General features: G+C 59.9%; 410 protein-coding genes, 3 tRNA genes, 1 pseudogene, 3 riboswitches and 1 other annotated feature (2 of these 418 cut by a window edge). Of the genes and pseudogenes, 264 read left to right on the top strand and 150 right to left on the bottom strand.

Annotated elements, in window-relative coordinates:
- Nucleotides 1–19, top strand: partial view of a fibronectin type III domain-containing protein gene (locus GBEM_RS14315; protein ID WP_012531298.1) — the end only. It extends 596 nt beyond the left edge of the window; 19 of the gene's 615 nt are visible here — the last part of the coding sequence; its start codon lies off the left edge, out of view; it ends in the stop codon at nucleotides 17–19.
- A gap of 436 nt (nucleotides 20–455) precedes the next feature.
- Here GBEM_RS14315 and GBEM_RS14310 read toward each other — a convergent pair whose 3' ends face one another.
- The 6 genes from GBEM_RS14310 to GBEM_RS14280 all read right to left on the bottom strand — a co-directional run bounded on the left by GBEM_RS14310 (nucleotide 456) and on the right by GBEM_RS14280 (nucleotide 11945).
- The gene (locus GBEM_RS14310; RefSeq protein ID WP_012531297.1) at nucleotides 456–1937 is read right to left on the bottom strand and encodes a glutamate synthase subunit beta; all 1482 of its coding nucleotides are present in this window, start codon (nucleotides 1935–1937) and stop codon (nucleotides 456–458) included.
- A gap of 34 nt (nucleotides 1938–1971) precedes the next feature.
- Nucleotides 1972–6522, bottom strand: coding sequence for a glutamate synthase large subunit (gene gltB / locus GBEM_RS14305; RefSeq protein ID WP_226373868.1), 4551 nt, complete (start codon nucleotides 6520–6522; stop codon nucleotides 1972–1974).
- A 235-nt stretch (nucleotides 6523–6757) separates the two neighbouring features.
- Nucleotides 6758–9310 carry a hybrid sensor histidine kinase/response regulator gene (locus GBEM_RS14300; protein ID WP_226373867.1) on the bottom strand — a complete coding sequence of 851 codons (2553 nt, stop codon included), beginning with the start codon at nucleotides 9308–9310 and terminating at the stop codon, nucleotides 6758–6760.
- 27 nt (nucleotides 9311–9337) lie between these two features.
- Entirely contained in the window at nucleotides 9338–10528 is a 1191-nt protein-coding gene (locus GBEM_RS14295; protein ID WP_012531294.1) for an FIST signal transduction protein, read from the bottom strand.
- 646 nt (nucleotides 10529–11174) lie between these two features.
- Nucleotides 11175–11546, bottom strand: coding sequence for a hypothetical protein (locus GBEM_RS14285; RefSeq protein WP_012531292.1), 372 nt, complete (start codon nucleotides 11544–11546; stop codon nucleotides 11175–11177).
- Nucleotides 11547–11729: 183 nt separating this feature from the next.
- Nucleotides 11730–11945, bottom strand: a complete 216-nt coding sequence (locus GBEM_RS14280) for a CsbD family protein (protein ID WP_012531291.1) — start codon at nucleotides 11943–11945, stop codon at nucleotides 11730–11732.
- 520 nt (nucleotides 11946–12465) lie between these two features.
- On the opposite strand from GBEM_RS14280, the gene GBEM_RS20455 reads away from it, so the two are divergent.
- Entirely contained in the window at nucleotides 12466–13086 is a 621-nt protein-coding gene (locus GBEM_RS20455) for an SPOR domain-containing protein (protein WP_169308688.1), read from the top strand.
- Between the two features lie 108 nt (nucleotides 13087–13194).
- On the opposite strand, the gene lysA is transcribed toward GBEM_RS20455, so the two are convergent.
- Both lysA and GBEM_RS14265 read right to left on the bottom strand, forming a co-directional pair.
- Nucleotides 13195–14454, bottom strand: a complete 1260-nt coding sequence (gene lysA, locus GBEM_RS14270; RefSeq protein ID WP_226373866.1) for a diaminopimelate decarboxylase — start codon at nucleotides 14452–14454, stop codon at nucleotides 13195–13197.
- A 55-nt stretch (nucleotides 14455–14509) separates the two neighbouring features.
- Entirely contained in the window at nucleotides 14510–14974 is a 465-nt protein-coding gene (locus GBEM_RS14265; protein WP_012531288.1) for an Lrp/AsnC family transcriptional regulator, read from the bottom strand.
- 211 nt (nucleotides 14975–15185) lie between these two features.
- Between GBEM_RS14265 and GBEM_RS14260 the strand changes: the two genes are divergently transcribed.
- Together GBEM_RS14260 and GBEM_RS14255 are read left to right on the top strand one after the other, a co-directional pair.
- On the top strand, nucleotides 15186–16364 hold the full coding sequence (locus tag GBEM_RS14260; RefSeq protein WP_012531287.1) for a methyl-accepting chemotaxis protein: 1179 nt from the start codon (nucleotides 15186–15188) through the stop codon (nucleotides 16362–16364).
- Between the two features lie 245 nt (nucleotides 16365–16609).
- The gene (locus tag GBEM_RS14255) at nucleotides 16610–17083 is read left to right on the top strand and encodes a cupin domain-containing protein (RefSeq protein ID WP_012531286.1); all 474 of its coding nucleotides are present in this window, start codon (nucleotides 16610–16612) and stop codon (nucleotides 17081–17083) included.
- Here GBEM_RS14255 and GBEM_RS14250 read toward each other — a convergent pair whose 3' ends face one another.
- The 3 genes from GBEM_RS14250 to GBEM_RS14240 form a co-directional block, all read right to left on the bottom strand.
- Nucleotides 17084–17761 (bottom strand): YkgJ family cysteine cluster protein, encoded by a 678-nt coding sequence (locus GBEM_RS14250; RefSeq protein WP_012531285.1) that lies wholly within the window; start codon nucleotides 17759–17761, stop codon nucleotides 17084–17086.
- A gap of 167 nt (nucleotides 17762–17928) precedes the next feature.
- Nucleotides 17929–19503 (bottom strand): methyl-accepting chemotaxis protein, encoded by a 1575-nt coding sequence (locus GBEM_RS14245; RefSeq protein ID WP_012531284.1) that lies wholly within the window; start codon nucleotides 19501–19503, stop codon nucleotides 17929–17931.
- Between the two features lie 328 nt (nucleotides 19504–19831).
- A complete protein-coding gene (locus GBEM_RS14240) occupies nucleotides 19832–20245 on the bottom strand; it encodes an SseB family protein (RefSeq protein WP_012531283.1) in 414 nt (137 codons plus the stop codon).
- 284 nt (nucleotides 20246–20529) lie between these two features.
- On the opposite strand from GBEM_RS14240, the gene GBEM_RS14235 reads away from it, so the two are divergent.
- The 3 genes from GBEM_RS14235 (at nucleotide 20530) to GBEM_RS14225 (ending at nucleotide 22819) form a co-directional block, all read left to right on the top strand.
- On the top strand, nucleotides 20530–21489 hold the full coding sequence (locus tag GBEM_RS14235; RefSeq protein ID WP_041262782.1) for a diacylglycerol/lipid kinase family protein: 960 nt from the start codon (nucleotides 20530–20532) through the stop codon (nucleotides 21487–21489).
- Complete coding sequence (locus GBEM_RS14230; RefSeq protein WP_012531281.1) at nucleotides 21486–22286, top strand: metallophosphoesterase family protein; 801 nt, start codon at nucleotides 21486–21488, stop codon at nucleotides 22284–22286. The genes GBEM_RS14235 and GBEM_RS14230 overlap by 4 nt, the downstream gene beginning before the upstream one ends.
- Nucleotides 22287–22390: 104 nt before the next feature.
- Entirely contained in the window at nucleotides 22391–22819 is a 429-nt protein-coding gene (locus tag GBEM_RS14225; RefSeq protein ID WP_012531280.1) for a YbaN family protein, read from the top strand.
- A gap of 108 nt (nucleotides 22820–22927) precedes the next feature.
- Here the strand turns inward: GBEM_RS14225 and GBEM_RS14220 are convergent, their stop codons facing one another.
- From GBEM_RS14220 to GBEM_RS14205, 4 genes are all read right to left on the bottom strand, one after another.
- Nucleotides 22928–23404 carry an SH3 domain-containing protein gene (locus tag GBEM_RS14220; RefSeq protein WP_012531279.1) on the bottom strand — a complete coding sequence of 159 codons (477 nt, stop codon included), beginning with the start codon at nucleotides 23402–23404 and terminating at the stop codon, nucleotides 22928–22930.
- Between the two features lie 184 nt (nucleotides 23405–23588).
- On the bottom strand, nucleotides 23589–23885 hold the full coding sequence (locus GBEM_RS14215; protein ID WP_012531278.1) for a hypothetical protein: 297 nt from the start codon (nucleotides 23883–23885) through the stop codon (nucleotides 23589–23591).
- Between the two features lie 198 nt (nucleotides 23886–24083).
- Nucleotides 24084–27353, bottom strand: coding sequence for a cache domain-containing protein (locus GBEM_RS14210; protein WP_012531277.1), 3270 nt, complete (start codon nucleotides 27351–27353; stop codon nucleotides 24084–24086).
- Between the two features lie 255 nt (nucleotides 27354–27608).
- Complete coding sequence (locus tag GBEM_RS14205) at nucleotides 27609–28106, bottom strand: PaaI family thioesterase (protein WP_012531276.1); 498 nt, start codon at nucleotides 28104–28106, stop codon at nucleotides 27609–27611.
- Between the two features lie 232 nt (nucleotides 28107–28338).
- On the opposite strand from GBEM_RS14205, the gene GBEM_RS14200 reads away from it, so the two are divergent.
- Nucleotides 28339–29976, top strand: a complete 1638-nt coding sequence (locus tag GBEM_RS14200; RefSeq protein WP_012531275.1) for a sensor histidine kinase — start codon at nucleotides 28339–28341, stop codon at nucleotides 29974–29976.
- A gap of 50 nt (nucleotides 29977–30026) precedes the next feature.
- Here the strand turns inward: GBEM_RS14200 and GBEM_RS14195 are convergent, their stop codons facing one another.
- Nucleotides 30027–30431: a helix-turn-helix domain-containing protein gene (locus GBEM_RS14195; protein ID WP_012531274.1), complete on the bottom strand. Its 405-nt coding sequence runs from the start codon at nucleotides 30429–30431 to the stop codon at nucleotides 30027–30029.
- Nucleotides 30432–30811: 380 nt separating this feature from the next.
- Here GBEM_RS14195 and GBEM_RS14190 point away from each other — a divergent pair, with 380 nt between their 5' ends.
- From GBEM_RS14190 to rtcA, 25 genes are all read left to right on the top strand, one after another.
- Complete coding sequence (locus tag GBEM_RS14190; RefSeq protein ID WP_012531273.1) at nucleotides 30812–32371, top strand: acetyl-CoA hydrolase/transferase C-terminal domain-containing protein; 1560 nt, start codon at nucleotides 30812–30814, stop codon at nucleotides 32369–32371.
- 19 nt (nucleotides 32372–32390) lie between these two features.
- On the top strand, nucleotides 32391–33155 hold the full coding sequence (locus GBEM_RS14185; RefSeq protein ID WP_012531272.1) for an IclR family transcriptional regulator: 765 nt from the start codon (nucleotides 32391–32393) through the stop codon (nucleotides 33153–33155).
- 40 nt (nucleotides 33156–33195) lie between these two features.
- Nucleotides 33196–33504 (top strand): DUF485 domain-containing protein, encoded by a 309-nt coding sequence (locus GBEM_RS14180; protein WP_012531271.1) that lies wholly within the window; start codon nucleotides 33196–33198, stop codon nucleotides 33502–33504.
- Nucleotides 33505–33517: 13 nt separating this feature from the next.
- On the top strand, nucleotides 33518–35503 hold the full coding sequence (locus tag GBEM_RS14175; RefSeq protein ID WP_012531270.1) for a solute symporter family protein: 1986 nt from the start codon (nucleotides 33518–33520) through the stop codon (nucleotides 35501–35503).
- Nucleotides 35504–35647: 144 nt separating this feature from the next.
- The gene (locus tag GBEM_RS14170; RefSeq protein ID WP_012531269.1) at nucleotides 35648–36220 is read left to right on the top strand and encodes a DUF6125 family protein; all 573 of its coding nucleotides are present in this window, start codon (nucleotides 35648–35650) and stop codon (nucleotides 36218–36220) included.
- A gap of 37 nt (nucleotides 36221–36257) precedes the next feature.
- A complete protein-coding gene (gene icmF / locus GBEM_RS14165; protein WP_012531268.1) occupies nucleotides 36258–39506 on the top strand; it encodes a fused isobutyryl-CoA mutase/GTPase IcmF in 3249 nt (1082 codons plus the stop codon).
- A gap of 198 nt (nucleotides 39507–39704) precedes the next feature.
- A complete protein-coding gene (locus tag GBEM_RS14160; RefSeq protein ID WP_012531267.1) occupies nucleotides 39705–40289 on the top strand; it encodes a nitroreductase family protein in 585 nt (194 codons plus the stop codon).
- Complete coding sequence (locus tag GBEM_RS14155; protein WP_012531266.1) at nucleotides 40234–41400, top strand: M24 family metallopeptidase; 1167 nt, start codon at nucleotides 40234–40236, stop codon at nucleotides 41398–41400. Before GBEM_RS14160 ends, GBEM_RS14155 begins: the two co-directional genes overlap by 56 nt.
- Before the next feature lie 383 nt (nucleotides 41401–41783).
- A complete protein-coding gene (locus GBEM_RS14150; protein WP_012531265.1) occupies nucleotides 41784–42959 on the top strand; it encodes a thiolase family protein in 1176 nt (391 codons plus the stop codon).
- 28 nt (nucleotides 42960–42987) lie between these two features.
- Nucleotides 42988–43833: a 3-hydroxybutyryl-CoA dehydrogenase gene (locus GBEM_RS14145; protein ID WP_012531264.1), complete on the top strand. Its 846-nt coding sequence runs from the start codon at nucleotides 42988–42990 to the stop codon at nucleotides 43831–43833.
- Between the two features lie 21 nt (nucleotides 43834–43854).
- Complete coding sequence (locus GBEM_RS14140) at nucleotides 43855–44637, top strand: enoyl-CoA hydratase/isomerase family protein (protein ID WP_012531263.1); 783 nt, start codon at nucleotides 43855–43857, stop codon at nucleotides 44635–44637.
- 51 nt (nucleotides 44638–44688) lie between these two features.
- A complete protein-coding gene (locus GBEM_RS14135) occupies nucleotides 44689–45828 on the top strand; it encodes an acyl-CoA dehydrogenase (protein ID WP_012531262.1) in 1140 nt (379 codons plus the stop codon).
- A gap of 146 nt (nucleotides 45829–45974) precedes the next feature.
- Complete coding sequence (locus GBEM_RS14130; RefSeq protein WP_012531261.1) at nucleotides 45975–48119, top strand: (Fe-S)-binding protein; 2145 nt, start codon at nucleotides 45975–45977, stop codon at nucleotides 48117–48119.
- A 59-nt stretch (nucleotides 48120–48178) separates the two neighbouring features.
- Nucleotides 48179–48961: an electron transfer flavoprotein subunit beta/FixA family protein gene (locus tag GBEM_RS14125; RefSeq protein WP_012531260.1), complete on the top strand. Its 783-nt coding sequence runs from the start codon at nucleotides 48179–48181 to the stop codon at nucleotides 48959–48961.
- A 13-nt stretch (nucleotides 48962–48974) separates the two neighbouring features.
- Nucleotides 48975–49892, top strand: coding sequence for an electron transfer flavoprotein subunit alpha/FixB family protein (locus GBEM_RS14120; protein ID WP_012531259.1), 918 nt, complete (start codon nucleotides 48975–48977; stop codon nucleotides 49890–49892).
- Nucleotides 49889–50419: a cob(I)yrinic acid a,c-diamide adenosyltransferase gene (gene cobO, locus GBEM_RS14115; protein ID WP_012531258.1), complete on the top strand. Its 531-nt coding sequence runs from the start codon at nucleotides 49889–49891 to the stop codon at nucleotides 50417–50419. The genes GBEM_RS14120 and cobO (GBEM_RS14115) overlap by 4 nt, the downstream gene beginning before the upstream one ends.
- 76 nt (nucleotides 50420–50495) lie before the next feature.
- Complete coding sequence (locus GBEM_RS14110) at nucleotides 50496–51317, top strand: CoA transferase (RefSeq protein ID WP_012531257.1); 822 nt, start codon at nucleotides 50496–50498, stop codon at nucleotides 51315–51317.
- Nucleotides 51318–51349: 32 nt separating this feature from the next.
- Nucleotides 51350–52507, top strand: coding sequence for an acyl-CoA dehydrogenase family protein (locus GBEM_RS14105; RefSeq protein ID WP_012531256.1), 1158 nt, complete (start codon nucleotides 51350–51352; stop codon nucleotides 52505–52507).
- 62 nt (nucleotides 52508–52569) lie between these two features.
- The gene (locus tag GBEM_RS14100; RefSeq protein WP_012531255.1) at nucleotides 52570–53532 is read left to right on the top strand and encodes a CoA transferase subunit A; all 963 of its coding nucleotides are present in this window, start codon (nucleotides 52570–52572) and stop codon (nucleotides 53530–53532) included.
- Between the two features lies 1 nt (nucleotide 53533).
- A complete protein-coding gene (locus tag GBEM_RS14095; RefSeq protein ID WP_012531254.1) occupies nucleotides 53534–54358 on the top strand; it encodes a CoA-transferase subunit beta in 825 nt (274 codons plus the stop codon).
- Nucleotides 54359–54360: 2 nt separating this feature from the next.
- Nucleotides 54361–54816, top strand: a complete 456-nt coding sequence (locus GBEM_RS14090; protein WP_012531253.1) for a DUF2889 domain-containing protein — start codon at nucleotides 54361–54363, stop codon at nucleotides 54814–54816.
- 314 nt (nucleotides 54817–55130) lie between these two features.
- Complete coding sequence (locus GBEM_RS14085; protein ID WP_012531252.1) at nucleotides 55131–55424, top strand: hypothetical protein; 294 nt, start codon at nucleotides 55131–55133, stop codon at nucleotides 55422–55424.
- A gap of 146 nt (nucleotides 55425–55570) precedes the next feature.
- Nucleotides 55571–57142 carry a putative bifunctional diguanylate cyclase/phosphodiesterase gene (locus tag GBEM_RS14080; protein WP_012531251.1) on the top strand — a complete coding sequence of 524 codons (1572 nt, stop codon included), beginning with the start codon at nucleotides 55571–55573 and terminating at the stop codon, nucleotides 57140–57142.
- 70 nt (nucleotides 57143–57212) lie between these two features.
- Nucleotides 57213–58385, top strand: a complete 1173-nt coding sequence (locus tag GBEM_RS14075; protein WP_012531250.1) for a 6-phosphofructokinase — start codon at nucleotides 57213–57215, stop codon at nucleotides 58383–58385.
- 14 nt (nucleotides 58386–58399) lie between these two features.
- Nucleotides 58400–59452: an RNA 3'-terminal phosphate cyclase gene (rtcA, locus tag GBEM_RS14070; RefSeq protein WP_012531249.1), complete on the top strand. Its 1053-nt coding sequence runs from the start codon at nucleotides 58400–58402 to the stop codon at nucleotides 59450–59452.
- Nucleotides 59453–59544: 92 nt separating this feature from the next.
- Here the strand turns inward: rtcA and GBEM_RS14065 are convergent, their stop codons facing one another.
- The 8 genes from GBEM_RS14065 to GBEM_RS14030 form a co-directional block, all read right to left on the bottom strand.
- Nucleotides 59545–60003 (bottom strand): NUDIX domain-containing protein, encoded by a 459-nt coding sequence (locus tag GBEM_RS14065; protein WP_012531248.1) that lies wholly within the window; start codon nucleotides 60001–60003, stop codon nucleotides 59545–59547.
- 1 nt (nucleotide 60004) lies between these two features.
- Nucleotides 60005–60622, bottom strand: a complete 618-nt coding sequence (locus GBEM_RS14060) for a trimeric intracellular cation channel family protein (RefSeq protein ID WP_012531247.1) — start codon at nucleotides 60620–60622, stop codon at nucleotides 60005–60007.
- 124 nt (nucleotides 60623–60746) lie between these two features.
- Nucleotides 60747–62420, bottom strand: a complete 1674-nt coding sequence (gene hflX, locus GBEM_RS14055) for a GTPase HflX (protein WP_012531246.1) — start codon at nucleotides 62418–62420, stop codon at nucleotides 60747–60749.
- 44 nt (nucleotides 62421–62464) lie between these two features.
- Nucleotides 62465–63235, bottom strand: coding sequence for an enoyl-ACP reductase FabI (locus tag GBEM_RS14050; protein WP_012531245.1), 771 nt, complete (start codon nucleotides 63233–63235; stop codon nucleotides 62465–62467).
- Nucleotides 63236–63358: 123 nt separating this feature from the next.
- Complete coding sequence (locus GBEM_RS14045; protein WP_012531244.1) at nucleotides 63359–63601, bottom strand: hypothetical protein; 243 nt, start codon at nucleotides 63599–63601, stop codon at nucleotides 63359–63361.
- A gap of 11 nt (nucleotides 63602–63612) precedes the next feature.
- Nucleotides 63613–63939: a TIGR03905 family TSCPD domain-containing protein gene (locus tag GBEM_RS14040; RefSeq protein ID WP_012531243.1), complete on the bottom strand. Its 327-nt coding sequence runs from the start codon at nucleotides 63937–63939 to the stop codon at nucleotides 63613–63615.
- A gap of 131 nt (nucleotides 63940–64070) precedes the next feature.
- Nucleotides 64071–64580, bottom strand: a complete 510-nt coding sequence (locus tag GBEM_RS14035) for a YkgJ family cysteine cluster protein (RefSeq protein ID WP_012531242.1) — start codon at nucleotides 64578–64580, stop codon at nucleotides 64071–64073.
- Nucleotide 64581: 1 nt separating this feature from the next.
- Nucleotides 64582–64995, bottom strand: a complete 414-nt coding sequence (locus GBEM_RS14030) for a response regulator (RefSeq protein ID WP_012531241.1) — start codon at nucleotides 64993–64995, stop codon at nucleotides 64582–64584.
- A 127-nt stretch (nucleotides 64996–65122) separates the two neighbouring features.
- On the opposite strand from GBEM_RS14030, the gene ybaK reads away from it, so the two are divergent.
- The 6 genes from ybaK (at nucleotide 65123) to GBEM_RS14000 (ending at nucleotide 70901) form a co-directional block, all read left to right on the top strand.
- A complete protein-coding gene (gene ybaK, locus GBEM_RS14025; RefSeq protein ID WP_012531240.1) occupies nucleotides 65123–65605 on the top strand; it encodes a Cys-tRNA(Pro) deacylase in 483 nt (160 codons plus the stop codon).
- Nucleotides 65606–65613: 8 nt separating this feature from the next.
- The gene (locus GBEM_RS14020) at nucleotides 65614–66456 is read left to right on the top strand and encodes an SIR2 family NAD-dependent protein deacylase (protein ID WP_012531239.1); all 843 of its coding nucleotides are present in this window, start codon (nucleotides 65614–65616) and stop codon (nucleotides 66454–66456) included.
- Between the two features lie 109 nt (nucleotides 66457–66565).
- Nucleotides 66566–67531 carry a tRNA dihydrouridine synthase DusB gene (gene dusB / locus GBEM_RS14015; RefSeq protein ID WP_012531238.1) on the top strand — a complete coding sequence of 322 codons (966 nt, stop codon included), beginning with the start codon at nucleotides 66566–66568 and terminating at the stop codon, nucleotides 67529–67531.
- The gene (locus tag GBEM_RS14010) at nucleotides 67524–68609 is read left to right on the top strand and encodes a two-component system sensor histidine kinase NtrB (protein ID WP_012531237.1); all 1086 of its coding nucleotides are present in this window, start codon (nucleotides 67524–67526) and stop codon (nucleotides 68607–68609) included. Before dusB ends, GBEM_RS14010 begins: the two co-directional genes overlap by 8 nt.
- Nucleotides 68610–68868: 259 nt before the next feature.
- The gene (locus tag GBEM_RS14005; protein ID WP_012531236.1) at nucleotides 68869–70305 is read left to right on the top strand and encodes a sigma-54-dependent transcriptional regulator; all 1437 of its coding nucleotides are present in this window, start codon (nucleotides 68869–68871) and stop codon (nucleotides 70303–70305) included.
- A 32-nt stretch (nucleotides 70306–70337) separates the two neighbouring features.
- Nucleotides 70338–70901 (top strand): hydrolase, encoded by a 564-nt coding sequence (locus tag GBEM_RS14000; protein WP_012531235.1) that lies wholly within the window; start codon nucleotides 70338–70340, stop codon nucleotides 70899–70901.
- On the opposite strand, the gene GBEM_RS13995 is transcribed toward GBEM_RS14000, so the two are convergent.
- The 11 genes from GBEM_RS13995 to GBEM_RS13945 all read right to left on the bottom strand — a co-directional run bounded on the left by GBEM_RS13995 (nucleotide 70885) and on the right by GBEM_RS13945 (nucleotide 83895).
- Complete coding sequence (locus GBEM_RS13995) at nucleotides 70885–71598, bottom strand: response regulator (protein ID WP_012531234.1); 714 nt, start codon at nucleotides 71596–71598, stop codon at nucleotides 70885–70887. The genes GBEM_RS14000 and GBEM_RS13995 overlap by 17 nt on opposite strands.
- A 119-nt stretch (nucleotides 71599–71717) precedes the next feature.
- On the bottom strand, nucleotides 71718–73001 hold the full coding sequence (locus tag GBEM_RS13990) for an enoyl ACP reductase FabMG family protein (RefSeq protein WP_012531233.1): 1284 nt from the start codon (nucleotides 72999–73001) through the stop codon (nucleotides 71718–71720).
- Nucleotides 73002–73216: 215 nt separating this feature from the next.
- Nucleotides 73217–74566: a replicative DNA helicase gene (gene dnaB, locus GBEM_RS13985; protein ID WP_012531232.1), complete on the bottom strand. Its 1350-nt coding sequence runs from the start codon at nucleotides 74564–74566 to the stop codon at nucleotides 73217–73219.
- Between the two features lie 126 nt (nucleotides 74567–74692).
- Nucleotides 74693–75331 carry a DNA repair protein RecO gene (gene recO, locus GBEM_RS13980; protein WP_041262778.1) on the bottom strand — a complete coding sequence of 213 codons (639 nt, stop codon included), beginning with the start codon at nucleotides 75329–75331 and terminating at the stop codon, nucleotides 74693–74695.
- Between the two features lie 63 nt (nucleotides 75332–75394).
- A complete protein-coding gene (locus GBEM_RS13975) occupies nucleotides 75395–76315 on the bottom strand; it encodes a dihydrofolate reductase (RefSeq protein ID WP_012531230.1) in 921 nt (306 codons plus the stop codon).
- 46 nt (nucleotides 76316–76361) lie between these two features.
- Nucleotides 76362–78713 carry an endonuclease MutS2 gene (locus GBEM_RS13970; protein WP_012531229.1) on the bottom strand — a complete coding sequence of 784 codons (2352 nt, stop codon included), beginning with the start codon at nucleotides 78711–78713 and terminating at the stop codon, nucleotides 76362–76364.
- Nucleotides 78714–78743: 30 nt separating this feature from the next.
- Nucleotides 78744–79931: a phospholipase D-like domain-containing protein gene (locus GBEM_RS13965; RefSeq protein WP_012531228.1), complete on the bottom strand. Its 1188-nt coding sequence runs from the start codon at nucleotides 79929–79931 to the stop codon at nucleotides 78744–78746.
- Nucleotides 79932–80030: 99 nt separating this feature from the next.
- Nucleotides 80031–80252, bottom strand: a complete 222-nt coding sequence (locus GBEM_RS13960; RefSeq protein WP_012531227.1) for a NifU family protein — start codon at nucleotides 80250–80252, stop codon at nucleotides 80031–80033.
- Nucleotides 80253–80509: 257 nt separating this feature from the next.
- A complete protein-coding gene (locus GBEM_RS13955) occupies nucleotides 80510–81910 on the bottom strand; it encodes an aspartate ammonia-lyase (RefSeq protein ID WP_012531226.1) in 1401 nt (466 codons plus the stop codon).
- A gap of 195 nt (nucleotides 81911–82105) precedes the next feature.
- A complete protein-coding gene (locus GBEM_RS13950; RefSeq protein ID WP_012531225.1) occupies nucleotides 82106–82738 on the bottom strand; it encodes an HAD family hydrolase in 633 nt (210 codons plus the stop codon).
- Nucleotides 82735–83895 carry a class I SAM-dependent methyltransferase gene (locus GBEM_RS13945; RefSeq protein WP_012531224.1) on the bottom strand — a complete coding sequence of 387 codons (1161 nt, stop codon included), beginning with the start codon at nucleotides 83893–83895 and terminating at the stop codon, nucleotides 82735–82737. Before GBEM_RS13945 ends, GBEM_RS13950 begins: the two co-directional genes overlap by 4 nt.
- Nucleotides 83896–84121: 226 nt before the next feature.
- On the opposite strand from GBEM_RS13945, the gene GBEM_RS20450 reads away from it, so the two are divergent.
- The 9 genes from GBEM_RS20450 (at nucleotide 84122) to GBEM_RS13900 (ending at nucleotide 92244) form a co-directional block, all read left to right on the top strand.
- Complete coding sequence (locus GBEM_RS20450; protein WP_012531223.1) at nucleotides 84122–84823, top strand: HNH endonuclease; 702 nt, start codon at nucleotides 84122–84124, stop codon at nucleotides 84821–84823.
- A gap of 722 nt (nucleotides 84824–85545) precedes the next feature.
- The gene (locus GBEM_RS20785; protein ID WP_012531221.1) at nucleotides 85546–86796 is read left to right on the top strand and encodes an STAS-like domain-containing protein; all 1251 of its coding nucleotides are present in this window, start codon (nucleotides 85546–85548) and stop codon (nucleotides 86794–86796) included.
- A 319-nt stretch (nucleotides 86797–87115) separates the two neighbouring features.
- On the top strand, nucleotides 87116–87649 hold the full coding sequence (locus GBEM_RS13930) for a hypothetical protein (protein ID WP_012531220.1): 534 nt from the start codon (nucleotides 87116–87118) through the stop codon (nucleotides 87647–87649).
- Between the two features lie 211 nt (nucleotides 87650–87860).
- Nucleotides 87861–88253 carry a hypothetical protein gene (locus GBEM_RS13925; RefSeq protein WP_012531219.1) on the top strand — a complete coding sequence of 131 codons (393 nt, stop codon included), beginning with the start codon at nucleotides 87861–87863 and terminating at the stop codon, nucleotides 88251–88253.
- A gap of 201 nt (nucleotides 88254–88454) precedes the next feature.
- Nucleotides 88455–88796, top strand: coding sequence for a type II toxin-antitoxin system RelE/ParE family toxin (locus GBEM_RS13920; protein WP_012531218.1), 342 nt, complete (start codon nucleotides 88455–88457; stop codon nucleotides 88794–88796).
- Complete coding sequence (locus tag GBEM_RS20780) at nucleotides 88774–89073, top strand: helix-turn-helix domain-containing protein (protein WP_012531217.1); 300 nt, start codon at nucleotides 88774–88776, stop codon at nucleotides 89071–89073. Before GBEM_RS13920 ends, GBEM_RS20780 begins: the two co-directional genes overlap by 23 nt.
- 43 nt (nucleotides 89074–89116) lie before the next feature.
- Nucleotides 89117–89629 carry a lipocalin family protein gene (locus GBEM_RS13910; RefSeq protein ID WP_041262776.1) on the top strand — a complete coding sequence of 171 codons (513 nt, stop codon included), beginning with the start codon at nucleotides 89117–89119 and terminating at the stop codon, nucleotides 89627–89629.
- 75 nt (nucleotides 89630–89704) lie between these two features.
- On the top strand, nucleotides 89705–90772 hold the full coding sequence (rsgA, locus tag GBEM_RS13905; RefSeq protein ID WP_012531215.1) for a ribosome small subunit-dependent GTPase A: 1068 nt from the start codon (nucleotides 89705–89707) through the stop codon (nucleotides 90770–90772).
- A 131-nt stretch (nucleotides 90773–90903) separates the two neighbouring features.
- On the top strand, nucleotides 90904–92244 hold the full coding sequence (locus tag GBEM_RS13900) for a TAXI family TRAP transporter solute-binding subunit (protein WP_012531214.1): 1341 nt from the start codon (nucleotides 90904–90906) through the stop codon (nucleotides 92242–92244).
- A 581-nt stretch (nucleotides 92245–92825) separates the two neighbouring features.
- Here the strand turns inward: GBEM_RS13900 and GBEM_RS13890 are convergent.
- From GBEM_RS13890 to GBEM_RS13875, 5 genes are all read right to left on the bottom strand, one after another.
- Complete coding sequence (locus GBEM_RS13890) at nucleotides 92826–93356, bottom strand: hypothetical protein (RefSeq protein ID WP_012531213.1); 531 nt, start codon at nucleotides 93354–93356, stop codon at nucleotides 92826–92828.
- Between the two features lie 24 nt (nucleotides 93357–93380).
- Complete coding sequence (locus GBEM_RS21275) at nucleotides 93381–93995, bottom strand: hypothetical protein (RefSeq protein WP_012531212.1); 615 nt, start codon at nucleotides 93993–93995, stop codon at nucleotides 93381–93383.
- 87 nt (nucleotides 93996–94082) lie between these two features.
- Nucleotides 94083–94823: a M15 family metallopeptidase gene (locus GBEM_RS20770; RefSeq protein WP_012531211.1), complete on the bottom strand. Its 741-nt coding sequence runs from the start codon at nucleotides 94821–94823 to the stop codon at nucleotides 94083–94085.
- Between the two features lie 131 nt (nucleotides 94824–94954).
- Nucleotides 94955–95956 (bottom strand): helix-turn-helix transcriptional regulator, encoded by a 1002-nt coding sequence (locus GBEM_RS13880; RefSeq protein WP_012531210.1) that lies wholly within the window; start codon nucleotides 95954–95956, stop codon nucleotides 94955–94957.
- Nucleotides 95953–97401, bottom strand: coding sequence for a DEAD/DEAH box helicase (locus GBEM_RS13875; RefSeq protein WP_012531209.1), 1449 nt, complete (start codon nucleotides 97399–97401; stop codon nucleotides 95953–95955). Before GBEM_RS13875 ends, GBEM_RS13880 begins: the two co-directional genes overlap by 4 nt.
- 151 nt (nucleotides 97402–97552) lie before the next feature.
- Between GBEM_RS13875 and trmB the strand changes: the two genes are divergently transcribed.
- Nucleotides 97553–98176 carry a tRNA (guanosine(46)-N7)-methyltransferase TrmB gene (trmB, locus tag GBEM_RS13870; protein ID WP_012531208.1) on the top strand — a complete coding sequence of 208 codons (624 nt, stop codon included), beginning with the start codon at nucleotides 97553–97555 and terminating at the stop codon, nucleotides 98174–98176.
- A 325-nt stretch (nucleotides 98177–98501) separates the two neighbouring features.
- Here trmB and GBEM_RS13865 read toward each other — a convergent pair whose 3' ends face one another.
- On the bottom strand, nucleotides 98502–101462 hold the full coding sequence (locus GBEM_RS13865; protein WP_012531207.1) for an NAD-glutamate dehydrogenase domain-containing protein: 2961 nt from the start codon (nucleotides 101460–101462) through the stop codon (nucleotides 98502–98504).
- Between the two features lie 233 nt (nucleotides 101463–101695).
- On the opposite strand from GBEM_RS13865, the gene truD reads away from it, so the two are divergent.
- The 4 genes from truD (at nucleotide 101696) to GBEM_RS13845 (ending at nucleotide 104646) form a co-directional block, all read left to right on the top strand.
- Nucleotides 101696–102928, top strand: coding sequence for a tRNA pseudouridine(13) synthase TruD (gene truD / locus GBEM_RS13860; protein ID WP_049762729.1), 1233 nt, complete (start codon nucleotides 101696–101698; stop codon nucleotides 102926–102928).
- Nucleotides 102929–103077: 149 nt separating this feature from the next.
- Complete coding sequence (gene ispE, locus GBEM_RS13855; RefSeq protein ID WP_012531205.1) at nucleotides 103078–103920, top strand: 4-(cytidine 5'-diphospho)-2-C-methyl-D-erythritol kinase; 843 nt, start codon at nucleotides 103078–103080, stop codon at nucleotides 103918–103920.
- A gap of 11 nt (nucleotides 103921–103931) precedes the next feature.
- A tRNA-Gln gene (locus GBEM_RS13850) sits at nucleotides 103932–104006 on the top strand.
- A gap of 148 nt (nucleotides 104007–104154) precedes the next feature.
- Nucleotides 104155–104646, top strand: a complete 492-nt coding sequence (locus tag GBEM_RS13845; RefSeq protein ID WP_012531204.1) for a ferritin family protein — start codon at nucleotides 104155–104157, stop codon at nucleotides 104644–104646.
- A gap of 14 nt (nucleotides 104647–104660) precedes the next feature.
- On the opposite strand, the gene GBEM_RS13840 is transcribed toward GBEM_RS13845, so the two are convergent.
- Genes GBEM_RS13840 through GBEM_RS13830 form a run of 3 tightly spaced genes read right to left on the bottom strand, consistent with a single transcriptional unit; the run spans nucleotide 104661 to nucleotide 106429 of the window.
- Nucleotides 104661–105098 (bottom strand): bacteriohemerythrin, encoded by a 438-nt coding sequence (locus tag GBEM_RS13840; RefSeq protein ID WP_012531203.1) that lies wholly within the window; start codon nucleotides 105096–105098, stop codon nucleotides 104661–104663.
- Between the two features lie 59 nt (nucleotides 105099–105157).
- A complete protein-coding gene (locus GBEM_RS13835; protein ID WP_012531202.1) occupies nucleotides 105158–106090 on the bottom strand; it encodes a DUF4382 domain-containing protein in 933 nt (310 codons plus the stop codon).
- A 33-nt stretch (nucleotides 106091–106123) separates the two neighbouring features.
- Nucleotides 106124–106429, bottom strand: coding sequence for a hypothetical protein (locus GBEM_RS13830; RefSeq protein ID WP_012531201.1), 306 nt, complete (start codon nucleotides 106427–106429; stop codon nucleotides 106124–106126).
- A 100-nt stretch (nucleotides 106430–106529) separates the two neighbouring features.
- A riboswitch (cyclic di-GMP riboswitch) is annotated at nucleotides 106530–106606 on the bottom strand.
- Between the two features lie 255 nt (nucleotides 106607–106861).
- On the opposite strand from GBEM_RS13830, the gene GBEM_RS13825 reads away from it, so the two are divergent.
- Nucleotides 106862–107257, top strand: coding sequence for a hypothetical protein (locus tag GBEM_RS13825; RefSeq protein ID WP_012531200.1), 396 nt, complete (start codon nucleotides 106862–106864; stop codon nucleotides 107255–107257).
- A gap of 77 nt (nucleotides 107258–107334) precedes the next feature.
- Here the strand turns inward: GBEM_RS13825 and GBEM_RS13820 are convergent, their stop codons facing one another.
- Entirely contained in the window at nucleotides 107335–107739 is a 405-nt protein-coding gene (locus tag GBEM_RS13820; RefSeq protein WP_012531199.1) for a PilZ domain-containing protein, read from the bottom strand.
- 323 nt (nucleotides 107740–108062) lie between these two features.
- On the opposite strand from GBEM_RS13820, the gene GBEM_RS13815 reads away from it, so the two are divergent.
- From GBEM_RS13815 to GBEM_RS13770, 10 genes are all read left to right on the top strand, one after another.
- The gene (locus GBEM_RS13815; RefSeq protein ID WP_012531198.1) at nucleotides 108063–109013 is read left to right on the top strand and encodes a ribose-phosphate pyrophosphokinase; all 951 of its coding nucleotides are present in this window, start codon (nucleotides 108063–108065) and stop codon (nucleotides 109011–109013) included.
- 59 nt (nucleotides 109014–109072) lie between these two features.
- Nucleotides 109073–109666 (top strand): 50S ribosomal protein L25, encoded by a 594-nt coding sequence (locus GBEM_RS13810; protein ID WP_012531197.1) that lies wholly within the window; start codon nucleotides 109073–109075, stop codon nucleotides 109664–109666.
- Nucleotides 109667–109678: 12 nt separating this feature from the next.
- Nucleotides 109679–110245, top strand: coding sequence for an aminoacyl-tRNA hydrolase (pth, locus tag GBEM_RS13805; RefSeq protein WP_012531196.1), 567 nt, complete (start codon nucleotides 109679–109681; stop codon nucleotides 110243–110245).
- Between the two features lie 75 nt (nucleotides 110246–110320).
- Nucleotides 110321–111415 (top strand): redox-regulated ATPase YchF, encoded by a 1095-nt coding sequence (gene ychF / locus GBEM_RS13800; protein WP_012531195.1) that lies wholly within the window; start codon nucleotides 110321–110323, stop codon nucleotides 111413–111415.
- 283 nt (nucleotides 111416–111698) lie between these two features.
- Entirely contained in the window at nucleotides 111699–112103 is a 405-nt protein-coding gene (gene rpsF / locus GBEM_RS13795) for a 30S ribosomal protein S6 (RefSeq protein ID WP_012531194.1), read from the top strand.
- Nucleotides 112104–112106: 3 nt separating this feature from the next.
- On the top strand, nucleotides 112107–112385 hold the full coding sequence (gene rpsR, locus GBEM_RS13790; RefSeq protein WP_012531193.1) for a 30S ribosomal protein S18: 279 nt from the start codon (nucleotides 112107–112109) through the stop codon (nucleotides 112383–112385).
- Nucleotides 112386–112396: 11 nt separating this feature from the next.
- The gene (locus GBEM_RS13785) at nucleotides 112397–113329 is read left to right on the top strand and encodes a YybS family protein (protein ID WP_226373864.1); all 933 of its coding nucleotides are present in this window, start codon (nucleotides 112397–112399) and stop codon (nucleotides 113327–113329) included.
- 30 nt (nucleotides 113330–113359) lie between these two features.
- Nucleotides 113360–113803, top strand: coding sequence for a 50S ribosomal protein L9 (rplI, locus tag GBEM_RS13780; RefSeq protein ID WP_012531191.1), 444 nt, complete (start codon nucleotides 113360–113362; stop codon nucleotides 113801–113803).
- 120 nt (nucleotides 113804–113923) lie between these two features.
- On the top strand, nucleotides 113924–114307 hold the full coding sequence (locus GBEM_RS13775; protein ID WP_012531190.1) for a hypothetical protein: 384 nt from the start codon (nucleotides 113924–113926) through the stop codon (nucleotides 114305–114307).
- Nucleotides 114308–114470: 163 nt separating this feature from the next.
- A complete protein-coding gene (locus GBEM_RS13770) occupies nucleotides 114471–115340 on the top strand; it encodes a hypothetical protein (RefSeq protein WP_012531189.1) in 870 nt (289 codons plus the stop codon).
- Between the two features lie 87 nt (nucleotides 115341–115427).
- Here the strand turns inward: GBEM_RS13770 and ilvC are convergent, their stop codons facing one another.
- Complete coding sequence (ilvC, locus tag GBEM_RS13765; RefSeq protein WP_012531188.1) at nucleotides 115428–116900, bottom strand: ketol-acid reductoisomerase; 1473 nt, start codon at nucleotides 116898–116900, stop codon at nucleotides 115428–115430.
- A gap of 175 nt (nucleotides 116901–117075) precedes the next feature.
- Between ilvC and ilvY the strand changes: the two genes are divergently transcribed.
- The 18 genes from ilvY to GBEM_RS13675 all read left to right on the top strand — a co-directional run bounded on the left by ilvY (nucleotide 117076) and on the right by GBEM_RS13675 (nucleotide 136742).
- On the top strand, nucleotides 117076–118056 hold the full coding sequence (gene ilvY, locus GBEM_RS13760) for an HTH-type transcriptional activator IlvY (RefSeq protein WP_012531187.1): 981 nt from the start codon (nucleotides 117076–117078) through the stop codon (nucleotides 118054–118056).
- A gap of 252 nt (nucleotides 118057–118308) precedes the next feature.
- Entirely contained in the window at nucleotides 118309–119076 is a 768-nt protein-coding gene (rpsB, locus tag GBEM_RS13755) for a 30S ribosomal protein S2 (protein ID WP_012531186.1), read from the top strand.
- Nucleotides 119077–119171: 95 nt separating this feature from the next.
- Nucleotides 119172–119822, top strand: a complete 651-nt coding sequence (tsf, locus tag GBEM_RS13750) for a translation elongation factor Ts (RefSeq protein WP_012531185.1) — start codon at nucleotides 119172–119174, stop codon at nucleotides 119820–119822.
- A 175-nt stretch (nucleotides 119823–119997) separates the two neighbouring features.
- Complete coding sequence (gene pyrH / locus GBEM_RS13745; protein ID WP_012531184.1) at nucleotides 119998–120720, top strand: UMP kinase; 723 nt, start codon at nucleotides 119998–120000, stop codon at nucleotides 120718–120720.
- 1 nt (nucleotide 120721) lies between these two features.
- A complete protein-coding gene (gene frr / locus GBEM_RS13740) occupies nucleotides 120722–121279 on the top strand; it encodes a ribosome recycling factor (protein ID WP_012531183.1) in 558 nt (185 codons plus the stop codon).
- Nucleotides 121280–121384: 105 nt separating this feature from the next.
- Nucleotides 121385–122134: an isoprenyl transferase gene (locus tag GBEM_RS13735; RefSeq protein WP_012531182.1), complete on the top strand. Its 750-nt coding sequence runs from the start codon at nucleotides 121385–121387 to the stop codon at nucleotides 122132–122134.
- A gap of 33 nt (nucleotides 122135–122167) precedes the next feature.
- Nucleotides 122168–122959 (top strand): phosphatidate cytidylyltransferase, encoded by a 792-nt coding sequence (locus GBEM_RS13730; protein ID WP_012531181.1) that lies wholly within the window; start codon nucleotides 122168–122170, stop codon nucleotides 122957–122959.
- A gap of 102 nt (nucleotides 122960–123061) precedes the next feature.
- Nucleotides 123062–124219, top strand: coding sequence for a 1-deoxy-D-xylulose-5-phosphate reductoisomerase (locus GBEM_RS13725; RefSeq protein WP_012531180.1), 1158 nt, complete (start codon nucleotides 123062–123064; stop codon nucleotides 124217–124219).
- 95 nt (nucleotides 124220–124314) lie between these two features.
- Nucleotides 124315–125379, top strand: a complete 1065-nt coding sequence (gene rseP / locus GBEM_RS13720) for an RIP metalloprotease RseP (protein ID WP_012531179.1) — start codon at nucleotides 124315–124317, stop codon at nucleotides 125377–125379.
- 17 nt (nucleotides 125380–125396) lie between these two features.
- Nucleotides 125397–126089: a tRNA (adenosine(37)-N6)-threonylcarbamoyltransferase complex dimerization subunit type 1 TsaB gene (tsaB, locus tag GBEM_RS13715; protein WP_041262772.1), complete on the top strand. Its 693-nt coding sequence runs from the start codon at nucleotides 125397–125399 to the stop codon at nucleotides 126087–126089.
- Nucleotides 126090–126245: 156 nt separating this feature from the next.
- On the top strand, nucleotides 126246–127907 hold the full coding sequence (gene ilvD / locus GBEM_RS13710) for a dihydroxy-acid dehydratase (protein WP_012531177.1): 1662 nt from the start codon (nucleotides 126246–126248) through the stop codon (nucleotides 127905–127907).
- A gap of 157 nt (nucleotides 127908–128064) precedes the next feature.
- Nucleotides 128065–129765 (top strand): biosynthetic-type acetolactate synthase large subunit, encoded by a 1701-nt coding sequence (ilvB, locus tag GBEM_RS13705; RefSeq protein ID WP_012531176.1) that lies wholly within the window; start codon nucleotides 128065–128067, stop codon nucleotides 129763–129765.
- Nucleotides 129766–130029: 264 nt separating this feature from the next.
- Nucleotides 130030–130521, top strand: coding sequence for an acetolactate synthase small subunit (gene ilvN / locus GBEM_RS13700; protein WP_012531175.1), 492 nt, complete (start codon nucleotides 130030–130032; stop codon nucleotides 130519–130521).
- Nucleotides 130522–130692: 171 nt separating this feature from the next.
- A complete protein-coding gene (locus GBEM_RS13695; RefSeq protein WP_012531174.1) occupies nucleotides 130693–131352 on the top strand; it encodes a phosphatidylserine decarboxylase family protein in 660 nt (219 codons plus the stop codon).
- A 32-nt stretch (nucleotides 131353–131384) separates the two neighbouring features.
- The gene (pssA, locus tag GBEM_RS13690) at nucleotides 131385–132137 is read left to right on the top strand and encodes a CDP-diacylglycerol--serine O-phosphatidyltransferase (RefSeq protein WP_012531173.1); all 753 of its coding nucleotides are present in this window, start codon (nucleotides 131385–131387) and stop codon (nucleotides 132135–132137) included.
- A gap of 128 nt (nucleotides 132138–132265) precedes the next feature.
- Nucleotides 132266–132507: a binding site (T-box leader), on the top strand.
- Between the two features lie 136 nt (nucleotides 132508–132643).
- Entirely contained in the window at nucleotides 132644–134191 is a 1548-nt protein-coding gene (locus GBEM_RS13685) for a 2-isopropylmalate synthase (protein ID WP_012531172.1), read from the top strand.
- A gap of 212 nt (nucleotides 134192–134403) precedes the next feature.
- On the top strand, nucleotides 134404–134910 hold the full coding sequence (locus GBEM_RS13680; protein WP_012531171.1) for a prealbumin-like fold domain-containing protein: 507 nt from the start codon (nucleotides 134404–134406) through the stop codon (nucleotides 134908–134910).
- Entirely contained in the window at nucleotides 134910–136742 is a 1833-nt protein-coding gene (locus tag GBEM_RS13675) for an MXAN_6640 family putative metalloprotease (protein WP_012531170.1), read from the top strand. Before GBEM_RS13680 ends, GBEM_RS13675 begins: the two co-directional genes overlap by 1 nt.
- Nucleotides 136743–136915: 173 nt before the next feature.
- Here GBEM_RS13675 and GBEM_RS13670 read toward each other — a convergent pair whose 3' ends face one another.
- Together GBEM_RS13670 and GBEM_RS13665 are read right to left on the bottom strand one after the other, a co-directional pair.
- Nucleotides 136916–137122: a cold-shock protein gene (locus tag GBEM_RS13670; RefSeq protein ID WP_012531169.1), complete on the bottom strand. Its 207-nt coding sequence runs from the start codon at nucleotides 137120–137122 to the stop codon at nucleotides 136916–136918.
- A 221-nt stretch (nucleotides 137123–137343) separates the two neighbouring features.
- On the bottom strand, nucleotides 137344–138372 hold the full coding sequence (locus GBEM_RS13665; RefSeq protein ID WP_012531168.1) for an LOG family protein: 1029 nt from the start codon (nucleotides 138370–138372) through the stop codon (nucleotides 137344–137346).
- A 163-nt stretch (nucleotides 138373–138535) separates the two neighbouring features.
- Between GBEM_RS13665 and GBEM_RS13660 the strand changes: the two genes are divergently transcribed.
- The 8 genes from GBEM_RS13660 (at nucleotide 138536) to GBEM_RS13625 (ending at nucleotide 147278) form a co-directional block, all read left to right on the top strand.
- Complete coding sequence (locus tag GBEM_RS13660) at nucleotides 138536–139819, top strand: 3-isopropylmalate dehydratase large subunit (RefSeq protein WP_012531167.1); 1284 nt, start codon at nucleotides 138536–138538, stop codon at nucleotides 139817–139819.
- Nucleotides 139820–139916: 97 nt separating this feature from the next.
- Nucleotides 139917–140444, top strand: coding sequence for a 3-isopropylmalate dehydratase small subunit (locus GBEM_RS13655; RefSeq protein WP_012531166.1), 528 nt, complete (start codon nucleotides 139917–139919; stop codon nucleotides 140442–140444).
- A gap of 232 nt (nucleotides 140445–140676) precedes the next feature.
- Nucleotides 140677–142149 (top strand): hypothetical protein, encoded by a 1473-nt coding sequence (locus GBEM_RS13650; protein ID WP_012531165.1) that lies wholly within the window; start codon nucleotides 140677–140679, stop codon nucleotides 142147–142149.
- On the top strand, nucleotides 142146–142922 hold the full coding sequence (locus GBEM_RS13645) for an MlaE family ABC transporter permease (protein WP_012531164.1): 777 nt from the start codon (nucleotides 142146–142148) through the stop codon (nucleotides 142920–142922). The genes GBEM_RS13650 and GBEM_RS13645 overlap by 4 nt, the downstream gene beginning before the upstream one ends.
- Before the next feature lie 67 nt (nucleotides 142923–142989).
- On the top strand, nucleotides 142990–144060 hold the full coding sequence (locus tag GBEM_RS13640; protein ID WP_012531163.1) for an MlaD family protein: 1071 nt from the start codon (nucleotides 142990–142992) through the stop codon (nucleotides 144058–144060).
- A 325-nt stretch (nucleotides 144061–144385) separates the two neighbouring features.
- Complete coding sequence (locus GBEM_RS13635; RefSeq protein ID WP_012531162.1) at nucleotides 144386–145276, top strand: carotenoid biosynthesis protein; 891 nt, start codon at nucleotides 144386–144388, stop codon at nucleotides 145274–145276.
- Nucleotides 145277–145363: 87 nt separating this feature from the next.
- Entirely contained in the window at nucleotides 145364–145834 is a 471-nt protein-coding gene (locus tag GBEM_RS13630) for a cytochrome P460 family protein (RefSeq protein ID WP_012531161.1), read from the top strand.
- Between the two features lie 169 nt (nucleotides 145835–146003).
- Nucleotides 146004–147278, top strand: a complete 1275-nt coding sequence (locus GBEM_RS13625; RefSeq protein WP_012531160.1) for a M16 family metallopeptidase — start codon at nucleotides 146004–146006, stop codon at nucleotides 147276–147278.
- Between the two features lie 73 nt (nucleotides 147279–147351).
- Here the strand turns inward: GBEM_RS13625 and GBEM_RS13620 are convergent, their stop codons facing one another.
- The 3 genes from GBEM_RS13620 to GBEM_RS13610 are packed head-to-tail and all read right to left on the bottom strand — an operon-like array spanning nucleotide 147352 to nucleotide 149861.
- The gene (locus GBEM_RS13620; protein WP_012531159.1) at nucleotides 147352–147561 is read right to left on the bottom strand and encodes a hypothetical protein; all 210 of its coding nucleotides are present in this window, start codon (nucleotides 147559–147561) and stop codon (nucleotides 147352–147354) included.
- Between the two features lie 39 nt (nucleotides 147562–147600).
- Nucleotides 147601–149124 (bottom strand): phospholipase D-like domain-containing protein, encoded by a 1524-nt coding sequence (locus GBEM_RS13615; RefSeq protein ID WP_012531158.1) that lies wholly within the window; start codon nucleotides 149122–149124, stop codon nucleotides 147601–147603.
- Entirely contained in the window at nucleotides 149121–149861 is a 741-nt protein-coding gene (locus GBEM_RS13610) for an endonuclease/exonuclease/phosphatase family protein (protein ID WP_012531157.1), read from the bottom strand. Before GBEM_RS13610 ends, GBEM_RS13615 begins: the two co-directional genes overlap by 4 nt.
- Before the next feature lie 162 nt (nucleotides 149862–150023).
- Here GBEM_RS13610 and GBEM_RS13605 point away from each other — a divergent pair, with 162 nt between their 5' ends.
- On the top strand, nucleotides 150024–150707 hold the full coding sequence (locus GBEM_RS13605; protein WP_012531156.1) for a TVP38/TMEM64 family protein: 684 nt from the start codon (nucleotides 150024–150026) through the stop codon (nucleotides 150705–150707).
- 5 nt (nucleotides 150708–150712) lie between these two features.
- Here GBEM_RS13605 and GBEM_RS13600 read toward each other — a convergent pair whose 3' ends face one another.
- Nucleotides 150713–152191, bottom strand: coding sequence for a leucyl aminopeptidase (locus GBEM_RS13600; RefSeq protein WP_012531155.1), 1479 nt, complete (start codon nucleotides 152189–152191; stop codon nucleotides 150713–150715).
- A 208-nt stretch (nucleotides 152192–152399) separates the two neighbouring features.
- Here GBEM_RS13600 and GBEM_RS13595 point away from each other — a divergent pair, with 208 nt between their 5' ends.
- Nucleotides 152400–154199: a hypothetical protein gene (locus tag GBEM_RS13595; RefSeq protein WP_012531154.1), complete on the top strand. Its 1800-nt coding sequence runs from the start codon at nucleotides 152400–152402 to the stop codon at nucleotides 154197–154199.
- 92 nt (nucleotides 154200–154291) lie between these two features.
- On the opposite strand, the gene GBEM_RS13590 is transcribed toward GBEM_RS13595, so the two are convergent.
- Entirely contained in the window at nucleotides 154292–155644 is a 1353-nt protein-coding gene (locus GBEM_RS13590) for a class II 3-deoxy-7-phosphoheptulonate synthase (RefSeq protein WP_012531153.1), read from the bottom strand.
- Nucleotides 155645–155801: 157 nt separating this feature from the next.
- Here GBEM_RS13590 and GBEM_RS13585 point away from each other — a divergent pair, with 157 nt between their 5' ends.
- Nucleotides 155802–157304, top strand: a complete 1503-nt coding sequence (locus tag GBEM_RS13585) for a C13 family peptidase (protein ID WP_012531152.1) — start codon at nucleotides 155802–155804, stop codon at nucleotides 157302–157304.
- Nucleotides 157305–157362: 58 nt separating this feature from the next.
- Here GBEM_RS13585 and GBEM_RS13580 read toward each other — a convergent pair whose 3' ends face one another.
- Together GBEM_RS13580 and GBEM_RS13575 are read right to left on the bottom strand one after the other, a co-directional pair.
- Nucleotides 157363–158745, bottom strand: coding sequence for a TldD/PmbA family protein (locus tag GBEM_RS13580; protein WP_012531151.1), 1383 nt, complete (start codon nucleotides 158743–158745; stop codon nucleotides 157363–157365).
- The gene (locus tag GBEM_RS13575) at nucleotides 158730–158993 is read right to left on the bottom strand and encodes a DUF4911 domain-containing protein (RefSeq protein WP_012531150.1); all 264 of its coding nucleotides are present in this window, start codon (nucleotides 158991–158993) and stop codon (nucleotides 158730–158732) included. The genes GBEM_RS13580 and GBEM_RS13575 overlap by 16 nt, the downstream gene beginning before the upstream one ends.
- 207 nt (nucleotides 158994–159200) lie before the next feature.
- On the opposite strand from GBEM_RS13575, the gene GBEM_RS13570 reads away from it, so the two are divergent.
- From GBEM_RS13570 to GBEM_RS13550, 5 genes are read left to right on the top strand one after another with little or no spacing between them, the layout of a single operon-like run.
- The gene (locus GBEM_RS13570; RefSeq protein ID WP_226373863.1) at nucleotides 159201–160430 is read left to right on the top strand and encodes a DUF11 domain-containing protein; all 1230 of its coding nucleotides are present in this window, start codon (nucleotides 159201–159203) and stop codon (nucleotides 160428–160430) included.
- A gap of 21 nt (nucleotides 160431–160451) precedes the next feature.
- Nucleotides 160452–166454: an OmpA family protein gene (locus GBEM_RS21955; protein ID WP_012531148.1), complete on the top strand. Its 6003-nt coding sequence runs from the start codon at nucleotides 160452–160454 to the stop codon at nucleotides 166452–166454.
- On the top strand, nucleotides 166451–167689 hold the full coding sequence (locus GBEM_RS13560; protein ID WP_012531147.1) for a hypothetical protein: 1239 nt from the start codon (nucleotides 166451–166453) through the stop codon (nucleotides 167687–167689). The genes GBEM_RS21955 and GBEM_RS13560 overlap by 4 nt, the downstream gene beginning before the upstream one ends.
- Nucleotides 167690–167697: 8 nt before the next feature.
- Complete coding sequence (locus tag GBEM_RS13555; protein ID WP_012531146.1) at nucleotides 167698–169476, top strand: sensor histidine kinase; 1779 nt, start codon at nucleotides 167698–167700, stop codon at nucleotides 169474–169476.
- Nucleotides 169477–169488: 12 nt separating this feature from the next.
- Nucleotides 169489–170433: a GGDEF domain-containing response regulator gene (locus GBEM_RS13550; RefSeq protein WP_012531145.1), complete on the top strand. Its 945-nt coding sequence runs from the start codon at nucleotides 169489–169491 to the stop codon at nucleotides 170431–170433.
- Nucleotides 170434–170912: 479 nt separating this feature from the next.
- Here GBEM_RS13550 and GBEM_RS13545 read toward each other — a convergent pair whose 3' ends face one another.
- Nucleotides 170913–172115 (bottom strand): peptidase U32 family protein, encoded by a 1203-nt coding sequence (locus tag GBEM_RS13545; protein ID WP_049762727.1) that lies wholly within the window; start codon nucleotides 172113–172115, stop codon nucleotides 170913–170915.
- A 471-nt stretch (nucleotides 172116–172586) separates the two neighbouring features.
- Between GBEM_RS13545 and GBEM_RS13540 the strand changes: the two genes are divergently transcribed.
- The 8 genes from GBEM_RS13540 (at nucleotide 172587) to GBEM_RS13505 (ending at nucleotide 180501) form a co-directional block, all read left to right on the top strand.
- Complete coding sequence (locus GBEM_RS13540; RefSeq protein ID WP_012531143.1) at nucleotides 172587–173594, top strand: LysM peptidoglycan-binding domain-containing protein; 1008 nt, start codon at nucleotides 172587–172589, stop codon at nucleotides 173592–173594.
- A gap of 21 nt (nucleotides 173595–173615) precedes the next feature.
- The gene (dprA, locus tag GBEM_RS13535; protein ID WP_012531142.1) at nucleotides 173616–174695 is read left to right on the top strand and encodes a DNA-processing protein DprA; all 1080 of its coding nucleotides are present in this window, start codon (nucleotides 173616–173618) and stop codon (nucleotides 174693–174695) included.
- Nucleotides 174696–174737: 42 nt separating this feature from the next.
- The gene (gene topA, locus GBEM_RS13530; RefSeq protein ID WP_012531141.1) at nucleotides 174738–177077 is read left to right on the top strand and encodes a type I DNA topoisomerase; all 2340 of its coding nucleotides are present in this window, start codon (nucleotides 174738–174740) and stop codon (nucleotides 177075–177077) included.
- Nucleotides 177078–177310: 233 nt separating this feature from the next.
- On the top strand, nucleotides 177311–178618 hold the full coding sequence (gene trmFO, locus GBEM_RS13525; RefSeq protein WP_012531140.1) for a methylenetetrahydrofolate--tRNA-(uracil(54)-C(5))-methyltransferase (FADH(2)-oxidizing) TrmFO: 1308 nt from the start codon (nucleotides 177311–177313) through the stop codon (nucleotides 178616–178618).
- Nucleotides 178619–178657: 39 nt separating this feature from the next.
- Nucleotides 178658–178876, top strand: a complete 219-nt coding sequence (locus tag GBEM_RS13520) for a hypothetical protein (RefSeq protein WP_012531139.1) — start codon at nucleotides 178658–178660, stop codon at nucleotides 178874–178876.
- Nucleotides 178877–178886: 10 nt separating this feature from the next.
- A complete protein-coding gene (locus GBEM_RS13515; protein WP_012531138.1) occupies nucleotides 178887–179468 on the top strand; it encodes a Maf family nucleotide pyrophosphatase in 582 nt (193 codons plus the stop codon).
- Between the two features lie 9 nt (nucleotides 179469–179477).
- Entirely contained in the window at nucleotides 179478–180170 is a 693-nt protein-coding gene (locus GBEM_RS13510; RefSeq protein WP_012531137.1) for a YggS family pyridoxal phosphate-dependent enzyme, read from the top strand.
- A gap of 100 nt (nucleotides 180171–180270) precedes the next feature.
- The gene (locus GBEM_RS13505; protein ID WP_012531136.1) at nucleotides 180271–180501 is read left to right on the top strand and encodes a hypothetical protein; all 231 of its coding nucleotides are present in this window, start codon (nucleotides 180271–180273) and stop codon (nucleotides 180499–180501) included.
- 15 nt (nucleotides 180502–180516) lie between these two features.
- Here the strand turns inward: GBEM_RS13505 and GBEM_RS13500 are convergent, their stop codons facing one another.
- Nucleotides 180517–180894, bottom strand: coding sequence for a hypothetical protein (locus GBEM_RS13500; protein WP_012531135.1), 378 nt, complete (start codon nucleotides 180892–180894; stop codon nucleotides 180517–180519).
- A 345-nt stretch (nucleotides 180895–181239) separates the two neighbouring features.
- On the opposite strand from GBEM_RS13500, the gene GBEM_RS13495 reads away from it, so the two are divergent.
- The 3 genes from GBEM_RS13495 to GBEM_RS13485 all read left to right on the top strand — a co-directional run bounded on the left by GBEM_RS13495 (nucleotide 181240) and on the right by GBEM_RS13485 (nucleotide 184809).
- Nucleotides 181240–182862 (top strand): ABC-F family ATP-binding cassette domain-containing protein, encoded by a 1623-nt coding sequence (locus GBEM_RS13495; protein WP_012531134.1) that lies wholly within the window; start codon nucleotides 181240–181242, stop codon nucleotides 182860–182862.
- Between the two features lie 110 nt (nucleotides 182863–182972).
- On the top strand, nucleotides 182973–183365 hold the full coding sequence (locus tag GBEM_RS13490; protein ID WP_012531133.1) for a hypothetical protein: 393 nt from the start codon (nucleotides 182973–182975) through the stop codon (nucleotides 183363–183365).
- Between the two features lie 244 nt (nucleotides 183366–183609).
- Nucleotides 183610–184809 carry a class I SAM-dependent rRNA methyltransferase gene (locus GBEM_RS13485; RefSeq protein ID WP_012531132.1) on the top strand — a complete coding sequence of 400 codons (1200 nt, stop codon included), beginning with the start codon at nucleotides 183610–183612 and terminating at the stop codon, nucleotides 184807–184809.
- Nucleotides 184810–184830: 21 nt separating this feature from the next.
- On the opposite strand, the gene GBEM_RS13480 is transcribed toward GBEM_RS13485, so the two are convergent.
- Nucleotides 184831–185238: a bacteriohemerythrin gene (locus GBEM_RS13480; RefSeq protein ID WP_012531131.1), complete on the bottom strand. Its 408-nt coding sequence runs from the start codon at nucleotides 185236–185238 to the stop codon at nucleotides 184831–184833.
- Between the two features lie 102 nt (nucleotides 185239–185340).
- On the opposite strand from GBEM_RS13480, the gene GBEM_RS13475 reads away from it, so the two are divergent.
- The gene (locus tag GBEM_RS13475; protein WP_012531130.1) at nucleotides 185341–185937 is read left to right on the top strand and encodes a hypothetical protein; all 597 of its coding nucleotides are present in this window, start codon (nucleotides 185341–185343) and stop codon (nucleotides 185935–185937) included.
- A gap of 143 nt (nucleotides 185938–186080) precedes the next feature.
- Here GBEM_RS13475 and GBEM_RS21505 read toward each other — a convergent pair whose 3' ends face one another.
- Both GBEM_RS21505 and GBEM_RS13470 read right to left on the bottom strand, forming a co-directional pair.
- Nucleotides 186081–186257, bottom strand: coding sequence for a hypothetical protein (locus GBEM_RS21505; RefSeq protein WP_012531129.1), 177 nt, complete (start codon nucleotides 186255–186257; stop codon nucleotides 186081–186083).
- Nucleotides 186258–186366: 109 nt separating this feature from the next.
- The gene (locus tag GBEM_RS13470; protein ID WP_012531128.1) at nucleotides 186367–187188 is read right to left on the bottom strand and encodes a polysaccharide deacetylase family protein; all 822 of its coding nucleotides are present in this window, start codon (nucleotides 187186–187188) and stop codon (nucleotides 186367–186369) included.
- A 189-nt stretch (nucleotides 187189–187377) separates the two neighbouring features.
- Between GBEM_RS13470 and GBEM_RS13465 the strand changes: the two genes are divergently transcribed.
- The 4 genes from GBEM_RS13465 (at nucleotide 187378) to GBEM_RS13455 (ending at nucleotide 189305) form a co-directional block, all read left to right on the top strand.
- The gene (locus GBEM_RS13465) at nucleotides 187378–187824 is read left to right on the top strand and encodes a thioredoxin family protein (RefSeq protein ID WP_012531127.1); all 447 of its coding nucleotides are present in this window, start codon (nucleotides 187378–187380) and stop codon (nucleotides 187822–187824) included.
- A 64-nt stretch (nucleotides 187825–187888) separates the two neighbouring features.
- Entirely contained in the window at nucleotides 187889–188035 is a 147-nt protein-coding gene (locus tag GBEM_RS21500) for a hypothetical protein (RefSeq protein ID WP_012531126.1), read from the top strand.
- Between the two features lie 73 nt (nucleotides 188036–188108).
- A complete protein-coding gene (locus GBEM_RS13460) occupies nucleotides 188109–188738 on the top strand; it encodes an outer membrane protein (RefSeq protein WP_012531125.1) in 630 nt (209 codons plus the stop codon).
- 339 nt (nucleotides 188739–189077) lie between these two features.
- Entirely contained in the window at nucleotides 189078–189305 is a 228-nt protein-coding gene (locus GBEM_RS13455; RefSeq protein ID WP_012531124.1) for a hypothetical protein, read from the top strand.
- Nucleotides 189306–189374: 69 nt separating this feature from the next.
- On the opposite strand, the gene GBEM_RS13450 is transcribed toward GBEM_RS13455, so the two are convergent.
- Nucleotides 189375–189449, bottom strand: a tRNA-Val gene (locus GBEM_RS13450).
- Between the two features lie 441 nt (nucleotides 189450–189890).
- Here GBEM_RS13450 and cobO (GBEM_RS13445) point away from each other — a divergent pair.
- From cobO (GBEM_RS13445) to GBEM_RS13375, 15 genes are all read left to right on the top strand, one after another.
- Nucleotides 189891–190421 (top strand): cob(I)yrinic acid a,c-diamide adenosyltransferase, encoded by a 531-nt coding sequence (cobO, locus tag GBEM_RS13445; RefSeq protein WP_012531123.1) that lies wholly within the window; start codon nucleotides 189891–189893, stop codon nucleotides 190419–190421.
- A gap of 59 nt (nucleotides 190422–190480) precedes the next feature.
- Nucleotides 190481–190885, top strand: a complete 405-nt coding sequence (locus GBEM_RS13440) for a cobalamin B12-binding domain-containing protein (RefSeq protein ID WP_012531122.1) — start codon at nucleotides 190481–190483, stop codon at nucleotides 190883–190885.
- Nucleotides 190886–191032: 147 nt separating this feature from the next.
- The gene (gene meaB / locus GBEM_RS13435; protein ID WP_012531121.1) at nucleotides 191033–191977 is read left to right on the top strand and encodes a methylmalonyl Co-A mutase-associated GTPase MeaB; all 945 of its coding nucleotides are present in this window, start codon (nucleotides 191033–191035) and stop codon (nucleotides 191975–191977) included.
- An 80-nt stretch (nucleotides 191978–192057) separates the two neighbouring features.
- Nucleotides 192058–192894: a L,D-transpeptidase family protein gene (locus GBEM_RS13430; protein ID WP_012531120.1), complete on the top strand. Its 837-nt coding sequence runs from the start codon at nucleotides 192058–192060 to the stop codon at nucleotides 192892–192894.
- A 104-nt stretch (nucleotides 192895–192998) separates the two neighbouring features.
- A complete protein-coding gene (locus GBEM_RS13425) occupies nucleotides 192999–193619 on the top strand; it encodes a DedA family protein (RefSeq protein ID WP_012531119.1) in 621 nt (206 codons plus the stop codon).
- Between the two features lie 203 nt (nucleotides 193620–193822).
- The gene (locus tag GBEM_RS13420) at nucleotides 193823–194560 is read left to right on the top strand and encodes an RNA methyltransferase (protein ID WP_012531118.1); all 738 of its coding nucleotides are present in this window, start codon (nucleotides 193823–193825) and stop codon (nucleotides 194558–194560) included.
- A complete protein-coding gene (locus GBEM_RS13415) occupies nucleotides 194557–194829 on the top strand; it encodes a SemiSWEET family sugar transporter (protein ID WP_012531117.1) in 273 nt (90 codons plus the stop codon). Before GBEM_RS13420 ends, GBEM_RS13415 begins: the two co-directional genes overlap by 4 nt.
- A 250-nt stretch (nucleotides 194830–195079) precedes the next feature.
- Nucleotides 195080–195826 carry a 5'/3'-nucleotidase SurE gene (gene surE / locus GBEM_RS13410; protein WP_012531116.1) on the top strand — a complete coding sequence of 249 codons (747 nt, stop codon included), beginning with the start codon at nucleotides 195080–195082 and terminating at the stop codon, nucleotides 195824–195826.
- A gap of 59 nt (nucleotides 195827–195885) precedes the next feature.
- Nucleotides 195886–196533 carry a protein-L-isoaspartate(D-aspartate) O-methyltransferase gene (locus tag GBEM_RS13405; RefSeq protein ID WP_012531115.1) on the top strand — a complete coding sequence of 216 codons (648 nt, stop codon included), beginning with the start codon at nucleotides 195886–195888 and terminating at the stop codon, nucleotides 196531–196533.
- Between the two features lie 48 nt (nucleotides 196534–196581).
- Nucleotides 196582–197583, top strand: a complete 1002-nt coding sequence (locus GBEM_RS13400; RefSeq protein WP_012531114.1) for a sigma-70 family RNA polymerase sigma factor — start codon at nucleotides 196582–196584, stop codon at nucleotides 197581–197583.
- 15 nt (nucleotides 197584–197598) lie between these two features.
- Complete coding sequence (locus GBEM_RS13395; RefSeq protein ID WP_012531113.1) at nucleotides 197599–198114, top strand: adenine phosphoribosyltransferase; 516 nt, start codon at nucleotides 197599–197601, stop codon at nucleotides 198112–198114.
- Nucleotides 198115–198165: 51 nt separating this feature from the next.
- Nucleotides 198166–198242: transfer RNA gene (locus tag GBEM_RS13390), tRNA-Arg, on the top strand.
- Between the two features lie 116 nt (nucleotides 198243–198358).
- Nucleotides 198359–198742: an HI0074 family nucleotidyltransferase substrate-binding subunit gene (locus GBEM_RS13385; protein WP_012531112.1), complete on the top strand. Its 384-nt coding sequence runs from the start codon at nucleotides 198359–198361 to the stop codon at nucleotides 198740–198742.
- A 395-nt stretch (nucleotides 198743–199137) separates the two neighbouring features.
- Nucleotides 199138–200547, top strand: coding sequence for a hypothetical protein (locus GBEM_RS13380; protein WP_012531111.1), 1410 nt, complete (start codon nucleotides 199138–199140; stop codon nucleotides 200545–200547).
- 295 nt (nucleotides 200548–200842) lie between these two features.
- Nucleotides 200843–202162, top strand: coding sequence for a hypothetical protein (locus GBEM_RS13375; RefSeq protein WP_012531110.1), 1320 nt, complete (start codon nucleotides 200843–200845; stop codon nucleotides 202160–202162).
- A gap of 232 nt (nucleotides 202163–202394) precedes the next feature.
- Here the strand turns inward: GBEM_RS13375 and GBEM_RS22095 are convergent, their stop codons facing one another.
- From GBEM_RS22095 to GBEM_RS13330, 10 genes are all read right to left on the bottom strand, one after another.
- Entirely contained in the window at nucleotides 202395–202511 is a 117-nt protein-coding gene (locus tag GBEM_RS22095) for a helix-turn-helix domain-containing transcriptional regulator (protein ID WP_449727599.1), read from the bottom strand.
- Between the two features lie 156 nt (nucleotides 202512–202667).
- Complete coding sequence (locus tag GBEM_RS21270; protein WP_148212916.1) at nucleotides 202668–203171, bottom strand: hypothetical protein; 504 nt, start codon at nucleotides 203169–203171, stop codon at nucleotides 202668–202670.
- A 453-nt stretch (nucleotides 203172–203624) separates the two neighbouring features.
- Nucleotides 203625–203927 (bottom strand): addiction module antidote protein, encoded by a 303-nt coding sequence (locus GBEM_RS13365; RefSeq protein WP_012531107.1) that lies wholly within the window; start codon nucleotides 203925–203927, stop codon nucleotides 203625–203627.
- Nucleotides 203928–203930: 3 nt separating this feature from the next.
- Nucleotides 203931–204227: a type II toxin-antitoxin system RelE/ParE family toxin gene (locus GBEM_RS13360; protein ID WP_012531106.1), complete on the bottom strand. Its 297-nt coding sequence runs from the start codon at nucleotides 204225–204227 to the stop codon at nucleotides 203931–203933.
- Between the two features lie 273 nt (nucleotides 204228–204500).
- On the bottom strand, nucleotides 204501–205229 hold the full coding sequence (locus tag GBEM_RS13355; protein ID WP_012531105.1) for a family 16 glycoside hydrolase: 729 nt from the start codon (nucleotides 205227–205229) through the stop codon (nucleotides 204501–204503).
- Between the two features lie 75 nt (nucleotides 205230–205304).
- Entirely contained in the window at nucleotides 205305–206543 is a 1239-nt protein-coding gene (locus GBEM_RS13350; RefSeq protein ID WP_012531104.1) for a cytochrome c, read from the bottom strand.
- Nucleotides 206544–206591: 48 nt separating this feature from the next.
- Complete coding sequence (locus GBEM_RS13345; RefSeq protein ID WP_012531103.1) at nucleotides 206592–207950, bottom strand: sensor histidine kinase; 1359 nt, start codon at nucleotides 207948–207950, stop codon at nucleotides 206592–206594.
- Nucleotides 207947–208636 carry a response regulator transcription factor gene (locus GBEM_RS13340; RefSeq protein ID WP_012531102.1) on the bottom strand — a complete coding sequence of 230 codons (690 nt, stop codon included), beginning with the start codon at nucleotides 208634–208636 and terminating at the stop codon, nucleotides 207947–207949. Before GBEM_RS13340 ends, GBEM_RS13345 begins: the two co-directional genes overlap by 4 nt.
- A 504-nt stretch (nucleotides 208637–209140) precedes the next feature.
- Nucleotides 209141–209833 carry an Npun_F0296 family exosortase-dependent surface protein gene (locus tag GBEM_RS13335; RefSeq protein WP_012531101.1) on the bottom strand — a complete coding sequence of 231 codons (693 nt, stop codon included), beginning with the start codon at nucleotides 209831–209833 and terminating at the stop codon, nucleotides 209141–209143.
- Between the two features lie 1317 nt (nucleotides 209834–211150).
- The gene (locus GBEM_RS13330) at nucleotides 211151–211516 is read right to left on the bottom strand and encodes a hypothetical protein (protein ID WP_012531099.1); all 366 of its coding nucleotides are present in this window, start codon (nucleotides 211514–211516) and stop codon (nucleotides 211151–211153) included.
- A 478-nt stretch (nucleotides 211517–211994) separates the two neighbouring features.
- On the opposite strand from GBEM_RS13330, the gene GBEM_RS13325 reads away from it, so the two are divergent.
- The 3 genes from GBEM_RS13325 (at nucleotide 211995) to GBEM_RS13315 (ending at nucleotide 218169) form a co-directional block, all read left to right on the top strand.
- On the top strand, nucleotides 211995–215138 hold the full coding sequence (locus tag GBEM_RS13325; protein WP_012531098.1) for a PocR ligand-binding domain-containing protein: 3144 nt from the start codon (nucleotides 211995–211997) through the stop codon (nucleotides 215136–215138).
- A gap of 137 nt (nucleotides 215139–215275) precedes the next feature.
- Complete coding sequence (locus tag GBEM_RS13320; protein ID WP_012531097.1) at nucleotides 215276–217165, top strand: UvrD-helicase domain-containing protein; 1890 nt, start codon at nucleotides 215276–215278, stop codon at nucleotides 217163–217165.
- A gap of 224 nt (nucleotides 217166–217389) precedes the next feature.
- Nucleotides 217390–218169, top strand: coding sequence for a DUF2459 domain-containing protein (locus GBEM_RS13315; protein ID WP_012531096.1), 780 nt, complete (start codon nucleotides 217390–217392; stop codon nucleotides 218167–218169).
- 234 nt (nucleotides 218170–218403) lie between these two features.
- Here GBEM_RS13315 and GBEM_RS13310 read toward each other — a convergent pair whose 3' ends face one another.
- Nucleotides 218404–219561: a PQQ-dependent sugar dehydrogenase gene (locus GBEM_RS13310; RefSeq protein WP_226373862.1), complete on the bottom strand. Its 1158-nt coding sequence runs from the start codon at nucleotides 219559–219561 to the stop codon at nucleotides 218404–218406.
- A 247-nt stretch (nucleotides 219562–219808) separates the two neighbouring features.
- On the opposite strand from GBEM_RS13310, the gene GBEM_RS13305 reads away from it, so the two are divergent.
- Nucleotides 219809–220510 carry a helix-turn-helix domain-containing protein gene (locus GBEM_RS13305; protein WP_012531094.1) on the top strand — a complete coding sequence of 234 codons (702 nt, stop codon included), beginning with the start codon at nucleotides 219809–219811 and terminating at the stop codon, nucleotides 220508–220510.
- Nucleotides 220511–220592: 82 nt separating this feature from the next.
- Here the strand turns inward: GBEM_RS13305 and GBEM_RS13300 are convergent, their stop codons facing one another.
- Nucleotides 220593–220904, bottom strand: coding sequence for a hypothetical protein (locus tag GBEM_RS13300; RefSeq protein WP_012531093.1), 312 nt, complete (start codon nucleotides 220902–220904; stop codon nucleotides 220593–220595).
- A 234-nt stretch (nucleotides 220905–221138) separates the two neighbouring features.
- Between GBEM_RS13300 and GBEM_RS13295 the strand changes: the two genes are divergently transcribed.
- Nucleotides 221139–221711, top strand: a complete 573-nt coding sequence (locus tag GBEM_RS13295) for a YcbK family protein (RefSeq protein ID WP_012531092.1) — start codon at nucleotides 221139–221141, stop codon at nucleotides 221709–221711.
- Nucleotides 221712–221799: 88 nt separating this feature from the next.
- Here GBEM_RS13295 and GBEM_RS13290 read toward each other — a convergent pair whose 3' ends face one another.
- The 6 genes from GBEM_RS13290 to GBEM_RS13265 form a co-directional block, all read right to left on the bottom strand.
- Nucleotides 221800–222126, bottom strand: coding sequence for a hypothetical protein (locus GBEM_RS13290; RefSeq protein ID WP_012531091.1), 327 nt, complete (start codon nucleotides 222124–222126; stop codon nucleotides 221800–221802).
- Nucleotides 222127–222128: 2 nt separating this feature from the next.
- Complete coding sequence (locus GBEM_RS13285; RefSeq protein ID WP_012531090.1) at nucleotides 222129–223517, bottom strand: TRAP transporter large permease; 1389 nt, start codon at nucleotides 223515–223517, stop codon at nucleotides 222129–222131.
- Complete coding sequence (locus GBEM_RS13280; protein ID WP_012531089.1) at nucleotides 223514–224173, bottom strand: TRAP transporter small permease; 660 nt, start codon at nucleotides 224171–224173, stop codon at nucleotides 223514–223516. The genes GBEM_RS13285 and GBEM_RS13280 overlap by 4 nt, the downstream gene beginning before the upstream one ends.
- A 72-nt stretch (nucleotides 224174–224245) precedes the next feature.
- The gene (locus GBEM_RS13275; protein WP_012531088.1) at nucleotides 224246–225256 is read right to left on the bottom strand and encodes a TRAP transporter substrate-binding protein; all 1011 of its coding nucleotides are present in this window, start codon (nucleotides 225254–225256) and stop codon (nucleotides 224246–224248) included.
- Nucleotides 225257–225526: 270 nt separating this feature from the next.
- Nucleotides 225527–226903, bottom strand: coding sequence for a sigma-54-dependent transcriptional regulator (locus GBEM_RS13270; protein ID WP_012531087.1), 1377 nt, complete (start codon nucleotides 226901–226903; stop codon nucleotides 225527–225529).
- 102 nt (nucleotides 226904–227005) lie between these two features.
- The gene (locus GBEM_RS13265) at nucleotides 227006–229495 is read right to left on the bottom strand and encodes a PAS domain-containing sensor histidine kinase (protein ID WP_012531086.1); all 2490 of its coding nucleotides are present in this window, start codon (nucleotides 229493–229495) and stop codon (nucleotides 227006–227008) included.
- 311 nt (nucleotides 229496–229806) lie between these two features.
- Between GBEM_RS13265 and GBEM_RS21815 the strand changes: the two genes are divergently transcribed.
- The 5 genes from GBEM_RS21815 to lgt all read left to right on the top strand — a co-directional run bounded on the left by GBEM_RS21815 (nucleotide 229807) and on the right by lgt (nucleotide 234524).
- Nucleotides 229807–231648 (top strand): UbiD family decarboxylase, encoded by a 1842-nt coding sequence (locus tag GBEM_RS21815; protein ID WP_012531085.1) that lies wholly within the window; start codon nucleotides 229807–229809, stop codon nucleotides 231646–231648.
- Nucleotides 231649–231858: 210 nt separating this feature from the next.
- Nucleotides 231859–232632, top strand: a complete 774-nt coding sequence (locus GBEM_RS13255; protein WP_012531084.1) for a TlyA family RNA methyltransferase — start codon at nucleotides 231859–231861, stop codon at nucleotides 232630–232632.
- Between the two features lie 118 nt (nucleotides 232633–232750).
- A complete protein-coding gene (locus tag GBEM_RS13250; protein WP_012531083.1) occupies nucleotides 232751–233095 on the top strand; it encodes a histidine triad nucleotide-binding protein in 345 nt (114 codons plus the stop codon).
- A gap of 43 nt (nucleotides 233096–233138) precedes the next feature.
- The gene (locus GBEM_RS13245) at nucleotides 233139–233648 is read left to right on the top strand and encodes a DUF4124 domain-containing protein (RefSeq protein ID WP_012531082.1); all 510 of its coding nucleotides are present in this window, start codon (nucleotides 233139–233141) and stop codon (nucleotides 233646–233648) included.
- A gap of 102 nt (nucleotides 233649–233750) precedes the next feature.
- Nucleotides 233751–234524 carry a prolipoprotein diacylglyceryl transferase gene (gene lgt, locus GBEM_RS13240; RefSeq protein WP_012531081.1) on the top strand — a complete coding sequence of 258 codons (774 nt, stop codon included), beginning with the start codon at nucleotides 233751–233753 and terminating at the stop codon, nucleotides 234522–234524.
- Nucleotides 234525–234537: 13 nt separating this feature from the next.
- On the opposite strand, the gene GBEM_RS13235 is transcribed toward lgt, so the two are convergent.
- The 5 genes from GBEM_RS13235 to GBEM_RS13215 form a co-directional block, all read right to left on the bottom strand.
- On the bottom strand, nucleotides 234538–234963 hold the full coding sequence (locus tag GBEM_RS13235; protein ID WP_012531080.1) for an ATP-binding protein: 426 nt from the start codon (nucleotides 234961–234963) through the stop codon (nucleotides 234538–234540).
- A 30-nt stretch (nucleotides 234964–234993) separates the two neighbouring features.
- Complete coding sequence (locus GBEM_RS13230) at nucleotides 234994–235335, bottom strand: STAS domain-containing protein (protein ID WP_012531079.1); 342 nt, start codon at nucleotides 235333–235335, stop codon at nucleotides 234994–234996.
- Between the two features lie 67 nt (nucleotides 235336–235402).
- Nucleotides 235403–238666, bottom strand: coding sequence for a SpoIIE family protein phosphatase (locus GBEM_RS13225; protein WP_012531078.1), 3264 nt, complete (start codon nucleotides 238664–238666; stop codon nucleotides 235403–235405).
- A complete protein-coding gene (locus GBEM_RS13220) occupies nucleotides 238666–238914 on the bottom strand; it encodes a hypothetical protein (protein WP_012531077.1) in 249 nt (82 codons plus the stop codon). The genes GBEM_RS13225 and GBEM_RS13220 overlap by 1 nt, the downstream gene beginning before the upstream one ends.
- Nucleotides 238911–240467: a bifunctional aminoglycoside phosphotransferase/ATP-binding protein gene (locus tag GBEM_RS13215; RefSeq protein ID WP_012531076.1), complete on the bottom strand. Its 1557-nt coding sequence runs from the start codon at nucleotides 240465–240467 to the stop codon at nucleotides 238911–238913. The genes GBEM_RS13220 and GBEM_RS13215 overlap by 4 nt, the downstream gene beginning before the upstream one ends.
- 215 nt (nucleotides 240468–240682) lie before the next feature.
- Here GBEM_RS13215 and GBEM_RS13210 point away from each other — a divergent pair, with 215 nt between their 5' ends.
- The 14 genes and pseudogenes from GBEM_RS13210 (at nucleotide 240683) to GBEM_RS13145 (ending at nucleotide 255301) form a co-directional block, all read left to right on the top strand.
- Nucleotides 240683–242401, top strand: a complete 1719-nt coding sequence (locus GBEM_RS13210; RefSeq protein ID WP_012531075.1) for a tetratricopeptide repeat protein — start codon at nucleotides 240683–240685, stop codon at nucleotides 242399–242401.
- Nucleotides 242398–243999 (top strand): peptide-binding protein, encoded by a 1602-nt coding sequence (locus tag GBEM_RS13205; protein ID WP_012531074.1) that lies wholly within the window; start codon nucleotides 242398–242400, stop codon nucleotides 243997–243999. The genes GBEM_RS13210 and GBEM_RS13205 overlap by 4 nt, the downstream gene beginning before the upstream one ends.
- A gap of 192 nt (nucleotides 244000–244191) precedes the next feature.
- Nucleotides 244192–245172 carry an ABC transporter permease gene (locus GBEM_RS13200; protein ID WP_012531073.1) on the top strand — a complete coding sequence of 327 codons (981 nt, stop codon included), beginning with the start codon at nucleotides 244192–244194 and terminating at the stop codon, nucleotides 245170–245172.
- 3 nt (nucleotides 245173–245175) lie between these two features.
- Nucleotides 245176–246018, top strand: a complete 843-nt coding sequence (opp4C, locus tag GBEM_RS13195; protein WP_012531072.1) for an oligopeptide ABC transporter permease — start codon at nucleotides 245176–245178, stop codon at nucleotides 246016–246018.
- Between the two features lie 231 nt (nucleotides 246019–246249).
- A complete protein-coding gene (locus tag GBEM_RS13190) occupies nucleotides 246250–246762 on the top strand; it encodes a hypothetical protein (protein ID WP_012531071.1) in 513 nt (170 codons plus the stop codon).
- 265 nt (nucleotides 246763–247027) lie between these two features.
- Nucleotides 247028–248401 (top strand): tRNA lysidine(34) synthetase TilS, encoded by a 1374-nt coding sequence (gene tilS, locus GBEM_RS13185; protein WP_012531070.1) that lies wholly within the window; start codon nucleotides 247028–247030, stop codon nucleotides 248399–248401.
- 178 nt (nucleotides 248402–248579) lie between these two features.
- Nucleotides 248580–250418, top strand: a complete 1839-nt coding sequence (ftsH, locus tag GBEM_RS13180) for an ATP-dependent zinc metalloprotease FtsH (protein WP_012531069.1) — start codon at nucleotides 248580–248582, stop codon at nucleotides 250416–250418.
- Nucleotides 250418–251254 (top strand): dihydropteroate synthase, encoded by an 837-nt coding sequence (gene folP / locus GBEM_RS13175; RefSeq protein WP_012531068.1) that lies wholly within the window; start codon nucleotides 250418–250420, stop codon nucleotides 251252–251254. The genes ftsH and folP overlap by 1 nt, the downstream gene beginning before the upstream one ends.
- A gap of 47 nt (nucleotides 251255–251301) precedes the next feature.
- Complete coding sequence (gene cdaA / locus GBEM_RS13170; protein WP_012531067.1) at nucleotides 251302–252060, top strand: diadenylate cyclase CdaA; 759 nt, start codon at nucleotides 251302–251304, stop codon at nucleotides 252058–252060.
- On the top strand, nucleotides 252057–252440 hold the full coding sequence (locus tag GBEM_RS13165) for a YbbR-like domain-containing protein (RefSeq protein ID WP_012531066.1): 384 nt from the start codon (nucleotides 252057–252059) through the stop codon (nucleotides 252438–252440). The genes cdaA and GBEM_RS13165 overlap by 4 nt, the downstream gene beginning before the upstream one ends.
- Nucleotides 252441–252594: 154 nt before the next feature.
- The gene (glmM, locus tag GBEM_RS13160; RefSeq protein WP_012531065.1) at nucleotides 252595–253959 is read left to right on the top strand and encodes a phosphoglucosamine mutase; all 1365 of its coding nucleotides are present in this window, start codon (nucleotides 252595–252597) and stop codon (nucleotides 253957–253959) included.
- Nucleotides 253952–254671 carry a pyridoxine 5'-phosphate synthase gene (locus GBEM_RS13155; RefSeq protein ID WP_012531064.1) on the top strand — a complete coding sequence of 240 codons (720 nt, stop codon included), beginning with the start codon at nucleotides 253952–253954 and terminating at the stop codon, nucleotides 254669–254671. Before glmM ends, GBEM_RS13155 begins: the two co-directional genes overlap by 8 nt.
- Nucleotides 254672–254708: 37 nt before the next feature.
- Nucleotides 254709–254993: pseudogene (locus tag GBEM_RS13150) on the top strand (peptidylprolyl isomerase); the annotation flags it as partial.
- A 38-nt stretch (nucleotides 254994–255031) separates the two neighbouring features.
- Nucleotides 255032–255301 carry a hypothetical protein gene (locus tag GBEM_RS13145; protein WP_012531062.1) on the top strand — a complete coding sequence of 90 codons (270 nt, stop codon included), beginning with the start codon at nucleotides 255032–255034 and terminating at the stop codon, nucleotides 255299–255301.
- Nucleotides 255302–255463: 162 nt separating this feature from the next.
- Here GBEM_RS13145 and GBEM_RS13140 read toward each other — a convergent pair whose 3' ends face one another.
- From GBEM_RS13140 to GBEM_RS13125, 4 genes are all read right to left on the bottom strand, one after another.
- Nucleotides 255464–257011, bottom strand: coding sequence for a DHA2 family efflux MFS transporter permease subunit (locus GBEM_RS13140; RefSeq protein ID WP_012531061.1), 1548 nt, complete (start codon nucleotides 257009–257011; stop codon nucleotides 255464–255466).
- Between the two features lie 166 nt (nucleotides 257012–257177).
- The gene (locus GBEM_RS13135) at nucleotides 257178–258278 is read right to left on the bottom strand and encodes an HlyD family secretion protein (RefSeq protein ID WP_012531060.1); all 1101 of its coding nucleotides are present in this window, start codon (nucleotides 258276–258278) and stop codon (nucleotides 257178–257180) included.
- Nucleotides 258279–258331: 53 nt separating this feature from the next.
- Entirely contained in the window at nucleotides 258332–259597 is a 1266-nt protein-coding gene (locus tag GBEM_RS13130; RefSeq protein WP_012531059.1) for a TolC family protein, read from the bottom strand.
- Nucleotides 259598–259610: 13 nt separating this feature from the next.
- The gene (locus GBEM_RS13125; protein ID WP_012531058.1) at nucleotides 259611–260039 is read right to left on the bottom strand and encodes a MarR family winged helix-turn-helix transcriptional regulator; all 429 of its coding nucleotides are present in this window, start codon (nucleotides 260037–260039) and stop codon (nucleotides 259611–259613) included.
- Nucleotides 260040–260541: 502 nt separating this feature from the next.
- Between GBEM_RS13125 and GBEM_RS13120 the strand changes: the two genes are divergently transcribed.
- From GBEM_RS13120 to GBEM_RS13105, 4 genes are all read left to right on the top strand, one after another.
- A complete protein-coding gene (locus GBEM_RS13120) occupies nucleotides 260542–261795 on the top strand; it encodes a porin (RefSeq protein ID WP_012531057.1) in 1254 nt (417 codons plus the stop codon).
- 316 nt (nucleotides 261796–262111) lie between these two features.
- Nucleotides 262112–262771 carry a hypothetical protein gene (locus GBEM_RS13115; RefSeq protein ID WP_226373861.1) on the top strand — a complete coding sequence of 220 codons (660 nt, stop codon included), beginning with the start codon at nucleotides 262112–262114 and terminating at the stop codon, nucleotides 262769–262771.
- A 26-nt stretch (nucleotides 262772–262797) separates the two neighbouring features.
- Nucleotides 262798–263604 carry an amino acid kinase family protein gene (locus tag GBEM_RS13110; RefSeq protein WP_012531055.1) on the top strand — a complete coding sequence of 269 codons (807 nt, stop codon included), beginning with the start codon at nucleotides 262798–262800 and terminating at the stop codon, nucleotides 263602–263604.
- A gap of 85 nt (nucleotides 263605–263689) precedes the next feature.
- Complete coding sequence (locus GBEM_RS13105) at nucleotides 263690–263899, top strand: hypothetical protein (RefSeq protein WP_012531054.1); 210 nt, start codon at nucleotides 263690–263692, stop codon at nucleotides 263897–263899.
- Between the two features lie 85 nt (nucleotides 263900–263984).
- On the opposite strand, the gene GBEM_RS13100 is transcribed toward GBEM_RS13105, so the two are convergent.
- Both GBEM_RS13100 and GBEM_RS13095 read right to left on the bottom strand, forming a co-directional pair.
- Entirely contained in the window at nucleotides 263985–264188 is a 204-nt protein-coding gene (locus tag GBEM_RS13100; protein WP_012531053.1) for a hypothetical protein, read from the bottom strand.
- Between the two features lie 2 nt (nucleotides 264189–264190).
- Nucleotides 264191–264931 carry a hypothetical protein gene (locus GBEM_RS13095; protein WP_012531052.1) on the bottom strand — a complete coding sequence of 247 codons (741 nt, stop codon included), beginning with the start codon at nucleotides 264929–264931 and terminating at the stop codon, nucleotides 264191–264193.
- A gap of 371 nt (nucleotides 264932–265302) precedes the next feature.
- Nucleotides 265303–265423, top strand: a riboswitch (molybdenum cofactor riboswitch).
- 106 nt (nucleotides 265424–265529) lie between these two features.
- Nucleotides 265530–265650: riboswitch (molybdenum cofactor riboswitch) on the top strand.
- A gap of 172 nt (nucleotides 265651–265822) precedes the next feature.
- Here GBEM_RS13095 and GBEM_RS13085 point away from each other — a divergent pair.
- The 18 genes from GBEM_RS13085 (at nucleotide 265823) to GBEM_RS13000 (ending at nucleotide 285522) form a co-directional block, all read left to right on the top strand.
- On the top strand, nucleotides 265823–266011 hold the full coding sequence (locus GBEM_RS13085) for a hypothetical protein (protein ID WP_012531050.1): 189 nt from the start codon (nucleotides 265823–265825) through the stop codon (nucleotides 266009–266011).
- 91 nt (nucleotides 266012–266102) lie between these two features.
- On the top strand, nucleotides 266103–268073 hold the full coding sequence (locus tag GBEM_RS13080) for an aldehyde ferredoxin oxidoreductase C-terminal domain-containing protein (RefSeq protein WP_012531049.1): 1971 nt from the start codon (nucleotides 266103–266105) through the stop codon (nucleotides 268071–268073).
- Nucleotides 268060–268593 carry a 4Fe-4S dicluster domain-containing protein gene (locus tag GBEM_RS13075; RefSeq protein WP_012531048.1) on the top strand — a complete coding sequence of 178 codons (534 nt, stop codon included), beginning with the start codon at nucleotides 268060–268062 and terminating at the stop codon, nucleotides 268591–268593. Before GBEM_RS13080 ends, GBEM_RS13075 begins: the two co-directional genes overlap by 14 nt.
- A 226-nt stretch (nucleotides 268594–268819) precedes the next feature.
- Nucleotides 268820–269302: a DVU_1557 family redox protein gene (locus tag GBEM_RS13070; RefSeq protein ID WP_012531047.1), complete on the top strand. Its 483-nt coding sequence runs from the start codon at nucleotides 268820–268822 to the stop codon at nucleotides 269300–269302.
- Between the two features lie 22 nt (nucleotides 269303–269324).
- A complete protein-coding gene (gene trsM, locus GBEM_RS13065) occupies nucleotides 269325–270011 on the top strand; it encodes a DVU_1556 family methyltransferase (RefSeq protein WP_012531046.1) in 687 nt (228 codons plus the stop codon).
- Nucleotides 270008–270448, top strand: coding sequence for a DVU_1555 family C-GCAxxG-C-C protein (locus tag GBEM_RS13060; protein WP_012531045.1), 441 nt, complete (start codon nucleotides 270008–270010; stop codon nucleotides 270446–270448). Before trsM ends, GBEM_RS13060 begins: the two co-directional genes overlap by 4 nt.
- A gap of 5 nt (nucleotides 270449–270453) precedes the next feature.
- The gene (trsS, locus tag GBEM_RS13055) at nucleotides 270454–271869 is read left to right on the top strand and encodes a radical SAM (seleno)protein TrsS (protein ID WP_012531044.1); all 1416 of its coding nucleotides are present in this window, start codon (nucleotides 270454–270456) and stop codon (nucleotides 271867–271869) included.
- Nucleotides 271870–272115: 246 nt separating this feature from the next.
- On the top strand, nucleotides 272116–273249 hold the full coding sequence (locus GBEM_RS13050) for a DVU_1553 family AMP-dependent CoA ligase (protein ID WP_226373860.1): 1134 nt from the start codon (nucleotides 272116–272118) through the stop codon (nucleotides 273247–273249).
- 22 nt (nucleotides 273250–273271) lie between these two features.
- On the top strand, nucleotides 273272–274015 hold the full coding sequence (gene modA / locus GBEM_RS13045; RefSeq protein ID WP_012531042.1) for a molybdate ABC transporter substrate-binding protein: 744 nt from the start codon (nucleotides 273272–273274) through the stop codon (nucleotides 274013–274015).
- A 49-nt stretch (nucleotides 274016–274064) separates the two neighbouring features.
- Nucleotides 274065–274748: a molybdate ABC transporter permease subunit gene (gene modB, locus GBEM_RS13040; RefSeq protein ID WP_012531041.1), complete on the top strand. Its 684-nt coding sequence runs from the start codon at nucleotides 274065–274067 to the stop codon at nucleotides 274746–274748.
- A 1-nt stretch (nucleotide 274749) separates the two neighbouring features.
- Nucleotides 274750–275805: a molybdenum ABC transporter ATP-binding protein gene (modC, locus tag GBEM_RS13035; RefSeq protein ID WP_012531040.1), complete on the top strand. Its 1056-nt coding sequence runs from the start codon at nucleotides 274750–274752 to the stop codon at nucleotides 275803–275805.
- A gap of 96 nt (nucleotides 275806–275901) precedes the next feature.
- On the top strand, nucleotides 275902–276393 hold the full coding sequence (locus tag GBEM_RS13030; protein ID WP_012531039.1) for a GNAT family N-acetyltransferase: 492 nt from the start codon (nucleotides 275902–275904) through the stop codon (nucleotides 276391–276393).
- A gap of 42 nt (nucleotides 276394–276435) precedes the next feature.
- Nucleotides 276436–277233, top strand: a complete 798-nt coding sequence (locus GBEM_RS13025) for a M48 family metalloprotease (RefSeq protein WP_012531038.1) — start codon at nucleotides 276436–276438, stop codon at nucleotides 277231–277233.
- Nucleotides 277234–277599: 366 nt separating this feature from the next.
- Nucleotides 277600–279384, top strand: coding sequence for a potassium-transporting ATPase subunit KdpA (kdpA, locus tag GBEM_RS13020; protein ID WP_012531037.1), 1785 nt, complete (start codon nucleotides 277600–277602; stop codon nucleotides 279382–279384).
- A 1-nt stretch (nucleotide 279385) separates the two neighbouring features.
- On the top strand, nucleotides 279386–281455 hold the full coding sequence (gene kdpB, locus GBEM_RS13015; protein ID WP_012531036.1) for a potassium-transporting ATPase subunit KdpB: 2070 nt from the start codon (nucleotides 279386–279388) through the stop codon (nucleotides 281453–281455).
- A gap of 80 nt (nucleotides 281456–281535) precedes the next feature.
- Nucleotides 281536–282108, top strand: a complete 573-nt coding sequence (kdpC, locus tag GBEM_RS13010) for a potassium-transporting ATPase subunit KdpC (protein WP_012531035.1) — start codon at nucleotides 281536–281538, stop codon at nucleotides 282106–282108.
- Between the two features lie 2 nt (nucleotides 282109–282110).
- Entirely contained in the window at nucleotides 282111–284789 is a 2679-nt protein-coding gene (locus tag GBEM_RS13005; protein ID WP_012531034.1) for a sensor histidine kinase, read from the top strand.
- Nucleotides 284782–285522 carry a response regulator gene (locus GBEM_RS13000; protein ID WP_012531033.1) on the top strand — a complete coding sequence of 247 codons (741 nt, stop codon included), beginning with the start codon at nucleotides 284782–284784 and terminating at the stop codon, nucleotides 285520–285522. Before GBEM_RS13005 ends, GBEM_RS13000 begins: the two co-directional genes overlap by 8 nt.
- 101 nt (nucleotides 285523–285623) lie before the next feature.
- Here GBEM_RS13000 and GBEM_RS12995 read toward each other — a convergent pair whose 3' ends face one another.
- Both GBEM_RS12995 and GBEM_RS12990 read right to left on the bottom strand, forming a co-directional pair.
- Nucleotides 285624–286901 carry an Hsp70 family protein gene (locus tag GBEM_RS12995; protein ID WP_012531032.1) on the bottom strand — a complete coding sequence of 426 codons (1278 nt, stop codon included), beginning with the start codon at nucleotides 286899–286901 and terminating at the stop codon, nucleotides 285624–285626.
- Nucleotides 286902–286989: 88 nt separating this feature from the next.
- Nucleotides 286990–289119: a lytic transglycosylase domain-containing protein gene (locus tag GBEM_RS12990; RefSeq protein WP_012531031.1), complete on the bottom strand. Its 2130-nt coding sequence runs from the start codon at nucleotides 289117–289119 to the stop codon at nucleotides 286990–286992.
- Between the two features lie 226 nt (nucleotides 289120–289345).
- Between GBEM_RS12990 and rnr the strand changes: the two genes are divergently transcribed.
- The 42 genes from rnr (at nucleotide 289346) to GBEM_RS12780 (ending at nucleotide 332524) form a co-directional block, all read left to right on the top strand.
- A complete protein-coding gene (gene rnr, locus GBEM_RS12985) occupies nucleotides 289346–291559 on the top strand; it encodes a ribonuclease R (RefSeq protein WP_012531030.1) in 2214 nt (737 codons plus the stop codon).
- An 81-nt stretch (nucleotides 291560–291640) separates the two neighbouring features.
- Nucleotides 291641–292489, top strand: a complete 849-nt coding sequence (gene tatC, locus GBEM_RS12980; protein WP_012531029.1) for a twin-arginine translocase subunit TatC — start codon at nucleotides 291641–291643, stop codon at nucleotides 292487–292489.
- A gap of 15 nt (nucleotides 292490–292504) precedes the next feature.
- The gene (locus tag GBEM_RS12975) at nucleotides 292505–293476 is read left to right on the top strand and encodes a bifunctional riboflavin kinase/FAD synthetase (protein WP_012531028.1); all 972 of its coding nucleotides are present in this window, start codon (nucleotides 292505–292507) and stop codon (nucleotides 293474–293476) included.
- 28 nt (nucleotides 293477–293504) lie between these two features.
- A complete protein-coding gene (locus GBEM_RS12970) occupies nucleotides 293505–294527 on the top strand; it encodes a lysylphosphatidylglycerol synthase transmembrane domain-containing protein (protein ID WP_012531027.1) in 1023 nt (340 codons plus the stop codon).
- Nucleotides 294524–296383 (top strand): glycosyltransferase family 117 protein, encoded by a 1860-nt coding sequence (locus tag GBEM_RS12965; protein ID WP_012531026.1) that lies wholly within the window; start codon nucleotides 294524–294526, stop codon nucleotides 296381–296383. Before GBEM_RS12970 ends, GBEM_RS12965 begins: the two co-directional genes overlap by 4 nt.
- Entirely contained in the window at nucleotides 296383–297255 is an 873-nt protein-coding gene (gene aroE / locus GBEM_RS12960; RefSeq protein ID WP_012531025.1) for a shikimate dehydrogenase, read from the top strand. The genes GBEM_RS12965 and aroE overlap by 1 nt, the downstream gene beginning before the upstream one ends.
- 55 nt (nucleotides 297256–297310) lie before the next feature.
- Nucleotides 297311–299017 carry a type IV-A pilus assembly ATPase PilB gene (pilB, locus tag GBEM_RS12955; RefSeq protein WP_012531024.1) on the top strand — a complete coding sequence of 569 codons (1707 nt, stop codon included), beginning with the start codon at nucleotides 297311–297313 and terminating at the stop codon, nucleotides 299015–299017.
- Nucleotides 299018–299032: 15 nt separating this feature from the next.
- Entirely contained in the window at nucleotides 299033–300133 is a 1101-nt protein-coding gene (locus GBEM_RS12950; RefSeq protein ID WP_012531023.1) for a type IV pilus twitching motility protein PilT, read from the top strand.
- Nucleotides 300134–300173: 40 nt separating this feature from the next.
- Nucleotides 300174–301397 carry a type II secretion system F family protein gene (locus GBEM_RS12945; protein WP_012531022.1) on the top strand — a complete coding sequence of 408 codons (1224 nt, stop codon included), beginning with the start codon at nucleotides 300174–300176 and terminating at the stop codon, nucleotides 301395–301397.
- Between the two features lie 4 nt (nucleotides 301398–301401).
- Nucleotides 301402–303021 carry a two-component system sensor histidine kinase NtrB gene (locus tag GBEM_RS12940; protein WP_012531021.1) on the top strand — a complete coding sequence of 540 codons (1620 nt, stop codon included), beginning with the start codon at nucleotides 301402–301404 and terminating at the stop codon, nucleotides 303019–303021.
- Between the two features lie 97 nt (nucleotides 303022–303118).
- Nucleotides 303119–304492 carry a sigma-54-dependent transcriptional regulator gene (locus GBEM_RS12935; RefSeq protein ID WP_012531020.1) on the top strand — a complete coding sequence of 458 codons (1374 nt, stop codon included), beginning with the start codon at nucleotides 303119–303121 and terminating at the stop codon, nucleotides 304490–304492.
- A gap of 221 nt (nucleotides 304493–304713) precedes the next feature.
- Entirely contained in the window at nucleotides 304714–304944 is a 231-nt protein-coding gene (locus tag GBEM_RS12930; protein ID WP_012531019.1) for a type IV pilin protein, read from the top strand.
- 13 nt (nucleotides 304945–304957) lie between these two features.
- A complete protein-coding gene (locus GBEM_RS12925; protein ID WP_012531018.1) occupies nucleotides 304958–305368 on the top strand; it encodes a hypothetical protein in 411 nt (136 codons plus the stop codon).
- Nucleotides 305369–305459: 91 nt separating this feature from the next.
- Nucleotides 305460–306254 carry an ABC transporter permease gene (locus tag GBEM_RS12920; protein ID WP_012531017.1) on the top strand — a complete coding sequence of 265 codons (795 nt, stop codon included), beginning with the start codon at nucleotides 305460–305462 and terminating at the stop codon, nucleotides 306252–306254.
- Nucleotides 306251–307117, top strand: coding sequence for a tetratricopeptide repeat protein (locus tag GBEM_RS12915; RefSeq protein WP_012531016.1), 867 nt, complete (start codon nucleotides 306251–306253; stop codon nucleotides 307115–307117). The genes GBEM_RS12920 and GBEM_RS12915 overlap by 4 nt, the downstream gene beginning before the upstream one ends.
- A gap of 9 nt (nucleotides 307118–307126) precedes the next feature.
- Entirely contained in the window at nucleotides 307127–307990 is an 864-nt protein-coding gene (locus GBEM_RS12910) for an ABC transporter ATP-binding protein (RefSeq protein WP_012531015.1), read from the top strand.
- Nucleotides 307991–308018: 28 nt separating this feature from the next.
- Entirely contained in the window at nucleotides 308019–309698 is a 1680-nt protein-coding gene (locus GBEM_RS12905; protein WP_148212915.1) for a glycosyltransferase family protein, read from the top strand.
- Entirely contained in the window at nucleotides 309695–310537 is an 843-nt protein-coding gene (locus GBEM_RS12900; RefSeq protein WP_012531013.1) for a decaprenyl-phosphate phosphoribosyltransferase, read from the top strand. The genes GBEM_RS12905 and GBEM_RS12900 overlap by 4 nt, the downstream gene beginning before the upstream one ends.
- Nucleotides 310534–311526, top strand: a complete 993-nt coding sequence (locus GBEM_RS12895; protein ID WP_012531012.1) for a glycosyltransferase family 2 protein — start codon at nucleotides 310534–310536, stop codon at nucleotides 311524–311526. The genes GBEM_RS12900 and GBEM_RS12895 overlap by 4 nt, the downstream gene beginning before the upstream one ends.
- 4 nt (nucleotides 311527–311530) lie before the next feature.
- On the top strand, nucleotides 311531–312262 hold the full coding sequence (locus GBEM_RS20440) for a glycosyltransferase family 2 protein (protein ID WP_012531011.1): 732 nt from the start codon (nucleotides 311531–311533) through the stop codon (nucleotides 312260–312262).
- Entirely contained in the window at nucleotides 312259–313128 is an 870-nt protein-coding gene (locus tag GBEM_RS12885; protein WP_012531010.1) for an ABC transporter permease, read from the top strand. Before GBEM_RS20440 ends, GBEM_RS12885 begins: the two co-directional genes overlap by 4 nt.
- Complete coding sequence (locus GBEM_RS12880) at nucleotides 313129–314415, top strand: ABC transporter ATP-binding protein (RefSeq protein WP_012531009.1); 1287 nt, start codon at nucleotides 313129–313131, stop codon at nucleotides 314413–314415.
- On the top strand, nucleotides 314415–315758 hold the full coding sequence (locus GBEM_RS12875; protein ID WP_012531008.1) for a class I SAM-dependent methyltransferase: 1344 nt from the start codon (nucleotides 314415–314417) through the stop codon (nucleotides 315756–315758). Before GBEM_RS12880 ends, GBEM_RS12875 begins: the two co-directional genes overlap by 1 nt.
- A complete protein-coding gene (locus GBEM_RS12870) occupies nucleotides 315742–316668 on the top strand; it encodes a hypothetical protein (protein WP_012531007.1) in 927 nt (308 codons plus the stop codon). The genes GBEM_RS12875 and GBEM_RS12870 overlap by 17 nt, the downstream gene beginning before the upstream one ends.
- Before the next feature lies 1 nt (nucleotide 316669).
- Nucleotides 316670–317767: a DegT/DnrJ/EryC1/StrS family aminotransferase gene (locus GBEM_RS12865; protein WP_012531006.1), complete on the top strand. Its 1098-nt coding sequence runs from the start codon at nucleotides 316670–316672 to the stop codon at nucleotides 317765–317767.
- Nucleotides 317760–318380 carry a NeuD/PglB/VioB family sugar acetyltransferase gene (locus GBEM_RS12860; RefSeq protein ID WP_012531005.1) on the top strand — a complete coding sequence of 207 codons (621 nt, stop codon included), beginning with the start codon at nucleotides 317760–317762 and terminating at the stop codon, nucleotides 318378–318380. Before GBEM_RS12865 ends, GBEM_RS12860 begins: the two co-directional genes overlap by 8 nt.
- A complete protein-coding gene (locus tag GBEM_RS20435; protein ID WP_012531004.1) occupies nucleotides 318377–319606 on the top strand; it encodes a glycosyltransferase in 1230 nt (409 codons plus the stop codon). The genes GBEM_RS12860 and GBEM_RS20435 overlap by 4 nt, the downstream gene beginning before the upstream one ends.
- A complete protein-coding gene (locus GBEM_RS12850; protein WP_012531003.1) occupies nucleotides 319603–320454 on the top strand; it encodes a glycosyltransferase family 2 protein in 852 nt (283 codons plus the stop codon). The genes GBEM_RS20435 and GBEM_RS12850 overlap by 4 nt, the downstream gene beginning before the upstream one ends.
- Nucleotides 320455–321471: a glycosyltransferase gene (locus GBEM_RS12845; RefSeq protein WP_012531002.1), complete on the top strand. Its 1017-nt coding sequence runs from the start codon at nucleotides 320455–320457 to the stop codon at nucleotides 321469–321471.
- Between the two features lie 14 nt (nucleotides 321472–321485).
- A complete protein-coding gene (locus GBEM_RS12840) occupies nucleotides 321486–322352 on the top strand; it encodes a hypothetical protein (protein ID WP_012531001.1) in 867 nt (288 codons plus the stop codon).
- The gene (locus tag GBEM_RS12835) at nucleotides 322349–322789 is read left to right on the top strand and encodes a cupin domain-containing protein (protein ID WP_012531000.1); all 441 of its coding nucleotides are present in this window, start codon (nucleotides 322349–322351) and stop codon (nucleotides 322787–322789) included. The genes GBEM_RS12840 and GBEM_RS12835 overlap by 4 nt, the downstream gene beginning before the upstream one ends.
- On the top strand, nucleotides 322782–323900 hold the full coding sequence (locus GBEM_RS12830; protein WP_012530999.1) for a DegT/DnrJ/EryC1/StrS family aminotransferase: 1119 nt from the start codon (nucleotides 322782–322784) through the stop codon (nucleotides 323898–323900). Before GBEM_RS12835 ends, GBEM_RS12830 begins: the two co-directional genes overlap by 8 nt.
- Nucleotides 323897–324670 carry a class I SAM-dependent DNA methyltransferase gene (locus GBEM_RS12825; RefSeq protein ID WP_012530998.1) on the top strand — a complete coding sequence of 258 codons (774 nt, stop codon included), beginning with the start codon at nucleotides 323897–323899 and terminating at the stop codon, nucleotides 324668–324670. Before GBEM_RS12830 ends, GBEM_RS12825 begins: the two co-directional genes overlap by 4 nt.
- A 4-nt stretch (nucleotides 324671–324674) precedes the next feature.
- A complete protein-coding gene (locus tag GBEM_RS12820; RefSeq protein ID WP_012530997.1) occupies nucleotides 324675–325919 on the top strand; it encodes a glycosyltransferase family protein in 1245 nt (414 codons plus the stop codon).
- Nucleotides 325920–325923: 4 nt separating this feature from the next.
- Complete coding sequence (locus GBEM_RS12815) at nucleotides 325924–326823, top strand: glycosyltransferase family protein (RefSeq protein WP_012530996.1); 900 nt, start codon at nucleotides 325924–325926, stop codon at nucleotides 326821–326823.
- Entirely contained in the window at nucleotides 326820–327665 is an 846-nt protein-coding gene (locus GBEM_RS12810) for a class I SAM-dependent methyltransferase (RefSeq protein WP_012530995.1), read from the top strand. Before GBEM_RS12815 ends, GBEM_RS12810 begins: the two co-directional genes overlap by 4 nt.
- The gene (locus GBEM_RS12805) at nucleotides 327662–328918 is read left to right on the top strand and encodes a glycosyltransferase family 4 protein (RefSeq protein WP_012530994.1); all 1257 of its coding nucleotides are present in this window, start codon (nucleotides 327662–327664) and stop codon (nucleotides 328916–328918) included. Before GBEM_RS12810 ends, GBEM_RS12805 begins: the two co-directional genes overlap by 4 nt.
- Nucleotides 328919–328920: 2 nt before the next feature.
- The gene (locus GBEM_RS12800; protein ID WP_012530993.1) at nucleotides 328921–329655 is read left to right on the top strand and encodes an FkbM family methyltransferase; all 735 of its coding nucleotides are present in this window, start codon (nucleotides 328921–328923) and stop codon (nucleotides 329653–329655) included.
- Complete coding sequence (locus GBEM_RS20430; RefSeq protein WP_012530992.1) at nucleotides 329652–330476, top strand: glycosyltransferase; 825 nt, start codon at nucleotides 329652–329654, stop codon at nucleotides 330474–330476. The genes GBEM_RS12800 and GBEM_RS20430 overlap by 4 nt, the downstream gene beginning before the upstream one ends.
- Nucleotides 330477–330670: 194 nt before the next feature.
- Complete coding sequence (locus GBEM_RS12790; protein ID WP_012530991.1) at nucleotides 330671–331081, top strand: hemerythrin domain-containing protein; 411 nt, start codon at nucleotides 330671–330673, stop codon at nucleotides 331079–331081.
- A 138-nt stretch (nucleotides 331082–331219) separates the two neighbouring features.
- Nucleotides 331220–331978: an undecaprenyl-diphosphate phosphatase gene (locus GBEM_RS12785; protein ID WP_012530990.1), complete on the top strand. Its 759-nt coding sequence runs from the start codon at nucleotides 331220–331222 to the stop codon at nucleotides 331976–331978.
- 39 nt (nucleotides 331979–332017) lie between these two features.
- Nucleotides 332018–332524: a hypothetical protein gene (locus tag GBEM_RS12780; protein ID WP_012530989.1), complete on the top strand. Its 507-nt coding sequence runs from the start codon at nucleotides 332018–332020 to the stop codon at nucleotides 332522–332524.
- Between the two features lie 18 nt (nucleotides 332525–332542).
- Here GBEM_RS12780 and GBEM_RS12775 read toward each other — a convergent pair whose 3' ends face one another.
- The 17 genes from GBEM_RS12775 to GBEM_RS12700 form a co-directional block, all read right to left on the bottom strand.
- The gene (locus tag GBEM_RS12775) at nucleotides 332543–333895 is read right to left on the bottom strand and encodes an ATP-binding protein (protein ID WP_012530988.1); all 1353 of its coding nucleotides are present in this window, start codon (nucleotides 333893–333895) and stop codon (nucleotides 332543–332545) included.
- Complete coding sequence (locus GBEM_RS12770; protein ID WP_012530987.1) at nucleotides 333882–334511, bottom strand: hypothetical protein; 630 nt, start codon at nucleotides 334509–334511, stop codon at nucleotides 333882–333884. Before GBEM_RS12770 ends, GBEM_RS12775 begins: the two co-directional genes overlap by 14 nt.
- Nucleotides 334508–338110, bottom strand: a complete 3603-nt coding sequence (locus GBEM_RS12765) for an eCIS core domain-containing protein (protein WP_012530986.1) — start codon at nucleotides 338108–338110, stop codon at nucleotides 334508–334510. The genes GBEM_RS12770 and GBEM_RS12765 overlap by 4 nt, the downstream gene beginning before the upstream one ends.
- A 27-nt stretch (nucleotides 338111–338137) precedes the next feature.
- Nucleotides 338138–339565, bottom strand: coding sequence for a contractile injection system tape measure protein (locus GBEM_RS12760; protein ID WP_012530985.1), 1428 nt, complete (start codon nucleotides 339563–339565; stop codon nucleotides 338138–338140).
- 197 nt (nucleotides 339566–339762) lie between these two features.
- On the bottom strand, nucleotides 339763–343695 hold the full coding sequence (locus tag GBEM_RS12755) for a hypothetical protein (protein WP_012530984.1): 3933 nt from the start codon (nucleotides 343693–343695) through the stop codon (nucleotides 339763–339765).
- Nucleotides 343696–343710: 15 nt separating this feature from the next.
- Nucleotides 343711–347106 (bottom strand): hypothetical protein, encoded by a 3396-nt coding sequence (locus GBEM_RS12750; RefSeq protein WP_012530983.1) that lies wholly within the window; start codon nucleotides 347104–347106, stop codon nucleotides 343711–343713.
- On the bottom strand, nucleotides 347103–350813 hold the full coding sequence (locus GBEM_RS12745) for a baseplate J/gp47 family protein (RefSeq protein ID WP_012530982.1): 3711 nt from the start codon (nucleotides 350811–350813) through the stop codon (nucleotides 347103–347105). Before GBEM_RS12745 ends, GBEM_RS12750 begins: the two co-directional genes overlap by 4 nt.
- An 11-nt stretch (nucleotides 350814–350824) precedes the next feature.
- A complete protein-coding gene (locus GBEM_RS12740) occupies nucleotides 350825–351268 on the bottom strand; it encodes a GPW/gp25 family protein (protein ID WP_012530981.1) in 444 nt (147 codons plus the stop codon).
- A gap of 3 nt (nucleotides 351269–351271) precedes the next feature.
- Nucleotides 351272–351541, bottom strand: a complete 270-nt coding sequence (locus tag GBEM_RS12735) for a PAAR domain-containing protein (protein WP_012530980.1) — start codon at nucleotides 351539–351541, stop codon at nucleotides 351272–351274.
- Between the two features lie 48 nt (nucleotides 351542–351589).
- Nucleotides 351590–353359, bottom strand: a complete 1770-nt coding sequence (gene vgrG, locus GBEM_RS12730) for a type VI secretion system tip protein VgrG (RefSeq protein WP_012530979.1) — start codon at nucleotides 353357–353359, stop codon at nucleotides 351590–351592.
- Complete coding sequence (locus GBEM_RS12725) at nucleotides 353356–354060, bottom strand: CIS tube protein (protein ID WP_012530978.1); 705 nt, start codon at nucleotides 354058–354060, stop codon at nucleotides 353356–353358. The genes vgrG and GBEM_RS12725 overlap by 4 nt, the downstream gene beginning before the upstream one ends.
- On the bottom strand, nucleotides 354060–354245 hold the full coding sequence (locus GBEM_RS21260) for a DUF5908 family protein (RefSeq protein WP_148212913.1): 186 nt from the start codon (nucleotides 354243–354245) through the stop codon (nucleotides 354060–354062). The genes GBEM_RS12725 and GBEM_RS21260 overlap by 1 nt, the downstream gene beginning before the upstream one ends.
- 164 nt (nucleotides 354246–354409) lie before the next feature.
- Nucleotides 354410–354853, bottom strand: a complete 444-nt coding sequence (locus tag GBEM_RS12720; protein ID WP_012530976.1) for a phage tail protein — start codon at nucleotides 354851–354853, stop codon at nucleotides 354410–354412.
- Between the two features lie 9 nt (nucleotides 354854–354862).
- The gene (locus GBEM_RS12715) at nucleotides 354863–355303 is read right to left on the bottom strand and encodes a phage tail protein (RefSeq protein ID WP_012530975.1); all 441 of its coding nucleotides are present in this window, start codon (nucleotides 355301–355303) and stop codon (nucleotides 354863–354865) included.
- Nucleotides 355304–355328: 25 nt separating this feature from the next.
- The gene (locus GBEM_RS12710; RefSeq protein ID WP_012530974.1) at nucleotides 355329–356768 is read right to left on the bottom strand and encodes a phage tail sheath family protein; all 1440 of its coding nucleotides are present in this window, start codon (nucleotides 356766–356768) and stop codon (nucleotides 355329–355331) included.
- 50 nt (nucleotides 356769–356818) lie between these two features.
- Complete coding sequence (locus tag GBEM_RS12705) at nucleotides 356819–357286, bottom strand: DUF4255 domain-containing protein (protein ID WP_264175515.1); 468 nt, start codon at nucleotides 357284–357286, stop codon at nucleotides 356819–356821.
- Nucleotides 357287–357996: 710 nt separating this feature from the next.
- Nucleotides 357997–358437, bottom strand: a complete 441-nt coding sequence (locus GBEM_RS12700; protein WP_012530972.1) for a PaaI family thioesterase — start codon at nucleotides 358435–358437, stop codon at nucleotides 357997–357999.
- Nucleotides 358438–358713: 276 nt separating this feature from the next.
- Between GBEM_RS12700 and GBEM_RS12695 the strand changes: the two genes are divergently transcribed.
- Nucleotides 358714–358980 carry a DksA/TraR family C4-type zinc finger protein gene (locus GBEM_RS12695; protein WP_012530971.1) on the top strand — a complete coding sequence of 89 codons (267 nt, stop codon included), beginning with the start codon at nucleotides 358714–358716 and terminating at the stop codon, nucleotides 358978–358980.
- Between the two features lie 3 nt (nucleotides 358981–358983).
- Here GBEM_RS12695 and GBEM_RS12690 read toward each other — a convergent pair whose 3' ends face one another.
- A complete protein-coding gene (locus tag GBEM_RS12690; protein ID WP_012530970.1) occupies nucleotides 358984–360861 on the bottom strand; it encodes a methyl-accepting chemotaxis protein in 1878 nt (625 codons plus the stop codon).
- A gap of 199 nt (nucleotides 360862–361060) precedes the next feature.
- On the opposite strand from GBEM_RS12690, the gene GBEM_RS12685 reads away from it, so the two are divergent.
- Nucleotides 361061–361711 (top strand): hypothetical protein, encoded by a 651-nt coding sequence (locus GBEM_RS12685; RefSeq protein WP_012530969.1) that lies wholly within the window; start codon nucleotides 361061–361063, stop codon nucleotides 361709–361711.
- A gap of 124 nt (nucleotides 361712–361835) precedes the next feature.
- Nucleotides 361836–362273, top strand: coding sequence for a hypothetical protein (locus GBEM_RS21255; protein ID WP_148212912.1), 438 nt, complete (start codon nucleotides 361836–361838; stop codon nucleotides 362271–362273).
- Between the two features lie 380 nt (nucleotides 362274–362653).
- On the opposite strand, the gene GBEM_RS12675 is transcribed toward GBEM_RS21255, so the two are convergent.
- Nucleotides 362654–363295: a PEP-CTERM sorting domain-containing protein gene (locus tag GBEM_RS12675; protein WP_012530968.1), complete on the bottom strand. Its 642-nt coding sequence runs from the start codon at nucleotides 363293–363295 to the stop codon at nucleotides 362654–362656.
- Between the two features lie 322 nt (nucleotides 363296–363617).
- Between GBEM_RS12675 and GBEM_RS20420 the strand changes: the two genes are divergently transcribed.
- Genes GBEM_RS20420 through GBEM_RS12655 form a run of 4 tightly spaced genes read left to right on the top strand, consistent with a single transcriptional unit; the run spans nucleotide 363618 to nucleotide 369978 of the window.
- On the top strand, nucleotides 363618–365645 hold the full coding sequence (locus tag GBEM_RS20420) for a PAS domain-containing protein (protein ID WP_012530967.1): 2028 nt from the start codon (nucleotides 363618–363620) through the stop codon (nucleotides 365643–365645).
- A 14-nt stretch (nucleotides 365646–365659) separates the two neighbouring features.
- On the top strand, nucleotides 365660–368149 hold the full coding sequence (locus GBEM_RS20415; RefSeq protein ID WP_012530966.1) for a PAS domain S-box protein: 2490 nt from the start codon (nucleotides 365660–365662) through the stop codon (nucleotides 368147–368149).
- 58 nt (nucleotides 368150–368207) lie between these two features.
- A complete protein-coding gene (locus GBEM_RS12660; RefSeq protein ID WP_012530965.1) occupies nucleotides 368208–368588 on the top strand; it encodes a response regulator in 381 nt (126 codons plus the stop codon).
- Between the two features lie 13 nt (nucleotides 368589–368601).
- The gene (locus GBEM_RS12655) at nucleotides 368602–369978 is read left to right on the top strand and encodes a response regulator (protein WP_012530964.1); all 1377 of its coding nucleotides are present in this window, start codon (nucleotides 368602–368604) and stop codon (nucleotides 369976–369978) included.
- A gap of 61 nt (nucleotides 369979–370039) precedes the next feature.
- Here GBEM_RS12655 and GBEM_RS21810 read toward each other — a convergent pair whose 3' ends face one another.
- On the bottom strand, nucleotides 370040–370735 hold the full coding sequence (locus GBEM_RS21810; RefSeq protein WP_012530963.1) for a PEP-CTERM sorting domain-containing protein: 696 nt from the start codon (nucleotides 370733–370735) through the stop codon (nucleotides 370040–370042).
- Between the two features lie 315 nt (nucleotides 370736–371050).
- Between GBEM_RS21810 and GBEM_RS12650 the strand changes: the two genes are divergently transcribed.
- Nucleotides 371051–371320, top strand: coding sequence for a hypothetical protein (locus tag GBEM_RS12650; protein ID WP_041262756.1), 270 nt, complete (start codon nucleotides 371051–371053; stop codon nucleotides 371318–371320).
- Nucleotides 371321–371969: 649 nt separating this feature from the next.
- Here the strand turns inward: GBEM_RS12650 and GBEM_RS12635 are convergent.
- The 7 genes from GBEM_RS12635 to GBEM_RS12605 all read right to left on the bottom strand — a co-directional run bounded on the left by GBEM_RS12635 (nucleotide 371970) and on the right by GBEM_RS12605 (nucleotide 379363).
- Complete coding sequence (locus tag GBEM_RS12635) at nucleotides 371970–372602, bottom strand: FMN-dependent NADH-azoreductase (protein ID WP_012530960.1); 633 nt, start codon at nucleotides 372600–372602, stop codon at nucleotides 371970–371972.
- 95 nt (nucleotides 372603–372697) lie between these two features.
- Nucleotides 372698–373747 carry an HlyD family secretion protein gene (locus GBEM_RS12630; RefSeq protein ID WP_012530959.1) on the bottom strand — a complete coding sequence of 350 codons (1050 nt, stop codon included), beginning with the start codon at nucleotides 373745–373747 and terminating at the stop codon, nucleotides 372698–372700.
- Nucleotides 373748–373751: 4 nt separating this feature from the next.
- On the bottom strand, nucleotides 373752–375320 hold the full coding sequence (locus GBEM_RS12625) for an MFS transporter (RefSeq protein ID WP_012530958.1): 1569 nt from the start codon (nucleotides 375318–375320) through the stop codon (nucleotides 373752–373754).
- The gene (locus GBEM_RS12620) at nucleotides 375317–376831 is read right to left on the bottom strand and encodes an efflux transporter outer membrane subunit (protein ID WP_012530957.1); all 1515 of its coding nucleotides are present in this window, start codon (nucleotides 376829–376831) and stop codon (nucleotides 375317–375319) included. Before GBEM_RS12620 ends, GBEM_RS12625 begins: the two co-directional genes overlap by 4 nt.
- Before the next feature lie 50 nt (nucleotides 376832–376881).
- Entirely contained in the window at nucleotides 376882–377199 is a 318-nt protein-coding gene (locus GBEM_RS12615) for a DUF190 domain-containing protein (protein ID WP_012530956.1), read from the bottom strand.
- Between the two features lie 571 nt (nucleotides 377200–377770).
- A complete protein-coding gene (locus tag GBEM_RS12610) occupies nucleotides 377771–378376 on the bottom strand; it encodes an isochorismatase family protein (protein WP_012530955.1) in 606 nt (201 codons plus the stop codon).
- 84 nt (nucleotides 378377–378460) lie between these two features.
- Nucleotides 378461–379363: a DsbA family oxidoreductase gene (locus tag GBEM_RS12605; protein WP_012530954.1), complete on the bottom strand. Its 903-nt coding sequence runs from the start codon at nucleotides 379361–379363 to the stop codon at nucleotides 378461–378463.
- A 275-nt stretch (nucleotides 379364–379638) separates the two neighbouring features.
- Between GBEM_RS12605 and GBEM_RS12600 the strand changes: the two genes are divergently transcribed.
- Nucleotides 379639–381168, top strand: coding sequence for a sigma-54-dependent Fis family transcriptional regulator (locus tag GBEM_RS12600; protein WP_012530953.1), 1530 nt, complete (start codon nucleotides 379639–379641; stop codon nucleotides 381166–381168).
- A gap of 101 nt (nucleotides 381169–381269) precedes the next feature.
- Here the strand turns inward: GBEM_RS12600 and GBEM_RS12595 are convergent, their stop codons facing one another.
- Nucleotides 381270–382643, bottom strand: a complete 1374-nt coding sequence (locus GBEM_RS12595; protein WP_012530952.1) for a sigma-54-dependent transcriptional regulator — start codon at nucleotides 382641–382643, stop codon at nucleotides 381270–381272.
- Between the two features lie 136 nt (nucleotides 382644–382779).
- On the opposite strand from GBEM_RS12595, the gene GBEM_RS12590 reads away from it, so the two are divergent.
- A complete protein-coding gene (locus GBEM_RS12590; protein ID WP_012530951.1) occupies nucleotides 382780–383556 on the top strand; it encodes a slipin family protein in 777 nt (258 codons plus the stop codon).
- Nucleotides 383557–383671: 115 nt separating this feature from the next.
- A complete protein-coding gene (locus GBEM_RS12585; RefSeq protein WP_012530950.1) occupies nucleotides 383672–384190 on the top strand; it encodes a ferritin in 519 nt (172 codons plus the stop codon).
- Between the two features lie 92 nt (nucleotides 384191–384282).
- Here the strand turns inward: GBEM_RS12585 and GBEM_RS12580 are convergent, their stop codons facing one another.
- The gene (locus GBEM_RS12580; RefSeq protein WP_012530949.1) at nucleotides 384283–385338 is read right to left on the bottom strand and encodes a peptidylprolyl isomerase; all 1056 of its coding nucleotides are present in this window, start codon (nucleotides 385336–385338) and stop codon (nucleotides 384283–384285) included.
- A 178-nt stretch (nucleotides 385339–385516) separates the two neighbouring features.
- Between GBEM_RS12580 and GBEM_RS12575 the strand changes: the two genes are divergently transcribed.
- Nucleotides 385517–385738, top strand: a complete 222-nt coding sequence (locus GBEM_RS12575; RefSeq protein WP_012530948.1) for a YtxH domain-containing protein — start codon at nucleotides 385517–385519, stop codon at nucleotides 385736–385738.
- Nucleotides 385739–385869: 131 nt separating this feature from the next.
- On the opposite strand, the gene ptsP is transcribed toward GBEM_RS12575, so the two are convergent.
- Complete coding sequence (ptsP, locus tag GBEM_RS12570; protein WP_012530947.1) at nucleotides 385870–388212, bottom strand: phosphoenolpyruvate--protein phosphotransferase; 2343 nt, start codon at nucleotides 388210–388212, stop codon at nucleotides 385870–385872.
- A 157-nt stretch (nucleotides 388213–388369) separates the two neighbouring features.
- Between ptsP and GBEM_RS12565 the strand changes: the two genes are divergently transcribed.
- On the top strand, nucleotides 388370–389167 hold the full coding sequence (locus GBEM_RS12565; RefSeq protein WP_012530946.1) for a tetratricopeptide repeat protein: 798 nt from the start codon (nucleotides 388370–388372) through the stop codon (nucleotides 389165–389167).
- A 200-nt stretch (nucleotides 389168–389367) separates the two neighbouring features.
- Here GBEM_RS12565 and GBEM_RS12560 read toward each other — a convergent pair whose 3' ends face one another.
- A complete protein-coding gene (locus GBEM_RS12560; RefSeq protein WP_012530945.1) occupies nucleotides 389368–390471 on the bottom strand; it encodes an NAD(P)-binding domain-containing protein in 1104 nt (367 codons plus the stop codon).
- Between the two features lie 167 nt (nucleotides 390472–390638).
- On the opposite strand from GBEM_RS12560, the gene GBEM_RS12555 reads away from it, so the two are divergent.
- Complete coding sequence (locus tag GBEM_RS12555; RefSeq protein ID WP_012530944.1) at nucleotides 390639–390995, top strand: YtxH domain-containing protein; 357 nt, start codon at nucleotides 390639–390641, stop codon at nucleotides 390993–390995.
- 4 nt (nucleotides 390996–390999) lie between these two features.
- Here GBEM_RS12555 and GBEM_RS12550 read toward each other — a convergent pair whose 3' ends face one another.
- The 3 genes from GBEM_RS12550 to GBEM_RS12540 all read right to left on the bottom strand — a co-directional run bounded on the left by GBEM_RS12550 (nucleotide 391000) and on the right by GBEM_RS12540 (nucleotide 394291).
- Nucleotides 391000–391632 (bottom strand): DUF3047 domain-containing protein, encoded by a 633-nt coding sequence (locus GBEM_RS12550; RefSeq protein WP_012530943.1) that lies wholly within the window; start codon nucleotides 391630–391632, stop codon nucleotides 391000–391002.
- A 69-nt stretch (nucleotides 391633–391701) separates the two neighbouring features.
- A complete protein-coding gene (locus GBEM_RS12545) occupies nucleotides 391702–392592 on the bottom strand; it encodes a phosphoribosylaminoimidazolesuccinocarboxamide synthase (protein ID WP_012530942.1) in 891 nt (296 codons plus the stop codon).
- Between the two features lie 118 nt (nucleotides 392593–392710).
- The gene (locus GBEM_RS12540) at nucleotides 392711–394291 is read right to left on the bottom strand and encodes a peptidylprolyl isomerase (RefSeq protein ID WP_012530941.1); all 1581 of its coding nucleotides are present in this window, start codon (nucleotides 394289–394291) and stop codon (nucleotides 392711–392713) included.
- Nucleotides 394292–394528: 237 nt separating this feature from the next.
- Here GBEM_RS12540 and GBEM_RS12535 point away from each other — a divergent pair, with 237 nt between their 5' ends.
- From GBEM_RS12535 to GBEM_RS12510, 6 genes are all read left to right on the top strand, one after another.
- Nucleotides 394529–395572 carry a rod shape-determining protein gene (locus tag GBEM_RS12535; RefSeq protein ID WP_012530940.1) on the top strand — a complete coding sequence of 348 codons (1044 nt, stop codon included), beginning with the start codon at nucleotides 394529–394531 and terminating at the stop codon, nucleotides 395570–395572.
- Between the two features lie 45 nt (nucleotides 395573–395617).
- Nucleotides 395618–396631: a glycosyltransferase family 2 protein gene (locus GBEM_RS12530; protein WP_012530939.1), complete on the top strand. Its 1014-nt coding sequence runs from the start codon at nucleotides 395618–395620 to the stop codon at nucleotides 396629–396631.
- 46 nt (nucleotides 396632–396677) lie between these two features.
- Nucleotides 396678–397256, top strand: a complete 579-nt coding sequence (gene gmhA, locus GBEM_RS12525) for a D-sedoheptulose 7-phosphate isomerase (protein WP_012530938.1) — start codon at nucleotides 396678–396680, stop codon at nucleotides 397254–397256.
- Nucleotides 397257–397270: 14 nt separating this feature from the next.
- Nucleotides 397271–397840: a D-glycero-beta-D-manno-heptose 1,7-bisphosphate 7-phosphatase gene (gene gmhB / locus GBEM_RS12520; RefSeq protein ID WP_012530937.1), complete on the top strand. Its 570-nt coding sequence runs from the start codon at nucleotides 397271–397273 to the stop codon at nucleotides 397838–397840.
- A gap of 262 nt (nucleotides 397841–398102) precedes the next feature.
- Nucleotides 398103–400340, top strand: coding sequence for a hypothetical protein (locus tag GBEM_RS12515; protein WP_012530936.1), 2238 nt, complete (start codon nucleotides 398103–398105; stop codon nucleotides 400338–400340).
- A complete protein-coding gene (locus GBEM_RS12510) occupies nucleotides 400337–401101 on the top strand; it encodes a TSUP family transporter (protein WP_012530935.1) in 765 nt (254 codons plus the stop codon). The genes GBEM_RS12515 and GBEM_RS12510 overlap by 4 nt, the downstream gene beginning before the upstream one ends.
- A gap of 228 nt (nucleotides 401102–401329) precedes the next feature.
- Here the strand turns inward: GBEM_RS12510 and GBEM_RS12505 are convergent, their stop codons facing one another.
- Nucleotides 401330–401998: a hypothetical protein gene (locus tag GBEM_RS12505; protein WP_012530934.1), complete on the bottom strand. Its 669-nt coding sequence runs from the start codon at nucleotides 401996–401998 to the stop codon at nucleotides 401330–401332.
- Between the two features lie 205 nt (nucleotides 401999–402203).
- On the opposite strand from GBEM_RS12505, the gene GBEM_RS12500 reads away from it, so the two are divergent.
- The 9 genes from GBEM_RS12500 (at nucleotide 402204) to GBEM_RS12460 (ending at nucleotide 415850) form a co-directional block, all read left to right on the top strand.
- Nucleotides 402204–402407 (top strand): SlyX family protein, encoded by a 204-nt coding sequence (locus tag GBEM_RS12500; protein WP_012530933.1) that lies wholly within the window; start codon nucleotides 402204–402206, stop codon nucleotides 402405–402407.
- Between the two features lie 82 nt (nucleotides 402408–402489).
- Nucleotides 402490–403440: an aldo/keto reductase gene (locus tag GBEM_RS12495; RefSeq protein ID WP_012530932.1), complete on the top strand. Its 951-nt coding sequence runs from the start codon at nucleotides 402490–402492 to the stop codon at nucleotides 403438–403440.
- 319 nt (nucleotides 403441–403759) lie between these two features.
- Complete coding sequence (locus GBEM_RS12490; protein WP_012530931.1) at nucleotides 403760–404644, top strand: glycyl-radical enzyme activating protein; 885 nt, start codon at nucleotides 403760–403762, stop codon at nucleotides 404642–404644.
- On the top strand, nucleotides 404645–407005 hold the full coding sequence (hypD, locus tag GBEM_RS12485) for a trans-4-hydroxy-L-proline dehydratase (RefSeq protein WP_012530930.1): 2361 nt from the start codon (nucleotides 404645–404647) through the stop codon (nucleotides 407003–407005).
- A gap of 28 nt (nucleotides 407006–407033) precedes the next feature.
- On the top strand, nucleotides 407034–407264 hold the full coding sequence (locus GBEM_RS12480) for a DUF1653 domain-containing protein (RefSeq protein WP_012530929.1): 231 nt from the start codon (nucleotides 407034–407036) through the stop codon (nucleotides 407262–407264).
- A gap of 487 nt (nucleotides 407265–407751) precedes the next feature.
- Nucleotides 407752–408588, top strand: coding sequence for a CheR family methyltransferase (locus GBEM_RS12475; protein ID WP_012530928.1), 837 nt, complete (start codon nucleotides 407752–407754; stop codon nucleotides 408586–408588).
- Nucleotides 408588–409736 (top strand): NrtA/SsuA/CpmA family ABC transporter substrate-binding protein, encoded by a 1149-nt coding sequence (locus GBEM_RS12470; protein WP_012530927.1) that lies wholly within the window; start codon nucleotides 408588–408590, stop codon nucleotides 409734–409736. The genes GBEM_RS12475 and GBEM_RS12470 overlap by 1 nt, the downstream gene beginning before the upstream one ends.
- Nucleotides 409733–413821 carry a response regulator gene (locus GBEM_RS12465; protein WP_012530926.1) on the top strand — a complete coding sequence of 1363 codons (4089 nt, stop codon included), beginning with the start codon at nucleotides 409733–409735 and terminating at the stop codon, nucleotides 413819–413821. Before GBEM_RS12470 ends, GBEM_RS12465 begins: the two co-directional genes overlap by 4 nt.
- Before the next feature lie 37 nt (nucleotides 413822–413858).
- Entirely contained in the window at nucleotides 413859–415850 is a 1992-nt protein-coding gene (locus tag GBEM_RS12460; RefSeq protein WP_012530925.1) for a response regulator, read from the top strand.
- Nucleotides 415851–415933: 83 nt separating this feature from the next.
- Here the strand turns inward: GBEM_RS12460 and GBEM_RS12455 are convergent, their stop codons facing one another.
- The 7 genes from GBEM_RS12455 to GBEM_RS12425 form a co-directional block, all read right to left on the bottom strand.
- The gene (locus tag GBEM_RS12455; protein WP_012530924.1) at nucleotides 415934–416536 is read right to left on the bottom strand and encodes a short chain dehydrogenase; all 603 of its coding nucleotides are present in this window, start codon (nucleotides 416534–416536) and stop codon (nucleotides 415934–415936) included.
- 67 nt (nucleotides 416537–416603) lie between these two features.
- The gene (locus GBEM_RS12450; RefSeq protein ID WP_012530923.1) at nucleotides 416604–419516 is read right to left on the bottom strand and encodes a BamA/TamA family outer membrane protein; all 2913 of its coding nucleotides are present in this window, start codon (nucleotides 419514–419516) and stop codon (nucleotides 416604–416606) included.
- Between the two features lie 27 nt (nucleotides 419517–419543).
- Complete coding sequence (locus tag GBEM_RS12445; RefSeq protein ID WP_012530922.1) at nucleotides 419544–421202, bottom strand: mucoidy inhibitor MuiA family protein; 1659 nt, start codon at nucleotides 421200–421202, stop codon at nucleotides 419544–419546.
- Nucleotides 421203–421358: 156 nt separating this feature from the next.
- Nucleotides 421359–422684: a putative sensor domain DACNV-containing protein gene (locus GBEM_RS12440; RefSeq protein ID WP_012530921.1), complete on the bottom strand. Its 1326-nt coding sequence runs from the start codon at nucleotides 422682–422684 to the stop codon at nucleotides 421359–421361.
- On the bottom strand, nucleotides 422681–423181 hold the full coding sequence (locus GBEM_RS12435) for a YkgJ family cysteine cluster protein (protein WP_012530920.1): 501 nt from the start codon (nucleotides 423179–423181) through the stop codon (nucleotides 422681–422683). Before GBEM_RS12435 ends, GBEM_RS12440 begins: the two co-directional genes overlap by 4 nt.
- Nucleotides 423182–423195: 14 nt before the next feature.
- A complete protein-coding gene (locus GBEM_RS12430) occupies nucleotides 423196–423510 on the bottom strand; it encodes a CcdB family protein (RefSeq protein ID WP_012530919.1) in 315 nt (104 codons plus the stop codon).
- The gene (locus GBEM_RS12425) at nucleotides 423510–423758 is read right to left on the bottom strand and encodes a type II toxin-antitoxin system CcdA family antitoxin (RefSeq protein ID WP_012530918.1); all 249 of its coding nucleotides are present in this window, start codon (nucleotides 423756–423758) and stop codon (nucleotides 423510–423512) included. Before GBEM_RS12425 ends, GBEM_RS12430 begins: the two co-directional genes overlap by 1 nt.
- Nucleotides 423759–424051: 293 nt before the next feature.
- Here GBEM_RS12425 and GBEM_RS12420 point away from each other — a divergent pair, with 293 nt between their 5' ends.
- From GBEM_RS12420 to GBEM_RS12405, 4 genes are all read left to right on the top strand, one after another.
- Nucleotides 424052–424855, top strand: coding sequence for a hypothetical protein (locus GBEM_RS12420; RefSeq protein WP_012530917.1), 804 nt, complete (start codon nucleotides 424052–424054; stop codon nucleotides 424853–424855).
- A gap of 149 nt (nucleotides 424856–425004) precedes the next feature.
- Nucleotides 425005–426456, top strand: a complete 1452-nt coding sequence (locus tag GBEM_RS12415; RefSeq protein ID WP_012530916.1) for a DASS family sodium-coupled anion symporter — start codon at nucleotides 425005–425007, stop codon at nucleotides 426454–426456.
- Between the two features lie 71 nt (nucleotides 426457–426527).
- Complete coding sequence (locus GBEM_RS12410; protein ID WP_012530915.1) at nucleotides 426528–426989, top strand: RrF2 family transcriptional regulator; 462 nt, start codon at nucleotides 426528–426530, stop codon at nucleotides 426987–426989.
- Nucleotides 426990–427013: 24 nt separating this feature from the next.
- Nucleotides 427014–427922, top strand: coding sequence for a carbohydrate kinase family protein (locus tag GBEM_RS12405; protein WP_012530914.1), 909 nt, complete (start codon nucleotides 427014–427016; stop codon nucleotides 427920–427922).
- A gap of 236 nt (nucleotides 427923–428158) precedes the next feature.
- Here GBEM_RS12405 and GBEM_RS12400 read toward each other — a convergent pair whose 3' ends face one another.
- The 12 genes from GBEM_RS12400 to GBEM_RS12345 all read right to left on the bottom strand — a co-directional run bounded on the left by GBEM_RS12400 (nucleotide 428159) and on the right by GBEM_RS12345 (nucleotide 443422).
- On the bottom strand, nucleotides 428159–429412 hold the full coding sequence (locus tag GBEM_RS12400; protein ID WP_012530913.1) for a YbfB/YjiJ family MFS transporter: 1254 nt from the start codon (nucleotides 429410–429412) through the stop codon (nucleotides 428159–428161).
- Complete coding sequence (locus GBEM_RS12395; RefSeq protein WP_012530912.1) at nucleotides 429409–429840, bottom strand: hypothetical protein; 432 nt, start codon at nucleotides 429838–429840, stop codon at nucleotides 429409–429411. The genes GBEM_RS12400 and GBEM_RS12395 overlap by 4 nt, the downstream gene beginning before the upstream one ends.
- Entirely contained in the window at nucleotides 429837–431822 is a 1986-nt protein-coding gene (locus GBEM_RS12390) for a M48 family metallopeptidase (RefSeq protein ID WP_012530911.1), read from the bottom strand. Before GBEM_RS12390 ends, GBEM_RS12395 begins: the two co-directional genes overlap by 4 nt.
- Before the next feature lie 6 nt (nucleotides 431823–431828).
- The gene (locus GBEM_RS12385) at nucleotides 431829–432434 is read right to left on the bottom strand and encodes a LemA family protein (RefSeq protein WP_012530910.1); all 606 of its coding nucleotides are present in this window, start codon (nucleotides 432432–432434) and stop codon (nucleotides 431829–431831) included.
- A 79-nt stretch (nucleotides 432435–432513) separates the two neighbouring features.
- A complete protein-coding gene (locus GBEM_RS12380; protein ID WP_012530909.1) occupies nucleotides 432514–433761 on the bottom strand; it encodes an MFS transporter in 1248 nt (415 codons plus the stop codon).
- A 150-nt stretch (nucleotides 433762–433911) separates the two neighbouring features.
- A complete protein-coding gene (locus GBEM_RS12375; RefSeq protein ID WP_012530908.1) occupies nucleotides 433912–434493 on the bottom strand; it encodes a cysteine hydrolase family protein in 582 nt (193 codons plus the stop codon).
- Nucleotides 434490–435134, bottom strand: coding sequence for a flavodoxin family protein (locus tag GBEM_RS12370; protein WP_012530907.1), 645 nt, complete (start codon nucleotides 435132–435134; stop codon nucleotides 434490–434492). Before GBEM_RS12370 ends, GBEM_RS12375 begins: the two co-directional genes overlap by 4 nt.
- A gap of 35 nt (nucleotides 435135–435169) precedes the next feature.
- A complete protein-coding gene (locus tag GBEM_RS21490; RefSeq protein WP_174263189.1) occupies nucleotides 435170–435826 on the bottom strand; it encodes a CsgG/HfaB family protein in 657 nt (218 codons plus the stop codon).
- Nucleotides 435827–436260: 434 nt separating this feature from the next.
- Nucleotides 436261–436935, bottom strand: a complete 675-nt coding sequence (locus GBEM_RS12360; RefSeq protein WP_012530905.1) for an REP-associated tyrosine transposase — start codon at nucleotides 436933–436935, stop codon at nucleotides 436261–436263.
- A 102-nt stretch (nucleotides 436936–437037) separates the two neighbouring features.
- Nucleotides 437038–441198: a DEAD/DEAH box helicase gene (locus GBEM_RS12355; protein WP_012530904.1), complete on the bottom strand. Its 4161-nt coding sequence runs from the start codon at nucleotides 441196–441198 to the stop codon at nucleotides 437038–437040.
- 298 nt (nucleotides 441199–441496) lie between these two features.
- On the bottom strand, nucleotides 441497–442378 hold the full coding sequence (locus tag GBEM_RS12350) for a carbon-nitrogen hydrolase (RefSeq protein ID WP_012530903.1): 882 nt from the start codon (nucleotides 442376–442378) through the stop codon (nucleotides 441497–441499).
- 12 nt (nucleotides 442379–442390) lie between these two features.
- The gene (locus GBEM_RS12345) at nucleotides 442391–443422 is read right to left on the bottom strand and encodes an agmatine deiminase family protein (RefSeq protein ID WP_012530902.1); all 1032 of its coding nucleotides are present in this window, start codon (nucleotides 443420–443422) and stop codon (nucleotides 442391–442393) included.
- 196 nt (nucleotides 443423–443618) lie between these two features.
- Between GBEM_RS12345 and nudC the strand changes: the two genes are divergently transcribed.
- Together nudC and GBEM_RS12335 are read left to right on the top strand one after the other, a co-directional pair.
- Nucleotides 443619–444515 (top strand): NAD(+) diphosphatase, encoded by an 897-nt coding sequence (nudC, locus tag GBEM_RS12340; RefSeq protein ID WP_012530901.1) that lies wholly within the window; start codon nucleotides 443619–443621, stop codon nucleotides 444513–444515.
- Nucleotides 444516–444745: 230 nt separating this feature from the next.
- Nucleotides 444746–448108: a DEAD/DEAH box helicase gene (locus GBEM_RS12335; protein ID WP_012530900.1), complete on the top strand. Its 3363-nt coding sequence runs from the start codon at nucleotides 444746–444748 to the stop codon at nucleotides 448106–448108.
- Between the two features lie 18 nt (nucleotides 448109–448126).
- Here the strand turns inward: GBEM_RS12335 and GBEM_RS12330 are convergent, their stop codons facing one another.
- From GBEM_RS12330 to sfsA, 3 genes are read right to left on the bottom strand one after another with little or no spacing between them, the layout of a single operon-like run.
- Nucleotides 448127–448570, bottom strand: coding sequence for an ATP-binding protein (locus tag GBEM_RS12330; protein ID WP_012530899.1), 444 nt, complete (start codon nucleotides 448568–448570; stop codon nucleotides 448127–448129).
- Entirely contained in the window at nucleotides 448567–449025 is a 459-nt protein-coding gene (locus tag GBEM_RS12325; protein WP_012530898.1) for a hypothetical protein, read from the bottom strand. Before GBEM_RS12325 ends, GBEM_RS12330 begins: the two co-directional genes overlap by 4 nt.
- A gap of 56 nt (nucleotides 449026–449081) precedes the next feature.
- Nucleotides 449082–449777, bottom strand: coding sequence for a DNA/RNA nuclease SfsA (sfsA, locus tag GBEM_RS12320; RefSeq protein ID WP_012530897.1), 696 nt, complete (start codon nucleotides 449775–449777; stop codon nucleotides 449082–449084).
- A gap of 211 nt (nucleotides 449778–449988) precedes the next feature.
- Here sfsA and GBEM_RS12315 point away from each other — a divergent pair, with 211 nt between their 5' ends.
- The 8 genes from GBEM_RS12315 (at nucleotide 449989) to GBEM_RS12280 (ending at nucleotide 457549) form a co-directional block, all read left to right on the top strand.
- The gene (locus tag GBEM_RS12315; protein WP_012530896.1) at nucleotides 449989–450366 is read left to right on the top strand and encodes a hypothetical protein; all 378 of its coding nucleotides are present in this window, start codon (nucleotides 449989–449991) and stop codon (nucleotides 450364–450366) included.
- A 102-nt stretch (nucleotides 450367–450468) separates the two neighbouring features.
- Nucleotides 450469–451374, top strand: coding sequence for a glucose-1-phosphate thymidylyltransferase RfbA (rfbA, locus tag GBEM_RS12310; protein ID WP_012530895.1), 906 nt, complete (start codon nucleotides 450469–450471; stop codon nucleotides 451372–451374).
- Complete coding sequence (locus tag GBEM_RS12305) at nucleotides 451371–451859, top strand: dTDP-4-dehydrorhamnose 3,5-epimerase family protein (protein WP_012530894.1); 489 nt, start codon at nucleotides 451371–451373, stop codon at nucleotides 451857–451859. The genes rfbA and GBEM_RS12305 overlap by 4 nt, the downstream gene beginning before the upstream one ends.
- 73 nt (nucleotides 451860–451932) lie before the next feature.
- Entirely contained in the window at nucleotides 451933–452757 is an 825-nt protein-coding gene (mreC, locus tag GBEM_RS12300; protein WP_012530893.1) for a rod shape-determining protein MreC, read from the top strand.
- 25 nt (nucleotides 452758–452782) lie between these two features.
- A complete protein-coding gene (gene mreD / locus GBEM_RS12295) occupies nucleotides 452783–453265 on the top strand; it encodes a rod shape-determining protein MreD (protein ID WP_012530892.1) in 483 nt (160 codons plus the stop codon).
- Complete coding sequence (gene mrdA, locus GBEM_RS12290) at nucleotides 453262–455199, top strand: penicillin-binding protein 2 (RefSeq protein ID WP_012530891.1); 1938 nt, start codon at nucleotides 453262–453264, stop codon at nucleotides 455197–455199. Before mreD ends, mrdA begins: the two co-directional genes overlap by 4 nt.
- Nucleotides 455200–455237: 38 nt before the next feature.
- A complete protein-coding gene (rodA, locus tag GBEM_RS12285; protein WP_012530890.1) occupies nucleotides 455238–456338 on the top strand; it encodes a rod shape-determining protein RodA in 1101 nt (366 codons plus the stop codon).
- Nucleotides 456339–456412: 74 nt separating this feature from the next.
- Nucleotides 456413–457549, top strand: coding sequence for a tRNA-queuosine alpha-mannosyltransferase domain-containing protein (locus GBEM_RS12280; protein WP_012530889.1), 1137 nt, complete (start codon nucleotides 456413–456415; stop codon nucleotides 457547–457549).
- Between the two features lie 60 nt (nucleotides 457550–457609).
- Here the strand turns inward: GBEM_RS12280 and GBEM_RS21485 are convergent, their stop codons facing one another.
- Nucleotides 457610–457768: a TFIIB-type zinc ribbon-containing protein gene (locus GBEM_RS21485; protein ID WP_012530888.1), complete on the bottom strand. Its 159-nt coding sequence runs from the start codon at nucleotides 457766–457768 to the stop codon at nucleotides 457610–457612.
- A gap of 467 nt (nucleotides 457769–458235) precedes the next feature.
- Between GBEM_RS21485 and amrS the strand changes: the two genes are divergently transcribed.
- Nucleotides 458236–459249, top strand: a complete 1014-nt coding sequence (amrS, locus tag GBEM_RS12275; RefSeq protein WP_012530887.1) for an AmmeMemoRadiSam system radical SAM enzyme — start codon at nucleotides 458236–458238, stop codon at nucleotides 459247–459249.
- Nucleotides 459240–460628 (top strand): ATP-binding protein, encoded by a 1389-nt coding sequence (locus tag GBEM_RS12270; RefSeq protein ID WP_012530886.1) that lies wholly within the window; start codon nucleotides 459240–459242, stop codon nucleotides 460626–460628. The genes amrS and GBEM_RS12270 overlap by 10 nt, the downstream gene beginning before the upstream one ends.
- Nucleotides 460629–460719: 91 nt before the next feature.
- Nucleotides 460720–461373: a lysophospholipid acyltransferase family protein gene (locus GBEM_RS12265; protein WP_012530885.1), complete on the top strand. Its 654-nt coding sequence runs from the start codon at nucleotides 460720–460722 to the stop codon at nucleotides 461371–461373.
- Nucleotides 461363–461373, top strand: partial view of a ribonuclease HI gene (rnhA, locus tag GBEM_RS12260; RefSeq protein WP_012530884.1) — the beginning only. It continues 436 nt past the right edge of the window; the window shows 11 of its 447 coding nt (coding positions 1–11); it begins with the start codon at nucleotides 461363–461365; the stop codon falls past the right edge of the window. The genes GBEM_RS12265 and rnhA overlap by 11 nt, the downstream gene beginning before the upstream one ends.

Genomic DNA, 461373 nt, shown 5'->3' with positions numbered 1-461373 from the left:
CACCCTCAGGTCGGTTTGATCCTGCCTCAACGGTTCCCAGGTGGAAGCATTCCATCTGGGAACCCCTCGAAAGTCCCCCCCTTAAGCTCTTCCCCCCCTCCTCAGGCTGTGCTGAACTAATGAAAAAAGTGCCGGGCACGTGCCGATTTAGAAGATTTGAGGCCTGATCTTGCGAATTGCGTGTCGGTTTCGTCGAATTGGCAGCCGGATTGATCGGATTTGAAAGAGAATCCGCTAAATCTGGAGCGGAATCGCCTGATTTGCCCAAAAATTTCATTAGATTCAGGGTTGATTCGCTGAAAAGGGGAGGGGTTGTGACGAATTGTGGGCAGGATTTGTCGAATCCGACGCGGGATTTGATAAACGATGAGTGGTAAACGGCACAAGAAAAGGCACCCGCCGAATAGGCCGGGTGCCTTCATGTTTGCATGCGTGCCGACAGGTGCTCGTCAGCTTTAGGGAAGCTCGGTGTCTCCCATCAGGAAACGGTCGCACTCGCGCGCTGCCCCGCGTCCTTCGTTGAAGGCCCAGACCACGAGGCTCTGGCCGCGGCGGCAGTCGCCGGCTGCGAACACGCCGGGGATGTTGGTGGCGTAGCGGCCGTAGTCGGCCTTGATGTTGCTGCGCCCGTCACGCTCAAGCCCGAGTGCCGCCGGCAGTTCCTGCTCGGGGCCCAGAAAGCCCATAGCCAACAGCACGAGGCTTGCCGGCCGGACCTCTTCGGTCCCCGGCACCGGGGTGGGGACGAACTGGCCCTGGGCGTTCTTCTCCCATTTCACCTGGACCGTGTGCACCGCCTTCACCTTGCCCTCCGCATCCCCTTCGAACTTGGTCGCGGTGGTGAGGAAAACGCGCGGGTCGGCGCCGAATTTCGCCGCAGCCTCCTCCTGCCCGTAATCGACCTTGTGGGTCTTGGGCCATTCCGGCCAACGGTTGTCATCGGCGCGGGTGTCGGGGGAACGGGGCATGATTTCCAGCTGGGTAACGGAGTTGCAGCCATGGCGCAGCGAGGTGGCCACGCAGTCGGTGCCGGTGTCGCCCCCGCCGATGATGATCACGTCTTTCCCTTGCGCCGAGATGAACTTGCTCCCTTTTTCCAGCACCGCCTTGGTGTTGGCGGTCAGGAAATCCATGGCGAAGCGGATACCCTGAAGCGAGCGCCCCTCGATGTTGAGGTCGCGGGGGAGGGTGGCGCCGGTAGCCATGACCACGGCGTCAAACTCGCTCTTGAGCTTCTCGACCGGGTAATCGGCCCCGCCGATGCTGGTGTTGCAGACAAAGGCGATCTGCTCCTGCTCCATGAGCCGGATGCGGCGCATGACGATGTTTTGCTTGTCCAGCTTCATGTTGGGGATGCCGTACATCAAAAGCCCCCCCGGAAGCGGCGCCCGTTCGAACACGGTCACCTGGTGCCCGGCCTTGTTGAGCTGCTCGGCCGCGGAAAGCCCTGCGGGGCCGGAGCCAACGACCGCCACCTTCTTGCCGGTGCGGACCTGCGGCAGGGTAGGGGTGACCCACCCTTCGTCCCAGGCGCGCTCGATGATGCTCACTTCTATGTTCTTGATGGTGACCGCAGGCTCGCTGGCACCCAGCGTGCACGACCCCTCGCACGGGGCGGGGCAGACCCGGCCGGTGAACTCGGGGAAGTTGTTGGTCCGCGAGAGCCTGTCGTACGCCTGCTTCCAAAGCCCGCGGTAGACCAGGTCGTTGAACTCGGGGATCAGGTTGTTGACCGGGCAGCCGCAGGCCATGCCGCTCACCAGCTTCCCGGTGTGGCAGAACGGGATGCCGCAGTCCATGCAACGGGCGCCCTGGGTGCGGAGCTTCTCCTCCGGCAGGTGCAGGTGGAACTCGTCCCAATCTTTGAGCCGCTCCAGCGGCTCGCGGTCCGACGGGAGTTCGCGAAGATATTCCATGAATCCGGTTGGTTTTCCCATAGCTCTATCCTATTCTCAAGATTTGCTCGTTAGTTTAGTGTGCGGCCGCGCCGGCATTCTCCTCGAATGCCGCTGTCAGGGCTTCGTCGCCGCTCAATCCGGCGGCTTTCGCCCGGGCGAGCGCCTGGAGTACACGCTTGTAGTCCCTCGGCATGACCTTGACGAATTTGCGTGCAAAGCTGCGCCAATCTGCGAGGATGGCGGCGGCCCGGCTGCTGCCGGTCATCTCCTTGTGCCGCTCGATCATCTCCCGGACCGTCTCCTGGTCCCGCTCGTCCAGCTGCTCAAGGTCCGCCATGTCGGTGTTGCAGTGGTCCTTGAACTGTCCCGCCTCATCCAGGACATAGGCGATGCCGCCGCTCATGCCGGCGGCGAAGTTCCTGCCGGTTTCGCCGAGCACCACCACTATGCCGCCGGTCATGTACTCGCAGCCGTGATCGCCGACACCTTCCACCACCGCGTTGACGCCGGAGTTGCGGACGCAGAAGCGCTCTCCCGCGATGCCGCTTAAGTAGGCGGTGCCGCTGGTGGCTCCGTACAAGGCGACGTTGCCGGCGATGATGTTCTCCTCTGCCTTGAAGTTGGAGCCGGCGGGAGGGTAGACCGCGATGGTGCCGCCGCTCAAACCTTTGCCCAGGTAGTCGTTGACGTCTCCGGAGAGCTCCAGTGTCATCCCTTTCGGGATGAAGGCGCCGAAGCTCTGGCCGGCCGAGCCGTGGAACTTGAGCCTGATGGTGTCGTCGGGTAGCCCCTCGGCACCATAGGCGCGGGTGACTTCGTTGCCGACGATGGTACCTACTACCCGGTCCACGTTGGTGATGGAGAGTTCGGCGCTGACCTTCTCCTTCTTCTCCAGGGCCGGCTTGCAGATATCAAGGAGCTTGGTGTAGTCGATGGATTTCTCCAGCCCGTGGTCCTGGGACTCGGTGCAGTAGCGGCTCCCCTTGATTGCCATCTGCGGCTGGTACAGGATTTTGCTGAAATCGAGTCCCTGGGCCTTCCAGTGCGCTACGGCGCGCTTGGGCTCAAGGCGGTTGGCGCGACCCACCATGTCGTTGAAGTTGCGGAAGCCGAGTTCGGCCATGATCTCCCGCACTTCCTGCGCGATGAAGCGCATGTAGTTGACGACGTACTCCGGCTTGCCGGCGAACTTGGCCCTCAAGACCGGGTCCTGGGTGGCGACGCCGGCCGGGCAGGTGTTGCTGTGGCAGACGCGCATCATGACGCAGCCAAGGGTGACCAGCGGCGCGGTTGCGAAGCCGAACTCCTCGGCACCAAGGAGCGCCGCGATGGCCACGTCGCGGCCAGTCTTCAGCTGGCCGTCGACCTCGACGATGATCCTGCTCCTGAGGTTATTGAGCACCAGGGTCTGGTGGGTTTCCGCGAGCCCGAGCTCCCAGGGGAGTCCCGCATGCTTGATGCTGGAGAGAGGCGAAGCGCCGGTGCCGCCGTCGTAACCGGAGATCAGGACGACGTCGGCGTGTGCCTTGGCAACGCCGGCCGCGATGGTGCCGACGCCGACCTCGGAGACCAGCTTGACGCTGATCCGGGCGCGGCGGTTGGCGTTCTTCAGGTCGTGGATCAGCTCCGCCAGGTCCTCGATGGAGTAGATGTCGTGGTGCGGCGGGGGCGATACGAGGCCTACCCCCGGGGTGGTGTGCCGGGTCTTTGCGACCCAGGGGTAGACCTTGCTACCCGGCAACTCGCCCCCTTCGCCCGGCTTAGCACCCTGCGCCAGCTTGATCTGCAGCTCGGAGGCGTTGGTCAGGTAGTTGCTGGTCACGCCGAAACGGCCGGAAGCGACCTGCTTGATGGCGCTGTTCTTGGAATCTCCCTGGTCGTTGGTCCAGGTGAAGCGTTCCGGGTCCTCGCCACCCTCGCCGGTGTTGGAGCGGCCGCCGATCCGGTTCATGGCGATGGCTAAGGCCTCGTGGGCCTCCTGGCTGATGGAGCCGTAGGACATGGCCCCGGTCTTGAACCGCTTCATGATCTCTTCAACGGACTCCACCTCTTCCAGGGGGACCGGGATCCTGATTTCGGTGTTGAAGTCCAAAAGCCCGCGCAGGGTGTAGATGCGCTCGTTCTGGTCGTCGATCAGCTTGGAGAAGACCTTGAACTCCTGGTAATCGCCGGTCTTGGTCGCCTTCTGCAGCGACTGGATGGTGAGCGGGTTGAAAAGGTGCTCTTCCCCCTCCTGGCGCCACTGGTACTGCCCGCCGGGGTCGAGCGACGGCTCGGCTGCGACCCGGTGAGGATACGCCTTGCGGTGGCGGTTCAAAAGTTCCTGGGCGATCCCTTCCAGGTCGATGCCGCCGATGCGGGAGGGGGTCCAGGTGAAGTACTTCTCGATGACCGAGTCGTGCAGGCCGACCGCTTCGCAAACCTGGGCGCCGCGGTAGCTCTGGATGGTGGAGATCCCCATCTTGGCCATGGTCTTGACGATTCCCTTGATCGAAGCCTTGATGAAGTTCTTGACGCCGGTCTTGTAGTCGAGCCCGGGGAGCATCCCCTGCTGGATCATGTCGTCGATGGACTCGAAGGCGAGGTAGGGGTTGATGGCGGTGACGCCGTACCCCAAGAGCACCGCGAAATGGTGCACCTCGCGCGGTTCGCCCGACTCCAGCACGATGGAGGCGTGGGTGCGGGTGGCGGTCCGGATCAGATGGTGGTGCAGACCTGCCACGGCCAACAGGGCCGGCAGGGCCGCATACTCCTCGCTGACGCCGCGGTCGGACAGGATCAGGATGGTGGTGCCGGTCTCGATCGCGTGGACGGCGGTGTTGAACAGGCTGTCAAGCGCCTTCTCCATCCCTTCGGCGCCGTCGGTAGCCTTGAACAAAAGCGACAGGGTGGTGCTCTTGAAGCCGGGGCGGTCCAGGTTCCTGAGCTTCTCGAACTCCTCGTTGCCGATGATCGGGTGCTCCAGGCGGATGACGCGGGCGCTCGAGGGGGTCGGCTTCAAAAGGTTCGACTCGGAGCCGATGCGGACCGCCGTCGCGGTGATGATCTCCTCGCGGATCGGGTCGATCGGCGGGTTGGTCACCTGGGCGAAGAGCTGCTTGAAGTAGTTGTACAGAAGCTGGGGCTTCTCCGAGAGGACCGCCAGCGGGGTGTCGGTTCCCATGGAGCCGAGCGGCTGGATGCCGTCGGTGGCCATCGGGCCGATGATGGTCTGCTGGTCCTCGAAGGTGTAGCCGAAGGATTTCTGCCGCTGCAAAAGCGGCGAATGCTCGACGAAAGGCGCCTTGGCGGCCTTCGGGATGTCCTGCAGCGAGTGGTGGTTCACCTTGACCCAGTCGGCGTAAGGCTTGGCCGAGGCCAGTTCCCCCTTTACCTCCTCGTCGGGGATGATGCGCCCCTGTACGGTGTCCACCAGGAACATCTTGCCCGGCTGCAGCCGTCCCTTCTTGATGATCTTTTCGGGCGGCACCTGCAGCACGCCGGCCTCGGACGCCATCACCACCAGGTCGTCGTCGGTCAGATAGTAGCGGCAGGGGCGCAGGCCGTTGCGGTCGAGGACTGCGCCGATGGTCCGGCCATCGGTGAAGGTGAGCGCGGCGGGGCCGTCCCAGGGCTCCATCAGGCAGGAGTGGTACTCGTAGAAGGCACGCTTCTCCTTGTTCATGGTTTCGTGGTTTTCCCACGGCTCCGGCACCATCATCATCATGGCGTGGGGGAGCGAGCGGCCGGACTGCACCAAGAGCTCAAGGCAGTTGTCGAACATGGCGGAGTCGGAACCGTTGGCGTCGATAACCGGCAGGAGCTTTTTCATGTCCTCGCCGAAGAGGTCGGAACTGAACATCGACTGCCTGGCGTGCATCCAGTTGACGTTGCCGCGCAGGGTGTTGATCTCGCCGTTGTGGGCCAGCATGTGGTACGGATGCGCACGGTCCCAGCTCGGGAAGGTGTTGGTGGAGAAACGGGAATGGACCACGGCGATGGCGGTCTGCACCGCTTCGTCGCGCAGGTCGGGGTAGTACTGGTCCAGCTGGGCCGGCATCAGCATACCCTTGTAAACTATGGTGCGGGTCGACATGCTGGAGAAGTACCACAAGGGATCGACCCCATTGTCGCGTATCTCATGCAGGGCGCGCTGCTTCACGACATAGAGCTTGCGGTTGAAGGCATCCTCGTCGGGGCAGGCGGCGTTGCGCTTGAAGAAAATCTGACGTACCAGCGGCTCGCCGGCCTTGGCGGTATCGCCAAGCAAGGAGTTGTCGGTCGGCACGACGCGCCGGCCGATCATTTCCATCCCTTCCTCCGCAACGATGCGCTGGAACAGGTGCTTCGCGGCGCTGCGTTCGGTAGCTTCGGGCGAGGTGAAGAGCATGCCCACGCCGTATTCGCCCGGCCCCGGCAGTTCGATGCCGGCCTCGGGGCATACCTTGCGGAAGAAAGCGTCGGGCATCTGAATCAGGATGCCTGCGCCGTCGCCGGTGTTGTGCTCGCTGCCGACCGCGCCGCGGTGGTCGAGGTTCGCCAGGACGGTTATCGCCTGCTGGACGATCTCGTGGGATTTCTTCCCCTTGATGTGGGTGACAAAGCCGACGCCGCAGGCGTCGTGCTCGAACTGGGGATCGTACATCCCTTGCTTCTTAGGTAAGCCGATTGTTTTCATGATTAAACCTTTGCGCGGTGGTTGTTGCTGCAATCAGATACGCATGCGTTAGCACCCACCGTGCCATTTTGGCGGGATATGAAGTTTAAAAAAAGTATACGCGCTAACTGGCTATTTTACGGTGGCGACTGTTGCGAGTGGCGTCGGAACTGCGGAGGGGCGGTCTGGTGGTGTTGATTACATGTGTCACTCAAATGAGTACTCAGCGCTGCATCGTTTCACGCAGCTTTCTGGCCAGGGATTGGATATCGAAAGGCTTCTGGATGAAGTGTCTCCCCCCTTCCACCACGCCACGTTGCGCCACCAGGTCTTTTGTGTAGCCGGACATGAATAGCACCTTGAGCCCCGGGCGAAACGACTCGATGGCATCGACCATCTCCTTGCCGTTCATGCCAGGCATCACCACGTCGGTGAGAATGACGTCGAGCTCGGCATCTTCCTTGCGGCAAAGGGCGATAGCCTCATCGGCGCCGGCCGCCTCGATGACGTGGTAGCCGATCTCCTTGAGTGTGTTGAGTGTTGTTCTGCGCACCAGCGGGTCGTCCTCGACCAATAGCACCGTTCCCGAACCGCTGAGCGAAACCTCTTCGTCTTTTGCCGCATCGACCGCGGCTCCGGAACACCTGGGGAAGTTTATCTGGAAGGTGGTTCCCTCACCCGGTTCGCTGTAGACGTTAATGAAGCCGTTGTGCTGCCTTACGATGCCGTAGACGGTGGCGAGCCCGAGCCCGGTCCCCTTGCCCACCTCTTTCGTGGTGAAAAAGGGCTCGAAAATCTGCGCCAGGGTCTCGCGGTCCATGCCGCAGCCGTTGTCGCTGACCGCAAGTTGCACGTATTCCCCAAGGGAGGCATCCAGGTGAAATTGGCTGTAGCTGCCATCCACCCGGACGTTTGCCGTTTCTATGGTGAGTACCCCCCCGTTGCCCATTGCGTCGCGTGCGTTCACCGCCAGGTTGACCAGGATCTGGTCCAGTTGCGTCGTATCCGCATCGATGGTCCAAAGGCCGGGCTCCGGATTGAAATTCATGCGGATGTCCTCGCCGATCAGGCGCCCCAGCGTCTTCTGCATCTCCGTGAAGTGCTCGTTCAGGTTCACCTCGCGCGGCGCGATGATCTCCTTTCGGGAGAAGGCGAGAAGCTGGCGGGTGATCTGGCTGGAGCGCTTCCCGGCCTGTACTATCTGTTCCAGGTCCTGCCAGACCGGGGTCCCCTCGGTAACGCAGCGCATCGCCAACTGCGCGCTCCCCAGGATGACGCTCAGCATGTTGTTGAAGTCGTGCGCCACTCCGCCGGCGAGCCTTCCGATCGACTCCATCTTCTGTGACTGGAAAAGCTGGGCTTGCAAAAGCTTCCTTTCGGTGATGTCCTCCTTGATGGCCAGGAAATGGGTGATGACGCCGTCCTTGTTCCGGATGGGGGAGATGGTTGCGTGCTCGGAGAAGAGTTCGCCATCCTTCTTCCGGTTCAGGAACTCCCCTTCCCAGACCTTGCCGGCCCGAATCGTCTCCCATAGTTTCCGCGATTTATCGATCGGCGCCTTTCCGGAGTTGAGGATGCTCGGGTTTTGGCCGAGCACTTCCCCGGGGGAGTAGCCGGTCAACTGGACGAACTTCGGATTGACGAATTCGATGCGCCCCTGGGTGTCGGTGATGACGATGGAAACCGGACTCTGCTCGACCACCTGGGACAGCTTGCGCAGAGCCTCTTCGTTGTGCTTTCGCTCGGTGATGTCCTGTATCACCCCGTCGATATAGATCAGTTCTCCCTCTTCGTTGAAGGCTGGACGGGTACTGAGATCGACCCAGATCCGGCTTCCGTCCTTGCGGCAGAATTCGACCTCGAAATTCTTCACATTTTGCCGCTGGAACATCATGGCGTAGAGTTCGTCGCGCCGCTGCGGGTCCACGTAGAGTTGCAGCCCTACGTTGACCACCCCTTCCAGCACTTCCTCGGGGGTGCTGTAGCCCAGTATGGCGGCCGTCGCCGGGTTGCAGGAAAGGAATTTCCCGTCGGGGGTGGTTTGGAAGATCCCTTCCATCGCGTTTTCGAAGATGCCCCGGTACTTCGCCTCGGCAAGGCGCTCCTGCTCAAGTGCTTTCTTCATCCCGGTGTAGAGGATCTGGTTTTCGATGGTGGAGGAGAGGAGCCCGACCAGGTTGCCGAGGCCGAAAAGGGCCTCCTCGCTGTCGCTGATCCTGCGGTAGAATTCCGCGTTTTCGGCGGAGTTTCCCACGGCAAGAAATGCTACGGGGTCGGTTCGGTTTCCCAAGGGGCAGATGAAATACTCGTGCATCAGCAGCAGGTCCCGGTGTTCGACAAGATCGGGCGACTGCGAATCTGTCGTGCAGATGCTGTAGTTGGCCCCGGCGAAAAGCGGGGTCAGGATGGCTGCCTGGCGGGAGAGGGTGAGGGAGGAAACGCCCTCTTTTTCCTGAGGGTAGTGGTAGCCGTCGCAGGCGCAGACCGCATAGGCGCCGCTGTTTTCGGTTTTCTGGAAGAAGAGCACCCGCTCGTAGTCGAGCCTGTTGATCACGTACTCGGTGGCGAGATCGAAGATCGCGGGGAGGTCGCGGCAGGTGTAGAGCCTTGAATTGAGATCGTAGAGCCCGCTGTATTCCTTAAGCTGCAGATCCAGTTTCTCCTGATAGTCGTAGAGCCTGCTTTCCGCTTTGACCAGGCGCTTGACCTGCCCGGAGAGGACCTCGTTTTCCTGCCGCAGCCTTTCCAGTTCCACCGTCAGCGTATCTCTATTCATTTTGTCCATGTACCCGACCGCCCGACCTTAGTAGACTACCGCTACGACTGAGGTGAAGTTGTGGAAGCAGTTGTACCTGCTGATCGGACCTATTTCCCCATAGGTATAAAAGCCGAGCCAGGGGAGGTCCTCGCCCAGGTCGCGCTGGAGGCATTTCACCAGGTCCATGCGTTCCTGCTCCTTGAATACGACCCGGCCCCGTCCCATGCACTCGAACTGCAGCACCAGTTTGGGCTTTTGTCCGGCAAGATCTTCTTTGATCTGCCGTGGAATGGACTTGAGGCCGTCCATCATCAGTTCCTTGTCGCGGCGGACGATCCAGAGGGGGGTTCCGTCCGTGACGTCGGACTGGATGGTGACGGAGCCTGCCTCGTCGTCCTTTGCCATTATGTACCGCACGTAGTACTCGTCGTACCGCTCCCTTAGGTGCTCCGGTGTCTTGAACCCGAGCCCGAGGTTCAGGGTCGCCTTGTTCCACTTGACCGCCCAGTCCTCGTCTACGTATTCCTTGAGCACATCCAAGGCCGGGGTCCCATCGATCTCGTAGATGATGTTTCCCTTGCTGCGCGTGATGGTGCGCTTCGCCCCGACCGGAACGCAGCCGTGGTTGATGCCCCAGGCGACGCGGCACCTGCCCGACATGACGATACAGCAGGCGCCTTGGCTCAATATCTCGCCGTCGTGGTACTGGTAGGTCCTGCGGGAAGCCCAGTTGTCCGCGGCGAGGCCTCCGAAGATCGGGAGCTTGGCGGAAGAGGGGAGAACCGACTCGAAGGCTGCCACAAAGGGATCGAAATCGAATGCCAGGCCGTCCGCCAGCAGGAAAAAGGCGCGGCTGTCGTCTGCCAGAAGCGGGGTGATCTGCGCTGCCAGCTTCTTGCCGGCCGCGCAAGGCTCTTCGCCTATCCCGGTGACGGAGGTGATGCCGAAGCTTACTTCGTCGGAGGCGATCACCATGACACCGACAGCGAAATTCGTTTCCACCACGGCATCCTGCACGATGATCCCCTCGCCGGAACAGCCGCAAAGAGGCGCCCCGGACGTCGCCTCGCGGATGGCGCCGATCAACTGCTGCTGGTGGTAGCCTACCGTGGCGAAGACGAGGACGAGGTCCGGCTTGGCGATGCCGGCCTGTTCCAGTGCCGTCCGGGCTGCCTCATTCCCGGCATCCATCGGGCTTTTCCGGGTGCTGAAGCCTATTCCAACTGACGTACCCATGGGTTTACTCCTGCTGCAGGCGCTCTCTACGAACCCCGCTGGCTCGACTGCTTGTTCCCTTGCCCGGAACTGCCTGTATTCCAGGGGCAAAAACGGATGAGCCATTCTAAGCCTCCCGCATCCTCAATGCAAGTGGGGAGGCCGTATACGAAAATAGCTGTTTGTCGAAAGACGGGAATAACGCAGATCGCCGCAGTTAAAGGTCTTGGCGACGGTTGACATGGTGAAGAGGGTTGTGGTAGGTAGATTTAAAAGGGGGGCATCCTCAACGGATGCCCCCTTTTGTGTGCGCAGGGGGGGATCTTCGGAAATGTCAAAAAACGGAAAGCTGAAAAAAGCGCAGAATGTGGAAAAACGTCGGCTGCAGATGGAGGAAGCGCTGGAATGTCTTCCCCTGAAACAAGCAGCCGGGCAGCCGATTGAGATTGTGCAGAGTGTGCAGAGTGTGCAGAGCTTGCCGACTTTGACGGTGGTCAAGAGACAACCGAAGCAATGTTCTTTCGTTCACTGCCAACGCTACCTTGACCCCTCGTGTACCGTCTGCCCCTACTGTGGTCATATAATCGCCGACTGAAACCGCCCCGCGCAGCCACCCTCCTGCCTTTTCCCACTCCTTATTTCGCGTCGCCGATCTCGACCCCGTTATTTACTTGGCCGGCTGGACCATCCCCCCCTCTGTATCCTTCTCCGCATCGGGCCTCAAGAAGGAAGAACCCGGGGTGAAGACGCCTGTCCAAGGCCTGGGGCGGACGTTTCGAAGATCGAGTTTGAAGTCTGAGGGAGTGGGATCGCCTGAGCAGTCGTAGGTTCTTCCGTCGCTGTTGGGAGGACAGCAGACCCAGAGGCAGGGGCCTGCTGCGTCGCGATAGCCAAGGAGCAGTTCCTCCTGGCCGCAATGCATCCGCACTGGCGGTTTCGTTCCCGGCCCGCACTGGTTGAGACCGATGAGCGCGAAGGCAGGGGACGCGCTAGATAAGGCGAAGGTGGCGATGCCAAAAAGCAGGGAACAAGGTCGCATGCTGGACCTCCTTTAAGCCTGATGGGGTTCGGGCTCGAACACGACAAATTATATGCGGAAGGGGCGGAGCTGCAATCGTTGTTCAGGGGCGTTCGGGGGAGGTGCCGCAGGTTTGGCGCCGGATAAAAAAGGGCGGCCTATTGGCCGCCCGCTCTTAATATCGTCAATTGTGGTTTTCAAACCTTACCATTTGCCGTGACGGCTTTTTTCGGTTTCCAGATGACTCTCCACGTTTTTTTCGGCTTTGCCGACGTTTTTCTGCACTTTACCGGCTATCTTTTCGGCCTTGCCTTCGCTTTCCAGCGAGACGTTACTGAAAATCTTACCGGCTGTTTCTTTTACTTTACCTTTGGCTTCGTGTAACGCACCCTTTGATGTATCTTTCGTGCTGGATCTCATGACTTACCTCCAGGCTTTCGCCGTTACTACTTCGGCTCATTTATTTCCCTGTCGTTACTACAAGCTCATTTTACCACGATGCCGGCTTTAAGGTATACCTCTTCTTTGGAGCTGGAACTTACGCAGGTGCGGGACGATGCAAACCATTTGAACAGGGATGAAGGGGATAAACGGGATAACCGCGAACTCAACAAACTTTCGGAACCGACGACAACTTTTGCTTTATCAATTTAATCCCGACATCCTAGTGGATAAGACTCATGTATTTCACATCGGCTGTCGAGTCTCCTCAAGAGGCCGCTCTCTTGGAGGTCGTGAATAAATTACCTTTGACATTGCCGAAGACCTGAAATAATCTCCGTGGCCGTGCTGTCGGCTTTTGATGGTTCTGCACGTTGCGGCCAATGATTCTGTAACTGTCGGCGAGGATACAATGCTCAAGAACGGGATGCTTGTGGTGTCGATGCTGTTTGTCTTTTGCTGTCCGCTTGTGTCACATGCGCAATCTGACGAAGCTGCGATGATGACTACGGCCAAGGCGCATTACCAGGACGTCACTCCTGCTGTCGCTGCAGTCGCCACGCCTGCTCCCGTACTCTCGGTTCCGGTCGCTCTGCCTGTCGATGCCGTAAAGGGGGAGGAAACAGAAACAGCCTGCCGGGATACCTCTGCAAGCGTCCCGGGGACCTATGCCATAGAAGTTGGAGAGTTTATCGGGAAGAACGCTCTCGTTAAGGGGAAAAAGGCGGTTAAAAAGGCGGGGCTTATGCCGGTTGTCGGGCCCGGCGGCCAGAAAGTGGAAGTGATGTTGCGGATCCAAGTGGGTGAATTCAGCGACGAAGGCGCGGCAAGGAAAATGCTGAACAAGCTGCGGAAGGTAAGTGCCGACCTGTTCATGCTCAAGGACAAAGGCGGGACCTTCCGTGTCTATGCAGGGTCCTATTTCGAGCACCAGGCTGCTCTCGACGAACAGAAGCGTCTTTCCGGCAAGGGGATTCGGTCGGAGCTGAAAGAGGCAACGGTTCCTGTTTCGACCTACGTCATCAACGCCGGCTGTTTCGCTACCGAGCAGGTGGCCAAGGAGAAACTGGCTGAGTTGGAGCGCCTGGGATTGAAAGGGAAGGTGCTCCCCCCTCAATAAACCGCCTCCTCTAAGCGGCGACATTTCCGGTAGCAATAACTAGAAAAGGCATCCGGCCTTATAGCCGGATGCCTTTGTCGTTTTGCGACCTTGTTCCGTCTGCGCGCTTTAGGCGCCGGCGGGGAGGACGGAGGGCTCGAAGTCGTAGGTGGCGAAGTAATCCTCCACGGTCTCGGCCCTTCTTATCAGCTCGACGCGACCGTCGGCGCGCAGCATCAGCTCCTTGGGACGCAGGCGGCCGTTGTACTGGAACCCCATGGCGTGGCCGTGGGCGCCGGAATCATGGATGACAAGGATGTCGCCGTCCTCGATCGGCTGGAGTTCGCGCTGTACCGCGAATTTGTCGTTATTCTCGCAAAGCGAACCGACCACGTCGTAGATCTCGGTTTTCGGGTCCCGGTCCTTGCCGAGGACGTCGATATGGTGGTAGGCGCCGTAAAGGGCAGGGCGCATCAGCGCGGACATACAGGCGTCGACGCCGATGTACCTGCGGTAGGTGTCCTTGCTGTTGATGGCGGTAGTGACCAGGGCGCCGTGGGGGCCGGTCATGAAGCGGCCGCTTTCCATGAACATCGCGGGTGCGTGGCCGTGGCGCTTGCGGAAGCCGTCGAAGAGCTCGGTGACCTCGGCCGACATCCTGGCCAGATCGAGCGTCTTTTGTTCCGGACGATAGGGGATGCCGAAGCCGCCGCCGATGTTGACGAACTCGAACTTGATGCCCAAAGCAGCTTCGACTTCCTCGGCTACCTCGAGTACCATGCGCGCGGTCTCGACGATGTAGGTGTAGTCCAGCTCGTTGGAGGCTACCATGGTGTGCAGGCCGAAGCGGGTGGCGCCGCGCTCCTTCGCCTGGCGGTAGGCCTCTACGACCTGTTCGTGCGAAACGCCGTACTTCGCCTCTTCGGGGTTGCCGATGATCACGTTGCCGGTGCGGCGCGGTCCCGGGTTGTAGCGGAAGCAGATCATCTCCGGGAAGTGCGGCACCTTTTCGATGAGGGAGATGTCGTCGAGGTTCATGATGCACCCGCCGTCCTGGGTAGCGAAATCGAACTCTTCCTGGCTGGTGTTGTTGGAGGTGAACATGATGTCTTCAGGCCTTGCCCCGAGTTCGCGGGCGAGGATCACCTCGGGAATGGAGCTGCAGTCGAAACCGAAGCCCATCTCTTTCATGAGCTTCAGAATTTCGCGGTTGGGAAGCGCCTTTACCGCAAAGAACTCGCGGAACCCGGGGATGCCGGAGAAGGCCTTGACCAGCTGCGCGCCGGTTTCCCTGATGCCGGATTCATCGTAGATGTGGAACGGGGTCTGGAAGTGCTGCTGGATCTGCGGGATGCGGGGGAACAGGCGGTCCTTGAAAGAAGCTGACATCGGCATTGAATAGGTCTCCTCTGGCTTTATTAATTGCTCTTCGCTGCGTCGCTTGTTAAAGGTCTCGCTCGGCATGCACCAGATCGACCCTTCTGGTTTCCTTTACGGTCTCCAGGACGATCTGGGTGCGGGTCGACTTGACCCCCTTGAGCGGCTGGATCTGGTGGCGCAAAATCCGGGCAAGGGTCGCGTTGTCGGCGGTTCTCAGCTTCACCAGGAAACCGTCCGGACCGACCACCTGGTGCACCTCCTGGACGGAAGTCATGCCGGCTAGCGCCTCGGCCGTCTCGCTGGAATTCCCTTCCGCTTCTATGAAAACGAAGGCGGCTAACCCCTGGTGAAAACAAACGGGGTTCAGCCTTACTTCGTACCCCTCTACGATGCCGCGTTCCTCCAGCTTCCGGATCCGCTCTAAGACGGCAGAAGGAGCCATACCGACTTGCCGGGCAACCTCGGCGTTCGGGATCCGAGCTTTCTCCTGAAGGATTTCCAGTATGTGAATGTCTATGTCGTCAATCATTCTCGTTTACACCGCCTAGGGCGAATTGTATTCGCTGTTATGCCAGTTGTAAAGAATTTTTTGATGCCAGACACCCCATACTGTCAAACCTTCACCCGTGGCGGTCCTTATTCTTTTAAATGTTAGAAATTACCATTAAAGCCAAGGGTTTTGTTGCCGATAAGGGAGAAAAATCGGCAGTTCGTTGACAACAGCTCCTACAGGTGCAAACATGAATATTTTCTTAGATGTTTATCTGCGACTGAAAATCAAGACACGGATACTCTTTCTCTCCGCCTGCTACAGTTTCTGCATCATTGCAGCAGTCATAGTGGGGAGATCCTTCTCCGCTTCAATCGCCATCATCTCGACCACAGTTTTCGTGATACTCGGCATCATCTTCAGCGCGCTCCTTTACTGGACGGTCAACGACGCACTAGCCCGGATCCAGGGATATTTGGCCAAGATGACCGAGGGAGATCTGACCCAGAAAATCGCCCCGAAACGCAACAACGAAATCAGCACCATCATCCGCTCCATAGGTTCGCTGCAAGACACCTTGCGGGAAATAGTCTCCCAGATATCCCATACCTCCGAAGACCTCACCAAGGCTTCCCGGCAAGTACATTCCAGCGCCACGCAGATCGCTGCCGGAACCGAAGACGTCGCCTCCCAGACCAACGCCGTTGCCGTGGCGAGCGAGGAGATGGCTGCAACCTCGGGAGACATAGCGCAAAACTGCATGAGGGCCGCTACCAACTCCAGCCAGGCGACGGACACCGCGCAGTCCGGAGCCAACGTCGTGCATCAGACCCTCGAGGGGATGGAAGTGATAGCTGCCCGGGTAAAGGATGCCGCCGGAACCGTCGAAGGATTGGGGGCACGTTCGGATCAGATCGGAGAAATCGTAGGGACCATCGAGGACATCGCGGACCAGACCAACCTGCTGGCGCTCAATGCCGCCATCGAAGCTGCAAGGGCAGGGGAGCAGGGGCGCGGATTTGCGGTGGTGGCCGACGAAGTGCGCGCCCTTGCGGAGCGCACCACGCGCGCCACGCGCGAGATCGGAGAGATGATCAAGGCGATCCAGACCGAGACCAGACACGCCGTAACGGCGATGGAAAGCAGCGTCACCGAGGTGGAGAAAGGGACGGGGTACTCGAGGAAATCCGGGGAGGCCCTCGAGGAGATCACCGGAAAGATCTCCGAGGTCACCATGCAGATCAACCAGATCGTGACGGCTGCGGAGCAGCAGACAGCCACCAGCGGGGAGATCTCTCGCAACGTCCAGCAGGTGACCGAGGTCATCCAGCGCAACGCCCATGAAACCGCCGGCGCCGTCACCGCTGCGGCAACGCTTTCCTCTCAGGCCGATCAACTGGAGCGCCTGGTGCGACAGTTCCACCTCTAAAAAATAATCAGCTGCGCCTGTACCATCGCTGCATGGTACCGGCGCAGCCGAACTCTTTTCGAGCCACCCCACCCATCGATCCTCGACTTTCTACCCCGCCTTCTCTGCTGCGCCCCCTTCAAAGACAGATGGATTCTTGAGAAACTTCCCAGGTCCCAAGATCGAAGTGCGACCGTCAGGTTGACTACTGCAAAATTATCCCTATAGTTGTCGGCGTCTTAAAATAAACTAACAGTGGAGGCGTTATGATCAAGAGGATCTTGGTACTGTCAGTGGCATGTGTGTCGTTCGCGTCGGTCGTGACGGCAGCACCGAAAAAGCAGACTGTTCAGCCGGCCAAGCAGGTGATTCTTACCCCGGACCAGTTGGAATGGAAGAGCGGCCCGGCAGAGCTTCCGACCTCGCAGATGGCGGTCCTGGACGGTGACCCGAAGAAGAGCGGGTACTTCGCTGTGCGTCTCAAACTCCCCGCCGGTACCACCATAGCCCCCCATTTCCACGAGGGGGTGGAGCGGGTAACGGTGATTTCCGGGACTGTCAAACTCGCCATGGGGAAGACGCCGGATAATCCGACGGTGCTTCCGGCCGGAAGCTATTTCGCCCTTGCGCCCAGGACGGTTCACAACGCTTGGGTGGACCAGGAAACGGTCCTGCAGATCGCTACCAATGGACCGTGGAGCCTGAAACTGGTGGATCAAGGCGGGAAAAAAGGGCAGTAGTCAGCGCCAGAGGGAGTCGGGGAGCCGTCCGCGGCCGCTGAAGAGCTCCAGGTACTCCGGCTCTTCCAGGAACGCCAGCACACCTGTACCCAATTCGATGCTGCGGTCGTCGAGACCACTGGATTTGAGGGCCTTGCCCAGGGTGGAAAAGGCCTCGTCGTAGGCTGCCTGCCTCAGCAGGTCGGCGGGGACCAGGCGGGGGTCGTCAGTGATGATGGGGGAGAAGGCCTTGCGGCAGCAATCAGCATCCAGTGAGGCTGCGCCCCGGCAGGCCAGCGGGCGCACCTCGTGGATGCAGCAACTGCCGTAGCTGTCGAGAAAGGGGCAGACGGCGCGCTTGATGATTCTTTCCTCGTCGTCCATCCAGCGCGTCCACGAACGGTGGGCAGACAGTGTGCGCTGCAGATGGCTAAGCTCCGACGGCGGGAGCGTTTTGCGCAGCCGCATAGCTATCAGTATGGCCTCCGGAAGCAGTACCGCCACGTTGAGAACGCAGCAGGAAGGACAACCGGGAGCACAGGCCATGGGGCGCCCGGCGCAGACCTTCTCGGCGGCAGCGCTGCATGCGGTCAATGCCTCATTTAACGACAGGAGACTCGGTTCCCGGCCCAGTGTCTCCTGCAGCTTTTCCCGCAATGCTGCAGCGAATCGTTCAGCCTGCCACGTCATCTCGCCCATAATGCCCACCCCGTCGTTGGATGCCGCCGGTTGGTTTTCTGTTGAAGAGTGTATAGCTTAGGTTGCGATCCCGCAATCTTTGCCAGGGCATCACGCGAAAAGGCACCTGGAATTCCAAGTGCCTTTCTGTCCGAGATCGCTGCAGCGCCGGCGGCGCTTCCGCCTCGCTAGCTTTTGAAGCGGGAGTTCTTCTTGAAATGCCGGAAGCAGGCTTCCAGGCGCTGCTGTTGTGCCGGGACCAGGGGGTTGAATTCAAGGCCGCAGGCGGCACCCTCATGGTTGGTACGGAGCCACACCACCCGCGCAGCGATCTTGAGCGGCTCCTGTTGCTCGAATTCGTCCAGGGAAGTGCCGGGAGTCATCAGTTCCACCTCGACGAGTTGCCCCTCTTTGAGGCCGGCCTGCGCGGCGATGCGCAGCTGGAGCCCGGTCATGCTGAAATCGCTGGTAATTCCCTGGATCTCCTGCTGCGAGCCTGCCTCGCGCATCACGGCCAGAAGCCCGTTGTTCGCGCGCGGGTACTGCCGCTGCTCGCGCGCGGAACGCTCGATTTCGGTTTCGGTACTGAAGGTGAAGTTGTCCAGCAGGCGGTTGAACTGCTTGGTGACGGCGTTGAGGTCCCCGCTGATGGTGGCGGTGACCCCGATCTTGGCCCCGTTGTCCTTTATGGTGTGGAAGAGCGATTCCTGGCTTTGCTGCAACTGCGTGAGCCGCTCCATCTGCGATTTGCTCGCATCGGAGATGCGCCGGCTGGCCGCGGAGGTCTCGCGGACGGAGGAGGCCATGCTCTGTATTATCTGGGCCGTCTGCAGGGTCTTTTGCTCGCCGCCGTTGACGCGTTCGACGATCCGTTCCATGGTCCCCATGGTAGCGGTTACCTGTTCCGCCAGGGACGAGATGATCCTGGTGATCTCTTGGGTCTCCCTCGAGGTACGTGTGGCGAGATTGCGGACCTCGTCGGCCACTACGGCAAAGCCGCGACCCTGTTCTCCTGCCCTTGCGGCCTCGATGGCGGCATTGAGCGCCAAAAGGTTGGTCTGGTCCGCTATGTCCGTGATGCTGGCGATGATCTTGTGGATCTCCTCCGCCACCTGGTTCAACCCCGAAGTCTCTTCCGCTGCGCGGTTTACCTCGGTGACCGTTAAACGCATCTGGTCGATGTTCTGGTTGGTGGCGTCAAGGCCTTGTTCGGCCTCCTTTTCGGTCACCAGGGATTCGTTCAGCATCATATCGGAGAGTTCGCGCACCGATGAAGAAATCGTGAGCACCTCGCCGGTTGCTTCGGAAACCTGCAGCACCTGCGCTTGCTGTGCCTTGGTGCTATCGGCTATCTCGTTGGAGATCTCGGAAATCTGAAAGGAAGACTGTTCCATCTGCAGGCTGGCGCCGTGGATGTTGCGCAGCACCTCGGTCTGGTTGCCGACCATCTTGCGCATGGCGTGGAGGAGTTTGCTGATCTCGTTGGTGCGCTTGATTACGATCTCCTGGCTGAGGTTCCCCTGTGCCAGCGTCTCCAGGTTGTTGATGGTCCGCGCGATCGCACTGGTGATGCCCCAGATGTTGATGCCGCCGAATAGCGCGCCCATGGCGATGAACAAAATCGTCAGTCCCCACTGCCAGATCTGTGAGTCGAGTGAACCTGCAACTGTTGCAGCGACGATGCACAAGCTGTAGCACAGGCATAAAATCATCAACCTGGTCTTGATGGTGAGACAGAGATAGTAGTGCCAGATAGTTTCCATGCAGCGGGAACTCCTTTCTGTTTTGATCGTCGCGCGTCTTTGCGCATTACACAAGAAAGAAGCCCGCCGCGTACTTTTCAAAAGGGAAGGCATAACGCATAAGAGAGTCTATCTTGCTACCTATTAGGTTCGGCGAGAAAGACTATGACTTTAATAAAAACTGTATACAGTCTCGATTGAGGGTCGTTCGTGCGTTTGCAGAGGGGTATAGCGAGCTTGGCGGGTGCGCCTTGGGAAAAGAAAAAGGCGCCCTGTCTGTTTCACGGGCGCCTTCGAAGTCGGCGAATGCGATTTTGGGGAAAGGCGGCAACTCCGCCCGAGGCGCCTATCAGGCTCCGGCGCCCTTGGCTGCCTCGGCGTTGCAGCGCTCCACCGAATCCCTGAGCCACTTTATTTCTTCGGGGTGGAACTGTTTGGAGAACTCGGTCCCGACGTTCAAAGCCCAGTGCAGGGGGGGCGTGGTGTTCTGGGCCAACAGGAATCCCGGCGCTTCTATGAACTTCCCTTCCTCGCCGGCCCAGGCCTTCAGCCGCTCCAGCGAGCTGAATATCATCAGGTAATCGTTTCCTTCAGCCTCGGTGATAACCGGAATGACTCCCGCCGTATCGTCCTGCTGCTGGTCGTTGTTCAGGATGGGAACGAAAAAGGCGGAGTTGAGAAAGAGATCGTAAAAGGCCGACTGCTTCTTCTGGTCCCGCATGTCCTGGCGCAGTTCGACCAGCGCCTCGTCTAGTTTTTCCATCGTGGTTCCTTTGTCTTAGGTGAACGTGTGTTGTTTTGTCTTCGGGAAACATACTAAACCGCAAAAAGCATTACAAGCATAATATCGGCCTTCGTGCGGCGGCCGGGGGAGGGGGGCATCCGGTCCGGCGCCTGGGCGGGGGCGACGCGTTCGTTGCCCAAGAGACGGGAGGATGCTTCCCTTGATAGCGGGTATGATAGAATTCCAATCTTGCGCCGGCGCTTCGCCCCTTGCTGCCGGGGAATCCGCTGTACACGTTCCGGCCGAAGGAGTCTCTCTTGACAGTGTCAAACGATACGAACCAGCTCGCGCCGAGCCCCTTCTTCATAGTCATGAACGCCGGCTCCGGAGACAAGGACGCGGTCCAAAGGGAGGATGCCATCCGCAGCGTCCTTGCCGCGGGGAAGCGTCCTTACCGCCTGTGGCGCGTAAGCGACATAAGGCGGCTGCCGGAGGCGGCGCGGGAGGCCGTGTTGCTCGCACGGCAGCAGCAGGGAACCGTCGTCGCCGCGGGGGGGGACGGGACCATCAACGCCGTGGTCCGGGAGGTGCTCCCTTCGGGGTCTCCCTTCGGCGTACTCCCCCAGGGTACCTTCAACTATTTCAGCCGCGCCCACGGGATCCCGCTCGATACCGAAGAGGCCTGTTCCTTGCTGTTGCACGGGGTGCTGCGGCCGGTGCAGGTCGGGCTGGTGAACCAGCGCCCGTTCCTGGTGAATGCAAGCCTGGGCCTTTACCCCAAGCTGCTGGAAAAACGAGAGGTTCATAAGCAGAGATTCGGGCGCAGCAGGTTCGTTGCTGCGCTGTCGGGCCTTGCGACCTTGCTGGCTCCGCCACCGCGGCTGGTGCTGGCCCTCGACGACGGCGCTGGGAGCGACGTGGTGCACATCTGCACCCTGGTAGTCGACAACAACCTGCTGCAACTGCGGCAGGTGGGGCTGCCTGAGGCGCGCGCCGTGCAGCAAGGGGAACTGGCGGCGATCGCGGTGAAGGCTCAAGGGGTGGGACAACTGATCTCAGCCCTGGCACTGGCCGTGCTGGGAAAGCTGGGGGAAGCGGATGCCGTCGAGTCCTTTTCCTTCAAGAGGCTTTCGGTGAAACCGCTGCACGGCGGCAGGCGCATCAAGGTGGCAACGGACGGCGAGGTTACCTGGATGGTTCCTCCGCTGGTGTTCCAGGCAGCACCCGACTCGCTGCTGCTCGTCGTCCCCCGTTCCAAAACGGTGGGGGGAGAGGGGGGGTGAGTGCCATCTTGCATATATCCGACACCCACTTCGGCACGGAAATTCCGGCCGTGGCCGAGGCGCTGCTGCAATTGGCCGGCGACCTGCACCCGGATCTCCTGGTGCTCTCAGGGGACGTCACCCAGCGCGCCCGCGGCTGGCAGTTCAAAGCGGCTGTCGACTTTCTGGAGCGTATGCCCGTGCCGCACCTCTTGGTGATCCCCGGGAACCATGACCTCCCTCTTTTCAACATCCTAGGGCGGGTTTTCTCACCCTACGGCAATTTTCAACGCAGCTTCGGCCGCAACCTGGAGCCGGTATTCGAGTCGCAAGAGCTCCTGGTAGTGGGGGCCAACACGACGCGCCCTTCGCGCCACAAGCACGGTGAAGTGTCGCCCCGGCAGATCGAGACGGTGAGCCGCCGTCTCCAGGCGGGCTCGCCCCGGCAACTGCGAGTCGTAGTGGCGCACCAGCCCGTGCGCGCCACCCGGCAAAGCGATGTGAAAAATCTGTTGAGAAACCACCAGTCCGCCATCCACGCCTGGGCCGAAGCCGGCGCCGACTTGATCCTCGGGGGACACGTTCATCTCCCGCATGTGCGCCTCCTGAAGGAAGTCCACGGGATTCCCCGCGCGGTCTGGTCCGTCCTTGCCGGGACCGCCGTTTCCCGCCGGGTCCGCGGCGATATTCCCAACTCGGTCAACCTGATCCGCTACCGCAAAGAAGATGAGCCGCGCAGTTGCCTGGTCGAGCGCTGGGACTACGATGCCCGCGGAGTTTTTTGTCTTGCCGGACGGGAGATCCTTCTCCTTCAATAGGTGATGCATTCGGTGCCTTAGTCCCGCCCCTTTTTTCTCGTCAAAACCGGTGCAGCTCGCTTACAATGGGTTGGCATGTTAAGTAGTTAAGGAGAGGAATGCGCATGCGTTATGTCATAGGGAGGCGAGGCGGCAGGCAGGTGAAGAACGAGGTGCTGCGCTTGATACTCATAGGCGTCGGCTGGGTTTCCATTGCTTGCGCGGTTATCGGTTTGTTCCTTCCCCTGGTACCGAGCGTGCCTTTCCTGCTGCTGGCTGTGTTCTGCTTCTCAAGGAGCTCTGAGAAATTTCATACATGGCTTGTCGAACATCGTCACCTTGGCCCGATCTTGAAGGACTATCTGGTGCACGGCGGAATTTCACGCAAGGCAAAGGCATGCGCTGTCTGTGCTATCTGGATCTCGTTCCCGGTGACGGCATGGTTCGTCGAGAGCACCTGGGCAAAGTTGCTGCTCCTTACCATCGCGGCGGTCGTCACGGTTTATCTCCTGCTGCTGCCGCCTGTTCCCACACCGGGGGGGCGACGCCGATAAACCTGAAACCTGAGACGGTAAACCACAGCAAACAAAAGAGGGCGTCCCTGACCTGGGGCGCCCTCTTTAAGTTAAACGGTCAGGGAGCCTCGCCCCTGCACCGCCAGTTTATTTTTTGTGCCGCAAGGTCGACTTGATTTTGCGGATCTCCTTGTGCATCTGCTGCATGTCGCGCTCGATGCCGAGCACGTTCAGGCGCAGCTCGGTGATCTGCATGGCGAGCTTTTCGTTGGAGGGGATCTCTTTCTGTGCCGCGATAGTGGAGGGAGCCGTGTCGGCTACTTGCGTTGCCGGCGCCTCGGCGACCTGAGTCGGGGCAGCGGCGAGCGCCCAGCCCCCGATGTATCCGTTGAGCTTGCCGTCTTGCGAGGAGACTTTGACCCATCCGCCCGAGCACTGCTCCGCCGTTACTTTGGTGTCCTTTTTGATGATCGCCACTACCTTGGCCTTTTTGCTGGGGCTCTTTCTGAGCCTCATCTCCGGTGCAGTTACGGTGCAGACCGTGCTGCTCTCAGCCACGGCGGGGACTGCAAACGCAGCGACGGCTGCTGCTGCAAGAATGATACTGCGGATGTCTTTTCTCATGACTTCTCCTTTGCTATTAGATTGCAGGCCATTCGGTCGATGCTGAATCGCGTTTGCCGATCATATGCACCTGACAGTTCGCTTTCCAAAACTGGCAGGAGATGGTGGCTCTATTGAAACAAATATTTTTTAATGGTCAAGATAATAACTACATTATGAGAATTGTTCAATAGAAAAAATCGGTCTATCTCAGGCTCGCCTGCTGCACAGCGGCAACCTGGTGCGCTTGCTTTAGCTTAATGCTATCTATTTTCCGCATGACCCTGTTGTACTGGGCGATAGTGACATGATCCTGCGTCAGCTCCCGTCTTGCCAGGGCGGCTATCTCTGCGTCATGCTCCATAGCTGCATGCAGTTTCGCGTAGTCATAGCTGGATATCTCGCATTTATCGTGCTCGGCGATGTCCCTGAAACCTGGATTGGCAGCGAGCAGTCCAATTATTGAGACGAACAGTACCAAAATAAACGGCGCTTTTTCCATTTTCATCCTTTCACGACCAGCACCTGGCGGCCTTCAAAAAACCCCATTATGCTTATTCACAGGGGTTCGCTGCAAGTTTTACTGTGTTATCGGCCTGTTCTTGGGTTACTTAAGAAAAAACTTTCAAAAAAACGGCGGCACCATATCAAATACAATAGGGTGCCGCAGTCTACGACTAATTCCTAAGAAAATGGTCTTCTAGAAACGTTCGAATTCGCCATCTTCCTGATCCAACTCCAGCGACAGTCCACCTGCTGCTATCTTGCGCTTCTCTGCGGGCGGGGTTCCTGCCTGGCTCAGCTTCTTCTTGGCCGGTTTGGCTGCGGCCTGCCGCAAAGGCATCTCCGCTTGCCTTTTCGCCGTTTCCCGCATTCCCGTCACCTTGAAATAACCGATCGCTTCCTGGAGTTGTTCCGCCTGGGTGGAAAGCTCTTCCGCGGTGGAGGACATCTCCTCCGATGCCGAGGCGTTTTGCTGAATGACTTGGTCGAGTTGCTGGATGGCCTTGTTGATCTGCTCTGCGCCGGTGTCCTGCTCGCGGCAGGCGGCGCTGATTTCCATCACCAGTTCCGCCGTCTTCTTGATGTCGGGGACCATCTGATTCAGCATCTGACCGGCCTTCTCCGCGATCTCCACGCTGCTTGCGGAGAGCCCGGAGATTTCCGCCGCAGCCCTCTGGCTTCGCTCGGCCAGTTTGCGCACTTCCGATGCCACGACCGCGAACCCCTTGCCGTGCTCGCCGGCGCGCGCCGCCTCGATGGCCGCGTTCAGGGCGAGGAGGTTGGTCTGCCGTGCGATTTCCTCGATGATGGAGATCTTCCCGGCGATCTCCTTCATGGCGTTGACGGTGTGGTCGACCGCCTTGCCCCCTTCTTCGGCATCCTTGGCGGATTTGGAGGCGATTTTTTCGGTCTGAAGGGCGTTGTCGGCGTTTTGCCTGATATTGGAGGACATCTCTTCCATCGAGGAAGATACCTCTTCCGCGGCGGCAGCCTGCTCGCTCGCACCTTGCGACATCATCTCCGAACTCGAGGAGAGTTCCTGGCTTCCCGCAGCGACGTTGTCGGCTGCTCCTTTCACATCCGTCACCACCTCGCTTAACTTCTGCACCATCGCTTTCAGGGCCATCATCAGTCTGTCCTCGGGGGAGCGCTCTTTTATCTCGACGGTGAGATCTCCTCCAGCGATCAGCTTGGCAGCCTCGGCGATATGCCTTGTCGCCTCGACCGAGCTGTTCACGGCGGCGGCGATGGTGTCGAAAGTGCGTTTGGCCTCGTTCGTGTCGGCGTCGGCAGGTTCCGTTTCAAGCGTTATCGTGACGTCCCCTTTGGCGACCTTGTCCAGGCCTTCGACCAGTTTCCTTGTTTCGTTGTTCTGGTAATCCGAGATTTTCTGCGCCTGTCGGGCCGCCTGTTTGACCGAGGTGAGGTCGGTCACCACTTCGAATACCCCGACTACCTTTCCGGCAGCGTCTTTGATCGGGACGCCGGTGTAGGAGATGTCCAGGTCGAGCCCGCCCGGGTGTGCGTCCGTTTCCCTGGTCGCCTCGTGCCCTCCGGCGATCGCCTGGGCGCAGGCGCAGTTGGCCGTTTTGCAGTCGCTGGTTTTGAAATGGTCGTAACACTTGGTGCCATGGACCTGTGCCTGCGTTTTGCCGCCGACCTTGGCACCCAAAGGATTCATGTACAGTACGTTGTAATCCGGGTCGATAATCATCGCGGGGCTGGGTATGTTGTCCAGGAAGCCCACCATGGTGGCCATGCTGTCGTTCACGCCCTGTACGATTTGCTTGTAGGCACCCTGGTGCTTGTCTGCGTCGGCGCGGGCGGTGATGCGTCCCTCCTTGGCTGCCTGCGCCAGCGTTCCTGCGTCCGAATTGAGGGTCCTGATGACGCCCGCGCAGCTGTTGACGGCGCCGGCGAGCGACTCGAAGATCTCCCTGGCTTCCTTGGTGTCCTGGTCCGCTGCCTCCGTCCTGATTTCGAACTCCATGTCCCCCTTGGCCAGCTTCTCAAGCCCGTGGACCAGTTTATTCGTTTCGTTGTCCTGGTAGTCGCTGATCTTCTTCGCCAGTCGTGCCGCGTTCTTGATCGCCGTCTGGTCTGAAACCACCTCGAAGGCGCCGACGACCCGCCCCGCATCGTCGCGAAGCGGAGTGCCAGAATAGGCGATCTCGAGGTCGACGCCCGCAGCCGGATGCGCATCGGTCTCGCTGTTGGCCACGGCCCCGCTTTGCATGGCCTTGCCGCAGGCGCAGTTGCCGGTCTTGCAGTCGGAGGTCTTGAAGTGGTCGTGGCATTTCGTCCCCACAACCTGCGCCGGTATTTTCCCTCCCACCTGCGCCGCGATCTGGTTCATGTATAAGACGGTAAAGTCGTTATCGACGATCATGGCCGGTGCCGGCATGTTGTCGAGGAGCCCCACCAGCCTGTTGATGGTTGCGTTGAAGCCGTCGATGATCTTTTTGTATTCGCCATGGTGCTGCGAGGCGTCGGCGCGCAAGGAAAGTTTTCCCTCGACTGCGGCCTTGGCCAAGAGGTCTGCGTCCTTGGCCATCGCTTTTACCGCGGCAATGGTGATGTTCAGGTTTTTGGAGAGGACGTCCTGGTCCGACTTCACCGCAAGTTCGAAGCCGACGTCGCCGTTGGCTATTCGCTCCGCAGCCTTGGCCGCTTCGGCGACGTTGCCGATCATCTTGCCGAAGGCTTCGGCGAGCATCCCGGTTTCATCCTCGCAGTCGGCCTTTATCTCGACCTTGACGTCGCCAAGGGCAAGCGCATCGGCCGCATGGATCACCTGGCCGATGTTCTTGCTGATGCGGGAGGAAATAAGGTAGCCGAGGGCGAGCGCCACGAGGGCGAAAACGAGCGTCATGGCCGCGAGCTTCCAGCGCATGACGGCTATCACCGCATTCATGTCGTCTACGTACAGGCCGCTTCCGACCACCCAACCCCATGGCTTGTAGAGTTTGACGTAGGCGATCTTCTCCGTGGAGGCCGTTTCGCCCGGCTTGGGCCACATGTAGCTGACCAGCCCGGATCCTTGGGCCTTGGCGACGTTGGCCATTTCGACGAAAATGGCCTTGCCTTGGGGATCCTTGACCCCGCTTTGATCCTTCCCTTCCAGTTCGGGCTTGAGGGGGTGCAAGAGCATTCCGGCATCCACCGTGGTGATCCAGAAGTACTCTTTCTGGTCGTAACGCATGACCCTGATGCGATCCTTGGCGCGTTTTTGCGCTTCCTCAAGGGTGAACTCCCCTTTTTCGAATCTTTGTTGGTATTCGGCGATCAACTCGTAGGGGAGATCCACCACCGACCTGATGGTAGCCTCTCTTTCTTCCAATATCTCTTTTTGCAGTACCGGCATCAGATAGAGGAAGTTTATGGCAGTGATCATGACGATCATCGCTACGGAGATGCTCATTACCTTAGTTCCGATCTTCCAGTCTTTAAACTTTTTCATCTTCATTTAGGGTCTCCGGTGCTGAGATTTGATGGTAGACGAGGGCGTTGCGCTTGTTAGTCAAATTATCGGTGCCGGAGGGGTAAACTTTATGGGAAAAAGAAAAATTACTTTACAAAAAGGTGTGGTAATAGGGCGAGGTGCTGCTATGTCAGCATGGTGCAGATCTGAAAGATTGTCGGTGAGGAAAAGGTTGTTCAGTTGAGGGAAGTACAAAGCAAAACCTGCGGTGACGGCTCGCGCCACCGCAGGTACGGAGATTTATTTGCCTGGGATGCCGGGGATGGTGATGCAGAGGCATTGCGCCTCGGCATAGGTCGTGTCGCCGCAGAAGATGCGGCCGTGCACCATGATCTTGCGCCCTTCGACGGAGACGACCCTGCTTTCCACGGTGATCACCCTCCCCAAGGGGAGCATGTTACGGAAGCTGACGTTCAGGTTTCCCACTACGATGGAGTACCCCTCGGCCCATCCCGCCAACCCGAGCGCCTCGTCCATGATCGCTGCGACTGCGCCGCCGTGTGCATGCCCCGGGGGGCCTTCGGCTTCGGGGCCAAGCCAGAACCTGGCGTGGAGATGATTGTCGGCGTCGCGGTAGTAGCGGGCCCGGAAGCGGTCTCCGCTTCTGTCGCCGGAGACAAAGCGGAGCGAATCCCCCACCAGTGCGGGTGCGTCGAAAGGGGTCCAACCGGCCTCGCCGCTTAAATCTATTTCCGGTTGCATCTCGTCACAAGCTTTCAGTACAGTCGAAGTAGGCACTGCGATTTCTCCTTAGGATGTTTTTGTATACATTAACGTGGCGGTACCTTATCAGATTTCGCCCGGGAAATAAAGGGGGGACGCGGCCCGGGCCGGATGGCCCCTGGTTCCCGGTCAACCGGTTGACATTGCTGGCTTCCAGGCGCCGGACGCCGTGATTCTAGTTGACACTTTCAGCTGCAAGGCGTAAACAAAAACTCACTCATCGTGCCACGAAAGCTGGAGCAAAGTGATGCAAGACGACCTGACGCCGGAGCGGCGGGAGAAATTACCGAAGGCTCCACTCGACATCTCCCTGCCGGACCCAAAGGGGGCCTTGTTACTGCAGGATCTGCAGCGCAGGCTGGCGCGGGTCGAGGCCGAGAATGCGCAGTTGCGCCGCGTCATCGAATCCCAGCGTTCCGACGAGGAGGGGTATCGCTCCCTCTACAACGACACTCCGGTCATGCTGCACTCCATCGACCGCAACGGGCTGCTCCTGGGAGTCAGCAACTACTGGGTCGAGGTGCTGGGCTACCAGCGGGAGGAGGTGATCGGGCGCAAGTCGACCGATTTTCTCACCGAGGAATCGCGCCGCTATGCCGAAGAGGTCGTCCTGCCCGAGTTCTTCCGCACCGGTTTTTGCCGCAACGTCCATTATCAGATGGTGAAAAAGAGCGGGGAGCTCCTGGACGTGCTCCTTGTCGCCTCGGGGGAGCGGGGACCCCAGGGGGAACTGCTGCGCTCCTTTGCCGTCATGACCGACGTGACCGAATGGAAGGCTGCGGAAAAGGCTCTGAAGGAGAGCGAAGAGCGCTACCGCATGATAGTGGAGACCTCCCAGGAGGGGATACTAGCCGTCGATGCCGAAGGGCGCGTAAGCTACGCCAACCGTCAGTTCGCCGAGATGCTGGGCCTGGAGGTCGGCGACGTCGTCGGGCGTCTTTTCCTTGAGTTCGTCGACGGCTGCCTGCACGACGAGATAGCCGCTAAAATGAAGAGCCGGGAAAAGGGGCTGTCCGAGCATTACGAGACGATCTTGCTGCGCAACGGCGGCTCCAGGATGTGGGCCAGCGTTTCCGCCATCCCGGTAAAAGGCCCAAGCGGCGACTTCACCGGGGCGTTCGCCATGGTCTCCGACATCACCAAGCGCAAACAGGCTGCCGAGGAGATCGAGGTGCTGCACACGCATCTTTCGGCGCGCGCCTGCGAGATGGAGCTTGCCAACGAGGAACTGGAGGCGTTCAGCTACACCGTTTCCCACGACCTCAGAAGGCCTCTCACCGCCATCAACGGCTTCAGCCAGGTGCTGCTCGAGCTTTACGGTCCCGGCATGGACCCGCAGTGCAGGGAATACGTACGGGAGATCCTCAACGGCAGCATCAGGATGAACCACCTGATAGACACGCTGATCAACTTCTCGCGCCGAAGCGTAGGTGAATCGGTCCGGGAAGAGGTGGAGATAACCGGTCTGGTGGAGGAACTTTACGCCGAACTCAAACGCGCCGAGCCTCAGCGCAACGTCTCCCTCCTTGTCCAGCCGGGCGTGCGCGGTGTCGCCGATGCACATCTTTTGCGCGTGGTCCTGGACAACCTTTTGGGGAATGCCTGGAAGTACTCCGCCAAAAAGGAGTTAAGCGAGATCGCTTTCGGCACCATCGACCACCAGGGGAAGACCGCCTACTTCGTCCGGGACAACGGGGCAGGTTTCGACATGGCCCTGGGGGATCTGCTGTTCAAGCCGTTCCAGCGCCTCCACGACGCGCGCGATTTCGAAGGGACCGGCATCGGCCTCGCCAGCGTGCAGCGCATCATTCAGCGGCACGGCGGCCAGATCTGGGCCGAGAGCGAACCCGGCAAAGGGGCGACCTTCTACTTCACCCTCGGCTAGGGCAGGGGGATTCGTTCGGCAAATGCAACAGCTAACCGGACGGTGCTGCCCTAATATGGTTCCGGCGCAAGGCGCGTCAGCATCTTTTGCCGGTATTCCACGATTTCCTTCCGAAGCGAAGCCAGCTGCGCCATTTTCCCATCAACCTTATCGGTATGCTGGTCCAGAATCTCGATCAGACGCGGGATCATTCTCTCCGTGCTCTTCGCCTCGCCATAGGCGAGATAAAGGTCCTGCATCTCGCGGATGCTTAGTCCCAGCTCCTTCAGCCGCAGAATGAATTTGATCCTTCTGAAGTAATAGGGGGTGAATTCACGAGTGGCGCCGTCCTGCCGCTGCAGCGATTCTATGATTCCCACTTCTTCCCAGTAACGCAGAGTCCTGGTGGTCAGCCCGTACTCTTTCGCCAGGTCTCCTATCCCCACCGCCGTCTCGCCTTGCCTCAATTGGTTCATGGTTTACCTTTACGTAAAGTTCTGAGGCCCACTTTTAGACCATCCCTTCAGTTTTGTCAACAGAGTATGCAGAACGGTTCCCTAAAACGGGGAGTTACTCCCCGATTCCTTCGAATTTGACCACATATTATAAAGTTGTTTTATTTGTGCTTGACATGAACGTAAAGGATAGATATTTTATTTCCACATCCGATCCTGTCCCGACTTCCCGCACCTCCTTTCCTCATGATTTATCAGCTGAATGGCGCCCAGGCCCCCCTGCCGCGAAGACAGGGCGTTTTTCCTTAGCCGCCGCCACTGTTGCCCGATTGGAGTTGCCCCTTGGAACATGAACGGCCCGGGGCATGACTTATGGCAGGGATATCAAAACGGAGGTTTAAATGAGCGAGCTGCAGCAGAGGATCAGGAAGAAGAGTCTGCACCAAAGGATCATGAGCGCCGAGGATACCATCCCGTTCTTCAAAAACGGCATGGACCTTGGGTGGTCAGGGTTCACGCCGGTCGGCTATCCCAAGGTGGTGCCCGAGGCGCTGGCGGACTACGTAGAGAAAAACAACCTGCAGGGGAAGATGCGGTTCAACCTCTTCATCGGCGCCTCCATCGGCGCCGAGATCGAGGACCGCTGGGCATCGCTCTCCATGACCGACAAACGCTGGCCCTACCAGACCGGGAATGTGGTGCAAAAGCAGGTGAATAACGGCGGCGTGCGCATGGGAGACAAGCACCTCTCGCTCTACGCCCAGGATCTCGCCTACGGCTTCTACACCAAGGAAAGGGGAGGGGGGTTCGATCTCGGGCTCATCGAGGCAAGCGGCATCACTGAAGACGGCTCCATCATCCTCGGCGGCTCCATCGGCTGCGCTACCGAGGTGATCCAGCACTCGGACCGGCTCATCATCGAGATCAACACGGCGATCCCCTCCTTCGAAGGGCTCCACGACATCGTTATGACCGAGCGCCCTCCCTACAAGAAACCGTACCTGATCAGCCGCGTAGACGACCGGATCGGCTCACCTTACGTCCCGTGCGATCCGGACAAGATCATCGCCATCGTGGAATCCAAAAAGCCCGACCGGGGGCGCGCCCTGAGCGCTCCCGACGCCGTGTCGGAGCAGATCGCGGCGCATATCATCGACTTCTTCCAGTTCGAGGTGAAGGCGGGGCGCCTGCCGAAAAACCTGCTCCCGCTGCAGTCGGGGGTCGGCAACATAGCCAACGCGGTGGTGGGGGGGCTGGTGCAGGGACCGTTCAGCAACGTCCAGGTCTGGACCGAGGTGATCCAGGACACCATGCTGGACTTCTTCGACTCCGGCAAGCTCGACTTCGCCTCCTCAACCTCGCTCTCGCTCTCCGAGGGGGGCTTCCAGCGCCTCTACGACAACTGGGATTTCTACACCGGAAAAGTGGTGCTGCGCCCCATGCAGATCAGCAACAACCCCGAGCCGATCCGCCGCCTGGGGGTCATCGCCATGAACACCCCGGTGGAATTCGACATCTACGGCCACGCCAACTCGACACTGGTCGGGGGCACCAGGATGATCAACGGTATCGGCGGCTCCGGGGACTTCCTGAGAAACGCCTACCTCTCCATCATGCACACCCCCTCCACCCGGCCGTCGAAGACCGACGCAAACGGCATTACCTGCGTGGTCCCCATGGTCCCCCACGTCGACCATACCGAGCACGACCTCGACGTGCTGGTGACCGAGCAGGGACTCGCCGACCTGCGCGGACTCTGCCCGAGAGAGCGGGCTCAGCAGATCATCTCCAAATGCGTACACCCCGAGTACAAGCCGATCATGCAGGAATACTACGAGCGGGCGCAGCGGGAGTGCTTCGAGCAAAACGTCGGGCACGAGCCCCACATGCTCTTCAAGGTCTTCAAGATGCAGCAGAGCCTGGCGGAAAAGGGGACCATGAAGATCCCCAACTGGGACTAGGTACTAGCGGGGGGAAACCATGAAAAAAAAGCGGGCCAAAGAGGGAAACCCGCCGCAGCGGATGGAAAAGGCCGTGGAGCTTCTGGAGGCGCTCGCCATCGAGGGAAAAGAGTGCTCCCTCTCCGCGCTCGCGCGGAGAGTCGGTATCAGCAGGTATCGGACCAGGCGCCTTTTGGAAAGCCTGGAGCAGCAGGAGGCGGGGAAGAGGCTCTTGCCGAAGGCGGGCAAAGGGCACTCCCGGGGAAAGGTGGAGGCGCTTTACGGCAGCATCGTGCGGGAAGTGCGCCCGGTCATGGAAAGCCTGGCGCGAAGGCACAAAGAGGCGGTGTACATGGCCATCCTGAAAGGAGAGGAGGTGCTTTTCGTCGACGTGGCCTGCGTCGAGGCCGGGGGGAAGGGCGAGCCGCTGGTGGGGAGGAGGTTCCCCTTCTTCAACAACGCCGCCGGCAAGGTGATGCGCGCCATAGATTCCTGGGACCTATTGGAAAAGATCGGCAAGAGCTGGCGCCGCGGCCGGTCGGCCTTTCCGGACCTGGCCGATTTGCGGCGCGAACTGGAGTCGATTAGGGAAAAGGGAGTCGCCGTCGACTGCGGTGGCATGGGTGAGGGGGTCATTACCGTGGCCGTCGCGGTAAGGGACTATGCCGGCAAGGTGGTCGGCGCGCTCACCCTTTTGGGGCCGTCGGTGCGGTTTTTGGGCTCCCGGCTGGAAGAAGAGATCATACCCTCGCTGCTTTTAAGCGGCGAGCTGCTTTCAATGAAATTCGGCTATGCAAGGCCGTGATGTAGGGGAATGTGTCAAACCTTAACCAAGGAGGAGAGCCATGGCGGAAACGAGTTACGACTGGGAAAAGATAGCGAACAACAGCAAGTTTCTGGAACTGAAGAACAAGAAGAGGAGTTTCCTCTTCAGCTGGTGGATCATCTCGACCATTTACTACCTGCTCCTCCCGGTCATCTCAGGATATTTTCCGGAAGCGTTCCGGATCAAGGTGATCGGACCCATCAATTTCGGCTACCTCTTCATCCTCTCCCAGTTCGTGGTTGCCATCGGCGTCGCGGCCTACTACGCCCACGTCGCCAACAAGGATTTCGACCGGCTGACCAAGCAGCTGCTTGACGTGCTTAATTAAAGGAGGGGACAGCATGAAAAAAAGAATCGCCGCCATAACGCTCGCTCTTACGTTCTCCGTTTGCGCCGCCGCTCCCCTCGCAGTCGCAGCCTCGGTCGGCACCGCCGCACCGCAGTCACCGGCAATAGCAGCGCCTGCGGCAACAGTTGCACCTGCAGCCGCCACCGCGGCAGCGCCCACCGCAGCCAAGGCCGCTCCGGCCAAGGGCGCGGACACCCAGCCCGCCAAGGTGACCCCCAACCGCGGCATCACCATCGGCATGTTCGCGCTCATCATCGCCATCACCATGGGGGTGGTGGTCTGGGCCGCGAAGAAGACGCAGACCGCCGCCGACTTCTACACCGCAGGCGGAGGGATCACCGGCCTCCAAAACGGCTGGGCCATAGCCGGCGACTACATGTCGGCCGCCTCTTTCCTCGGCATGTCGGGGCTCATCTCGCTCTACGGCATCGACGGCTTCATGTACGCGGTGGGGCCGATGTTCTCGTTCATCGCCATCCTGCTGGTCATCGCCGAGCCCTGCCGCAACGCCGGCAAGTACACGCTGGGCGACATCCTCTCCTTCAGGTCGTCGCCCAAGGTGGTGCGCGGCGTAGCGGCGCTCTCCACCGTCACCGTCTCGATCTTCTACCTGATCGCGCAGATGGTCGGCGCGGGGAAGCTGATGCAGATGCTGATCGGGATCCCTTACCGCGTCTCGGTCATCGGGGTCGGGGCCCTCATGGTCGCCTACGTCGTCTTCGGCGGCATGAAAGCCACTACCTGGGTCCAGATCATCAAGGCCTCGCTCTTGATGGGCGCCACCACGCTTTTGTGCATCCTGGTCGCGGCGAAGGCGGGCTTCAACCCGGTCTCCTTCTTCACCGACATCGTGAACAACCCGGCCATCCAGGATCACGTCAGGCTGAACGTACTGAAGGACGCCATTCCCAAGGCGGGGGTGGATTACGGCCAGCGCTTCCTGGAGCCCGGGCTCTTCCTGAAAAGCCCGCTGGATCAGATCTCGCTCGGTATCGCCTGGGCGCTTGGCGCAGCCGGCCTGCCGCACATCCTGATGCGCTTTTTCACGGTTCCCAGCGCCAAGGAAGCGCGCAAGTCGATCATCATCGCCCTTTTCCTTAACTCCACCTTCTTCTTCATGATCAGCATCATCGGCTTCGGCGCAGCGCTCTACCTGACCCCCCAGGGCATCCTGGCGGTGGACAAAGGTGGGAACATGGCGACGCTCTTATTGGCACAGCACATGGGTGGGGGCGCCGGGAGCCTCGGCGGAGACGTCTTCCTGGCCTTCATCTGCGCCGTAGCCTTCGCCACTATCCTCGCCGTCGTCTCCGGTCTCGTGCTCGCAGCCTCCGCGGCCATCGCCCACGACGTCTATGTCAACATCATCAAGGACGGCAAGGCCGACCAGCACCTGCAGGTGAAGGTGGCGCGCATCACCTCCCTTTTCGTCGGCACCTCCGCCATCCTGATGGGGCTTGCCGCCGAGAAGGAGAACGTGGTCGCCCTGGTGGCGCTCGCCTTCGCGGTCGCCGCCTCGGGGAACTTCCCGGTGGTCATGCTCTCGCTCTTCTGGAAGAAGTTCAACACCGCGGGGATCGTTTCCGGCCTCGTGGTCGGGACCGTCACCGCCCTCGCGCTGGTGATGGTGTCGCCGGTGATGACCTATCCCAAGAAGGTCGCGGCCGACGCGAAGAAGATCGTCGAGACCCTGGAAAAGAAGCAGGCAACGGGCGTGGCGCTGGCGGACAAGGAGCTGAAGACCCTGGAGAAGTCCCGGGTGGAATATGAGAAGAACAAGGATGGCAGCTCCATGGTCGGGCTCGATAAGCCGATATTCCCGCTGAAGAACCCGGGTATCGTCTCGGTGCCCCTCGGGTTCCTGGCCGCCGTATTTGGTTGCCTCTTGTTCCGCGACCGCCGCGCCGAAGACATGTTCGCCGAGATCGACGTGCGGCAGAACACCGGCCTCGGGATAGCCAAGGCGACAGATCACTAGCAACTTCCCGCCCCCGGAGGGGGAGGGCCAGGGAGGGGGTATCATGCGCTCAAGGGGGACAGGCACCTGGCGGAGCCAGTCCCCTCTTCCCCCCTCCCGGCCTCCCCCCTCCGGGGGAAGGAGAAAAAACACCAGGAGGTGATCATGACGACGCAAACCGCTTTGCAGAAAACGGAACCGGAAAACGCTGCCGGCGACGAGGGGATCCAGCTCCTTTACTCGCTCAGCAAGGAGGAACTGGTCCGGATAATCACCGACGACGCCAAGAACTGGCTGGCCCACGACGGAGTCTGGTTCCAGTCGCTGGAAAAGAAATTCGGCATGGACGTGGCGGTCGATATCGACACCGACGCCTGGAGGCTCTTCACCGTCATCGAGGCCAAGCGGATCATGGAGCGGCTGGGGCTGAAACCGGGCGGGGGGATTCCCGCACTGGTGGAGTGCCTGAAGCACCGTTTTTACGCCCGGCTCAACCTGCAGCAATGCCTGGAGGTGACGGAGACCCGGGCCGTCTTCCGCATGATCGACTGCCGGGTCCAGTCCGCCAGAAAGCGCAAGGGGCTCCCGGACCATCCCTGCAAATCCGTCGGTATCGTCGAATACTCCGGCTTCGCCAGCACCATCGACCCGCGGATCCAGACGAATTGCATCGCCTGCCCGCCGGACGAGCATCCTGAGGAGTTCTGGTGCGCCTGGGAGTTCACCCTGAAGCCCTGAGCCGCTCGGAAAGATTCAAACGAAAAGGAGAGACACCATGCACACCGCAGCCGCGGCACCCTACAAATCCAAGAACAAGATCCGTTTCGTCACGGCCACGAGCCTCTTCGACGGCCATGACGCTTCCACCAACATCATCCGACGGATGCTCCAGGCCTCGGGGGCCGAGGTGATCCACCTGGGGCACAACCGCTCCGTGGAGGCGATCGTGAGCGCCGCCATCCAGGAGGACGCCCAGGGGATCGCGGTCAGCTGCTACCAGGGGGGACACGTCCCCTTCTTCAAGTACATTCGCGATCTACTGAAGGAGCGGGGCGCGGAGCAGGTGAAGGTCTTCGGCGGAGGGGGCGGGGTGATCGTCCCGGAAGAGATAAAGGAGATCGAGAGCTACGGGGTCAGCAAGATCTTCTCCCCCGAGGACGGCCGCCGCATGGGGCTGCAGGGGATGATCAACCACATGCTGGAGCTTTGCGACTTCCACGTTGAGCGCGACCTGCAAGCGGAGATCGAGCGGCTCAAAGAACGGGATGTGCGCGCCGTGAACGCCCTGATCACGCTTGCCGAGCAGGCGGTCCACGATCATAACGAGGGGTATGGGCTGGTGCGCGAGACCATCCGCGGCATGGGGCGGGAGGTGCCGACCCTGGGCATCACGGGGACCGGCGGCGCCGGCAAGAGCTCGCTCACCGACGAACTGGTGCGCCGCTTCATCAGGGACTTCCCGGAGAAAAGCGTGGCCATCCTCGCCGTCGACCCTTCGCGCCAGCGGACCGGCGGGGCGCTTCTGGGCGACCGCATCAGGATGAACTCCATCAACACGGACCGGGTCTACATGCGCTCGCTTGCCACGCGCGACTCCCGCTCGGAGCTCTCCGCGGCCATCAGCGACGCCATCGACGTGGTGCGCGCGGCAGGGTTCGACCTGATTATCGTGGAGACCTCCGGGATCGGCCAGGGGGATGCGGGGGTGGTCGAGATCTGCGACGTCTCGCTCTACGTCATGACCTGCGAGTTCGGAGCGCCGACGCAGCTGGAGAAGATCGACATGCTCGACTTCGCCGACGTGGTCGCGCTCAACAAGTTCGAAAGGAAAGGGGCCGAGGACGCGCTTAGAAACGTCCGCAAGCAGTACCGCCGCAACCGAAACCTCTTCGAGGTGACTGACGAGGAGCTCCCGATCTTCGGCACCATCGCCTCGCAGTTCAACGATCCCGGCACCAACGTCCTCTATCTCGCCGTCCTGAACCGCTTCAACGAGAAGAAGGAGCTCAAGTGGCGCTCGCAATTGAGCGCACCCGAAGGGGACAGCCTGAAGCAGTACATCATCCCGCCGGACCGGATCCATTACCTGGGGGAGATCGTACAGACGGCGCGCAGCTACCGAAAGAACGTGGAGAGCCAGTCCAAGATCGCGCGGAGCCTGTTCCAGCTCAAGGGGGCAAGGGCGCAGGTACAGGGAGATGCGGCGCAAGCGGAGCTGGACCAGCTGATTCAGAGCACCGATGCGGAGCTGCAGGAGGAGCCCAGGCGCATTGTCGAGGGGTGGCCTGAGCTGAAGGCGAGCTATAAGCTGGACGCACTGGTGACACGAGTGCGCGACAAGGAAATAAGGACCGAGCTTTTCACCACCTCCCTCTCCGGCTCCCGCATCCCCAGGGTCTGCGTTCCGGATTACGAGGAATGGGGGGAGATCGTCAAATGGAGCCTGAAGGAGAACCTCCCCGGGTACTTCCCCTACACCGCGGGGGTCTTCCCCTTCAAAAGGGCGGAGGAGGATCCGAAGCGCCAGTTCGCAGGCGAGGGGACACCGGAGCGGACCAACCGCCGCTTCCATTACCTTTGCCAGGACGACGGCGCCAAGAGGCTCTCGACCGCTTTCGACAGCGTGACCCTGTACGGCGAGGACCCGGATTACCCGCCCGACGTCTACGGCAAGGTGGGGGAGAGCGGGGTCTCGGTCTGCACCGTCGAGGACGTAGCGAAGCTCTACGCCGGATTCGACCTCTGCGCCCCTTCCACCAGTGTTTCCATCACCATCAACGGCCCCGCGCCGATGATGCTTGCCATGTTCTTCAACGCCGCCATCGAGCAGCAGGTGGAGAAGTTCAGGACGGAAAAGGGGCGCGAGCCGTCGGCGACGGAGTACCAGGAGATAAAGTCCTGCACGCTGCAGACGGTGCGCGGCACGGTGCAGGCGGACATCCTCAAGGAGGACCAGGGGCAGAATACCTGCATCTTCTCCACCGAATTTGCCCTGAAGATGATGGGGGACATCCAGCAGTACTTCATCGAGCAGCAGGTGCGGAACTACTACTCCGTTTCCATCAGCGGCTACCACATCGCCGAAGCGGGGGCGAACCCCATCTCGCAGCTCGCCTTCACCCTCTCCAACGGTTTCACCTACGTGGAGTACTACCTCTCGCGCGGGATGCATATCGACGACTTCGCGCCTAACCTCTCCTACTTCTTCTCCAACGGACTCGATCCGGAATACACGGTGATCGGGCGGGTGGCGCGGAGGATCTGGGCGGTGGTGATGCGGGAGAAGTATGGCGCCAACGAGCGGAGCCAGAAGCTCAAGTACCACATCCAGACCAGCGGCCGGTCGCTGCATGCGCAGGAGATGGACTTCAACGACATCCGCACCACGCTGCAGGCGCTCATGGCCATCTACGACAACTGCAACTCGCTGCACACAAACGCCTACGACGAGGCGGTGACGACCCCGACCGAGGAGTCGGTGCGGCGGGCCATGGCGGTGCAGATGATCATCACCAAGGAACTGGGGCTCGCCAGAAACGAGAACCCGCTCCAGGGCGCGTTCATCATCGACGAGCTGACCGACCTGGTGGAGGAGGCGGTGCTCGCCGAGTTCGAGAAGATCGACCAGCGCGGAGGGGTGCTGGGGGCCATGGAGACCCAGTACCAGCGGAGCAAGATCCAGGACGAATCGATGCTTTACGAGCACAAAAAGCACTCCGGCGAGCTCCCCATCGTCGGGGTCAACACCTTCCTCAATCCCCGCGCCGGGGAGGAGGGGTACCAGGTCCCGGGAGAACTTGCGCGCGCAACCGCGGAAGAGAAGGAACAGCAGATCAAGAATCTGCGCGCCTTCCAGGACCGGAACAAGGAAAAGGCGCCGCTGGCCCTGAAGCGCCTCCAGGAGGTAGCTGTCTCCGGCGGCAACATCTTCGGGGAGCTGATGGAGACGGTAAAGGTCGCATCCTTGGGGCAGATCACCCGCGCGCTCTACCAGGTGGGGGGGGAGTACCGGCGGAACATGTAGGTCAACGGCATCGCACGCGGATTTTACGGATGACGCGGATAACAGCAGTGTTGTGCGGTTAGGTATTGGCATTTATCTAGATCAAGCAGTTTTCAGCTCTCCCCCTCCCTTTACGGGAGGGGGGAGTTTGTGCTGGGCGGATCAACCATGGAGAAGCCGACGCCAAAGCGATGGACAGGAACCGGATAAGGAGAACGCATGGACGTATTCGAGGCAATCAACGGCAGAAGGAGCATCCGGAAGTACAAGGACACTCCGGTCGAATGGGAGAAGGTGGGGCAGGTGCTGGATGCAGCCAGGCTTGCCCCTTCCTGGAAGAACATGCAGTGCTGGCGCTTTCTGGTTCTGAACTCTACAGAGAGGAAAAAGGCGCTCCTCGACGGCTTTTCGGACGATAATCCTGGGAAGAAGGCGCTGGCCCAGGCGCCGGTGGTCATTGTCGTCTGCGCCGACCCGACTCAATCGGGCTTAGAGAACGGCATCGAGTACTACGTAGCCGACGCAGCCATCGCCTTCGAACATATCTGTCTCGCGGCGCACGGCCTAGGTCTTGGCACCTGCTGGATGGGATGGTATGATGAGCCCGCCATCAAGGCGGGGCTGGCCATTCCGGCCGGTATCAGGGTCATCGGCGTGACCCCGCTCGGGTATCCCGACCAGGATCCCAAACAGCGCCCGCGCAAGGATTTGAATGAAATTGCCTACTACAACGATTGGGGGGTGACGGATGCTGAACAAGCAGGAATCGCAACAGAGAATCACCAGGCTGCAACAGGAACTTAAGGCAAAGGGTATCGACGGAGCGCTCTTCATCTACCCCATCGACGTCTACTATTTCACCGGCACCCGCCAGAATTCGACGCTCTGGGTCCCGGCCGAGGGGAAACCGCGGCTGATGGTGCGGAAAAGCGTCTCCAGGGCGATCAAGGAAAGCTGCATCGAGGAGACTGTCCCCTTTCCGTCCAGTAAGGAGTTTCCGGCGCTGTTTCCGCCCGAACTGCAGAAGATCGGCTTCACCTTCGACGTGGCGCCGGTGCAGCAGTACAACTACTACGCGAAGCTTTTGCCGGGGCGCGAGTTCGTCGACGTCTCTGCCATCAACCGCGAGATCCGCTCGGTGAAGTCTGAGTGGGAACTGGGGCAGATGCGGAAAAGCGGCGACATGATCTGCCAGGTCTTCAGGGAGGTGCCGGGATTCCTGAAGGAGGGGATGCGCGAAGTTGACCTGGCGGCGGAGTTCGAATGCCGGCTCAGAAAGGCGGGGAGCGAAGGTTACGTGCGCATGCGCGCCTTCAATCAGGAACTGTTCCAGGGGCTTGCCGTTTCATCCGCGGCCTGCGACCCCGGCTTCTTCGACGGCGCAGTGACCGGGCAGGGGATGTCCAGCGCCTCCCCGCATGGTGCTTCCGCCGCAGTAATCAAAGCCAATACCCCGATCCTCGTCGACTATACCGGCATCTTCAACGGTTACATCGTGGACATAACGCGCTTTTTCGTCATCGGCAAGCTGGCGCCCGAGTTGGAGCACGGCTTCGCCACGGCGCTCGCCATCCAGAAATACCTGGTCGACAATCTGAAGCCGGGGGTGATCTGCGAGGAGCTGTTCCTGAAGGCGGCCGAAATGGCGGAGGAAGCTGGCCTCGGCCGGAACTTCATGGGGGCCCCCGGGGAGAACGCCAAGTTCGTTGGTCACGGCGTCGGTCTCGAACTGGACGAGTTCCCGGTGCTGGCGCAAGGGTTCAAGGTGCCGCTGCGGGATGGGCAGACCATTGCCATCGAACCGAAGTTCGTCTTCCCGGGTCAGGGTGTGGCCGGAATAGAGAACACCTTTGCGGTCGGCAAAAACGGCGGCGTGAAGCTGACCGACATGCCGGACGAGGTCGTGTACCTGTAGCAGGATCCCTTCGCACTGTGTCCATCACAGAGAATCAGCAGTTGCAGTTAAAGTGGGGGGAGGCTCAGCGGAGCTTCCCCCCTTTTGAGTATTGCCTTTAGAGTCCCCGCCCCCGGAGGGGGAGGGTCAGGGAGGGGGGTAGCTCAAAGGGGACAGGCACCTGGCGGAGCCAGTCCCCTTCCCCCCCTCCCTAACCCTCCTTTTCCGCAAAAAATTTCCCCATCCCCTTGTTCGACAAACGGTTTTATGCAACCTTTACGGGTACTTTAGCTTGCACCTTTGCCAACTCGTGCTAAATTCCTAAAAACCTGTTCTAGAAATGCTTGACATGCACGTAAACGACATATATATTCGCATCACAAATAACTGCTGTTGGAGGTGACATGAAAGACATCTTTGTCGTTGAGTCGCAGAGAACCCCGTTCGGATCTTTCGGCGGCGTTCTCTCGGATGTTGAGGCTACGGTCCTTGGGGGGGGCGCCATCAAGGCTCTCCTGGAGCGGACCGGCCTGGACCCGGCCGAGGTCGACGAGGTCATCGCCGGGCAGGTTCTTTCCGGCGGCTGCGGGCAGGCTCCTGCGCGCCAGGCGATGCGCGGCGCCGGGATCCCGGACAGCGCCCATGCCATGACCATCAACAAGGTCTGCGGCAGCGGCTTAAAAGCGATCATGCTGGGGGCAGGCTCCATCCAGCTGGAAGATTCCGAAATCGTTGTGGCCGGCGGCATGGAAAACATGTCCCTCGCGCCCTTTCTGCTCAAGAAGGCGCGCTACGGCTACCGCATGGGGCACGGCTCGCTCATCGACCTGATGATTTACGACGGCCTGCAGGACCCATACTCCGGGCGGCACATGGGAGAGATCGCCGAGGCTTCGGTGAAAAAGCATGGGCTCACCCGCGAGGCGCAGGACGAATTCACGCTGCGCTCCTACAAGCTGGCCCAGGACGCGGTGCGCGGCGGGGTCTTCAAGGACGAGATCGCGCCGGTGGTGAAAAAAGGGCGCAAGGGGGACGAGGTGATCTCGGACGACGAGGAGCCGTTCAAGGTGGACTTCGACAAGCTGACGCAGTTGAGGCCGGTGTTCAGCAAGGACGGGACCATCACCGCCGCCAACGCCTCCAGCATCAACGACGGCGCAGCCTTCACGCTCCTGGCTGGGGAGTCGGCGCTGAAGCGCTGCAACCTTACCCCGAAGGCGCGCGTGGTTGCCTACGCCACCGGTAGCCTGCACCCGGAGCTCTACACCGAAGCCCCCGTGACGGCGATCCAGGCGGCCTGCGCCAGGGCCGGACTGAAAGTGGGGGACATCGACCTCTTCGAGATCAACGAAGCTTTCGCCGCGGTGACCATGATTGCCATGAAAGAACTTGATTTGAACCCCGCCAAAGTCAACGTCAACGGCGGAGCCTGCGCCCTGGGGCACCCCATCGGCGCGAGCGGCGCACGGCTTGCCGGGACGCTGATCCGGGAGCTGCACAAGCGGCAGGCGCGCTATGGGCTCGCCACGCTCTGCATCGGGGGCGGCGAGGCGGTCGCGGTCATTTTCGAAAGGGTCTAGACACTTTTCTCGCAGGGGGGAGGCTTACATGTTCAAGACAGTCGGTGTTTTAGGGGCGGGGCAGATGGGAAGCGGGATCGCCCACGTTTTCGCGCAGCACGCTTACCAGGTCCTGGTCTTCGATATCTCCGAGGCACAGCTTTCGAAAGCGCTCAAATCGATCGAGCAGAACCTGGAGCGGCAGGCTAAGAAGGGGGTCATCTTCGACACCAGCATCCAGGGGATCATGGCCCGCATCACGGCCACCAAGGAGCTCAAGGACTTCGCCGGCTGCGACCTCGTCATCGAGGCCGCCACCGAAAACGAGGCGCTCAAGTTCGATCTCTTCAGAAAGCTTGACGAGGTGGTGAAAAAGGAAGCGATCCTCGCCTCCAATACCTCCTCCATCTCCATTACCCGCATCGCGGCAGTGACCAAAAGGCCGGATCAGGTGATCGGGATGCACTTCATGAACCCGGTGCCGGTGATGCAGCTGGTCGAGGTAATCCGCGGCATCGCCACCAGCGACGAAACCTTCGAGGCCATAGGGCACCTGGTAGGCCTCCTGAACAAGCAGATGGCCGTCTCCCAGGACTACCCCGGCTTCATCGTGAACCGGGTGCTGATCCCGATGATCAACGAGGCGGTCTTCGCCCTCTACGAAGGGATAGCTACCGCCGAGGACATCGACAAGGGGATGAAGCTCGGCACCAACCAGCCGATGGGCCCCCTGCAGTTGGCCGATTTCATCGGGCTCGACACGGTGCTCGCCATCTGCAACGTGCTGCACGACGGCTTCAAGGACCCGAAGTACCGCCCCTGCCCGCTCCTGGTGAAGATGGTGGACGCAGGCTACCTCGGCAAGAAATCCGGGAAGGGCTTTTACAACTACTAGCATCTCTTTGGGGGAGATCTCATGGACGCGAAGAATATCCTGTGTGAAATAAATGAAGGGGTGGCAGTGGTGACGGTGAACCGGCCGGAAAGCCTCAACGCCCTGAACAGCGCGGTACTGGCGGAACTGGAATGCGTCCTGTACGGGATCGAGCAGGACCAAACGGTCAAGGCGGTGATCCTCACCGGCGCCGGCGAGAAGGCGTTCGTGGCCGGCGCCGACATCAAGGAGATGGCCCCCATGACCTCCTTCGAGGGACACCGGTTCGCCCAGCAGGGGCAGCGGCTGGTCCTCTTCATCGAGAAGATGACTAAGCCGGTCATCGCCGCGGTGAACGGCTATGCCTTAGGGGGAGGACTGGAGCTGGCGCTGGCCTGCGACGTCATCTACGCCTCCGAAAACGCCAAGTTCGGTTTTCCCGAGGTGACTCTGGGGATCATCCCGGGCTTCGGCGGGACGCAGAACCTGGCCCGGCTCATCGGCCCGAACCGGGCCAAGGAGCTGGTATTCAGCGGCAGGATCATTACGGCAGCCAAAGGGCTTGAGTGGGGCATCGTGAACGAACTTACGCCGCTTCCCGAGCTGAAGGAGAAGGCCCTCGGCCTGGCCCGGGAGATGGCGAAAAACGGCTCCGTTGCCGTCGGCTACGCCAAGAACGCCATCGTCAACGGGCTCAACATGACCAAGGAGGACGGCTTCCGCTACGAAAGCTCCCTCTTCGGCGTCCTCTTCGCCACCGAGGACCAGAAGGAAGGAATGGGGGCGTTCGTGGAGAAGCGAAAGGCGAAGTTCCAGGGGAAATAACCGGAGCGGCGCCGGGAACCGACAACGATTTTCTTACCAAGGGGGGATGATATGAACTTTGAACTGAGCCAGGACCACAAGGTGTTGAAGGATAGCGTTCGGGATTTCGTGGTGAACGAGATCAAGCCGCTCGCCATGCAGATCGACGAGGAGCATATGATCCCCGACGACCTGGTGCGCAAGATGGGGGAGATGGGTTTCCTCGGCTCCTACCTGCCGGAAGAGTACGGCGGCGCGGGGCTCGACATGCTCTCCTACGCCATCGTGGTCGAGGAGGTCTCCAAGGCCTGCGGTTCCAGCGGCGTCCTCATCTCGGCCCACACCTCCCTTGCCTGCGGCCCGATCTACACCTTCGGCACCGAGGAGCAGAAGAAAAAATGGCTCCCGGACCTGAACACCGGCAAGGTGATCGGCTGCTTCCTCCTGACCGAACCGGACGCCGGCAGCGACGCCGGGGCCATCGCCACCACCTACAAGCGCGACGGCGATCATTTCGTGATCAACGGTTCGAAGATCTTCATCACCAACGGCGGCTACAAGGGAACCGGCGTGCTCTTCGCCACCTCCGACAAAAACCTCAAGCACAAAGGGGTCTCCGCCTTCATCATCGACCTGCAGTCCCCGGGGGTCGAGATCCTCAAGAACGAGAAGAAGCTCGGCATCCGCGGCAGCTACACCACCGCCTTCGCCCTCGACAGCGTCCGCATTCCGGTGGAGAACCTCCTAGGGCAGGAAGGGCAGGGGTTCAAGATCGCCATGGACACCCTGAACGGCGGCCGCATCGGCATCGCCTCCCAGGCTCTCGGCATCGCCGAAGGCGCCTTCGACCTGGCGCTTGCCTACTCCAAGGAGAGAAAGCAGTTCGGCCATCCCATCTGCGAGCTGCAGGCGATCCAGTTCAAGCTGGCCGACATGTACGCGAAGATCGAGACCAGCAAGCTCATGACCTACAAGGCTGCCTGCCTGAAGGACAGCAAGAAGAACTACACCATGGAGTCCGCCATGTGTAAGATGCTCGCCTCGGAGGCGGCAACCTTCGTCACCAAGGAGGCGATCCAGATCCACGGCGGGTACGGCTTCATCGTCGACTACGAGGTGGAGCGGATGTACCGCGACGCGAAGATCACCGAGATCTACGAGGGGACCAACGAGGTTCAGCGCGTTGTGGTCTCGAAGCTGCTCTTGTCTTAATTCAGAAATGATGGCACCTACCCCCCACCCCCTAACCCCCTCCCGCTAGGGGAGGGGGGACTTTGGGACAACGCTGGGCGTCGTCGGGTTGCTGCCCGGGAAGGCGGCTCCCTCAGGAGAGATCAATAAACGCGCAGGAGTCGACCATGGAAGCTACCAGGGAAATCTATTGGAACGTCGGACACGGGGTCGTGCTCCCCATGTACCTGCTGACGCTGGTCGCCGTCGCCGCCTGCTGTTACGGCATCTACCAGCGGGTCGAGGTGTACCGCCAGGGGAAGGAACTGAACCGGCTCGACGCCCTGGGGGAACGTATCCCCTTCCTGCTCAAGAACCTGTTCGGCCAGGCGAAGGTGCTGCGCGTCAGCGGTCCCGGCTTTCCCCACGGCCTCTTCTTCTGGGGCTTTGTCACCCTCTTCATCGGGACGCTGCTGGTGATGCTCCAGGCCGACCTGACCCAGCCGCTCTTCAATGTGGTGATCCTCAAGGGCTCCTTCTATAAGTTCTATTCCCTGGCGCTCGACCTGGCAGGCGCTGCCGCCTTCCTCATGCTTTTGGGCCTGATGCTGCGCCGCTTTGTCTACCGGCCGGAGGGGCTCAAGATCACCCGCGACGATTACCTGATGCATGGCCTCCTGACCGCGATCATCTTCACCGGATTCCTGGCGGAAGGTGTGCGCATCGCCGCGACCGAACTGCGGATGAATCCTGAGCTGGCGCGCTGGTCCCCCATCGGGATGTTCGTGGCCAACCAGTTCTCCGCCCAGGACGAGGTTTCCCTGCGGCAGCTGCACACGCTCTGGTGGTGGGGTCATTTCCTGCTGGTCCTCGGGTTCATCGTCTCTATTCCCTGGAGCAAATTCCGTCACTTGATCACCACGCCGGCCAACTACCTCTTCACCGACCTCCGCCCCAAGGGGTCCATCGCCACCATAAACCTGGAAGAGGAGGGGGTGGAGCAGTTCGGCGTGGAGAAGGTTTCGGAATTCTCCTGGAAGGACATCTTCGACGCCGACGCCTGCACCTCCTGCAAGAGATGCCAGGACCGCTGCCCGGCCCACAACACCGAGAAGCCGCTCTCCCCGATGAAGGTGGTGCAGCAGGTAGGCGAGTTGGCCTTCGGCGACCCCGACAAGAGCCTGATCGAGACGGTCGGCAACGACGCGCTCTGGTCCTGCACCACCTGCCGCGCCTGCCAGGAGATCTGCCCGGCGGATGTGGAGCATGTGAACAAGATCATCGAGATGCGCCGCAACCTGGTCCTGATGCAGGGGGAGTTCCCCGGCGAGGAGGTCATGGTCGCCGTCAACAACGTCGAGGTGAACGGCAACCCCTTCGGCCTCGCCTACGCCGGCCGCGGGGATTGGACCGAGGGGCTGGATGTGCAGATCCTGTCGGAGGGTGGGGCTGACGTGGACGTGCTGTACTTCGTCGGCTGCTACGCCTCCTTCGACAAGCGAAACCAGGAGGTCGCCAAAAGCTTCGTTAAGATCTGCAACGCTGCGGGGATCAAGGTTGGCATCCTCGGCAAGGAGGAGAAGTGCTGCGGGGAGCCGGTCAGGAAGCTCGGCAACGAGTACCTGTACCAGATGGCGGCCCAGGAGAACATCGAACTGATCAACGGGTACGGCATCAAGCGGATCGTCACCACCTGCCCGCACTGCATGAACACGCTCGGGCGCGACTACCGGGACCTGGGGCTGGATGCGCAGGTGGAGCACTACACGGTCTTCATCGACCGCCTGCTCAAGGAGGGGACCCTTGTCCTCGACGAGCGGCAGTTCGACTACACCTACCACGATTCCTGCTATCTCGGGCGCTACCAGGACATCATCCAGCAGCCGCGCGACATACTGCACGCCGCGGGCGGGCGCATCAACGAGATGGAGAAATCGGAAAAGGAAAGCTTTTGCTGCGGCGCAGGGGGGGGCAGGATCCTCGCCGAGGAGAAACTGGGGAACAGGATCAACGTGAAGAGGGTCCACATGGCGGAAGCGACCGGGGCACCCGTCCTGGTATCCAACTGCCCCTTCTGCCTCACCATGTTCGAAGACGGCATCAAGACCGGCGAGTGCGAAGGGAAGCTGAAGGCTCGGGACCTGGCCGAGATCGTCGTGGAGAGGCTGCAGCCGGCAGCCGACCTCTCCGCGGTGCTCGACACCTTCTTGCCCACAGGGATTCCGCAGGTTACGGAAGCTTCGGCGGCAGGGGCGGAACCGGTTTCGGCAGAGACAGAAAAAGCGGGAGAAACCACAGAGATTTCGGGTGTAAACGGCAAGGACGCTGCCTGAACCGCATCGACAAGCGGCGGCAAAGCCGCAGCTACAAAAGAGTCAACAAGGAGGAGGCCATGAAGATACTGGTATGCATCAAGCAGGTTCCTGACATGGAATCGCGGTTCAAGCTCAACAGCGAAGGTACCTGGTACGACGAGGCGGACCTCGCTTTCCGGATGAACGAGTACGACGAATATGCGGTGGAGCAGGCCGTTCAGTTGAAAGAACAGTTGGGGGGCGAGCCTGAGATAACGGTCCTCTCCATGGGGCCGGACCGCGTGGTCGAGGCGCTGAAGAAGGCGCTGGCGATGGGGGCCGACCGGGCGGTTCACGTGAAGGATGACAAGTACTACCAGAAGGACCCCTGGCAGGTCGCCTCGGTCATAGCGGGGCACGCTGCGGGGCAGGGGTACGACGTGGTCTTCACCGGGATGCAGTCCCAGGACCGCGGCTCCGCGCAGGTCGGGGTCACCGTCGCCGAGTTGCTGGGCTTTGGCTGCGCCACCACCCTGGTCGGCTTTGCTTTCGACGCGGGTGTGATCACGGCGAAACGCGAACTGGAAGGCGGCAGCAAAGGGGTTGTTAAGCTGAAGCTCCCCGCTGTAGTCACCTGCCAGCTGGGGCTCAACACCCCCCGGTACCCGACGCTTCCCAACATCATGAAGGCGAAGAAAAAGGAAATCCTCGTCCAAGCTGTCTCGGAGCTCCTGAAGGAAGCCGAGGTCACCGGGACCGGCGGCATGTATCCTCCCGCTAAGAGGGGAGGCGGCATCGTCATCGAGGGCGAGGTGAACGACCAGCTCGACAAACTGATGGGGATTCTCAAGGAAAAGACCACCGTGTTGCGTGCGGCCTGAAAGGAGAACAGCTATGAAAGCGTTGCTTATCGCGGAATACAGGCAGGGGAAACTGCTGGAGACCACCTATGAACTGCAGGCCTTTGCCGGCCTGTTAGGCGCCGAGAGCGCCATGGTGCTGGTGGGAAGCCCAGCCGATCTCCCGAAGTTCGCCGGCAAGCTATACCTGGCTGACGTAGCCAAGTACGGCGAGTACAACCCCGACCTGCACAAGAAGCTGGTGCTGGAGGCGGTCGCCAAGGAGAACCCCGACTACATCGTATTCGTGCACTCGTCCTACGGCTGGGACCTGGCGCCTCGCGTGGCCGCCGCTCTCCGCATCGGCCAGGTGTCCGAGGTGGTGGGGCTTCCCGACGGAAAATTTGAAGTGACCTGCTGCAACGCCAAGCTGCGCCGGACCGTCGCCCCCAAGAGCGCGCGGACCGTGGTCACCATCCAGGCCGGTGCCTTCTCCCCCCAGGGTGAGCCGCAGGGTGCGCCCCAGGTTGAGGGGATTGACGTGGCGGACCCAGCCGGAAAGACCGAATTCGTAGGGTATGAGGCTGCTGAGCAAAAGGACGTCGATCTCACCAGGGCCGAGGTGATCGTCAGTGCCGGGCGCGGCGTGGGGAAGAAAGAGAACGTCCAGGTGATCGCGCAGCTTGCCAAGGCGCTCGGTGGGGAACTGGGCGCGAGCCGTCCCGTCGTCGACGCAGGATGGGCGCCCCACAGCCACCAAGTCGGGACCACCGGCCAGACCGTCAGCCCGAAGCTCTACGTCGCCTGCGGCATCAGCGGCGCGATTCAGCACCTGGCGGGGATGAAAATGGCGGACTTCATAGTCGCCATCAACAAGGACAAGGATGCGCCCATAGGCGAGATAGCCGACGTCCTGATCGTGGCAGACGTGTTGCAGTTCGTGCCGGCGATGACGGCAAGGTGCGCCAGATGAGCCTGACGGAAGGGAAGGTACAGGTCTACACCGGCAACGGCAAGGGAAAGACCACCGCCGCCTTGGGGCTGGCGCTCCGGGCGGTCGGGCGGGGGCTCAAGGTCTGCATGGTCCAGTTCATCAAAGGGGGAGGGGAGTACGGCGAGCATATAGCCGCCGAGCGGCTGGCGCCGCTGCTCACCATCCATCAGACCGGGCGGGACTGCTGGATCTATAAGGACCGGCTGGACCCGCAGGACGTAGCCATAGCCCGGGGAACGCTGAACCTCGCTCGCGAGACCCTGACCGGCGGCGAATACGACCTGGTCATCCTTGACGAAATCAACGGTGCGGCCTGGTTCGGCCTCATCACCGTCGAGGACATTCTTGACCTCATCAAGCTAAGGCCCGAGCAGGTGGAGCTGGTGCTGACGGGAAGAAGCGCCGACCCCCGGGTCATCGAGGCAGCTGACCTGGTCACCGAGATGGTCGAGGTGAAGCATTACTACCAGGCAGGCGTGCCGGCCCGGACCGGGATCGAGAAGTGATAGGGGGGCGGGGAGGGGGACAAAGAGCGGCTTTCCACGCAATTTTCACGATGAACCAGTGATAAAGGGGAGAAGGATGAAAATGCTCGCGGGGATAAAGGTGGTGAACCTGGCGGTGAACCTGCCGGGGCCGGCGGCGGCTAGGCGGCTCACGGCGATGGGAGCGAGCGTGACCAAGGTCGAGCCCCCAACTGGCGACCCGATGCAGAGCTACCAGGCAGCGTGGTACCAGGACATGGCGGACGGGCAGAGCGTCGTGCGGCTCGACCTGAAGGCGCCCGCGGACCTGGCACGCCTTGACGCTCTTCTCTCCGAGGCGGATCTCCTCATTACCGCCACCCGTCCGGCAGCCCTGGAGCGGCGGGGGCTTGGCTGGAAGAGCTTGCACGAGAAGCACCCCGTCCTTTGTCAGGTGGCCATCGTTGGCTACCCCGCCCCTCGGGAGAACGAGGCGGGGCACGACCTGACCTACCAGGCGTCCCTGGGCCTTTTGACCCCGCCCCACATGCCGCGCACCCTTTTGGCGGACATGGCCGGCGCCGAGCAGACCTTGAGCGGCGCGCTGGCGCTATTGCTGGGACGCGAGCGCGGGCTGGGGAGCGGGTACCTGGAGGTGGCCCTTTCCTCCGCAGCGGAGGCCATGGCCGAGCCGCTTCGCTACGGCTGCACCGTCCCCGGCGCCACTCTTGGCGGGGGATTGCCTGAGTACAACCTCTACGCAGCGAGCGACGGCTGGGTTGCCGTTGCGGCGCTTGAGCCGCACTTCAAGAAAAGGATCGAGGAGACGCTTGGAATCGGCGGCGACGAAGGGTACCGCGCCGCTTTCGCCGAAAAAAGCGCGGCAAATTGGCAACAGTGGGGGCAGGAAAACGATGTGCCGATAGTCGCTTTGGCGTGATGACCTGGGGTTGCACCTGAAGGGAGGAATCGATGTTTCTGGAACTAAACGAAGAGCAGAAGCTGATTCAGGAGACTGCGCGCGAATTCGCCAAGGCGCAGTTGGAGCCGCTGGCGGCGAGGCTTGACCGGGAGGATGACCGCCCCGCTTTCCTCGCCAACTTGAAGAAGCTGGCGGAATTAGGCTTCATGGGGCTGAACGTCTCCGCCGAGTACGGAGGATCGGAAGCGGGAGTGGTCGCCTTCAGCGTCGCCATGACCGAGATCGCCCGGGCCTGCGCCTCCACGGCGGTCACCGTGTCCGTCAACAACATGGTCTGCGAGGTGATCCAGGCGATCGGCTCGGCCGAGCAAAAAAAGAAGTACATCCCGCGCATCTGTTCGGGAGAGTACGCCGCCGGTGCCTTCGCCCTGACCGAGACCGGTGCTGGTTCCGATCCGGCCGGCATGACTACCTCCGCGGTAGCGGAGGGGGACCAGTGGGTGCTGAACGGCTCCAAGATCTTCATCACCAGCGCCCCGTACGCCGGTGTCTTCGTGGTCTGGGCCGTCACCGATAAGGACGCTCCCAAAGGGAAAGGAATCAGCTGTTTCCTGGTGGAGCAGGGCGCGCCCGGGCTGGTGATAGGGAAGCAGGAAGAGAAGACCGGCCAGCACGCCTCCGCCACCTGCGAGGTGCTCTTTGACAACTGCAGGATTCCCAAGGACGCCCTGATGGGGAAGCTGAACGACGGTTTCCGCATAGCGGTCGGCGAGTTGGCCGGCGGGAGGATCGGCATCGGTTCCCTTGGGCTGGGAGTGGGACTTGCGGCGATGGACTTCGCCACCAGGTACGCCAGCGAGAGGGTGCAGTTCGGGCAGAAGATCACCAATTTCCAGGCCATCCAGTGGATGGTAGCCGAGGCCTACACGGAGCTTGAGGCCGCGCGCCTGTTGCTGATGCAGGCCGCCTACCGCAAGGATGCCGGCAAGTCCTTTGCCAAGGAAGCCTCCATGGCCAAGATGTACGCCACCGAGGCGGCGAACCGGGCCTGCTACAGCGCGGTCCAGATGCTGGGGGGGTACGGCTACACCCGCGACTTCCCCGTCGAACGCTATGCCCGCGACGCCCGCATCACCGCTATTTACGAGGGTACCAACGAGATTCAGCGGGTGATCATAGCCAGGGAGATATTGCGCAACTTCAATTGAAGCGTCCGACAGGTCAGACAGGTCAGACAGGTCCGACTGATTGAGAAAACAGGAGGGTGTCTATGACTGGCAAGCGCATCACCTTACAGCAGGCTGCGGAGATCATCAAGGACGGCTCCAGCCTCACCTTTTCCGGCTTCACCATCTGGCGCCGCCCCTTCGCGCTGGTGTTCGAACTGATCCGCCAGGGGCGCAAGGGGCTGCACCTGATCGAGGTCAACGGCGGCCCGCAGACCGAGTTCCTCGTCGGTGCCGGCTGCGTCGACATCTGGGAGTCGTGCTGGGTGGGCCATGAGCTTTACGGCAAGTACGGCGCCAACCTCTCCAGGAAGGTCGGCAACAAGGAGATCATCGTCGAGGACTACAGCCACGCGGAGATGTTGTTCCGCTTCGCCGCCGCGGCTTCCGGCGCCCCCTACGCGGCGACCCAGACCTCGCTCGGGACCGACCTGCACAACCCCGAGTACGACATGCTGGGACGAGCGGGCCTCAGGGACGGCAAAAGGATTCCCAAACACAAGTACATCTTCACCGAGGACCCCTTCTACGGCGCCGGAGAGCAGGTGCTGGTCCCCGCGGCGAAGGTCGACGTGGCGGTCATGTGCGTGCAACAGGTGGGGGAGGAGGGGACGGTGCGGGTGAACGGCCAGTTCTACTCCGACCCGGAAGCGGCCCGGGCCGCCGACATCACCATTGTCATGGCGGAGGAGATTGTCCCCGAGGAGTACCTGCGCCGGGAGAGCGACCGCAACACCATAGCGAGCTTCGAGGTCGATTACATCGTCGAATGCCCCTTCGGCGCACACCCCACGGGGATGTTCGGGCGCTACGACGTGGACGGAGCCTTCCTCAAGGACTTCTACGGCAGGACCAGGACCCAGGAAGGGTTCGACGACTTTGCCAAGGAGTGGATCCACGGTCAGGACCACCATAGCTACCTGGAGAAACTGGGCTGGCCGCGCATGCTGAACCTCAAGGCCAATACCGCGCTCAACTACAGCACCGGCGTGAAAAGGGGGCAATGACATGGAAAGCAATTACGCAACTCCCGAAGAATACGGCCTCCCCGATCTTCTCTGCTGCGCCGCCTCGCGCGAGGTAAAGGACAACGAAATCGTCTTCGCCGGCACCGGCCTTCCCATGGTGGCGATCATGCTGGCCCAGAAAACCCACGCCCCCAACCTGAAGTTGATCTTCGAGGCCGGGACGCTGGACGGGCGCCCACCGCAGATTCCGACCTCGGTAGGCGACGCGCGCTGCGAGATGGGAGCCTCCCGCTCCTCTGGGCTTTACGACGCCTTCAGCGTGGCCCAAAGAGGGTACGTCGACTTAGGTTTCCTCGGCGGTGCGGAGGTCGATGAGTACGGCAACGTGAACACCACCTGCATCGGGAACTACCTCGACCCCGAACTCCGCCTCACCGGTTCCGGCGGCAACCCCGACATCAACTCCTTCGCCCGACGCACCGTCTTTATCATGGTGCACGAGAAGCGCCGCTTCACCGAACAGGTGAGCTACATCACCAGCCCTGGATGGCGGGTGAAGAAATGGCCTGAAGGGAGCTTCGTCCACCGCAAGGAACTCTACGGCTCCGCCTACCGCGGAGGCCCCTCCGCCGTCATCAGCACGGCCGGCGTCTTCCGCTTCGACGACGAGACCGGGCGCATCTACCTAGACACCTGCCACCGGGGTAACTCCCCCGAGCAAATCCGCGAGATGTGTCAATTTGATCTTGACATCTCGCGGGTTAGCGGCGAAACTCTGCCCCCGACCAGGGAGGAGCTGCACTTCATCCACAGTGTGCTCGACCCTGAGCAGATTTTCATTCCCAAGGTGAAGCACAAAGGGTAGCAATGGCTGAATTGAACCCGATGGAGGATTTCCAGAGGGACATCTCCTATCGTCTGTTGAAGCAGGATGACGGCACCGCGAAGCTGACGGCGCTTTTGAAGGACAAGTTCCATGACGTTGTGGCCGAAGTCGTTGTCGACGTGGCCACGTTGAAGATAGTTTCGGCGAAAGCCGATTTCCACCGCTCCCCCACCCCCGATTGCGGCAACGTATCGGCCCGCATGCAAGGGCTTGTGGGCTTCACCATCGGCAAGGGGCTGCAGCGCAAGCTCGCCGAGGTGCTGGGGGGAGGAGGAGGGTGCGGCAACATGCGCAACCTCTTGCTCGGACTGCTCCCGCTTGCCCTCAACCTGAACGCCGCTGCGGGAATAGCCACCGAGCAGGAGATGATGGACGCCATCCACGACAAGTTGATCGGCACCTGCGCCGGTTACCGTTCCCCCCGCAACAAAAGCTGAGCAATCTCGGACATAGTCGCGCACGAAGCGTTGCACGAGACATCGCGGTCCCGCCTTGGACAGCGGGGCTTCCCTTTGTAAAAGCTCATCAGAATTGCCGGGAACTTTGGGTCCCCTCCCCCTCTGGGGGAGGGACAGGGTGAGGGAGACGCCACGAAGGCAAGACCTTGGCTGGGGCACCACCCTCACCCCCGCCCCTCTCCCAAAGGGCGAGGGGAGACCGCCGCCACAAACCTGCATGGGCAAACATAATCTCGGTCCCCGGAATATGCCGGACGAACCTTTGCAAAGGGGGACTCAGAAGAGGCAACAATATGACCTGGCATCGTTTGACCCTGACCCCGGAGGAAGTTGCAGCCGGGAAGATCGCCCCGATAAAGGACGGCTTCACCTCCTCATTCCGCGCCGCAGGCGGACCGCGCGCCATGGCCCTTTTCCAAAAGGGAAACGAGGACGGAGGCGCCGACCTCTTCTTCACCCCTGATTGCGGCAGCTTCGCATCGGACTTCCTGGCTGAAATCGGCGCGGTTCCCTGCCCGGGTCCGGCGCTTATCGGCTTGGATCTCCTGGTGGGGCACAACGAAATCACCTATTACCTCACCACCTGATCCCTCCTCGCCTGGTTCGCCAACCGGACGTCGACTCACCTGCCGTTCCTGCTCTCCTTTGTTTCAATTTCTGCGCCGCAACGTCTTTTTCCATCCCTGCGCTATACTAGGACGGTGTTTTTTTCCCCTGGAGCGAGGAGAAAGCTATGGGTCGCGTCGGAATACGCAGACTTTTCAGCTGGATAGGGGGGCTCTCCCCCGCCGCCATCAGCTCCATCTTCGCCTTCAGCAGCCTCTCTTGGCTTCTTCTTGCCCACCTTCTCTTCCGTAGCATATTTGTAGACCGCGAACTCACCTACCTCGCCCTTAGCATCCTCGAGCTTTTCGGGGTCGCCACCATGACCGTCATCGTCTATCTGCTCAGCGACAAGAGCGAAGCAAGGCATCGGGCCATCGAGTCGAGCATCCGCGAGCAGGCCATACGCGACGGGCTCACCGGGCTCTACAACCGGCAGGCTTTCGACGATTTCCTGGCGCAGTCCATCGAATACGTCAAACGCCGCAGGGAGTCTGTCGCCCTGTTGTTTCTCGACCTGGACCGGTTCAAATTCGTCAACGACAGGCGTGGGCATTTCGTGGGAGACGCGGTCCTAATCGAGACAGCGCGACGGCTCACCGACTGCGCCAAACGCGGAGAAGACCTGGTGGCCCGGGTGGGGGGGGACGAGTTCGCCATGCTGCTGCGCCACCCCGATATGCCGGACGGGCCGGGGGTTGTCGCCAGGCGTGTGCTGGAGTCGTTGTCGGCGCCGGTGCAGGTGGATGGCGAGACGCTGAAGACCAGCGTCAGCATCGGCATCGCCATGTTTCCTTCCGACGCTGACGATCCCATGCAGCTCTTCAAGATGGCCGATTTCGCCCTGAACCAGGCGAAGCAGCAGGGACGCGCGACCTTCTGCTTCTATGGCGGCGAATGGCGGGAAGAGCGCGACCATACCCTGCAGTTGGAACAGGGGCTCTTGCGTGCCATCAACTACGACGAGTTGTTCCTGGTTTACCAGCCCAAGCTGGATACCTCCAACATGCGCGTCATCGGAGTTGAGGCACTGGTGCGCTGGAAGCACCCGCACTTGGGAGTGCTCGGGCCGGCGAGCTTCGTCCCCGTGGCCGAGAAGGCTGGCCTCATCTGGCCGCTGACCGAGTGGGTGCTGAAGAATGCCTGTTCCCAGGCGGCGCGCTGGTACCGCAACGAGGGGCTGGACCTGAACGTCGCCGTCAACCTCTCCCCTTCCGTTTTCTCGCATCAGGACCTGGAAGAGGTGATCGAGAAGGCGCTGAACGACAGCAAACTCCCCCCGGACCGGCTCACGCTCGAGATCACGGAGCAGTCGCTGATGATCTACGAGACGGAGGCGCTCGGGGTGCTGGAGCGCCTGCAGCGGATGGGAACCAACATCCAGATAGACGACTTCGGCACCGGCTACTCGTCCCTCTCTTCTCTCAAGCACTACCACTTCCAGGCGCTCAAGATAGACAAGTCCTTCGTCAGCGACGTCGTCACCTCTTCGGACGACGCCGCCATCGCCACCACCATCATGTTCATGTCCAAATGCCTTGACATGGAGGCCATCGCAGAAGGGGTGGAATCCGAGGCGCAAAAGGAATTCCTCTCCTCCATCGACTGCCGCTACATGCAGGGTTTCTATTTCTCCCGCCCCCTCGTCGCCTCTGAAATGGCCGATTTCATCAGGCATCTCGCCGACGACAAGAAAGCTTGAAATGCACATCTCCACCTATATAATAGTGAGCGTTCTCTAATTCCATTAATCACTAGAAAGGAGTCTGCTCATGGGTGACAGACAAAAGACGGTGGGGGTGCTGACTGGCGGGGGCGATGTGCCTGGGCTGAACCCTGCCCTGAAAACCTTGGTGACCCGCGCCGTAGAGAACGGCTACCGGGTCCTCGGCATCCGGCGCGGCTGGGGCGGACTCCTAGCCTACAACCGCGACGACCCGCACTCCGGCGAGAGCACCCTGATGCCTTTGGACCGGCACTCGGTTCGCACCGTAGACCGCTCCGGCGGCACCTTCCTGCACACAAGCCGCACCAACCCGGGCAAAGTGGCGACCGCCGACGTGCCTGAGTTCCTGCGCGGCGCAGACTTCGATCCGCTTAACCCCGGGCATCACGATTTCACCCAACATGTTCTCGCCAACCTGGAGCACCTGGGGGTCGACTCCTTGATCGCCATCGGCGGCGACGATACCTTAAGCTACGCCGAACGCCTCTTCCGCGAGGGGGTCCCGGTGGTCGCCATTCCCAAGACCATGGACAACGACGTTTTCGGCACCGACTACTGCATCGGCTTTTCCACGGCCGTGACCCGCAGCGTCAACTTCATCCACAACCTGAGGACCAGCGCCGGCTCCCATGAGAGGATTGCGGTGGTCGAGCTCTTCGGGCGCAACTCGGGCGAAACCTCCCTCATCTCCGCGTACCTTGCCGGGGTCGATCGCGCCCTCATCTCCGAGGTTCCCTTCGATGTCGAAAGGCTCGCCCTCCTCTTGCAGGAAGACAAAAGATCAAATCGCAGCAATTACGCCATGGTGACCGTATCCGAAGGGGCATCGATGATCGGCGGGCAGACCGTCGAGTACGGCCAGGAGGATGCCTACGGCCACAAGAAGCTGGGGGGCATCGGCGTGGTAGTGAGCGAGGCGGTGAAGGGGCTCACCGGTTCGCACATCATCTACCAGCAGCTCTCTTACCTCATGCGCAGCGGCGCCCCTGACTCCCTCGACCTCATGGTCGCCTACAACTACGCCAATATGACCATGGATCTGATCAGCGAGGGGATGTCGGGAAGGATGGTATCCCTGCAGGGAGGGACCTACCGGCACATCCCGATCAGCACCATCATGCAAGGCGAGAAGCGGGTAGACGTGGCCGAACTCTACGACCTCGCGGAGTACCGCCCCAAGGTGCGCCACGTACTCGGCAAACCGATGTTCCTGTACTAATCCCAGACAAACATATGATAGAGATCGACGGCAGCGTCGGTGAGGGGGGAGGGCAAGTGCTGCGCAGCGCGCTCAGCCTCTCCTGCCTCACCGGCCAAGGCTTCAGGATCCACAACATCCGCAAGAACAGGTCCAAGCCCGGCCTGATGCGCCAGCACCTGATGGCGGTGCAGGCCGCGGCCCGCATCTCTTCCGCGGAGCTGGCCGGAGACCGGGTCGGCTCCGCAGAGATCAGCTTCGTCCCCCGGGCAGTCCGGGGGGGCGACTACAGTTTCGACATCGGCACCGCGGGCTCTGTTTCCCTGGTGCTGCAGACCGTCATCCCCGCGCTCTTGTCCGCAGACAGGAAAAGCAGCGTCACCGTCACCGGCGGCACCCACGTCCCGTTCAGTCCCTGCTGGAACTACCTATCCGAAATCTTCTGGCCTGCCGTCTCCCGCCTGGGAGTCAGAGGCAACCTCGACCTGGAGGCGTACGGCTTCTACCCGAAGGGGGGTGGGAGGATACGCTGCCGCCTTCAGCCGCAGGGAACCCCGTCCTCCCTCACCCTCACCGAGCGCGGGCGCCTTTTGCGGATCACCGGCTTTTCTGCAGTCGGAAACCTCCCCCTCTCCATAGCGCAAAGGGAGCGCAGCTCGGCGCTCCACCTTTTGCGGCAAGAACTGGGAGAGGAGGTCCCCATCGACCTGGAAGTGCGGGAGGTGCGGGTCTACGGGCAGGGGACCTTCATCTTCATCAAGGCCCACTACGAGCGCGCGGAGGCGGGGTTCACCTCCTTGGGCGCGCGCGGCAAACCAGCGGAGCTGGTGGGGGAGGAGGTGGCGCGCGAGCTCCTGGAGCACCATGCTACCGGGATGCCGGTGGACCCGCATCTTGCCGACCAACTGGTGCTCTACCTTGCCCGGGCGCAGGAGGGGTCGCGGTTCGCGACCTCGCGCATCACCTCGCATCTCGAAACCAACCTCCTGGTGGCGGGGTATTTCCTGGAATTGAAAACGGAACTTGGAGGCGCGGAGGGCGCGCCGGGAGAGGTGCGGATCGTGCCGGCAGGAAACCGCGCCCGATAGGGAGGCATGAGGTGAAGCGCTGGATGGAAGTAAAGAAGGCGGCCCGTGTGGGGGCCGCCTTCGTCGTTTCGGTTGCTGCGGCGGGTCTGGTCCTAAGAATTGATGAGCAGGCAGAGTTCCTCTATTAGCGGCAGCTGTCCTTTGAGTATCTTCACCCTGGCGGCCCCGGACTCGAACCAGCCTGCCCGGTCCACCTCGGGGAACTCGGCAAATCGCCCGGAGCGAGGCGGCCATTCCAGGGAGAAGGTGTTGCTGGTGATGGCGGAGGGGTCGCAGTCCCCGGCAAAGGCCCAGGCCTTCACTTTTTTGCCGCCGGGCTGCCGGATCTCGGAAAGTTCCAGGAACTCCCCCTCAGCAACAAGCCCGGTCTCCTCCAGAAACTCGCGCCGGGCCACTTCGAAAGGGTCCTCGCCGGGGAGGTACTCCCCCTTGGGGATGGACCAGGCTCCCTCGTCTTTCCCGGCCCAGAAAGGCCCCCCGGGGTGCACCAGGAAAAGTTCCAGTTGCTCATCTTTGAAGCGGTACATGACGAGCCCGGCGCTTTTCTTCATGTCAATGGGCCTGGCCGCGCGGCAGCTGCCATCCTTTGACCAGGGCGGCGCACCTTATGGCTATCACGGTGGCGGCGGAGACGGTGAGGTTCACCGCGTTGGGGACCTCGGTGAAATGGAGGAAGTAGAAGAGGGCGCCGCCGACGACGCATGCCGAGGCGTAGATCTCGCGCTGCAGGATGAGCGGGATCTGGTTGCTCAAAAGGTCGCGCACCAATCCGCCGCAGGTGGCGGTCATCACCCCCATGATGATCGCCCCCATGAGCCCCAGGTTGAACTGGAGCGCCTTGGAGGTGCCGATGACCAGGAAGGTCCCAAGGCCCAAGGCGTCCAGGAGCAGCATGGCCCGGTTCATCCTCTCGAAGCTCCTGGGGGTGAGAAAGACCACCACGGATGCCGCCACGGCGAGGTAGAGGTACAGCTCATTCTTAAAGCAAAAGGGAGGGGTGTCGTTCAGGAGGACGTCGCGCATGACGCCGCCGCCGGTCGCGGTCACGATCCCCAGGACGATGACGCCCAGGAGGTCCATGCCGCGGCGGACTCCCGCCAGCGCTCCCGAGGCGGCAAAGGCGACCGTGCCGAGCAGGTCGAACGCGTAGATGATGGCTTGGTTGTTCATTTCGTTAAGGTTCCTGTCCTTGGGGATCGGTCTCGGGAGGGATGCCGTTGAAGGCCTCCTGCTGCAAGAGCAGGGGGATCGCGCCAGGAAGCAGGAAGGGATGCGGCGCCTTTTTCTAAGCTGGCTACTCCTCGAACTCGTCGTGGTTTTGTCCGGGCGCGCGGTAATCCTCGACGTCGTGCCAGAAACGGTGCTGCAGCTCCTTCAGGAGCGGCTCCAGGGTTTTGCGGTCGGCGGCGCTGATGGTGACGGCCCCGTACCTGCGGGTTAGCTGGCGTACTTTCATGAACGCGAGCGGGTCCCCCTTCTTCAGTTCGGGAAGGAGGTCCGCCTTGTTGAAGACCAGAAGCTTGGGTTTTTGCGAGAGCTCCAGTTCGCCCAGGATGGCATCCACCTGGATGATCTGCTCCTCGAAGCGGGGGTTGCTGCAGTCGACCAGGTGGATCAAGAGATCGGCGTCTTTCAGCTCCTCCAGCGTCGCCTTGAACGCACCCAGAAGCGACTTGGGGAGGCTGCGGATGAAGCCCACGGTGTCGGTTATGATCACCTCTCGGTCCATGGGAAAGCGCAGCCGGCGCGACGAGGTGTCGAGAGTGGCAAAGAGGAGGTCCTCGGTGAAAACTTCGCTGCGGGTGAGTGTGTTCAAGAGCGTCGATTTACCGGCGTTGGTGTAGCCGACGATGGAGATGATGGGGATTCCCGCCTTCACCCTTTTCTGGCGGCGCTGATAGCGGCCGTTGGAAAGCTCCTTCAGCTCCCGTTCCAGGTGGGCGATGCGGTCCCTGATGCGCCTGCGGTCGACTTCGAGCTTGGTCTCGCCGGGCCCGCGCCCGCCGATCCCCCCCATGAGCCGCGACATCTGCACCCCGCGGCCGATCAGCCTGGGGAGGAGGTACTTCAACTGGGCGAGCTCCACCTGCACCTTGCCGTCCTGCGAGGTGGCGCGCCGGGCGAAGATGTCCAGGATCAGCTGGCTGCGGTCGATGACCTTCAGTTCGGTCAGCTCCGAGATGGAGCGGACCTGGGCGGGGGAGAGCTCCTGGTCGAAAACCAACATGGTAGCACCGAACTGCAGCGCCTTGATGAGCACCTCGCGGATCTTCCCTTCCCCCAAAAGGTAGCGGGGGTTGAACTCCTTCGGGCGCTGGATCACGGTGTCCAGTACGCCGACCCCGGCGGTTCTCGCCAGCTCCTTCAGTTCTTCCATGGAGTCGACCGCCTCTTCCATCGGGCGCTGGGTCACCGAGATGAGGATGCCGCGCTCCTGGCCGGTTGCGACCAGGGTCCCCTCCTTGAGGCCGCGCTCAAGGGTCTGCTCCAGGGTCTCGACGAAGGAGCGGAAGTCGAGGTCGAACTTGGCGAAGGGGACGGAGGGCTCCACCTGGTAGGGGAGGTTGTGCCCCTCCGGTGGGACGAGCTCTGCGGTCTGGATCGAGAAGCGGTCAGGGTTCTGGGTGAGTTGCAGGGCCGCGACCATGTCGAGGCGCAAAAGCGAGAGGTCGGTCAAGTCGTCGTCGGAGAGCGGCTCCCCCTTCAGGTGGGTGTGCACCAGGCGGATGCCGCGCAAAAGCCTGCGTCCCAGGGGGTAATCCTCCAGGGCCGGGATCATCAGGGCGCGCTCGTCGCCTACGACCACGTAAGCGATCTCGCCGATGCGGCTTACCAGGATGCCGAGCTGGCGCCTGATCTCCAGGGAGATGTCGGCCATTTCCCGGGCCAGTTCCAGCGAGATCACCTCGCCCGGTTTCACACGGCGGCGGTACAGCCTTTCGAGCCGCTTTACCTGGCTCGACTTCAACCCTGTCAGATTACCGTGCAGTCCTTTGATGGCGCGCCTCCCGTTTACAGGCCGATGATGTTGTAGCCGCTGTCGACGAAGTGGATCTCCCCGCTCACCCCGCCGGCGAGCGGGCTGGCGAGGTAGAGCGCCGAGTTGGCGACGTCCTCCTGGGTGATGTTGCGCCTAAGCGGCGCCTTGCCGGCGACGTGGCCTGCAATCTGGCCGAAGCCGCCGATGCCCGCCGAGGCGAGGGTGCGCAGGGGGCCTGCGGAGATGGCGTTGACGCGGGTCCCTTCGGGGCCCATGGCCTCGGCGAGGTAACGCACGCTTGCCTCAAGCGCGGCCTTGGCAACCCCCATCACGTTGTAGTTGGGGAAAACCTTCTGCGCGCCGTAATAGGTCATGGCGATGATGCTTCCCTCGCGCCCCTGCATGAGCGGCGCGGCCTCCTTGGCCAGCGCGATGAGGGAATAGGCGCTGATGTCGAGTGCTGTGGCGAACCCTTCACGCGTGGTGTTCAAAAACGACCCCTTGAGTTCGTCCTTGTTGGCGAACGCTACCGAGTGCACCAGGAGGTCCAGCCCACCCCACTGTTTCGCGACGTCGGAGAAGAGCCGGGCGATGTCCTCGTCGCTTCTCACGTCGCAGGGAAGGATCATGCTCGCCCCGATGCTCTCGCCCAAGGGGATTACCCTTTTGGCCACGCTTTCTCCGGCGTAGGCCAGGGCGATCTCGGCCCCCTCGCGCCTGAATGCCTCGGCTACGGCCCAGGCGATGCTTTTGTCGTTGGCGACACCGAAAATCAGTGCCTTTTTACCTTCAAGTAAACCCATGCGTCTTATCTCCCTGCCTGTGTCGTCGCATTAGGATGCGTTACTCGGTGAGACGACACACAGCGGCACATAATAATGAATAAAAAATGAGTTGGCAAGGACTATGGCGGGTATTGCGCCCCCTTAAGTTTCGGGGGCGACTGGTTGCTGCGGGTGGTTTTGCGGGTCTGCCGGCGCGGCGCTGCGGGGAATTTCCAGGGTGCGCTCGATGACAGCGATCCTCTTCTCCATCTCCTCCAGAACGACCAGGGTACGGTCCACCTTCCCCTTGATGCTGAGGATCAGGAAGGGGACCAGGAACCAGATCACCACCAGGAAAAATCCCAGAATGGACATCATCATCATGAAGCCGCCGAAGATTTCCATAACTCCCCTTTCTAAGATGCGAGGGCGTCGGACTGCGCCTTTTCCAGCGCTTGGGCCAACTGGTCCGGACAGGAGGTGTCACCCTGGCAGGCGATACCTTTGAGCCTCCTGACCGCCTCGCTTACCTCCATGCCGCGCACCAGTGCGGCTACCGCCTTGGTGTTGCCGGCGCAGCCGTCGACGAACGTCGTGTCTACGATAAGGCCGTTGTCGATCTCGATCTCGATGCGGGAGGCGCAGCTCCCGGAAGTCTTGTAGCTGATTTTCATCTGCGGGTCGATCTCCTTTTGATTGTGAATGCGCTGGCGCGCCGTATTGGTAGTGGCACCTACCCCCACCCCCTAACCCCCTCCCGCCAGTGGAGGGGGGACTCTTTCGGCAGCCGTCCATCCTCCCTCTCCCTTTGGGAGAGGGTCGGGGTGAGGGGGCGCTGCTGAAGTGGGCGGTATATCGCGAAGCGGGAAAAAAGTCAATCGGCGAGGGCGAGTGCCTGGGCCATGGTGAGCCGCTCCGGACCCGGAAACTCCTGCAGGTAGAGTGCGTTGATGGCGGTCAGCATGGTGTTGAGGCGCTCGAGGTCGATGACGGCGCTGCCGGGGATGCTCGGAAGCCCCTTGAAGTTCTCGGGACAAAAGTCGATGCTTTTTTCGCCGTCGCACTCAAGCATCAGCGGCAGTCCGTGGGTGCGGCAGATGACCGGGCGCGCCTCGTAGAGCAGGCAGAGCCCGTCGTGGAGCAAAGGGCAGCGCACCGGCTCTGCGCTTGCGGCGAGGCCGCGGATGAGGTCGGCTTCGTCCGCGGAGCGGCTTTTCAGCGCCTCCCTCACGGCGGCTGCCTCTACGGCGAAGATGGAGAGGTGCCGGCAGCAGGCGTCGCATCCGGCGCGGCAGGCGATATTTTCGGGGAATTGGTCTACGGTCCGGGCGCAGAGATCGTCGATACGCTCCACAAGTGCGTGATAATTTTCCAGTCCCGCCATGCTAACCGTTCTCGCGCAGGCTTTTGCTGAAATCTTCCATCAGCTGCTTGTTGAGGTAAAAGTAGGGTTTTTCGATGGTGCCGGCAAAGCCGAAGGTCTTGAAATTTACCATGACCGGATCGTCGGTGCGGCCGCTAGAGACGTACCCCTTGGCGCCCGGGTCGATTTCCAGCAGGCGCTTCATCGCCTCCTGCCCCCCCATCCCCCCGGGGATGTTCAGATCCAGTATCACCGCGGCGAAGGTCAGCCCCGCCTGGTGCCGCTCCCGGTACAGTTCGACAGCCTCGGAACCGTCAATAGCGAACTCGACCTCAAAGCCGTACCTCTTCAAGGTCTCGCCCGCGACGAAACGGACCATTTCGTCGTCGTCCATGACAAGTACCTTCGCAACTACCCGATCGTTGTCGTTTTGCATTGGAAGCTTCCCTAGTTACACGGTTGTTAAGCTGCGCGTGGCGTGATATTAATCTATAGCCGGTATGTTTGCAGCTGGCAAGTCACTTTTTCATGTGAGACTCGATTCATCTTAAGGAGAGCTGGAAATGGCCAAGTTTAAGTCCCCCGTGACAGCTGCGGTACGCGTGCTGCGGCAGGCAGGGGTATCCTACGGCGAACATCCCTACCAGTACGAGGAAAAGGGGGGGACCGCAGTCTCGGCGCGGGAGCTCGGCGTAGACGAGAGCTGCGTCATCAAGACCCTGATCATGGAGGACGAGGCGAAAAGCCCCCTCGTGGTCCTCATGCACGGAGACCTCCAGGTCTCCACCAAGGAACTGGCGCGCGTAATCGGCGTCAAGTCCGTCGCCCCCTGCACCCCGGATACGGCAAACCGCCACTCCGGCTACATGGTGGGGGGGACCTCACCCTTCGGCACCAGGAAACAGATGCCGGTCTACCTGGAAGAGAGCATCCTGGAACTGCCGCTCATCTACATTAACGGCGGCAGCCGCGGTTTCCTGGTTTCCATGCCCCCCTCCGAGCTGGTGCGGGTGCTGCAGCCGGTACTGGTGAAAGTCGGTATCTAGGAGGAGCGATGGATCTCTCCAGGAGTTTCGAACAGGCGGCGGAACTGGTGGCGCAGGCCAAGGCGCTGGTCGTGACCGCCGGAGCTGGCATGGGGGTGGATTCGGGGCTGCCGGATTTCCGCGGCGACCAGGGGTTCTGGACCGCGTATCCCTTGTACCAGAGGCTCGGCATCAGCTTCGTCGATGCGGCGAACCCGGAGCATTTCGAGCGCGATCCCCGCTTCGGCTGGGGGTTCTACGGCCACCGCACCAACCTGTACCGGGAAACTGTCCCGCACCCGGGCTTCCAACTGCTGCTCGATTGGGCCAAGCGCTGCCGGCTCGACTGCTTCGTCGCCACCTCCAACGTCGACGGCCAGTTCCAAAAGGCCGGCTTCGCCGCAGACGCCGTGCTGGAATTCCACGGCTCCATCCATCACCTCCAGTGCACCAGGCCCTGCAGCAGCGCCATCTGGGAGAACAGGGAAGAGTTCCGGATCGACACCGAGACAATGCGGGCCGACCATGTCCCGCTTTGCCCCCGTTGCGGTTCATCCGCACGCCCCAACATCCTCATGTTTGGCGATTACTGCTGGATCGACGACCGCACCATGCGCCAGCAGGAGCGCTTCCGGCAGTTCCTCTCCCGGCAGGGGGCGGGGAGGATCGTGGTGGTCGAGATGGGAGCCGGGACCGCCATCCCCACCGTGCGCGCCGCCAGCGAGCGGATCGGCGCCCTGGCCCATGGGCGCGTCATCAGGATCAACCCGCGCGAGCCGCAGATTTCCAAACCTCACCTCTCCCTTCCCTGCGGAGCCCTGGAGGGGCTTAACGGAATAGAGGAGATGCTCCGCCTTCGCTCAAGGCCCTGAAATGAGGGTCCCTTCCTTCGTTGAACCCCGCCGATAAAAAAACCTTGCCATACCAATTCCTTACTGCTAGTATTGCTCATTTTTTAGGCAGATAAGGAACGATCGCTTTATGCAAAAAACGGTGGCCCTCGGCCCACTTGTGTTGAAGAATCAACTATTTCTGGCCCCGATGGCGGGGATTACCAATCTGCCGATGCGGATCATCTCCCGCGAGGGAGGGGCCTCGTTCGCCTTCACCGAGATGGTAAGCGTGAACGGCCTGACCCGGGAAGGGCAAAAAAGTTTCGATCTTTTAAAGAGTAGCCCGGAGGACCGCCCCATCGGGATGCAGCTTTTCGGCGACGATCCGGAGATGCTGGCCGAGGCGGCCCGCCTGGTGGAAGAGTACGGCGAGCTGATCGACATCAACATGGGATGTCCGGTGCGCAAGGTGGTGGGAACCGGCGCCGGGAGCGCGCTGATGAAGGACCCGCAAAAGGTGGGGCGCATCGTCAGGAGCGTGAGGGCCGCAACGAAGCTTCCGCTCACCATCAAGATACGCACCGGCTGGGTCTGCGGCGACGACACCTTCCTGGAAGTGGGGAGAATCGCCCAGGAGGAGGGGTGCGACGCGGTAACGCTGCATCCCAGAAGCCGCGCCCAGATGTTCGAGGGGAAGGCCGACTGGTCCCGGATCGGCGAGCTGAAGAGCGCGCTCAGCATCCCGGTGATCGGCAGCGGCGATCTCTTCAGCGCGGCCGACGCGGTGGGGATGCTGGCCGAAACCGGGTGCGACTCCGTCATGGTTGCCCGCGGCGCCATGGGGAACCCCTGGATCTTCCGCGAGGCGCTTTCCCTTTTGGCCGGTGAGGAGCCGGCTCCCCCGACGGTGCAAGAGCGGCTGGCGGTCTCCCGCAGGCACCTGGAGCTTTTCGCCGAGTTCGCGGGGGGGCGGGTGGCGCTCATGGAGATGCGCAAGCACCTCTCCTGGTATTCCAAGGGGCTGCCTGGGGCGGCGCAGTTTCGCGCGGCGGTGAACCGGATCGAAAGCGCTCCGGAGCTGATCCGGGCGATGGAGGAGTTCTTCGATGCCTGAGAAACTGGAGAGTTACTACGCCAACGTGATCGACAGCGTGGGTGACGGCGTGATCGTCCTCGACAACGCCGGGGCCGTGACGCTGGTCAATCCCGCCGCCGAGGAGCTGGCCGGCGTTTCGCGCCGCCAGGCCATGGGCGTTCTCTTCAGCGAGATCTTCAAAGGGGAAGGTCCTCTGAACGAGATGGTCGCCAAGACCGTGGAGACCGGGATGTCGGTCTCCGACCATGAGAACATCGTGGTCAAGCGGGCGGGGAAGCTGATCCCAGTCGGCGCCAGCACTTCGCCGCTTTTGAGCGCAGGCGGGGAGCGCATCGGCACCATTTTACTTTTGCGGGACCTGACCAACGTTCGCGAGTTGGAGTCGGCCGTGCGCCAGGCGGACCGCCTTTCGGCCCTGGGGGGGCTAGCAGCGGGGCTCGCGCACGAGATCAAGAACCCTCTCGGCGGGATCAAGGGGGCGGCGCAGCTACTGGAACTGGAATTTCCCGACAACGAGGACCTGCGCGAGTACATCAGGGTGATGCTGAAGGAAGTACAGCGGGTCAACGTCATCGTGGAGGAACTCCTGGCGCTCGCTTCGCCTGGGCGCCTGAAGCTCTCCAAGGTGAACCTGCACCGGGTCCTTTCCGATATCGTCTTATTGCAGAAAAACGCTAGCGAAGGGAAAGAGGTCTACCTCCAGCAGTACTTCGACCCGAGCATCCCTCCCATCCTGGGGGACGAAGCGCTTTTAACCCAGCTCTTCCTGAACCTGATCAAGAACGCGCTGGAGGCGGTGGAGGCCGGCGGTGTGGTAAAGGTCACCAGCCGGGTGCTGTCGGACTATGCCATGACCCAGAAGGGGGAGCGGCGGGCGCGCATGGTGGCCATCGACATCGCCGACAACGGCCCGGGTATCGAGGCCGAGGTGCTGGAGAACATGTTCACCCCGTTTTTCACCACCAAGTCACAGGGTACCGGGTTGGGCCTGGCCATCTGCCAGAAGATCGTCTCAGAGCATCGGGGCATGATCAAGGTCGATTCCGACGCCAAGCGCGGCACCGTCTTCACCGTGATGCTGCCGCTGGTGCAATAAACAAGAAACCGTTCAACGTTCCAGGTTCAACGTTCGAGTGGCCTTGCCCGTTGACGGCGCAATTACCCTGACTTTGACCTGCAGCGATAAAGACCGTTCAACGTTCCAGGTTCAACGTTCGACTCGCTTAGCACTTGGTGCCGTCGTCAGTGCTCACTTTGACGCGAAACGGACGGTCAAGTCACAATGCAGATGCCCAATGGCGATGCCCGTAGCGAACGTTGAACATTGAACGTTGAACCGCTTTTTAGGAGATTTTATGTCCATCAACAACATATTGGTTGCCGACGACGAAGAGAGCATGCGCTGGGTCCTTTCCAAGGCGCTCAGGAAAAAAGGCTTCAACGTGGAGCTCGCCCGCGACGGCAACGAGGCTCTCAGGCTGATTAAGGAGAACGTCTACGACCTGGCGCTTTTGGACATCAAGATGCCGGGGATGACGGGGCTCGAACTGCTAGACCGGGTGAAGGAGGAGCGCAGCGACCTCTTCGTCGTGATCATGACTGCCGAGGCGAGCATGAAAAACGCGGTCGAGGCGATGAAGCGCGGCGCCTACGATTACCTCACCAAGCCCTTCGACCTCGGGGTGATCGACGCGGTGGTCGAGAAGGTGAGCCGGGCGCGCGAGATGACCAGCCAGGTCTCGCTCCTCAAGGAAGAGCTCAAGGACCGCTACCAGCTGGAGAAGACCATCATCGGCAACTCCCCGGCCATGAGGGAGGTCTACAAGACCATCGGCAAGGTGGCTCCCAGCGACGTGACGGTGCTGGTGCAGGGCGAATCGGGGACGGGAAAGGAGCTCATCGCCCGCGCCATCCACTACAACTCAAAGCGTCTGGGCAAGCCCTTCATACCGCTCAACTGCGCCGCCATCCCCAAGGAGCTTCTGGAGAGCGAGCTCTTCGGTTTCGAGAAAGGGGCCTTCACCGGCGCCACCGAGAGGAAACTCGGCAAGTTCGAGCAGGCCAACGGCGGCACCATCTTCCTGGACGAGATCGGAGACATGCCGCTCGACTTGCAGGCCAAGATCCTGAGGGTGCTGCAGGAGCGCGAGATCACCAGGACCGGCGGAAACCAGAGCATCCCGGTCGACGTCAGGGTGGTCGCTGCGACCAACCAGGACCTCGAAGAGAGCGTGCACAACAAGCAGTTCCGCGAGGACCTCTACTACCGGTTGAACGTGATACCGATCCATCTGGTGCCGCTCAGGGACAGGAAGGAGGACGTGCCGCTTCTGGTGCAGTACTTCCTCACCAAGATCTGCGCCGAGCTCGAAGTGCCGCAAAAGCGCTGCTCCGCCGACGCCATCAAGCTCCTGACCAACTACAGCTGGCCCGGCAACATCCGCGAGCTGGAAAACACCATCAAGAGGGGCGTCATCCTCTCGCCGGACCCACTCCTGGTCGCCTCCGATTTCCCGGGGCTGCGCAACCGCCAGAGCGAGGGCAAAGGGGAGGAGCTTTCCCTGGAGGGGATCGTCGACCTGAAGCTGCGCGGCTGCTTCAGCAACATGGAGAAGATGGAGAGCGGCGACGTGCACGCCATGGTGCTGGAACAGGTGGAGCGGCCGCTGATCCGCTTCGTCCTGGAGAAGACCCGCGGCAACCAGGTCCGCGCCGCCGACATCCTCGGCATCAACCGCAACACCCTGAGAAAGAAGATCACCGAGCTCGGCATCGAGCTGCGCAAGGAATAGGCTACCCCCACCCCATGACAAAGGAGTTACCCATGTCCCTGTTGGAGAGATTTTTTCTGGAGAGAGAGAACGCCCAGCTCGTGGTGGTCGACGTGCAGGAGAAGCTTTGCCGGGCGATGGACGAGAAGGTGCTGGCCAAGCTGACCGGTAACATCTCCATACTTCTGGATGCGGCGGCGGAGCTCGGCATCCCGGCTCTCGCGACCGAGCAGTACGTGAAGGGGCTCGGCGAGACGCTACCAGTCCTGAAGGAGAAACTTCAGGCGGCGAGCCTGGAGAAGATGACCTTCAGTTGCTGCGGAGGCGAGGGTTTCATGGAGGCGCTGGAGAAAAACGGAAGGCGGCAGGTGATCCTGGTCGGCATGGAGACCCACGTTTGCGTGCTGCAGACCGCGCTGGAGCTTCTGTCTCGCGGTTACGTGGTGCATCTGGTGTGCGATGCGGCAATGAGCCGTCGCAAGCAGAACTGGGAGATCGCCATTAAGACCATGACGGCGGCAGGGGTGGTCATGACCTCGACCGAGTCGGTGCTCTTCCAACTGCTGCGCGTGGCCGGCACCGAAGAGTTTAAGAAGCTTTCTAAACTCGTGCGCTAGTCTGCTCCAGGCTGTCCACGAAGCGGCCGATCTGCTCCCTTTCCCCTTCGGCGATGGAGAGAAACTCAATGCCGAACCCCGGGGGGAGCGCCGGCTTCTTTCTGGTCTTGGAGCTGTTCAGCCAGGCTACGCGCGCCCTGGTCTGGATGATGGCGCCGAAGGGGTCGGGGAGAGCGAAGATGATCTCTACGGTCGCATCTTCCTCCAGCTCCACGTCGGCGGCCACGTACATGCCGTTTTGGCTCAGGTTGGAGGCGAACCCCGAAAGGGTGAGGCCGAAGGCTCGGAACTTTACGTTCAAGCGGCTGTTCACCCTGCGGTCGCGCCGGTCGATGGCGGGGAGTAGCTTGCGGGCCGCCTCTAAAAACGCGTGGCGGTCCAGGGGCTTGGTGAGGAAGCCGTCGCACCCGGCCTGCAGGCAGAGTTGCCGGTCCTCCTCTTTCCCTTCGGTGGTAATCAGTATCACGGCGGTCGACAGCCGGTTATCGCGCTTGATCTCTCGGCAGCAGTCGGCTCCGTTCATGATCGGCATGTGCAGGTCCATGAAAACCAGGTCCGGCCGCTGCAATCTGCAGATCCTGAAGGCCTCCTCGCCGTCGCGCGCGGTCAAGACGGTCACAGCGGAGAGCTGCAGGTAGTCCCTCTCGAGTTCGATAAACATGCTTACGTCGTCAACGAGCAGAACCTTGCTTGCCACTTACGCTCCCCCTGTCACTTCATTGCATAACTTCATTTGCGACATCTTCAGCCGAGCCTCCGCAAAACTCCCCTTTGGCCAGCTCTCCCCCTCCCTTGACGGGAGGGGGACTCAATTCACTACATCTTTACCAGCGTCTTGGCGATCACGTCGTGGTTCAGCCAGAATACCGGGGCCTTCGGCTCCCAGGAGCTGTCGAACATCAGTTTTCCTACCCCCTGGAACACGCCCTTGGAGAGGACGGCGCAGACGATCTCCTTGGGGTCCGCGTTCAGGCTGATCAGCTCCGCCGATACGTTCAGCATGTACTCCTGCTGTTGCGGCTTGTTGTGCTGCGGCCAGCTGTCGAAGTCCCGGGTGCTGGTGACGAGTTCCGAGGTGAGGTAGGTGTTGGCGATGCCGAGCAGCGTGTCGACGGTGGCCCCTTCCTTCAAGAGCGCCGCGCACTCCTTGACGATCTTCTGCTCCCCTTCGGCCCTGAGCGCGTCCATCAGCGGATAGAGGGAATTCTCGACCCCGAGGAAGAGGGCGCTGGAGTTGGTGAGGATCTCCGGGCAGTTGTAGACGGTTGCCTTGATCCCTTTTTCCCATGCCTCGATGGCGATGTCTTCCAGGCGGATCTTCGCCCACCCCTGCAGGTAGGGGGTGTAAGACTGCCAGGTGACGACGCCGTCGATGAGTACGCCGGTGCCGTGGTAGCCGTAGGCCGCGTAGGTTACTTCGAGCTTCTCCCTGAGGCCCGCGGTGGCGTCGATCAGGTAGCGGAAGGTGTCGGCGGTCACTTCGTTGAAGCTCGCGTCGCAAAGGCGCCCCATGTCGGAGTTCCAGAAGGCTTCGGAGGAGAGGAAGCGGTCTCCCTGCCCCTTGAAGAGCTTGTTGAGAATCGGCATGAAGACGCGCGCCCTGGGGATGCCGCCCGCCATGGTGTGCACCACGAGGAGGCGCCCCTTGGCCGGGAGCATCTTCTCAACTTCTGCCACCACAGCCGCGAGGTTCTTGCAGAAACGCTCGGTGCCGCGCTTTTTGGAAAATTCGACTTCGGCCTGGTCCAGTTTCACCGAGGCCCACTCGTCAGGTTTAACGCCTTTGAACCTGTCCACCGGTGCGATTCCGTCGCTACCCGGCTCCATGTCGAAGCCGGCTTCCAGCGGGATGTTGATGATCTTGCCGCCCAGGTTCTCTTCTGCCGCTGCCAGTTCCTCGGCGTTGAGCGGGCGCAGGGTCCCGTCGTTGTCGCGGCGGCCTACGGTGGCCCCGATGATGGTCATCCCCTTGGCCCTTGCCTCGTCGACGATGCCGTTGGCATAGCCGCGGCCGAAGAGCTCGCCGCAGAGAAAAAATACGTCCCCTTCCTTGAATCCGGCAGTAGCGGGAATTTCCCGCATTGCATTGTACCTGCTCATTTAGTTTCCTTTCTTGGTTGAAAATACGCGGGAGGCTTAGTCGCCCTCCGCACTTGCATGGCGCTTCCACCCCACTTCCACTGGAAGGCGGGGGGAGCGGCCATGAAACTATTGCGCGATCTGCCGTCGCCCACATCAAGGCTTTCACAGTTCTCCCCCTCCCTTGACGCGCCTGCGCGCCGGTGGAGGGGGGACTTTTGGGAGGCTGCGTTGTCTTAGTAATCGTCCCGGCCGCTCAGGTTTTCGAAGCGGGTGAACTCGCCGCGGAAGGCCAGATGAACCGTTCCGGTCGGGCCGCTCCTGTGCTTGCCGATGATGACCTCAGCCTTACCCTTGAGGTCCTCTTTGTCCTTCTCGTACACCTCTTCGCGGTAGACGAACATGATGATGTCGGCGTCCTGCTCGATAGCTCCGGATTCCCTCAAGTCGCTCATCATCGGGCGCTTGTCGGAGCGCTGCTCCAATCCGCGGTTGAGCTGCGACAGGGCGATGACCGGAATGCTCAACTCCTTGGCCAGACCCTTGAGCGAACGGGAGATTTCCGAGATCTCCTGCTGGCGGCTTTCGGGGTTGGCGCCGCCGCGCATGAGCTGCAGGTAGTCGATGACGATGAGGCCGATGTTGTGCTCGGCCTTCAGGCGCCTCGCCTTGGAGCGGAGCTCCATGATGGTGATCGACGGGGTGTCGTCGATGAAGATCTTCGCGTCGTGCAGTTTGCCGCCGGCCTTGATCAGCTTGGGCCAGTCGTTCTCCACCAGGTGACCGCTTCGCAGTCGGCTCAGGTCGACCTTCGCCACGGAGCAAAGGAGCCTCTCCACCAGCTGCTCCTTGGGCATCTCCAGGGAAAAGACGGCGGCGGGGTAGGCTTTGTCGGCGTCGATGGCCGCGTACTGGGCCACGTTCAGGGCGAAGGTGGTCTTTCCCATTGCCGGGCGTCCAGCGATGATGACCAGGTCGCCGGCGTGAAAACCGGCCGTCAGCTTGTCCAGGTCCGTGTAGCCCGTGGGGACGCCGGTCACCAGCTCCTTTTTCTCGTAGAGGAGCTCGATGTTCTTGATGGTGTCCTTGAGGATGTCGCTCACCTGGTAGTAGGCGGGGCGGATCTTGTTCTCCGAGATCTCGAAGATCACCTTCTGGGCTGCGTCGAGGAGTTCCTCGGTATCGATCTTGTCCTCGAACCCCTTGCTCACGATGTCGGTTGCCGCCGAGATGAGCTTCCTGGTGAGCCACTTCTCCTTCACGATCTTGCAGTAGTAGGAGATGTTCGCGGCCATGGGGACGAAGTCGACCAGTGTCGCCAGGTAGGCCCCGCCGCCGACCTCTTCCAGCTCACCTTTTTTCTTGAGGATGGTGGTCATGGTGATCAGGTCGCAAGGCTCCCCGCGCTCGTTCAAATCGATCATGGCGCGCAGGATCTTCCTGTGGCTTTCCCGGTACATATCGTCCGGCACCAGGATTTCGAGGACGCGGTTGATCGCCTCGTTATCCACCAGGATCCCGCCCAGGATGGACATCTCCGCCTCAATGCTCTGCGGTGGCAGCTTTCTCATGTCCGTTGCGTTCATGCAGACCTCTAAGTGACAGTAACCCTAACCTGTACCGCAAGCCCCGACGGCAGTCGGGAGTTACGGTACAGCCGTCGGATAGTACCTTCATCCGTCGCGCCGGTCAACAAATTTGGAGGGGTTCGGCTACCCGCCGACCTCCTTGAGGAAGGCGAGGGACCTGAGTTCCCGGTCCAGGTGCAGGTCGATGGCGGGGTTCAAAAGGAGGTCCGCTTCCCGAAGCTCCGGCTCGGGGAAGGATATGGCGCCGAAGCGCCCGGTCTGCATGGCGAGCGCAAGTAGGCGGGCGGTCTGTTCGGAGATTCCCCTCACCTGCAGGTCGGGCTGGTAGCCCAGGATCTTGAGGAGATTGACGGCGAAGAAGCGGCGGTCCGAAGGGGAGGGGGGGGCCTCGTTCAGCCTTTCCAGGTAGCAGTACAAGAGGCGGAACAGGCGGGGGGCGGGCTCCTCGTCGGGGGTGAGCCGCTCCACCAGTTCGCAGGCATAGGCGGCGCATCCGATCTTGACGAGGTCCCCGCGGATTCCGGGGAAGATGCTGACGATGTCGGCTGAGGAGAGGGTGGCGAGGCTGTTTCCCTGCTGCAGCTGGAGCTTCAGGTGCGCGAACTGCTCCAAGGCTCCGGCGAAGCGCTTCTTGCTGCGCTTGGCCCCGCGCGCCACCCCTTGCAGCTTCCCCTGTTCCAGGGTGAAGAAGGTGACGATCCGGTCGGCCTCACCGAAGTCGGTGAAGCGGAGCACTATGGCCTCTGCCTCGGTTTTTCGCATCGGTCGAAGGTACATCGGCCGCCGGATCAAGTCAAGCGGTGAGGAGGGTGGGGGAGAGAGCCCCTACTTGAGGTTCATCCGGTGCAGCAATAGGCCCAGGTACCGGTTCAGCGGGTGGCTCCTCGGCAGGCTTTTGATGGGCTGCAGCTTTCTGGTGCCGCAGCGCGCGAGCTCGGCAACAAACTCCGGGCCGCCTCCCGCCTGCACACCCCTGCGCAGCGTGTCGAGACCTTTGCTCTTCTCGCCGGAGAGGATGAGTACCCTCCCTGCATTGAGGAGTATGCGGAGATTTTTCGGCTGTTGCAGCAGCGCCCTTTCCGCCATGTCCCGTGCCTGGCGCCCTGTAGCGCCGCTTTTGATCAGACTGTAGGCGAGATCTGACGCGGTTTCCGGGTTTTCCTCCAGTGCCTGCGCCTGTTCGAAACAGCGCCGGGCCAGGAAGTAGAGCTGGCGGTTCAGCGCCTCCCGTCCCTTGCGGCGCAACTGTTCGGCGTCCGCCCCCGTCTCGACCCGCTCCACCTTCTCCAGCACCACGAAGCTCGAAGGCGGGGTGGTGTCGGGGAATTCCTCCCGGTGCAGCTCCACGAACCCCTCGGGAAGTTCGGGCAAGAAGGCATCCCCCCGGTAGTTGCCGTGGACGACGGTGAGATAGAGCCGCTGGCAAAGCGGCAGCGCCTCCTGAAAGACTTCGCCGCCGCCGCAGATGAAGACCTCCTCCTCGCCTTCAGCTGCTGCGATTGCAGCCGGGACGTTGCGGGCGATCTCGCACCCCTCTATCTGCGACCCCTTCCTGGTGAGCACGATGTTGCGGCGCCCCAAAAGCGGATGCCCTATCGACTCGTAGGTCTTTCTCCCCATGATGACGGTATGCCCCATGGTGATGGACCGAAAGCGAGTGAGGTCCGAGGGGATATCCCAAGGGAGCCCTCCGTCTGCGCCTATCACCCTGTTGTCAGACAAGGCCGCTATCGTGGAGATGATCATCATGACCTCCGAGGTCGTTAGTGCATAAAGGTCTTACCGTCCATCGTCAGCGCAGGGTCACCACCGTCACCCCATCGCCCCCTTCGTAGCGCTCGCCGGTGCGGAAGGAGGCAACCAGCGGGTGGTCGGCCAAGTAGCTCCGCACCCCCTTCATCAGGGCGCCGGTTCCCTTGCCGTGCACGATGTGCACTTCCGGGATCCGGTCCAGCGCGGCGTGGTTCAGGAACGGTTCTAAAACGCCGACCGCCTCCTCCACGCGCATCCCGAGAAGGTTGATGGTGGAGGCCGGCTCGGCGCGCTCCTGCTCTTGGGCCTGCTGCTTTTCGCGCCGCTTCTGTACCTTCTTCGGCTCTTTGCCCTTGGGCTTTAGCAACGAATTGACCTGCACCTCCATTTCCATGCTCCCGGCACGGACCCGCGCCTTGCCGGAGCGCGTATCGATGGCGAGGATGGTGGCGTCGCAGTTGAGCGGCTTGACGAAAAGTACGTCCCCCACCGACACCTTCTCCGGGTCCACGTTCTCCTCGGGGTGCAACTCTTCCAGCGCCTGCTCCAACTCGTTCGCTGCCTGGTCGAGCTTTTCCTTCGCCTCCCGCGTCTTGGTCTTCTCGCGCTTGGCCTCGTCCAGAAGGGTCGCCACCTCGCGCTTTGCCTTCCAGATAATCTGCTGCGCTTCCAATAACCCCTTTTCCTTGGCGTCCTTTACCAACTGGGCCGCCTCATCCCTGCGGTCCACCAGGTTCCGCTCGGCGAAGGCCACCTTTTCCTCTCTTTCTGCCATATCCGCCAGGGCGCGCTCCAGTTGAGCCCGCTTTCCCTTGAGGTCGCGCAAAAGGGAATGGAAGTCGGCCTCCATGGTCCCGAGCATCCCCCGGGCGAAGCGCACCACGCGATCGGGCAGGCCGTAGCGGCTGGCTATTTCGAGAGCGTGCGATTCTCCCGGTTCGCCGACCACGAGCCGGTAGAGCGGCGCCAGCTTATCGCGGTCGAAGGCCATGGCGGCGTTCACCATCCCCTCCTCGCGCTGCACGAAGCCGATGATCTCGGTGAGGTGCGTGGTGGCGACCACCAGCGCCCCCTTGTTCTGCAGCTCCTTGAGGACCGCGCAGGCGATGGCCGCGCCCTGGCCCGGCTCGGTGCCGGTCCCCAGTTCGTCCAGAAGCACCAGCGCGCCTTGTCCTGCCTCCTCGATGATGCTGGAGATCTTGAAGATGTGGGCGGAGAAGGTGGAGAGGCTTTCCTCTATGGACTGTTCGTCCCCGATGTCGACCAGGATGCTTTCCACCAAGGGGAGCACAGTGCCGGGAAGCGCCGGGACCGGCATGCCGCAAAGGGCCATGACGCAGAGGAGACCCGCGCTCTTGATGGCGATGGTCTTGCCGCCGGTGTTGGGGCCGGTGACCACCATGACCCGGTTGTCGGCGGCGAGCTCCAGGTCGAGGGGGACCACCTCCTTACCCATCAGGGTGAGGATAGGGTGGCGTGCCGACTTGAGCAGTATGGCGGGGGTAGGCGAGATGACCGGCGTCTCGCTCCTGAGCTTGTCGCTCAGGGTGGCGATGCAGTTGAGGATGTCCAGGCGCACCAGAGCCTCGAACTGCTCCAGGATCTGTTCCGCGTCCTCCCTGATCCAGTTGCAGATCTGCCTGACGATCCTGATCTCCTCGGCCCTCTCGTCGGCGACCAGGTTCTCCAGCTCGTTGGCGAGCCCGATGATCTCCAAGGGCTCCATGAAGGCTGTCTCGCCCGAGTTGGAGACGTCGTGCACGACGCCCGGGACCATCCCCTTCGAGTCCATGCGCACCGGGATGACCCAGCGCCCGGACCTCTGGGTGATGAAGTCGTCCTGCAGGAAGATGGCGGTATGCCGCTCCCGGACGATCTCCTCCAGCCTTTTCTTGATGCGGGCGGTGAACCCCTTCTTGCGGCCGCGGATGTCGGCCAGGAGCCTGGAAGCGGTGTCGAGGATCTCACCTTCCTCGTTCACCGTGTGTTCCAGTGGATTCAAGAGGTCCGGGAATCCGGTGATGGAGCCCGCTTGCGAGGTGAGGAGCGGCACGTCGGTGCGGAAACCGAGCTGTGCGGAGATGGCGCTCATTACGCGCAGCGTCGGGATGAAGCGCTGCAACTCAAGCGGCGAGATCACCGCGCCGGTCGGGCGGACCGCTCTGACCTGGGGGGTGATGTCCTCGAACTCCGAGAGCTTGAGGCTGATGCCGAACCGGGTGAGCTTGCGCACCTCATCGACGAGCCCCAGGCGGAGTTCGATCTCGTCACGTGCCGAAAGGGGTGTTATGGACAGCGCCCCAAAGTGAGAGGCGTCGCAGTGTGCATAAGAAGCGACCGTGTCGAGGATCTTGTCGAACTCCAGCCGCTTGAGTGTATCGGTGCTGATCATTAAATTAACTCCGGAGGGTAGTAGAAGGTTTTACAAAAACCAGGCGACGGGGCTGAAGAGCCGCTCCAGGAAACGGATCGACCATCCCCGCCTCTCGTGCTCGTGCAGGACGATGCGGCGGGCGCCAGCCAGGTCGAATTCCAGCATCTGCTCCACCTGCGCGCCGAAGATCTGGCTATCCACGACCACGTTCAACTCGTAGTTGCGGTGGAAACTCCTGAGGTCCATGTTGGCGGAGCCGACCATGGTCCAGTTGCCGTCGATGAGCAGCACCTTCGCGTGCAGGACCGCGCTGTTCATCTCGCAAATCTCGATCCCGTTTCGCAACAGTTGCGCGTAATAGGTTCTGCTGACCAGGCGCACCAGGGGGACGTCGCTTTTGTGCGGCAAAAGGAGCCGCACCCTCACGCCGCGCCCCGCCGCCCGCAAAAGCGAGCGGATCACACGGGGGCCGGGGACGAAGTAGGGACTGGCTATGGTGACGCTCTCCGAGGCGCCGGCTATGGCGAGTCGGAAGGCGCTCCTGATGAAGCTCCGTTCGTGGTGGGGGCCGCCGTTGATGACCATGACGTTCGCGTCCCCGACGATATCCGGCGGGGGGCCGGGATCGCAGCCGATGGGGGGAGTGCCGCATTCGCCGGTCCAGGTCTCCTGGAACAGCCTCAAAAGTTCCAGCCCGACTTCGCCCTCGATCTTGAGGCCGACGTCGCGCCACTTGGTCCGCTTCTTCCCGAGACCGGAGTAGACGTTGGCGATGTTCATGCCGCCGGTGAAGACGCGCCAGCCGTCCATGACCGCGAGCTTTCTGTGGTCCCTCTTGTCGAACCAGGCGATTCCTTTGCGAAACGGAGGAGGATTGAAGGCACGGCAGCACACCCCCCCTTTGGAGAGCCTCTTGAAGAAGGCGGCGGGTGTGTCGAAACATCCGATGTAGTCGTACAGGAGGTAAACCCGGACCCCGCGGGCGGCAGCGGCCATGAGTGCGTCCGCCATCAGGCGCCCGGTCTCGTCGTCTGCGACCGTGTAGAACTCAAGGCAGATGCTGGTGGTGGCTTTTGGGATCGCATCGAAAAGGGCGGGAAAAAAGTCGGAGCCGTAACGAAACAGCGTGGCGCGGTTGCCCGCAAAGGAAACAGCCTCCGTGTTCCTCCTGAAGAAGTCGAAGAACTTCTTGGTCTGGAACAGCAACTGCTTTCTTTTACGCCGCATCCTGATCATCTTTAGCGAGCCTGCCTTTCTTTAAGCGAAGAAGCGCGGAAATAACGTCATGGCATTACTTCCGCGCTTCAGGTACTGCGGACTGAAGGAGTCGGTCGGCTATACCGCGACGACTTCCTTGATACCGGGGACCTTCTCCTTGATGGTTCTTTCGATCCCCATCTTGAGAGTCATGGTGGACATGGGGCAGTGGCCGCAAGCGCCGACGAGGCGTACTTTGACAATGCCGTCGTCCGTTACTTCAACAAGTTCCACGTCGCCGCCGTCTGCCTGCAGTGCGGGACGGATTTGTTCCAATATCGCTTTTACTTCTTCAGTCATTTACTCCTCCAATTGGTCTGGGTTAGCAACAGGGACGAGTCTATAAGATTTTTACGATAAATGCAAAGAATGGTGTGAAAGTTTCGGAGAGCGTCTTAATCAAACCCCCTCCCCCCTTGCGGGGGAGGGTTGGGGTGGGGGGGGAAGGCGCCATATGCGACTACGTTGGCAGCTTCACCCACCCCCCGACCCCCTCCCGCCTTCGCGAGCCGTAGCGCTCCGGCGCGCAGGCCCGTCAAGGGAGGGGGGGACTAAGGTCAACCCTTGCCATGCACGCCCGGAGTAGTGAGCGGGAAGGGGGCCAGCACCTGGTCCAGTTCCGCCTCGGTCAGTATGCCGCTTTCCAGTATCACCTGCCTAATGCTCTTCCCGGTCCGGGCCGACTCCTTGGCGACCTCTGCCGCCGCGGCGTAGCCGATGCTCGGCGCGAGCACGGTGGCAAGCCCGACCGACTGGTCCAGGTAGTTGCGGCAGTGCTCCTCGTTGGCGCTGATGCCGGCGACGCACAAGGTGGTGAACTGATGCACCACGTTCTTCAGTATCTCCAGGGAGAAGAGCGTGTTGAAGGCGATGACCGGCATCATGACGTTCAGCTCCAACTGCCCGGCCTGCGCCGCCATGGCGACGGTAAGATCCGCGCCGACCACCTGGAAGCAGACCATGGTGGTCACCTCCGGCATGACCGGATTCACCTTCCCCGGCATGATGGAGGAGCCGGGCTGCATCGCGGGGAGGTTGATCTCGCCCAAACCGGTCCTGGGCCCCGAGGAGAGAAGCCTCAAGTCGTTGGCGATCCGGATCAGGTTGAGAGCTGTCCCCTTGAGGGTGGAACTGAGCGCCACGAAGGGATCCATGTTCTGCATCCGCTCGACCAGGTTTCCCCCACGATTGACTTCCTGTCCGGTTTCGCGGGCGAGCCCCTGCACTATCAGGTCGATGAAGGCCTCTTCCGCATTGAGCCCCGTGCCGACGGCAGTCCCGCCGATGCCCAGCTCCCTCAGGGCGGGAAGCGCCCGCTCGATGCCGGCGCGATTGTTCCCGATGGCCTTGCCGTAGGCGGCGAACTCTTGCCCCAGACGGATGGGGACTGCGTCCTGCAGGTGGGTCCGCCCGGACTTCAGTATCCCGTCGAACTCCTTACCCTTTTGTTCGAAGGCTGCGGAAAGGCCCGCCAGCTCCGTCATCGTCTGCTCTGCCAATTCCAGCGCGGCGAGCCGCATCGCGGTCGGGAAGACGTCGTTGGTGGACTGGGCCATGTTGACATGGTCGTTGGGATTGACTCGCGAATAGTCGCCCTGCTTGCCGCCCAACAGTTCCGCCGCGCGGTTGGCCAACACCTCGTTGACGTTCATGTTGTGCGAGGTCCCCGCGCCGGCCTGGAACGGGTCCACCACGAACTGGTCGGCGAGCGCTCCGGACAGAACCTCATCGGCCGCCTTCACGATGGCGCCTCCCACCTCGGCGTCGAGCCTGCCGGTCGTCATGTTCGCCTGCGCGGCGCACTTCTTTATCCTCACCGTGGATCGGACCAGGGCATGGTGCGGTTTTAGTCCTGAAATGGGGAAGTTGGCGACGGCCCTCTGGGTCTGAGCCCCGTAATAGGCCCCCTCCGGTACCTCAACCACACCCATAGTGTCTTTTTCGAGTCGTGTTGCCATGTCTGCTCCTTCCCAGCTTCTGCCAGTGTCCAGAATCAAATAAAGCTCGGGCTGTTTCAGGTGAATTCGAATATAGACTTTGCAGCTTCCCTTATAGCGTCCTTGTTACTTTGAGCGTCGAGCCTCTTCAATCGTGAGACAGAGACAGTAGCTGCGCATTAGGTGTGAAGCATTCTAGCTGATGGCGTTTGCCAGTCAATGAACTAATTGTTCAAGCGTCAGCAATTCCTCGACTGTTTGGGATTCGAATATGGGGCACCCCATTGACTCGGGAACCATCAGGTCGACCTCATAGCGGTCGCCGACGAAAAGAGCCTCGGCAGGTTTGACAGCGATTTTGGTAAGTATGTCAGTGATGAGCTTGGAGTCCGGCTTGGGAAGCCAGTAATCCTCGATGGTGAAGATTTCCCGGAAAAGGCCGGTGACGCCCAACCGGGCCATGATGCGCCCGGAGAGGTCACGGTTGTTGTTGGTATAGAGGTAGAGCTGGAAGCGGGTGGCCAAGAGCTTCAGGAGCTTGGGCACCCGCTCGTCTCTTTTCAGGAACTCTTCTGGATGGATTTCGGCGGCGAACCTGCGGTGCATTTCCGGGAGGTTTCCCCCCAGCGCCACCACGGAGCGGCTCAAGGTACCGCCGTCTCTGCTTTCGGCGCGAGCCCGCTGCAGCATCGCCTCGGCGTCGATCATATCCACCTGCCGCAGCGCTGCTACGTAGCGGATCGCGCTCTGGTTCACCTCATCGCCCAGCCGGTCCTCCCGGTAGAGCGTCCCGTCCAGGTCGAAGACGATCGCCTTCAAGTCCTCACTGTGCGGGAGCGGCGAGGTCACAGTCCCATCCCCCATTTCCTCATGCAGAGAAGCTGCGGGTTGTCGACCCCCTTGGACTGGATCAGTACCTTGAAGGTATCGCCCATCCCCCCCTCGGGAAGCATCAGCTTCTTCAGCGCCAGCCTGTGCTTGAGGCTCTCCTGCTCGTCCTTCGCCTGCGCCTCCAGCCTGATCAGCTCTTCCATGAGCCCAGCGGAGAGGAGGAAGCGGTACTGCTCGCCGTACCACGCCTTCTTGAGGCCGGCCTCTTCGCCGTCGACGATGAGCTGGCTGAAGTTGATGTGGGTGGTGATGTCCTGCTCACCCACCAGTTGGTAGGGGTTTTCGTTGGTGGAGTGCTTGTAGTAGCAAAGAAGCGTCCCGTTTCTCCTTTGCGGCGTGTACAACTCACCGGAGAGGAAACCGTAGTCGATGGTGAGCACGAAGCCGCGGGTGAGGGTGGCGGCCGCCTGGGCGATCCAGCCCGAAGCCGCCAGGTTGATCTCCGCGCGCTGGCCCGGCAGGAGCCTTACTTCGTATTTGCGCAGGTACTTTTCCAGCTCCGGGGTGGAGGGTGGGAGCAGCCTCTCGACAAAGCCGTCGGCGTTGGCGGATACGTAGACCTCCCGCAGTCCCGCCTCGGTCAGTTCCACGATGTGCACCGGCATGGCGTCGAAGAGTTCGTTGGAGATGATGCAGCCGGTGAAGGAGAGCGTGCCGGAGGCGAGTTCGTCAGGGGAGCTCCAGGCAAGCCGGTCGGCGTGGCGCGACAGGCGCGCGGCCTGGGCCTGCTGCAGGGAAGGTTCCTTCTCAATGAGGCGATAGGTGAGGCCGTTGTAGAATCGCGGGTTGTCCTCGCTGATGGCGTCCAGTATGTCTTGGGCCAGTTGGCCGCCGCCCGCGCCAGCCTCGGCGATGGTGAAAGAGGCGGGGGAGTCGAGTTGTTCCCAGAACCGGCAGATCTCCTGAGCGATGAGCCGTCCGAAGGCGCTGTGGACGTTCATGCTGGTGTAGAAGTCCCCCTCCGCGCCTACTTTGCGACCCGCGGAGGTGTAGTACCCCAGGTCCGGCTCGTAGAGAGCTGATTCCATGAAGGAAGCGAAAGTTATATCCCCGCTGGTGCGGATGCGGTTGAGGATGATTTCGGCAAGTTTAGTAGTTGCAGTGCCATCGGCCATTGAGAGCCCTCCTGAAGCACACTTTTATATACGCAACGCTAATTGATGTCAACGAATGCGTCCCCATTCGGCTTTGACAAAGATAAGAGATGTCTATATATTGCGGCCTAATTTAAATGACATATTTCTTAGCTGACATAGGCGTCATAATGGCGCATGAGGTATGGAAAAGGGCGAATCATGACAATTTCCCCTCAATAACGATCTGCATATGGAGGGGGATGCTATGAACTCTAAATTTTCGCAACTTGTGGAATTCGCTGAGCAGCATCAAGGGCGGCCGCTTTCGACTCTTGGGAACAGAAGCTCGTTCCTGCTGGAGGTGTCAGAATCCTCGTTTACATATACTCCTGTTACGACACAACGGCCCCGTCGCCAAAAGTTAATCCATGCGGGGCGGGTTTTTGAGCGTTACCTCGAGATCGGATCATTGAAGACCTCTAAGTACACAGACCTCACGGTGAACTCTTCATACATACTGGCCCTGATCAAGGCGTTCTCAGAGAAAGAACCGACTATGAACGAAGAGAAGGTGCACGAATTTGCATCTAATGCGATTAATGATTTAGACGAAATCCCGCAGGGGGTGGCTGAGCCTGAAAGGAGTTCTCATACTACATCTTCATACGCAAGGGACCATAAGGTAAGGGCTTATGTGATAGCGCGAGCAAAGGGTACCTGTGAGTATTGCGGTGAACTTGGTTTTCTGATGTCTAATGGCAAGAGCTACTACCTGGAGGCACATCATGTTATCGCCCTTGCTGACGAAGGTAGGGATACCCCCGATAACGTAATTGCTCTTTGCCCAAAGCACCACAAGGAAGCACACTTCGGAATCAATCGTGATGAAATTGAAGAGGAAATGATGATCTTTTTAAGCACTTTGTCTAAAAAGGCGCGGAACAATAGGGCTGCACGCAGGCGCTGACTCGCTGGTGCGGCCCGCACTCGTTATACTAGTAAGTACGAGGAGACTATGAAAAGGTGGATGACGTATATGCTTTTGGCCGTATCAATCTCGGGCTGTGCTTCACCAACGAGATACTACAGATGGTCCTCTGATGCCGGGAAGCGTTGTTTCAATACATGCGAAAGCAACCTTTACGCCTGTGCTTCTGGTTGCGGAGGAGAGCAATAGCCCAGCTGCAGTCATGTCGCGTAAATTGCGATATGTCAGCCCATTCCTGCCGAATAGCATGTCCAGACGTTTGGGAAGTGCAGAGTCCGGACCAATAATGGGAACTACGGCCATGGGGGCAGGTGGGCTCTTCCCCAAAGGTCGTGCCAGAAACTCGACAATCTGACCAACGTCCCCCTCGGCCGCAAGACTACAGCATTTGGGGCAGGGGGACGCTGATCATATTGTTCAATTGCTGTGGTGATTCCGGGGACAGGTGTGCCAGGTCTAGAATTATAAGGTTTTGTCAATAAAAAGTGATTTTGCAAGACCTGGCACAGCAAAGTCACTGTCAGATTATAGAGTTTATCGGATGGCATTGTGAAGAAGAAAGGGACGAACAGGGAGAAAATCGACAAATGACGCCATACCAGTCATTTCTTGGAGATGTACCGACTCTGCCGCGCAACAACACACTAGAGCGGCTTTGTCTTCGTAGCTTGTAGGAACTTACCGAAAAGAGAGGTGCAAAAGTGGTTGCATTTGATCCTGTAAGACGGCATGAAAATACTATCGCGATTACTGGAAATCTCGGAATGGGCGAATTCCATAGATTGATCGGGGTCATCTTCGATGCAACTAGTAGACGAGGGTACCAAGATATTACTCTCGACTTTTCTCAGTGCACAGCTACCTTTAACGCGCCTATGCTGAGTGTCTGCGCTCAGATACAGGAAATAAGAAACCGTGGCATAAGTACTCACTTGATCTTGCCTAATAAAGAGACTCTAGCCAAACTGTTTATAAGCACAAATTGGGCTTACACAATTGACCCGAATAGATTTAACATGTCAAGTTTTCGAGGTTTTTCACATGTGCCTGTTACCCATTTCAGCGATGCCAACCAACAAGCTGAATCGGTTGATAAAATTATAAACGCTATTCTTTGTTCAATGGACGGATTAAGCAGGGAGGACCTAGCATCAATTGAATGGGCAATTAATGAGATAACAGATAACGTCTTGGTTCACTCCAATAGTAAAAATGGCGGATTCGTTCAACTGACTACATTTAAGGGAACAAGACCAAGAATAGAATATGCAGTATGCGATGCTGGAGTTGGTATCCCCGCAACCTTAAAACCTGCGCATAAGCACATTCAAACCGATATGGATGCTCTCGATCAGGCCATACGAGAAGGCGTGACTAATGGTCTCGGAATGGGCAATGGTTTGTTTGGCAGCTTCGAAGTTAGTAGAATAAGTGGTGGATATTTCCAAATTCATTCAGGAAATGCGCGATTGGCGTATGACCAAAGGTCAGAACTTCATCTCAGAGACGAACGTGTTCCATATTCAGGGACTTTGGTAGTGGCCTGTATTGAGTGTACTAAAACAGGAGTTTTAGCAGAAGCCTTGAAATTTGGTGGCAAGCAACATAAACCAATTGACTTTATAGAAATGCGATATGAAGCTGACGACGAGATTATCGAGTTCAACCTCTTAAATGAAACTTTGTCTTTTGGTACAAGACTTGTGGGTATTCCTATTCGCAGGAAACTTTTGAACCTATATGAAATGTCAGGTGGACAGAAAATAATTATAGATATGTCTGGGATACCAGTGATATCCAGTAGCTTTGCCGATGAAGTCCTTGGTAAGATATTTATGGAAATTGGACAAACCAACTTCAACAGGAGGTTTGGTTTGAAAAATATGAATAAAACCGTCCACGGCCTGATCGAAAGAGCACTAACTCAGCGGGGCTATTCGAGCAGAAGGTAGACAAGGGCTTTCGGGGACATTCTAGGGAATCAAGTTGACGTTGTTCAATTGTTAAGTTTACCCAGAAAGCGGACAGGCGTGCAGGTCTTGAATTGTAAGGTTTTTGTCAGTAAAAAGTGATTCATCATTTAGAGTGCCAACGACAGCACCTTGGACGAAAGCGCATGCCTTAAGGTGAACAAGCCGTGTGGGGGGATGGTTTGATGTGGGAGGGCAAGGGAAATCCTGCTCTCTACTCTACCCCAAAACGTCCTCCGAGACACAAAGAGAGCGGGTGGTGACGATTTCCCCTCATAACGAGTTAGAAAGTAGGTGAATTATGGTTGAAATAATTGGTCTTATCCTTGGAGTTCTCGGAGTTGTTTTTGCGTTTGAGACACCTCGGAGGAGCTTCGCCAAGCTCATAGGCATTAAGGACGAACCTGCTATTGAGAATCTTGCGCTTCAGTCAATCAGGAGTGGCGGCACTTTTGGTGATGATCTAGAAATAAAAGAACCAAATAACTTAGTTGCATTAGCCATTACACCGAAAGATATAGTCAACAAAAGAGATCACCTTTCCGAAATTGAGTTTGATGAATACTTTAATTCTTTTATCGGTCACACTGTTATATGGGAGGGCAGAATTTGCACAGTATCTTTAAAAAATGGTGGCGAAGCAGTTAGAATACAGATGACCTTTTCCGATCAGAGGCTGAGAGCATTTTTCGATATTAATTTGAAAGACTACCCTAATGTCAGGTTGTTTAAGGCTAATGACACAGCCACGGTTACAGGGAAAATTTATTCGCCTGACTGGCCTACATTTGATCTAGAAGACTCAAAGATCCTCAACTGGACGAAAAAGAATTAATATAACACCGGCGTAAACACTGACGGGGGCGGAGGTGTCAAGTCTGGACATGGACAGAACTGAATGAGGCTAAGGCGTCAGGGCTGGACCATGCACGGGCTGAATAAAGAAGGTCACTGGGCCTGATGTGTCGGGGGATACCACTTCTTCACGCTATGTCCATGTCCAGAGCTGACACCTCAGTGGACACCTCATTGGCAGGAGAAAAATAATGACGGATTTGACAACTATTGGGGCTGCACTTAGCGGTATTAAGGCTGCTGTCGATATTGCAAAAGCAATCAAGAACTCAGATTTATCCCTTGAAAAAGCAGAAATGAAATACAAGGTAGCTGAGTTAATCGAGGCTTTAACAGATGCAAAAATGAGTGTTGCAGAAGTCAGGGATGTCCTTCAAGAAAAGGACTCAGAGATCAAAAGACTCAAAGATGCTTTAGAGATGAATGGGAAAGTTGTTCGCAAGGGAAACTACTATGTCATTGAAGGCGATCCCGATGGTGAAAAGAATAAGTATTGTTTGACTTGCTGGGACTATGACAAAAAATTGGTGAGTTTGATACTTGGCAACGGAACTATTAAATGCAACATATGCATGTCACGTTAACAAAAAGAGGGGTCAGCCCTGGACATCAGACAAAAGTGTCCTGTGTCAAGGCCCCCCTTTCCCGACCCCCTTTCCTGCTTAACGGCCTCGCCTCATCCCCCTTTACCTGTCGGCAAACCCCGCCGCGCAGGTCACGCCGCAGCTCATCGGAAGCCAAAAGAAAATAAAGACGATCTATAGCAAATACGCTATACTGCTGCCATGACTTGGACGATCACTTACTTCAATGATTCAGTGCAAGAAGAGATCCTTGCCATGCCAGCTGGTTTTCTTGGCCGCTATCTCCGATACGCCGACAGGATGGAGGTCCACGGTCCTGATCTTGGCATGCCTCACACCCGCGCCATGGGGGAAGGATTATTTGAACTGCGTCTGAAATCCACAGAAGGAATTGCTCGGGTTTTCTACTGTACGATGATCGGCCGAAAAATCGTGATCTTGCACCAGTTCGTCAAGAAATCGGACAAGACGCCGCCAAGAGAACTTGAAACAGCTCGGCGAAGAATGAAGGAGTTCAAAAATGCTAACTCACAAAGAACTTAAAGCCCGCGCACTTGAGCGCGAAGATGTAAAAGATGAATATGATCGGTTGAACGAGGAGTTTCATTTCCTCGACCAATTTCTCAAGGCACGTGCCGCCGCGGGTGTTACACAAGCTGAAATTGCTGAACGTATCGGCACAACTCAATCTGCTGTCGCCCGTCTTGAATCTGGGAGAGGGAAACACTCCCCATCAATAGCGACGTTGGAAAAATACGCTCACGCTCTTGGATGCCGATTGGAATTGAGATTAGTCACCGACAAACATCCAGAAAAGTGAATAAATAAACAGTGTACCGACGAGAGGGCAAGGAAGCATGCCTATGAAAAAGTTATCGCTGTTGTTGTCTTTGCTCTTCACCGGTTGTGTGGGAGTACCTGAGAATGTGAAGCCGGTCGATAACTTCGATATTCACAGGTACCTGGGGAAGTGGTATGAGATTGCGCGCTTGGAACATTCCTTTGAACGTGGCCTGACACGTGTCTCCGCTGAGTATGCGTTGCGGGAGGACGGCGGGCTGAAGATGATCAATCGCGGCTATTCAGCTCAGAAGGACAAGTGGAAGGAAGCCGTTGGTAAGGCGTATTTTGTCGAAGAGCTGAGCAAGGGTTACCTGAAGGTGTCATTCTTCGGACCTTTTTACGGCTCCTATGTTGTTATGGATCTTGATCAAGACAACTATCAATATTCTCTCGTCTGTGGTCCCGACAAATCATATTTATGGATTCTGTCTAGAACTCCTGCGATGCAGACAGAGGTGAGAAACCGATTGATTGCAAAAGCTGCAGCACTTGGTTTTGACACGAGCAGGTTGATTTATGTTACAGATGACTGATTGCTGTCATAGTTCGAGCTAGTTTGGGAGTTGTGGCGACTTGAGAGATGGTGCGATTCAAGGAGGCTGAGATTCATGGATAAGCACATCGAATTGAATGGGCTTGGCTGGAACGACTGGTTTGAGCAGCAGGCGGCAGATATGGCAACGGACCATATTGCCCGCGTTGCTGCTGTGGACCGCGACCAGTTGTTGCTCGTGGATGAGACACATGCTTTCCGGGGAAGGGTGGCAGGGGGTTATCTGCACCGCCATCACCTCTCCCAGGAGCTCCCCTGCGTTGGCGATTGGGTCTGTCTGGAGAAGGCGCCGGGTGACGACGTTGGGGTGGTGCGCGCGCTGTTGGAGCGAAGGACGCTGCTGCGCAGAAAGTCCGCCGGTGACGCCATCGAGTACCAGATGATCGCTTCCAATCTGGACTATGTGGTGATCGTGCAGTCGTGCCATTTCGATTTCAATGTGAACCGGCTGGAGCGCTACCTCGTTATGGTGCTGGATGGCGGGGCTGAGCCCTGCATTCTGCTAACCAAGACGGATTTGGTTGCTCCTGAGGTCGTAGCTGCGCAGATAGCGGAAATACGTTCTGCTGGCATCACCGCGCCGATACTGACGTTGAGCAACATTACGCGGGACGGTGTGGATGATCTGACCCGGCTGTTGCTCCCTGGGAAGACCTATTGCTTCGTCGGCTCGTCGGGGGTTGGCAAGAGCACGCTGATCAACCAGTTGATCGGGCTGGAAAAGCTGGAAACCAAGTCAGTTAGCGAGAGCGGGGAAGGGCGGCATACCACGGTACGGCGGGAGCTGATACGGCTGGACTCAGGCGCGCTCGTGATCGACAACCCGGGGATGCGCGAATTCGGCATCTTGGGAGCGGCGGAGGGCTTGGGCGTCAGCCACTCCGACATCACTACCCTGTCATCCAGCTGCCGCTTTCGGGATTGCAGCCATTCCGGCGAGCCCGGTTGCGCTGTCCACGAGGCCGTGCAATCCGGTGCGATAAAGAGGGAGCATCTGGAGAACTACCTTAAACTCACCGAAGAGTCAGAGTTCCACCAGATGTCTTATGCGGAAAAGAGAAAGAAGGACCGCGATTTCGGCAAGTTCGTCAAGTCGGTAAAAAAGGACTTAAAGTTAAAGTAGTTATTTTGCAAAAGGCGTTGCACACGGATCAAATCGGAAACATCTACGGATAAAATCTGATAAACCGTAAGACTAAAATATGCTAGAACCCTGTCCTGAAGCTTGATCTGGTCCCGGAGTGCAAAGGAGTTATGAACGAGAACATCAAGATATTGGCGGCCATGAGGCCATTTGCCCGCTTCACCCGGATTTCGCTACGCGATCTCGTTGTCACCGTGCTGCCAGTTCTGTTGGTGACTGCCCTTGGCATCTGCGCGGCCTACCGGTTTATGCGCCCGGCGCCGCCCAACACGCTCACCATAACGACCGGGCCGAAAGGGAGCATCTTCCAGCTCAACGCGGAGAAATACCAAAAGGCGCTGGCGAAGAAGGGGGTTAAGCTCGTCATCCTCCCTTCAAACGGCTCTCTGGAGAACCTGAACCGGTTGCTCAGTCCATCCTCCAAGGTCGACGTCGGCTTCGTCCAGGGGGGGCTCGCCAAGGGGAAGCAGATCGACCGGCTCTTCTCCCTTGGCAGTGTCTTTAACGAACCTCTCGCTCTTTTCTACAGTGCGGCCAAGCCGATCACCCTTGTCTCGGAACTTGCAGGGAAGCGGCTGGCCATTGGCCCGGAAGGGAGCGGCACCCGGGCCGTTGCCATGGAACTCCTCAAGGCGAACGGTATCGACGCCAGGAACGCAACGCTCCTCGACATAAGCGGAGAAGCTGCTACTTGGGCCCTTATCGATGGAAAGGCTGACGCTGCTTTTCTCATGGGTGATTCGGCGACTCCCGGCGATATGCGTAGCCTCATCTGGAGCCCGGGCGTGCATCTTTTCAATTTTGTTCAGGCTGAAGCATACTCGCGTCGCTACCCTTACCTGAATCAATTGGTCATCCCGATGGGCGCTTTGGACTTCGGCAGGAATGTGCCGACATCCGACGTTCACCTGATAGCGCCAACGGTCGATCTTGTGGCACGTGACACCCTCCACCCCGCGCTTTCCGATCTTCTGATCGAGGCAGCGAGGGAGGTTCATGGCCGCGCCACGCTGTTGCAGCGTGCAGGGGAATTCCCCGCGCCGGTGGAGCACGAGTATCGGCTCAGCGAGGACGCGTTAAGGTACTACACCTCCGGCAAAAAGTTTCTCTACCGTTATCTTCCTTTCTGGCTGGCGACACTGGTGGACAGGTTCCTCGTGGTGTTCGTCCCTATCGTTGTGCTGCTCATACCCGGCCTGAAACTCGTGCCTGCGCTCTACAACTGGCGGGTCAGATCGCGCATCTACCGCTGGTACGGCAACCTTATCGCGCTGGAAAGAACCCTCCTGGCACAGCACTCCGCCGAGGAGAGGGAAGAAACCCTCAAGCGGCTCGATGAGATCGAGGCGGAGGTGAACAAGATGAAGATACCGCTGTCGTTCGCCGACCAGTTTTACGTGCTCCGCGATCACATCGCGTTCGTCAGGGAGAGGTACGCAAAAACCCCTTGAATCAAAGGCATCGCACGCGGATTGCGCGGATGCAAAACGATAACTGCCGGATAAACCCACGTCCACGACGCTTACACCCCCGATTCCCACGCTTGTACTCACGACTACGAAGCTCGTACCTTCGACTACGAAGCTCGTACCTTCGACTACGAAGCTCGCACCCACGACTACGAAGCTCGTACCCATGACTACGAAGCTCGCACCCACGACTACGAAGCTCGCACCCACGACTACGAAGCTCGCACCCACGACTACGAAGCTCGCACCCGCGACTACGAAGCTCGCACCCACGACTACGAAGCTCGCACCCACGACTACGAAGCTCGCACCCACGACTATGAAGCTCGCACCCGCGACTACGAAGCTCGCACCCGCGACTACGAAGTTCGTACCCACGACTACGAAGCTCGTACCCGGGACTACGAAGTTCGTACCCGCGCCTACGAAGCTCGTACCCGCGACTACGAAGGGCGTGTGAAGGATTTTGTGTAAATGGGGGGGAGGGCGTGGGCGCCGTAGGAGAGGAGTCAGGAGAGTGCAAGGTTCTGTAGAGCTGTGTCCGGGGCGTACTTGGGTATCGGTTACTGGCGCTTTAACAGCAGGATGGTGTTGTCGTACCAGCGCAGTGCGAGTTTGTTGTCCGAAAGGCGGGCGATCCAGTTGTAGTTTTCTGGTCCGAATGGGTAATCGGGGCCAATGTCTCCTTCTGTACAGGTTACCCAGAGCACTTCCCGCTTCTCGTTCGGGTTTTCTGGCAAACGGAACTTATTAGGCTCGTCTTGGTTGTAATCTGTTCTCCCCATAGTCAGGTTGATCAAATCTGAAATCGTAGAAGTTTCTGCTTTTATGCTTGGAGTCTGACACTTTGATTTTTCAGGCAAGTTCGTTGTGATTTTGTTCTTAGTAATCTTGATCCATCGGCCCATGAGTGCCGGATCGTTGATGTTGTAATTAGGCGTTCTCATAAGTGTCTCGTCGATACGTACTCCGACCACCTGCCATCGGCCCTCTAAAGTGGCAAGGCCCTCTTTGCCATATGAGCCATTAGCTTCAGTTAAAACAAGAATGAAGAAGATTATCGACTCGATAATCAGCGATCTGAGAAGGGCCATTATTTTCCTTGGTCGACTGGTTATTCATGCAGGACGCCGCAGGCTCTTGCCGCCCGGCACTGACGGTGAGGGTGAACGAAACTTCTTCTGTGGCAACTTCTCTCTGCATAACCGTCCCCTAGCCGCAAGGTTTCTTGCTTCTTGATTGGTTTTAGCTAGTCCGCAGGAAGTTGGCTCCTTGTCTCGCAGATCGATGACGAGGAGTCGAGAGACCCGTCGAACGTTACCGCCAGCGACAGGCAGATTCGGATCCTGAGCGGAGATTCGAAAGATTAATGAAGATAGCCGCCCATCTCCTGCAACCATCCACTCAGCTACTGCGCTTCCGACATTGGGAAATAAACCGAATGAATTTTCGTACACCACCGCTCTTTCGGTGCTCCATAGAAAAGAACCTCGACTGATATCTACCCATGACCTCTCTTCAGAAGAAACCACAAAGAGCCTCCATCCCTTTGGAGCTGCACACTCTTGGACAGTGAGATCATCAGCATCGTAAGCAGCAGAAATAGCCAAAGGTGGATTATGGCAATCTTCCTCTTTTAAAGAAGTGTAAATGGATTCTGCTCCTAAAGAAGCTGGCACTCCGATCGTTAACAATGCGCATACCACTGCTAGTTTGGTCCTTCGTGTACTCATGCTGTGCCTCCTTTTGTGGCAAGCGCGGCCCTCGCACTACCCACACACTTTCGTGTACGGATTAAACCCGGTGGGTTAGCTACTCCTTCACGTACGCTGACTGTGGATCTTTCCTTCCGCTTCCCACTGTAGGAGCTTGCTTTTGCTGGCTTCAAAGTGCATCCCGTCCTCCTTACGAAATGCAGCACCCCAAACCCACCCGTAACGATTGAAAAAGGGAGCAATCAAGGTCAACCCATATTGTACTCTGCCGTCTCCTCGTTCATCGAGTGCTCCCTTTATATTGATGTCAATTGCGGTTCCCCAAGAGTGACTGCTAATCCGTGGAGATCCTCGCTGTTTACGGCAACAGAGCATCCCGGAAGATCCCAATGAAGCATATACATTTGGATGCTCTTGTCTTATCTCATTTAAGATCATTTTTAGACTCTCAATTGCCGGGCGCAGTCCGTGTACTTTAAATGGACCCACCTGCGACACTAACATCTGCGAAGCGAGAATTGGGTTAGTTACTCGTTCACATTCATTGGAGTAGAGTTCACGTGGTTTGCCAAGTAGTAGGACTAGAAAATCAGGTGAGGGGGCTGTTAACCCGCGATTGATATGTTGTGGAACTGGTACTTTGTCAGTCAATCTGCAGCTGTTACCATCTTCAATTCGGAATCTGTATGAAGGATCGGCATAATCATTAAAACCTAAAGGACCAGGTGTCTCACCTATAACCCATTCTGGAGAATCTGGAGAAGCTGCATCCTGATGCCCCAGAGGTCCGGGTGTACTAATAGGTAGGGAGAATCGATCGGTGCCAAATCTTCTGATTGGAGACATGGGCATCCCCCGTAAAGATTGACTTTCTTTCATGCTGCAAAAAGAGATTTCACCAGAGTGTGGCCCAATGTCAATAAGAACAACCGAAAACTAAAACAAAAGAAGGCGCCGAGCTAGGTGCCGGAAGGAGCCTACGCGGTCTGGTACAGTCGGGAGGTGTCCTGCACCAGGCGGGTCAGTTCCTCGCGCAGTTCGGGGGGGGAGATGAGTTCGGCGTGGGCGCCGTAGGAAAGGAGCCAGGAAAGGATCTCCATCTTGCCGCCGGCGTGGAAGGTGAGGGTAAGCGAGCCGTCCCGCTCTTCTTTTACCTGCTGGGAGGCGTGCCAGACGCGGTCCTTGATGGCGTGGGCGATGCCGGCCGAAAAGTGTATCACCACGTCCATGGGAGGCTCGGCCACGATGCCGAAGGCGCCGCCCAAAGCCTGCCCGGGACGGAACCCCTCGGGAATCTCGAAGCGTTCCTGGCGCGGCTCGACCTTGGCGATACGCTCGACGGCGAAGGTGCGCAAGGCCTGGCGCTGTTGCGCGTAGCCCAACAAGTAAATGCCACCCTTCTGGAACAGGAGGGTGTATGGGTCGACCAGGTACTCCACCGGCTCGGGGCGGTTGGGGGGCTGGTAGGTGATGACGATGCTGTGCTGGTACAAAAGGGCGTGGCGGATCGTTTGCAGCGATTCGGCGCAGCGGCTGTAATCGCGCTTTCCCTGCAAAAGCGGCAGGGAGACCTCGGCTATCCGCTCCATGTGCGCGGCGAGCCGCGGCGGCAGGACGGAGTTCACCTTTCTGAAGACGCTTTGCATGTCCTCAAGGAACGGGGTTCCCTTGAGCAGGTCGAGCTGGGAGCGGAGCAGGGAGAGGGTCATAAGCTCCTGCAGCGTGAAGCTGATGGGGGGGACATCCTTGAAGCGGGTCAGGAAGCGATATACCTTCTCGCCGTCCTGCCAGTCGGAAATGAGCGGGTACCCCGCCTCCTGGATGGCGGCGAGGTCCCGATGGATGGTGCGCTTGTTGACGCCGGTCTCTTCGGCGAGCTCGGAAATGGAGATGCCGTGACGCGCCTCGATGAGGCGTATCACGTCATGCACCCTCCCTGCCTGGGAGTACTTCTTGGCGGGGCGTCCCTTCCCGGTCACGGCTGATCGGGCTGGCTCGGTTGATTGGACTCGGTGCCCTCGGCAGCCTTCTTCGGCTTGCGGCGGCGCGGTCTCTTGCGCTTGGCCGCCTCGGTTCCTTCACCTGCCGTTGCGACTGTCTCGGTGGCGGGCTTTTCGGCGGCGACTTTCTTCTCGCCTGCTGCGGGTTTGCTGCTCCCCGAGCCGGACCTTCCTCGCCCTGCCGGTCTTCCTTTGTCGCCCGACCTTCCCCTGTCGCCGGGCTTGCCGCCCCTGCCGTGAGGCAACTCGGTGCGGGGGCGGGGCTTGGTCCTTTTGTAGTCGTGGACGAACATGTCGTCCTCGGCCCACTCGGTGGGGATCTTCTGCTTGATGAAATCCTCAATCGGCTCGATGTAGAAAGCGCCGTCCTCGTCCGCGAACGAGATCGCCATCCCTTCTGCTCCGGCGCGTGCGGTCCTGCCGATGCGGTGCACGTAGTCCTCGCAGTCCTGGGGCAGGTCATAGTTGATGACGTGGGAGACTCCCTCGATGTGAATGCCGCGGGAGGCGACGTCGGTGGCGATCATGATGGGAAGGGTTCCATCCTTGAAATCCGCCAGGATCTTCATCCGCTTTCTCTGTTCGACGTCGCCAGAGATGACCTTGCCCGGGAATTCGTTCGCGTTCAGGCGGTCCTGCAGGTACTCCGCCTCGCGCTTCGTGTTCACGAAGATCATGGTCCGCTCCATACCCATCTTCCTGAGCAGGCCTAAGAGTAGCGGAAACTTCTCTTTGCGCGAAACGTGGTAGAGCACCTGCTCGACACGCTCAGCGGTCATCTGCTCGGGGGTCACCGACACCTTCTCCGGCATGTTCATGAACTCGTAGGCGAGTTCCATAACGCGGGTGTTAAGGGTCGCGGAGAAGAGGAGGTTTTGCCTCTTGTCGTAGGGGGGAAGCCTTCTCAGGATGAAGCGGAGGTCCGCTATGAATCCCATGTCGAACATCCGGTCGGCCTCGTCGATGACCAGCGCCTCGACGTCCTTCACGGAGTAGACCTTCTGTTTCAAGTAGTCGATGAGGCGGCCCGGCGTGCCGATGACGATGTCGGCGCCAGCCTTCAGGGCGTCGCGCTGCTTCATGTAGTCGACGCCGCCGTAGATCGCCTGGATGTTGAAGCCGGTGTATTTGCCAAGTGCCTGGGCGTCCTTTTCGATCTGGACCACCAGTTCGCGGGTGGGAGCGAGGATTAGGGCTCTGGGATGGTGTTCGCCGCCGGTTTTTGCCTGGCTGAGGAGCTTGGTGAAGATGGAGATGAGGAAGGTGGCCGTTTTGCCGGTGCCGGTCTGTGCCTGCCCTGCGACGTCTTTCCCGGTGAGAGCCAGGGGAAGTGCCTTTTCCTGGATTGGTGTACATTGGGTGAAACCGGTCTCGTCGATCCCTTTTTGGACCTCCGCTGGTATCTGCAGCTCGGTGAATTTCATGCTTGCTTTCCTTTTTTTGCCTTATTTCAACCGGATATAATTAACACGTCCCGTTAAAAATGGCAAGGAATGGGTGCCGCCATACAAAATCCCCTTCACCCCAACGGCTCGCTGTGCTATCTTCCCCGCGACTAAAACGCAAGAGGGGCAGATGACGCAATCATTCATCCACATTGATTCACCCAATTACATCCGTTTGGAAGACCTGCCGAAACCGCCGAACTGGAGCGCTGTGTTCGGCAACGACAACCCGCTCGCGCTGGAGATCGGCTGCGGCGTGGGCGACTTCATGCTGAAGACGGCGCTGGATCAGCCGGACGTGAACTTCGTCGCCATCGATTTTTACAACAAGGGGTGCTACAAGACCTGCCGCCGCATGGACCGGCATGAGGTCAAAAACGTCCGCGTGCTGCGCGACGAGGCGCGCCTGTTCGTCACCGACCGCGTCCCCAAGGGGGGGCTGTCGGCGCTATATATCAACTGCCCCGATCCCTGGCCTAAGAAAAGGCACCGCAAGCGCCGCCTGGTGAACCGGGAGTTCGTCGAGTTCATGATGGACTACATGCGTCCGGGCGCCGACTTTTATTTCGCCACCGACTTCGACGACTACGGCATCGACGTGGCGGAGATGCTCCCCAAGGTTTCCATGCTGCAGAACCAGTTCGGGACCGACCTGTACCGGCACGAGTTCCCCGGCTACCACCTGTCGAAGTACATGCGGAAATTCATGGCCGAAGGGAAAAAGATCTACTTCCTGCACTACAAGGTGAAGTAGGAAGGGCGCCTGCACGCTCCCTCGGGGGACGAGAAACACGAACGCCGGCGCTATAAAACGCGCCGGCGTTTTTCTTTTGGCTCATCAAGGATTGGCGGGAACAGTCTCCCCCTCCCTTGACGGGCCTGCGCGCCGTAGCGCTTCGGTCCGCGAAGGCGGGAGGGGGCCGAGGGGTGGGTGAAGCCGCTCAGGATGGAAATGATGGCACCTTCCCCCACCCCTAACCCCCTCCCGCAAGGGGAGGGGGGACCAAGAGCAAGGGGAGGGGGGGCAAGAGCAACATTCCCTCGAATTCACCGTGGAGCTGTCTTTTTGAAGGGTCCAGCTACTCGAACTGCCGCATCAGATGCCCTTTGAGCGTTGCCTCCAGATCCGCCTCCTTGTCTCCCCGGTAAACCAATGACGAACCTATTTCCGCAGCCAGTATGGCGAAGAGATACTTTCGCGGCAGGTTCTTCAACCTCTTTGCGTACTTCGGCTCTTCCCGCAGCATCCGCGGCAGGTGGGCAAGAATCGCTTTGCGGTAGATCGGCTGCAGGCAAAGGTTGGGCCGGTTCTGGAAGAAGCGGTAGATGGTGGCGTACTCCTCGTTGATCTCGCCGCTTAGGGCGTCGGAGATCTCGGTGCAGAGAAGCCCGGGCTGCTCGCGGCGCCTCTTCAGTATCAGCCGTGCCTCGTCTCCCGCCCGCTTTTCCAGGATCTCCAATACGTCCCGCACATAGCGCTCCTTCTCGGCCAGGAACTCGGACTCGGACAGCAGCAGGTTGGCGATGATCTCGTAGGATGACGAGATGACGCCGCACTTGTTGGCCGAGGCGTCGCGCATGATGATGATGCCCTTTTTCTGCAGTTGGACGCGCGCCTCGGGGGTGATGAAGGAGTTGGCACCTTCGACGATGGCCGCGGTCGAGGGCGCGCCCCCCGGCAGCAGGTAGTTCTGCCAGTTGTCCTTGTCGATGGACTCGGGCCTGCCGCCTGCCGGGATGAAGAGATCGGCCTTGACGGTGAAGGGGAGGCTTCCGTACCACTTGGAAAATTCGTCGGTGGAGATCCACTCTTCGCGCACTCCGTCGCCGGTGCGGGTGACCTTCCGGAATAGTTCGCGCAGCCCCTCTCTGCGGCTGCCGCTTCTGAAGAGCATGAAGCCGCCGGGGTGCAGCTGCAGCGGGTCGAACGCATCCAGGTCCTGCTTGAGCACGATGCGCCCCAACTCCTCGTGGTCGGCTCCCTCCGGGTCGCACAAGGCGGCGGTCCCGTCCAGTATCAGCTTGATGGCGACCTTGGGGGCACGGTTCAGCAGGATGCGCATGGCGTTCCCCGCGACGTCGCCGTTGGGGCCCCCTGTGAATTTCACGCTGAAGGGGTCGCGGTAGATGTCGATCCCCAGCTCGGCCATGGTGATCTCGGCGAATTTGATCACCCCCGTGGAGGTGACGCCGTACTCCTTGTGGTTGATGCCTACTTCCTTGCTGGACATGATGCCGATCCCCAGGATGTAGCCGCGCCGCTTGGAGATGCGGGCGATGTTTTCGATCATGGAGTCGTGCATGTTCTCGTCGGGGCCCAGTTCGATCGGCTCGTCCTCGCGATAGTAATCGACCACGGCTGGATTCTTCGCCACGCCGTCGCTGGTGACGAATACGTCGAGGAAGGCGTTGACGACACCGTGCTGCAGCTTGTAGAGGCGGCAGACTTCCAGTTCGCGCTCCCCTCCGCGTTGCAGGTCGGCCGCGTTCAGGATCAGCACCAGCTTCGACCCACCCTCGTAGATGTCTTTGTTCTTCAGGTGCTGGGTGTGGGCGAGCACGAAGTTCTCCCTGAAGATGGTGTTGGAGTTGGTGATGTAGTCGTCCACGTTGCGTGCGATGACGGTGCGCCAGCCGCCGCGGGCGATGTCGGAGAAGCCTATGTGGTAGCCGAAGCCGTAGCGGCTGAAGAAGAAGGTCACCCGGAAGGGCTGCGCCGGCGGGAGGTCGGAGGTGGACGAGGTTTCCAGCGCCGCTAGGTAGGTGGGGTCGAGCCTGAAGGCCAGCGCCTGCTTTTCCAGTACGAAGAAGTTGGTCTTCAAGGTATGGGTGATGAAGATGAGGCAGCAGCGGTATATGGTGCGCCGCATCTCGTCCAGGTAGCGGTGCCCCGTGTTGTATTCCTCCACCGCCCCGACCGTTTCCTCCAGGATTGACTGGTAGCGCGGATCGCTAGCGGTGACGGCGGGATCGAAGCGGGCGCGGAAGAGCTTCACCAGTTGCAGCGACATCTCCGGGTGGGAGTGGAAGGCGCTTTGCACGTCGTCCAGGCCGAAGCGGTCGGGCTGGTTGTGGGCCAGGTTCGTGTGGCAGAAGGCGATAAAGGCGTTGGTCAGGGACGCGTCCTCGCCGGACATGACGCCGGTGGTGACGAACTCACGGTAGGTATATCCCCTGGTGGAGACGATCTGGGTGTTGTAGAGCTCCTTTTGCAGGCGGGAGAAAAGCTCGCTCCCCGCCTCAAGCACGCCGCCGTGGCGCTGGTTGACCAGGAAGGTCCCCAGGAAATAGGGGTGGACGCCGGTGGTGATGGTGAGGCAATAGGCCCGGTTCACCGCCAGGTCGAGCCGGTTGAACACCTCCATGAGCTGCAGCAGGAACTCTTTTTGCGGGGGGTTGCCTACGGCGAAGTGGACCCGAGACACCTGTTGAATGCTGCTCGGCTCGACGTAGAGGTAGAGGCCGCCGCTCCTGCTCGCTTTCTGGTGCAACTGGAGCACCTGCGCCACACGCAGCGGCGAAGAGACCCTGACGTAGCTTTCGTTGTTGAGCCAGAGGATACGCAGCAGACGGTCGAATTCCTTCAGGTCGAATTCGGGATAGCTCCTTTTGAGTTCCGCCGCCACCTTGCGCGCGATGCCGGCAGGAACCTTCGCTTCCTTCCAGGCGAGCACTTCCTCGTTTTTCTTGCGGTCGAACTCGAAACGCTGAATCTCCAGCGCCTCCTGCATCCCGGGCATGGGAGCGTCGGAGTGGGTGATCATGGCGTAGGATATTTCGCGGTCCTGGAAGTGGCGCAGCGCGTCGTACAGAGACCCGGGTGCGTTGACGCGTGCCAGTATCAGGGATTTGTCGCGGTCGGCAAGTATCAGGCGCCGGTTGTGCCTGAGCGTTCCCAATCCCAGCTCCAATACGTTCAAAGCTTCGGGTTCGTCGCGCATTGCACTGAAGAAGTATGGACTTATCGACTCTTTCAGCCACTTACGGTTCGTTGCAAGCTCAGCAGATGTTCCTTTTTTTACATTGCCCGTGCTGCTCATGCTTAGTTCCCCTTATCTCGTAACTGTTGTCTTTGCTGGTGCCAGTATATCGAACTTGAACCTTTTTGCTCAATCATGGATTGTGTCACGACAAATAAATATTGCTGTCAGAGAAGCATTATGACGATGCTTATTGGTCGGCATTACGGGCGAATTCTTTAGTCGCCGTTCCTGCAGATTCTGTCCGCGGGTGGAATGGAAAGATGTTGAAAGAGCAGCTGGTACTGGGTATGATGCTGTGGTTGCGGAAACGGATTCAGGGAGGGGCATTGTCCATATATCTTACAGCAGAGGTCCCGGGGACCGGCGGCACCATCAAGGGGAGCCCGGAAGATTTCCTGGTCGAGGAGATCCCGGCCTATCTGCCGAGCGGGCAGGGGGAGCACTGTTTCGCGGTCCTGGAAAAGCGCGGCATTGCGACGCTTGAGGCGCTGCGCCGCATCGCGAAGACCCTGGGTGTCCAGGAGCGCGATTTGGGCTACGCCGGGATGAAGGATGCCATTGGCGTCACCCGTCAAACCGTCTCCATACCGCGCGTGGCGCCCGATAAGGTGCTGGCGCTTGAGATTCCGGGGATCAAGATCCTCTCGGCCCGTATGCATGGCAACAAGTTGAGGCTCGGTCACCTCAAGGGAAACCGTTTCGTCATCAGGGTCCGCGACGTGGCCCAAGGCGCGGTCAAGAATGCGGAGGCCGCGTTGGAGGTCATGACCAGGCGCGGGGTACCCAACCGTTTCGGGGTCCAGCGCTACGGTGCCCAAGGCAACACCCACGAGATAGGGGCGGCGATGCTGCGCCGCGAGTTCAAGTCGGCGGTGGACCGGCTGATCGGCGACCCGGCTGCGGTGACCGACGAGCGCTGGCGCCAGGCCATAGAGGCGTACCGGCGCGGCGAAGTGGAGGAAAGCCTGGCGCTTTTCCCGGGGCATTTCCGGGTCGAGCGCGAACTGCTCACCCGGCTAGTGCAGCGTCCGGACGGCTTCGAGAGGGCCTTCAACTCGGTGCAGCCGCGCATGAAGAGGTTGTATCTCTCCGCCTTCCAGTCCTCCCTCTTCGACCTGGTGTTGGAAAAAAGGCTCGATAGCTTCGACAAGGTGAACGTCGGCGACATCGCCTTCAAGCACGAGAACGGCGCCCGTTTCCTGGTGCAGGATCTGGCAGCGGAGGCGCCGCGCGCCGAAGCCTTCGACATTTCCCCCACCGGCCCCATGTTCGGCTGCACCATGATGGAGCCTCACGGCGCGCAGGGCGAGCTTGAGCGCGAGGTGCTGGCAGCGCAAGAGTTAACCCTGGAGAGCTTCAACCTCTCGGGAGGTCTGCGTATGGAAGGGGAGCGGCGCCCATTGCGGGTCCCTATCGCCGGGGCGGATGTGCAGCAGGAGGGCTCCGACCTGTTGGTCGGCTTCTCGCTGCCGCGAGGCGCCTACGCCACCTGCGTCATGAGCGAGATAATGAAGAGCGAATAGGTAGGTGTGCAGGGATTCCCTCACCCCCGCCCTTCTCCCAGAGGGCGAGGGGAGACTGTGCTGCCGAGCTTTTTCCAGCTCTCCCCCTCCCGCGAGGGGAGGGGGGACAAGAAAAGTGGGATCTTCAAAACACCTCAAGGAGAGTTGTCGTGAAAAAACTGCAACTGCTGGCGCCGGCCAAGGTCAACTACCGGCTGGACGTATTGGGCAAGAGGCCGGACGGCTATCACGAGCTGCGCATGATCATGCAGAGGGTCGACCTCTGCGACGAGATAGAGATTGCCCTTTCCGATTCCCCCGGGATCCGGGTTACCTGCGGCAGGAAAGGGGTGCCCGACGGGCCGGGAAACATAGCCTGGCGTGCAGCCGACGCACTGTTGAAGCTTTCGGACAAGGAAGTCGGCATAGAGATCACCATTGCCAAGAAGATACCGGTAGGGGCAGGGCTCGGGGGGGGGAGCAGCGACGCCGCCACTGTCCTGATGGGAGTGAACGAGCTCCTCGAATTGGGTCTTACGGACGAGCGGTTGATGGAGATCGGCGTCAAGCTGGGTGCCGACGTTCCGTTCTTCGTCTTCAAAAAGCCCGCCCTTGCCGAGGGGATCGGCGACCGCCTCACCGCGCTGGAAGAAGTTCCCTCCCTCTGGGTGGTGCTGGTGAATCCCGGGATACATGTTTCCACTGCCTGGGTGTATCAAAATTTAAGGTTGACAACGCCGGATCCCGCCACTATAATCCCGCGTTCATACAGCAGCCTCAACGAGGTCTGCGAGCTCCTTTCCAACGATTTGGAGCCGGTCACCTGCGGGAGATTCCCCCTGGTGAGCGAACTGAAAGAGGTGCTGTTGACAGCAGGTGCCCGCGGGTCGCTGATGTCAGGAAGCGGCTCCACCGTTTTCGGTCTTTTCGAGAGCGAAAGCGCGGCGCGACATGCGGCAGCTGAGATAGCAAAAGCGCGTGGCTGGTTCGCAGCCGCCGTCAGGACCATTTAAAAATCAAATATTGGGGCGTCGCCAAGCGGTAAGGCAACGGGTTTTGATCCCGTCATTCCCAGGTTCGATCCCTGGCGCCCCAGCCAAACAATTCAGGGGACTAGCACATGCAGCTAGTCCCCTGTTTCTTTAAATGGCACGATCATGTTGCAGGATGAGGATGCTTATTCAAGTAAATCTTCCTTTGTCCGAATAGCCCTATATGCTGCAAACCTATTGTTCCGAGGTGTTTTTATGATCGAAAAGGAAGCCGCAGCCAGATTGACCATGGACCAACTCCACTTCATCGACAGGTGCAAGCGGTTCGAGCTTAAGGGCGCGGAGCTCTACTACCACTTCGCACGCAGTTTCGCCGACAACAAGCCGCTGTCAAGGCTTTGGAGCAAGACGGCGCTTGAGGAAGAGAGCCACGCGCAGCAGTTCGCCATGGCGGCCAGGATGCAGGGCGTGGGGATGTCGGGGGTGAATACTGATCTGACCAAGGCGATGGTCAGTCTGCAGAAGCTGGAAGAGAAGGTCGACCAGCTGATGGCGTCGACCCTGTCTGAGGTGGAGGCGCTCACCCTGGCGATCAAGCTGGAGGAGCAGATGGCGGTGCTGCACATGTCCACCATCGTGATCTTCGCCGATAGCGAACTGGAGAAGCTCTTCCAGGCGATGATGGACCACGACAGGGAGCATGTGGAAGCGCTGCGGGAGTACCTGAAGTCGTTGCCGCAGCCCTAAACGGCCCGCTGATGTCAGCTGTCGCCGGCGATCTTGCCGGGCTGGTCGCCCCTGGTACGGATGTTGTGGACATCGACGAAGCGTCCGAACTCGGCATCGCTTTCGCCTATGTGGTGCGTCACCCAGTTGCACAAAAACCAGATCAACTCTACTGATATCTTGCCGTTGTCTTTCAGGCCCGTCTTGAAATCGGCGACCCTGCTGGTGAAGAGGGCATGCTCTTCCCGGTGGGCTTGCAGCTTGGGGTACCCCGTCTTCTTCATCCATTGCTCTTCACAGGCGAAGTGGTGAGCGGCGTAGGCGATCAACTCCTGCAGGAACGACAACTCGATCTCTTTACCTTCCCGAAACTCGTCATAGACCGTGTTCAGCGATTGCACCAACTGCTTGTGATGCCGGTCGATTTCCTGTATTCCCACCAAAAGATTTACATTCCATTGAATTATAGGCATACCGCTCTCCCAACAACGGCGCCGGCCCTCTGTGAAGGACCGGCGCCGCAGGTTTGCTCTTACCGTGGTGTCAGTACTATCTCGCCCAGATCGGTCGCCTGATTCTGTACCACCGATACTGTCTGGGACGAATACAAGGCGAAGCCGTTCGTGGTTATGAACGTCTTATAGCCGAGGCTGCCGCTGGCCGCCGGTACGAAGGCGGCAAAGGGGGCCTGCCATCTGCCGCTGGTGTAACTGGAGAAGATGCGCCCGGCGGCGATGGGGTCGGTGTCGTTAACCGTCCCGCGCCTCTTGATGGCGACGGTGGCGCTGGACCAATGCCCGAAGCTGGAACTGACGTTGCCGACGATGGAACCGAACTGCGGCAGTTCGTTTGCCATCTGCACCATCCTGATCCCGGTCGGCTTCAGGTTGTAGCCGCCGTTGCCTCGCGAAACTATGGCGGTGTTGGGGTCGAAGTCGATCATGACTGCGTTGATGATTCCGGCCTTTACCTCGATCGGCCCGAGCACCTTGAGCCCGGACTGCTGCCCGCTGGGGGTGTCCAGGGGAATCGGATTGGTGCCGTTGACGTCGCTGCTGAGCGTGAGGTAGTTGACCGGGGGACGATTGCCCGTGGGGTTGGGTTCCAGGACCAGCCTGATCTGGCTGTAGTTCCCTGCGGGGAGGATGATGTCTCCCAGGGGTTCCTGGATAAACCTCAAGGCCATGACGTCGATCACTTTGGGCGTGGTGAACCGGACCAGCACCGGCAGGTTGGCATCGTTGTCGGCTGCGCCTTCAAATCCTCTGGGGACTACCCGTATCTCGCGTATGGCGATGATTACCTTGCCGAAGTTGTCGCTTTGCCTGTCGGTTATGGAAAGCTTGAGGGTCCCTTTGCTGGCGTCGCCTCCTCCGCCGCTGCAACCGGCAAGATACGCGAAGGCTGCCACGATAACGCAGATAGCGATGACAGCCGGTTTGAATGCTGCCGTTATTCTTTTCATGGTCTCTCCTCCTCTTTTAGTCACAGTTTTCTTTTAGTCGCGGCCGTGCCTGCCGTGCTCTTTCCCGTGCCCCTCTTCCCTGTCGTGGTGTTCTTCCTTGTAGTGCCCCAAATGCCTGCCGTGGTCTTCGTGGTGCCTTTTTTTCATGTAGACGCGCCTGTGGTTCTCCACGTAATAGGGGCGCCCGGCTTCGACGTAGATCCTCACCCCCGGAGGGGCCGGGATGTAAGCGCCCAGTTGGATGTTCAGGTCCACCGAGCTGGCTTGGGCCGCTCCCGGTCTAGCGACGGCGAAGGCGGCAGCGGCTACAACTGCCAGGGTTAAAACGACTTTTTTCATTTGTCTCCTCCGTTTTAAGGGCGCCCGGCGTGTCGCCGCGCCGGGCGTTATCCGGGATTGCGGCAACAAAAAAGCCGGGGCCAAAAATATCGATCGATATTTCGGCGACCCGGCTGTCTCTTGGAGACCCTGTAGGCTTTCCGTCCCATCCTCGCGGATGGTTTAGTATTGTCGTCTATCTATGCTGGAATGTGATGGAAACATAGCGCAAGGTCTGAGGCATGTCAAGGCTGCTTTTCAATCAGTTGGTTCCGGGACTTTTGTCAGAGGGTATCCGCTTTTGTGAAAGGATTGTAGTGCCTCAAGTTCCCAGACAGTAAAAAGACTTAAAGTCTTCACTAAATTTGCCGAAGATAATCAATGCGGATGCGGAATATGCGTGGACCCACTTACATTGCTTCAATGTTATATCGAGATGCACGAGGGGATAAAATGGTTAGAACCATTCTCGAGATCGGTAATGCCAAGTACGAGATCAACTGTGACGCGCTGAAGAGATTTATGCGCGAAGCCAGGCAATCCGCAGTGCTCAGGGGCGAACTTGAAGATGACAAGGAAAAGGTGTTGACCTATGCGGCAGGCGCCAAGGCGCCGGTCGAAGCGTCGATCGATATGGTATTTGACGAGGTGTTGCAGCTGTACAACGAGTACGCGAGAACTGAGGATCTGGTCGTGCTGGTGCAGTTAAAGTCCAAGCTGGAGCAGGTCTCGTTGCGATACAAGAGCCTGGCCCTCGCAGAGGAGGTCCTCAACATCAACAGCTGCCTCCCTTACGAACTGCGGGTGAACTGCTCCCAGGGGAAAGGCGGTATTCAGGGCGAGAGCTAGGGAAGGGTCGGCGGGCTTAATTTGATTCGTGAAGGCTTGGCGCTACAAGGCGGCGGGTCTTTTCTTTTTTTGAGGGATCAGGATCTGGTTGCTGTGGGCAGGCAGCACTCTTCGCGGCTTTTACGTCTTTTCTCCTGTATCATTTCCCACTCCTGCTTCAATTTCTCGGGTTCGGTGGTCAACCTCTGCATGAAGCTGAGCAATCGCTCCTCGGCGTCCCCTGAAAAATTAATGAACTTCACCCCCACCATGGAAAAAAAGCTGTGCACGATGCAGGCGGTAATGACTACAGGCGCGGTCTCGGGCTCCAAAACGACAGAGAACGTGCAGCAGTCGCCGACAGGGATCATTATGCACTCGTCCGCGCTGATCAGCGCGCCCCTCAAGGAGACATTCTCCAGTCGGCACTTGTAGTCCATCCCGAAATGTGACAGTTCGCCGGGCGCCCTGCTTTGTACCCGGTGAAAACGCCGCTGTTCCATATAGTCATCCCCCTCTGCAGTGTAATAGACGTCGGGCAGGATTCTTATCGTCAAAGAGGATACCCGACATTAGGAGTTTTTGGAAAAATTATTACAGCCTAACGCTGTGCGGGTGCCGACTCTCTTTGCCGTTGCGCGGGGCTCTGTCGACTTCTGCAGCAAGGCCGCCGGGCGCGTGTCCGGACAGCTTTTCCATTGACTTCGGGGGGCAACTATTGTATTAAGTAGCGTTTCCTGGATTTGTGATGCCGGTCTAGGTGGGGTTGGGAAGCCTGCAGGCCGCGCAGAACCTAAATAAAAGAAGTTACGAGGGCAGAGCTTCAATGGAAAACAAGATCAGGGTGTTCAGCGGTAACTCCAATCCTATTCTGGCAGAAAAGATCTGTGATTGCCTGAAGGTGCCCCTGGGGAAGGCAAAGGTCAAGACCTTCTCCGACGGCGAGATCATGGTCGAGATCGGCGAGAACGTCCGCGGGCGTGACATCTACGTGGTGCAGTCGACCTGCTGTCCGACCAACAACAATCTGATGGAACTGCTGATCATGATCGACGCCCTGAAGAGGGCTTCGGCGGCTACCATCACCGCCGTTATCCCCTACTACGGCTATGCGCGCCAGGACCGCAAGGCCGCACCGAGGACCCCGATCACTTCCAAGCTCGTGGCCGACCTGATCACTACTGCCGGCGCCGCCAGGGTGGTGACCGTGGACCTTCACGCGGGGCAGATCCAGGGCTTTTTCAATATCCCTGTGGACAACCTCTACGCCGCTCCGGTTTTGCTCGCCCACCTGAAGAGCCGCTTCGCCGACGATCCGGACAACCTGGTCATGGTGTCGCCGGACGCAGGCGGGACCGAACGCGCCAGGGCCTTCGCCAAGAGGCTCGGCTGCACGCTGGCCGTCATCGACAAGCGCCGTACCGGCCCGAACGTGGCCGAGATCATGCACCTGATCGGCGACGTGAAAGGTAAAAACGCCATCATCCTGGACGACATGATCGACACGGCAGGGACCTTGACCCAGGCAGCTCTCGCTCTGAAACAGCACGGCGCCGCCAACGTCTACGCCTGCGCCACACATGGCGTGCTTTCCGGCCCCGCGATCGACAGGATCAACGCCTCGGTCATCGAGAAAGTCGTCATCACCGATACGGTTCCCCTGGGCGAGAAAGCGGAGCTTTCGGACAAGATCAGGGTGCTTTCCGTTGCAGAACTTTTGGGAGAAGCGATCCGCCGCATCCATGAGGATGAATCGGTCAGCTCGCTTTTCGTGTAATTGAAATTCAAAAAAACGTCATTGGGTCATTAAATACCAAGATCGACATCGGAGGATGTATGAGTAAGCAGGTGCTGAAAGCTGAACTGAGAGAGCAAACTGGCAAGGGTATCTGCCGCCGCCTGAGGGCTGCCGGCCGCGTTCCGGCCGTTGTGTACGGCAAAGGGATCGCTCCCGTATCCATTTCCCTGGGGCAGAAGGAACTTTCCGAAGCCATCGCAGGCGAGGGTGGCCGCAACCACATCCTGACCCTTGAGTGCGCGGGCGAGCTGAACGGCGCCAGCGTGATCGTCGCCGACCTTCTGCGCGACAGCCTGAAGAACGTGCCGCGTCACGTCGACCTGCACAAGATCAACCTGGCGGACAAGGTCAAGGTTCATGTCAAGCTGAACCTGGTAGGCACCCCGGCCGGCGTCAAAGCCGGCGGCTTCCTTGACTTCGCCATGCACGAAGTCGAAGTCGAGTGCCTCCCGGTCCACATCCCGGCCCACATCAACGTCGACGTGGCAGAACTGCTGATCGGCCACTCCGTTCACGTAGGCCAGATCGTCGCTCCGATCGGCACCGCAATCCTCTCCGACCCCAAAGCGTCCGTGGTCAGCATCCTCGGCCGCAAGGGTGCCGCAGAGGAAGAGGCCGCTCCCGCCGCCTAATCCAGGAATCGTATGGCAGCAAAACTTATCGTAGGGCTCGGCAACCCCGGGCCAAAGTACTCATGGACCCGCCACAACGCGGGTTTCATGGTTTTGGACCGCTTAGCCAGCCTCTCGGGAATCCAGGTCACCAGGAAGGCCTTCTCCGGCCTTTCTGGTGACGGAAACTGGTCCTCCGAGCGGGTCTACCTCCTCAAGCCGCAGACCTTCATGAACCTGTCGGGGCGCTCCGTCGCGGAGGCGCTTCGCTTCTACAAACTGTCCCTCTCAGATCTCATCGTGATCCATGACGACCTGGATATCCCGTTCGGCAAGGTAAAGCTCAAGGAGGGAGGCGGCCACGGCGGGCACAACGGCCTGCGCTCGCTGGCCCAGGAGCTCGGCTCTTCCGCCTATGCGCGCATCCGCGTCGGCATCGGCCGCCCCGTGCACGGCGACGTGGTGAACTTCGTGCTCACGAACTTCGCCAAGGAAGAGATGGATTCTCTCCTCGAGGTGCTGGACACCTCGGTCGACGCGCTGGAGATGATGATCAAGGAAGGGATGCCCAAGGCAATGAGCATCTTCAACGCCAGGTAGCAGATCCCCACTTCACGAAGGTGGACTTTATAGCACTCCCCCCGGCAATGGGTTGAGTTTTCAAAAGGATACGTCATGGGTTTCAATTGCGGTATCGTCGGCCTCCCCAACGTGGGGAAGTCCACCATCTTCAACGCGCTCACCTCGGCCGGGGCCGAGTCCGCCAACTACCCCTTCTGCACCATCGATCCCAACGTCGGCATCGTCGCGGTTCCGGATCCGCGCATGGACAGGCTCGCCGAGATCGTACACCCGGAGCGGATGCAGCCGACCACCATCGAGTTCCTCGACATCGCGGGGCTGGTCAAAGGCGCAAGCCAAGGTGAGGGGCTGGGGAACAAGTTCCTGGGGCACATCCGTTCCGTCGACGCAATCCTGCACGTGGTGCGCTGCTTCGACAACGAGAACGTGGTGCACGTAAGCGGCAGCGTTTCGCCGGTGCGCGACATCGAGGTGATCCAGACCGAACTGGCGCTGGCAGACCTGGACACGGTGGAAAAGCGCCTGCAGCGTACCGAGAAACAGGCCAGAAGCGGCGACAAGAAGGCGAAGGAAGACGTAGATTTCTGCCTCAAGGTGAAATCCACCCTGGAGCAGGGGCTCTCGCCGCGCGACATGGCCGAGACCGAGGACGAGAAGCTGATACTGCGCGACATGCACCTCATGACGGCCAAACCGGTTCTTTACGTGGCGAACGTGGCCGAGGACGACCTGGAAGGGAAGCACCCCTACGTCGAGGAAGTGCGCCAGCTGGCAGCGAAGGAAGGAAACGGCGTCGTCTTCATCTGCGGCTCCATCGAGGCCGAGATTTCCGAACTGGAAGGCGAGGAGAAACAGGCGTTTCTAGAGGAAATGGGGCTGGCGGAGTCGGGCCTTGACCGTCTGATCCGTTCCGGCTACGAGCTTTTGGGCCTGATCACCTACTTCACCGCCGGTGTCAAGGAAGTCCGCGCCTGGACCATCACCAAGGGAACCAAGGCTCCCGGAGCCGCGGGCGTCATCCACTCCGACTTCGAAAAGGGCTTCATCCGCGCCGAGGTAATCGCTTACCAGGATTACATCGCCTCCGGCGGCGAGGCCGGCGCCAAGGAGAAGGGGCTCATGCGGCTGGAAGGTAAAGAATACGTGGTGCAAGACGGCGACGTGATGCACTTCAGGTTTAACGTCTAAAAGGCAGATTAAGATTGAGATTAAGATTGAGGAAAGGCGGGGTTAGGGGAGGCAGGTAGAGATAAAGATAGAGATTAAGGAAAGGCGGACTGCAGAGGCGGGCGATGCTCCTGCTGGTGCTGCTTGTTTTCTTAATCTCAATCTTAATCTGCCTCACCTCTGTTTTTTCCTTGTCAAACAGGATTATCTGTAGTAAATAAACGCGTTCACCAGAACGGCCTAGTGCCGTATCTCCTTGCTCCGGGTCGGACCGGGGCTAAATTAACCGTGAGGAGGCTTAACAATGAGCAGGATGTACGAGACGATCTACATCGTCCAGCCGGACCTCGGTGATGAAGAGATCAAAGCTCTTTCCACCAAGGTACAGGACGTGATCGCCAGCATGAACGGCGATTTCAAAAGGGTTGAAGACTGGGGCACCAGGAAACTGGCATACCCGATCAACAAGAACCCGCGCGGCCGTTATTTTTACCTCCGCTTCGACGGCGATTCCGGACTGATCGCCGAACTGGAGCGCCGCCTGCGCCTTGACGACAAGGTCATCAGGTACCAGAGCGTCAAGCTCGAAACTGAAGTGGTTGCCCCGGCTGCCGCTCCGGTGAAGAGCGCCGAGGAAGGGACTGAGGAAGTTGCCGCTGAGGCTGCTACCGAGGCACCGGCCGAAACGACTACTACGGTGGAGGGATAAAAGATGGCTGACGAAAGAGCACCCCAGAGAAGCACCAGCGGCCCCAGGAAGAAAAGGCCGTTTCAGCGTCGTAAAGTTTGCCGTTTCTGCGCTGACAAGCAGGTAACCATCGATTACAAGGACCCGCGTACCCTGCGTTACTTCGTGTCCGAGCGCGGCAAGATCATCCCGCGCCGTATCTCCGGTAACTGCTCCAAGCACCAGAGGGAAATCACCGAAGCGATCAAAAGGGCAAGGAACATAGCCCTGCTTCCGATCGCCGGCAGCCACGCTACCGCCTAGTGTCGCTTAAGGTGAACCCAGTACAGGGGCAGATTCTTGATGTAGTGAAGGGGAGCGTCGCCACGGTGACGCTCTTCCTTGCTTTCGTCTACTTCCCCGTGCTCGGCATGATCCCGGGCTTTTTCGCGCCGCTCCCCGGCGCTTACTACGCCCTGAAGAACGACAGGAAGATCGGGCTTTTGGTGCTGCTGACCTCGTCGGCGCTGCTCCTCGGCCTGGCGGATTCAACGCTCCTGCTGGTCTACCTGCTGCAGGCAGGCGTTCTCTCCCTGGCGCTTCCCGAGTTTTTGCTCCGGTTGAAAGGGGGCGCCCGATCGATCGTCTACTCGGTCGCCATCAACCTGCTGGTCATGCTCGTTGCCGCCCTGCTCTACAGCTGGGACACCGGGGCCGATCTGCACGCCAAGGTGACCAAGGGGGTGCAGTCGAGCATCACCCAGACCGCTTTGCTCTATGAGAAGGCGGGGGTCAAGGGGGACGAACTCAAGGCGATGCAGGAGTCGATGCAGCAGGCGGGCGAACTGGTCATCACCATCTACCCCGCGCTCGTCACCGTGTCGCTTGGACTTGTGGCCTGCATGAACCTCTTGGTTCTAGCCAGGGTCGCCAACCGGGTCCGGATGCCGCTCTACGTTGGAGATTTCAAGAAGTACCGCAATCCCGAGCCGCTGGTATGGCTTTTGATTGCCTCGGGGTTCGGTATGCTGGCGCCGAGCACCCCTGTTTACCTGGCCTCGCTGAACGTGCTGATCGTGGTTGCCGCCCTTTACTCAGTTCAGGGTTTCGCCGTCATCAGCCACTACTTCTGCAAGCTCCAGGTTCCGAAGTTCATCAGGCTTTTGTCCGCCCTGTTCCTGATCATCCAGCCCTTCATGGTGCTGGCGGTCGCGGTGCTGGGTGTTTTCGACCTCTGGGGAGATTTCAGATCCCCCAAAAAACAGTAAAACCTGTAAATAACCAGGCTAGGAGGCAACATGAAGGTAATTCTCAAAGAAAACGTAGACAATCTCGGCCACATCGGCGACATCGTAAAGGTAGCACCGGGCTACGCCCGCAACTTCCTGCTCCCGAAAGGCTTCGCCATCGAGGCTACCGAGAAGAACGCTAAAGCGCTCGAGCACGCCAAGCGTCACCTCGAATACAAGAAAAACAAGGTTCTCGAGGCAGCCAAGCAGCTGGCAGCCAAGATCGAAGGCCTTTCCCTTTCCATCGCGCATCAGGCTGGCGCAGACGACAGGCTCTTCGGCGCCGTCACCAACATGGAACTGGCAGAGCAGCTCAAGGCAAACGGCATCGAAATGGACCGCAAGCGCATCGTCCTCGCCGAGCCGATCAAGCAGCTGGGCGATTTCACCGCAACCGTGAAGATCCACCCGGAAGTGAGCGCAACCCTGAAAGTGGCCGTGACCAAAGCCTAAGCGCTGCGGTTCCAGCTGCTTCACAGTTCGCCGGCATCATTAAAAAGGCCGCGCTCCCGACAAGGAGCGCGGCCTTTTTTTATCCAGAGTAGCTGCGAACCCCGAAACCGGAGCCTGAGCATGAATATCGAAAAGTTTCACAAGAAGGATGTCGCCTACAGGCAACTGCAGACCGCGCTCAAGCTTTTCTTTGCCGGCGCTGACCTCTTCAGCGTCATCACGCTGGCTGCGGCCGCAGAGGAGATACTGGGCGAACTGCTGCGCCAAAAGAAAGGGGAGGAGAGAAGAGGGTTCCAGTCGGTGATGCACCTTTTCACCAGCCCCAAAACAGAGCCCGTTTCGTCCGGCACCTTGAATGAAAGCGAAATCTACCTGCACCTGGACCTGCGTCAGGAGGCTCTATTTCTATTGGGGCGCAGCGTGGACGACTACCTCGCGCTGGAGGGGAGTGCGACGGAAGAGATGCTCCGCTTCGATCGGGAGTTTCGTGCGGGAAAGGGGTAGGGTTCCATGGTCGGTGACAAGAGCCCATGCTTGCACAGGTTGATTCTCCCTATATATTTGTGTGGTAAATTTAATGTGACCTTGAATTCAACCGTAAGAGTCGGACGAGCAGGTACCGGCACAGCATCGATCATTCAACCAGCCGGTACCATAGGGGGTATAAATGAACAAGAAAGTCGGTGTGTTGCTGGTGCATGGGCTAGGTGCGGTGTCTGACGACTTCGCGCACGACACGGTGCATGAACTGCGGGAGCGGATCGCCGGACGTGGCCTGAACCGCGACGAGATCGCCTGGCAATCCGTCTACTGGAACCCGCTGCTCTCCGCCAAGGAGAACCGCCTCTGGGTGGACCTCTGCGCGGACAACGACCTCAACTGGGCCAAGTTGCGCAAGTTCTTCATAAACAGCTTCGGCACCATCACCGCCTACGCATATGACAGAGACCAGCCGGATTCCCTGTATCAGAGGATCCACGGGTTGGTCCGCGACTCACTCAAGGAGCTGCGCGCAAACATCGGCGCCGACCGGCCGCTGCTGGTGATCGCCCATTCGCTCGGGTCGGTGATCATGTCCGACCACATCTGGGACCGGCAGAAAGGTAAGGATGAGGAGCGCTACGGAGCGACCCCTTTCGAAAGGATGGAGACGCTGGCCGGCTTTATCACCTTGGGAAGCAATATCCCCATGATGACTGTGGCCTTGGACGAGGTGGCGGCGATAGAATTCCCCCCCTCCTCGCTCGCCGAGGATTACCGGAAAAAGGCCAAGTGGTTGAACCTCTACGACTCAGACGACGTCTTGGGGTGGCCGCTGAAGCCGCTCAGTCCGAGCTACGAGAAAGCGGTGAGCGAGGATATCGAGGTGAGCGTCGGCAACATCCTGACGGCCTGGAACCCCACCAGCCATGCCGCCTACTGGACCGATGACAGCGTGATCAAGCCTACCCTGTACCTCCTGGGGTCGCTTTTGGAGGGGCCGTTACGGAAGGTGCCTGTGGAGGAACAGCAGTCGATGATGGGTTTCCCCGACTGACTCTCCCGCCATCTCAAATGAAAAAGGCGCTTCCGTGGTTATACGGAAGCGCCTTTTTTGTTACCTCTTTGGAACTACAGCTTCAGGCTAGACGATCTTCTGCATGCCCTTCATGGCGGCGCGCAGCTCGGCGCCGACTTCCTCGACCAGATGGCTGCGGATCTCGGCGTTGACCGCAACCAAGAGCTGGTTGTCCACGCTGTTGTCCTTAGCCGCAAGCCCTTTGCCGATCACGTCGGTGCCGACCTTGGACATGAAGTCCTTGAGCAGGGGTACGCAGGCGTGGGAGAACAGGTAGCAGCCGTACTCGGCGGTGTCGGAAATGACGCGGTTCATCTCGTACAGTTTCTTTCTGGCGATGGTGTTGGCGATGAGCGGGGTCTCGTGCAGAGACTCGTAGTAGGCGCTCTCCGGCTCGATGCCGGTCTGCACCATGGTCTCGAAGGCGAGTTCCACGCCTGCCTTGACCATGGCGACCATCAGGATCGCCTTGTCGAAGTACTCCTGCTCGGAGATCTCGCCGGCTGCCTCGGTCTTCTCGAACGCGGTCTGGCCGGTCTGCTCGCGCCAGGTGAGGAGTTTCACGTCGTCGTTGGCCCAGTCCTCCATCATGGTGCGGGAGAACTCGCCGCTCATGATGTCGTCCATGTGTTTCTGGAACAGCGGGCGCATGATGTCCTTCAGCTCGTCGGCCAGCTTGAAGGCGATGAGCTTCGCCGGGTTGGAGAGGCGATCCATCATGTTGGTGATGCCGCCGTGCTTGAGCGCCTCGGTGATGGTCTCCCAGCCGTACTGGATCAGCTTGACGGCGTAGGGTGCGGCGATGCCGTTTTGCGTCATCTTGTCGAAGCAAAGAAGGGCGCCCGCCTGCAGCATACCGCAGAGGATGGTCTGCTCGCCCATCAGGTCCGATTTGACTTCGGCCACGAAAGAGGACTCCAGCACGCCGGCGCGGTCGCCACCCTGAGCGGAAGCAAGCGCTTTGGCGATCTCAAGGCCGTCGCCGTTGGGGTCGTTCTCGCCATGCACGGCGATAAGGGTCGGGACGCCGAAGCCGCGCTTGTACTCGGCGCGCACCTCGGAGCCGGGGCATTTAGGGGCGACCATGACGACGGTTAAGTCCTTGCGGATCTGAGTCCCTTCTTCGACGATGTTGAAGCCGTGGGCGTAGCTGAACACGGCGCCCTGCTTCATGAAGGGAATGACGGTATCGACGACGTTGCTGTGCTGCTTGTCCGGGGCGAGGTTCATGACGATGTCGGCGCCGGGGAGCAGTTCCTCGTAGGAGCCTACCTTGAAGCCGTTCTCGGAGGCGTTCAGGTAGGACTGACGCTTCTGCTCTATCGCTTCTTTCCTCAGGGTGTAGGAGACGTCCAGCCCGCTGTCGCGCATGTTGAGACCCTGGTTGAGCCCCTGTGCGCCGCAGCCGACGATGACGATCTTCTTACCTTTGACGTACTCGCAGCCGTTGGCGAACTCGGATGCGTCCATGAAGCGGCAGGTGCCCAGTTCCTGGAGCTGGCGGCGCAGCGGCAGGGTGTTGAAATAGTTCACTCCCATCGGTATTCCCTCCTGAATCTATGTTGTGGTGTGGTTACAAGTCTGAAAGTGTGCCGACTGTATACCATATTTCACATTGCGTAAATTGAATTATTGTGCATATTGTATTGCGCCTGGCGCAACGTGGACTTCCCTCACCCCGGCCCTCTCCCGGAGGGCGAGGGGGAATGGACTCATGGTCTTGATGGACGCGATGGACAACCTTGAACTGATGATCACTAGAGGACAAAACATGGACCTGCGGGAACTGGAAGTATTTCTCACCGTCGCCGAGACACTCCACTTCGGTCGCGCCAGCCAGGCCTGCAACCTGAGCCCGTCGGCTTTGACCCGGACTATTCAGCGCATGGAGGAGCAACTGGAACAGCCGCTTTTCCTGCGCGACAACAGGACGGTAACGCTTTCGCCGGCGGGGGAGCGCCTCAAAAGCTACGCCCGCCTCTGCCTGCAGGAGTGGCAGAGCTTCCGCGCCGCCATAAAGGACGAGCAGTCGGTGGCGGGAACGTTATCTATATACGCTTCCATCACCGCGGTCTACAGCCTGCTTCCCGAACTGCTGGAGTCGTACCGGGAAAAGTACCCGGAGGTCCAACTTGAATTGAGGACGGGGGCCGCGGAGCAGGCGGTGACGCAGGTGCAAAACGGGGAGATAGACCTTGCCGTGGCGGCACTCCCCGACCGGCATAGCTCGAACTTGGAATTTCTCCCCATCGCCACCATACCGCTCATCTTCATCGCGCCGCGCCACGCGATTGCTGCGGATGTTCCGCAGGAGGGTGGCGAACTCGACCTCTCCCGGGCACCGCTGGTGTTGCCGCAGACAGGGCTTTCCCGAAGGAGGCTCGATCAGTGGCTCAAGGAGCACCGCATTTCGCCAAACATCACCTCCGAGGTCTCGGGCAATGAGGCCATTATCGCCATGGTGCGGCTTGGCTGCGGGGTCGGCATCGTGCCGCAACTGGTTCTGGAGCGAAGCCCCTTCAGGGACGAGGTGGCGGTGCTGGAGAAGGCGCCTTCATTGAAACCGTACGAGGTGGGGCTTTGCTGCGGCAGGCGCAACCTGCAGCGCCCCAGCGTGAAGGCATTCTGGCAACTGGCGGAGAAGCAGTCTATAAACCAAAAGAAGGTCACGCAAAGACGCAAAGGCGCCAAGTAAAATCTATATTTCCTCTTCATCGATTGTCATTGATCCTGCCGCGACTGTCACCAAGAGGGAGTTCACGCTCTGTTGTCTTTGCGTCTTTGCGGCTTTGCGTCACATGGTTTTCGCCTTGCCTTCGCTTCTCCCCTGTGCTATATAAGTTCGCTGTTTAAAATTCGCACGCCCCCTAATCATTGCCGGTGGTGCCCGCAACGCGGGTTCCGGCATTCCAGGTGGCGGAGGGAAAACCAAAAGGAGAAACACCACATGTCGAACATCACCATGAAGGAACTGCTGGAAGCCGGTGTCCATTTCGGTCACCAAACCAAGAGATGGAACCCGAAAATGAAGCCATACATCTTCGGCGCTCGTAACGGGATCTACATCATCGACCTGCAGAAGACCGTAAGGCTCTTCAAGAACGCTTACAGCTTCGTCACCGACGCAGCACAGGCAGGCGAGACCGTTCTCTTCGTCGGCACCAAGAAGCAGGCACAGGACTCCGTGGCGGAAGAGGCACAGCGCTGCGGGCAGTTCTACGTCAACGACCGTTGGCTGGGCGGCATGCTCACCAACTTCGCTACCGTGAAGCAGAGCATCGACCGTCTCAAGCGTCTCGACGCCATGATCGCTGACGGCACCATCGAGGCTTACACCAAGAAAGAGCAGCTGAAACTTGCCAAAGAGCGCGAGAAGCTGGAGAAGACCCTGGGCGGCATCAAGGGTATGGGCAAGGTCCCGGGCGTTCTGTTCGTTGTCGACCCGAAAAACGAAGAGATCGCTGTCAGCGAAGCGAAGAAGCTGGGGATCCCGGTCGTCGCCATCGTCGACACCAACTGCGATCCGGACGACATCAACTACGTCATCCCGGGCAACGACGACGCTATCCGCGCCATTCGCCTCTTGACCAGCAAGATGGCTGACGCAGTCCTCGAAGGCGGTCAGGCAAGGAACGCACGTCTCCAGACCGGCGCCGAGGAAGAGTTCTCCACCGAGGGCGAAGAGGTCGTGGAAGAGACTCCGGCCGAGGCTTAATCAGCTCCGCCCCTTCCTGCCGAAACTGCAGTACCGATCGATAACAACATCTATGAAGCCCGCGTCCTTGGGCGCGGGCGACTGTGGAGGATAACGTGAGCATTACAGCGGCACAGGTAAACGAACTCAGAAAAGCAACTGGTGCAGGCCTCATGGACTGCAAGAAGGCGCTGACCGAAACCGGCGGCGATCACGAGAAGGCGATCGACTACCTCCGTACCAAGGGCCTGGCAGCCGCCTCCAAGAAGGCCGGCCGTGCGGCAACCGAAGGGCTCGTCGGCTCCTACATCCACGCCGGCGGCAAGATCGGCGTCCTGGTGGAAGTCAACTGCGAGACCGACTTCGTCGCCAAGAACGAGAACTTCCAGGGCTTCGTGAAGGACATCGCGATGCACATCGCTGCAGCATCCCCGCTCTACGTTCGCCGTGAAGAAGTGCCGGCTGAACTGATCGAGCGCGAGAAGGCGATCTACCGCGAGAAGGCAAAGGAAAGCGGCAAGCCGGCAGCCATCATCGAGAAGATCCTCGACGGCCAGATCAACAAGTTCTTCGCAGACATCTGCCTCCTCGAGCAGACCTACGTGAAGGACCCGGACAAGACCATCCAGACCTTCCTCAACGAGACCATCGCCTCCATCGGCGAGAACATGAGCATCCGCCGCTTCGCCAAGTTCGTCCTGGGCGAAGGGCTTGCCAAGAAAGAAAGCGACTTCGCGGCTGAGGTCGCTGCGGCGGTCGGCCAGTAAGACGTCCCAAAAGAGCCGGCCATGAACCATGGGCGGCTCTTTTTCTATCTGCAGCAAGGCCGGTGCCCCGGCACCGTCCGTTTTTCCCCGCTGATCAAGGGAGCCGGCCCTCCGACTCCCCAATCCGATCCAACAGCAGTTTTTTTCCCGCAACAAAGAAGGTAAGGTGACAACGATGGGAGAACCTCATTATAAAAGAGTACTTCTGAAACTCTCCGGCGAGGCCCTTGGGGGCGAGCAGGGGTATGGCATCGACCCGAACACCATCACCGCTATCGCCCGCGAGGTGAAGCAGGTGGTAGAACTCGGGGTCGAGCTTTCGCTGGTGATCGGCGGCGGCAACATCTTCCGCGGCCTCGCGGCCTCCTCCAAGGGGATGGACCGCGCCAGCGCCGACTACATGGGGATGCTGGCCACCATGATCAACTCCCTGGCCATGCAGGACGCGCTGGAGAAGGTCGGTGTAGACACCCGCGTGCAGTCCGCCATCGCCATGGCCGAAGTGGCCGAGCCTTACATCCGCAGGCGTGCCGTCAGGCATCTGGAAAAGGGAAGGGTGGTCATCTTCGGCGCCGGCACCGGCAACCCCTACTTCACCACCGATACCGCAGCAAGCCTCAGGGCGATGGAGATCGGCGCCGACGTGATCCTCAAGGGGACCAAGGTCGACGGCGTCTACTCCGCAGACCCGGCCAAGGACAAGACCGCCACCAAGTACGGGACGCTCAGCTACCTCGAGGTGCTGAGAAAGGGGCTCCAGGTAATGGACGCCACCGCGATCTCGCTTTGCATGGACAACAGCCTCCCGATCATCGTCTTCGACGTGACCACCGACGGCAACGTCGTCCGGGTGGTCAACGGTGAACCGATCGGTACCCTCGTCAAGGAAGGAGAATAGCATGGTCAAGGATGTCATCTCCAGCATGAACGTCCATATGGACAAATCCATAGAATCGCTCAGGAAAGAGTACCAGAAGGTGCGCACCGGCCGTGCCAGCACCTCTTTGTTGGACGATATCAAGGTCGACAGCTACGGCACCCTTTCGCCGCTGAACCAGGTAGCGACCCTCGCCATCCCCGAGGCGCGCACCATCACCATTTCGCCCTGGGACTCGAAGATGATCGCGCCCATCGAGAAGGCCATCATGAACTCCAACCTGGGGCTCAACCCGGCCAACGACGGCAAGATGATCCGCCTGACTCTTCCTCCCCTCACCGAGGAGAGGCGCAAGGATATCGTGAAGCAGCTGAAGCGTGACGCCGAGGACGCCAAGGTCGCTCTGAGAAACATCCGTCGCGACGCCATCGACCAGTTGAAGAAGCTGGAGAAGGACAAGTCCATTTCCGAGGACGAGCAAAAGCGCGCCGAGAAGGAAGTCCAGGACTTCACCAACAGCCACGTCGCCAAGGTGGACGAGGTGCTGCTCCACAAGGAAAAAGAGGTTATGGAGGTCTAACGGCCTGTGCGGCAGGGGGGAGCACTCCCCCCTGCTGACCGACCGGCCCCTCTCCATTTGCGCAAACCCCCGACCCGCCGGGGATTTTTTGTTTTCAGGATGGTCATGGATAGCTTAGATCGGAAGAACCTCCCGGCGCATCTCGCCGTCATCATGGACGGCAACGGCCGCTGGGCCAAGCAGCGCATGTTACGCAGGATCGTTGGGCACCAAAAAGGAGTTGAGACTGTCCGGGTGATAGTGGAGGAATGCTCGCGTCTGGGCATCGGCTATCTTACCCTGTTCGCCTTCTCCGCCGAAAACTGGCTCCGGCCCAAGACCGAGGTCAAGGCACTGATGGCGCTCCTGAAGCAATACATCCGCGGCGAGACCGCGCGGATGATGCAAAACGACATCCGTTTCAACGTGATAGGAAACCGCTGCGACCTCCCCGAGGACGTGAACCGCGAGATCGAAAGCGCCATCCAGAAGACCGCCGGGAACCGCGGCATGCTGCTCACCCTGGCGCTTTCCTACGGCAGCCGCCAGGAGATCGTAGCGGCGGCCAAAAGGCTCGCCAAGGATGCGGCGGCGGGAAGGCTCGACCCCGAGGCGATCGATGAGGCGAGCTTCACCGGCTCGCTCTTCACCGCGGGAATCCCGGACCCGGACCTGCTGATCAGGACCAGCGGGGAGATGCGCATCAGCAACTTCCTCCTCTGGCAGTTGGCCTACGCGGAGCTCTACTTCACCGAGGTGAACTGGCCCGACTTCGACCGCAACGAGTTGGCCCGCGCCTTCCGGGACTTCCAGTCCAGGGAGCGCAGATTCGGCATGACCAGCGAACAGCTCTGCCAAGGCGAGCCCGAGGCTTAATCTTCCCGGGGGGAAGCCCCATAGGAGTACGCCATCAAACGACTAGCCACCGCAGCGGTGCTGCTGCCGCTTGTGATACTGTTCATCCTGAAGGCCTCGGCATTCCAGTTCTCGCTGCTGGTTTTCCTGCTCGCGCTATTGGGGCTCGACGAGTTCTACCGGATGTCGCTCCCTGCCCGTCGCGGCGAGGGGAGGGCGGCCGCAGCGGCAGGTGCGCTTTCCCTTTTCACCATCTTCGCCGGGAATCCCGTCTTCCCCCTCATGGCGCTTACCTTGCTGGTGCTCGCCTTCTGCCTGGTCTCGCTCTTCAGGCTTAAGGAGATCCGGCAGGCGGCCCCCGACGCGGCCCTTTTGCTGACGGGTTTTCTCTACGTGCCGCTGCTCCTTGCCCACCTGGTCCTGATCCGGATGCTCCCCCACGGCACCTCCTGGCTCTTCCTGATCATGGTCATCGTCATGGCCGGCGACAGCGCCGCCTACTACGTCGGCTCCACCTTCGGCAAAAACAGGCTCTACCCCGCGGTGAGCCCGAAAAAGAGCATCGAAGGTTCCCTGGGAGGACTCGCGGGCAGCCTCGCCGGCGCCGTGATCGCCAAGTACACCTTCTTCCCGGAGCTGGCCATCTCTGACTGCATCGCCACGGCGCTCCTTCTGGGCGTGTTGGGGCAGTTGGGGGACCTCTTCGAATCGCTGATCAAAAGAAACTGCGGGGTCAAGGATTCCGGCACCATCATCCCCGGGCATGGCGGCATACTGGACCGGCTGGACAGCATACTTTTTGCGGCGCCTGCCGCGTATTACTACGCCTATTTCCTGCTTCGCTGATAAAGCGGGGCGCCTTCCCGCGCCCGGCTGTCGCCGCCGCCGCTTCCGGTCCCAATCTACGAGGGCCCAGGCGTATTTGACTTGAGATAACTGCGAGGGACAATGAAAAACCTCACCATCCTAGGTTCCACAGGTTCCATCGGGGTCAGCACCCTCGACGTGGTCAAAGCGTATCCCGACATGTTCCGGGTGGTCGCGCTTACCGCAGGGAACAACCTCGAACTCTTAAAGACCCAGATAGAGACCTTCAGCCCCGACCTGGTCTCGGTGCTGACCGCCGAGAAGGCCCAGGCCCTCAGCCGGTCGCTCACCGGCAAAAAGCCCGAGATAATGCATGGCGTGGAGGGGATGATAGCCGCCGCGACCGCATCCGAAACCACCATGGTGGTGGCGGCCATCGTCGGTGCCGCAGGGCTTGTTCCCACCACGGCCGCGATCATGGCGGGAAAGGACGTGGCGCTCGCCAATAAGGAGACACTGGTAACCGCAGGCCATCTGGTGATGCAGATGGTGCGCGAGAAGAAGGTGAATCTTTATCCGGTCGACAGCGAGCATTGCGCGGTGTTCCAGTCCATGGCGGGGCACCGCAGCCAGGACATTGCCCGGGTGATCCTCACTGCTTCCGGCGGCCCCTTCCTCAACTGGGGAAGAGAGAAGTTGCAAGCCGCGACGGTTGCCGACGCGCTCAACCATCCCAACTGGAGCATGGGGAGAAAGATCACCGTTGACTCGGCCACCATGATGAACAAGGGGCTTGAGGTGATCGAGGCCCGCTGGCTTTTCGATATCCCGGTGCAGAGAATAGGGGTGAACATCCATCCGCAAAGCATCATCCACTCCATGGTGGAATATGTGGACGGGAGCGTGATGGCGCAACTGGGGACTCCCGACATGAAGGGGCCCATCGCCTACGCGCTCACCTACCCGGGCCGCGTACCCTCCGGGGTCAAGGCGCTTGATCTCACCGCGCTTTCGGGGCTCACCTTCTTCAAGCCGGACACGGACCGCTTCCCCGCTTTGCAGCTCGCCTATCGCGCGGCTGACGCCGGGGAAAGCATGCCGGCGGTCATGAACGCCGCCAACGAGATCGCCGTCGAGGCGTTCCTCGGTGGAAGGATCGGCTTCATGGCCATAGCCGAGGCGATCGAGAAGGTGATGGACCTGCACGAGCCGCACGCGCTGGCATCGATCGAAGAGGTGCTGGAGGCGGACCGTTGGGGTAGGAGAACCGCCAAGGAAGTCCTTGGCGTAGGCTGCTGAAACAAAGGCTTTTCTTCGGGTGCAATAGGGCACGCGAAGGCACCAGCTTTCCGGTGCGGTCCGGTTGCCGGCCGCGGTCCGGTTGAGGAAACGTTATGAGCATACTTTTCGCAATCATCGCCCTCGGGGCTCTGATTTTCTTCCATGAGCTCGGACACTTCCTCTTCGCCAAGGCTTTCGGGGTCGGGGTGGAGAAATTCTCTCTCGGCTTCGGCCCCAAGATCTACGGCAGGAAAATAGGCGAGACCGAGTACCTCCTGTCGGCGCTCCCCTTGGGGGGATACGTGAAGATGGTGGGGGAGGGGGAGGACGTCGAGATCTCCGAAGAGGACCGCGCCCGCTCCTTCGCCGAGAAGCCGGTGCTGCAGCGGATCGTGATCGTCGCGGCCGGGCCCATCTTCAACCTCCTCTTCGCCTACATCCTTTTCATCATCATCTTCATGGTTGGGGTCCCCGCCGTCACCACCAAGGTGGGGGACGTCGTTGCCGATAAACCCGCCGCCAAGGCAGGCGTGAAGGCCGGCGACACCATCCGCTCCGTGAACGGCAAGCCCGTGGCGCGCTGGGACGACTTCGCGAAGATCATCGCCGAGGGGAAGCTCGCGCCGGTCGAGGTAGAGGTGCAGCGGGGGCAGACCCCCCTGAAATTCACCATGGTCCCGGAGAGCCGCACCAGCAAGAACCTCTTGGGGGACACGGTGACCCAGCCGGTGATAGGCGTGGTTGCAGCCGGCGAGACCGTGATTGACCATTTCCCCCCGGGCGAGGCGATAACGAGGGGGAGCGCCCAGTGCTGGAACGTGATCAGGCTCACCGTGCTCTCGCTGGTGCGCCTGGTCGAGCGCGCCATCCCGCTGGACAACATCGGCGGCCCGATCATGATCGTGAAGATGGCGGGGGAACAGGCGGCAGCCGGCGGGGTGAGCTTCCTCGCTTTCGTGGCGCTCTTGTCGGTGAACCTGGGCGTCCTGAACCTTTTGCCGGTGCCGATTCTCGATGGCGGGCACCTGGCGTTTTTCCTGATCGAACTGGTGACGGGGAGACCGCTCAGCAAGAGGGCCCGGGAGATCGCCCAGCAGGTTGGGCTCGTGCTCCTGATCGGCCTCATGATGCTCGCCTTCTACAACGACATCGCCCGCATGTTCGCCCAAAAGGCGTGACGGCAGAGGAAAACGACGTGAAGATACTCACCATCGACACCTCCAGCAACTGCTCCTCCGTCTCCTTGAGCGACGGCTCCACCCTTCTGGGCGAGTGCATCCTGGGCGAGGACCGTTCCAATTCCGGGCGCCTGCTGGAATCGGTCTCGGGCCTCTTGAAGGCGGCCAAGCTTACCCCCGAGGGGCTCGACGCTTTCGCGGTCTCCCTAGGGCCTGGCTCCTTCACCGGGGTCCGGGTCGGCATCGCCACGGTGAAGGGGCTTGCCCTGGCCACCGGGAAGCCCGTCGTCGGTTTCTCGTCGCTAGCCATGCTGGCCATGAACCTTCCCTTCAGCTCCCACCCGGTGGCGCCCATGTACGACGCCCGCAAGGGCGAGGTGTACGCCGCGCTTTACCGCTGCGGTTCGCTTCCCGAAACGCTCCGCTCTGACGCGGTTATAGGGCCGAAGGAGTTTCTTTCGGGGATCGTGAAGCCCACCATCTTCGTGGGCGACGGCGCCGTGCGCTACCGCGAACTGATCGTCTCGACCCTTGGGGAGCTCGCCATCTTTCCCCCTTGGCACGCCAACCTCCCCCGAGCCTGCGCCGGTGCCGTCATCGCGCACGAGGCCGCGCTTTCCGGGAAGTTCACCCCGCTTGCTTTGCTCAACCCCACCTACCTGCGCGCCTCCGAGGCGGAGATCGCCAAACGCCGCCGCGACGGACTTTAACGCCGTTTGGTAGCTGTTGACAGTTCAGTTTTAATGTATTATGTTGTCCCTTCCTTCGTTCTCCTATAACCTCTCTTAAACACTCTGTTTTTGGCTATATCAACTGCCGGTTTGGCGATTCCGAACAGGGTCGCGCCGGTTTAAGGGGAAATCTATATGCGTAGCGACACTATCACCCAAGGTTTGGAACGGACCCCGCACCGCGCGCTCTTGAAAGGGACCGGGCTTCCGCAAAGCGAGATGGGGAAGCCGTTCATCGGCATCGCTACCAGCTTCACCGATCTGATTCCGGGGCACGTCGGCATGCGCGACCTGGAGCGTTTCATCGAGAAGGGTGTCCACACCGGCGGCGGTTATTCCTTCTTCTTCGGGATACCCGGGGTCTGCGACGGCATCTCCATGGGGCACAAGGGGATGCACTACTCCCTCCCCACCCGCGAGCTGATCGCGGACATGGTCGAGTCGGTCGCCGAGGCGCATCGCCTGGACGGCCTCGTGCTCTTGACCAACTGCGACAAGATCACCCCGGGCATGCTCATGGCTGCCGCGAGGCTCGACATCCCCTGCATCGTAGTCACCGCCGGCCCCATGATGAGCGGCCGCGGCGACGCAGGTCGTAAGTATTCCTTCGTCACCGACACCTTCGAGGCCATGGCGCGCTACAAGGCGGGGGTCATCGACGACGCGGAGCTCGCGCGCTGCGAGGAGAACGCCTGCCCGGGCATGGGTTCCTGCCAGGGGCTTTTCACCGCCAACACCATGGCCATCCTCACCGAGACGCTCGGCATGAGCCTGCCGCGCTGCGGCACCGCACTCGCCGTCTCCGCGCTCAAGCGCCGCATCGCCTTCGCCTCCGGCGAGCGCATCGTCGACCTGGTGCGCCAGAACATCACCCCGCGCTCCATCCTGACCCGCGAGGCGTTCGAGAACGCCATCAGGGTTGACCTGGCGCTGGGCGGCTCCTCCAACACGGTGCTGCACCTCTTGGCCATCGCCCACGAGGCAGGCGTCGAGCTCCCGCTGGAGACCTTCGACATCCTCGCCAAGGAGACCCCGCAGCTTGCCTCCATGAACCCGGCCGGCGAGCATTTCATGGAAGACCTGGACGTCGCAGGCGGCGTCGCCGGGGTGCTGAAGCAGTTGGGCGACAAGATCCACGACTGCCCGACCCTCATGGGGCTCAGCACCAAGGAGATCGCGGCGAGCCTGAAGGGTGTCGACGAGGAAGTGATCCATCCGCTCTCGAACCCGGTCAAGAAGGAAGGTGGCATCGCCGTTCTCTTCGGCAACATCTGCCCCAAGGGTGCTGTGGTCAAGCAGTCGGGCGTATCCGACAAGATGATGAAGTTCACCGGCACCGCGCGCTGCTTCGACTCCGAGGACAAGGCGATGGCTGCCATGATGGGTGGCGTGGTGAAGGGGGGAGACGTGGTCGTCATCCGCTACGAAGGGCCCAAAGGGGGCCCGGGGATGCGCGAGATGCTCGCTCCCACCGCGGCGCTCATGGGGCTTGGGCTTGGCGACTCCGTGGCGCTCATCACCGACGGCCGCTTCTCCGGCGGCACCCGCGGCCCCTGCATCGGCCACATCGCGCCCGAAGCGGCGGCCGGCGGCCCGATCGGCCTCATCGAAGACGGCGACACCATTGAACTGGACATTCCGGCACGCTCGCTCAAGGTCATGGTGAGCGACGAGGTGCTGGCAGAACGGCGCGCCCGCTGGGTCGCCCCCGAGCCGAAGATCAAGAAGGGTTGGCTCGCCCGCTATGCGAAGGTGGTTACCTCGGCCCACACCGGCGCCATCACCACCGCTGAATAAAACCTCGACCCCCTTTACCAAGGGGCAGGGGCAGGCACGCCTTTACCATGGCGGCGTCGGCCTCAGGGGACGGCTTCATTACTAGTGGTTCCAGGCTTACCAAGCCCGGGACCGATCAATAGCAGGCAGGCAAACTGCCCGCGGCATGGGGGAAAACATGAAAATGAACGGCGCACGAATTCTGTTGGAGTGCCTCAAACGGGAGGGGGTCGACACGATCTTCGGCTATCCCGGGGGTACGGTCATCAACCTCTACGACGAGCTCTTCTCGTTCAAGGAGATCAGGCACATCCTGCCGCGTCACGAGCAGGCAGGGGTCCACGCAGCGGACGGTTACGCACGCGCGACCGGGAAGGTAGGGGTCGCCATAGCCACCTCCGGTCCGGGCGCCACCAACACCATCACCGGCATCGCCACCGCCTACATGGACTCCATCCCGATGGTGATCGTCACCGGGCAGGTTCCCACCGCGCTGATCGGCAACGACGCCTTCCAGGAAGCCGACATCATCGGCATCACCCGTCCCTGCACCAAGCACAACTTCCTGGTGAAGGATGTCAAAGACCTCCCCACCATCATGAAGAAGGCCTTCTACATCGCCCGCACCGGCCGCCCCGGCCCGGTCCTCGTGGACCTGCCGAAGGACGTGCAGATGGCGCAGGCCGAGTTCCACTACCCGGAGACGGTCGAGATCCGCGGCTACAAGCCGAACCTCGAAGGGCACCCGAAGCAGGTGGAGAAGGCGGTAACCATGATCACCCAGGCCAAGCGCCCGGTGCTCTACGTGGGGGGCGGCGTCATCCTCGGGAACGCCGCGGCGGAGCTCACCGCCTTTGCCAAGCGCCTCGCCATACCGGTCACCACCACCCTCATGGGGCTCGGCGCCTTTCCGGAGAACGATACGCTGTCGCTGGGGCTTCTCGGCATGCACGGCACCTACTACGCCAACATGGCCGTGTCGAACTGCGACGTCCTGATAGCCATCGGCGCCCGTTTCGACGACCGCGTCACCGGCAAGATCGCCTCCTTCGCGCCGCACGCGAAGATCGTGCACGTCGACGTCGACCCCACCTCCATCAAGAAGAACGTCCGCGTCGATCTCCCCATCGTGGGGGATGTGCGCGACGTCCTCGCCAAGATGCTGAAGGCGGCCGAGCTGGTCTGCCCCGACGCCAAGGTATGCCAGGACGCCATCGCCCCCTGGACCGCCGAGATCGAGGGGTGGAAGGCGAAGCACCCGATGTCCTACAAGCAGTCCACCACCACCATCAAGCCGCAGTACGTGATCCAGAGGCTGCGCGCGCTTTCCGACCCCGACGCCATCGTCGCCACCGACGTGGGGCAGCACCAGATGTGGACCGCGCAGTTCTTCGGTTTCACCACCCCCAGGACCCTTCTTTCCTCCGGCGGCCTCGGCACCATGGGTTACGGCCTTCCCGCGGCCATGGGCGCGCAGGCTGCCTTTCCCGAGCGCCAGGTGATGGTGGTCTGCGGCGACGGCGGCTTCCAGATGAATCTGCAGGAGCTAGCCACCATAGTGCAGAACCGGCTCAACGTGAAGATCTGCATCCTGAACAACAATTTTCTGGGCATGGTGCGCCAGTGGCAGGAGCTCTTCTTCGACAAGCGCTACTCCTCCACCTGCATGGAACTCCCCATCGACTTCATAAAGCTCGCCGAGGCCTTCGGCGCCACCGGTCTCCAGGCCACCAAGGTCGACGAGGTCGACGAGGTGATCAAGAAAGGGTTCGCCACCAACGGCCCGGTCCTGATGGAGTTCAAGGTCGCCCGCGAGGAGAAGGTGCTCCCGATGGTTCCCGCCGGAGCGTCCCTCACCGAGATGGTGTTGGCGTCGTAACCCCAATTGACGGCGTAACCCAATTGACGGCGTAACCCAATTGACGGCGTAACCCAATTGACAATTGACGATTGACAATTGACAACGAAAAGTCATCAGTCAGTTATTACTGTCATTGCGGTTGACGGGGATTTCCATTCACTTAGATAGTCGTTGACGATTGCTATTTGCACATTGTCGATGTCTTCAGTTCTTTAAGGCGCGTTGTTTATCGTTGTCAATTATCAATTGTCAATTGCCTTTGATCCGCCTTTGGAGGGTTTTATGAAACACACCATAGCAGTGCTCGTAGAGAATGAATTCGGGGTTCTCTCCCGCGTGGTCGGTCTTTTCTCCGGCCGCGGCTTCAACATAGACTCGCTCACCGTCGCGCCCACCAACGACGAGGCGCTTTCCAGGATCACGCTGGTCACCCGCGGCGACGAACAGATCATCGAGCAGATCACCAAGCAGCTCAATAAGCTGATCGACGTCATCAAGGTCATAGACTTCGAACCGGAAAACGCCATCGAGCGGGAGATGGTGCTGGTCAAGGTCTCGGCCGAGGACCAAAGCCGCGCCGAGGTGCTGAGGATCGCCGATATCTTCCGCGCCAAGGTCATCGACGTCACCCCGAAGTCCTACACGCTGGAGGCGACCGGGGCTCCGGCCAAGGTCAGCGCCATGGTTGAACTTTTGAGGCCGCTAGGTCTCAAGGAACTGGTCAGCACCGGGCCGGTCGTGATCGGGCGGGGCGCCAAGGGGTGGAAGGGGTAGCCCGCGCGCGCCTTCTCTTTAATCTTTCGTTGCACCGAAGGCCGTTTTCGGGCTATACTCCCGCGTTGTTGTGGAGTCCGCCCGAATCCGGCCTTTTTATCGCCCTTACGCCGGGCGGGATCCGCTCACGACGCCGACGGCGTCGGATACTACTGACAATGAGGTACATTGATGCGCAACACTGATACCCCGATCGCTGTAGAGGGGTACCCCTTCATAGCCGGATTCGCCGCAGCAACCCTGCTGCTGGCGCTGCTTGGGCAGTTCCTGCACTGCGGATTCTTCGTCCCTGCCACTCTCTTCTTCGTACTCACCGTGTTTACCGTCTTCTTCTTCAGAAACCCCGAGCGCGCGACGCCCGGCGACGAGAACACCGTGGTCGCCCCGGCCGACGGCGAGGTGATTTTTCTGGGGAAAGTAATCGAGCCGCACACAAACGGCGAGTTCGAAAAGATCAGCATCTTCATGTCCGTCTTCAACGTCCACGTGAACCGCGCGCCGATCAGCGGCAAGGTGGTGGACGGCTTTTACACCAAGGGAAAATTTTTCGACGTGCGGGACGAGCGCGCCAGCTTCGAGAACGAACAGCAGGGACTCGTGCTGGAGACGGCCGCAGGGCTTAGGATGGTCGTGGTGCAGGTGGCAGGCCTCATCGCCCGGCGCATCGTCTGCTACGCCAAGACCGGCGACTCCCTGAGCCGCGGTCGCCGTTACGGCCTGATTCGCTTCGGGTCGCGCCTGGACATCTACCTCCCGCTCGGGACCAGCATAGACGTGGTCATGGGACAGAAAACGGTTGCAGGGGAGACCGTACTGGGGATACTGCCGTGAGTGAAGAAACACCTAGAGTCGAAAGGGAAGGGATGCGCAAGGGGATCTATATCCTCCCCAACCTATTCACCGCCGGAAGCCTTTTCGCCGGATTTTACTGCATGGTTTCCACCGTCAACGGCGATTTCCGCACCGCCGCGCTCTGGATCCTTGCTTCCTCCATCTTCGACGGCCTGGACGGCAAGGTGGCCCGCCTGACCGGGACTTCCAGCAAGTTTGGCGTCGAGTTCGACTCTCTAGCCGACGTGGTCTCCTTCGGGGCAGCGCCGGGGCTGCTCATGTACTGCTGGGCCCTGCGCCCCTTCGGTCGCCTCGGTTGGCTCGCCGGGTTCCTGTTCCTGGCCTGCGCCGCGCTTAGGCTCGCCCGGTTCAACGTGCAGGTGGACACGGTTGAGAGCAAGCGCTTCGTAGGCCTTCCGACTCCGGCCGCCGCCAGCATGGTCTCCGCGACGGTGCTCTTCTTCTACCACATGGGTTGGCCCGCCTCTTACAACAAGCTTCTGATCCTGGTCCTGATCTACTTCCTGGCGCTCCTCATGGTCTCCAACGTCCGCTATAACTCCTTCAAGGACCCGAGCCTCATCAAGCGTCAGCCGTTCGCCTTTCTGGTCTTGGCGGTGCTCCTTTTGATCGTCATCGCGGCCGAACCGGTGACCATGCTGTTCACCATCTTCACCTGCTACATCCTTTCGGGGCCGGTCGGATTCGTGCTCACCTACCCGCGCAGACGCAGACTGGAGCGGGCGATGCACCGGGCGCACGAGGGGATGAAAAGGCAGCAGTAGCGCCGCCGCAGGACCGATTTCGGGCACGCTCCTGAGGATGCGCCGCCTGCCGCCAACATCGTTTTAATGATTCAAACGGAAAAACCGCTTGACAGCAGTCGGCGGTTTTTCCTATTATCGCGTGAAATGTAAAGGCAGTGATGAGGAGTAGTAGCCTTTCCCTTCCCCTTCAGAGAGCCGGTGGTTGGTGCGAACCGGTGAGGAAGCAAGGTGAACTCGCCTTTGAGCCGCTGCAGTGAAACACGTGTTCTACTTCGGTACCGCGTGCTAGCTGTGGCCGTCACCCGCGTAAAGGGTAAACGAGGTCCGCATGATGCGGATGAATGAGGGTGGTACCGCGGAAGCTTTTATGAAAGCCTTCGCCCCTTGCTGGGGCGGAGGCTTTTTTTATTTTCAGCAACCATGGCTCGCGGAACCTCTCCTGGCTTTTGCCGGGAACCTCGCTTTGACCGGCAGACAGGGGAGGGAAATTTGATGCAGCCCAACTTCACACAGGAGGAGCGCACGTGAACAACACGGAACCAAGAACCATCAAGATCTTCGATACCACGCTCAGAGACGGGGAGCAGTCCCCAGGCGCCAGCATGAACATCGAGGAGAAACTTCGCCTCGCCAAGCAGCTGCAGAAACTGAACGTTGACGTCATCGAGGCCGGGTTCCCTATTGCCTCCGAGGGTGATTTCGAGGCGGTCAAGAAGGTGGCCCAGAACATCAAGGGACCCGAAATCGCCGGCCTGTGCCGCTCCGGGTTCAAGGACATCGACCGCGCCTGGGAGGCGCTCAAGTACGCCGAGGAGAAGGGGCGCATCCACACCTTCATCGCGACCTCCGACATCCACATGAAGTACAAGCTGCAGATGACGCCGGCGCAGGTGTTGGAGAGCGCCGTCAAGGGTGTGAAAAGGGCACGTTCCTATACCGCCAACGTTGAGTTCTCCTGCGAGGACGCCGTGCGCACCGATCTTAAGTTCCTCGCCGAAGTGGTCGGCGCGGTGATCGACGCCGGGGCCTCGGTGGTCAACATCCCCGACACGGTCGGCTACACCATACCCTTCGAGTACTTCAACATCATCAAGTACTTGAAGGACAACGTTAAAAACATCGACGACGCCATCATCTCGGTGCACTGCCACAACGACCTGGGGCTCTCCGTCGCCAACTCCATCGCCGCGGTCCAGGCGGGGGCGGGGCAGGTGGAGTGCACCATAAACGGCATCGGCGAGCGCGCCGGCAACTGCTCTTTGGAAGAGTTCGTCATGGCGATCCGGACCCGCGGCGACATCCTTCCCTTCAAGACCAACGTCGTCACCGACCAACTCACCCCGGCAAGCCGCCTTTTGACCCAGGTCACCGGGATCGTGGTGCAGCAGAACAAGGCCATCGTCGGCGCCAACGCCTTCGCCCACGAGGCGGGGATCCACCAGCACGGCATGCTGATGGAGAAGTCCACCTACGAGATCATGACTCCCGAGTCGGTTGGCCTCAAGTCGAGCGCCCTGGTGCTCGGCAAGCACTCCGGTCGCCACGCCTTCAAAAAGAGGCTTGAAGAGCTCGGTCACGAGCTGGACGATGAGGCGTTGAACAAGGCGTTCACCAGGTTCAAGGCCCTTGCCGACCTGAAGAAGGAGGTCTTCGACGAGGACCTGGACGCCATCGTGCTGGACGAGGCGAAGAACATCGAGGAGAAGTACAAGCTCTCCCACATCACCGTCACCTGCGGATCCTTCGCCGTCGCCACCGCGACGGTGCAGATGGAGATCGACGGCATGCAGGTGCGCGCGGCGGAACTCGGCGACGGGCCGGTAGACGCGACCATGAAGGCGATCAAGAAGCTCACCAAGCGCGACGTGAAGCTCTTGCAGTACAACGTCGGCGCCATCACCGGAGGCACCGATGCCATCGGCGAGGTCACGGTGCGCATCACCGAAGAGGACCGGACCCCAGTGGTCGGCCGCGGCTCTTCGACCGACATCATCGAGGCTTCGGCAAAGGCTTACATCGACGCGCTGAACCGGCTCTACTTCGCCACCGACCGCGATCTGGAAACGCTGTAAAATAGCAGACACAGGCAGAGACAAGAAAGGAAGTCCCGCTCAGGGGCTTCCTTTTTTTGTTGTTAATTGTCAGCTGCCTGTGTAATGCTACAGGCGTTTTTTCGATGTCCCTTTTTAAAATGCTCCCTTGTCTTCAGCTTCCCTTCGGCTTGCCAGGGAGCATTTTCTCTCAACCATTTTGACATGCCACCCGATACATAATGGTACCTGCTATGAGAGTATTTCCTTCGTTATTGCTGTTGACCCTGAGTGTGATGCTCTTTTCCTTCGATGCCAGCGCTCTGGCGCGGCGACCCGCCGGGCAGTGGGCCTACTTTCATTTCGAGGGCGGGCAGTTCATCCCAAGTAAGCCTGAGGCTGGAATCTTCATCGCGGTCCAGGACGGGGTGCAGCCTATAGTGACGGCCCGGGCGGAAACGCTCCGGGGGGTACCGCTTCCTGCCGGGACCGGCGCGGTTGTGGGTATCTGCTATGTACAGTCGTCCGGGGGAAAGCTTCGCACCGGCTCCGGTTTTGACGCGGTGCCGCTGATCCCGGTCGAGATCTCTGCCGGCGGCAAGCCGGTTGCGACGGTCGAAACCGACAGTAACGGGTACTTCGTGGCGGCACTCCCTCCCGGCAGCTATAAGATCGGCGCCAGGGGCGCGGTCGAGGTCAAGGTGACAAAAGGCAGTACAACATTTGCTCCGCTTCGCGTGGGCAAAAGGATGGTGGACTAGTGGCTCTTTTCTCTAAGATGCGCGCTGTACTCATGTTGCTGCTCATTCCGGTCGCCGCTTCCGCAGCCCCGCTTGATGACTACTACCTCTCGAAATTAGGGGAGCGGGCTCAGTTGGCCAAGGCTTTGAGCGCGGTGGTGGGGCTTGAGACCGGGCCTGCCGAGCGCTGCCGCACCGGCCTCTATCGCAGCTTGAAGCGCGACTTCAAGGCGCTGGAACCCGCCACCCAGAAGACGCTGGCGAAATACGTCGCAAGGCCTGTCCTCTCGTCGGAGGCTGTCTATGTCTCCCCTGGCGGACACTTCAACATCCACTACGCGACCTCCGGTTCCGATGCTCCCGTGCTTACCGACACCACCCCCGCCAACGGGATCCCGGACTGGGTCGAACGCGTGGCCCAGGTTTTCGAATACGTCTATGCCGACGAGGTAACCGCCAAGGGTTACCGCCCGCCTCCGGTCAGCGGCAGATACGACGTGTATCTCCGTGACCTTCTAACCGAGCAGGCCTACGGTTATACCAAGTTCGACAGCGTGCCTGCCTCCGCAGTCTCGGTGCCGAGCTATATCGAGATTGACAAGGCTTTCAGCGACCATATCTTCACTGTCAATGGCTTATACAGCAGCGATCAGATGCTGCAGATCACGGCTGCCCACGAGTTTCATCACGCCATCCAGTTCGGCTATAACTACTACTTCGATATCTGGTACGGCGAAGTCACCTCCACCTGGATGGAGGATGAGGTGTACGACTCGGTGAACCAGTGTTACAGCTACCTTCCCAAGTACCTGCCCTTGGCAAGCACCATCTCCCTCAACATGGGTCTGTACCAGAATTCCGAGTACGGCCGCTGGATCTTCAACCGGTACCTCGCCGAACGCCATGGCGCCGGCGCGGTAAAGGCCGCGTGGGAGAAGCTGGCCACGCTGCAGCCTTCCAGCAGTCCGACCACCAGCGACGGGGACATTCAGATGGGGCCGGTGCTGGACTCGGTGCTCTCAACCTCTTACAGCAGCAGCCTCAGCGCCGATTTCCTGGGTTTTGCCAAGAAGGTCTACACCAGAGACTGGAATACCCACATACCTGACATAAGTATGATCCCGCTCCATGCTGTCGCGGCTACGTACTCCTCCTATCCGGTCAACATCAGTTCCACCGATAGGCCGTCGGTCACCCTGCCGCGGTATACCTTTGCCTTTTACCGGTTCGTTCCCTCGCCGGTCATCACCACCTTCAACGTGAGGATCACCAAGACCAGCGGCATCCAGACCGCCCTCTTCAAGAAAGAAAGCGGGGTGGTGAGCGAAATAAGTGCCGACACTGGCGGCAACGCTTATTCGGTAATAGGTTTCAACGCGCTCAACCCTGCCAGCGACGAGGTGGTGCTGCTTGTGGCCAATACCACCGACGTCGACAACCACCAGGCCAATTTCAGCACTGACGGGAGCTCCTTGAATGTCTCCGAGCCGACCGTGGCTGCTTCGGCGGGGGGCGGGGGAGGCTCAAGCGGCGGCGGCTGCTTCATCGCCACCGCGGCATATGGGAGTTACCTGCATCCCAAGGTCGCCGAGCTGAGACAATTCCGGGACCGCCATCTTCTCACCAACGCACCGGGGCGGCTCTTCGTCTCGCTCTATTACCGGCTCAGCCCGCCGATCGCCGAGATCATCGCGGAGCACGAATGGATGAAGGGTGGGGTGAGGGTTATGCTGGTGCCGGTGGTGCTGTCGGTCGAGCACCCGGCGGGAGCGCTGGCGGCAGTACTGCTGCTGATGGGAGGAGCGGGGGTGGTGAGGCGGAGGAAGCTCGCCCTGGTCCGGGTGCGGCGGTAACTAAAATCAATTCTCCCTCTCCCTTTGGGAGAGGGTTGGGGTGAGGGACTTTCCTTGAGGGAGAGGGTACTTAAAGGGGGCGTCCAGAGTTCAAACTGGGAGGGGATGCTTCTTAAAAATAAAAAAGCCCCGCCGGAGCGCTCCGGCGGGGCTTTTTTGCATTTGTGCCGACGTTAGGCGCCGAGTTTCTTAACGTTGGCAGCCTGCAGACCCTTCGGCCCGTTGGTGACGTCGAAGGAAACAGACTCCCCTTCGGCCAGGGACTTGAAGCCGTCCCCTGTGATAGCGGAGAAGTGCACGAACACGTCCTCGCCGTTATCCTGCTCGATGAAGCCGAATCCTTTTGCGTCGTTAAACCATTTCACTTTCCCCTGTGCCATTTTCCTGCCTCCTTTTTGTTACCTCCGGAACTCTGCCGGATCTACGTTTGATGCTGCAATTTCCGGAGAGTTTCTAGGCTGGAAACGGCGCAAAGTGGTTGGATCCCTTTGGCTTTTCGACGCTGTCAACTTCCGAAACTAGCTGCTGGGATAAAAATTAACATCGTATAATAACCTTGTCAAGAAAATATTTTCAGAACACTTTTTTTATGATGGCCCTCTCAGAAGGTGTTAAGCCGCCTAATGAAGGCCATCAGCAGCCCGTAGTGCTGGTGGTGGAAGTGGAAGGCTATCCTCGGCAAATCAAGGAGATCCGGCTCGTCAGCTTCCTCCGGCCGGGCGCTAATTAATTCGATGCGGCTGTTGTCTAATCTCAATTCGGGGAATTCGTTCTCCAGCATCTCGATCTGCTCGGGAGTCAAAATTTTCGTTAGGCGGATGATGAGCTCGCCGTTAACGAACCGCATAGAATGGTAGTTGGTATAAAACTCCTCGATGACCTGGACCGCTTCCTCATAGCTCTTGGTGATGGTGAAGATGGAGAAGTCCTCTGCGGAGATGAACCCCATAACCAGCAGTCTTTCTTTGATGAACCTGAAGAAGTGTTCCCAGTACCCTTCCTCGTCGTCTACGAGAACCAGCGGTTTGGGCGAAGTCTTCCCGGTCTGGATCAGGGTAAATACCTCCATCGCCTCGTCGAGCGTACCGAAGCCGCCCGGGAATACCGCGATGGCGTCGGATTCTTTCACGAAGGCCACCTTGCGGTTGAAGAAGTATTTATAGGTAATGAGTCGCGGGTTCTTAAGCATGACCGGGTTTGCGGACTGCTCGAACGGTAGCCGTATGTTGGCGGCAAAGGATGATTCGCTGCCGGCTCCTTCGTTTCCGGCTTGCATGATCCCGCCGCCGCCGCCGGTGATGATCATGTACCCCTTGTCCGCCAAAAGGGCGGCGAAGTCGATGCACTTCTTGTACATAGGCTCTTCGGGGTTGGTCCGGGCTGAACCGAAGATGGTCACCTTCTTCTTATGCCGGTAGGGGGCGAAGATCTTCGTGGTGTAGCGCATCTCCTTCATGGTGTTGCTCAGAAGTTTGAGGTCGGCCAAATAGTCGGTATCCTGCCCCGCCTTGAGTGCGGAGATGATCATCTCGCGTGCCAGGTCCGGGTGGTGCACCCCTCCGGCTTTCTCCATCAATTGGTCGATCATCTGGTCGATTTCATCGTTTGTTCTGTTAAAACGCAGTTGCATGAGGGCGCTCCCTGTTGGAATGAGGCGGCCATTATAGCACGGTGAATCCTGAGGGCAAATGTTTAATAACATTGAACAATTATTAGTTTGATTTGTAGGGCATATTTTATTATTGTGGCGATTGGTAAAACCTCCAATCCAATCGCAAAAGGAAGCGCTATTTATGGGTATGACTACGGCTCAAAAAATATTTTCGGCCCATCTGGTTGATGAGCCTTTTGCTGGCACCAAGGTGCTCAGCATCGACGTCGTGATGTGCCACGAGATCACGACCCCGATCGCCATCGCCGATCTGATGGCGCGCGGTAAAGACAGGGTTTTCGACCCCACCAAGATCAAGGCGGTCATCGACCACGTAACGCCGAGCAAGGACAGCAAGACCGCCACCCAGGCGAAGATGCTGCGCGACTGGGCCAGGCGGCACGACATCAAGGACTTCTTCGACATCGGGGCCAACGGCGTCTGCCACGCGCTCTTCCCGGAGAAGGGTTTCATCCGCCCGGGTAACACGGTGATCATGGGCGACTCCCACACCTGCACCCACGGCGCCTTCGGGGCCTTCGCCGCCGGCGTCGGCACCACCGACCTCGAAGTAGGGATCCTCAAGGGGGTCTGCGCCTTCCGCGAGCCCAAGACCATCCGCGTCAACCTGAACGGCACCCTCCCCAAAGGGGTTTTCGCCAAGGACGCCATCCTGCGCGTGATCGGGCACCTGGGTGTTAACGGCGCCACCGACCGCGTCATCGAGTTCGGCGGGCCGGTCGTGGCCCAGATGACCATGGAGTCGAGGATGACGCTTTGCAACATGGCGATCGAGGCGGGGGGCACCTCCGGCATCTGCATGCCGGACCAGGTCACCGTCGATTACCTCTGGCCCTTCATCTCCGGATCGTTCGGATCGAAGGAAGAGGCGCTTGCCGCCTACAGCGTCTGGTGCTCGGACGCCGACGCCGCTTACGAGCAGGTGATCGATCTCGATCTTTCCGACCTCGCCCCGCTTTGCACCTTCGGCTACAAGCCGGACCAGGTGAAGAGCGTGACCGAGATGGCCGGCACCCAGGTGGACCAGGTTTACCTCGGATCTTGCACCAACGGCCGGCTGGAAGACCTCAGGGTTGCAGCCCAGATCCTCAAGGGGAAGAAGATCGCCTCCCACGTGCGCGCCATCCTTTCTCCGGCAACGCCGCAGATCTACAAGGATGCGGTTGCCGAAGGGCTGATCCAGATCTTCATGGACGCAGGCTTCTGCGTCACCAACCCGACCTGCGGCGCCTGCCTCGGCATGAGTAACGGCGTCCTCGCCGAAGGCGAAGTCTGCGCCTCCACCACCAACCGCAACTTCATGGGGAGGATGGGCAAGGGGGGGATGGTGCATCTCCTCTCTCCGGCGACGGCAGCTGCCTCCGCCATCGAGGGTAAGATCGCCGATCCGCGCAACTACTTGTAACCAATTGACAATTGATAATTGACAATTGACGATGAACGCCCAACCGTTACCGGCAGCGTTACTCATGATGCGAACTTCGACTTTCAGGAGATGAGATATGAAAAAATTTGGCGGCCCGGCCCTCTTTCTGGACCGTAGCGACATAAACACCGACGAGATCATCCCGGCAAAATACCTGACGGAGATCACCAAGGAAGACCTGAAGCCCTACCTGCTCGAAGACCTGAAGCTCCCCGGCTTCGACGCCAAGTCTGAGAAGACCTATGGCGCAGGCGTCGTGGTGACCCGCGCCAACTTCGGCTGCGGCTCCTCCCGCGAGCACGCACCCTGGGTCTTCGAGGTGAACGGCATCAACGTGGTCCTGGCGCAGTCCTTCGCCAGGATCTTCAGGCAGAACATGTTCAACTGCGGCATGGTGGCCATCGAACTCTCAGCTGAGCAGATCGACCGCCTCTTCGGCTTTGCCGGCGCAGCAGACGCCACCGTGGACGTAGACGTGGAAAACGGCACTCTCACTATCAAGGGGGGCGGGCGTCAGGAGTCTATGCAGTTCGAGATCTCTCCCTTTGACAAAGCTCTGGTTCTGGCCGGCGGCTGGGTGGATTACGCCGACAGCAAATACTAGCAGCAGGGCACTAACAGCGTCCAAAAACAATGAGGCAGGAGACCCGACGGTTTCCTGCCTCATTGTTTTCCTGTCGTCCTTGATTGACAGTCGCGACTTTGTTGACATAATCACCATTCAAGGTGTGCTGCTGTCAGCGGGGCGGCCACCATATATTTTGGTTGACTAGGCGCGACGGCAGCAGTTACTATCCGGTGCTGTCCCTTTAACGAAAGGTTACTAGAAGAGGTTCATGCCAGTTCTCAGGAAGTTCATAACGGCATCCTTGTTGATGCTTGCCTTTGCAGGCTCAAGCAGTGCCGGCGAGGGGGATGGTGCGGTCGAGCGGGGCAAAGGTACCATCTTTACCCTTTGGCCGCTCGTGGACTACCGGGAAAGCCCGGCTGAAGGTTTCAGCAACCTCTCGCTTCTGGGTCCCATCGTGAAGTACCAGAAAAAGGGGGAAGACACCGACTTCGCCATACGTCCCTTCTTCTACACCAGCAGCCATACGACGGAGAAGTCGGACTCCACCTATTACCTTTACCCACTGGCGTACCACGAGAGTACCCCCGAGTCAGACACCTCGACGGCGCTGCAGCTCTTCCGCAAGACCACCTACCGGAAACAGGAGGGGGCGGAACAGGAAAAGTCGACCATGCTTTTCCCCTTCTACGTCTCCGGAACGTCTGCCAAGTACGGCCCTTACCGCGCCTTCTTCCCCTTCTACGGCGACACGTACGAGCGCTTCTGGCGCGACGAGTACCACTTCGTCCTGTTTCCGCTTTACGGTTCGGCGGTGAAAAAAGGGACCACCACCAAGCACTACCTCTGGCCTATCTTCTCCAGTACAAAAGGGGATAAGGAAGACGGCTTCGAGGTGTTCCCGCTCTACGGCCAGTCGCAAAAAGAAGGGGTGTACCAGAAGCGCTTCGTGCTCTGGCCTTTCTACCTGTCCGAGAAGTCGGGGCTAGATACGGACAACCCGACGCAGAAAAAGACCTTCTTCCCCCTCTACGCCTCGACCGATTCGCCTATGATGACCTCGCGCACCTACCTCTGGCCCTTCTTCGGCTATACGGAGAACCGCGAGAAGAAGTACGAGGAGGTCAATTACCTCTGGCCCCTGGTCGGCACGGTGCGAGGCGAAAACAGGAGCAAGGACTCCTACCTTCCCTTCTATTCGCACGAAACGCGTCCCGAGTGGGAGAAAAGCTGGTACTTCTGGCCCATCTACAAGCACGAGGAGATCAAATCCGATATCTTCCGTCAGGAGATCGACCGCGTGCTCTTCTTCTTGTACCGGAGCAACCACGAGTACTGGCCCAAGGACGGCCAGGACAGGCAGCGCACCGCGGTTTGGCCCCTTTTCCTTTACAAAAGGACCACCGACGGGGTCTCCTCCGTCTCGCTTCCGGCACCGGTGGAATCCATACTAGACAAGGAAGGGATCGAGAAGAACTGGGCGCCTTTGTGGCGCATCTACCAGCGCCGCTGGGACCAGGCCGGGAACTCGGCCTCCACGCTTTTCTGGAACCTGTACTGGCATGAAAGGCGCGGCGACGAGCTGGCCTATGAGCTCTTCCCGCTCATCTCCTACCGCAACACCAAGTCAGAGCGGGAGCTCAAACTGTTGAAGGGGCTGATCAGCCTGAAGCGCAACGGCGAAGAAGAGGACCTGAGCCTTTTGTGGCTCCCCTTCGGCCTCAAATGGGGGCATAAGTGACGCAATTTCTGGAACCGCTCGGCAAACGGGTGCTTTATTTCAACCAGGTGCTGGGGGAGATGGTCATCCTCCAGGGAAAGATACTCTACTTCCTGCGCGAGGCGCCGCGCAACGTGCAGAGCATCCTGACCCAGATGGCCGTGATCGGCTGGGACACCCTCCCGGTCGCCTCGGTAATGGCCTTTTTCGTCGGCATGGTGCTGGCGCTGCAGACCGGGGTCGAGCTGCAAAAATACGGCGGGCAGAACATCATCGGCGCCATCGTCGGGCATTCCATGGTGCGCGAACTCGGCCCGGTCATGACCAGCTTCCTGGTCGCCGGGCGCTGCGGCTCCGCCATGGCCGCCGAACTCGGGGTCATGACCGTTTACGAGGAGATCGACGCCCTGAAGACGCTGGACATCGACCCGGTCCGCTACCTCGCCATGCCCCGTTTCATCGCCTGCATCGTCTGCGTTCCGGCGCTGGTGATCTACTCGGATGTGATCGGGATCATCGGGGGAGCGCTGATCAGCAACCTGCACCCCCAGATCTTCGTTTCCTACGCGACCTACTACGACAGCCTCACCGATGCGCTGAAGATCAAGGAGATCGGGATCGGCCTCACCAAGTCGGTCGCCTTCGGCTCCATCATCGCCCTGGTTTCCTGCTACGTCGGTTTCAGCACTTCCGGCGGCGCCCGTGGCATCGGCCAGTCCACCACCAGGTCCGTCGTGCTGTCGTTCATGCTGATCCTGGTCGCGGACTACATCCTGACCCGGGTGCTCCTGTAGCAGCCCGGCCGCGGCCGGTTCGACGCGCCGCAGCAGGTCTTTTGCTGTCTTGTCTTTTGGAGGATTTATGGCTCTTTCGGTAGAAAAAAAGGTCGGCATGTTCTTCCTGTTCGGCCTCATCATCCTGGGTTTGCTCCTAGAGGTGGGTGAAAAGTGGAACCCGTTCGAGAAGAACGTCCCCTATAAGACCTATCTCACCAGCATCACCGGGTTGAAGGTGGGGGACCCGGTGCGGCTCGCCGGCGTGGATGTCGGGCGCATCAAGGGGATCAACATCCTGAACGACAAGATCGAGATCAACTTCGAGGTGAAGCCCGGTACCAGGATCAAGACCGACACTGTTGCGGGACTTAGGCTCACGAACCTTCTGGGCGGCCAGTTCCTGGGGCTTTCCTTCGGCTCGCCGAACGCGTCGCTTCTGGAGCCCGGCGGCGTGGTGAAAGGGAAGGACGTCGCCAACATCGACATCATCGTCGACAACTTAAGCGACGTGGTGAAGGACGCCAAGGTCTTTGTAAACAACCTGGACCGCAACCAGGACGTAGTACTGAAGAAGATCTCGGTAATGCTGGACGAGAACCGCGGCAACCTGAAGGAGTCCATCTCCAACATCAACAGCATCACCGGCAAGATGGACCGCGGCGAGGGGTCGCTGGCGCTGCTTTTGAACGAAAGAAAGCTCTTCGACGACGCAAGCGGCGCGGTGGAGAGCCTGAAGGTGGTGGCCGGCAAGATCGAGCGCGGCGAGGGGACCCTCGGGAAGCTGGTCAACGACGACACTGTCTATCGCGACGCCTCTGCGCTCATCACCGACCTCAGGTCGGGCGCGAAGGACCTGAACGCCGGGTTGAAGGACGTGAAGGAGATCACCGCCAAGGTGAACCGCGGCGAAGGTACCCTGGGCAAGCTGATCAACGACGAGACGCTCTATGCCGACCTGCGCGAAGCGTCGAAAAACGTGAAGGAAATCACCCAGAAGATCAACTCCGGCCAGGGGACCCTGGGGAAATTGGTCAACGAGGACCAGCTCTACCGCGACACCACCGCCACGCTCAAGAAGACCGAGCGGGCCATGGAAGGTCTCGGAGACGCAGGCCCCATCTCCGTCATCGGCTCCATCGTGGGGACTCTCTTCTAAACAACCGGCTTAAAGTTCAAAGACGGCAGACAGGGGACAGGCTACTGTGGCAAAGGTAGCCTGTCCTTTTTACGCCCCGACCCGACCCCGGAACACAGAGGTCACGCGGGCAAGGCCAAGGCGGACACAGAGGAAAAATTTCCCGGTGCAGGTGCTCTTGCGCTGAGTTCCCGTAAAGCCGTCACATAGAGAAGCAATAGAGCTTGGGGGGGACACCTCAAGGTCTTTTGTCTTTGCAGTTCCCCAGATTTTCCTCTGTGTACCTCAGTGTCCTCTGTGGTAAATGCTTTGGTTTTAAGATCCCGCATCTTTCGGAGGCCTTTCTGTGACAGACATCCTCGACATAGCCATCGGGACCATCACCATGCGTCCCTACGTCTTCGCCTTCTTCGCTACCTACCTGGTGGCGGCCGTGCTGCACCTGGGATGGAGAAAGACGGTCCTCTTCACCGTCGCCGGCTACCTGATCGCCTTCGCCTCCGAGTACAGCTCCATCAATACCGGATTTCCCTACGGCTGGTACTACTACGTGGATGCGACAAGGGATCGCGAACTCTGGGTAGCGGGGGTCCCCTTCTTCGACTCGCTTTCCTACGTCTTTCTCACCTACTGCAGCTACGCGACGGCGCTCCTCGTACTAGGGCCGGTCAAGAGGGTCGGGCGGGACCTGGTGCTTCTGGAAACAGGCCGCCTGAGACGCTCCTTTTGCGTCTTGTTCCTCGCCTCCTTGTTCCAGGTCTTCCTGGATATAATCACCGACCCGGTCGCGCTGCAGGGTAGCAGGTGGTTTCTCGGGAGGATCTACGGCTACAAGGAGGTGGGAGCGCATTTCGGGATCCCCATTTCCAACTATCTCGGCTGGCTGCTGGTGAGCGCGCTGCTGGTTGCCGCTTTGCAGCTGATTGACCGTTTCGGGGGGGAAGGTGAGGAGAAGCCCGCCGGTGTCGCCGCGCCCCCTTTGCGCGCCTTCTACGGCCCCTTTCTCTACCTCTGCGTGGTCGCCTTCAACCTCACGGTCACGCTCTACATCGGCGAGCGGCTGATGGCCATCACCGGCTTCTTCATCTACACCCTTCCCGTTGCCATGGCGGCGGTGCTCTTTTTCCAGAAGGTGGACCGCTACCACAAGGATGAACTGGCGGCGCACCTGGCGGAGTTTCCCTGGTCGAACGCGACCTCGGCCGGCATAGGACGCCCAGGCGGGGACAGGAATTAATGCAGCCTCTCCCTTTGAAAGGGGGGGGGCGTATGGTATTTTTGGGCAGTTTTCGGGACTAAAATTCACACAAAGCGGAGGCTTGACATGAAAAAGGCAATTTCCCTGATGGTTCTCGGCGCCATCCTCGGCGTCACGGCGGCAGCGGCGGCGGGCCAGACCGCTCTTCCCAAGGGATACGAGAAGTGGGATAAGAGCAAGGCCCGGATCGACACGGACAAAAAGTCGCTCTTTTACGGCATCCACTACATCTACGTGGACAAGAAGGCGATGAAAAGCTACAAAAGCGGCGGGGCCTACCCGGACGGAAGCCGGTTCGTCGCGGTGAACTACTCCATCAAGGAAGAAAACGGCAACAAGGTGCCGGGCAAGAAAAACATGATCGTCGTGATGCAAAAAGACAGGAAAGAGCAGCAGACCGGCGGCTGGCGTTTTGCCGGGTTCACCCCCGATGGGAAACCTTCCGGGCTCGACGGCAAAAGAGACTGCTTCGGCTGCCACGAAAAAGACGCGAAGGGCAGGGACTACGTAATCTCCAGGTACGCCGACTTCAAATGACGCTGCGTCGACCGCCGTTTCCTTTTTCCCCTTGAAAGCCTCCCCACTGGGCTTGCCTCCCCTCCGGCAGCTGAAGCCCGGCGGGGGAGGACGCTTCTAGCCCCAAACAACATGCTATAATTGCGCCCAGCCAAACTGGAGCGATTTCCACAGCTTTCAAGGAGCAACCATGTCGACCACACAAAGTACTCCCCAGGTGCGCATGACCACCCTTTCCAACGGGATCCGGGTGGTGAGCCAGCAGATCCCCGGCATGCAGAGCGCCGCGGTCGGGATCAGGAACGACAGCAGCACGAGGAACGAGCCGGCCGATTGCGCCGGGGCCTCCCATTTCATAGAGCACCTCCTCTTCAAGGGGACGCCTACCCGTAGCGCCGACCAGATCACCGACGAGTTCAACAGCATAGGCGCCCGGGCCAACGCCTATACCAGCCAGGAGGAGGTTTTCTACTACGCCGTCGCGCTCGCCTCGATCATCCCGGCGACCTTCGACATCCTAGCCGACATGTTCGTCAACTCCTGGCTTCCCGAGACGGAGGTGGAGAAGGAGCGCGCCGTGGTGCTGCAGGAGATCCTGATGAACCAGGACACCCCGAGCCGCTTCATCTACAACCAGTTCCACCTGGGATTCTGGCAGGGGCATCCTCTTGGCTCCCCCATCCTCGGCACCTCGGAGAGCATCGGGGCCATCGAAAGGAACCGCCTGATGGATTACAAGCTCTCCAACTACCTATCCAGCGCCACCATAGTCTCGGTCGCGGGGAACGTGGAGCACGACCGGATGGTGGAGCAGGCCGACCGCGCCCTGGGGGCGCTTCCGACCGGATCGCCGCAGGTGAAACAGCAGGAGCAGGGGTGGCAAAGCGCCATAGGGGAGAACAGGCATTTCCCGCGCCCACTGGAGCAGACCCTCTTTTACATGGGGTATCCGCTGCCGCCGGCGGGGAACCAGCATCGCCACAAACTGGCCGTGTTCAACCAGATCCTCGGCACCGGAATGAACTCGCGCCTGTTCCGCGAGGTCCGCGAGCGGCGCAGCCTTGCCTACACGGTCTATTCCATGATGTCCTCCTACACGGATTCCGCGGCACTGATGATCTACGCCGGGACCAGCGCGGACCGGGCCCAGGAGGCGGTCGACGTCTGCCACGGCGAGGTGATGAGGTTTTGCGAGGAGAAGGTGAGCGAGGAGATGCTTGCTGCCGCCAAGGAGCAGATACGCTCTGCGCGCCTCATGGCCCTTGACGACTGCGAGACCCAGGTGCGCAGGATCTCCAACACCACCTCATTGCTGGGTGCGCCCGAGCCGGTGGGAGTCTCGCTGGAGGCTATCGCCGCCGTTACCGCGGAGGAGGTGAGGGACATGGCGCGGCTTCTGTTTGCTGACGTGGTGCCGCGGGTCGAGTCGGTGGGGTCGGGGGAAGGGCCGGGGCTGCCGTGCTAGCCCCTTTCTCTTCAACCAGCAACCCCCTCCATTCCGGAGGGGGTTGTTTTTTGCCCGGCGTACGGGGCTCAGCTCAGCTCATCTCGTCTTCGCCGCCGGATAGGTGGGGGAAATGCTCGTGGTGCATCTCGTGCTGCAGGTTCATGATCTTGCCGCAGGAGGCGCAGAGGTACTTGTCCCCGTCCTGCGTGTAGTCCGAGCGCTTGCAGGAGGGGCACCACACCCTGACGTCGCACTCGTGCCGGTCCGTTTCCACCGCCGTTTTCCCTTTATCTTCAGCCATCTGCCGTACCTCCTTTTCCGGTTTTTCCCCCTAGTTTCATCACAGGCCGATCATCATCTGGCTCAGCTTGAAGATCCCCTTGGCGAAGGAGCCTAGCTCCGACTTGGAGATGCTCTCGAAGAGAAACTCGTTGTCGATGGGCTGCTCCGGGTCGACTACCCGTGCTATCGGCTCCAGCGCGTCCGGCCAGTCGCTCTTCTCAAGCGTCGGGTCCGCCTGATACCGGCAAAGGCGCGCCTCGTGGTCGTCGGCCATGCATTCCAGGTGCCGGGTCAGGTTCTCCACCTCTGCGAACTTCTCCTCTTCATCGGAACCGGCAAGCCCTGCGTGTTCTGCCAGAAGGGAACCGCGCAGCCTGCGGATCGCAGGCACCAGTGGATCTTCCGGGCCGGTTGCCTCCCAGCTCAGGTTCAGCTCTGTATCCAACCCCATGCTCCTGTTGGTGGCATTGGCCGAGCCTATGGTGAGGAAGCGGTCGTCGATCGCCAGAAGCTTCGAGTGGATGAAGGTCATCTTGCGGTTGCCGTGGTCCATCTCCGCCGAAGAGTAGACGCTCAGCTGGTGCCCGGTCTTCTCCGCCACCAACTGCAGCGAACGGATCATCTTCATCTGGGGGAGCCCTAGGAAGAGTTCCTCGGTCAGAGGGAGACGGTCCGGGAGCATCATGACGATCTGGAGGCGGGGGCGGTCGGGAAGCGTCATGCGCGCCACCAGGGTCCAGTAGATGGCCTGCGAGCTGAAATACTGGTTTTCCAGGTAGACCAGGTGCTCCGCCGACATGATGGCGTCCACGAACAGGCGGCGGATCTCGCTCACTTTGCGCTGCGTGGTCTGAGGCGCCGGGGCCACGGTTAGGCTAAGGGCCACGCGGCCCGCGGGAAGGATGAAGGCGTTTACCGGTACCTGCGGCGTCAGGGCGCCCACCTGGGGGAGCTTCAGCGGCGCGCCGCCGGAATCGCTCCAGCGCTGCCGGAACAGCTCGAACAGCACGCCGACAACCTCGCCGGTGTGATAGGTCTGGATGTCGTGGTAGGAGCCGTACCGGGTGCCGTCCACGTCGACCCTGAGCGGATTTTCCCGCATGTGGCGTCGGTCGTCCCAGCGCGAGGAGCAGATGTCCATCCCCCCCGCGTAGGCGAGCACGCCGTCCGCGATGACGAACTTCTGGTGGTGGGTGGCGCCGTAGGCGTGGACGGAGTCGAAACGAAAGTGGATGCGCTCGTTTCCCGACCAGTTGAAGATGATGTTCTGGAACCATTCCCTTTCCAGCGAGAAGACGGCGCTGAAGTCCCAGGCGAGGATGTAGATCTGGAGCGCCGGGTTCGCCTGGCACAGGGCGTTCAGAAACTGCAGGAAGCGCACCTCTCCGGCGGCTGCCTCCTCCTTGCCGCGCAGAAGCTTCACTTCGGAATCGAACTGCCATCCGGCGAGGAGCAGGTAGCTTTGGGCGGAGAGCGCCGTGTGGTAGAAGGCACGATAGTAATCGCAAGCATCCACCAGCACGCCGGTGCTGTCGGCCTCATAGATCCCCATGCAGTTCTGGCCCGGCTTCAAGACGCTCATGGCAGCTCCAGCGTGACAACCAGCGGCAGGTGATCCGAGGCGACCCGGGTTAACGGGTTTCTCGGCACGCTGACACTGCGAACCTTGAGGTTATGAGTGACGAACAGGTGGTCGATGCGCATGAAGGGGAGTTGGGCGGGCCAGGTCCCCCGGGGGAGGCGCCCCTTAACCTTGCGCTGCACGTCATGCAGTTGCCGGGTAAGGAGCCGGTACACCGATGAGCCGAAGAGGGCGTTGAAGTCGCCGCAGAGAACCGCCGGAGGCAGGCACTCGGGGTGGCCGAGCCATTCGGGGCCGGTGACGGCCCTGGCCTGGCGTACCCGTTCGCCGCGGTTCAGCCCGAAGTGCGTGGCCAGTACCTGGATCTTCACGCCATGCAGCTCCACCTCCGCCCAGAGCGCCCCCCGGCGCTCAAAGGATGGGTGCAACGGGTCGGTAGGAACGGCGCCTGCCTTGATCAGCTGCACCGGGGAGCGGCTCAGGATGGCGTTGCCGTACCCCCCTTCTTTCAGATGTATGGAGGAATGGAAATGGAACGACATTTCAAGGGTCATGGCTATCAGGTGCGCCTGGTCGATCATCTCGGTGCGCGGCAGCCCTGCGTCGAGTTCCTGCAGCGCGACGATGTCCGGGTTGCACCGGTCGATCACCTCGGCGATCCTGAGCGGTGAAAGCTGGCGGTCCGTGCCAATACAGCTGTGGACGTTGTAGGTCATTACGGAAAAGGTACGTGACATGGGTGGGCTCGCATCGCCGGTCCCCGCTCGTCCTGAAGGTTTCTTGCAGGAGAGCGCAATTTATATAGTATTAAAAACTTTTATAGGGTACCCAGCAGGAAAAGGATGTCAACGCTGCGGCGAGGCGGACGGGGACGGGCCGAAACGGCCAGGAAGGCGGCGATGAGTCGAAAACGAAGGGCGATGAAGGTGTTCATCCTGATGCTTATGGTGGGGGCTGCGGTCGCCACGATCTGGCTTTTGGAGGACGAGGGGTTCAGCGTGCGGCACGCCGGCGAGCACAGGGACTACCTGTTGCAGATGGTGCACAGGCACTACTCTAAGGCGGTGCTGTTTTTCCTGACCCTATTCTTCATGACGGCGTTCTTTCTACCGGGGGCGCTGGCGCTCACCCTGGCGGGGGGGATGCTGTTCGGGACCTTTCCCGCGACCCTATACGTCACCCTAGCCGGGACCGCCGGCGCGGTGGCCGCCTTCGAGGCGGGACGCTTCCTCCTGGGGCACTGGGTGCAGCGGCACTTCTCCGAGCAGCTCTCGCGCTTCAACCTGGAGATGTCCCATCACGGCCCGCATTACCTGCTGGTACTGCGGCTGCTCCCCATCGCCCCCTTCTGCGTCATCAACTACGGTGCTGCCATGACCAGGATTCCGCTGAAGACCTTCGCCTGGACCACGGTCGCCGGCATGCTCCCCGGCTCCGCGATCTACGCCTTTACCGGGGCCCAGTTGCGCCAGGTGCATGAGGCATCGGATCTCTTGTCCGGGAAATCCATGCTCGCCATGGGGTTTTTGGCCCTCTCTGCCCTGGTGCCGGTGTTCCTGCACCACTGGCCCCGCCGTCCCTAAACCCTCTACTTCTGCCGCAGGTACTCGATCAGCAGGCGTACCCCGATCCCGGTCGCCCCCTTGGGGGAGTAGGGGCGCCCCTTGTCGCTCCAGGCGGTGCCGGCGATGTCCAGGTGGGCCCAGCGAGTCTCTCCCACGAACTGCTTCAGGAACCAGGCCGCCTTGATGGTTCCGCCGTCCCTGCTCCCGGCGTTTTTTATATCCGCGATGTCGCTCTTCATCCCCTCGCCGTACTCGTCCCAAAGCGGCAGCTGCCAAAGCCGTTCCCCGGTCTCGTCCCCGCTCTTTTTCAGTGCGTCCACCAGGCGCTGGTCGTTGCCGAGAACGGCGCTCGCCTCGTGCCCCAAGGCGACCACGCAGGCGCCGGTCAAGGTGGCGAGATCGATCATGGCAGCCGGCTTGAACTTCTGGGCGAAGTGGAGCGCGTCGCAGAGTATCAGCCGCCCCTCGGCGTCGGTGTTGGTGATCTCGATGGTGGTCCCGGAGAGCGAGGCCAGCACGTCCCCGGGCTTGAAGGCCTTGCCGTCGGGCATGTTCTCGGCAGTGGGAATGACGCCGACCAGGTCCACCGGCAGCTGCAAAAGCGCCGCCGCCTCCAGCGTCCCGAGTACTGCCGCGGCTCCCGCCATGTCCGTCTTCATCTCCTCCATCCCCGGTCCCGGCTTGATGGAGATCCCGCCCGAGTCGAAGGTGATTCCCTTGCCGACCAGCACCACCGGGCGCCCCTTGGCCCCTTCGCCCCGGTAGCGGACTACGATCAGGCGCGGAGGTTCGGCCGCCCCCTTTCCCACCCCCAAAAGCGCATTCATGCCAAGCGACTCCAGTTCGTCCTGTTCGTACACTTTGCATTCCAGTGCGTGGCGTGTCGCGAGTTCCTGCGCCTCTTGCGCCAAGTAGCCGGGTGTCACCACGTTCCCCGGGTGCGACACCAGGTCGCGCGCGAGGCAGACCCCGCGGCAGAGCTGCTCCGCCTGTTCGATCCTGAGACGCGTGTCGCCGGTATCCTTCTCTTCGCCAAGGAGCAGGGTCATGGAGTCGAACTGGAAGCGCTCCTCTTTATCCTTGGTTTTGTAGAGATCGAACCTGTAGCTCCCCAGAAGGGTACCCGCCACGACGGCTTCCAGCGCCTTCGGTAATTGACAGCAAAGGTGCAGTGCGCTGCTGAAGCTGGCGACGCGGACTCCCTGCAGCGCCCCAACGGCGGTTCCTGCCGCGCGGCGCAAAAGCTCCCCTTTGACATCTCCCTTTTTGCCGAGCCCCACCAGGAGGAGCCTTTGGGCCGGGAGCTTCCCCATGGTGTGCAATAGAAGGGAGCTGCCGGACTTGCCGGTAAACTCGCGGCTTTCGAAAAGGGAGGTGAGGTACCCGTCGAGCTCTTTGTCGCAGGCGGCGAAGAGGTCGTCTTTGGCGTCTTCGAAACAGCCGATGACGAGCGCTGCGGTGGCATGTTGTATTGGGTTCAGGCGAGAAGTTTCTATCTTCATGGGGGCTCCCTTGGATTGAATTGAAGTGGCTGAGTCTGGCTTAAAAGTGCGGCGAACGCTTGGATGATTCTATGTGAAGGTTGTCGTACAGTCAAATAAGACTAATGTCTCACTCACTGGTACCGATAGATGTATTCGATCTGCAAATCAAAGGCAGTTCTGCTTCAGGGCCTGCAGGCCCTGAAAGAACCCGAGAAAAGGAGAGTCAATGAACTATCGCGTACTGAGGAGGGGGTTACAAGGGATACTGACACTGGGCGTTTTCCTTGCCGCAGGTTGCGGCGGCGGAGGAGGGGGGGTGACCTCCGGGAACAGCGTACATGGCGTCGTCGCCGACGGTTATCTCGAAAACGCCAGGGTGTTTCTGGATCTGAACGACGACAAACAGTTCACTACCGGAGAACCAACCGCCATGACCGCGGTCGACGGCAGCTACACTATTACCGGGGTCACCGCCGCCCAGCTCGCGGCTCATGCCCTCGTGGTCCGCGCGGAAGCATCCGTCACCAAAAACCACGAGGGGGGTAGCGCTACCACGCTTACCGACAGCTACGTCCTCTCCACACCACCCAACGCCCCGAAGACAGCCGACGGCCAGGTGGTTATCACTCCGCTTACCACGCTGATCCACAACCAGATCGAGACCAACCCGGTGCTGAACGTGGCCGCAGCCGAGGCTGTGGTGAAAACCAACCTGGGGGTTGCCGACGCCACCAGCCTTTTCGACGATTTCGTCCAGAAAAAAGGAGCGAGCCTCGAATACGAGAGGGTGAGCATGGTGGCGCAGGTCGTAGCTTCGGCGATCGGCAGCAACATGACGGCGATCTCGACGGCAGCCCCCACGGCCAACCTGAACGACGTCATCAAGATGGTAGTCTCCGAGGTGGTGGCGCAGCTTAACACCATCTCGAGCGAAGTGGACACGGCCAAAGCCAGCGGCAGCTTCAACCCGACGGCCCTTGCCACCACGGCCGTGACCATCGACACCAGCAATGCGGGAGCGCTGCAGGCGAGCATAGCGCAGGCGGCGACCGCTCCCGTCGTCGGCTCCTTCCAGACCGCCCTCGGGACCGACGGCTTCTTCTATTTGGACAGGCAGTACGACTTAGGCACCGTGACCTACGAGTACGGCAAGGTGAAACTCGGCGCCCAAGGTACCGACGGCTATGCGCTGACCGAGGAGTTCTTCCGCTACGACACGCTCAATTCGAGCTGGGCCGCAGCGACCGATACCACCAACAACTACGTCCTCTCCAAAACCGGGTGGGTGCCTGAAGACGACAACGCATCTTCGGGCAAGCTGGTTTTCAATGCCGACGGCACCGCCACCTGGACCAACATCCAAACCGGGGACAGCGAGATCATCACGGTGAGCAAGATGGACGTGGCCGGCAAAGGGATCGCGAGCTTCCTGACCAGACAGAGCTCCCCCATCAACCCGGCAGCCACCTTCCCGGCAGGATCCGAAGCGTACAAGATGACCTTTACGCGCAAGAGCGACCACTACTCCGTCTGGCTGGGCGGTTATCCCAACAGCATGCTGATGAACGTCGCCAAGGTCTCCGACATCCCTGCCAGGTTCCCGGCCGCAGGCGACCAGCTCTATGGCGGGCTTTACATCGGCAGTTACCTCTCGGTGCGCTTCTCTGGCTCCGGGACCAGCGGCACTTTGCAGTTCTTCGGGCAGGGGGCACCCCTCAGCCTCGAAGGTACCTGGAAGATAGTCGAGCCCGTTGCCGGTTATCCGGTGCTGGTGCTTGATGTGCCGCTTAGCTACCGCACCCAATACATGGACTACTCTCCGGAAAAGATCATCTTTGCTCAGGTGAACGGCTCGATCCGGCAAGGTGAGGCGGAATACGCCAACGTCCCGCGGATGGAGACCGGTTACAACTTCAATAAGACCGCCTTCGACGCCATAATGTCCAACTTCAACCCTTCCTTGGGGACGACGCTGAAAAAGGCCGTCAAAACGACGGTTAAGAAGACGGCTCGCAAAAGTTACTAAGCTACTGCTAGTCAGCGAAAAAACCTCCCCGGGGCGTGGCGCCCGGGGAGGTTTTTTTTAGGTGCCGAAGGCGGGTCAGGCTGCACCCGGTCTCACTTGCAGGGGTGCAGCATCTCGGCCAGCTCGAAGGCGAGCTCCACGCTCTGCTCGGCGTTCAGGCGCGGATCGCAGTTGGTCTGGTAGTTCAGGTGCAGGTGCTTGTCCAAAAGCTGACGGCTGCCGCCGGTGCACTCGGTGACGTGGTCGCCGGTGAGCTCCAGGTGCACACCCCCGGCGACGGTCCCCTCTGCCTTGTGTATCTGATAGAAATTCTTGATCTCCCGCAGGATGTCCTCGAACTTCCTGGATTTCTGGCCGTACTCGTTCTGGTAGGTGTTGCCGTGCATGGGGTCGCAGCTCCAGACCACCTTGAAACCCTCCTGCTTCATCTCTTTCAAAAGCTTGGGGAGGTAGGAATCGATCTTGTCGGCGCCGAAACGGGTGATCAGGGTGAGCCGCCCCGGCTCGTTGTCCGGGTTCAACCGCTGCGCCAGGGCCTTCACCGTGTCGATGTCGTAGCTCGGCCCCACCTTCATCCCCAGCGGGTTTCTCACCCCGCGCAGGAACTCGACGTGCGCCCCGTCCAATTGCCTCGTGCGGTCGCCGATCCAGAGCATGTGCGCGCTGCAGTCGTACCACCCTCCGCTGGTGGAATCCATCCGGGTGAGCGCCTCCTCGTAGTCGAGCAGCAGCGCCTCGTGCGAGGTGTAGAGCGTCACCTGGTTCAACTGCGGGGTGTGCTGGGGGTCGAGCCCTATGGCGGTCATGAAGTTGATGGTCTTCCAGATCTGCCGGACCAGATCCTCGTACTTCTGCCCGGCCGGAAGGGCATCGAGCGAGGCGCGGTGCCACGCTTGCACCCGCTCCAGCGAGGCGTACCCGCCGAGCGTGAAGGAGCGGACCAGGTTCAGCGTCGCCGCTGCCCGGTAATATCCCTCCAGCATCCGGCGCGGGTCGGGGGTCCTCGCCTCCAGGTTCGCGTCGGGGCTATTCACCATGTCGCCTCGGTAGCTGGGGAGTTCGGTCCCGTTCACCATCTCGGTGTCGGACGAGCGCGGCTTCGCGTACTGCCCGGCGATCCTTCCTATCTTGATCACCCGCTTCTCGCCGGCAAAGGCGAGCACCACCGACATCTGCAGGATCACCTTCAAGAGCTCCCTGATGTCCGGGCCGGTGCAGCGCGAAAAATCCTCGGCGCAATCGCCGCATTGCAGCACGAAGGCGCGACCTTCCACGGCGTCGGCCAACTGCGCCTTCAGGGTCTGGCACTCGCCTGCAAACACCAGCGGCGGGAGCTGGGACAGCGTCTTCTGCGTCTCCTCCAGCGCCGATCCCGCTGGCCACACCGGTTGCTGCAAGGCGCGAAAAGAACGCCAGCTCGATTTCGTCCATTTCTGGCTAGGCATGTTTTGACCTCTCTGCTACTTTGTAGTGTCTGCTGAGCCCAAGGCGGTACGCCGGTCGAGGCGCCTGCAATGGTAACAGGATTAGCTGCGTTAAAAAACAAAAATGTTAATAAAATCAAGTAAAGCCGGGTCAAACCAGGCTGAGAAGAGGGACGTCGTGGTAGTATTCTCGATCATGGAAAGCGAAGAGAAGCGAGAAATAGGGGCCGAAGAGGGCGTGGCCGCCGAAGAAAAGGGATGGGAAGCAGTGCCGGAGCGAGGTGCTGCTCCCCCTGCCGCAGGCGGGAACAAAGGGCTTCTGCCCGGGTTGCTGTGCGACCTTAAAGGCGGCGCCCGCCTCTCGCTTTTGCTCCGTTCCGACCTGGAGCGGCTGGACGCCACCTCCGCGCGCCTGGTGCTCCTGGTGCTGACGGACCTGGCGCTGAACCTCCTCTGTTCCTTCGTGCTGGTCGGGACCGGGGGGTATTTTTCCTACTCCTCGCTCCCGGGCTTCTTCTTTCACCTGCCGCTGTTGCTCCTTCTAGGCCTTGCCGCGGGAAGGCTCCTCTCCCGCTGCGGCGCGGCACCCGCCGTAGCCGCAGCTCTCATAGCCCTCAGCATCCCCATCGAGTTTTGCCACGCCATCCTGGAGGCGGTGGCGCAACTGCGCCATTTCGAGTGGCTCCAGGATTACCTCACCGCTCCGCACTATTACCGCTTCTACTGGTGGTGGGGAGCCGCGGCGCTCCTCTTTTTGTTCCGCATCGATCCGGCCCGGGGCCTGCGCCGGCTCAGGCTTCCCCTGCTCTTCGCTCTTTTGGTGCTCCCCCCGCTTTGGTACTTTCCCCGGGGGGACCTCTGGGCCAGTTCCGCCCAGGAGAGCGAGAGCGGCGAGCTGAGCCTGACCGACGAGGTCCTCGCGGCGCAGGCAAAGCTGTTGGACCGCGAGCTTGCCGCGCTGAAGCCGGGTCGCCCCGGTGTCACCGACATCTACTTCGTCGGTTTCGCGGGCGACGCCTCCCAGGACGTGTTCCTGAAGGAGCTCAACTACGCCAAGGCGCTCTTCGACCGGCGCTTCGGCACCTCGGGGCGGTCGGTGCTTCTGGCCAACAACCCGCAGAGCGCGACCACGCTCCCCTTCGCCAGCGCTGGAAACCTTGAGCGCACCCTGGTGCGTATAGGCGAAGTGATGAACCGCGACGAGGACCTGCTTTTCCTTTACCTAAGCTCGCACGGCTCAAGGGATCACGAACTGGCCGTGAACAACCCCCCACTGGAGCTGAAGCAGCTGACGCCCGAGCTCTTGAAGCGCGAGCTGGCCTTGGCCGGGATCAAATGGAAAGTAGTCGTGGTCTCCACCTGCTTCTCCGGCGGCTTCGTCCCGCCGCTGCAGGACGACGGGACCCTGGTGATGACGGCGGCGGACGCCACCCATGAGTCTTTCGGCTGCGGCTTCGGCGAGGATTTCACCTGGTTCGGGGAGGCGTTCCTGGAGGACGCCATGAGCAAAGAGTTCTCCTTCACGGCGGCCTTCGATCGCGCGCGGGAGACCATCAGGAAATGGGAGGAGGAGCGGGGCGAGACGCCGTCCAACCCGCAGATCTGGGTGGGGAAGGGGATCGAACCAAAGCTCGGCCTTCTGGAGAGGGTACTGAGGGAGGGGAAATCCAAGGAACCATAAAGGCAACTTAACAGGGATGAAGGTCATCCCCTTTATCCCTGTTAAACGTTTTTTTGTCTTACCCGGCGCCGCCGACGGTGATCCCCGAGATGAGCAGGGTCGGCTGTGCGTCGGAGACCGGGACCCCCTGGCCGTCCTTGCCGCAGGTGCCGATTCCGAAACCCAAGTCATTTCCCACCATGGTTATCTTCCTGAGCACCTCGGGGCCGTTACCGGTGAGCGTAGCGCCCCGAACCGGCTCTCCCACCGCGCCGTTTTCTATCAGGAACCCCTCCGACACCTCGAAGACGAAGTCACCGGTCACCGTGTTCACCTGTCCCCCACCCATCCGCTTCACGAAAAGGCCGCGGTCTACGCTCCTGACGATCTGCGCCGGGTCGCTTTTCCCCGGGGCGATGAGCGTGTTGGTCATGCGGACGATGGGGCGCGAGCGGTACGACTCCCGCCTGCCGTTGCCGGTGGAGGCGCAGCCGTCTTTCATGGCCGAGAGCCGGTCGTACATGTAACCCTTGAGGACGCCGTTTTCCACCAGCACGGTCCTTTGCGCCGCGGTACCCTCGCCGTCGAAGGCGAAGGAGCCGCGTGCGTTTGGTATGGTGGCGTCGTCTATCACCGTGACCAGTTCCGAGGCGACCATTTCACCGATCCTGCCGCGGTAGACGGAGGTCCCCGCCTGCACCAGATCCGCTTCCAGTCCGTGCCCTATCGCCTCGTGCACCATGGTCCCCCCTGCCTCGCTTGAGAGCACCACCGGCAGAGGGCCCGAGGGGGCTTTCTGCGCTCCCAGCATCATCACCCCGCGCGCGGCCGCCTTTAGCGCCAGATCCTCCGGGGAAGTGGCGTCGAAAAGCTCGAAGCCGCGCGCAGCGCCCACCGGCTCGTAGCCGGTCTGGGTCACCTTTCCTTCCTGCGCCACCGCCTGCACGATGAAGACGGTCGCGGTGCTGTTGTCCTCGTGAAATTCCCCCAGCGAGTTCACCGTCTGGACCTTCGTCTGCGCATCCCGGTACATCGCCATGACCTGGCGCACCCTCTTGTCGAAACCCCGCGCCGCCCTGTCGGCCCGGTTCACCAGCGCAACCTTCTCGGCCAGTTCGATGCTGTCCGGAGCAATGCCGATGGCAAAGCCCGGCGCGACCCTGCGCTCGCAGAGGTTGAACTCGGCGTGGGGCACGCCGCCGCGCACCCCGCGGCTTACCGTGGCGGCCAGGCGCAGCAGCGACTCCTGGTCCAACTGGTTGGTATAGGCGTAGGCGGTGGAGAAGCCGGAGATCACCCTGATGCCGATGCCTCGGTCGGCGGAGGAGAGGACCCTTTCCACCTTGCCGTCCTCGCAGACGACCACGGTAGAGGCGCCGGCCTCGTAATAGATCTCGGCGAACTCGCCGCCGGCGGAGAGGGAGCGGCGCAGTATGGCTGCGGCGTCTATGGTTTCGAGCACGGCTCACCCTCCTTTGTCACCTCGGCGATCTCGATCTCCTTGGCGATCTCCTGCATCAGCGCCTCTACGTCGCCGGCGAAGCAAAGCGGAAAGCTGACGCGGATGAGGCCGCGCTTGCCGTCGATGGCGCTCATGGTGTTGAGCCCCTCGTACGCCTCCAGGATGGACTTCAGGTAGACGATGTCGCGGTTCGCCAGCTTGTAGTAGCGGCTCCCCGTCTCCGTATATTTCGATGCCGGCTGTCCCATTCTCAGGCTCTCCTGTCCACTTCGGGTTGACCCTCGCTTCGGGTCGCATCTACATATCATTTGGCCAGTGAAAAGACAAATTTTCTTTGGCTCTTGCCTCTCCCCGATCCTCTGTTATTTTTCTAAGCTATGACGTTAATTCATTTTAATAAATATGGGGCAAGGGGTAAATGCCCGTCCTTCCTGCTGGCGCAGCTTTGCTGCGCTTTGCTTTTATTGCTTCTCATGGGAAATGAGGCCTTTGCGGCATACCAGGCCGACCTCATGGTGAGGCTTGCCAACGAGGGTGATTCCTCCTACGTGGGGGCCGGGATATTCGAGACGACAGCCGTGATCCAGTCGAAGTCGCAGGGTTCCTATTCCGGGTACCCCGCGCAGTTCCGGGTCCAGGTGAAGAACGCGGGCGACCAGGCCGACAGCTTCGTCCTCACCGGCCCGGCCAGCGGCAGCGGCTTCACGGTGAGCTACCGCGACCAGGGAGGGGTGGAGCGGGCGGCCCAGTTCGCCGCAGGCGGGTACCGAACCGAAGCCCTTGCCCCAGGCGCCTCCGCCGTGCTGCTGGTGCAGGTGACCCTGGACCGTTTCACCCAGGGGGCAAGCTACCGCGTCCCAATCACAGCGGTTTCCGTCGCTGATCCTGCCGGGGCGGACCAGGTGAAGACGGAGACCGTCGCCTGCGGCCTCACCGCCGCGGTCACCGTTTCTGCGCCCCCCGATGGCTCCGGTGCGCCAGGCTCCCTGGTGATTTATCCCTATACCGTCACCAATGTCGGCAACGCTGTGAACAGCTTCGCTCTTTCCTTGGAGAGCGGCTCCCCCTGGCCGTGGACCCTTTACGCGGACGACGGGGCGGGGGGAGGAATTGCAGGTGACGGAGTTAGGCAGACCGGGGAGACGAATCGCTGCGTCTCCACCGGCCCGCTCGCCCCAGGTGCCTCCCATCGCTTCTTCCTTGCCATCGCCATACCCGAGTCTGGGAGCGACGGCGCCCGGGCGGATGCGCGCCTGGCCGTTACAGGGGAGGGGGCCAGCGGTAACGACCAGGTCACCACCACCGCTCTGGCCGCGGTCCTCACGCTCTCCGACGGCGTGCGCAACCTGAGCAAGGGGGGGATCTTCGCATCGACCGTCGACGCCGTTCCAGGCGACCTGCTCCAGTACCGGATGGCGATCACCAACAGCGGTTCGGCCCCGGCTACCGCAGTGCGGGTCGAGAGCCCGCTGCCGGCCGGGCTGAAACTGAAGCCCGATTCCCTGGTGGTAGCCCTGGCCACCGATGGGGAAGCGGCACCTTGCCCGGCGGCCCACTGCGGCCGGGCCTGGGGAACCGCCGGGAGCATCGTCGCTCTTTTGGGCGAGGGCGCTAGCGAGACAATCGGCGGCTCCCTGCCGCCGGGGAAGACGGTTTATCTTTTTTTCAAAGCACAGGTCGAATGACGATGTGAACTGGGGCAACGCATGGCGATCGCTGCAGGCAAGAAGAGGAGGAGGTGGGGGGGGCTGCGCCTGATCGCGCTCGCGCTCCTGCTTGCCCTTCCCGGTACTGCATTTTCGCTCACCCCGGCAGGGACCGTCATCAGGCACGATTTCTCAGCACGCTTCGCCACCCCAGGTCTTCGGGAAGTCCGCTCCAACGAGACCCAAGTGAGCGTGAAGGACCTTTCCGACCCGGCGCTGGTTCCCCCGCGTACCGCCACCACCAACGCCAACGTTCCTGTCGATTTCCGTCACACCCTCACCAACCGGGGGAACTTCCCCGACAGTTTCAGGTTGAAAGCCGCGGCGGTCGACGCGGCGCTGCCGGAGAACGGGCAGGCGCCGCTGCTCCGCTTTTACGCCGCTGACGGCGTGACCCCGTTTCCCCACGATGCCGGCGGCTTGCAGGTGGTAGGCCCCCTTGAACCCGGCGCTTCCGTCGAGCTGGTATTGAGGGCAACGCCGCCGGCCGGAAGCGAGGGACGGGTGGCGTTGATCGCGGTCAGCGCCACCTCCGTGCTGGTGCCGGCGCGAAGCGCGAGCCTGACCAACCAGCTACAGGTGCCGGCCGGAGGTGTTTCCTTCTTCAAGGCCGTTTCACCGGTGGGGAGCGTACTTCCCGGGACCGTCCTGACCTACAGCATCTCGCTTGGGAACAGCGGGGGAACGCCCGTGGCCGGTGTGCGGGTGGTCGACCCTTTGGATCCCCTTCTCGAATACCAGCCGGGAAGTGCGGCGCTTCCTGCCGGAGTTCCCGGAACCGTCAGTTTCGACGCCGCAACCCGGACGCTCGTCTTCGACATATCGTCGCTCCCCGCCGGATTCAGCGGGGAAATCACCTTCCAGGCCCGCGTACGCGATGACGCCCCGGGAAATGCCTCCATTGTCAACACCGCCGGCGTCTCCACTGCGGGAAATGCGGCACCCTTCCTCAGCAACAGCACCCTCAACACCGTGCTGGTCAGATTGCTCCAGGTAACCAAGACTGCGGGAAGCAGCTCAGCTGAGGCCGGCGACATAGTGTCATACGCGGTGCGGGTGCAGAACATCGGCGACGGCGTCTTGGACCATGTGACGGTAGCCGACCGTATTCCCCGCGGCTTCCGCTATCTGAAGGGGTCGAGCCACGTGGACGGGTTCGCCGTGGCGGACCCGGTGGGAGGGGGGCAGCAGTTGAGTTGGGACTTGGGGAGTTTCGAGCACGGAGCCTTCAAGGTGCTCAACTACCGGTTGGTCGTTTCCGCCGACGCCCCCGTCGGGACCGCCGTCAACTGGGCCCGGGCCACCGGAACCCCTGCCAGCGGCGGCAGCGTCGTCTCCCCTCCCGCCAGTGCCGCCGTTAAGGTAAGGGGCTCCGTACTCGGGAGCAAGGCCATCATCATGGGGAGGGTCTTCCATGACGGCAACGGGAACGGCGTGCCGGACCGAGGGGAGCGGGGCGAGGCCGGGGTGCGGGTTTACCTGGAAGACGGTTCCTTCGTCTTCACCGACGTCGAAGGGCAGTACAGTTTCACCGGGGTTTCCGCGGGCGACCACGTCGTGAAGCTTGACCGGTCCACCCTCAACCCGGGTTTTGTGTCCGTGCCGTACAACACTGCCTTTGCCGGGGTGGGGTGTTCGCAGTTCATCACCGTACCCTTCGGCGGTCCGGCGCGCGGCGACTTCGCGCTCGCCGCGAACCCGGCAGGTCCGGCAGGTCCGACAGGTCCGACAGGTCCGACAGGTCCGACAGGTCCGACAGGTCCGACAGGTCCGACAGGTCCGACAAGTCCGACAAGTCCGACAAGTCCGACAAGTCCGACAAGTCCGACAAGTCCGACGCAGTCGGCGCCTCCGGCTACCGAACCGGCTGCCGCGTCCCGGCTTCGGCTCACCCCCGACCGCGTCGAGCTTCCGGCGGACGCCAAAACCTCCGTCCCCTTCAAGGTCGAACTCCTCGACTCCGCCGGCAGGCGGGTCCCCGGTTCGACAACCGTCACCCTCTTCCTCGCCAAGGGAACCATCTTGGAGTCGGACCTGGACCCGGCCCTCCCGGGCCACCAGGTCCGCATCACCGACGGCCTGGGCGTCTTCCAGGTGCGCTCCGGCCGCGCCACCGGGGACGACCTCCTCATCGCCAAAGACGGCGACGGCAGCGCCGCCCAGGCGGCCCTCTTCTTCAGTCCGGACCGGCGCGACTGGATCCTGGTCGGCTTAGGCTCCCTCACCGTGGGTGGAAAGGCGGTGAGCGGCAACCTGGAAAAGATCGACAAGGACGACCGCTTCGACGAGGGTATCTTCCACGAGGAACGGCTCGCCTTCTTCACCCGCGGGAAGATCCTCGGCAAGTACCTCCTGACCGCCGCCTACGATTCGGACAAGGAACGCCGCGACGGCGTGTTCCAGGCCATCGACCCGGAGAAGTACTACCCGGTCTACGGCGACGCCACCGACATAGGGTACGAGGCGGAGTCGCGCGGCAAGATCTACCTCAAGCTGGAAAGCGGCCGCTCCTACCTCATGGCCGGCGACTACCGCACCGACCTCTCCGAAAACGAATTCTCCCGCTACGACAGGGCGCTCAACGGCGCCAAATTCGAGGTCAACACCAAGTCGGTTACCGTCAAAGGGTTCGAAAGCCGCACCGAGGAAACGGTGACCCGGGACGATATCCCCGGCAACGGCACCTCCGGCCACTACTTCCTCTCCAGGCGGGACGTCTTCGAGAACAGCGAACGGGTGCGCATCGAGGTGCGCGACCGCTACCACACCGAACGGGTCATCGCCGTAACCGAGAAGGTCCGCTACGCCGACTATTCCATCGATTACCAGGCCGGGACCATCCTCTTCAAGGAGCCGGTCCCCTCCCTGGACCAATTCCTGAACCCGGTCACCATCGTGGTCAACTACCAGGCCACAGGCCCCGGGGAGGAGCGCTACGTCTACGGCGGACGCGCCGAGATCCGGTCCGAAAACGGCTCGCATATCGGGGGCACCGCCGTGGTGGAGGAGCAGGCGCGGCAGGACAACACCCTCTTCGGCCTGGACGCCGCTTGGCGCCTGGGCGAGCGCCTGACCCTGAAGGGGGAGGGGGCGGTCAGCGAGAACCTGGAGCATGGCAGGGGAAGCGCCTGGAAAACGGAGCTCGCCGCGCGTCCCGTCGATCCCCTCCTTCTGAACCTTTACTACCGGAAGGTGGAGTCCGACTTCTTCAACACCTCGATGACCGGGACGGAGCTTGGGACCGAGAAGTACGGCGGCCGGGCCGACTACCGTGTCGGCGCCGACACCCTCGTCTTCGCCGAGAGCTTCCTGCACCGCTTTGAATTGGGGGACCGGAAACTCTTCGCGAACCACGCGGGGATGGTGAAGAAATTCTCCCTGCTGCATTTGGAGGGGGGCGTCAAGGTGGTGCGGGAGGAGCGGGACGGACGGACCGAGGAATCGGACCTGGTCTATGCCGGCGTCTTCGCGCCCCTCACCAAAAAGCTCGATGCGACCCTCAGGCGCGAGCAGCTTCTATCCGCCTCCGGCGTCGCCGACTACCAGACAAAGACCTTCGCCAAGCTCGACTACCGGCTCACTGAGCGCACCAAGGCCTTCCTCACCGAGGAGTACCAAGAGGGCTCCCCCCTCATCCGCCAGGCCACCCTGTTCGGCCTGGAGAGCAGGCTCTCGGACCGGATGCGGCTCACCACCGGCTACCAGATGTCCTCCGGCGCCTCCGGTTACTCCCAGCAGAGCAACGTCGACCTCAACACGCGGCTCATGGAGCGGGAAGGGTTCAGCCTCGATTCCAGAACCGGCTACCAGATCGAGCACGCCCTGTCGCAGCAAAGGGGGCAGGCCATCGTCGGGCTGAACAGCCGTTACCGCGCCGCCGAGGGGCTCTACCTCAACTCCTCCCTGGAGCGGGTGCAGACGGTGCAGGGAAATACCGGCACCCGCACCGCCTTTACCTTGGGGGGCGAATACCTCCGGGCCAGGGATCTGAAGCTCTCCGGCCGCTACGAGGTGAGGACCGGCCCGGGGGAGACCGCCTCTCTCTACGGCGCCAACGCCGCCTACAAGATGAGCCCCTCGCTCACCCTCTTGGGGAAGCTCTCGCTCTGGGATCGGGACGCCGACGCCGGCGACGACGTCATCTTCGACGGCTACCTGGGGAGCGCCTTCCGTCCGCTGGCGGGCCAGCCGCTGCAGCTCCTCACCCTGGCGCGCTACAAGGTCGAGGACAGACGCTCGCTCCCCGGCTCCTTCGAAAGCCGCAGCGTCATCCTCTCGGCCGAGCCGACCTACAGGATCGTGAGCCGTTGGAGCGCCCAGGGAAAATACGCCGGGAAGCTCAGCTGGGCCGACGGGGTGGGGGGGATGATGCAGAGCTACACCGACCTGGTCCTGGCCGGGCTCTCCTACGACCTGGCGGAGCGCTGGGAGATCGCGGCCTACCTGAAGCTCATGAACCAGTACGACGCCCGCATGCACTCGCTGGGTGCGGTGGGAAGCGCCGGCTACCGCGTCTATAGAAACGTGGTCCTTTCCGCCGGCTACAACTTCGCCAGGCTCGACGACCGGGACTTGACCGGCGAGACCTTCCAGGGGCAGGGCCCCTTTGTCGGCATCAAGGTCAAGTTCGATGAGGACATGTTCGAGTCGCGGCAGGCGAAGGTGATCCCCATCCCGGTTCCGCCCCCCGCCCAGGTCGCCAAGGTTCCCCCCCCCGCGGCTCTAGTGCCGGCGCTCCTGGTTCGGGCGGAGCGGCTGGACGAGCCGCTGCTTCTCTCCGGGAGCGCGGAACTATTCACCCTCCTGGTCAACGGCGAACGGGCGAAGCTTCCTTCCACCGAGGTGACGCTGACCCGGGAGCACCTGGGTTCCCTGGAGCTCAAGGGGGGAAGGTTCCCTGCGCCGCTGGTCTTCCTGGTGAGCGTGGAGCAGCCGGAACAGGTCGGTTCCTGGACGCTCAAGGTGATGAATCGCGAGGGGGAGGCGCTGCGCACGCTTGAGGGGACCGGGGCGCCGGCAAAGCGCATCCCCTGGCTTGGCGACACGGACCGCCGGAAGGTGGAACAGGGCGAGATCTATCAGTACCAACTGCAGGTCACCTACCTGGACGGCTCGATCTTCAGCACCGGCCGCGAACTCTTCGGCGTCAACCGTCGCGAGGCGGTACTCCTCACCCTGTCCGGCGGCGCTTTCGTCTTCGACCGCTCCGAGCTGACCCTGGAGGCCAAGCACCTGCTCAAAGGGGCGGCGCGGGTCTTGCGGGCGCGCCCGCAGGAAAAGGTGATCGTGGAGGGGCATACCGACGGCATCGGGAGCGTGGAATACAACATGGCGCTCTCCCAGAGACGGTGCGACGCCGCCGCCGACTACCTGGTACGGGAGGAAGGGATAGCCGGCTCGCGGCTGTTGCGGCGCTGGTACGGAAAATCCCGCCCCGTGGCCGACAACGTCACCACCCCCGGCAGGAGGCTAAACCGCCGCGTCGAGCTGAAGGGGGATTTCAAAGAGCTGCATCCGGTCTCTCCCGATGACCGGTACCGGACGAAATCCTTCGTGGTGATCAACGGCCGCAGCATCCCGGTGGATCCCCTGGGTCGCTTCGACACCACCTTCCCGGGCAACACCCTCGATCTCGACCTGGAGATGGGGGACTCGCAGGGGCGTTTCCTCGCCACTTCGCTCCCGCTTCCCGACCTGGCCGTGACCGGGCCGCCGGCCGAGACGCTGGTCGGCTACGGCACCGAAGCCTCCGGCGTCAGGGTCGATGCCGACGGCAAGGGGCACTGCATGCTTTCGGGAACGGTCGAGGGGACCTCCATGGAGCTCGCGGGGAGGAAGGTGCCGCTCGACGAGGCAGGGCGCTTCACCCTCGATCTCCCGCTTGCCGAGGGGGACCAGGTCCTGGGCGTGGTGCTCAGAAACGGCTCCGGCTGCTCTAAGCTCATGAACCTGCGGCTCCGTTCGGAGCGCCAAACCATGCCTGCCGCGCGGGGTGAGCGGTGAGCGCCCGGGACCGCTTCAGTAAGCTCGGGGGGATTGCCCTGGAGACGGTGGGGTCGCTGCTACTGGTCCTCGCGTTCTACTGGCTGTTCATGGTCTTTCTCTACGCCCTTTTCCCATCCGGCACGCCGCTTAAGGAGATGCTGGCGAACCGCGCGGAAGAGCTTCCGGTAAAGGACGGCGCGGGGCGGCGGCCGGAGGCGGCCTTAAAATCGCTCGTGCGCGACGTCCGCTTCAGGCGCGGCAACTCCGTCGCCTGGGAGGGAGCCCGAGAAGGGATGCTTCTCTACAATAACGACGCCGTGCAGACCTTCGACCGCTCCGGCGCCACCTTGTCTTTCGCCCCCAGCGACCGCCTCACCGTGGGGAGCAACTCCCTGGTGCTGGTCACCCGCCTGAACGAAAAGGTGGAGGGGGAGCCTAGGGCCTACCGGGTCCAGGTGGAAGGTGAGCTGAAGGGGAGCCTTTCCGACGAAAAGCGACTGCGGCTGGAGATCGCCACGGCGGGGCATCTGGCCCGCGTCGCTTCGGGTGCCGCCCGTTTCCGCGTCACCCCCAACGGCAACGCGTCGAGCCTCGCCGTCTACGCCGGGGAAGTCAGGGTCCAGGGGAGGGACGGGATCGTCCGGGTGCCGGCCTACCACGGCATCACTCTGAGAAAGGGGGTCGCGGCGGGTCCGGCGGTGCCGCTTCCCGAGGCGCCGTCGCTTAAAAGCGACAAGCTCCTCTACCGGTTCCGCCTGCTTCCGCCCAAGGTGCGCTTCTCCTGGAGCGGCAAGGCGGGCGAATACCACTTCCAGCTGGCAAGAGACCCCAGCTTCAAGAGCCTGGTGCTGGATAAAAAGCTCGCTGCGCCAGAACTCGTCACCGGAACCCTGGATGCCGGGAGCTACTTCTGGCGGGTGAGCGGGGTCATGGAGGCCAGGGAAGGTTTTTTCAGCCGCACCGGGCGCTGCGACCTGCTGCAGCTTTTGAAACCGCCGGAACTAAAGGTGGATTTCCCGCCCGAAAGCGCCGCTGCCGGAAACTTGACCTTGACCGGTGACGTCGAGCCCGGTGCGAGGGTGTTTGTGAACGGCGTCGAGGTATCCGGCGCCGAAGACGGGGCTTTTGCCCACGATCTCACGCTGAAAAGCGGCGTCAACCTGATCAGGGTGGAGGCCGTCGACCAGGCAGGAAACGCCAGTTACGCCTCCCGGGTCATCTACGGGACCGGCGCCGGACAGCAAGGCAGATAGAGGACCGGATGCATACCAGATTAAAATTTCCGCTCAGGTTCAAGATGCTCCTCTCCCAGTTGCTGGTGGTGTCGGTGGTGCTGAGCCTGATCACCTTCACCATGGCGAACCTGTTCCAGGTCGACAAGACCGCATACATCCACGACCTCACTTCGACGGTGGTGCTGCATACGGCGGAGGAGGCGAACGCGCTCCTGGCGGGATACCGGGAGCGGTTGAAGCTCTTCGGTCGCGTCTTGGCCGAGCCGGAGCTTTCGGGGCGGGACCAGGTGCTGCAGGGCTTTTTCGAGGAGTTCCGCGACTTCGTGCTGGTTACCCGCAGCGGCCCGGGCGGCGAACAGACCGTGTACGACGGCGCTGCGCTGCAGGCGGTCGGGGTGACCAAAGAGGAGATAGTGGCGAACCTGCAGGCCCATCCGGCGCCGGAATCCATTCCGGCAGGGCAGGTGTACCTGGTGAATTCCACGCTCTCGCCCAAGCTTCCCACGCTCACCCTCACCATTTCCGAGCCTGCGGCGGGGGGGGCGCCGGTGGTAACGACGGCGGTGCTGCGCCTGGACCGGTTGCAGGAGCTGGCCAAGCGCTCGCGGGTCTTCGACATCTTCCTGTTGGACTCGGCCGGGCGCTACCTGGCGCACAAGGCGCCCGACCGGGTTGGGGTTGCAGCCAATGTCGAATGGTGGAACCGGGTGAAGGCCCCGCGCAGCTCCGGGATGACCATGGAGTACAAAAAACTCGGCAAGGAGATGGTGGGAGGATTCTCGCGCTGCTCGCTGGGGGGGCTGGTGGTCGGGGTGGAGATACCCAAGAGCGCCGCCTACCTCACCTCGCGCGAACTGCTGAGCGACCTTTTGCTCCTGTCGCTGGCGCTTCTGGGTGCGGCGGCCCTTTTGAGCCAGTTCTGGTCGCGGCATTTCACGAGCCCACTGGAGAAGCTCTCCGAGGCGACCCGGATGGTGGGGCAGGGGCGCTTCGAGATCGAGGTGAAGGCGGAATCAGGGGACGAGATCGGCGCGCTGGCCCGGTCCTTCAACCAGATGGCCGCCGAGTTGAAAGTGCGCGAAAAGGCCCTCAAGGACCTCTACGGGCAACTGGTTCATTCGGAGAAGATGGCGGCCTTCGGTTCGCTTGGCGCAGGGATCGCCCATGAGGTGAAGAACCCGCTGGCGGGGATCCTCGGCATCACCCAGCTCTCGCTCAGGGGGGCGGGGGCCGGGCACCCGCTGGAGAAGAACCTTTTGATCATCGAGAAAGAGACCAAGCGTTGCAAGACCATCATCGAGCACCTGCTCAAGTTTGCGCGCCAGGAGCAGGTCGAGTTCAGCGAGGTCGACCTGCAGCAGGTGGTGGCGGATGCTCTTGCCATCGTCGACCACCAGTTGGGGATCAACAGCATCAAGGTGGAGCAGGAACTGGAGCCGGGGATGCCCACCTGCCGCGGCAACGCGAACCAGTTGCAGCAGGTGCTCATGAACCTGATGCTCAACGCGCAGCAGGCGATGAGCGGGAAGACCGGGACGGTGAAGCTTTCCGGGCGCAGGCTGGAAAAGGGGGGAGTGGAATTGCGGGTGGCGGACAACGGCCCCGGTATCAGCAAGGAGATCCAGGGGAAGATCTTCGATCCCTTCTTCACCACCAAGCCGGCAGGGCAGGGAACGGGGCTCGGCCTCTCGGTCACCTACGGCATCGTCAAGGATCACGGCGGCGAGATTCACCTGGAGAGCGAGGAGGGGTTGGGGACTACCTTCATCATCACCCTACCACCCTCCGCGGCAGCCAATGGCTAAAGGAGGACGCGCATGGACTTACTGGTTGTTGACGACGAGGAAACCCTGAGAAGCGTGGTGTCGCAGGTTCTTTCCGCCGACGGCTTCACGGTGGCGGAGGCGGCCAGCGGCGAGGAGGCGCTGGAGGCTTTCAGGAGCGTGAGCCATCCCCTCGTGATCACTGACATAAGGATGGGGGGGATGAGCGGGATCGAGCTTCTAACCGAGATCAAGGAGCACAATCCCGACACCCAGGTGGTGATCATGACCAGCCACGCCTCGCTCGACAGCGCGCTCACCGCGCTCAGAGCCGGCGCCTACGACTACCTGGTGAAGCCGTTCGAGAGCCTGGACCTGATCTCCGCGGTGGCGGGGCGGGCGGCGGAGAAGGCTCGCCTGGTGACGCAGAACCGGGAGCTCTTGGAGCAATTGACCCGCGCCAACGCCGAGCTAAAGGAGGCGAACCTGGCACTCAAGGAGCTGGCGGTGCATGACGGGCTCACCGCGCTTTACAACCATCGCTACTTCGAGGAGGCGTTTGTTTTGGAGGTGGCCAGGTCCAAGCGCTACGGGAAGCAGTGCAGCCTCATCTTCATGGATGTCGACAACTTCAAGAGGTACAACGACACCAACGGGCATCCGCAGGGGGACGCGCTTTTGAAGACCCTGGCGCAGCTCATGACGACGCACCTGCGGATCTGCGACACGGCTGCGCGCTACGGCGGAGAGGAGTTCGTGCTGCTGCTCCCGGAGACGCCCAAGGAGGCGGCGCTGGGCGTGGCGGAGGAACTCAGGCGCAGGGTCGCGGAGCACCCGTTCCCCGGCGGGGAGACCCAGCCCTTGGGGAAGGTGACCATCAGCATCGGCGTAGCCGCCTATCCCAGGGACGGGATGGACGCGCCGGAACTTTTGGACTTCGCCGACCAGCTCCTCTACAAGGCGAAGAACAGCGGGAAGAACATGGTGGTATGGAACTGAGAAACCCGAGAACGGCTAAACCATTTAGCCACGGAGAAAATCTGAGAGAGTCAAAAACCAAAACCGCTCACAAGGAGAACTTCTGAGGACTTCTGAGAAAGGCAAAACCGGAGAGAGTCAAAAACTTTTTCTGGGAAAGGCAAAACCAAAACCATTAGCCACGGAGAAAATCTGAGAGAGTCAAAAACCAAAACCGCTCACAAGGAGAACTTCTGAGGAGTTCTGAGAAAGGCAAAACCGGAGAGAGTCAAAAACTTTCTCTGGGAAAGGCAAAGCCAAAACCATTAGCCACGGAGAAAATCTGAGAAAACCAAGACATTACGGTTAAAAAACTTAGCGGTTGGTTCTGTTTTTCCCAAAAGAAGTCTTTGATGTTCTCAGATTTTCTCCGTGGCTAAAGGTTTTAGGTTTCAGCTTTTAAGTTTTTAGTTTTAACTCAAAGCCTTTGGGGTCTCAGATGTCCTCAGATTTTCTCCTTGTTAATGGTTTAGTCTTTTGGTTTTCTCGGGTTTTTCTCTTCTGATCAAATCGTATTCCCCGGCTCCGGTGAGTTCTTTCAGGACTACCCGCTGGTTTGGGTGCGCTACCTGGAGCGGGACGCCGTCCTCGTCTTCCATCGACTGCAAAACGAACCGAGTGAAACTCGTCCCCTGACCGATGAGCTCCAGGGCGTCGCCCAACTGCAGCCTGTTCCTCACCGCAACCAGGGTCCCTCCACGCGGCGCCTCCCCCTCGACCAGCGCCACAAACTCGAAGTTCCTCACGTAACGCGAGAGGTACTCGTGGTCCACGTCGCGCGGCTTGCCCAACAAAAATCCGGTGGTGTACCCGCGGTGGCTGATCTTGCTCAGCTCCTCCAGCCACGCCGGGTTCAGCCGGTATTCTTGCGGGTTCTCCCAATAGCTGTCCAGCGCCTCGCGGTAGATGCGGATCACGCTGGCCGCGTAGTAGATCCCTTTCATCCTCCCCTCTATCTTAAGGGAGTGGACGCCGCTCTCCACCAGCTCGGGAAGGTGCTCGATCAGGCAGAGATCCTTCGAGTTGAAGATGAAGCTGCCGCTTTCGTCCTCGTGGATGGGGAAATACTCCCCGGGACGGCTCTCCTCTACGATGGCGTAGTTCCAACGGCAGGGCTGGGTGCACTCCCCCTTGTTGGCATCCCTGCCGGTCATGGCCAGGGAGAGGAGGCAGCGCCCCGAATACGAGATGCACATGGCGCCGTGGACGAAGACTTCGAGCTCGATCTCGTTGCACATCCCCGCCGTCTCGGCGATCTGCTCCAGCGACATCTCGCGGGCGAGATTCACCCGCTTCACACCCTGGGCCTGCCAGAAGCGGGCGGAGCGCCAGTTGGTGGTGTTGGCCTGGGTGGAAAGGTGTATGTCGCGGCCTGGGCAGCGCTCGGCTATCAGCGCCACGACGCCGGGGTCGGCGGCGATGAGGGCGTCGAAGGGGATCTCGCGGATCTCGTCCAGGTAGCGTTCCAGCTCGATCAAATCGCCGTTGTCGGCAAAGGCGTTGACGGTCAGGTACACCTTGACGCCGTGCCGGTGCGCGTAGTCGACTGCGTGCGAGAGTTCGGGGAGGCTGAAGTTGCCGGCCAGGTTTCTAAGGCCAAACGATTTCCCCCCCAGGTACACCGCGTCGGCGCCATAGCGGATGGCGACCTTCAGTTTCTCCATGTTCCCCGCAGGCGCCAAAAGCTCGGGCTTTACCCGTCCCTGGCGCTGCTTCCGCCCCAAGCCGGCAAGCGCCGCCGCCGTTTCCCCTGCTGTTTTCTCCCTATTCTTTCCCGTCAAGCTCAGCTCCTTTGCTCCTGCGCTCGTGTGGCGCCGGTTTCGCCGCCCCGCGGCAACGGCACACCGTAGCACATACCGGACCGATAATGAACCCCCGAATAGGCGCTTTCCCCTTGACATTGATGGGCAAAAGGCTTTAATTATGTTAAATTTTTTTGGGGCATTAAGATGAAGTAGCCTATGGTTCTAATCTGTGAGCCCCCGCTGCATGCGGTTTCGCGAGCCGCCCCCTTCCGGTTTTTCCTCATGGGAGGCTCAAAAAACTAATGAACGGTATTTCCGCAGTTGTAACTGGTAGCCATGAAGCTTTGTACTTCGGAGGAGGGCGGCCCTACGGGACCCCTTAAGGAGCGTATGAAAAGAATCTTCTCTCTGGCACTGCTCTTTCTGTGCCTGGCCGGCACCGCGCAGCTTGCGGCAGCGGAACAGGAACAACCCACCATTTACACCATCGTTCCCGGGGACACCCTCTGGGGACTCTCGCAGCGCTTCCTGAAAGACCCCTACTATTGGCCCAACCTCTGGGCCAACAATCAGGCCATCGGCAACCCCCATTTCATCTATCCCGGGCAGCGGCTGCGCATCTACAGCGACCGGATCGAGATCGAACCGGCGCCGGGTGCGTCCGCCTCGAAGCAGGCGCCCGCGGCTGAGGCGGCGCGCGAAGAGGCCCCGCAGGCAGCGGTCTTCAATACCACGGGGAGCGAAGGGTTCCTGCTGGAGAATGGGGCAAACCCGGCGGGGTTGATCATCTCGCTGCATCAGAACCGGGAGATGGCGGGAACCGACGACATCGTCTACACCGACCTCGGCCTCGACCAAGGCGCCAGCGCCGGCGACCGCTACTCGATCTTCAAGAAAATAGGGGCGGTAAGCCATCCTCTCACCAACGTCATCCTCGGGCAGCAGGTCATGCCGCTTGGCGAGCTGCAACTCTCCGAGGTGGAGGAAAAGGCTTCCAAGGCGATCATCACCAAGTCTTACCAGGAGATAAGCGCCGGTTCCTTCCTGCTTCCTTACCGTGACCGGAAGGTGACGGTGCCGCTTAAGTCCTCGGACCGCGACCTTGTCGGCTACATCGTCCAGACCCAGACCGGGAACACTGCCATAGCGGTGAACGACGTGGTCTTCCTGGACCTCGGGAAGGCACAGGGCGCTCAACCCGGCAACATGTTCTACATCGTGCGCGACGTCACGCCGGACCAGCGTTACGCCAACACCCGCATCGAAAAGCTCCCGGTCGAGGTGGTCGGCGCCCTGGTAGTGGTCTCCACCGGTCTCAACAGTTCCACAGCCGTCATCGTCAAGAGCGTCGACACCGTGTACCGTGGCGACAGGGTGGAGATGCGAAAAAACAGGTAGCTGGCCAAAGGGGGTAACCCCATGGATCACTACTACTGGTTCGCGCTCAAGTCGGCGCCGCTAGTGGGAAACGTCACCTTCCTGCGGCTTTTGTCCCGCTTCGGGACGCCGGAGCGCGTGCTCGAGGCTTCCCCGCAGGAGCTCTCGGAGGTCAGGGGAGTGAGCCCGCAGGCCGCGACCTCCATCGCCGGACACGACTACGCTCACCAGGCGTCTAGCGAATGCGAGAAGGTGCGGGCCTTGGGCGTCGACGTCATCGACATCCTGTCCGATCGCTACCCTCGCCTTTTGATGGAGATCCCGGACCCGCCCCCGTATTTTTATCTCAAAGGGGCGCTTTCCGGCAGCGAAACCGCAGTCGCCATGGTCGGTTCCAGGCGGGCTTCGCAGTACGGCCTCTGCACCGCGACGAGACTTGCGCGCGACCTGGCGCTGCAGGGAGTCACCGTCGTCTCAGGGATGGCGCGCGGCATAGACACGGCGGCGCACTGGGGAGCGCTCAAGGCAGGCGGCCGCAGCGTCGCCGTACTTGGTTGCGGCATCGACCTGGTCTACCCGCCGGAGAACGGGGCGCTCTACCAGGCTCTTGCCGAGAGCGGGGCGCTCATCAGCGAATTCCCCATGGGGACCCCGCCCCAGGCTGAGAACTTCCCCCGCCGCAACAGGATCATCAGCGCGCTGTCGCGCGGCGTGCTGGTAGTGGAGGCGGGGGAGGCGAGCGGTTCGCTGATCACGGCGCATTACGCGCTGGAGCAGGGGCGCGAGGTCTTCGCCGTTCCCGGCAACGTCTCGGTGAGCGGCAGCAGGGGCGTTAACGGCCTGATCAAGGAAGGGGCCAAGCTCGTGGAGCGGGTGGAGGATATCCTGGAGGAGCTCGGCCTGGAGCCGCAGGCCAACCTTCCCCTCCCGAAGCCCTCGAGCTTCGAGCTCAACCCGCAGGAGGCGGAGCTTTACGCCCTCATTTGCCAGGGGGCGCTGCAGATCGACGACATCATCGTGCAGAGCGCGTTGACAGCAAGCGAGGTTTCCGCTACTTTACTTCGCTTGGAAATGAAGGGAGCCATAGTCCAACTCCCGGGCAAGCGCTTCGCAGTTGCGTGAGGCGTTGCCCCCAAAGGCGTAAAATCCATACTAGGTGGACACATGTCTCAGAATCTCGTCATCGTTGAGTCTCCCGCCAAGGCGAAGACCATTGAAAAATTCCTCGGCCACGACTACAAGGTCCTGGCCTCGTTCGGTCACGTGCGCGCCCTCCCCAGCAAGCAGGGGTCGGTGGACACGGAGCACGACTTCGAGCCGAAGTACGCCGTCCTCCCCGAGAGCAAAAAGCACATCGACGCCATCAAGAAGGAGATGAAGGGGATCTCCTCGCTCCTCCTGGCGACAGACCCCGACCGCGAAGGGGAGGCGATCTCCTGGCACCTTTTGGCCGCGCTCGGCCTGGACGGGAAGAAGAAGCTCCCGTTCGAGATCAAGCGGGTGGTCTTCCACGAGATCACCAAGGACGCCATCGTGCATGCGGTGGAGAATCCCCGCGACATCGCCCTTGACTTGGTCGACGCCCAGCAGGCCCGCTCCATCCTCGATTACCTGGTCGGCTTCACCCTCTCCCCGTTTCTTTGGAAGAAGATCCGCTACGGCCTTTCCGCGGGGCGCGTGCAGTCCGTCGCCCTGAGGCTCATCTGCGAGCGCGAGAAGGAGATCCAGGCCTTCAAGGAGCAGGAATACTGGACCATCGCCGCGAAGCTTGAGACCGCCAAGAAGCAGGGGCTCACGGCGACGCTGGTGGAGGCCGAGGGGAAGAAGCTCGGCAAGTTCGACATCCCGGACCAGGAAACCGCCTTCCGGCACTTCGCCAAGCTCGGGGGAAAGGAATTCCCGACGCAGGAAGGGGACGAGAAGGGAACGCCGCTGGTGGTCGATAAACCCGCGCACCCGGAGTACCGGGTCGACAAGGTCACCAAGAGCGAGAGAAAGCGCCAGCCTTCTCCACCTTTCACCACCTCCACCTTGCAGCAGGAGGCGGCGCGCAAATTGGGCTTCTCCGCCAAGAAGACCATGTCCACGGCGCAAAAACTCTATGAGGGTATCGACGTCGGCGAAGGGGCCGTCGGTCTCATCACCTACATGCGTACCGACTCCGTCGCCCTTTCCAACGTGGCGCTGGAAGAGGCCAAGTCGGTGATTACCTCGCTCTACGGCAAGGAATACGCGCTGGAGAAGCCGCGCTTCTTCAAGAACAAGTCCAAAAACGCCCAGGAAGCGCACGAGGCGGTCCGCCCGACCTACATCGCCAAGACCCCGATCGAGCTGAAGAAGTTCTTAAGCTCCGACCAGTTCAAGCTCTACGACCTGATCTGGAAGAGGACCGTCGCCTGCCAGATGGCCGAGGCGCTCCTGGACCAGACCTCGGTCGACATCGGCGCGGGAGAGGGTTTCCGCTTCCGGGTCGCCGGCACCGTGATCCGCTTCGCCGGCTTCATGAAGCTCTACATCGAGGGGGTCGACGACGAGACGGAGGACAAGGAGAAGGAAGGCCTGCTTCCGCCGCTGGCCGAGGGGGACATCCTCAAGCTGCAGCAGCTCCTCCCCGAGCGGCACTTCACCCAGCCCCCGCCGCGCTACACCGAGGCGAGCCTGGTGAAGACCCTGGAGGAGTACGGCATCGGGCGCCCGTCCACCTACGCCTCCATCATGAACACCCTTACCGAGAGGAAGTACGCGCGTCTCGACAAGAAGCGCTTCTTCCCCGAGGACGTGGGGATGGTGGTCTCCGACCTTTTGACCAACCACTTCACCCAGTACGTCGACTACAACTTCACCGCGAACCTGGAAGAAGAACTCGACATGGTCTCGCGCGGCGAGAAGCAGTGGCGCCCGCTCCTGCACGAGTTCTGGGGTCCCTTCATCAACCTTCTGAAGTTGAAGGAAGGTGAGGTGAACAAGTCCGACCTCACCACCGAGGCGACCAACGAGGTCTGCCCCGAGTGCGGCAAGCCCCTGGTGGTGAAGCTCGGCAAGTTCGGCAAGTTCTACGCCTGCACCGGCTATCCCGAATGCCGTTACATCCGTCCCTTGGACAAGGAGACGGGCGAGGTGGTCGAACCGGTGGTTTCCGAGGAAATCTGCGACAAGTGCGGTAGCCACATGCTGATCAAAGACGGGCGTTTCGGCAAGTACTTGGCCTGCTCCGCCTACCCCAACTGCAAGAACATCCAGCCCTTGGTGAAGCCCAAGGGGACCGGGATCACCTGCGCCGAATGCGGCAAGGGTGAGCTGATCGAGAAGAAGTCCCGTTTCGGCAAGCTCTTCTACTCCTGCAACCGCTATCCCGAGTGCAAGTTCGCCCTGTGGGATCTCCCGGTGCAGCAGCCCTGCCCCAAGTGCGGCTTCCCGCTTTTGATCAAGAAGGTCTACAAGCGCGAAGGCGAGTTCCTCAAGTGCCCGAAAGAAGGGTGCGACTACAAGAGCAACCAGTCCTAGAGCGGGCTGGGCAGGTTTATAGGTGCTACCATGATGCGGGGTCTTAGGACCCCGCTTTGGTTTTTAAGGGATATTCCGGGGAGCCAGAGACGTGTCCCTCGAAGTACTAGGCAAGGCTACCGCGTCCCCCCCTTTGCGAAGGGGGGACAGGGGGGATTTGCCCCAGACGACACACCCTCTCCCAAGAAAAGGGGGAAGGGGGCTTTGCCTAAGCAGTTTTTTCAGGAGAAACGATGACGCAGGAAATAACGGTAATAGGCGGAGGTCTCGCCGGTTGCGAGGCCGCCTGGCAGGCGGCCAAGCGCGGCGTGAAGGTGCGCCTTTTCGAGATGAAGCCAAACTGCTACAGCGAGGCGCACCACCTTCCAGGGCTGAGCGAGCTGGTCTGCTCCAACTCGCTGCGCGGGGACTCCCTGGAGAACGCGGTAGGTCTTCTGAAGGAAGAGCTGCGCCGCTTGCAGTCGCTCTTCATGGAGGGGGCCGAGGCGACCAAGGTCCCCGCAGGGGGGGCGCTCGCCGTCGACCGCGACCTCTTCTCGCAGTACATCACCTCCCGCATCGAGAGTCACCCGCTCATCGAGGTGGTCCGGGAAGAGGTGACGCGCATCCCGGAAGAGGGGATCGTGGTGCTCGCCTCCGGCCCCTTGACCTCCGGCCTCCTGGCCGAAGAGATTGGGCGCCTCGCGGGTAGCTACCTTTATTTTTACGATGCCATCGCCCCCATCGTCGCGGCCGATTCCATCGACTACGACAAGGCCTTCCGCGCCTCGCGCTACGGCAAAGGGGACGGCGACGACTATCTCAACTGCCCCATGGACGAGGAGCAGTACCAGGCCTTCGTGCGCGAGATCGTCGCTGCCGAGAAGGTGGAGCCGAAGAGCTTCGAGAAGGTGGTCCATTTCGAGGGGTGCATGCCTATCGAGGAGATGGCGAGCCGTGGGCCGGAGACGCTCCGCTTCGGTCCGATGAAGCCGGTGGGGCTCGTCGATCCCAGGGTGGGGGTGGAGCCGCACGCGGTGATCCAGCTGCGCCAGGAAAACCGCGAGGCGACCATGTACAACCTGGTCGGCTTCCAGACGAAGCTCACCTGGCCCGAGCAAAAGCGGATCTTCCGGATGATCCCGGGGCTAGAGAACGCCCAGTTCTTGAGGCTCGGCTCCATGCACAGGAATACCTTCATCAACGCGCCGGAACTGCTTATGGCGACTTGCCAGCTGAAGAGCGACCAAAGGATCTTCTTCGCCGGCCAGATCACCGGAGTAGAGGGGTACGTGGAGTCCGCCTCCAGCGGCTTCGTGGCCGGCGTCAACGCGGCGAGGCTCGCCCAGGGGGAGGGGCTGGTAGTCCCCCCGGCGGAAACCGCCATCGGCGCGCTGGCGCGGCACATCACCAACACCGAGGCCGGGCACTTCCAGCCCATGAACGTCAACTACGGCCTTTTCCCCTCCCTTCCCGGGCGGGTCAAGAAGAAAGAAAAACGCGGGCTTTTGGCGCAGCGGGGCCTGGAAACGTTGGAGAAGTGGCTCCCGGAGTTGTCCTGATCGTTCACCTCGGCAAGCCCTTTCGGGCGGGAGGTAGGCATGCAAGGAGACAAGGAGAAGACACAGCAGGAGATCAGCGTCATCGGGCGCCTTATCTCACTTGAGGCGTTCGCCTTTGTCATGGCCCTAGCCTCCCTCGTTTACGGGGCGTGGGAGGATAGCTACTGGAATATCGCCTTGGGGATGGTCATCCTGGTGGCCACCTCGCTCTTCGTCCTGATGTGCCGCAAATGCCGCGGCAGGGACAAGGCGAAATAAGGAGAAAAGAATGAAAAACAGCAGCATCGTACTCGCCTCGGCGTCGCCCAGGCGGAGCGAGCTTTTGGAGTCGGCGGGGATCCAGTTCCGGGTGGTCCCGGCGGACATAAACGAAGAGCCCTTCCCCGGGGAGGAACCGGTCGATCACGTGCAAAGGCTCGCTGAAGGAAAGGCCCGCGCCGCGGCGGAACTTGCCGAAGGGAGGTTCTTCCTCGGCGCCGACACCATCGTTCTTTGCGACGGCGAGATCATGGGGAAACCCAAGGACGCCGCCGATGCTAAGCGCATGCTGAACAAGCTCTCCGGCGTGCCGCACGAGGTGGTCACCGGTTTCGCCATCTACGACCGGGAGCGCAAGGGGGCTGTGGTCGAGGCCATCAGGACCAAGGTGTTTTTCAAAAAGCTGCGCGACGAGGAGATCCTGGACTACATTGCCACCGGCTGCCCCTTCGACAAGGCCGGCGCCTACGCCATCCAGGGGGGTGCTGCGCACATGGTGCAGAAGATAGAGGGCTCTTACACCAACGTGGTCGGCCTGCCGCTTTGCGAGGTGGTGGACGCGCTGAGGGTGATAGGGGCCCTGGGGAACTAGGGAGGGTGCATGTCGGTAGCTGAGAACCTGGGGAAAATCAGGGAGCGAATCAGGCAGGCGGCGCTCAGGGCCGGGAGGGAACCGGATGCGGTCCGGCTGGTCGCGGTCTCCAAGACCAAGCCTGCCGCGGCGATCGAGGAAGCTTTCGCCTGCGGGCAGCAGATCTTCGGCGAGAACTACGTGCAGGAGCTGGTGGGGAAAAAGGGCGAGCTGCCGCCGGAGATTTCCTGGCACTTCATCGGCAACCTGCAGAGCAACAAGGTGCGCCAGATAGCGGGGATGGTCGACCTGATCCACTCGGTGGACCGCCTGTCGCTCGCCGCCGAAATCGACCGCCAGTGGGGGGCCTTGGGAAAGGTCTGCGAGGTGCTGATCCAGGTCAACATCTCCCAAGAGGAGACCAAGGGGGGGACCAGCAGCGATGAGCTGTTCCAACTGGTGCGCGACGTGGCCAAGCTCTCCAACCTGCGCGTCGTGGGGCTCATGACCATGCCCCCCTTCTTCGACGACCCCGAGGGGGCGCGCCCCTATTTCCGGGAACTAAGAGAGCTGGCCCGGAAGCTGGAGGCTGCCGCCATACCTGGCGTCTCGATGCTTGAACTGTCGATGGGAATGTCGGGCGATTTCGAGGCCGCCATAGAAGAGGGGGCGACTCTGGTGCGCGTAGGCTCGGCGCTGTTCGGGGAGAGGGAATACCGCTAGGGGACTGGCTCCGCCAGGTGCCCTCCCCCTGCCCACAGGGGACTGGCTCCGCCAGGTGCCTGTCCCCCTTGCCCCTCTGCCCAAAAAAGGAGGTTCTGTTTTGCAGCAGGAAAAGACGGTTTCCAAACTCAGGCGCCCCTTCGTCATCGGGGGCGCGGCCATAGGCGTCATCCTCTGCGGATGGTACCTCTTCAACAACTTCGGCAGGGTGACGACGGTTCCCGATCCCATCTGGACCCGTTTCGTCAATCTCGCCGTCATCATGTTCCTTTGCATCTACCTGGCGAACCTGTTGAGGGTTGCGGTGGAGCTCTTCCTCAGGCGGCGCTAGGCCTAAGTGCTACCACTAGTTCTCTTCGCGTACCTCTACCCGGATCGGTACCGTCTGCAGGAAGGTCGCTATCTTTTGGGCCACCAGCGATTCCAAAACGGCGAACGTCATCGAGATGACCGCATACGCCCCCAGCGCGACTGCCATCGAGGCGGGGACCTCCAGGTCGTGCTGGGACGTCTTCACCATCCAGATCATGGCCACAGCGGCTGCGCCGCAACCGAAGTGACGCTTGACCCAATCGTTTTGCTCGGCCAGCAACGCATGCAGTTCCTCGATCTCTCCCTCAAGGCAGCGCTCCTCAGCCATGAGCCATGACAGGTAAATCCTTGGCGCCATAACAGCAGTCATGGTCAAGGTGACGGTAGCCATCATCGCGGTGAACATGTTCATGCATTACCCCCTGGTTTCGTGTTTACGCTGCCTTGTCCTTATGTAGCAGGAAGGGAGCCGAAACCCTTGTGGTGCCGCATTTTTTCTCATTAATGATCTGGCCTCTCCTGTAATCATTAAAGATTATCTTCGGAGCATCCCGTCCGCTTCGCATCTCCCTCCGCTTGAACTTCATACAGGCTGTGCGTCTTTTGAACACCTGCTGTGCGATCTTTACGCCAAAAGACGAAATCGTTGCACCCCTTCGTTACCCGCCCCAATCGCTCCCTTGATAAAAATTAAGTTGTCACTGGCACACTCTTCATGCTAACGCTGGCCAGTTAAGATCAAACTCCAGGAGCATTCATGATCCATCTGTCCAACATCACCAAGCAGCACGGCTCGCAGGTACTCTTCCGCGAGGCGAGCTTCCAGATACTCCCAGGCACCCGGACCGGCCTTGTCGGCCCCAACGGCGCAGGGAAGACCACGCTCTTTCGCATCGTCACCGGCGAAGAGGAGGTGGACGCCGGCGAGATGACGCTGGCCAAGAAGACCACCATCGGCTACTTCTCGCAGGACATAGGCGACATGCGCGGGAGATCCGCGCTGCAGGAGGTGATGGCGGTTTCTGCCGAGACGGTGCGCCTTGCCGCCGAACTGAAGCAGATGGAAGAGCAGATGGGGCTCCCCATGTCCGACGACGACATGGCGTCGCTTTTGGAGCGCTACGGCTCCGCGATGGAGGAGTTCGAGCACCGGGGAGGGTACGATCTCGATTCGCGCGCCCAGGAGGTGCTGACCGGCCTGGGTATCGGGCCGGACCGCTTCCATAACCCGGTCGAATCGTTCTCCGGCGGTTGGCGCATGCGCGTGGCGCTTGCCGGCATCCTCACGCTGCAGCCCGACGTATTGCTTCTGGACGAGCCGACCAACCACCTGGACGTCGAATCGATCATCTGGCTCGAAGAGTGGCTTGCCAATGAATTCACCGGGGCGCTGCTGATGACCAGCCACGACCGCGATTTCATGAACCGCGTGGTGACCCGCGTCATCGAGGTGGCCAACAAGACGGTAACCACCTACGGCGGCAACTACGACTTCTACGAAAAGGAGCGCGACATCCGCCGCGAGCAGCTGATCGCGAGCCACAAGCGCCAGCAGGAGATGCTCGCCAAGGAGGAGGAATTCATCGCCCGTTTCGCTGCCCGCGCCTCCCACGCGGCCCAGGTGCAGTCCCGGGTGAAGAAGATCGAGAAGATCGAGCGCATCGAGATTCCGCCCGAGGAGCGGGTGGTCCGCTTCGAGTTCGCCGCACCCCCCAGAAGCGGCGACGACGTGGTGGTCATGGATGGGCTGGGAAAGAGCTGGGAACAGCCGGACGGGAGCCTGCAGCCGATCTTCTCCGGCGTCACCGGGGTCGTCAAAAGGCTCAGCAAGATCGCGGTGGTCGGCGTGAACGGCGCGGGGAAATCCACCTTCCTTAAGGTGCTCGCCGGCGAGACCGATCCGAGCCAGGGGAGCGTGGCGCTCGGGGCGAACGTGGAGCTTGGCTACTTCAGCCAGCACGCCATGGAGATCCTCGATCCCAAGAAGACCATCTTCGAAACGGTGCAGGACGTGATACCGCTTGCGACCATCGGCGTGATCCGCAACCTGCTAGGCTCCTTCCTGTTCCAGGGGGACGACGTGGACAAGAGGATCGAGAACCTCTCCGGCGGCGAGAAGAGCCGAGTGGTGTTGGCCACGCTCCTGGCCCGGCCGGTCAACTTCCTGGTCCTGGACGAGCCGACCAACCACCTCGACATACGGTCGCGCGAGATACTACTGAACGCCCTGGACAACTTCGCCGGGACCGTCATCCTCGTCAGCCACGACCGCCACTTCCTGCGTCTTTTGGTGGACCGCGTCATCGAGGTGGACCACGGCGAGATGAGGCTCTACGAGGGGGATTACGACTACTACCTCTCCAAAACGCATCATGCCTGAAATTTAGAGAGCCAAGATTAAGCTCGGGTTAGATTCTTGTTTGCCTGGGCCGCCGCTCCATGCTATAAAGCGCATGCAGTTTTACAATGCCCATTGAAAAGGAGAGCACCATGTCCAACAACAAGAAAAACGAAATGACCTTTAAATACATTTTCCAATACGACTACAACCCCGTCTACGTGAACGGCGCCCACGGCGGCATCTCCCCGCGCGGCGAACTGGTGATGAACTTCTACCTGGAGCGCCAGCCGCTCCCGAACGCCATCACCCACGAGATCACCCAGGCCGGCACCATCGGCCCCGAGACCGAGGTCGAGCCGTCTGATCTTACGCGGAGCCTGGTGCGCCAGGTCATCAACGGCGTGGTAGTGAACTACAACACCGCGCGCGAGCTGCACTACTGGCTGGGCGAGAAGCTGAAGGAGATGGAAGCGCTGGAGCAGGCGAGGGCTGCGGCGATTGCGGCAGCGCAGCAGGCGGCAGGTACCGGCCAGGTTCACTAAAAAAGGGACGGCATAAAAGGGGGACAGGCTACTTTTTTCCCGAAAAAAGTAGCCTGTCCCCTTTAGAGCAAGGGGCGGGCTCTCCTTCAGGGGGGTCGGCCCTTTTTCAGTTTTCATACAGCCAACGGCATCGCACACGGATTTAGCGGATAACGGCAGATTAAGCCAGAGCAGGTGGTTTTGATTGATCCGCGTCTTCCGCGTGCGATGCCCCTTAGCTTTTTTGAGTTTTTCAGAGGATAAGATGTCGAAAGCATGCACGGTTGGGCCGGAATCGGTACGGATGATTGAGCTCGGGCACCCCTGGATCATCGCCGACAGCTACACCAAAAAGTGGCCGGCGGGCGAGACCGGCGACCTGGTGGAACTGGTGGACCCTTCGGGGCGCTTCCTGGCCCAGGCGCTATTGGATCCCAAGGACCGGATCGTCGCGCGGGTGCTGTCGCGGGAACGGATGCGCCTGGACCGGGGCTGGGTGAAGGAGCGGCTGCAAAGGGCGATAGCGATGCGAAGAGACCATGCCGGGCTCGTCGACACCGACGCCTATCGTCTGGTCAACGGCGAGGGGGACCTCCTTCCCGGGATCACGGTAGATCACTACGGTGATTACCTGATGGTGCAGATCTACTGCTCCGGTTGGCGCAGGCACCTGAAGCTGGTAACCCAGGCGCTCGATGAGTTGCTGGAGCCGGCCGGGATCTACGAGAAGAGCCGCCCCCAGAACACCCGGGAGCTGGAATCGGGTGGGGAGGGGAAGAAATACGGGCAGCTCCTCTCGGGCAAACCCGCTCCGGAACCGCTCGTGGTGCTGGAGAACGGGCTCAGCTTCCAGGTGAGCCTGGAGCGCGGCCTTAACACCGGGTTGTTCCTCGACCAGCGCAAGAACCGGCGCGACCTGATGGCGCGGGTGCAGGGGAAGCGCTTTTTGAACCTCTTCAGCTATACCGGCGCCTTCTCCGTCGCCGCAGCAGCGGCAGGCGCAAGCCTTGTCACCAGCGTCGACGCTTCGCCCGGCTACATGGAACAGGCCCGCTCCAACTTCAGCGTCAACCGGCTGAACCCCAAACGGCACGAGTTCCTGGTTGGGGACTGCCTGACCGTGCTCGACGATCTGGCGCGGCAAAAGAAATGCTACGACGTGGTTCTCATGGACCCGCCGTCTTTTTCCACCACGTCCAAGAGCCGCTTCACCACGCGCGGCGGGACCGCTGACCTGGTTGCCGCCGCTATGAAATTGTTGAAAGGGGGAGGGTTGCTGATCGCTTCCTCGAACCATCAGAAGGTGGATCTTGCCGATTACCTGAAGGAATTGCGCCGCGGCGCGCTTCAGGCGGGGGGGACGTTGCAGGTGGTGTCGCTATCGGGTCAGCCGGAGGACTTCCCGTACCCGGTCACTTTCCCGGAGGGGCGCTATCTCAAGTACGCGATCTGCGTAAAGGGGTAGAGCCGCGGGAAGCGCGCCGTATCAGCTCACCCCGCAGCCGTGCAGGTGCTTGCAGTAGCGCTTGTCGGTCAGTTCGATATGGTTTAATACCCAACTGGACAAAAACGTCAAAAGTTCCAGCGAGAGCCCCGGCTTCCGCGCATCGAGCTTTTCCTTGAAGGCGAAGGCTTTGGCGATGAACCTCTGGTGCTCCAGTTCGTGCAGGGCCATTTCGGGGTACTTATGCTTCCTGAAGAGCTCTTCCTCGACCGCGAAATGAACCTGGGCATAGTTGAACAGGTTGGTGAGGATGTCCTCGACCATCTCCTCGCCGGCTTTCTCCCTTATGGCGGCATCGAGTTCGCCCATCATCTGGATCAGCCTGCAGTGCTGCTCGTCGATCTTGGCGATTCCCACGCTCATGCTTTCTGACCATTCGACCATTTCCATTGATCTCTCCCTTTATTGCGCATGCGTCTGTCTATCTGTGGCGACCGGCAGCACTGCGTGTTATGTTAGACGGCAGTTTCATAGTCCCTACCGGAGCGTGTGATGTCAAAGCCCGAAGAAGACGAGCTGCAGATCGCCTGCCAGCAGATCCTGCTCCCTGACGCGTCGGTGTTCTCGGTGCAGTGGGTGGACCTGTCTCTCCCGGCCGGTTCCCGTGTCTGCGCGAAGCTGTTGCTGGAGCAGTACTTCAAGTCGATCAGGCGCTACACCCTCGGGCTGGTTCGTCCCGCCGTAAGCATCGACGGGGTCCATTTCCGGGTCATGTCGACGCGCTTCGCGCTTCTTTCCTTCGAGCCCGCAAGGTACGAGGCTGACGGGGAGCTGGAAGCGGTTCATCTCTATATCAACGGCGGCTTCCTGGTGCAGGCGGGGGAGTGCGGCAGGGGGATGTTTTCCCTCTTGGCGCAAACCCGTCCCGACGGGCTCCGCGTCACCGTCGAGCTTTCCGACTACTGCCCGCTCCTTCTCGGGAGCAACACCCCCTCCAAGTTGCGCAAACTCTTCTACGGCCTCACCCAGTCCTACTTTCACAAAGTGGTGACGGTGAAATACCTCTTCCACCTCCACCGTTTCCTTACCGGCGCCAAACAGCGCGCCCGGGTCAAAAAGGTCCAGGTGCGTCAGGGCACGGACATCTGACCTACTATCTTTTCGGTGATCGACTCTGCTACTTGAGGGATTTAACAGTGGCGGGGGCTAATGTGGGAAAGGATGGAAAAGGGGACAGGCTACTTTTTTGATAAAAAAAGTTGCCTGTCCCCCTTTTTTTTCGTTGGCGTCGCCTATTTCTTTTCGGAAGGGTTGAGTGATTCGTACAGGGCGATCTGCTCGGCGCTGGAGAGCTTTTTACCGCCCCCCTTCTTCCCCCTGCACATCCTGCAGCGATCGTCCGAGCACCATTGGCAGAAGGTGCAGTCGGCGCAGGGGTGCTTCTTACTGTTGTCCTGGTTTTCTGCCATCTTCTAGATCTCCCGGCTGACCTGCCGCCGTTGTCCGAGAAAAAAATGGGAGCGGCTTACCTACCGCGACAACTCGCGCGGTGAGGTAGCCGCCCCCGTGTAACCTTTCCTAGTAGACGAGGTTTCTCTTGGGAGCCTTCCCTTCCACGATCTGAGCGAACGCTTTCCCCTGGTCCGCGTTGATCAGCAGGTAGCGCGGGAGCTTGTTCACCTTGTCCTGGGCAGTGGCGTGATGAGCCTCGATGGTGAAGGTGGCGATGTAACCGGCATCGGCCGCCTTCTTCAGGAGGTAATCGTCATAGATGCCGAAGGGCCAGGCCAGCATGTCGATCTTGGTCCCCAACTGCGATTCCAGGCGATCCTTCGATTTCTTGAGCTGTGTATGCACCGACTTCTCGAATTCGGCCGGAGCCATCTTCTTCTTATCATGCCTGAAGTTGGGATGCCAGAAGGTGTGCGACTGGATGTCGAACCCGTTCTTCTGGAGGGTGCGCAACTGGTCCCAGGTCATCGCGTACTTGGCATTGGAAATGGCGGAGGGGTAGACGAACACGGTGACCGGGACGTTGTACTTTTTCGCCAGGGGGAGCATGTCGGAGTAGACCGACTTATGCGCGTCGTCTTCCACGATGACCACCGATTTGGGCGCCGGTGCCGGACCCTTTTTCAGGTAGTAGTCGACCAGTTTGCGGAGCGGTATCACCGTGTAGCCGTTGTCCTTGAGGTACTTCAGGTGCGATTCGAAGACGCTGGTCTTGATGGTCATGCCATCGGCGACGGTCGGGCCGAAGCGGTGGTAGAGCAGGATGGGGACGTTGACTCCCTGGGTAGCGGCAGGAGGGGTGGCCTTTATCACGGGACCAGCCGCGTGTGCGCCTGCGGTTAGCATGAGGGTGGCCGCGAGCAGCAGCAAAAGGATTCTGCACTTCATTTCTTTGTAAGACCTCCGAACGTTGGTTCCCTTTCCTCGGGAAAGGGCGTAGCAGCCACCTACCATAGCAGAAACTCTCAAAATGTGAAACGACGAAAGAGCGTTGGAAATGTTCCGATGTTCCGGCGGCTGAAGCTGGGATGGTACAATTACTGCTGTTGCGCCCAGACCAGTAAAAGGAGGGTTCCCATGACACAATACCTGGTGAAATGCGGCTCCTGCGGGGCCTCGAACCGCATACCGGCGGAAAAAGAGGGTGTCCCCGGGCAGTGCGGCAACTGCCACGCCAAGTTGCCGGCACTTTACCTTCATCCCCAGCAGTTGAACAACGGCAGTTTCGACGCCTTCATCTCGGGGTATAGCGCCCCCGTGCTCGCGGAGTTTTGGGCTCCTTGGTGACCCCACTGCGTCTCATTCGCACCGGCGGTGCGGAAAGTGGCGGAACTTCTGGCGGGAGAGGCGGCGGTGGTGCAGATCAACAGCGACGAGAGCCCGCGGCTGTCGGCGCGCTTCAAGGTAAGGGGGATTCCGGTGGTGCACCTGCTGCATAAGGGAATCTCCGTCGACCAGCTCCAAGGTGCGCAGTCACCAGAGTCCGTACTGAACTGGTTCAGGCGCAACGAAAAGTCGAAGTAGGCTGCATTGACAGTCGGCCGAGCTTTGGCAGACTTACGTACACATTCAATGGACAGGGGGGAGTATGACTGGAGATCAGTTGCAGATTCTTGAGAATCAGTTGGTGGCAAACTGTCAATACAAGGGAGTACAACCCACCGTGCACAAGCTTCTGGAAAGCCTGTATGAGGGAAAGAGCCTGGACCAGATACTTGAGGAGCTGTTGGAATAGCTTTGACAGCATGCGGTCATTAGATGTAAATAACCATAGCGGCTAGAATGGCCGCCATTAATAGGAGGTGGATATGAAAAAAACAGTAGTGGCTTCCGTGCTGCTCATGGCAGCCCTGGCAATGCCAAATCTCAGCTCTGCAGCTCCCATGCGTCCCGGTCCGTATTTTTCAGGTTTCATCGGAGTGACCGTTCCTTCCGAGACCCATGCAGGAGGAGACTTCAATGACACCGTCAATTTCGATCCGGGCCTGAACATTGGTGGCACGGCGGGCATGGACTTCGGCACGGTGCGCCTCGAAGGCGAGATATCCTACAAAGAAGGGAACGTCGACACCATCTATTTCAATAACTCTCCCCCCCCGAATAGGTTCACGAATACAGACGTGAGCCTGAACGCCACCGCATTCATGGCGAACATGTTCATCGATCTGCACAACAACGGTCCCATCACGCCGTACCTTGGCGGCGGTGTCGGATTCGCCATCTTGAACCTTGACGACAAGTTCGGTGATTTCTACACTTCGGACGAAGAAGTAGTACTCGCTTACCAGGCGGGGGGGGGACTTGAGGTCGCGCTGAACCGGCAGATGTCGTTGGACCTTGGGTACCGCTATTTCCGCACCGACGAGGCAAACTTCGCCGATACCAAGATGAGGTTCGAAAGCCACAACGCAACGGTGGGCCTGAGGATCAAATTCTGAGGCTGGAGCGCAAGCGGGAGTTGAAGGAAGAACCGGCAACCGCTGCATGACAGCCGACAACTGGCTCTAACGATAAATGGGAGCCTAGGCAGCGACTGAGATAACCAGCGAAAGGAAAGGGCCAGGTACGCCGTTAAAGGTGCCCTGGCCCTTTCTTTTGCCTCTCATCTTACAAAAAGTATGATTGTGTATTCCCAATCACATACTGAAGAAAGAATTATACGTAGCTTAGCCATGTCCCAAAAATCCGAAAGAAGTAGATGGACCCCCATTCAAGTGTCGTATCGAGGTGAACCAGGTGATTTCCGGAAACTATCACAGCGGCAATGGAGGTCGGACATGGCTTACAGAGACAGGACGAACACCAAGAAAGCGGACCCTTTTGACTACTGTTTTCTCGAAGTGCAGCTGAAGAAAAAAGGGAAGGTATCCGAAAAACCTGACCAGGTGCGTCTGGTCACGGTCGACAACCAGTTGGAAACCATCATCTTCGTGCGGAACAACCTGGACGCGTGCATCGACAACATCGCCATGGTTAGAAGAACGGAGACGGTACAGAATGGATGATCGTCGCTGCAGGAAGATGAAAGCAATAAAAAAAGGCCAAGTCGTAAGACTTGGCCTTTGCTGTTTGCATGGTGGGCGATACTGGGTTCGAACCAGTGACCCCTGCCGTGTGAAGGCAGTGCTCTCCCGCTGAGCTAATCGCCCATGTGTCCCGATTAAATAGCAGATCGATTTAGCCGTGTCAAGCCCTCATTATCCAGCAGGCTGGAAGTAACAACCTCTCTTTACTCCGTTCGCTTTTCCATCTTTACTGGTATAGTTTCTTCATCTCCCTGAACCAGAACGATTTCTGAACTGGCTGGATCTTCTTTTCTTCAACGGGCATCTGGCAGAGAAAGAAGGTTCCTCCTCCGCTTATTCTCAAAGCTCAACAATAAAAGCACGCTCTCCCGCACTCTTCGGTTTGCCGTCCTTAAACATTGTTCTAATTCAGTTCTTTCACCTTGACACGCTCCTTTTGCTGTTGCTATATTGCGGCAGTTCTGACCCCTGCTGTAGGGGGCGCTCGCGGCATCGATGCCGTTGCCGTAAACTGCTTCATTTCTGTCAGTCGAATCGAATTGCCGGTTCTGTCAAGGTGTGATTGTGAAACTGGAACAAGGTCTTATTCAGGTGTATACCGGCAACGGCAAGGGTAAGACCACCGCGTCTTTGGGACTTGCGCTGCGCGCTACGGGGCGTGAGCTTAAGGTCTGCATGATCCAGTTCATGAAGGGCGGGGGGCCTTACGGCGAGCAGATGGCCGCCGAGCGCCTGGCGCCGTTTCTCACCATCATCCAGACCGGGCGCCCGGGCTGGGTCAGAAAGGGTAACCCCCACGAAGAGGACAAACAGCTGGCGGCCGAGGCGCTGGAATTGGCGGCGAAGACTGTCCAGAGCGGCGAGTACGACCTGGTGATACTCGACGAGATCAACGGTGCGGTCTCCATGGGGCTCGTCCCCGTCGACGGGGTACTCGATCTCATGCGCGGCAAGCCGCATCATGTCGAACTGGTGCTGACCGGCAGAAATGCCCACGAAAGCGTGATCGAGGCCGCCGACCTGGTAACCGAGATGCGCGAGGTCAAGCACTACTACAAGGCCGGAGTGCCGGCGCGGATCGGCATCGAGAAATAGTGACGCTTTAAAAGCTTGGTAGCTTTATATTTCAATACTGATAAATTCGGAGGTATGCCATGGCTGAAAGAAGAATACGTGTACTGGTAGGTAAGCCGGGTCTGGACGGCCATGACAGGGGAGCCAAGATCATCGCCCGCGCTTTACGCGATGCCGGTTTCGAGGTCATCTACACCGGGCTGCACCAGACTCCCGAACAGATAGTTTCCGCCGCTATCCAGGAAGACGTCGACTGCGTGGCGCTCTCCATCCTCTCCGGCGCCCACAACACGCTGCTGCCGGCGGTCAGGGAGATCATGAAGGAAAAAGGGGCGAGCGACATCGTGCTCATGGCGGGCGGCGTCATCCCGGAGGACGACATCCCGGGCCTCAAGGCTGCCGGCATCGCCGAGGTCTTTACCCCGGGTACCTCGACCGAGACCATCGTCGCCTGGATGCGCGACAACGTAACTCCGCACGCCTAAGACCTGTTCCGCATTTTGTTCTGCGTCACATGCGCCGCATTCTTGCCCACAGGCAGTTCGCGGCGCACCCGCGTAGAAGCCTGGAGAGACCCTGCGGCAACGTGTGGCAAGGCCTCTCCGATCATATATGAATTCTGGAGTTGAAACATGAGCCTTGCCGAACGTGTGCTGGATGGCGAGATACGCGCCGCGGCGCGCCTGATGCGGGATATCGACGACCGTTTCAAAAGCGCCGTCGACGAACTGAAGATCCTCTACCCCCATACCGGAAAAGCCTATATCATCGGCATCACCGGCCCGCCTGGCGCCGGCAAGTCGACCCTCGTCGACCAGGTAGTCGCGGCCTACCGCAAGAAGGACCTCCTGGTGGGTGTGGTGGCGATCGACCCGACCAGCCCTTTTTCCGGCGGCGCCATCCTGGGTGACCGCATCCGCATGAACCGCCATGCCGACGACCCCGGCGTCTTCATCAGGAGTCTCGCCACACGCGGCGCCCTGGGAGGGCTTTCGCGCTCTACCATGGACGTGCTCAACGTGATGGACGCGATGGGGCTCGACGTCATCGTGGTGGAAACGGTCGGGGTAGGGCAGGACGAGGTCGACATCGTCAGCACCGCGCACACCACCGTGGTGGTCATGGTCCCGGGTCTGGGAGACGATATCCAGGCGATCAAGGCCGGCATCCTCGAAATCGGGGACGTCTTCGTGGTCAACAAGGCGGACCGGGACGGCGCCGAGCGGACTGAGCGCGAACTGACCGCGATGCTCGAGATGAAGCACCCCGAGCCCGGCGACTGGATGCCGCACGTGATCAAGACCGAGGCGGCCAAAGGGCTCGGCATCGACCAACTGGTGGATGAATTCGAGGCGCACCACAGCTACCTCAAGGAGTCGGGCGCGCTGCAGCGCCTGATCCAGGAACGAAATGCCAAGATCTTCGCGGACACGCTGCGCGAGGAACTCTTCGAGTCAGTCTTCAGCGGCATAAAGGAAAGCGGGAAGTACCAGCAGATACTCGACGGCATGCGCGACAGGAGCACCGATCCCTACAGCGCTGTGGAAGAGGTCATGGCTGCGCGCTCTTTTTCTTGACCCTGGGACCTAAAGATGTTAATTAGAAGGCGAAATGGGGCGTAGGCCCCATTAGTCGTTTCTGGTCGGGAGTTGTCGAGATGTTTCGTAAGATACTGTTTTTTGTAGTCGTCGCTGTCGCTTTTTCCATCGTAGTTTATAAACCCTGCGCTACCTCCGAACCCTCCGCTACCCCCGGCGACCCGGCCAAGGAAGACCTCACCCGAGTAGAATACCCGAGCCTCGCCAACGTCCCTTGGAAGGGGCACTTCATCAAACCCAACGAGACCCTGGAGTCGCTCTTTGGCGCCGACTGGCCCACTGTCGCCCGCTTCAACAGGATCGACCGGCGTCACGTCTACCCGGGCATGACCATAAAGGTTCCCACGGACCTGGCCGCGGCAAAAAACTACTGTCCGCTTCCTGCCCAATACGAAGAGGCTAAGCGTTACGAAAAATACATCCTCATCGACCTGACCGAGCAGTGGATGGGAGCCTACGAGAACGGGAAGCTCAAATTCTCCGGTCCCGCCGCAACCGGCGCGACCGGCCACGAAACCCCCGTCGGCCTCTACCGCATCGATGCGCGGGATCGGCAGCACACCTCCTCGCTCTACCAGACCGAAGACGGCTCGGCGCAGTACCCGATGGACAACGCCATGCGTTTCCACATCGGTGCCGACAACGTCTCCTATTGGATCCACGCCAGGGACCTCCCCGGCAAGCCCGCCTCCCATGGCTGCGTCGGCCTCTTCGACGAGGGGATGCAGAACCGGGTGTACGGCATCCCTGAAAAGCCGGTGCTGATCGATTCTCAGAAGTTTTACGCCTGGGCTGTCGGCGAGAACGATTACGAGGACGACAGCGGCCACCTGGAAGAGCTTGAGGACGGCCCGGCCGTAGAGGTGAGGGGAGCGAACCCCGTGTACCGCAAGTGAGATAAACGAAGCGGAAGCGACTGACCCGGGCGAGGGGTTTGTTATACTCTCAAACTGTGCCCGCGTGGCGGGCGGCTTCCATCTCACAGTAGTACGGAGCGGCGGTGCATGAATTTTTCAAGGAATACCTGCAGGTGCACGGGTACTGGGTGCTCTTTCTGGGGACCTTCCTCGAAGGGGAGGCGATACTCATCTTCGCCGGGTTCCTCGCCTTCGGGGGGTACCTCAACATATATCTGGTGATGCTCTCCGCCCTTGCCGGGTCCTTTTTGGGCGACCAGTTCTACTTCCATGTCGGGCGCCGCAAAGGCCCCTTCCTCCTCAAGTTCTTCTCCTCCATAGCCAAGAAATTCAGAAAAGCCCTGAAGCTGATCGAGCGTTACGGCACCTTCGTCGCCTTCATCTCCCGCTACACCTACGGTTTCAGAATTGTGCTTCCCATCATCCTCGGCATGACGCCATTCCCCTCCCGGTCCTTCTTGTACCTTAACCTGGCATCCGCGCTCAGTTGGTCCATCGTCTTCTCCATGGCGGGGTACTTGTTCGGAAAAGCCGCCGGCCTCTTCATCGAAGATGTCGGGCGTTACGAGCCGTACCTGCTCCTCGCCTTGGGCACCATCGTCTTTTGTTTCTGGATCAGCCATTTTGTCGCTCACTGGTGGCGCCAGCGCCCCGCAAGAGCCAGGCTGAGAAGGATGAAACTCCGGAACCTCCAAAACCCTTAGCCACGGAGACACGGAGTAGGAATCCGAGAAAAGCAAAAAATGATTCTCTCCAGTTTTGATTTCTCAGATTTCCTCAGACGTCCTCCTTGCCAATGGTTTTAGCCTTTGACTCTGCAGTTGAAAACCCCGCCCTCTTGTGGTCTAATGCAGCTCCTGGTGTTCGCCTTCCCAGTTTTAACAATTCCCACTGACAAAGGTTCTGCATGGATTTGAAGCAAAGAGTATCCGTCGTTTTGGTGGGGACCCAGAGTCCCGGTAATATAGGCATGGTCTGCAGGGCTATGAAGAACATGGGGCTCTCCGACCTGCGCCTGGTAAACCCCTGCCAGGTCGATCATCTGGACGCGGTCAAGTTCGCCGTTTCCGCACGCAATCTCCTCGACTCTGCCCGGATCTTCACCTCCCTCGAAGACGCCATCGCCGACTGCGAGTTCTCCGTTGCCACCACCAGGCGCCACGGCAAATACCGCAACGAGATCTCCACCCCGGCGGAGATCGTGGAGCGCTTCTCCGCCTGTGCGCCGGCAAGCCGCATGGCGCTGGTCTTCGGGCGCGAGGACAGCGGCCTCACCACCGACGAAGTCGCCCTTTGCCGCTGGCAAGCCACCATCGAGACCGCCGACGAATTCGGTTCCCTGAACCTCTCCCAAGCGGTCCTCATCTTCTGCTACGAGTTTCTCAAAGGCGTAGCACCCGCGCCGGTGAAGCAGGCCCGCGACATTGCCGGGTCTGCCTCCCTTGAGCCGCTGTACCAGCACATGGAGCGCTCCTTCCTGAGGATCGGCTACCTCAACCCGCAAAACCCCGATCACATGATGCGGACCCTGCGTCGCATTTTCTCCCGCGCCGAACTAGACGAGCGCGAGGTCTCCTCGCTGCGCGGGCTCCTCTCCCAGATAGACTGGGCCTGCTCCGAGTTCAAAGGGAAGAAGGGCGAATGACCCTCGTCGGCACCTTGGGCTTTTGCGCCGGGCTCCTCACCAGCGGGGCGGCGGTGCCCCAGGTCTACAAGACCTACAAGACCAGGCACGCGCGCGACATTTCCATGTGGCAGCTGGTCATGTTGAGCCTCGGCATGCTGCTCTGGCTCATCTACGGCTCCATGATCGGCGACCTGCCGCTGATCCTCGCCAACACCTTTTCCATTGCGTGCTACGCCTCGCTCATTGCTATGAAGCTCCGCTATGACAGAGAGGATCGAACAAGCTAAAGTCATCGCACACGGATTTTGCGGATAACGCGGATAACTGCGGATCAAGCTAGAGCAGGGGGGGGGGTTGATCCAAAGTTATCGATTTTGATCCGCGTCATCCGCGTGCGAAGGGTTTTTAAAAAAGTCCCGTTTAATATTAAAATATGCTAAAGTGCGGCCATCCTCTGCCGAAGAGGAACCATGTGTGAGGGGCACTGGTCCTTTTAGTGACGTTTTGCAGCTGATGACTTAGCGAGGGGTTTTACAAGTGAAGATTCTCCTTACCAATGACGACGGGGTGCATTCTCCCGGTCTCGCCGCGCTCATCAAGAAGGTTTCCGAGGTGGCCGAGGTCGTAGTAGTGGCCCCGGACCGGGAACAAAGCGCCGTCTCCCACGCGCTCACCCTGCATCACCCGTTAAGAGCGGCACGCATCGGCGCCAACGTCTTCTCCGTCGAGGGGACACCTACAGACTGCGTCAACCTAGGCATTCACAGCCTTTTGTCGTACCGCCCGGACCTCGTCATCTCCGGCGTCAACCGCGGCGCCAACATAGCGGACGACGTTACCTACTCCGGCACTGTGGCGGCGGCGTTGGAGGCGACACTGATGGGTATTCCCGCTATAGCAGTCTCCCTGGTCACCCGCTCGGCAGGAGAGCATTTCGAGGCCGCGGCCGCCTGCGCGGCAAAACTTGCCGTGACCGTGCACCAAAAAGGCCTTCCGCGCGACACTTATCTCAACGTAAACGTGCCGGATCTTCCCGCGGAAAGCCTGCTGCCGCCTCTCATCACCTGCCAGGGGAAGCGCAGCTACGAGGGGACCATCGTCGACAAGGTCGACCCTCGCGGCAGGAACTACTACTGGATCGGCACCACCGACCTGAGCTTCGAGGACATTCCCGGCACCGATTATCATGCCGTTTCGAGAGGACACGTATCCATTTCACCCTTGCACATCGATCTCACCAACCATGCCTCGATCGAGATGCTGAAGTCCTGGGAATTGCCGTGATGCTGGACTTTTAGAACTCCTTTTGTTATATTTCCCCGCTGCTTGAGATCGGGGGGGAAATGAATTCTGCTGTTGCACGGAAGAGAATGGTTGCTGAGCTGGTGAAGCGTGGCATCACCGACCAGCGGGTGCTGGGCGCCATGCAGGAAATACCGAGACACATATTCGTAGAAGAGGCCATGTCGGCCCAGGCCTACAGCGACGGATCGCTGCCGATAGGCGAAAAGCAGACCATCTCGCAGCCGTACATTGTGGCGAAGATGACGCAGCTTCTGGCGCTCACCGGGCGCGAAAAGGTGCTGGAGCTGGGAACCGGCTCAGGCTACCAGGCAGCCGTCCTCGCCACCCTCGCCGACCGGGTCTGCACCGTAGAGCGCATCAGGCCGCTGGCCCTCAAGGCGCGCAAGGCTCTCGACAGCCTCAGGCTTTTGAACGTGAACCTGAAGATAGGGGACGGAACCGAGGGGTGGGCCGAGGAGGCGCCTTTCGACGCCATCCTGGTTACCGCGGGCGCCCCGCATCTTCCCGACTGCCTGGTCCAGCAGCTGGCCCCCGGGGGCAGGCTGGTGATACCGGTGGGCGACAGGATCGACCAGAAGCTCTTGCTGGTAACAAAGGGAATGGACGGCAGTGTGGCCACCGAAGAGTGCGACGGCTGCCGCTTCGTAAGACTTATTGGAAGAAACGGCTGGAATGACGAGCAGTAGCAAAGGTTGCAGACACACCATCTCAAAGCTTTGCTAAAGGAGTCTCGCATGGAAAACGAAGGACATTTAGAGGAGAAGGAACCTCTTTTTCTGGACGCCGAGCAGGACCCCGACGCACTCGAACTGGAGGAAGTCGAGGCCGAAGCCGACGAACCTGCCGAGGTAGAGGAAGAGGAAATCAAGGCCGCAGTGGTCGAGCATTTCGATGACGCCATCAAGCTCTACCTGCGCGAAATCCAGAAGACCAAGCTTCTCACCGCCGACGAGGAGAAGGAGTTGGCTGCGCGTATCGACCTGGGCGACAAGGCCGCCCGCGACCGCATGATCGTCTCCAACCTCCGCCTGGTGGTGAAGATCGCCAAGCGCTACATAAACCGCGGGCTCCCCTTCCTGGATCTCATCGAAGAAGGGAACATGGGGCTCATCAAGGCCGTGGAGCGCTTCAAGCTCTCCAAGGAGTGCCGCTTCTCCACCTACGCCACCTGGTGGATCCGGCAGTCCATCGAGCGCGCGCTGGTGAACCAGTCGCGCACCATCCGCCTGCCGGTGCACGTCTCCGACGACATCAACAAGATGCTAAGGGTGACGCGCGAACTGGTGCAGAAGATGAACCGCGAGCCGAGCATCAAGGAAGTCGCCGACACCCTTGAGGTGAACGTCACCTACGTGCGCAGGCTCATGGTCCTCCTGAAGAAGACCTACTCCATCGAGCGCCCCATGGGGGAGAACAACGACTATTTCCTTATCGACACCATAGAGGACACCTCCACCATATCGCCGGCCGTGCTCCTGGAGGACCTCAACAAGTACGAGCTGGTCTCCAAGTGGTTCGAGACCCTCTCCGACGCCGAGAAGAAGATCCTCACGCTCCGTTTTGGTCTCGACGACAAGGACCCCCAGACCCTCGACACCATCGGGCGCAGCTTCGGCGTGACCCGCGAGAGGATCAGGCAGATCGAAGCGAAATCGCTGGAAAAGCTGAGAAAGATAGTAGAAACGACCGATGTCATGGGGCGCGCGGCTGTCCCCCCGACAACTACAGGCACATAAGGAGCGGCAGGATAAATGGAAGATCTGAAAAGCATCATCAGGAACATCCCGGACTTCCCCAAGAAGGGGATACTTTTCAAGGACATCACCACGCTCTTAGGGGATGCCAAATCGTTTCAGCGCATGGTCGACCTTCTGTCGCACCGTTACGTTGGGCAGAAGATAGACAAGGTAGTGGGTGTTGAAGCGCGCGGCTTCATCATCGGCGCGGCCCTCGCGTACAAGCTCGGCGCCGGCATCGTGCTGGTGCGCAAGCCCGGCAAACTTCCGTCCAAGACGCGCAGCAAGACCTATGACCTCGAGTACGGCACCGACACCCTCGAGATCCACACCGACGCCTTCAACAAAGGCGATCGCGTGCTCATCGCCGACGACCTGCTTGCCACCGGCGGCACCATGGCAGCCGTAGTAGATTTGATCAGCAGCATGGACGTCGAGCTCGTCGAGTGCTGCTTCATGGCCGAGCTGGAGTTTTTGGAAGGGGGCAAGAAGCTCCCCGAAGGCAAAGTATTCTCCCTGCTCAAGTTCTAATAAAACTTCTTGCCAAACGGGCAGGGGTAAGGTATATAGGTCGTCTCACTTGTCCCCGTAGCTCAGCAGGATAGAGCACTTCCCTCCTAAGGAAGGGGTCGGACGTTCGAATCGTCTCGGGGACGCCAATAAAAACTAATGGGTCACGGCAACTATGCCGTGACCCATTTTTTGTTCCAGCGGTTGTGACAGTAATTCTGGAAACTCTGTCTTGGTAATGTCTTTCACGGTTAACGATGAACGATTGGGCGACACGATCACCGGCTACCTTAAGGCCCTTGGGCAGCTTGAAAAGGCTATCAGCCAGCCAAAGGATGAATATGTCCGGGATTCCGTCATCCAGCGTTTCGAGTTTATCCACGAACTGGCTTTGAAGATGCTGAAGTTGCGATTAGAACAGGAATATGTCTTTGCAAATACTCCCCGTGAAACAATGCGGGCGTCTCTTCAAGCTGGCTTCATTGAGGATGGCAATGCCTGGACTGATCTACAGAAAATGCGCAACCTGACCAGCCACACCTACAACGAGGAATTAGCCGAAGAGGTCTATGCCTTCGTTGTCGGGGAGGGTGTGTATCTGTTCCAGCAACTGGCGCAAAAGACACTTTTATGGAAGACGAACGATTGATCTTCGGCTTGGCACGGTGGCACTAACCTGTGCTGAGAGGCAATTCTGGCACATGGCAAAGACTTCTATCCTCTGTGAGCTCGGATTGTTTTGGTTCCACCACAACTTAGCGAAAATAAAGAGGTAGCGGCTTATGCTGTTGCCTCTTTTTTTTTGAGAGCCTCTCCTGATCCTCTAACAGCTGCGGCTAGGGGGAGAACTCGAATCGGTAATACGGCAAATTAAACACAGCCCCCCAAATGGCTCAAACACCTCGCTATGGCTGCTCCGTGACTGCAAAAGAATCACACCTTTGAATTAGTTAGCTAAATCACATTACATTATGGTTATATGGCGTGGTAAGTGTTCCGTCTTTTAAAAGTATCTTGGAAAATCGGTTAATTAAGATAAGGTACATGTTTTGCACACCATTCGCACTCTACCATTCCGCAATCAAAACTGGCGGGTGGATTACTGGGTTCACTAAAGGCGGGATACAGTTGAAGATCATAATTAACGTAGTTTTGGCTTTTGCATTCGTGCTTATTTCCGTACCGGCATTTGCTTTTCATTCTGGCGGTGTCGCCGAGTGCGAAGGTTGCCACTCCATGCACAACTCGTTTGAAGGTGCCGCCAATGTGACCGGTATGAGCCAGTATAAGTCCGGCCCGTACCTCCTGAAAGCTCAGGACCAGTCCGGTGCTTGCCTCAACTGCCACCAGGCTGGCGACACCACCCCCGGCCCCGTTACCGGTAAGGACAATGGCTACCACATCTCCACCGCAGGTGTTACTGCATATGACAGCACCACCCCCGTTGAATTAACCCCTGGCGGAGACTTCGCATGGCTCAAAAAGACTATGACTTTTTATTTGTGGCATGACCCATCAGTCTCCACTGAAGGTGATCGTCACGGCCACAACATCATCGCGGTAGACTTTGGCTACACCCAGGACATGGTCCTGACCGCTGCCCCTGGTGGCACCTACCCGGCAGCCAACCTGGCCTGCTCCTCCTGCCACGATCCCCATGGCAAGTACCGTCGTCTTGCCGACGGCACCAAGGCCACCACAGGTCTGCCGATTTTCAACTCCGGTTCCTACATCAACAGCAAAGATCCGATCACCGGTGTTTCCGCCGTCGGCGTGTACCGCCTCCTCGCAGGTGTAGGCTACCAGCCGAAGTCCCTTACCGGCTCCTACGCCTTCGCGAACCCATCTCCGGACGCACTTGCTCCGAGCAGCTACAACGGACTCAACGATACCATCGCAGGCGGTAAAGACCGAGTTGCTTACGGCCAGGGTATGTCCGAGTGGTGTGCTAACTGCCACACCGCAATGCACAAGGACAACTACACCTCCGGCACTAAAGGGCTGGTTCACCCTGCAGGTAACGGTGCCAAGCTGACCGCCGCCATTGCCGGCAACTACAAATCCTATGTTTCTTCCGGCATCGCCGGCACCCCCGCATCAGGTGGCTATAGCTCCCTGGCTCCGTTTGAACTCGGTTCTGGTGACTATGCCGCCATCAAAACCTTTCAGGCTAGTCCGGGTGGCGTCAGCACCTCCAGCAACGTGCTCTGCCTCTCCTGCCACCGTGCTCACGCTTCCGCCTTCGAAAGCATGACCCGCTACTACCTGGGCAACGAGTTCATGACGGTCGCTGATGCATCCAACGCCGCCGCTTACGACTCCAGCACCACCGAGAACAAGATCAACACCGGCTACAGCGTCACTCAGCAGCAGAACGCCTACAACGGCCGTCCGGCATCTCTTTTCGGACCGTACGCACGTGACTACTGCAACAAGTGCCACGCCAAAGACTAGTTTTTAGTGGGCACTTGAAACACACCTTTGGACAGTGGGGCGTGTTGTGGCGTGAAGTCGGTATATATAAACGCACAAGATGTTAGCGGCTTACTCGCCGGTCTCTCATGCCATCAAAAAGGGTCACCGACACCTTGTCGAAAAAGACATGGGAATCGGCCTTGGACCAGAGACCTATTCTGCCATTGATGTCCTCGGTCCAAAGGTAACCCACATACTTCGTCCCCTTCGGCTCACAATTTTTCGCAATCAAGACTGGCGATTGGATTACTTGGTTCAACAAAGGAGGATACAGTTGAAGATCATAATTAACGTAGCTTTGGCTTTTGCATTCGTGCTTATTTCCGTACCGGCATTTGCTTTTCATTCTGGCGGCGTCGCTGAGTGCGAAGGTTGCCACTCGATGCACAACTCGTTTGAAGGTGCCGCCAATGTGACCGGCATGACCCAGTATCAGTCCGGTCCGTACCTCCTGAAAGCTCAGGACCAGTCCGGTGCTTGCCTCAACTGCCACCAGGCTGCTGACACCACCCCCGGCCCCGTTACCGGCAAGGACAATGGCTACCACATCTCCACCGCAAACGTTGTTGCAAGTGACAGCACCACCCCCGTTGAATTAACCCCTGGTGGCGACTTTGCCTGGCTAAAGAAGACTATCATTGGGTACTTGCGTGGCCCCATAGTTTTTGAAGGCGACCGTCACGGCCACAACGTCATCGCTGTCGACTTCGGCTACACCCAGGACAAGGTCCTGACTGTTGCCCCTGGTGGCACCTATCCGGCAGCCAACCTGGCCTGCTCCTCCTGCCACGATCCCCATGGCAAGTACCGTCGTCTTGCTGACGGCACCAAGGCCACTACCGGTCTGCCGATCTTTAACTCCGGTTCCTACGTCAACAGCAAAGACCCGATCGCCAGTGTTTCCGCCGTCGGCGTGTATCGCCTCCTCGCAGGTGTTGGCTACCAGCCGAAGTCCCTTACCGGCTCCTACGCCTTTGCGAACCCGTCTCCGGACGCAGTTGCTCCGAGCAGTTACAACGGTCTCAACGACACCATCGCAGGCGGTAAAGACCGCGTTGCTTACGGCCAAGGTATGTCCGAGTGGTGTGCTAACTGCCACACCGCAATGCACAATGACACCTATGCCTCCGGCACCAAAGGGCTGGTTCACCCTGCAGGCAACGGCGCCAAGCTGCCGGCCGCCATCGCCGGCAACTACAACTCCTATGTTTCCTCTGGCATCAACGGCACCCCGGCTTCCAACGGCTACAGCGCCCTGGCTCCGTTCGAACTCGGTTCAGCTGACTATGCCGCCATCAAAACCTTCCAGGCTGCTCCGACTGCCGCCAACACCAGCAACAACGTGCTCTGCCTCTCCTGCCACCGCGCCCATGCTTCCGGCTTTGAGAGCATGGCCCGCTACTACCTGGGCAACGAGTTCATGACCGTCGCTGACGCAAGCAACGCAGCCGCTTACGACTCCAGCACCACCGAGAACAAGATCAACACCGGCTACAGCGTCACCCAGCAGCAGATGGCGTACAACGGTCGTCCGGCTTCACTCTTCGGACCGTACGCACGTGACTACTGCAACAAGTGCCACGCCAAAGACTAGTTCTAAGGGGGCTCGGTAGGGCTGGTCACTTCGTCAACAAACCGAGGTGCTGATGTTTAAGCATTACTAGGGGGGCTCACCATAGAAAAGGGGGACAACTGCTTGAGTTGCCCCTTTTTTCATATTTCATGCTGGTATAAGAGACGGGGTCAGTCTTCAACAATGGAGACAGAAAGATTGTCCAATTTACGGCTGGTCCGTCCACTGAAAGAAGCGGGGTAAGAGAGCGAGTCTAATGGCGAGGCTGTGCAACTAGACGGACTCCAAGCGCGGAACAAACTCTGCTGATCGTGTCGAAGCGTGGATGAGCTCCGGGACGTAGGGCTTTGTAAAGCGCTTCCCGAGTCAACCCCGCAGCTTGGAAGGGGAGGGGGACGCTGGTCAGTTGGTTGAGTTACTAGGAACAGAATCAAAAAGAAATTGAACGAAGTGACCAGCGGCCCCCTCAGAACCTGGGGTACTGACGGTTCATATCGGCCGAACTTGCCTGGAAATAGTTCCGGCACTATTCCGGCAGAATTTCCCACTGCCCTTCATGCGACAGTGCAGTTGACCAATTCATCCCACCAAGATCATCACGGTACTTCCCTCGTACTGTAGATGCTTGTTCGTATTCTGCGCGGTGTCCCATTAACTGACTGCATGACAGCACAAAAAAACGGGGTGGCTCAAACGCTGGTGGAAGGTATACAAGAATGAAATAGTGTGCGGCATTGTCAGGTCGGCGCTGTATCAACCAAAAGTTTTTAGTTGACTGGCCTTTCACATCAACCGTGAATGGGTATCCACCAGGGCTTTGGACAATCAAGTCTGATGCCGTAGCGTTACCAAAAGTCATCGATACCAAATAACCACGGCGTGTCAGTTCTGCAGCTGCATAAAATTGAGCACACCACTGAGTCTTATAGCGCGCTGTTTGCGAGCTGGGATTGACGACTCGATTACCTGTTGTTTTGACTGTCATGGATGCAGAGCTACCAATCACTTGCTCGTCAGGCTGATAGGTCATCTTAAGCCTCCAGATACCTTTAATTTCTGTAACATCCCCCGCCATTTCTGTCTATCCAGCTATCTCCCGTGGAGACGCACCCGTAAAGAAAATCACGTGTCGGAATTTTTACAAGCAAAATGATGTCCCAACTCACAGCTGGACCGGCCCCTGAGGGGGGGAAGGGGGACGCTGGTCACTTCGTCGACTTACTTCGGCCCCGATTGCGCGGAACTCAACCAACTGGCCAGCGTCCGCGCCTGTACATTTACAAATCCACGTCATCTTCGTTGTCTTTCCGGCCATGCGCTTCGCGCTCCAAGTGGCAGGCAGGATCTGCCAACATTACCAACCCAAAGGCTGCTTTGTTCTTCAGCAGCATTTTCGCCGCGTCGTGCCCGGTGCTGTTCACCACACTTAGAGAAGCAAGACGCCACGTGTTCACCCCCTCCACTTGAAACAACTCTCCAATGCCTAATGGCGAGGCTGTGCAACCAGGCGGACTCCAAGCGCGGAACAAACTCTGCTGATCGTGTCGAAGCGTGGATGAGCTCCAGGACGTAGGGCTTTGTAAAGCGCTTCCCTAGTCAACCCCGCAGCTTGTGCAATTTCGGCCATGCCGCGTGCTCGGGCGGCTACTCCTAAAGCATGGGCCAACTCTGCTGCGTCACCTTCTTCGATCACCATGGTGATGTACGCGGCAATGTCGGCTTCATTTTTTAGCTGTGTAGCAAGATCGAATTCCGGCAGGTCGGATACAACGATTTTTTTCGGCATGGGTCAATCCTCCAATCTGTCTGCCCGCTCCAAAGCGATGGCGATATCTGCTGTTTGTGTGGATTTGTCTCCACCACCGAGCATAACGATAAGGACTTTGTCACGTTCCACGTAGTACATTCGCCAACCGGAACCAAAGAACTCACGCATTTCAAAAACGCCGCGGCCTACAGGTTTCACGTCACCCAAATTGCCCCGCTGGACCTTGTCAAGGCGGCGAGCCAGCCGCAACCGAGTGGTGCGGTCTTTGACGCCATTTAACCAGGCATCGAATTCAGGCAGCGTTTTCACGATATACATAGCTTTATTGTAGTCGAACGATTACAACAATGCAAGAGGCTCAGCCGGTGCGAGCACACGCTCTACAAACTTGTGCCCTTACTACCTGGCACGCTAGCTTGGGCATGAGCATGCCGGAAAAAAATGGCAAGGAGGCCTAGTAGGAGATCGCGCTGCTGCAGCCGGGGGGAAGGTGATGTATTCGCCGTATCTACAAAGCGGGATTTGCCGAAGAGGTGTCGTTGCTATGGGGTAGGGTGTGTGCCGCACAAAAAGAGTTCCCGTGAGGCGGCCTTACTTGGTTGTCACCGACACCTTGTCGAAAAAGACATAGGAGTCGGCCTTGGACCAGAGACCTATTCTGCCGTCGATGTCCTCGCTCCAAAGGTAATCCACATATTTCGTGCCGTTCAGATACCCCTCGATCTTCCTGCCGTTGACAACCACCTTCAGAGTCTGCCAGCGGTTCGAGGGAACCGGCACCTTGTTAATCCACTGCACCGTCGAGCGCCTACCCTGGTCCAGCTTGAAGAAGACCAGGTTCTCTTCTTGGGCGTTGGCCCGGATGACCAGGTAATCCCCGTTGGGCTTGATGTTGAAAGCGATGCCAGCAGCTTGGTCGATCCTGCCGCTCACCGGTTTGAACGTAACCTCGATAATCCCCTCCTTGAAATCCTTGACCTCCTTTAAAACCGTAAGCGGGAAGTAGCGGTATTTCTCCAGGTTGCGCAGGAACTCCGAAGCGCCGTGCCCGTAAAGCGACTTTGCTTTTTCACCCACCGCTGGGGCCATGACCCCCTGTACCCAGTTCTTGCCGTCCACCGCGTACACAGTCCGGGCACCGTCCCGGTCCACGTGCCAAACACCGATCAGGGAGCTGAAGGCCTTGGCCTCTGCTCCTGGTGTGTCCCGGCTAAACTCGATAATGCGTGAGTCCTTGGCAAGGGCCGGTAAGCTGTCCATTCCGAGCGTCACGACTGCTACCAGTGTCATTAACAGAAATCGGGTCTTGTTACGGTTCATACGCTACTCCTGGAGAGTGCCGGCTGTTGCCTTGAAAATGAACGGGGCCTGGTTCGCCCAGGCCCCGTAGCTTGATCATCCTTTTTTTACTTTGATGGTGAGGGTCGTGCTGTTGATCTCCGTCTGGTCTTCATTGAAAGAGCGGGCGTTGTAGCGGTTCAGGTCGTAGATGAGACGGGCTTTCACCGTGTACTCGCCGGGCTTCAGCTCCGGCGCCCAAGGGAGAATACGCTCCTCGCCGGCCCTGATGTTTGCCTCGTGCGGCCCCTGAGCATCTGCCTGGCTCGCGGCGACGGCATCAGGACGCTTCTTGTCTTCCTCAAGGAACTTCCTGTCATCCGGGCGATTGCCGTAGGAGGGGGCGAACATCCACTCTTTGTTCGCGACCGCTTTGCCTTTCTTGTCGGTCACCACCACGTTGAGGTAGATCGCTCTGCGGTTGGAACCGGTCGGCACCGAGTGACCCGCGCCCACGTTGATAACGTGGAGGGTGATGGCCGGCTTGTCGGCGTCAGGCTGGCTGATCGCCATGCTCAGAGCGCTGGCAAGCCTCTGCTGCGAGCGTCCGCCGGTCCACAGGTGGCGCGCCACCGCACGCTCGGGATTGTTGAAGTCCTCAGCCACCTTGCGCATGGTGCGCGGCATGTGGCAGTCCTGGCACTGCTGCTTGCCCAGGCCCGGCTTGTTGAAATCCTCGCGCCACTCCAGGAAGGTCTGGGTCTGCTTTCCGACTACCCGTTTCCCCATGCTGTGGCAGTAGGCGCACATGGCCGAGGTTTGAATCGCGGGGTCGGCCACGGTCTCGTGCGGAGCGTTGACGCTATGGGGCCCCCTGATCTTCCCTTCGGGAGTCAGGTGGCAACTGGCGCAGGTGATCCCCGCCGCTTCGGTGGCCTTGGGGCGCCCCTTCGGCTTGGTCATCTCGGCAACGTTGATGTCCGGAACGGCAAATGGCTCGGGGTAATGGCAGACATTGCACGATTTCCCGTCCTCCTCCGCCTCGCGGGCGTGGATCGGGTACTGCTCGGTGCCGGCGAAGGCGTGGGCGGTCGCCGTGGCCGAGACCCCGGCCGGCATGGGAATCGCCTCCCCTTCCTTCTGCGGAATGGTGGTCGGCTTGTAGTGGATATCACCGCCAAAGCCGAAGGCGAATTCGCGGTAGATTGCCTTGTGGCACGCCCCGCAGGTTTGCGAGGGAGTGGCGGTCCCCTCGGGGTAGGTCGTCGGTTCCGCGAAGGCGATGGCGGCAGTGGCCGTGCTTGCCAGTAAGAGCGCCATTCCGGTTTTGATGCTTGCTGCGACAGTTTTTCTCATCAAATTCCTCCTTTTGTCGTATTGCTGTTGATCATGCTGCACCAATGGTTAAGATTCCCGGACCGGGAGTACGATTCTGAAGATGCTCCCCTTGCCAGGCTCGCTCTCCAATTCTATGCGCCCTCCGTTTACCTCCACCGCCCATCTCGCGATGGCCAGTCCCAAGCCAGTTCCGCCCACCTCCCGGGAGCGCCCGCTATCGATGCGGTAAAAACGGTCGAATACCTTCTTGGCGTGTTCGGGGGCGATACCGGGGCCACCGTCACTGACCTCGACGGTAGCCTCGCCGGCAGATACCTCGACACAGACACTTATCCGGCTTCCCTGCGGTGAGTACTTAATCGCGTTGTCCAGGACGTTCATCAGCGCCTGGCGTATCGTCCCGCGGTCGATGTCTGCAACCGCTTCTTGGCTGGCCATCAGTGCTATGTTCTGCTCTTTCTCTTCCGCTAACACCTCCAGGCATTCGATGACCTCCGACACCAAGGCGACCAGGTTGGTCGGCTCTGGCCTCAGTTTTAACGTCCCTGATTCCGCCCGGCTCAAGGTCAGCAGACTGTCCACCAGCTTGGTCAGCCGGTCCGCCTCTTCAAGCATGCTGGATATCACCTCGCGCAGCGCGTCGGCATCCAGACCCTTGCGCAGCCCTACCTCTCCCACACTCCGAATCGCAGTGAGTGGCGTCCTCAGTTCATGGGACGCGTCCGAGGTGAACCGGCGCAACCTGTCGAACGACTCCTCCAGACGGGCGAAGGTTTGGTTGAAGACCTGGGCAAGCTTGCCGAATTCGTCATCTTGCTCGACCGGCAGCCGCTCTGAAAGCCGATCCGCCGTGATCTCTCGGGCCTTCCCCGCCATGGTCTCGATGGGCGCCAAGACGCGACCGGCTAAGAGGTAGCCGCCTATCAGCGCCAGAACCAGCGCCAACGGCACTCCAAGGGAAAGGACGGTGCTGAGGCTTTTCAGACTGGCACGAAGGTTCGCCTCGTCCTCAGCGACCGTAATCAGGTATGCGTGCCCCGGTGCCGTAATCGTTAACGCCTTCAGACGAAATCCGAGGCCGCTTGACGCAACCCATGACCATGGCCTTTGGTGAGTCGGGGAGGGCGGAGCCTTTTCCATTGCTGCCCTGCTCCAATCCCCCGTTTCCGCCAGCACGACATTTCCATCTCGCACCTGGAACAGATCGACCGAACCGTGCTGGGCCAGTTCGTTTATTTCATTGGGCTGGTCCCGGGCAACCCGGGTAACCGTAGCCAAGTCACGATCCAACTGGGCATCCATGCTGCTCAGCAAACTGGAGCGCACCGACCAGTAGACCCCGAGGGTAAAGCAGAGGATGATTGCCGCAAGGGCTGCGGAGTACCAAAGGGTCAGTCGCAGGCGTATGCTTAGCTTCAGGCTCATATCACCTCACCGTTCACGGTGAAGCCCAGACCCCGCACCGTCTTAAGGAGCTTCAGCTTGAAGGGACCGTCGATCTTGCGCCGAAGGCGTGCAATATGGACGTCGATGACGTTATCCAGCGGCGTGGAGCGATCCTTAACCTGCCATACGTCCCTCGACAGCATTTCACGCGACACTATGTTGCCCTTGTAGCGCAGCAGGTACTCCAACAGTTCGAATTCCCGCGCAGTCAATTCGATCTCCTGGTCGTGGCGCACCACCTTTCGTGTCACCAAATCCAGGTCGAGGTCGGCGAGGAAGAGCTTCAACACCTGCTCTTTCTCTTTCTTCTCCCTGCGCAGGACGAGGCGTATCCGGGCCAGCAGTTCCGGAAAGGCGAACGGTTTCACCAGATAGTCATCGGCGCCGCTGTCAAGCCCCAGGACTCGGTCATCGACAGAATCTCGCGCAGTGAGAATCAGAACTGGCGTGTCGAACCCCTGCTTTCTAAGTGCGGTGAGAACCTCTATTCCATCGCGCCCCGGTAGCATCAGGTCAAGAAGGACAAGGTCGAAGACCTCCGTATTAAGCCGAAAGAACCCGTCCTCACCACTGCCGGCGACTGAAACCATATAGTTTTCCGCCTCCAGCCCCTTCTTCAGCGCTCCCGCGACCTTAGGCTCATCCTCGATCACCAGAATGTGCATCAGCTCCCTCCTTGTCTTTAATGTTATAGAAAGTTTCCAGTTTCACAACTGAAGTTATTCTGACGAAAAATTCAGGATTGCCTTGGTGGCTAGAGGAAGCTGCCGGTACTGGAATAGTTACCAAAGAGGCGGGGGAGAGAATGGTCCGGGTCGTGTTGTCGACGACTTACGTTGGATGGCAACAGGCACGTCTTGGCAAAACGGGGCAGACGTAGCGCGATTATTGGGAATCTCTCGCGGCGGAGTCGTTTGGGCTGCAGAAAGAGGAGAGGGCATCATCGATCGTGACGCTGACGCCCGCACGTTGTTAGAAATCATCAATGGCTAATAATCTGTCAATGGCTAGGAATGCGAGTGGAGAGAGGGGGCAGGACAGAGCTTCATCGGCGAGGTTCTTTTCCTGGGGGAAGAGCGTGAAAAGCCTTCGCTACCGAGAGGGGATGTGCCGCACAAAAAGAGCTCCCTCCTATAAAGGCTCTTTTTGTGCGGCACTACTGATAAGATTTACGCGGTTTTCCTTCTTCTCCAGAAGGCAAGACCGGCAAGACCGCCACCGAGGAGGAGGATGGTGGAAGGTTCCGGGACTACACCAACAGCGATGTTGTCTGCCTCGAAGGCTCGACCATAGCTGGTGAGCGAGAATGAATCAAACTCGGGAAGATCCAAAAGGTTAACATACCGGTTGTTGTCAGCGCTGGTCCAGCTGCCGGAGGCTTTTAAGGGATCAATGACTTGGGCCCCGGTGACGGTTTCAACTAAGTTACCGGCATTATAAAACTGGAGCACATTGTTGATTCCGAGACCGCCGTTGACCCCATCAATAGAGCCCCACCAGAGTCCGAAATAGTTAAAAGTATCGCCGAGCAACGCCTGAGTCCGGGTTGCTATAGCAGTACCGGTCGAATCCCTATACGGTACTGCGATATATCGGGTAGCATCGGCAGTTGACAGCGGATTCATGTATGCCGGAGCAGCTGCTACGCCACTTGCTGAGCCGGTACGAATAGTATAGTCCCCCGACCAGGCCCAAAGCGGAGCAGAGTCAAAAGTTTCTACTTGAACGCCACTGTACGGAGAACTATACCCCCCGTTCACAGGCAATGGCGCTGCGAAGTTGTAGTTAATGGTGTAAGCGCTGGCCCCTCCTGCTGCCAGCGATAACATCGCTCCTGCAAGTAGTGCCGTCAATTTTTTCATAGCTGTGCTCCTCCTCAACCGGGGTATAGTGTGCTCTAACGCTGTCAGGTCTACAGCAAATTACCTGCCAAATAAAAAAAACTAATCTATCTGCACCACTACAACATTAGGCGGACTCTGCGATGCTCGAGATGTAAAGATCCTCGACAGACATCGTGTAAAAATATCTGACACCATTCGGTTACAAAACCACGGTGGACGATGTTGCAGCCCACGGCAGGTATACTGCGCCGGCTGACACCACTCCGGCTAAAATAAGGTGTCACCATAGTCCTCCACCCTCTCCGATCCGATGACCCGGGACGCGATTCAACAATGGCAGAGATAGCATTCCGAAATATGGAATGCCGTTCAATTAAAACGGAGGGCCGTTCAATTAAAGTGGTGCTCCGCTTAACCAAGACGGTGCTCCGATATACAAAACCGGTGGTCCGATCAAGCTAAGCGGCATGCCGTTTAAAAATGTTGATGCTCCGTTCACCATGGATGGCATGCCGTGTAAAGAAGTTGGAGGTCCGGATAAATTTAACAGTGGTCTGTTCGAGGGGAGTGGGAGCTCCCATAGGTTGTAAGGTAGCGCCGATTTCATTTTTATGGCAGACCGATAGGCTGTGATGGAGGTCCGTTTTACAAAAGTGGTGCTCCGGTTAACAAAAGTGGAGGGCTGTTTAACTTATGTGGCATGCCGGTTAGTTTAACTGGTGCTCCAATTTACTTGTACGGTACGACGCTCAACCGAAACTGCGACCTCCGATTAGTAAAAGTGGAGTGCCAAATAGAAATTGCGGCATGCCGTTTATGTTGCATGGAGCTACGAAAAAGTTAAGCGGAGCGCCATCTAGACATAACGGCGCTCCAACTTCCTTGAACGGAGCTCCAACTAAGGTAAAGCGGCATACCGTTAAGATTATACGTCACGCCAGCTACACTCAACGGAGATCTAATCAGCGGAAACGGAGGCCCGAGGAAACCCATATGGATATCAATCAACGAGGGTGGGAGTACGGAGTGTGTTGGTGGGAGCAGCGTCTCGCGAACACCGCTGTCCAATTTTGATATGCGGGGGGCTGCGAACACAGAGGATCACAGAGGAAAAACAGAAGCAGGAAAATCACAAGATTTTTCGTGGTAAAAACAGGATTTAGCCTATTGCCTTTCCTCTGTGGTTCCTCTGTGTACCTCTGTGTACCTCTGTGTACCTCTGTGGTGAGTGCCTTTGAGGGAGTGGGGACGAAAACGCCTTCAGGAACCGGATAAGCTTTCGGGATTCCTGAAGGCGCTTTGCGAAAACTTGCCACCTGATTGTGTTGTTTAACTCTATGCCGGTGCAACCACCGTCTTTTTCCTGGGAGCACGGCCCTTCACTTCGATCCCTGCCTGCATCAGCGCGGGGATGTCTTCTTCCGTCGCAACCATCTGCAGGTAGGCGAGGATTTTCTTGAACAGATCGGTGAGCTGTTTCCGCGCGTCGTCTCGTAACTTGATCTGGAGGCGATCATAATTTACGGCGCCCTCCATTTTCAGCTCGTACAGATCTACCCCCTCTTTTAGCCGCACTAGAGAAACTGCTTGCTCGGGAGGGTTGCGGTAAATCGCCAGGCTGCTCAACCCGTTGTAGTAGCGGAGGGAGTTGCTCAGGAACACAGCGGGCTTACCTGACAGGTCTAAAGATAGCTGTAGCATAGGTCCTCCTTGCTGTTGTTGGTCGGTCACCCTTGCACGCCCCAATCTTATATTGGTTTATTTTAATGGCAAGTGCTCCGAAGAAAAAAATACGACTGGCTTTCCTGGGCATGAGGGACGCGTCTGCGGATACAGGAATGATCTTGCATCGGCAAGGTTGCAAAAGGGGGGAGAGGGGGCAGAGCCTGAATTTGCCCAGTGAGGAAGGTTGAGGAGCGAACGAACAAAGAGGTTGCAGCTTATGCTGTTGCCTCTTTGTTTATGGGTGTGTCGCTGTTATGACTTACATGGGCCTCTTTACGAGTCCGTTTTATCTGTTATCTTATGTTGGTCCTCTACTCATTAATAGCCTTCTGCAGCTTATGCCAGTCTTTGAGACAGTGAATCTATTCACTGAGGTCTTCTATGAGGATATTGAGGAGGCAATCGTCGCCGGTGTGCCTCGGCCTATAAACCTCACATCACTAAAGGACCAGGAATGCTCAAACGTCTCATCCTCTTCGCATGTCTGCTTGCCTCCGTCTCCACGGCGTCGGCCGCCGATCTCTTCCAGAAAACGCTCGTGGTAGGCAGCGAGGAAAATTTTCCTCCCTTCTCCATCGGCAGTACCGACGATACTGCCGGCGGTTTCGCGGTGGAGCTTTGGAAGGAAGTTGCCCGGGAAGCGGGGCTGAAATATACCATGAGGGTCAGGCCGTGGGGTGAACTGCTCCAGGATTTCAGGGACGGGAAGGTCGACGTCCTGATTAATATCGCCACCTCCGACGAGCGGCATCGCTACACCGACTTCAGCGTCCCGCACGTCACCGTCAACGGCGCCATCTTCGTGCGCACGGGGGACTCCAGCATCAGCTCCGAGGCGGACCTGGCGGGGAAGTCCATCATCGTGTTCAAATCGGACCTGGCCCATGAATACGCGGTCTCCAAAGGATGGCAAAAACAACTGGTGCTTGTCGACGACGCCCGTGAAGGGCTCAGGCTCCTTTCCTCCGGTAAGCACGACGCCATGCTGCTCAGCAAGCTTGCCGGGATGCAGACGCTGCGGGAGCTCGGCATCGACAACGTCCGGGCCTTGGGCATCAAGGCCGGTTATGCGCAGAAGTTCACCTTCGGCGTGCACAAAGGCGACTCGGACCTCCTCGCCGCGCTGAACGAGGGGCTGGCCCTGGCCAAGGCTGACGGGGACTACGACAAGCTGTACCAAAAATGGTTCGGCGTGTACGAGACCAAAGAGCCGACATTGATAGACATGTTGAAGTACCTGCTTCCCTTCGCGCTCTTCGTGGCGTGCCTTGCCGCCTATTTCTTCTACAGGCGCAGCTGTGAACGCAAAGAGTCCGAGGCTGCGTTACGCGAAAGCAAGCTGCGCCTCGACACCATCCTCGACAACGTCGGCGCCCACATCTTCATAAAGGACACCGATTACCGATACACCTATGTGAACCGCAAGGTCTGCGAGTTGTTCGGTAAACCCGAGGAAATGATCGTGGGCAAGACCGACGCCGCCTTTTTCTCCTCGGAATCGGTGGAGGAGATAGTCCTCAGCGACCGTCCGGTGCTCGAGGAGGGGCTCACGGTCAAAAGGGAAGAGACCGACCTTGCGGCAGAGAACGAGCAGCCGCACAGCTATTGGACGGTGAAGCTCCCGCTCCGGGATCGAAGCGGCGCCATATATGGTCTTTGCGGCATATCGACCGACATCACCGAACTGAAGCTGCTCGAGGACGAGGTGAAGAAAAAAAGCGCACAGCTTGAGGAGGAACTGGCTGAGCGGGAGATAGCACAGGAAACGCTGCAGGAGCAGACAATGCTGCTCGAGGAGGAGGTCGAGGAACGCAGTAGGGCCGAGGTCGCGCTCAAAAAGAGCGAGGAGACCGTTCGGCACAAATTAAAGGCGATCCTGGAACCGGAAGGGGATATCGGCGCCCTGGAACTCTCGGATATCATCGACAGCGAGATGCTCCAGGCCATGATGGAGGATTTCTACAGAATTACCGGGATGCTGGGGGCTGTTCTCGATGTCTCGGGCAAGGTGCTGGTTGCAGTAGGGTGGCAGGATATCTGCACCAAGTTCCACAGGGTCCACCCCGAGGCATGCAAAAACTGCCTGGAAAGCGACACCGTCCTTACCGAAGGGGTGGCGGCGGGAACCTACAAACTCTACCGCTGCAAGAACAACATGTGGGATATGGTGACTCCCATCGAGGTGGGGGGTAAGCATCTCGGCAACGTCTTCATCGGGCAGTTCTTCTACCAGGACGACCCGCCCGACCTGGAGTTTTTCCGTGAGCAGGGGAGGCGCTACGGGTTCGACGAGGCGCAGTACCTGGCCGCGCTGGATCGGGTACCTCGTTTCACCAGGGAAGCGGCTGACGCGGGGATGAAATTTTACGCCGAACTGACCAAGATGGTTTCCACGCTCAGTTTCACCTCCATAAAGTTGTCCAGGATGCTTGCCGAGCGCATCCACCTCGAAGAACAGCTCCGGCAGTCCCAGAAGATGGAGGCGGTGGGACAACTGGCCGGCGGCGTCGCCCACGACTTCAACAACATCCTGCAGGTGATCACCGGCTACGGCAACATGCTCATGATGAAAGAAAACCTCACCACGAAACAGCAGGAATGGGTAGATCATATCCTGTCCTCGGCTGAACGTGCGGCGCAGCTTACCAAGGGGTTGCTCGCCTTCAGTCGCAAGCAGGTGATCTGCCTGGAACCCGTGGACCTGAACGAGGTCATCGAGAACTTCAAGAAATTCATCCTCAGGGTCATCGGAGAGGACATACACTTGAAAACCGTAACCTACGGGGACCGTCTCATCGTGCACGCCGACGTGGGGCAACTCGAGCAGGTGCTGATCAACCTAGCGACCAATGCGCGGGATTCAATGAACAAAGGGGGGATACTGACCATCGAGACGGGGCTACAGACGGTGGACGCACCCTTTGACCACGAGTTCGGACGAGCGGAATCGGGACGCTATGCAGTGGTAACCGTGTCGGACAGCGGCAGCGGCATGGATGAGGAGACCCGCAAGAGGATATTCGAGCCGTTCTATACCACGAAGGAGGTCGGCAAGGGGACCGGCCTCGGCATGGCAATCGTCTACGGCATCATCAAGCAGCATAGCGGGATCATCAACGTTTACAGCGAGCCCGGGCACGGCACCACCTTCAGGATTTACCTGCCGGTGCAGGAGGCCGAACGGGGCGGGGCGGATCCCCAGGTCGTTCCGGTGCAGGCGCCGATGGGGGGAAGCGAAACGATCCTTTTGGCCGAGGATGATGCGGAAGTCCGCAAGCTCGCGGTGTCTATCCTTAGCCAGTACGGTTATGAGGTGATCCAGGCGGTGGACGGACAGGATGTCGTCGAGAAGTTCGCAGCCAACAGGGAAAAGATAGCGATGATCCTCATGGACATGATCATGCCGAAAAAGAACGGCAAGGAGGCCTATGAGGAGATCTCGCTGCTGCAGCCGGGTGTGAAGGTGCTGTATTCGAGCGGCTATACCGCGGACTTCATCCAGAACCGAGGGGTGTCGGAAGAGGGGATCGAACTGGTCATGAAACCGGTTCAGCCGATGGAACTGCTGCGCAAGGTCAGGGAGATGCTGGACCGCTGAGAAGGCAGACGGCGCTTCAGGGAGCCCACCTTCAAGAAAGGATTGATGTCCGCCGCGAGATCTGACAAAATGCCGACCTTTCGAAAAGTAACGGCTGCGACGTATGCCGTCTGAGACACGCTGCTGGTGGAGATTTGATGGAAATTGTGCAACAGGAAGTGAAGCGGCTGGACGGGATTCATGAGGCAATAGAGCGGTACGCGGTCGACCGCCTGCGGACGATAGCGAAGCACGAAGCATATACGAAGGAACTGGAACAGGAGCGCCTTAACGCGGTGGGGTGGCACGAGAAGAACGACCTCACCGAGAAGCTGGTTGAGCACGGCCACCACTCTCCACGCAAATACCTTCACGAATACACACAGCAAGCCTCCCCTTACTTCGGCATTCTCGGCATCCACGACAACGATCGAAGGATCGGCAGAAAAGAATACCTGATCGGCAACCAGACGCTCATGGACGGTCAGCGGGTCGCCATCGTCGACTGGAGAAAGGCCGAGATCACCGGCCCCTTCTACGAGGGTTATGACGTGGGCGAGGAGTACGAACTCACCATCAGAGGTGTCGAGAGGGAAGGGGTGATCACCCGCAGGGACAAGGTGACCATAAACAGGAAGGCCCTGAACCGGATCGAGACACCTTCGGAGGTGTACGAGCTGCGCGGCGGGGAGTGGCATAACAACGGATCGGCCTGCGAGACGAGCGCGGATACGAAGGAGCGGACCGAGGACCACCGGATGGTGGATTCGATTGCGTCCCTGATCTCCCCGGAGCAGTTCCGGGCTATTACCAAGCAGAGGGAAGGGGTGGTGGTGATAAACGGAGCGGCCGGCGCGGGGAAGACCACTGTGGCGCTGCACCGGCTTTCCTTTCTCATGTTCGACGCGCCGGAGAAGTACCGCCCGGAGCGCTGCGTCGTTCTCATGTTCAACCGGGTGCTGCGCGACTACGTGAAGCAGAGCAGCGATACCCTTCTTGGACCGGTCCGGGTGGATACCTACAGCGCCTGGTCGCTGACGGCCCTTGCCGCTCTGGGTGTCCACTCGCTCAAAACGAGTTTCGACGACCCCTTTGGCGCGCAGAAGAAAAGCAGCATGATGCCGGCCATGCTGGCCAAGTACGTGAAGGAGACGGCAAAGATAGAACCAGTCACCGATCTTTGGCGTTTCCTGATGCAGGAGTACGTGGTTGCCGCGCTGTTTCCTGATTCAGGGGAGGCGTTCCAGCAGGAGGCCCAAAGGAAGTTCGAAGCAAAGGAGCGGGTGCTCTCTTTCTCGGATATCAGCATCCTGCTGCGTCTGGCACAACTGCGGCGACCTGCCGGGACCGTCGTCCTGGGGGCGCTGAACGCCTACGACCACATCGTGGTCGATGAGGCGCAGGACCTCTCCTCGCTCGAACTGCGTACCATCGTGGCCGCTACTTCCCCTGCGCGCAGCATCACCATATGTGCCGACGAGAAACAGCAGATCCTCAGCTTCCTCGATTCCCAAGGGTTTTCGAGCGTCATGGCCCAGCTCCACTCGCAGGGGCTCGAAAAGGAGAACCTGACGGTTTCTTACCGTTGCCCCAAGGAAATCGTCGATCTCGCTGCCCAGGTCAGCGGCAGGAAGGTCGATACTTCGAAGGCTCACACCGGCGTGGTTGAGTTTCACGCGACTAAGAACGCCGCGGAGTCGATGGCGAAGATCCGGCAGATCGTTGAAGGACTAGTACAGGCTGCTCCGGGCTCTCTTGCCGGCGTAATTTGCAAGAAGAAAGCAGACGTAAAGGCACTTCATGCCGCGCTTGCCGGCGTCCAAGGGCTGCACCCGGAGGGGGAGATATCCTTTTCGCCCGGCGTCCAGGTGATTCATGCTCATGCGATAAAGGGGGTCGAGTTCTCCCACGTCATCCTCTACAACCCCAGCTCGTACGACTACCGCCAGACGGAGCCGGATAGGAACCTGCTTTACGTGGCGATTACACGCGCTTGCAAGACCCTGCACATCGTTCACCATCAGGCGTTGGCGAAGGGGCTTGGTTGAAAGGAAGCAAAAGGGATCAAAAAACCTTCCCTCACCCGCCCTTCGGGCACCCTCTCCCATCTCAAGCTCCAGCTTGGGAACCCAAGGATGCAAGCTTCAAGTTGTTATCCGGGGGAAGCTGGAGTTTCGTGTCGGCATTGCGTTCCCAAGGTGGACCTTGAGAACGAGCTCAAGGGCATAGGCAATGAAGAGCTTTCTGGCATTATTAAGGCCGGGAGGTGCACATGAAAAAAACACAATTCGCACATACAGGGATGTCGCCCTGGGAGCGCCTGCTGCTGAGAGAAGGGCGGGCGCTGCTGGTTGTTTTCCTCGTGCTGATGTCGTGCCTGACGGGATGTGCCTCGGACAATAAATGGAAATATATGCCTGCCTCAAAGGCCGAGGAGCGGTCGATTTACGTGGTAACCCACGGATGGCACACCGGCATCGTGTTGTCGAAGGAAAATCTGGGACCGGAACTTGGTTTTGTCCAACACTATGTCAACCCCGGCCAGTTCTACGAGTTCGGCTGGGGTGAGGCGGAATTCTACCAAGCGAAAAAAATCACCGCCTCCATCTTCTTGAAGGCTGTCTTTTGGAGAAACCCGAGCGTGATGCATGTCGTTTCCCTTCCGACACCTCCAGCAACGTTCTACAACTGTAAAGGCGTCATCCAGCTCAACTTGTCGGAAACGGGTCTGCAGCATTTGAAAAAGGAATTGCGCGCAAGCTTCACGTTCGACCGAAATAACAGCCCCTATCCGTTGCAGGGACGCCCGACGGGAGAAAACAGGTTCTTCAAGGCTGAAGATTATTATCTCATCACCAATACATGCAACAGATGGACAGCGAAGATGCTGAAGAGTGGCGGCGTGCCGATGGACACCGTCTTCACCTTGCGCGCCGCAAGTGTAATTAGACAGGTAAACGCTGCCAAAAAGGAGTATCTGAAGTTACGGACATTTACCGAGGAAACAGGGGGGAGCTGGGTAATGGCTGATGGACTAGGAGGCCTACCGTGACAAAAAAAAACCCCCTGCCAGGCAAACAGGGGGTAGGGTCAAACAACTTCAATCAACCAACCAGGTGATTAAAGTTGTATCATGACCTGTTACTTATGTAAAGCGCAAATTTAAACTTTTATAATTGTGCGTCTGCCTCATTGAAAAGGTGCAGTGTGATATCTCGCATCCCTGTGCCATATGTCGCTCACGTTGTGACTGAAGAGTTTCTTTGCTCACTCAGTATTGGCTGATTTATGGGATGCCTATGCGATAGATTGTGCCTTCGCCGTAGTCGGCTACATAAATCTCACCTTGTTCATCCTCACCGAACGTCGAAATCCGGTATGGAGTCTCAAGAAGGAGCCGGCTCACCCATCTACCGCCGCTTTGGCGCAGCCCCCAGATCCGTCCGCTGCAGAAGTCTCCGTAAAGATAGATGCCCTTTAGCTGCTCCAGCTTCCCTCGGTAGACATATCCGCCGGTCACAGAACAGTCTCCTTTGCCGTGGTAGTATTCAGCAACCGGCGGGACCATGCCGGCCTTGTCGCACTTCTCCTTCTTGAAGCAGCGACTCCCCTCCATGACGTTCCAACCGAAGTTCGCTCCCTTACCGGTGCCTGTCGCCAAGTAATCGATTTCCTCCACCTCGTTCTGACCTACATCGCCAATGTACAGGTCCCCGCTCACGTGGTCGAAGGAGAAGCGCCAGGGGTTGCGCAGCCCGTAGGCCCATATCTCGTTGCCGAAGGGGTTGCCCTTGGGGATGGCATAGGGGGCTGCGCCCGTTCCTACCTCTATCCTCAGCAACTTCCCCAGCAGCGTGTTACGCTTCTGCCCGTTTCCGTGCGGGTCCCCCGCGCTCCCCCCATCGCCGGTCCCTATGTACAAAAAACCGTCGGGCCCGAAGGCCAGCTCCCCCCCGTTGTGGTTGGCATAGGGTTGGACGATGCCAAGTATCTCTCTTTTCGAGGCGTTATCTGCATGGTCGGGGTCTGTGCTTACTTTGAAACTCGCTACCACCGTGTTCCCTACGCCGACCCTGTTGGTGTAGTTCACGTAGAAGGTTTTGGCGGAGCGGAACTGCTTGGGGAAGGCGATCCCCAGCAGCCCCTGTTCCCCGCCTGACCTTACCTGCCGCCGAATGTCGAGGAAAGGCTCGCTGCCGAGAACGCCGTTGCGCAGTATCCGCACCGTCCCTCGTTGTTCCAGGATGAACAGCCTGTTGGTCCCGTCCCCAGCGTTGGCGATGGCTGTCGGCTGCTTCAGCCCCTTGGCAACCGGCGTCAGGGTGATGCTGGTCGGGAACCCCGTTGCCTGCGTTGATGGCCCGTTCTCCCTGCTGCAGGCGACGGACGCAAAGACGGCTGCCAAGGCGCAGGCCGCAGCCACATTTAGGACGAGTTTCCGCATGCTTGTCATAACTCCACCTCTTTTTGCCTGATATTTCAAAACGCAGATTATATCACCTTCAGTATGTGAGAAATTGGAGGGGGAATCTGTCACGGAACGATCCGAAGTAAAAGCCGCACGAATAGATCGGGTAACGTTCTTGCAACGTTTACATTGACGTGTTTTCATGGTAATGAGGTTAATTGTCTACAGTAATTTTAAATAAGTTCTGATATAAAGTATGTCCACATTACCGGAGGCTCGATTAGTGACCATTGAAGAGGCGTTTGGAATAGTTATTAGAAGACTGAGAAGAGAGCGTAACCTGTCTCAGGAAAAGCTTTCCACAGCCAGCTGCCTGGACCGCAAATTCATCTCGAACCTTGAGGGCGGCAAACAACAGCCTAGCCTTGTATCTGTTTTCGCTCTCGCGGGTGCGCTGAATTCCACTGCGTCGAGTCTTCTTTACGAAGCGGAGTTTATCCTCAGGATAAACACGCCTGAAAAGCTGAGGAACGACGGCGGTTACGGCAAGATCGACTGGATCAGCAGCATGGAGATTATGATGAACAACGGGCATACTAGCTACCAGGGTAGTGAAACTATCCTCGTTGTAGATGACGAAAAGCAGCTCAGGGACATGCTTTCCGACTTCCTCGCCAGCTACGGCTATACGGTCATCCTCGCGGAAGACGGGCAGGATGCCTTGGAGAAGTACAAGCAGAACCACAACGACATTCATCTTGTGGTGATGGATGTGGTCATGCCGCGCAAGGACGGACTCACCTGTTTCAGACAGATAAAAGAGTTGCACCCTGAAGCGAAGGTCCTCTTTATGAGCGGGTACCGCCCGGACCATCTGCAGGCCAAGGAAAATTTCAAGATGATCCAGAAACCCTTTTCTCCGGTTGAGATGATAATGGCGATCAGGCAGGTACTTGGAGACGGGACTCCCTCGTCTGACTCCTGACAAGGGAAGCACAAGTTGGGATTGCGATAGGTGATGCAGGGAAAGGGGCGCTCCGGAAAGAGCCGCCCCTTTTTTCGTGCCGTTAGCCTTGCTCGAACCAGCGGCTCAGGGCCCAAGCGGTGGCGAGGGTGGAGGAAAACCAGATCAGGGCGCGCGGGGTAATGTCTTTGGGGATGTCGATGTAGGGTCGTTCGCCCCGCAACGACTGGATCTTGTATTCGATGGTCTGCTTGCCGTGGACGAATACTGCTATGGAGACCGGGAACCAGATGGCTCCGGTTATGCTGCAGAGTGCGCTCACCGGGCCGGTAAGGTGCTCACCCGTAGACAGCATGACGGCCAGGCTCATTCCGGACATCATGGCAGTGGTTTTCGTGGCATAGGGTAGTTTCATGGCAGGTCCCGTTCATCTCTGGATTGGCGCCACCTCGTAGAGAAAATCACTAAAAGCCACATTAGCAACTTAAACCTGAAACCATTCACAAGGAGAAAATCTGAGGACATCTGAGTAAAAGCTCAGGATAGAGGCAAAGCGTGAATTTTCTCGGGCGGGTTGACATCGTGGGCTGCATTATGGTAGCAAGGTAGGGCGTCTTGGAGGTAAGTATCCGTTTTTGAGGAGATTTGTTTGAAAGATACAATGCTGTGCCGCAGGATGTTTCTGAAGTCGTCGGCTTTTTTCGCCGCTACTCTCTTGGGTGCTAAATCCACCTTTGCCAAAATTGTCGACGGGAACGAAGCGGGCGCTCTTGCTGAAGGGAAGCTTTCCCTGTACAACCTCAACCTCAACGAGCGTCTCACCGTCACCTACAGAAACGCCATGGGGGAATACTGCCAGGAGGCGCTGCAGGCGCTCAACTGGCTCTTTCGCTGCCATTACACGAACGAAATGACCAAGATGGACCTAAGGGTGATCGAGTACCTGAACCGGCTCGACAACACGCTCGGCGGGAACAACGAGATCCATATCATCTCCGGTTACCGCTCCCCCGCCTACAATGCGATGCTGCGCAGCAAATCCAAAGGCGTGGCGAAGGACAGCCTGCATATGAAAGGGAGGGCGATCGACCTTGCCATACCGAGCTTCGGGCTGGACCAGATCCGCCGCTCCGCCCTGACCCTCGCCGCCGGCGGGGTCGGCTACTACCCCCAACCGGGATTTGTCCACATCGACTCCGGCAACTTCAGAACCTGGGGCTGAATCGTCGGCACCTTCATCAGCAATATCAGTACAGAAAAAGGGGCTTGTCCGGATGGACAGGCCCCTTTTGGTTGAGCGCTTTATACGGCTACTGTGCCTGCAGTAGCCGTTCGCTTCGCTTGCTCCTTTGGTAGATCACCGCAGAACCCGTCGCCAGCAGCGGTCCGGCAATGAGCAGCGCGCTGGCCAGGATGGTGACGAAGTGCTCGATTCCGCTTTGCTCGGCGACCCTGGCGTGGATCACCCCCGTGGCTACCAGTACTCGCACAGCGACGGCGACCAGCAGCGGAACGCCAAGGGACAAGGCACAGAAGGTCCACTTCATGGCCCGCTCCAGTTTCAGCCGCCAGATGAGCATCACCTGGCAACCTGCGTTCAGCGCAACGATGACATAGATCAAGAGGTGATTGGGCATAGTTACATCATCCCCAGAACCTTCGGCAGCCAGATGGACAGCGACGGCCAATAGGTGACGATGATCAGGAAGACGATCATCGTCATGAGCCATGGCATTACCGCCATGGTCAACTCACTGATACTCAACCTCGAGATGCCGCTGGCGACGTACAGGTTGAGGCCTACCGGCGGATGGCAGAGGCCGACCTCCATATTGGCGTCGATCAGGATGCCGAAGTGCACCGGGTCGATGCCAAGTTTCATCGCAGCCGGGAAGAGGATCGGTGCGAAGATGAGGATGATCGACGACGGCTCCATGACGTTGCCGGCCAGCAAAAGCACAAGGTTCACGAAGATAAGGAAGGCGACCACGCCCAGGTCCTTCCCGAGGATCCAATCGGCCATCGCTTGGGGAATATTCTCATGGGACATCAGGAACGAGAACAGCACCGCGTTGGTGATGATGTACAGCAGCATGGCGCTCAGGTTGGCGGACTTGAGCAGGACGCGCGGCACGTCCTTCATCCCCATGTCCTTGTAGATGAAGACCGAGATGAAGAAAGCGTAGACCGCCGACATCGCAGCCGCTTCAGTTGCAGTAAAGACGCCGGAGTAGATGCCGCCGATGATGATGACCACCAGCATCAGCCCCCAGACGCTCTTCCGGAAAGCGACCAGACGCTCCGCCCAGGTCGCCTTGGGAAGGCGCGGGTAGTTGCGCTTCTTCGCCACGTACCAAGTCACCACGCAGAGCATGATGGTGAGCAGAATTCCCGGGAACAGACCTGCCACGAACAGGGCGCCGATAGAGGTGTTGGTCGAGATGGCGTAGATGACCTTCGGAATAGACGGCAGCATGAGGATGCCCAGAGATCCAGCGCAGACGATGACCCCGGCTCCGAAGCGCATGGGGTAGCCGTGCCGCACCATCGCCGGCAGGATGATGGAGCCGATGGCGACCACTGTGGCAACGCTCGACCCGCAGACAAGGGCGAACATGGCGCAGGCGAGGATACCTGCCAGGGCGAGTCCTCCGTGCAGGTGCCCGATCATGCTGGTGGCGAAGTCGATCATCTTGCGCGCCACCCCGCCATGGGTCAGGAAGTTGCCAGCAAGGATGAAGAAGGGTATGGCCATGATCTCGAACTTCTCGATCCCGGTAAACAGCTTGAGCGCGACCGCCTCGATCGGTACGTTGGTCAAAAGGTAGAGGAAGGTCAAAACGGTGAGGCCGAGCGCGATGGAGACCGGCACCCCGGTCAGCATCAGCGCCAAAAGAAGCGCAAAGACGATGCCGACGTTGCCGTAGATGAACCCGACGGCGAGTAGCGCCGCGGCAATCCCGATCAGCCACCCGGCGGCCTTGGGCTTGCTCATAAGAGGTAAGGTTGCGATGTTCTCCATACTCATTTTGCGGTACCTCCGGCGGCAAGATCGGGTTTGCTCTGGGTAAGCGGGGAATGCTCGATGGCTTCTTCCTCAAGGCCCTCTACGTGCGATTCATCGTGGCTGTGCGGCAGCTCTCCTGTCTTGAGGAAGCGCCAACCGACCTGCAGGAACCTGAAGCACATCAGATAGGAGCCCAGAGGAACCGCGGAATAAATGAACCAGGTGGGCCACTCGAGGTCCGGCGTGATGGGCCCTTCCGGAACATCTCCCGTGGGGATGCCCAGCTTATGGAAGAGAGCGTAGTGAAGACCGTTCTCCCAGACGAAGGTGGCCCCGAGGGTGCCGATGATGCCGGTAAAGATGACGCCGCAGAGAATAGACAGCAAGACGCCTTTCGTGCGCCACTCCGCCGGGAGCCTGTTCACCAGAACGTCCACCCCCACATGGATGCCGGAACGCACGCCGTAGGCGGCCCCGAACTTAGCCATCCAGACGAACATATAAATGCAAAGCTCTTGAGCCCAGCTGAACCGGATGTCGATCAGCCAGTCCTGGAGCCCCGGGATAGGAAGCCCCGCCGCATAACGATGTAGAATCGAAAGAAAAATGACCAGGGTGGCCGCACCAATAAGGAAGGTGATGATAGCCTCCTCTAGGTGATCAAGATATTTCATCATGTTGTCTTCTCCTGGAGCGGATGGCGGAAAAAAGCCGCTGCCTCGGGGACAGCGGCCTTTTCGGTGCTGCTATTAGTTGGCTGTGTAGCCGGTTGCAGCATAGACCTCTTTTACGATGTCGGCACCGATGCGGCTGGTGTTCTCCTTGTGCGCCTTGTCCATCGCCTTTTTCCAGGCGGCGCGCTCCTGCGGGGTCAGGGCGATCAGCTGCGAGCGCCCGGATTTTTTCACCCCGGCGAGAGCTTCGTCATTGTCCTTCTTGGCGACGTCGTTGGCGAATTTCGTTGCGTCCTTCATGCAGGCGGTGAGGGTGGTGCGGATATCTGCCGGCAGCCCTTCCCAGAACTTCTTGTTGACGATGACGGCATAACCGAGGTAGCCGTGGTCGGAGAGGGTGACGTACTTCTGCACCTCGTGCATCTTCTGGGTGTAGAGGTTGGACGGCGGGTTTTCGGTGCCGTTAACGACGCCGGTCTGCAGTGCCTGGTACACCTCGGAGAAGGCCATGACCTGCGGGATGGCGCCCATGGCTCTCATCTGGGAATCGAGCACCTTGGAGGACTGAATGCGCATCTTCTGCCCCTTAAAGTCGGCAACGCTCCTGAGCGGCTTGTTGGCGCTCATCACCTTGAAGCCATTGTCCCAGTAGGCGAGGCCGATGATCCCCTTCGGTTCGAGCTTCTTGAGGAGTTTGGCGCCAACCGGCCCCTGGGTTACCTTGTGCAGCTCCTGATAGTTGTCGAAGATGAAGGGGAGGTCGAACACCTCGAACTCCCTGACGCCCAGCGGTGCGAACTTGGCCAGAGACGGCGCCAGCATCTGCACGGCGCCAAGCTGCAGCGCTTCCATCTCTTCCTTGTCCTTGTAGAGCTGGCTGTTCGGGTAGACCTCCACCTTGACCCTTCCCTTGGTGCGTTCTTCGGCAATTTTCTTGAAGTAGTCGGCGGCCTGACCTTTCGGGGTGTTCTGTGCGACGACGTGGCTGAACTTGATCACGATCGGCGCGGGCGCAGCGACGGCGTTCAGCGGTAGGGCGAGCGCTGCTGCCATGGCCAATGCTTTCAGACATGCTTTGAGACTCATAGGTGTTCCTCCTTGGGTTTTGTGCTGCCTTATCTGATCCAGGCGACTGCCGCCTTGAACTCGGTACGACGCGCAAGTGGTGCGGGGGAATCTGCTGCTGCGTATACGACACGCTGTTTTAATGCAACAGGGGTGCCATTAATGAGTTGCTCTAAGTGCTTGAATTAATCGGTAGGCCGACAATGAAATATCGGTTTAAGGTAGACGGGTGGCTGAAATCCGCCACCGAGGTGGCGAATAGTTGCCAGGGGATGAGGATGCAGGGGGGGGCTATTGAATCAGGCCGTACTTCTCCATCTTGTAGCGCAGGGTGCCACGGGGGATCTTCAGGTTGGCCGCCGTCTGCAGCACGTTCCACCCCGTCTTCTGGAGGGCCTGCTGGATGAGCGATTTCTCGATGGCGCTCACCGCCTCTTCGAGCCCGAGATCGGCAGCGATGCTGATGGGGAGCTCTGCCGGCAAGGGGGGGGGAGCCACGGTGCTCCTGATCTCCTGCGGCAGATGTTCCGGGAGCAGGGTTGGGCCGCTGCGCATGATGCAGATCCGTTCTATCACGTTCCTCAACTCCCTGACGTTGCCGGGCCAGGCGTACTGCGCCATCAGTTGCTCCGCCTCGGGTGAGACGTCGCGGAAGTCGCGGCCGAAGGAGCGGCTGAAGCTGTCCAGGAAGTAGACGGCGAGGGCGGCTATGTCTGCGGGGCGCTCCCTAAGCGGAGGTATGTTGATGGGAAACACGTTGAGGCGGTAGAAGAGGTCTTCGCGGAAACTCTTCTCCTCGATCCGCTTGGCGAGGTTGCGGTTGGTGGCGGCTATGACCCGCGCGTCTATCTCGATGTCCTTGACGGCGCCCACTCGCCTGATGGTCCTCTCCTGCAGCACGCGCAAAAGCTTCACCTGCATCGCCATGTCCATCTCCCCGATTTCGTCCAGGAAGATGGTGCCGTGGTGCGCCTCCTCGAAGAGCCCCTTCTTACGTCCGCTGGCGCCGGTGAAGGCCCCCTTCTCGTGCCCGAAGAGCTCGCTCTCCAAGAGAGGGGCCGGGATGGAGGCGCAGTTGATGGCAATGAAAGCTTGTTCCTTGCGGTCGGAGAGGTCATGGATGGCGCGGGCTACCACCTCTTTGCCGGTACCTGATTCGCCGGTGATGAGCACGGTGGAGGGGATGCGGGCGATCTCACGCACCTGGGCCGCCATCTCCTGAAATGCCTCGCTCTTGCCGATGATGGGGGAGCGCCCGGGGAGTGGGGAGTCGTTGCGCTTTAGCTTGCGGACCTCGCGCTTCAAGGTCTGCGTCTTCAGGGCGAGCTTGACGATCAGCCTGAGCGCGTCTGCCTTGAAGGGCTTCTTCATGTAGTGGAAGGCGCCCAGTTGCAGGGACTCGACGGCGCTCTCGACCGAGCCGTACCCGGTGATGATGATCACCAGCAGTTCCGGGTCCGTCTCCTTGAGCGATTTGAGGACCTCGATGCCGTCCTCGGAGCCGAGGTTCAGGTCGAGCAGGGCCAGGTCGATCTCTTCGCCGGCCACGATGTCGCGCGCCTCTTTTCCGGACCCGGCGGCGCAGACCAGGAACCCTTCGCCGGAAAGGATGCGCTGCACGTTCTCGCAGATGAAGGCCTCGTCGTCTATTATCAGTATCTTTTCCATGGTTCCCGTTCCCGCTGCTGCTGGTTGGTTACTCCCCCTCCGTCCACAGTCCCCTCTCCCTCTGGGAGAGGGGACTGGCGGAAGATGGTCACTAATCTGGGACTATAAAGGAAGTTCGATGGTGAACCTGGTCCCTCCTCCCGGTGCGGTTTCCACGCGGACCTTCCCATGATGTTCCTCGACTATCCTCTGGGTAATGGAGAGTCCGAGGCCGGTGCCGGCCCCTTTTCTGGTGAAGAAAGGCTCGAATATGAGCGGCAGGTCGTGAGAGGCGATGCCTGGTCCGTCGTCGCCGATGCCGATCACCGCGTACCCGTCCTGGACCGAGGTGACTACCTCGATCCGCCCTCCTTCAGGGAGCGCTTCCTGGGCGTTCTTGATGATGTTGAGCACGGCCTGCTTTATCTTTTCCGGGTCCAGCCGCAGCGGGGGGACTTCTCCCTCGGTCAGGTTCAACTGCACCTTCTGCCGCTCGCACTGGCGCCGCATCAAAAGGACCGTGTCGCAGACCAGGCGGTTCAGGTCACATTCCCTGAAGTCGGCGCGTACCGGCGAGGAGTAGTTCAAAAGCGCGTTGATCAGTTTTTCCACCCGCTCGATTTCCGCCAGGGCCTTCTTGATCAGGTCCCGGTCCTCCGGGCCGGAGCTTGCCTGGTCGTGCAGATCGTCCAAAAGCAACGAGATGCCAGTGAGCGGGTTTCTTACCTCGTGGGCGATGCCTGCGGAAAGTTTTCCCAGCGAGGCGAGGCGGTCCAGGCGCATCATCTCCTCTTGCAGGTTCTCCCGCTGCGTCTCGTTTCTCAGCGTTACGGTGAGCCCCTGCTCCGCGTCGGCGCCGATGGGGAAGAACCCCACGTCGAAATGGGTCTTGCCGGGGCCGTGATCGAAGCGGAAGGTCTCGCGCCCGTACCCCGACTGTTTCGAAAGGACCTGCGAGATCCGCTCGTTCAGGACGCCCCACCCCTTGAAGACCTCGGTGTAATGCGTCTCTGCTGCGAGCCCCTCTCCGAGGAACAGGCGGCCGGTTCGGTTGATCGAGGTGAGGCGCCCCTGTGGGGAGAAGGTGACGATGCCGCTGGAGATACTTTCCAGCACGCTCTCCTTGAAGTTGCGCTCGTCGAGGATTTCCAGCCGCGACTTGCGCAGTTCGTCGAGCGTGGAGAGTATGCTCTGCTTCCTCAAGTCCAATTCGTCCGCCATATAGTTGAAGGTATTGGCGAGGACACCTATTTCGTCGCTGGAATTCACCGCCACCCTGACGTGGCTGTCGCCGGCGGCAAGCTTACCGGCGCTTTCGGTTAGCTGCCGAAGCGGGATGCTGATGCCGCGGGACAAGAGCCAGGCAGAGAGCGCCGAGACCAGGGCGGTGGCCAGGATGATGAGGGCGCTGGTTCGGCGGTGTTCGCCCAGTTGCCTATCGATCAGTCGGCTCCCCTTGTGGGACGCTTCGTGAAACTGGTCCACCTGGAACCCGATGGTCACACCGCCGAAGACGCCGTGCCTCGCGTAGTCCCCGGTGTCGTAGAAGATGGGGGCGTAGGCCATGATCTTCTTGGCGCCCCCGACGTTGGTGATGTCGACGAACCCTTCCTGGCGGTTGCGGACCGCGGCGGAGACCGTGGGGTAGCTTTTGTGGATGAAGCCGGCGTGGTCTAGGTTGAAGGGGATGCGGCCGCTGTCGACGTCGTCCTGTTTCGAATCCGCCGTGTAAGGCGGGACAAGTCTGCCCGTCTGGTCCACCCCCCGGATGTCCCAATACTTGGGATGGGTGATGATCCACCCCTCGTCGTCGAAGAGAAAGGCGTAGTTGCCGCTTTGGTAGGAGGGGAAGAGGGTGCCGAAACCCTTGCCCGGGTCGATGTGCTGGGTGAATTCCATGAGGTGCTGATGGTCCAAGGTCAGCAGCACCATGCCGGAGAACTTCCCTTTGGAGTCGTAGATGGGCGAGCCGAACCGGATGCCCCCCTGGTAGCCTTTACCGTCGTAGGCGCTTTCCGGGTCCTTGGCCCCGGCCAGTTGCTCCTGCTTGGAGACGTGAAAACCGGTGAGGTGCGAGACGTAGATCTCGCCGGGCTTTAGTGCCCGCACGCGCCGGAAGTACTCCTCGCTCTTGAACTCGGTGTTGGCGGGGTCCGCCACGTTGCGCAGTTGCTCCTTGGGGACCAACTGGCCGTTTCGGATCGCCGATTGTTCCATACCGTTGCGGTCGATGATGGCTATGGAGCGGTATATGGGGCGGAACTCGTGGGTTCCCTGGGTCGCGGTGGCGCTTGCTCCGCGCTGCCACACCTCGCTTAAGCGGGTCTGGTAGAAGTCGAGCAGCGTCGAGCGGTCCAGGCGGGAGCGCGAAAGAAAGAGCAGGTCGCTTTCGCACTGGTGCAGGAAATCGCGTATGTTTTCGGCCAGGTCCCGCGCCTTCATCTGCAGCGACTGGGTCGCCTGCCGGTCGTCCGAACGGGAGATCTCGTCGGTCAACTTGGTGCTGATCGACTGCAGGTTCATCAGGAGGATGGCGGAGGAGACGAACAGCGGCAGCAGGGAGAGCAGCAGCGTGATGACCAGGATCTTTTTGAAAAGCGTGAAGCGTGGCAAGGAGACTCTCCAAAAAACTCGTGATGCCGCGGGACTGGCTTTCAAGTCGGCTGGCAGAGTAGCACAAAAGGGGATTTCAGAACAGTTTTCGTTTTAATGTGGATGAGGTGAGCCAGTATTCCCCCTCCCTGACCCTCCCCCTCCTGGGGAGGGGACGAGAAAGAGCCCTCCTCCTCAGAATTCCTCAGATTTTCTCTGTGGCCAATGGTTTTGCTTCGACCGCTGCCGGGGGGCGTTTTGTGTTGACTTGGCTGCGGGGGTGCTTTAAAAATAGACCGGCTAATTTACAGGCAAAATCGCGGAGGCGTTGGTTGGGATATAAGAATCTGGCAGCGTGCGTGGCGGACCTGGAGCGGACGGGCGCTCTGGTCAGGATAAACGAGGAGCTCTCTTCGGACCTGGAGATCGGGTCCATCCAGCGCAGGGTGTACCAGGCGGGTGGTCCCGCGCTTCTCTTCACCCGGGTGAAGGGGTGCCCTTTCCCCATGCTCGGAAACCTGTTCGGCACCCTGGAGCGGACCAGGTACATCTTCAGGGATACCCTGAAGGCGGTCGAACGCCTGGTGCAGTTGAAGATCGATCCTAAATCGGCACTGAAAGACCCCGCTTCCTTGTTGGGCGCGGTCCCGGCCGCATGGCACCTCCTTCCCAAGGAGGTTGGCGACGGCCCCATTCTCGCCAACCGGACCACCATCGACAAATTGCCGCAGCTTAAATCCTGGCCGGACGACGGCGGAGCGTTCATCACGCTGCCGCAGGTCTACTCGGAGAGCGCGGCCCAGCCTGGCTTGCGCCACTCCAACCTCGGCATGTACCGGGTACAGATCTCCGGCGGCGAGTACCGGCAAAACGCCGAGATCGGGGTGCACTACCAGATCCATCGCGGCATCGGCTTCCACCATGCCGAGGCGATCGAGCGGGGCGAGCCGTTGCGGGTGAACATCTTCGTGGGGGGCGCACCCTCCATGACCGTCGCTGCCGTGATGCCCTTGCCCGAGGGGATGCCGGAACTCTCCTTCGCCGGGCTGCTGGCCGGGCACCGGATCGAGATGGTGCAGCGCCCCGGGCAGCTCCCGATCCCCGCGCAGGCCGACTTCTGCATTACCGGCATCATCGACCCCAACAAGACCCTCCCCGAAGGCCCCTTCGGCGACCATTTCGGCTACTACAGCCTGGCGCACCACTTCCCCGTGCTCCAGGTCGAGGAGGTCTTCCATCGCGACGGGGCCATCTGGCCTTTCACCACGGTGGGGCGCCCTCCGCAGGAGGACACCTCCTTCGGCGCCTTTATTCATGAACTGACCGGCCCCTTAATCCCAACGGTGATACCGGGCGTCAAGGCGGTGCATGCGGTCGACGCGGCAGGCGTACACCCGCTGCTTTTGGCCATTGGGAGCGAGCGCTACGTCCCCTACGGCGAGCGCCGGACTCCGCAGGAACTTCTTACCATCGCGAACGCGGTGCTGGGGCAGGGGCAGCTCTCCCTGGCCAAGTACCTGATGATCGCCTCCCACGAGGACGCGCCGCAGCTCGACATCCACGACATTCCCGCTTTCCTGCGCCATGTGCTGGAGCGGATCGACCTGAAGCGCGACCTGCATTTCCAGACCGCTACCACCATCGACACCCTCGATTATTCCGGCTCCGGATTGAACAGCGGCTCGAAGGTGGTATTCGCCGCGGTCGGCGAAAAGCGCCGCACCCTCGGGGTCGAGCTCCCCTCCTCGTTGTGGCTGGCCGACGGCTTCAATGACCCATGTATTTGCCTCCCCGGCGTCATCGCCGTCAAGGGGCCTGCCTGCACGGTCCGGAAGGGGGAGGCGGACCCGCAGATGGAGGCGCTTTGCGCTGCGCTTGAGGGAGTGGAAGGGCTGGAGAGCTTCCCGCTGATCGTTGTCTGCGACGACAGCAGGTTCGCCGCAAAGCACCTGGACAACTTCCTCTGGGTCACCTTCACCCGTTCCGACCCAGCTGCCGACATCTACGGTGTCGGGGCCGGCATGGTCTGCAAGCAGTGGGGGTGCACGGGGCCCCTGGTGATCGATGCCAGGGTCAAGCCGCACCACGCGCCGCCGCTCATCGAGGATCCGGCGGTGGAGCGGAAGCTGGACCAGTTGGCCGCCCCAGGCGGCCCGCTGCATGGGTTGTATTAGCTGTTAAAAGCAAAGACACTCACCACAGAGGACCCAATGGACCCAATGGACCCAATGGACCCAATGGACCCAATGGACCCAATGGACCCAATGGACCCAATGGACCCAATGGACCCAATGGACCCAATGGACCCAATGGACCCAATGGACCCAATGGACCAGGGGTGAAAGCTTTTGTTTGAGCTTTTAGTTTTTTGATTTGAGGTTCATTTGACCAAGGAAAGACTCGACAAGCTGGTGCTGGAACGGGGGCTCGCCCCTTCCAGGGAGCGGGCCAAGGCGCTCATCATGGCGGGGCAGGTGGTGGTGGACGACCACTTGGCCGACAAGGCGGGGCTCATGGTCCCGGTCGAGGCCGAGATCCGTCTCAAGGGGGAGCCACTTCCCTATGTGAGCCGCGGGGGGCTGAAGCTCGCCGAGGGGCTGGAGCGCTTCGGCATCGTTGTCGCCGGACTCTGCGCCATCGACGTGGGCGCCTCGACTGGAGGCTTCACCGACTGCCTGCTGCAAAGGGGCGCTACCCGCGTCTATGCGGTCGACGTCGGCTACGGGCAACTGGCCTGGAAGCTGCGCGAGGACTCGCGGGTGGTGAGCATGGAGAAGACCAATATCCGCCACCTGGAGCCGGGGATGCTCCCGGAATCCCCGGACCTGGCGGTGATCGATGCTTCGTTCATCTCGCTGGACAAGGTGCTTCCGCCGACGCTGAGGCTGATCAAGCCTGACGGCGTCGTGGTCGCGCTCATCAAGCCGCAGTTCGAGGTGGGACGCGGCCAGGTGGGGAAGGGCGGGGTGGTCAGGGACGAGAAGAAGCACCAGGAGGTGGTGGAGAGCATCGGCGAGCTGGCCAGGGGACTGGGGCTCAAGGTACTGGGAGTGTGCGATTCCCCTATCCTCGGACCCAAGGGGAACAAGGAGTTCCTGATCCATCTGCAAAAGCAGGGGGACCTGCAACCCCGGAACACAGAGGTCCCTGAGGAATAGCCACAGCGGTCACAGAGGAAACGCGGAAATGTTTGAAACCAACCCGGAGCTCTCTTCCTCTCTCAGATTCTCTCTCTGGCTAAAGGTTTTGGAGTTTGACTTTTAAAGGAGGTGTTACATGAACGACTGCCTGTTCTGCAAGATGGCCAGCGGCGCGATCCCCGTCAAGAAGGTCTACGAGGACGACGAACTCTTCGCCATCGAGGACATCAACCCCGTGGCGCCCTTGCACATGCTTATCATCCCCAAGAAGCACCTCGCGAACGCGCTGGCGCTTGCTCCTGAGGACGACCGGATCATCGGTGCGATCCACCGGGTGGCTGCCAAGCTCGCCCGGGAGCGCGGCATGGACGAGGAAGGGTTCCGCCTGGTGAACAATACCAACGCCGGCGCCGGCCAGTCCGTTTTCCATATCCATTTCCACCTGCTTGCCGGACGCAACCTCGGGTGGCCTCCAGGGTAGTCCCTAACCGTAATCCATACAGGATCTGCACAAGGAGACTGACATGAAGAAGCTGCTTTTGCTTTTGCTCTTGCTATACCCGCTGTCCGCTTTGGCTGAGACCTACGAGTGGACCGACGAGCGCGGCACGGTTAACTTCGCCGAGGATCTGGGGAAGGTCCCGAAAAAGTACCGGAAAAAGGCCAAAAGGCTGGGAAGCGAGGAGCCTCCCGCTGCCGCATCCGAGACGGCCAGCCCCAAGGGGGGCGAGGAAAAGGGAGCGAAAAACAACGAGAAGAGCAACGAGAAGAGCAAGACCTACGGGGGCAAGGATGAGCTTGCCTGGCGCAGGGAGTTCCAGCAGGCGAACTCGCGCCTGCAAAGCGCCCAGACGGAGTTGGACACGCTCAAGTCCCGGCTTGCCGACACCTCCCGCATGTCCCGCTCCGACTACCTGATGATCCAGAACAGCATCAAGCACAACGAAGCAAGGATGCAGGAACTGCAGAAAAAGCTGGACCAGCTGAACTCGACCGCGGACCGCTATGACGTCCCGGCAGACTTCAGGAAGTAGCGCGTCGCGGCGCCTCGCCCCGCGCCTTCCCGGTCCTGCTGCGCCCATTGCCGGCGCCGGCGGGGTCGGCGTTCGATAAGAATCAAACTTTCGGAGCTTTAAATGACTTTTCCCAACATCGACCCGGTGTTTCTGCGTCTGGGACCGCTGGAGTTCCGCTGGTACGGTCTCATGTACATCATCGGTTTCATCTCGGCCTATTTCATCATCCTGTCCGGCGTAAGGAGAAAGGGACTTTCTCTAACCAAGGACGACGTCGCGGACCTGATCTTTACCGTGGCGGTAGGGGTCATCCTCGGCGGCCGGTTCGGGTACATCCTGTTCTACAACCTCGCCTACTACATCGCCAACCCACTGAAGCTCTTCGCGGTCTGGGAAGGGGGGATGTCGTTTCACGGCGGGCTTATCGGGGCGGTGCTGGCAAGCATCTTCTATATCCGCAGGCATAAGCTCCGCTTTTACCGTCTGGCCGACATCGGTTTCCTTGCAGCGCCGGTGGGGCTTGGCTGCGGCAGGATCGGGAACTTCATAAACGGCGAACTCTACGGCCGGGTGAGCGACGTCCCCTGGGCGATGATCTTTCCGGGGGGAGGGCCGCTGCCGCGCCACCCCTCGCAGCTTTACGAGGCGCTGCTCGAAGGGCCGGTCATGTTCCTCATCCTTTACGCCATCTCCCGCAAGGTGAACCGCGACGGAGTGGTGGTGTGGTCCTTCATTGCCTTGTACGGGTTGTTCAGGTTTCTGTTGGAGAACTTCAGGGAGCCCGACCAGCAGATCGGTTATCTCTTCGGGGGGCTTTCGATGGGGCAACTGTTGAGCCTGCCGATGCTGCTTGTCGGCGGACTGATGGCGCTGTACCGCCTGAGAAGGGGGTGATGCGGGGGGTGGGTCAGGAGAGCTTTTTCTTCATCTCCAGGATGTTCTCCTTGCAGTTCTTGCGGTAGCACACCGAATCCATCAGGGTGCGGATCAGGAAGATGCCGCGTCCCCGGTCCTCCAGTTCCTCGAAGTTCGGGGCGGGGATCGAATTGATGTCGAAACCTTGCCCGTCGTCGTAGACCCTGATGGTGAGGTCGTCCATGTGCAGGGTGATGACGATGCGCACCAGCTTCTCCGGTTCCTTTGGCCCGGCGTGCTTGATGGCGTTCACCATCGCCTCGGTGAGCACCAGGTTCAGATGGTAGGCGAGGACCTCCTTGTCGCCGCTGTAGCGCTCGAGCTCCCGCGCTATGTCCTCTCCGATCTTACCGATAAGACTCAGGTAACGGGTCTTGTTGGGGACCTTTATGTCGACCTCGATCGTGTTTCCTTCCATCTGGCGCCTCGCTTATAACCTTGCCTTCCTTTAGGATTGAAAGTTTTCGATAGCCTCCACGGTGGAAGGGAAGATTTCGAACACCCTGTGCAGGCGGGTCAGCTCGAACATTGACTTCACCTGTGACTGCAGCGAAGAAAGTTTCAGATTTCCTTGGTGAGAAATGGCGTTCTTGAAGCCAGATACCGGCGCGCCCAAGCCGGAACTGTCAATGAAGCGCACATCTTTGAGATCTACCAGAACGTTTTTCTTTCCGTCTTCGAAGAGCTTTTGCACAGCGCTCTTAAGTTCTGTCGAGTTGTGAGCATCCAGCCTCTCTTCCTTGACGTATAAGATAACTACGTCCTTCCTTGTCTCGCTGGCTAGATTCATGGCGGTCTCCTTGTCTTGAGGTCAGATGCTTATGATGCCTGACTTATTGTGCAATAACTGCTGACATTTAGCAAGAGGCGGTCTCTGTCTCATTTTTTAACACCTTCATGACTACCATGGAAATGTCATCCTGTAAAGGATGGGGCCATGAGTAAGTATTGACCTCTGAAAGGACCCGCTCGATCACCGTTTCCGGTTCCTGGTCGGCCAGTCCAGAGACCAGTCGGCACAGTCTCTCGACTCCGAAAAGCTCGCCCGTTTCGTGCTCCGCCTCGATGATCCCGTCGGTATAGATGAGGAGCAGGTCCCCCGCCTCCAAGGTCACCTTTTTCTCCTCGAACGCGACCGACTGCTCGACCCCCAGGATCAGCCCTTCTGCGTCTAGTTCCTCCCACCCGCCGGCACGGAAGAGGATGGGGCGGCTGTGCCCTGCGTTCGCGTAGGAGAGCGTGCGGGTGGTCCCGTCGTACTTGGCGCAGAACATGGTGATGAAGAGTTCGGCGCCGCTCAGGTCGTCGTAGAGGAGCTCGTTCAAAAGCCTAAGCACGTCTTTGGCGGAGTGGGTTTCCTTCATCTGGGCCCGGAGCACGCTCCTGGTCTCTACCATGATCAAGGCGGCGCCTACGCTGTGGCCGGAGACGTCCGCCATGATGACGTCGACCCGCCCTTCGCCCCTTTCGAAGAAGTCGTAGTAGTCTCCCCCGACGTGCGCCGCCGGGATGCAGCGGCTGGCGATGCTGAGCCCTTTGAGGCGCGGGGCGGACTCGGGAAGGAGCGAGAGCTGGATCTGCTTGGCGATCTCGAGGTCGCGGGTCACCCGCGCGTTTTCCAGGAGCGCCGCCTCCTTTTGCCGCCTTTCGCGCTCTCTCGCCTCGCGCTCTTCGACTATGTTCACCGCCTGGGCTAGCTGCCCGGCGAGGCTCTCCAAGAGCTCCACGAACTGCTCGGTGAAAAGCCCGACGATGGATCTGGAGAAGACCGAGAGGACGCCGACCGGGGGGGCTCCGGCGCTGGCGATGGGGATGTGGGCGAAGGAGCGGATCCCTTCCCTGTTGGCGATCTCCTTGGCGATGGCCTTGGTGAGAAAGGCCGTGTCGTTCACGAATTCCGTCCGCCTCCCCAGGAAGGCCTCCCCTACGTGGGTGTCGATCTCCAGCGTCCTTCCTTCGCTGATGATGCGCTCCCCGCCATAGCCGCGGTGGCAGCGCACCTCCAGCATCCCTTCGTCGTTCAAGAGCCTGATGACGCAGAGGTCGAGCTTGAACTCCCGCAGTATCAGCTCGAGCAGGTCCCCCATGATGATGTCGAGCTCCAGCGAGCGGTTCATGATCTCCGAGGCCCGCAGGCGCACCGAGAGCGCCTCGCGGCTTTGATCCCTTGAGGTGCGCACGGTGGAAAAGATGTCGAAGACCGGCTCCATCCGGGAGCCTATGTCGGAGAGGAAGCTTTCCACCACGGCGCCCGCGGCGGCGCCACCCAAAGAGCCCGCCAGCGTCTTCTCCACGAAGCGCTTCAGGTTGGGGAGCTCGAACTCGGAGACCCCGCCCTTGCTGTCTATCTCCCGGTTCCCCAGGTAGTCGGTGATGGCGGTATGCGCCTGCTGCTCCCCGATGAACTTGGACATGAGGTTCACGAACTGCACGATGGTGACCGGTTTGGAAAGGCGCTTGGTTTCCCACTGCGGCTCCAGGTTCTCCGGGGAGAAGACCCGGACGAAGCGGTTCATCTGTTCGCTTTCCTTCTCGCCCTGTCCCAGGAGGATGGAGAGGGAGAGGTAGGCGAGGATGTTCATGAACATGCTCCAGAAGAGCGTATGGCTGTAGGGGTCGAGCCCGGTCAGCCAGAAAAGCGCCTGCGGCTTGAGGAACTCGATGCCGAACGGGCCCTGCAAAAGGAGGTCGTCCTGCCATCCTCCGGCCTGCAGCAGGGAGGGGAGCAGCAGCGTGTAGAACCAGACGGCAAACCCGCAGGAAAGACCCGCTATCGCCCCGGTCTTGTTCCCCCGGGGCCAGTACAGCCCACCTATCAGCGCCGGGGCGAACTGGACCGCTGCGGAGAAGGAGATGAGCCCCATGTTGGCGAGCATGTAGCTCTCTCCCACCACGCTTTGGTACAGGTAGCCCAAAAGGATGACCAGTACGATGCCGAAGCGCTTGAGGTTGATGAGGAGCTTGGGGAACCACCACTGCGGCTTGAACCTGATCACGACCGGCATCAGCACGTGGTTCAGCAGCATGGTCGAGACCGCAATGGACTCCACCATAACCATGCCGGCGGAGGCGGAGAAGCCCCCGAGGAAAGCGAGCAGGGCGAGCCACGGGTACCCCTGCTGCATGGGTAGGGTGAGCACGAAGAAGTCGGCCCCCACGTTGGAGCCGGTCAAAAGCACCCCGGCGAGCGCGATGGGCATCACGAACAGGTTCATCAGGAACATATAGGCGGGGAAGCGCCACGAAGCAGCGTTCAGGTGCGTTTCGTCGGCGTTCTCCAGCACCATCACCTGGAACTGGCGCGGCAGCAGCATCACCGCGCTCATGGAGAGGGTGAGCAGGCTGAACATGGAGGAGTAGGAGTTTTCGCCGGTCCCCCCCAGCGTGACGAGCCGGGTGAGCAGGGCCGGGTCTTTACCGTACATGCGGGTGAAGATGTCCCCCATGCCGTCGAAGACGAAGTAGGTGATGGTGATGCCGACCACGAGCATCGCCACGAGCTTTACCAGGGACTCCAGCGCGATGGCGGCCACCAGCCCGTCGTGGCGCTCGGTCGAGGCAAGGTGCTTGGCCCCGAAGACCACGCTGAACAGGGCCAGAAGGGCCGACGTGAAGAGCCCGGGGTGGGGAGAGGGGGTGTAGACCCTTTCCATGACGCCGACGTGGAAGTCGTGATAACCGGTGATGATGGTGAAAGCTGTGGAGACGGCCTTCAACTGAAGGGCTATGTACGGCATGATCCCCATCAGGGTGATCACCGTGATCATGGCTCCCAACCACTGCGAGCTGCCGTATCGGGAGCTGATGAAGTCGGCTATGGAGGTGATGTTGTTTTCCTTGGAGATCCTGACGATCTTCTTGAGCAGGAACCACCAGGTGAAAGCGGTGAGCGTGGGGCCAAGGTAGATGGGGAGAAAGTCGATGCCCGTGGTCGCGGCCTTGCCGACGCTGCCGTAGAAGGTCCATGAGGTGGAGTAGACGGCTATGGAGAGGGCGTACACGACGGGATTCGCCGTGATGCTCCTCCCCTCCCGTTGCCTCTGGTCGGCATAGTAGGCGACCAGGAACAGGATGACGATATAAAGGAGCGCCGTGCCCCAGACCCAGTTCACATCGAGCATCAGGGGCGCCCCTTTCCGTCAGTGTCTCTGCGTGCGGCACGGCTGAACAGGTAGACGATGAAGATGGAGAACATCCATCCCCAGAGCAGGTACAGGTAAAGCAGCGGGATACCGAAGGGGAAGACGGGCTTGTTGAAGATGCTGATGAACGGGTAGTTCATCATGATCATGCCGAGGACGAAGCAGATCACCCAGGTGTCCTTCAGCTTGAGCCTTTTAACGAGCAGCTCCCTGATGGTCGTCTTCATGGCAGTAACCCCATTGCGCGCAACACCAGGTCAGCCTCGGTGGAGAGGGGGAGGGTGGAGTCGACCGGGATGGACTCTCCCGCTTGCGGCGCCTCGAACTCCGCCTGTTGCCGGTGGAAGTGCTCCCACCTGGCGTCTGAGACTTCGCTTGCGTCGCCGCGGCGCGCCTCCAGCCGCTGCCGGATTATAAGTTCGGGGCAGCGGGTCTCGACCGTGTAGCAGGGAACGCCAAGCTGCGCGGCCAAGGCCCGGAAGGCCTCCCGGTCGGCGGCGCGGCGGAATGTGGCGTCGGCCACCACCCCCTTGCCCGCCTTGAGCGCCTCTTCGGCCTCGGCTAAAAGAGCTGCGTAAGTGGCGCGGTCCATATCGGCATTGTAGATGCCCCCCCGGTACTCTTCCGCCACCGGCTGCAGCGGAAGGCCGGCTACTTCCTTGCGCAGCACGTCCGAGCGCCGCAACTGGAACCCGAGTTCCAGGGCGAGTTCCCGGGCCAGGGTGCTCTTGCCGCTTCCCATGAGGCCGCAGGTGATCACCAGGGAAGGTTTGAGCCGGTCCCTCAGCGTATAGCCGCGGGCCAGGCGGAAATAACGCCGGGCCGTCTCCCTTTTGACGGCAAGTTCCGTGGAGGGTAAGTCGGGGTCGTTCAGCAGAAAGCTGGTCACCTTGCCGCGCACGAAGGCACGGTAGGTCTTGTAGAACGGAAGCAGGTTCCCTATTTCCCGATCCCCAGCGGCCTTTTGGTAGGCCGACAGGAGCGCCTCCGACAGGTCCGGGCGCCCGGCGTACTCCAGGTCCATCAGCAGGAACGAGAGGTCCGCCGCGGTGTCTATGTAGCGAAACCGCTCGTTGAACTCGATGCAGTCGAAGATGCAGACTTTGTCGGTGAGGCAGATGTTGCCGGAGTGGAGGTCGCCGTCGCACTCCCTGATGTACCCTTTGGCCACCCGCAGACGGAATTGCTCCTCGTTTTGCTCCAGGAACCGCTCGGCCCAGCGCCGTATGTCCGCAAGTTCGCAGGCGGATATGGTCACCCCCGCGAATGGTGCCGCCTGCCGGAAGTTCTCCTCCCAGTTGCGGCGGATGACGGCGGTTTGGCCGCAGGCGTCTATCTGTGCGCTGCGTAATGCCTTGGCATGGAAATCGGCCACCACCCGGGCGATCCGGTCCATGTCGGCGACGCCCGCTTCCCCCCGTTCCAGAAGGTGCACCAGCATCCGCTCTTCGGGGAGCCGTTTCATCTTCACCGCGTAGTCAAGGAGCTCGCCCCCGCCGGCAAAGGACGCTCCTTGGGAATTGCGCCGCAGTTCCACCACCCCCAGGTAGAGGTCCGGGCAGAGGCGCCGGTTCAACCGCACCTCTTCCTCGCAGTAAAAGCGCCGGCGCTCCAGCGTGGTGAAGTCGAGAAAACCGTAATCGACGGACTTTTTGACCTTGTATACGAAGGAGTCGGTAACGAAGATGAATGAAACGTGGGTCTCGATGAGGCGCACCCCGGCCGTGGGCTCGGGGTAAGCCTTTGCTTCAAGTAGCGATTTTATAAGCTTTCGAACCATGCTTTTGCCGTTAAACCGATGATTTGACTACAGAATACTATCATAGAGCATTTCAGGCGCAATAGCATAAAATACAGCAATTGTTGTTTGACGCTTTTACCTATTTATGTTAGCTTTTCGTGTAATTAGCCGCGCCATCCCTAGGATACTGTATCCCACAGGGTGCCGCGTTTTTTCGATTTTTGCCACGGAAATCTACCGACCACAGGTACCTCATGACCAAGAAGTGTCTAGCGCTCCTTTCCCTCACTTTGTTAATTAATGCCTGCGCCAGCGAGCACGCCGCCGGCACGATCCCTTCGGCCGGACTCGAGGCTGTTGCGGCCCCGTCGGCCGGTCCCGGAGAGGGACGCACCATGTACCTCTTCGCCTTGGCGCGTCTGCGTGCCACCGAGGGGGATCAGGATGCGGCGCTCGTGCTTTTGCGCCAGGCGATGGAATCCGACCCGGCGGCAGCCTACCTGCACACGGCGGCGGCCCAGATCCTCTTGCAGCAGAATAAACCCGAGGAGGCGCTGGTCGAAAGCCAGACCGCCATCAATACCGACCCCGCTTTCCTGCAGGCGCAGCTTCTTTCAGGGAACATCCTGATGACCATGCAGCGCGAGAAGGAGGCCATCCCCTATTACAAGAAGGTGATGGAACTCGACCCGACGAAAGAAGAGGTCTACCTCCACGTCGCCATCTATTACCTTAAGAGTTTCGAGTACGAGCAGGCGGTCGACACCCTGAAGGCGTTGGTCAAGGCTTCGCCCGATTCGGCGCTCGGCTACTACTACCTTGCCAAGACCTACGAGCAGATGCGTCTGCCGCGCGAAGCGCTCGGCTACTACAAGAAGGCCCTCGATTTGAAGCCGGACTTCGAGCAGGCGCTGATAGAGATGGGGATCTCGCAGGAGACCCAGGGGCTCATCCCCGACGCCATCGAGAGCTACAAGGGGCTTCTCGATATCAACCCTGCCAACGCCAACGTCGTGCAGCATCTGGCGCAGCTCTACATCCAGCAGAAGCGGCTTAGCGAGGCGCTCGCCCTGTTGCAGGAAAAGGGGGGGAAGACCCTCGAGAACTCCCGCAAGATCGGGCTTTTGTTCCTGGAGCTGGAGCGCTACGACGATGCGGTGAAGACCTTCCAGGAGATCCTCGAGGTAGAGCCTGCCTCCCAGCAGGTCCGCTTTTACCTCGCCACCGCCTACGAAGAGAAGGATGCTGCCGACCTGGCCATCGCCGAATTCCTGAAGGTCCCCAAGGAGTCTCCCTACTATCCCGATGCAGTCGGCCACCTGGCCTACCTGTACAAGGAGAAGGGGACCCCGGAGAAAGGGATCGCCCTCCTGAAGGAAGAGGTTAAGGATCAGCCTTCGAGGGTCGAGCCGTACCTGCATCTGGCCGGCCTCTACGAGTCGATGGAGCGCTACCGGGAAGGGGTCGACACGCTGAATTCCATGGACGACAAGCTCCAGAACGACCCCCGCGTATTGTTCCGCCTCGGCATCCTGTACGACAAACTCGGGCAGAAAGAGCAGTCGGTCGCCATGATGAAGCGGGTTATCGCCGCGACCCCGGACGACGCCAACGCGCTCAACTACCTGGGGTACACCTATGCGGAGATGGGGGTGAACCTCGAGGAGGCGCTTTCCTACCTGAAGAAGGCGGTCGAGCTGAAGCCGGACGACGGCTTCATCATGGACAGCCTCGGCTGGACCTACTTCAAGCTCAAGCGCTACAACGAGGCGGTCGCCCAACTGGAGCGGGCAGCGGAGCTCTCCGACGAGGACGCCACGGTGCTCGGACATCTCGCCGACGCCTACTGCGCCGCCCGTTCCTATAAGAAGGCGCTCCCGCTGTACCGGAAGCTGCAGAAGCTGGAGCCCGAGCAGAACGCCGAGCTCGCCGAGAAGATCAGGCACTGCCGCCAGGAGAGCGGGGAAAAATGACCTTTTCCCGCTGTCTCCCCCTCCTTCTAGCCCTCCTTGTCTTCGCCGGTTGCGCCAAGGGTGCGCCTGAGGACAAGGCGCGCGCGCAGGGCGGGGCGGCTTCCCGCGGCAGCTCCTTTGTTACCGGCAGCATCGGCGAGCCCTCGAACCTGATACCGATACTGTCCGCCGACTCCGCCTCCAGCGATGTGGCTGGCCTGGTCTACAACGGGCTGGTGCGCTACGACAAGAACCTGAAGCTGGAGGGGGACCTGGCCCAGTCGTGGGAGGTTTCCCCCGACGGCCTAGGCATCACCTTCCACCTGCGCCGCGGCGTCAAGTGGCACGACGGCCACGACTTCACCTCCCGCGACGTCCTCTACACCTACAAGGTCACCATCGACCCCAAGACGCCGACCGCGTATGCGGAGGACTTCAAGCAGGTGCAGACCGCCGAGGCGGTGGATACTTACACCTTCAAGGTGCGTTACGCCAAGCCCTTCGCACCGGCCTTGGCCTCGTGGGGGATGCCGGTGCTGCCGGCTCACCTTCTGGAGGGGAAGGACATCACCAAGAGCCCGCTCTCCAGGAAGCCGGTCGGTACCGGACCCTACATCTTCAAGGAATGGGTGCCGGGACAGAGGTTGATCCTGGAGGCGAACCCGCATTACTACGAGGGGGCGCCGCACCTCTCGCCCTACGTCTATCGCATCATCCCGGACAACTCCACCATGTACATGGAGCTCAAGGCTGGCGGCATCGACATGATGGGGCTTTCCCCGGTGCAGTACCAGCGCCAGACCGGCAGCCGCGAGTTCCTGTCCCGTTTCAACAAGTACCGCTATCCGGCCTCCGCTTACACCTACCTGGGGTACAACCTGCGGCTTCCCATGTTCCAGGACGTCAGGGTGCGCCGCGCGCTCACCTGCGCCATCAACAAAGAAGAGATCATCCAGGGGGTCCTGCTCGGGATGGGGCAGATAGCGCATGGTCCGTACAAGCCGGGGACCTGGGCCTGGAAACCGAAGATCGAAGCCGACCCCGGCTACGATCCGGCTCGCGCCGCGGCACTCTTGAAGGAAGCAGGGTACGTCATGGGGAGTGACGGCATCCTGGTCAAGGACGGCAAGCCGTTGAGCTTCACCATCATGACCAACCAGGGGAACGATCAGAGGCTCAAATGCGCCCAGATCATTCAGCGGCGCCTGAAGCGGGTCGGCATAGACGTCAAGATCCGCGTCATGGAATGGGCCTCCTTCCTCACCAACTTCATCGACAAGGGTAGGTTCGAGGCGGTGCTGCTCGGTTGGACCATCTCCCAGGACCCCGACCTTTACGACGTCTGGCACTCGTCCAAGACCGGCCCCAAGGAGCTGAACTTCATCGGCTACAAGAACCCGGATTTGGACCGGCTGATCGTGGAGGGGCGCGGCACCTTCGATATGGGGAAACGGCGCGAGAGCTACTACCGGATCCAGGAGATACTGGCACAGGACCAGCCTTACACCTTCCTGTACGTCCCGGACGCGCTCCCGGTAGTCGCCTCCAGGATCAAGGGGATTGAGCCTGCACCTGCGGGGATCAGCTATAACTTGATCAAATGGTACGTGGAACAGTGAACCAATTGACGATTGACAATTGACAATTGACAACGAAAAACTCAACAACTATCTATCGCCACTCATCTGTTTATGGCGCACTTCCCGCTCTGGAAAGAGAGTGGGGATCCTGAATGATCTGTATCGACGAATAGGTTGAAGTGTTAAAAAGCTTCTCCTTTATCTTTATCTTTATCTTAATCTGGTTCATCAATGACCAACTACCTGATAAAACGCATACTCATGCTCTTCCCGCTGCTGCTCGGGATCACGCTGATCACCTTTACGGTGATTCATCTGGCACCGGGGGAACCGGTCGAGATGCAGACGGCGATGAGCCCGAAGGTCTCGGCTCAGGCTAGGGCGAGGCTGCGCGAGTTCTACGGCCTCGACAAGCCGCTCCACGTGCAGTACGGCATGTGGCTTTCCAACCTGGCGCACCTGGACTTCGGACGCTCGTTCGCGCCGGACAACCGCCCGGTGCTGGACAAGATCAAGGAACGGATCCCCATTACCATCTCGCTGAACGTGATCGCGCTGATCCTGGAGTTCGGGCTCGCCCTCCCCATCGGTATCCTCGCGGCGGTGCACCGGGACACGCTTCTCGACCGCGCCATCTCGGTCTTCGTCTTTGCCGGGTTCGCCGTTCCGACCTTCTGGCTTGCGCTGCTCTGCATGTACTTCTTCGGCGTGAAGCTGAACTGGCTCCCCATCTCGGGCATCCATTCGCTCGGCAGCGACGCGCTTCCCACGCTGGCCCGTTTCTGGGACCTGGCGAAGCACCTTCTGCTTCCCATCTCCATCGCCACCTTCGGAAGCCTCGCCGGCCTTTCCCGCTACATGCGCTCCACCATGCTCGAAGTGCTCTCGCAGGATTACATCACCACCGCCCGGGCCAAGGGGGTGAAGGAGCGGGTGGTGATCTACCGGCACGCCCTGAAAAACGCGCTGCTTCCCGTGATCACGCTCCTCGGCTTCTCGCTTCCCGCCCTGATCGGCGGCAGCGTCATCTTCGAGACCATATTCTCCATCCCCGGGATGGGGCAGCTCTTCTACCAGGGGGTCATGGCGCGCGACTACCCGCTGGTCATGGGGATCCTCGTGATCGGCGCCGGGCTCACGCTCGTCGGCAACCTTTTGGCCGACCTCTGCTATGCCTTCGCGGATCCCCGCATCCGGCACGGGAGGGGCTAGCCCATGAACGGACCTTTCCGCGAGTTCTGGGAACGCTTCAGCGCCAACCGCTTCGCCCTGGCTGGCCTTTGGGTGATTGCCCTTTTGTTCCTCCTTTCCTTCGCCGCCTCCTTCATAACCCCGTACGACCCGGACGCCATCGATGCCTGGCACGTGCTGCTCCCCCCCTCCGCCGCGCACTGGTTCGGCACCGACGAATTGGGGCGCGACGTCCTCACCAGGGTGATCTTCGGCGCGCGCGTCTCGCTCAAGGTCGGCTTCGTGGCGGTCGGTATCGCCGTGGCGGTCGGGACCGTGGTGGGGCTCTTCGCGGGATTCTACGGCGGCTGGGTCGATTCGGTGCTGATGCGGATAGTGGACATCATGCTCTGCTTCCCCACCTTCTTCCTGATCCTGGCGGTGATCGCCATGCTGGAGCCTTCCATCTGGTACATCATGGTCATCATCGGACTTACCGGCTGGATGGGGGTGGCGCGCCTGGTGCGGGCGGAGGTCCTTTCCCTGAAGAGCCGCGACTTCGTCTCCGCTGCGAGGGTGCTGGGGGCGTCGGATAGGCGCATCATCTTCCGGCACATCCTCCCCAACGCCCTCTCCCCGGTGCTGGTTTCCGCGACGCTCGGGGTGGCCGGAGCCATCCTCACCGAGTCCGCGCTCTCCTTCCTCGGCATCGGGGTGCAGCCGCCGACTCCCAGTTGGGGCAACATCCTCACCTCCGGCAAGGACTACATCGAGTTCGCCTGGTGGCTTTCCCTGTTCCCGGGGGTGGCCATCCTGGTCACGGTCCTCTCCTACAACCTGGTGGGCGAAGGTATCCGCGACGCGCTGGACCCGAGAAGGCAAAGGTAAAAAACCGGTTCAACGTTCGACGTTCAACGTTCGACGTTGTCATCTGCTTTTGGCTCACGCGTCTCGACGGCTACAACACCGGTTCGATGTTCAACGTTCGACGTTGTCATCTGCATTGGGGCCTTCGTATCGACGGCCACAGAAGCCGCAAGGTGTTGTGGCTCCAAGAGGAAAAACGTACTGAACCTTGAACGTTGAACGTTGAACAGATTTCAGGATAAGAGGAGCGCCATGGCAGAGCTTTGCGAAGAAGCATTCGATGTGCTGAAGATAGACAAGAAAGATTACGTCCCGACCACCCTTGAAGACGAGGTGAGGGTGGACAAGCTTTGCAGCGACCTGCTGCACCGGTTCTACGCCGAGAGTCAGATGGCCGGGCTTTCTCCCGAAGACGCCACCGCGCTTGCGGGCGCCGCCGACTACTTCGTCAGGGATTTTGTAGTTTCCATCAAGGGGCGCAGCCTCTTCGACGAGCGTTCCGGCATTGTGCGACAGTTCGCCGGCAACTGGTACATCGTCAATACCATGGAACCGCTCGCCACCGAGATCGAGGGATACCTCGCCGGCATCCGCGAGTTCTACCGTTTTCTGTACGGCCACCAGCTCATCTCCCTGAAGTTCCTCCAAGCCATCGAAGCTGAGTGCTCGCAGCTCGATTACTACGCGCAGCGCATCGAATCCTTCTGGGACATCACCGGCGACGGCTATTTCGATTGGGAGAAGGAGTGCACACTCAAGGACTAAAGCAAAGATAAAACCAGAGGCAAAAACCTTTCACCACAGAGGACACAGAGGGTCACAGAGGAAAAACAGAAACAGGGGAAAAACAAAATCTTCTTGGGGAAAAGCTTAGACCTAAAGACAGAAGCAAAAGCTTTAACCACGGAGGGGCACAGAGGAAAAGCAAAATCTAAAGACTTTGACTTTCCCCCCTAAAAATCTCTGTGACCTCCGTGGACCTCAGCGACCTCTGTGTTCCGCCTTTTCGGGGTGAACCTTTAGGAGTCTATTGAAGACCTTAGTTACCAAAGTACGTAACCAGAACCTCTTTCAGCCGGGCGAGACCGTGGTGGTGGCGGTGTCCGGAGGGGCCGATTCTGTAGCACTTCTCGACATCATGACGCGGCTGGAGTGCGGGCTGCGCCTGGTGGTCGCCCACCTGAACCACTGCCTGAGGGGCGCCGAATCGGATGCCGACCAGGCCTTTGTCGCCTCCCTCGCCGACAACTATCACCTTCCCTTCGTTTCCCAAAGCTGCGACGTCGCAGATCTGGCGCGCCGCGAGCGGCTCTCCCTGGAGGACGCCGGTCGCCGGGCGCGCTACGCCTTCCTGGAGCAGACTGCCGAGCAGTACGGGGCCTTCAGCATCGCGCTGGCGCACCACCAGGACGACCAGGCCGAGACCGTGCTGATCCGCCTCTTGCGCGGTTCCGGCGGGACAGGCCTCTCCGCCATGGCCGGTACGGCCGGCGATAAGCTGAAACGCCCGCTCTTGCAGGTCTCCCGCGTAAAGCTGGAGCAGTACTTGAAACAGCGGGAGCTAAGCTATCGGACCGACTCGACCAACGCCGACACCGCCATCCTTCGTAACAGCATCCGTCACGAGCTGATCCCGTTATTGAGGCGCTACAACCCCAAGGTCTCGGAGCGTCTGGCAGCCACCGCGGAGATACTTGCCGGCGACGAGGAACTGCTGGAAGGCCTCACTCAAGCCGCCTACCAAAGGCTCGCCTCAGCCGAGGGGGGGCAGGTCCGCTTTCAGGTCGAGCCGCTCATGAAGGAGCCGCGCGCCCTTCGTCTGCGCCTTTACCGGCGCGCGCTCACGGAGCTGCGCGGCGACCTGATGCGGATCGGCCTTGCGCACCTGGAGGCTATCGACCTCCTTGCCGCGTCCCCCCGCCCCAACGCAGAGGCAACGCTCCCAGGAGCATGCCGGGTTTCGCGCTGCTACGGCTCACTTTCCCTCGGCCACGCCGCCGCTCAGGCACCACCCCTATGGGAGCAGGTGGTTGCGGGGGAGGGGCGCTACCCGCTTCCTGGCGGAGGGGTGCTGCTGGTAGAGCGCCTGCCGCGTCCGGATAGCCTCGACACCGGGTCGCGCTGGAGCGCCTTCCTCTCTCCCGAAACTGTCCCTTTTCCTTGGCTTTTGCGCGGCTTCCGGCCCGGCGACCGTTTCACGCCGCTGGGCATGAGCGGGGCGCAGAAAATCAAGGACGCTTTCATAAATGAAAAGGTGCCGCCGCAGTTGCGCAGACGCATACCGCTTTTGCTGAGCGAGGGGGAAATTGCCTGGGTCCCGGGGGTGAGACTTGCGGAACGGGGTCGGGTGACACCCCGGATTGACGCGGTCTTACGGGTGGAAATTCTTGAAATTACACCTTAAAGCTCTTGTCAACCAGCACCCTTTATGGTAATCCTTTTGTTCATTTGAACGCATATTTTTCTCTCTCATAAGTGGCCGTAAAATCGACTCTTAGACAAACTTGGCATCCCGCGAGCGCGGCCGGAACTTCATCGGCAGGTCGCGGGCTTGCAGCATACGAAACAAACGGGGAGGAATCTTGAATCAATTTTATAAGAACTTGGCGCTCTGGCTTGTCATCAGCCTGATGATGATCCTGCTGTTCAACCTGTTCAACAAGCCAAAGCCGACCCAGGAGAAACTCGACTTCAGCGAGTTCATCTCGGCTGTGGAGACCGGCAAGGTGAAGAACGTCAACCGCCCGGTCCAATCGGTGGTGATCCAAGGTAACGAGATCATCGGCAAGTTCTCCGACGGCAAGGAATTCAGAAGCTACAAGCCTGCCGACGCCAACCTCACCGACAAGCTGATCGCCAAGGGGATCGCAGTTTCCGCCCGCCCCGAGGAGGAGCGCTTCTCCTGGTTCTCGCTTCTGGTCTCCTGGTTCCCGATCATCTTCCTCGTGGCCGTCTGGATCTTCTTCATGCGCCAGATGCAGGGAGGGGGCGGCAAGGCGATGGCGTTCGGCAAGAGCCGCGCGAAGCTCCTCACCGAGGCCCAGGGTCGCGTCACCTTCGAGGATGTGGCCGGCATCGAGGAGGCCAAGGACGAGCTCGAAGAGATCATCAACTTCCTCAAGGACCCCAAGAAGTTCACCAAACTGGGCGGCCGCATCCCCAAAGGGGTGCTCCTCATGGGCCCCCCGGGCACCGGCAAAACCCTGCTCGCCCGCGCCATAGCCGGCGAGGCCGGAGTTCCCTTCTTCTCCATCTCCGGCTCCGACTTCGTCGAGATGTTCGTCGGCGTCGGCGCCTCCCGCGTGCGCGACCTGTTCGTGCAGGGGAAAAAGAGCGCGCCTTGCATCATTTTCATTGACGAGATCGACGCTGTCGGCCGTCATCGCGGCGCCGGTCTCGGCGGCGGGCACGACGAGCGCGAGCAGACCCTGAACCAGCTCCTGGTCGAGATGGACGGCTTCGAGTCCAACGAAGGGGTCATCCTGATCGCTGCCACCAACCGCCCGGACGTCCTCGACCCGGCGCTGCTCCGCCCGGGGCGTTTCGACCGCCAGGTCGTGGTACCGCGCCCGGACGTGAAGGGTCGCGAGATGATCCTCAAGGTGCACACCAAGAAGACCCCGCTCTCCCCGGACGTCGATCTCGGCGTCATCGCCCGCGGCACCCCCGGCTTCTCCGGCGCTGACCTCTCCAACGTGGTCAACGAGGCAGCCCTCATCGCGGCCAGGAAAGAGAAGAGCATGGTCGAGATGATCGACTTCGACGACGCGAAGGACAAGGTCCTCATGGGTGTCGAGCGCCGCTCCATGGTCATCTCGGACGAAGAGAAGAAGAACACCGCCTACCACGAGGCGGGGCACACCCTTGTCGCGAAGCTGATCCCGGGCACCGACCCTGTGCATAAGGTCTCCATCATCCCGCGCGGCAGGGCGCTCGGAGTCACCATGCAGCTCCCCATCGAGGACAAGCACAGCTACTCCCGCGAGTCGCTTCTGGACCGCATCGCGGTGCTTCTGGGCGGCCGCGTGGCCGAGGAGGTCATCTTCAACTCCATGACCACCGGCGCCGGCAACGACATCGAGCGCGCCACGGAAATCGCGCGCAAGATGGTTTGCGAGTGGGGCATGAGCGAGAAGTTGGGTCCCGTCAGCTTCGGCAAGAAGGACGAGCAGATCTTCCTCGGGCGCGACATGGCGCACCAGAAGAACTACTCCGAGGCGACCGCCATCGAGATCGACCACGAGATCAGGCTGATCGTGGAGCAGAACTACGCCCGGGTACAGGAGCTGCTCAAAGGGAACCTCGACTCCCTGCACAAGATCTCTCTGGCGCTCATCGAGCGCGAGAATCTCTCGGGCGAAGAAGTCGACCGCATTATCGCCGGCGAGCAGCTCGCGCCGGAACCGGCAGCCGCGGAGTGATGGCAGTACCCGAAACGTGGCAGCTTTCCCGCCGCGCCCTTTCGCTTGAGCGCCCGCTGATCATGGGCATATTGAACGTGACCCCCGATTCCTTTTCGGACGGGGGTCGCTTCTTCTCTCTCGACGCAGCCATAGAGCGCGCGCAGGAGATGGAGCGCGAGGGAGCCGACATCATCGATATCGGGGGCGAGAGCACCCGCCCCAACGCCCCGGCTGTTGGGGCGGCGCAGGAACTGGACCGGGTGGTCCCGGTCATAGAGGCGCTCTCCCACCGCATACAACTCCCCATCTCCATCGACACCTACAAGGCAGAGGTCGCCCGCGCTGCGTGCGCCGCCGGGGCCGAGATCGTCAACGACGTCACCGGCCTCATGTTCGATCCGGACATGGCACGCGTCACCGCCGAGGCCGACGCCGGGGTGGTGGTGATGCATACGCGCGGCATGCCCGATACCATGCAGGCGGAGACCGGCTACGACGATCTCATGGCGGAGGTGAAAAGGTACCTGGAGCAGAGCGTGGCCCTCGCGCGGGAGGCAGGCATCGCCGACGGGCGCATCGTGGTCGACCCGGGGCTTGGCTTCGGCAAGAGCGTCCAGGGGAACTTGGAGCTGATCAAGAGGCTCGCCGAGTTCCGGGAACTGGGGTTTCCCATCCTGGTCGGGCCGTCCCGGAAGTCCTTCGTGGGAGCGGTAACCGGCAGGGGAGGGGGAGAGAGAATTTTCGGTACTGCTGTCGCGGTGGCTATGTCCGTCGCGCACGGCGCCTCCATCATCAGGGTGCATGACGTGGCTGCCATGAAGGACGTCGCCGTCATGGCGCGGGCGCTCATGTAGCCCACGGCCCAAACCAGGAAGCCGTTGACGCTTCCCGACTGGTGCGGATGAATCTATTCCTGCAAAACATAGCCGTGCTGCGGGACCTGCTGGACCTGTCGCTTACGATACTGATCGTCACCCGGCTCTCGCGGCTCTTGAAGGGGGTCCTGGCGCTGCGGATTCTCGCCGTGCTGTCGGCGCTCGTGGCCGGCCACCTTCTGGCGCGTTTTTTCTCCCTGCACACAGTCCGGCTCCTCATCGACCTCTTCCTCGCCTCCTCCGTCGTCATGCTCGCCGTCGTCTTCCAGACCGACATTCGCAAGGCCTTCGCCACGCTGACCAGGAGCCGTACCGAAAAGGACGTGGAGATGTCCGACGTCATCGACGAGCTTGTTTTCGCCGTCGCCGGGCTGGCCCAGAAGCGGATAGGAGCCCTCATCGTCATCGAGCGCGCCATCCAGGTGGACAGCTATCTGGCCGTGGGGACCGACATAGACGCCAAGGTGACCAGCGAGCTGATCTCGTCGATATTCCTACCTTACTCGCCGATACACGATGGCGCGGTCATCATCCAGCACGGCAAGCTGACCAAGGCGGGGTGCTTCCTGCCGCTCACCCAGAACCTGGAGGTCAGCAAGAGCCTCGGGACCAGGCACCGGGCTGCGATGGGGCTGAGCGAACTGGTGGACGCGGTGGTCGTCGTGGTGTCCGAGGAGACCGGCACTGCTTCCATCGTGGTCGGCGGCAAGAAGACCGATGTTGTGGACATGCCGTCGCTCGGGAAAACGCTGAGGAGACTGGTGGAACCGAGGTGGCTTAAATGACCCAAGCCAAGTCGCATGAATGGTCCAAGGGGGTGAAGGCGCTCTCGGTGCTCCTGGCGGTGCTGATCTGGTCCTGCGTCATCTTGGAGCGCCCCGCGGAGATGAAGTTGAACGTCCCCGTCTCGCTGGAGCGGTTGCCGTCCGGGGTGTGGGCCGACTCGCCCCCTCCGGAGAACCTCCAGGTGATCGTGTCGGGGCCGCAGATACTGCTTTTGCTCCTCCCCCTGCGCCCGGTCAGTTGCGAGATTGATCTTTCCACGGCTGGGCCGGGTGAGCTGGTTGTCGCCCCGACGCAGGGCTCTTTCGGGCTCGACCCAGAGCTGAAGGTGGTGCGGATCTTCCCTGAGACGTTTACGGTGGTGCTGGCGAAGAAAGAATAGCTTCTCCGTCTCCCCCTCCCGCAGGGGGAGGGGGGATAAAAATGCGGTACTCCCGATGACCTGGGAAAAGTGGGGAGAGCAGCACCCAATTGGTGGCGGAAAACGCTGCCTGATCAGCAGGTAAATAACTAAAATTCATCGCATGAGGTGATCTATGAAGAAGCTTTTCGGAACGGACGGGGTGCGCGGTGTGGCCAACGTCTATCCGATGACTGCAGAAATGGCAATGCAGATCGGCCGCGCGGCCGCCTACATCTTCAAAAACGGCAAGAAACGCCACCGTATCGTGATCGGCAAGGACACGCGCCTCTCCGGCTACATGCTTGAAAGCGCGCTCATGGCCGGCATCTGCTCTATGGGCGTGGACGTGCTCCTGGTAGGGCCGCTGCCTACCCCCGGCATCGCCAACATCACCTCCTCCATGCGCGCCGACGCAGGCGTCGTGATCTCCGCTTCCCACAACCCCTTCGAGGACAATGGGATCAAGTTCTTCTCGCGCGACGGCTTCAAGCTTCCCGACGAGACCGAGCTGATGATGGAGGAGCTGATCTTCTCCAAGCGGATCGATTCCTTGCGCCCGACCGCCAAGGAAGTGGGGAAGGCGTACCGCATCGACGACGCCCAGGGGCGCTTCGTCGTCTTCCTGAAGAGCACCTTCCCCAAGGATCTAGATCTCTCCGGGCTTAAGATCGTCCTCGACTGCGCCAACGGCGCCGCCTACAAGGTCGCACCCGCCGTCTTCGAGGAACTGGGCGCGGAGGTCATCTCCATCGGCGTCAAGCCAAACGGCACCAACATCAACGCCGACTGCGGATCGCTGCATCCCGAGGTGATGAGCCAGGCGGTGAAGGAACACGGCGCCGACTTGGGCGTTGCGCTCGACGGCGACGCCGACCGGGTCATTTTCGTGGACGAGTACGGCAACGTGGTCGACGGCGACCGCATCATGGCGATCTGCGCGACCGAAATGATCCGGCAAGGGATCCTGAAGCAGAACACGCTGGTGGCGACAGTGATGAGCAACATGGGACTCGACATAGCCATGAAACGCGCCGGCGGCCAGGTCATCAAGACCGCGGTCGGGGACCGTTACGTTGTGGAGGAGATGCTCAAGGGGGGCTACAACCTCGGGGGCGAGCAGTCCGGCCACATGATCTTCCTCGACCACAACACCACCGGCGACGGCGTCCTTTCGGCGCTGCAGGTGCTCGCCATCATGCAGCGTCACCAAAAGCGTCTATCCGAGCTCGCCCTGGTCATGGAACCGCTGCCGCAGGTGCTCGTCAACGTCCGCCTGGCTGAGAAATCGGACATCATGCAGGTCCCCGAGATAGCGAAGTTGATCAACGACGTCGAGGAAAAGCTCAAGGGCGAGGGAAGGGTCCTCATCCGCTACTCCGGCACGGAGCCGCTTTTGCGCATCATGCTGGAAGGAAGCGACGAGGGGGATATTCGCTGCTGGGCCAACGACATAGCTTCCATCGTGGCACAGAAGCTGGGAGGTGAGGCGCGTGGCTAGACTGGGAGTGAACATAGATCACGTGGCGACGCTTCGGCAGGCGAGGGGGGGGACGGAACCGGACCCGGTCGCAGCCGCCGCCATCGCCGAATTCGCCGGTGCCGACGGTATCACCATCCATCTGCGTGAGGACCGCAGGCACATCCAGGATCGCGACCTGAAGATCCTGCGCCAGACCGTGCAGACCAGGCTGAACCTGGAGATGGCCGCTACCGACGAGATGGTAGCCATAGCGCTCGCGGTGAAGCCCGAGGCGTGCACCCTGGTCCCGGAGAAACGGGCCGAGCTGACCACCGAGGGGGGGCTCGACGTGCGCATCCACCAGGAGGCGCTCAAGGTCGCCATAGAGAAACTGCAGGCAGGGGGGATCATCGTCAGCCTCTTCATCGATCCGGACCCCGACCAGATCAAGGTGGCCAACAAGATCGGCGCCGACTATATAGAGATCCACACCGGCTCCTTCGCCGAGGCGAAGAGCTGGAAGGAAGAGGAACTGGAACTGATCAAGATAGAGAACGCGGTAAAGCTCGCCCGCAAGCTCGATCTCGGCGTCAACGCCGGGCACGGGCTTAGCTACAGCAACGTGAAGAAGGTGGCGGCCATCGGCGGCATCGAGGAATTCAACATCGGGCATTCCATCATGTCCCGCGCCATCCTGGTGGGACTGGACCGCGCCGTGCGCGACATGTCCGAGCTGGTGAGATACGCCTGAGCTTCAGGCGGGAAGAAAGCATCGAACAAAGGAGAAGCAGATGACAAAAGCTAGTGCGCGTCACATTTTAGTAGCTACCGAACAGGAGTGCGTAGCGCTCAAGACCAAGATAGAATCGGGAGCCGATTTCGGCGACTGCGCCCGCGAGAGTTCCCTTTGCCCCTCGGGGAATCAGGGTGGGCGTCTGGGCGAGTTCCGCCCGGGGCAGATGGTGAGGGAATTCGACGAAGTGGTTTTCAGCGGCGAAGTCGGCAAGGTCCTCGGGCCGGTCAAGACCCAGTTCGGCTACCACCTGATCGAGATCATGAGCCGCACCGCCTAAGGGTAGCTTTCACAGGCATCAAGGTAAAAGGGGAACCGATGGCAGAAACTCAGGAGAAACAGTCAGTAGTAGATCTCATCTTCAGCGCACCCTTTTTGCTGGGCCTGGTTGGCGTAGGCTGCATGGTCTACGGAGTCGCCGACGGCTTCCGGGTGATGCAGTTTTTCTTCGGCGTCTGCATCGTCGTCGGGAGCGTGATGCTTCACCTCATCAGGAAGAAGGATTGGGATGCCCACTGGGCGGCGATGGATCAGGCCCGCGAGGCCCACGAGAAGCGCGCCGCTGAAGAGGCAGAAAAGAAGAAGTAGCTGCTGCTACATGGGAAAGCAAAGAAGGCGGGGTGAGAAATCACCCCGCCTTCTTCATTTAAGCCTTGTCTGCTGCAATGGACCGCATGGACCCTATGGACGAAATGGACTCGGTGGACTGAGGAAACGTTGTCAATTGTCAATTGTCAATTGTCAATTGCCTTACGCCGGCGGCAGGTGCTTGGCGGGCTTTTTCAACAGAAACAAAAGCGGAATGATGATGAGGAACGCCAAGCCGACGATGAAGAAGATCCTGTTGTAGGAGAGCATGTAGGCCTGCCGGCTTACGGTCCCGTAAAGTACTGTCATGGCCCCTTTCTCGGCAGCGACAGGATCGAGGCCGCGCCCCATGAGCGCCCCCTTCAGCGTCGCGAGCTGGGATTGGAACAGCGGGTTGTACGGGTTTACGTGTGCGACCAGGTTGGTCTGATAAAACTGCGAGTAACGCGCCAGCATGGTGGCCGCGATTGCTATGCCGACGCTCCCGCCGATGTTTCTGAGCAGGTTGAAGATGCCGGTCGCGTTCCCCATCTCTTCTTTGGAAATGGTTGCCAGGGTGACCGTGGTCAGGGGCACGAAGATCATGGCAAGGCCCACGCCCAGCACCACCCGAGGCCAGACGAAGTCCATGTAGGCCGCCTGCAGGGTGAAACGCTGCATGATGAACATGGAAGTAGCCCCGATGATAAGCCCCATGAAAACGACCTTCCTGCCGTCGTAGCGCTGGATCGCCGCTCCCACGAATGGCATGCAGATGAGGGTGGCGACGCCGCCCGGAGCGAGGACCATGCCGGCCATGGTGGCGTTGTAACCCATGAGGGTCTGCAGGAACAGCGGGATCAGCATGATGGAGCTGTAAAGGCAGAATCCCACGGCGAACATGATCAGGTTCCCCGACGAGAAGGAGACGTTCTTGAAGAGCCTCAGGTTCACGATGGGATGCGGGTGGGTCAATTCGACGTAAACAAGGGCGGAAAGCGCGATTGCTGTGACCACTGCGCAGCCGACGATGAAAGGGGAGTTGAACCAGTCGTCCTGCTGCCCTTTGTCGAGCACTATCTGCAGGGCTCCCAGCCCCACGGTGAGAAGGGCGAGCCCCCAGTAGTCGATGGCGACCTTGGTACGTTTCAGGTAGCTCGGGTCGTAGATGAAGAAGGAAGCCATGATGACCGCGATGACCCCGATGGGGATGTTGATGTAGAAGATCCAGCGCCAGCTCATGTTGTCGGTGATCCAGCCGCCCAACGCCGGGCCGATGATGGGGCCGAACATGGCGCCTACGCCGAAGATGGCCATCGCCATTCCCTGTTGATAGGGGGGGAAGGTTTCCATCATGATCGCCTGGCTCATGGGGATGAGGGCGCCGCCGGCGGCCCCTTGCAAGACGCGGAAGAAGATCAGCATGCCCAGAGAAGGGGCGGCGCCGCAAAGAAGCGAGGCGAGGGTGAAGAGGGTGATGCAGGTGATGAGGAACCTTTTGCGCCCGAACATGCGGGCGAGCCACCCGGTCATGGGGAGGACGACTGCGTTACTGACCAGGTAGGAGGTGAGGACCCAGGTGATTTCATCGGTCCCGGCGTTGAGGCTCCCCTGCATGTGCGGGAGCGCCACGTTCGCGACCGAGGTATCGACGATCTCCATGATCGCCGGCAGCATCACCGTGATGGTGATGAGCCACTTGTTTACAATCTTTTCTTCAGCGCTTTTCATGGGGCCGCCAGGGGGTGTCCTTCAACTCGCAGCATCAGGGGGAAAATGTATCACCGGTGTAGCCGGTGCTTTGTGGTCTCCCCTCCCTTGACGGGAGGGGCTGGGGGTGGGTGAAGCTGCCATAAAGGAGCCTGCCGCTATCAGGAAAAGCTGAGTAACGGTTTGTTTAGCGGCCGAAACCGACCACGTCGCCGAAGGTCTGGCCGGTGAGGATGGTGGGGACCACGCTCATCCCGACCCGCAACAGGTGCTCGGGGTCGCTTCTGCGGTCGATGGCGATCCTGACCGGAATCCTCTGGGTCACCTTGACGTAGTTCCCCGTGGCGTTTTCAGGCGGCAGCAGCGAGAAGGCCGCGCCGGTTCCAGCCATGATGCTTTCCACCTTTCCGGTGAAGGTTCGCCCCGGGTAGGTGTCCACGGTGAACTCGACGTTCTGCCCCGGCCGCACCTTGGCCAGTTGGCTTTCCTTGTAGTTCGCGGTGATCCAGGCCCCCTCCAGCGGCACCACGGCCATCAGCGCCTGGCCCGGCTGCACGTAGTTTCCCGGCTCGACACCCTTCCTGGTCACGAAGCCGTCGCCGGGGGCGACGATGCGGGTATAGGAGAGGTTCAGGTGCGCGGTCTCCAACTCCGCCTGCTTCTCGGCAACCCTGGCGTCCTTGGAGCCGGTGCCGGAAATGCCGATCATCGCCTTTGCCTTTCTTTCCGCTTCCTGCGCCTCCTTGAGCTGCATCTGCGCGACACGGTGCGCGGTGCGCTGACGCTCCAACTGCTCGCGGGGGATAACTTCCTTGGCATAAAGGGCCTCGGCCCGTCGCAGGTCCAGGTTAGCCTGCTCCAGGCGGGCGGCCGCCAAGCCGATGTTGGCCCGGGCGCTCTCCACTTGCGCGTAGTCGCCTGAGGTCTCGTTCTTGGCCATTTCCACGGAAGCCGCGGCGCTGTTCTCGCGCGCCCGGTAGTCCGAGGGGTCGAGTTCGACCAGCAGGTCCCCCTTGCGCACGAACTGGTTGTCCACCACCGCAACCCGGTGCACCAGTCCGGGAACCCGGCTCGCGATGGAGTGGACATGCGACTCGATGAAGGCGTTGTCCGTCTCGATGTGGGTCTTGCTGCGGACCCAGCGGTGCACGCCTAAAAGCGCGCCGATAACGATGATCACGAGGAGCACGATGCCGCCGCGCTGTCTCTTGTTGAGCCCCCTCCGCTCGCCGCCCGGCGCCGGATTCGTTTCGTTATTTTCAGTAGTCTGGTTTGTTTCTTCAGCCATTTATATGAACCTCAAGAAATTTTGGTTGCGTCAGATAAGTCCTGCCTTTTGCGTTACAGCTCTCCCGTCGCCCGTTTCACCCGGGCTGCGGCTACCTGCAGGTCGAACATGCTGCGAAAGTAGTCGGTTCTGGTCTGGGTAAGGAGGGTTTGGGCGTCGATAACCTCGGTGGCGGTGCCGACTTTTTCCTGGTAACGGTCGCGGGTGATGCGGAGGTTTTCCCTTCCTTGCTCTATCGCCTTCTCGGCAACCTTGAGCCGCGTGAGCGCGACCTTCATGTCGTTTTGTGCCGTCGACAGTTCGAGCCTCACCCGGTCTTCCAGGTCCCTCATCCGCTCTTCGTCTCTCGCCCGTGACTCGACCGCCTGGCGGATCCTTGCTTCCTTGGCGGCTCCGTCGAAGAGATTCACCTTGAGCCCAAGCGTCGCAGCGTAAATGGTTTGCTCGCGTACCTTGCTGTTGTCCAGATAGTCCAAGCCGAACCTGGCAAAGATCTCCGGATAATAATCGCTTTTCGCCTCTTTGACGGCGTGCTCGTCCGCATTGACCAAAGCCCTGAGAGCGGATATCTCTGCGCGCTTGGAAAGGTCTGGGACAGCCTGCTGGTCGGGAAGGGGGGGAGTCTCGATCTGTTCCTGGAGGTCGGCGCGGTAACTGGCGGGGACGCCGGTGAGGTAGTTCAGGTAGAGCCAGCCGTTTTCTATCTGGTTCAGGGCTCCGTAAAGGTTCTGCCTGCTGGAAGCCACCCGCACCTCGGCCTGCAAGAGGTCGTTGCGCGTCACCACGCCCTCTTCGAACAGCGCCTGGGCCGTCTTCTGGTGGGCGGTCATCTGGACCACCTCGTCGTTGGCAGCGCCGACCAGCTTCTCCGCGGCGAGGATGCCGAAGTAGGCGCGCACCACCTCCAGGAACAGGTCCTGCTCCTGGCCAAAGTGGGAGAACTGCGCCGCGTCGCTCTGCAGCCGGGCTCTCGCCTCGCGGGCGCCGGTGCGCCCGAAATCGTACAGGGTGTTGTAAATGGTGAGGTTCAGGAAGGGGTAGCGGGCATCCTGTGTTTCCTGGACGATGTTGCCGAATTTTACTGCCTGTGGGTCCAGTTGCGCGGTGTACCCGGCCTGCAGGTCCACCCGCGGCAGCCTTGCGCTGCGGGCAATGGAAATCTGTTCCTGCGCGATCGCCACGTCATGGGTGCTGGCCTTGAGCCCCCTGCTGCTTGCAGCCGCCTTGGTGAGGCACTCCTGCAGAGTGAGGGTCTCGGCGCTAGCCGCGCCTGTTCCAGTGAGCGCCGTCAATGCCAGTATAATCAATGCTCTTCGCATGAAAGCTCCCGGATCAGCTGCGGATCTTTTCCAACAGCGACTTCAAGGTTTCCTGTTCTTCGGAGGTCAGTTTCGCTACCAGCTTGCGCTGGGCTTTCAGTGCCAGCGGCGTCAGTTCCGGCTGCAGCGCCTTTCCTTTTGCCGTGAGGCAGATGCGATAGGCGCGGCGGTCGTCAGGGTCCGCCTGCCTGGCCACCAGCCCCTCTTTTTCCAGCCTGTCGATCAGGCCGCCCATGGTTGTTCTGTCGATTTGGCTCTTAGCAGAGAGCACGGACTGGCTCAGCCCATCCTCGCGCCACAAGAAACCCAGCAGACCGAATTGTTGTGGAGTGAGATCGTATTCGTCGAAGTGTTCCTTGAAGATGAGGCTGGCGCGCTGATAAGCCTTGGACAAGAGAAATCCCACGGTCTTCTCTATCTCGATCGGTGTTTTTGCTGGCATATAAAGCCCCCCTTCTTTCGAAGCGGTTACCCGTGAGTACGGCGCGCGTAAAACAAAGCAACAAAGCAGTTTAACAGCTGTAAATCACGGCAGTATATCATACCCATGCTGCGGCAGGTGTGTCATTATGCATATAATCAGTATGCTGTCAATAAATCTGGCAGGCATAGCGTCGCTTCTCTTGCAATACCTCCTCACCTCAGCCTTCCCCATTCCCCATTCCCCAATCTGTCACGTCGAATATGGTTGATTAATTCTTAAATTCTTTTAATATGATCAGCTGTTATGCCTTTACCATACGTCCAGTGTCTGAGCTGCCCGTGAAGCTTCTTGTCGGATGAGCGTCGCTGACACAACGCCTGGCATCTTTGCTTTTTAAACTCTTTGAGGTCCATCGTTGTGTAGTCCTCTATATATCGGAAATGGTGCAGCCTTGACGCCATCTGCTCAGATAGCCGGCTGAGCGGTCCAGACTCTTCAAATAAAACAAAAGGAGGAGAAAATGAGGAGAAAATATGTGCTGGTTGCAGCAGTGGTTACCACGCTGGCGGGGCAGGAGGTCGGAGCGAGAACTCTGGAGGACGTTCTGAAAGAAAAGGGGGTTATCACAGAGCAGGATTACAAGGAGGTAACCAAAAGCAAGGCTCAGAGCTACAAAATTGGCAAAGGATTCACACTTACATCCTCCGAAGAAAAGTTCCAGATGTCGCTCGGCGGCAGACTCCAAACTCGCTACACCTATACCGATGGCGAAGACAGTTCCCTTACTCCCAACGCGAGCCGGTGGGAGGTCAGGAGGATGAAGTTATGGATAAATGGCTACGCCTACAACAAGGATCTTACCTACCTGCTCCAGGTTGATTTCGTCTCGGGAGGCTCCTCAAGGCTCCTCGAGCACGCCTACCTCAACTATCGCTTCATCGATGAGGTTCAGCTTCTGGCAGGACAGACCAAGGTTCCGTTCGGGAGGCAGTGGCTCAACTCCTCGGGCAGCCAGCAATTTGTCGACCGCTCCATTACGTCCGACACCTTCCGTCCGGGTTACGATGCTGGCGCAAAATTGGGCGGTGATCTCTTCGGTGGGATCAGCACCTATGAGATAGGTGCCTATGGCGGCGCCGGGCAGAGCGCGACCCGTGCAACGAACGGAGATAACACCGCCACAGCCATCGCTGCCCGCGTGACCGTCAATCCCTTCGGCAAGATGCCCTACTCGGAAAGCGACCTTGATGACACAGCGACGCCGCTCCTCTCCATCGGTGCCAACTACTACGGCAACACCCTCCGTAAGACTGCTGCAACCACCTTTGAAACCAACAACATCACTTTAGCGGGAACAAATGGTTGGCTCGGCAGGAACGTTGCGGCGTTTGCGACGGGCGAACTGGTTGATATCGACAGCTACGGCGCCGATGCCGCATTCAAATGGCGGGGTGTTTTCGCATTGACTGAGTATTTGTACGGGCGCGGGAAAGGCGGCGACAGCGGCAGCATTGTCCGTGCGCACGGGTGGTATGCACAGGCAGGTTATTGCATAGTTCCCCAGACGCTTGAGGTGGCTTTGCGTTACGCTTTCATCGACCCGAACCGCGCCGTCTCAGATGACCAGCGCACAGACGTGTCGGCAGCGGTTTCCTATTATTTTAACAAGCACAACCTGAAGATTCAGGGAGATGTCACCAACGCTCACGACCAGAGCAAGGGTAGCGGTGTTGATGACCAGATTTACCGGCTACAGGCCCAGATAATTTTCTAATTACTGAATAAAGAACGTAAACACTTCATAAGATGTGGTTAACGACATAGACCCGCTTCAGAGTTGAAGGAAAGGAGGCGTACTTTCATGGTAGAAAACAAGCCTTGTCCGCATCCTCACTGTCTGTTGTCCGGGGCTTGTGTCTTATTATGTGCAAACTGACTTTCATTTGAAGAATTCAGCTGTACACTTCCCCCCTATAGCTTACCCAACGCATAGTGAGAGAACCTTCGTGCGAATACTGCTCGCAATTGATGACACTGACAATATGGACAGCAAGGGAACTGGCGCAATTGCAGCCCTGATAGCAGAGTCAATGCTGCGTGATGGCTTTGGAATCCCGAGCTTCATCACCAGGCACCAATTGTTGGTTCACCCGGATATACCGTACACCTCTCATAACAGCGCCATGTGCTTTCCGGCTGATATTGACGGGACGCGTATCGACGAGCTAGCAACATTTTGCAGCGGGCTCCTGGAGCGTGAGTGTGCGGACGGTTCCGACCCGGGGCTTTGCATCGCCGCTCTCGACCGGATTACCAATGGGGAGGAACTGATTGGATTCGGTCGGCGCGCGAAAGGCGAAATCCTGACGAAGGAAGAGGCGCTGGTCCTGGCAACTCGGTTCGGAGTGCACCTGTCGGAACATGGCGGAACCGGGGATGGCGTCATCGGGGCTCTGGCCGGGGTAGGGTTGCGTCTGTGGGGGAACGATGGCCGGATGAGGGGATCTCTGAAAGGGCCCCAGCCTGGTGAATCTTGGCGGGTACGTGACCTCTTGGAGCAGGCGGACGTTGAGGCGGTCCGTTCTGTAGCAGGGGACGCCATAGACGAGAACGAGTGCGTCCTGATAGGGGATAAGCCCAAAACGGTGATGCGGGAAGGCGCTTCGGTGCTCCTTCTGTCTGCCAGGAGGATAGGTGCGGGTGAGGCGCGGTGGGAGACTTTGCCGAAAAAACTGTTACGGGAGTACTGAAGTCTGCAAATACAGGAGGTTGTGCAATGGCTGAACGGCATGAAATTGAGTCGCATCTTAAGGGGGAGACGCTGGTTCGAAAGGGTTTAAGGCACAGAGCGGATGGCACGCCAACGCTTCGTTTGGTTCCGGACCTGAACGTGGTCAAGATTGGGGGGCATGGGCTCATCGACTACGGAAGCCAGGTTGTCTTTCCCGTGATGCAGGAGATCGGTGAACTTTCCCAGGAGCACAAGCTGATGGTGGTGACCGGAGGCGGTGTCAGGGTGCGTCACATCTTGGACATCGGCATCGACCTTGGCATGCCTACAGGAGTCCTTGCAGAACTGGCAGGCAAGATCAGCGAACAGAATGCCGAGATCGTGACCCTGCTGCTTTCCAAGTGGGGGGGGACCCGGGTTAAGACGGGGGAGCTTCTCGACCTTCCCACCTTACTCCATCTGAAGCTCCTTCCGGTTATTCATGGCACACCGCCCTACGGCCTCTATGAACATCCTCCCGAAGCGGGGCTGATACCTCCGCACCGCACGGATACCGGGGCGCTTCTCATGGCCGAGGTGCTGGGAGCAAGAAGCTGCATTCTGGTGAAAAACGTTGATGGACTTTTCACTGAGGACCCTCGCGTCAACCCTAAAGCGGAGTTGATCGAGGAGATCACCGTCAGTGAGCTGATCAAAAGGGACATGGAGGACATGGTTTTGGAACGCAAGATGCTCTATCTGCTGCGGGACATGGTAAACGTAAGAGAAATCCGTATCGTGAACGGCCACAAGCCCGGCAACATCGGTAGGGCCATCCGCGGAGAGAAGGTGGGTAGCGTGATAACAGTCTGAAAAGGCTTGGTTTGTGTGCAGCCAACGATATACAATAGAGCCGTATCCTCCAAGGGAGGAAAAAAAGGAAAGGAGGCACCCTTTCATGTCAGGAAAAATCTTTTACCGGGAGAGAACGAAGATGGCGGACGGGTCCCATCAGCCACGACACGTCGTGGTGGCGGTTTCGGACCTGAACCTCAAGGTGTACGGACAGCACATACGGATGTGCGAGCTTAAGTTCATCGCGGACTCTGTGGGAGCAGAGTTGGTACATTTGCCGCGCGGGCCTAAGCACCAGGAAGAAGACGACTGAAGGTGACTAGCTTAACCGTAAGAGGTGCAAAAATGGGGGGTGTCGGCGGACACCCCCCCATTTTTGCTACTGCGGTTCGCAATGCTCATGTGGCTGCGAGGCAGGTGAACGAAGCGGCGTTCCAGCGCCGGTAGCGGCAGTTGTAGCAGGAGCGTTCGTCCTCGGCGACCAGCTCCTCCTCAACGTCTTCGGCAAAGCTCTGACATTCCAGGGCGGCACTGGCGGCGGCCCCCCAGCTCTCATTGCCCAGGGTGAATTCTCTTGTTCCATTCCAGGTTACTTGCCACATGATCAATACCCCCGAAGCTGCTTCCTATGCGTGGTCTGCCAGTTAGCCTCGCTTCCGTCGCGACTGAGCGGGCTGACAAAGAGGACAGACAAGCCATGTCGCAGCACCGTCTTCGGTTTTTCCCCGATCTCCACAAGCGTGTCAGGGGAAAGTTCTCCTCCATCAAAAGGGCGCACCGCATCGATATGGGGATGGTCCAGCAATTCCTCCAGACGCAGGAGATTACTGCCGCTAAACTCCAACGCTCCCTTCATCCGTCCGTCGTTCCCTGAAAGTCTCAATCCCGCACCGGCCAATGCCCCGATAATCCCCTGTCCTGTCCCGCCATGCTCCGAAAGATGCAGCCCTAGACGCCTACCGAGTTCATAGGTGTCGCGCATGGTAAGCACTTGCCGTTTTGCCTTCTGTCCAAAATCGATCAGCTCCGCCCCGTCTCCCAGCCGTTCCAAAGGAGCAACACACAATCCCGGATCGGAACCCGCTGCACATTCACGGTCGAGAAACCCACAGGTGAACGCGATGACAGGCTCCAGTGCTCCTTCCTGAAGGTCGGCCGGAAAGCACATAGCACTGTTGTGGGAGGTATACGGTATGTCCGGATGAACTAGAAGCTGGTGGCGGGTCACTATCCCAGTTTTCGCCCAGCCATTTGCCTCAAGCGCCTCAGCTATCAAAGATGCTATTTCCCCAGTTCCCCTGCTTTCTAAATTGTCAGTGTCATCGATTGATATCAAAACCTTCATGCTGGGTCCTCTTGCGACGTATAAAAATTTATATAACGGTGGACATGGAAAAGCAGCGCAGCTCCGAGAGATGATTGGTTATGGGCAAAGCATTTAACACAACTCCTGCGTATACGGAAGAACAATTTTTGGCGCTGTCCACAGCTGCAGTAGCCGCGGGAAGTGCTTTTTGACGGCAGATTCCAGACCGACATGAGAGCAAAGAGGTGCAGCATTTACCGTTGCGGGGATATCCTTCTGGTGCACACTGATTTTTGCTTGACAGTATAATGGTATTAAAGTACCTTTTTGCCAGAAATGGTTAATGGACTGGTAAAGGCAGAACTGTAGGCCGGGTTTCATGCCAGACACGTCCTTGTTTCTGTAAAAACTTAAACGTCAGTCTCCGAGCCGTGGCGCCTAAAAGGGATCTCCCTCAAGGTGGGCCGGCCTATGGGTATCGCTGGAAACGGCGGTGCCTCCCTTTTGCAAAGGAGACCCCAACGGCCGGAGTGCGTCCGGAACCGTCAAGGGGCCTCTCTATCCAGAGATGCCCCTTTTGCGTTTGTTGTACTTGAAGCCGCACCCAAGCGAGAGCGCGTGTAGCGGCAACCAAAATCCGAAAATCAGTCTCCGAGCCGTGGCGCCTAAAAGGGATCTCCCTCAGGGTGGGCCGGCCTATGGGTATCGCTGGAAACGGCGGTGCCTCCCTTTTGCAAAGGAGACCCCAACGGCCGGAGTGCGTCCGGAACCGTCAAGGGGCCTCTCTATCCAAGAGACGCCCCTTTTTTATTCATAGGGTGTCCCAACCTCGATTGTCGGGCGCCGGCCGCGAGCGTTCATCAACAGACGCAACCGCAAAGATGACTTTATTGGCTGATCACCAAATCAAACAGGGAGGAGGAAAGGAAAATGAAATACACAGAAGCGGGATGCTATCTCGAAGTCGACGTCTTGACGGGAAACATAGACCGGGTGGCGGTCGACCCTAAGGTAATGGAACAAAACATCTGCAGGCAGGGAATCAGCATCAATGAACCGTGCGGAGGGTTTTGCCAGCATTCGGTCAAGACCTGCCTCCGCGTGGAAGAAAGTGAATGAAAGCGATAGCCCAAGGAGGAACGTTACGAGCGCATTGGTAGATAAGACAGACATCAAGACATGGAATGGGCACATCTAAAGAGAGGTGAAAATGAGATACGCAGAGGCAGGATACTATTTGGAAATCGACCTGGCGACGGGGAACATCGAACGCGTAGCAACCGACCCCAAGCTGATGCAACTTCATCTGGGAGGATTGGGTACCAGCATCAAGGAACATTGGGACCGGGTCCCGCCAGAGGTTAAGGCGTTTGACCCTGAAAACCACCTTATCTTCAGTACCGGCCTTTTGAATGCTACGCCTGCTTTCAGTGCCAACCGTTCCGTTGTCACCTTCGTTTCACCGCAGTCGGGGACGTTGGCCTACCCCATGATGGGGGGATTTTTCGCGGCGGAACTGAAGTATGCCGGCTACGACAAGGTGATCTTCAAGAACAAGTCGCCCAACTGGGTGTACCTGTACATCAACAACGACAAGGTAGAGATACGCGACGCCTCGCATCTGCAGGGAAGAGGCGCCGTTGAAACTCAGGAGCTTATTCGCAAAGAACTGAATCTGCCCAAAGCACAGGTGGCGGCAATAGGCCTTGCCGGCGAGAACCGGGTCTTCACGGCTTCTATCGAGCAGTCAAGGTCGAGCGCCAGCAGGCTCGGCGGCGGCGCTGTCATGGGAGACAAGAAGATAAAGGCAATTGCCGTTCGTGGAACGAAGGACATCTATCTCGCCCGGCCTGAAGAGTTTATGGAACAGATGAAGGGGGTGACGGACTACATCAAGTACAGGTGGGCCAACCCCATCAAGGATGTCATGACTATCTTGTCCGGCATCGGCTCGCCGCAGGAGATGCTGCATACGGACGAAAAGTGGCACACGGAGAACTTTGCCTGGGGCAATGCCCGCACCAGGAGAAGAGACTTCTGGACCGAAGAAATCGACGAGTCCTGGTCGAAGTCACAACATGCAGCGGTAAAGCGGTTGATAAGCTGCTTTAACTGTCCTACGCATTGCGGGGCGCTGATTTCCCACAAAGATACCCCGCGATATATGGCGAAATGCTTCGGGAAACTCACCTATGCCATGGCGGCCTACGTCGATGACTTGGACTTCTCCTGGAAGATCCTGCAACGCGCTACCGAGTACGGCGTCGACTCATTCTCGACCCCTCAAATCCTGGCCTTCGCCGTTGAACTCTATGAAGCGGGCATCCTGACGGACAAGGACTTCGCCGGCTGTCCATCCGATAAAGAGGGAAGGTTCTTCTGGCTTCTCGACAGGGTCGTGCGGCGGGAAGGAATCGGCGACGTCCTGGCTGACGGCGTTTATTTCGCGGCCCGCAAGATCGGCAACGGCGCCGAGGCCTTCGATCACAACACCATCAAGAAGCACGAGCAACTCCCGGTCAAGCTCGGAACGCTGGATCCGCTCTACTTCCTCATGTACGCCACCAACGAGAAGATAAGCATCACCCAGATGGAAGGGCAATGGCCCCAGTCGGCTTTTCCAACCCCGGAGCAGAGAGAGGAGTTCGTAAGGGATTGGCCCCAAATTCCCCATGATAAATTCAAGCAATGGGTACTGGACTGGGAACTGAGGGGAGAAAAGGCCATCCCGTATTATCCGACACCGGACATGTGCTCCGAAATCGTCGACTGGATGGAGATGATGCACAACATCGACGATGCAGTAGGCATGTGCTGCGGCATGTCGTCGTTCTGCCTGAAACCTCCTTACCACATCCACAACTATCCCAAATTGATCTCTGCCGCGACCGGAATGGACCTGGACGAGGATGGGCTGAAAGAAATCGCCAACAGGAACCGGAACCTGCACAGGGCATACAACAACAGGAAAGGGATCAGAAGGGCCGATGAGAAGCCGCCAACCGATCACTGGAAAAAGAGATTCCCCGAGCTGGAAGAAGAACTGTTGTCGACCTATTACAGATACAAGGGATGGAACGAAGACGGTATTCCCACTAGAGAAAAACTGGAAGAGCTGGGACTGGGCTATGTCGCTAACGACTTGGAAAAAAGGGGGATACTGAAAAATGGCGAAAATTAAGAAAAAGATCAGAACGATCACTGTCAATGCGGACAAGTGCAACGGTTGTCGGACCTGTGAGGTGATGTGTTCGGCTTTCCACGCTGTTCCCCCCTACAGCAGCAACAATCCGGGACGGTCCCGCATCCAGATCATCACCGACCGGCTTGAGGACATCTGGCTTCCCGTATTTGCCGGAGAGTACACCGAGGCCGAGTGCATGGGGAGAAACAAGTACATCATCGACGGCAAGGAGTACCGCGAGTGCGACTCCTGCCGTGCTTCCTGCCCGGCAAGGGACCTGTTCAAGGAGCCCGACTCCGGCCTTCCTCTCAAGTGCGACATGTGCGATGGCGAAGATGAGCCGATCTGCGTCAAGTGGTGCCTCGTGGACGCCTTGAGCTACGAGGAACGGGAAGAGGAAGTGGAAGAGGAAAAACCGAATATGACACAGATGGAGATCGGCCTGGAACAGTTCGCAAAGAAACACGGGTTGCAGAATGTAGTAGACACAGTCGCCCGCATGGCAAAGAAGGGGTAGTACTTAGCAGAGTCCTATCCCCCTCCCTCCGAGGGAGGGGGATAGACAGGAAGGTCCTTTATACCCTCCTCCCCTGGGGGAGGGTGGCCGAAGGTCGGGTGAGGGAGATGCAACAAGCTAAAACGACGCCCTCACCCCAACCCTCTCCCAGAGGGAGAGGGGGCATGGACGCAGGGGATGATGCATCGAACTCTCATTACAGTTCCGCATCAAGATGGAAGAATCTATGAACTCTTATGAGCATATTGTTTTAGACATTTCCGAGGAGGGTGAGCGCCTTTTGGAGGGTCGCCTGATCCTGAGAGAGGACGTACAAAAAGTCATCCAGCATGCCGAGGCCACGGGGAAGAAGCTGGTCCACAGGTGTACCGGCCGGTCTCTCGCCTTCTACCGCCCGAAAGCGGTCACCTACTGGGTGGAGTACAGCCGGACCGATGAAGCCTATCGTGTCTTTACCGCCTATTCGCACAGGATGGTGTTGAAGTCGAGCGGAAGCACAAATGAATGGGTCAAGTCCGGAGCCGGGAGCGACTGGCATTGCGACCAGTGCCGGACTCCCCTTGAAGTTCAAACAGTTCGACTTCAGTACATGCAGTCGATATTCCCCATCAATCTTCCGGCCTGTTCCAGTTGCGGATTCATACTGATCGACGAGGAACTGGCAATAGGAAAGGTGGCCGAGGCAGAGCAGGCGCTGGAAGACAAGTAGTGCTACCGCTGGGAAGGTGACAATGATGAACGATACTGCATGTAACTGGCTGGAGATTCATGACGCAGTGGGGACGTGCCTGCGTCCGGGAGGCCCGGCGCTGACGGAGAGGGCGTTGGAGGTCTGCGATCTTCCGGCTGGTTCTTTGGTCGCCGATATCGGCTGCGGCGCGGGCGGGACGTTGCTGCACCTTGAACGAACCCGCTTTTTCCGGCTGGTAGGGGTCGACGCTTCAGCGCCGCTTCTCGCGGTGGCAGCCGCCAGGCTGGAAACGGCTCGACTCGTCTACGGGCGGGCAGAAAATCTCCCCTTCGAGCAGGAAACCTTCGATGCCCTCTTTTGCGAATGCGTCCTTTCAATTGTCGACGACAAGCCGGCGGCTCTCGACGAGTTTACTCGGGTGGTTAAGGACGGTGGTTTTCTGGTCTTAAGTGACGTTTTCAGCAAAGCCTGTCACGGAAAGAAGGAAAAAGCGGACATGCTTTTCTCGCAGGAGGAACTCCTTGACTCGCTATCGCAGCGGGGGTTCACCGTATTGCTTTGGGAAGTGCACGACCGGCTGCTCAAGGAGTTCGCCGTACGCATGATATTTGCCGGCAGATCCCTGCCGCAGTTTTCGGGGTGCGGCCTCAGCTACTACATTTTGGTTGCCCGGAGAGAGGGGGCGATTTTCGAAGCAACCGGAAACGTAAGGGAGGGGAAATCATGAACGACATATTCCTGCAGCTAATAAAGCTGAGGCCCAAAGGGTACTGTTGCGCACAACTCATCGTAATACTCGCCCTCAAGGCCCAAGGGAAGACCAATGACGACCTGGTGAGATCCGTCGGGGGACTCTGTTTCGGCAACTGGAGCGGCGAGTTCTGCGGAGCCCTTTCCGGAGGAGCCTGCGTTATCTCCCTGTATTCTGGCAAAGGAGGCGAGGAAGAGGCCCTCGACGAGCGGCATATGACGATGATGGGCGAGCTGGCGGGGTGGTTCAGGGAGGTTGCCGCCCGTGAGTACGGCGGGACGCGATGCGACGAAATCCTTGAGAAGTTTCCCGGTCACGGCAAATGCGGCCAGATTGTGGCGGAAACCTATGACAAATGCATGGAAATACTGGCAAGCCACGGGTTCGAACCCGCAGCTGGCAGGAAAGGATAAAGGTCATGAAAACTACCGGTCCCGATGCAACCGAAAGCGTCTGCCCCGTTTGCCTCAAAAGAATCCCGGCCGAACGATTATTGGTGGCCGACGAGGTGTTCCAGGTCAAACGGTGCGCAGAACACGGCGCCTTCAAGACCCTCATCTGGCGCGGAGAGCCTTCGCTGGCAAAATGGCGCAGGCCTAAGGCACCTGTCCATCCCGAACTTTGCTATGGAACCCTCGACAAGGGGTGCCCTTTCGATTGCGGCCTCTGCAGCGACCATCGGCAGCTCCCTTGTTCCGTCCTGCTCGAAGTGACGGACCGCTGCAACCTGCAATGCGCGTTCTGCTTTGCCGATGCCGGCCCTAAGGGTACAGAGGATCCTTCCCTTGAGCGGATCTCCTGGTTGTTGGAACGGGCCATGGCGGCGGCGGGGGCGTGCAGCCTGCAGCTGTCGGGGGGCGAGCCGACCCTGCGGGACGACCTTCCGGAGATCGTGGAAGCAGCGCGGCGGATCGGCTTCTCCTTCATCCAGGTGAATACCAATGGCCTGCGCCTTGCCAGTGACAGAGCGTACGCGCAGCGGCTGCAGGCTGCGGGGCTTTCGTCGGTCTTCCTCCAGTTCGACGGTGTTGACGACGAAATTTACCGTACCTTGAGGGGAAGAGCGCTTTTGGAGCAGAAACTTTTGGCCGTCAGAAATGCCGGAGAGGCCGGCCTCGGGGTGGTCTTCGTCCCTACGCTGGTCAGAGGGGTCAACACCGATGCTGTCGGAGCCATAGTGCGGCAAGCCCTGCAGCTTGCCCCGGTCGTGCGGGGCATCCATTTCCAGCCGGTCAGCTATTTCGGCCGCTTCCCCGAGGAAGAGTGTGGCGCGGACCGGTTCACCCTTCCCGAACTGATGAGGTGCCTTGAAGAACAGACCGGGAAACTGCTCAAGGTGGAGGATTTTTCTCCCCCCGGCGGGGAACATGCTCACTGCTCCATGCACGCCACGTACCTCTACTCGGCAAACGGCGGACTCCGCCCGTTGGGGGCTGTGGGCGGCGACTCCTGCTGTACGACGGATTGCGGCAGCGGGGGGATCCGGCAAACCGTCGATACGGTGTCGCGTCGCTGGAAACTGCCGCCTGGAGTTCAATTTCCCAACGCCACTTCGACTTCTGGATCGTGCTGCTGCGGCGGGAGCGCGCCTGAGACCACCCGGGTCGAGGGCCCGGTCGACTTGGACGTATTTCTCAAGGAGGTCTCCACCAGGAGCTTCACCATATCCGCCATGGCCTTTCAGGATGCCGAGAACCTTGATCTGGAGCGGCTTAAGGGATGCTGCATTTCGGTGATATCCCCCGACGGAAAGCTGGTCCCCTTCTGCGCCTACAACCTCACCAGCCGAGAGGGGAAAAGCCTCTACAGAAAGCAGCCAGGAGACGGATTATGAAAATGACCCCGCTTGAGGGATGGCTTCGGGGAAAGGTGAGTGGTCACCGTGACGGAACCCTGGATGAGCAGATCGCCCGGTACCAATTACGGAAACTGAGTGAGACCGTCGCCTACGTCAGGGAAAAGAGCCCCTTCTACCGCGACCTCTTCTCCGGCATCGACTCGGAGTCCACCTTTGACTTTAAAAGCTTCTCCCAGCTACCCTTCACGACCGCAAACGACCTTCGGGAGCAAGGGGGGGAGGATGTTGTGCACGTCGCAGGACGAGATCAAAAGGGTGGTAACGCTGCAGAGTTCGGGAACCACCGGCCAGCCCAAGAGGATTTACTTCACAGCCGAGGACCTGGAGGCCACCGTCGACTTCTTCGCGCACGGGATGGCGACCCTGGTGGCTCCGGGCGCCACGGTGCTCATCTTTCTCCCCGGGGAGTTGCGGGACAGCGTGGGCGATCTGTTGGCGCGGGCCCTGGTCAGGACAAAGGTGAACCCGGTGGTGTGGGGACCGGTGCGTGACCCGGCTGCGGCGCGAGCGGAAATAATGAAGCACCCTCGCCCCTGCCTGGTCGGAATCCCCACCCAGATGCTGGCCCTGGCACGCGGGGACCTCGCGGGGGCGATTCCGAGGGGGTGGGTGGAGAGCGTCCTTCTTTCCACCGATTACGTTCCGGAGGCAATAGAGCGGGAGCTGGAGCAGCTTTGGGGCTGCCGGGTGCTGACACATTACGGCATGACCGAGACCGGCCTGGGAGGAGGGGTCGAATGCCAGGCCGGGGAGGGGTACCACCTGCGCGAGGCGGATCTTTACACCGAAATCATCGACCCTGGCACCGGATTGACTGTGGCCGACGGGGAGGAAGGGGAGGTGGTATTCACGACCATTTCCCGTCGCGGCATGCCGCTGGTGCGTTACCGGACCGGTGATCTGGCACGTCTTATCAAAGAACCATGCCCCTGCGGCACCGTGCTGAAGCGCCTTGGACGGGTGCAGGGCAGGATCGCGGCGGAAGTCGCTCTCAAGGACGGGAGACGTCTTCGAATGAACGAGTTGGACGAGGCGCTCTTCGCGATCCCGGGTGTGCTGGACTACAGGGCAGAGATTGAGGTGCGGGTGGGGCGGGACCAGCTTCGTCTTTGCTTTCAAACCGTTAAAGGGGAGGAGGAGCAGGTAGCCCGAAAGGCGAGGTCGGCCCTGCTCAGCCAGGATGCCACGAGGGTGCTTTGGCGGGATAAGGTACTGGCCTTGGGGAGCATCACGTTTTGTCCGACTGGATGGCCGGGGACAGGCGTTGCCAAGCGTCAAATCCTGGACAGGCGGGGAATAGATCTATCCCAGAGAGCCTCAAGCTGTTCAGCGGTCATAACCGCGCTTCGTATCTGAATGAGGGCAAGAGGATGAATAAATGAAAGAGCCGACAATTAAGCTGCTGTGTCTTTTCTGTCTTCTGCTATTGCCGGTGCGGACATTGGCTGGCGAGGTCAAACTATCGGTCGCAGCCAGTCTCAAGGACGTGGTGAATGAATTGGCTGACGGTTTTGCCAAGAAGCATCCCGACGTAAGATTTCAGAAAAATTATGGTGCTTCGGGCGCTCTGGCAAAGCAGATAGAAAGCGGTGCGCCATCCGACATGTACATCTCAGCAAACCTTGAGTGGATGAGCTATTTGAAGAACAGGAAATTGGTGGATGCAGCAAGTATCGGCACCTTCACCTACAATACGCTGGTTTTTATAGGCTCTTCAGGCAAGAAGGTATCCGGCATGAATGATCTCTTCAAACTCCACAACATCGCTATCGGCAGCCCGAAGAGTGTTCCGGCAGGAGCATATGCCATGGAGGCTATCAAAAGAGCCGGCAAGGACAAAGAATGGGAGAACAAGCTGGTCATGGCCAGAGACGCGCGCGACTGTCTCACCTACGCCGAACGGGGAGAGGTAGATGGCGCATTTGTTTACCTGACCGATGCGCTGCAGGCAAAGAAGGCAACAGTTCTCTTCACCGTTCCTCAGGGACTCTATCCGCCGGTGATCTACCCCATGGCTCTGACTGTCACCGGAGCGAAGAACAGTGACGCTGCTTCATTTTATAGGTTCCTCCAAAGTGCGGAGGCCAAAGTCGTTTTGAGAAGATACGGCTTTGTGAAATAACGCTGGCTGCCAACCAGACTTGAACTTGCTTTTTATCCTGGAGATGCAAATGCTCGCGCTGACAAGCACAGATTACGATGCCATACGGCTCTCCATAAAGGTGGCTGCGGCGGCTATGGCCGTATCGCTTCCCTTTGGGGTTGCCTTTGCCTACCTGCTTACCTTTCGCGATTTCAAGGGGAAAGTGTTGCTTGAAGTGGTGGTTAACCTGCCGTTAACGCTGCCTCCTGTGGTAATAGGCTATTTACTTCTTCTGCTGCTGGGCAAGAACGGGTGGCTCGGTTCGCTACTGGATGCAGCCGGGATCCGGCTCATCTTCACCTGGAAGGCTGCGGTTATTGCATCTGCTTGTGTCGGGTTCCCTCTGTTGGTCAGGTCCATCAGGATCGGGATGGAGTCAATTGACATTCAACTGATTCAGGCGTCGCGAACTCTAGGCGCCACGTGGCATGACACCCTAGTTACCGTAATTCTGCCGCTTTCTTTGCACGGGATCATAGCCGGTTCGTCCCTCATGTTTGCCCGCAGTCTTGGAGAATTCGGCGCGACTATCATTGTGGCCGGCAATATTCCCGGCGTCACCCAGACCATCCCGCTGGCCATCTACGACTATGCCAGTTCCCCCACAAGCGAAGATCTTGCACTGTCGCTTTGTGCCGTGTCCATCGCCATTTCAGTGCTAGTTCTCTTCTCCCATGAAGTATTCGGCAAGAAGCTGGCAAGGAGGAGGTGAAATGGATATCAGGATTTCCGTAGAGAAACGGCTCGGAGACTTCTCTTTGCAGGCCGATGTGGCGATGGCAGGTGAGCGTATAGGCATTTTCGGTCCGTCGGGTAGCGGCAAGTCAACCTTGGTCGGATTTCTGGCCGGGTTGCAGCAGCCGGATCGGGGGGAAATCAGCGTCGATGGGGACTCCCTTTTCAGCAGCAGCAAAAGGATCAATGTTCCGCCGGAACAACGGAGGATCGCCATTGTATTTCAGCAACATTGTCTCTTCCCCCACCTGGATGTGAAGACTAATTTGCTGTATGGATACCGGCGCTGCAAACCGGAACATCGCAGCATAGATTTCGATGCACTGGTAGAGGTACTCAACCTGCGGGATCTACTGAGGCGCGGCATCAGCAACCTCTCCGGTGGCGAGAAACAGCGGGTAGCGCTTGGGCGGGCTCTGCTTTCCAATCCCCGGCTTCTGCTGATGGACGAGCCTTTGTCTGCGCTTGACGATACTCTCAGGTTTCAGATTATTCCCTATCTCAAGAGAGTCAGTGAGCAGTTGCGGATTCCTTATCTCTTCATCTCGCATTCTCTTGTGGAAACGCGGCTCATGGCGGATCAGGTTGTTGTCGTATCGGGCGGTGCGATCGTCGCACAGACGACGTCCGAGCAACTTGCCCGGTCCCGTATGGATCTTAGTCCGGTAGGCTACATCAATCTGCTGAAACTCACCCGCCGCCGTAGGGCAAATGACCTGTACGCTTACAGATGGGGCGCAGGCGAACTTCTTATCTCCGCAGGCAGTGAGCAGCATGAGGCACTCTTCGAACTTTCATCCAAGGACATCATCTTGTGCAAGAAGCACCCCGAGGTAATCAGCGCGCGGAATCTGCTGCAATGCACGGTGACCAGTACTTTTATCTCTGGGAACAAGGTAGGGGTGGAACTGGCGAGCGGCGAAGGTCGATTGGTTGCAGAGGTTGTGAACCAGGCAGCAGACGAACTGGATATTGGTGTCGGCAGCGAGCTTTATGCGGCAATCAAGGCTTCCGCTTTTCGCAGAAGGGGCTAGCAATGGCTTTGGTCTTTGACATTGATGAGCGATTTATATATATTGCCGTCTAATTTTTTGCCCTTGGTCATGTGTGCTTTAGTACAGGAGAGACAAGTGACACAACTCAGGATACGACCTGCGCAAGCGTCTGACTGCAGTACCCTGACTGATATATCGTTTCAGGCGAAAAGACATTGGAAATACCCTGATGAGTACATGGAGCTTTGGAAAGAGGAGCTAACCATAACGGCTGCTTACATCGCGAACAATACGGTATTTGTTGGAGAGCTTGAAGGCGAACCTGTAGGGTTTTATTCCCTTGCTGAAATGAAAGATGACCTGAAGGTCGGAACCATTTTGATAGAAAAAGGCGTGTGGTTGGATCACATGTTCATCTATCCGAAGCATATAGGTAAAAGGATAGGAACAGAATTCACGGCACATATGAAATCCTATCTCGCCGGCAAGAAGGTCGATGCAGTTCTTATTTTCGTGGACCCAAATGCCGAAGGCTTCTATGGGAAGGTCGGTGCGAAATTTAGACGGGATTCGGATTCGAGCATCCCGGGCCGTACCATACCGGTCTACGAACTGGCAATCACCTGAACCTTAAGCGGCAATATTCCGATAGGGGAGCAGAGAAAAAGAATGAAAAGAACGTCTGTGTGGGCCTTGCTCGTGACGATGTTTACTCTGAGCGGCTGTGGATTCGTGGGGAGCAAGGTAGCCAGATTCACCACTGACTTTGAAGTCCTTCCTTCCGACAATCGTATTCTCTATGAAAGAGGAGCCGAGGCTCTCGCCGAGGAAGCGGCCAGACAGTTGCCCCAGATGATGAAGGCGGTTGAGTCAAGGCAATTCGGCAGATTTAAAGAGCCCGTAAAAGTCTATGCCTTTGCCGGTACCAAGAGCTTTGCCAGATATGCCGGCGTTCCAGAAGTAGTAAAAGGGGCGGGTTTGGGGAGCGAGGTTTATCTTTCGGGCCAGCTGCTGGGCAAGATGAATGAGGTTCGCGGAATGCTTGGGCACGAGCTTTCCCATGTTCAGATGTCGCAGGCGCTCGGCACCATGACCTACAATCGCAGCCTGCCTCGCTGGTTTCGCGAGGGGCTCGCCATATACGTCGCAGATGGCGGCGGCGCCACTTCTGTCAACGAAGCTGAAGCGAAAGAGCAGTTTCTGAGAGGGATCCACTTCACGCCGGAGACGGAAGGGGCTCTGTTAAATCTCACCCTCCCAGGTTCGAAAGGGTTGGAACCTAGGATCTTTTACCGCCAAAGCGGCATGTTGGTCCAATACATGGCCGGCAGGTATCCGACGCAGTTTGAAACGCTAGTGAAAGGGTTGCAGGAAGGTAAACCGTTCGAAGCAGAGTTTGCTGCTGCCTTCAACGTCAAGGTGTATGAAATGCTACAAACATTTATTGGCACATTGCGAGCAGCATGACAATTTGCCGCAGGTAATGATTGAGACGCCCGCTGATGCCACGAAGAGCGGGACGCTGATCCCTAACCCGTAGACCACGCTGGTAAAGACATTCTTGTTCTCAAAATTCGCACCACCTTAACACTCCTCAAAAAGCCTTCGCCTAATACCAATCAACAATCCATCGCAGTGACGACGTAAACGGATCCTCCTTTCGATGGAGAAACCGGTTGCATCGGAAGGTACAGCCGCTAGGCTTCTCTCAGTGGTTTTCTCTTCACATCTTCTTAATACCTTCAACAGGCATTTTAACACCGTCTTTAGGCGCTCGGCGATATGGTGATACTCAGCAGCGAGTTATAAAAAGTCGCATAAGCGGAGAACATCATGAACGCATATGAATGGATACAGTCGGTGGTTCTTTTCGCGGTCCTATTGTTGGCAATAAAGCCGATGGGAAGCTTTATGGCCAAGATCTTCCAGGGGGACAGGACGTTTCTCTCGCGGTTGTTGGTCCCCTGTGAGAGTTTTATTTACCGCGTCTGCGGCATCGACAAGGACGAGGAAATGGGGTGGCAGCAGTACGCCTGGGCCCTGCTTCTGTTTAACCTCATCTGCGGCGTCGCCCTCTTTTTCATACTTCTGCTCCAGGGGGTCCTTCCTCTGAATCCACAGAAGTTCCCTGCCTTTTCCTGGCATTTGGCGCTCAACACGGCCGTCAGCTTCATGACCAACACCAACTGGCAAAATTACGGCGGCGAATCGACGGCAAGCTACTTCACCCAGACGTTCGGCTTTGCAGTGCACAACTTCCTATCGGCCGCCACCGGCATCGTCGTTGCGATCGCCACCATTCGCGGGTTTGTCCGGCGCAGGGTTTCCAAGATCGGCAACTTCTACGTCGACATCGCCAGGTGCACTCTGTACCTCCTGCTCCCCGTCTCCCTTGTCTTCGCGGTCTTCCTGGTTTCCCAGGGGGTGATCCAGAACTTCAGCGGCTATCGGACGGTGCCGCTGGTCCAGGCGACCAGCTACCTAAAGCCCAAACTGGATGCAACAGGTAACGCGCTGAAGGACCCCAAAGGGAACAGCATTACCGAAACCATCCAGGTTAAGGAGGTCACCATCCCCATGGGACCGGTCGCCTCCCAGGAGGCTATCAAGGAACTGGGCACCAACGGCGGCGGGTTCTTCAACGCCAATTCGGCGCATCCTTACGAGAATCCGACCCCGCTCGCCAATGTCGTCGAGGTCTTCCTGATGCTCCTCATCGGCGGCAGCCTCACCTACACCTTCGGGGTGATGGCAGGCAATACGCGACAGGGGTGGGCTATTCTGGCGGTGATGTTGGCCATCCTGGTGACGGCGGTCGGGACCCTCTACTGGGCCGAGACGAGCGGCAATCCCCTGGTCGCCAAACTCGGGGTGCACGGAGTCAATATGGAAGGTAAGGAGACTCGCTTCGGCGTCGCCGGGACTTCCCTGTTCACTTCCGCCGCAACCGGCACCTCCTGCGGAGCCGTCAACGCCATGCACGATTCCATGACCCCGATAGGCGGAATGATCCCCCTGTCGCTGATCCTCCTCTCGGAAGTGGTGGTCGGCGGGGTGGGAACCGGCCTATACACCATGATCGCCTTCGTGGTGATCTCGGTCTTCATTGCGGGGTTGATGATCGGCCGCACTCCGGAGCTGCTCGGGAAAAAGATCGAGGTGCGCGAGATGTGGATGTCGATCATCACCGTGCTTACTTCCGGAATACTGGTGCTGATCTTTTCGGGCCTTGCGCTTGTGGTCCCGTCCGCCGTCTCCTCTATGGCTAATCCGGGCGCGCACGGGCTCTCGGAGGTGCTCTACGCCTTCGCCTCCATGTCCAACAATAACGGCAGCGCCTTCGCGGGGCTAAACGGCAACACCATCTTCTACAACGTAACCGGCGCGATTGCCATGTTCCTCGGGCGCTTCGCCCCCATTGTCGCCTCGCTTGCCATGGCGGGGTCCCTGGCGCAGAAGAAGTTCATTCCCGCCAGCCTCGGAACTCTTCCCACGGACAAGATACCCTTCGCACTATGGCTGACGCTGGTGATACTCATCGTCGGTGCGCTCACCTTCTTCCCCGCCCTTTCGCTGGGGCCGATCGTCGAACACCTGATCATGCTGGGAGGTAAGTAACATGTCCAAACACGCACCGGAACCCATATCCATGTTCGATGCGCGGATCCTGAAGCCCGCGCTGCTGGAATCGATAAAGAAGCTCGACCCGAGAGGGCTGTGGCGTAATCCCGTCATGCTGTGCGTCGAGATCGCCAGCTGCATCACCCTGATCACCTTCGTCATGTCGCTCACCGGCGCCAACAGGGAGCCGGCCTGGTTCACAGGCCTAGTCTCCATTTGGCTCTGGCTCACCGTTATCTTTGCCACCTTCGCCGAGGCGCTGGCGGAAGGGCGCGGCAAGGCCCGCGCCGCAAGCCTCAGGAAGAGCCGTACCGAGGTGACTGCCAAACGCCTGAAAAACCCGGAATACGGCAGCTCTTACGAGACCGTCGCCGCGGAATCGCTCAGAAAGGACGATTACATACTGGTCGAGGCTCACGAGATGATCGCCGGTGACGGCGACGTCGTGGCAGGAGCCGCCCTGGTCAACGAAGCCGCGGTGACCGGCGAATCCGCTCCGGTGGTGCGGGAATCAGGCGGCGACCGGAGCGCGGTCACCGGCGGCACGGAAGTGATCGCCAACTCCATCATCGTGAGGATCACGGCCAATCCTGGCGAAACCTTCCTCGATCGGATGATCTCGCTGATCGAGGGGGCAAAGCGGAGAAAAACCCCGAACGAGATCGCCCTGGAGGTGCTCCTCATCGCGCTCACCCTGGTCTTCCTGCTGGTCTGCGCCAACATAAGCCCTCTCTCCGTCTACTCCGTAAAGGCGGCGGGACATGGGACTCCGGTATCGCTCACCGTGCTGGTGGCGCTGTTCGTCTGTCTGGCTCCGACCACCATCGCGGCGCTCCTTCCCGCCATCGGCATCGCGGGAATGGACCGGCTCTTCCAGAAAAACGTCATCGCCCTCTCCGGTCGCGCCATCGAGGCCGCAGGCGACGTCAACGTGCTCCTGCTGGACAAGACAGGCACCATCACGCTGGGCAATCGCGAGGCGGTGGAACTGGTCCCGGTTGGTGGGCACACCGAGAAGGAATTGGCTGAAGCCGCGCTGATCGCATCGCTGACCGACGAGACTCCGGAGGGGAGGAGCGTCGTGGCCCTGGCCAGGAAAAAGTACGGCATGAGCATGGAGTCGCTTCCTGCAGACGCGCAGAGCATCGCCTTCAGCGCCGAAACGCGCCTCTCCGGCGTCGATGTCGGCGGGAGGAAGTACCGCAAGGGCGCCTCGGACTCCGCAATTTCCTTCGTGAAGGACATGGGCGCAGCCATTATCCCCGCGAACCTCAAAGACGTGGTCGACAAGATTGCCCGAGCTGGCGCCACTCCGCTCGTGGTCTGCTGCGATGCGGAGATATTCGGGGTTATCAATCTGAAGGACATCATCAAAGGCGGCATCCAAGAGCGCTTTCAGCAACTGCGTAGCATGGGGATCAAAACAGTCATGATCACCGGCGACAACCCCCTTACCGCCGCGGCAATCGCGGCAGAGGCCCAGGTGGACGACTTCTTGGCCCAGGCCAAACCGGAAGACAAGCTGCGTCTCATCAAGGAGAACCAGGAGCAAGGGTTTATGGTGGCCATGACCGGCGACGGTACCAATGACGCTCCGGCGCTGGCCCAGGCGGACGTCGCGGTTGCGATGAACACCGGCACCCAGCCAGCGCGCGAGGCGGCAAACATCATCGACCTTGACTCCAACCCGACCAAGGTACTGGACATCGTGGAGGTGGGTAAACAGATCCTGATGACGCGGGGAAACCTGACCACCTTCAGCATCTCCAACGACGTTGCAAAGTATTTCGCCATCATCCCGGCCATGATGTTGTCGATCTACCCGCAATTGAACGTCTTGAATGTGATGCACCTTGCCAGCCCTTTCAGCGCGATACTCTCAGCGGTCATTTTCAACGCGCTGATCATACCTGTACTGGTGCCGCTGGCGCTTAAAGGAACGAAGTTCCGTCCCATGCCTGCCGAGAAGCTCTTGATCCACAACCTGCTCATATACGGTCTGGGTGGCATGATCGCTCCCTTCGTCGGCATCAAGGCAATAGACATGGTGGTAGCTCTATTTGCCTGAGCGGTTTTACCTCATGGGAAGGATGGGGGAGGGGGACGTTGCCCCACTGGTTGGCAAAGGAAATAAGTCCGGAGGACTTTATGAAAGATATTCGATCAGCACTAGTCATGTTCATCCTGTTCACCATCATCTGCGGCGGGATCTATCCTTCCGTGGTAACCGGCATTGCCAATGCGGTATTCCCTAAACAGGCACAGGGGAGCTTCGTCACTGGCAAGGACCATCGGGTGGTGGGTTCTTCATTGATAGGCCAGCCCTTCTCCGATGCGAAGTACTTCTGGCCCCGCCCCTCGGCCACGGTCGATTTCGGCTACAACTCCATGGCATCGGGGGGATCCAACTCCGGTCCGACCAACCCTGAGTACCTCAAAACCGTTGCCGAGAGGGTCAAAACGCTGCATGATGCAGGCGCCGCGGGATCCATCCCGACCGCTCTGGTCCAGGCCTCCGGCAGCGGCCTCGACCCCGACATCTCCCCTGAGGCGGCAAGGATTCAAGTGGCGCGTGTCGCAAAGGTACGCGGCATGACGGCTGAGCAGGTCGAAAGGATCCTGGCCGCCCACACCAGGGAGCGCCAACTTGGCTTTCTGGGCGAGCCGCGGGTGAACGTGCTTGAACTGAACCTGGCGCTGGATAACCGGGAGAATCGCTAGCGATGAGAGATGACGCTGCACGACCATCACCGGAAACGCTGCTCAAGGTGGCCAAGGCCGAGGAAGAGGCTCAGAGCGGGCGCGGCAAGCTGAAGATCTTCCTGGGGTACGCGCCGGGCGTGGGGAAGACGTACGCCATGCTCGAGGCCGCGCAGATGAGAAAGCGCGAAGGGCGCGACGTGGTGGCGGCTTACGTGGAATCCCACGGCAGAGCCGAGACGGATCTTCTGCTGGAAGGGCTCGAGGTGATTCCGAAGCTGCGGATCGAGTACCAGGGGGTGCAACTGTCCGAGATGGACATCGATACGGTGCTGGCCCGCAAGCCGCAGATAGCCTTGGTGGACGAACTGGCGCATACCAACGCAGTTGGATCGCGCCACGAGAAACGGTGGCAGGACGTCGAAGAGCTGATTTACGCCGGCATCGACGTGTACACCACCGTCAATGTGCAGCACTTCGACAGCCTGAACGACATCGTGGCCCAGATAACCGGCGTCGTCGTGCGCGAGACGGTCCCGGACAAACTGCTCGACCTGGCCCTGGAGATCAGGGTGGTGGACATCCCTCCGGAAGACCTCCTGGAGCGTCTGCGCGAGGGAAAGGTGTACATCCCGGAAAAGGCGATGCTGGCGACGGAGAAGTTTTTCAAGCCGGGGAACCTAATGGCTCTGCGGGAACTCTCCCTGCGGCGCGCCGCCTCCAGGGTGGACGACCAGATGCGCGCCTACATGGAAGCACGGTCGATTGCGGGGCCCTGGCCGGCGGCGGAAAAGCTCCTGGTCTGCGTGAGCGGCAGTCCCTACAGCGAGAAGCTGATCCGGACCACCAGGCGGCTCGCCGATGAAGTGAAGGCACGTTGGCACACCGTGTACATCGAGACTCCCGGGCTAAGCAAGCACGCCCGCGAGAACCGGGAACGGGTCTGGCGCGACCTGCGCCTGGCGGAGAGCCTTGGCGCAGAGGTGGCGACCCTGAGCTCGGCCTCGGTGGCTCAGGCGTTGGTGGAGTTCGCGGTACACAACAACGTCACCAAGATCGTCGTGGGCAAGCCGAAGAAGCCGCGCTGGCGCGAGTTCCTGCGCCAGCCCCTGGTGGACGAGATCATCAGGCTCTCCGGTCCCGTAGATGTCTACGTAGTGAGCATTGCCGCTACCGGTGAGACGCCAAAGGCGGCGCAGGTCCATCCCAAAAAGCCGGTGCAGTGGACAGGGTATCTGAAGGGGAGCGCCCTGGTTGTGGCAGTTACCCTTCTCTGCAAGGTCCTGCAGGGATTTCTGGCCCCCACCAACCTGATGATGATCTACCTGTTGGGGCTGGTATTGGCTGCAACCAAACTAGGGCGCCGTCCGGCTGTACTTACAGCGCTTCTGAGCGTCCTCGCCTTCGATTTCTTCTTCGTGCCGCCACGTCTGACCTTCGCCGTCGCCGACACGGAGTACCTCATAACCTTCATCGCTTTATTCACTGTCGGTTTCGTCATAAGCACGCTGGTCTCGCAAACTCGTGAACGGGCCGAGTCGATCAGGGAGCGCGAGGAGCAGACGGCAACTCTCTACTACCTGAGTCGCGACCTGACCGTGGCCTCTGACCTGCGCGGCATACTGGCTGCGACTCTAAAGAACATCGAGGACAGCGTCGGTGGGATGGTAGCGGTTTTGCTGCCGGAAGGAGAGCGGCTTGAATTACAGGCGGCGAGCGGGGGACTGACCCTGGACACCAAAGAGCATGCGGTGGCTGACTGGTCCTTCAGGAACAGCTCCCCTGCCGGCCGCGGGACAGAGACGCTGGGTTCCTCGGAGCTTTTGTATCTGCCGCTGCTCACCTCAGGGGATGTGCTGGGCGTACTTGGTGTGCGGCTCAAGAGCGAAACAGAGTACACCTCTCCACTGACCAGACGTCTTTTGCATGCCTTCGCTACACAGACTGCGTTTGCCATAGAAAGGGTCCTTCTGGTCAAACAGGCCGAGCAGGCCCAGATCCTTCGGGCACGTGAGAACCTGGAAAGGGCGCTGCTCAATTCCATCTCGCACGATCTGCGCACCCCCTTGGTCTCCATCTCAGGGGCCTTGGGCGCCTTGCGCGACCGTACCACCTATCTCGAAGAGGAGAGCCGGCGGGACCTTTTGGAGGCGGCTTGGGAAGAGGCGGGTCGGCTCAACCGGTTCGTGGGGAACCTCCTCGACATGACTAGGCTCGAGGCAGGCGCAATGAAGCCGAAGCGGGTCCCCTCCGACCTCCAGGATTTGATCGGTTGCGCTTTGGCCTCTCTAGAGCCGCAGCTTAGCAAGAGAAAGCTGACGGTCCGGGTCGATCCAGGTCTCCCTTTGGTGAGCATGGATATGGTGTTAATGACGCAGGTGCTGGTTAACCTTCTGGATAATGCCCTAAAATATGCTCCCTCCAACGAGTTGATAGAGTTGGAGTCGAGGGCGCTTGACGGAAAGGTGACGCTTAAGGTGGCCGACCGAGGCCCCGGGGTTCCACCGCAGGACCTGGAACGGATCTTCGACAAGTTTTACCGCGTTCCGGTGCCTGAGGGGGCCGGCGGCACGGGACTTGGGCTCTCCATTTGTAAGGGCATTGTGGAGGCGCACGGCGGGACGATTCATGCAGAGAATCGTGAAGGGGGCGGCCTGAAGATAACGGTACAGCTTCCCGTGGAAGGAGAAGGACATGGCTAGTGCAATAAGGACGGAATCCGTTGGAGCGGGTACTGAAAAACAAAGAGGGGAAAACCTTCCGCGCCTGCTCATGGTGGATGATGAGTTAGCGGTATTGCGCTTTCTGCGAGCGGCATTGAATACCGGAGAATTCAGGCTGTACGAGGCGCAGAATGGACACGCCGCTCTCGCGGCCGCAGCTGCGGTCAGGCCCGACATCATCCTGCAGGACCTGGGTCTTCCCGACATGGACGGGGTCGAGGTGATCAAGAGGATCCGGGAGTGGTCCCAGGTTCCCATCATCGTGCTTTCGGTCCGGGACAGCGACGACGATAAGGTGGGCGCCCTCGACGCCGGTGCGGACGACTACCTGATCAAGCCCTTCAGCGTCGCAGAGTTGCAGGCCCGCATCCGTGTTTCGCTCAGAAGGAGCTTGCAGCAAGCGCCCGAGCCGGTGTACCGCTGCAACGAGCTGGAGGTTGACCTGGCGCTGCGCCGGGTGCTGCTTTCAGGGAAGGAGGTTCAGGTAACACCCACCGAATACGAGCTCCTGCGCCTGCTGGTGACTCATGCTGGCAGAGTTCTAACGCACAGCCAGATCCTCAAACAGATATGGGGAGTTGCCTACGTAGAGCAGCAAAACGTCCTGCGGGTCAACATACGTAACCTGCGCCAGAAGATCGAGCCGGATCCATCCCGGCCGTTCTACATCACCACAGAGGTCGGGGTGGGGTATCGGCTTCGCAGTGAGTAAATGGCTTGAAGTTGTTGGCGGGGGAGAGGTCTGTTGATGAGCGAACCTGGCGGGTGCGTACTGCCGCGCAGCATCCGATAGCGCTTAGTGCGGCATCCCGGTCACGATGCCACGAAGAGCGGGACGCTGGTCCCCAATCCGTGGGCGACACTGGTAAAGGCATTCTTGTTCTCCAACTTCTCCGCGCCGAAACGCTCCTCGAACAGCCTGCGTATCATCGGAATGCGCGACGTGCCGCCGGTAAGAAAGACGGTGTCGATTTGGCTGTGCGGGACGCCGGATTCTCTCACTACCTCGTCTACGCAGCCCGCGATTTTAGCGAGATTCTCGCCATTCATCTCCTCGAAAGCCTGCCTGGTTACCGGTTCCTCTATGCAGAGATCGCGCTCGCTGAAGCGGACGTGACTCAGCTCTTGATCTGAGAGCTCGCATTTTGCCTTCTCTATGGACTGGAACAGGAAGAAGCCGTAGTTGTCGCCGATCAGGTGCTCAAGGTTCTCTATGGCTTGCTTGTCTGTCGCTGCATGCTTGATCAGCCTGATCTGTTCCCTGGTTTTCCTTGCTCTCAAAAGCGGAATTCTGTGCCACTGGCACAGGGTGTAGATGATGCTGAGTGGTATGTCGAACAGTTCGTCCTTTCCCATTCCTTTGTATCTGACACCCCGGCCGAAGTACTTGGCTATCCGCTCCCACATTATCTGAGAATCGAACTTGTCCCCGGCCGTATAGACGCCTCCCAGCGAAAGGACGTCGCTGCGGCGGTCGGAGCGGGCAAAGTCGCCGCCGCGCACCTTGATGACGGTGAAGTCGGAGGTGCCTCCGCCGAAGTCCCCGATGAAGACGAGCTTTTCCTCGCCCGCGGCCAGCGATTCCTCGTAAGCCAGTGCGGCCGCCACCGGCTCCCACTGGAAGTAGATCTGCTTGAAGCCTGCCTTGCGGCCCGCCTGCTCCAGGCGCTTTTGGGCCAGTGCGTCTTTCGCCGGGTCCTCGGAAAAGAGCACGGGCCGCCCCAGCACTACCGTGTCGACGCTGCAGCCGACGTACTCTTCGCCCCTTTTCTTGATCTTCCTCAGGATGATCGCTACCAGATCGTCGATGCCGTACTTCCTGCCAAAGACCTCGGTGCTTTCAAAGCTGCTGTTGGGAAGGAAGGTCTTTATCGACTGCATGAATCTGCCTGCCGCGCCTTCGTTGATGTAGGTGTTGATCGCCTCTTGTCCGGCGAAGATCTCCTGATCCTCGGTGAAGTACAGTACCGAGCGCATCAGTGCGCTGCCTGCGTTCAGTTCGTCCACGTTCACGACTTCGACTTTGTTATTGCGGTAGATGGAGAGGGCGGAATTGGTGGTGCCAAAATCGATACCAAAAACTATCTGCATGGGTGTGACTGCTCCTGATGGGTGGAAAGTAGCGGCTGCGCAGCAGAGACTCCCGAATTGCAGCTTGGGAACCAGAAAGCGGCCTCTCCTAATGTCCCGAAATCGCCTGCGCTACTTTCTGCTCGCCGGGATGCCCACTTGCAGGGTTCACCTTCTTCTGCAGGTTCGGCTGCTGGTAAGGGGGAAGGCGGTACAAACGCTGGTACATCTCCATGCCCGTCACCACTTTCTTCACGTACTCGCGCGTCTCCTTGAAGGGGATGCTCTCCACGAATTCGTCCTGGGGCAGATGCCCGTACCCTTTCTGCCACCGTTTCACGTTGCCGGACCCTGCGTTGTAGGCGGCGATAGCGAGGGTTAAGTTGCGGTCGTAGCTATCCAGCAGGTCTTTAAGGTGCCTGGTCCCGAGCCTTATGTTCAGCTCCGGGGTGGTCAGGCGCTTCGAATCCCCTTTCGACATCGCTTCGGCTGTGGCGGGCATGATCTGCATGAGACCTACGGCGCCGACGGGCGAGAGAGCCGCCGGGAAGTAGTTGCTCTCCTGGCGCATGACGGCGTAGACGAGGCTTTCCGGTATGGCGTTGGCGGCTGCGTGGCGCGCCACGTCCTCTTTGTACGCGAGCGGGTAGGCGACCCCCCAGATGGTGGCGTTGTCCTTGTCGCCGCGCTTTGGCTTCTCATTGGACATGGCGTGGAAGGCGCCGTTGAAGTTCTCCATCTCCAGGTAGAGCCGGGCGATCCCCGCAGCACTCCTGTTCTTCTTGCCGATCGAGAGTTCCCTGACCGCCTCATCGTAAAATCCGAGCGAGATCAGCGCCTTTTCCCGCTCGAAACCAGAAGGCATGGGGAGCGCCTCGGTGATGCTCTTTGGGGGGAGCGGAAGCTCTTCCCCCGCGTGGTTGTTGCTGATCAGGGCGTAGTACCCGAGCGGGAATTCCGCTGCCAGGGTCGATAACGCCTGCTGCGCACCTTTGGCGTCGCCGGTGGCGGCGAGGGTCTTGCCCAGCCAGTAGAGCGACTTGTCCCGCAGGTCTTCGCGCTCGGTGAGCTTTTTGAACTGCGCGGCGGCATCTTCGTAATTGCGGGACTGGTAGCTGGCCCAGGCGGACTCCCAGAGCACGTTGGAAGGTTTCTGCTGGACGGCTGTCAGGTATTGCTTGAAAAGCGGCAGCGCCTCGCTCCACTTGCGCTGGAACCTTTTCAGGTATGCCGCCTCCAGGAGCGCCTCCTGGCCGGCATTCCCGCTGTCCCGGTCCTGCGCCAGCTGCATGTACAGTTTGAAGGCTTGGTCCTGCTCCCCGGTCTTGTCCAGGGTCCGCGCCAGCCAGAGATCTGATTCGTGGCGGGCGCCGGAGATGTTGGAGAAGGTCGCCTGCGCCTGCTGGTAGTGCCTTGCCTTATAGAGCGCCTGTCCCTTCTTCAGCTTGAGCTTGGCGACGAAATCGGCGCTCTCCCCGGAAAGCGGTATCTCCGCGTAGGCCTCTGCCGCCTGCAGATAGCGTCCCAGTCCGTACAGCGTGCCGCAGCGCTTGAAGAGTTCGGCGCTGGTGTACGGATCGACCTTGGTCCCGGCGCCGGTTAACCTTTGCAGGTCGCGGGCGGACTTGTCGGAAAAGGAGGAGGCGGGGTAGTTGAGATAGATGCCGCGCAGGACTTTCGCCGCCGCAATCGGGTCGCCAAGCTTCTCCTTGCAAAGGGCGGAGCCGTAGAGCGCGGAGATGGAGTCGCTGCCGGACGGGTAGCGCTCGACGAAGGTGGCGTAACTTTGTTGAGCCTCGTTGTAATGGCCCGCCGCCGCGAGGGTGTCGGCGTACAGGATGAGCGCTGCGCGCACCAGGCGGCTTTCCGGGTAATGTTTGAGGAGCCGGTACAAGGGAGTCAGAGCCTGATCGTGCCGCTCCAACTTGGCCAAGGAGAGCCCCTGGTAGTAGAGCGCGTAATCGGCGAGGATCGGGTACCCCTCCGCCGCGGCGGGAAGCTGTGCTGCCGCCTCTTCCCACTGCTCCAGCCGGGCCGCCGCCATGCCGACCATGAAGCTGCGGACGCCTTTGTCGTTTACTTTCGACGCAGCTTCTTTGGCAGTACGGTAATCCTTGGCCTGCATGCGGGAGGCGGCGCTTGCCAGTGCTTCGTCGGCGGGCTTGAAGGTCAGTGCTGAGGCGGGAAGGGCGGTGCAGAAAAGTACGGCGGCTGCGGCAATGGCGGTGCGGTTAAACATTATTTCTCCCTTGGGTTCGGCAAAAAAGCTCGACCCGTATTCTTACCGGAGCGAAGCCGAAAAGGCAATGGCCAATTGTAAGGGGAAAGCCGGCGATGATCCGGCTGGTTCATCGGAGATGCTTATCCGACCGTGCCCGTTCCCGCTTCTTGACTTTCATCGGACGCTTCTGCATTATCCACAACTATGATTTTTTACATATGCTTTTTTCCCGAAGGGGGTTTTCATGCGCAAGGGTAAGGACGCGGTCATGAGGCTTTTGGCCAAGGGGGAACCGATCCCGTACCGGCAGATGCTGAAGGCTCTCAATATATCCCGACGCGACCGGGATCAGTTGGACCAGCAACTGGACTTCCTGGTCGAGTCCGGGGAGATCGTCAAGATGCCGGGGCGCATCTACGCGCTGGCCGGCTCCGGCGACAGCGTGCGCGGCAAGCTCTCGGTCCACCGCGACGGCTACGGCTTCGTCATGCCTGAAGAGGGAGGGGAGGATCTTTTCGTTCCCGCGCGCTATCTCACCGAGTACATGAACGGCGACATAGTGGAGGCCCAGGTGGTCTCGACGCGCCGCGACGGGAAGCGGGAGGGGAGGGTGACCGCCCTGGTGCAGCGGGGCGTCACAGAGATCGTCGGGCGCTTCGAGGCGATCGGCAAGGGGGGGAGGGTGATCCCCGACGACCCGAAACTGGGGCGGGACCTCTTCGTCACCCCGGGTGCCGCCGGCGGCGCGGCCAAGGCCAGGGACGGGCAGATCGTGCTGGCGCAGATCACCGCCTACCCCGCGGGCGCGCGTCCGCTGGAGGGAAGGATAACGGAGGTGCTGGGCGAGGCCAACGACCCCGAGGTCGAGGCGCTTACCGTGATCAAGAAGTACGAGCTCCCCCACGTCTTCGACGAGAAGGTGTTGGAGGAGGCGCAGAAGCAGCCCCAGCAGGTGACCGAAGAGGCCGTGGCCGGCCGCACCGACCTGCGCGAAAGGCTCACCGTCACCATCGACGGCGAGACGGCGCGCGACTTCGACGACGCGGTTTCGGTCGCCCGGGAAGGTGACAAGATCCGGCTCTGGGTCTCCATAGCGGACGTCTCCCACTACGTCGTCGAGGGCTCAAGGCTCGACACCGAGGCGTACCTGAGGGGGACCTCGGTCTATTTCCCCGACCGCTGCATCCCCATGCTTCCGGAAGAGCTATCCAACGGGATCTGCTCGCTGAATCCGCAGGTGGACCGCCTCACCATGACCGCGGAGATGCTCTTCGACGCCGCCGGCGAGCGGGTCGACGCCCGCTTCTACACGAGCGTCATCAAGAGCGCCGCGCGCCTTACCTACACGACGGTGAAGCGGATACTGGTGGACCGAGATCTGGAGGCGGTCGAGCAGAACGCCCATCTTGTTGAAGATCTCAAGGTCATGGAGGATCTTTCGCTGCGCCTGAACGCGGTGCGCCGCACCAGGGGGAGCATCGACTTCGACCTCCCCGAGCCCCAGATCATCCTCGACCTGCAGGGGGAGACGACCGCCATCGTAAGGGCCGAGAGAAACCTCGCCCACCGCATCATCGAGGAGTTCATGCTCGCTGCAAACGAAGCGGTGGCTGGGTTCCTGGAGAACACGCCGGTCCCGTCCCTGTACCGGGTGCACGAGAACCCGGACCCGCTGAAGTTGAAGGATCTCGCCGAGTTCGTCTTCGGCTTCGGCTATATCCTGAAGCTGCAGGACGAAAAGGTGAACCCGCTGGAGCTGCAGAGGCTCCTGGCCGAGGTGGAGGGAAAACCGGAGGAGCGCCTGATCAACGAGGTGCTTTTACGCTGCATGAAGCAGGCGCGCTACAGCGCCGAGAACCTCGGGCACTACGGCCTTGCGGCGGGAAGTTACACCCACTTCACCTCGCCCATCCGCCGCTACCCCGACCTCGTGGTGCACCGCATCCTGAAGAGGGTGCTGTCGCAGAAGATGAAGCAGGTGGACAAGGACCGGCTTGAGGCGAGGCTCCCCGAGACCGCGGCGCATACCTCCAAGAGGGAGCGGGTCGCCATGGAGGCGGAGCGGGAGATGGTGGACCTCAAAAAGATGCAGTTCATGCGGGACAAGATCGGCGAGGAGTACGACGGCTACATCACCGGCGTCGCCCCCTTTGGGCTCTTCGTCGAGCTGGTGGACCTTTTCGTGGAGGGGATGGTCCCGGTTGCCACGCTCCCCATGGACTACTACGTGCACCTGGAGAAGAGCCACGCCCTCGTGGGGGAGAGGACCCGCGCCATGTACCGCATCGCGGACAAGATCAGGGTCAAGGTGTCCGCCGTCAACGAGGCGCGCAAGCAGGTGGAGTTCTCGCTGGTGGGGACCCTGGAAAAACGCCCCATCGAGCCGATCCAGGATGTCAGGAACAGCTATGACCGGATACCGGTCAAGGGTAAGCGCCCCAAGCCCCGGCGGCGCTGAAAGCTGTTGCGCTCGCTTTAGCCGCTGTGCTATAAAATTTGTTTGGGCTCGGCGCGGCTTTAATTAGGAGATATAGGGTATATGGTTCAAGAAAAAGTTCTGCCCTTCATGGAACATCTGGTCGAACTTAGGAAGCGGCTCATCGTCTGCGTGGTCGCCATCGTGATCGGCATGGGGGTCGCCTGGAACTTCTCCACCGACCTCCTGAAGTTCGTCGAACAGCCGCTGACCGGAAAGACTTACCTCACCGACATAAAGAACAGCGTCTATGAAAAGGTGAAGGAGCGCTACCCGCAGGCGTACCAGCAGTTCAAGCTGGGCGAGCAGCACGACGTGGCGCAGAAGCCGCGCATGCTGAACTACAGCGCGCCTTTGGAGCCTTTCTTCGTTCAGTGCAAGATCTCGATGCTGGCCGGGATGGTCATCGTGCTTCCCGTTCTCTTCCATCAGCTCTGGCTCTTCGTGGCGCCCGGCTTGACCCGCAAGGAAAGGCGGATGGTGGTCCCCTTCGTCACCACGGCGTCGCTTGCCTTCTGCGTCGGGGCGATGTTCTTTCTGGTCATCATCTGGCCGGTCATCATCAACTTCTCGCTTTCCTACGAGGCGACCGGGCTGCAGAGCTGGTACAACATCTCGGCCTACATAAATTTCTGCCTGCGCCTCATCCTGATGTTCGGGCTGATCTTCGAACTCCCTATCCTTGCGCTGCTTCTGGCGCGCTTCGGCATCATCAACTACAAGATGCTGGCCACGCGCAGGAAGTACGCCCTTTTGGCGAGCGCCATCGTCGCCGCCTTTCATGCCGACCTCATCACCATGTTCGTGATCATGCTGCCTCTGTACTTCATGTACGAGGTCAGCGTCTGGGTGGCCCTTCTCTTCGGGAAGAAGAAGGCGCCGCAGGTGGAGGCGGAACCGGCTGAGGCTTAAGGAAACGCACCGCACATGGTTATTTTCAGAAGCATCTCCGACATAAAGGAAAAACTGCGCCACCCGGCGGTCACCATCGGCAACTTCGACGGAGTTCATCTGGGGCACCGCGAGATCTTCCGGAGGGTGCGCGAACGGGCTGCAGAACTTTCCGGGGTCTCGGTGGTGGTGACCTTCGTGCCGCACCCGCTGAAGGTGCTCGGCGCCCACAAGGGGATCCGGCTCATCACCACACGCCGCGAGAAGGAGTTCCTCATCGAGTCAGCCGGGATCGACTACCTCTTGGAGATCCCCTTCGACCGGGAGTTCGCCGCGGTTCCCGCCGCCGATTTCGTGCAAAAGGTGCTGGTGGACGCCATCGGGGTCGAAAGCCTCGTCATCGGCTACGATTACGCCTTTGGCCGCGGCAGGGAAGGGAACGTGCAGTTGCTGCGCGGGATGGGCGAGCGTTACGGCTACAGCGTCGAGGTGCTGGACCCCATCTCCAACGGCGCCACGGTCTACAGCTCAACCAAGGTCCGCGACATGGTGAGCAAGGGCGACGTGGAAGGGGTGGTCGGCGTCCTGGGGCGGCATTACGCCATCACCGGCACCGTGGTGCACGGCCACCAGCGCGGCCGGGGGCTAGGCTTTCCCACCGCGAACCTCGCCATGGAGAAGGACCTCCTTCCGGCGGCGGGAGTCTACGCGGTCAAGGTCTGCATCGGCAGCGACCTTTTGGATGGCGCCTGCAACATAGGAACGAACCCCACCTTCGGCAACGGGGCGCTTTCGCTGGAGGTATTCCTCTTCGACCTCGACCGCGACCTCTACGGTCTGGAGGTCACCGTGTTCTTCATCGAGAGGCTCAGGGAGGAGCGCCGTTTCGACGACCTTCAGGCGCTCAAGGAACAGATCGCGCTGGACGTTTCGCGCTGCCGGGGCATCTTGCATGATGCAGAACCGGTCGGGGCCGGCGACTGGGGCCCCCTTAAGTGCTGCAAGTAACCCATCACCGTCGCAGACAGGAGCCAGCTTGTTCAAGGAAAAACTAGATAAGAAACTCTTGGTCGGCCTCGCGATCAGCGCGCTTTGCCTGTTGTTGCTCTTCAGGAAGATCGATTTCGGCAAGATGGCGGCGGCCTTCGCCGGAATGGACTACCGCTACCTGGCCCCCGCAATCATCCTCACCTTTGTCAGCTACTACTTCCGAGCGCTGCGCTGGAAGTTCCTCCTGGAGCCCATCAAGAAGACCCGGCTCTCCAACCTTTTCCCTTCCACCCTGATCGGATACATGGCGAACAACCTGCTCCCGGCCAGACTGGGCGAGCTGGTGCGCGCCTACGTCCTCGGGCGCAAGGAGGGGATCGACACCTCCGCCGTCTTCGCCTCGCTGGTGGTGGACCGGCTCTGCGACGGCTTCACCGTACTTTTGGTGCTGGTCGCGACCTTCTTCACCATCCGGCTTCCCGCCGGAAAGGAGGGGATGCAGCAGGGGCTTGTCACCGGCGGTTATGTCACCTTCATCCTCTACCTCGGGGTTTTGCTGTTCCTGGCGCTTTTAAGGAAGCGGACCGACTGGACCTTGGCGCTCGTCACCCGGCTTCTGGCGCCTTTTTCCGCAAAAGCCTCCGAAAAGGCCGCGTCGCTTCTGGGCTCCTTCATCTCAGGCGTCCGGATGCCGGCCGGGACGGCCGGCATGGCGGCGACGGCCGCCACTTCGTTCTTGATCTGGGGCGCTGCGATTTGGCCGATAGATCTGCTGCTGCGTGCCTTCGGCGTTGAGCTTCCGCTGACGGCTTCCATGTTCATCATGGTGTTCCTGGTCTTTGCCGTAATGGTGCCGGCCTCGCCCGGGTTCGTCGGGACTTATCATCTTGCCTGCGTCACGGCGCTCTCAGCCTTTGACATCGTCGGCGAGCGCGCGCTGAGCATCGCCATAGTCATTCACGCCCTGGGCTTTTTGCCGGTGATCCCGGCCGGACTCTTCTGCCTTTGGCGGGACAAGCTGTCCCTGAAGCAAATCGGCGAAAACAACGAATCAGGAGCGCGTACGTGAACATGAACGGAACCCTCAGAAGGCTCGACCCCTTTTCCATCGCGGCCTTCATCATCCCTTTGTTCATCTACCTTTTGACCCTGGCGCCGACGGTCACCTTTTTCGACAGCGGCGAGTTCATCACCGCCATCGCTTCGCTTGGGACCGCGCACTCCCCCGGATACCCCCTGTTCATCAACTACGGCAAGCCCTTTACCTTTCTCCCCTTCGGCAGCATCGCCTTCAGGGTCAACGTGGCCACCGCCATCTCGGCGGCCGCTGCCTGCTACGGCGTCTATTTCCTGACCATGGTCTTCCTCAGGGACGAGCAAGGGCCTAGGCCAGAGCGGCTCGGTACCCTCCCCGCGAGGCTCAGCGCCCTGAGCGCCGCGCTCACCTTCGCCTGCACCGCGAGGCTTTGGCTGCAGTCGAACCACGACAAGCCATATCCGCTCTTAGCCTTCATCTGCGCCATCGTTTTCTGGCTCATGCTCCTTTGGCGCGACAGCTACCTGGAGGGGCGCGAACGCCCTTCCTACGTCTACCTGGGGGCTTTCCTGGTCGGGCTTGCCACCGGGGCGCACCAGATCATCGTGCTGATGATACCGACCTACGCCTGGCTCCTCATCTCGGCGGACCGGCGCGTGGTCTTGCGGGTGAAGGAGTTCCTCATCGCCTTTGCCTTCGGCCTCTTAGGGTTCGCCATCCACCTGCACCTGGTAGTACGGGCGCTGCAAAAGCCGTTACTCAACTGGGGGGACTCGAAGAACCTCACCCAGTTCCTCTGGAACCTGCTCAGGAAGGGGTACCCGGTGGACAAGCCGTCCCGCGGCCCGGAGCTGTTGTGGGCACAGGTGAACGCCTTCAATATCCCCTACGAGTTCACCATGTTCGGCATGTTGCTGCTGGTGGTGGGTCTGGCCGGTTTCGCCCTCACCAGGAAGAGGTATCTGGTTCTGGGATACCTGATCGCGCTCGCCTCCTTCCTTCTGGTCATCGTCGGCTACTTCAACACACCCGGCGAGATGATCTTCCTCACCGAGGAGTTCTTCACCCCGCTCTACCTTTTGAGCGCGGTCTTCATCGGGGTCGGGCTCTTCGTCATGATCAGGGAGATCGGGAATCACCTTCCCGATCGCGCGGCGCTGCGGGTCGGGATGTTCCTGTTTCTCTTCGCGCTTCCGGTCGCCGTCTGCGCGATGAACTACCGCGAGAACGACCAGCACCAGAACTACATCGCCTTCGACTACGCCTCCAATACGCTCAGGTCCCTGCCGCAGAACGCCGTCATGTACACCTGGGGGGATTCGGGGGCCTTCCCGCTTTGGTACCTGCAGGGGGTGGAGCGGATGCGCGAGGATACCGCCCTGCCGCATACCCCGCACCTGGTCTTCGACTGGTACCTGGACAGCGTGCCGGTGCTTTTCCAGCACTCGCGCCTGTACGCCCTGCCGCTGTACCAGCGTTCCCCGGAGAACACCCTGCTCATGTCCGTGATGGAACAGTACGCGAAGCGCCCGGTCTACATCGACTTCTCCACCAGGTACTCGGTCGAGTTCCAGACCCTCCAGCTGCACCAGCGCGGCATCATCTACCGGCTGGATTCCGCGAACCTTCCTCCGGCCCCCTCGGATTCCGATGTCTGGGGGGTCTACTCCACCCGGGGGCTCCTGGGGGAAAGCGACATGTTCTTCCGCGACCTGGACACCGGCAAGGCGATCCTCATCTACGGCGCGGCGCTTTTGGAGTCGGGTGAGAACCTGCTGAAGCTGGGGCGCAAAGACGAGGGGGTGCGGGCGCTGGATCTGGCTGGGCGGATCACGCCCCAGGCGGGGCAGCAGGCGCTGCAGATTCTCAGAACCTACGGGGTGCGCTGATGACTATTACAGGAAAGACCAAGGTCGCCGGGATCATCGGCTGGCCGGTCTCCCATTCCCTTTCGCCGCCGATGCATAATGCCGCCTTCGAGGCTCTCGGGCTCGACTTTACTTACGTCCCGTTCCCCGTTGCGCCGGAGCGCCTTGCCGCAGGGATAGCCGGCCTCGCCGCCCTGGGTGTGGTCGGCTTCAGCGTCACCATCCCGCACAAGGTGGCGATCTTGCCCCTTTTGGACCGGGTCACGCCGGAGGCCGAATTGATCGGCGCGGTGAACACGGTCGCAGTAGAGGAAGGAGCCCTCACCGGCTACAACACGGACGGGATCGGGCTTTTGTCCGCGCTCCGCTCGAAGCTAGGCTTCCACCCCGAGGGGCGCTCGGTGCTGGTGCTAGGAGCCGGCGGTGCTGCCAGAAGCGCCGTTGCCTCGCTGGGACTTGCCGGCGCCGGCAGGGTCGAGGTGGCGAACCGCTCCCCGGACGCAGGGCGCTGCCTGGCAGAGGCGATGCGGGAGCGCCTCGCCGGGACCGATTTCGGGTTTCAGCCGCTGGGCCAAATATCCGATAAGGGATACATGTCCAGCTTCGACCTCGTGGTCAACACCACCTCGGTGGGGATGGCGGGGGATGCCTTCGCCGGGCTCGATCTGGCCGCGCTGAAGCCCGGCGCCTGCGTCTACGACATGGTGTATGCGCCTCCGGTAACCCCGTTGCTGGCTCAGGCGGAGGCTGCCGGTGTGCCGTGGGCGAACGGGCTGGGGATGCTGGCCGCGCAGGGGGAGGCGGCATTCCGGATCTGGACCGGGGCCATCCCTCCGGAGGGGTGCATGGAAAAGGCGCTAGCCGCCCGGCTCACAACCCCAGGTAACCCTTGACATTACTGTCATTACAAAATACCATTCACAGGTTCTTTAACCCCCTGAGGTACCTATGCACGTAAGCAGACTGGGTGAGCTGCTGGTCAGCAACAGCCTCATAACCAAGGAGCAGTTGAAGCAAGCTCTGGCCGAACAGAAAGCGGCCGGAGGCCAACTGCGTCTGGGCTCGATACTGGTCAGGGAGAACCTGATCAGCGAGGCCGACCTCACCTCCTTCCTATCCAAGCAATATGGCGTGCCCACCATAAACCTCGCGGACTACGAGGTTGAGCCCTCGGTGGTTAAGATCATTCCCGCCGAGATCGCTCACAAATACCAGATCGTACCTGTCAACCGGGCCGGCTCCACGCTGATCATAGCGATGAGCGACCCGTCCAACATCTTCGCCATCGACGACATCAAGTTCATGACCGGATACAACGTCGAGGTGGTGGTGGTGGCCGAGAGCTCCATCAAGGCCGCCATCGACAAGCTCTACGACCAGTCCGCGTCCTTAGCCGATGTGATGAACGACCTGGAGATCGACGACCTCGAGGTGGTGGGGGACGACGAGGAGGTGGACGTAGGCTCCCTGGAGCGCGCCACCGAGGACGCCCCGGTCGTCAAGCTGGTGAACCTGATCCTCACCGACGCCATCAAGAAGAAAGCTTCCGATATCCATATCGAGCCCTACGAGAAGTACTTCCGGGTCCGTTACCGCATCGACGGCGTGCTCTACGAGGTGATGAAGCCCCCCTTGAAGCTGAAAAACGCCATCACCTCCCGCATCAAGATCATGAGCGAGCTGGACATCGCCGAAAGGCGACTCCCGCAGGACGGCCGCATCAAGATCAAGCTGGGGGGCGGCAAGGACATGGACTTCCGCGTCTCGGTGCTCCCCACCTTGTTCGGCGAGAAGATCGTTCTGCGTCTTCTGGACAAATCGAACCTGCAGCTCGACATGTCGAAGCTGGGCTACGAGCATGAAGCGCTGGCGCACTTCCAGCGCGAGATCCACAAGCCGTTCGGCATGGTGCTGGTCACAGGCCCTACCGGCAGCGGCAAGACGGTTTCCCTCTACTCGGCCCTCTCCGAGTTGAACAAGGTCACCGAGAACATCTCCACCGCCGAGGACCCGGTCGAGTTCAACTTCGCCGGCATCAATCAGGTGCAGATGCACGAGGACATAGGGCTCAACTTCGCGGCAGCCCTGCGCGCCTTCCTGCGGCAGGACCCCGACGTCATCATGATCGGCGAGATCCGCGATTTCGAGACCGCGGAGATCGGCGTGAAAGCAGCGCTCACCGGCCACCTGGTGCTCTCCACGCTGCACACGAACGACGCCCCCTCGACCATCAACCGCCTGCTCAACATGGGGATCGAGCCGTTCCTCGTCGCCTCGGCCGTCAACCTCATCTCGGCGCAAAGGCTCGCGCGCCGGGTCTGCAGCGAATGCAAGCAGGTGGAGGAGGTACCCCCCCAGGCGCTTATCGACGCGGGGCTTCCCCGCGAGCTGGCCGAATCCGCCGTCTGCTACAGGGGGGCCGGCTGTCCCAAGTGCAACGGGACCGGGTACAAGGGGAGGGTCGGCTTCTATCAGGTCATGCCGATGCTGGAGCCGATTCGCGAGCTGATACTGAACGGGGCCAACACGGCCGAGATCAAAAGGGAATCGATGCGGCTGGGCATCAAGACGATGCGCCAGTCCGGTCTTACCAAGCTGGTGGAGGGGGTCACCTCCTTCGAGGAAGTGCTGAGGGTGACGGTTGCGGACGACTAACGAGACGAGGTACTCATGATCAACTTTCACCAAATGCTGAAGGAACTGGTGGAACGTAACGGTTCCGACCTGCACATAACCACCAACACCTCGCCGCAGATCCGCATCGACGGCAAGCTTACCCCGATGGACATCCCGCCTCTGACCCCCATCGAGACCAAGCAGCTCTGCTACAGCATCCTGACCGACTCGCAAAAGCATAAGTTCGAGGAGGAGAACGAGCTCGACCTCTCCTTCGGCGTCAAGGGGCTATCGCGCTTCAGGGGGAACATCTTCGTGCAGCGCGGCGCCGTCGCCGGGGTCTTCAGGGTGATCCCCTACAAGATCCTCACCTTCGAGGAACTGGGGCTTCCGCCGGTAGTGAGGACGCTTTGCGACAAGCCGCGTGGCCTGATCCTCGTTACCGGCCCTACCGGCAGCGGCAAGTCCACCACACTCGCCTCGATGATCGACCGGATCAACCTGGAGCGCCACGACCACATCGTGACCGTCGAGGACCCGATCGAGTACCTGCACCCGCACAAGGGATGCATCGTGAACCAGCGCGAGGTCGGGGCGGACACCAAGAGTTTCAAGCACGCGCTCAAGTACGTGCTGCGCCAGGACCCGGACGTGGTGCTGATCGGGGAGTTGCGCGACCTGGAGACCATCGAGGCAGCGCTTACCCTCGCCGAAACCGGCCACCTCTGCTTCGCGACCCTGCACACCAACTCCTGCGCCCAGACCATGAACAGGATCATCGACGTCTTCCCTCCCTACCAGCAGACCCAGGTGCGCACGCAGCTCTCCTTTGTGCTCGAAGGGGTCATGTCGCAGACCCTGATACCGAAAGCAAACGGCGGGGGGAGGGCGCTCGCCCTCGAGGTCATGGTTCCCAATCCCGCCATCAGGAACCTGATCCGCGAGGACAAGGTGCACCAGATCTATTCCCAGATGCAGGTCGGCCAGGAGAAGTTCGGTATGCAGACCATGAATCAATGCCTGATGAACCTTTTGGCCAAGCGCATCATAACCGTTGAAGACGCCCTCGGGCGCTCCTCCGAGCCGGACGAACTGAAGCAGATGCTCGCACCGGGTGCGGGTGCCGGACAGATGAGGCGCCCCCCCCAGAGGTAAGGTTAGCCGGTCCCTTGGCGGGGCTGCAAAGGAGTAAGTAATGCCTAAGTTTGATTGGGAAGCAAGGAGCAAGGCCGGAAGCACCCAGAAAGGGGTGATGGAGGCCGGAAACGCGGCCCAGGTCGAGTCCCAGCTTAAAAGATACGGATTTTCCGGCATCACGGTGAAGGAACAGGGGAAAGGGCTGAGCATGCAGCTCAAGTTCCCGGGCTCCGGCGCGAAGAAGATCGAGACCAAGGACCTCGTGGTATTTACGCGCCAGTTCGCCACCATGATCGACTCCGGCCTCCCCCTGGTGCAGTGCCTGGACATCCTGTCGGGACAGCAGGAGAACAAGACCTTCAAGGAGATCCTGGTCAAGGTGAAGGAAAGCGTGGAGAGCGGCTCCACCTTCGCCGACGCCCTCGCGAAGCACCCGAAGGCCTTCGACCAGCTCTACGTCAACCTGGTAGCTGCAGGCGAGGTCGGCGGTATCCTCGACACCATCTTGGCCAGGCTCGCAGCCTACATCGAGAAGGCGATGAAGCTGAAGAAGCAGGTTAAGGGTGCCATGGTGTACCCGATCACCATCATGTCCATCGCGGTCGTCGTCGTCGGCGTCATCCTGGTCTTCGTCATCCCCACTTTTGCCAAGATGTTCGCCGACTTTGGCGGCGAGCTTCCGATGCCGACCAAGATTGTCATAGCCATGTCCAACTTCCTGACCAAGTACCTGGTGGTCATTATCGCCATTCTCTTCGGCATCAAGTGGGCCATCGGCAAGTACTACCAGACCCCCGGCGGCAGGAAGAAGATCGACCGTTTCGCGCTGCAGGCGCCCATCGCCGGCCCCCTGATCCGGAAGGTCTCAGTGGCTAAGTTCACCCGCACCCTGGGGACCATGATCAGCTCCGGCGTCCCCATCATGGACGGCCTGGAGATCGTGGCCAAGACGGCCGGCAACAAGATCGTCGAGGAGGCGATCTACAAGGTGCGCCAGTCCATCTCCGAAGGGAAAACCATCGCCGAACCTTTGGCCGAAAGCGGCGTCTTCCCTCCCATGGTGGTGCAGATGATCTCCGTCGGCGAGGCGACCGGCGCCATGGACGCCATGCTCAACAAGATCGCCGACTTCTACGACGACGAGGTCGACGACGCGGTCGGCGCCATGACCTCCATGATGGAGCCGTTGTTGATGGTGTTCCTGGGAACCACGGTTGGCGGCCTGGTCGTCGCGATGTACCTGCCGATCTTCAAGCTTGCCGGCGCGGTCGGCGGCGGTTGATTGGATGATCGACAGGAAAAGGGTTTTTTGGTTCATACTGCTTAGGTTGTTGGTGGTGTCCATTTTCCTGGCCACCACCACTTTCCTCGACGTACGTACCTATGACGTTGGTACCAACATCGCCCACAAGGTGCTGATCCGGTTAATGGGCGCCACCTATCTTTTCTCGCTCGGCTCGTTGGTGGTCCTCTATTACTCGCGCCGGCAGATCCGCACCCTCACTTACGCTCAAATCGTCTGGGACCTGATCCTGGTTACGGTGATGATCCTGATCTCGGGCGGGGTCACATCGCCTTACGCCTTTCTCTATTTTTTATCGATCATCAGCGCCAGCACGCTTCTGGCACGCTCGCAGGCGTACTACACCGCCTCGCTCTGCGTCATCCTTTACGGTGCCATCCTCGACCTGCAGTACTACGGCAAGCTGGCGCCGCTAGGCTTGAGCCCTTTCCCGGCGCAGCAGTATGGCGCGCAGTACCTGTTCTTCCTCATCTTCATGTACTGCGCTGCGTTCTTTCTCACCGCCTTGCTGGCCGGCCACCTATCGGAGCGCGCCCGGCTCTCGGAGAGCGCACTCCAAGAAAAGGCCATCGATTACGAGGAGTTGGAACGGCTCAACTCCTTGATCGTCTCGACCATAGATTCGGGCCTGCTCACCATAAACTCCGACGGGAGGATCCGCGTCTTCAACCGATATGCCGAGCATCTGACCGGGGTCTCGCAGCAGGATGCCTACGACCACCCGCTTGCCGAGGTGCTGCCAGGGGTAGCGCCCTTCGCCGGGCTTTTCTTTCAGGGGGGGGAGGGAGAGTTCACGCACAAGGGGGTCGACGGACGGGAACTGCTCTTCTCCTTCAAGTCGGTTCCGCTCACGGGCAAGGACGGAGCTACGGTGGGGGCAATCTTCGATCTCCACGACCTGACCGAGATGAAGCGCCTAGCCGCTGGTCTGAAACGAGCCGACCGGCTCGCCGCCGTCGGGGAGCTTTCCGCCCGCATGGCGCACGAGATCAGAAATCCCCTTGCCGCCATCAGCGGCTCGGTGCAGTTGGTCGCGCTCAGGCCCTGGGCCGACGAGAAGGACAAGCGCCTGTTTTCCATCATCTTGAGGGAGACCGACCGGCTGGACGGACTCTTGCGCGACTTCCTTTTCTACGCCAAGCCAACCCAGCCCACCAAGATCCCCCTCAAGCTGCGCCGGGTCATCGCCGATCTCTGCTCCCTTCTATCCACCGACCCGCGCCTTAGGGGCGTAACCATAGAGAACCGGGTGCCGGAAGAGCTGGTGGTGGTCTTTGACAAGGACCAGTGCTCGCAGGTCTTCTGGAACCTTGTGGTGAACAGCGCCGAGGCGATCGCCGGGGAGGGGACCATCGTCATTGACGCCTGCGCCGCCAGCAACGGCGAGAAGGAAGAGGCCCGGATCAGCGTCAGAGACAGCGGCTCCGGTATGAAACAGGCGGATGTGAAGCGGGTCTTCGAGCCCTTCTTCACCACAAAAAAGGGAGGGACCGGCCTCGGGCTAGCCACCGTCTACCGCATCGTGGAGACCCACGGAGGGCGGATGGTGGTTGACAGCGCGGAAGGGGCCGGGACCACGGTGACCCTCTACCTTCCGACGTGAGTGGACGTGGGCGGTCAAGGCCGGAATATGAGTGACGGTAAGAAACCACTGGTTGCCGCAGTAAACGGGCGACCCTTTTTGTCTGAGAGGTGACGCGATGCGCGCCAGAATTTTGGTAGTAGATGATGAACTGAGCATGCGGGAGTTTCTCTCCATCCTGCTGGAGGGGGAGGGGTACCTGGTCGACCAGGCGGAGAACGCCGAGGACGCGCTGCGCTGCATGGGGGAGCAGCGCTACGAGATGGTGATCTCCGACGTCCTAATGCCGGGATTGGGGGGGATCGAACTCCTTTCCAGGATCAAGAGCGAGTCCCCCGAGACAGCGGTACTGATGATCACCGCCTTCACCACAGCCGAACAGGCGGTCGAGGCGATGAAACTGGGCGCCTACGACTACATAGGCAAACCCTTCAAGGTGGAAGAGGTGAAGGTGCTGGTCAGGAACGCGTTGGAAAAGCAAAGCCTGGTCCAGGAGAACAAGCGGCTGAAGGCCGAGGTGCAGGAACGTTTCAGCTTTTCCGGCCTGATCGGCAAGAGCAAGCAGATGCGGGAGGTGTACGACCTGATCGCCAAGGTCGCCGACAGCATGGCCAACGTGCTCATTACCGGCGAGAGCGGCACCGGCAAGGAACTCGCCGCCCGCGCCATTCATTACAACAGTCCCCGCAAGGGGGCCCCCTTCGTAGCGGTCAACTGTGGCGCCATCCCCGAAACCCTGATCGAGAGCGAGCTCTTCGGGCACAGCAAGGGGGCCTTCACCGGAGCCTTCGCCGACCGCCCAGGCCTCTTCGAACAGTCCGAGGGGGGGACGCTGTTCCTGGACGAGATCGGGGAGGTGCCGTTGCAGTTGCAGGCCAAGCTCCTGCGAGTGCTCCAGGAACGGGAATTCCGCCGGGTCGGCGGGGCGACATCGCTGAAGGCCGACGTGCGCATCGTGGCGGCCTCCAACCGCAACCTCGAGGAGCAGGTGCGGGAGGGTAGCTTCAGGGAGGACCTCTTCTACCGGCTCAACGTGGTCATGCTGCGCATGCCTTCGCTCAAGGAGCGGGCCGAGGACATCCCTGCCCTGGTCGAGCACTTCTACAAGAAGTACTCCCTTTGGACGGGCGCCGACGAGATCATCACCCCCGACGCGCTGAAGGCCCTTTTCAACTACCCTTTCCCAGGCAACGTCAGGGAACTCGAGAACCTGGTGGAGCGCTGCGTGGTGCTCGGCAGCCGCGTCATCGCCCTCGACTGCCTCCCCGCCAGCGTGCGCGAGCACACAGGCGCGCCGCCGGCAAGCGGCGAGACGGAGATACCAGACGAGGGGATGGACCTGCAGGTGTACCTGGACAACCTGGAGCAAAAGCTCCTGGTGCAAGCGCTGGACAAGTGCGGCGGGGTGAAGAAGCGGGCGGCGGCGCTTCTCGGGATGACCTTCCGCTCCTTCCGCTACCGCCTGGCGAAATTCGGCATGGACGAAGAATAGGTGACGAAAAACGTCACCTGTTTGGTCCCAAAATTGTCGCTGTGCCGCTTTTGGTAAAAATCGCTGTTTTAATATTTCTTGGCAATAACCCAGTCGCTTCGGGTTATTACAGGTTTTTCCAGAGTTGGCCTGTTAATTGCTAATGAGATAGCGTCTTGAGCATCCTAGGTTTTTACCTAAGCTTTTAGAGTCGGCAACCCACACAGAAAAAGGAGAAACAGATGTTAAACAAACTCAGGAGCAACAAAGGCTTCACCCTGATCGAGCTGCTGATCGTCGTTGCGATCATCGGCATCCTGGCCGCCATCGCGATCCCGCAGTTCTCCGCTTACCGTGAGAAGGCGTACAACGCTGCTTCCAACTCCGACCTGAAGAACTTCAAAACCGGCCTGGAGGCTTTCAACGCTGATTTCCAGACCTATCCGGCAGCTTACGTTGCTTCTACTAACTAATCGGAGGAATAACATGAAGAAAATTCTGGCCGCAATGGTCGTTACGCTTTCTTTTGCAGGAACCGCTTCCGCAGGAACCCTCGTTACCGCCGGTAGCGGCTACGCCATCAGGGGGGGCGCTGACGCCGCCACCGCTAGCGCAGCTCCGACCCCGCTCATCAAGTTTTCCACTGGCGTTTGGGGCCTGATCAACTCCACCCCTGACACCACCGCCAAGACCTCGACCGGTTACGTCATCGCCACCAGGCACACTACCGGCTCCAAGGATTTCGGTACCGCCAGCAACAGGACCAACATCTTCTGGAAACAGGCCAGCGCAATCACTGCTTCCGTTTCGGCTAGCCAGGCACTGGCGAACGATGTCGGCAGCGACGATGAGACCGGCGCTACCTTTGCCGCAGGTAAAGGCTGGACCTCCTACTAAAAAAGAGTTTTTTCAAACTGTTACACGAAAAAGCGGGATGTCTCGACATCCCGCTTTTTCGTGTAACGCCTAAAACACAGATGGAGTTGCTATGTTTGCGGTCGTAGGAATCACCCTCAAAGGTATCTTGCGTGATCGTGTGTTCCAGGGAATCATGGCGCTGGCCGTACTGCTGATTTTCATTCCCTTCGCCGCTTCACTTTCCATGCGCCAGGTGACCGAGTTGTCGATAACCTTGTCGCTTTCGCTGATCTGTTTCATCTTGCTGCTGCTCTCGGTATTTCTTGGCGCCACCTCGATCTGGAAGGATATGGAACGCCGCTACAGCTTCAGCGTGCTGAGCCTCCCGATCACCAGGACCTCGTATGTTCTGGGGCGCTTTTTCGGCCTCGCCCTGTTTCTCGCCCTGACCGCGTCGCTCCTTGGCGGCGTCTCCTGCATGGTGATAAAAATTGCGTCGGGAATGTATCCGCCGGATCGCCCCGTAGTCATGGGCTACGTGCTGCTGGCGATCTGTTTCGCGACTCTTAAGTACATCCTGCTGGTAGCCGTCGCGTTGCTGCTCTCGACCGTCAGCACCTCCTTCTTCCTGCCGGTCTTTGGCACCCTTTGCACCTTTTTGGCCAGCGCCATCACCCAGCAGGTATACGAGTATGTCCACTCCGCCGCCGCTATAAAGGCCGTAACCCCTCTCATGAAGTCGACGGTTACCTTCGCCTACTACCTCCTGCCCAACCTTTCCGGCTTCGATCTCAATGTGAACGCCATTTACAGCATCGCCCCGAACCTAGCCGGTCTTGGTCTGACGGTTGCTTATTTTTGTTCCTACACCGCGGTCCTGCTGGGGATTGCCACGCTTCTTTTCAACCGGAGAGAGATGAAGTGACCTATCGTGCACCAGTTATCATCCTTTTGATCGGACTGATCTCGTACACGCTGCTGATCGTCCCCTTCACCTCGTACATGCGCAGCAAGCCGATCGAGGAGAAGCTCGGTTACGTCCCCAGCATAAAGATCCTGAAGCCGATGAGCGTCGACCAGAAAGAGTTGACGGCCGCAGCGCTGGTGTTCAAGGTGATGATGTATTTCGGCGACGTGGTGGGGAGATCTCAGGATGAGGGGCCGGTAGTTACCGAACAGCCGGATCTGCAGGGGATGTCGCGCCTGCTGCACGGAGCGGTTCAGCTAGATCCCTACAATATGGACGCCTACTATTTCGCCCAAGGGTTCCTTACCTGGGATGCGGGACAGATCAAGGTGGCGAACGACATGCTGCAGTACGGGATGAAATACCGTACCTGGGACTGGTACCTTCCCTTTTTCGCTGGATTCAACTCGGCGTTTTTCTTGAAGGATTACGGCAAGGCAGCCGAGTTCTACCAGAGGGCTGGAAAACTCTCAGGGCAGCAATTGCACATAAACCTCGCCGGGCGCTACTTGCAGGAATCCGGGCACACGGACCTCGCCATCGCCTATCTAACCGGTATGGTTAAGACCGCCAAGAACGAAGCCGTGAAGAAGAGCTATCAGACGCGCCTTGCGGCGTTTCAAGGGGTAAGGCGTATTGAACAGGCGAGAGACCGTTTTCTCGCGGAGCGCGGCAACCGCCCGGTCTCGGTCAATCAACTGGTGCAGTCCGGCTATCTCGCCCCGGCGCCCGTCGATCCCTACGGCGGCCGCTTCTTTTTCGACGATGCCGGCAAGGTGTCCACAACCAGCAAGTTTGCCTTTGCTACCAAGAACAAGTGAGGATGGCTGATGTACGCTTTGGAGATTAACGGGCTGGCTAAGACGTTCAAAGGTAAAAAATTTAAAAGCGTCGAAGCCCTCAAGGGGCTGCATCTTTCGATCGAGCGTGGAGAGGTGCTCGGGTTTCTGGGACCAAACGGTGCAGGCAAGAGTACCACCATCAAGTGCCTCATGGGGCTGATTCGCCCCAGCGCCGGCAGCGCGAAGATTCTGGGGCGGGACACAGCTTCAGCCGACGCCAGAAAAGTCGTCGGTTACCTTCCGGAAAACCCCGCCTTCTACGACTACCTTTCCGCCGAGGAGTACCTGCGTTTCGTGGGGCGCGTGCATCAGGTGCCGGCCCCGTTGTTGGCGCAGCGGGTCGCTGAGATGTTGAAGCTTCTGGAACTGTGGGACGCGCGCAAGCGACTTATCCGCAGCTACAGCAAAGGGATGGTACAACGGGTAGGCCTGGCCCAGGTGCTGGTCCACGATCCCGAGGTGTACATTCTGGACGAGCCGATGAGCGGTCTCGACCCCATCGGGCGCGCCTTGGTGAAGGACATCATCCTGGACCTGAAGAGGCGGGGGAAGTGCGTTTTCTTCAGCACGCATATCACCGACGATGTGGAAAAAGTGTGCGACCGTGTGGCCGTGATCGACAAGGGGGAACTGCTGGCAGTCGACAGGGTGGAAAACATCCTGCAGCGCGGCGTCGAAGGGTACACCGTCTATGTGACCACACCTGACGGGCACAGCGAAGAAGTCTACGTGGAGAAGGCCGCCCTGCAGTCGTTTCTCCAACAGACGGTCAGCGCCAAGCAGGTCATCGAGAAGATCGAACCGCGCCGCAAGGACATGGAGGCGTTTTTCCTTGAGTTGGTCTCCAAGTAGCAGACAGCCGCACCGGTTGCTGTACCCCGTGCTGCTTATTGCCGTCGTGCTGGCGGCATACTATCCGGCGATGCTCGGCGGTTTCCATACCATTGACGATCCCGGCATAGTCTCTTTTTACTCGAACTCCCCGTCCCTGTCTCACGTGCTGCTCCCCAGCCGTGGCTACTACTACCGGCCGCTCATCGAGTTCTCCTTCTGGCTTGACAACCTCTTATGGGGAATGGAGCCAAGGGTCATGCACCTGGAGAACATCCTGCTCCACATGGCCAACGTCGTGCTGGTATTCCTTTGCTCCCGGAGGGTATCGTCCCAATTCGCCCCGTCGAGCCCGCTGGTATCCCTATTCGCCTCGCTCCTCTTTGCCCTGCACCCGCTCAACGTGGAAGCGGTCGGCTGGGTAGCCGGCCGCACCGACCCCCTGCTCGCGCTGTTCGTCCTTTCGTGCTGCTATTTCCTGCTCAAGTGGCTCGATGAATCCAACTGGCGTCATGCGGCTTGGGCCTTTGTGCTCTTCATCTGCGCGGTACTCACCAAGGAGACGGCTCTCGCCTTCCTGCCGGTGGCCGTGCTGCTGATCCTTAAATGGCCCCTTTCCCCGCGCTCTTTGTCCTACCGGCAGAGGTTGACGATAAGCTGCACCGGCATGGCGTCGGGGTTGCTTTTTCTAGCCGTTGCGCTTTTCCTGCGCGGCCGCGCAACGGCTGCGGCACAGCTGCTCGCGCCGGGCGATGCCGGTGTGCTACGGCTGATAAGGGAGTGCGCCGTTGCTTTCGGTTTCTACCTGAAGAAATTGCTGCTTCCGCTCCCCCTGAATTTCGCCCTTACCGACGTATCGCCTGCCTATGGGGTCGTGGGAGCCATCGGGGGGCTGCTTTTGCTCTACGCGCTGCTGAAACGGCGTGAACTGGCGCCGCTATTTCTTTCAGCTGCCGCTCTGATGGCGATGCCGGCCATCTTTGTTGCCCTCAGGGATATCTCCTGGACCCCCTACGCCGAGCGCTATATGTATCTGCCGACGGCTTTTCTGTCGCTGGCCGCCGCTTGCCTGCTCTTTGCCCGGCAGCAAAAGGTGCTGTCCGGGCTGGCACCGTTTTTGGTGCTGCTGCTGTCATGGCAGGGCGTGATCACCCTTAAGCGGAACATTTTGTGGCAGGACAAGCTCCTCTTTTACCAGGACGCAGCTGCCAAGTCCCCGGCCTTCGGGTCGATCTACAACGAGCTTGGCGTCCTCATGCTTCAGAACAACAGGCGCGACGAAGCCGTCGAGGCGTTCGCGAAAGCTGACCGGCTCAACAAGCGCCCGTCGATGACGCTGCCGATCAGGGCCAATGTGATGCGCGGCATGCTGGCCAAAGGCGACTGTGCCGGTGCCAGGACCTACTTCTTCCGCCTTTTCGGTATGAAAAAAGACGCCCCAGCCGAATTCCTCGAAATACTGCAAGCAGCGGACGCCAAGAGGGCGGCCTCCCTTGCCGCGGATGAGAAGGCACTGGCTTTCCGCGACCTCATCGATACCTACCTCGTCCTGTACCAGAAAACCACTGATCCTTTCTGGCTTTACCAAGGGGGCAAGACGGCGCGCGCCCTCAAGTCGTACCCCGAAGCCGCCGGTTTCTTCCAAAAAGCATACGCGGAGGCGCCTGCCGGCTCCCATTACCGCTTGGCGGCCGGAAAGCAGGCGTCGAGTTTGGTTAACATGAAATGACAGCGCCCTACCTGACCATCCTTCGCCCGTCCCAGTGGCTCAAGAACCTGATGCTGTTCTTCCCGCCGTTTCTGGGTGGGCAATTGCTCTCCCTTGGACACGTAGCTCCGGGGATAGTCCCTTTTTTCGCCTTTTGCCTGGTCTCCAGCGCAGGGTACCTCTGCAACGACATCCTCGACCGGCGGCGCGACGCCTGTCACCCCCTGAAGAAGAAACGCCCCATACCATCGGGCAGGGTGAGCGTCACCGGCGCCGGCCTTCTTTGCGCCTGCCTGCTCGCCTGCGGACTTACGCTGGGAGGGCTTGAGTCGAGGTCTTTCCTGGCGCTTTTGTCGTGCTATCTCATCGTTACGCTTCTTTATTCCACCTGGCTCAAATCGTATCCGGTGGTCGATCTCTTCTGCATCTCTGCCGGATTCCTGCTGAGGCTTCAGGCAGGCGGAGTGGTTTTCGGCATCACCATCTCGCCCTGGCTATTTTTGACCGTTTTTCTCCTCTCCATTTTTCTCAGCACGGGCAAGAGGCTATGCGAGTACCGGCTCTTGGGGGCGGACGCCACGCAGCACCGCAAAAACCTGGGTGCGTACCCTCCCGGCTTTTTGGAAGGGACCATGTACATGACGGGAGGCGCGGTGCTGGTCACCTATGCCATGTACACGGTCAACCGTCACACCCTGGTTTACAGTGTGCCGCTATGCTGCTTCGGGCTTTTGCGCTACATACTGCGGATCCAGTCGGGGCATAGCGGCGACCCGACGGAATCGTTGCTGAAGGACGGCGTGCTTTTCGCGGTGGGCACCGTCTGGATGGTGCTCGTCGCATGGAGCATCTACTGGTGAAAAAGGTCTATATCGTCATCGTCAACTGGAACGGCTGGCAGGACACGGTGGATTGCGTACAGAGCCTGTTGTCGCTCAATTACTCACCCTGCACCGTCGTTATCTGCGACAATGGCTCCAAGGACGAGTCGCTGCACAAGCTGCGTGACTGGATGGAAGAGCGGGAGATCGAGTGGGCCGAATACACGGCCGCCGAGGCCGAGACCGGCGGGGTCCCCTCCTGGGACTATCCCTTCGTCCTGATCAGAAACGGCGAGAACTTGGGCTTTGCCGGCGGCAACAACGTGGCGCTCCGTTACGCCCTGGCCCGCGACGACTTCGGTTACGCCTGGCTTTTGAACAACGACACCGTGGTGGAGCCGGACGCGCTCGACGCCCTGGTGCGGCGCATGCAGGAAGAGCCATCGGCTGGGATGTGCGGCTCCACAGTGCGCTATTACGACCGAAGGTATAAGGTGCAGGCCTACGGCGGAGGCCATTACTGCAGTTGGGTAGGGCTTCCCTGGCATTACGGCCGTTTCGTCCCCCCCTGGTTCAAGGCGGACCCGGCCGCGGCCGAGCGTTCCCTGAACTACGTCGAGGGGGCGTCGCTTTTGGTGTCGAGGGAGTTTATTGCGGAAATCGGGCTTATGTGCGAGGATTATTTCCTGTATTTCGAGGAGGCCGACTGGGCCAACCGGGCCCGGAGGCGTTTCACCCTTGCCTACGCATCGAAGAGCGTTGTCTACCACAAGGTCGGAAGGAGCATCGGCACTCGCAGCAATCCCCGGAAGAAAAGCTATACCTGCGACTATTTCAACGTCCGCAACCGCATCCTATTCACCCGGCGCTATTTCCCCAGGGCGCTTCCGACCGTCTACCTGGTGCTTCTCTGGGCGATGCTGCTGCGGCTGCTGCTCTTGAAATTCGATAGGGCTGTGATGATCTACAAGCTTCTCTTTGGAGAAGGGACCGGCGGTCTCCCGTCCGCCCGTGAGCCGAGGCGCTGACCCAGTGGCGCGCATCTCCGTCATCACGGTGGTCCGTAACGGCGCCGAGTGTCTTGAAGAGACCATGCTCAGCGTACTGGAGCAGAAGACGCAGCGGGATTTGGAGTACATCGTCATCGATGGCGCTTCTACCGACGGCAGCGTCGATATCATCCGACGCCACGCCGGTCGGCTCCATTACTGGGTCAGCGAGCCGGATGCCGGAATCTACCACGCGATGAACAAGGGGTGGGAGGCTGCAGACGACGAAAGCTTTGTTCTTTTCATGGGAGCCGGCGACCGGGTCCTTTCACTGCCAGGGGACGAGGAGTTGGAGCAGGGGGATGTAGTGTACGGCGACGTCTATATGGGGGAGCGCTGCCTTTTCAGGTCGCGTGCGGATTTTCACCTGAGGCTCTACAACTCCCTGCATCATCAGGCTCTTTTGGTAAAGAGGCTACTGCATCCAGATGCGCCGTTTGACACCTCCTTTGGGACCTATGCGGATTTCGATTTCAACCAGAGACTGTTGAAGGCAAAGGTATGCTTCGTGCGCTCGCCGCATTTTCTGGCCCACGCGCGCCCGGGGGGGGTGAGCGATCAACAACGGTTCACCGAGTCCCTGAGGGTGATACGCAAGAACTTCGGGGTTTTCTGGGCGTTGGCGGCTCTGACGGGGTATTTGGCGATGAAGTCGCTTCCCATCTTCAAGAGGCTGCGCCCACTTCACAAGGGATCTTTTAAGGATGTCAGATGAACGGTGAACCGACCAAGGCAGACGGCGTCAAGTGGGACAAGGTGATGCGGCCGCGCAGCGACTGGTTCGACATCCATCCCGGCGAGATCTGGAGATACAGGGACCTGATTGCCCTCTTCGTCTGGCGCGATTTCGTGTCCGTCTACAAGCAGACCATTTTGGGACCGCTTTGGTTCATACTGCAGCCGCTTCTCACCACCATCGTGTTCACCTTCATATTCGGGTCGGTCGCCAAATTCCCCACCGACGGAGTGCCACCTTTTCTGTTCTACCTCTCCGGGGTCATTGTGTGGAGGTATTTCGCCGATTGCATGAGCAGTACTTCCAACACCTTCGTCACCAACGCCCACATCTTCGGAAAGGTATATTTCCCTCGGCTGACGGTGCCTGTTTCGGTAGTCATCAGTAATCTCATAGCCTTCGGCATACAATTCCTTCTCTTCCTTGCATGCTTGGTCTATAGTTCTCTGTCCCAAGGGGTGGCCATTCATCCCGGGGCATCGGTGCTGCTGCTCCCAGTTCTGATTTTCCAGATGGCGCTTTTGGGACTTGGTTTCGGCATCGTAGTGTCGTCGATGACAACCAGGTACCGCGACCTGACGCACCTGGTCGGTTTCGGGCTGCAGCTTTGGATGTTCATGACTCCGGTCGTGTACTCCACCTCCTCGATACCGGTCAAATTGCATTGGATCCTGGCGTTGAACCCCATGACTCCAGTGATCGAGATATTCCGCTATACCTTTCTCGGTACCGGTTTCATCGATGTGCATAGCTGGCTTGTCAGTCTTGCCACTACGATCTGTGTTCTGCTGGTCGGGATACTACTGTTCAGCAAGGTGGAGAAGTCTTTCATGGATACGGTATAGATGGCCGATACAGTGATACAGGTGGACGGGCTCTGGAAGGAGTACCGTCTCGGCGTAACCAACCACCACTCCCTCACACGAGACCTGCAGAGCTGGTGGGCCATGGTGCGTGGCAAGGAAGATCCCAATTCCAAGATCGGCGACGGCCCTTCTTCCGGCGCTCCTCATGCCCCACAGGAGCGCTTCCTAGCCCTTCGAGACGTTTCTTTCGAGGTCAACCGCGGAGACATCGTCGGCGTCATCGGGCGAAACGGCGCCGGCAAGTCAACCCTGCTGAAGATCATGTCTCAGGTGACTGTCCCGACCAAGGGAGAGGTGCGCATCAAGGGCCGCATGTCGAGCCTGCTGGAAATAGGGACCGGATTCCACCCCGAACTGACGGGGAGGGAGAACATCTTCCTGAACGGCTCGATCCTAGGCATGACCAAGTCGGACGTTCGCGGGAAGCTGGATAAGATCGTCGCCTTTGCAGAGATTGAGCAATTTCTCGACACGCCGGTGAAGCGGTACTCCTCCGGGATGTACGTACGATTGGCTTTCGCCGTGGCGGCACACCTGGAACCTGAGATCCTGGTGGTGGACGAAGTGCTGGCGGTTGGCGACCTTGCCTTCCAAAGGAAATGTCTTGGAAAGATGGAGGACATCGGCAAAGAGGGGCGGACCGTGTTGTTTGTCAGCCATAACATGGCTGCAGTGGCAAACCTTTGCAGTACGGCAATTGTTTTGAAGGAGGGCGCCAAGGTCTTTCAGGGGGAGGTGGCGCAGGGAATCAGTAACTACCTGAGCCTGTTCGCCGGGGAGGCGACGCGCGACCTTGAAGAGCGTAGCGACCGCAAGGGGAAAGGTGGCGTCAGGATGACGCAGCTCCTTATAGAGGACCGAAGTGGGAGCGGCATCCCCACTTTCGCCATCGGCACCGAGATCTCATTCAGGATCAGGTATCGCAGTCAGAAGGATGTGCGCAATCCAAGGGTCGTGATCGGCATTTACGACAGCACCGGGGTTGGCATCACGAGGCTGGACACCCAAATTACCGGGGACCTCCCGGCGTCGCTTTCCTCAACGGGGGAAATCGTCTGCAGCACCGCGGCGATGAACCTGGTTCCGGGGAGGTTTTTCCTCAACGTTGCTTTTTTCAGCTCCGGGGAGATGGAGGATTACCTCTCCAATGCCGCCTTTTTCGATGTCGTTGCTTCAGATTTTTTCAACACGGGCAGAACCTTCGACGAGGGAGACGCTGCTCTTTCAAAGTTTCTGGTGAGGCATGATTGGAGGGTAACTGGTTGATGTCGACGACCTCGCAGGATATTGAGTTTGCGCCGACGTCGGTAATGGACCGTGCTGGCAAGGTCTTCTTCCACGGCAACAGGGTATACCGGGCCATCCTTTCCCGCGAGGATGCCGAGATATACCGTGACCTGCTCCGGCGCGAGTGGATCAACGAGGTTTTTTCCCAAGGGCTGGTCCGGACCTGGGTGTCTGACGACATGCTTTTGCCCGGCTCTTTCCTGACTCTCGAGCACGAGCATATCCCCTTTGAAACCCACCCCGCGGAAAATACCTCCTACATGCACTGGCTGTCGGCGAAGACATTGGTAAGGGTCTGCCTGGCCCTTTCTGAAAAAGGCTTCCTGCTCAAGGACGCACACCCCTGGAATGTGATGTTCAAGATGGGCTCACCGGTGATCATAGACTTCGGGTCGATCGTAAAAAGCGGTCGTGTCTCCCAAGGCTGGTTGGACGAATTCAGGAGGTATTTCGCGGCGCCGGTGTGGCTTGCACACACGCGCTGGCACAGGTATGCCGCCGAGTACCGCAGACAGCATGGAGCTGGCTTCGCGATAAACGCTTTCGAGTCCCGCCTGCCGGCCAGGACGATCTTCCGTGGATTAAACCTGCTCAGCCGGTACCTTGATGCTCCCACAGAATTCTTCTCTCGCCTGGACTGCTGGCTCGATAAGCACAAACCGGTCACCGTCGGAAAGGAAGTATGGGCCGATTACCAGCAGTCTGGCGCCTCATCTGACCATCTCGCGCCCGACTCGCCCAAGCAGCTGTTTGTCCTTGACATTTTGAAGGGCGAACGACCGCTGAAAGTACTCGATTTCGCTGCCAACAAGGGGTACTATTCCGTTTTGGCAGCAAGGCTTGGAGCCTCTGTCGTTGCCTGTGATTACGAACCTTATTGTGTCGATTACTGCCTGTCTCTGGCGCAGGAACAGAAACTCCCGATTACGCCGGCGCTACTTGATTTTTCAAGGCCCACTCCCTGCTATGGCATAGGGCTTTACGGCAGGAACTCCTATCAGCGTTTCAGATCGGACGTCGTGCTGGCGCTTGGATTGGTCCACCATGTCTGCCTGAGACAACGAATTCCGGTTGAGGTTTTCTGCGACATCTGCCTGGAATATGCAGACAAAGGAGTGATCCTGGAATATGTCGACGCCGCCGATAAGCATGTAGCGAGCTGGAATGTACCAATACCAGCCGACTATTCGATAGAAGGACTGACAAAATTTTTCAGCAGGAAGTTTCCCGTTCTTGTCATGAGTCAGCCAATAACCACTGATGGATTGAACCGGGTCATGATGTACTTCGGTACAAGGAAGGAATATGATCTCTCTGCTTAAATCCTTATTGGGCAAGACCCTTTCGGTACCGCAACCTTGTAGCGCCGGCTGCACCCTTCGTAAGGAACTGGAAGACCAGCGCCTGCTGCTAGGAAAACTGCTCGCCGAGAGAACGAAGGGAAAGGCCCTGCTGGAACGTCTCGGCGACGCTGAGTTCAAGGTTTTCTCTCAATGGGGGGACGACGGCATCATCCAGTACCTGATAAACAACCTTGATATTAGGGTGAAGAAATTCATTGAGTTCGGGGTTTCCGATTACAGAGAGGCAAATACCAGGTTTTTGCTGCAAAATGACAACTGGTCCGGCTTGGTCATGGACTGTTCGGAAGACAACGTAAATTACATCAAAAACGACGACATATATTGGAAGTATGACCTCACGGCACAGTCCTGTTTTATCACGGCAGAGAACATCAATGGAAAGTTGTCTCAAGCCGGCTTCTCCGATGAGATTGGCCTGCTGCACATAGATGTAGATGGAAACGACTATTGGATATGGAAGGCAATCGATGTTGTGGATCCGTTAATAGTCATCATGGAATACAACAGCCTTTTCGGCATCGAGCGGCCCATCACGGTTCCCTACGATCCAGGCTTCGACAGATTCGCCTCTCATCACAGCGGCATCTTCGCCGGGGCCTCTTTGCTTGCCCTTTGCAACTTGGCGCAAAGCAAGGGGTATGCGTTTGTCGGCTCCAACTCTGCAGGCAACAACGCCTACTTTGTGAGAGAAGACAAGGTAGGCGCCATCAGGACGTTGAGCCCGCAGCAGGGTTACGTCGCCTCCAAGTTCCGCGAGCATCGGGACGAGCAGGGGAATCTGACCTTCATCCCGGGCCATGACGCGGTCGAATCCATTCGCGGCATGCAGGTTTTCAACACCACGACGCAGACCATAGAGGAACTTTGACATGACTTTTCAGATTCCTATTTACCAACCGTCGCTGCTGGGTAACGAAAAGAAGTACGTCAACGAATGCCTGGATTCCACCTGGATCTCATCCAAGGGGCGCTTCATCGCAGAATTCGAAGAGAAATTCGCCAATTACACCGGCGCGCGCTACGCCGCTTCGGTCTGTAACGGCACGGTGGCGCTGCACCTCGCCTTGGTGGCGCTAGGCATCGGTCCGGGGGACGAGGTGATTGTCCCCACTCTGACCTACATCTCCTCGGTCAACGCCATCACCTATACCGGAGCCACGCCCGTTTTTGTCGATGCCCTGGAGAGCACCTGGCAGATGGACCCGGATGACGTGAGGCGCAAGATTACACCCCGTACGCGCGCCATCATGGTGGTGCATCTCTACGGCCACCCCTGCGACATGGACCAACTGGTCGACATTGCCAAAGGGCGCGGGCTCTTCATGATAGAGGACTGCGCCGAGGCCTTTGGTGCTCGTTACAAGGGGCGGCACGTCGGTAGCTTCGGCGATATCTCCACCTACAGCTTTTTCGGCAACAAGACCATCACCACCGGCGAGGGCGGGATGGTGGTGACCAATGACGAGACCCTCCATGACCGGGCAGTGCATTTCAAGGGGCAGGGGCTGGCAAAACACCGGGAATACTGGCACGATGTAGTCGGGTACAACTACCGCATGACAAACATTTGCGCCGCCCTCGGTCTCGCGCAGTTGGAGCGCTCTGACGAACTGCTGGATAAGAAAAGGGAGGTAGCCCGGTGGTATGCCGAGGAACTCGAAGGAGCGCCGGTCCTCTTGCACCGAGAAACCGCGGACGTGCGGCATTCCTACTGGATGTGCTCGCTTCAGGTTCTTGATCCGGCCTTGCGGGAGCCGCTGCGTCTTGCTCTTGGCAACGCCGGGATCGAAACGCGTCCCGTTTTCTATCCGCTGCACACCATGCCGATGTACGCCCAGAAATTCCAGCGACACCCGGTTTCCGAGCGCATCGGTTGGCGCGGTGTCTGCCTGCCGAGTTGGCCGGAGATTTCCAAAGACCAGGTGCAGTTCATCTGCGGTGAGATCAACGGATTCCTCAATGGCTGAGCATTCAGCAAAGAAGAGGCACTTGTTCATACTTGGGTGCGGCGGCCATAGCCGAAGCGTCACCGACGTGATTTTGCGCGGAGACCCTGACGCCGTTCTTGTTTTCGTCGACGAAAACGCCCGGGAAAACGAGACCCTCTACGGGTTCGAGATGACCTCCAACTTAGCTGATGTGCAAGGCCCATGGTTCCCTGCCATAGGGGACAACGAAAAAAGAAAGGCCCTCATGTCGCGGCTTGACGCCAGGGACATGGTCTCCGTTGTTTCTGTGAACGCCCATATCGGGTTTAAGGCCCGCATCGGACGCGGCTGCTTTGTCGGGCACTTTTGTCACGTAGGCCCCGAGGCTGTCATTGGCGAGGGGACCATTGTTAATACGGCATCGGTCGTCGAGCATGAGGTTCAGATCGGTAGTTATTGCCACGTAGGTCCCAATGCGACGGTCTCCGGCAGATGCAAAATCGGCGACCTCGTCTTTGTCGGCGTCGGCGCTACCATCAAGGACTACATCTCCATCTGTTCCGGCGTGGTCGTCGGCGCAGGCGCCACGGTAGTCAGAGATATCACTGAGCCAGGCGTCTATGTCGGCTGTCCGGCTGTAAGGATCAAATGAGAACCAAGCTTTCCATCGCGCTCTTGGGGCGCAGTTTCGACTGGGGGGGCGGCATGGACTTTCTACGCCACCTCGCCAACGGACTGCTTTTCAAGCAGAAAACAACCGGCATCAAGATATCCCTGCTGCTGGCTGTTGACAATAAGATCGAAACGCCGCTGGATGTTTTGCGCCTGGTGACACGAAGCGTCAGAGTCTCCGCCAAGAACAAGCGTCCGCAAATTGCGCTGCCCTCACCGGCCTTTCACGCCAGCATGCTCGATTACTTCCGGCAGACGCAAGGCAAAGGGGTCGAGATCTGCTACTACGAGAACTCCCCCGAGGGCCTGCTTCGCTGCCTGCGGAAAATAAGGGCCGACGTTGTCCTTCCTGTAAACGGAACGCTTGGTGTCGGTTATCCCGTATCGTGGCTGGGTTATTCTTTCGACTTCCAGCATAAATATCTTCCTGGTAACTTCAGCCCGTCAGAATGCTCTGCACGGGATCAGGAGTTTGCTGCTATTTTCAAAGATGCTGCCGCGGTCATTGTGAATTCGAAGGCGGTAAAAGAAGACATCCTCAAGTTTTTTCCAGATACAGCTGCCGAGGTGTACAACCTGCCATTTTCTCCCAATCCTGTTTCGGAGTGGTTCGAAGATCTTCCCTTCGACGTACAAGACAAATATTCCCTTCCGCAGAGATACTTCCTGATCAGCAACCAGTTTTGGGTGCACAAGGATCACCTGACGGCGTTCAAGGCGCTGTTGTCGGTGGATGCCCACATCGTATGTACTGGGACTGTTGTGGACTACCGCCGGCCTGAGTACATCGAGCAGGTAGGGAAGTTTTTGACGGATCATGGTCTGACCAGCCGCGTTCATATCCTTGGACACATCCCCAAGCGCGATCAGATCGAGATCATGAAGAAGTCGGTCGCCGTCGTTCAGCCTACGCTTTTTGAAGGCGGGCCTGGTGGCGGTGCGGTCTTTGACGCAGTCGGTCTTGGTGTGCCGGTGATCCTTTCCGATATACCGGTGAACCGTGAAGTGCAGGGCGACAATCTTCGTTTTTTCGCGGCGGGCGACAGCGAGGCTTTGGCCCGGGACATGAGGGCGATCCTCAGCGCGGAGCCGCCGCGTACCGAAAGCAAGGAGTTGATTCGGATTGGCGAGGCCAACCTGGAAAGATTGGGTAACTGCCTGCTCGAAGCCGCGCAGTCCGTTGTCAGACGGAGGGCCGGGTCTTGAGCGGTGGAGGCGAGCGCCAGTACAGGCAGGAAGCTTCGTCTGAGGAGTCCTGCTTTTTAAGCATTATCACGCCTGTTTACAACGGTGCGGACTATATCGAGTTCTGCATACGGAACGTGATAGGCCAAAACTGCCCCGGCATCGAGCACATCATCATCGATGGCGGCTCCACCGACAGCACCGCTGAAATCATCAGCAAGTACGCGGCAGTCAATCCACATATCAGGTGGGTGTCGGAAAAGGACGAGGGGCAGTCGCATGCCATGAACAAAGCGATCGCCATGGCGCGCGGAAGCATCGTTGGTTTTCTGAATGCGGACGATTACTACGAGCCCGATATCCTCTGCCGCATCGTGGAAATTTTCCAAGGGCTGCCGGCGCCAAGCCTGCTCGTGGGCAACTGCAACGTCTGGGACAACGAGGGCAGGCTCTGGTTCGTGAGCCGTCCGGCGCAGATCGGCCTGAAGAACCTGCTGCTGGGGAGGTTCCTGGAGGCCTTCCCGATGAACCCGTCCGCCTATTTCTACCACAAGTCGTTGCACCAGCGGATCGGGATGTACGACACTGGCGAGCATTTCGGCATGGACCTGCAGTTCATCTTCCAGGCCGTGCAGAAGGCAAAGGTCACCTACCTGGACGAGACCTGGGGAAATTACAGGTATCTGGAAGGGACCAAGACCTATGAGGACGATAAGTCCGGTGGCAACGGGACGAGAGTGAAACAGATGACCCTGCGCTACCGGCAACAGCAACCCCTTTATTACCGTGTCTACCTGCTGGCCATCGAGGCGTGGATCAGGGCCGTGCGCCTGATTCGACGCCCTTTCGCCGCCGAGGATAAGCTTTAGATGGAGCATCTTCCCTTCATATCGATCATCATCCCGACCTACAACCGGTCGCAACTGCTCCCGCTCACGTTGGACAGCTTCCTTGCACAGGACTACCCCAAGGATCTCTTCGAGATCATCGTCGCGGACAACAACTCCACGGACCAAACGCGTGAGGTGGCGGCTTCCTATCTCTGCGACCGGTCCGTGTACGTCTCCTACCATTTCGAGCCGCGCCAGGGCGTCCATTATGCCCGCAACAGCGCGGCGAAAAAGGCGAAGGGCTCCATCCTTTATTTCACCGACGACGACATGGTGGCTGACCCGATGCTTCTATCCGAACTGGTCCGGGTGTTCGAGCTTTTCCCGGAAGTCGGCTGTGCCACGGGGCTGATACTTCCCGAGTTCCAGGCTGAGCCGCCCGCCTGGGTCAAGCGTCACCTGTGGAACGGGTACCTGAGCCTCACTGCCCGGAACAAGGCAGAGGAACTCATCGTTTCCCGCAACGACATGGTCTACAGTTGTCATCAGGGCATTCGCCGAGAGGCATTTTTTGCCGCCGGAGGTTTCAACCCCGAGAATACGGCCGGCACCTGGATCGGCGATGGCGAGACCGGACTGAATCTTAAGGTGAAAGCCCTGGGGTACCAGTTCGCCTATACCGGCCGCTCCGTGATTCGCCACCTTATCCCACCACAGAGGATGACGGCAAAGTACCTACTCAAGAGGATCGGCAACCAGGGGTTCTGCGATTCCTACACGGCGTACCGCAGCCACCGGCTGAGAGGGCGGATTATCCCGGAGATGTTCAAGCGCTCCACGGTGGGCGCCGTGAAACTGGTTGCCGTCACCATGGCGAAGATCCTGCTCGGCCTGGAATCATGGCACTTCCTGCCGGCGCGCATCGCCTATCTCCACAACCGCAACGTCTACGATAAAAAATTGTACTTTGATGACGACTTCCGTAGAATCGTCGAGGTCGACGACTGGCTGAACAGTGACACGAACGACTTCAAGGACGCGGTAACAAAGTTGTGATCTACGGAGATGTCATGAAAGATTTCGTGCTGAGGAAATTGGGAAAGGCGGTAGACGCCTCGCTGCCATTTGAATCGCGACAGAACAGTCAGCCGGTCCAGCGTAACCTCTTTTTCCAGTACCAGGAGATAGTGTCCCGCGGTTGCGCGCTTCCTTGCTTCAGGGATACCGGGTTCAGGGTCTATTCGCAAACCGACGAGGACGGCCTGCTCCTCTATCTTTTTGCCCTGATCGGCTTCACCAACAGGGTGGTGCTGGACATAGCCGCTGGGGCGCCGGTAGGCGGTAACACCACCAATCTCATAACCAACTGGGGCTGCCATGCCTTGCTCATCGAGGGGAATGCCAAGCAGGTAGCGGAATCGGGGATCTTTTACCAGCGTCATCCGGACACAAGGCTAGCCCCCCCGCGCATCCGGCAGGCCTGGGTCACTGCGGAAAACATCAATCAGCTGATAACTGGGGAGGGGTTCTTCGGCGAGATCGATCTCTTATCACTTGATGTGGACGGCGTCGACTACTGGCTTTGGGAAAGCCTTGATGCAGTATCGCCGCGTGTGGTAATGGTCGAGTACCAGGATCTCTTTTATCACGACGAGGCTGTGACAGTGCCGTACCGCCCGGACTTCGACAGGTTCTCAGTTCATCCTGATTATTTCGGGGCGAGTCTGGCTGCCTTTGTCAAGCTGGCGCGCCGTAAAGGATACCGCCTGGTGGGGTGCAACAGATACGGATTCAACGCCTTCTTTGTGCGCAATGACCTGGCAGGCTCCCTCCTACCAGAGGTTTCGGTGGAATCATGCCTGACGCATCCGAAGGTGCTGGCGGCACGTGATGCCAAGAGAGCGGAGCTCCTTGAGTTACCTTGGGAGGTAGTGTGATATTTGAGCAGGTGAACCACGCCGGCACTCTATTGGCCATAATCATCACGAACTCGTTCGCTAAACCGGGAGTCCACTTCTTCACGCCCGACGCGTTCTCTCAGCAGTTAGCCTACATGAAGCATCCCGCCGGGGCGATCATCCTGCCCCACGTGCACAACCCTGTCCTGCGCGAGGTTTTTTACACCCAGGAAGTCCTGTTTCTCAAGCGGGGGCGTCTGCGCGTCGACTTTTACGACGAGGACAGGAGCTATTTGGAAAGCAGGATACTGGAGGCCGGAGACGTCATTCTCCTTGCTTCCGGCGGACACGGCTTCGAGGCCCTGGAGGAGATCGAGATGGTCGAGGTGAAGCAGGGACCTTACGCCGGCGAGGCCGACAAGACCCGCTTTTCTGGCATAACCGCAGCAGATGCCGTGGTGAAACCCATTGAGTGACTTCATACCTGTCAATGAGCCCCTGCTGGACGGCAACGAAAAGAAGTACCTTCAGGAGTGCATCGATACCGGCTGGATCTCCTCCGAAGGGCCCTTCGTACGTCAGTTCGAGGAGCGGTTCGCCGGGAGGGTAGGGCGGCAGCAAGGCGTAGCCGTCGCCAACGGTTCGGGCGCGCTCGACATTGCAGTCCACGCCCTGCGGCTTGGGCCCGGGGACGAGGTTATCCTTCCGGCCTTTACCATCATCTCCTGCGCCGCCTCGGTGGTGCGGGCCGGCGCCACGCCCGTATTGGTTGATGCGGACCCGGTCACCTGGAACATGTCGGCGGAGCAGGTCGCCGCCAGGATCACCGAGCGTACCAAGGCCATCATGGTGGTGCACCTCTACGGCCTCCCTGTCGATGTCGACCCGATCCTGGAGTTGGCCCGAAAACATGATCTAAGGATAATCGAGGACGCGGCACAGATGCACGGCCAGGCCTGCCGTGGCAGGTCTTGTGGCTCATTCGGCGACATCAGCACCTTCAGCTTTTATCCCAACAAGCACATTACGACCGGTGAAGGGGGCATGGTCGTCTGCGACGACCCGGATCTAGCCGAGCGCTGCAGGGGGTTGCGCAACCTCTGCTTCCAGGCGCATAAGCGTTTCGTGCACGAGGAACTCGGCTGGAACTACCGCATGACCAACCTGCAGGCGGCACTGGGGCTCGCGCAGCTTGAAAGGCTTGACTGGTTCGTCGCCCGCAAGCGGGCCATGGGGAGGCGCTACACGGAGCTCCTCGGAGAAACAGCGGGAATCCAGACCCCCCTTCCCCGGACCGGCTACGCCGAAAACATATACTGGGTGTACGGGGTGGTGCTGGAAGACTCGGTGCCGTTTGATGCGGAAGAGGCGATGAAGCGGCTTGCAGCCCTTGGCATCGGCACCCGCCCTTTCTTCTGGCCTATGCACCAGCAGCCCGTGTTCGAGAAACTCGGCTTGTTCCCTGCCGAGCGCTACCCCGTCGCGGAACGCCTGGCTCGCCGCGGGTTCTATCTCCCAAGCGGCATGGCTTTGACTGAACCTGATATCGAAAAGGTGGCAAAGGGAGTAAAAGAGGTGCTCGGATGAACTGCTTCGGTGCTTACTCCCACTATTACGACCTCCTTTACAAGGATAAGGATTACGCCGGCGAGGCGCGTTATATCGATGAGCTGATCCGCAAGCACTCCCCGGGCGCCAAGAGGATCCTCAACCTTGGATGCGGCACCGGCAGACACGACTTCGAACTGATGAAGCTCGGGTACCAGGTCACCGGGCTTGACCTCTCTGAGGAAATGCTGGCAGTGGCAGCCAAGCGTCTTACGGACATGCATCCTGGTCCCGCGCCGGCCGCGCTCCGTTTTCTTCAGGGAGATGTTCGCACGGTGCGACTGGGCGAAACCTTTGACGTCGTTATCTCGCTTTTTCACGTCATGAGCTACCAGTCCACCAATGACGACCTGCACAAAGCCTTTGCCACTGCGAAGGCGCATGTCGCTCCGGGGGGACTATTCCTCTTCGACTGCTGGTACGGCCCCGCTGTGCTCTCTGACCCTCCGGTGGTCCGGGTGAAACGGCTCGAGGATGACGTCATCGAGGTTGTCCGCATCGCAGAGCCTGAAGTGCACTACAACGCCAATACCGTGGACGTCAATTACCAGGTGCTGATAACGGAAAAGGCAACGGGAAGAGTATCTACTCTCAAGGAAACGCACACCATGCGCTATCTGTTCATGCCTGAGGTCGAAGGGCTATTTGCCGCACACGGCATGGAAATGACGGGGAGCGAGGAGTGGGGTACCGGCAACGAGCCGGGAAGCGGGACTTGGGCGGTGCTTTTCGCCGGGGTCGTGGCGTGAAGGGATGAAGAGAATCGCGATTTTCCAGTACGAATGGCCGCTGCAAAGCCACACACTGAGCCTTGCTTCGGGGCTTGCCGGCCACGACTTCGCCGTCGATCTGTTCCTGTACGATTGCGACACAGGGTTCGTCAACCTCTCCAGGTTTCTTTCCGGCTCCTCGGTGAAAGTGGTCCGCCTCGATAGGGGGAGGGTGAAAAAGGTTCTGGACCGGATTCGAAAGATGATCGGCTGCGGCGCACAGGATGGGCCGGTGCGCGATTGCGTCGTCAGGCGCTCCCTGGAAGTCATGGGCGCTGCCGGGTATGACTACCTTATTGGCGTCGAAAAAAAGGGGTTGATCTGGGCGGGGCGCGTATCCGCCGTGCTTGAGGTTCCCTTGCTCTATTACAGCCTCGAGTTGTACGTCGAGGGGCACCCCGCCTTCGATGGGAAAAGCGAATTCGTGGCACTAAGGGAAGAAGAGCGTCTCTGGCATGCTAAAGCCGCGGCAACCATCGTTCAGGATGCCGCAAGGGGAGCGGTGTTGTTGAAGAGCAACGGCCTCGACGCTTCCATGGACGTGATATACCTGCCAGTCTCCGTGTCGGGGCCTGCGTTCAGGGAGGGGAGCCGCTTTTTGCATGACCGTCTTTCCCTCGATCCGGCCAGGAAGATCATCCTGTATTTCGGCAGCGTGAGCCGTAACAGAGGCATCGACGAAGTGATCCGGCATGCCTGTGGTATCGACAGCAGTTTCGAGGTGGTGCTGCACGGTCCGGTGGCCCAGGACATCACTAGCGAAGAGCGGCGCAACGAGAGGGTGATTTTTTCCTGCGGTTTCGTGGATGATAGCGAGGTTCCTGCCTTGATCGCTTCCGCCCACATAGGGCTTTCCTTCTATCGGAACAACGTGGTGAACGACAGGCTCACCGCTTTTTCCTCCGAAAAGATGGCGCTGTACCTGCAATCCGGCGTGCCTGTTATAGCCTACGCGAACGAGAGCTACGAACTGCTGATGGAACATTACCGCTGTGGGGAGTTGATCCGGGACATGTCCGAGCTGCCGGCGGCAGTAGAGAGGATTGAGGCGGATTACGAAGGTTACCGCGAGAACGCCTTGTCCGCCTTCGAGAGGTTCTATCGCTGCGAGAATAACCTGCGCAGCGTCTATGCCTATCTGTCGCGTGAAACAACCACGGGGGCGGACGCCAACGTGCCGTTCGATGACAGTCAGAGCCATGACGGAACAGACGCAGTCAGAAGGTGAAACCATGGACGCTCCGCCGATAGCTCTGTTCGCGTATAACCGCCTGACCCACACCAGGCGCACCGTCGAGGCACTGCAAAAGAACCATGGTGCGGACAAGAGTCCCCTCTACGTCTTTTGCGACGGTCCCAAAAGCGAGCGCGATCTCGACGCCGTCAACGAGGTTCGAGCCTATCTTAAGGGCGTCGACGGATTTTCATCGGTAGAGGTGATCGAGAGCGAGGCGAACGCAGGTCTTGCCGCCTCCCTGACAAGGGGGATCTGCTTGGTCCTCGATGAGTACGATTCCATAATCGTGCTGGAAGACGATCTGGTCACCTCTCCCTATTTTCTGAAGTTCATGCGTGACGCATTGCGCCGCTACCGGGACGAGGAGAGGGTGGCGTCGGTAAGCGGATACTCCTTTCCTCTGGGCATAAAAACCGCCGAAACCTTTCTCTTGAACTACACGGCCTGCTGGGGGTGGGGTACCTGGCGCAGGGGCTGGCAGCTCTTCGAGCCCTCGGGGGAAAAGCTCCTATCGGAAATCGGCAAGAGGGGCCTTAGCCACGAGTTCGACATGCGGGGCGCCTATCCCTACACCCGGATGCTTGAGGACCAGTGCCGCGGCAAGGTTGACTCGTGGGCTGTGCGGTGGCACGCCTCGCTCTTTCTCGCGGGCAGGCTCATGCTTTTTCCCGGCAGATCCCTGGTCAACAACATAGGCCATGACGGAAGCGGGGTGAATTGCCAAGGCGCCTCCCACTTTGACGTCACCCTCTCGGATACGGCGGTCCTGATAGGGGACGTACCGCTTGCCGCGGATGCCACGGTTGCCGCCGCAATGGAAAAGTTTTTCAGGGAGCTGAACCCTGGGCTGTTCCGTTACCTACTGCGCAAATTAACCACGAGATTCTCACTATGACGCTTACTCCCGACATACGGACCGCCGGCAGGGAACCTCTCATGATGCTGAACGTGGGTTGCGGCGACACATCGCATCCTGACTGGACCAACCTGGACTTGCGGGGAAGCCGGTCGGTCGAGTGCCGGGACGTTACCCAGGGGCTTCCTTTCCCCGACGAGAGCTTCGACGTGGTCTACCACTCCCACCTGCTGGAGCACCTGCTGCCGGAGAAGGCGCTCCCCTTTATGCGCGAGTGCCACCGTGTCCTGAAACCTGGCGGAACCCTCCGGATATTGGTGCCGGATCTGGAGCAGATAGCAAGGCTGTATCTGGAAAAACTCGGGCAGACGCCAGATGCGGCAGACGATTACGACTGGATGATGCTGGAGTTGTACGATCAGTGCGTCCGGGTCGACAGCGGCGGGCGCATGGAGGAGTTCCTCCGCAGACCCGGGACCAGGCATTCCGCCTTCGTGGCGCAGAGAATGGGTGGCGAAGCTGCTGCCTATTGGGAAGAGATCCCCCCCGGCAGGCTCACCGCGGATCCGAAGGCCGCTTTGCGCCGCTGGCTCTGGAAGGTCAGGACGTTGCTGGCCGCATGGGGAGTTTTCCTGATTGCCGGCTCTCAAGGCAGGAGCGCCTTTGAAGCTGGGCTGTTCCGGGCTTCAGGCGAGATTCACCAGTGGATGTACGACCGGTTTTCGCTGGAACGCCTCATGACTGACGCCGGCTTTATGGACCCCAGCGTGACGACGGCTTTCGAGAGCCGCATTCCCGGTTTTGCACGGTACGGACTGGACGTGGTAGATGGTGTCGTCCGCAAGCCCGATTCCCTGGTAATGGAAGGGGGCAAGCCGTGAACCCACTTCTCATCAGTACCTTCGACATCTTCGGCGGAGCCGCCCGGGCCGCCTATCGGCTGCACGAGGGGTTAAGGCAAGCCGGCGTGGACAGCCGCATGCTGGTACAGGAGAAGAAAACCGACGATTTCGCGGTGATCGGGCCCCAGACCAAGAGCGACTACCTCCTTTCCAGGATCAGGGCCAATTTCGACGCGGTCCCCCTTTGCCTCTACCCGGGACGCCGGAAATCCTTGTTCTCCTCCGCCGTTTGGCCCGATGCGCTGACGGCGCGAGTGACGGCACTGAACCCCGACGTCGTGCATCTGCATTGGGTCTCTTACGGATTCCTGCGCATCGAGACGCTTGCCGCCATAGATGCCCCAATCGTCTGGACCTTGCACGACATGTGGCCTTTTACGGGCGGGTGCCACTATTCGGATGGCTGTGACCGGTACCTCGTCGGCTGCGGCTGCTGTCCGCTCCTCTCCTCATCCGGGCCTCACGACCTTTCCAGGTGGAACTTCAGTCGCAAGGTGAGGTGTTGGGACGCCATCCAGATGACTGTTGTAGCTCCCAGCCGCTGGCTCGGGGAGTGCGCGAAGAAAAGCCTCCTGTTCAAGAACAAAGACATTGAGGTGATCCCGAACGGCGTCGACCTGACCCGTTTCAGATCGCGCGACAAGGGGTTTTGCCGCGACATACTTTCCCTTCCCAAGGGGAAAAAGATCATCTTGACCGGGGCGATGGACGGCAGCAGTGACCGGCGCAAAGGGTTCGATCTGCTCCAGACTGCGCTTTGCCGGCTTAAACAGAGTTCGCCTGATGCCGAGCTGGTTATCATGGGTGCGTCACGGCCGTCTGTCGTTCCGGATTTCGGGCTTCCTGTCCACTACCTCGGCATGCTGCATGATGAGATAACCCTTTCGTTGGCTTACGGGGCAGCCGATCTTTTCGTGGCCCCCTCCAGGGAGGAGAACCTCTCCAACATGGTTCTCGAAGCCATCGCCTGCGGCCTTCCCTGCGTCGCCTTTGCTGTAGGAGGCATGCCCGATCTCATCGAGCATGGCGGGAACGGTTTTCTGGCCGCAGCTCTTGAGCCGGTAGACTTTTCCGATGCTGTCGCCCGGGTTCTCAAGGATGACCTTCTGCGCAACGAAATGTCGTGCCTGTCCAGAGAGAAAGCGGAGAGACAATTCGAGTCATCACTGGTCGCCGGCCGTCATGCCCGGCTCTACGACGAGGTCTCTCGTCGCCGCCAGCCTTTGGAGTGATCATGGCCGCCAAATTCGTTACAGCTCTTTTGGGAAGGATAGCGTCGGCTGTCGGCGTCACCCGGGACGACCTTTCGCTCAGCGCCGCTCTAAAGCGCTGCAGGGGGAGAGGCGTGCGGGTGGAGACCATCATAGACGTCGGGGCTTCGGACGGGCGCTGGTCGCTGGAGGCCAGAAAGTTCTTCCCGCAGGCCTTCTGCTTCTTGATCGAAGCCCAGGAGGCTCACCGCGCCGCGCTGGAAACGGTGAAGAAGAGGGTGCCACGAGTCGACTTTGTCATCGCCGCTGCGGGTAGCCGTGCCGGGACCTGCTATTTTGATGCAGAGGATCTCTTCGGCGGGCTCGCCTCGGAAACCGAGGTCGGGACGCACTGCATCTCGGTGCCTATGGTGACCATCGACGATCAGGTATTGCTGCGCAACCTGGCAGCTCCTTTTCTGCTGAAACTCGATACCCACGGATTCGAACTCCCTATTCTCCAGGGGGCTAAGCAGGCGTTGGCATCGGCCTCCTTGGTGATCATTGAAACGTACAATTTCCGACTCACCCATGACAGCCTGAAGTTCCACGAGATGTGCGCTTACATGGAGGAGGCCGGTTTTTCCTGTGTCGATTTGGTGCGGCCGATGCACCGCCCCGGCGACCAGGCCTTCTGGCAGATGGACCTCGTTTTCGCTCGCTCCAGCGATCCCGTGTTTTCTTCCAACAGCTACCTTCCGCCAGGGGATTCCCTGTGAAAAAAATATCCATCATAACACCGTGCCTGAACGCGGAGCGCCGGATAGCCGAGACCGTTGAATCTGTCCTCGGGCAGTACGCTGTTCATTCCGGCCGGGCCGAACTGGAGTACATCATCTGCGACGGAGGATCCACCGACCGGACCCTTGCAATCGTCGAATCTTATCGCAACGACGCTGTGAAAATAGTGAGCGGTGCGGATAGCGGGATGTACGACGCGCTTGCTAAAGGTCTCAAAGTGGCAACCGGCGACATCGTGGCCTATCTCAACGCGGGGGACTTTTATAACAGATGCGCCTTCGACGTCGTTTTGGATTTGTTTCAGCGCAAAGAGGTCCAGTGGCTTACCGGTTACAACGTGCACTACAACGAGAAATCCTACTTTCTCAACGTGAAGCTTCCCTATCGTTACCGTCGCAGTTTCTTCGCGTCTGGTCTCTACGGAACCACCCTTATCTTCGTTCAGCAGGAATCGACCTTCTGGTCCTCCTCACTAAACGAACTCCTCGACTATGACCGGCTTGCCTCCTTCAGGTATGCAGGGGATTACTACCTGTGGTTCCAGTTCGCAAAAAAATACGAGCTGAAGATCGTCGAAGCGCATCTCGGTGGGTTCAGAATCGAGCGGGGGCAACTCTCTGAAAACCGTGAGGCCTATCTGTCGGAGATGGCCGCCATTGTTGCTGGCAAGCCCAATCTTTTGCAGAAAATGCTGGCTGCTTTCGACAGGGTGATGTGGTACGCGCCGGTGGAGCTCAAGAAGTTCCTGAACAAAGACGGTTTGTTCAGATACGACCACGAACTGCAGGAATGGGTTTGACCAACAGCACTTCCCTTCTTATCCAAGGTTTACCCCACCACACATCAAAGCTCACCGCTGACACCGTTTACTTGACCTGCATCAAGTCCTTAAGCCCGGGCTGCGTCTATAGTCCAATCATCGAAAACAACGCATGAAAACGCGGCAAGCGCTGCGTGCACGCGTCGAACGAAAGCTCCAAGGAGAGGTGGCAGATGGCGAGATTGATAGACGAGTTGAAAAGGGACCATGTCGAAATCGATGCGATGCTGGCAAAGGTGAGGGACAGTAAGATCACCAACCAGGAGGCCCACAAGATCCTGATCGCGGCGAAAGGAAAACTCCTCGCCCACCTGAAGAAAGAAGACATTCAACTCTACCCGGTCCTGGACAAGTCTGCGGTCAATGACGCAGCGCTGAAGCGGTCGGTCGATTTTTACGCCAAGGACATGCACGAGATCACCGCCGATGCCGTCGCCTTTTTCGACAAGTACTCGCCGGCGGACTCCCCCATCGACATCGAGTTCGCCAAGGCGTTCGGGAGGTTGTATTCCATCCTCTCCAGAAGGCTGCGCAGCGAGGAGAGCACGCTTTACCCGGCCTACGCGAAGTTGCATCCGCTCTAGCTCCGGGTCTCGCCTCGCTACGACGGACGAGGGATTTTAAGTCCCTTGCGCCTACGCTTTACATGCCTCGCCGTATGGGTTATTTTATGCGCCTGATTCTAAGCGACGCATAGGTAGGGGAGGGGAGCAGCAGTGGGCATGTTTGAGGCGATAATTCTTGGCATCGTGGAGGGACTGAGCGAGTTCCTCCCTATTTCCTCCACCGGGCACCTGATCCTCGCCTCGGCGCTGATGAAGCTGCAGCAATCCGAGGCGCACAAGGTTTTCGAAGTCACCATCCAACTGGGGGCGATGCTGGCCGTGGTGCAGATCTACCGCAAACAGCTTCTCTCCCGCCCCGAGCTACTCAAGAAGGTCTGCTTCGCCTTCCTTCCTACCGGGATCCTCGGTTACCTGCTCTACAAGGTGGTCAAGTCGTTCTTCCAACCCTCGCTGGTGAGCTACACGCTTATCGCCGGGGGAATCGCCTTCATCCTCATCGAACTCTGGATGAAAAACCGTCCCGCCTCCACCGCCAGCCTCGACCACATGAGCTATCGGCAGGCCTTCACCATCGGCCTCATTCAGAGCCTTTCCATGGTTCCCGGGGTCTCGCGCTCCGGCGCCACCATCATGGGCGGCCTTGTCATAGGGATGAACCGCAAGGACGCGGCGGAGTTCTCCTTCCTGCTCGCGCTCCCCACCATGCTCGCCGCCACCTGCTACGACATCTACAAGAACTACGCTGTCTTCCATATGGGGGACTGGCAGAACATCGCGGTCGGTTTCGTCACCTCGTTCGTCTTCGCCGTCATCGGGATCAAGGCGCTCTTGAAGATCATCACCAGCCACACCTTCATCCCCTTCGGCATCTACCGCATCGCCGTCGGCATCGTCTTCCTGGTGTTCCTTACCTAGCCGACTTTAAGGGCGCCCATCACCATAAGGAGTCGCTGCATGAAGAACACCCGCGTCTGCGTGAACGACCTGATGCAGAAGAACTACGTCTACTACCAGACCGAGCCCATGGGGGAGAATTTCGACCCGGAATTCAAGCCGGAGCTGACCCCGCAAGAGATGCTGGAGATGGGGATCTTCGGCGGGAAGTATATGACCGACTGCACCGGCGAGTTCCCCAAGGAGTGGTTCGCCAACGCGAGGCTCTGCCACGAGCGGCACGTGCCTGAGTACAACTTCTTCGGCGTCAACGCCTCGAAGCCGCTTTCCTACTGGCGTGAGAAGGGGTGGATCTACAGCGACGATCCGAGGGGATGGTTCCAGTGGTACTGCAGGTACTACATGGGGAGGAGATGCCCCGACGACAAGCGGCAGATCAAAAGGTGGAAGGCGATGGTGCGGCACATAGCGCAGATCAGGCATAACTGCCCGGAGGGGGTGCTGACCTGCCGCCGGAAACAGCGCCAGGCCCTGCTGCATTGGGCCTACGACAGCAGGAAAATCTGACCCCGCCGCAGTTGAAACCTAGACTACTTTCCCTTCCTTGATGTACTCCCGCATTATCGCCGCCTCCAGGCGCGTCAGGTCCAGGCGGCGGGACTGGTCGGCCAGAACCTCCAGGGCGCAGTGGTGCATGACGTTCATGATCCCCGCACCGGGCAACTCGTAGCGCGCGGCTATCTCTTTCCAATCGATATCCTCGCTTATCTCGATCTGCTGCGGGAACGCCTGGCGCCAGATCCGGCAGCGCTCCTCCGCGCGCGGCATGGGGAACTGGATGATGCTCTGGAAACGGCGCACAAAGGCTTCGTCCAGGTTGCTGCGCTTGTTGGTCGCCAGGATCACCAGCCCGTGGTACCCCTCTAGCCGCTGCAAAAGGTAGGAGACCTCCTGGTTCGCGTACCGGTCATGGGAGTCGCGGACATCGGTCCTCTTGCCGAACAGGGCGTCCGCCTCGTCGAAGAAGAGTATCCACTCCTTGTACTCCGCCTTGTCGAATAGCGCGGAGAGGTTCTTCTCCGTCTCGCCGATGTATTTCGACACCACCCGCGACAGGTCGATCCGGTACACGTCGCGGCCGGTGTATTTGCCCAAGAGTGTTGCGGTCAGCGTCTTCCCCGTCCCCGATGGGCCGTGAAAAAGGGCGCGGTAACCCTGCTTAAGCTTCCTTTTCATCCCCCATTCGTTGAGCAGCGTCTCGTTGTGCTTGATCCAGTTCTCTATCTCGTGGATCTGGCGCAAGGTGTTGGGATGCAGCACCAGGTCCTCCCACACCATCTCCGTCTCTATCGCCTCCGCCGGGAACTCCATGCTGAAGCGAGGCCGCCCCACGGTCCCCAGCGTCACCCACTCCACCAGCTCCGGGTCGAGGCAGAGCCGACCGCTCATCATCGGCTCCCCCGGCCGCACCGGCTCAAGCCACAGGATCCGCTTCTTCGCCAGCCAGTGCTCCGCGCTCAAAAGGCGCTGCACCTCGATGGACCTCCCGAGGCTATGCCCCGCCAGAACGAACTGGGCGGTCTCACCGGTGGGGAGAATTGCCCTGTTCTCGGCAAGCCGCACCCCTCCCAGTTCGGGGATATCCCCCCCCTCGGGAAGCACCTCGCTTACAATCCTGTTGAAGAAGCCGGGTTGCAGATGGGGAGCCAGCGCCATCATCACCAGCGCGAACTCCTCCAGGGTCGGATTCTGGCTCTTGATGAACAGCTCCAGCGGAGAGTCCTCGCTGCATAACTCCAGGGGGCGCGCCTGGAAGGCGTCGGCTTTGCCGAAGCGCACCCCCAGGTAGCCGCTAACCAGGTGGGCGAGCCAATCCAGGGCCAGCTGCAGGTTGGCCGCGTCCGGGGAGAGATGGGGTTGGTAGTCAACCTTCCGCATGGGTAGCCCCGCCCGCCGCCTCCATCATGGATAGCACCAGCGCCGGGTAGCCTCCGGTGAAAAAGGGCTCGTCCCCGGAGCCGATGGCGGCGCGCAGATGGAACTCTTTAGGCGCCACCTGCAGCACCTTGATCTGCGGCTCGGGAGCGGCGGCCGCGTGTCTTGCCGCCTCTATCTCCTTGTCCCCTGCGAGTTTCTCCGCAGCTGCGCGGGCCTTTTCCTGCGAGTTGAAGGCGGCGATCGCCAGGCAGGCGTAAGGCTCGTACTTGTAGCTTTCCGCCAGCGGCGAGTAGTCGTCGATCTCCATCAGCCCCTGGTACCCCGTGGGCAGTGGTTTCACCTCGACCGGTTTCTTGAAGTGCGCCTCCATGCGCCAGGCGAAGTCCCACTGCGAGCGCCACCCTCCCTCACGCCAGTACTCGCCGTAAAAGTTGCAGCGGTTCGGTTTGATCGACCACTTCTCGGCCGGTTGTTTGATTCCCACTGCTTTGAGGACGGCCTCGACGAACCTTTCCGATCCGCCGTCCACCTGGTCTGAGTCGCCTCGGGTAAGTATCAGATCCAGTTCGGTTGCTGATGTGCTGACTGCGGGATGCCAGAGGTACAGCATGCTCATGACGGGTCTCCTGGTCCACGAAATTTTATGGTGACTCTTTTCGAGTAGCTGGCGGCGAGCTGAGTCCCCATCGAGCTGTTTTCGCTGTAGGGGACGACCTCCAGATCGGGAATGTCGTTGAAATAATTGAGGCGTTCCTCGTGGTCCGTCTTCCTTCCTTTTTCGTTCCAGTGATCGACCACCGCCTGGCCTTTGTGGTCTATGGTCGGGCTTTCCTTGTATTTGAGCGTCTTGTCCCACCACTGTTTGGTGGTTCTGTGTCCGCTGGGCGGCACCCACTTGTAGAGGTTCGGGTCGGTCGGATGCCTGAGCGGTCCTGTCACTTGGCCGTCGCGCCAGGTGTAGACCGCATCCCGGAACGCCTTGGCGTAGAACTTGTCCCTGATTACATCTTTTGTGTCGAAGCCGGGCTTGAGGATGTACTTGCCGCCTTTGCGCGTGACGTACTGTGACTTGTGCTTTCTCAGCCGCCTCTTCTTCGGCCCGGTCACGACGGGATTTATGGTGGCCCTGATGGCGTCCTCCACCTCGTCCTCGTCGACGGACACCTCGATCAGGACCAGCGCGGTCAACCTGTACTTCGCCTTTATCGCGGGGAGCGCCTTCTCAATGTCGGCCTTCTCCTTCTCCTCGTCGTCGAGAAGCGGGGTCGCCTCCTTTATTGCAGCTTCCTCGTCGCTTCTCATCTGCTCTTGCGTCCGCTCGTCCTTCTTGCCGTCGAGTGGACCGGCTTTGTCCAGATCCTTCCCCTTGAGCTCTATCCCCTTTGCCTTCTTCCCGCCGGCCTTGGGCGTTACCAGCCAATTCTCTCCCTTCGCCTGAACCTCGAAGTCGACTCCCTTGACGCTTGCCTTAATGGCGCCCAGCTCCTTGTTGAGCATCGCCCGCGTGAAGGGGCCTTTGGTCTTGAGTGCTGTGAGCGGCTTCGCGGCCGCCTGGAAGATCTTTCCGGTCTCCAGCTCCTTCGGCGCCTTGGGGTCGGGCTTCGCGGACTTGCCGGCAGTGGGAGGCGCTCCCTTCTTGCCAGGCTTCTGAACCTTCTTCGGGGGGGGCTTCTTGGGCGGGACCTCCGGCTTCGGCACTGTGCCGTCATCCTTGAAGGTGCCCGCTCCTGCATCCTTGCCCCCCTTCTTGTCCGGGAGCTTGTCGTCCACCATGTTGGTCATGAACTTGGATGGGTCGAACTCCGGCTTTTTCAGCTCGATCTCCGGCACCTTGCCGGACCCGAACTCGTATTCCTTGACCAGGGCGCTGATCCCGATGGGGTCCCCCAGCGGCCATTCCTTGGTGAAGAGGGGCCAGGTCCACCGATGGTCGGAGAGAGGCGACCACCATGGTGTCTCCAGCGCGATGAAGAAGTCCCCTCCCAGCCCGAAGATCGGCTGGGCAGCGATGTCCAGCGTGCCGCTGATGTAGAAGACGCCCGGATCGCGATAGCCGACGGTGGGGCGGGCGTCGGCGTAGGCCATCACCCCTATGTCCGCCTGCAGGCCGATGCCGAACTTGAGGTCGTGCGAGGCGATCTCCACCCCGGCGCCCCCTTCGGCGCGTAACCGCAGCCCGCCGTAGGCCGAGATGTTGATGGAACCGGAGATCTGGATCATCTTCTGGACCTCCGGGTCGGTGGAGTAGGTCCCCAGTATCTCGATGTTGTAGATCTTCGCCGGACCCAGGCGCGCCAAAGCGATGAGGCTGATGTTGGCGAAGAGGTTCAGGTCCCCGACCACCGGTATCCCGTAATAAGCCTTAGCCTCGAACTTGACGATCTCCCGGTCGAAGTTCTTCTCCGGGAAGAGCTTGATCTCGCCGGGAGGGGTGATCTTGCTGACGACGGTGAGAAGCCCGCGCCCGTCCACGACCACGAAAACGGTTCCGGCGAACCACTGCGTCAGGTTAAAGGCGAGTTGTCCGTTGGCGGCTAACGCCCGCTGCTTCTTGCCGGGCTTGGGTGCGGGAACCGGAGGGGGCGGCCCAGCGGTTTGTATGTTCTCCTTGCCCCCTGCCGCGGCGATGGCGTCTTTGGCGTACTTGTTGGCGCTCTCCATGTCGGTCGAGACGAAGGAGACCTGCCCCGAAAGCTTGTCGGAGTTGTATCCACCCTTGCCTGCGACGTCGACCGTTCCGTCCGCTTTGTAGACGATGAGCGCTGAGCCGCTGAAGGATTTGTAGTCGATCCCCAGCATGATCTCGCCCGCCAGCGCCCCCTTGGTGTTGTCCAGCTTCAGCTGCCCCTTGACGATTCCTTTGAGGTTGATGTCGGCGCTCGCCTCGATCTTCGGCTTCTCCATATTTTCAACGCTGATGTTGAAGTGAGCGTCGAGATAGCCGCCGACCTCCACCTTCAAATCGGTGACCCCCAGGCTCAGCTTTCCCGCTTCGAACTTGTTCACCGGTTTGGGGAGGTTTTCCACCTTCAGCCCCAGCCCGCCGAGGAGCGCCGCATTCTTCTGCAGCGCCTGCAGCCAGTCGTTGCTGTTTCCCCCTTTAGGCTTCAACGAGGCGTAGCCGCCGGTTACCTTGCTGTTGCTTATGGCGAAGTTTATGTTCAGGCCGCCGATGGCTTCAGCCCAAGGGTTCAAGAGGGGCATGGTTCCCTTGTCCAGGGAGTCGAAGTTCTTCTTACGGTCCACCCTGACCTTGACCCGTCCCTCGGAGGTCAATCCCTTAACTATGACGCGGACTTCCAGCCCTTTGTATTTCTGTGCCTCGATCTCGGCCTTCACTTTTTCCGAGGGTGCGAAGGTGTCGGTAGAGAGATCGACCACCTCCGAACTGGTGACAACTTCCTTCGCCGGCGGTGTGACGGCAGGGGCGGTGGCGCGCTGGAGCGTCGCCGGCTTCTCGTCCTCAGGCTTGCGTGGGTTCCCCTGCCGCAGTAGGCCCTGGTCCTGTTGCACCGTGTGGCCAAGTTCGTGGGCGAGGAGCCTTCTTCCCTCAGAGGTGCCGGGCTGATACTGGTCGCGGGAGAAGAAGACGTGGTTCTGATAGGTGAAGGCGCGGGCCTGCAGGCTGTCTCCCAGGCGCGCCGCTTCCTCGTCCCGATGCAGGCGGACGCCGCCGAAGTCGGCGCCAAAGCGTGGCTCCATGAAACTGCGCATATCGCTCGGCATCGCTTCACCGCCGCCGGCGCTTCTCACCGCGGCTTGGGTCCCCGCATCGGCCGCGGGGGCGCCGCCGCTGTCGGCGCGCTGGAGTTTCTCCTCCGCTCCCGGTCCCGTGGCCTTCAGGAGCTTGTCGTCAGCCTTGCTGGTCTCTTCCGGTGTCGCCGCCTTTTGTAGCTTCTCTTCCCGCTTCTGCAGCCTTTCCTCGTCCTTTTTCTGGAGCCGCTCTTCAGGCTGCCTGCTTACGCTCCCTTCCGGAAGCGGCGCCCTTTGCAGGCGGTCGTCAGACTGACGGCGCACCTCCTCCTTCTCGGCCGGCGCGGGAGAGGGCATCCTTAGCACCCGGTCCGCCATCTGGTCCGCTTCCTGTTCCAGCTTGTCGCCGGGGCGGCTCGCCGTCATCTGCCTCTGGATGGCAGGCGTGAAAAAGGGCTGCCTCGACAACTGTGCCGGCGCCCTCGATGCGGTTGTGGAAGATTTTTCGGCAGAAGATTTCATCCGAAAGTCCTTTTTCCCGTTTCCACGCTACAGCCACTCCACCCGCAGCATCCGCTCCATCCACGGCAGCTTCACCATCGAAATTCCCCATGGGAGTTGGCCCAGCAGGATGTCGTAGCCGCTGGCTTCCACTTGGAGCAGCCATTCCCCAGCGCCACTGCGAAGGGTCAGCTTCCCCGGGCGCAGTAAAAAGGTACCGCGCAGGGCGTTCGCCGAGCTGTTCCCCAGCGCCCCCCAGTGGTGGATCGCCGCCTCCAGGAGGGCTTCGCACTCCTTGCGCTCCGCTTCCGCCAACTCCTGCCTGGATCGAACCGTAGTATTGAGGTCGATGCCGCAGAGTACCTTGGCGAGCATCAGTTGGTACTCAGGGGCTACCTCGCTGCCGGTGGCCAGGAAGTGGAGCAGGGCGAGCGCCCGCTCAGGTAGCAGCAGTTCTTCGTCCCGAGCCACCTGCAAGGCACGGAAGAGCTGCGGCAGGAAGGGGTGCAGCAGCACGAGACCTGCGTTGTCGAGGTAGATCCCTGCTTCCGCTTCGGATTGCGGGCTGAGACGAAGAGCGGCATGGGTGCCTGTGAAGGCGAGTTCCTGGTTCGACACCTTATCTCTCTGTTTGCCGGACGCAGAGTCGGTCGGCTCCGCCACGCCGTCAGAGACCGGAGCTGATATTCCCGGCCACAGTACCTCCCATTGGGGGGCGGCGCTCTTTTGTGTGTCGGGGGGGAGGGAGAGCCAGACAGCGGCGGTCAGGTCGCGCTCAGCGACCTCCTTCCCCCTCGCCACGGCGGTAAAGGCCTCTTCCCACAGAATCGCCGCGATATTTCCGGCAGTGGTCGGGATCGCCAAGCGATCGAGCTTCACCAAGAAGGCATTCACCGCTTCCCACCCCTGCGGCGATACCAGCGCCAGCAAGGTAGAGAGGAAGTCCTGGGAGAACTGCAGCAACAACCTTCGCCGCACCAGGGGAGAGGCAAGTATCCGCGGCAGTGCCGTAGCCACTTTGTCGCTGCCGCTTTCCGATCTCTTCTTCGAGGCAAGCAATTCGAGGAGTACCTGTTCGAAGTTCATGCCGGAAGGGAGGCGGAACCACCAAGGGAGCATTCCCGTTTCCAGGAACTGCAAAAAGGCTTCTGCGGACCCCTGCTGCAAGGTGACGTTCACCGCGTCTCCTGCCTGGGCCGCCGCGGTTTCTTCCCTTAGCGATCTTTCCAGCGCCCGGGCGAGGGACTCAGGAAGGTCCAGCTCAAGGCGTTCCAGGAGCATTTCTCCCACGTCCAGTTCCAGCCGTTCCAGGTAAAGGAGCTGGCCCGGTATCGAGTGCTTGTCCAGCGCCTGCTCGATGGCCGGCATGAGGTGGTCGTAGCAGAGTCGTTGCAGCCTGCGCTGCAGGGGGGGCGCCTCTGCCTCGGCCCCGTCGAACTCCACCTCCAGGATCTGTTGCCGGACTATGTGGGTCATGTCTATCCTCCGCCTTCACTCCTGCCCTCTCCCATCCGTCCATCCCCTCTCCCTCTGGGAGAGGGTGCCCGAAGGGCGGGTGAGGGGGGTGCCACTAGCAGGATGGCGGCAATTAGCATCACCCTCACCCCCTCCCCTCTCCCAGTGGGCGAGGGGAGAAAGGCCACACCCTCTTATATAAGGCCACCCTCTCCCAGTTACCCCATCTCCTTCTGCACCGACCCGATGCACCCTTTGCTGGTGATCCCGGTTAGCACCACGGTGCCGGCCGGGTGCTGCAACTGGGCGTCCGCATTCTGCCCCTCATAGAACGGCTCGTTCGGGCTCTCCACCGGAAAATCCCACACCCACGCCGCCATCTCGTTTTCCGGCATGTTCCCCACCTTTCCGTGCAGGTGAAAGACGTTCCCGTCGCCGCGCTTCATGCTGAAGTCAAGCTGCGGGACCGGCCCCTCGCAGAGCTTTTGGTAGTCGCCGCCGGTGCACTGGTTGCGTTCGCTGCAGTCGAAGGCCGGCACCCGGGTCTCCTTCTTGAGCCTCTTGTTGGTGGACAAGGCTCCGTCGAAAGGCATCCCTGTCGGGGCCGGCTCATTGCTGTACGAGATCACCATGGAGTAGGCAGGGTCGGGCTTGGCGAAGGAGTACTGGAACGAGAGGTTGAAGCTGTCGCAGACGAAGTACTCGATCTGGAGTGCCCGGAAGGGATACCCTTCCGGCTGGTAGCTCAGCACCAGCCTGTTCGCCAGTGCCCCCGTCTGGTCGATGAGTGCCTGGTTGATGGCATCGTTGAGCGCCTTTACATAGCCGCCGATCGCGTTGTCGAAATTCTCGTTCAGGTGCGGCGCGTCTATCTGCGGCAGGTTCTCGGCACTGAGCTCGATCTTCCTGCCGTTGAAGCGCAGCTTCAAGGCGGGTGTCTGCCGGTAATCCTTGTACTGGGCGTCGCCTGCCGGCGGCTGGATCCAGAGGCGGTAGGCGCAGCGCCTGGATTGCCCGTTGCAGGGTAGGGTGCATGGCTCCTGGCAGTCGTGCCGCACTTCGCTGGTGGCGCTGCAGTTGTTCTGGTCGGTAACCGTGACGATGAAGCTGGTTCCGCTGGCAATGGGATCGGTGCTGAAGACGTTGCCGGTCACGGGCTTGTCGTTGGCAAGGAAAGGGGGAGTCCCTCCCTCGATGCTGAAGGATGAGCGGTAGGTCGCCGTCCCCTCGCAGGTGAAGTCGGTTTCCTTCAGCACCATGCGAGGCGCAACCTGTACCGTCTGCGGCGCGCTTTCAGCCGCCTCCTGGTCCCGTATGGAAAGGGTGTGGGAGCCGGCGGAGAGCGCCAGCACGCCGTTCAGCGGCTGGAAGTCCTGCTGGTCGACCTTCACGCTGTAAGGTGGAAGCCCCCCCTCCGGGGTCAGGGTGACCTCGGCCTGGTTGTTGGCGTTGGTGCAACCGACCTCGATGGTGAAACTCGGGGGAGGCTTCGGCAGCACGAACTGTATCGGCGCGCAGTCCGAGCAGCAGAGATAGGGGAGATAGAAATCCGCGATGACCGCTCCTTCCGCGATTTCCTTAACCGCAGCGTCGATGATGCCGCTTGCGTCGGTAGTAGGCGGCAGGGCGACGTCGAGGTCCGGCACGCGGCCGGTGAAGGCGCCCAGCACCAGGCGGATATCGGGGTCGAGCAGGAGGTCGCGTTTCGCGCCGATGCGGTTGAAGGCGTCCAGCACCGCTGTGGAGTCTATCTCGCTGCACGGCTCACCGGCCGCGGTGGTGGCGGTCAACGGGCGGGTGACCCGCGTCCTGCCAGCCAGGTTGCCCAGTTCGCCGCCGATCCTGATTGGACCAATCCGCGGCCCCGGCTCGTGGTGATAGACGATGATGAAGGTTCCCCCCAGCGGCACGCCACCCTTATGCTGGATGCCGGGGTGCCGGCGCAGGAAATCCCCCAGGAATTGCTTCTGCTTCACCTCCCGGACCCGCCGCTTGTATTCTTCCGCCAGCGTCTTGAAGGCGTCCAGGCGGCAGTAATAAAGGATCGCCTCCAGCCGGTCGTCCAGCTCCTCCCACTTCAAGAGGTTCACCGTTCCCTCTACGCTTCCCGCTGCGTCCTCGCGCTCGCGCTCGACCGCGTCGGTAACAGTCAACAGATCCTGGTAGCGCTTCTGGAATGCGGCGAAGTCCAACTGCCCCAGGTCCTGGGTGAACTGCTCGTAGAGCTTCGAGATGTAGAGGATGATGTAGAAAATGATCAGGTTCGATTGCCCCACGTTCTGGCTGTTCAGGAAGTTGATGATGATGTTCGGGTCTATGTCCGGCACCTTGCCGCCAGGCTGGTTGGCGAGGAAATCCTCGAAGAGCCGGCCGATCGTATGCGGCTGCACCATGAAGTCGGGGGCGCATTGCACCAGCAGCGGGAGCTGGGGCTTCGCCGGGGTGGTGTTCTTGGAGCGTACCTCGAAGGGGAGCGCGTAAAAGTACTGCACCTCTTCGCAGAAAAAGCAGATTGCCTCGGCTTTGAGGGTGTCGTACAGCGTCTCCAGGTCCTGGAAGCGGCACTCTTCCCCGGTCAGGTCCACCGGGATGTTCTCGTCGAAGGCGCCGGTCCTCAGCGCCACCACCTCGATGGGCAGGCGGTAGCGGGACTTGTAGGAGAGGAGCGTATTCATCACCCCCAGGTAGTTCTTCCCCAGGTGCCCTTCCACGCGCAGGAAGTTGTAAGGCTCCAGGTCGTAGCGAAGCGCCTGCAGCACGAAGGTGGGTGCCGCCGGCTGGTACGAATCGGAGCGGTAGCCGAGGTTCAGGTTGGCGCGGTTTCTGGCCGTCTTCTCCGGGTCCCAGAGCTGGTACAGGGATGGGGTTCCGTTGAAGAGGTAGTAGTAGGGGATCGCCTTTTTGCTAAGGGGGAGGTCGCCAAGGGCGCTCGGGGTGATGCGGATGGCGTTATCGGTCACCGGCAGGCGTGAGAACCCGGTGGACGGGGCCAAGGGGGGCGAGTCGGTGAAGCGCCGGGTCAGCTCCACCAGGCGCGCGAAGAGCTGCTCCAGAAGAGCGATTTCCTCTCCGCTTCCCCGCAGGATGGGCGAGCCCCAGAACGGTGTGCGGAAGATGGCGGCGTTACTCACCAGGTTAGGGTACAGGACCCCCAGCATCAGGTGGCGCGGGAAGAGCTGGTCCGGCGGGCAGCATAAGAATAGAAGCCGCGCACCCTCCCGGCACAGGTCCCCGTAGGCCCTTAGGATGTCGTCGAACAGCTCGTAGTAATACTGCAGGAAGCGCACCTGCACCGTGTTCGCGGGGATGTTGTCGAGCGAACCGTACCGCGCCGTGAAGTCGGCGAACGGGTTGGTGGGGTAGCTCACCGCCACCAGCGGCTTGAAGGCGTCGTACGCGGCGGAAAGCGCTGCCGCCGTCTCCTGTACCAGATGCTCCGTGTGGAACACGGCGTGAAACGCCGCCAGCACCTCCTTTGAGGTGGCCGGACCTGTGTTGGGGATGTCGACCCGCGGCAGGCGCAGGTCCGGGAGGTTAAGGCGCTCCAAAAGCGCCGCCTCCAGGTCGGCCAGGCTCAGGTCACCCTCCAGCGCGTTTGCCTTGGCGATGATCTCCTTCAGGTCGTCTATCCTCACCAAAAGGCGCCGCAGCGTCACCGTCATCTCGGCGCCCCTGTCGTCGCAGTTGTTCATGCTGCAGTTCCGAAGCCCCTCCTTTTTCAGCTCCAAAAAGAGCAGCACCGCCTTATCCGACAGGAATCCGTCGGGGCTTGCTAACGGCGTCGTGTCGGGCTCTCCTGCCGGGAAGAGTTCCCAAAGGTCGTAGGGGGCGTCGCCATTCATGAAGGGAGGGTAGGGAAGATCCGTGGGAAGCTCGTACTGACGGTAACTCGTGAGGACCGTGTCTTCCGGCTCCACGATCAGGTAGCCAAGCGAGGTGACCCCTACTCCCCTGGAGAGGGATATGGAGGCGCCGCCGTCGACATTCTGTGCGAAGGCTATCCCCAGGCCGCAGACGATGCCGATGCCGATAAGGTCGGCGCGGGTGAGGCGTTCCTGCTCGTCCAGATAGTTGAAGATCTGGTTCAGGTGCGAGTAGGAAAGTACCTGGTTGGCCTCGAAAACGGGGAAGCTATCTTGTGAAGGTTTCATCGCAGGGCACCTCTGTCAGTTTCCTAAAGCCGTTGTCCCCAGTCGCACCGGGTTTATGTCGCCGCCTTCGTCGCAGTCGTGCAGGGTTGCCGGAGGGTAGACGTTCCGCAGCCTCCCTAGGAGGTCCAGCACCACCCTGAGCCGGTAGGAGACCGTGCGGTAGGCGCCGTACCGGTCTTCGACGAGCTCCTTCAGCTTCTCCATAGTCCCCACCTTGAAGCCAAGACCTGCGCATTCCGGCGGGGGATCAAGCGGGAAGGGGGGCAAAGGGGCGTCGGGATCGAAGCTGTCCGAGGCCACAAGCCCCTGCATCCAGAGGTCGAACGCGGCGCCGTAGCTGCGCAGCATCCGTTCGGCGCAGCGGCAGATCTGGCCGGCCGGGGAGCCGAGGTCGGCGGAGCTGGAGACTAGGTTCTCGGTGAGAATTGCTTGTAGCCGCTCTTGCAGGCGCTCTTCGGTCCAGTCAAAAGCGGCGTCTGCTTCCAGCCACGAGCACCAGGCTGCCTGGAAGCGGTCGAACTGGAAGCCGTAAAGCGCGATCTCCAGGAAATGCACGATCATCAGCGCCGTCACCCCCGCCCACAGCTCGTCGTCCCAGGCGGCGGCGCAGGGTATGGCGGCGCGATCCACTTTCTGGCCGAACAACGCCTCCAGTTGCTGCTTCAGTGCGTCCGGGTGGATGTGCTGCAGCACCTTGTCCTGGTACCACTCCCGAAACACCCGTGAGAATTCGTGGTAGGCCCCCAGGGCGCAGGCGCAGGCCTCGTCCTCGGTGAGGCGGCCCCCTACTATGCTGTTCCCCTTCACCTCGATGAATCGCGTCAGCTCCAGTATGACCTGGTCGCATGGGTCCTCCTCGAAGCCGTCGTCGCCCACCCAGCAGATCTTTCCCACCAGGTGCGACGGCAGCTCCTGCCTTATGACCCGGTCGGCGTACTCCCTCATCACCAGGTCCGAGTGAAACGGTTCCATCCACCCCGGCATCACCAAGGTGAGCCTGAAGGAATAGGGGTCTTCTTCTCCGCAGAGCCGGCAGGCGCCGTCGCTGCAGGCGGGGTAGAGCGCGTCCCCGGGGAACTTCGGACGCAAAAGCAGGTGCTCGACCACGATGATCCGGTTGCTCAACTCCTTTTTCCCAAGAAGTAGCGCGATACGCCGCTTGATCGCGGGGTCGTTCCCCGGCGCGCAGGCAAGCTCCCTATTGAAAGCCTTGGCGCGGTCGCGGCTGATTACCGGGTAGGCGGAGATGAAGTCGATCTTGTCGCCGATCAGCTGCCCCAGCGCTACCTGCTCTCCCTGCAGCTTCTCCAGGAGCAGGGTGAATTCCCCGTACTCCTCGCCGAACCTCGCCAGCAGGTGATCCAGAAACCTATTGCGCCGTTTGAGGAATTCTGGCTCCTTTTCGAGCAACGCTTCAAGGGCCGGCTGGGTGATGGTGCAGAGCTCGCTGTACCCCTGGATTAACGCCTCGCTCAGTTGCGCGGCGAAGTAGGTCCGCTTCACCAGCGGGTCCAGCGAGAAGAGGTCGGCCGTGTGTGCGAGCTGCTCCAGGGCGTCGGCGAGGATCTGCTCGAACACTATGAGGTACGCCTTCAGCTGCTTCGCCTGCGCCCGTCGCTTCGCGTCGGCGTTGGTAGGCAACTGGTCGACCCCGATGCCGTAGGTGAGGGGGAAGCTGTATTGGACCGGGAAGTACGCCGCCGGGTCCCGGTAGTTCCCTGCGGGAATGGGAAGGTCGTTCGGGGCGTTCTTCACCCGCATGCGCTCGGCCTCCCCGCGCAACTGGGTCAGGGTCGCCAACGCCTCATCCATCCTGGGGAGAAAGGGGAGGCCGTTCTTGTAGAAGAGAAAGCGCGAGGCGTTGCGGTAAAGCCTGGGCAGGTGCTGGGGGCTCAGGTACAAAAGCCAGGAGGCGCTGCTCTTCCCGGGGTCGAAGATCGGTTTCCCGTCGCTTGTCCACGCGGGGTCGTAGGCCCCCTTGACCGCCTTTCCCTCGGAGTCGTACTTGGTGAGTTGAAGGTGGTTCACCGCGAGGACGCCGTCGATCTCCATCAGCCGGTTGAGGAGGTCGGAGACGCAGAGGACGGTTCTCAGCGTCGCCTGTTCCAGGTCGGTCGTCCTGATGAAGCCGCTCTCCAGCGCCGGCCCGTTGAAGATCTCCTCCACCGGAAAACCCTGTTCCAGCATCTCCCGCAGCGTATAGAAGGGGACCGCCGGGTTCAGGTACTGCTCGATCTCGAACCAGATGCGCGCCTGCACCAGCTCGATGTCGGCGTCGGGGGATACCTCCACGTCGGCGCAGGCGGCCACCTCCTCGATCCCGATCAGCCTCACCCGGCAGAACTCCTCGTCGAGGTTCCGGTGCGAGAAAAGTGATTCCTTCGCCCGCGCCACCCCCGCCGCCTTTTGCAGCTCCTTTTTCCGGTAGCGCTGCGTGAGCCCGTTGCTCGCCGTATCCTCCAAGATGGCCTTCAGCGCCGCCACCGTCGCAGCACCCCTCGCCGCCGCGTCCCCCAAAAGCCTCAGCGTCGCGTTCAGCACGATCTTCTTGCCGGTTGGGACCAACCCGATTTCCAGGGCGAGGTAGAAGAGGTCGCGCCAGTGCCGGCGCAGGTATTCGTTGCGCCCCGCGTCGTCCAGGTTCGGGTCGGTCAAAAGGTCGTAATTCCGTGCCGCTCCGAAGCCAATCAGCTTGAGGTTGAAGGATTGTCCGTTGCGCCCAACAAAAGCATCGTCGCTTCCCAGGAACAACCCCCATCCGTTCCGGTCGTAGAGGGCCATTTCGCAAAAGCGGAGTTCCACCGTGAGCGGATGCTTGCCGTTTGCGTCCTCCAGCGTGACGGCGGCTTCGACCTTGCGGTCGTTCAGGTCTCCAAGGGCCGCATCCGCCTCCAGTTCGAGGAGCGCCTCGTAAAGCCCCAGCGGCCACACCTCCTTTGGCCTGAGCCTGCGATTTTCCGGCGGCTGGTAGGAGAGGGCGAGCTTGTCTCCCTCGCACCAGGCGTAGTAGCTGGTATCGCACGCGCACTCCTTGCAGGTGATCCAGGCGTTGCGAACCGCCTCCAGGTCGATCAAAAGCCGCCGGTAATCGTCAGGCGTCCACGGGCTGACCGTGAGGATCTCCCGGGCGGTGAAGAAGGGCTGGTTGGGAAAAGGGTGCGCCGGGTCGGGGGAGGGGGAGTAAGGCGCCAGGAGGTCCCGGATCTCCCAGCCGGTGCGGTAGCCGAGGTCGGTGACGGCGTAACAGAGCGCCTCAAGAATGGCGATCCCGGAATCGGTCTCGTTGTACTCGGTCCAGAGGCGGCTTCCCATCTGCACTAGGAAGCCGATCCCCTCGCGGCGCAGGCGGTAGAAATCCTCCTCGGGAGGAAGCTGCGGCAGCTTCGCTATGACAGGGGAAGGTTGGCTCATGCGAGGCACCGGCAGAGTTCACCGGGAGTCTCCTCCTCGGCGGGGTTGATGGCAGCGACCAGATGTTTGCGGGCGGAGACCAGGATGGAAACGGTAGTGGAACCGGCGGCCTCGTCGACTTCGTCGGTGCGGGCGTTGCCGTCGGCGTCGATGTAGCTGTGCAGGAGCCTGAAGTCCATCACGCAATCCACGTAAGGGAGTTCCTCCACGAAGTCGATGAGGACCGACTTCCTCACCTTGCCGCCGAAGGATGGGTTCCCCCCTCCGGGGAAGGCCCAGGGGGAAAGGAAACGGGTGATCGCCTCCTTGACCTTCTGCTCGTAAAAGCTCTGGTCCAGCCCCGGCTGCAGGGTCACCTTGCAGTCCACCTGCACCTCCTCGAAGAGCGGGTTCCTCACGTGCAGCCGCACGAAGCAGGAAAGCCGCTGCGCGAGGTATGCGGAGATCTTGTCCAGGAGCCCCAGGCTCGTGTAGGGGCGCAGCGGATCCCTTAGGGCGGCGAGGCGTAGATCAGGGATGGTGACCACGGTGACGTGCCCCGGAGCGAGCTCGCGGTAGATGCCGCTCCCGGTCGCGTCAGGCTCGTACTGGGTGTGGTTCAGGCACTTGACCCGGTAAATCTGGGGGAAGCCTTCCAGCACCAGCCGCTCGTAGTCCCACTGAGCGATAGCGCGGTCCTTGTGGCGCAGCCGCTCCGAAACCCTGGTGTAGAAGTCGGCCGGCGCCTCTTTGCCCCGCCCACCGAAGCTGGCGAAGGGTTGGCTTACCTTCTTTACGTCGGCGTCTGGCTGGGCGAGCTTGGCGATGATCCCGGCGTGGAGCGTGCCCCCAACGAAAGCGGGGTCGTTTCCCTGGTCCTCGAAGGTCGCCTGCAGCGCCTGCGCGGCGACGAGGATCAGGCGGCAGACCGAATCGCTGTTGCTTTTCACCGCGGCGCGCACCCAGTACTGGTCTGCCGGAAGCAGGGTGTTGTCGCTGGATGCGCCGCGGGGGATGGAGAGGGTGACGATACCCGAGTCGATCAGCTCAGCGGTTCGGTCCTCCACCTCGCCGTGGCCGAATGGGACCCACTCGTTTTGCTGCAGGTAGCTCCAGTCGATATGCGGCTTGGGCTTGATGGAGAGCGGGTCGGCGCTCCCGTCGACCACCTGGAACAGCAGAGCCAGGTTCTGCGGTGGAACGAGCCCGGCGACCCCTACGTAGAACTCAGCCTCGTGCGGCACCGGCACCCCCTTGGGAAGCTTCGGGTCGTCGCGGTTCAAGTGCTTGAACTGCGGCAGCAGTGTCATGGAGGGGATAGCCGCAGGCACCGTCGATTTCAGATAAGGGTGCTGCTCCGCGTAACCGAAGGGGTCCAGATGGAAGAATAGAGCCTGCCTCGCCTCGAACTTTCCCCGGTCCGCCTGATCCAGCGCTATGGTCTGCTGCGCGCCGTAGTCGAGGGTCAGACCGGTGACGTAAGGGCCAGTCGGAGCGACCGGCTTCTCGCCGTCGTTATTAGGGTCGCTGTCGGTGACGCGCTTGATGTAGTCGATGAGCGCCTGCTCGTAGTCGCTCTGGCCGAAGTCGGCGGCAAGCCTCAGGCGGACGAAGCCGTTTCGCGAGGAGGTCTGGAACTGCTCGTTTTCCGGCGGGGCGGGGGCGTCGGAATAGGGGGGCGCGTCCGCGGACTGCGGTTCGCCGAGAAGATCGAAGGTGGTGCTGGTGACGTCAGCCTGGAGGCTCGTCTTATACTGGCGCCAGACCCCGCCCTGCAGGTATTCGGTCACAACGCTCACGCTCGCGCCGTTGAAGGGGGCAGGGGTGCTTTGCCACTGCACGTTGACCTGCGCGTAGGTGAGAGACTTCTGGAACATCTCGCCCGAGCCGATGACGAATGAGCCGTTGGCTACCGGGGAGGGGCCGAAGGGCTGAAAGGGCTTGGAGGCCCCCACAGGACCGAAGTCATTGGACAAGGCCGCTGTCTTCAGCCCCGTCACCTCTACGGTGAGCCCCGCCTGGGTGAGCGTGACCGGTTCCAGCTCCGGGTAGGCGAATGGAGCGTCGTCTCGGTGCTTGAGCTTTACCAGCAGCACCGGGAGTTCGGTGGCGAAGCTGTAGCCGTGGAGCTTTGCGGAATAGGCGACAACGGCGGGGTCCGCCCCGGAGAGGTCAATCCTCAACACCAGCCCTCCGGTCTCCTGGGCAAAGGAGACAGGTGCTTTTTCCAGCCAACCCTTTTCCGAGCTGAACAGGCAGACCACGTCGTCCTTGAAGTCCCTCGCGGCTGTCGGCTGGCTCTGAAAGCTGAGCGTCACGCTCCTCTCCCCCTGGGCAAGGTAGAGGTAGTGCGAGGCGACGCCGAACCCGATCTCGGCTTTGGGCATGTCTATCTTCGCCAGCGTCCCGTCCTGGTACTTCTTGTTGTGGAAGGGGTGCCACGATTTGTCGTTTGAGGTCAGTTCCCCGCCGATGCCGTCTTCCGAGTTTGCCACCGGCGAGGCGAAGATCCGACCCTGCTGCAGGGAACTGGGGGCGGTGACGCCGACCTTCTCGGAGCCGTGCCGGTACACCGTCATAAGTGCGGCCACCTGCGCCTGGTTCGCAACGAAGTCCCGGTCGTTGGCGAAAAAGGCGTCGTGCCCGAGCGCGTCCTTTCCCGCCTTGAAGAGTTCGCCGGCCAGCACCAGGTGCTCGGGGGGCTGCTTGGCGAGTTCGATAAGGAGATGCGCGTGGCCGGGCCTCGCCTCCTTTTCCTTCAGCTGCAGGATGATGCGGTAATAGAAGTCGAGGTGCCTGCCGGTCAAGGTGTTGGCGCCGTCGCGGGCGTAGGCGAAGAGCCTGAGAAAGGTCAGGAAGAGCGCGTAATGAGGCTGGTGGTCGTCGCGCTGCGTGAGCGAGGCTTCGAGTCCCTTGGCAGCTTCCGCCGCCGTCCGGGCGTAGGCCTTGAGGAACTGGTCCAGGGCCGAGGTGAAGAGGTTGTGGGTAGCGATGTGGTTGATGCGCTGGTACGCCTCGATCCCCGAGCCGTACACCGACGCGTCGGGGAGTACTCCATTCGTGTAAGCGGCCCAGTCTGCCGAGCCATCGGTAATCCATTCCCCTGTCAGTCCACCCTGGTACACCTCGGCGAAGGTGACCGCGCTCTTCCCCAAAACCACCAGGTCGGGGGCAGCTTCCGCAATGAGGCTGTCGGGCTGGGGGAGGGCGAGGTCGGCCTTGTAGTAGCTGATGAGCCGGTTGAGGGCGAGAGCGAGCTGGCTCTGGAGCAGGGCCTGCAGCATGGACTTGAGCGGCAGGTCGGCCGGCAGCGCTGCTTGGAAGATGTCGAACTGTCGCGCGAGCGTCGCCGCGGCGCTGAACAGGTACCCCAGGTACTCTTTGGCCTTCGCCTCGTCCGACTGGAAGTTGAGATCCTTCAGGAAGTCGAGGTATTCCTTGATGCGGATTCTGTAGGCGTCGACATCCTGTACCGCCGCCAGCGCCAGTTGCACCGAAACGTCGCCGCTGAAGAAAGGTTGCCAGTCCCCGTCCTGCACATTGTCGGCGTTGAAGTAGTTGAGAAAGGCCGAGTACGCCTGCGCGAACACCATGTGGTGCGCCGCGGCCCGCTCGTCCACCGGCGCGTAGCCCGGGTCCAGCGCGGGGAAGAGCCGCTCTTCCCGGCTGGTGCCCTCCCGTACCAGTTGCAGCGGATCGCGGTTTTGTTTGCAGTCACTTCGGCTCATGGGAAACCCACCTAGTCGTTGTCCGGCAGCAGGGTGACCGTGGCCGCGAGGTCGAGGTCGGTACCCTCCAGCTTGAAGAAGGGGTAGACGAAGTTGAAGCGGGAGTTGGTGGTCCTGACCCGGTAGATGACCTCGATCAGCACCACCCCTTCCAGTTCCCTCGTGTCGTCGAGACGTACGCTTTCCAGGTCGATGCGCGGCTCGTGGTAGAGGATCGCCGATTCGATCTTGTCCGTCATCAGCGCTTTGGTGCCGGTGTCGAGGCTCTCGAAGACCAGTTCGTCCAGGTTGCAGCCGAACAGCGGCAGCATGACCCGCTCCCCCTGCGCCGTGCTGAGCAACACTTGCAGGCTCGCCAAGATGTCCGCCTCCTGTTCCAGCATCTCCACGCCGGGGAGCCCCTTGTCGAAGGTCGGGGGAAACGACCAGCCGCGGCCGAGGAAATCGAGGTTCATCCGTTACCCTCCGATAAGCACAGTCAGGGCGCAGGGGGGGAGAATTACCCCGCCCCCCGCGGTCGAATCGGCCATTCTGGCGGCGGGGAGTCCCCCGATGAACACCGTGGCCGAGCCCTTGATGACGACGTCCGCGCCGCAGGTATCCCCCATGCGCGCCGCGGGGAGTCCGGCGATGAGCACGTTCACCGCCCCGGGAGGGATGATCGGCGTAGGCACCCCCTGCGTCGCCGCGCTCACTATCAGGTCTGTAACCCTCGCTGCTGGCAGCATGTTGAGTACCTCTCCATGTTTTTCGCTTCGCGCAGGGAAATGCGTCACTTAGTTGATCTGCACGATCCCCCCCTGGATCACCGTCTTGGCGCTTCCCTTGACCGTGGTGCTCGCGCCGGATACCTCGGCGCTGGCAGTACCCTCGGCCTTGAACGAGGTCTGCGCCTTCAGACTCAGGCTGGCCGAGGCCTCGATGCTCACGTTCTTCGCCGCTTTCAGAGTCAGGTCCTTGCTGCTCTCTATCCGCACGCCGGTGTTGTCCATGATGATCTTGTTGCCGTTTTGATCTTTGATGACGATCCCCTTGTCCGCTTCCGAGAGTGCCAGCCTGTTGCCCCCCGGCGTCTCCAGGAGCACCACCTTGTTCTGGTCGTCGAAGGTGAACTTGAGCTTCGACCGGCTGACGTACCCTTTGCGGTGGTTCCTGTCCTTGGCCGGTTCCGGGGCGGGCTTCGCGCTGCTGTTGCACATCCCCAGCACCACCGGGTGGCAGGGGTCGTCTCCGAGGAATCCGACCACCACCTCGTCGCCTATCTCGGGGCGGAAAAAGGTCCCTCTCTTGTTGCCGGCGTCGAGCGTCGCCAGCCGCGCCCAGAGCCCTTCCTCGGCTTTGTTCACCAGCGGCAGGCGGACTTTGATTCGGTCCTCCCCCTGCGGGTCGTTTTCCAGGACCGTTACCACCCCCATATGCAGCCCGCTCACCGCGGGAAGTAGGCCCGATGCCGGGAGCGGGCGGAGATCGAAGGTCTCGGCGAAGCTCTCGGTGCTCAACCCGAACTGAACGTCGGTCTCCCAGTTCCCCTTGTCCACCGCGTGGCGCACGCCTGCCACGTAGAACCTCCCCTGGAACCTCTCGCCGATGCCGTTCACTTCCATGACCTTCCCCGGCGCCACCTTGGCGAACCCCTGGAACTTGGCCCTGCCGCGCACCTTGGCCAGGCGCTCCCTGAGGAGCCGGCCGTCGGCCCACGCCTGCAGCTCGGGGGTGGTGAGTTTCCCGCCGTGCCTCATCTCGTATGGGTCGCTTCCCAGAACCTTTGCCAGTGCGTCCGGGGCCAGGTTTCCCGCCACGGTCTTCGCCGGCTCCTTCGCCTCGGCTTCCAGCACGTCTTGGTCCGTCCCGCTCCAACTGCGGGCCACGACGCCAGTGCTTTGCCTGCGGGCGTCTATCTCCGCGTCCAGTTCCAGAAGGGTGCTGCCGTATCCCACCGAGAGGACCGGTTCGTCGCTTGCGGCCGGCTGGCTCACACTCACCTTGCCGTCGCTCACGATCACCACCTGGCCGTTCGCCTCAGCCCGGCAGAGGAGGAAATCCCAATCGGTCGCGTTGTACTGCGTTACTTCCTTAAGGTCCGGCTTGGTCGCCTGCACGTCCTTGTCGAGCCCGTAGGAAGCGATGACCTGCTCCATGATGTCGCTGTCCTTCATGTCGGTGTAGTAGCGGCTCTTGGCGCCGCAGGTCATCTTCACCGCCTCGTCGCGGCACTCGACAGTCAGGATGCTGCCGCTCTTGCGGATGCTGATCCCCTGCTTTATCACCACCCCTTTGAACACCGTTTCGTTGTTCGACCGGTATCCGAGCCTTATCTCCACCTTGTTCCCGGGGAGGAAGTGGTCGCTGTTGCTGATCTGGAAGGTCGCCTTCGATGCCTCCCCGTCGCGCAGCACCAGGGTGGCCGTGGGGATGCGGTTGATCTCCTTTCTCACCGCGACGGAGAGGACATGGTACTCGCCCGGAATGGACGTACCCTCCACAAGGAGGTCGACCGTGCAGACGTCCGGCGTCGCTGGCGTGGGAATGGTCGACTCGGTGCTCACTGCGGCGTCCCCTTTTTGTCGAGGGGGGGAAAGAGCAGGTTCGTGCCCGGGACGAGCGCCCGGAAGTTGTTCAGCATGTTTACCCGTGCCACCTCCAGGTAATGCCTCGGGTCCCCGTAGATCCGGAAGCACATAAGCGGCAGCGTATCGCCCGCCTTCACCTTCCGCTGGTGCGTGAGGTCGGGAGACGACTTGTTCTCCTTGCGCGCCCGCTTCTTGTCCTCGATGCTCTTCTTGAATTTGACCTTGGCGACGGTGCGGATCGGCTGGCCGTCGGGGTTGAACAGCTTGTGGGTCAGGGTGAGCTCGATGGCCCGCCCGGTGAAGACCAGGCTCCCCCACACCAACTTCAGGTGGTACGGCTCGTGGGAACTCCCCTGGTACCCGGTCAGCATCTTGCGCAGCGTGTCCACGTCTTTGGCGACGCCGTCGGGCTTCTGTGTTCCGTCGATGATGCCGGTGTTGTCGAAGAGGAACTCGAAGGTGAGTTCCTCCGGCAGGGTGAACTCGAACTTTGCCTGTGCACCGCTGGTACCCTGGCCCTGGCCGTCCGAGGTTTTTACCTTGTACTCAAGCGAGTAGCTCTCCGGGTTGATGAACGCCTCGAAGGTCTCCTTTGCCTCGGTCTTGCTCCCGCGTTCCGCGTCTTCCGAGCTTTCGAAGGCGAGGATCAGCAGTTTCTCCAGTTTGCCGTTGGCCATCAGCGCTCCGCCTTATTCTGGAGTATCTGCAGTACCTGTTCTACGCACTCGGCCACCAATGCGTCCCTAGACTCACCCTCGCTCGCGCGCCCGCCCCCCGGGTGGGGGGCGCTGTTGACGGCTACCTTAATATGAAGTTCCTTGATCTCGATGGGCATGGTCCGCTCCTTGGTTGCCTGTGGCATCTCCCTCACAGGCCTTCGAGCAATGCTACGGCCTGCAGGCCCGGCCTTCGGCCACCCTCTCCCAGAGGGCGAGGGTAATCTGTGCCCCGCTGCCCGTCCATCCTCCCTCTCCCTCTGGGAGAGGGTCGGGGTGAGGGAAGGGGGGGGAGGTGGCAAGTAAGCCGCTATCTATCCTGCACGGTGAAATACCGGTACGACAACTCCAGCGTCTCTATCACCAGGGAGTTCTCGCTCGCGTTCAGGTCGCTCACCTGCCATTTCCTGGGGACGGCGTGGGCCACCTTCCAGGTGCGCAGCGGCTCCCCTTTCTCGTTCAAAAGCACTATGTTCAAGTCGGTCGGCTTGAAGTCCCGGTCCCGAAAAGCCCTGAAAAACCAGTCGAAAACCTCGGACTTCGTTAGCATCCCCCGTTTCAGCACCAGGTCGGCGTACTTCGTGCGCACCGGTAGCTTGTGGGTGAAGCGGTTCTCGCCCCCTTCCTTGTACTCCTCCATGTCGTACTCGACCGACAGCCCGGACACCGTCTGGAAACGGACGTCGTCCTTGTTCTTGCTGAAGCCGAATTCGACCCGGTAGTAGAACCCCCAGGGGGGGTAGTAGTCGACCATTCCGGCACCCTAGACCTTCATCAGTTTCAGCCCTTCGTGTGCTATCTCCAGGCTCTCGATGGCGGCTTCATTGGCGTCCGACTTGAGGTCGGGGGCGGTCACCTTGACCGGGAAGCAGCGCGTGGCGGACCAGGCGGCCACCGGCTCGTGTTTCTCGTTCAAAAGCCTGATGATCACGTCGCGCCTTTTGTCCACCCGCTCGTTGGCGACGTCGTCGAGCCAGGTGTTGTAATCGAAGTCGCGCTCGAACTTGCCCCGCTTCAGGGTGATGTTGTTGTTCTTCGCCAGGCCCGGCATGGCTATCTTGTTGAAGTCCTTGCTGTCGCTGTGCCGGTACTCTATCTTTTCCCTTTCCATGACCAGCCCGGTCACCTCGGTGAAGCTGATCTTCGCCCCGCCCCAGTCGACCTGGAAATGAAATCGCGGTAAGGGGTAATCTTGCGTCGCCATGTCGATCTCCTTTTATTGCCAAATTTTAGGATTCCGCCATCTTGTGCGAGAACCTGAGGATTATGAACTCCGCTGGTCGTACCGCCGCCATGGCGATCTCGACGATCATGCGCCCTTCCAGGATGTCTATGGCGGTCATGGTTTTTCCCAGCCCCACGGCGACGTTAAAGGCGTGCTCAGGTTTCACCCCCTGCAGCGCCCCCTGCCTCCAGATCACAGTCAGGAAGTTCTCGATCATCCCCTGCACCCGGACCCAGGTATTGGCGTCGTTCGGCTCGAAGACGAACGGCTCGGTTGCCCGTTTGCACGACTCCTCCACGAAGTTGAAGAGCCTGCGCACGTTGATGTAGCGCCACTCGTTGTCGTTGCCGGCTAGCGTGCGCGCCCCCCAGACCAGGGTCCCTTTCCCGGTGAAGGCGCGGATGGCATTCACCGACTTCCCTGCGACCGGGTCGACGTTCATCTGGTCCTGCTCCACGTTCGAGAACTGGATGCTCGGCTTTATCACGGTGTTGACGCTCAGGTTTGCCGGGGCTTTCCATACCCCGCGGCTGTTGTCGACTGCGGCATAGATGCCGGCCATCGCGGCGGCTGGAGGCATCTTGCAGGTCATGTTAGTGATGGCAGCCTTGGCCTGCTCATAGACGCTGTTGTTGGTGGTCTTAAGTGTGTCCAGCTTTACCGGAGCCGCCCCGGTGCCGTTGATGGTGATGGTGACGTCGACCTTGGTTTCGTCGTACTGGAACGCCAGGATGGTGTCCATGTTCGGCGCATAAGCCGCGCCGTACTTCAGATTGTTCATCCCGATGCCGTTGTTGCGGAAGTTGTTGATGGCGTCCAAGAGCTTCGCTTGCGGATCCGATAGGGAGATGGTGTCGCCATGGACATCCATGATCACGAACCGGTCGTTCAAATCGGCGCACTGAGTGAGGGCGTCGTTGTGCAGGGACTGGAACTGACTAGCGGTGAGGCCGCCTTGCGCCTCGGGGAAGAGTATGAGGGTAGGCTCGTCTTTCTTTACCAAGGTATCTAGGCCGTCATGAAGCTCAGTTACGTCCAAAGCACCCCCAAACGTCGGCTTGAAGGGGCCAACCGAGACGATGTAGCAGGGGCCGCCGCCGTTGGCGAAAAAGAGCTGCAGCGCGTAATACATGATGTGCTTCGAGCGGGCCGCTTCGGTGACCGCGGCCGTTGCCTTCAGATCCACCGTCACGCTGTTTACCTGTGTTTCCTGGACATCGACGGTTATGTTCTCTTCCTTTTGCGCCCCCCCGAACATCTTCTCGTACTCGACCAGTGAAGAGATGCGCGTAGGAATCTTGGTGAGGTCGCCGGGGACCACGTTGTCCGCCTTCTCCGTGTAGCCGATGAAGGCAGGAATTGCGGTTTCGACCGGGGCTACGGAAGGGGGAAACTTTGGAATTTCTTCGATGTACACACCCGGTGTCTTGTAGATGGTTGCCATTATGTTTCCCTCCTTTTGGAACCTGGGCGATGTCTAGTTCGATACCGGCGTCAGGGGGTGACGGCCGGTTTGTGATGGATGTTGCGGACTATTTCCTGGATGAGCGGGTTCTCCTGCTCCACGAACTTGAACTTAAGGTCCAGCATCCTCATTACGTAAAGGACGAACGGGTACTGCTTGCCGCCCAAAGTGCCCCAAAGGTGGTTCACCTCCTCCAGAGTGGGGGAGTAGAGATCGAAGATGAGCTTGAATGTCTCCAACCGGTCCAAAGGGTTGATGGGAACGCTGGAACTGGTGATGGATGAGGGGTCGACGTTGTCCTGGGTAAGGAAGTTTTTGAACTGGAAGAAACGTATGGCCCGGGAAAGAACGGAGAGTCCGTTTACGTAGTCGGTGTGCGTCGCCGTCATCAGGATCAGGAAATTCAGGAACACGGGAGGGTTCTCGTAGCTCGCCGTGAGCGTCACGTTGTTGCGGACGTAGTTGGGGACGTTTTTCAGCGTCTTTTCCTCTTTCACGTTTACCGCCGACAGGTAGAGCTTGTCCCGTGTCAGCCCCCCCCGGATCCACTACCCAAGAGGTCCGACATGTTGCCGAGGCTCACCGAATCGGGGTCGTTGTACACGTCGCTCATGTGCTTGTTCAGCTCATTCATTACAATTGTCAGTGCATGAGAGATCATGAGTGCGCTCAGGTCCTGTCCATAATCCGTCTGCCGGTTCCGGGGACGGATGCGGATTATTTAAAATGTGCTGTAAATGCGGGATGCTACGTGGGTGGAGCAGTTGTGTCGATTGCGGGGTCCTGGCTGGTCATCTAATGAATGGGTAATTCCCTCCCAGATGAGCACTGGCAATTGCAATCTATAATTAGACCAATATAATCTAGCCGCGATTGCATCGGTGTCAACTGGAGGAGTGAAGATTCAGGGGCTGGGGTCAGGGGGCAGGGGGCCGTAAAGTCTCCCTTTGCGAAGGGGGATTTAGGGGGATTTGCTTTATGGAGCGGGCGAACAAAGGCATTCACCACAGAGGTTCACAGAGGGACACAGAGGAGAACCAAACGTCAAAGGATCATACAGGGATGAAAGGGATGAAAACAAAAACAACAACTGGTTTAACCGGTGAGTCTTTTGTGGTTTGTAGTTATCCCCTGTATCCCCTTCATCCCTGTTAGGTGTTTTTGAGGTTTTAGTTGTCAATTGTCAATTGTCAATCGTCAATTGGTTTCATCCGTCAATTGGTTTCATCACTATGAACAACGCCCGGAATTCCGCGATCTTGGTCTCGCCGTTGAAAAGGTCGGCCTCACCCGCGATCTTTCTTTCGCTTTGCCGGATGGCCCTCGCTTCAGCGCGCACCACGCCTTCGCGCACCGCCACCAGAAATTTCAGGCTCATCTCCACGGTGACGAAGTCGGTTCCCTCCGGCACCATACTCTTTATCGCCATGGCAACAGCGGTATCTGCCAGCGCGGTAACCGCTCCTCCGTGCATGAGCCCCTTTCCCTGGGCGAGCTTCAGTTTGAAGGGCATAGTCAGAAGCGCGCGCCCGTCCTTTGCTTCCTCTATCTGCATGCCGAGATACTCTTCGAACGGCGCACAGGCGATCCATTTGGGAAGCTGAAACTGCGGGTGATTGATAACCATGTCGTCGTCATAGTTGTACATGCGTCCTCTTTCTCTGATCTGTAGTGAGCCTGGCGTCGCGACAACTTACTACCGACTCCATACTTGGAGCAATACCTTATTGCTTCATATTCATGTTCGTTACTCTGCGATACCTGGAGCTAGGTTTTGGCTGTTGGCGTTCGCCTTTCAGCATGAAAGCAATTAAACCCAATCTTTTCGGACAGAAGGATATACTGGTCCCCAGTTAGGTTAAGTTATCCCGAAGACCACTGTCCGTAGTTAATTTAAGCTCGACAATCAAGGGGAATAAAGGTCATGGCAGTCGGTTGGTCCCGGGATGGGGCGGTGCAGGAACAAATAGATGCTACGGTGGAAGCCGCAGTCCAACTCGCTAAGAGCCGGCTCCCTGCCGGGGAAAGTTTAACCTATTGCGAGGAATGCGAGGCCGCCATACCTGAAGCGCGTCGCAAGGCTGTGCCGGGCGTACGCTATTGTGTCAGCTGCCAATCGGAAATCGAAAAGAGGCAGAAGGCGGAGACGCTCTACAATCGTAGAGGCAGCAAGGACAGTCAGTTGAAGTAATTATTACGGCGTACGCTCTAGCTCCATATCCAGCCGCTTCAACTGTTTCAGCTTGGTAGCAAGGTCCCTGTTCTCCGCATCAACCGCTTCCTTGGCGTTCGACAAACTCCTGCTCTGGGCCTTCAGGTTCTCGGCCACATCAACCAACTCCAGCAGCGGCTCGGCCTGGACGGCCCAACTGCTCCTGGGGAAGTCCCGCTTTAGCCGTTTCAACAACTGAATCCCCCTCTCGGATGCAGGCCTCTCCATACTAGGATTCATCGAGAGCAGGGCGAGGCGGAAGAGCGCCTCGTCGGTCACTCCAGGGACATCGCGCTGGTTGACGATGGTTTTGAGCCTCCTGGCGGCGCCTTGCGTGTCTTTGCGTTGGATGGCCCTGACCGCCTGGTCCAACTGTCTCCCCATCATCTTTCTCCAGGACCAGGCCTCGGTCGCGTGCTGGGTCGATTCTTTCATTTGAGGCCCGGTTGGCTGCCTTCCCTCCTGGTGCTGCATCGTGGCGCAGCCGCTTAACAGACTCACGGCCAGCACGACGGCGACAAAGGGGAAGGAAACCATGTCCCATCCGCTCCGAAAAAAATTCCCCGACCTTTTGCCCTTGAAGCTGTCCATGGCCCTGGCGACCTCCGCGGCAGCGGGCGCCTGACCCGAACCGCAAAGTATGGTCGAAATGGTAATTGTGGTGACCGACGCGGGGCGGTGGGGGCTCAATGGGTCGGCATCCTCTTCCGCCGCGCCGGGGTTCAGCACCGCCGGCACCTCGGTCTCGAAGCGGTCTATCACCCTTTTGGAAAAGCTTTCAACCCTGTCCGGCGGCACTGCGACAATGAAGCTGTCACCCCCGACATGGCCAAGGAAACCATCGGCGCAACCGTGCTCGATGGCTGCGCGGCGGAGCAGGTTGCCGGTCAGATGCAGCAAATCCGCGGCCTTTCGGAATCCATGCTGAGCCACCACAACATCCAAGGCGTTCATTCGTATATCGCACAAGGCACACCCCGTTCCCCTTTGCACCTGTTCTTCTATGAATATCTCGGTGGTCAGGTCTCCGGCATGCTGCTTTGGGCCAAAGTTCAGGTTTTCGAGTTCGGCAAGTTTTTTGGTCATAGTGGTGACATCGTCAGCCAGATCGAGAATCTCGTCGTTCGCCTGTATTTGTGGAGGAAAAGAGAAGTCACCTGACAAAGCGCGGTGGGTAGCGAGCTGCAACTTTCTGGTTGCGCGGAAAATGCGGTTGGTGACCCAGGGAGCAATCCAGGCGGTAAGCAAGAAGCCGGCGCAGGCAATTATGATGGTCCACTTGATCGCGGACTTCCGCTGAAGTTCGGCGTGTTCTATCACGGCATGCAGCTTCGCCTGGCGCTTCACGTACACGCTGTTTATCGATTCGAAGAGCTGGGCCGCGGATGCCCTATGCGAGGCCGGGTCTGCGGGATTACCCCCGAGAAGCCTTTGCGCCGCCTGCTGGTAAGTTAGGTAGTTTCTTTTCAATTCAGCCAGGTCCTGGATCGGCCCTGTCTGTTCCAGTATCCTCAGATTGGCCACAAACTCCCTTTCGCGAGTACGGAATAGGTCGACAAAAGCGGAGTCTTTGAGGATGGCGTATTTACCCGCGTAGCGCTCCTGCGCTTGCAACGAAGCACGCAACTTTATCAGGGCGCTGATGGCGGGGAGGTCCCTATAGGTGATCTCGCGGGCGGTCTTGTTGATCGCCGTCAGGTTCAGCGCCGAAAAAAAGAGCGCCAAAATGGTGAAGGCTGCCATAGCGGCGTAGCCGGAACCTATTCGGGCTATCAGGAAGAAGGGGGATTTGCGCTTTGAAGAACGCTGGTACGCATTCAACAGGGTATGAACAGCTTCTTTTTCCGCAGGATCGACCATGGCCGCCCCTCCCATATTTGTCGCACCTACCTGCGCATTACCCCTTCTGCAGCGCAGTTGCCAGCCTGCTTTCAGGTATCCAAAAAAATGGATGTCCGCGCCTTGACACACCTCGGACGCTCTATACTCTTTACCAGATTATAAAATTCTAACCAGTCTAAAGGCTCAAGTAGCAAGAACCGGAGCGAAGGAGGGGGAGATGCCTAAAAGGGTTAGTCGCGATTATAGAAAAACTACTCCAGCGAAGTTCTTATCATTTTGTCAGAAGGTGAAGCGCTGTCTGACGGACAACCCGAACTACCCCGACTCGGTATGGGGGGGCAATGTGGCGGTCCGGCAGCAGCTTTTCGAGAAGGTGGACGCCATTGCGGTGTCGTACGGCTTGGCCAGTAATGGTGATCGGATCCTGATTCGCGAGCGGGACAGGCTGATGCAGGAGATAATGACTCTTTTAGATGAGGTCGCGCCGCTGCTGGAATCAGCATCGGTACGGAACCCCGATGCCCTTTTGACCACCGGATTCACCATCTCCCAGGAGCGCAGAGCCCACAGTAGGACGCCAAAGCTACCCCTGACCTCTCCGACTGATTTTACCGTTGTCAACTCAGGGGACCCGAGGAGGGCAATCGGTAGCGCCACGGCAATGCCCGGCGCGCTCAACAATGAAATCCAGTTGAACAGGAAGGACCCCTCCTTGGAGGAAGACTGGTTCCACAAGGCGATCTTCCCGGATGCACGGAACATGGTCATGGACAACCTTGAACCTGGAAACACCTTCTTTCGAATGAGGCATCATGGACAGGATGGGCCTGGTCCCTGGTCTGCTGTCATGAGCGCGACCATCTCCTGAACCGCTCGCTAAAGTACCCGCCTGTACATCATCCTGGGGGTGCCACCATGGCACCCCCGATTCCCACCACCCATCAAGTCATCTTTTTGCCTTCGATTCCGTCGGTACTTCCCTCCTTATCCTTTTGCCCAGCCTGACTTTTTTTAGCCGTGAAAAGCAGTTAGAGTCTTATCCCCCCCATGACGAAACTCGTACCCGCGACTCCGAAACTCGTACCCGCGACTCCGAAACTCGTACCCGCGACTCCGAAGCTCGTACCTTCGACTCCGAAGCTCGTACCTTCGACTCCGAAGCTTGTACCTTCGACTCCGAAGCTCGTACCCCCGACTGCGAAGCTCGTACCCGCGACTCCGAAGCTCGTACCTTCGACTCCGAAGCTCGTACCTTCGACTCCGAAGCTCGTACCTTCGACTGCGAAGCTCGTACCTTCGACTCCGAAGCTCGTACCCCCGACTGCGAAGCTCGTACCCTCGACTACGAAGCTCGTACCCGCGACTGCGAAGCTTATACCCACGACTGCGAAGCTCGTACGCCCGCCTCGCGTAACCGTGCCACGAAGTAAGCGGGGTAGATTGTTGGTGTTAAGTTAGTACTCGGTCAAGGGACAGGAGGCTAAAGATGGATCTACTGAGACAAAAATCGTGGTCTCCTATTGCATAGGTGCAGCAATAGGAGTTCTTAGCTGGTTTGCCTTTGCCACCGCCGACAGGCAGATCGGTATCACCACTGCTTTTGAATACAGCGCTGTACTTGCCGAAAAGCAGTTGCTCCCAACCTGCCGGGCAGAACCGCCTACTATGCCGAGAAGGCCTAGGGGGGACATATGGGTTCAAGAGGTCAGCGGCGCGAACGAAGCGGAGCTTGAGCGGGCAAACGAAAGAAGGCTTCCATTTCTGGAAGCCTTCTGCCACTCAAATCGCTGTCGGAATTTGGCGGGAAGCGTTACTGCCGCACTCTCCTCCTGGCTAAGGCAAGCCCTGCCAAGCCGGCACCGAGAAGGATGATGGTGGAGGGTTCCGGTATCGGCGGCGTAGTATCCCCGGTGGTGAAATTTAAATTATCGAACGCGCCGTAGGTAGGAAATTCCATGAACTGGACCGTAAAAAAGATGTCGGAGATGTTCGGTGCAGCAACAGTCAAGGTCTCGTAAACATTTAAAACCGAAGTGGTATCGGTCCCCAAAAGATGTCCAAGGGCATCATAGGCTTTCATGTAACCGATCCCGGTGGTTCCAAATCCCTCAGGGGCGGCCGTGAGGATTGTATCAATACTCACCGAATTTTGAGCTGTGGCAAATGTCGCCCGGATTGTACCGAACCTGTTGTCGAAGCCTGGGTAGGTCGATTGGAAAATCGACACGACGTTGGGGTTTGATTCACTCATTGTTGGGAACGTCCCGTTGGCATAGATATCCCCACCGTATTGCCCATTGAGAAGTTTGGTGAAGGTCACCCCTGAGTAATGGTTGTTGATCACCGTGCCGGCTGCCACATCGTCAAAGTTGATGAGGACAGCCCGTGCATGAACAGGCAGACCAACCAGAAACGACAAAACCGTCAAGAACACTAATGATTTGACTGTCATAGTACCCCCCCCCTTTTTTTTGGTTACTGAATCGCCGCCCCAAAGTACACAGAAGTTCAGTAGAGCAATGTTTGTGCCCGATGGAACGCTGTTTTGTAAGTACGCGACAACCGCCGCGGAATTAGATAAAGCACCGAAAAACAGAGGTAAATGAGGCTGAAATTGCGGCACGATATGCAAGCTAATCCGACACGGTCGTAAAGAAGTCCGACGCCAGGCTTCCGCTTGCCTAAATTGCCTAAATATTCCTGGAGAGTTAGAATATCCCTTCTAGCAGCCATGCGTGATAGCGTGCAGCGGTGAAGCCAAAAAGGTAGCTCTTATGGAAAAACTCACAATAACAAGCAGACTTTTGCGCATGGTTACCAGCGCACTGCTGGTTTTCTTGGCCACGGTAGTGGGAGTGAAGCTGCTGCAGCCCTTGGGCCTACGTCACCCTTTACTGATTTATTATCCTGCAGTTGCCGTGTCGGCGATTTACCTCGGGCTGGAAGGGGGACTGACGGCGACGCTTCTGTCGGCACTTTCGGCGGCATACTTCTCAATCGAGCCGCGCTCGAATTTTGCTATACGAGACTTCGAGGAGCAACTCTACGTCGCCGTCTTCGTGCTGGAAGGGTGCATCATCTCGTATGCCGCCTACAAGATGCGTCGCGCTGAAACCGCAGAAGCGCAGATAAAAATCGCCAAGGAAAGAACGCTGGCGGCTGAAAGACTGGAGGAAAGCGAGATACGTCTGCGCCTGGCACTGGAGGGCGCCAAGATGGGTATGTGGACTTTGGATGTGACGTCGAATCAATGCGAGTTGAGCGACCAGGAATACGATCTGCTGGGCGACACCAAGGGAGGAGGCCTGGAGCCGGTTGATGCTTTCTTTGAGAGGGTACATCCCGATGACCGCGAGGAATTCAAACGCCTCCTTAGTGAGGTGCTGGATCACGGAGACAATTTTTCCCATGAATTCCGCATCGTCCGTCCGGATGGCGAAATCCGTTGGCTCGCCGCACGAGCGCGGTTATCACGCAGTCGAAAGGGAAAGCCAATTCGGATGCATGGGGTCAACTATGACGTCACTTCCCAAAGAAGGTTTGAGGAGCAACTCCGACACAGCGAGAACGAAGCGCGTGCTCGAGCAAACGAGTTAGCAGTATTAATGGATACCGTGCCAGCCATCACCTTCATAGCACACGACCCCGAATGCCGGGATATGTCGGGAAGTCGCAAGTCTCGTGAAATGCTACGCGTACCAGAGGGGAAAAGCGTATCGGCGTCTGCCCCCGAGGGCGAGTTCGCAAACAGTTTCCATGGGTTCAAGGACGGCAGAGAGCTCTCCCCGGAGGAACTTCCCGTCCAGATGGCTGCGAGGGGGCAGGAAGTACATGATTACGAGCTTACCCTTGTCTTCAACGACGGAACATCTTGTGAGGTTATTGGCAATGCAGTGCCGCTTTTCGATGGCGCAGGCAAGGCCCGTGGCGCAATCGGGGCTTTCCTTGACATCACCGAGCAGAAAAGGATCCAGCGGGAACTGGAAAAGGTCCGCGACGAACTGGATAAACGGGTGAAGGAACGGACGGCCGAGTTGCGCCAAGCCCTTGAGACCTTACAAAGGGAGACCGAGGAGCGCATCGAGAGCGTGAACCTGCTGATACATCAGAGCCGTCTGGCGGCAATGGGGGAGATGATCGGCTACATAGCGCATCAGTGGCGTCAGCCTCTTAACATCATGGGCTTAATCGTTCAGGAAATGCCGATGGTGTACGGGGGTGGCGAATTCACGGAGGAATACCTGAAAGCGCAGATGGATAAGGCGAGGCAACTTGTTATGCACATGTCCGCAACTATCGACGATTTCAGGGATTTCTTCAAGCCGAGCAAGGAAAAAGAGGTCTTTAAGGCCGGGGAGATGATAAGGAAAACGCTCGCCCTTATAGAAGGTGTCCTAAAAACCCAGCAGATCACGGTTCATGCAGACCAATCGGGGGATCCTGATATCTACGGCTACATCGGAGAGTGCTGCCAAGTGCTGCTCAGCCTTCTGGTAAACTCGCGGGACGCCTTTCTGGCCCGCGAGGAGATAGCGAACCGTGCCATCACGATCAGGACCTTTTCTGAGGACGGCAAGACGGTCCTCACTATCTCGGACAATGCGGGCGGAATACCCGAAGAGATTAGGGACAAGATCTTTGATGCCTATTTCACGACTAAACCCCCGGAGAAGGGGACCGGGCTCGGGCTGTCCTTGGCGCGAAAGATAATCGAGAAACGGATGAACGGGAGGTTCACCTTTCGTGACATAGTTGACGGTGCAGAGTTCAGGATCGAGATTGACAGCAAACCCGCTGCCTGAAGGAGAAGACCAAGATGGATCTCACCTCAGGACAACATACGGATCCGGAAATACCCGGAAGGCGCGGGCGGACAGTGTATTCCTCCTTGCGGCAGTCATTGACGGCACTGCTCTTCCTGCTGGTCCTGGCCGTGATAGGTTGCCTTGTCGCTAACCGGATATATGAGGGATATCTGGCCGGCAAAGAACGCGGATCTGCCGCAATCCTCCTCGGCACCAAGGGATATGCGTTGTCGGCCGGCATCACCAGGAGGGTCGCACTCCTGGAAGGGCTTTATGCCTTTACCGAGGCGAATACTTCTGAGTCGGATTTCGGGAGACGGTTCGACGTTTATGCCGCTGGGCTCCATGCGGGGGCCAAGGACGTTCGCCTTTTTGCCATAACCAGGGAAGGCGTCATCCGTTACCTTTACCCGGTCAAAGGAAACGAGCGGGCGATGGAACTTGATCTGTTTCTCGCTCCACTAACGCGGGAAGATGCCTTAAGGACTTTGAACAGCCGGGGCACCACTCTGAGCAACCCCTATGAATTGCGTCAAGGAGGCCTCGGAGTGGTGGCGCGCAAAGCGGTCTTCGCCAAGGGGGAGTTCTGGGGGTTCGCGACCTTGGTCATCGATATCCCGTCAGTTCTCGCAGAGGCGGGACTGGATCGTCAAGATCGCCTTGACATGACGGTGCGGGATCGAGCCGGGAAGGTTTTTTACGGTGACGCCGGGATATTCGCCAAGTCGCCGGTCATGCTGCACATCGGGCTTCCTGAAGGCTACTGGGAACTTGCAGCCGTTCCAAAAGGCGGATGGGAGGCTCCCGTCCGCAGAGATCTCCTGATCTTCAGGCTGGGGACCTTTTTTACTGCGTCCTGTCTCGCTTTCATTGTCTTCCAGATTTACGATCGGCAACGGCGCCTCCGCAATGCGGTTCAAGAGCGGACGGCGGCGCTGAAGGAGATCGAAAATTATAACCGTACCTTGTTCGAACTCTCTCCTATCGGCCTTGCCCTATGCAGCATGGACGGTGTGCTCGTGGACGTGAACACTGCTTATGCCGACATTTTGGGGAGAACAGTCGCAGAGACGCTGGGACTTAGCTATTGGGAGATAACTCCTGAGAAATACGAGGACCAGGAAAGAATGCGACTTGAACGGCTCGAAACGGTGGGCTTTTATGGTCCGTACGAGAAGGAGTACTGCCGCAGGGACGGCCGCTTGGTCCCGGTCCGGCTCCATGGTCGCATCATTGAACGTAACAAAGCCCGTTTCATCTGGTCCAGCGTCGAGGATATCACCGATCGCAAACATGCCGAGGCCGAGATTAAACGCGAGCACGCCTTCTCGGAAGCTCTTATCGACAGCCTTCCCGGTGTCGTCTATCTATACGACCAGGAGATGAACTTCCTCAGGTGGAACAAAAACTTCGAGCGGGTTACCGGTTATGCGCCGGAAGAGATCTTGCGTCTGCAGCCGCTGGACTTTTTCGTAGAAAAGGATAAGGCGCTGCTCCAGAGCAGGATACAAGAGGTCTTCGTCAAAGGGGCGTCGAATGTGGAGGCCGGGTTCGTGGCCAAAGACGGCAGCAGCGCCCCATACTTCTTCACCGGTTTGAGAACCGAGATCGATGGCAAGACCTGTTTGATAGGGATAGGGATCGACATCTCCGACCGCAAACGTTTAGAGGAAGAACTGACCGCCCTGAACCTCAATCTTGAGACCCGCGTAGCGGAGCGGACCCAGGAACTGAACGAGAAGAGCGCCCAGCTCGCAGCCGCCAACGAGAAGCTCAAGGAAGTCGACCGCCTGAAGTCGATGTTCATCGCGTCCATGAGCCACGAGCTGCGCACCCCGCTGAATTCGGTGATAGGGTATTCGAGCATCATCCTCAATGAGTGGCTCGGACCTCTGCAGCCGACCCAGAAGGAGAATCTGGCCATCGTACTGCGCGCCGGCAAGCACCTCCTTTCCCTGATAAACGACGTCATCGACGTTTCCAAGATCGAAGCGGGTCAAATCGAGGTACATAATGAGGAGTTCGACCTCTTCGATCTGGTGCAGGAGGCGGCCCAGCAGCTGGAGCCCGAAATCAGGGGTAAGGGGTTGGCCTTTCCCGTCACCAATATCCACCTGCAACTGCTGGCCGACCGGCGCCGGCTGCTGCAGGCTGTGTTGAACCTGCTCAGTAATGCCATGAAGTACACGGTAGAAGGATCGATTCAGCTCGCAGTAAATTTCGATGGGACCTGGGCCGAAATCTCCGTGGCCGACTCCGGGATAGGCATCAGCGAGCAGGATGCCAAGCTGGTGTTTCAGCCCTTCCGACGGCTTGACTCTTCGCTCAGGGGAACGGTTTCCGGAACCGGGCTTGGCCTCTACCTTACCAACAAGCTGGTGAGGGAGGTGCTGGGGGGGACGATAACTTTTGTCAGCGCCGTCGGACAAGGTTCGACCTTTACCATCCGGATTCCGGTCACGGTCGGCGCCGATGCAGAGGCGAAGGAACGCGTGTCCTGATCGTCTAAGGCTGGCAGCCTTTTATCGGGTGGACTGGAACATCAGGGAGTATGAAGTTATGAAGCAGGTACTGGTTATCGAAGACAATCGGGACAACCTTGGCTTGATCAGGTTCGCTCTGGAACGGGCAGGCTACAAGGTGACCTCCGCCGAAACAGGAGCCGCGGGGGTAAGTGTTGCCTTGGAATCGAGCTTCGATCTCATCATCGTCGACATCAACCTCCCGGATTTCGACGGGTATGAGGTTACGCGCCGAATCCGCAAAGCGTCGCCTGACAAGGCGGCCCCGATCGTGGCCATCACTTCCAACGCCATGACGGGCGATCGGGAGAAGACCTTGGCGGCCGGCTGCGACGGCTATTTCGAAAAGCCCATCGATCCGATTACCATCGTCGAGCAGATCGAGAAGGCTGTGGGAATTTCCCGCGCCACTAAATGAATGGAGTCTGACAATGAAATTGCTCGTCGTTGACGACAACAGTAATGATCGAAAACTGTTGCGCTTAACCCTGGAGCACCACGGTTTTGAGACCATCTGGGAAGCCAGCAACGGCGAGGAGGCCTATGAGACGGCTCAGATCAACAAGCCGGACCTGATCATCTCGGACGCCTTGATGCCGCGGATGGATGGATTTCAGTTCCTGCGTCTGATCAAGATGGAACCGGAACTCAAAGACATCCCGTTTATCTTCTACTCCGCCGTCTATACCGGCTACAAGGAAGAGGAACTGGCCCTCTCGCTCGGTGCCGAGACTTTTATCGTTAAGCCGAAGGAGCCGGAAGAGTTGTGGAACCTCATTGCTGCCGTCCTGGAGAAACTATCGGCAGGGAAAAAAGCAAGCCAGTACGTTGAGCCCGTGGAAGAGGAAAAGCACTTCCTCAAAAAGTATGACGAAATCGTAACGGCGAAGCTCGAGGAGAAGGTCGGGGAGCTTCAAGACGCTCTGACCCGTCTTAAGGAGGCCGAAGCGGTCTTATTAAAAACAAATGAAGAGTTGGAAAAACGGGTCGCCGGGCGGACCAGGGAACTGGAAATAAATCGTTCGGAACTTGCCGCGCAAAACGTGGAACTGTCGAAAACCTATCACGATTTGGAGACTCAAACGGCGGAACGGATCCGGGCGATGGAAGAACTCCGGGAAAAGGACCAGATGCTGACTCAGCAGAGCCGAGTGGCGGCGATGGGTGAGATGCTGAGCAACATTGCCCATCACTGGCGCCAACCGCTCAACGTCGTCGCACTGAAGCTTCAGGAACTGGAAATGGTCAAGGAATTGGACCATGAATTCCTTGATGCCAACGTCGGCGAAGCCCTGAAAATCATCTTTCAATTGTCCAAGACTATCGATGATTTCCGTGTTTTCTCTGCTCCCGACACACAGAAGTCATTGTTCAATGTGGAACAGATTATAGCGAAAGCAGTTTCTTTCATAGAAGAAAGTTTCAAGGAACAGCAAATTGCCATAGATGTCAGTTCAACTGGTCAACCTCAAGTTGACGGGTATTCAAACGAATTTGGTCAGGTGATCTTGAACATACTGTTGAACGCCAGGGATACCATTTTTGAGAGACGGACGCTCAATGCCCGGGTTGCCGTGCGTTCATGGACAGAAAATGGCAGGGTAGTAGTAACGATTACCGACACAGCCGGAGGCATCGAGGAAGGAATCATCGGTAAAATATTTGACCCCTTTTTTACAACCAAAGCCCAGGGGAAGGGATCCGGGGTCGGTCTGTTCATGTCCAAAACGATCATCGAGACAAAAATGGGGGGGCGTTTAACCGCTCGGAATGTCAACGACGGTGCAGAGTTCAGGATCGAGATCTGAAATGAAAAGGGCCGTGGCGTAATGCCGCGGCCCTTTCTTTCTATGGAATGCCGGTTAGATCTTATGCTGCCTTGCGCTTGCGCCACACAGCCAGACCCGCGAGCCCTGCGCCTAGCAGAAGTATGGTGGACGGCTCGGGCACGGCAGGCGGAGCTTCTTCATCGATATAGAAGTTGTCCATGCCGAAGCAGTCCACACGAGGCCCGGAGGTGAACCAGAACGCCTTGATGTCGTCGAACTGCGAGCCGAGGAAGACCTGGGTAGCGGGGAAGCCCCAATTTTCCGCGGGGAGCGTTTCGAAGTAGTTGCTGGAGACCCCGTCGGTAGAGGCGTGGATGTAGGCCTGCTCGTTGCCTGTCGCCAAAGACCCGCCGACCTCGGTATTGCTCGTGAGTACGAAGTAATTCAAATCGAAAGCTGAACCGTCGAGTTTCGTTACCAGGATCTTCGTGAGGGTGCCGTAATCGCCGGTGGCCCAGTGACCATGTATGACGTCGTTGCTGGCGTTATAGTAGTCACCGATGTAGGAGCTGAAGGAGGTAGCCGATTGGTCTATGAACCTCAGTCTGAATCCCCCCTCGTCGTAATAGGCCACGTTGCTGAAGTTCAAGCTGTTGTTGGTGGTGCCGGTCGAGCTATCGGCCAATACCACTGTCCCGCCCGTAAAGTTGATCTGGACGGCCCCTGCCGGAACTGCGACAGCTAAAAGCGCTACAGACAGACACAATTTGACGATGATCTTGCTGGTAGCCTTCATAGCCTTCCTCCCTGTTCCTTTGGATTTGACAAAAAGTGGGTAGGCAGCAAATATAGAGCCAAGCACTTAAACACCTTAAATGTCTGTGTTAGGGTAAGCGCAGACCGCGGCATGATGTTAAGTAAATCGACGTTCTTTCAATACTTTGTAAGAGACATCGACAGTTTTTGCTCATAAGGGTGTGGCTATGTCAGAACGACAAGATTTGTGTCAGCGTCTGGCTGGAAGTTGATCTTTTGTTTGTGAGTAGTTTCCAATTCAAAGAAAGGCAGGTAGACTCCTACTGAGCATTTCCACGTTGAAAGGGAGGAGCGTATGCAAGACACATTAGTGCAGCGAGCTTACACTGCTGTCGTGGAGCATTTCAAGAAGACGGGGCGGGCACCGCACTACACCGAACTCGCGGGAACTCTCAGGGTGTCGCCCGAAGAAGCGAGGCAGGCACAGCACAAGGCGGCCGAGTCCGTCATAGGCTGCTGGTTCGTCAAAGACACGGATCTGGTCGAGTCCTGGGCGCCTTTTTCCAATGTACCGACCCAATACCGTGTGACGGTCGAGGGACAGCAGAAGTGGTACGGCCAGTGAGGCCTCGAAGTGCTGGCCGTGCGCTGGCTATTTCCCAATACCGAGATCCGTATCGACACCAATTGCCTTGACTGCGGGGAACCGATCACCATCAGGATGCGTGACAACGAGATACTGGAGGTCAATCCGCCAATGGTAGCAGGGCACATGAATATCCCGTTCTCGAAGGCGTTGACGGGAGAAGTGACATGGGGCTCGGCTTGAAGCCGCATGAATCTCTTCCGGTCGGAAGAGCACGTGAGGAACTGGTCCCATTATGATTCCGCCTCGGCTGAGTCCGTCATGCCTTTATCCGATTGGGCGTCGGTTTTCGGCGGGAACCTCTGCAGGAATCGTCTGCAGCCGGACTATGTGTCAAGAGTTAATGAGTACGCATCCGAGTTGTTGCTGTCGTTGAAAAAGCTCGGCAAGGAGGGACGCTTCTGGACTCCGGAATAGCGGAGACCCGGCAAGTGACAGCAGGGGAGGGGGGGCGCCGCGACTTCTGCGCCCCCCCCGGTTCGCCTATGCCCGGGCCCCAGGACCGAGGCCGGTCGGCGGTGCCTATCTGGGCTCTGCCAGCTCCTCACCGTTCTCTCTTATGGAAAAAGGCTATCAGACAGACGCAGACCCAGGCGAACAAGGTTAGCAATACGACCCCTTTCATCCCTTAAAAGCTCTGCGCGGCTAGATGGGCCTTTATTACGGCTGCTTGTTTGAATTCTTCTGCCAAGTCCGGCATGGCGTCGACCCCCTCCAAGACGACCGATTCAAAGTCTTCGATCCCCATGAAGCCCATAATTGATTTGAGATAAGGGACGGAGTGGTCCTCTTCCTTGCCGTAATGGAAGCCGCCATTCGAGTGAATATGGAGACACTTTCTGCCCTGGTTTTTCAAAAGACCGACAGCGCCGGCAGGGGTGTATGTGAAAGTTTTGCCGACCACGCATACCGCATCTATATACATCTTGAATTCCGCCGGAAAGCCGAGATTGTACATCGGTGTCACGAACACGTACTTGTCCGCTGCGATGAATTGGTCTGCGTGCTTCCAGATGCGGCTGACTTTGCGCTGCTCGTCGTCGGAGAGGGTCGCAAGGCTCGCGCCACTCCGCAGTTTCCCCCAGCCGGAGAGAACATCGGCATCGATCCGCTGGATGTGGTCGCGGTAAAGGTCGAGAAAATGCACCTCGTCGTCAGGATTTTGTTTGAGGTATTCATGCAGGAATTCGTTCCCGACCGAGAGGCTCCGGGAAATCTCCAGAGGTTTAAGGTTGCAGGTAACGTAGAGTAGTCTTGCCATAATGTTCTCCTTCTTAGTGATTTTCTACAGTCTATTGGAGGCATTCCCCAATATTCTTTGGTTGTTTATCCTTCCTCACCCGCCTTGGGCTGTCTTTAAACGCTCCCCTTGCCTTCACAGATCTCAATCGTTGGCTGTACGGACATGCCAACTCGTAACTGCCCGCTGGCGACTTGTCCGGGGGTAATACTTATGCGAACCGGCAAGCGCTGAATAATTTTGGTGAAATTGCCAGTTGCGTTCTGCGGAGCTACAGGGGCAAATGAAGCACCGCTTGCCGGCGATAAACTTGCGACGCTGCCCGACAGCACCACGCCAGGCAGGGTATCAACACGGATTGTAACGGATTGTCCCGGGCGAATGCGGGCAAGTTGTGTTTCGCGGAAGTTGGCTTCGATATACACCTTATCCAGCGGCACCACTGCCAGCAAAGGCATACCGGTGGTGACGAATGCGCCCTGGCGCACGGAACGGCGTGCTATGGTCCCGTCTATGGGAGCGACGATCTTGGTATAGGAAAGGTTGAGCTCGGCGGCAGCCTGTACGGCCTTCGCACGCTCCAGTGAGCTTTCCGCTTTTTTCAGATCGGCTTCAAGTATCGAGGTTTGCTGTCGGGCTGCTTCTACCCCTGCCTTGTCGCGGTCGAGCGCTGCCAGGTGCACCTGTAATTGGGTATCCGCATTCTGAGCTTCCTGGCGAGTTCCTGAACCATCAGTTGACAAATTCCGATAACGCTCGGCATTGGCCTTAGCGAGGGCGATCGAAGCTTCATCCGACCTTACGGCAGCCTGAGCCTGCTGAATGGTTGACGCATTTCGCTTGATGGTTGCCTTCAGGCTTTCAATGGCGGCCTGCGCTGCTCCTGCCTCCGCTTGTGCGCTCTGTACGGCAACCTTAAGATCGTGGTCGTCGATTACAGCCAGCAGCTGACCAGCCTTTACGGTTTCATTATCATCCACAAGAACACGAGCTATCTGCCCGTTTACCCGCGGGGCTACCAAGGTAAAATCCGCCCGCACATATGCATCATCGGTTGATTGCATACCCGCATCGGATTGGTGACGATTGAGAAGGTAAATACCCGCTCCGACTACGGACACTAAAACGAGGCCGGAGATGATCATTGCTGTTTTTGGAAATGCCATTGTCTTATCCTTTCTTTGTGATAGGTGCTGAGGTTTGCCTGGCCGGAGCCGCTATGTAATCCATTCTTAATACGAAAGGTATGAGCAGCACCGCCAGCGCGGCGAGCATCCGATAGCTGTCAGCATTGGCCAAAACAAAAGCCTGCTGACGAGCACTGTCGGTTAATGCGGCAAGGTTGTCTTGGGATAGCGGAATACTCGCGGAAATCAGGCCGATGCGGTCCACCAGCATCTCCGAATGAAAATGCTGACGCAGACGGAAGAAATGACCGATCACAGCACCACCGAAAATTACTCCGAAGGCGCGCAGGGTATTGATGGTGCCGGCCACATATGGACCTTCCATCGGTTGCACAACGCTGGTCGTCAGGAACAACAGGCAAACCACGGCCATGGCCTGCCCGACGGCCTGTAAAACTTGGGCCAGCACCAGTTGTTCAATAATCCAGCTGGAGGTGATATGTGTGCAGATAAGGCAAGCAGCAGCGATTAAAGCTATTCCAGATGCCATCACAATGCGGGCATCTACCCATTTTCGGTACAGCAATAAGGCTACCCCCAGCGATAGAATCGGTTGAGGCACTGCAATGAGCAGCCCGATTGGGCTGTTTTGCAGACTGCGGTAGCCCCATAGGGCTTCAAGATGCATCGCCGGCAGTTTTGAACTGGACAACATGACCATCAGCAGGAAAACGAAAATTGAGAAGCCCATTCCTAGATTTCGTCTTTGTACAAGCAACTGCGGCTTTATGAATGGGATCGGGTAATACCACTGACAGATAAGGAAAACCACTGTCATTGATATACCACCGCCAATCAGCCAGCAGATCAAGTACGAGCGCCACCAATCCATTCGCTCGCCCTGGTCTAGCCCGATAGCGATCATTCCTAACCCAATCACGCCACAGACCATGCCGAACCAATCGGTCTGTTTAAAGCGTTCCGGTCTGGTCGGATCCTGAGGAATTCCCCAATACACCATCACGATCGCCAGCAGTCCCAGAGGCAGGTTTTGCCAATAAATCAGCCGCCAATCAAACAAGATATCGACCCAGGTGCCGGCCAGCCAGAATCCGAGATTGGGCGAGAAAGTAGCCGTCAGGGCATATAGCGACATGCCATACAGGCGAACCGGCAAAGGGAAAAAACGTAGTGCTGCCACCATCAGAATTGGTATCAGCATGCCGCCCGCCAACCCTTGAAGACTGCGCAACATCAACAAGGCTGACCAGTCGTGTATCCAGGGAATAACAAAAGAAAGCAGAACGAATAAGCCGGTTACCAGCATGTGGAAGCGCCGCAGGGACATGATCGTTGACAACCAGATAGAGAAAGGCATGGCGATCAATTCCGCAGCTATGTAAACGGTATTAAGCCAACTCGCCTCGTCTACCCCTAGGCCGAGTACACCGCGAATATCGACCAAGGCCAGTGCACCGACGCGGTTGCTGAGACCCGCCATCATGGCGGAAATCACGATACCTATAAAACCGGTGAGCAGACGGCCATTGAACGGAGCCGCTGGCATGCTGCCGGCAGGTGGGGGAGCGGGCGTAGCCTGATTCGCGCTCATCGCTGCCCTCCCTTTTCATCCGTCTGGGCTGCCCATCCCCCCCCCAGCGCTTTGTACAGGTTGACCATGGCTAACGAAACTCGGCTGGTGTTGTCCGCAAGTTCCATCTGGCTGGCCAATAACGAGCGTTGTGCGGTCAGGACCATCAGGTACTCGGCGGCACCCTGCTCATAGCGACGCAGCGCAACTTGGTAAGCCTGGCGGTATTGGCCGAAGGCCAGGGCCAGTTGTTCGCCGCGCCGCTGTACCTCGGAATAAGAGCTCAACGCATCGTCGACCTCGTGCCAGGCATGCAGCACCGTTTTCTGATAGGCGATCACCGCCTCCTGTTGACGGGCCTCGCTAAGGGCAAGCGTGCCTCTCAGCCTCCCCCCTTCGAAGATGGGCAGGTAGAGAGTCGGTCCCACCGCGAAGGTGCGCGATGCCCAGTTGCCGAAGGTATCCAGGTTGAGGGACTGGAAACCAAGGCTGCCGTTCAGGCTGATGCGCGGATAAAAGTCAGCTTTGGCTGCACCGATGGCAGCTGTTGCAGCATGAAGACGTGCTTCGGCTTGGAGGATGTCGGGGCGACGGCGAGCAAGTTCAGAGGATAAACCGATTGGCACCTCGCTTGGCACGGGCGGGATTTGGTGCGTCGGTGTCAACATGGCATCCAGGGTACGAGGAGGTTCGCCAAGCAGCAAGGCGAGGGCATTCATCAGCGCGTCACGTTGCTCCTCCAGGCGAGGGATCAGCGCCTTGGTCGACGCCAACTGTGCTGATGATGCTGCCGACTCGAAGCGGGTGGCTATGCCGTTTTTTACACGACTGTCCGCCAGCTTCAGGGCATTCTCGGCAATGGCCAGGTTTTGGCGGGTAATGTCCAATTGCGTCTGGACGTGGCGCAACTGGATGTAGGTGCGGGCTACCTCGGCGGCAAGCGACACGCGCACCCCTTCTCGTTGGAACGCGCTTGCCTGCAGCGATGCCGCGGCAGACTCGCTGGTCCTCCGGGCGTGCCCCCACATGTCGATTTCCCAACTCGCGTTGAATCCCGCCTGCATAATGTCGTAGGGGGTGTCGGGAGCGCCAAGTAGCGCCATTTGGCCGTTAGCGCTGTCTGCGGCCCGCGCATAGGAGCCGCCTATGCTGAGATGCGGAAGCCCTGCAGAATTAGCTATGCCGGTCTGCGCACGGCTTTGCGCCAGACGCGCAGCCGCCAACTGCAGATCGAAGTTCCCTCTCTGAGCGCGCTCCTGAAGTTCGCTCAGAATCTCGTCGTTGAACAGCGTCCACCATGCCGTCTCCATCTTCCCCGTCACTACCTGGCTCTGCCTGCCGGTTTCGCCGGTGGTCTCCATGAGGTGCGCGGGAGGCGTGCTCACCGGCCTCTTGAAATCAGGGCCGACGGCACATGCGCCCAGGAAGGCAAGGCTCAGGAACACGGGCAAGTGGCGGATGTATTTTCGTGCATCCGGCCGGTTTGCGAACTCTCCAGTCATGTCAAAGTCGTTTTCATTTCCAAACCGCATGATCTACCCCAGACAAGTGTTAAACGAAGCTTGTAAAGCCGTCGGATCGCTTACCGATTCCCTGTTGTGCCGAATTCGATAGGCGACTTGATATAAAAGACATCGATTCCTTCCTGTTTCAAATGTTCTAAAAATATGCTGGCCGCCTCCTCGCTGACCGCCATGGAGACCTCTATCGGTTGATCGGAGACATCAAAATATCCTACGAAGTGTAGCTTTCGCTCTCGACCAAAACCTTCTGCTGCAGTGAACATCGTTGCGCCTTTGATGCCCATGCAAAGCGCCTCCTCGATGAGCCATTCCCCCAGACACCGATTCTTATGTGTTCGATCCTGCTGGGTAAAAAATGTCAACTGGTACCCATACATTGTCTTTCCCTCCCATATTGCTTTATGAATGGTAGCGAGATCCGGTATTGGGGGCGTAATTGGTAATACCCCTGTCTCGTGAAACTAGAAAACGACCGACATTAAGACTTACGGCGATCAATTTACGATTGCCATAGCGACATCCATGCCAAATAAATTGTATAGTGATAACAGATTGTTGCAGGCGTACGGTTTGGCTATTCACCAAATAAAACAAAACAGCATCGCTTTGTTTTGTCAAATTCAACAATTTACTGAATAAGGCAATGCCATTGCGCTGCACAAGTTGCCAAAGAGAGCGAAAACAGGCCCATCAAATCTAGCCGATGCAATATGTCTGCATTGCGCACAGGTTTTATAAATGGCAAATTCATGGCCCAGGAGGCGTAGGAGGGATCAATTCAAGTGCACTGAGGGGAAAAAGAACAAATTCGATGTGAAATATGGTGTGGTGAAAGAGAACAAGTCGGAGATCGCCTCAGCCGGCTCCGACTGATACCTCTGATGGCATTTTGCCCCACAGGATGGCTCCTGAGGGGCAAAATGCCATGCTAGATTGTACAGAGGCCGTTTAGGCAGACGGTTTGCCGAGGTGTACCAACACTTCTTCGAACAATATCTGGATCAGTTTGGAGCCGCCTTCGTTTGTCCACGAGCCCGCCAGCTCGGCGATGAGCTGATTGGTCGACGTGAGAGTCACCCCCGCACGCTCCATGCGCCTCAAGGCGGTTTCATCTGCGATCTGGGTCGGAGAACCGCCGGCATCGACTACTACCTGCACGCTGAAGCCTTCCTCTACTGCGCTTATCGCCGGGTAAACGATGCAAACATCGTTAGTGAGACCCGCGATGATGAGATTCCGCCGTCCGGTTGCCATGACAGCCGCCTTGTAGTTGGGATCATCCCAAGCGTTCACTACCCCGAACCGCTTCACCCGGCGAGCGTACTCTTCCGGTGCGATCTCTTCCAAATCCTTGAGTAGGGGCCCCTGTGTGTATTCTTCCATGCTGCTTGTGAGAATCAGAGGCATATCCAGCGCCTTCGCTGCGCGAGCCAGCGCACGTGTGTTATTTTTGATCAATTCTTGAGGGATGTTGCAGCACCAACTTAGGGTTCCGACTTGATGATCGATGAGAAGCATGGCTGCGTTTGTCGCTGTGAATTTTTCGGTTTTCATGACTGTCTCCTTCTGTATCGGATTTAGGGAGCTGATTTGACAAGGCCTTTTTCTGGATGGGGACTAACGTTTTCTAGTTTACGGTCAAACTGCCTTGCAGATGCCGGTTGCAGTATCGCAAGCCGCTGAACTAATTTTGGGGGATACAAAATATCCATTTCCCGCTTCACGGCACACGATTGTCTGTTTGAGCACAAGCGAAGCCAGCGTGGATGCCAATTCTCCACCAGTCAGGTCGAAGGTCGTTGCGATTTCGACGGGTGCGACTGAGCCGTATCTTCGTATAAAGGCAAAGATTGCCTCTTCGCTGGCGGGAGTCGGCCGCTCAATAATTGTTTCTTCTGTCATCAGTCCAATCACAGCCTTGAAATCTTCATACCTCCTGTATCCACGTAGAAGAGTCTCCTTTCCAGCAAATCGCACGAGAAAAGTGGGAAAACCTCGGGCATTATATCGTTCCGTTGTCGCGAGATCCTGCTCGAAAGCCTCCTGGGCGGCTCCGCTGGAAAAATCCTCCACAAAGCGGGCGACATCCAGACCTACTTCGGAGGCCAATTCTACCAATACCTCGGTCGTATTTGTCAACTTCGCCTCGGCAGCAGATGCTTCACGAATGCGCCTAAGAAATCTGTTGGCCATGGTTTGATCTTGTATTTGTGCTGCTTTGTAAGCGATATTCAACGGGTACGAAGACACCCGCTCCCGAGAAAACAACCCGAATCCATCGATTTTTACAGGCATTCCGTGACGCTGGGAAGCTTCAAGCCAATGCTTTGCGATTTGCCTATTGGAGCGGACCGGGTCTCCTCCGATGTCGTTGTAGCTGTCGTAAAACGCCGTGATGTCCTTAACCAAACCTGCCATGATAAAACTGACTTTTACCTGTTCGCCATATCTAGTTTCCAGCTTATGCAGAACAGGCTCGCTGCCCCAGCACCAGGTGCAAACCGGATCGGTGAATTCGACGATTTCGATCACGTTGCTCATTGTATACCTCCATTTTTTGGTGAAAATCAGGCAAATGCCTTCGGCGAATCATTTGCGATTTGAAATCAAAGCGATATGCGTGCCAAGCAAAAAATATTGCAAAAACAGGATAATAAGGTGGATGGGTAGGAATTAAAAACCAAATATGACAACTGGCTATTGCCAGACTTTGCGTAATCCGGTAATTTGCTGAATATGACAATTTCAAAACACGTCACTGACAGCATAGCGTTACAGTGGATGAGCAATTCTGTTTAGCGGAGCGTTTAATTATTATGGCTGTCGAAAAAGACGAATTCTTCAGAGAAGTGACGCTCAGGATCTGCAGCAGCCTGCAGATCAACATCGCCTTCGAGAGGGCTTTCGAGTACTTGCGGGATCACTTCCCAATCGATCACATGTTCCTCGATATACCGGACAAGAGCCTGGGGGCCACCCGTCGTATCGCGTTCGCCTCGGTAGGCCACAGGCCGCCGGTGGAGATCGTCCCGCTTCCAGAAGGGGTCTGGGAGTGGCTCGGCGGACTGCGCGCTCCCTTTATACTGAACGCTTCGGATGCGGACGAGAGGATCCGTACCTTCGCCCCCTTAATCAAGCTTGAGGGGTGCTCGGACCTATCCATGCCTCTGCGTATCGAAGACGAACTTATCGGCTTCCTGATCCTGCGGGCAAAAGGCGAAAAGAGGTACACATCAGACCACATGGCACTGCTTTCGGTGGTTGTCGAGCCCTTTGCCATGGCCCTTGCCAACGCATTAGCCCACGAAGCCGTGGTCAGATACCGGGACATACTCTTGGACGACAACCGCTTCCTGCGCAGCGAACTGGCGCCAAAGTTGGGGGACGAGATCATCGGCGGGAACACGGGGCTGAGAAACGTCATGGAAATGGTCCAACAGGTGGCTCCGCTTTCCAATACGGTGCTCTTGATGGGAGAAACCGGGACCGGGAAAGAAGTGATCGCCAATGCCATCCACTTTGCTTCGCCGCGCAAGGACGGCCCCTTCATCAAGGTGAACTGCGGCGCCATCCCAGAGGGCCTTATAGATAGCGAGCTTTTCGGCCACGAAAAGGGGGCCTTTACCGGAGCAGTCACCGAAAAGCGTGGCCGCTTCGAGCGGGCAACTGGGGGGACCATCTTTCTCGATGAAATCGGGGAGCTGCCGCCTCAGGCGCAGGTGAGGCTCTTGCGGGTGCTTCAGCAAAGGGAAATAGAACGGGTGGGAGGGGATAGGCCTATCCCAGTGGATATCAGGGTGATAGCGGCGACCCACCGAAACCTCGAGAGCATGGTCACCGAAAACCGGTTCAGGGAGGATCTGTGGTTCAGATTGAACGTGTTTCCGATAATCGTGCCGCCGCTAAGACAAAGAAGAGAAGATGTTCCTGCTCTCGCCCGACATTTTGTGATGGTTAAATGCCGTGAGCTTGGCATAGCCATCCCACCCGCCATTGTGCCAGGTGCGTTGGAGAGACTGATGAACTACGGGTGGCCGGGGAACGTCAGGGAGCTGGAAAACTTGGTGGAGAGGGAGTTGATCCGGCATCGAGGAGGGCAGTTAAGATTCGATTCTCTGCTGTCGGATGACAAGGGTGGCGAATTTAAACATGTAATTGAAGGTAAAGCTGCTGGCCATATAAGTCTTGATGAAGCCATGACCGCGCATATCAGCAACGTCCTAAAATTGACGAATGGGAAGATACATGGGCCGGGAGGTGCGGCAGAACTACTCGGTATCAACCCAAATACCTTGAGAGGGCGGATGGGCAAACTCGGTTTGAAGTCTGGCAGGAGGACTGGATAGCTTTTGGCTGCTAGAAGTTGATGCTGGTTTTTTGGGGGGCGGGGGCGGCAAGGAGAGGGGGGGGCGACGACCGGTGGAGAAGACGTCTTCTGGGCGCCGCGCTATAGCGGAATCCCCAATCTGCGCATCTTCTCCACGAGGGTGGTCCTGTTTATGTTGAGCATGACGGCGGCGCGGGCTTTCACTCCGCCTGCTAGCTGCAACGCCTCGCCTATCATCCGCTTTTCTATCTCGTTGATGGCGGCTACCATGTCTATGCCGGCGGGGGTGACGCTGGTGGGGGTCCCTTCTACGTAGCTCTTCACTATGTTCGCCGGCAGGTCCCGCAAGGTGATCAGGTCTCCCTCGGTCAGCGCCACAATCCGCTCGATGATGTTCTCAAGCTCGCGCACGTTCCCGTTCCAGGGATACGCCTCCAGCGCTTCCAACGCCTCCTTGTCTATGTGCATGATGGGACGCTGCATGGAACGGCAGTTCTTATCCAGGAAGTGCTTGGTGAGGGGAAGCAGGTCTTCGATTCGCTCCCGTAAGGGGGGAATCAGGATGGGGATGACGTTGAGCCGGTAAAATAGATCCTCGCGGAAATTGCCGCGCGCGACTTCTTCCTCAAGGTTCACGTTGGTGGCGGAGACTACGCGCACGTCGAGCTTGATCTGCTTGTTGGAGCCGACCCGCTCCAGTTCCTGCTCCTGCAGCACGCGCAAGAGCTTGGTCTGCAGATGCATGGGGAGGGTGCCGATCTCGTCGAGAAAGATGGTGCCGTAGTTGGCTGCCTCGAATTTGCCCACCTTTTCCTTCACCGCGCCGGTGAAGGCCCCCTTGACGTGCCCGAAGAGTTCGCTCTCCAGAAGGTTCTCGGGTATGGCGGAGCAGTTGACGGCTATGAACGGCTTGTCCTTGCGGTTGCCGTTGAAGTGGATCGCCTTGGCGACGAGCTCCTTGCCGGTTCCCGATTCGCCCAGGATGAGGACGGTGGAGTCGGTCTTGATGATCCGCTTCATCCTCGAGAAGAGCTGCTGCATCGCCTGGGAGTTGCCGATGATGTTGGCGAACTCGTACTTATCCCTGAGCTGCTTTTTCAGGTAGACGTTTTCACTGACGAGCTGCCCCTTCTCAAGGGCCTTGTCGATGATGATGCGGAGTTCTTCTATGTTGAGGGGCTTGGTGATGTAATCGTAGGCCCCTTTCTTCATCGCCTGCACCGCGGTCTCGGCGGAGCCGTACCCGGTGACCAGGATGACCTCGGTGCGGGGGGAACTCTCCTTTACCCGGGTCAGGATATCGATCCCGTTCAGGTCGGGGAGAAAAAGGTCGGTGATGACGATGTCGAACGGCTCGCCCGACAGGACGCCCAAACCGTCCTGACCGCTGCTGCATCCCTTGACCGTGAAGCCGATCGACTTCAAAAGGATGAGCAGCGCCTCGCGGCTGCTGTCGTCATCTTCAATAACCAGTATCTTGATGTTCTGTTTCATGCGCCAGTTCCCATTGTTAGAGGTTTCTTCAATAACATGGATGAAGAGTTTTGGCAAGCCAGCAATTGACTGAGACTGTTGCTTAGTTATACTTTGGCGGGCCTTTGCGGACCACAACTATTTCTCGGAGGGGATCATGAACGTGTTCGACCTGTTCCCGGTATTGTTCGTTCTTGTCCTGATAGTAGCTTTCCTCGCCAATGCCATTCGCATACTCCCCGAATATGAGAGGGGGGTCCTCTTCAGACTGGGTAGGGTGAAGAAGGTCCGCGGCCCCGGCATCGTGCTCATCATCCCGGGTATCGACCGGCTGGTGCGCGTGTCGCTCAGGATAGTTGCGATGGACGTCCCGTCGCAGGACGTCATTACCCATGACAACGTGACGGTGAAGGTGTCGGCGGTGATCTACTTTCGGGTGGTGGATGCTGTGCGCGCGGTGGTGGAGATGGAGAACTACCTCTACGCTACGAGCCAGCTCTCGCAGACTACCTTGCGCAGCGTGCTGGGGCAGGTGGACCTGGACGAGCTTCTGGCAAACCGGGAAAAGATCAATCGCGAGTTGCAGGAGATCCTCGACCGGCAGACTGAGCCTTGGGGGGTAAAGGTCTCGACTGTCGAGGTGAAGAACATCGATTTGCCGCAGGAGATGCAGCGCGCCATCGCGAAGCAGGCGGAGGCGGAAAGGGAGCGCCGCGCCAAGGTGATCCACGCCGAGGGCGAGCTGCAGGCCTCGGAAAAGCTGGCCCAGGCGGCGCAGGTGATGGTGGCGCAGCCGATGTCGCTGCAACTGCGTTATCTACAGACGCTCACAGAGATAGCGGCCGAGAAGAACTCGACCACCATCTTCCCGGTCCCCATCGATCTGATCAAGATCTTCATGGATCGCATGGACGCGGGGAGGAAGAGCGATTGACGGCTGTGACCCGAACTCTCTCGATGTCGTATACATATTTGAATCGGTGCTCTGAAGAGATATCATTGTTGTCAGTACTGACACTGTTTGAAATGCAATAAAAGGGGGATTGACCATGCTTAGCAAGAAACTGTGCAACGCCTTGAACAAACAACTCAACAACGAACTCTACTCTGCCTATCTCTACCTCTCCATGTCCTCGTATGCTGCCTCCATAGGGCTGAAGGGAAGCGCAAACTGGTTCATGGTGCAGTACCAGGAGGAGATGGTCCACGCCATGAAGTTCTACAACTACATAAATAGCCGCGGGGAGCATACCGAGCTTGCGGCCATAGCGGCGCCACCCACCAAGTTCAAGAACCTCCTGGATATGTTCGAGCAGACCCTGACGCACGAGCAGTTCATCACCTCGTCGATAAACGAGCTGACCGACCTGGCGCAAACCGAGAAGGATCACGCAACCGTGATCTTCCTGCAGTGGTTCGTCACCGAGCAGATCGAAGAGGAGGAAAACGACAGGGATATTATCGGCAAGCTGAAGCTGATAGGGGACAACGGGCAGGGCCTGCTGATGCTGGACACGGAGCTGGCGGCAAGGGTATTCGTACCGCCTCCCACAACGGCTGCTCCCTGAAAGGAAGAGGGGAGGAGACCACAAAAAAGAAAGGGGGACAGGCTACTTTTTGAGATCAAAAAGTTGCCTGTCCCCTTTTGCTTTCTGTTTGGTTACAGCTCGACCTTTTCTATCTTCGCCTTTTTCTTCAACTCATCGATGAAATTGGAGAGCTCCTGCTGCTCCTTCTGTTTTTTCAGGAATTCGACAATTGTCTCTTTCACGTTTTCCAGCTTCTCCGCTGCCGCTTCCTGCTTCCCGGTTACCTTGATGATATGGTAGCCGAACTTGGTCTCGACCACGCCGCTCATCTCGCCCGGCTTAAGCTTGAACGCTGCCTCTTCGAATTCGGGGACCATTTGCCCGCGACCGAATTCGCCCAGGTCGCCTCCCTCGCTCGCGCTCGGGCAGGTCGACTCACCCTTGGCAACCGCTGCGAAATCCTCGCCAGCCTGCAGCCGCTTCAGGAGTGCCTCGGCCTTCTCCTTCGCCTTTTTCTTGTCCTCCGGCGTTGACTTCTCATCGGTCCCGACCAGGATGTGGCTCGCTTTCACCGACTCCGGCTTCTTGAAATACTGGTTCAGGTTGTCGTCGTAGAACTTTTTTACCTCTTCGTCGCTGACACTAGCCTTGTTCTGGAAATGTTCGGCGATGTAGGTACTGAGGACGATCTCCTTGCGGGTGAACTCCTCCAGATCCGGTAGGGTCATTTCCAGCGCGCTCAGCGCCTCGACCAGTTCCGCTTCGGTCTTGAACTTCTGCCGGTTCTGCGACACCTTCTGTTCAATCATCTTGTCCAAATCGGGGATCTTGCTCTTCGAGGCTTCCTGGTAGAGCAGTTCGGCGGAGGTCAACTGCTCCAGCGCGGCGCTCTCCGCCTGCTTTTGCAGCTCCGGTGGAATCGGCTGGTCTACCTTGTTTTGCGCGAGCATCACCTTGACCGCGCGCTCGACGTCCAGCTTGGTGATGGGCGTGCCGTTAACCCGGACCACGGCTGGGCTTTTCTGAGCCGCCGCCGGCTCGTTGGCCGCCTTTTTCGCGGCTGGCTGGCCGGCTGGTTTTTCTTGAGGGGTGGCGGCGGATTCTTCCGCGAAGGAACCGGCCGGGAGCAGCATGGCCGTCAGCAGCGAGGCGATCACTAAAAGGTGCTTTTTCTTCAACGAAAACATGCATATCTCCTTCAGATTTTTTTGATGCCGGCGATAGTATCATTTAACCACGGTGAATGCTAAGCAGAAAATAACGGCAGACGTAAACGTTGGGGGTTTTATTGCGTCGCCGAATGTGGTAAGAATAATTGCAAAATTTCCGGGTGGTTAACTTCCAGAACCAAAGGAGCGATACGTCATGTCCAAAAAAAGCGAACAGGCCGCACTGCTGGCCTTCCTGGCTGGGGCCGCTGTGGCTGCAGGCGCCGCACTCCTCTTTACTCCCAAGACCGGCCGCGAGGTTCGCGAGAAGCTGGGTGAGGCGAAGGAAGAGGCACTCAACAAGCTGAAGGGGTGCGTGAAAAAAGGGAAAGGGGCCAACAACGACCTCAACTACGACGGCGGGGACTGCTGGATCTAACTGCAACTGCAATTGACAATTGACAATTGACAATTGACAATTGACAACGAAAGATCGACCTTCCCTTGTTGGAGATACATGGCCGGGGACCGGGATCTATAATCCGGCCCCCGGCTGCTGTCTCTTGTGCCTTACAGCCCCAGCTCGCGCTGTACCGATTCCAGGTAGCTCTTGATGGAGAGGGCACTTTCCATCCGCAGCACCTGTCCGGCTATCTGTTCCGCCTGCCCCAGGGAAATGGCGCGTATGGCCTCTTTCACGCGCGGTATGTTCGGCGCGGAAAGGCTGAAGCAGCGTATCCCAAGCCCCAGCAAAAGGACCGCGTTGATCGGTTCTCCCGCCATCTCGCCGCACAAAGACGCCGGCTTCCCCGCGCCCGCAGCCGCTTGCGCCACCTTCTTGATCGAGTGCAGGACCGCAGGATGGTACGGGTCGTACCACTTCTTCACCAGCGGATTGTTCCTGTCGCAGGCAAGGGTGTACTGGATCAGGTCGTTGGTCCCGATGCTCAGGTAATCGACCTCGCGGGCCAGCATCTCCGCTACCAGCACCGCCGCCGGCAGCTCTACCATGACCCCGAGCCCAATATCCTGGGCGAATTCCTTCCCATCTTTTCTCAGCTCTTCTTTCACTTGTTCCAGTATCCCCTTGATGCGGCGCACTTCGTCCACGCCGGAGATCATGGGGAACATGATGTTGCACCTGCCGCTGGCGGACGCCAAAAGCACCGCAGCCAACTGCTCGCGGAAGATGTCCTCGCGGTCGAGTGAGATGCGCATGGAGCGCCACCCCAGGAAGGGGTTGTCTTCCTTTGGGTGGGGGAAGTAGGAAAGCTCCTTGTCTCCGCCTATGTCGAGGGTCCTGATGGTGACCGGGAGCCCTGGGAACCCTTCCAGCACCTTGCGGTAGATGGCGGCCTGCTCCACGCGCCCGGGGAACGAGTTGCGGCTCATGAACGGGAACTCGGTCCGGTACAGCCCGACCCCCTCGGCTCCGTGCGCCTGCGCTACCCTCAAATCGCTCAGAAGTCCGATGTTGGCCAGAAGAGAGACGGTGCAGCCGTCGGTGGTCACGGCGGGTAGGTCCCGGATACCTTCCAGCTCGCGCTGCTTCTGGTCGAATTCCCCCTGCAGCCGCTGATATTCCTTCTTGATGCGTTGGTCCGGGTTTACGTAGACGCAGCCGGAGTTGCCGTCAACGACCACCTCGCAGCGAGCCCCGACCTTTTTCAACAGCCCCTCTACCCCGAAGACGGCAGGAATGCCGAGCGCCCGGGCCATGATCGCCGCGTGGGCGTTCTGGTTCCCCTTCTCGGTGGCGATGCCGGTCACCTTGCCGTGGTCCATGATGGCGAGGTCGGAGGGGAGCAGTTCCCGGGCGATGATGATCCGCGGGTCGCGCAGGCGTTCCCTGTGCTTGTGGTTGCTGCCGTTCAGCGCGTCGCAGATCCTGCGCCCGATGTCCTCCATGTCGGCGCTGCGCTCGCGCAGGTAGGGGTCCTGCATCCGGGCGAAGGCCGCCACGTAGCTGTCCACCACCTGGCTTACCGCGGTTTGGGCACCCAGCCCCTCGTCGATCAGCGCGCCGATCTTCCCGATGAAGCCGCGGTCCTCCAGTATCATCAGGTGGCTGTGGAAGATGGCGGCGTCGGCCTCGGATAGGATCTGGCCCACCCGCTTTTCCATATAGATGGTCTGGATGCGCGCCTTCTCCAGCGCGTGCAGGAAGCGGGTCTGTTCCTCGGCGCGCGGCCGCGCCTGTTCCAGGACCGCCTCTTCGCTCGCACCACGGTGCAGTACCGAAATTCTCCCCACTGCGAAACCGGGGGAAATCCCGATCCCGGTCAATACTCCCGATCCCTGGCTCTTGCGGCTCGCGCGGCCGGTATCCTTGAGTACCCCGGTTTTGCGGAGCCGGTCCACCTCGGCTGCGTAAAAAGCCCGCTCCTCTTCCTTCTTCCTGACGGAGTCGAGGAGTTTTGCGTTGGAAACGATGCTGGAGATCTGCCAGGCGATGGTGGAGACGGCGCTGATTTCCTGGGAGGTGAAGGTGCGCGCGTCGCGGTTTTGTATGACCAGGACGCCGATGGGGTTGTTGCGTTCGAAGAAGGGGACGCCTAAGAAGGAAAGGACCTTTTCCTCCTTGGTCTGCCTGAAGTACTTGTAGCGCGGGTGCCGCGGCGCGTTGTCCGTCGCCACTACGCCGCGCTGCTCGATGGCGAGGCCGGTGAGGCCTTCCGAGGTCTTCATGGTGATGCCGACGGAGAGCCTGGAGAGACCGCGGGTCGCGTGCAGCCTCAGGGTCTCGCCGTCCTCCTCCAGAAGGTAGATGGAACAGACGTCGGAGGACATTCTCTTAGCAACGAGGTTGACTATATTATCCAGGGTCTCCTGCAGATCGTGGGAGTGAAGGATCAGCATGCTGATGTCCTCCAGTGTCCTCAGTCCCAGTTGTTCCCCTGTCTCCTCCGGCATTCTCATCCCCTTTGTGGCGTTCTCGGGGCAGTATAAATGAGAAAAATGATATGTGAAGTATTTTAATGCTATTTTAACGGGCGTTTAAGATGGCAAAGCATAATCATCTCTGTTATAGTGTGCGCCAATGAAATCAGTTGCAGACGCGGAGGTGGCAATGGGAACGACTTTTGACGAGAAACTGGCAGACGGGATAGCCCTGATGGAGTCGGGAGAGTATGTCCAGGCCGTCGAAGCCTTCAAAGGGTGCATCTCGCTTGAGCCGGAGAACGCCGAGGGTTATTTCTACTTGGGCGAGGCGTACTCGGAGCAGGGGAAGGCCGACGATGCCATCGCTGCGCTCAAGAAGGGGCTGGAGCTTGCGCCTGAAGACCTCGACGGGATCACGGCCCTGGGCGACGTTTATTTCGAATCGGGCAAGCACAAGGATGCGCTCGGCTGTTACCGCAAGGTGACCGAGCTGCAGCCCAAGGAGTGCGACGGCTACGTCAGCATGGGCCTTGTGTACAACGCGATGGAACGGACCGAAGATGCGCTGAAGTCCTTCCAGAAGGCGCTTGAACTCGATCCCAAAAACGTCTTCGCCCTGAACGCCATGGGGGACCTTTATTACGGTCTCGGGGAGAATGAGAAGGCGATCGAGGCCTACCACAAGGGAATCGAGATCGATCCCGCTGACGCCACCGCCCGCTTCAACTTGGGGGAGCTCTACTACGACATGGACGACCTCGAGTCGGCCGAGCGCGAGACGCTGGAAGCGGTCCGCCTCGACCCCGATTTCACCATGAGCTATCTTACGCTGGGAAACATCTGCATCGACCAGGACCGCACCCAGGAGGCGATCAAGTACTTCGAGAGCTACCTGGCCAGGGAACACTCCCCGCAGGCCCGCGAGATGATCGCCGAGGTGAAGGCTGTGGTGGAAGGGTTGAAGGAAGAGATGCGCGGGCAATAGCCGCAGCAGGGACAATCTAAAGAATGGAAAAGGGGAGCCGGTTGGCTCCCCTTTCTTATTTAGGGTGATCGTTTCCCGCCCCCGGAGGGGGAGGGGCAGGGAGGGGGCGCCCCCTTTCCCCCCTCCCGACCTCCCCCCTCCAGGGGGAGGAGAGCGGCGATAGGCCGAGTGGGCACGGCGGTTATTTCCCAGCTGAACTGCTATTTTTTGAGCTTCGCGGCTATGGCGTCGATGACGTGATGGGCGTCGTTCACAGCGGTGTAGATCAGGTTCGGGTGCCGCTCCTCCTGGATGGCCCCCTTGTTGATCCGCATGTAGGAGGGGGAGATGGCGCCACCGATCACGTAGACCCCTTTGCGGGTCGACTCGAAGTCGGAGGTTAAGAGGAGCAGCCGGTCCCCTTCCTTGGCTACCTGGCAGACCCCCTCGGCGCAGGCTATGGTTTGCACGCCGATCCGGTCGTAGATGGAGGTGGGGCCCTGGCTGCCGATGCAGGCGATCACGTTCTTCATGGGAAAGCTCATGGCGTGGTAGCGCTCGATCCCGCCGGGGATCTTGTCCTCGCTTACCCGGATCACCAGTCGGTCCACACCTTCGTCGTCGACCTCGCCGATCCTCGGGGTGGCGCCGGGCAAAAGCCGGATGTTTCCCCCGAGGAGGATCTCCTCGCCCAGCCTTTGCGCTGTCTCCTTGTTCACGTCGAAGGTCTCCGCAACGTGCGCCCAGTACACCGGTTCGGTGTCGTTGGCGTTGCGCTTTTCCTTGAGGATGGAGATGATGACGTCGGCCGCGCTGTTGCCGCCGCCGATGACAAGCGTGCGCACCCCTATGTATTTCTTCGGGTCGTCCAGCCCCTTGGCGACCATCTTCGCGTCTCCGTACACGGAGAGCTCCTTCGGAATGGAACTGCCGAAGGCGAGCAGGACCCTTTTGGCCTGGAAAGTCCCCCGGGAGGTGAGTACCTTGAGGTACTCCCTGCCGTCTTCGATGTTCTCGAACTGGGTGTCGGTGAGTACGTTCAGCCCTTCGTGCTGCACGAAGTGCTGCACGTACTGGATGTATTTCTCCACCGTCACCGGTTTGTCGGGCGGGCGCAGTTCCTCTACCAGGAAGGGCTCGGGGTTCTCCTTGGGCTTGGAGGGGTAAACGTTCTTTCCTTCCGGGTAGGTATTGGCAATGCCCTGGAAGATAGCCTTGCCCGATTCAATCAGCAGGTGGGAGAGGCCAAGCTTATGGCAGATGTAGGCGGCGGCGACTCCGCCGGGGCCGCCTCCTACTATCAGTACGTCATATTTTTGATCCATGATCTACCTCTGGTGATGCGTATTTGTAGTGAGCGTAACGTGTTAACTATACACGCACAGTCTTCTGCTTCAAAGTAATAATGAGAACAGGGCCTTGGCAAACGGGACGCTTCGGGTACTATATTGGGCAGCTGAAATCTTACCATGGGAAGCAAAGGAGGACCGTTATGGAAGACAAGCAAAACAACCTGATGGTTGGGGCGCTCATGCTCTTGGCTGGAGGCATCATAGGCGCCGGCATCGCGCTCATGTACGCGCCGCAAAGCGGCGAGAAGACCCGCAAGGAGATGGGGCGCTACGCCAAGAAAGCACGCCGCAAGGGGGAAGACGCGCTGGAGGCGGTGGAGGATTTCACCGAGCAGGTGGCCGAGATGGCCGAGTCTGTCGGCGATCGGGCCTCGGAGATCCTCGACCGCGGCAAGGACATGGCCTACGGCGCCAAGAAAAGCGTGCTGAAAGCGCTTGAGGATGGCGAGGCGCGCCTGGTGAAACAGAGGTCGAGGCTGGCCAAGCTGATCGGCTAGCAGCTCACTCAGAGCTGAGGGTGATGTCGCCGTACCAGGCGGTGACCTCCTCCTTGGTGTCGTCCGTATCGGTCATGACAGCGATCCCCCCCATCAGGGGGGGATCCTCCCCGAATATCTTCTTGTAATCCTCGTAGACGTTGCGTTCCTCGAACACCCAGGTTCCCGCCTTCGCGTCCCCGCTTTCCACCGCTATCGATACCGCATTTGCCGTATGCGGGCTGGGGGTGTGGCTCCCTACGGGGAGCTTCCCGGACCAGACGTAGTTGATGGCCCGCATGCGCCAGAAGAAGGTGCGCGGGAAGATCACGTAGACCCTTGCCGCGAAGTCGTCGCCGCTTTTGCGGGTGGCGTCCTCGTGCCGCAACGTGTGGTCGATGCGCCAGCTCCAGGAGAGCTTCGGGTAGTTGCGCGTGTCGATGGAGACCTTCTTGATCTTCCCGCTGGCCCCTTTCACGCTGTGGGCCTTAAGCGCGCCGTCGGCGAAGCTGTAGTCGGTCTTCCCCTTGAAGGTCTTGTCGCTCCAGCCGGAGAGGTCGGACTTACTGAAACGGGCCAGGGGGATCTCGGCGGCAGCGCCCGAGACGGAGGATGATAGGGCCAGAAGAAACAGCAGGGTCAAGGTCTGCTTCAGCATCGTCTTTTTCCTTTGCCGGCACAAAAAAAGCCCCGCCCCCGGTGAGGAGGCGGGGCATCGGTTCGATCCCTAGATCCCTTTGCCGGTCAGCTTCACCAGCGCTTCCATGTACTTCTCGCCGGTCTTCCTGACGATCTCTTCGGGAAGCGGCGGCGCCGGCGCCGTCTTGCCCCAGTCGAGCGTCTCCAGGTAGTCACGCAGGAACTGCTTGTCGAAGGAGGGCTGCGGGCCGCCCGGCTTGTAGCTCTCCTTGGGCCAGAAACGGCTGGAGTCAGGTGTCATGCACTCGTCGATGATGATCAGCTCGCCGTCGTAGATGCCGTACTCGAACTTGGTGTCGGCGATGATGATCCCTTTCTGGTCGGCCAAGTCGCGGGCCTTCTCGTAGATGGCGAGGGTTACGTCGCGCACCTTGGTGGAGATCTCGGTGCCGCAGATCCGGCACATCTCCTCGAAAGAGATGTTCTCGTCGTGGGTTCCCAGCTCCGCCTTAGTGGAAGGGGTGAAGATCGGCTGGGGGAGGCGGTCGGATTCCTTGAGCCCTTCCGGAAGCTTGATGCCGCAGATGGCGCCGGTCTTTTGGTAGTCCTTCCAGCCGGAGCCGGAGATGTAGCCGCGCACGATGCACTCGGCCGCCAAAGGCTTAGCCTTTTTCACCCACATGGAGCGCCCGGCCAGGACGTCGGCGTACGGCTGGCACTCTTTCGGGAAGTCGGTGACATCGGTGGAGATGATGTGGTTCTTGATGATGTCTTCCATTTGACGGAACCAGTAGGCGGAGATCTGGGTCAGCACGTACCCCTTGTGCGGGATGCCCTCGTTCATGATCACGTCGAAAGCAGAGATCCTGTCGGTGGTGACGATGAGCAGCGTCTCTCCCAGGTCGTAGATGTCGCGCACCTTGCCGCGGGCGGCGAGCTTCAGACCGGGGAAATCAGTGTTGAGTACCGGTGTAGTCATTTGTCCATTCTCCTTTTATGGTTCGCGCTTCAAGCGTTAAAAGTGAAAGGTGAAGCGTGCACCTGCACCCTCCACCTCGCACTTGAATAGCTGTCGATTTGCCGCGTTGTTGCTTTAGTTAGTCCTTGATCGACGGGTTGATGTCGATTTTAGCCTTATCCCTGAGCCCTTTCAACCACTTGTCCAGCTCTTCCTGCTGCTTTTTGGGGAGCAGGGTCTGCTTGATGGTTGCGGAGGCCTTGGCGAAGTCTGTGGTGGGCGCTTCCACCCTGTTCTTCAGTTTCACCGCGTACCAGCGTTCGCCCACCTTGACCGGCTGCTTGGCGACCGGGTTGGCAGGGGTAAGCGCGAAAGCGGCTTCCATCAGCTCGGGGGAGGTTCCGACGGTGGGGATGGCGCCGGCCGGGGAGTAGCCGAAGTTGCCGGTCTCCTTGGTGGCCGCGCCCGCTTTGGAGAGCTGCTGCAGCGCTTCTTCAGCCTTCTTCTTGGCTACCTCGGCCCCTTTCACTTCCAAAAGCTTCCGCTCGACCTGCGCCCTTACCTGCGCCAGCGGCGGCACGACGGACGGCTTCTTGTCGAGAACCTTCAGCAGGTAGATCCCCTTGGCGGTCTCCACCGGTCCCCCCAGCTCGTTCTGCTTCAGCGCGAAGGCGCGGGCGACGAGCTCGGTCTCCCCTGCGATGGCAGCGGCAGGCGCCTGCGCGGTAAAGAGCGGGGTCTTCTCGACCTTGCCGCCAAGCGCTTGGGCGGCGGCATCGAGGTTGCCCTGGGCGCGGAACTTCTTGGCCGTCTCGGCCGCCTTCTCGTAGGCTTCCTTGGCGGCCTTGGCTTTCTGCGCGTCGGCGGTCGCCTGATCCTTGACCTCGGCGAACGGGAGGATGCCCCCTTTGCCCTGGTAGCGGTCGATGTTCTTCTGGTAATAGTTCTGAGCTTCTTCGGGGGTGACGCTCACCTTGGCGGCAAGGGCTGCCGGGCTCACCAGCGTGTAGGCGATCGATACCTGCTCCGGCGTCTTGAACTGCGCCTGGTGGTCCTGGAGGTAGACGTTCAGCTCGGCGTCGGTCAGCTTGATGCTTCCCTTCACGTCGGCGGGGGAGAAGGAGACGTACTGAAGGTTGACCTTGTCGTTTTGCTTCTTGAACTCCTGCATCAGGTCCGCGTCGGTGACAGTCGCCTTCTCCTTTACCTTGTTGCGCGCCTTTTGCACCAGGAGGTCCTGTTCCTGGGTTTCCTCGAACTCCTTCGGGGTGACCCGATTGGCCTTGAGGGTGTTCTGGTACAGGGTGAAGTCGAAAGCGCCGTTGTTCTGGAAGGAGGGGATCTTGGCGATCTCCGCGGCCACCTCGTCCTTATCCACCTTGATGCCCATCTTCTTGGCTTCTTTGAGGGTGAGGACGTTGTCAATCATGCTGCTTATGGTCGCCTTTTTGAGCCCCATCTGCTTTTCCATCTCCGGGGTCAGCGAGCGGCCGTAGATCTGCTCGTACAGGTTCCTGGTGCGGTAGTAGTTCTTCTGGAAATCATCCATCGAGATCTTGGTGCCGTCAACCATTGCGGCATATCCAGCAGGACCGTTAGCGGATTTGTCTCCGCCCCTGCCCCAGACGAGGAAGATGGTCCCTATGAAAGAGAGTACTATCACGACGAATACAATCTTTATGAGTATCGATTGCTTGTACTTCCTCATTATGCCTAGCATTCCAGTTCGGCTCCTTTGCGCTGATAGAGTGGTCTCTCATGTATCACAAGAGTTGGGAATAATAGTATGATTTAATCGTAAAAGCAATACCAGAATGATGCGGTATATGTGCCGCCTTTGTGCCTACGGTGACGGCACTGTGGCTTTTCTTTGTTGCAAGGGTGCGGAGTTTTTGCTACATTTCCAACTTTGGCGCCGGGTCGGTCCCGGTAGCGCGATAATCAAAGGAGTTAATGCATGATCAAGATTTTCGATGCCCTCTTTGGCATGTTTTCTAATGATCTGGCCATAGATCTTGGCACGGCCAACACCCTCGTCTACCTAAAAGGGAAGGGGATAGTGGTGCGTGAGCCGTCGGTGGTCGCGGTACAGAAGATGCAAAACGGCCAGCAGAAGGTGCTCGCGGTCGGTATGGAGGCCAAGAAGATGCTGGGCCGTACCCCCGGGACCATTACCGCCATCCGTCCCATGAAGGATGGGGTCATCGCCGACTTCGACATCACCGAGGAGATGCTGCGCTACTTCATCCACAAGGTGCACAACAGGAAGACCCTGGTCCGCCCGAGGATCGTCATCTGCGTCCCCTCCGGGATCACCCAGGTGGAAAAACGCGCCGTCAAGGAAAGCGCCGAATCCGCTGGGGCCCGCGAGGTTTACCTGATCGAGGAGCCGATGGCGGCCGCAATCGGGGCGGGGCTTCCCATCACCGAGGCATCCGGCAACATGATCGTCGACATCGGGGGCGGCACCACCGAGGTCGCAGTGATCTCCCTGGCCGGCATCGTGTACACGAAGAGCGTGCGCGTCGGCGGCGACAAGATGGACGAGGCGATCGTGCAGTACATCAAGCGCAAGTACAACCTGCTGATCGGCGACCGCATGGCCGAGCTCATCAAGATAGAGATCGGCGAGGCATACCCCGGCACCCAGCTTTTGCACATGGAAGTGAAGGGGCGCGATCTGGTCTCCGGCATTCCCAAGACCACCGAGATCGACTCCAACGAGATCCGCGAGGCGCTCAGCGAGCCGGTGACCGCCATCGTGGACGCGGTGCGCAACTGCCTGGAGCGTACCCCGCCCGAGCTTGCTGCGGACCTCGTGGACAAGGGTATCGTGCTGGCCGGCGGCGGCGCGCTCTTGCGCAACCTCGACGTGCTGCTGCGCGAGGAAACCGGCCTTCCGGTGGTTACCGCCGAAGACCCGCTTTCCTGCGTCGTGCTCGGCTCCGGCAAGGTCCTCGACGAGCTGGCGCTGCTTCGCAACGTCGCAGTCAGCTCCTAGGCGCCCTTTTCTTACACAACATGCTTGTCAGCCTGGGGGATTGTCATGACCGACGCCATCATAGACGTCATCATACCCGTTTGGAACAGGCCCGACGAGACCCGGAACTGCCTGGTCACCCTGATCAACCACACACCCGGCGCCCGATTCATCATGGTGGACTGCGGGTCCGAGCGGGATACCGAAAGGCTCCTGCAGGAACTTGCCGACAGCCTGGACGACCGCGCGTTGTTGATGCGCGATGACAGCAACATAGGTTTCGTGCCTGCTGCAAACCGCGGTTTCGAAAGCTCCGAAGCGCCGTACCTCGCTTTGGTGCGCAACACCAGCCTGGTGAGCGCGCGTTGGCTGGAGCCGCTATTGGCCTACGCCCAGGAGCATCCCGAGGCGGGGATTCTGCTTCCGTGTCTCGATCCGGGCGAGGAGTGCGATGTCCCGACCGAACTGGAACGGGGCTCCTTCGGCGCCATGGTGATCAGCAGGGAACTCTATCGCCAGATCGGAGGTCTCGACGAGGGGATGGACGGCGGCGTGTGGTGCCTCAAGGACTACACCCGGCGCGCCAACGCCAAGGGGTTTGTCACGGTGCAGGTGCCGACCCCGGTGGTGCACCACCAGGAAGAAGCCCGGCTCGGCTCCGAGCAAAGGCGGCGCGAAACGCAGCAGCGGAGCATCGCGCTGTTCAGGGAGCGCTGGGGCGTGGGAGGGAGCTACATCCTCCATGTACCCAAGGGGGTCGAAGTCGAGCTTTTGGGCGAAAAGCTGCAGTGGCTGGTAAAAGGGGCGCGGCGCGACGACAGCTACACCGTGCTCTTGCCGGCCTCCTTGAACCAGGCCGCCCAGCAGGCGGGATTCGGGAAGCTGCACGAGCACGTCACCTTGGTGCCGCTCCCGAGGCTTGCCTGGGACGGCATGAAAAAACGCCTCTTCGACAAGATCGCGTCCCAGAAACCGGGGACCACACCGGTCACCGCAGTGGATGGCATACCCTTCCCCTGGAGCGAGCGGTACCTGTCCTTCTCCGAGCTTTGCGAGAGGATCAAGGCCCGCTACCAGTAGTCGCGGTCTCGCTGAGGCTTGTATATCCAATGCAGGAGGGTAGTGGATGCTTGTAGAGATAAAGGCCCAGCTTAAGGCCCATTGCGAAGTCATGACGGCGCTTCAGGGGGAGTTGTCCCCCGCAATAGAGAGCGCCGTTTCGCTTGTGGTAGACGCCTATAAGGCGGGGAACAAGCTCCTGGTTATGGGAAACGGCGGGTCTGCCGCCGACGCCCAGCATTTCGTGGCAGAGATGGTCGGCCGCTTCAAGCTGGAGCGGCGCGCGCTTCCCGCCATCGCGCTTCACACCGACACCTCCATCCTTACCGCCATCGGCAACGACTACGGCTTTGACCGGATCTTCTCCCGTCAGGTCGAGGCTCACGCCGCGGCGGGCGACGTCGTGGTGGGGATCTCCACCTCCGGCAACTCCCCCAACGTCCAGCTTGCCCTGGAACTCGCCCGCGAGAAAGGGTGCCGCACCATAGCGCTCCTCGGCAAAGACGGGGGGAGCATCAAGTCGGTGGCCGAACTCCCCCTCATCGTTCCCAGCAACGACACCCCCCGCATCCAGGAAGGGCACATAACCATCATCCACATCATCTGCGACCTGGTAGAGCGGGAGCTTTTCGTGAAGGGCAAATAGGGCGCGGGGGAACCATGGCGAAGCACAGGGCGGTTTTTCTCGACCGCGACGGGACCATCAACGTCGAGGTGCAGTATCTGAGCAAGGTGGAGGAGTTTGAGCTCATCCCCGGTGTTCCCTTTGCGCTCAAGCGGCTCAAGGAGGCAGGGTTCCTCCTGGTGGTGGTGACCAACCAGTCCGGGATAGGGCGCGGGCTCTACGACGAGGCGGCGCTCCACGACATCCACGACCACATGCACGAGGAACTCGCGCAGTACGGGATCAGCATCGACGCCTGCTACTTCTGTCCGCACCACCCCGAGCACGGCACCGGCGACTACCGCAGGGAATGCGCCTGCCGCAAGCCCCTTCCCGGGATGCTGGAGCAGGCCGCGGCCGACCTCGACATCGACCTTTCCCGTTCGTACATGATAGGCGACAAGCTAGGGGACGTGCAGGCGGGGTTGAATGCGGGTTGCACCTCCTTGTTGGTCTTGACCGGGTACGGTAGCGGAGACGTGTCGCGCCTGCCGGCGGGGGTAGAGTCGTACGTAGACTTGGGGGCGGCGGTAGATGCCATCCTCGAAAAACATGAGAAGGTCTGAGAGAACCTTAGAAGCCCGAAACCCAAACCATTAACAAGGAGAAAATCTGAGGACTTCTGAGGAAAACCAAAACCTGAGAGAATCTTAGAGTCTTAAATCCTTTTGGTTTTACCCATTCGTTTTTGCCTTTCTCACTCCGGGGCTAATGGTTTAGTTTTTCACATTTTAATGTTTTTTGGGTTTTCTCTTCTTTTTGCCTTTCTCAGATTTTCTCCCAAACTCCTTGTTAATGGTTTTGGGTTTTTTGTTTGAAAGGTTTTCGATGAAGCCTTATCACGAGATATTCCCCAAGGCGGACCCTCAGTTCATCACCTTGGAAATTCCGCGCAAGACCGGACGCATCCCGAAGGGGAACTACCGCTTCCTCGAACAGTACTGCACCGACCCCGGCGACGATTGCCGCCAACTCCTTATCTCGGCCGTTAACGAAAAATCACGCCCCAAGGCGAACATCCGCTTCAGCCTCGATGCCGCCGGCGCCTTCACCGGCCCCTACCTGGATCCCGCCAGCTACCAGTCTCCCTACGCCGCAGATCTCGCCCAGGCCTTCACCGACATGCTCAACGCCCGCCCCGAGTGGCTGCAGCGCATCCAGCGCCGCTACCAGAAGGTGCGCGAACTCGCAGACAAAAAGCCCTACGCAGGGAAGCCTTTCCCCAAGCCGGGAGACATCCCGTACCAGCTGATGCCCCCTCCGGAACTTGAGGCCGTGCTGGAGGAGTCGCTGAAACACGCCCGCCCCGGCGCGACGCCTTCGTCCCCTGCTGCCAAACCGCCTGAAAGCGGCCTCGAACCGGGAAGGGGAGGCGCCCCCGACACGAAACCCGACGCCGGCTCAGCCACCGGGATGCAGCGCTTCGTCGACCTATACGCCAAGGCCCAAGCCGCGCCGGTGGGCGCTCTTTTGGCCGTCCAGGAAGAACTGCGGCGGCACCTTCTGGCTGATCCCTTCGCCGGGGAGGAGCTTGCCGCCCTCCTCCCGCCTTTGTGCAGACGCTCGCCCCAGGACGACGAGAAGATCGACGCCGCGCTCAGGCTGCTCCGCGACATGCTCGATTTTTACCAGGTGGAGATCGAGGGGGGGAGGGGGGGCGCCAGGCGTCAGATGGAACGGTTCCAGGGTGCGCTGGCGCGGCGCGTGATGATGGAGAACCAGGACGTCGACCTCTCGCTGGCGGTGGTCCGCATCCTGTCGCAGAGCAGGGTCGAGCCGATTGCCGAGCTGCGGGACGCGGAAAAGAGGATCCTAGGCACCGGTGCCGGCCGCACCGACCTACAGGGAGCTGAAGCGGAGGATCTTTTGACCGGTATCGCCCGCAGCTTGAAGGCGATGGGGGTGTCTGCACCGTTCGAGGGGGCGGACGAGATACTGAAGCTCTCCGCGGCTAGCGACCCCGAGCTCCGCGCGCCGGTGATCTCCGAGCTGATGACGGCGGACGACCCTTTCCTGCGGGAGATCGCGACGCTGATGCTCTTCCACCCCGACCCGGCGCACGCCCTGGAGGTGTCCCGGCTCCTCGTATCCATCGAGGGGTGTCGGATCAGCCCGGAGACCTTGAGGCGGCTGATCATAGCCCGCAACTGGTTCCCAATCGAGATACGGCGCAACGTGGACCAGGCCATAACCAACGCCCGCAAGGCGCGGGTTGAGTGCGCGCCGCTACCCAAACCTCCGGCTCTTGTCGTGTACGCCTCCGGCATCGACGGCTCCGGCGCACAAAGGTTCCAGGTGCTGCTCAAGGAAGGCGCCGCTTTCTGTTCTTGCTCCATCGTTTTGCAGGAGGGGAATGGCGTCGCCGACAGTTCCGTCAACCGCTTCACATCGCGGGCGGAAAAAGACAGATTTATCGCCGGCCTCACCGGCGGCTTCTCCTACCTGGAACAATCGTCCCCGCAGTATCTCGACCTGCGCGTCTGCCAGGCGCTGGCCGACGGCGTCTCCAACGGCGTCGCGCCCAACCACTGGTTTGTGAGGATTGCCGAGCTGTTCGGGCGCGACCGGTGGAAAGGAACCCCACTCGATGCAGGCAACGAATTGCTCCTCCTGCGCGACGAGATCGACTCCCTCAACCCGGCCCTGCTCGAGGAAAGCGAGTATCTCGCGGCGCTGGAAGAATCGGGAGAGTGGCCGGTCGCCTTCCCCGCCGTTTTAGGCAGTTGGGCCGAGACCGGAGATGCGGTTGGGCGTGAAGTCGAAGCGGCAAAGAAGGGGAGGGGGAGCGGGAGGGATGCCCAGGCTATTGAGCGCGTACTGTCGAACCTGATGGAGCCAAGGCGCGACGCATGGCTGGACCGGCTGGTTGTCGACACGCTTTGGCTGCGCCAGGCCCGGAACGCACCGCTCAACTGGCAGCGGATGTACCATGTCGCGCAGGCTGTTGCCGATCGCACCTTGGCGCTCAAGGAGATCCCGCTGATGTCGGCTGTGGCGCGCTGGACGGTGGAGCAGTACCGCGCGAAGGGCGTGGGGGGGAAGGAAAAGGGGAAAGGCCCGCGGTGACCGCGATTGCACCCATCTATCTTCCCGTGCTCTTCGCAACAGGAGCAGCCGCGGGGCTCATCGATTCCATAGCCGGAGGAGGTGGGCTGATCACGGTCCCGGTGCTGCTGGGACTGGGGCTTCCGCCGCAGGCAGCGCTGGGGACCAACAAGCTGCAGGGTAGTTTTGGCTCCTTCAGCGCCATGGTCCACTTCGTCCAGGCTGGGACGGTAAACCTATCGGACGCCGCTGCCGGGGCGGCCTGGACTGCCGCCGGCGCCATCCTCGGCTCCTATACGGTGCAGCAGTTGGATCCCGGCTTCCTGAAGCAGGGGATACCCTTTCTGCTTATGGCCATCCTCTGTTACACCATCTTTACGCCCAGGTTAGGCGCCGAAGAGGTTCACCCCCGGCTTTCCAGGGGACTCTTCTATGCGGTAGCCGGGCTGGCGCTCGGTTTCTACGACGGCTTTCTCGGCCCGGGCACCGGCTCCTTCTGGGTGATGGCCCTGATGCTCGGGCTCGGCTTCGACATGCGCAAGGGGACCGGCTACACCAAGGTCTTCAACTTCGTCAGCAACATCGTGTCGCTGGCGGTCTTTCTGGCGGGAGGAGAGGTGCTGCTCCTGCCGGGGGTGGTGATGGGGGTGGGGCAGGCCGTTGGGGCGAGGGTAGGGGCGAGGCTCGTGATCAGGAAGGGGACCCGGTTCGTGCGGCCGGTCTTCATCTGCTCGGTGCTGGCGGTAACGACGAAGCTCTTCTGGGACAACTACCTGCGCTGAAACTTAAAGCAAAGGCACTCACCACAGAGGAACACAGAGGAACCACAGAGGAAAAACAAAATACAGGCAACTTCAAAGGCATTTAACGCCCAAACTGCTTCTGGTTTACCCCTAAAGCTTTTTTGCAGTTATCCCCTTTATCCCCTTCATCCCTGTTCCACGTTTTTAAGGTTTTTGTTTTCCTCTGTGTCCCTCTGTGTCCTCTGTGGTGAAAGCCTTTGTTTGTGATTATATGGCGCGGATGCTGCCGGCCTCGTCTTCGCTTCCTACGCTCGATGCTTCGAGCTCCTGTTCCAGGTGCGCGATCATCTCGCTCACCTGCTCCAGGTAGACGGCGGGGGCGCGTTCCATGGCGCGCAGGGCGGAGTCGAGCCTCCTGGCCGCCGAGATGCCTGCCTTGAGCGGCGCCAGCGGGTTCACCTCTTCCCTTAAGGCCGCCACTTCCTTGAACTTCTTCAGCACGGTCGGGTGGCTGCGGTCCTCTTCTACCACGCGCTTTCTCAGGTCGCCGTACTCCTCTTCGGTAAAACCCTTCTCTTCCTTGGCCTGGCGCAAGAGGTCGATGGAGCGGTAGTCGGGAAGCGGCTTCAGCTCCTCGCGCCGGTCTATCAACTGGGGCTCCTCCTTTTCCATGAAGCGGTAGGCCATGGTGAGCTTCTCGGCGGTCCCCCGCTTGATGCGGATCTCCTGCACGCAGTACTCCTCGAAACTACCGTAGCCCCACTCCCTAAAGCGTGCCCTCTTGCTCACGTCCAAAAGCTTTTCGCCCAATTCGACCCAGGACGATTTGAAACGCTTGGCCCGGTCCAGCACCTCGTAGCGCTCCGTTCCCGGCTGCAGATGCTCCATGATGGTTTCGATATGTTTTTCGCTGCTCGATTTCGGCGTATCCGACATCTTTTCCCTCCGTAGCCCGAGGAGCCTTGGCCGGCTCAAAAGGGCAGCTGGAAATTATCAGAATCCGTCCGCTTTTTGAAGTTTTTTATCTTGGCTGCAAAAGGGAATCGCGTTAAACTTTGCCATCCAAAAATAAGCCAGCCCCCGTTACTGGAAGTCCTTGCAGCTTCCGTGCGGGCGGCCGAGGTCATAAAAGGAGACAGACATGGAACAGCGTCTGACTGAGATGGAGATGCTGATCATGCATCAGGGTCGCATCATAGATCAATTGAACGAAGTAGTTACCGGGCAGCAGACCATGATCGACCACCTCACCCGGGAACTGAAACTGATCAAGGAACACCTGCGCGGATTGGCCGCCTCGGACACGAGGCTTCCCTCCGAAGAAGAGCCCCCGCCGCATTACTAAACTAGATTGGGGCTAACCGAACCGGAAGACAGGACGGTTTCGCCTGCAAGCTAGCGCATCACGTGAAGGGACTACAGATTCTATGAACAAAGTTCGCCTTGGCAGCACCGGTTTGGAGATCAACCCCCTCGTTTTCGGCACTCTCCCCTTGGGTCCTTTGCAGGCAGGCCTCTCCCCCGACGAGGGGGGGAGGCTGATCCGCTACGCGCTGGAGCGCGGCGTCAACCTCTTGGACACCGCCGAACTGTACCAGACCTACCCGCACATCCTCTCCGCTTTATCCGGGTTTACCGGCGAGGTTTACATCGCCTCCAAGACCCACGCCAATACGGCTGAGCAGGCACGCGCCCACGTCGAGCGCGCGCTGAAGGAACTGGAGTTGGAGCGGTTGGACATCGTGCACCTGCACGGCGCCAGGGTCGCCGACCCGTTCGTAGAGCGCCCCGAGGTGATCGAGACGCTGCTCAGGATGAAGGAGGAGGGGAAGATCGCCCACGTAGGCCTTTCCTCCCATTTCGTCGGCGCCATCAGGAAGTCGGTGCAGCATCCCGAGATCGAGGTGGTGCATCCCCTCATCAACCGGGCCGGCATGGGGATCATCGACGGCACGCAGAATGAGATGGCCGAAGCCATAGCCGCCTGCGCCGATGCCGGCAAGGGAGTCTATGCCATGAAGGCGTTGGCCGGCGGCAACCTCATCTCCTCGGCGCGGGAGAGCCTGCGCTACGTGCTCGGGGTGCGCGGGGTCCACGGCGTGGCCCTGGGGATGCTTTCCGAACCGGAGATCGACGGGAACCTGGCCCTGTTCCACGATGACCGCGCCGATGAAGCGCTCTGGGAAAAGCTGGAGGGGAGAAGGCGCAAGCTCGCCATCATGGAGGCGTTTTGCAAGGGGTGCGGCGCCTGCGTCCCGGCCTGCACCAACGACGCGCTGAGGCTCGTGGACGGAAAAGCCGTCGTAGACGAGGCCGAATGCATTCTCTGCGGCTACTGCGGCGCTGCCTGCCCGGAGTTCATGATCCGGGTGGTGTAAAAAAAAGGCGGAAACCTAAAGGCGGAACACAGAGGTCGCGGAGGTTCACGGAGGTCACAGAGGTTTTTTTTGTGAAACCCCAAAAAAGGCACTCACCACAGAGGTGCACAGAGGAACCACAGAGGAAAGACAAAAGGCTTAGTTTTTAATTCCCCTTTTCCACTGTGCCCTCTGTGTTAAATCTTTTGGCTTTTGTTCTTTGGTTTTGTTTTTCCCAAGAATAGGGTTTGTGACTTTCCTGTTTCTGCTTTTCCTCTGTGTACCTCTGTGTCCTCTGTGTTGCATGCTTTTGCTTCTGTTTTTCGGAGTTTAGCTGTTTATGATTAACGGAACTGTTTTTAACCTGCAACGCTACTCGCTGCACGACGGCCCCGGCATCAGGACTACGGTGTTCCTGAAAGGGTGCCCCGCGCGCTGCTGGTGGTGCCACAACCCGGAAAGCCAGTCCCCCCTCCCGGAAATCGCCTTCTCTCAAAACCTCTGCATCGCTTGCGGCGCCTGCCGCCCGGTTTGCCCCAATCTCCTCTCCCGTGAATCCTGCAGCGGTTGCGGCGCCTGCGCCGACGCCTGCCCGACCGGCGCGCGCGAACTGGTGGGAAGGGTGATGTCGGTTGAGGAGGCGATGGGAAGCGTCCTGAAAGACCGCTTCTTCTATGAGGATTCCGGCGGCGGGGTCACTTTCTCGGGAGGGGAGCCGCTCTCACAGCCGCAGTTTCTCAAAGCGCTCCTCGCCGCCTGCCGCGAAGAGGAGATCCACACCGCCGTCGACACGGCCGGGATCTGCGCCCCCGAATCGCTCCTCGACATCGCCCCGCTTACGGACCTCTTCCTCTTCGACCTGAAGTGCGCTGCCCCAGAAAGGCACCGTGAGGGGACCGGCGCCGACCATGCGGCGATACTGGAGAACCTGGAGCGCCTCGGCCGGGCGCAGGCACGGATCTGGATCAGGATACCCGTGGTCCCCGGATTCAACGATTCGGTTAAGGAGATGGAGGCCCTGGCGGCGCTTGCCGCGCGGGTACATGGGGTGCGCCAGGTGTGGCTACTCCCATACCACGGGAGCTGGGGCGCCAAGCCCGCGCGCTTCGGGCTGGAAGCGGCCCAACCGGCGCAAGAGGCCATGGCGCCCTCGCAGGAGAGTTTGGAACATTATGCCCGACTGTTCAGGGACAAAGGGCTGGATACGCGTATAGGGGGAGCTTAGATGACCGGAAGAACTGAACGTCTGCGGCAGGAGAGCCTTGACGCCGAGGCGGCGATTTCGGCGGAGCGCGCGCTGCTCCTCACCGAGTTTTACCGCGAGAACGAGGGGCGCTGGTCCATCCCGGTGCTGCGGGCCAAGTCCTTTTACTACCTCTGCGAGAAGAAGACCATCTATCTCGGCGACGGGGAACTGGTGGTGGGGGAGAGGGGGCCTGCTCCCAAGCTGGTTCCGACCTACCCGGAGCTTACCTGCCACTCGCTTAAGGACCTGCGCATCCTGAACTCGCGCGAGAAGACCAGCTACCGCGTCGACGACGCCTGCCTCAAGGCTTACGGGGAGACGGTGATCCCCTACTGGAGCACGAGGTCGCTTCGGGACAAGATCTTCCGGGAACTCCCCGAGGAATGGCACGAGGCCTACCAAAGCGGCATCTTCACCGAGTTCATGGAGCAGCGCGCCCCCGGGCACACGGTGTTGGACGACAAGATCTACAATAAGGGGCTCCTCGATTTCAAGAAGGAGATAGCGGACGCCATCGCCGCGCTCGATTTCGTCAGCGATCCGAACGCCTGGTCCAAGCGGGAGGAGCTGAAGGCGATGGATATCTCCTGCGACGCCGTCATCCTTTTCGCCGAACGCCACGCGAAACTTGCCGAAAGCATGGCCGCGGCGTGCGCCGATGCCGTCCGCAAGCAGGAGCTCTTGAAGATCGCCGCCAACTGCCGTTGGGTTCCGGCGCACGCCCCTACCGATTTCTTCGAGGCGCTGCAGTCCTACTGGTTCTGCCACCTGGCGGTCATTACGGAGCTGAACGGCTGGGACGCCTTCAGCCCCGGGCACCTCGACCAGCACCTCTACCCTTTCTACCGGGACGGGCTCGCCGCCGGCACCCTGAAAAAGGAGGAGGCGCGCGAGCTCCTCGAATGCTTCTTCGTCAAGTTCAACAACCACCCCTCGCCCCCCAAGGTGGGGGTGACCGCGGCCGAGAGCGGCACCTACACCGACTTCGCCAACATCAACCTGGGGGGGCTTCTCCCGGACGGCTCCGACGGCTCCAACGAGGTGTCGCATCTGCTTCTGGACATCATCGACGAGATGCACCTGTTGCAGCCTTCCAGCAACATCCAGCTCTCCCGCAAGTCCCCCGACCGCTTCCTGAAGCACACCTTGAGGGTGGTGCGCAAGGGGTACGGCTTTCCATCCATCTTCAACGCGGACTCCGTGGTCGAGGAGCAGCTGCGCCAGGGAAAGACGCTCGCGGACGCCCGCGCAGGGGGGTGCAGCGGCTGCGTCGAGGTCGGGGCGTTCGGCAAGGAGGCCTACATCCTCACCGGCTACTTCAACCTGGTGAAGATGCTGGAACTGGCGCTGCACGACGGCGTCGACCCGGCAACCGGCGCCCAGCTGGGGCCCGCTACCGGTAAAACGGAGAGTTTCGCCTGCTTCGACGACGTCTTCGCCGCCTTCACCAGGCAGCTCGCCCATTTCATCGATATCAAGATCCGCGGCAACCGCCTCATCGAGATGATCTACGCAGGCCTCATGCCCGCTCCGTTTCTGTCGGTTTTGACCGATGACTGCATCAGCCGCGGGGTGGATTACAACGCGGGAGGTGCCAGGTACAACAACAGCTTCATCCAGGGGGTGGGGATAGGGAGCATCACCGATTCGCTCTCCGCCATCAAGGAGCACGTTTTCCAAGAGAAGGCGGTCTCGCTCCCCGACCTGGTGGCCAAGCTCGATGCGGACTTCGCTTCGGACGAGCCGCTCAGGCAGCGGCTTTGGAACCGGACCCGCAAGTACGGCAATGACGACGACTTCGCCGACGACCTGATGCGGCAGGTCTTCGAGGCCTTCTTCCAGCAGGTGGACGGCAGGCCCAACACGAAGGGGGGCGTGTACCGCATCGAGATGCTCCCGACCACCTGCCACGTCTATTTCGGCTCGGTCACCGGGGCAATGCCCGACGGCAGGCGCCGGGGCGCTCCCCTTTCCGAGGGGATCTCGCCGGTGCAGGGGGCGGACCGCCAGGGACCTACCGCCGTCATCCGTTCGGCCGGGAAGATGGATCACATCCGCAGCGGCGGCACCCTTTTGAACCTGAAGTTCTCCCCGACGCTTTTAGCCGGGGAGGGGGGCGTCGACGGACTGGCGGCGCTGGTGCGCAGCTACTTCAGGATGGACGGCCATCACGTCCAGTTCAACGTGGTGGACGTGGAGACGCTGAAAAGGGCGCAGGCCGATCCCCGGCAGTACCGTGACCTGATTGTCAGGGTGGCCGGCTACAGCGATTACTTCTGCGACCTCTCCGAGGAGCTGCAAAACGAGATCATAGCCAGGACCGAGCACACGTCCCTGTGAGCGCGGCGACAGCCAAGGAGGGAACATCATGGCCGTAGAACCCGGACGCTACCGGCATTACAAGGGGAATTTCTACCAGGTCATCGGCACCGCGCGTCACAGCGAAACGGACGAGATGCTGGTCGTCTACCGGCCGCTTTACGGGGAAGGGGGTCTCTGGGTGCGGCCGGAGCCCATGTTCCTGGAGCAGGTGCAGGTGGACGGCGCCTTCGTGCCGCGCTTTACCCGCTGCGATGGCCAGGATCCCTCCACCCCTTAAATGGCTCCTCAGGGCAATAGTCGTCCTCTCCCTTGGCAGCTTCCCACCCCCTAATCCCTCCTTTATACCCTCACCCCAACCCTCTCCCAGAGGGAGTGGGGGCAATTGGTTTTAAGATCACTGAGAAATTTCCACCTAATCTCTGCGTTATAATGCGTCCCTCCTTTGGCAGCTCCCACAGGTGCTTTCGATCTCTCCGCTGCACCTCCTCATAACTCTAACCTGCTTTGTAAATATTTGGTTACAAAACCAATAGTCAATTCTAATTGACTTATCATAGTGAAAAGTGTAATTGAAAAACATTTCTTAAGTTCTCTCACCAAGCAACCGAGAAGGTCATTGGATCTTTCTGAAGAGGCCGGAACTTTTTGTCAGTGGCTGTTCTTGTTGGATGATTTTAATTGTTGTGGAATGCTGCTCCACCACTGAATGTAGCTGTGCAATGGCAGTGAACCGCTCGCTTGAAAGCAGTGTTCCGGAGGCCGCGTTGAGTGACACAGTTGCCGAGATTCTGCGTTTACTAACGGAGCATTTTGGCGAAGACTTCCAACACTATTCGCTGACCCTTGCGGCAAAGAGAATTGCGGAGCGGGTGGTCCAACTACGTTTGCCCGACGTCGCCGCGTACCACCGGTATTTGAACGACAACCCTTCAGAACTCTCCTGTCTTGCGCGCATGCTGCGCATCCGTTTCAGCAGTTTCTTCCGCGATACGCTCCAGTTCGAGCTTCTGGGCTCGGTCATCATTCCCTCCATGCTGCCGGGAAACACCAACGGTTTTTTCCGCGCCTGGTCGGCAGCCTGCGCCGGGGGGGAGGAGGCGTGCTCGCTTGCCATCATCATCGACGAGGCGCTGCAGCTTCTCGGCCTGAAAACGCGGGTGCAGATCTTCGCCACCGACATCGCCGAAGACGCGCTGGCCGAGGCCGAATACGGCAGGTACAGCACGGCCGCCGTCGCCGGGGTGACGCTGCAGCGGCTCAACAAGTACTTCATCTACGACCGGACCGGTTACCAGATCTCGCCCCGGATCAAGGAGATGATCACCTACTCGCGGCACGACCTGCTCGATCCGAACACCTACGCACCGCCTGAATCGCTTTTCGGGGGGTTCGACCTGGTCTCCTGCCGTAACTTCCTCATGTACCTTGACTCGCCCGGGTATCTGCGGGTCTTCGACAACCTTTTCCGTGCCTTGAACCCCTACGGGGTGCTGCTCTTGGGAAAGGCGGAAACGGTACCTGACCGGTACGAACCGTACCTGGAGCGGATGTTCGATTGCGGCAACCTGTTCCGCAAAAGACAGATGGTGAGGAGAAGCTGATGAAAACGCCCCTGCACCTCATCATGGTACTTTTCGCCGCTTTGGCGCTTTGCGGCTGCTCCAGTCAGGCGCCCGGCTCCGCCGGCCAAGGCGGCTCCTCGGCAAAGAAAGCCCCGTCCCCCAAAGCCGCTTATGGCCGCTATCGCTTCGGCATGACCCAGGGGATCGACATCGGGGCGCAACCTCTGACGCTTCCGGAGTTTTCGGTCGCCGAGCTCATGTCGCGCGACCGCGTGCTGGCGGAGCGCCTGCACCGCGGCGGGATGCGACTGCAGATGCTCCCCTTCTACAACGGCAAGGACATCGGCGATTTCCTCTCCACGGGTGAACTGGAGGGGGGGATATTCGCGGACATGCCGGCCTTGACGGCTGCAGCCGGCGGAGACGTGGTGCTCGTAGCCATGCTGAAACAGGGTGCTGCCTCCATCGTCGCCAGGACTCCTATGCTGGTGAAGGACCTGGATGGGAAGAGGGTCGGGGTCACCCTCGGCAGCGCCGCCCATTTCACCCTGTTGCGAGCGCTTGGTAACGCGGGGCTGGCCGAGAAGGACGTCGAGCTGGTGTCGATGGAGGTGAGCGAGATGCCCCGGGCGCTCGCTATGGGAAGAATCGACGCCTTCTGCGCCTGGGAGCCGACCCCTACCATCGCCTTTGCCTCCTACCCCGAGTTCCACCTGGTCCACAAAGGGCTCAACTACGGTTTCCTCTGTCTGCGACGCGACTTCGTGGCCAGTCATCCCGATGAAGCCAGGGAGATTCTAGCCGCCGTCGCCAGGGCGTGTTTCTGGATGAGGGAGGGGGGACAGCTGCAGCAACTGGCCCAGTGGACGACGCAAGCGACGACGCAGTTTCAAACTGAGCCCTTTGCCCTGAAGCCCGAGCATATGATGTCCATCACCCGCCGCGATCTGCTGGACGTCCAATCGTCCCCGCGCATACCGGAGATGCTCCTGCGCGAGCAGGAAGTGCTTTATCAGAAGTTCCTTTTCCTCAAGAAGATCGGAAAGATACCGGAGACCGCCTCCTGGGCCAAGGTGCGCGGCTCCATAAATCTAGCGATGCTGCGGGAGGTCATGGCTGACTCCGACAGGTACGCCCTGAGAGGGTTCGACTACCGCGGCAATACCGAAACGGATGGAACAAGATGAAGAAATTGATTAAATTGCCGACGCTCAGGGCGCGGCTTGCCTTCTGGTTCACGGCGATCTGCCTCGTGCCTTTGTTCCTGGTCACCACCATCATCTACATGCAGCGGGTCAAGTTGGCGCGGTCGCTGATGTTCGACAAGCTGAACGCGGTGACCTCGCTGCGCCAGCAGCAGATCGGCAGCATCCTCGACAACATGATCGTGGACGCCTCCACCATCGCCTCCGACCACTCGGTGCTGGAAACGGCAGAGCAGCTTCTGAGCGGGGCCGGCGGGGGGCGCGTTACCAGCGAGAGCCTGACCCTGCTTCGGGGGTATCAGAGCAGCAACGCCTCCGTAACCGACGTCTCCATAGTTTCACACGACGGCACCGTCGTGCTTTGCACCAGTGACAGCAGGATCGGGACGCGCGTGGCGCGGCCCGAGATGGTGGGCAACGCGCTGCAGGATCTGGCGCCCACCTTCGGAGACGCCTACCTGGGGAGCGACGGCATCCCCAGCATCGACGTCGCCGTCCCGATCGGGGCGGCGACCAAATCGCGCGTCGGCGCCCTCCTGGTAGCGCGCTACAACCTGCACACCCTGCTTTACGACATCACCGGCAACCGCACCGGCATGGGGGATACCGGCGAGACGGTGCTGGTGAACCGGGAGGTGATGCCTCTCAACGAGCTGCGGGCCTTCTCCCAGGGGATACTGAAGGTGCCGCTCAAGGGGAAACCGGCGCAGATGGCGGCGCGGGGAGAAAGCGGCATCGCGCAGACCACCGACTATCGCGGAGTGGATGTGCTGTCCGCCTTTGTCCACATACCCCGCACCGGCTGGGGGCTCGTCTGCAAGCAGGACAGCCGCGAGATCCTGGCGCCGATCCGTAGCCTCCTCTTCATAACCTATGGTCTCGCTGCGCTCATCTCGGTTTTTGCCTGCTTGCTCGCCTTCAGGCTGGCGCGATCCATAGCCGATCCGCTGGTGAACCTGGCTGCCAGCGCGAAGGAGCTGGAAGATGGTGATTTCGACGCCCGGGCCGTCCCGGAGGGTACCGACGAACAGAAGACCCTGGCGCGAAGTTTCAACAGCATGGCCCGGACGCTGCAGACGAAGATGGCGGCCCAGCAAGGGATGTCGCGGCTCTCCCAGAACCTGGTAGTGGCCGAGGGGATGGACGACTTTTTCAGCAAGCTCCTCCCGGTCTTTTTGGAGATCACCGGCGCCAGGATGGCGGTCGCCTACGTGGAGGAGCGGCAGACAGGGGAGTTTGCGCCCATGCATGCCATAGGTCTCGATTCTTCCCTGCTGCGCCGGTTCCAACGCAGGCATCTGGAGGGAGAGTTGGGGGTGATCCTCGCCAGCGGCACCGTGTCCTGCTATACGCCGCAGGAAGGGAGCCCGCTGCGCTTTGCCACCAGCTTCGGCGAGATCGTTCCCGCCGAGATAGCCACCGTCCCGATCTCGGTCGACGCCGAGATCCGCGCTTTCGTTTCCATCGCCTCGGAGCGCCCCTTCCCGCCGAAGGTGCACGAGATCCTGGAGCTGGTGCAGATGCCGCTGGGGGCGGCCTTCGCCAGGATACTCTCCGGCGAGGATGTCCGGTTGCTGGCGAACGAACTGGCGCTTAAAAACGAGGAGCTGACCCAGCAGTCCGAGGAACTGGTGCAGCAGTCCACCGAGCTGGCCCACCAGTCGGAGGAGCTTTCCCGCCACAACCAGGTGCTGGACCTGCAAAAGCAGCAATTGGAAGAGGCGACCAGGCTCAAGAGCGAATTCCTCTCCAACATGAGCCATGAGCTCAGAACCCCGCTCAACTCGGTGCTGGCGCTCTCCCGGGTGCTGGCGGTGCAGGGAGGCTCGCGTCTCACCGAGGACGAGAAGGGGTACCTTTCCATCATCGAGAGAAACGGCAAGCACCTTTTGTCCCTGATCAACGACATCCTCGACCTGGCCAAGATCGAGTCCGGCCGCCAGGAGGTTTACCTGGAGACGGTCTCCCTGCAAAAGGTCACAGCCGAAGTGGTGGACGGGCTTTCGGTGCTGGCCCGCGAAAAGGGGATTGCTATCTCGCTGGAGGCGCCCGAGGCGCTCCCAACCGCGGTGATCGACGTGAAAAGGCTGCGCCAGATGCTGCAGAACCTGATCGGCAACGCGGTGAAGTTCACCGCCGAGGGGGCGGTCACGGTGAGGCTCGGCGCCGAGGGGGAAGAGTTCCTGGTCGAGGTGGAGGATACCGGCATCGGCATAGCGCCGCAGTACCTGGAAACCATTTTCCACGAATTCCGCCAGGCCGACGGCAGCACCTCCCGCTCCTTCGAGGGGACGGGGCTTGGGCTTGCCATCGTGAAGAAGACGGCGCGCCTTTTGGGAGGGGACGTGTCGGTGCGAAGCGAGCTCGGCAAGGGGTCCGTCTTCACCCTGCGGCTTCCTTGCGACGGCACCGGGAGCGTGCAGGGACCGCAGGCTTCGGGTAACGCCTCCTTCCCTGCGGAGCGGGCGCAGGCTCCGATGCAGGGTAGGTCGGTCCTGGTGGTGGACGACGACCCCGAGGCCGTGTCGCTGATCGCGTCGCATCTCTCTCAGGCGGGTTTCGAAACGCTTACCGCGCTAAACGGCGCCGACGCCCTGAGGCTCGCACGCGCCAAGAAGCCTTTCGCCATCACGCTCGACATCATGATGCCGGACATGGACGGTTGGGAGGTGATGCGCGAGCTGAAGGACCAGCGCGAAACGGCCGATATCCCCGTGGTGATCGTGTCGCTGTCGGACGACCGCGCGACGGGAATCGCCCTCGGCGCGGTCGGGGTGATAGCCAAACCGGTGAGCAGGGAACAGCTCATAGAGACCTTCACCAAGCTCGCCGGCGCGGGATGCCGGCTGGTGCTGGTGGTCGACGACAGCGAATACGACCGGTTCTTCATCGCCTCGCTCTTCAAGGAGATGGGGATGGACGTGCTCTTGGCCGAGGACGGCGCGCAGGCCCTGGAAATCGCCGCAGCCGACCGGCCCGACCTGATCACTCTCGACCTGCTGATGCCCGGGATGGACGGCGCGGCCGTGTTGGACAAGCTCAGGTCCAACCAGTCCACCGCGGCAATTCCTGTGGTGGTGATAACTTCCAAGGATCTGAACTCGGCGGAGTTGGAGCGCCTCTCCTCCGGGGTGAGCGCCATCCTTTCCAAGGGGGGGCTCGAGCGCGAGGTGGTGCTGGACGAATTGGTGCACAGCCTGGAGCGGATCGGCTGGCGCCTTCCCTGCGAGCAAAGCGCAAACGGGGCGAGGATCCTCATCGTCGAGGACAGCGAGGCGGCCACCATCCAGCTCCGCTTCGCGCTGGAAAGCGCCGGGTTCTGCGTCGACGCCGTCTCAGGCGGCAGACATGCTCTTTCCTATCTGAAGACCCACGTGCCCGACGGTATCATCCTCGACCTGATGATGCCGGAGGTGGACGGCTTCGACGTGTTGAAAGCGGTGCGCGCCTCGCGGCTGACCGAACAGGTGCCGGTCATGGTGATGACGGCGAAGACCCTTTCGCCGGGCGAGCACGACCGGTTGCGCCTGCTCGAGGTGAACCACCTGGTCCAAAAAGGGGACGTGGAGCAGCACGAACTGCTGCGGAGAGTCTACGAGATGCTCGGGGCGGTATGCCTGTTCAAGCCGGGCACCGCGTCGACGGCGACCGGCGCCGCGCTTTTCCCCGGGGGCTGGCAGGGGGACGGGTCGGTGCTGGTGGTCGAGGACAACCCGGACAACCTGGTAACGCTTCGGGCCGTTTTGGGGGAGGAGTACCGCCTGGTCGAGGCGACCGACGGCGAGTCCGGGCTTCTCCTGGCGCAGACAGGGTCCCCTTCGCTGATCCTTTTGGACATGCATCTCCCCGGCATGGACGGACTCGCCGTACTAAGGCGCCTGAAGCAGGATAATGCCACGGCTCTCATCCCGGTGGTGGCCCTCACCGCGAGCGCCATGACGGGGGACCGGGAGATGCTGATGGAGGCGGGTTGCGTGGCCTACGTCTCCAAGCCCTACCAGCCGGAAGAGTTGCAGGAACTGGTCACCAAATTCGTCGCAGCGGGGACTGCGCCAAACGGGAAGTAAAACCGGCCCCCCTTTTAGCAGTCGAGGAAACCGTTAAATGAAAATTCTCGCCATAGACGACAACCACGACAATCTCCTCACGCTGAAGGCGCTGCTGAAGATTTTCATGCCCGAAGCAAACCTCATCACCTCCGCCTCGGCCCAGGACGGCATCCGCAGGGCGCTGCTGGAGGCGCCCGACACCATCCTTTTGGACATCCAGATGCCGGTCATGGACGGATACGAGGCGACCCGCAGGCTCAAGGGAAACCCCTCCACCCAACATATCCCCATCATCCTGGTCACCGCGCATCGCACCGATCCCTCCGGCAAGGTGCGGGGGCTCGAGTGCGGCGCCGACGCGTTCCTCTCCAAGCCCATCGACGAGGCTGAACTTGTGGCCCAGATCAGGGCGATGGTGCGGATCAAGCGTTCCGAGGACGCGCTGCGGCAAGAGCGGGACAGCCTGGAGGCTCTGGTGCAGAAACGGACTTCGGAGCTGCTGCTCATGAACCAGGTGCTGACGGAGAACCTGGCACGCCTTGCCGAGAACGAGGCGCGCTACACCCGGGCGGTGCGGGGGACGACGGACGGGCTTTGGGACTGGAACGTGGTGACCGGCGAGTGCTATTTTTCCCCGCGCTGGAAGGAACTCTTGGGCTTTGCCGACGACGAACTGGAGAACCGAGTCGATACCTTCTATTCGCGGCTGCATCCAGACGATATGGCCGTGGCGCAGGAGGCGCTCGAATCGCACCTGTCCGGGAAAACGTCCCTGGACGTGGAGCTCAGGCTTAGGAACCGCGAGGGAGGGTACCTGCGCTTTCGGGTCCGCGGGCAGGCGGAGTGGGACAGCCTGGGGGCGGCCGTTCGCCTCTCCGGAGCCCTTTCCGACGTCACCGAGCGGCAGCTCATGGAGGAGCAGCTCCGGCAGTCGCAGAAGATGGAGGCGGTAGGGCAGCTGGCTGGAGGTGTCGCGCACGACTTCAACAACATCCTCACCGTGATCGCAGGCTACGCCAACATGCTCATGATGGACCTCCCAGCGCTTGGGAACGAAGTGAGGCTGGCCGAACAGATCGCCATCGCCACCGAGAGGGCTGCCGAACTGACCAAGGGGCTTCTGGCTTTCAGCCGGAAGCAGCCGATGGCGCCTCAGAAGCTGGACCTGGGGGAGATCGTGCAGCGCGTGGAGACCTTCCTCACCCGCGTGATAGGGGAGGACATCCAGCTGAAGACGCATCTGCTCCCGGACTCTCTGCCGGTCTGGGTCGACATGGGGCAGATCGAACAGGTGCTCATCAACCTGGCCGCCAATGCGCGCGACGCCATGGAAAACGGAGGGACCTTCACCATCGCGACCGGCCTCTTCGAAGACGACTCGCTTTCCGCCTTCTGCGGCCCGGCAGGGAGCTATGCCGTGATCATCGTGTCCGACAACGGCAAGGGGATGCCCGCCGAGATCAGCAAGCGGATCTTCGAGCCTTTCTTCACCACCAAGGAGGTGGGGAAGGGTACGGGGCTCGGCATGGCGATCGTCTACGGTATCGTGCAGCAGCACAGGGGTTACATCACCGTCGACAGCAAACCCGGGGACGGCACCGTCTTCAGCATCTATCTGCCGCTTGCCGCAGACTGCGCCGAAATGTACCAGGAGCCGGCGGTCGACCAGGAGCCGGAAATGGGGACCGAGACCATCCTGGTCGCCGAAGACGACCCGAGCGTGCGCAACCTGGTGGACATGGTGCTGACCAAGCACGGCTACCAGGTGATCCTGGCTGAGAACGGGCAGGAGGTGGTCGAGCGCTTCACCGCCCACTCAAGCGACATCGGGTTGATCCTGATGGACATCATCATGCCGCGCAAAAACGGCATAGAGGCGTTCGCGGAGATCAAGAAGCTGCAGCCGGAGGCGAAGGTCCTCTTCACCAGCGGCTACACCTCCGATTTCATCCAGAGCCGCGGCATGGAAGACGGGGTCGAGCTGATCATGAAGCCGGTGCAGCCGGCCCAACTGCTGCGCAAGGTGAGGGAAGTGCTGGAGAGGTGATTCCGGATTTCCGGAGACAAGAAAAGGGGAGCGCCTGTTAGCGGCGCTCCCCTTTTTAATTCCTGCCCTTTCCTGCTTCTGTCTCAGGCGAAGTCCCGGGCGTTGATGACTAGGCCGCTGCGGGCGCCGTGTATGCTGGCCCAGTAGGCCTGCGCCACGTCCTGCGCAGGCATTCCCCCCGAGCTGTCCATATCCAGCGCCTCAAGGGTCTCCTTCACCCAGGGGGGGCTCACCACGTTGATCCTGATCCCGCGCGGCAGTTCCAGCGCGGCGGCGCGGACAAACCCTTCGAGCCCCGCGTTGATCATGCTGATGGAGGAACTCCCGGGCATGGGCTGGTGGCTCAAGACCCCGCTGGTCAGCGTGAAGGAGCCGTTATCCCGGATGTAGTGCATCCCCACCCGGACCAGGTTGACCTGGCCCATCAGCTTCCCGGAGAGCCCGGTCTGGAAGTCCTCGTCGGTCAATTCAGCCAGGGAGCCGAACCTGGCGACTCCCGCCGCGCAGACCAGGGCATCGAAGTCTCCGACCTCCTTGAACATCGACTCTATGGAATCCTTGCGCGACATGTCCACCCGCAAGTCGCCGCTACTGAAGGCGACCTTCGCCACTTCATGCTCCGTGGACAACAGCTTGGCCACGGCTTTTCCTATAGTTCCGGTTGCTCCGACGACGATGATTCGCATAAAGAGACCTCCCGTATTGGCGCTTTTTTATGGCCCCCGAGCCGCTGCAGGGGGCGCTGTCGCCCCCCTACAGGCCGAGGTACAGCGTGAAGTATATCTGGTTTTCCCCGCCGCGGTTGAAGCCGTGGGCAAAACCGACGGCGGGGGTGACCTTGGCCCAGTAGCCGATGGTCATGTCCGCTCTTAGTTCCGCTCCGGCACCGACCCTCGTTTCGTTGGCGTGAAAACTCCTGTTGTCGTCCCAGACCTGGCCCGCGTCGGTGAAGAGCGCGCCGTGCACCTTCTCCAGGAAAGCCGGAGCCGTCCCGGGGCCGCTGAAAGGGTAGGCGAGCGGCGCGCGGTACTCCAGGGTGCCGGTGGCGACGTATTTTCCGGTCATGGAGCGGGCGGGGTAGCCGCGCAGCGGGTATTGGTTGTACTCCGCTGGTGCCCCGCCGATCTGGAACGCCTGCTGCCCGTACTGCAGGTCTCCGTCGGCGAGAGCTCCGGAAAGGCGCAGGTAGAGCACCTGGTGCGGGAGCCGTGTTTTCGACAGGCGCAGGTACTGCTCGAAACTGGCGCTGTACTCGGAGAGGTTTTGATCGCTGCCGATGTCGCGGCCGAAGTAACGGTATAGAAATGCCAGGTTGCACCCCTCTTCCGAGCTGATGGAGTAGGGGTACTTGAGGGCGCTCTCGTAGCTGATCCCCGCGAAGAGGTTGTTTCTGCTCCCCTGGAAGACGGGGATCCCGCCGAACGTGCCGTTGCTGTTCAGGCGGCTCAACGCCTGCTGGTCCAAAAGCTCGTATCCCCCCTTGATGCGGTAGGCCGACTCCAGGAAGTTGACAGGTACGGACGCTGCCAGCTCCACCCCGCGGTTCACCTCCCAATAGTCATACCCTTTCTGGTACAGGTCGCTGTAGACAACCGGTTCGTTGTGCGCCCGAAGCGACAGGGTCGGGTAGAAGTAATCGTTCAGGTAGGTAAGGCTGAAATAGCCGCGCTTTCTCCCTTCGCTGTAGGCCCCGCTGACGGCGTAGGAGTTGTACCCCAAGACGTCGGCGCCGGCGGTGAAGGCCCCGATCACGGCCTGGTCCGAGCCGTCCCCGTAGATCTTAGGCAGCCAGAAGCGCGGCAGCAGGGTCTTTGCTGCGCTGTAACGCGAAGAGGGGGGCGCCGTGGCCTGTTCCGTCTCTGTCGGTGCAGCAAGGGGGGCTGTTCGTGCCGAGGGAAGCGACGGCCCGCGCGCGAGGCTCCACCGGGAGCGGTCGAGTTCCATGCGGGCGATCTTGAACCCCTTGGAGCTGTAGCTGGAGAGCAGCATGGAGGAGCCGTCCGGGGCTGGTGCGGGTTGAATCGCTCCGGTAAGAAGGTGGCTCACCTGGTAGCTCGCGCCTCCCTTGAGGTCGTATGCGAAGAGGTTGAACACCCCGGTCTCGTCGGAGATGTAGAAGATGGTCGAGCCGTCGGGCCCGAAGACCGGGAAGGCGAAGGTGTGGCTGGCCCTGAAAAGGGCGCGGTCGGTTTTATCGACCGTGTCGTAGATACGGAGCGCGCTCATGCCGGTGTTGTCGGTGAGGACATAGCAGATGCTGCGGCCGTCGGGCGAGAAGTTGGGAGACGCTACCCGTTCCAGCGAGTAGCTTGTAACCTGGCGCGGCTGCGGCTTTTCTCCCTGGCTCAGGTCCAAAAGCGCCAAGTTCTGGCTGCCGCGCGAACTGATTACGGCGGCGACCGTCTTGCCGTCGGGCGCTATCTGCGCGTCTCCGAGGCGCTCTCCCTTGGTGATCCTCCTCGTTTCGCCGCGCCCCAAGTCGCGGACGTAGAGGTCCTGGTACGTGTTGAAGCCGCGGTCGATCTCGGCCTGGGTGAAGTAGACGCTCTTGCCGTCGGGGGACCAGCTGAGGCTTCCATCGGAGGACTGGCGCCGGAACTGCGCCAGCACCTTTTTTCCGGAGGCGTCGGTCACGACGACGGAGGTGTGCTCGTTGGGGTCGCGCCTGGTGAAGGCGATGCGGCTGCCGTCCGGCGAAAAGCGCGGGTTGGTGAGGTTCTCGCCTTGATCGTTCACGCTGGTGAGCGGCGTGAAGGGGACGCGGGAAAGCTCCTTGATGTGCGCCGTCTGCTCCAGCTTCAGGGCGACGATCATGTCGCGGTAGATATCGCTGTAATCCTTGCCGTGGAAAAGGTCCTCAGGCGGCCTGCCGATCAGGTAAGGAAGGCGCCCGGAGTGGGTGATGGCGAGCTTTCCGGCTGCGTCGGGGCCATAGGCGTCGGCGATGTAGCGCTGCAGGCGGTAGCCGTACATGTAGGCTAAGTGGCCGGAGGGCCAATAGGCGACGTCGCCGTTGATCTGGTCCACCGAGGGGAGGTTGTCGTCCGCGACGGCGGCGCGGAACACCATGTCGTAGTAGCTCCCCTTGCCGCGTCCGACCCCCGTGTACTTCGTCTCTGCCCAGGTCGCCATCCCCTCGTGCCACCAGCGCGGCAGGAAGGTGTTGGGGGGCGCGGTGGCGAAGAAGAAGAGGACCGACAGCGGGTCGAGCGTGGGCAAGGGCTTGCCGAAAATGGCCCGGGTCACCTTGGAGTAGCCGCGGGCGGGGTCGGAGGAGAGTATGTGGGCGTACTCGTGGGTGAAGAGGACCCTGAGCCAGTCGTCGTATTCGCCCAGGGTGGAGGCGACCGTGGGGGGGACCACCTGCAGGTAGACGGCGTTGTAAGGGATGGTGACGGCGAGCCCGTTGATGAAGTCGCTGCTGTCGATGAGCACCACCTGGGTTTTACCGGCGGGTTGCCAGCGGAACTCCCGGGTCAGCAGGGGATGCGTCTCTTCGGCTATGGCCGCGACCTTCCGGGCGGCCGGTTCCAGTCCCTGGTGGTAATGGATGGAGAAGTGCTCGGTCTCGATGGTCGAGTAGGTGAAGGAGGTGTCGAATTTCACTGCCAGTGAAAGGGAAACGGTGCATAGCACAAGCGTTACCGCAATAAATAAAGTTCTCATGGCTTCCTTTCGTTCAGGTTCGTGTCTCTATTCCATTCCCGCCAGTTCGCGCCCCTTGGGGTATTCGATGACGATGTCGTAGGAGACCTTCTTTTTCTCCCCCGGGGCTAGGTTCAGCTTCCATTCCAGCGTCCCGTCTTCCTTGGTGCCGGAGGGACGCGGATCTGCCTCTTCGAGCTTTACCTTGATTTCCGCATTGGAGGGAAGCGGCTGCTGGTCGAGAAGGGTCAGCGCCACCCCCCTCTTCTTGAAGTTCACCAGTTCGATCACTACATGGTAGGTCACGTTGTTGCCGCTGATGAGCCCCGCCTTTTTCGCCACCCTGGCCGCTTCCCGCTTCACCTTCACCTGGTCGTCGGATCCGAAGTAAAGGTCGAATTCTTCGCCGGAGCTTACGGTTTTTATTCGGCTTTTGCCGACGAAGGTGGCGTCGTTGAAGATGTTCACCTCCCCGGCCAGAAGCGGGTAGGGGGTGTTGTTCCGGACCTTCGACTTGAGATAGACGCGCGGGGAAAGTTTCGGGACGGTCAGGTACTCGGCGCTGACCGGCACCTTTTCGCTGGCAATGACGCTCCCTGCGCGGGTGCCGTCGGACGGTACATCCACCGGTTGCAGCACCTGGAAGAGCACCGAGGTCTGCCCCTGCGCCACGTCCGAGGTCAGAGGCTGCGCTTCCTCGCCCCGGTCTTCCCGCGCTTCCAGCGGATAGGCGCCGGCAGCCATCGGCGCGGGAGCGGGGGCTGCCATCTCCTTCATGGCCCGGCCGGCGTAGGCCATGGGCCGAGGGGGCTCGTAGAAGGAGATATGCCAAGGGGAGAGCTCCGGCGCGCCTCCGCCGACCTCGGGGGCAGCCGTGGAAAGGGAAAGCTTCACGCCGGGCCAGTTCTCCCCGGTTTTCTGCGCCACCTGGGCACGGTAGACGAGTTCCGCCTCCTTGCCGTCGGCGCCGAGACGCACGTCGTAGAGGGGCTCCCAGGTGGCCTGGCTCACCAGGTAGGAGAGGTCTAGGTCGAACTTGAGGTCCTGCTGCGCCTCTATGGCCACCTGCGCCGACTTCACTTCCCTGTGCCGGTTGGCGAGGTTTTGCTCCAGCTCTTTCCTGAGCGCAGCTATCTTCTCGTTGAGGGGCTTCTTGGCCGCTTCCGCATCGTAGAGCTGCTGCTCCACTTTGCCCACGTTGTCACCCACGAAGCGCACCGCCTCTCCCAGCTCGGCAGCGGTGGGCTTGCCGGCGGAAAGCTCCTTGGAGATCCGTTCGGACCAGCCGACGCGGATGGAATCGATGAAGGCCCTCTGGGAGGCGAGCGCCTTGCGCTTGGCTTCGATGCTTTCCACCTGGCGGGTGAGGGCGGCGATCTCATCCTCCAGCTCGCGCACCCGCTGGTCCCGCGCCCGGTCCAGGAAAACCCTTTTCACCGTAATACCGGCGATGCGGGCAGGCGCCGTCCCTTTCCCCACGGCACGAAGTGACTCCTCGTCCAGCACCTGGGGGAGGTTGTCGAAGCTGACCAGGTTGGTCCCAGCTTTCAGCGACAGCGTCGCCTTTCGGGTCACCTGGGCCCGGTCCGAGAAGACGGTGACGGACTGAATCGCGGATCTGGCTTCCAGGCTGGTGGTCTGGGCAGAGACGGCCAAAGGCGAGCAAAGTACGAGGATGAGGCAGGAGCAGATTGTTCGAGTTTTCATTGAGGACCTCGGTGTCAACAAGCTGATGTTGGGAGTGTTTTGACTGTAATAGGTTCTCGTATCCAAGCTGGAGCTTTGCCAGCCTTGCGTTCCCAAGCTGGAGCTTGGGAACGAGGCACTCCCCCTCCCGCAGGGGGAGGGGGGACTTTTGCTCGCCTATGCCGGCTTTTTCTTCGCCGCGTAGCTGTAGTACTTGAGCCGGATGTTCTCCCACATAACCAGCCGCTCTTCCATCATGGTCATCACCCGCACTTCCCCGTCCTGGGAAACGACGAAGCCCACGCTCCCCGGGTTCTGGGAGCAGTACCTCATCATGGAGCGGTGCCTGGTGCCAAAGTGGTTGTAGGCTGCCGGGCGCAGCTTCGCCGGGGTCGCCAGACGGTCGGTCGCTATGAAGAGGTTGTCCGGCTCCTGCCAGTTCTTGATCTCCACGCCGTATCCCTTGACCACCAGGTCCGGGTCCATCGCCACCAGGCCGTCCACCCGGGTCAGAAGGGCGATGAACCAGATCACGCCGTCGATCTCGTTCTTGTTCGCCCTCAGGTCCTTCTCCATGCGCCTTAACTGGAAATACTGGCTGGAAAGGATCTCCTTGGGTTTCGATTCGGTGAGCCCTAGCAGATGCTCCTCCAGGTAGTCCGACTTTATCTTGGTGACGGCATTGGATTGCAGCGAGGTAGGGAGCCGGTCGTAGTTGATGCCGTATTTGACGTTGAGATCTGCTGGGTCGATCGCGGGCGTGATGAGGAGGGCGCCGCCGTTTTTTATCTTCTGGATCCGAAGCAGAATGCGGCAAAGCGCAGAGATCCACTGCTGGGTGTGGAATTCGTCCATACCGGCATCGGTCATGTAGATGTCGTCGGGGAGGTGGCTGCGCACTTCTTGCAAGTAGCGTTTGATCCCAGGCGCCAGAAGGTCGCGGATGGGGCCTTCGCGGAAGATGTCGAGCGAGAAGCGGATCAGCTCGTTTACCCTGAGCTCGGCCACCTTCTCGTAACGCATGTAGACCACGATGTTGCCGATCCCCTCTACGCTGGCCTGGAAGATCCCGGGGCGCTCCGGTTCTATCTCGGCGCTGCGGTTGAGGAACTTGTGGAAGGGGTTTTGCTGGTCCACCAGTCCCCAGATGAAAAGATGGTCCTCCTTGTCTGGCCAGATCACGAAGGAAGAGGTGCGCAGGTCGGTGGACTTGGCGATCTTCACCACGTTGGAAACCGAAAAAGGGATAGGCTCGGCGAAAGGGATGTAGCTCCAGCGGTCCCGGACCGGGTTGCGCGGCGGCTTGGGGTCGGGCTGCCCAGGGTCCAGGTAGACCATGTGGAAGATCACCGGCTCCGATTCCTCGGTCCGAAGGCTTGAGTAGTACATCGTCTCCATCAGGTCGACGATGATCTTCTCGTCCGGGACCGCGGTCCGGCGTTTCCTCAGTTCGGAGCAGACGGTTTCCGCCAGGTGGCGCGGGGTCTTGTTCGTGCCGCTCATGGCCGGTACCCTCCGCAATAGGGCCCCAGGATCTGCTCCAGGTGGCGCCTCACGCCGTCGAAGAGCAGCAGGGTGAGGTCGTTGGGGTTTTGGCAGTAGTAGCTTGAGGGGGCGAAGTTGTAATAGATCCGGCAGGCGAAGGGGCGGACGCCGTAGATGCCGCAGTTGCGCTTTTGCAGATTGAAAAAGGGGCAAAAGCCGCTGTCGTCGGAGCGCTTGGGGAGGAGGTCGAGGACTTCCTTTTCGCAGGCGAAGACGTCGGGGCTGCACTTGCAGCACTGGCCGGTCTTGCAGCCGGCGCCTTCGCTCTCGGCGCGGCACAAGGAGCTGCCGAAGACCCGGCGGCTGAAGCTCTCCGCGGCGCGGTAGACGAAGGAAATCCGGCGCGAGCGGTCGGCACCGGCGCGGTCGGCGTTGATAAGGCGCTTCTTCAGCCGCTCCAGTTCACGCGCGACCTGCTCGTTTATGGCGAGGGGGGAGGCTGCAGGCATTGTCATAATGACGTCTCTTCCTAGAATCCGGTGAAAAGGAAATCGAGTGCTGCGATTATTTCTTCTCTTCGTTCCGCGAGGGAGCCCACCTTTTCTCCCAGGACCTGCTGGTCGATGCCGGCTAATTGCGCTGTGACCATGACCACATCTCTGTTCTCGATGCTGAACCTCGGCGTTAGGTGCCTGACCGGCTTCCCCATTGCCGAGACGGTGAATAGAGGAACGACGACCCGTGTGGCGAGGGAAGCCAAGAGCTCCGCCTGCACGTCCAGCAGATAGGGGATCTCATCCCTGGTCCTGGGATTCCCGTTCCGGTAAACTTCGAATTGAGCCATCAGAAATGCCTCAAATCGTCACTGAAGGTCCCATCGCTTTGCACGCGGCTGTTGTACTCTTCGATAGCTTCACGGTTTTCTTCCTGCCAGCTGCGGCTGGTCTCCTTCCGCAGCATTTCCGCAAGCCGCGATTCCAACGCCTGGGAGAGGTTTATGTGCCGCTCTTTCGCAAGGCGCAGCAGATCGCTGTTTATACTCAGATTTGTCGACTTCTTGGGGGCTGTCGCGTCGAAGAAAGCATTCTGCATGTAGGTCTCCTATGCGCACGGGTTATGCGCATATGATAGCTGGCTTTAGGAGGAATGGCAACCCGCGCTAGATGCCTGTTCCCGTTCTGCCACAGCTTCGAGATGCGGCTGAAGGTATATTAAGAACTTCATATTGTAAATGGAAATAACAATAAGCCCACCATCGCGGTAGACAATGTATATTCTTTTCTTGACTGATTTGATTATATTTTGTACTTTGTCTAAAACTCGCACGTATGTGGGGTATTTATCCCCGTCATCATTTAATTGCGGCATCCGGAGGGGGAGGCAATTTGAAGATCGACCAGAAGAAACTACGGGAACTGCTTTCGGCACCGGCTTTCTCCCCGTCTCCCGACCAGCTCAGGCGCGAAGACAACGTCTTCCTGGTGGGCGGCAATCTTCCGGAACGCCAGACTCTGGAAACCCTCTACGACAGCCACTATCAAAGCAACGCAGCCCTGTTTCACCTCACCTTCGGCGCCATCGACCAGTTTCCCAACGGCGAGGCGCTTGCCCGGGTCATCAAGAAAAACTTCAACGTGCATCTCGTGGGGAGGCTCGATTTTCCCGCCTCCTCCCGCCTCATCGAGCGGGCCTATGCCGCAGGCGTCGACATCATCGAAATCCCTTTGCCGGCTCCCGGTACCGGTGCGGGGGAGGGGCAGGACCAGGCCAAAGAGCGGCTCCAGGCCCTCAACGTAGCCCGTTCGGTATTCCCGCGTTGGTCGGTTTTCTCGACAATTGTGGCCGGGGAGGAGTCCCCTGCGGTGACCATTTCCGGCATTGACGCCCTCCTGGCTGCCGAGATCGTCCCGCTGGTGGTCCTGTCGGGGGGGGCGGTGCGCCACCCGGAGGACGAGATCGCCAGGATCTTCACCCACCTGCAGTCTGGCTGGCGCAAGCACAGATGTGTCCTCAAGCCTTTGCTGCCGCTGATTCATCTCTCCACCCCGCTGGTTCCGGCGGCGCCGCGCAATATGCTGCGAGGCTTCATCGACAGCATCGAGGACCGGCGCCTTTTGGCCGCCTCCGACCTGAGGCGGGTACTCAGGGTGAAAGAGGTCGCGGAGTCCTTCGACTCCGCAGGCCTGTAGGCCCAGTTCTCCCCCTCCCGCAAGGGGAGGGGGGACTTCGGCCCTCCCTCACTTATCAAAGGGGGCGAGGCAACACTCATGGTGGAAGCCTGAGGCTACACGGTATAACAAAGTTGCTTTAAGAAGAGTAGAGAGGGCGGCCAACTGAAATGAACAACGACGATTTCCTCCAAAAACCGCTGAAGATCGACAACCGCCCCATGTGGCTGATCCTGCTGGACCGTACCGCCCGCTACCAGGTCATGGCGGCGGTGGTGCTGGTGGTAGGACTCCTGATCCGCCTTTCCCCGCCCGACGGCCTTTCGGTCGAGGGGTACCGCTCGCTGGTGCTCTTCGGCGGCACCATATTCTTCTGGGTTTCGGGGCTCCTCCCCATCGCGGTGACCGCGCTTCTCTCCATGGTGATGCTGCCGCTTTTGGGCATCATGGACGCCAAGAAGACCTACTCCATGTTCGGCAACGAGGCGGTGTTCTTCATCCTGGGCGCCTTCATCCTGGCGGCGGCGATGACCGGGACCGGGATTTCCACCCGCCTTGCCCGCGCCATGCTCGCCAAGTTCGGCAGGACCCCAAAAAGCCTCGCGCTCACCGTGTTCCTCCTCTCGGCCTTTCTCTCCTTCGTCATGAGCGAGCACGCGGTCGCCGCCATGCTGTTCCCGGTGATCACCGAGATAACGGTGGCTCTCAACCTGGAGAAGGGGAAAAGCAGGTTCGGGCAGCTCCTCTTCATGTCCATGGCCTGGGGCTGCATCATCGGCGGCATCGCCACCTTCCTTGGCGGTGCGCGCGCGCCCCTTGCTGCGGGGCTCTTGAAGGAGTCGACCGGTCTTCATTTCACCTTCATAGAGTGGAGCTCCGCCGCGTGCCTCATCGTTTTCCCGCTCTTGTTCATCGGCTACTTCGTGCTGGTGAAGTTCTTCCCCCCGGACATCCTGGACGTGGAAGTGGGCCGGAAGTTCCTGAACGGCAAGCGCCTGGAGACCGGGAAGATGGGGTACGACGAGATGCTTACCGCGCTGGTCATGGTCGTCACCGTCGTCTGCTGGATGACGCTGGGCGAGAAAACCGGCCTGGCCGCCATCGCCATACTGGGAGCCGCGGCGCTCTTCACCTTCAAGGTCGTCACTTGGCAGAAGATCGAGGAGTACGTCAACTGGGGGATCATCCTCATGTACGGCGGGACCATAGCGCTCGCCTCAGCCCTGGAGAAGACCGGCGCGGCGGTCTGGCTGGTGAATAAGGGGCTCGGAAACACGGAGCACTCGCCGCTGGCCATCATCGCCGTAGTTTCCCTGGTCGCCATCATCCTTACCGAGTGCATCAGCCACGCGGCCGTGGTGGCCATCCTGATGCCGGTCGGCATGGGGCTTTGCCACAGCACCGGGATGGACCCGAAGGTGATGACCCTTTCCATCGCGCTCCCGGCCGGTCTTGCCTACTGCCTGCCGATGGGAACGCCGGCAACTGCCATCGCCTATGCCTCGGGTTATCTCAAGAGCCGCGACATCATTGTCTCAGGCTGCGTGATCATGTTTATCTCGTGGTTGTTGTTCATGGCGTCTGTGCTCTTTGTCTGGCCCTTGATAGGTTTGAAAATTTAGCGTGGCACATGCCACCGAAAAACTGTATAAGCAGGAGGTGCGTCAGATTCAATTCTCTTTGAGGACGAGCCATGATTTCAAAGAAGACCAAGTACGGGCTGAAGGCACTTATCTACCTGGCCCGCCGCTATGACAAAGGTCCCATCCTTATCGCAGACCTCGCGCGCGACGAAAACCTTCCCAAGAAGTTCCTCGAGAACATACTGTTGTCCCTGAAGAACAACGGCATCCTGCAAAGCCGGAAAGGTAAGGGGGGAGGCTACTTCTTAGGCAGGCATCCCGGCAAGATCACCTTCGGGCAGGCGATAAGGGTGATGGAAGGGCCGCTGGCGCCTGTCCCCTGCGTCAGCGAGACCGCCTACGCCAAGTGCACCGAGTGCGAGAACGAGCTTACCTGCGGCATCAGGCTGGTGATGAAAGACGTGCGGGATGCGATGGCGGTGATCTTGGACGGGACCACCCTTGCCGACGTTTTGGAGAAGATCGACACCGCCGAGCAGGGGCAGCGCGGCGTACTGGACTTCTGCATCTGATCCCCCGGCGGAGGTTGGCGGCACATGCGATTTGACGTCGTGGGGCTCGGAGTATCTACTGTCGATCTCATCTTCACCGTGGATCAACTCCCCGGCAGCGAGATGGTGCAAAGGGCGGGAGAGTGCGTGATAGCGGGAGGCGGACCGGTAGCGACCGCGATGGTGACACTGGCGAGGCTGGGCGCCGCCACTGCCATGCTGGACAGCATCGGGAGCGACTTCTTCGGGAGCTTCATACGGAGTGAATTCGCCGCCGAGGGGGTAGATACCGGCGGGCTGGTCGTAGCCCCGGGACGGACCAGTTCTAAGGCATCGATACTGGTGCGAAAGGAGGACGGCGCCCGCGCCATAACCTTCTCCCCCGGCGACGCACCCGAGCTTACCCCCGGCGGCGTCCGGGCCGACATCATCCGTGCCTCCAAAATACTGCACCTGAACGGCCGTCATTGGGACGCCTGCCTCCACGCCGCAAGGCTCGCCAAGGAAGCAGGCGTTTTGGTTTCCTTCGACGGCGGTGCCCACCGCTACGACCCTCAACACCGCAGCATCCTTCCACAAGTAGACATCTGCATCGCAGCCCACAACTACGCCGCTGCCTTTGCCGGCACCGAAGACGTTGCCCAGGCGGCTAAAGCCCTTCTCGAAGCAGGCCCGCGCATCGTCGTCGTCACGCAGGGGGCGGCGGGGAGCCGGGTATTCTCGCATGAGGGGGAAGCCTTTCACCAGCAGGCATACCGGGTGGACCGTGTGGTAGACACCACAGGAGCGGGTGACGCCTATCACGGCGCCTTTCTCTACGGCCTTGCCCGCGGGTTTGCGCTGGAAGAGTCGGCAAGGTTTGCCAGCGCCGTTGCCGCCCTCAACACGCGCGCGCTCGGCGGACGGGCCGCGCTTCCCACGCTTGTCGAAGTAGAGACGATGCTGCAGCAGTAACCTTTCTGAATCGGCCGCCCCCACGCTGTCCTCGACCAACGCTCCGCCAGATCTCCCCCTCCCGCCAGGGAGGGGGGACTTTTCGGCGACTGCAACATCCTAGTGCTGCCCATCACCGCAGATCTCCCCCTCCCTTGACGGGAGGGGGCAGGGGGGTGGGTGACCTTGCCCCCTACCCCCACCCCCTAACCCCACACCCGCCAGGGGAGTGGGGACTTTTCGGTGACCGCAACATCCTAGTGCTGCCCATCATCTCTTTTTCCGGCTGGTTCGGGGAGCAGGAAAGCCAGCACCGTGGCGCAGGCGGTGAGCGTCCCGGCTATGAGGTAGGGGGTGGTGAAGGCGCCGGTGGACTTGGCGATCATCCCGGCTCCGGCCGGGCCGATCACCTGCCCCAATCCGAAGAATATGGTGATGGTGCCGAAGGCTGCGGAAGCCCGGTTCAGCCCAAGATAGTCGCCGACCGCGGCGGCCATGATGGCGGGGATGGCAAACACCGCGCAGCCGTACAGCACGAGCGACATGGTGAGGCCCGGGATCCCGGCCTTGAGGCCCGCCAACAGGTAGGCGACGGTCTGAACGGTGAAGACGAGGGCAAGGCCCCGGCGCCTGCCGATGCGGTCGGACAGGGTGCCGAAGCCGATGCCGGAGAAAAAGCTGAAGAAGCCGACCCAGGACCAGTAAAGCCCTGCGCGCGCCTCGCTTAGCCCGTACTCCCGCACCATAGTGGTGACGATGAAGGTGCCGTACACCATGAAGGTGGCGCCGAAGACGAGGTAGAGAATTCCCAGCCGGAACAGGACGGAGCCGTCACCCTTGTGCTCGCGGTGGATAAACTGCTCCGGGGACGCGTCCACGAGCCTTCCCACCGGCTCAAGTCCCAGGTCGGAAGGGTGGTTTCGCAGCAAAGCCGCGGTGACGAGGGCGATGCCGAGGCATATCGCCCCCAGCATCATCCAGCCGGCGCGCCAGCCGTCGGCACCGAAGCTGCGATTGAGTGCGGGGACGAGAACTCCGGCGAGGATGATCCCTATCCCGTTCCCGGCGATGGCAAGGCCCGCTGCCTTGCCGCGGTGCTCGCTGCGGAACCAGAAGGTGACCAGTGCCATGAGGGGGATGTTGGTGAATCCGCTTCCCATCCCCACCAACGCGTACAGGGCGAAGATGGGGAGAAACGAGGTGCAAAGGCCGATGCCCATCATGCCGAGGCCGATGACGAGCAGGGCCGAAGCCGCCATCCACCGGGGAGCCAGCCGCCCCAGCAACTTTGGCGCCGCCAGGACCGAGGCAAGGTAGCCGACGAAATTCGCCGTGCCGATGAACCCCATCCGGTCGTAGCTGAGGTTAAGGCCCGCCTGCATGCCGGGGATGAGCATGGAGTAGGCGTAACGGGCCAGGCCGAAGCAGGAAAAAAGGCCCAGGGCGCTGGTGGCGACGATGATCCAGCCGTAGTGGACTTTGGCCGTGAGAGGTGAGGTGGTTTTAGTCATGAAGATGTCTCGTCCTTTGCCGCAGCAGTTGTCGGGGTCCATCTGATGGTGAGGACGGTCGCTCGGGATAGGCAGTGCCACCGGTGATACAGACCCTCCCCCCAGGCGGCGAAGTCGCCGTGCCGCTTGAGTAGCACGCTCTGCACCTCTTCCGAGGGGAAGTCGGGGGATGGCGAGAATTCGATCCGGAAAGCGGAGTCGGCGCTGACCAAAATGGAAACAGTCCTCCCCTCGCTGACGGGCTTAGAGTTGCCGCTTTCGTCGCCGGAAGGGTGATCGTACCACTTGGCGCAGAGCCCGGTGAGCGCTTCCCCTTTGGGGACGTGCAGCAGGCCCGACGGGTCGTTCAGCGTCCAGTCGCTGAAGCCGAGAAACCAGCCGGTGCCGTGGGTCTCGGCGTCGTAGGCGTTGCCCGTCCGGATCTTCACGGCTCACCCGCCGCGGAATCAGAGCGAGGTTCAGCGCCAGGCGAAAACTGCGCTTGGAGCGCTGTCCCGGCAGGCGGCACGGGGAAGCTGAGCCAAGGGGGAACCGGGCAGCCGATGGCGTCGGCTACGGCCCTGAAGAGCTCGACCTCGTCCACGTTCACCACCTGGTCGTGCACCATGCACTCAAGGCAGGCCCCGAGAAGCTTTCGCTTGATCAGCGGACTGGCGCCGTCGAGGGCCGACAGGGCGGCCGTCAACGCTTTCGAGCTGCACTCAGCTCCAGGTAGGAAAGCGAACTCGGCTTTGGGCTCATTCAGGAGGCAGACCCCCTTGGCGAAGGCCTCTGCCGCGGCGCCCTCGTCCTTGTTGCCGACGCGCGCCATGGTGGAAAGGATGCAGGAACATTCTTTTTGCACGCCGCGGACCCCGTAGATCTGGACCGTGCGCAAAGGGGAGGGGAAAAAGTGCGGTTGCAGGTGGCGCTGCATCAGGTGGCGCAAGGCCAGTTCGAAGACGCTCAGCCGCCGGTCTGCAGCGGCAAGCGCATCGGCGGTCTTTTGGAGCCGTGCGAACTCCTCGGCGTTAAGGCGGCGCAGCGCCGGAAGCGAGAGGTCGAGAAGCGGCAAACGGGCTTGTGGGGGAAGGAACTGCAGGTCCGGGGCGATCCGGGTGACTTCCTGCGCCAGGTGATCGCCTTCCAGTGTCGCGACCGCTTCCATCTGCCGCTTTCGCGTTTCCTGGTCGGAGTTCAGCAATAGACAGTAGATGACGGCACGTGCCGCGACGGGATCGTGCGTTGCGGCGAGAAGAGGCGCAGGGAGCTCTGAAAGCAGCCGGCCTGCCAGGTCGAGGTGCTGCTGCATCGGCTCCCCGACGCTGTTCAGCAGTGCGTTGACGGCTGCTCCCGAGTACTCCTGAACCGGTTTGGGCTGAGGAGGCCGCTTAAGCAGATGCTTCGCCTCTTCCACTGGCACGGGGAGAGGGGTGACCTTGGGATAAATCCCGTTGAAGCGGGGTTCCAGGAGCCGGATCCGCTCTTTCAAAGGGGGATGGGTGTCTAGTGCCGCAAGCCAAGCGTCGCTGATGCCGTTACTGAAGAACATGTGGCTCATCTCGCCGCTGCGGGGATGTACCAGTTGCGAGCCGGTAGCAAGCCCCCCTATTTTTTTCAGCGCTCCTGCCAAACCGCCCGGGTTCCTGCTGAACTGCACCGCAGAGGCGTCAGCCAGATACTCACGCTGCCGCGACACGGCGCATTTGATCAGCTGCGCCAGAAAATGCCCCAGATAGCCGATGGTGTAGAGGGCGAAACCGGCGAGGAGGATAGCCCCGCCGCCGCGTCCCCTGTTGTGGCGCATCCCCTCCAGCATCGCCCTCCCGGTTTGTCCCACCGCCTGAATCCCCCCCAGCCAGCACAGCAGGCGGAGGTTCAAAAGGATGTCCCCGTTGAGGATGTGGCTGAACTCGTGGGCCATGACCCCCTGCAGCTCGTCGCGGCTGAGCAGTTCAACCGCGCCGCGCGTCACGCAGATCACCGCGTCGCTGGTGCCGAAACCCGCGGCAAAGGCGTTGATCCCCCGCTCATGCTCCATGAGGTAGAGGTCGGGGACAGGTATCCCCGAGGCGATGGCCATTTCCTCCATCACGTTACGAAGCAAGCGCTCGCGCGGCTCGTTTGTCTGAGGAATGACCAGCCGCGCGCCCAAGGCCTTGGCCAGGGCCGCGCCCCCTTCGCGCAGTTCCATCATCTTCCAGATGGAGATGGCCGCGATAAAGGAGAGCGACACAGCAGAGCTCCAGAAAAACGCCTGCGCGTGCCAGAGGCTCGCACTCCGTCCGTGTTTGAACTCGTGGAACCAAAGGGACAAAGCGACCACCAGGTAGACGCCCAGCACCACCGCGATAACGGCCAGGGCGAAGAGAAAGAGCAGCCGGCCGGTATTGCGGCGGGCGTTCTCCTGTCTGGCGAAGAAATCGTTCATCGCTTCTTAGCCTTTGGCGAAGGAAACGCGCGGCGCCTCGCGCTCGGCCTCTTTTATTTCCAAAAGGCTCGCCTGCTTGAATCCGAAGTAGCCGGCGATGATGGAGGCAGGGAAGACTTCGCAAGAGGTGTTGTAGCCGGTGACGGAGTCGTTGAAGGCCTGGCGGGCGAAGGCGACCCGGTTCTCCGTCGAGGTGATCTCTTCGCTCAGTTGCATCATGGTCTGATTTGCCTTGAGGTCTGGGTAGGCCTCGGCGAGCGCAAAGAGCCTGCCCAGGGCCCCGGTGAGGACATTCTCGGCGCCTGCCAGCTGCGCCATTGCGCGCGCTTCCCCGGGGGCTCCCGCCGCCTGTTTTACCGACGCCGCCGCTTGGTTCCTAGCGGTGATAACAGCCTCCAGTGTTTCCCGCTCGTGGGTCATGTACGCCTTCGCCGTCTCTACCAGGTTCGGGATCAGGTCGTAGCGCCTTTTCAACTGCACGTCGATCTGGGAGAAGGCGTTTTTGAACTGGTTGCGCAGCTTTACCAGCGAGTTGTAGCTGGAGATCGCGTACAGCACGGTGAGGACGATCAGGGCGAGCAGTATCAGAACAAAGAGGGAAAGTGGGTCCATAGTTCGTGTCTCCTTATGGTTACCCCTCGCCCTCAGAGGGGCGGGGGTGAGGGCGTGCGTCGGAAGCTAAACTACAGCTTCAAAGGTACTCCTCGAAATAGTCGAGGTCCTTGTGGAAAGTCTCCTGTAGCAGGGAGAGGCTTATCAGCGCGATGACGAGGCAAAGCGCCCCGACGGCCAAGGCGCCCATTTCCAGTCCGAGGACCTTTCTCGCCGCCTGGAACAGCATGGTGATGGGGATGGTCATGCCGCGCACGAAGTTGGGGACGGTAGTGGCGACGGTGGCCCTCAGGTTGGTTCCGAACTGCTCGGCCGCCACGGTGACGAAGATGGCCCAGTAGCCGATACCGAAGCCAAGGAGTCCGCAGATGATGTAGAAGGAGCCGGCTGTAACCTTGGCGGCGCTGAAGTATCCGGCCACTGCCGCGACCGTGAGCAGCAGGAAAAGGAGCACCACTTTCTTGCGGCTTTTCAGCAGCTGGCTCAAGAGCCCGCTCACGAGATCTCCGGCCACGAGCCCCATGTAGCAGTACATGACGGCGTTGCCTGCGTTAACCGGTCCCTGGACCGCGAGGGCTCTTGCGAATTCGGGGGAGAAGGTGATCAGGACCCCCACCACGAACCAGGAGGGGAGGCCGATCAGGATGGAGTTCATGAAGCGGCCGAATCGGTCGCGCGAGGTGAAGAGGGCGAGGAAGTTTCCCTTGGCGACTTCCTTTGATTCCATCCCCTTGAACATCCCGGATTCCGCGACGGCGACCCGCAGCAGCAGGAGCATGAGCCCCAGGATGCCCCCGATGACGAATGCGGTGCGCCAATCGAACTCCTTGGCGACGATGTTGGCGAGGATGGCTCCCGATACCCCGACCGTAGCCACGATCATGGTGCCGTAACCCCTGATGGAGCGGTGCAGCACCTCGCTCACCAGGGTGATGCCGGCGCCGAGTTCGCCGGCGAGTCCCACCCCAGCCATGAAACGGAGAAAGGCGTAGGCCTCGATGGAGTTGGCCATGCCGTTGGCAAGATTCGCTATAGAGTAGATGAAGATAGAGCCGAACATGATTTTGAGGCGACCCTTTCTGTCGCCGAGGACCCCCCAGAGGATGCCGCCCAGCAGCATGCCCGCCATCTGCATGTTGAGCAGGAACACCCCCTTGTCGATCAGTTCTTGCCCGGAGAGCCCGATCCCCTTCAGGCTCGGGACCCTGACGATGCTGAACAGTACCAGGTCATATATGTCGACGAAGTACCCGAGGGCCGCCACTATCACCGGCAAGCCGAATACCTGCCGAATTGCCACTTTCGTGCTCTCTTCACTGGATGTCATCCGCAACTCCCGTTGTTGTCACAGTAAAAAAAGCCGCCCATCAGCTTTGCTGAAACAGGCGGCTCTGTCTTTGCTCATAGATTGCCCTGTCTTGGCTTAGGACAGGTTTCAGAACCAGTTCTAATACACTCCTTAACGCCGGGAAGTCAATTAGATTTGATGCACCATCTCCTTTGTGGTGACTATCTTGGCATAAGGGATCGCAAGCGCAGCCATAAAGGAGGCGTGCACATCGGCAGCCTTGACCGTCCGTCCCTGGAACTGCAGGTCCCTGGTAGCGCAGGCGTCTGCGACGACGGTGCAGTTAAAGCCCAAATCGAACGCCGCCCTGGTCGTCGCGTCTATGCACATGTGGCTCATCGCCCCGCAGATCACCAGGTCCTTCACCTGCCGGGCCGCGAGCAGCTCAAGAAGCGAAGTACCGCGGAAGCTGTTGGGGAAGTTCTTGACCACGATCGATTCGCCGGCCACAGGCTCCGCCACCGGGTTGATCTCGGCGCCGTCGGTGCCGGGCACGAAGAAGGTCGCACCCGGGCGCGCGGCGATGTGCTGGATATGGATGACCGGGGTCCCGCTCTTTCTCGCCTGCTCCAGTAGGAGCTTCGCGTTGGCGGTGGCTTCCACCATCCCTACGAGTTCCATGCTGCCGCCTGGGAAGTAATCGTTTTGCAGGTCGACCAGGATCAGGCAAGTTGCGTTCTCTGCTTCGCTCTCCATCGTTGCCTGGCTCATGGTTGCACCAGCCGCGCGCCGAGCGCGAACGCCTTCTTGCAGTCTTCGGGAAACTGCTTCTGGTACCGTTCGCGTCTTTGCGCCGGATCGAAGTAGTTGAAGACCACCTTGTCGTAGTCCTCGAACTGCAGCGTCTCGTTGGCGCAGAGCGTTTCGCAGGCGGCGAAGTTACGTGCGAGGACCCCCTCGTTGAGGCCGATGTGGATAGGGTAGGAGTACTGCTTCATGATCTCTTCGGAGACGTTCATGGTGTAGATGAACCCCGTGCGGATGCGGCGGGGAAAGAGCGTCGTCGGCGGGTTGCTGTACACCAGGTACTGGAAGAGGAGCCGCTCCATGAACGAGTGCATCTCTCCGGTCACCGTTCCAAAGTACACCGGGGAGCCGAGTACGAAGGCGTCGGCAGCGGCGATTCTATCCAGCACAGGGGTGAGCTCGTCCCGCATGGCGCACTTGCCGTAGCTCTTGCCACCCTTGAGCTTGCAGGCGAAGCAGCTGATGCATCCCTTGTAGTTCAAGTCGTACAGATGAATCAGTTCCGTCTCGGCACCGGCCGAAGCCGCCCCTTCGAGAGCCTTCTCCAGCAGGGTTGCCGTGTTCCACTTTTTCCTCGGGCTGCCGTTGATCGCGATTATCTTCATCTATCGTCCCGCCTGTCGTTACTGCGACTCTTTGCCTACAGCGTGACCAGCCGTTGGTTCATCTTTTGTCCCAGTTGATCTCTCAACTGCAGGATGTTGGCGGCGTTCCCCGTCACTTTCTCGGAGAGGACGTTCTCGCAGGTCTCCACTTTTATCACGCGGCAGATGACGTTGGCCTCGCTGTCGATGACCTCCACGTTGCCGAGAATGACGAACTTTGCGCCGATCGCCTTCCCTATGTTTTGCGCGGTGGTAGTGTCCAAGATCCCGCTGTTGCTGGACTTGATCTCACTGAGAGCCTTGTCGACCGTGTTCCTGTCGATGATCTTGATGTCCTCGCTTTTCATGAGGTAGCAGGTGAGATCGTCGGAGAAACCTTGGCTCATATGGTCGTACTTGTTTTGGGCGGCGTGGATGGTGAAGGGCAGGACGGCGATGGTGTCGTTTTTGGCCAGGTGCAGCTTCTTGTCGACGCTGAGTGCGGGAGCGTTGGCGTCAACCGCTGCGGCGATCTTGACTTCAGGTTCTTTGGCGCCTGCTGCGGCAGGAGCCGGGGCCTTTGCCACAACGGTCGGAGAAAGTGGGACCATGAGGGTGTCGTCCATCTTCCACATCGCGCCCGTGGCGGGGTCGACGATCAGCAGCCCTATCACCCCCCCGAACACAATGTTGCCCCAGTACCAACCGTTCATGTGCGCGGAAAGCTCGCTGCGCCCTGGATCAAATCCATCCTTATTGCACGAGATAGAGTATTTGGCCTTCGAGAAGAATCCGTTTCCTGACTCTACTGTCACAATCATAGGAGTCTCGCCGGATTGAATCGCTATACCCTTGTTGTTTGTGACCACGCATTTAGCGCCTGCGGGGTTGGATTGAATACTAACCGGCCAGCTCGACTTACTGACGATGCTGGCGCAGCCGGTGAGTGTGACAATCATTGCAGCAGAAAGGGCTTTGACAGCGATATTCTTCATTGATGCTCCTTCGGGAGAGATTTGGGCAGGCGACGAATCGGAGCAATATAGAGTAAGAGTTAATTTTAGTCAACGTTGGCGGAACAAAAAAAGGGGGAAAGGCTACTTTTTGATTTCAAAAAGTAGCCTGTCCCCCTTTGTGAGTATTTTGTCTAAGACTGTATTTTCATTACTTTTTTAGGTCTTCCCTGCCCTTTGAGGGTCGAACTCAGCCCATGCTGCTCACTGGTTTTGTGCACCCATTCCTCCTCGCCGAACGGAGCACGCTTCGCCACGCTTTTACGGAGTTTTTCTAGCTCAATGCTTGTCAGCGGTAAATCTGTGTAGCTAGACCACGCATCGGGCAGCGCTATAGGAAGATCGCTTATTGTTCCGTTTCCGGCACCTTTTAGCCTGTCCCGGTGTGATGACCACCGCCAATCTTTTGCTGATTTGACCAACCCCGCGCGAACGGGGTTTCCCTCAATATAGCGGGCAACTGTCAGTAGGTGCACATCGTTCTGTACGATAAAGCTTTTGAACCTGTCTTGCCATACGTGGCCGCTTGTTCCGTAGTGTTGATGATACCGTCTGACATGGCAGGTGGTGAGCCATTGCATGAACTTGCTCAATGCCTCACCCTTTTCCGGTTCTACCAATATGTGAAAGTGGTTTGGCATGAGGCAGTATGCAAAGATCCTCACATCGAATTGTTCCATTGATTCCGTTAGCAGCTTTACGAAGGAGTAGTAGTCTCCCTGTTTATGAAAGACTTCCTCCCTGCTGTTGCCACGGTTAAGCACATGGTAGATGAAGCCGTCATTCAGACCTCTGGCTATCCTCGGCATAGTACCTCCACAAGTGGACGTCCCCGGTGATGCCATCGAAATGGAAAGGGGGACAGGCTACTTTTTCAAAAGAAAAAGTAGCCTGTCCCCTTTTAAAGTCAACTACCTCCGCAATAGCGCCAGCAGCTCTTCTGCGCTGATTCGGCCGCTCAGGTCGCTTTCGTCGAGGAGGCTGTCGGCAAGGCCGCGCTTTTGCTGGTGCAGGCCGACGATCTTTTCTTCTATGGTCCCCCTGGTCACCAGGCGGTAGATGGTGACGGGGCGCTGCTGACCGATCCGGTGGGCACGGTCGGAGGCCTGGTCCTCGACGGCGGGGTTCCACCAGGGATCCATGTGGATCACGTAGTCGGCGGCGGTCAGGTTGAGGCCGACGCCTCCCGCCTTGAGGCTGATCAGGAACAGGTCGCCGCTGCCGCTTTGGAAGGCGTCGACGCGCTTCTTGCGCTCTTGCGGTGGCGTGCTGCCGTCGAGGTACTGGTACGGGATCCCGTTCTTCTCGACGTACTGCCTGATGAGCTCCAGGTGCCCGACGAACTGGCTGAAGACCAGCGCCTTGTGGCGGTTTTCCCGCAGCTCTTCGACGATTTCTCCGAAGGCGGCGAGTTTGGTGCTCGGGATGGGGGTATCGGGCAGGACCAGGCGCGGGTTGCAGCAGGCGCGGCGCAGCCTCATGATCTCGGCGAGGATCTTCAGGTGCAGCTCTCCTTTCCCCTCGACCTTGCCGACGCCGGCCAAGTTGTCGAGCGCGCTCTTCCTGATCGCCTCGTACAGCGACGCCTCTTCCTCGCTCATCTCCACCTTCATGACGATCTCGGTGCGCGGCGGGAGCTCCTCCAGCACCTGGTTCTTGGTGCGGCGCAGGATGAAGGGCTGGATCAGCTTCTTGAGGCGGGCCCGGGCCTTTTTGTCCTGGCTCTTCTCGATGGGTGCGGCGAACTTGACGTTGAACTGCTTCAGGCTCCCTAGAAGCCCCGGGTTGATGAACCGGAATACGTTCCAGAGTTCCCCTAGGTGGTTCTCGATGGGGGTGCCGGTGGCCACCATCTTGAAGGCGCCCTTAAGCTCCATGGCGGCCTGGCTTCTCTTGGTCGCCATGTTCTTGATCGCCTGCGCCTCATCCAGGATGATCGCCTGCCACGGCACGGCGGCCAAAAGTTCCCCCTCCTGCTGCAAAAGGCCGTAGCTGCAAATGACCAGGTCGAAGGGCTTCAGCTCCTGGAGGAGCTTGGCCCGGTTTTGCCCCCCGAAGACGATTGGGTTCAGGGTGGGCGCGAACTTCAGGGTCTCGCTCTCCCAGTTGAGGCAGACCGAGGTGGGGGCGACCACCAGCGACGGCCCCCCCTCCGCCATGGAGATTATCTGCGCAAGCGCCTGGACCGTCTTCCCCAGTCCCATGTCGTCGGCTAGGCAGGCTCCGACCCCCCAGTGGGCCAGCCGGTTCAGCCAGTTGAACCCTTCTTCCTGGTAGCCGCGCAGCTCGGCCTGCAGCGTGGCGGGGAGCTGGGGGCGGAAGGCCTCTGCCTCGTGCAGCCTTTTCATCTGGCGCTGCCACTGCTGATCCGCCTCGAAGGTCCCGGCCTGCCCGGCGAATTCCTCGAAGACGGGGGAGGCTAAGGGATGGAAGCGGAAGGCGTTGCTGCCATGGGGGTCGGCGCAGGATGCCAGGTCGTCCAGGTGCTTTTTGAGCTGGGCGGAGAGAGCCAGGAAGTCGCCGTCGGCGAGGCGTATGAAGCGGCCGGGGGAATCCTTGGCGAGCTCGACCAGCTGCCGCAGGTCGAGCGAAAGCCCCTCGTTCAGCTTCACTTCCCCCTCCAGCTCGAACCAGTCCTTCGCCTGCTTGATGACCAGCCGGCAGTGCCCGGGGGTGGCGATCTGCTTGATCTTGAAGCGCGCCCCCTCCGGCCAGGAGACGCGCACCGTTTCCCCCAGCGCCTGGAACTGAAGCAGCAGTTCCAGCGACTTCTCCGTCGAGGGGATCAGCCATTCTCCTTCCCATTCCTCGCTTTCGGAAAGGACGGGGAGGGCGGCGACCGCTTCTGCCGCGCGGGTGACTTCCAACTGCAGATCCCGCTTGGCCTGCACCTTTTTCCCTTCGAGGACGGCCATGAGGGTCTCGCCACCGGCGCCGGGGCGGAAAAAAGGGCCGCTTTCGGACAAGGGGCAGACCAGCAGCTCCAGTCTTAATCCGGCCTGGTAGGGGAGGAGATGGAAGCAGGGGGTGCTGTCGCTGGGAACCTGTTCGGTCGTCGCGTCCCCGATGTCCGAGTGCACCGTGACCAGCGAGGAGAGGGAATGGATCGCCGCCAGCGCCTGATTTTTGGCCTGCGCGGGGAGCTTCAGACCGCTGCCGACGATGGTCGCGATGCGTCGGTATTCCTCCTTCACCTGGTACACCTTGAGCCGGGTGGGGGTCTCCTTTTGCAGATGGGTCTTTTGCTCCGGCGCGAACTGGGGGTTGATCTGCAGCGTCAGGGTGTCGCCATCGGTGCTGAGCTGAATTTCGGGCTCGCCGCGCACCAGCTCCAGGTGCACCGTCGCCGCCGGATCGAGGTAGAGCTGTGGGTGCCCGATCATGAGCGGCAGGGCCAGGTCCTGGTTCAGTTCGTAGGAGTCCCGGCCGTAATAGCCGTGGCCGCGCTCCAACTTGATGCAGGCGCAGACGAGCCGGTCCTGCTCGGTGAGGTAGTCAATCCCCGCGGCGTCTTCGGCGAGGCGTTTGAGGGAGATGTTCCGCCCCGAGCTCCATTTGCCGTTCGGCGCCTGCTTTTGCTCGCGCGGCTGGATCTCGAAATAGCCGCGCTTTTCGTCGAAGTGCCAGATGAGGCGGGATTGCGACACCGGCTTTTGCTCTGCCTCTTCCTCTTCGCGGTTCAGCCTGATCAGAGCTTGGAGGGCCGTCTCCCAGAACTCGACTTTGGCTATGGCATGGATCAGGGGAACGAGTCCCTTTTGTTTTTCCCGCTTTGCGTTGGGAGGAGCGGGAGCAGGCGCTACGCCGCATTCGAGCGCGGTCCATTCAAGCTCGTCGGCAAGCCAGAGGTAGCCGGCATCGCGCGCCTTGCCCGCCAGCGGGATCAGCTTTTCACCCTTCTTCCCCGCCTTTTCGGACCCGCACCATTGCAGAGCCATGACGCTGAAAAGAGCGTAGAAGGGGGAGGTGTCGAAGGCTGGGGCGGAGGCGAGCGCTTCCAGGTAGTGCGAGGCCCCCCGCTCTCCGCTTCTCTCCGCGGCGACCTGTTTGAGGATCAGGTAGATGTCCCGGTGGGGCCACTCCTTCTTCGCGAGCACGAAGGCGCAGAACTCTCCCGCCTGGGCCAACGAGCGCTCGTCCCCCGCGGCTATGAGGGCCAGGATGTACAAGGGGCCGGTGATGTTGTCGAAGAAAGTCTTCCTTTTGCCAGTTTCCTTCTTCAGTAGCGCGAGAGCCCCCTCGAACGACGCCACCGACTCCAGGTAGGCGCCGCGCAGCGTCTGGGTCGAAGCGAGGACCGCGGCCTCGGTTGAACTGGCCCCTTCGCTGGAAGCCTTCGCGGCGGCGTCGATCTCCCCGCGCAGCAGCAGTTCCATGCAGAGGACGTCGTAGAGGTCCTGGGTGACCCCCTTTGCCGCGGCGAGTTCGGCGAGGACGGCAAAAGGGGGTTGTGCGGGAAGCAGGTGCTGGCCGGCGTAGGCGAGTATCTCCTTCAACGCTGCCCCCTGCAGCTTTGTGGGGAGCGACCGGAACCATTCGAGGTCGAAGGGGGCGGTGCAGATGGTGACGAAGGGGTGGCAGCGCATCAGGTCGTAGGGGAACTGCCGTTTGAAGCGGGCTTCAGTCTCGAAAGCGAGCTTTTCGTCCTTGGCGTAGAAGGCGATGCGGACGTCGCGCAGGGCGTGCAGTTGGGTGCGGTAGTAGCTGCTCCCCCAGTCCGTTTCCATCGGTATCTCAGCGTGGATGGCGGAGACCATGTGTGGGAAGGCACCCTCGGCGACGGCGCTCAAGGTAGCGACGTGTGCGATATGCATGTCGCAACGGATGCCGTCTTTACCCTGCACCACCAGTTTTTGGTGGGCGAGTTTTTCCAGCATTTCCGACAGCAGCAGTCCGGTGTAAGAGCGACCGCCGGGGGCGGGAGCGCCCAGGCGCCGGACCACGTTGAGGAGGACGTTTTTGGACAGGGGAGCGTAGAGTACGGAAAGGAGTTGCAGCATCGTCCTCTCCTTCGGCGTGCAGGAGAAGAAGGTGTCGAGAAGCTTTTCCGTCAGTTTGGCGGGAGAGGGCAAGGTCGCTCCTGTCATGAAGTCAAAGGCTTTCACCACAGAGGACACAGAGGAAATCAAAACCCACAAACCATTAACATCTTCCGCCAGTCCCCTCTCCCTCTGGGAGAGGGTGCCCGAAGGGCGAGTGAGGGAAGATTTTTGATGCAAATCCCCTCACCCTGACCCTCTCCCAGAGGGAGAGGGGATTGTGGACGCCTGTGGCTGAAGATAATGCCTGATCAGGAATGCCTTTGCAGTTACAGTTTTGTATTTTCCTCTGTGCACCTCTGTGTTCCTCAGTGGTGAGTGCTTTTTGGGGTTAATCCCGGTAGCGCTTGACCAGGTCCTGGTAGGCGTCGATCCTCCTGTCGCGCAGGAAGGGCCAGATGCGGCGCACGTTTTCGCTGCGGCGCAGATCCAGGTCCACGACCAGGAGCTCTTCCTCCTCGCCGCCGCGCGCGAGCAGTTCACCTTGCGGGCCGGCAGCGAAACTGGAGCCCCAGAACTTGATCCCGGCGCCGGCGCCGCTTGGGTCTTCCTCGAAACCGACCCGGTTCACGCTGACTACCGGTATGCCGTTTGCGACGGCATGGGAGCGCTGGATGGTGACCCAGGCGTCGAGCTGCCTTTGCTGCTCGGCCTCCTCGTCCCTCGGGTCCCAGCCGATGGCGGTGGGGTAGATAAGGAGATCCGCACCGGCCAAGGCCATAAGCCTCGCCGCTTCCGGGTACCACTGGTCCCAGCAGACCAAGACGCCGAGCTTGCCCACCGAGGTCTGCACCGGCTCGAAGCCGAGATCGCCGGGGGTGAAGTAGAACTTCTCGTAGAACGCCGGGTCATCGGGGATGTGCATCTTGCGGTACTTCCCGGCGATGCTCCCGTCCTTCTCGATCACGACTGCGGTGTTGTGGTAAAGCCCGGGGGCGCGTTTTTCGAACAGGGAGGTGACGATCACCACGCCAAGCTCGCGGGCCAAGGCCCCGAAATGGTCGGTGGAGGGGCCGGGTATGGACTCGGCCAGGTCGAAGCAGGCGGTATCCTCGGTCTGGCAGAAATAACTGCCGGTGTGGAGTTCCTGCAGCAGCACCAGTTTTGCCCCTTGGGCTGCAGCCTCGCGGATCTGGGCGGAGGTGGCGGCTACCATCTTCTCGCGGTCCGGGCGGAGCGCCTGCTGGACCAGAGCTACTTTCAGTTTCTGCATGTGAATCTCCCTCTATTTCTTCAGGCTTCCCTTGGGGAGCTGCATGGTGACGCAGTGCAGCGAGCCGTGCTGCAGTATGAGCGGCAGGCAGTCTATGCCGACGATCTCGCGCCCGGGGAACGCTTCCCCGACGGCGGCAAGCGCGGCGGCGTCTTTTTCATCCCGGTAGGTCGGTACCAGCACGGCGCCGTTTACCACCAGGAAGTTGGCGTAGGTAGCCGGAAGGCGCTCGCCGTCTTCATCGAACCTGGCGGCGGGCCAGGGGAGGGGGATGGCGCGGTACGGCAGGCCGTCGCGGGTGCGGAAGGAGAGGATCTCCTGCTCCATCGCCGTAAGCGCGGGGTAGTGCTCGTCATCCGGGTCGTCGCAGCGTACGTAGGCGATGGTGTCGTCCGGGCAGAGCCGGGCCAGCGTGTCCACGTGCGAATCGGTGTCGTCGCCGGCCAGGTAGCCGTTGGCGAGCCAGAGGAAACGGTTGCTGCCGAAAAGCCCGTGCAATTCCTCCTCCAGTTCGATGCGGGTCAAGTGCGGGTTCCGGTTGTCGTTCATCAGGCACTCTTCGGTGCTGAGGATGGTGCCCTGGCCGTCGCTCTCGATGCTCCCCCCTTCGAGGATGAGCCCGACCGTGTCGAGCGGCGCCCCCCAAACCCCCAGCCCCTGGAGCCGCTTGTTGATCCTGTTGTCCAGGTCGGAGGGGAACTTGAGGCCCCAGCCGTTGAAACCGAAGTTGAGCAGCCTGAGCGCGCCATGATCCTCGACGGTGATCGGGCCGAAGTCCCGGGCCCAGGTGTCGTTGGTGTCCAGCTGGTGGATCCGGACCCTTTCCAGGTTTGCGCCGCAGGCGGCGAGCTTTTCCCGTACAAGGTCGGGGTCGGCGGCCGCAACGACGGCGGTCTCGAAACGGCTTATCTGCGTCACTATCTCTGCGAAAACCGGCTCCACCGCATCCAGGTACGGCGCCCAGTCGCTGTCTTCGTGCGGCCAGGCGAGGAGCACCCCGTCCTGCGGTTCCCATTCTGCCGGCAATCTTCTGGTGTCTTCCAATCTCTGCTCCTGAAGGGAAAATTGCTGTTAATCAACGCGGTTACCCGTTGAGCTCAAGCCATGAAAAACTAGCATACCGGGTGAAGCCAATGCAAGCCAAAAGGGGGCGCAACCTAATGAAACCCGTTGCTTCCACTGGCCGTTCCTGTATTATGCCTGTCACTGCAAAGAGACCTACTGTTCCAGGAGTTGCCACATGTCCTATCCGGAAACGATCAACCTTCCTTTCAACGCCGAAATCATCAAGTCGAGATTCACGCAGATAAAGCCGAGCGGCGCAGCCGAGGCCGGCCACGGGCACCTGGTGCTGCTGCAGGGGGAGACACTGGTCCTGGAGGGGGAGGGGCTCTTCCGCGGCGAGCTTCCCATTGAGCTCGCCGCCGACGGGGCGCCGCTTCTCTTCGGCACCTGGGATGGGGATCCTGTCCGGGTTTACACCCTGCCCAAGTCTCAGGTGCTCCCAGCCGGGCTCCAGGCGGTGCACTGGACCGCGCTTCCCGACGATCTCGCCACGCTCTACGGCCTCGCCCGCCAGATCCTCTACTGGGAGAAGCTCAGCCGCCACTGCTCTCGCTGCGGCTCTAGCGACATGGAACGCATCTTTCCCACCTGGGGCAAGCGCTGCTCCGGCTGCGGCCACGAGCACTACCCTCATATCCACCCCTGCGTCATCGTCCTCGTTAAACGCGGCGACGAGTTCCTCCTGGTGCGCAAACCCGAGTGGGCCGCCGGGCGCTTCAGCCTGGTTGCCGGTTTCGTCGACTTCGGCGAGTCGCTCGAGGAGTGCGTGGTCAGGGAGGTACAGGAGGAAACGGGCCTTACCGTGGGCGACATCCGCTACATCGGGAGCCAGAACTGGCCTTTCCCCAGCCAGTTGATGGCGGGCTTCGTCGCCAGCTATAAGTCCGGCGACCTGAAGATCGACGGCGACGAGCTAGAGGAGGGGGGGGTGGTTCAGCCGGGATCGCATGCCCGATTCGCTTCCTCCCAGCCGCAGCATCGCGCGCTTCATCATCGACCGTTTTGCGTTAGGAGCGGGTGCTTAAAAAAATCATTAAAGTATTTTCGACCCGATCCGATAGCTTTTTATTAGTACCCCGGAGTAAACAACCCAGGGTCTCCTTTTTCGGGGGGTGGTTGGCGCCATCCCCCATTTTTTATCTCCGCACCGCCTTTCTTCCCTTGGAAAACCTGCCGCTTCCCTCGATCCGCCCGCACATTAACCCCGTTTGCTTTCATCTCTCATGGTGTTGTTGTATTGGAGCGCGCTTTCTGCTAACTTAAACGGTTCGTTAAGCAGCCCCCGGCGGGAGAGCGGATCTGATGGAACTATTGGCTAACCCCCTGCTGCGGCATCTTTCCCAGATGCCGGCCTCAGGCATATACGCACTGGCGGACAAGGTGCACCTCTTCAACGGCTTCGAGCTGTGCAAGAGGAGGCCGGTTACCCGGGTCACCTGGAGCGGGGACGGCTCCGTCCTCACCGTGGAGGTCTCGGATGCCGGCACCTATCAGGTGTCGTTGACCTTGGCCCAGGGGGAGTTTTCCAGTGTCTGCAACTGCGGCACTTGGAGCCCCGGAGGGCGCTGTCCCCACCTGGTCGCCTCCCTCGCCACCGTGAAAAAGGCGCTGGCGCCGGCCTCCTTCCCCATGCTGCAGCTCCCGCAGGACTACCTGGAACAGATCCGCAACCAACTGCTGGGCGTCCCTGCGCTGCGGATGGACGAACTGCACCACCGCCAGTCGGGGGAGGCGCGCTACGCGCTGGTCCTCGACCTGGAACTCGGCTCTCCCCGCCTGCGCCTGACCCATGACCTGATCCCCGCAGCCCTTTTCGATGCAGCGCTTCCTCCCTCGATCCGCGAGTTCCTGAGGTTGATGCAATCCTCCGCCTTGCGCGGCCGTTGCATCGAAGAGTTCATCACCCGCTTCCGCGGCAGATTCCCTATTCTTTACGCCTCCGCTGAAGGGGTCGTCCCCCTCCAGTTCGACCATTCAAGCGATCGTGCCGTTTTGCTGCAACTGGATCTGGAAGGAGACGAGATCGCCGCCAGCTTCTCGCTTGAGGACGGCTCCGCGCCGGATCCGGATTCCTTCGTGCACCAGGGATACTATTTCGACCTCGGCCGCAGGCTGGTGCAGCGGGTGGACGACGCCGGCCTCGTTTTCTACCACTCCCTCTTCGCGCGGGTCGAAGAGGCCATGGGGGTGGCGCCGGCGCGCCACGGGAGCGGATTCCGCTTCCCCGCCCCGCTCTTCAACTCGCTGCAGTTGGATCTGGGCGAGTCGCAGCAGGGGAAGGGGGGCGCCGCCCTGTCGATCTCCGGGGTCCCGGAGCAGCCTCGGCTGGTCCAGCCGCGCTACCGCCTTGATATCGTTGAGCTTGCCGACCCGGTTCCGGTCGTGGCCCAGGGGGTGACCGACGGCGTCATCTTCGGTTTGTCCCCGGTTAGCTTCAAATTCTTCAGCACCCGGGGGCGCGCTACGTTGCCGCAGACCCTCAAGGCGAAAAAACGGGTCATCTCCGTGATCAGGGCCTGTTTCGCCGCTCTTTCGGCAGGGAGCACGGCCGAACGGGAGAGGGTGGTCAGGCAGGCGCTGGACACGCCGGAATTTTTCAAGCGCGGGGTCCGTTCAGAGGCGCGCGCCGCTGTTACCTCCTTCTGCGAGGCGGCCCTCGCCCATGGCGTGGTGCTGCAATTGTCGCAGCAAGGGGAGTGGCTGGCCGTAGAGGTGGACGGGAGACAGCAGGGGCGGCTTTTGCAAATCGCCTGCGACTTTTTCGGCTGCGAGATTTTCTGGCAGGCGGAGCGGCCGGGGGAGATGACGCTTGCGAGAAAGGAGCTGATGAAGAATCTCTCCCGCTTCTGCGACGCCCTCTCCGCGGAGGGGTTCTCGCTCGCCATCGGGGGGGAGGAACTGCAGGCCGTTTCCTGGTCTTTCACGCTGGACGCCACCCGCTCCAGCATCGACTGGTTCGAACTGCGGCCGGAGATCAGCTGCGACGGCGAGACGGTGGACGACGCCGAGCTTGTCCGCGCCCTTCAGGGGGGCGGGATCTTCCGGCGCGGCAACGAGATGGTGATCCTGGACGAGTTGAGCAGCAACACCCTTTCGCTCTTCGGCGCGGCGACGAAGAGGGAGGTGGTCCGAGTGCCGCGCCTGCAGATCCTCGACTGGATCACACTCAGGCGCAGCGGGGTCCGGATCCTTCTTTCCCCCGAGGACGAGCGGATCTTCGAGAGCCTGACCCGTTTCGAGAGCATCCCCAAGCGCCAGGCTCCGGCGAGGCTTTTGGCGACGCTCAGGAACTATCAGCTGGAAGGGTACAGCTGGCTCGCCTTTCTCTACGAGCACCGTTTCGGGGCCTGCCTCGCCGACGACATGGGGCTGGGAAAGACCATCCAGGCCATCGCCCTTCTGGCGGGGATAGCCGAGGGGGATATCCCCTGCGAGCTTCCGACCGGGACGCCGCACCTGGTGGTGGTACCGCCGACCCTCATCTTCAACTGGGAGAACGAGCTGCAGCGCTTTTACCCCGCGCTCAAGGTCGGGGTCTACCGCGGGCAGGGGCGCAGCGCCGAGTTCGCCGGGCTGGACCTGGTGCTTACCAGCTACGGCGTGGTGCAGCGCGATATCGAACAGCTCAGGGAGATCCCGTTCAACGTCATCGTCTTCGACGAGGCTCAGTCGGTGAAGAACATACACGCGGAGACCACCGGCGCCGTGCGCAGGCTCTCCGGAAGGTTCAAGCTCACCCTCACCGGCACTCCGGTCGAGAACCACCTAGGTGAATACTTCTCGGTCATGGACCTGGCGCTTCCCGGGCTTTTAGGCCCCTACGAGCAGTTCCGCAAGGAGATGGGGCGGGAAGGGGGGGACTTCATGGAGAAGCTGATCCGGCGCACCCACCCCTTCATCCTGAGACGGTCGAAGGACATGATCGCCGACGAGCTCCCCCCCAAGGTGGAGACCGACATCTACCTGGAGATGAGCACGAGGCAAAAGGCGCTCTACGCCCGCACCGTCGCCCAGGTGCGGGAAACGGTGGCGCTGGCCTACAGTTCAAAAAGCCCCGGGCAGGCGCGCATCATCGCCCTCACCGCCATCTTGAAGCTGCGCCAGATCTGCCTGAGCTCGAAGCTCATCCTGCCCCAGGCCCCGGACCGTTCCCCAAAGATCGACTTCCTGGTGGACCAGCTGATGGAGCTCTTCGCCGAGGGGCACAGCGTCCTGGTCTTCTCGCAGTTCACCTCGTTTTTGGACATCGTGGAGCAGGGGCTTTCCCAGCACGGCATCGGCTTTTCCAGGTTGGACGGTTCGACCCCGGTCTCGCGCAGGAAGGAGATGGTGCAGAGGTTCCAGGAGTCGGCAGAGCCCGGAGTATTCCTGCTGAGCCTGAAGGCGGGCGGTCGCGGCCTCAACCTGACCCGCGCCTCCTACGTCTTCCACCTGGATCCCTGGTGGAACCCCGCGGTGGAAAGCCAGGCTTCCGACCGCGCGCACCGGATCGGGCAGCAGCGGCAGGTGACCATCACCAGGCTTTTGATGCGGCACAGCATCGAGGAGAAGATGATGGAGCTCAAGAAAAGGAAGCTGAAGCTGTACCGGGCCCTTCTGGAGGAGGCCGAGCACGAGGGGGGCAACGCCATCAGCCGCGAGGATTTCGAATACCTGCTGGGGTAGGGGAATTCAGGGGAGGCGCTAGGCCTGGGGTTGGGTGAAGTATCTGCAGAAGGAGAGGGTGTTCCTGCCGTTATTGGAGCTGTAGCTCACCTCGTCCATGATGGTCTCGATGATGAAGAGCCCCATGCCGTTTTCGGGAATGGACCCGATGACTTCGGGGTCGAATTCCAGGCTCCTCGGGGCGTACTGTTCGATCGCCTTGCCGCAGTCTGAGATGGCGAAGGAGATGCGGTCGTGGTGCAGGGTGATGGCGGTGTCGACCCGGTACCCTTCCTCTTTGCGGTAGGCATGGGTGATGGCGTTGTTGAGTGCCTCGACGACGCAGACCTCCATCTCGCCGTAGGCTTCTTCTTTGAGGGGCGAGCAGGCGCAGACGCCGCGTACTGCATGTCCCACCAGAGCCACGTCGGCAAGCCTGCTCTCGATGCTGAGGTATAGGGTTTTGCTCGGTTTGGTTATCACGCTGTCCCGTTTCCCTGCTTGTGCGCCGCCTGCTCCACCCAGGACTGCGCCACCGAAAGCTGTTTCAGAAACTCCGCGGCGAAGAGGAATTCCCCCATGGGCGCAGCGACGTTGATGCCGTCATCGCCGCGCTGGACCGAGAAGGCGAAACCCTTTTTGCCGTTTCTTTGGTAGCACTCGACGCTCAGCTTGGTGACCGTCTCGCCGTCGGCGCTCTCAAAGCGGTGGGTGAAGGTTTCCTTCCCCCCCTCCGCCTGCACCGCGTTCATCCTCCTGGATATCTCGAAGGCCTCCCACGGCTCCGCTACGAACCTGATCTGCGCCGCGCCGGCTGCGAGCCTGAAGAAGCGGAAAGCGACCCTCCCTTCCTCGGGCTTTCCCTGCTGCTTTTTCTCGCAGGGCGATATCTCCACGCCGGTCTCCTTGGCGTATATGGTAAATCTTGGAATTCTCATTGGACCCCCGGGACAGCGCTTATAACTCTAGCGTCCTTCCTAGGGATGTCAACCGTTTAGAGCAGCACAGGCAGCGCGCGTTCCAGGCGCACCTCGGTCCGGGTCACCTCGGCGCGGTAGGCGAGAATTTCAACCCCGTTTTGCGCCGCCTCTCTCAAGAGCCGCCCGTAGACGGGGTCGATGGCGTCGGCAGGGGCAAGGGCCGCGCCGTCTGCACGCTGCACGATGAAGAGGTTAACGGCCCGGTGTCCCTGGCGCACCATCTCCATGAGCTCCCTCAGGTGCTTTTGCCCCCGGGCGCTCACCGCGTCGGGGAAGAGGGCGACGCCGTCCTCGACCAGGGTGACGTTCTTGGTCTCCACGTAGCAAAGCCCCTGCTCCCCGGAGAGCAGAAGGTCGATCCGGCTGCCGCTGCCGTAGGGGACCTCGCCGCGGATCTGCTGGTACCCGGAGAGCTCTGAAATGGTCCCGTCCAGGATCGCCTCCCTGGCGAGGAGGTTGGGGAGTTGGGTGTTGATCCCGACCCAGGTCCCGTCGGCCTGCACCAGCTCCCAGCTGTGCGGGTATTTCCTGGTGAGGCTCGCGCTTTTGGAGAGGAGGACCCGGTTGCCGGGGCAGGCGCACCCCATCATGCTCCCGGTGTTGGGGGTGTGGGCGGTGACCACGGTCCCGTCATCCAGCTCGACGTCCGCCAAAAAGCGCTGGTAGCGTCGGATCAGGGTCCCCTGGAAAAGCGGCTGCGGCAGTTTCATGCTTGCTCCTTCGCCCCAGCGGAGAGCCGGGACGCTTGACAAATGAGGTGAAAAGGGTACCCGCTGGCGGCCCGTGCTGTCCAGAGAAAAATACGCCCCGCTCCCGGACAGCGCTCAAGGCAGAAATGTATTGATCTCATTGGTGATTCTGCTACACTCGGTGGCTGGGTCGCCCCGGTTTTAGCCGGGAGAAGCGGTAGGCGGAGGTGAAATGGCCAAGGGACGGCAGGACCATCAGGACCACCTGGCGGCGGTACAGCTTCTGGGGAAGAGCGTCAGCAAGAGAGCGGGGTTTCGCTGCGAGTGGTGCGACGGCGACCAGGAGCTGCGCCTTTGGGAATACCAGCCGGAAAGGGAGCCGTCCGAGGCGAACCTGGCGCTCATCTGCCAAGGGTGCCGGGAGCTTTTGGCCTCCAAGAAGCCCGACCCCCGCAGGCTCCGCTCGCTGCGCAACGCGCTCTGGAGCGAGGTGCCGGCGGTCGCCGAGGGTGTGGCGGTTCTCCTATCCCGCTGCCATGAGTCATGGGTGCGCGAGGCGATCGAGGAGAGCTTCATCGACGAGGCGCTAAAGGAGAGGCTTCTCCCTTGACGGCAACCTGTGATTGCACCCTTTATTGGTTTGACGCAGGACGCGCCTGTGTGATAGAAAAAGTCTTTTGTTAATGTGATCGGAGATTTGAAAGGTTCATTTATGCCACAAGGTATCAAGAAGGGGATTCTCCTGGCCGGAGGCGCGGGAAGCAGGCTTTACCCTCTGACCATGGTAGCGAGCAAGCAGCTGCAGCCGGTCTACGACAAGCCGATGATCTATTACCCGCTGGCGACGCTGATGATGGCGGGAATCGCCGACGTGCTGATCATTTCCACTCCGCAGGACACCCCCCGCTTCCAGGCGCTATTGGGCGACGGCTCCCGCTGGGGCATCCGTCTTTCCTACGCGGTGCAGCAAGAACCCAAGGGGATCGCGCAGGCGTTTCTCGTCGGGGAGGAGTTCATCGCCGGCGATCCGGTCTGCCTGATTCTGGGCGACAACATCTTCTACGGCAAAATGGAATTGGATCGTCTCATCACCGGTTTTGACGGCGGCGCCAGGATTTTCGGCTACTACGTCCAGGATCCGGAGCGTTACGGCGTGGTCGAGTTCGACCGAGAAGACCGGGCGCTCAGCATCGAAGAGAAGCCGGCCCATCCCAAGTCGAACTACGCGGTCCCAGGGCTGTACCTCTACGACGGCAAGGTTGTGCAGATCGCCAAGGAGTTGGAGCCCTCGCCGCGGGGCGAGCTGGAAATCACGGATGTGAACCTGGAGTACTTAAGGCGCGGCGAACTTTCGGTGCAAAGGCTCGGGCGCGGCATCGCCTGGCTCGACACCGGAACCCACCAAAGCCTTCTCGAGGCGTCCCACTTCATAGGAACCCTGGAGGCGCGGCAGGGACTGAAGATCGCTTGCCTGGAGGAGATAGCGCTCCGGATGGGGTACCTTGACTGCGCGGCGATGGCCAAGGTCATCGATGCCACCCCCAACTCCTCGTATCGGGACTATCTGGTGCGGGTTTACAACGAGACTACGCTTTGCGGGGGAGGGATGGGAGCATGAGCGGGATAACCAGTTTCACCAAGGGGCGTATCCACGACGTGGTGCTTAAGCCGCTGGGGAAGTTCCTGGACGAGCGGGGGTGGCTTTGCGAGCTTTTCCGCAGCGACGAGCTGGAGCAGTCGGTGCTTCCCGCCATGACCTATGTCTCGATGACCCAGCCGGGGGTGACCCGCGGGCCCCACGAGCACGTCGACCAGACCGACTACTTCTGCTTCATGGGTCCTTCAAACTTCAAGGTCTACCTTTGGGACACGCGCCCCGACTCCCCGAGCCGCGGAGTCAGGCAGGTGGTCTACGCCGGCCTCGACGCTCCGCTGGCCATGATAGTTCCGCCCGGAGTGGTTCATGCCTACCGCAACGTAGGGACGGAGAACGGCATCGTCTTCAACGCGCCGAACCGGCTCTATGCCGGAGAGGGAAAGCGCGAGCCGGTGGACGAGATCCGGCACGAAGAAGCGGCCGGCTCGCCTTACCAGATCGACTAGCGGTGTCGCTGCCCGTTGTTTTTTGATCGCACAGATAGGGGGCCGCAGTGCCCCCTAAACCATTTTGAGGCCGATGAAAAACTTTCTAATCCGCTATAAGCGCTTACTGCTGACCGCCGGTGTCCTTCTGGTGGCCTTCCTCACCTATGCGCTTAACCTCAGGAACAAGGAGCATGCGAACCCCGTGGAGCGCGCCGTGATGACGCTCACCGCTCCGATTGCGGGCTCAGCCGCCTTCCTCAGCGGCTCCGTTGGGGATGTCTGGAACAACTACGTCGATCTCATCGAGGTCAGGCGCGAGAACATCGAACTCAGAAGAAGCGTAAAGCGCCTGAACGAGCGGATCGTCGCCAACCACGAGGCGGTCGTGGAAAACCAGAGGCTCAAGGCCCTGCTCGAACTGAAAGGGAGCGTCGCCATCCCCTCCATCGCCGTCTCGGTGATCGGGGAGGACAGCTCCGCCTGGTTCAAGACGCTGGTGGTCGACCGCGGCAGCAACGACGGACTGGTTGAGGGTATGCCGGTGGTTGCGGTCGGCGGCGTGGTAGGGAGGGTGATCAAGGTGGCTCCGCAAAGCTCCCGGGTGCTGCTTTTAACCGACCATGCCAGCGCCATCGCCGCCATCGTGCAGCGCTCCCGGGCCCGCGGGGTGGTGCGCGGCGCCGGTGGCGGGCGCTGCTCGCTGGAGTTCACGGTCAAGGACGAGGACGTGAAGGTCGGCGACAGCGTGATCAGCTCCGGCATCGGCGGCGTCTTTCCCAAGGGGCTTCCCATCGGGGAGGTGACCATGGTGAAAAAAGGGGAGTACGGCGTCTTCCAGACCATTGAGGTCCGTCCCACGGTCAACATCGGCAAGCTAGAGGAGATGCTGGTGCTGGTCCGGCAGCAACAACAATAGTGTCCATCACAAGCGAGTCACAGCTTTGATTGCTTATCTGAAAATAACGGGAATCGTTCTCGCCGCCTGCCTGCTCCAGATGACGCTTCTCCCCAGGTACCTGCTGGATCCCTTCCAGCCCAACCTGCTCATCATCCTCGTGGTCTACCTGGGACTTAAGGCGCCGCACCGCTTGGCCGGGCTGGCCGCTTTCGCTCTGGGACTGCTCCAGGACAGCTTTTCCGGCATGTACCTCGGGCTGCACGCCTTCTCCTATCTCTGCATTTACCTGCTGTTGTCCGAGCTGGCCGACCGGCTCTATACCGACAACCGGTTGTTGTTCGTGCTGGTGGTCCTTCTGGCCACCGTGTTCAGCGCCGCCTTGAACCTGCTCATGCTTGCCGTTTTTTCCGTGTCACAAGGGGTTTACGCCTCGCTGCTGCCGGCCCTGATACCCCAGGCGCTGGTAAACGCGCTGATAGCTTCGCTTTTTTTCGGCGTGAGGCTTCCGGTGGAGGAGGCTAGATGAAGCACAACATACTTCCCGACGACGACGGGGGCGGCCGCCGCATCATCGGCCTCTCCTTAGGCGCCTTCGCCATTTTTTTCCTGCTATTGTCCAGGCTCTGGTACCTGCAGGTGGTCAATGCCGACGACCTGATGAACCAGTCCGAGAACAACCGCCTGCGTTTCGTCCCGGTCGCCGCACCGCGCGGCGCCATACTCGACAGAAACGGCAAGGTGCTGGTCACCAACACCCCCTCCTTCTCGGTTGCCGTCATACCTCAGGACGTCAAGGACAAGGAGCAGTTGATAGACAACCTGGCGCGCTACCTGAACCTGGACCGCAACGAGATCGAGACCAAGTGGAACAAGGGGCAGGGGAGGGCCAAGTACTACCCGCTGGTGGTCGCCTCCGGCATCACCCGGGACCAGATGGAGTTCCTTGAGGAGAACCGGCTCTCCCTGTCCGGGGTGAACATCGAGATGAAGCCGATCCGCGCCTACGCCAACGGCACGCTCGCCTCGCACCTTCTGGGGTACCTGGGCGAGGTCAACGAGGAAGAGCTCAACTCGGAAAAGTACCAGGAATACAACGCCGGGGACTACATAGGCAAAAGCGGCATCGAGAGGGCCTGGGAGTCTTACCTGCACGGTACCGACGGCGGGCGCCAGATCGAGGTCGACGCCCGCGGCCGCTTCCTGCGCACCGTGGCCGAGACCGGCTCCAGCGTCGGCAACACCGTGATGCTCACCGTGGACCTGAACCTGCAGAAGGCCGCCGAGCAGGCCATGGGGGACATGGCCGGGGCCGTCGTGGCCATGGACGTGAATACCGGCGAGATCCTCGCCTTCAGCTCCAACCCGGACTACGACCCGGCGCTCTTCACCGGGCGGATGCCCCCCGACACCTGGAAGCAGTATCTCGAAGACGAGCGGCACCCCTTGGAAAACAAGGCGCTCAAGGGGATGTACCCCCCAGGTTCCACCTTCAAGATCATCACCGCCATCGCCGGACTGGAAGAGGGGCTGATCAACGAGAACACCACGGTCGAGTGCAACGGCTCCTACAAGTTCGGCAACGCCACCTTCAGGTGCTGGGAGCACAAGGGGCACGGCACGGTGAACCTTAGGCGCTCGCTGCGGGAATCCTGCGACGTTTTCTACTACAAGCTTGCCGAGCGTCTGGGGGTGAACCGCATCGCGGCCTACGCCAAGCGCTTCGGCCTGGGAGCGCCGATGGGGATCGGCCTTGAGAACGAGAAGGGGGGGATCATCCCCACCGAACAGTGGAAGCTGAAGCGCTTCGGCAAGAAATGGTTTGCCGGCGAGACCCTTCCGGTCGGGATCGGGCAGGGGTACGTGCTCACCACCCCGGTCCAGCTCGCCTCCATGATCGCCACGGTGGCCAACGAAGGAAAAATCTACCGCCCCCAGTTGGTGAAGCGGGTGGTCGACGCGGACGGCAAGGTGCTCAAGGAGTTCACGCCCCAATTAGCGGGGACGACCGGGTTGAAGCCCGAGACCTATCGCCTGGTGAAGGAAGGGCTCTTCGCCGTGGTCAACGAGCCGCGCGGCACCGGCGGCATGGCGAGGCTCTGGGAGGTGAAGGTCGCAGGGAAAACCGGTTCCTCCCAGGTGGTTCGCGACAGCAAGGCGGGGATGGCCTACAAGTACCGGGACCACGCGCTCTTCGTGGCGTTCGCCCCCTATGAAAAGCCCGAGATCGCCGTCGCCGTCGTGGTGGAACACGGCGAGCACGGCGGCAGCGCGGCGGCGCCGGTGACCGCCAAGGTCCTGCGCGCCTACTTCGAGGGGAAAGGCGTCATCAAGAAGCCGGTCCCGAAAGTCCAGCCGCAGCAAGAGGGGGAAGCTGTGGCCGAACCCGACAGGCAAGCCGCGCCCCAGGCTCCCCCGGCTACTCCGGCAACCGAGAACAGGTCCGGCAACACCGACAGATAGCTCCGATTTCACCATCGGACCAGGGTAAAGGAACGCAGATGTTCGATCGACGGCTATTCACCAACTTCGACTGGACCCTCTTGGGGGTGGTGCTGCTCATCACGGCCTTCGGGGTCGTCAACATATACAGCGCCTCGTCCTCGTACCGGGACATAGGCACCCCCTACTACCTGAAGCAGCTCTACTGGATCTTCGCGGGTCTCATCCTCTGCCTCACGGTCTGCAGCCTCGACTACCATATGCTGGAGGACTTCGCCTACTGGCTCTACGGCGGCGTCCTGGTCCTTCTGGTGCTGGTGCTCGTGGCTGGCAAGACCAGCATGGGGGCGACCCGCTGGATCCACCTCGGCTTCTTCAACATGCAGCCCTCCGAGCCTATGAAGATCGTCATCATCATGACCTTCGCCAGGTTCTTCAGCCGCTACCCGATCTTCAAGGGGCTCACCCTCAAGGACCTGGTCTACCCGCTGCTCATCCTCGGGGCGCCGGCCTTGCTCATCATGAAGCAGCCCGACCTCGGGACCGCGGTGCTGGTGAGCCTGATCGGCGGGACCATGCTCCTTTTCGTAGGGGTGCGCTGGTCCGCGCTCGCCTCCCTCTTCGCCGCCGCACTTCCCATCGTCTACGGCGCCTGGACCTTCGGGCTGCACGACTACCAGAAGAATAGGATCTACAACTTCCTGAACCCCGACCTCGACCCTTTGGGGAGCGGCTACCACATCATCCAGAGCAAGATCGCCGTAGGCTCCGGGGCCACCTTCGGCAAAGGGTTCATGCAGGGGACCCAGTCCCAGCTCCGCTTTCTCCCCGAGCAGCATACCGACTTCGCCTTCTCCGTCTTCGCCGAGGAGTGGGGGTTTGCCGGCTGCCTGTTGATGTTGACCCTCTACCTCTTCCTCATCCTTTGGGGGCTCTCCATCGCCAAACGCTGCAACGACCGTTTCGGTTCCCTTCTGGCCGTCGGCGTCTCCGCGATGCTCTTTTGGCATATCGTCATCAACATGGGGATGGTGATCGGCCTGCTCCCCGTGGTCGGTGTCCCGCTCCCCTTTTTCTCCTACGGCGGCACCTCCATGGTCACCTCCATGGTCGGCGTCGGGATACTTTTGAACATCAGCATGCGGCGCTTCATGTTCTAAGCCCCCTGGAGGCTCGGGGATTTCGTCGTCAATTGTCAATCGTCAATTGTCAATTGGTTTAGAGGAGCTGCAGCATGCGCATCACCCTGGTCGAGCCCTACTTCACCGGTTCCCATGCCGCCTGGGCGAGGGAATACGCGGCGCACAGCAGCCACGAGGTCGAGCTCCTGACGCTCCCCGGCCGCAACTGGAAGTGGCGCATGCACGGCGGCGCAGTGACCCTTGCCTCCCGCTTTTTGGAGCTGCCGCGGCCGGACCTGATCCTTGCCACCGACATGCTCGACCTCACCACCTTCCTGGCGCTCACCCGCAACCAGAGCCACGGCATTCGCACCGCGCTCTACTTCCACGAGAACCAGCTCACCTATCCCTGGTCCCCCTCCGACCAGGACCCGGCCCTGCAAAGGGATCTGCACTACGCCTTCATCAACTACGCGAGCGCTCTGGCGGCCGATGCGGTCCTCTTCAACTCCCGCTACCATCGAGACTCTTTCCTGGGGGCGCTCCCCGCGTTTCTGAAGGGGTTCCCCGACGCGGTAGACGCAGATTCTGCTGCGCGCATCGGGGAAAAGAGCCGGGTGCTCCCGTTGGGGCTCGACCTGCACAAGCTGGACCGGCACCGCCCGCAGGCGGGCGAGGGTGCCCGGGCGCCGTTGTTACTTTGGAACCATCGCTGGGAGTTCGACAAGGCGCCGGAACCGTTTTTCGAGGCGCTTTACCAACTGGCGGACGAGGGGGTCGAGTTCGAGGTGGCGGTGGTGGGGGAGTCCTTCGGACGCGCCCCCGGGGTGTTCCGGCAGGCGCGCGAACGGCTAGGCTGCCGCGTGGCGCAGTGGGGATTCCTGGAACGTTTCTCCGATTACGCCGCCTGGCTTTGGAGGGCCGACATCCTGCCGGTCACCTCGCGGCAGGAGTTCTTCGGTGCCAGCGCGGTGCAGGCGCTTTACTGCGGCTGCCGCCCCCTTTTCCCGGACCGGCTCGCCTACCCGGAGCATGTGCCTGTCGAGGCGCGGGAAAAGGTGCTCTACCGCGAAGAGGAAGCATTCGTGGACAGGCTGAGAACGCTGATACTTGACCGGGAAGACGGTGCGGCGCTGGACGGTTTCGTGGAACGCTACGACTGGGAAAAGCTGGCGCCTGTTTACGACAGCTTTCTGGAAGGGGTTGCCGCGGGAGTTGACGGGGTGGTGCCGGAGGTTACTGCCTGGTAGTGGTAGGGGACGTGCTGCGCGAGGAAACGGAGGGGGGCGCGTCGGCGCCCCCATTCCCGATCAGGCTGCTTGCTGCTCTCTGTTCACCATGATGATCTTGCTCTGTTTTTCCAGCCAGACCGTGCCGCAGGAAGTGCATTCCAGGAGGTCCTTGGCATAGCCGTCGGAATGCATGTCGATCTCGATTCCTTTTTTGCTGCTGCAGTGGGGGCATTGCATGTTTGTTTTTCTCCTATGGGGGTAATTTTGACTTTGACACTATATATAAAGGGGTGTGTTGGTCAAGCGTAAAATTTTCGAAAAAATCACCTAAAACAGTAGTTTAGCTTTCCTTCCCCCTCTTCCTGGCGAGCCTTCATTTTAAAACACCCTAGGCTTCGGATCCGAAAACTTCCTGTCCTAACTTTGCAAGCATCGGATATTCCAGGTTTTTTCCATTATCAAACACGGGTATGCTTAATTTTGCCGATTGCGTTGATCCTTACGTAAAGGTGGAGCGTCTCCGAGAACTTTTTTTGCCTCCCCGATGTTGTAACGACGGTTTGGAGGTGTTGTCGGGAATTTCCGAGCAAACTGCGGGATTCTTTGAAATTTTCCAATTTTCAGCTGGAGTTTTTCCCTTTTGGATGCTATGTTTGCCGCCGCTAATTTTTTCTCCCGAGGCTGAGGCTCAAGGAGGGGTGACCATGAAGGAAGCGATGTTCTATGAAAAGCTCGACGGGGAGCGGGTTCGCTGCGGCTTGTGCCGCTTCCGCTGTCTGATCGGCAGCGGCAAGTTCGGACATTGCAGGGTACGCCAGAACCGCCAAGGGGTGCTCTATTCGCTGGTCTATGGCCGCGCCGTCGCGGAGCACGTGGACCCCATCGAGAAAAAGCCCCTTTTTCACCTGCTTCCGGGGAGCCGCTCCTATTCCGTCGCCACTGTCGGGTGCAATTTCCGGTGCCTGCACTGCCAGAACTACAGCATCTCCCAGCCTGACGAGCTAAGCGTGGAGCGCTCGGGCTTTTCCCTTTCCCCGGGACAGATCGTGGAGCGCGCGCAGGCTTGCGGCTGCCGTTCCATCGCCTACACCTACACCGAGCCTACCATCTTCTTCGAATACGCCTTCGAGACGGCGAAACTCGCCCGCGCGGCAGGGCTCAAAAACATCTTCGTCACCAACGGCTACATCACCAGCGAGGCGCTGCAGACGATAGCGCCGTATCTCGACGCGGCCAACATAGACCTGAAGGCCTTCAGCGAGAGCTTTTACCGCGAGGTGGTGGGCGCCTCGCTGGACGAGGTGCTCGACTGCATCAGGGAGTACAAAAGGCTCGGCATCTGGCTCGAGATCACCACCCTGGTGATACCCAACCGCAACGACTCCGATCGGGAGCTGCGCGACATCGCGCGCTTCATAGCTGAGGAGGTCGGTGTGGATACCCCCTGGCACGTGAGCCAGTTCTATCCCACCTATCGCCTGATGGACGAGCCCCGCACCCCCGTCGCCACCTTGAGAAAAGCACGCGACTTCGGGCTTGAGGCCGGACTGCGCTACGTCTACGAGGGTAACGTCCCCGGGGAGGGGGGGGAGAACAGCTACTGCCCTGGCTGCGGCGCGCTCGTCATCGCCAGGTACGGGTATGTGGTGGAGAAAAACCTCCTGGCGCAGGGGCGCTGTCCCGCCTGCGGCGCCGGGGTGGAGGGAGTTTGGAGCTGAAGTCGCGCGTTTTTAGCTGGGCCAGGCTCTCCGAGCCCGGAGCCAAATCCTTCCTGCTCCAGGCGCTGCTGGGGGGTGGGCTTACCTTCCTCTTCTGGCTGCTCCAGGCGGCCATCGACTATTTCCTTTTCGGCGGCAACTCCTTTTACAAATACCTATTGCATCCGGACCGGCACCAGGCGGCGGAGTTTTCCCTGGTGGTCTTTCTGGTCTGCTGCCTGCTCCTTTACAGCAGGCACTCCCACCAGTTGCAGGCTCAACTGCAAGCGGCGCTTAAGACAGCGCTCGACAAGTCCGAGGACGACAAGGTAAAACTGCGCGGCATCGTCGAGGCGATGGGAGACGCCATCTCCATCCAGGCGCCGGATATGACCATCGTCTACCAAAACCGCGCCCACGTCGAGATGATGGGGCAGCATGTCGGAGAGCCTTGCTACCAGGCGTACCGCCAGGAAAAGGAAATCTGCCCCGGCTGCCACCTGGCGGCGGCCTTCGCGGACGGCAAGGTGCACCGCGCCAAGGTGAGTCCGGAGCCTGGCAACGGCAACCGCTACGTAGAGATAACGGGCTCGGTGCTGAACGGGGCCGACGGCAGGCCCGCCCTCGGCATAGAGGTGGTGCGGGACGTCACGGCGCAGCGGCTGGTAGAGCGCGAGGCGGCCCAGTTGAACCTGGCCCTCACCCGGCAGGCCACCGAACTGAAGCAGGTGAACCGTGAGTTGGAGGCCTTCTGCCTGGCGGTTGCCCACGATCTGCGCGCGCCGCTTACCCGGATCTACAGTTCCGCCCAGGAACTGCAGGGGTATTGCGATTTGCTGGACGAAAACGGCCGTTTCTTTGTGTCGCTCGTGAATGACGGCTGCGTCCATATGGAGTCGATGATCGAGGCGCTGATGATCCTTTGCCATGTGACGGAGATGGAGATGGCGCCCGCTCCGGTGGACCTGGCCGAACTGGTGCAGGAACTGGCGGCGCAACTGCAGCTGGACCATCCCGGGCGCAAGGTGACCCTGCGCCTGCCCGAGCGGCTCGTGGTCCAGGGGGACCGGGAGCTCTTGCGCATCGCCATGGAGAACCTCTTGTCCAACGCCTGGAAGTACACCTCCCACGTGGCTATGCCCCTGATAGAACTCGGTTCTTTCGGTAGCGAGCAAGGGGAGCTCGTGATATTTCTGAGAGACAACGGCGCAGGGTTCGACAACGCCCGTGCCGAGGAGCTCTTCAAACCGTTCAGGCGCCTACACTCCGCCCTGGAGTTTCCCGGTACCGGCCTTGGGCTCGCCACGGTACGCCGCATCATTCGCCGGCACAACGGCCAGATCTGGGGAGACGGCACACCCGGGGCCGGCGCGACTTTCTACTTTACCGTCAACGGGTGACTCACGGCTGGAAACGGTTGCCCCCGGTCGGCCATTCATGCTATAAATCATCGTTCCGCAATAAAATCCACTGCATGAAGGGGTTTCTTCCTTGAAGGTTTCACTTTTGCGTCGCCTCTGGGTCACCTTTTCCATCTGGGTGATCGGCTGCTACGCCTCCGCGCTCAACCGCTTCACAGTTTGCGGCGCCGAGCGTATTCCCGGCTCGGGAGGGGTGCTGGTCGCCTCGAACCATATCTCCGCTTACGATACGATCTTCCTTCCCTGGGCCGTCATCCGGCGCAACCCGCTGCAGATGCTCTGGGCCCCCGCCAAGGAGGAGCTGTTCCAAAACCGCATCATGGGGCTCGTCTATCGCTCCTGGGGCGCCTTTCCGGTGCGCCGCGGCCGGGACATACGCGCCGGCAAACAGATCAACGTGCTTTTGGCCGACCAGAAGGTCATGCTCTTTCCCGAGGGTACCAGGCACAAGGACGGCGTCCTCGGCAAGGGTAACCGCGGCGTGGGGAAGATCATCTACGACACGAGGCCCCAGGTGATCCCGACGGCGCTGACCGGCGTGAACCGCTGGAAGTTTCCCGCGCTCGGCGCCAAAGGGGGAGTCAGCTTCGGGCATCCGCTCGACTTCTCCGACCTCTACCAACTTGAGGACTGCAAGGAGACACACCAGCTGATCGTGGACCGGGTGATGGAGGCGATCGCCACGCTTTTGCGCCAGGAAGGAGGCAACGTCGATGCAGGTTGA

It is taken from the genome of Citrifermentans bemidjiense Bem, assembly GCF_000020725.1.
Taxonomy (GTDB): domain Bacteria; phylum Desulfobacterota; class Desulfuromonadia; order Geobacterales; family Geobacteraceae; genus Geomonas; species Geomonas bemidjiensis.
The sequence above is the reverse complement of the archived record's forward strand: the minus strand, read 5'-3'. Positions and strand labels throughout refer to the sequence as shown.

Bases quoted from the DNA above. Each gene is read 5' to 3' on its own strand.
- GBEM_RS14310 (WP_012531297.1), bottom strand. From the start codon at position 1,937: ATGGGAAAACCAACCGGATTCATGGAATATCTTCGCGAACTCCCGTCG.
- gltB (WP_226373868.1), bottom strand. From the start codon at position 6,522: ATGTACGATCCCCAGTTCGAGCACGACGCCTGCGGCGTCGGCTTTGTC.
- GBEM_RS14300 (WP_226373867.1), bottom strand. From the start codon at position 9,310: ATGAATAGAGATACGCTGACGGTGGAACTGGAAAGGCTGCGGCAGGAA.
- GBEM_RS14295 (WP_012531294.1), bottom strand. From the start codon at position 10,528: ATGGGTACGTCAGTTGGAATAGGCTTCAGCACCCGGAAAAGCCCGATG.
- GBEM_RS14285 (WP_012531292.1), bottom strand. From the start codon at position 11,546: ATGCGACCTTGTTCCCTGCTTTTTGGCATCGCCACCTTCGCCTTATCT.
- GBEM_RS14280 (WP_012531291.1), bottom strand. From the start codon at position 11,945: ATGAGATCCAGCACGAAAGATACATCAAAGGGTGCGTTACACGAAGCC.
- GBEM_RS20455 (WP_169308688.1), top strand. From the start codon at position 12,466: ATGATGACTACGGCCAAGGCGCATTACCAGGACGTCACTCCTGCTGTC.
- lysA (WP_226373866.1), bottom strand. From the start codon at position 14,454: ATGTCAGCTTCTTTCAAGGACCGCCTGTTCCCCCGCATCCCGCAGATC.
- GBEM_RS14265 (WP_012531288.1), bottom strand. From the start codon at position 14,974: ATGATTGACGACATAGACATTCACATACTGGAAATCCTTCAGGAGAAA.
- GBEM_RS14260 (WP_012531287.1), top strand. From the start codon at position 15,186: ATGAATATTTTCTTAGATGTTTATCTGCGACTGAAAATCAAGACACGG.
- GBEM_RS14255 (WP_012531286.1), top strand. From the start codon at position 16,610: ATGATCAAGAGGATCTTGGTACTGTCAGTGGCATGTGTGTCGTTCGCG.
- GBEM_RS14250 (WP_012531285.1), bottom strand. From the start codon at position 17,761: ATGGGCGAGATGACGTGGCAGGCTGAACGATTCGCTGCAGCATTGCGG.
- GBEM_RS14245 (WP_012531284.1), bottom strand. From the start codon at position 19,503: ATGGAAACTATCTGGCACTACTATCTCTGTCTCACCATCAAGACCAGG.
- GBEM_RS14240 (WP_012531283.1), bottom strand. From the start codon at position 20,245: ATGGAAAAACTAGACGAGGCGCTGGTCGAACTGCGCCAGGACATGCGG.
- GBEM_RS14225 (WP_012531280.1), top strand. From the start codon at position 22,391: ATGCGTTATGTCATAGGGAGGCGAGGCGGCAGGCAGGTGAAGAACGAG.
- GBEM_RS14220 (WP_012531279.1), bottom strand. From the start codon at position 23,404: ATGAGAAAAGACATCCGCAGTATCATTCTTGCAGCAGCAGCCGTCGCT.
- GBEM_RS14215 (WP_012531278.1), bottom strand. From the start codon at position 23,885: ATGGAAAAAGCGCCGTTTATTTTGGTACTGTTCGTCTCAATAATTGGA.
- GBEM_RS14210 (WP_012531277.1), bottom strand. From the start codon at position 27,353: ATGAAGATGAAAAAGTTTAAAGACTGGAAGATCGGAACTAAGGTAATG.
- GBEM_RS14200 (WP_012531275.1), top strand. From the start codon at position 28,339: ATGCAAGACGACCTGACGCCGGAGCGGCGGGAGAAATTACCGAAGGCT.
- GBEM_RS14195 (WP_012531274.1), bottom strand. From the start codon at position 30,431: ATGAACCAATTGAGGCAAGGCGAGACGGCGGTGGGGATAGGAGACCTG.
- GBEM_RS14190 (WP_012531273.1), top strand. From the start codon at position 30,812: ATGAGCGAGCTGCAGCAGAGGATCAGGAAGAAGAGTCTGCACCAAAGG.
- GBEM_RS14185 (WP_012531272.1), top strand. From the start codon at position 32,391: ATGAAAAAAAAGCGGGCCAAAGAGGGAAACCCGCCGCAGCGGATGGAA.
- GBEM_RS14180 (WP_012531271.1), top strand. From the start codon at position 33,196: ATGGCGGAAACGAGTTACGACTGGGAAAAGATAGCGAACAACAGCAAG.
- GBEM_RS14175 (WP_012531270.1), top strand. From the start codon at position 33,518: ATGAAAAAAAGAATCGCCGCCATAACGCTCGCTCTTACGTTCTCCGTT.
- GBEM_RS14170 (WP_012531269.1), top strand. From the start codon at position 35,648: ATGACGACGCAAACCGCTTTGCAGAAAACGGAACCGGAAAACGCTGCC.
- icmF (WP_012531268.1), top strand. From the start codon at position 36,258: ATGCACACCGCAGCCGCGGCACCCTACAAATCCAAGAACAAGATCCGT.
- GBEM_RS14160 (WP_012531267.1), top strand. From the start codon at position 39,705: ATGGACGTATTCGAGGCAATCAACGGCAGAAGGAGCATCCGGAAGTAC.
- GBEM_RS14155 (WP_012531266.1), top strand. From the start codon at position 40,234: ATGCTGAACAAGCAGGAATCGCAACAGAGAATCACCAGGCTGCAACAG.
- GBEM_RS14150 (WP_012531265.1), top strand. From the start codon at position 41,784: ATGAAAGACATCTTTGTCGTTGAGTCGCAGAGAACCCCGTTCGGATCT.
- GBEM_RS14145 (WP_012531264.1), top strand. From the start codon at position 42,988: ATGTTCAAGACAGTCGGTGTTTTAGGGGCGGGGCAGATGGGAAGCGGG.
- GBEM_RS14140 (WP_012531263.1), top strand. From the start codon at position 43,855: ATGGACGCGAAGAATATCCTGTGTGAAATAAATGAAGGGGTGGCAGTG.
- GBEM_RS14135 (WP_012531262.1), top strand. From the start codon at position 44,689: ATGAACTTTGAACTGAGCCAGGACCACAAGGTGTTGAAGGATAGCGTT.
- GBEM_RS14130 (WP_012531261.1), top strand. From the start codon at position 45,975: ATGGAAGCTACCAGGGAAATCTATTGGAACGTCGGACACGGGGTCGTG.
- GBEM_RS14125 (WP_012531260.1), top strand. From the start codon at position 48,179: ATGAAGATACTGGTATGCATCAAGCAGGTTCCTGACATGGAATCGCGG.
- GBEM_RS14120 (WP_012531259.1), top strand. From the start codon at position 48,975: ATGAAAGCGTTGCTTATCGCGGAATACAGGCAGGGGAAACTGCTGGAG.
- cobO (WP_012531258.1), top strand. From the start codon at position 49,889: ATGAGCCTGACGGAAGGGAAGGTACAGGTCTACACCGGCAACGGCAAG.
- GBEM_RS14110 (WP_012531257.1), top strand. From the start codon at position 50,496: ATGAAAATGCTCGCGGGGATAAAGGTGGTGAACCTGGCGGTGAACCTG.
- GBEM_RS14105 (WP_012531256.1), top strand. From the start codon at position 51,350: ATGTTTCTGGAACTAAACGAAGAGCAGAAGCTGATTCAGGAGACTGCG.
- GBEM_RS14100 (WP_012531255.1), top strand. From the start codon at position 52,570: ATGACTGGCAAGCGCATCACCTTACAGCAGGCTGCGGAGATCATCAAG.
- GBEM_RS14095 (WP_012531254.1), top strand. From the start codon at position 53,534: ATGGAAAGCAATTACGCAACTCCCGAAGAATACGGCCTCCCCGATCTT.
- GBEM_RS14090 (WP_012531253.1), top strand. From the start codon at position 54,361: ATGGCTGAATTGAACCCGATGGAGGATTTCCAGAGGGACATCTCCTAT.
- GBEM_RS14085 (WP_012531252.1), top strand. From the start codon at position 55,131: ATGACCTGGCATCGTTTGACCCTGACCCCGGAGGAAGTTGCAGCCGGG.
- GBEM_RS14080 (WP_012531251.1), top strand. From the start codon at position 55,571: ATGGGTCGCGTCGGAATACGCAGACTTTTCAGCTGGATAGGGGGGCTC.
- GBEM_RS14075 (WP_012531250.1), top strand. From the start codon at position 57,213: ATGGGTGACAGACAAAAGACGGTGGGGGTGCTGACTGGCGGGGGCGAT.
- rtcA (WP_012531249.1), top strand. From the start codon at position 58,400: ATGATAGAGATCGACGGCAGCGTCGGTGAGGGGGGAGGGCAAGTGCTG.
- GBEM_RS14065 (WP_012531248.1), bottom strand. From the start codon at position 60,003: ATGAAGAAAAGCGCCGGGCTCGTCATGTACCGCTTCAAAGATGAGCAA.
- GBEM_RS14060 (WP_012531247.1), bottom strand. From the start codon at position 60,622: ATGAACAACCAAGCCATCATCTACGCGTTCGACCTGCTCGGCACGGTC.
- GBEM_RS14050 (WP_012531245.1), bottom strand. From the start codon at position 63,235: ATGGGTTTACTTGAAGGTAAAAAGGCACTGATTTTCGGTGTCGCCAAC.
- GBEM_RS14045 (WP_012531244.1), bottom strand. From the start codon at position 63,601: ATGGAAATCTTCGGCGGCTTCATGATGATGATGTCCATTCTGGGATTT.
- GBEM_RS14035 (WP_012531242.1), bottom strand. From the start codon at position 64,580: ATGGCGGGACTGGAAAATTATCACGCACTTGTGGAGCGTATCGACGAT.
- GBEM_RS14030 (WP_012531241.1), bottom strand. From the start codon at position 64,995: ATGCAAAACGACAACGATCGGGTAGTTGCGAAGGTACTTGTCATGGAC.
- ybaK (WP_012531240.1), top strand. From the start codon at position 65,123: ATGGCCAAGTTTAAGTCCCCCGTGACAGCTGCGGTACGCGTGCTGCGG.
- GBEM_RS14020 (WP_012531239.1), top strand. From the start codon at position 65,614: ATGGATCTCTCCAGGAGTTTCGAACAGGCGGCGGAACTGGTGGCGCAG.
- dusB (WP_012531238.1), top strand. From the start codon at position 66,566: ATGCAAAAAACGGTGGCCCTCGGCCCACTTGTGTTGAAGAATCAACTA.
- GBEM_RS14010 (WP_012531237.1), top strand. From the start codon at position 67,524: ATGCCTGAGAAACTGGAGAGTTACTACGCCAACGTGATCGACAGCGTG.
- GBEM_RS14005 (WP_012531236.1), top strand. From the start codon at position 68,869: ATGTCCATCAACAACATATTGGTTGCCGACGACGAAGAGAGCATGCGC.
- GBEM_RS14000 (WP_012531235.1), top strand. From the start codon at position 70,338: ATGTCCCTGTTGGAGAGATTTTTTCTGGAGAGAGAGAACGCCCAGCTC.
- GBEM_RS13990 (WP_012531233.1), bottom strand. From the start codon at position 73,001: ATGAGCAGGTACAATGCAATGCGGGAAATTCCCGCTACTGCCGGATTC.
- dnaB (WP_012531232.1), bottom strand. From the start codon at position 74,566: ATGAACGCAACGGACATGAGAAAGCTGCCACCGCAGAGCATTGAGGCG.
- recO (WP_041262778.1), bottom strand. From the start codon at position 75,331: ATGCGAAAAACCGAGGCAGAGGCCATAGTGCTCCGCTTCACCGACTTC.
- GBEM_RS13975 (WP_012531230.1), bottom strand. From the start codon at position 76,315: ATGATCATCTCCACGATAGCGGCCTTGTCTGACAACAGGGTGATAGGC.
- GBEM_RS13970 (WP_012531229.1), bottom strand. From the start codon at position 78,713: ATGATCAGCACCGATACACTCAAGCGGCTGGAGTTCGACAAGATCCTC.
- GBEM_RS13965 (WP_012531228.1), bottom strand. From the start codon at position 79,931: ATGATCAGGATGCGGCGTAAAAGAAAGCAGTTGCTGTTCCAGACCAAG.
- GBEM_RS13960 (WP_012531227.1), bottom strand. From the start codon at position 80,252: ATGACTGAAGAAGTAAAAGCGATATTGGAACAAATCCGTCCCGCACTG.
- GBEM_RS13955 (WP_012531226.1), bottom strand. From the start codon at position 81,910: ATGGCAACACGACTCGAAAAAGACACTATGGGTGTGGTTGAGGTACCG.
- GBEM_RS13945 (WP_012531224.1), bottom strand. From the start codon at position 83,895: ATGGCCGATGGCACTGCAACTACTAAACTTGCCGAAATCATCCTCAAC.
- GBEM_RS20450 (WP_012531223.1), top strand. From the start codon at position 84,122: ATGAACTCTAAATTTTCGCAACTTGTGGAATTCGCTGAGCAGCATCAA.
- GBEM_RS13930 (WP_012531220.1), top strand. From the start codon at position 87,116: ATGGTTGAAATAATTGGTCTTATCCTTGGAGTTCTCGGAGTTGTTTTT.
- GBEM_RS13925 (WP_012531219.1), top strand. From the start codon at position 87,861: ATGACGGATTTGACAACTATTGGGGCTGCACTTAGCGGTATTAAGGCT.
- GBEM_RS13920 (WP_012531218.1), top strand. From the start codon at position 88,455: ATGACTTGGACGATCACTTACTTCAATGATTCAGTGCAAGAAGAGATC.
- GBEM_RS20780 (WP_012531217.1), top strand. From the start codon at position 88,774: ATGCTAACTCACAAAGAACTTAAAGCCCGCGCACTTGAGCGCGAAGAT.
- GBEM_RS13910 (WP_041262776.1), top strand. From the start codon at position 89,117: ATGAAAAAGTTATCGCTGTTGTTGTCTTTGCTCTTCACCGGTTGTGTG.
- rsgA (WP_012531215.1), top strand. From the start codon at position 89,705: ATGGATAAGCACATCGAATTGAATGGGCTTGGCTGGAACGACTGGTTT.
- GBEM_RS13900 (WP_012531214.1), top strand. From the start codon at position 90,904: ATGAACGAGAACATCAAGATATTGGCGGCCATGAGGCCATTTGCCCGC.
- GBEM_RS13890 (WP_012531213.1), bottom strand. From the start codon at position 93,356: ATGGCCCTTCTCAGATCGCTGATTATCGAGTCGATAATCTTCTTCATT.
- GBEM_RS21275 (WP_012531212.1), bottom strand. From the start codon at position 93,995: ATGAGTACACGAAGGACCAAACTAGCAGTGGTATGCGCATTGTTAACG.
- GBEM_RS20770 (WP_012531211.1), bottom strand. From the start codon at position 94,823: ATGTCTCCAATCAGAAGATTTGGCACCGATCGATTCTCCCTACCTATT.
- GBEM_RS13875 (WP_012531209.1), bottom strand. From the start codon at position 97,401: ATGAAATTCACCGAGCTGCAGATACCAGCGGAGGTCCAAAAAGGGATC.
- trmB (WP_012531208.1), top strand. From the start codon at position 97,553: ATGACGCAATCATTCATCCACATTGATTCACCCAATTACATCCGTTTG.
- GBEM_RS13865 (WP_012531207.1), bottom strand. From the start codon at position 101,462: ATGAGCAGCACGGGCAATGTAAAAAAAGGAACATCTGCTGAGCTTGCA.
- truD (WP_049762729.1), top strand. From the start codon at position 101,696: ATGCTGTGGTTGCGGAAACGGATTCAGGGAGGGGCATTGTCCATATAT.
- GBEM_RS13845 (WP_012531204.1), top strand. From the start codon at position 104,155: ATGATCGAAAAGGAAGCCGCAGCCAGATTGACCATGGACCAACTCCAC.
- GBEM_RS13840 (WP_012531203.1), bottom strand. From the start codon at position 105,098: ATGCCTATAATTCAATGGAATGTAAATCTTTTGGTGGGAATACAGGAA.
- GBEM_RS13835 (WP_012531202.1), bottom strand. From the start codon at position 106,090: ATGAAAAGAATAACGGCAGCATTCAAACCGGCTGTCATCGCTATCTGC.
- GBEM_RS13830 (WP_012531201.1), bottom strand. From the start codon at position 106,429: ATGAAAAAAGTCGTTTTAACCCTGGCAGTTGTAGCCGCTGCCGCCTTC.
- GBEM_RS13825 (WP_012531200.1), top strand. From the start codon at position 106,862: ATGGTTAGAACCATTCTCGAGATCGGTAATGCCAAGTACGAGATCAAC.
- GBEM_RS13820 (WP_012531199.1), bottom strand. From the start codon at position 107,739: ATGGAACAGCGGCGTTTTCACCGGGTACAAAGCAGGGCGCCCGGCGAA.
- GBEM_RS13815 (WP_012531198.1), top strand. From the start codon at position 108,063: ATGGAAAACAAGATCAGGGTGTTCAGCGGTAACTCCAATCCTATTCTG.
- GBEM_RS13810 (WP_012531197.1), top strand. From the start codon at position 109,073: ATGAGTAAGCAGGTGCTGAAAGCTGAACTGAGAGAGCAAACTGGCAAG.
- pth (WP_012531196.1), top strand. From the start codon at position 109,679: ATGGCAGCAAAACTTATCGTAGGGCTCGGCAACCCCGGGCCAAAGTAC.
- ychF (WP_012531195.1), top strand. From the start codon at position 110,321: ATGGGTTTCAATTGCGGTATCGTCGGCCTCCCCAACGTGGGGAAGTCC.
- rpsF (WP_012531194.1), top strand. From the start codon at position 111,699: ATGAGCAGGATGTACGAGACGATCTACATCGTCCAGCCGGACCTCGGT.
- rpsR (WP_012531193.1), top strand. From the start codon at position 112,107: ATGGCTGACGAAAGAGCACCCCAGAGAAGCACCAGCGGCCCCAGGAAG.
- rplI (WP_012531191.1), top strand. From the start codon at position 113,360: ATGAAGGTAATTCTCAAAGAAAACGTAGACAATCTCGGCCACATCGGC.
- GBEM_RS13775 (WP_012531190.1), top strand. From the start codon at position 113,924: ATGAATATCGAAAAGTTTCACAAGAAGGATGTCGCCTACAGGCAACTG.
- GBEM_RS13770 (WP_012531189.1), top strand. From the start codon at position 114,471: ATGAACAAGAAAGTCGGTGTGTTGCTGGTGCATGGGCTAGGTGCGGTG.
- ilvC (WP_012531188.1), bottom strand. From the start codon at position 116,900: ATGGGAGTGAACTATTTCAACACCCTGCCGCTGCGCCGCCAGCTCCAG.
- ilvY (WP_012531187.1), top strand. From the start codon at position 117,076: ATGGTCTTGATGGACGCGATGGACAACCTTGAACTGATGATCACTAGA.
- rpsB (WP_012531186.1), top strand. From the start codon at position 118,309: ATGTCGAACATCACCATGAAGGAACTGCTGGAAGCCGGTGTCCATTTC.
- pyrH (WP_012531184.1), top strand. From the start codon at position 119,998: ATGGGAGAACCTCATTATAAAAGAGTACTTCTGAAACTCTCCGGCGAG.
- frr (WP_012531183.1), top strand. From the start codon at position 120,722: ATGGTCAAGGATGTCATCTCCAGCATGAACGTCCATATGGACAAATCC.
- GBEM_RS13735 (WP_012531182.1), top strand. From the start codon at position 121,385: ATGGATAGCTTAGATCGGAAGAACCTCCCGGCGCATCTCGCCGTCATC.
- GBEM_RS13725 (WP_012531180.1), top strand. From the start codon at position 123,062: ATGAAAAACCTCACCATCCTAGGTTCCACAGGTTCCATCGGGGTCAGC.
- rseP (WP_012531179.1), top strand. From the start codon at position 124,315: ATGAGCATACTTTTCGCAATCATCGCCCTCGGGGCTCTGATTTTCTTC.
- ilvD (WP_012531177.1), top strand. From the start codon at position 126,246: ATGCGTAGCGACACTATCACCCAAGGTTTGGAACGGACCCCGCACCGC.
- ilvB (WP_012531176.1), top strand. From the start codon at position 128,065: ATGAAAATGAACGGCGCACGAATTCTGTTGGAGTGCCTCAAACGGGAG.
- ilvN (WP_012531175.1), top strand. From the start codon at position 130,030: ATGAAACACACCATAGCAGTGCTCGTAGAGAATGAATTCGGGGTTCTC.
- GBEM_RS13695 (WP_012531174.1), top strand. From the start codon at position 130,693: ATGCGCAACACTGATACCCCGATCGCTGTAGAGGGGTACCCCTTCATA.
- pssA (WP_012531173.1), top strand. From the start codon at position 131,385: ATGCGCAAGGGGATCTATATCCTCCCCAACCTATTCACCGCCGGAAGC.
- GBEM_RS13680 (WP_012531171.1), top strand. From the start codon at position 134,404: ATGAGAGTATTTCCTTCGTTATTGCTGTTGACCCTGAGTGTGATGCTC.
- GBEM_RS13670 (WP_012531169.1), bottom strand. From the start codon at position 137,122: ATGGCACAGGGGAAAGTGAAATGGTTTAACGACGCAAAAGGATTCGGC.
- GBEM_RS13665 (WP_012531168.1), bottom strand. From the start codon at position 138,372: ATGCAACTGCGTTTTAACAGAACAAACGATGAAATCGACCAGATGATC.
- GBEM_RS13660 (WP_012531167.1), top strand. From the start codon at position 138,536: ATGGGTATGACTACGGCTCAAAAAATATTTTCGGCCCATCTGGTTGAT.
- GBEM_RS13655 (WP_012531166.1), top strand. From the start codon at position 139,917: ATGAAAAAATTTGGCGGCCCGGCCCTCTTTCTGGACCGTAGCGACATA.
- GBEM_RS13650 (WP_012531165.1), top strand. From the start codon at position 140,677: ATGCCAGTTCTCAGGAAGTTCATAACGGCATCCTTGTTGATGCTTGCC.
- GBEM_RS13640 (WP_012531163.1), top strand. From the start codon at position 142,990: ATGGCTCTTTCGGTAGAAAAAAAGGTCGGCATGTTCTTCCTGTTCGGC.
- GBEM_RS13630 (WP_012531161.1), top strand. From the start codon at position 145,364: ATGAAAAAGGCAATTTCCCTGATGGTTCTCGGCGCCATCCTCGGCGTC.
- GBEM_RS13625 (WP_012531160.1), top strand. From the start codon at position 146,004: ATGTCGACCACACAAAGTACTCCCCAGGTGCGCATGACCACCCTTTCC.
- GBEM_RS13620 (WP_012531159.1), bottom strand. From the start codon at position 147,561: ATGGCTGAAGATAAAGGGAAAACGGCGGTGGAAACGGACCGGCACGAG.
- GBEM_RS13615 (WP_012531158.1), bottom strand. From the start codon at position 149,124: ATGAGCGTCTTGAAGCCGGGCCAGAACTGCATGGGGATCTATGAGGCC.
- GBEM_RS13610 (WP_012531157.1), bottom strand. From the start codon at position 149,861: ATGTCACGTACCTTTTCCGTAATGACCTACAACGTCCACAGCTGTATT.
- GBEM_RS13605 (WP_012531156.1), top strand. From the start codon at position 150,024: ATGAGTCGAAAACGAAGGGCGATGAAGGTGTTCATCCTGATGCTTATG.
- GBEM_RS13600 (WP_012531155.1), bottom strand. From the start codon at position 152,191: ATGAAGATAGAAACTTCTCGCCTGAACCCAATACAACATGCCACCGCA.
- GBEM_RS13595 (WP_012531154.1), top strand. From the start codon at position 152,400: ATGAACTATCGCGTACTGAGGAGGGGGTTACAAGGGATACTGACACTG.
- GBEM_RS13590 (WP_012531153.1), bottom strand. From the start codon at position 155,644: ATGCCTAGCCAGAAATGGACGAAATCGAGCTGGCGTTCTTTTCGCGCC.
- GBEM_RS13575 (WP_012531150.1), bottom strand. From the start codon at position 158,993: ATGGGACAGCCGGCATCGAAATATACGGAGACGGGGAGCCGCTACTAC.
- GBEM_RS21955 (WP_012531148.1), top strand. From the start codon at position 160,452: ATGGCGATCGCTGCAGGCAAGAAGAGGAGGAGGTGGGGGGGGCTGCGC.
- GBEM_RS13555 (WP_012531146.1), top strand. From the start codon at position 167,698: ATGCATACCAGATTAAAATTTCCGCTCAGGTTCAAGATGCTCCTCTCC.
- GBEM_RS13550 (WP_012531145.1), top strand. From the start codon at position 169,489: ATGGACTTACTGGTTGTTGACGACGAGGAAACCCTGAGAAGCGTGGTG.
- GBEM_RS13545 (WP_049762727.1), bottom strand. From the start codon at position 172,115: ATGGAGAAACTGAAGGTCGCCATCCGCTATGGCGCCGACGCGGTGTAC.
- GBEM_RS13540 (WP_012531143.1), top strand. From the start codon at position 172,587: ATGAAAAGAATCTTCTCTCTGGCACTGCTCTTTCTGTGCCTGGCCGGC.
- dprA (WP_012531142.1), top strand. From the start codon at position 173,616: ATGGATCACTACTACTGGTTCGCGCTCAAGTCGGCGCCGCTAGTGGGA.
- topA (WP_012531141.1), top strand. From the start codon at position 174,738: ATGTCTCAGAATCTCGTCATCGTTGAGTCTCCCGCCAAGGCGAAGACC.
- trmFO (WP_012531140.1), top strand. From the start codon at position 177,311: ATGACGCAGGAAATAACGGTAATAGGCGGAGGTCTCGCCGGTTGCGAG.
- GBEM_RS13520 (WP_012531139.1), top strand. From the start codon at position 178,658: ATGCAAGGAGACAAGGAGAAGACACAGCAGGAGATCAGCGTCATCGGG.
- GBEM_RS13515 (WP_012531138.1), top strand. From the start codon at position 178,887: ATGAAAAACAGCAGCATCGTACTCGCCTCGGCGTCGCCCAGGCGGAGC.
- GBEM_RS13510 (WP_012531137.1), top strand. From the start codon at position 179,478: ATGTCGGTAGCTGAGAACCTGGGGAAAATCAGGGAGCGAATCAGGCAG.
- GBEM_RS13500 (WP_012531135.1), bottom strand. From the start codon at position 180,894: ATGAACATGTTCACCGCGATGATGGCTACCGTCACCTTGACCATGACT.
- GBEM_RS13495 (WP_012531134.1), top strand. From the start codon at position 181,240: ATGATCCATCTGTCCAACATCACCAAGCAGCACGGCTCGCAGGTACTC.
- GBEM_RS13490 (WP_012531133.1), top strand. From the start codon at position 182,973: ATGTCCAACAACAAGAAAAACGAAATGACCTTTAAATACATTTTCCAA.
- GBEM_RS13485 (WP_012531132.1), top strand. From the start codon at position 183,610: ATGTCGAAAGCATGCACGGTTGGGCCGGAATCGGTACGGATGATTGAG.
- GBEM_RS13480 (WP_012531131.1), bottom strand. From the start codon at position 185,238: ATGGAAATGGTCGAATGGTCAGAAAGCATGAGCGTGGGAATCGCCAAG.
- GBEM_RS13475 (WP_012531130.1), top strand. From the start codon at position 185,341: ATGTCAAAGCCCGAAGAAGACGAGCTGCAGATCGCCTGCCAGCAGATC.
- GBEM_RS21505 (WP_012531129.1), bottom strand. From the start codon at position 186,257: ATGGCAGAAAACCAGGACAACAGTAAGAAGCACCCCTGCGCCGACTGC.
- GBEM_RS13470 (WP_012531128.1), bottom strand. From the start codon at position 187,188: ATGAAGTGCAGAATCCTTTTGCTGCTGCTCGCGGCCACCCTCATGCTA.
- GBEM_RS21500 (WP_012531126.1), top strand. From the start codon at position 187,889: ATGACTGGAGATCAGTTGCAGATTCTTGAGAATCAGTTGGTGGCAAAC.
- GBEM_RS13460 (WP_012531125.1), top strand. From the start codon at position 188,109: ATGAAAAAAACAGTAGTGGCTTCCGTGCTGCTCATGGCAGCCCTGGCA.
- GBEM_RS13455 (WP_012531124.1), top strand. From the start codon at position 189,078: ATGGCTTACAGAGACAGGACGAACACCAAGAAAGCGGACCCTTTTGAC.
- GBEM_RS13440 (WP_012531122.1), top strand. From the start codon at position 190,481: ATGGCTGAAAGAAGAATACGTGTACTGGTAGGTAAGCCGGGTCTGGAC.
- meaB (WP_012531121.1), top strand. From the start codon at position 191,033: ATGAGCCTTGCCGAACGTGTGCTGGATGGCGAGATACGCGCCGCGGCG.
- GBEM_RS13430 (WP_012531120.1), top strand. From the start codon at position 192,058: ATGTTTCGTAAGATACTGTTTTTTGTAGTCGTCGCTGTCGCTTTTTCC.
- GBEM_RS13420 (WP_012531118.1), top strand. From the start codon at position 193,823: ATGGATTTGAAGCAAAGAGTATCCGTCGTTTTGGTGGGGACCCAGAGT.
- GBEM_RS13415 (WP_012531117.1), top strand. From the start codon at position 194,557: ATGACCCTCGTCGGCACCTTGGGCTTTTGCGCCGGGCTCCTCACCAGC.
- GBEM_RS13405 (WP_012531115.1), top strand. From the start codon at position 195,886: ATGAATTCTGCTGTTGCACGGAAGAGAATGGTTGCTGAGCTGGTGAAG.
- GBEM_RS13400 (WP_012531114.1), top strand. From the start codon at position 196,582: ATGGAAAACGAAGGACATTTAGAGGAGAAGGAACCTCTTTTTCTGGAC.
- GBEM_RS13395 (WP_012531113.1), top strand. From the start codon at position 197,599: ATGGAAGATCTGAAAAGCATCATCAGGAACATCCCGGACTTCCCCAAG.
- GBEM_RS13380 (WP_012531111.1), top strand. From the start codon at position 199,138: ATGTTTTGCACACCATTCGCACTCTACCATTCCGCAATCAAAACTGGC.
- GBEM_RS21270 (WP_148212916.1), bottom strand. From the start codon at position 203,171: ATGACCTATCAGCCTGACGAGCAAGTGATTGGTAGCTCTGCATCCATG.
- GBEM_RS13365 (WP_012531107.1), bottom strand. From the start codon at position 203,927: ATGCCGAAAAAAATCGTTGTATCCGACCTGCCGGAATTCGATCTTGCT.
- GBEM_RS13360 (WP_012531106.1), bottom strand. From the start codon at position 204,227: ATGTATATCGTGAAAACGCTGCCTGAATTCGATGCCTGGTTAAATGGC.
- GBEM_RS13355 (WP_012531105.1), bottom strand. From the start codon at position 205,229: ATGAACCGTAACAAGACCCGATTTCTGTTAATGACACTGGTAGCAGTC.
- GBEM_RS13350 (WP_012531104.1), bottom strand. From the start codon at position 206,543: ATGAGAAAAACTGTCGCAGCAAGCATCAAAACCGGAATGGCGCTCTTA.
- GBEM_RS13345 (WP_012531103.1), bottom strand. From the start codon at position 207,950: ATGAGCCTGAAGCTAAGCATACGCCTGCGACTGACCCTTTGGTACTCC.
- GBEM_RS13340 (WP_012531102.1), bottom strand. From the start codon at position 208,636: ATGCACATTCTGGTGATCGAGGATGAGCCTAAGGTCGCGGGAGCGCTG.
- GBEM_RS13335 (WP_012531101.1), bottom strand. From the start codon at position 209,833: ATGAAAAAATTGACGGCACTACTTGCAGGAGCGATGTTATCGCTGGCA.
- GBEM_RS13330 (WP_012531099.1), bottom strand. From the start codon at position 211,516: ATGCTACAGCTATCTTTAGACCTGTCAGGTAAGCCCGCTGTGTTCCTG.
- GBEM_RS13325 (WP_012531098.1), top strand. From the start codon at position 211,995: ATGCTCAAACGTCTCATCCTCTTCGCATGTCTGCTTGCCTCCGTCTCC.
- GBEM_RS13320 (WP_012531097.1), top strand. From the start codon at position 215,276: ATGGAAATTGTGCAACAGGAAGTGAAGCGGCTGGACGGGATTCATGAG.
- GBEM_RS13315 (WP_012531096.1), top strand. From the start codon at position 217,390: ATGAAAAAAACACAATTCGCACATACAGGGATGTCGCCCTGGGAGCGC.
- GBEM_RS13310 (WP_226373862.1), bottom strand. From the start codon at position 219,561: ATGCGGAAACTCGTCCTAAATGTGGCTGCGGCCTGCGCCTTGGCAGCC.
- GBEM_RS13300 (WP_012531093.1), bottom strand. From the start codon at position 220,904: ATGAAACTACCCTATGCCACGAAAACCACTGCCATGATGTCCGGAATG.
- GBEM_RS13290 (WP_012531091.1), bottom strand. From the start codon at position 222,126: ATGCCCAATCACCTCTTGATCTATGTCATCGTTGCGCTGAACGCAGGT.
- GBEM_RS13285 (WP_012531090.1), bottom strand. From the start codon at position 223,517: ATGAGTATGGAGAACATCGCAACCTTACCTCTTATGAGCAAGCCCAAG.
- GBEM_RS13280 (WP_012531089.1), bottom strand. From the start codon at position 224,173: ATGATGAAATATCTTGATCACCTAGAGGAGGCTATCATCACCTTCCTT.
- GBEM_RS13275 (WP_012531088.1), bottom strand. From the start codon at position 225,256: ATGAGTCTCAAAGCATGTCTGAAAGCATTGGCCATGGCAGCAGCGCTC.
- GBEM_RS13270 (WP_012531087.1), bottom strand. From the start codon at position 226,903: ATGGAAAAGATACTGATAATAGACGACGAGGCCTTCATCTGCGAGAAC.
- GBEM_RS13250 (WP_012531083.1), top strand. From the start codon at position 232,751: ATGAACGACTGCCTGTTCTGCAAGATGGCCAGCGGCGCGATCCCCGTC.
- GBEM_RS13245 (WP_012531082.1), top strand. From the start codon at position 233,139: ATGAAGAAGCTGCTTTTGCTTTTGCTCTTGCTATACCCGCTGTCCGCT.
- lgt (WP_012531081.1), top strand. From the start codon at position 233,751: ATGACTTTTCCCAACATCGACCCGGTGTTTCTGCGTCTGGGACCGCTG.
- GBEM_RS13235 (WP_012531080.1), bottom strand. From the start codon at position 234,963: ATGGAAGGAAACACGATCGAGGTCGACATAAAGGTCCCCAACAAGACC.
- GBEM_RS13230 (WP_012531079.1), bottom strand. From the start codon at position 235,335: ATGAATCTAGCCAGCGAGACAAGGAAGGACGTAGTTATCTTATACGTC.
- GBEM_RS13225 (WP_012531078.1), bottom strand. From the start codon at position 238,666: ATGCTCGATGTGAACTGGGTCTGGGGCACGGCGCTCCTTTATATCGTC.
- GBEM_RS13220 (WP_012531077.1), bottom strand. From the start codon at position 238,914: ATGAAGACGACCATCAGGGAGCTGCTCGTTAAAAGGCTCAAGCTGAAG.
- GBEM_RS13215 (WP_012531076.1), bottom strand. From the start codon at position 240,467: ATGGTTCGAAAGCTTATAAAATCGCTACTTGAAGCAAAGGCTTACCCC.
- GBEM_RS13210 (WP_012531075.1), top strand. From the start codon at position 240,683: ATGACCAAGAAGTGTCTAGCGCTCCTTTCCCTCACTTTGTTAATTAAT.
- GBEM_RS13205 (WP_012531074.1), top strand. From the start codon at position 242,398: ATGACCTTTTCCCGCTGTCTCCCCCTCCTTCTAGCCCTCCTTGTCTTC.
- GBEM_RS13200 (WP_012531073.1), top strand. From the start codon at position 244,192: ATGACCAACTACCTGATAAAACGCATACTCATGCTCTTCCCGCTGCTG.
- opp4C (WP_012531072.1), top strand. From the start codon at position 245,176: ATGAACGGACCTTTCCGCGAGTTCTGGGAACGCTTCAGCGCCAACCGC.
- GBEM_RS13190 (WP_012531071.1), top strand. From the start codon at position 246,250: ATGGCAGAGCTTTGCGAAGAAGCATTCGATGTGCTGAAGATAGACAAG.
- folP (WP_012531068.1), top strand. From the start codon at position 250,418: ATGGCAGTACCCGAAACGTGGCAGCTTTCCCGCCGCGCCCTTTCGCTT.
- cdaA (WP_012531067.1), top strand. From the start codon at position 251,302: ATGAATCTATTCCTGCAAAACATAGCCGTGCTGCGGGACCTGCTGGAC.
- GBEM_RS13165 (WP_012531066.1), top strand. From the start codon at position 252,057: ATGACCCAAGCCAAGTCGCATGAATGGTCCAAGGGGGTGAAGGCGCTC.
- glmM (WP_012531065.1), top strand. From the start codon at position 252,595: ATGAAGAAGCTTTTCGGAACGGACGGGGTGCGCGGTGTGGCCAACGTC.
- GBEM_RS13145 (WP_012531062.1), top strand. From the start codon at position 255,032: ATGGCAGAAACTCAGGAGAAACAGTCAGTAGTAGATCTCATCTTCAGC.
- GBEM_RS13140 (WP_012531061.1), bottom strand. From the start codon at position 257,011: ATGAAAAGCGCTGAAGAAAAGATTGTAAACAAGTGGCTCATCACCATC.
- GBEM_RS13135 (WP_012531060.1), bottom strand. From the start codon at position 258,278: ATGGCTGAAGAAACAAACCAGACTACTGAAAATAACGAAACGAATCCG.
- GBEM_RS13130 (WP_012531059.1), bottom strand. From the start codon at position 259,597: ATGCGAAGAGCATTGATTATACTGGCATTGACGGCGCTCACTGGAACA.
- GBEM_RS13125 (WP_012531058.1), bottom strand. From the start codon at position 260,039: ATGCCAGCAAAAACACCGATCGAGATAGAGAAGACCGTGGGATTTCTC.
- GBEM_RS13120 (WP_012531057.1), top strand. From the start codon at position 260,542: ATGAGGAGAAAATATGTGCTGGTTGCAGCAGTGGTTACCACGCTGGCG.
- GBEM_RS13115 (WP_226373861.1), top strand. From the start codon at position 262,112: ATGCTGCGTGATGGCTTTGGAATCCCGAGCTTCATCACCAGGCACCAA.
- GBEM_RS13110 (WP_012531055.1), top strand. From the start codon at position 262,798: ATGGCTGAACGGCATGAAATTGAGTCGCATCTTAAGGGGGAGACGCTG.
- GBEM_RS13105 (WP_012531054.1), top strand. From the start codon at position 263,690: ATGTCAGGAAAAATCTTTTACCGGGAGAGAACGAAGATGGCGGACGGG.
- GBEM_RS13100 (WP_012531053.1), bottom strand. From the start codon at position 264,188: ATGTGGCAAGTAACCTGGAATGGAACAAGAGAATTCACCCTGGGCAAT.
- GBEM_RS13095 (WP_012531052.1), bottom strand. From the start codon at position 264,931: ATGAAGGTTTTGATATCAATCGATGACACTGACAATTTAGAAAGCAGG.
- GBEM_RS13085 (WP_012531050.1), top strand. From the start codon at position 265,823: ATGAAATACACAGAAGCGGGATGCTATCTCGAAGTCGACGTCTTGACG.
- GBEM_RS13080 (WP_012531049.1), top strand. From the start codon at position 266,103: ATGAGATACGCAGAGGCAGGATACTATTTGGAAATCGACCTGGCGACG.
- GBEM_RS13075 (WP_012531048.1), top strand. From the start codon at position 268,060: ATGGCGAAAATTAAGAAAAAGATCAGAACGATCACTGTCAATGCGGAC.
- GBEM_RS13070 (WP_012531047.1), top strand. From the start codon at position 268,820: ATGAACTCTTATGAGCATATTGTTTTAGACATTTCCGAGGAGGGTGAG.
- trsM (WP_012531046.1), top strand. From the start codon at position 269,325: ATGATGAACGATACTGCATGTAACTGGCTGGAGATTCATGACGCAGTG.
- GBEM_RS13060 (WP_012531045.1), top strand. From the start codon at position 270,008: ATGAACGACATATTCCTGCAGCTAATAAAGCTGAGGCCCAAAGGGTAC.
- trsS (WP_012531044.1), top strand. From the start codon at position 270,454: ATGAAAACTACCGGTCCCGATGCAACCGAAAGCGTCTGCCCCGTTTGC.
- GBEM_RS13050 (WP_226373860.1), top strand. From the start codon at position 272,116: ATGTTGTGCACGTCGCAGGACGAGATCAAAAGGGTGGTAACGCTGCAG.
- modA (WP_012531042.1), top strand. From the start codon at position 273,272: ATGAAAGAGCCGACAATTAAGCTGCTGTGTCTTTTCTGTCTTCTGCTA.
- modB (WP_012531041.1), top strand. From the start codon at position 274,065: ATGCTCGCGCTGACAAGCACAGATTACGATGCCATACGGCTCTCCATA.
- modC (WP_012531040.1), top strand. From the start codon at position 274,750: ATGGATATCAGGATTTCCGTAGAGAAACGGCTCGGAGACTTCTCTTTG.
- GBEM_RS13025 (WP_012531038.1), top strand. From the start codon at position 276,436: ATGAAAAGAACGTCTGTGTGGGCCTTGCTCGTGACGATGTTTACTCTG.
- kdpA (WP_012531037.1), top strand. From the start codon at position 277,600: ATGAACGCATATGAATGGATACAGTCGGTGGTTCTTTTCGCGGTCCTA.
- kdpB (WP_012531036.1), top strand. From the start codon at position 279,386: ATGTCCAAACACGCACCGGAACCCATATCCATGTTCGATGCGCGGATC.
- kdpC (WP_012531035.1), top strand. From the start codon at position 281,536: ATGAAAGATATTCGATCAGCACTAGTCATGTTCATCCTGTTCACCATC.
- GBEM_RS13005 (WP_012531034.1), top strand. From the start codon at position 282,111: ATGAGAGATGACGCTGCACGACCATCACCGGAAACGCTGCTCAAGGTG.
- GBEM_RS13000 (WP_012531033.1), top strand. From the start codon at position 284,782: ATGGCTAGTGCAATAAGGACGGAATCCGTTGGAGCGGGTACTGAAAAA.
- GBEM_RS12995 (WP_012531032.1), bottom strand. From the start codon at position 286,901: ATGCAGATAGTTTTTGGTATCGATTTTGGCACCACCAATTCCGCCCTC.
- GBEM_RS12990 (WP_012531031.1), bottom strand. From the start codon at position 289,119: ATGTTTAACCGCACCGCCATTGCCGCAGCCGCCGTACTTTTCTGCACC.
- rnr (WP_012531030.1), top strand. From the start codon at position 289,346: ATGCGCAAGGGTAAGGACGCGGTCATGAGGCTTTTGGCCAAGGGGGAA.
- tatC (WP_012531029.1), top strand. From the start codon at position 291,641: ATGGTTCAAGAAAAAGTTCTGCCCTTCATGGAACATCTGGTCGAACTT.
- GBEM_RS12975 (WP_012531028.1), top strand. From the start codon at position 292,505: ATGGTTATTTTCAGAAGCATCTCCGACATAAAGGAAAAACTGCGCCAC.
- aroE (WP_012531025.1), top strand. From the start codon at position 296,383: ATGACTATTACAGGAAAGACCAAGGTCGCCGGGATCATCGGCTGGCCG.
- pilB (WP_012531024.1), top strand. From the start codon at position 297,311: ATGCACGTAAGCAGACTGGGTGAGCTGCTGGTCAGCAACAGCCTCATA.
- GBEM_RS12950 (WP_012531023.1), top strand. From the start codon at position 299,033: ATGATCAACTTTCACCAAATGCTGAAGGAACTGGTGGAACGTAACGGT.
- GBEM_RS12945 (WP_012531022.1), top strand. From the start codon at position 300,174: ATGCCTAAGTTTGATTGGGAAGCAAGGAGCAAGGCCGGAAGCACCCAG.
- GBEM_RS12940 (WP_012531021.1), top strand. From the start codon at position 301,402: ATGATCGACAGGAAAAGGGTTTTTTGGTTCATACTGCTTAGGTTGTTG.
- GBEM_RS12935 (WP_012531020.1), top strand. From the start codon at position 303,119: ATGCGCGCCAGAATTTTGGTAGTAGATGATGAACTGAGCATGCGGGAG.
- GBEM_RS12930 (WP_012531019.1), top strand. From the start codon at position 304,714: ATGTTAAACAAACTCAGGAGCAACAAAGGCTTCACCCTGATCGAGCTG.
- GBEM_RS12925 (WP_012531018.1), top strand. From the start codon at position 304,958: ATGAAGAAAATTCTGGCCGCAATGGTCGTTACGCTTTCTTTTGCAGGA.
- GBEM_RS12920 (WP_012531017.1), top strand. From the start codon at position 305,460: ATGTTTGCGGTCGTAGGAATCACCCTCAAAGGTATCTTGCGTGATCGT.
- GBEM_RS12910 (WP_012531015.1), top strand. From the start codon at position 307,127: ATGTACGCTTTGGAGATTAACGGGCTGGCTAAGACGTTCAAAGGTAAA.
- GBEM_RS12900 (WP_012531013.1), top strand. From the start codon at position 309,695: ATGACAGCGCCCTACCTGACCATCCTTCGCCCGTCCCAGTGGCTCAAG.
- GBEM_RS12885 (WP_012531010.1), top strand. From the start codon at position 312,259: ATGAACGGTGAACCGACCAAGGCAGACGGCGTCAAGTGGGACAAGGTG.
- GBEM_RS12880 (WP_012531009.1), top strand. From the start codon at position 313,129: ATGGCCGATACAGTGATACAGGTGGACGGGCTCTGGAAGGAGTACCGT.
- GBEM_RS12875 (WP_012531008.1), top strand. From the start codon at position 314,415: ATGTCGACGACCTCGCAGGATATTGAGTTTGCGCCGACGTCGGTAATG.
- GBEM_RS12870 (WP_012531007.1), top strand. From the start codon at position 315,742: ATGATCTCTCTGCTTAAATCCTTATTGGGCAAGACCCTTTCGGTACCG.
- GBEM_RS12865 (WP_012531006.1), top strand. From the start codon at position 316,670: ATGACTTTTCAGATTCCTATTTACCAACCGTCGCTGCTGGGTAACGAA.
- GBEM_RS12860 (WP_012531005.1), top strand. From the start codon at position 317,760: ATGGCTGAGCATTCAGCAAAGAAGAGGCACTTGTTCATACTTGGGTGC.
- GBEM_RS20435 (WP_012531004.1), top strand. From the start codon at position 318,377: ATGAGAACCAAGCTTTCCATCGCGCTCTTGGGGCGCAGTTTCGACTGG.
- GBEM_RS12845 (WP_012531002.1), top strand. From the start codon at position 320,455: ATGGAGCATCTTCCCTTCATATCGATCATCATCCCGACCTACAACCGG.
- GBEM_RS12840 (WP_012531001.1), top strand. From the start codon at position 321,486: ATGAAAGATTTCGTGCTGAGGAAATTGGGAAAGGCGGTAGACGCCTCG.
- GBEM_RS12825 (WP_012530998.1), top strand. From the start codon at position 323,897: ATGAACTGCTTCGGTGCTTACTCCCACTATTACGACCTCCTTTACAAG.
- GBEM_RS12820 (WP_012530997.1), top strand. From the start codon at position 324,675: ATGAAGAGAATCGCGATTTTCCAGTACGAATGGCCGCTGCAAAGCCAC.
- GBEM_RS12815 (WP_012530996.1), top strand. From the start codon at position 325,924: ATGGACGCTCCGCCGATAGCTCTGTTCGCGTATAACCGCCTGACCCAC.
- GBEM_RS12810 (WP_012530995.1), top strand. From the start codon at position 326,820: ATGACGCTTACTCCCGACATACGGACCGCCGGCAGGGAACCTCTCATG.
- GBEM_RS12800 (WP_012530993.1), top strand. From the start codon at position 328,921: ATGGCCGCCAAATTCGTTACAGCTCTTTTGGGAAGGATAGCGTCGGCT.
- GBEM_RS12790 (WP_012530991.1), top strand. From the start codon at position 330,671: ATGGCGAGATTGATAGACGAGTTGAAAAGGGACCATGTCGAAATCGAT.
- GBEM_RS12785 (WP_012530990.1), top strand. From the start codon at position 331,220: ATGTTTGAGGCGATAATTCTTGGCATCGTGGAGGGACTGAGCGAGTTC.
- GBEM_RS12780 (WP_012530989.1), top strand. From the start codon at position 332,018: ATGAAGAACACCCGCGTCTGCGTGAACGACCTGATGCAGAAGAACTAC.
- GBEM_RS12775 (WP_012530988.1), bottom strand. From the start codon at position 333,895: ATGCGGAAGGTTGACTACCAACCCCATCTCTCCCCGGACGCGGCCAAC.
- GBEM_RS12770 (WP_012530987.1), bottom strand. From the start codon at position 334,511: ATGAGCATGCTGTACCTCTGGCATCCCGCAGTCAGCACATCAGCAACC.
- GBEM_RS12765 (WP_012530986.1), bottom strand. From the start codon at position 338,110: ATGAAATCTTCTGCCGAAAAATCTTCCACAACCGCATCGAGGGCGCCG.
- GBEM_RS12760 (WP_012530985.1), bottom strand. From the start codon at position 339,565: ATGACCCACATAGTCCGGCAACAGATCCTGGAGGTGGAGTTCGACGGG.
- GBEM_RS12755 (WP_012530984.1), bottom strand. From the start codon at position 343,695: ATGAAACCTTCACAAGATAGCTTCCCCGTTTTCGAGGCCAACCAGGTA.
- GBEM_RS12750 (WP_012530983.1), bottom strand. From the start codon at position 347,106: ATGAGCCAACCTTCCCCTGTCATAGCGAAGCTGCCGCAGCTTCCTCCC.
- GBEM_RS12745 (WP_012530982.1), bottom strand. From the start codon at position 350,813: ATGAGCCGAAGTGACTGCAAACAAAACCGCGATCCGCTGCAACTGGTA.
- GBEM_RS12740 (WP_012530981.1), bottom strand. From the start codon at position 351,268: ATGAACCTCGATTTCCTCGGCCGCGGCTGGTCGTTTCCCCCGACCTTC.
- GBEM_RS12735 (WP_012530980.1), bottom strand. From the start codon at position 351,541: ATGCTGCCAGCAGCGAGGGTTACAGACCTGATAGTGAGCGCGGCGACG.
- GBEM_RS12725 (WP_012530978.1), bottom strand. From the start codon at position 354,060: ATGGCCAACGGCAAACTGGAGAAACTGCTGATCCTCGCCTTCGAAAGC.
- GBEM_RS21260 (WP_148212913.1), bottom strand. From the start codon at position 354,245: ATGCCACAGGCAACCAAGGAGCGGACCATGCCCATCGAGATCAAGGAA.
- GBEM_RS12720 (WP_012530976.1), bottom strand. From the start codon at position 354,853: ATGGTCGACTACTACCCCCCCTGGGGGTTCTACTACCGGGTCGAATTC.
- GBEM_RS12715 (WP_012530975.1), bottom strand. From the start codon at position 355,303: ATGGCGACGCAAGATTACCCCTTACCGCGATTTCATTTCCAGGTCGAC.
- GBEM_RS12710 (WP_012530974.1), bottom strand. From the start codon at position 356,768: ATGGCAACCATCTACAAGACACCGGGTGTGTACATCGAAGAAATTCCA.
- GBEM_RS12700 (WP_012530972.1), bottom strand. From the start codon at position 358,437: ATGTACAACTATGACGACGACATGGTTATCAATCACCCGCAGTTTCAG.
- GBEM_RS12695 (WP_012530971.1), top strand. From the start codon at position 358,714: ATGGCAGTCGGTTGGTCCCGGGATGGGGCGGTGCAGGAACAAATAGAT.
- GBEM_RS12690 (WP_012530970.1), bottom strand. From the start codon at position 360,861: ATGGTCGATCCTGCGGAAAAAGAAGCTGTTCATACCCTGTTGAATGCG.
- GBEM_RS12685 (WP_012530969.1), top strand. From the start codon at position 361,061: ATGCCTAAAAGGGTTAGTCGCGATTATAGAAAAACTACTCCAGCGAAG.
- GBEM_RS12675 (WP_012530968.1), bottom strand. From the start codon at position 363,295: ATGACAGTCAAATCATTAGTGTTCTTGACGGTTTTGTCGTTTCTGGTT.
- GBEM_RS20420 (WP_012530967.1), top strand. From the start codon at position 363,618: ATGGAAAAACTCACAATAACAAGCAGACTTTTGCGCATGGTTACCAGC.
- GBEM_RS20415 (WP_012530966.1), top strand. From the start codon at position 365,660: ATGGATCTCACCTCAGGACAACATACGGATCCGGAAATACCCGGAAGG.
- GBEM_RS12660 (WP_012530965.1), top strand. From the start codon at position 368,208: ATGAAGCAGGTACTGGTTATCGAAGACAATCGGGACAACCTTGGCTTG.
- GBEM_RS12655 (WP_012530964.1), top strand. From the start codon at position 368,602: ATGAAATTGCTCGTCGTTGACGACAACAGTAATGATCGAAAACTGTTG.
- GBEM_RS21810 (WP_012530963.1), bottom strand. From the start codon at position 370,735: ATGAAGGCTACCAGCAAGATCATCGTCAAATTGTGTCTGTCTGTAGCG.
- GBEM_RS12650 (WP_041262756.1), top strand. From the start codon at position 371,051: ATGCAAGACACATTAGTGCAGCGAGCTTACACTGCTGTCGTGGAGCAT.
- GBEM_RS12635 (WP_012530960.1), bottom strand. From the start codon at position 372,602: ATGGCAAGACTACTCTACGTTACCTGCAACCTTAAACCTCTGGAGATT.
- GBEM_RS12630 (WP_012530959.1), bottom strand. From the start codon at position 373,747: ATGGCATTTCCAAAAACAGCAATGATCATCTCCGGCCTCGTTTTAGTG.
- GBEM_RS12625 (WP_012530958.1), bottom strand. From the start codon at position 375,320: ATGAGCGCGAATCAGGCTACGCCCGCTCCCCCACCTGCCGGCAGCATG.
- GBEM_RS12620 (WP_012530957.1), bottom strand. From the start codon at position 376,831: ATGCGGTTTGGAAATGAAAACGACTTTGACATGACTGGAGAGTTCGCA.
- GBEM_RS12615 (WP_012530956.1), bottom strand. From the start codon at position 377,199: ATGTATGGGTACCAGTTGACATTTTTTACCCAGCAGGATCGAACACAT.
- GBEM_RS12610 (WP_012530955.1), bottom strand. From the start codon at position 378,376: ATGAAAACCGAAAAATTCACAGCGACAAACGCAGCCATGCTTCTCATC.
- GBEM_RS12605 (WP_012530954.1), bottom strand. From the start codon at position 379,363: ATGAGCAACGTGATCGAAATCGTCGAATTCACCGATCCGGTTTGCACC.
- GBEM_RS12600 (WP_012530953.1), top strand. From the start codon at position 379,639: ATGGCTGTCGAAAAAGACGAATTCTTCAGAGAAGTGACGCTCAGGATC.
- GBEM_RS12595 (WP_012530952.1), bottom strand. From the start codon at position 382,643: ATGAAACAGAACATCAAGATACTGGTTATTGAAGATGACGACAGCAGC.
- GBEM_RS12590 (WP_012530951.1), top strand. From the start codon at position 382,780: ATGAACGTGTTCGACCTGTTCCCGGTATTGTTCGTTCTTGTCCTGATA.
- GBEM_RS12585 (WP_012530950.1), top strand. From the start codon at position 383,672: ATGCTTAGCAAGAAACTGTGCAACGCCTTGAACAAACAACTCAACAAC.
- GBEM_RS12580 (WP_012530949.1), bottom strand. From the start codon at position 385,338: ATGTTTTCGTTGAAGAAAAAGCACCTTTTAGTGATCGCCTCGCTGCTG.
- GBEM_RS12575 (WP_012530948.1), top strand. From the start codon at position 385,517: ATGTCCAAAAAAAGCGAACAGGCCGCACTGCTGGCCTTCCTGGCTGGG.
- ptsP (WP_012530947.1), bottom strand. From the start codon at position 388,212: ATGCCGGAGGAGACAGGGGAACAACTGGGACTGAGGACACTGGAGGAC.
- GBEM_RS12565 (WP_012530946.1), top strand. From the start codon at position 388,370: ATGGGAACGACTTTTGACGAGAAACTGGCAGACGGGATAGCCCTGATG.
- GBEM_RS12560 (WP_012530945.1), bottom strand. From the start codon at position 390,471: ATGGATCAAAAATATGACGTACTGATAGTAGGAGGCGGCCCCGGCGGA.
- GBEM_RS12555 (WP_012530944.1), top strand. From the start codon at position 390,639: ATGGAAGACAAGCAAAACAACCTGATGGTTGGGGCGCTCATGCTCTTG.
- GBEM_RS12550 (WP_012530943.1), bottom strand. From the start codon at position 391,632: ATGCTGAAGCAGACCTTGACCCTGCTGTTTCTTCTGGCCCTATCATCC.
- GBEM_RS12545 (WP_012530942.1), bottom strand. From the start codon at position 392,592: ATGACTACACCGGTACTCAACACTGATTTCCCCGGTCTGAAGCTCGCC.
- GBEM_RS12540 (WP_012530941.1), bottom strand. From the start codon at position 394,291: ATGCTAGGCATAATGAGGAAGTACAAGCAATCGATACTCATAAAGATT.
- GBEM_RS12535 (WP_012530940.1), top strand. From the start codon at position 394,529: ATGATCAAGATTTTCGATGCCCTCTTTGGCATGTTTTCTAATGATCTG.
- GBEM_RS12530 (WP_012530939.1), top strand. From the start codon at position 395,618: ATGACCGACGCCATCATAGACGTCATCATACCCGTTTGGAACAGGCCC.
- gmhA (WP_012530938.1), top strand. From the start codon at position 396,678: ATGCTTGTAGAGATAAAGGCCCAGCTTAAGGCCCATTGCGAAGTCATG.
- gmhB (WP_012530937.1), top strand. From the start codon at position 397,271: ATGGCGAAGCACAGGGCGGTTTTTCTCGACCGCGACGGGACCATCAAC.
- GBEM_RS12515 (WP_012530936.1), top strand. From the start codon at position 398,103: ATGAAGCCTTATCACGAGATATTCCCCAAGGCGGACCCTCAGTTCATC.
- GBEM_RS12505 (WP_012530934.1), bottom strand. From the start codon at position 401,998: ATGTCGGATACGCCGAAATCGAGCAGCGAAAAACATATCGAAACCATC.
- GBEM_RS12500 (WP_012530933.1), top strand. From the start codon at position 402,204: ATGGAACAGCGTCTGACTGAGATGGAGATGCTGATCATGCATCAGGGT.
- GBEM_RS12495 (WP_012530932.1), top strand. From the start codon at position 402,490: ATGAACAAAGTTCGCCTTGGCAGCACCGGTTTGGAGATCAACCCCCTC.
- GBEM_RS12490 (WP_012530931.1), top strand. From the start codon at position 403,760: ATGATTAACGGAACTGTTTTTAACCTGCAACGCTACTCGCTGCACGAC.
- hypD (WP_012530930.1), top strand. From the start codon at position 404,645: ATGACCGGAAGAACTGAACGTCTGCGGCAGGAGAGCCTTGACGCCGAG.
- GBEM_RS12480 (WP_012530929.1), top strand. From the start codon at position 407,034: ATGGCCGTAGAACCCGGACGCTACCGGCATTACAAGGGGAATTTCTAC.
- GBEM_RS12470 (WP_012530927.1), top strand. From the start codon at position 408,588: ATGAAAACGCCCCTGCACCTCATCATGGTACTTTTCGCCGCTTTGGCG.
- GBEM_RS12465 (WP_012530926.1), top strand. From the start codon at position 409,733: ATGAAGAAATTGATTAAATTGCCGACGCTCAGGGCGCGGCTTGCCTTC.
- GBEM_RS12460 (WP_012530925.1), top strand. From the start codon at position 413,859: ATGAAAATTCTCGCCATAGACGACAACCACGACAATCTCCTCACGCTG.
- GBEM_RS12455 (WP_012530924.1), bottom strand. From the start codon at position 416,536: ATGCGAATCATCGTCGTCGGAGCAACCGGAACTATAGGAAAAGCCGTG.
- GBEM_RS12450 (WP_012530923.1), bottom strand. From the start codon at position 419,516: ATGAGAACTTTATTTATTGCGGTAACGCTTGTGCTATGCACCGTTTCC.
- GBEM_RS12445 (WP_012530922.1), bottom strand. From the start codon at position 421,202: ATGAAAACTCGAACAATCTGCTCCTGCCTCATCCTCGTACTTTGCTCG.
- GBEM_RS12440 (WP_012530921.1), bottom strand. From the start codon at position 422,684: ATGAGCGGCACGAACAAGACCCCGCGCCACCTGGCGGAAACCGTCTGC.
- GBEM_RS12435 (WP_012530920.1), bottom strand. From the start codon at position 423,181: ATGACAATGCCTGCAGCCTCCCCCCTCGCCATAAACGAGCAGGTCGCG.
- GBEM_RS12430 (WP_012530919.1), bottom strand. From the start codon at position 423,510: ATGGCTCAATTCGAAGTTTACCGGAACGGGAATCCCAGGACCAGGGAT.
- GBEM_RS12425 (WP_012530918.1), bottom strand. From the start codon at position 423,758: ATGCAGAATGCTTTCTTCGACGCGACAGCCCCCAAGAAGTCGACAAAT.
- GBEM_RS12415 (WP_012530916.1), top strand. From the start codon at position 425,005: ATGAACAACGACGATTTCCTCCAAAAACCGCTGAAGATCGACAACCGC.
- GBEM_RS12410 (WP_012530915.1), top strand. From the start codon at position 426,528: ATGATTTCAAAGAAGACCAAGTACGGGCTGAAGGCACTTATCTACCTG.
- GBEM_RS12405 (WP_012530914.1), top strand. From the start codon at position 427,014: ATGCGATTTGACGTCGTGGGGCTCGGAGTATCTACTGTCGATCTCATC.
- GBEM_RS12400 (WP_012530913.1), bottom strand. From the start codon at position 429,412: ATGACTAAAACCACCTCACCTCTCACGGCCAAAGTCCACTACGGCTGG.
- GBEM_RS12390 (WP_012530911.1), bottom strand. From the start codon at position 431,822: ATGAACGATTTCTTCGCCAGACAGGAGAACGCCCGCCGCAATACCGGC.
- GBEM_RS12385 (WP_012530910.1), bottom strand. From the start codon at position 432,434: ATGGACCCACTTTCCCTCTTTGTTCTGATACTGCTCGCCCTGATCGTC.
- GBEM_RS12380 (WP_012530909.1), bottom strand. From the start codon at position 433,761: ATGACATCCAGTGAAGAGAGCACGAAAGTGGCAATTCGGCAGGTATTC.
- GBEM_RS12375 (WP_012530908.1), bottom strand. From the start codon at position 434,493: ATGAGCCAGGCAACGATGGAGAGCGAAGCAGAGAACGCAACTTGCCTG.
- GBEM_RS12370 (WP_012530907.1), bottom strand. From the start codon at position 435,134: ATGAAGATAATCGCGATCAACGGCAGCCCGAGGAAAAAGTGGAACACG.
- GBEM_RS21490 (WP_174263189.1), bottom strand. From the start codon at position 435,826: ATGAACGGTTGGTACTGGGGCAACATTGTGTTCGGGGGGGTGATAGGG.
- GBEM_RS12360 (WP_012530905.1), bottom strand. From the start codon at position 436,935: ATGCCGAGGATAGCCAGAGGTCTGAATGACGGCTTCATCTACCATGTG.
- GBEM_RS12350 (WP_012530903.1), bottom strand. From the start codon at position 442,378: ATGCAGAAACTGAAAGTAGCTCTGGTCCAGCAGGCGCTCCGCCCGGAC.
- nudC (WP_012530901.1), top strand. From the start codon at position 443,619: ATGTCCTATCCGGAAACGATCAACCTTCCTTTCAACGCCGAAATCATC.
- GBEM_RS12335 (WP_012530900.1), top strand. From the start codon at position 444,746: ATGGAACTATTGGCTAACCCCCTGCTGCGGCATCTTTCCCAGATGCCG.
- GBEM_RS12325 (WP_012530898.1), bottom strand. From the start codon at position 449,025: ATGAGAATTCCAAGATTTACCATATACGCCAAGGAGACCGGCGTGGAG.
- sfsA (WP_012530897.1), bottom strand. From the start codon at position 449,777: ATGAAACTGCCGCAGCCGCTTTTCCAGGGGACCCTGATCCGACGCTAC.
- GBEM_RS12315 (WP_012530896.1), top strand. From the start codon at position 449,989: ATGGCCAAGGGACGGCAGGACCATCAGGACCACCTGGCGGCGGTACAG.
- rfbA (WP_012530895.1), top strand. From the start codon at position 450,469: ATGCCACAAGGTATCAAGAAGGGGATTCTCCTGGCCGGAGGCGCGGGA.
- GBEM_RS12305 (WP_012530894.1), top strand. From the start codon at position 451,371: ATGAGCGGGATAACCAGTTTCACCAAGGGGCGTATCCACGACGTGGTG.
- mreC (WP_012530893.1), top strand. From the start codon at position 451,933: ATGAAAAACTTTCTAATCCGCTATAAGCGCTTACTGCTGACCGCCGGT.
- mrdA (WP_012530891.1), top strand. From the start codon at position 453,262: ATGAAGCACAACATACTTCCCGACGACGACGGGGGCGGCCGCCGCATC.
- rodA (WP_012530890.1), top strand. From the start codon at position 455,238: ATGTTCGATCGACGGCTATTCACCAACTTCGACTGGACCCTCTTGGGG.
- GBEM_RS12280 (WP_012530889.1), top strand. From the start codon at position 456,413: ATGCGCATCACCCTGGTCGAGCCCTACTTCACCGGTTCCCATGCCGCC.
- GBEM_RS21485 (WP_012530888.1), bottom strand. From the start codon at position 457,768: ATGCAATGCCCCCACTGCAGCAGCAAAAAAGGAATCGAGATCGACATG.
- amrS (WP_012530887.1), top strand. From the start codon at position 458,236: ATGAAGGAAGCGATGTTCTATGAAAAGCTCGACGGGGAGCGGGTTCGC.